We start from the raw sequence: 461373 nt of genomic DNA on the forward strand, positions 1-461373 counted from the left end.
ACCCGCTTCATCCGACACGTGGCGGGGACCAAGCGGTGAGCGATGCCCGCTTCGGCGTACGGTAACGAGGGACAACCGGCGATGAAGGGGTGAACAGTGGCGGCTGTGTACGTGGTGGCGATCGACCAGGGGACGACAAGCACAAGGGCGATCGTCTTCAGCCAGGCAGGCACCCCGATTGCGATCGCCCAGCGCGAGCACGCCCAGCTCTTCCCGGCCGCTGGTCACGTCGAGCACGATCCGATCGAGATCTGGACCAACACGGTGGCCGTTCTCGGGGACGCGATTCGGCAGGCGGGGATCGAGACGGCGGATGTCGCGGCCGTCGGCATCACCAACCAGCGCGAAACCGCGGTGGTGTGGGACCGGCACACCGGCCAGCCAATGCACAACGCCCTCGTCTGGCAGGACACCCGCACCCAGAGCATCGTCGACCGACTCGCCAGTGACGGGGGAGTCCAGCGGTTCGCCGAGCAGACCGGCCTGCCGCTGTCTACCTATTTCTCGGCGTCGAAGATCACCTGGATCCTCGACAACGTTCCCGGTGCCCGCGACAAGGCCGCGGCCGGTGACTTGCTCTTCGGCACTACCGACAGCTGGCTGCTCTGGAACCTCACCGGCGGACTGCACGCGACCGACGTCACCAACGCGTCGCGCACTCAGCTGCTCGACATCAGCACGGTGGCGTGGGATGGCGACATCCTGAACGCTTTCGGCATCCCGGAGTCCATGCTGCCCGAGGTGCGCAGCTCGTCCGAGGTCTACGGCACCATCCGCGAGGGGCTCCCGCTGGCCGGGGTGCCTGTGGCCGGCATCCTCGGTGACCAGCAGGCCGCGACCTTCGGCCAGGCCGCATTCGCACGGGGCGAGGCGAAGAACACCTACGGCACCGGCAACTTCCTGATCGTGAATACCGGCACCACCCTGGAGCGTTCGACCAACGGGCTGCTGACCACCGTCGCCTACCGGCTCGGCGACGACCCGGTGCATTACGCGCTCGAAGGCTCGATCGCCGTCACCGGGTCGCTCGTGCAATGGTTGCGCGACAACCTTGGCCTGATCTCGAGCGCCGCCGAGATCGAAGCCCTCGCCCGCAGCGTCCACGACAACGGCGGCGCCTACATCGTTCCGGCGTTCAGCGGACTGTTCGCCCCGTACTGGCGACCCGACGCCCGCGGCGCGATCGTCGGCCTGACCCGCTACGTGACCAAGGCGCATCTGGCTCGGGCGGCTCTGGAATCGACGGCGTTTCAGACCTGGGAAGTGCTCGAGGCGGTCAATGCGGATGCCGCGGTGCCACTCGCGGAAATCAAAGTGGACGGCGGCATGACCGCGAACGACCTGCTGATGCAGTTCCAGGCGGACATCCTCGGCCTGCCGGTCGTGCGCCCCGTGGTCGCGGAGACCACCGCGCTCGGTGCCGCCTACGCGGCCGGACTCGCCACCGGCGTCTGGGGTGGCCTGCACGAGTTGCGCGAGCACTGGAAGGAAGATGCCCGCTTTGTTCCCGGCATGGCGGCCACCGACCGGGATCGGCTGCGCCGCGACTGGCGCAAAGCGGTCACCAAGACCTTCGACTGGGTGGACTGACCGCGCTTCCGCTCGAGTGCGAACCATGCCCCTTAAACCGCGTGAAATCAGGCGACACGCCGTACGTTCACTTCGATTTGCGCGACCCGCCGGATGACCGTAATGTATTCCCTTGTCACCCCAAAGGTGCGGGAAAGCGGAAGAGCTTCCCGGCCTCAAGCGGGACCAAACCACACTCTCAGAACCTCTAGTCATACGGTTCATTCCGGGAGATCAGTGTGCCCAATCTGGGTCACTTGATCAGCCGGAACGGATTTGACTGAGCTGCTGGGAAGTGTAAGATAGAGAAGTTGCCTCGAGGGCAGGCCGGTTGATTACAGACTGGTTGTAACTCGGGTGCGTCCGATCCTTGAGAACTCAACAGCGTGCACAATGTCAAATGCCAAAAACCTCGACTCTAACTTCGGTTAGTGAAGAGATTCCTTTGGAAAACATTTAAACAACAAAGCAAGTCAGTAATGATTTGTTCTGTCAGTTTCAAACTTGTGTCTGGTCCGCCTATTCCGGTGGCTGGGCACACTAGATGTGCCGGATGTTCGCATCCGTGCAATCAAACATTTACGGAGAGTTTGATCCTGGCTCAGGACGAACGCTGGCGGCGTGCTTAACACATGCAAGTCGAACGATGAAGCCGGGTGCTTGCACCTGGTGGATTAGTGGCGAACGGGTGAGTAACACGTGAGTAACCTGCCCCCGACTCTGGGATAAGCGCTGGAAACGGCGTCTAATACCGGATACGACCCGCGAAGGCATCTTCTGTGGGTGGAAAGAATTTCGGTTGGGGATGGACTCGCGGCCTATCAGCTTGTTGGTGAGGTAATGGCTCACCAAGGCGACGACGGGTAGCCGGCCTGAGAGGGTGACCGGCCACACTGGGACTGAGACACGGCCCAGACTCCTACGGGAGGCAGCAGTGGGGAATATTGCACAATGGGCGCAAGCCTGATGCAGCAACGCCGCGTGAGGGACGACGGCCTTCGGGTTGTAAACCTCTTTTAGCAGGGAAGAAGCGCAAGTGACGGTACCTGCAGAAAAAGCACCGGCTAACTACGTGCCAGCAGCCGCGGTAATACGTAGGGTGCAAGCGTTGTCCGGAATTATTGGGCGTAAAGAGCTCGTAGGCGGTTTGTCGCGTCTGCTGTGAAAACTGGAGGCTCAACCTCCAGCCTGCAGTGGGTACGGGCAGACTAGAGTGCGGTAGGGGAGATTGGAATTCCTGGTGTAGCGGTGGAATGCGCAGATATCAGGAGGAACACCGATGGCGAAGGCAGATCTCTGGGCCGTAACTGACGCTGAGGAGCGAAAGCATGGGGAGCGAACAGGATTAGATACCCTGGTAGTCCATGCCGTAAACGTTGGGAACTAGATGTAGGGACCATTCCACGGTTTCTGTGTCGCAGCTAACGCATTAAGTTCCCCGCCTGGGGAGTACGGCCGCAAGGCTAAAACTCAAAGGAATTGACGGGGGCCCGCACAAGCGGCGGAGCATGCGGATTAATTCGATGCAACGCGAAGAACCTTACCAAGGCTTGACATACACCGGAAACGGCCAGAGATGGTCGCCCCGCAAGGTCGGTGTACAGGTGGTGCATGGTTGTCGTCAGCTCGTGTCGTGAGATGTTGGGTTAAGTCCCGCAACGAGCGCAACCCTCGTCGTATGTTGCCAGCACGTAATGGTGGGAACTCATATGAGACTGCCGGGGTCAACTCGGAGGAAGGTGGGGATGACGTCAAATCATCATGCCCCTTATGTCTTGGGCTTCACGCATGCTACAATGGCCGGTACAAAGGGCGGCGATACCGTAAGGTGGAGCGAATCCCAAAAAGCCGGTCTCAGTTCGGATTGAGGTCTGCAACTCGACCTCATGAAGTCGGAGTCGCTAGTAATCGCAGATCAGCAACGCTGCGGTGAATACGTTCCCGGGCCTTGTACACACCGCCCGTCAAGTCATGAAAGTCGGTAACACCCGAAGCCAGTGGCCCAACCGCAAGGGGGGAGCTGTCGAAGGTGGGATCGGTGATTAGGACTAAGTCGTAACAAGGTAGCCGTACCGGAAGGTGCGGCTGGATCACCTCCTTTCTAAGGAGCACGTGCAAGCGCCTCTGTATACAGGGCGACCAACTTGCCAAGTCAGTTCAGGAGCGACTGTCTCCTGCTGGCGCTCATGGGTGGAACATTGACATTGTGACCAGGACCAAACGTGGTCCTCTCAGTACGTCTCCTTGCGGAGGCAGGAACAGAGGGTTGCCGGCGGGCCTGGTCTTTGCACGCTGTTGGGTCCTGAGGGACCGGGCCGGCGGGTGTCTTCGGATACTTGCCTGGACTGCACCTCTGGACCCTTGACCGGTTTCCGACCAAAGTCCGCCTGTTTCGGGTGGGTGTCGGGTTCTGGTGGGGGTACCGCCCGTATTTTGAGAACTACACAGTGGACGCGAGCATCTTAGAAGCAGCCTTTGGGCTGTCTTCGAAATTGATGACTTACCAGATGCCTTCGGGTGTCTGGTGATCATTGGTCAATCTGCATCCTTTCGAGGGTGCCGATCGATTCAAACTCATGTGATTTCAAGTTTCTAAGAGCAAACGGTGGATGCCTTGGCATCTGGAGCCGAAGAAGGACGTAGTAATCTGCGATAAGCCTCGGGGAGCTGATAAACGAGCTGTGAGCCGAGGATTTCCGAATGGGGAAACCCCGCCAGGCGTTGCAAGACGACCTGGTGACTCCCGCCTGAATATATAGGGCGGGTAGAGGGAACGTGGGGAAGTGAAACATCTCAGTACCCACAGGAAGAGAAAGCAACCGCGATTCCGTTAGTAGTGGCGAGCGAAACCGGAACAGGCCAAACCGATCATGTGTGATACCCGGCAGGGGTTGCATGGTCGGGGTTGTGGGACTCCCAACGGCTGCTGCCGCAGCCAACACTCATCGCGCATGGTATAGACGAACAGGTTTGAATGCCTGGACACAGAGGGTGCGATCCCCGTAGTCGAAATGCCGTGTGGGGGTGGGGAGGATCCCAAGTAGCACGGGGCCCGAGAAATCCCGTGTGAATCCGCCAGGACCACCTGGTAAGCCTAAATACTCCCAGATGACCGATAGCGGACAAGTACCGTGAGGGAAAGGTGAAAAGTACCCCGGGAGGGGAGTGAAATAGTACCTGAAACCGTTTGCTTACAAACCGTCGGAGCCTCCTTGTTGGGGTGACGGCGTGCCTTTTGAAGAATGAGCCTGCGAGTTAGTGATATGTGGCGAGGTTAACCCGTGTGGGGTAGCCGTAGCGAAAGCGAGTCTGAATAGGGCGATTCAGTCGCATGTCCTAGACCCGAAGCGAAGTGATCTATCCATGGCCAGGTTGAAGCGCGTGTAAGAGCGCGTGGAGGACCGAACCCACTTAGGTTGAAAACTGAGGGGATGAGCTGTGGATAGGGGTGAAAGGCCAATCAAACTTCGTGATAGCTGGTTCTCTCCGAAATGCATTTAGGTGCAGCGTTGCGTGTTTCTTGCCGGAGGTAGAGCTACTGGATGGCCGATGGGCCCTACAAGGTTACTGACGTCAGCCAAACTCCGAATGCCGGTAAGTGAGAGCGCAGCAGTGAGACGGTGGGGGATAAGCTTCATCGTCGAGAGGGAAACAACCCAGACTACCAACTAAGGTCCCTAAGCGTGTGCTAAGTGGAAAAGGATGTGGAGTTGCACAGACAACCAGGAGGTTGGCTTAGAAGCAGCCACCCTTGAAAGAGTGCGTAATAGCTCACTGGTCAAGTGATTCCGCGCCGACAATGTAACGGGGCTCAAGCACACCACCGAAGTTGTAGGATTCGCATCATTGGTTAGCCTTCGTGGTTCAGCCGTGCGGATCGGTAGGAGAGCGTCGTGTGGCGAGTGAAGCGGCGGAGTGATCCAGCCGTGGACGCCACACGAGTGAGAATGCAGGCATGAGTAGCGAAAGACGGGTGAGAAACCCGTCCTCCGAAAGACCAAGGGTTCCAGGGCCAGGTTAATCCGCCCTGGGTAAGTCGGGACCTAAGGCGAGGCCGACAGGCGTAGTCGATGGACAACGGGTTGATATTCCCGTACCGGCGAAGAACCGTCCCAACCAATCCAGTAATGCTAAGAGCCCGAATCCTCTTGTGAAGCCCTTCGGGGTGGAGCTTGGGGGCTAGCGCTCGACCCTGTGCTGAGGCGGTTAGCGTATTAACAGGTGTGACGCAGGAAGGTAGCCGTACCGGGCGATGGTTGTCCCGGGGTAAGGATGTAGGGCGAACGATAGGCAAATCCGTCGTTCATGTGCCTGAGATCTGACGCATACCCCTCACGGGGGAATTCGGTGATCCTATGCTGCCAAGAAAAGCATCGACGCGAGGTTCCAGCCGCCCGTACCCCAAACCGACTCAGGTGGTCAGGTAGAGAATACCAAGGAGATCGAGAGAATCGTGGTTAAGGAACTCGGCAAAATGCCCCCGTAACTTCGGGAGAAGGGGGGCCTGACACGTGAACGGACTTGCTCCGGGAAGCGTGGTAGGGCCGCAGAGACCAGTGGGAAGCGACTGTTTACTAAAAACACAGGTCCGTGCGAAGAAGCAATTCGATGTATACGGACTGACGCCTGCCCGGTGCTGGAAGGTTAAGAGGAAGGGTTAGCGCAAGCGAAGCTCAGAATTTAAGCCCCAGTAAACGGCGGTGGTAACTATAACCATCCTAAGGTAGCGAAATTCCTTGTCGGGTAAGTTCCGACCTGCACGAATGGCGTAACGACTTCCCAGCTGTCTCAACCGCGAACTCGGCGAAATTGCATTACGAGTAAAGATGCTCGTTACGCGCAGCAGGACGGAAAGACCCCGTGACCTTTACTACAGCTTGGTATTGGTGTTCGGTGTGGCTTGTGTAGGATAGGTGGGAGACTATGAAGCGGGCACGCCAGTGTTCGTGGAGTCATTGTTGAAATACCACTCTGGTCATATTGGATATCTAACTTCGAACCGTGATCCGGTTCAGGGACAGTGCCTGGTGGGTAGTTTAACTGGGGCGGTTGCCTCCCAAAAAGTAACGGAGGCGCCCAAAGGTTCCCTCAACCTGGTTGGCAATCAGGTGGCGAGTGTAAGTGCACAAGGGAGCTTGACTGTGAGACTGACAGGTCGAGCAGGGACGAAAGTCGGGACTAGTGATCCGGCAGTGGCTTGTGGAAGCGCTGTCGCTCAACGGATAAAAGGTACCTCGGGGATAACAGGCTGATCTTGCCCAAGAGTCCATATCGACGGCATGGTTTGGCACCTCGATGTCGGCTCGTCGCATCCTGGGGCTGGAGTAGGTCCCAAGGGTTGGGCTGTTCGCCCATTAAAGCGGTACGCGAGCTGGGTTTAGAACGTCGTGAGACAGTTCGGTCCCTATCCGCTGCGCGCGTAGGAAATTTGAGAAGATCTATCCCTAGTACGAGAGGACCGGGATGGACGAACCTCTGGTGTGTCAGTTGTCCTGCCAAGGGCACCGCTGATTAGCTACGTTCGGAACGGATAACCGCTGAAAGCATCTAAGCGGGAAGCCGGCTTCAAGATGAGATTTCCATCCCTTCGGGGGAGAGGCTCCCAGCCAGACGACTGGGTTGATAGGCCGGATGTGGAAGCGAGGACGAAAGACTCGTGAAGCTGACCGGTACTAATAAGCCGATAACTTGATAATCACCACTCACACCAGTGTTGTAAGGCTGCGGTGTGGGGCTGTTGCTTGCGTCCACTTTGTGGTTCTCGATTTACGGTCGGGAACCGCGCACACAACCACCAAGTTGTGTCCGCGAACGAACATAAATCCATAGTGTTTCGGCGGCCATAGCGAGAGGGAAACGCCCGGTCACATTCCGAACCCGGAAGCTAAGACTCTCTGCGCCGATGGTACTGCAAGGGCGACCTTGTGGGAGAGTAGGTCACCGCCGGACTTCTTTTGTATAAGAGCCCACCAGTTTCTGGTGGGCTCTTTGCATTTAACGCATTTAACAACCTCATCCACCGGTGGTTGAGGAGCGCGCGAGCTTGCGAGCACGCGTCTCGAACCACGGAGCGGGCTACGGCGTCAGGGCTGCGATGGCTCTGCGGGCTCTGCGACGCAGGCTCTGCCGGCGCGGGGCGATCCGGTTGGCTGCGAAGGCGCGGGTCTCGATCAGCAGGTCCAGCTGCTCCTGCTCGCTGCGCGCCTTGCGGGTGTTCACCTCGGCGACGATCGAGCCGTTCCAGCCGGTGCGCACCAGGTGCTCCAGCACTTCGGCGACCGGTTCGTGGCCGCGTCCGGGCAGCAGATGCTCGTCGAACATCCGCCCCTCGTCCATCGAGCCGGAGCCGTCGCAGAGGTGGATGTGCCGCAGCTTCTTACCCATCGCGAGCGTGAACTCGAGCGAGTTCCTCCCGGAGAGCGCTGCGTGCGAGAAATCCAGGGTCATCGAGTCGACGTCCATCGTCGTCGGATCCGGGCTCGGCGCGTACGCCTTCAGGCTCTTGCCGCGCACCTTCCACGGGAACATGTTCTCGACGGCGATCTCCACGCCGTAGGTACCGGCGGTCTGCCGGACGATCCGTTCGAAGTCGCTGGCGTAGGTCGACTGCCAGCGAAAGGGCGGATGGACGACAACCGTGTCGGCTCCGACGGCGGCCGCTAGCTCGGCTGACTTCTCCAGCTTCACCTGCGGGTCGCGACCCCAGACAAAGGTGGTCAGCAGCAGCACCGGCGCATGGATCGAGAGGATCGGCATGCCGAACCGCTCGGAGAGTGCGTTCAAGGCATCCGGATCCTGCGTGACCGGATCATTGGTGACCATGACCTCGAGGCCATCGAAACCAGCAAGGCGCGCAATGCGAAATGCGTGCTCCGGCGAAAGCGGATACACGCATGATGTGCTCATCCCGAGACGAATCATTGGTTCGAGTCTAGGCGGCTCCACTGAACGCGTGGTGGCGTTCAGGTGATCGAGCGGCGCGGGCGGGGGACACACCCGCCCCCTGACGCCGCGCCCAGCTCCCGCCGAAGTCTGTTGATAGCCTGAATGTCGGCCTCCGGAAACGGGTGTGCCGTGCACCCGAGCGAGAGGTCACACTTTATGAGCGAGAGCACAGACGAGAGTTACGACTTCATCATCGTGGCCAACCGGCTGCCGGTAGACCGAGTCGTCGAACCGGACGGCGACGCGTACTGGAAGGTCTCACCGGGAGGCCTGGTCACGGCGCTCGAGCCAATGATGCAGGCATCCGAAGGCGCCTGGGTCGGCTGGGCCGGGCAACCTGAACTCGCGTTCGACCCGTTCGACCACAATGGCATCCACGTGGTTCCCGTTCCCCTCAGCGCCGACGAGATCGAGAAGTACTACGAGGGCTTCAGCAACGACACTCTCTGGCCGCTATATCACGACGTGATCGCGCCGCCGAGCTACCACCGCGTCTGGTGGGACAGCTACGTCGCTGTGAACACCCGTTTCGCGCAGAAGGCCGCAGCCATCGCCGCTCAGGGAGCAACCGTCTGGGTACAGGACTACCAGCTGCAGCTCGTGCCGAAGCTGCTGCGCGAGGCCCGCCCCGACCTGACCATCGGGTTCTTCAACCACATCCCGTTCCCGCCGTACGGCATTTTCTCGCAGCTGCCGTGGCGCCGGCAGATCGTGGATGGACTGCTCGGCGCCGACGTCATCGGCTTCCAGCGGACAGCGGATGCCTCAAACTTCGCGCGCGCCGTGCGCCGACTCCGCGGCTACACCACCCGTGGCAACACCATCTGGGTGCCCGGCGAGCCCTCGCGCAAGGTGACCGCGAAGGCCTTCCCGATCTCGATCGACGCGAACGCCTTCGAGACGTTGGCCCGCGATCCTCAGGTGCAGGAACGCGCCAGGCAGATCCGGAGCGACCTCGGCAACCCGACGACGGTCATGTTGGGCGTGGACCGGTTGGACTACACCAAGGGCATCGGCCACCGGCTCAAGGCATTCGGCGAGCTGTTGTCCGACGGCAAGATCAGCGTCGAAGACGTCGTTCTCGTTCAGGTGGCGAGCCCCAGCCGGGAACGAGTGGAGACCTACCGCCAGCTGCGTGACGAGATCGAGCTCACCGTCGGCCGGATCAACGGCGACTACGGCACCATCAGCCACCAGGCCGTGAACTACCTGCACCACGGGTTCCCCCGTGAGGAGATGGTCGCGCTGTACCTCGCGGCCGACGTGATGCTGGTCACCGCCCTCCGCGACGGGATGAACCTGGTCGCCAAGGAGTATGCCGCGGTGCGTTTCGACGAGGACGGCGTGCTGCTGCTCAGCGAGTTCGCCGGGGCATCCGATGAACTGCGCACGGCCGTTCGCATCAACCCGCACGACATCGACGGGCTCAAAGAGGCGATCCTCGGCGCGATCGCGATGCCGAAGGCTGAACGCCGACGTCGCATGCGAGCGATGCGCAAGCGTGTGATCGAGAATGACGTGGCGCGCTGGTCGTCGAACTTCATCACAGCATTGGAGGCGACGCGCGCGTGACCAGCCTCGACCCTGCCCTCCTCGCCGACCTCGAGAAGCTGGCCGGTGTCGATCGGCTGCTGGTGACCCTCGACTTCGACGGCACGCTCGCCCCGTTCGTGGATGAGCCCGAGCACGCGCGGGCGCTGCCCGCGGCCCATGACGCGGTGCTGCGGCTGCTTCAAACGCAGGGCACGAGAGTCGCGTTGATCTCCGGTCGCGCGCTCGGCAGCCTGGAGATTGTTGCCGGGCTGCCCGATAACACCCTCCTGGTCGGCTCGCACGGGGTGGAACTCCGGCTGGACTCGGAACCGCTGGTCTCTCTCAGCGACGAAGAACTGCGGCAGCGCATGGCGCTTGAGCGGGTGCTGGGCGGCATCGCCGACTCCGTCGACCAGGTCTGGCTGGAAACCAAACCGGCCGGATTCGCCCTGCACACCCGACTGGCGACCGAGGAGAACTCCCGGATCGCGCACCAGATGGCCCTGTCCCAGGTGCAGGCCGAGGTGGAGAACTACACCGTGCGCGAGGGAAAGAACGTGCTCGAGTTCTCGGTCCGCTCCGCCACCAAGGGTGAGGCAATCGAGCACTTGCGGCGGTACACCGAGGCGGACGCCGTCCTCTTCGCCGGAGACGACGTCACCGACGAGGACGGTTTCGCCGCACTTCGCGACGGTGATTTCGGTCTGAAGAGCGGGCCGGGCGAGACCCTCGCCAACCACCGGGTCCCGGGGCCCGAAGACGTCGCCGAGGTGCTGGAGGAGCTCGCGTCGCTGCGCGAATCCCGCAGTCTCGAGGGTTAGTCGTCAAAAGCACCCGTTCGTATCCCGTAAAATAGTCGCAGCGGCAGTGATTTGATCCCGGGATAGCCCCAAGCGACGAGCATTCGCCGCGGCGACGGTCGGGAGGATGCATGTTGATCCTCCTTGCGCTGTTCGGCGTCGTAGCCGCTGTACTGCCAGCCATCACCCGTTTCCTGGGCACTCGCGTATTCTTCGTCGCGGCGCTCATTCCGCTCGCGGCATTCGTCCACGCCGTGCTGATGGGCCCGACCGTGCTCGCCGGTGGGGTCATCACCGAAACCTACGAGTGGATCCCGCAGCTCGGCCTCAGCCTGGCCTTCCGGATGGACACCCTCGGCTGGCTGCTGGCCCTGATCGTGTCGGGCGTGGGCACGCTCGTGCTGATCTACTGCGTGCACTACTTCGATGACGATGAAGACGGGCTCGGCCGCTTCGCGGGCGTGCTGCTCGCCTTCGCCGGCGCGATGTACGGCCTGGTCACCGCCGACGACGTGTACCTGCTCTTCATCTTCTGGGAAGCGACCACCGTCTTCTCCTACCTGCTGATCGGGCACTACACCGGCAAGACCGCCAGCCGTGGAGCAGCGTTGAAGGCGCTGCTGGTCACCACATTCGGCGGCCTCACCATGCTGGTCGGGCTGGTGCTGCTTGCGGTAGAAACCGGCACCACCCTGCTGTCCGAGATCATCGCCGAGGCCCCCGAGGGTGCCCTGATCACGACCGCGATCATCCTGATCCTGGTCGGCGCGCTCTCGAAGTCGGCGATCGTGCCTTTCCACTTCTGGCTGCCGTCGGCGATGGCCGCGCCCACTCCGGTGAGCGCCTACCTGCACGCCGCAGCCATGGTCAAGGCGGGCATCTACCTGATCGCGCGACTGGCACCCGGTTTCGCCAGCACGCCCGGCTGGCAGGAAATCCTGATCGGCACGGGTGTGATCACCATGCTGGTCGGCGGATACCGCGCGCTGCGCCAGTTCGACCTGAAACTACTGCTCGCCTACGGCACCGTCAGCCAGCTCGGATTCCTCGTCGTGATCGTCGGCTACGGCGTCAGGGACACTGCCCTCGCCGGGCTCACGCTGCTGCTGGCACACGCGCTGTTCAAGGCGGCGCTGTTCCTGATCGTCGGCGTGATCGATCACCGCGCCGGTACTCGCGACCTCCGCAAACTGTCCGGGCTGGGTGCCGATGCACCCGCATTTGCGACCATCGCCATCCTCGCGCTCGCCTCAATGGCCGGCCTCCCGCCGCTGATCGGCTTCGTCGCGAAAGAGGCGGTATTCACCTCGCTCCTAGACGAGGCGACGGCAGGCTCCGCGCTTGCCTGGCTCGCCCTGATTGGTGTCGCTGCCGGGTCGATCCTCACCGTCGCGTACAGCCTGCGGTTCTTGTGGGGCGCCTTCGCCCGCAAGCCGGACGTGCCCACGGTGCGTGCCGCGCGGAGGAACATGCCGTTCCTGGTCGCACCGGCAGTGCTCGCGTTCGCCGGCCTCGGGTTCGGGCTTGCCCCCACCGCCGTCGACGGCTGGCTGGACGGGTACGCCGACAGCTTCCCATCCGACGGTTCCGATTACCACCTCGCGCTCTGGCACGGGTGGGAGCCGGCGCTCGCCATTTCGGCGGTGACTTTGCTGTCCGGCATCCTGCTGTTCCTGGCGCGCGCTCGAGTGCAGGCCGCACAGGCGCGCATGCCCGACATGCTCAGCGCGTCTGAGGCGTACTGGCTGATGATGCGCGGCATCGACCGGTCGGCGGCACGAGTCACGGCGCTTACCCAGCGCGGTTCGCTGCCGTTCTACCTCGGCGTGATCCTGCTCGTCTTCGTCGTCTCGATGGGCTTCGCGCTGGGCCGCAACCAAACATGGCCAGACGAGTTCGTGTTGTGGGACCACCCGCTGCAACTCGGCGTCGCCATCATCGGCATCATTGCCGCGTTTGCCGCCACCCGAGCGCAGAAGCGCTTCCAGGCTGTCGTCCTGGTCGGCGTCACCGGCTACGGGATGGCTGCGCTGTTCGCCCTGCAGGGAGCACCCGACCTGGCGCTCACCCAGGCCCTCGTCGAGACCGTCACCCTGGTCGCTTTCGTCCTCGTGCTACGCCGCTTGCCCGCCCGCCTCGGAGAACGTCACGCGTCGGTGCGGCGCGGTCTGCGCGCAGTGATCGCCGTCGCGGTCGGTGTGACGATGGGCGTGATAGCGCTGGTCGCGTCGAGCGTGCGCACTCACGATCCGATCTCGCTGCAGATGCCGCAACTGGCATACGAGGGCGGTCACGGGCGCAATGTCGTCAACGTGATGCTGGTCGACCTGCGCGGCTGGGACACCATGGGTGAGCTGTCGGTCGTCATTGTCGCCGCCACCGGGGTTGCCAGTCTCATCTTCCTGAGCACCCGCACCGACAACCTGCCGCGCGTCTCTCGCCGGGACGCCCGCGAGCAAGTGAAGGAGCGGCTGAAGCGGGTCGCGGATCCGGCCGACACCGCCTACGACCGCGCACCCTGGCTGCTGGCTGGACGCCGGCTCGCCCCGCAGAACCGCTCGATCCTGCTGGAAGTGGTGGTTCGGCTGCTGTTCCACCCGATCATGATCGTCTCGCTGTACTTGCTGTTCGCCGGCCATAACGCGCCAGGCGGCGGCTTCTCTGGCGGCCTGGTCGCCGGCCTCGCGCTGGTGGCCCGCTACCTCGCGGGCGGACGTTATGAGCTCGGAGCGGCAGCGCCGCTCGACGCCGGAAAACTGCTCGGCGCGGGACTCGTGCTCGCGGCCGGAACCGCGCTGGTGCCGCTCTTCTTCGGCGCCGACGCGCTCACCTCAACCTTCTTCGAGTGGGACCTCGGAGTGTTCGGGCACGTGGAGTTCGTAACCTCCACGGTGTTCGACATCGGCGTCTACCTCGTCGTCATCGGGCTCATCCTGGACGTGCTCCGCAGCCTGGGCGCCGAAGTCGACCGGCAGCAGGAAGACGAAGTGCAGGGGGCGAGCATATGACCATCTCACTCGTGGTGATCGCCCTCATGGTGGTGATGTACGCGTGCGGAACCTACCTGATGCTGGAACGCAGCATGACCCGGGTGCTGCTCGGTTTCCTGCTGGTCGGTAACGCCACCAACCTGCTCATCCTCAGCATGTCGGGCGGCTTCGGCGTCGCGCCGATCGTCGCCGACGGCGTTGAAGCCGAGGACATGTCCGACCCGCTGCCGCAGGCCCTCATCCTCACTGCCATCGTGATCACCTTCGGAGTGTCCGCGTTCCTGATGGCGCTCATCTACCGCTCCTGGCGGATGGCGCGCGAGGACGTCGTGCAGGATGACGCCGAAGACATTGCCGTGGGCACGCGCGAAACTACCGCGGAGGAAGAGCCCGACGAGAGCACGGTCAGCGACACCGAGTTCGAGGATGAAGCTGCTGCCGCGGCATCTGCTGCTGCAGCCGATTCCGCTTCGGAGGTGCGCGGATGACGGCGCTTGTTCCCCTCGTAGTGCTGGTGCCGCTGCTCGGCGCCGCCGCCGCGCTGATCGTCGGTCGTCATCGACGCGTACAGCAGCTGATCACCATCGGCGCCCTCACCACCGTGTTGGGCATCAGCATCGCCCTGCTGATCACGGTTGACGCGCAGGGCCCTCTCACCATGGTCGTCGGCGGCTGGGAGGCACCGTTCGGGATCGCGCTGGTGGTGGACCGCCTGTCCGCACTGCTGCTCGTGGTGTCATCGATCGTGCTGCTCGCGGTGCTGCTGTTCTCGGTCGGCCAGGGACTCGCCGACGGCGATGATGAAACGCCGGTGACGATCTACAACCCGACCTATCTGATCCTGGCAACCGGGGTGTTCAACGCGTTCATCGCCGGCGACCTGTTCAACCTCTACGTCGGATTCGAGATCCTGCTGGTCTCCAGTTACGTGCTGATCACGATGGGCGGAACCGAGGCGCGCATCCGGGCCGGTACCACCTACATCGTGGTCAGCCTGGTCTCCTCGGTGCTGTTCCTTGCCTCGATCGCGATGATCTACGGCGCCATCGGCACCGTGAACATCGCCCAGATCTCGGTTCGGATGGACGAGATCCCGGCGGATGTGCGCATCATCCTGCACGCCATGCTGCTGATCGCGTTCGGCATCAAGGCGGCCGTCTTCCCGTTGTCGTTCTGGCTGCCGGATTCCTACCCGACCGCGCCCGCGCCGGTCACCGCGGTGTTCGCCGGGTTACTGACGAAGGTCGGCGTCTACGCGATCATCCGCACCGAGACGATCATGTTCCCGCTGCCGGAACTGAACACGCTGCTCCTGGTGATTGCCTTCCTCACCATGCTGATCGGCATCCTCGGCGCGGTCGCGCAAGCCGACATCAAACGGCTGCTGTCATTCACCCTGGTGAGCCACATCGGCTACATGATCTTCGGTGTTGGCCTCGGCACGGTCGCCGGTCTCACCGCCGCGATCTACTACATCGTTCACCACATCGTCGTGCAGACCACCCTGTTCCTCGCGGCAGGGCTGATCGAGCGACGTGGCGGCAGCACGTCGATCAACCGTCTCGGCGGGCTGCTGCGCTCGGCGCCGTTGATCGGCGTGTTGTTCTTCATCCCTGCCCTGAACCTCGGCGGCATCCCACCGTTCTCCGGATTCATCGGAAAGCTCGGGCTGTTCGAAGCCGGTGCGGCGGCGGCCACGCCGATGGCGTACCTGCTGATCGGCGCCGGCGCGCTGGTCTCGCTGCTCACGCTGTACGCCCTGATCCGGGTGTGGAACATGGCGTTCTGGCGTTCTGCCGAGGAGGTGAAGGACTACGACTCCAGCCTGCTCAAGGAACTCACCGAGGCGCCGCACGGCCTGGTGACCACTCGCACCCGAGCGATTCCGCGGCTGATGACCGTCGCGACCGCGGGTATGGTCGCGGTCAGCATCGCCCTCACCGTGTTCGCCGGTCCGCTCTACGCGCTGGCCGCCCGCGCCGGAGAGAACCTGAACGGTCCCGATGCCTACATCGAGGCCGTCCTTCCGGAGGAGGCCCGATGACCGATCGTCAGGCCACGCCCACTAGGGGAGTCCGCTGGCGGCTGTGGCAGGAGCTTCCGCTCCTGGTCACCCTGGTGCTGCTCTGGATGCTGCTGTGGGGCGAGTTGTCGGTGCTGAACCTGCTGTTCGGCGCGCTGTTCGCGTTCCTCGTCACCCGGATCTTCTACCTGCCGCCGGTTCAGCTTTCCGGCCGGTTCAACCTGCTCTGGTTCGCCGCGTATCTCGGCCGGCTGGCTTACTCGATCGCGATCGCCTCGTTCCAGGTCTCCTGGCTCGCCATCGACTGGCGCAAGAAACCGGTGTCGTCGATTCTGTCGGTGCAGTTGCGCACCCGATCCGACTTCATCACGACGCTCGTCTCGATCACCATCTCGATCATTCCCGGCTCCCTGGTGGTCGACACCGACCGGTCGCGGTCGATCCTCTACCTGCACGTGCTTGACACCGACACTGAGGAAGACAACCGGGCGATGCGCCGCCAAGTGCTGCGGATCGAGAAGGCCCTGGTGCGGGCCCTCGGTTCGAAAGATGACGTGAGGAGGACCGCCGGATGAGCGACATCCTCTACCTGATCATCGGGCTCGTCTTCGCGCTGGCCGCGGTCCTCGCCGTGGTCCGCATCGTGCGCGGCCCGTCGATCATCGACCGAATGATCGCCTCGGACACCCTGCTGACGACGATCATCCTGATCATCGGCGCTGAAATGGTTTACAACGGGCACACCCGCACCATCCCGCTGATGCTCGTGCTGGCGGCCACCGCGGTCTTCGGCTCGATCTCGGTCGCCCGGTACGTCTCCAAGCAGGACCGGCAGGGGAGTGAGGCACCGCATGAATCTCGATGACTGGATCGACCTTGCCGCAGCCATCTGCCTGCTGCTCGGCGCACTGCTGTCGGTGGCCGCCAGCATCGGTTTGCTCCGTTTCCCTGACGCGCTCAGCCGGATGCACGCGGCCACCAAGCCGCAGATCCTGGGCCTGATCTTCGTGATCGCCGCGATCGCCCTGGCCGACCGGCACTGGTCGACCGTGCTGGCGCTGGCCCCCGTGCTCGTCTTCCAGATCTTCACCGCGCCGATCTCGGCGCACATGATGGGCCGGGCCGGGTACCGCACCGGCAACTTCGACCGGAACTACATCCTCGCCGATGACCTCGAGAGTGCCGTCGACCGGGCCACGCGCAACGAGCAGCGAGGCGGCCGGTGAACGGCGAAAGCCACCTCTAGAGGAGTCCTAGACTCTTACCATGCCTGATCAGCCTGACCTGAAGCCCCGTTCCCGCGTCGTCACGGACGGCATCGAAGCCACCACCTCACGAGGAATGCTCCGGGCGGTAGGCATGGGGGATGCCGACTGGGACAAGCCGCAGATCGGCATCGCCAGCTCGTGGAACGAGATCACCCCGTGCAACCTGTCCCTCGACCGTCTCGCGCAGGCGTCGAAGGAGGGCGTGCACTCCGGCGGCGGGTACCCGCTGCAGTTCGGCACCATCTCCGTCAGCGACGGCATCAGCATGGGCCACGAGGGCATGCACTTCTCTCTGGTCAGCCGTGAGGTCATCGCCGACTCGGTCGAGACCGTGATGATGGCCGAGCGCCTGGACGGCTCCGTTCTGCTCGCCGGCTGCGACAAGTCGCTGCCCGGCATGCTCATGGCCGCGGCGCGGCTGGATCTGGCCTCGGTGTTCCTCTACGCCGGGTCGATCGCCCCGGGCTGGGTGAAGCTGACGGACGGCACCGAGAAGGAAGTCACCATCATCGACTCCTTCGAGGCGGTCGGAGCCTGCAAGGCAGGCACCATGAGCCCCGAGGACCTGAAGCGCATCGAATGCGCCATCGCACCAGGCGAGGGCGCCTGCGGTGGCATGTACACCGCCAACACGATGGCGAGCGTCGCCGAGGCGCTCGGCATGAGCCTGCCAGGCTCGGCCTCGCCGGCCGCCGCGGACCGTCGCCGCGACTACTTCGCGCACCGCTCGGGTGAGGCCGTGGTCAACATGCTGCGCCTGGGTATCACCGCCCGCGACATCCTGACCAAGAAGGCCTTCGAGAACGCCATCGCAGTGGCGATGGCCTTCGGCGGCTCCACCAACGTCATCCTGCACCTGCTCGCGATCGCGCACGAAGCCGAGGTCGAGCTCACCATCGACGACTTCAACCGCATCGGCGACAAGGTTCCGCACCTGGGCGACCTGAAGCCGTTCGGCAAGTACGTCATGAATGACGTCGACCGCCACGGCGGTGTTCCCGTGATCATGAAGGCGCTGCTCGACGCCGGCCTGCTGCACGGTGACGCGCTCACCGTGACCGGCAAGACGGTGGCCGAGAACCTGGCCGAGCTGAACCCCGACCCGCTCGACGGCGAGGTTCTGCGCAGCATGGACAACCCGATCCACGCCACCGGCGGCATAACCGTGCTCAAGGGCTCGATGGCTCCCGAGGGCGCGGTCGTCAAGACCGCCGGCTTCGACGCCGAGGTGTTCGAGGGACCCGCGCGCGTGTTCGAGCGCGAGCGGGCCGCGATGGACGCGCTCACCGAGGGCACCATCAACAAGGGCGACGTGATCGTGATCCGCTACGAGGGCCCCAAGGGCGGCCCCGGAATGCGCGAGATGCTGGCGATCACCGCCGCGATCAAGGGCGCTGGCCTCGGAAAAGATGTATTACTCTTGACCGACGGTCGATTCTCAGGCGGCACAACCGGACTGTGTATCGGCCACATAGCTCCCGAAGCGGTGGACGCAGGTCCAATCGCCTTCGTGCGCGATGGTGATCTGATACGGGTCGATATCGCAGCTCGCACGCTTGACCTACTGGTCGACGCCGCAGAGCTGGAAGCTCGCCGAGAAGGCTGGGCTCCACTTCCCCCGCGTTACACCCGTGGTGTTCTCGCCAAGTACTCGAAGCTCGTACGCTCCGCTGCGGAGGGTGCGGTCACCGGGTAGGCGGCCCCATTCCCAGACCACCCATCAAAAGGACTGCTATTCCCATGTCAGCGGATCAGGCGCCCGTCCCTATGGCGCGTCCCCAGACGACGCCGGAGATCCTCACCGGATCCGGCGCCATCTTGAAATCTTTGGAACTGCTCGGCGTCAAGGACGTCTTCGGCCTGCCGGGCGGCGCCATCATGCCGTTCTACGACGAGCTGATGAGCTCGACCGCGATTCGGCACATCCTCGTCCGGCACGAGCAGGGCGCCGGCCACGCGGCCGAGGGCTACGCCTCGTCGACCGGAAAGGTTGGCGTCGCGATCGCCACCTCCGGCCCCGGCGCCACCAACCTGGTCACCGCGATCGCCGACGCCCACATGGACTCGGTGCCGCTGCTGGTGATCACCGGCCAGGTGTTCTCCACCGTGATGGGCACGGACGCGTTCCAGGAGGTCGACATCGTCGGTATCACGATGCCGATCACCAAGCACTCGTTCCTGGTCACCAAGCCCGAGGACGTGCCCGCCACCCTCGCCGCCGCGTACCAGATCGCGACCACAGGCCGCCCCGGCCCGGTGCTCGTCGACGTCACCAAGGACGCGCAGCAGAACAGCGCCCCGTTCATCTGGCCGCCGAAGATCGACCTGCCGGGATACCGTCCGGTGACCAAGGCGCACGGCAAGCAGATCCAGGCCGCCGCGCAGCTGCTGCTCGAGGCCAAGAAGCCGGTGTTCTACGTCGGCGGAGGAGTGATCCGGGCCGAGGCATCCGCTGAACTCCGCACCCTGGTCGAGACCACCGGCGCACCCGTGGTGACCACCCTGATGGCTCGCGGCGCCTTCCCCGACTCGCACGAGCAGCACCTGGGCATGCCCGGCATGCACGGCGCGGTGACTGCGGTGCTCGGCCTGCAGGAGTCTGACCTGATCATCTCGCTCGGAGCCCGGTTCGACGACCGGGTGACCGGCAAGGTCAGCGAGTTCGCACCGAACGCGAAGATCGTGCACGTCGACATCGACCCGGCCGAGATCTCGAAGATCCGCACCGCGGACGTGCCGATCGTCGGCGACGCCAAGGACGTCATCATCGACCTGACGGCGGCGTTCACCCAGATCACCGCGACTGAGAAGCCGGACTACAAGGACTGGTGGAACCGGCTGAACCTGCTGCGCACCCAGTACCCGCTCGGCTACACCCCGACCGACGACGGACTGCTTGCCCCGCAGGCGGTCATCGAACGGATCGGCGCCCTGAGCGGACCGGAAGCGGTGTACGCGGCCGGCGTCGGCCAGCACCAGATGTGGGCGGCGCAGTTCATCAAGTACGAGCGTCCGAACGCCTGGCTGAACTCCGGCGGCGCCGGAACCATGGGCTACGGCGTGCCGGCGGCGATGGGGGCCAAGGTCGCCAACCCTGACCGGGTGGTCTGGGCGATCGACGGTGACGGATGCTTCCAGATGACCAACCAGGAACTGGCAACCTGCACGATCAACAACATCCCGATCAAGGTTGCGGTCATCAACAACTCGTCGCTGGGCATGGTCCGCCAGTGGCAGACCCTGTTCTACGACGGCCGGCACTCGTTCACCGACCTGGACACCGGCGCCGAGACGCGCATGGTCCCGGACTTCGTGAAGCTGGCGGACGCCTACGGTGCCCTCGGCATCCGGGTGACCAAGCCTGAAGAGGTCGACCCGGCGATCAAGCTCGCCCTTGAGACCAACGACCGTCCGGTCGTGATCGACTTCGTCGTGTCGCGCGACGCCATGGTGTGGCCGATGGTGCCGCAGGGCGTCGGCAACTCGTCGGTTCAGTACGCGCGTGACAACGCGCCCGAGTGGGAAGAGGAGTAAACCCATGTCGCACGTCCTCTCCCTGCTGGTCGAGAACCGCCCTGGCCTGCTCACCCGCGTCGCCGGCTTGTTCGCGCGTCGCGGTTTCAATATCGAGTCGCTCGCGGTGGGCACCACCGAGGTGGACGGCCTGTCCCGGATCACCGTCGTCGTCGACGTCGAGGAACTGCCGCTGGAACAGGTCACCAAGCAGCTGAACAAGCTGGTCAACGTGATCAAGATCGTCGAACTCGAGCCTTCCCAGTCGGTGCAGCGTGAGCACCTGCTGGTCAAGGTCAAGGTCGACAACTCGACCCGCTCGCAGGTGCTCGAGGCGGTCACGTTGTTCCGCGCCCGCGTCGTCGACGTAGCCACCGACGCGCTGGTCATCGAGGTGACCGGCGACAGCGGCAAGGTGCAGGCCTTCCTGCGCGTGCTCGAGCCCTACGGCATCCGTGAGCTGGCGCAGTCCGGCTTGCTCGCCATCGGTCGCGGCTCGAAGAGCATCACCGACCGAGTCTTCAAGAACTGATTTTCACCAACGCGATTTTCATCAATACAAGGAGAACCACAACAGTGACTGACATCTTCTACGACAAGGACGCCGACCTGTCGATCATCCAGGGCAAGAAGGTGGCCGTGATCGGCTACGGCTCGCAGGGCCACGCCCACGCGATGAACCTGCGCGACTCCGGAGTCGAGGTCGTCGTCGGCCTCAAGGACGGCTCCAAGTCGCGGGCCAAGGCTGAGGAAGCCGGCTTCAAGGTGCTGAACAACGCGGATGCTGCGGAGTGGGCCGACGTCATCGTCATCCTCGCCCCCGACCAGCACCAGCGTGGCCTGTACGCGGCCGACATCGAGCCGAAGCTGACCGCCGGCAAGGCGCTCATGTTCGCCCACGGATTCAACATCCGCTTCGGCTACATCACGCCGCCCGAGGGCGTTGACGTGTTCATGGTTGCTCCGAAGGGCCCGGGCCACACCGTGCGCCGCGAGTACGAGGCCGGCCGTGGTGTTCCCGTGATCGCTGCCGTCGAGGTCGACGCCACCGGTGGCGCCTGGGACCTGGCCTGGTCGTACGCCAAGGCCATCGGTGGACTGCGTGCCGGCGGCATCCAGACCACCTTCACCGAAGAGACCGAGACCGACCTGTTCGGCGAGCAGGCTGTGCTCTGCGGTGGAACCTCGCAGCTGGTGCAGTACGGCTTCGAGGTGCTCACCGAGGCCGGCTACCAGCCGCAGATCGCCTACTTCGAGGTGCTGCACGAGCTCAAGCTGATCGTCGACCTGATGTGGGAGGGCGGCATCGCGAAGCAGCGCTGGAGCGTCTCCGACACCGCTGAGTACGGCGACTACGTCTCCGGCCCGCGCGTCATCGACCCGCACGTCAAGGAGAACATGAAGGCCGTCCTCGCTGACATCCAGTCGGGCGCATTCGCGAAGCGCTTCATCGAGGACCAGGACGCCGGCGGCAAGGAGTTCATGGAGCTGCGCGCCAAGGGCGAGGCGCACCCGATCGAGGCAACCGGCCGCGAGCTGCGTGCCCTGTTCGCCTGGAAGCAGACCGACTCCGACTACACCGAGGGCACCGCGGCCCGCTAGGTCGCGCCACCCGCTGATTGAGGAGCGCCGCGAGGGACGCGTCTCGAAATCAGTTCAAGGGGCGCATCCGGTTCATCCGGGTGCGCCCCTTTCTGTGTTCCGGCGCTCGCTCCGCTCGCCTGACGAGAGCTTTCCGTCGCCGACTCGCCAGAAAATGCCCATGTAGCGCGGATGCATCGGCATTTTCTGGCGAGTCGGTGGGAATGGTCGGACGAGACACGTGGCCGACTCGCCAAAAGTGGCCCATGTTGGCTCGATGCATGGGCAACTTTCGGCGAGTCAGTCGCATGTCGGGACTCGGGCGGGTCGCGGCCCAATAGTGGAACATCCATCACTATGTTCGCTAGATTTCGTCCATGCTGAATTCGGAGTTCGCCCGGCAGGGCTGCGTCATCCGGCACAGCGACACGGGTGGTGACGGCGTGCCCGTGGTGTTCTCGCACGGAGCGGGTGCCGACCACGTCATGTTCGACGCCCAACGCGACCATTTCGCAGCCCGCGGGTACCGCGTCCTCACCTGGGACATGCGCGGGCACGGGATGTCGCGGCCGGCGGGCGCGGCGTTCACCTCGGAGCAGGCGATCGTCGACCTGCTCGCGCTCATCGAGCACGTCGGACTCGCCCGGCCGGTCCTGGTCGGCCAGTCGCTAGGCGGCAACCTCAGTCAGGCCGTCGTGCGGCGCGAACCCGACCGGTTCCGCGGGCTGGTGGTGATCGGCTCGACCTGGAGCACCGCGCCGCTGTCCGGTGTCGAGCGGATGCTGCTGAAATCAGCCGCAACGATCATGGCTCTGGTCCCGGCGAAGAGGCTGCCGGGGATGATGGCCGACGCATCGGCGCAGACCGCGGTCGTGCGGGCCGACCTGCGACGCGCGTTCGCGCAGTTGACCAAGGCGGAGTTCGTCGAGGTTTGGCGGGCAACGGTGGGGCTGCTCGAGCCGGACCCTGACTACCGGACACCCATTCCGCTCTGCCTGATCCGCGGGGAGCAGGATCGCACGGGCAACATCGCCACGGCAATGCCGAAGTGGGCTACCGCCGAGGGGATCGATGAGATCGTCATCCCAGGTGCCGGTCACGTCGCCAATCAGGACGCCCCGGACGCGGTCAACGCCGCAATCGACGCCTTCCTCAGCGCCCGGGTTACCGTGTGAGCGCGGAGTTGTGGGCTCGGGACGCTTCTCGACGAGCTTCGCCCAAGCACACAGTGATGTTCACCGACACGACACGGCCGGGATAGCGCTTGTTCACAGGGGAGGGCGAGGGTGGCGGCGTGGCCAGGCGCGCGCTCGTACTCGTCCTGGGTGCTGCGGTTGCAGCATCCGTCCTCACCGTTGTCCCGGCGCAGGGGAGTGTGGCCGCGGCGTCACCCTCGGGCCCGGTGCTGATCAACGAGGTCACCAACGACTCAGAGGACGGATTCTTCGAGCTGCGCAACTGGGGAACCGAGCCGGTGGACCTGCGCGGCTGGCACGTGTACCGCTGCACCGAGGAAGGGCTGCGCAAGAACAGCGGCCACCCCGAGATCAGCCTCAGCGGGGTGCTCGCCCCGGGCGAGCTGTACACGGTCGCCCTCGCCGGAGCCGACATCGACCAGCCGCAGGCTCGGCACTCGCCCATGCTCGGCCAGACCGGGTTCGGACTGTTCGTCGAATCCGGCAGGGGTGAGCGTGTCGATTCGATCGGCGTTTACCCGACCCAGCCGTGGCCGACCCGGAGCGAGTGCACGGTCGGCGCGAACCTGCCGTCGACATTGGCCTTCGCCCGCTCCGAAAGCTGGCAGCGGATCGGCGCAACCGGAGACCCGACCGCCGACTTCATCACCGCGCAGGCCACGCCGGGCGCTCAGAACGCCGGCACTCCGGTCGCGGAGCCGCGCGGCGGGATGCTGATCAGCGAGGTCACCCCTGCCGGTCCCGCCGGCAAGGCGGACGATTTCGTCGAGCTGGTCAACGCCGGCAACGAGCCGGTCGACCTGGCCGGCTGGGAGCTCTACCGTTGCACGACACAGGGCCGGCTGAGCAGCGACACCCTGCAGACACGATTGCGCGGGGTGCTGCAGCCGGGGGAGCGGTTCGTCGCCGGCGGACCCGACTTCGATGGGGCGGCGGATGCGCGGTACCCGACCAGCCTCGCCGACGCCGGATTCGGGGTCGCCCTGCATGACGCCACCGGCGCGCTTGTGGACGAGGTCGCGGTCTCCGCCTACGGCGACAGTGCTTGCCAGAGCGGCCACGACAAGCTGCCCGCGATCCTCGATTTCGGAACCGGCGAGTCCTACCAACGAACCGAGCAGGGGTACATCGTCGCCGCGCGCACACCGGGCACGGTGAACGCGACCGAAGACACCGCGCTGTTCCGGCAGCAGCCCGACGCCGACCGTGCGGTGCGGATCAGCGAGGTCGCCACAGACCCTGCCAGCCTGCCGGGCGACCAGCAGAACTTCATCGAACTGCATAACGTCAGCGACCACACCGTGCACCTCGGCGGCTGGCAGATCTACCGGTGTGAGGCCACAGGCATCCGGTCCGCGAAACCGCAGGTCGTCATCTCCGCCGGCACCCGGCTGGCGCCCGGCGACCGGTTCACGGCGGCGCGTGAAGGGACGGCGCTCGCCGCGAAGGCGGATGCCACCTACCCGGTTGCCCTGAACTTCCTCGGCAGCGGAGTGTGGGTCGCCGACTCCCGTGGACGGCTGGTCGACCGGGTCGGTATTTTCCAGCAGAACGAGATGGACGCCCCGATCGAGCCGCCGAGCCCCTGCACGAACGGGCTCTCGGCGAGCACCTTCGCGCCGGATCGGCTGGGCGGCGAGAGCTACCAGCGGGTCGCGGCCACCGGCGACGACGCTGACGACTTCACCGTGGCGCGTGCAACGCCGGGCGCCCGGCTCGCCGCGAGGGCGGCGGCGGAGCCGGCACCCCTCGCGGCGGCACCCACCCGCGCTCGAACCGTGAGCCGCACGACGGGGCCGGCCCCGGCCCGGCTGGATGCCGCCCGCATCATCGACGCGTGGGCCGGAGCATCCGAAGGACGTTTGACCGAGCGGGTGGGCAGCGGCGAGCGATCGCTTTCGGTCGAGACGCTCGCGGCGCAGGACGACGGATACCGGTTCCCCTATCAGCGCTTCGTGCTGGATGCGGCAAGCCTCGGCGATCACCCGCGGGTGGCCTGGACCGGCAGCGTCCCCGGCCGCAGCGAGGCGCAACTCTCGGTCTGGGACTGGCACGCGGACCAGTGGCGGTTGCTGGACAGCCGTTCGAGCAAGGCAGGCGCGAATGACACCGTCACCCTCGAGGGCAGGGTCGAGGCATCCGACATCCTCCGCGGAACGGTGACCGTGCTGGTGCAGAACGGGCCGCGGTTGAGCTCGCCGTTCGCAGGCGGCAGCGACGGCCAGTTCGAGCATCCGGACAGCTATGACTTCGCGGTCTCGCACGTGACGGACACCCAGTACCTCACCGAGACCTACCCCGAGGTGTACGAGGACGTGGTCGGCTGGATCCTCGAGAACCGCGACCGGCGCAAGATCGAGTTCGTCACCCACACCGGCGACCTGGTGCAGAACTGGGTCGACCCGAACCAGGCGGAACCACGCGCGCGCCGGGAGTTCGAGCGGGCATCAGCGATCCAGGCGACCCTCGATGAGGCCGGCGTGCCGAACAGCGTGCTGCCGGGCAACCACGACAACATCCGGGGTGTCGACAACGGCTTGTTCAACGAGTTCTTCGGCCCGGGTCGCTATCAGACGGCCGACTCGTACGGCGAGTCGATCGCCCCGGACGACAACAGTGCCAACTTCAGCACCTTCGAGGCATCCGGCGCCCGGATGCTGATGCTGTCGCTGCCGTACGGCTACGGTGAGCGCGAGTTGGCCTGGGCCCAGCAGGTGGTCGCCGCGCATCCGGAGCACAACGTGATCGTGTCAACGCATGAACACGTCACGCCTAAGGATGCCTCGTCCGCGGCCGGCCGGTCGACCAGTTCGCGGTGGCTGTCGCGCGGCGACCAACTCTGGGACCGGGTGATCGCCCCGAACCGCAATGTCGTGCTGGTGCTCTCCGGGCACTTCCACGGGCTCGGCCAGATCGTCACCGAGAACGCCGGCGGCATCGACGGGCACACCGTGGTCGAGCTGGTCGCCGACTACCAGGAGTTCCGCACGCACGCCGGGGATCGCGGCACCGGCTTCCAACGGTTGCTGCAGGTCGACCTCGGCGCGGGTGAAGTTGCCGTGAACACGTTCTCGCAGCGGCTCGGCGAGACGGCGAGCCACGACTACGACTACACGCAGTTCGTGCCGGATGACGGAAATCCGAACACCCCGTCCAACGGCCGGCCGTGGCGGGTGCTCGCCGAGGGGCTGCAGCACCGGTACACCGCGGTCGACGATGAGTTCGTAGTGCAGGTGGAACTGCAGTACGAGAAGGCCGTGTCGACCATCGGGCTCGAGTTGCGCGGAGACGAAGCCGTCATCGCGGACGGGCGCTGAGCGCTGGGAATATCAGCTCAGCGGAAGACCGTCTCCAGCACCGGCTCGCCGCGGCTGAGGCGGAACGCCTCCTGCGGCAGTTCGGCCACCGCGGCCGCACGGTGCTCACGGGCCAGGGCGGTGCCGCTGACGCCGCGGTACCGGTCCTCGATGGCGCCATCGGTGATCAGCGGGACCTGCAGCAGCCGGCCGGTGCCCTGCGGGGGAGTGGCCTCCACATACACGGTCTCCTCGGTCGCGACGCCGTCCTCCAGCGTGCGCACCGCATCCTTGCGGCCGGCGATCGACACCTTGTCGAGCGACTTCTTCGCGACCGGGATCCAGGCACCGTCGTCGTCGACGTGGGCGACCAGCTTGTAGACCATCCCCATCGCAGGCGCACCGGAACCGGTGACCACCTGTGTGCCGACACCGTAGGCATCGACGGGCGAGCCGATCAGCGCGGCGATGGTGTGCTCGTCGAGGTCGTTGGTGACCGTGATCCTGGTGTTCACCGCGCCGAGCGAGTCGAGCTGTTTGCGCACATCGCGGACGACGACCGGCAGGTCGCCGGAGTCGATGCGCACCGCGCCCAGCTCGGTGCCGGCGACCCTGACCGCGGTCTCGATCGCCTTCGAGATGTCATAGGTGTCGACCAGCAGGGTGGTGCCGACGCCCATCGCGGCGACCTGGGCCCGGAACGCCTCTTCCTCGCTGTCGTGCAGCAGGGTGAACGAGTGCGCGGCGGTGCCCATCGTCGGCACTCCCCACGACCGGCCGGCTTCCAGGTTGCTGGTTGCCGAGAAGCCTGCGATGTAGGCCGCGCGGGCCGCGGCGACGGCGCTGTACGGGCCAACCCGGCGGGCGCCCATCTCGGCGAGCGGTCGACCCTCGGCCGCGGAAACCATCCGCGACGCGGCGGTGGCCACCGCAGTGTCGTAGTTGAGCACGCTCAACACCAGGGTCTCCAGCAGCACCGCCTCGGCGAAGGTGCCCTCGATCTCGAGCACGGGCGACCCCGGGAAGTACACCTCACCCTCGCGGTAACCGCGGATGCTGCCGCTGAAGCGGTACGACTCGAGGTAATCGAGCGTCTCGGTGTTCACCACGTCGTTGGCGCGCAGCCAGCTGAGCTCGGCATCCGTGAACCGGAACTGTTCGATCAGATCGAGCAGCCGTCCGGTGCCGGCGAGCACTCCGTAGCGGCGGGCGCCGGGCAGTCGCCGGCCGAACACCTCGAATACGCTCCTGCGGTTGTAGCGGCCGCTCGCGATCGCTGCCTCCACCATCGTCAGCTCGTAGCGGTCGGTCAGCAGGGCTGTGCTCATGCGAAAAGCCTATCTGCGGCCACAGGTAGGCTTGGATGCCGTGACCGACGCACCAATTGGAGTCTTCGACAGCGGAGTGGGCGGACTCACCGTGGCGCGCTCGATCATCGATCAGCTGCCGAACGAACGCATCCTCTACGTCGGCGACACCGCGCACTCGCCGTACGGGCCCAAGCCGATCGCCGAGGTCCGCGAGTACGCCCTTGCCGTGCTCGATGACATGGTGACGGCCGGCGTCAAGACCTTGGTCATCGCCTGCAACACCGCGTCGGCGGCGATGTTCCGCGACGCCCGCGAACGGTTCACCGAGGGGCACGGCATCCCGGTGATCGAGGTGATCCAGCCCGCCGTGCGCGCCGCGGTGCGCAAGACCCGGAACAAGCGGATCGGCGTGATCGGCACCGAAGGCACGATCAAGTCCCGGGCGTACGAGGACGCGTTCATCGCCGACCCCGACCTGGAGGTATTCACCCAAGCCTGCCCGCGATTCGTCGAGTTCGTCGAGGCGGGGATCACCAGCGGTGAAGAACTGTTCGCGGTTGCGGAGGAGTACCTGCACCCGTTGAAGGAAGCGGATGTCGACACCCTGGTGCTCGGCTGCACCCACTATCCGCTGATGTCGGCGGCCATCCAGTACGTGATGGGCCGCAAGGTGACCCTCGTCTCCAGCGCCGAGGAGACCTCGTACGACGTGTATCGCTCCCTGCTCAAGCACAACCTGCTTCGCACCGACGCCGTGGCGCCTGCGCACCTGTTCGAGGCGACGGGTGCGAACAAGAGCGAGTTCCTGCAGCTTGCGGCGCGCTTCCTCGGCCCCGAGGTGACCCGCGTAGAGACCTTCGAAACCGGGACCATCCCGGTGCCAACTGTGCCAACCGACCGCATTGACGAAAGAGTGAACGAATGACCCGCAAAGACGGCCGCGAGGCGAACCAGCTGCGCCCGATCACGATCGAACGAGGCTGGAGCAAGCAGGCAGAAGGCAGCGCGCTGATCTCCTTCGGCGACACCAAGGTGCTCTGCACGGCCTCGTTCACCAACGGCGTGCCGCGCTGGCTCTCCGGCAAGGGCAAGGGCTGGGTCACCGCCGAGTACGCGATGCTCCCGCGCTCCACGAACGACCGCATGGACCGTGAGGCCGTCAAGGGCCGCATCGGCGGCCGCACCCACGAGATCTCCCGCCTGATCGGCCGTTCGCTGCGCGCCATCATCGACACCAAGGCGCTCGGCGAGAACACCATCGTCATCGACTGCGACGTGCTGCAGGCCGACGGCGGCACCCGGACCGCCGCGATCACCGGCGCCTACGTCGCCCTGGTCGACGCGATCGAGTGGGCCCGTGAGCAGAAGTTCATCGGCCAGAAGGCCACCCCGCTGATTGACTCGGTTGCCGCGGTCAGCGTCGGCATCATCGACGGCACGCCGATGCTCGACCTCGCCTACGTCGAGGACGTCCGCGCCGAGACCGACATGAACGTGGTCGTCACCGGTCGCGGACTGTTCGTCGAGGTGCAGGGCACCGCCGAGGGTGCTCCGTTCGACCGCAACGAGCTGAACGCGCTGCTCGACCTCGGTGTCGCAGGCACGACCGAGCTGACCAAGCTGCAGCTGGGAGCGCTCGCCCGATGAAGATCGTGCTCGCCACCCACAACGCCCACAAGGTCGAGGAACTGCGCCGCATCCTCGGTCCCGCCCTCGGCGAGCACGACCTGATCGGCTACGACGGACCGGAACCAGTCGAGGATGGCGCGACCTTCGAAGAGAACGCGCTGATCAAGGCGCGTGCGGCGGCCGCGCACACCGGGCTGCCCGCGCTCGCCGATGACAGCGGCATCTCGGTCGCGGCCCTCGACGGCGAGCCCGGCATCCACTCCGCCCGTTACGCCGGTACCCGCAACGACGGGGACAACAACGCGCTGCTGCTGAAGAATCTGGCGGATGTCTCGGACCGTTCCGCCGCATTCGAGTGCGCCGCAGCCTTCGTCGACGGGACGTTCGAGCACGTCGAGCTGGGTGTCTGGCCCGGGAACGTGCTGCAAGAGGCATCCGGAGCTCACGGATTCGGCTACGACCCGATCTTCCAGCCGGAGGGGCACGACGTCTCGTCGGCCGAGCTCACCCCGGACGAGAAGAACGCGATCAGCCACCGGGCGCGGGCCTTCGCGGCGATCATGCCGGTGGTGCGCGAGCGGCTCGGGTGACTCCCGCCGGGCTAGCCTGATGGGGTGAGCCACGACCACCACTCCACCGCGAATCGACGCCGACTGGGCATCGCCCTGGCGATCGTCGTGGTGTTCCTCGTGGTCGAGGTGGCTGGCGCCTGGCTGACCGGATCGCTCGCGCTGCTCGGCGATGCCGGGCATATGTTCTCGGACGCGATCGGGCTGGTCGTCGCCCTGATCGCCACCGCCGTCGCCGCCCGGCCGGCGAACGATCGGCAGACTTACGGCTTCCAGCGGGCTGAGGTGTTCGGGGCGCTGATCAACGGTGTCATCCTCGCCGTGGTGGCGGTGTTCGTGGCCGTCGAGGGCGTGCGGCGACTGCTCGAGCCGGGCGAGGTGCAGGTGCTCGCCGGTCCCATGCTCGTGGTGGCAGCGATCGGCCTGCTGGCGAACGTGGCCGCGCTGCTCGTGCTGCGCGACCGTCGCGAGTCGTCGATCAACATGCGCGGCGCCTACCTCGAGGTGCTCGGCGACCTGGTCGGCTCGGTCGCGGCAATCCTCGCCGCGCTGGTGATCCTGCTCACCGGCCTCCAGCAGGCCGACCCGATCGCCTCGCTCGTGATCGCCGCGCTGATCCTGCCGCGCGCGTTCCTGCTGCTGCGTGACGTCGTGCACGTGCTGAGCGAGTCGACGCCGGCTGGGATGAGCGTCACCGAGATCCGCGAACATCTGCTCGGGGCATCCGGAGTCGTCGATGTGCACGACGTGCACGTGTGGGCGATCACCTCGGGATCGCCGGTGTTCTCGGCGCACGTGGTCGTCGAGACCGAGGTGTTCCGGAGTGGACGCACCGGGGTCGTCCTCGATCAGCTCGGTGCGTGCCTGGCCGACCACTTCGATGTGGCGCACTCGACCTTCCAGCTCGAACCGGCAGAACACGCCGAGCACGAGGAACCGCGACACCCGTAACCGCGGCGCCCTCAACCTCGCCACCCTTCTCACCGCGTCAACCGTCGCAAATGCGGGGTATAACCGGGCCATTCCGCGTGTTCGCGGCGGTTCGCGGGCAGTAACGGGCGGGATGGGTCGACAGCGTGGGCCCGAGCCGCCTAAGATTTCGGTATGCCGAAAACTCGAGGGCGAGCCTTCCGAAACCTTGCCGCGGCGGTTGCCGCGACCGGGCTGCTGGCCGCCTGTGCGGGCCCGAGCGCGAACGGCAGCGAGACCGCCGGAGCCGACGGCGGCAAGCCGCTGGTTCTCACCACCTTCACCGTGATCGCCGACATGGTTGCCGAAGTCGGCGGCGACGCCATCCAGGTCGACTCGATCACCAAGGTCGGCGCCGAGATCCACGGCTACGAGCCCACCCCGTCCGACCTGCGCTCCGCGGCATCCGCTGACCTGATCCTCGACAACGGCCTCGGCCTCGAACGCTGGTTCGAGGACTTCGTCGGCACCCTCGATGTGCCGCACGTCGTGCTCAGCGAAGGCATCGAGCCGATCAACATCTCCACCGGCGACTACGAGGGCCTGCCCAACCCGCACGCCTGGATGTCGCCGCTCGCCGGGCAGGCCTACGTCGACAACATCGTCACCGCGCTCAGCGACCTGGTGCCTGATGCCGCCTCCGAGTTCCGCGCGAACGGCGACGCCTACCAGGCCGAGCTGCAGGCGCTGGCCGACGAGCTGCGCGCAGTGGTCGCTTCCCTGCCCGCAGATCACCGGATGTTGGTCACCTGCGAGGGCGCGTTCAGCTACCTCGCTCGCGACATCGGCCTGGACGAGGCCTACCTGTGGCCGGTGAACAGTGACACCCAGGGCACACCGCAACAGATCCGCTCGGCGATCGAGGTCGTGCGGGAGCGCAAGGTGCCGGCGGTGTTCTGCGAGACCACCGTGAACAACTCCTCGCAGCAGCAGGTCGCCCGCGAATCCGGCGCCGAGTTCGCCGGCAACCTGTACGTCGACTCGCTGAGCGAGTCCGGCGGGCCGGTGCCGAGCTACCTCGATCTGCTCCGCTACGACGTGAACCTGATCGCGGAGGGGCTCCGTGGTTGACGAGAGGGTGGCCAGCGGCGACATGCCCAGCACCAAACCGGCCAGCGTGATCGAAGTCCAGAACCTCGCGGTGCGCTACGGCACCGTGCAGGCGCTCGCCGATGTGCACCTCGAGCTCGATGCCGGTCGCATCACCGGTCTGCTCGGCATGAACGGCTCCGGCAAGAGCTCGCTGTTCGGCGCGCTGATGGGCACCGTCAAGCCCACCACCGGGCGGATCCGGCTGTTCGGCGACAACCCGGCCAAGGCCCGCGCCAAAGGATTGGTCTCGTACATGCCGCAATCCGAGAACGTCGACTGGGACTTCCCGCTCTCGGTTCGGGATGTCGTGATGACCGGCCGCTACGGCCGGCTCGGCATTACCCGACGCCCGCACGCGATCGACAAGCAGGCCGTCGCCGACGCCCTCGACCGGGTCGGTCTCGCCGACCTCGCCAACCGGCAGATCGGCGAACTGAGTGGCGGGCAGCGCAAGCGCGTGTTCGTCGCCCGCGCGATCGCGCAGGAGGCCCAGCTGCTGCTGCTCGACGAACCGTTCGCCGGGGTGGACAAGGCCTCCGAGGCGACCGTCAGCGAACTGCTTCGCGAGCTGCGCGACGAGGGCCGCGGCATCCTGATCTCCACGCATGACCTGGCCGGGGTTCCGAATCTCGTCGACGACGTTGTGCTGCTGAAGAACCGGGTGCTCTTCCACGGCCCGCCCGAGGAGGCCCTCAACGCCGACAACCTCGGCCGCGTGTTCGGACTGGAGCCGGCCGCATGATCGACTGGATCCTCGCCCCGTTGCAGTTCGAGTTCATGACCAGGGCGATCCTGGTCACCCTGATCGCCGCGGTCACCTGCGCCATCCTCAGCTGCTGGCTGGTGCAGATCGGCTGGTCGCTGATGGGCGACGCCGTCTCGCATGCCGTGCTGCCCGGGGTCGCCATCAGCTACATCCTCGGCTGGCCGTTCGCAGTCGGTGCCTTCATCTTCGGCGCCGGCGCGGTCGCCCTGATCGGCGGAGTGCGCGCGACAACGAAGATCAAATCGGATGCCGCCATCGGCGTCGTCTTCACGGCACTGTTCGCGCTCGGCCTGGTGATCATCTCGAAGACTCCCAGCCAGACCGACCTCGGCCACATCCTCTTCGGCAACGTGCTCGGCGTCAGCGACGCGGACATCTGGCAGGTTGTCGTGATCGGGACGATCGCCTGCGCCGTGCTGCTGGTGAAACGCCGCGACCTCACCCTGTACGCCTTCGACCGCGGCCACGCCAATGCGATCGGCATCAACACCCGCTGGTTGTCGATCCTGCTGCTCGGACTGCTGGCGCTCACGGTGGTCGTGGCACTGCAGGCGGTGGGCATCATCCTCGTCGTGGCCATGCTGATCACCCCCGGCGTGACCGCCTATCTGCTGACCAAACGATTCGACCGGATGCTGCTCTACAGCGTCGTCGTCACCGTGATCGCCGCGCTGGTCGGCCTGTACACCAGCTACTACCTCGATGCCTCGACCGGCGGTGCGGTGGTGCTCGCGCAGTCCGCGGCATTCGCTCTGGCCTACCTGTTCGGCCCGCGCGGGGGAGTCCTGGTGAACTGGGCCCGCGCCCGACGGGAGGTGCCGGCATGATCGCGGCGACGACATCCGTGGTCGTCGAAGACTACGTGAAGACCATCTACGCCCACACCGAGTGGCAGTCCGAACCGATCACCCCGTCGGTGCTGGCCGCGAGGCTCGGGCTGGCGGCGTCCTCCGTCACCGAAATGGTGAAGAAGCTGTCCGCGCAGGGGCTGGTCAGCCACGAGAAGTACGGCGCGATCACCCTGACCGACGCGGGCCGGGCGCTAGCGCTCGGCATGGTGCGCAAGCACCGCCTGGTCGAGACCTGGCTGGTGCGCGAGTTCGGCTACCGCTGGGACGAGGTGCACGACGAAGCCGAAGTGCTCGAACACGCGCTGAGTGACCGGCTGCTCGAGCGCATCGACGAGAAACTCGGCTACCCGGATGCCGATCCGCACGGCGATCCGATCCCGCGTGACGGCGACGTGGTGGTGCCGCACGCGGTGGTGCTCGACGCCGTCGAGGCCGGGTCAGTTGTACGGGTGGTCCGGGTCAGTGACCGGGACCCGCGGTTGCTCCGGCACCTGCATGCGGAGGGCATCGTCGTCGGCGCGCAGCTCAACGTCGTCGGCCACGCGCCCTTCGGCGGAGCGTTCACGGTGCGGGTCGGCGACACCGACCACGACCTCGGTGCGCAGGCGCGCGAGTCGATCTGGGTCGCTGACTAGCTGAGCGCGTCGGCTGGCCGGGGTGGCTGCCTAGCGCGGGTCGTTCTTCGGGTCCTGGTCGAAGTACGCCGGGTCGAGAACGATGTCCTCGTCGGTCAGCGGCTCGGGGCTGTCGCGCAGCGCCTTCTTCGCCTTCCTGGCCGACTGCACGTAGTGGTAGATCGTCGGGATCAGGGTCAGCACGACCGCGCCGATCAGGATCACGTCGATGTAGCCGCGCACGAAGTCGGCCACCGGCGGGATGTAGCCGAGCAGGTATCCGAACAAGGTGAGCCCGGCGCCCCAGATCATCGCGCCGACGAAGTTGTACAGGGTGTACTTCTTGTAGTTCATATGGCCAACGCCAGCGGCGACCGGCACGAACGTGCGCAGGATCGGCACGAACCGGGCGAGGATCACCGACAGTCCGCCGAAGCGGTGGAAGAACGCGTTGGTGCGCACCACGTTCTCGCGACTGAACAGGCCGCTCTCTTTGCGTTCGAACACCTTCGGCCCGAACTTATGGCCTATCAAATAGCCGACCTCACCGCCGAGGAACGCCGCGAAACCGATCGCCAGGCACACCCACCAGATGTCCATCCCGAGCCCGGGGTGGAACGCGAACAGTCCGGTGATGATCAGCAGCGTGTCGCCCGGCAGCAGGAACCCGACCAGCAGCCCCGTCTCAGCGAACACGATCAGGCAGACGCCGATCACCGCGAACGCGCCGAAGCCGGTGATCAGGGTCTCCGGATCGAGCCACGGGAACAGAGCGGCAGGAACCATGCAGGAAACTCCAGACGATGAAGGGGAGTGACGGATGCCCAAACGAGAGCCTTTCGTCAGCGTACTAGTCGCGGCACCCCATTCGCGTAGGGGTATCCCCCCATTTCGTCCCGTCTCGCGGGTCGAGCGCGCTCCGCGAAACGAGCCCCTCCCGCTGGTCGAGCTGGCCGAGACCTCGACCACCGAATGTGCCATAATCATTTCCTGAACGTTCGGTCACTTATTCGCGGGCGGCAGTTATCGACGACGGGGTGGTCACGATGGCAGACGAACAGCCGCCGCTCCTGCTCGAGCGCCGTGCCGACCGCATCGTGGCCACGCTGAACCGCGCGCAGGTGCGGAACGCCATCAACCACGACATGATCGACGCGCTGCACGCGCTCTGCGACGAGCTCGAGCGTGATCCGCAGATCCTCATCCTGACCGGCGCCGGCGGCACATTCGCCTCAGGTGCCGACATCCGGGAACTGCGCGACCGCAGGGCAGATGACGCGCACCGCGCGATCAACGCCAACGCCTTCATTCGCATCCGCAGGCTGCCCGCACCGGTGATCGCCGCACTCGACGGTTACGCCCTCGGTGGTGGCGCCGAACTGGCCTACGCGGCCGACCTGCGGATAGGCACCCCGCGTCTGAAAATCGGCAACCCCGAAACCGGCCTCGGCATCATCGCGGCCGCCGGTGCCAGCTGGCGGCTACGGGAAATCGTCGGCGAAGCTCTCGCCCTCGAACTGCTGCTCACCGGGCGGCCGCTCGACGCCGAGCAGGCGCTCGCCGCGGGACTGATCTCCGCCATCCACCCCGCCGACGAGCTGCTCGACGCCGCCCACGCGCTCGCTGATCGGATCACCGCCAACGACCCGGCCGCCACCCGGGCCACCAAACGCGTGTTCCTCGCGCCGGCCGACGCCCACCCGCGGGTGGACTCCGAGGAGCAGGCGGTGTTGTTCGAAAGCGCCGAGAAACTCCGCCGGATGACCGAGTTCCTCGAGCGGAGGGCGCGATGACAATTCCGTCGCATGTCGGAGTGCTCGGCGGCGGACGCATGGGGGCCGGTATCGCGCACGCCTTCATCCTCGCCGGCGCACGGGTGACCGTCATCGACCGGGACGAGACGGCAGCCGCCTCCGCCGCCGACCGCATCGAGCTTTCCATCGTCGAAAGCGTCCGCCGGCAGGCCACCGACCGTGCTGCCGACGAACTCCGCGACGCCCTGTCGGTGGGCACCGACGTCGCCTCGTTTGCCGATGCCGGGCTCGTCATCGAAGCGGTGCCCGAAGACCCCGCGCTGAAAGCCGACGCCCTCCGCCGGGTGGAAGAGCGGCTGCCCGACGACGCGATGATCGCCAGCAACACCTCCTCGATCTCGATCGGTTCCCTCGCGGCCGAGCTGCGCCGGCCGGAGCGCTTCCTCGGGATGCATTTCTTCAACCCGGTCCCTGCCTCCGCGCTCGTCGAGATCGTCACCGGCCCCGCGACCGATCCGGCGGTCGCCGAGACCGTGCGCGGCTGGGTTCTCGATATCGGCAAGACCCCGATCACGGTCACGGATGCCCCGGGCTTCGCGTCCTCGCGGCTCGGCGTCGCGCTGGCGCTCGAGGCGATCCGGATGCTCGAGGCCGGCGTCGCCAGCGCGGATGACATCGACACCGCCATGGTGCTCGGCTACAAGCATCCGATCGGCCCGCTGCGGCTGACCGACCTGGTCGGACTGGACGTGCGACTGGCGATCGCCGAATACCTGCACGCCGAGCTCGGGCCCCGATTTGAGCCGCCACAACTGCTGCGCCGCCTGGTCGCCGAGGGCAAACTCGGCCGAAAGAGCGGCGAAGGCTTCTACCACTGGACCAACGAGGAGATGCGATGAGCGAGATCCTGCCCAGCTTCGTGAACGGCGAATGGTGGGCGCCCGGCCCGGAGGCGCTGCCCGGGGCCACCCCGGTCCGGGATGCCTCGACCGGCGAGCTGGTCACCCGGGTGTCCACCGAAGGCCTCGACCTCGGCGCGGCACTCGAATACGCGCGCGACACCGGGCAGGCGAGCCTCGGCGCGCTCACCTTCCACCAGCGGGCGCTGCTGCTCAAGCAGTTCGCGCTGGCGCTCACCGAACGCAAGGACGAGCTGTACGAGTTGTCTCGCCGCACCGGCGCCACCAAAGCCGACACCTGGATCGATGTCGACGGCGGCATCGGCGTGCTGTTCACCTACTCCTCGAAGGGACGCCGCGAGCTGCCGAACGCGACCGTCTACGTCGACGGACCCGCCGAATCGCTGTCGAAGGATGGCTCGTTCCTCGGCCGCCACCTTTACACGCGGCTGCACGGGGTCGCCGTGCAGATCAATGCCTTCAACTTTCCGGTCTGGGGCTCACTGGAGAAGTTCGCGCCGGCGTTCCTCGCCGGCATGCCAACCGTGGTGAAGCCAGCCACCCCGACCGGTTACCTCGCCGAGGCGTTCGTGCGCATCCTGGCTGACGCGGGACTGCTGCCCGAGGGCTCGCTGCAGCTGGTGTCCGGGACGGTGCCCACCCTGTTCGAGCACCTGACGCTGGGCGACACGGTCTCGTTCACCGGCTCGGCTTCGACCGCGGAGCGTCTGCGCCAGCACGAGTCCGTGCGGACCGGCGGGGTGCGATTCACCAGCGAGACCGACTCGATCAACGCGTCGATCCTCGGCCCCGACGCGACCGCGGGCACCCCCGAATTCGACGCCTACGTCAAGCAGCTGGTCACCGAGCTGACCGCCAAGGCCGGGCAGAAGTGCACCGCGATCCGCCGGGCGATTGTGCCAGCGGAATCCGTCGACGCCGTGATCGACGCAGTCCGTGCGCGCGTCGACGAGCGAGTGATCGTCGGCGACCCGCGCGATGAGACCGTGACCATGGGACCGCTCGCCTCGATCGCACAACGCGACGAGGTGCTCGCCCAGGTCGCCAAGCTGGAGGAAGCCGGCGGCCGGATCGTCATCGGAGCGACCAGCGCCCCCGAGGTGGTACGCGCCGACGGCAGCCGCGGGCCGGTGCCGAATGGCGCGTTCCTGTCTCCGCTGTTGGTGCGATTCGCGGATGCTGATGCCTCAGCCGTGCACGCGATCGAAGCGTTCGGGCCGGTCGCGAGCATCATCGGCTACGACTCGGTGCCCGAGGCCGCCCGGCTCGTCGGCCGCGGTGGCGGGTCGCTGGTCACGAGTGTCGCCACCCACGACCCCGCGGTCGCCGCCGAACTGCTCGGCCGGATGGCCGCGTTCAACGGGCGGGTGCTGTTCCTCAACCGCGATGATGCCCGCACCTCGACCGGGCATGGGTCGCCGGTGCCGCACCTGGTGCACGGCGGACCCGGCCGCGCCGGCGGCGGTGAGGAACTCGGCGGCATCCGCTCAGTGCTGCACTACATGCAGCGCACCGCGGTGCAGGGCACACCTGAGATCCTCACCGAGTTGACCGGCATCTGGCACCCGGGGGCGGCATCCGAGTCGGGCGGGACGCATCCCTTCCGGAAGAGCCTTGCCGAGCTGCAACTCGGCGACCAGGTGGTGTCCCCGTCGCGCGAGGTCACCCTCGAGGACATCGAGACCTTCGCCGAGTTCACCGGGGACACGTTCTACGCGCACATGGATGAGGAGGCCGCCGCCGCGAACCCGTTCTTCCCTGGGCGCGTTGCGCACGGGTACCTGCTGATCGCGTGGGCGGCGGGACTGTTCGTGGAGCCGGCGCCAGGACCGGTGCTTGCCAACTACGGTCTCGAGAACCTGCGGTTCCTGACCCCGGTATCGCCGGGGGATTCGATCCGGGTGGAGCTGACCGCGAAGCAGATCACGCCGCGCGAGACCGAGGACTACGGCGAGGTGCGCTGGGACGCGGTGCTGAAGAACCAGAACGACGACCTGGTCGCCCAGTACGACGTGCTGACCCTGGTCGCGAAGGAGCAGAGTCCCGCCTCCTCGACCAGCGGGTAGGAGTGCGGCGCTCCTCAATCAGCGGTGCTTCAACCCGTCCAGGGCGACGGCGATCACGTCGTCCGCGAGCCGGTCGGCGTCGTCTGGACCATTCGGGCGGTACCACTCGACGATCGAGTTGATCATCCCGAACAGCAGCCGCTCGGCGACCCGGGCATCGATGTCGGTGCGCACCGAACCCTCGGCGCGGGCTTGCTCGAGCAGCCCGATGACTGCCTTGTCGAACTCCCGCCGCCGGCGCAGCGCGTCCCGCTCGACAGCGGTGTTGCCACGGACCCGGAGCAGCAGCGTCACGTTCGGCAGGAACTGCACGAGCACGTGCACGGCCCGGCGCAGCACGTGCTCCAGGCGTTCCGTCGCGTCACCCTCGCGGGCCTGTGGTTCATCCAGTACCGCTTCGAGTGCTCGCAGCGCCTGGTCGAGTGCCCGCTCGAGGATCGTCTCCTTCGAGGCGAAGTGGTGGTAGATCGCCGACTTCGACAGCCGCAGCCGATCGGCGAGCGTGCCCATCGAGGTGGCGTCATAGCCGTACTCGTTGAACGCCTCGACGGCCACCGCGAGGATGCCATCCTGGTCGTATCCGGGACGCCCCCGCCGCACGCCGTTCTCCGCCATTTGTCTCAGTCTGCCACGCGGTCGAACGGTCACTGCCCGGATGGCGCAGCGCGGTTGGTGCTGAAGCTGCGGCCGCGGACCTCAGCCACGACCTCGCCGGTCTCATCGGTCACCCGCACGTCGTACAGCCCGGTGCGTCCACTGAGCGCGCGGCGCATGGCGGTGGCGGTGAGGCGCTGCCCCACGGTCGTCGACTTCATGAAGGTGATGTCCGCCCCGACCGCGACGGTGACCTTCTCGTCTTCGTTGCAGGCGATCGCGAACGCCGTGTCGGCAAGCGCGAAGACCAGGCCGCCGTGGGTGATCTCGAAGCCGTTGGTCATGTCCTCACGGACCACCATCGACACGACCGCATAACCGGGCTCGTCCCGCTCGACGACCATGCCGAGGGCGGCCGAGGCGCGGTCGCGCTGCATCATCTCGCGGGTGATGCGGGTGGCATCCGTCACAGTCGTCTCCTCATCGAGCCGATCACCGCGTCCGGGCATCGTTGCCCAGTCGATGGCGCCAGCATATACTAACTGAATGGTCGGTCGGTAATGTCGGCCCGCAAACGCAGGAGTCAATGATGATCTCGCCTGAGCAAGAACAATTCGATCGATTGATCGCCGAGGACGGCCGGATCGAGCCCCGGGACTGGATGCCCGAGCAATACCGCAAGACCCTCATCCGGCAGATGTCGCAGCACGCGCACTCCGAGATCATCGGCATGCAGCCCGAGGCGAACTGGATCACCCGGGCCCCGAGCCTGAAGCGCAAGGCGATCCTGATGGCGAAAGTGCAGGACGAGGCCGGCCACGGGCTGTACCTGTACTCGGCGACGCAGACCCTGGGCATCACCCGCGACGAGATGATGGAGCAGCTCATCTCGGGCAAGGCGAGATACTCCTCGATCTTCAACTACCCGACGCCGACCTGGGCGGACATGGGCGCGATCGGCTGGCTCGTCGACGGCGCCGCAATCTGCAACCAGGTGCCGCTCTGCCGGTGCTCCTTCGGCCCCTACGGCCGGGCGATGGTGCGGATCTGCAAGGAGGAATCGTTCCACCAGCGGCAGGGATTCGAGATCCTGCTCGAACTGATGAACGGCACCGAGGCGCAACGGGAGATGGCGCAGGATGCGGTGAACCGCTGGTACTGGCCGTCCCTGATGATGTTCGGCCCGCCCGACGACGATTCGCCCAACTCGGCGCAGTCGATGGCGTGGAACATCAAACGGTTCTCGAACGACGCGCTGCGGCAACGGTTCGTGTCGATGCTGGTGCCGCAGGCCGAGGTGCTCGGCGTGGTGCTCCCCGACCCGAAGCTGCGCTTCGATGAGCAGACCGGCCGGTACGAGATGAGCGAGATCGACTGGCACGAGTTCCATGAGGTGCTCGCCGGCCGCGGACCGTGCAACGCGCAACGGCTGCAGCGCCGCCGGACCGCCCACGAAGAGGGTGCGTGGGTGCGCGAAGCCGCCGCCGCGTACGCCAGACGACAGGAAGCACGGGGGGTGGCCTGATGCCGACACCGGGGGAGTCCGCCGCCGAGCCGTGGCCGCTCTGGGAAGTGTTCGTCCGCGCCGGTCGTGGCCTCAGCCACGTGCATGTCGGTTCGCTGCACGCACCCGACGCCGACATGGCGGTGCGCAACGCCCGCGACGTGTACACCCGCCGCGGGGAAGGCGTGTCGATCTGGGTGGTGCCCGCCGCCGCGATCACCACCAGCGACCCCGACGCCAAGGGCGCGTTCTTCGAGAGCCCGGCTGGCAAGAACTACCGGCACGCCGCGTATTACGAGAAGTCCAAGGGGGTGAAGCACCTGTGAGCGACCAGCACGGCGACGTCGAAGTCGATGCGCGCACCCTGGACGCCGAACTGGCCGGAGACCTCGGCCAGCAGGCGTCCCCGGATGTGGTCGAATACGCGCTCTGGCTCGGCGACGACGCGCTCATCCTCGCGCAGCAGCTCGGCGCCTGGATTTCGTACGCCCCCGAGCTGGAAGAGGATGTCGCGCTCGGCAACATCGCCCTCGACCTGATCGGCCACGCCCGCTCGCTGCTGCACTACGCCGGCACCGCCACCGGACGCAGCGAAGACGACCTCGCCTACTTCCGCGGCGAACCCGAATTCCGCTCCGCCTGGCTGTTCGAGCAGCCGAACGGCGACTTCGCCCACACCATCGCCCGGCAACTGATTGCCGCGCACTACCTGTACGAGTTGTACCGCAGGCTCACGACATCCGCCGATCCCACCCTCGCCGCAATCGCCGCCAAGGCCGTGAAAGAGGTCGACTACCACCGCGACCACGCCACCCAGTGGACGCTCCGGCTCGCCCTCGGCACCGACGAGTCCCGCGGCCGGATGATCGTCGCCCTCGCCGACGTGTGGCCATACGTCGACGAGCTGTTTCAGGATGACCCGCTGATCGACGCTCTCGCGGAGGTCGCCGTCCCGCCGTCGTCGCTGCGTGAGCCGTTCGACGAGATCGTGGTCGCCATCCTCACCGAAGCGGAACTCGAGGTCCCGGCCGGGCCGAGCTCCAGCGGGGGCGGTCGTCACGGGCGCCACTCCGAACACCTCGGCCGGCTGCTGGCCGAGATGCAGGTGCTGGCCCGTCAGCATCCGGGAGCGAAATGGTGACCGCGACCACTGGACTGACCAACACCGCGCTGACCAACACCGCGCTGACCCGCACGGCGTGGGACGTTGCCGCGACGGTGACTGACCCGGAGATCCCGGTGATCTCGATCGCGGACCTGGGTGTGCTGCGATCGGTCGAAGTCACCGGTGAACACGTCGACGTGACCATCACCCCGACGTACAGCGGCTGCCCTGCGATGGACGCCATCCGAGCCGACGTCGAGGCGGCGCTCGCCGCGGCCGGGTTCGATGATGTCTCCGTGCGGCTCGTCCTCGCTCCGGCATGGACCACCGACTGGATCACTGACGAGGGCAAGCGCAAGCTGCACGAGTACGGCATCGCGCCGCCGACGGGACGTGCCGCGGCCGGTCTCGGCAAGCTCGACCCGCGGGGGGAGCGCGACCGGCGGAGAGTCCGGCTCACCATGTCGGTGAAGTGCCCGCGCTGCGACTCGCTGCACACCCGCGAGCTCGCCCGGTTCGGCTCGACTTCGTGCAAGGCCCTCTACGAGTGCCTCGACTGCCTGGAGCCGTTCGACTACTTCAAGGTGCTCTGACGTGGCCGAGAAACGCCGCGGCCGCTTTCACACGCTCGAGGTGGCCGAGGTCAGGCGCCTCACCGCGGACAGCATCGAGGTCACCTTCGCGGTGCCGGAGCACCTGCACGGCGCCTACGACTACCTGCCCGGCCAGTTCGTCGCCCTGCGCGGCACCATCGACGGCCACGAACTGAGACGCAGCTACTCGATCTGCCGGCCACCAACACCCGGCAGCATCAGCGTCGCCATCAAACGCGACATCGGCGGGCTGTTCTCCACCTGGGCGACCAATGAACTTCGTGCAGGTGACACCCTCGACGTGATGAGCCCGCAGGGCACCTTCACGCTCTCCGGCGAGGAACTCGATGGCCGGCACATCGTCGGCATCGCCGCCGGCTCAGGCATCACACCACTGATGGCCCTCGCGCACAGTGTGCTCGCGGCATCCGACACGTCCCGGTTCAGCCTGCTGTACACGAACCGGTCCTCGCTGGATGTGATGTTCCTCGACGACCTCGCCGAGCTCAAGGACCGTTACCCGTCCCGGCTGGCACTGCACCACGTGCTCTCCCGCGAGCAGCGCACCGCTCCGCTGCTGTCAGGACGGATCGACGAGGCGAAGCTGCGGCGGATCCTCGAGGTGTTGATCCCGCCGACGAGTGTCGACGAGTGGTTCCTCTGCGGGCCATTCGAGCTGGTGCAGCTCTGCCGCGACGTGCTCGCCGAGCTCAACGTGCCGCGGGAACACGTGCGCTTCGAGCTGTTCACCACGGGGGAGCCGGTGCCTAACCAGTCCCGTCCGGCGGTCATCCACGAGGGCGAGTCGACAATCAAGATTGACTTCACGCTCGACGGGCAGAGCTCCACCGTGCTGAGCGGCGTCGACGCGCACGAATCGGTGCTGACCGCCGCCCTGCGAGTGCGACCGGACGTGCCGTTCGCCTGCACCGGTGGCGTCTGTGGCACGTGTCGCGCCAAGCTGGTCGAGGGCTCGGTGCAGATGACCGAGAACTACGCCCTTGAGCCGGATGAGCTTGACGCCGGTTACATCCTGACTTGCCAGTCCCACCCGAAGACCCCGGCCGTGGTCGTCGACTACGACGGTTGACGCGCACCAGTTCAGCACCAGGAAAGGACCGTAATGATCGAGCTCGTCATCGACTCGGATGTCGCCGAAATCACCCTGAACGCCCCGGACAAGCTCAACGCGCTGAACGAGAGCGCTCTCGGCGGGCTCGACGAGGCTTACCGCGAGGCCGAGGCGGCGGAAGTGCGCGCGCTCGTGCTGCGCGGTGAAGGGCGGGCGTTCAGTGCCGGCCGCGACATTTCCCGGGTCGATCCGGCCGAGGACAATGTGCTCGGCTACCTAGACGGGCTGGTCACCCCGCTGCTCGAGCGGATGAGCGCCTTTCCCGCGCCCACCTTCGCCGCTGCGCATGGCGCATGCCTGGGCGTTGGCCTCGGCCTGCTGATCGCCACCGACGTGGTTTATGTCGCCGACACCGCCAAGATCGGCTCGCCGTTCATGAACCTGGGCGCCACCCTCGACTCGGGCGGGCACGCGCTGTTCTTCGAACGGCTGGGCGCGCACCGCACGCTCGACCTGATCTACTCGGGCGAGCTGATGAGCGGGACGGATGCCGTGACCGCGGGCCTGTTCTCACGGGTGCTGCCCGCCGACGACGTGCTCGAGGCCACCCGTGCCGCCGCCAGGCGTGCCGCGGCCGGCCCGACGCAGGCGTTCGTGGCCAGCAAGAAACTGGTGAACACGCTGCGGGACAAGCGCATCGGACTCTGGCATGCGCTCGCCGAGGAGAATCGCGCGCAGGCCGCCCTGTGCGCCACGGACGACTACCGGGAGGGCTTCGCCGCGTTCCAGCAGAAGCGCACGCCGCAGTTCACCGGGCGCGGCTGACAAGGGTGTTACAGCTTCAGAAGCAACCGTGACGGGTTCTCGATCGCCGCAACCACCGCGCCGAGGAACCCTGACGCGTAGCCACCGTCGCAAACGCGATGGTCGAACGCGAGCGAGAGTTGCGCGATCCGGCGCACCCGGATCCTGCCGTTCACGACCCACGGACGCTCAATCACGCGGCCGAGCCCCAGGATCGCGACTTCGGGGTGGTTGATGATCGCAGCCGAGCCGTCGACGCCGAAGGTGCCGTAGTTGTTCAGCGTGAATGTCGAGCCGGTGAGTTCGGCCGGTTGTGCGGCTCCCGCGCGGGCGCGCTCGCCGAGTTCCCTCAGTCGCTGGTCCAGATCGGCGAGGCTCGCCTGCTCGGCGTGCCGGAGCACCGGCACCATCAGCCCGCGCGGGGTGTCGGTCGCGACGCCCAGGTTGACCCCTTCGAAGGTGGTCAGCCGGGAACTGTCGTCGCTCAGCCGGCTGGCCAGCACGGGGTAGTCGGCGAGGGCGAGCAGGGTGAACTTTGCCAGGAACGCGGTCAGTGACATCCGCTGTCCGTCGACCAGCAGGCGTTCGCGCAGCTTCCAGAGCCGGGTGACGTCGACGTCAACCCAGACCGTGGCTTCGGGGATTTCGGAGCGGCTGCGGGAGAACTTCTCGGCGGCAGTGCGGCGGAGCATGCCGAGTTGTTCGTCGGTGCGGACGCTGAGACCGGTGCGGTCGTCGACCGCTCCCTCCTCGTTGATCGATGCTTCGACCAGCTCAGCACGGCGGCTTGCCGAGATCTCGGCAGGCTCGATCAGCGGAGCGGCTTGGTGTGCCTGGGCGAGCACGTCCTGTCGGGTGATGACCCCGTCGGGCCCGGTCGGCTGCACGCGGTGCAGGTCGACGCCCTCATCGCGGGCCAGCTTGCGGACGATCGGTGAGATCACCGGCACCGGACCGGTGTGCGGTGCGGGTGCGGTTGCAGTGCTCGAGGCGCTGGCCGTGACCGGAGCACTCGCACCGCTCGCTCCGAGCGGGGCACGCCTGCGCCGCCCAGTCGACGGCGACGTGCCGTACCCGATGAGCACGTTGCCCGACCCGCCGCGCACGGCCTCCGGATCCGCGGGCTTCGCCTCGCGGTTCGCCTCCTCGACTTCGATCAACGGGGCGCCGACGGCGAGGGTGTCCCCTTCCGCGCCGTGCAATGCGCCGATGGTGCCACCGAACGGGGAAGGCACCTCGACGATGCTCTTCGCGGTCTCCAGCTCGGCAACCGGCTGGTCGATCGTCACGGTGTCGCCGACCCCTACCAGCCAGCGGACCAGGGTCGCCTCGGTCAGGCCTTCGCCGAGGTCGGGCAGGGTGAACGTTTTCACTCGTCCTCCCACTGCAGCGAGTCGATCGCGTCGAGCACCCGGTCAAGGTCGGGCAGGAAGAAGTGCTCGAGCTTCGGCGGCGGGTACGGGATGTCGAAACCGGTCACCCGGCGCACCGGTGCTTCGAGATGGTGGAAGCAGTGCTCCGACACCCGTGCGGCGATCTCGGCCGAGAAGCTTGCGAAGCCCGGGGTCTCCGCCACCACCACCGCCCGGCCGGTGGAGCGAACGGCCGCGAACACGGTGTCGTCATCGAACGGCACGAGGCTGCGCAGGTCGAGTACCTGCACGTTCCGGCCGGCCTGGGCCGCGACATCCGCAGCCTCCAACGCGAGCGCGACCGACGGGCCGTAGCTGATCAGCGTGGCATCGGTTCCCTCGCGCACCACCTGTGCCTGCCCCAGTTTCGGCAGCGGCAGGCTGGTGTCGAGCGTGCCCTTTGACCAGTACAGCCGCTTCGGCTCCAGGAAGATCACCGGGTCGGGGGACTGGATGGCGGCGCGAAGCAGGCCGTAGGCGTCCTGCGGCGTGGACGGGCTGACCACGACCAGCCCCGGGGTGTGCGCGTAGTACGACTCGGAGGAGTCCGAGTGGTGCTCGACACCGCCGATGCCGCCGCCGTACGGAATGCGGATGACCATCGGCAACCGCACCCGGCCGCGGGTGCGGTTGCCGGTCTTGGCCACGTGGCTGGTGATCTGCTCGAACGCGGGGTAGGCGAACGCGTCGAACTGCATCTCAACCACGGGCCGCAACCCGTTCATGGCCATGCCCACCGCGGTGCCCACGATCGCCGACTCGGCGAGCGGGGTGTCGAAACAGCGGGCTTCACCGAACCGGGCTGTCAGCCCGTCGGTGATGCGGAACACTCCGCCGAGCGGGCCGACATCCTCGCCGAACACCAGGACCGACTCGTCAGCCTCAAGGGCGTCGGCGAGGGCCCGGTTCAGTGCCTGCGCCATGGTCACCGTCTGCGCAGTGTCGGGGGTGTCGTGCGACAGGGGAGCCGGGGCGTGCGTCATCGGTGGTCCTCCAGTTCGCGGGCGAGGTCGCGCTCGAGCACCCGGGCCTGGTCGAGCAGTTGCGGGGTGGGTTCGGCGTAGACGTGCGCGAACAGGTCGAGCGGGTTCGGCGTCGGTGCGCCATCGGTCATCGCTTCGCGCAGCACGGATGCCTCGTGCTCGGCCTCGGCGGTGATTGCGGTCTGCCCGTCCTGATCGAGCGCGCCGGTGCCCTCGAGATACACGCGCAGCCGTTCGATCGGGTCACGCTCCACCCAGGCGGCGACCTCGGCGTCGTCGCGGTACCTCGTGGCGTCATCCGCGTTGGTGTGCGGCTGGATGCGGTAGGTGTGCGCCTCGATCAGGGTCGGCCCGCCGCCATCCCGAGCCCGGTCGACCGCCTGGCCGAGCACGGCGTGCAGCGCGGCGAAGTCGTTGCCGTCGACCCGTTGCCCGGGAAGGCCGTAGCCGATGCCCTTGTGTGCGAGCGAGGGGGCGGCGGTCTGCCGGGTGATCGGCACCGAGATGGCCCAGCCGTTGTTCTGCACCAGGAACACCACCGGCAGCTGGAACACCGCTGCGACGTTCAGCGCCTCGTGGAAGTCGCCTTCGCTGGTCGCGCCGTCGCCACACAGGGCGAGCACGACGGTCGGCTCGCCGCGGAGCTTCGCCGCGTGGGCGAACCCGGCGGCGTGCAGCAGGTTGGTGGCCAGCGGCGTCGCCTGAGGGGCGACACCGTGCTCGTAGGGGTCGAAGCCCGAGTGCCAGCCGCCGGCGAACAGGGTGAGCGTGTCCCGAGCCGGCACGCCTTTGATGCTCACCGCAATGGAATCCCGGTAGGTGGGGAACAGCCAATCGTCCTTGCGGAGAGCCAGGCCCGCGGCGACCTGGCAGGCCTCTTGGCCATGCGAGGACGGGTAAACCGCGAGCCGGCCCTGTCGCACCAGCGCGGTGCACTGGTCGTTGAAGCGTCGGCCGATCACCATGTGGCGGTAGCCCTCAAGCAGGGCCTCGGTCGATGGCATCCGGAACTCGTCGTCAGCATGGGCGGCGCCATGCTGATCGATCAGCTGGACCGGTGTGCTCCGGGGGAGCAGCGACTCATAGGTCTCAGTGTTCGCCAAGGACATGCCCCCGTTTCAATCGCGCGCCGTTACGAGATTCGAGTCAATCGTCGGTCATTTCGGGCCGTCTGTAGCCATGAGTGATCAAGTACTGGAAGAATGGCCCGCCAAGCCGGGTTGCCCTGTACGAGTGGTCGCCTGAATCGGAAAACCGGATGTCAAGGGAGACAGATGGCCGAACAACTGGACGAGACCGACCGCAAGATCGTCGCCGAATTACAGAAAGACGGCCGGGCGTCGATCCGGGCGATTGCCGCCGCGGTACTGATTTCCCGGGCGAACGCCTATGCGCGCGTGAACCGGCTGGTCGAGTCGGGGGTAATCACCGGCTTCACGGCGAAGGTCGATCCGGTGAAACTGGGGCAGACGGCATCCGCCTATGTGATGCTCCGGGTGGAGCAGGAGTCGTGGCAGAGCCTGCGGGTCAAGCTTTCGGAGATCCCGGCGGTGCAGCACTTCGCGCTGCTCGGCGGGGACATGGATGTCGCGCTGCTGGTGCGGGCGGCGGACATCGCCGAGCTGCGGCAACTGGTTCTCACCGAACTGCAGGCGATCCCCGAGGTGCTGGGCACGCGGACCTGGATCATCTTCGAGGATCACGACACCCGGTAGCCCCGAGGGTCAATCGGCGAGAAGCCGGTCAGCGGACTCAGGCCGCATACACTTCCTCGGCGCTCGTCGATGCGGACTCCGCAAAGTGCGGATTGCGCACAGCGTTCGCCATCACGAGATCGACAGTGCGGTCGAGAATGCCTTCGAGATCTTCCTTGAGCCCGAAGTACGCAGCAAACGCATCCTCGGCCCCCGGCAGGAACTCGACGAGGAAGTCGACATCACTTCGTTCGGGGTCGAATGCGTCGGACGTTGCGGAGCCGAAGATCCTGAGGCGACTGACGCCGTGCGCGCGGCACACGCGGGCGATCGCAGCACGATCCAGTGCCAGCCCCGTCGTCATGGCGGAAGTCTACCGAGGCCATGGAATACGCCACGGCTACGATTTGCGCATGACCACCCTCTTAGACCAGCCCGAGTGGCACAACGCCTCACCCGGTTCGGCGGCGGTGATCACAAGGGATGCCGCGCAGAACTGGCTTGATGCGTACGTAATTGCCTGGAAGCTCTATGACGAACGAGCAATAGCGGATCTGTGGTCGGAGACTGCTGTTTGGCATTACCCATTTCAAACGCGCGCGTCCGGACGCAATGAGATCGTTGCTGAGTGGATGCGTGAGCGCGACGACTTCATTGGCGAGTCCTTCGACGCCAAATATCGTCCGGTCGCCATCGAGGGCGACACGGTCGTCGCGCATGGGCGGACTGTCTTCTACCACCCGAATAGTGACCACGTGGCTACGGCCTATGACAACGTCTGGTTCCTGCGGTTCGACGAGTCCGGACGGTGTTCTGAGTTCCATGAGTGGTACGCGGGCCGCCCGGAAGACGAACCAGATCGAGCAGTACCCGTCCGCCAAGGCTAGCGACACGATCCGTCAGTTAATAAGTGCGGAAGGTGGGACTTGAACCCACACGCCCGAAAGCACAGGAACCTAAATCCTGCGTGTCTGCCAATTTCACCACTCCCGCGGGCGAGACCAGTGTAGCGGCGAGCGAAGCGCGGTTTCCCTAGCGCAGCGTCGGGCGGACCAGTAATGTTCGGGGCGATGGCCGGTCGTGATCGACGCCCGAAGCGGCATCCCGGCCCGGAATCGAGGCGACATGTCAACGCTGACTGAGCAGAGTGCCGAGATCATCGACGCGGTGCGCTCGTTCACCGAGAAGGAACTTGCGCCGAACGCCCGCGATTGGGATGACCGGGCACACTTCCCGGCCGATGTGTTGCGCCGCGCGGGCACGCTCAAACTCGGCGGGCTTTATGTGCCGACGGATCTCGGCGGCGCCGGCCTGACGCGCAACGATGCGGTCACCATCTTCGAGGAGCTCGCCAAGGGCGACACCGCCGTGGCCGCCTACACCTCGATCCACAACATGGTGGCCTGGACCATCGGCGAGTACGGCACTCCCGAGCAGCGCCAGCAGTTCGTGCCCAAGCTGGTCACGCTTGAGCACTTCGGCAGTTACTGCCTGACCGAACCCGGGGGAGGGTCGGATGCTGCGGCCCTCACCACTGAGGCGAGGCGCGACGGCGACGAATACGTGTTGAACGGGGTGAAGCAGTTCATCTCCGGAGCCGGCGAATCCTCGGTCTACCTGGTGATGGCCCGCACCGGCGGACCGGGCGCGGGAGGAATCAGCGCGATCATCGTGCCCGCCGGAGCCGAGGGACTCAGCTTCGGTCCGGTTGAGAAGAAGATGGGCTGGCACGCGCAGCCCACCCGCCAGGTGATCATGAAGGACGTGCGGGTGCCGGTGAGCAATCGCCTCGGCGCCGAGAACGAGGGGTTCGCGATCGCGCTCGCCGCGATCAACAACGGCCGGATCATGCTGTCGTCCTGCTCGGTCGGCGGTGGCCAGTGGGCCCTCGACAAGGCGCTGGATTACGTGCAGAAGCGCGAGGCGTTCGGCAAGCCGCTGGCGGCTAATCAGGGGCTGGTCTTCATGCTCGCCGACATGGCCACCGAGCTCGAGGCTGCGCGCGGCCTGCTCCAGCGAGCCGCCACCGCGCTCGACACGAAGGCGCCGGATGCCACCAAGCTCTGCGCGATGGCCAAGCGGTTCGCCACCGATGCCGGGTTCAACGCGGCGAACTCCGCCCTTCAGATGCACGGCGGTAACGGCTACTTTCAGGAGTACGGCATCGAGCGGGTCGTCCGTGACCTGCGGGTGCACCAGATCGCTGAGGGGGCCAACGAGATCATGCGCGTCATCGTCGGACGGGAACTACTGGGACACGCTCGATGACCGACGCCGAGATGTCCGGCGGCCAGATTTCCGACGCCGAGGTGCTCTTCGACAAACGTGGCCGGCTCGGCCTGATCACCCTCAACCGTCCCCAGGCGATCAACGCCCTCACGCACTCGATGGTGCGCCAGATCCTCGCCGCGCTGGACGGCTGGGAGCACGACCCGCAGGTGGCCGCCGTGGCGATCACCGGCGCCGGCGAGCGTGGCCTGTGCGCGGGCGGTGACATCGTCTCCCTCTATCGCGACGCCACCGAGGGCGACGGCCATGCATCCGCGGCGTTCTGGCGCGACGAGTACACGCTGAACCTGCGCATCGCCAACTACCCGAAGCCCTACGTCGCGATTCAGGATGGCATCGTTCTCGGCGGCGGCATCGGCCTGTCCGCGCACGGCTCGCACCGAATCGTCACCGAACGCTCGAAACTCGGTCTACCCGAGGTCGGCATCGGCTTCATCCCCGACATCGGCGCCACCTGGCTGCTCGCGCACGCGCCCGGCGAACTCGGCACCTACCTGGCGCTGACCGGCGGCTCGGTCGGCGCCGCCGACGCCATCCACCTCGGCCTCGCCGACTTCTGCGTGCCGTCCGACCGGCTCGGTGAGCTGCTGACCGCGCTCGAGACTGAGGCTCCGGATGTCGCGATCTCCCAGGTCTCGGCTGGTGCCGGCCGGGCCGCACTCGCCGAGCAGGCCGAGTGGATCGACCCGGCATTCGCGGGGTCGACCGTCCGCGGCATCCTGAACCGGCTGCGCGCCATCACGCTCGCCGACGCCCGCGCGACCGCCGACACGATGGAGGCGAAGTCACCGATCGCGCTCGCCGTGGCCCTCGAGTCGCTGCGCCGGGCGCGGGCGCTGCCATCCCTCGCGGCGGTGCTCGATCAGGAGTACCGGGTGTCGCTGCACGCGCTCGCCTCGCACGACTTCGCAGAAGGCATCCGTGCGCAGGTCGTCGACAAGGACCGTCAGCCGCGTTGGCAACCAGCCGCCCTGAACGCCGTCGACGAGGGTGCCGTCGAGGCGTACTTCGCGCCGGTCGACCACGAACTGGGCCTGTCCGCCACCGCGGACGCCAGCCCGACGATGAGGAGACAGTCATGACGAAGACCATCGCGTTCCTCGGCCTCGGCCACATGGGTGGGCCAATGGCGGCCAACCTGGTCAAAGCCGGATACACCGTCACCGGCTACGACATCATGCCCGCCGCGGTCGAGGCGGCCGCCGGCAACGGGATCACCGTCGCGGCGAGCGGCATCGACACCGTGGCCGGTGCGGATGTCGTGATCACCATGTTCCAAAGCGGCAAGGACGTCATCGACGCCTACACCGGCGGTGGCGACGGACGCGATGGGCTGCTGGATGTCGCGCGGCCGGGCACCCTGTTCATCGACTCGTCCACGATCGCGGTCGACGAGGCCCGCGCCGCGCATCAACTGGCAGTGAACGCCGGGCATCGGCACATCGATGCGCCAGTCTCCGGCGGGGTAGTCGGCGCCGAGAACGCCACCCTCGCGTTCATGGTCGGCGGGCCGGCCGAGGACTTCGAGAACGCCAGGCCGATCCTCGAGCACATGGGAAAGCGCATCGTGCACTGCGGCGAGTCCGGACTCGGCCAGGCCGCCAAGGTCTGCAACAACCTGATCCTCGCGGTCAGCCAGATCGCGGTGGCCGAGGCCTTCGTGCTCGGCGAGCGGCTCGGGCTCACCGACCAGACCCTGTTCGATGTCGCGTCCAACGCGTCCGGGCAGTGCTGGGCGCTGACCACCAACTGCCCGGTGCCGGGTCCGGTGCCGACCAGTCCGGCCAACCGCGACTACGAGCCGGGATTCGCCAGTGCGCTGATGGCCAAGGACCTTGGTCTTGCCGAGCAGGCGCTCGCCTCCACCGGTGTGAGTGCGCCGATGGGTACGCTCGCGAGCGAGCTCTACCACGACTTCGCCAGCGGCGAGGGAGCCCGCAAGGACTTCTCCGCCATCATCACCGTGATCCGCGCGCAGAGCGCCGAGGGGGAAACCGCATGACCGACTACCGCACCATCCTTGTCGAACGCCAAGACCGGGTCGGGCTGATCACCCTGCACCGGCCGGATGCGCTGAACGCGCTCAGCCAGGAACTGATGGGTGAGGTGGTCGACGCGGCAACCCGGTTCGACCGGGATGCCGGCATCGGTGCGATCGTGCTGACCGGGTCGGAGCGGGCCTTCGCCGCCGGTGCGGACATCAAGGAGATGGCCGAGCAGGGCTACGCGGACATGCACCTGGCCGACTGGTTCGGGCCATGGGACACCTTCGCCGCGATCCGCACCCCGGTGATCGCCGCGGTCGCCGGCCACGCGCTCGGCGGCGGCTGTGAGCTCGCGCTGATGTGCGACATCGTCATCGCGGCCGAGACGGCAAAGTTCGGCCAGCCCGAGGTCGGCATCGGCGTGATGCCGGGCATGGGCGGCAGCCAGCGGCTGACCCGGGCGATCGGCCAGTACAAGGCGATGGACATGATCCTCACCGGGCGGACGATGGGCGCTCACGAGGCAGAACGCGCCGGCCTGGTATCGCGGATCGTTGCGGCGGATGCCCTGCTTGATGAGGCGTTGGAGGTGGCATCCGGGATCGCGGCGAAGTCGCTGCCGGTGCTCTACTCCGCAAAGGAGGCTGTGCGGGTCGCCTCCGAAACGACGCTGGCCGAGGGTGTCCGCTTCGAGCGCCGGGCCTTCCACGCGCTGTTCGCCCTTGATGACCAGGCTGAGGGGATGGCGGCGTTCCGCGAGAAGCGCGCGCCGGAGTTCCGCGGGCAGTAGAGGTCGGGCTCCGCGCTCAGGCTTATGCCGGTCTAGTCGCGACCCGTCCAGGTGGCCACGTCGGCCTCATTGCCTTCGGCATCGGCGAGGGTCCACCACGCCGGCGCGAACTTGTCGCTGACCAGGTGACCGCCGGCTTCGAGGGCGGCAGCGATGCGCGCCTCGGCCTGGTCGTGCGGCACCGAGACGTCGACGTGGATGCGGTTTCGCTGCGGGCGGGGTGCGTCCATCTGCTGGAACCAGATCGACGGGCCGCGACCGGCGGGATCGACCAGATCCTCGTCGCCGGATTCGCGGTAGTTGAGCACCGCCCGCCAGAACGGTTTGACCTTCTCGATGTCAAGGGCATCGATCGTGAGCTGCACCGTCTGCACGACGGCGGGCTGCGCCGAGATACCGAGTGCCGCCGCGGCGGCCGAAATGTTCTGGGCGAGGTCGACATCCTTCGAGCTCAGGCCGTCGACATCATGGGTCATCACCCGCACGGTGACGCTGCCGTAGCGCAGGTCGACGTCGGGGTGGTGGTTCGCGGCGTCAGCGATCTCGCCGATCACGTTCACGAGCTTGACCCCGGTCGCGAACGACTTCGTCCGGAACTGCGCGGCCGCCCCGCCGAACACCGACCGCCAATCGTCGACACCGCTGGACTCGTGGAACTGCTGGGACGTGATCCGCTCAGTCATGGCGCCACCCTACGGCCGGGTTGCTCGCGTGTGAATCGGACCGCTACGGGGCGCCGAACCGCTGGGAGGTGACGTGCTCCTGCGCCGCGCGGCGCAGACCCGACAGCAACGCGTCGCCGACCGGGATGCCGACGACGACCGTCTCCACCCTCGAGGTGCGGTTTGGTCGTTCCGCGATCTCGTCGAGGTCCGCTTCGGCGACGGCCAGCGCGGCCTCGGCGTATCGGTTCACCCAACCGCGCGCATCCGTCTGTCCCGCGGCGGTGAAGGCCTCGAGCGCTCGCGCGGCCTGCAAGCGGCCGGGGTTGTCGGCGGAGACATGCCAGCCCGCGGTTGCATCATCGATCGCGCGCAAAGCCTCCGGCTCGGGTTCCCCCGCCACAGACTCCGACACCGAGTGCTGCGCGATCTCGAATGCCTCGGCGATCGGCATGTCCGAATCGATCGCCGCCGTGACCGCCCGGGCGGCGCTCAGATTGAGGCCTCCCACGGTGACCAGCGCGCGGACCAGGCGGAGCCGCTTGAGGTGCACATCGCCATAGACGGCCTGGTTCGGTCCGTGCTTCTCGCCGGCCGGGAGCAGCCCCTCCCGCAAGTACATCTTGATCGTCGCGACCGAGACGCCGCTCACTCGACTGAATTCCGCCATTCTCATACGGATATCTTACATATCTGATATCGTGCATATCCATAACAAGGACGGAGAGTCGGATGTCTGAATCATTGGTTGTCGGCGCAGGGGCCATCGGCTCCGGCGTCGCGGGTGAACTCATCGCTCGAGGCGATGCGGTGACGGTGGCGAGCCGTTCCGCGACAGCGGTGGACGGCGCCACCGCGGTCGCCCTGGATGCCTCGGATGCCGCGGCCTTCGCTGCCGCCGCAGCCGGTCACGACACGATCTTCCTCACCCCGAACCCGACGTACCACAAGTGGCCCGAGCTCTGGCCGCCGCTGTACCGGGCGGCGATCGAGGCGGCGTCGCGCAGCGGTGCCCGGCTGATCGTGATGAGCAACCTGTACGCCTACGGTGAGGGAGCGTCGATGCCGATGACCGAGTCGTCGCCGCTGCACGCGACCGCGCCGAACGGGAAGGCTCGGCAACAGGGCTGGGAACTGGTCAAGGCAGCACACGATCGCGGCGAGATCCGTGCCGTCGAGGTGCGCGCAAGCGACTACTTCGGCCCCGGAGTCGGCGGCACCTCGCAGATGGGCTCGATGTTCTTCGAACCGGTAGTCGCCGGGAAGACGGCGCGGGTGGTGGGCAGCGCGACCCAGCCGCACACATTCAGCTACCTGCCCGACATCGTGCGAACCCTGGTCGCCGCGGCAGACAGCGAGCTCGTCGGTCGCGTGTGGCATGTGCCGAGCCCGGAACCGCTGACCCGGCTGCAGCTCTCGGAGCAAATCAACGCCCTCACCGGTAGGCAGGGGAAGGTGCGCAGGTACCCGGCTTGGGAGATGACAGCGCTCGGTGTGTTCGTGCCGTTCCTCAAGGCGGTGAACTCGGTCGCGTACCAATTCGACAAGCCGTTCGTGATGGATTCCACCGAAACCGAGCAGCTGCTCGGGCTCACATCGACGCCCTGGGATGACGCGCTCGCGGCGACCGTCGACTGGTATCAATCACGGGTCGCGCATACCGCGAAGGCGCATCAATGAGCGCCGGCGCAGACGGCTAGGCGCTCAGGCTCGCCGTTCGCCCACTCGCGACCCGCAGTTCAAGCTGGCTCATCACCAGGGCGGCCAGGTCTTCGAGAGTGGCCAGTTCGCCATCCGTGATCGTGCGCGGTTCGGTATCGATGACGCAGAGGGTGCCCAGGTTGTAACCGTCGGCGGTGCGCAACGGCACCCCGGCATAGAACTGGTATCCGGCGTCTCCTGACACGAGCGGGTTCGCCAGGGCGCGCGGATCCTGCCGTGCATCCTCAATGATCCACGGACCGTCCTGCAGGATCGCCGAGGCGCAGAAGCCGGGGTCCCGGCTGATCTGGTCCAGCTCGACGCCATGATGGGACTTGAACCAGATCCGGTCGTGGTCGACCACGCTGATGATCGCGATCGGCACCGAGAGCACCCGGGCAGCAATCGCGGTAATGCGATCGAAGGCCTCATCCGGCGGAGTGTCCAGGATGTCGTAACGGCGCACCGCCTCGATGCGCTCGCGTTCGTTGGTGGGCAGGACCGCGACATCCGCCTCGGCCCGGTGCTTGCTCCGCTCCATCTGCTCGAGCGCCAGGGTCACCTCGCGGGCGTCGGGTCGGGCCTCGGGGTCGCGTGCCGTCATCGCCTGAACGAGTTCTCGCCATTCGCTGGGCAGGTGATCCGGGATGTCTGGATCGTTGGTCAGTCTCGCGAGTGCCGAGGGCACCAGTTCGCCGGGGAAGGCCACGGTGCCGGTCAAGCTTTCCAGCAGGACAAGCCCGAAGGAGTAGATGTCGGTCGCCGGGCCGATGGTTGCGCCGCGCGCCTGCTCGGGGCTCAGGTATGCGGCGGTGCCGACTGTCGCGTTGTCGGAGGTGTGGCGCTCGCGGCCTTCGATCAGCGCGATTCCGAAGTCGGTGAGGCGCGCCCGCGCGAACCGCTCGTCCTGCCCGTAATCGACCATCAACACGTTCGCCGGCTTGATGTCCCGGTGCACGATGCCGCGGTGGTGGATGTAGTCCAGCGCGTCCGCGACATCCAACCCGATCTGCGCAACCTGGCGCGGCAGGAGCACGCCCTCCTTGAGCCGTGCCTTCAGATCTGGTCCAGGCACGAACTCCATCACCAGATAGAGATGGTTCTCACCCAGGCTGTTGGTGCCGACACCGGCATCGAAGAAGGGGACGAGGCTGTGGTGGCTGAGCCCGGCGAGCAGTTGCAATTCAGCGTTCTGCCGCACCGAACTCTCGGGGTCGTTCATGGTCGCGGAGAAGATCTTGACGGCAACGTCGCGATCGAGGACCTGGTCGTGCGCTCGGTAGACGGTAGCCATGGCGCCGTGGCCAACCGCTTCAAGGAGGCGGTATCGGTTCTGAAGTGGTCCTAGCTCGGTTCTAGTCAGGATCACAGATGGTTCCTCATTGGCTTCACCCTACCGGCTGTGGATAACTTCGGCAGGGGCATCCGTCGCCCGTCCATGATGTGCCGGTGAGCAGTGCCGTTGCGATCATCGCCGATGAGGTGCGCGCCCGCGTGCGCCGCGACGGCGTCGACCTGGGCCGAGACCGCCATCTGGCCGACCGCTACGTCACCGACGAGGTGCGCCGCTACAGCGAACGGGCGCTGGGCGGTTCGCTGCCACTGATCGCCGACGAGCACGAGACCACCCGCCAGATTCTGGCAACGCTCACCGGCTACGGTCCGCTGCAGCCCTACTTCGACGACGCCGAGGTCGAGGAGATCTGGATCAACGGCCCGAGCGCGGTGTTCATTGCGCGCAACGGCGTCTCCGAGCTGACCGGGCTAACCTTCACCGACCAGGAGGTGCGCGACCTGGTCGAGCGGATGCTGCACAGCACCGGCCGTCGGGTCGATGTTTCGTCGCCCTTCGTGGATGCCTCATTACCGGACGGGTCCCGGCTGCACGTCGCCATCCCCGACGTGACTCGGGCGCACTGGGCCGTCAACGTGCGCAAGTTCAGCCAGCGCATCCGCGACCTGCACCGTCTGGTCGAACTCGGTTCGCTCACCCGGCAGGCCGCCGAATTCCTGCGCATGTGCGTGCTCAGCGGACAGAACATCCTCGTCTCCGGCGCGACGCAGAGCGGCAAGACGACGCTGCTCGGCGCGCTGCTGTCGGCGGCCCGGCCGAGCGAACGGCTGGTCACGGTCGAGGAGACCTTCGAACTCGACCCGGCGACCCGGGACGTGGTCGCCCTGCAGTGCCGGGCGCCAAGCCTCGAGGGAACTGGCGAGATCAGCCTGCGCCGACTGATCAAGGAATCGCTCCGGATGCGCCCGGACCGGCTCGTAGTGGGCGAGGTACGCGAGGCTGAGTCCCTCGACCTGCTGATCGCGTTGAACAGCGGCCTTCCCGGCATGTGTTCGATCCACGCCAACAGCGCCCGCGATGCGCTCGCCAAGCTGTGCACCCTGCCGCTGCTCGCCGGCCGGAACATCGACGGCGGCTTCGTCATTCCGACCGTCGCCGGCTGCATCGACATCGTGGTGCACTGCGAACTGGTGCGCGACGGGCGTCGCCGGGTCACCGAGATCCTTGCGCCGAGCGGACAGGTCACCGGCTCGGTCATCGAAGCGGGAACCATCTTCGCCCTCGACCGTGGCGTGCTCACCGCCACCGGCTCGTACCCGATGAAGCGGCAGCGGTTCGAGGCCGCCGGGTATGACCTCACCGCCGTGCTCGGTGAGGCGCTGTGACGGCCGCGGCGCTCGGTGTGCTCGCCGGCGTCGGACTGCTGCTGGTGGCATCCCCGTTCCTCTGGCCGAACCGCGCCGGGAACCGGATGCCCCGCCCTGCGGTTCGCGCGTTCCGCGCTCGGCTGGCACTCGCCGGCCTGCCGCAGGTCGGTGTGCCCGTGTTCCTCGTGGTCTCCGCGATCGTCGGCCTCGCCGTCGCTGCGGGCGTTTTCGCCGTCGTGCCGGTACTGGTGCTGGCAGTCGCGGCCGGATTGGTCGGATGCTGCGTGCCTGCGCTGGTCGTGAACTGGCGAGCCCGCGCCGCTCGCCGCGCCACCCGAGTGGTGTGGCCGGATGTGGTGGACCAACTCGTCTCCGCGGTGCGATCCGGGATGCCACTGCCGGAAGCGCTCGCCACGCTGGCGACCGCGGGGCCGACGCTCACCCGCCCCGCGTTCGCCGCGTTCGAAGCGGATCATCGCGCCACCGGCGACTACGCCGGCTGCATCAATCGGCTCAAGGATCGCCTCGCCGACCCGATCGCCGACCGCATCCTTGAAACCCTGCGGATGTCGCGCGAGGTCGGCGGCACCGAACTGGTGTCGGTGCTGCGCGGCCTGTCCGGCTACCTGCGCGAGGAGACGGCCATTCGCGCCGAGGTGGAGGCTCGGCAGTCCTGGATCCGGAATGCTGCCCGGCTCGGAGTCGCCGCGCCGTGGGTCGTGCTCGTATTGTTGTCCACCCGGCCGGAGGCGGCGGCCGCGTACAACAGCACCGCGGGGGTGCTCCTCGTGATCGGCGGTCTGGGCCTGACGGTCGTCGCGTACCGGATCATGCTCGGGCTCGGCCAACTTCCCGAGGAGCGCCGCTGGTTCGGCTGAGCGGTCGCTCTAGCTTTGAGGGTCGTAACCGAACTCGCGGAGTTCCTGCGAGCAACGGCAGGCGACCGCGATCTTCCTTGCCCACTCGATCGCGTCCTCGCGCGTCGGAAGCTCCAGCACAGTGAACCCGCCCTTGATCTCCACACCGGGGTAGGTCTCGGTGGTCACCGACCCGTCGGCGGACACGAGCACGGGATCGACTCGCTCCTCGATTCCGCCCCCGAACACGTACACGCCAGCGGCCTTCGTCTCCTCGATCACGGCGTGGGATTCGGCGACGACGATCGGGAATTCCTCGTCAGTGAGCACCATGGCTTCGCTCGGGAAAGAGATCAGGTACTTGGTCATTTCTCGATGCTGCCGCGCTCGCATGGCGGTTGGCAACGAATTCTTCGCAAAACCACTGCTGGTTCGCGAGCATGTGGATAACTTTCACGGTCAGTCGCCGTTCTCGTTCATGATGTGCGCGTGAGTGCGGCGCCCGAGGTACCCGGCAGGTTCCGATGAGGGCTGCCTGGTGAGGGGCGCGCAATGAGCGGCATGTACGGCTGGGCGCTGCTCTGCGGACTCGGCTTGGGCCTTGGCCTCTGGTTGGTGGTGTCGGTGATGCCGCGGATCGGCCGGCCGCGGCTGATCGACCGTGTCGCGCCATACCTCGTCGACGTCTCCGAGGGAGCGCGGCAGCGAGTGATCCGCCGCACCGCAGACCCGTTGCCCGTGTTCGGGATGCTGCTCGCCCCGGTCGCCAGCGCGGGACGCCGTCTGCTGTCCTCGGTCCTCGGCGGAACCGAACTGATCGAGACGCGGCTGCGGCAATCCGCCTCGCCACTCAGCGTCGAGGGATACCGCTCGCGGCAACTGGCCTGGTTGGTCGGCGGTGCCGGAAGTGGCATCGCGCTCGCCGCCCTGGCCGCCCAGACGCATGTCGCGCCGCCAGTCTCGGCGGCGATCATCGCTCTGGCCGCCGCTAGCGGGGTGCTCACCCGCGACCAGCTGCTGCGCCGAGCAGCGGACCGGCGGCTCGCGAGGCTCCGCAGTGAATTGCCGACAACCCTCGAGTTCCTGACCCTGAGCCTGTCGGCGGGGGAGGGCGTGCTCGATGCCCTGCACAGGGTCGCCCGGGTGAGTCGCGGCGAACTGGCCGCCGAGTTCGGTCGGGTGCTCGCGGAGGTGAACACCGGTGTGCCGATAGCCGAAGCGCTGCGCACCATGGGCGACCAGTTGCGCTTCCCGCCGCTGATCCGGGTCGTCGAACAGATGACCGGGGCGCTCGACCGGGGCACTCCGCTGGCCGAAGTGCTCCGCGCGCAAGCCCGCGACGCCCGGGACGAATCGAAGCGCGAGCTGCTGGAAACCGCGGGCAAGAAGGAGGTGGCGATGCTCGTCCCGGTCGTGTTCCTCATCCTGCCGGTCACCGTGGCGTTTGCCATTTATCCGGGAATCGCCGTGCTGCAACTGGGATTCTGACCGATTGGAGACATCCATGATCCGCCCCCTGAGCGACGAACGCGGTGATGTGCCCGGCTGGGTGCTGATCACCTTGATGACTGCCGGGCTCGTGATCGTGATCTGGGCGCTCGCCGGCCCGGCGCTTGCCAGCGTGTTCGAGCAGGCGATCGAACGCGTCACCGGATTCTGAGCGAATGTCTCGGCCCGACCGGCGGGTTGAGCCCGACTGGCGCGACGCCCGCGGGTCGACGCCCGCAGAGTTCGCCATGGTGGCCGCGCTGCTCACCGTGCTGACGCTCTCGGTCATCCAGCTCGGCCTCGCATTGCACGTGCGGAACACGGTGCTCGACGCCGCCGCCGAGGGGGCGCGGTATGCGGCGCTCGCCGACACCGCATTGGGAGACGGCGCCGACCGCACCCGGGACCTGATCGATACGGCGCTCGGGGCCGGCTACGCGGTCGACATCAGTGCCAGCGAGGGTCGCTACCTCGGTCATCCGGCCGCGATTGTCACCGTGCGCGCACCGTTGCCGCTCATCGGCCTGGTCGGCATCGACGGCGCCCTGGAGGTGACCGGGCATGCGGCGATTGAAGCCGTGGACTGACGAGCGCGGGTCCGCCTCGCTCGAGTTCATCACCGTGGGCGTGCTGCTGCTGGTGCCGCTCGTCTATCTCGTGATCACCCTCGCCGCGCTGCAGGCCGGGGCGCTCGCCGCCGAGGGCGCTGCCCGGCACGCCGCGCGGGTGTACGTGCAATCGACAACGCCGGCGGATGCCGAGGCCGCAGCCGAACGGGCGGTGCTGTTCGCGCTGGCCGACCACGGCATTGAACGCGAACAGGCGAGCGTGCAGATCGGCTGTTCGCCGAAGCCCGCCGAATGCCTGACCCGGCGGGGAAGCGTCACTGTGTCGGTCTCGGTGTCCGTACCGCTCCCGCTGGTGCCTGCCGCGATCGATGCCCATGTGCCGCTGCGGGTGCCGGTGGACGCGGCCGCCACCCAGCAGGTGTCCCGATTCTGGAGTGGGCGATGATCCGCGACGAGCGAGGCTCCACCCTGCCGCTGATCATCTTCTACGCGGTGCTCGCGCTGATCCTGGTGCTGCTGGTGACCGCAGCGACCGCCCTGTACCTGGAACGCAAACGCCTGTTCACCCTGGCCGACGGCGCGGCGCTGGCCGGTGCCGAGGCGTTCCCGCTCACCGACCTGGCCGAGGGCCGACCGCAGCTGCAAGGTCCGGATGTCGCGGCGGCAGTCTCGGGGTTCCTCGCGTCCGCGCCATCCGATCTCACCGGCTTGGCGGTCGAGAATGCGGACAGTCCGGATGGAGTGAGCGCGCGGGTGACGCTGTCGTCCTACTGGCGGCCGCCGGTGCTGACCGTGTTCGTCCCAGACGGCCTGCGCATCGAGGTGACCGCGACCGCCCGTTCGGTGTTCGGGTAACCGGGTAGGGATGCCGCCTGATAATTGTGATTGCACGTCCGACGAGGAGGACAGATGGGCAAGGTCGCCTGGGGATTCACATGCTCGATCGACGGTTTCATCGCCGGGCCGGGTCACGACATGAGCTGGATGTCCGCCGCGGAACCGCTGGCCGCGGGCACCGTGGAACGAATGGCTGGAGATGTCGCGGTGATCATCTCCGGGCGGGCCGGTTACGACGCCGCAAAGGCGCAGCAGGGGCAGCGTGACGAGACGACCGCCGAGGCATACGGCGGCGCCTGGTCCGGGGTCGAATTCATCCTGACTCACCGACCGGAAGAGATTGCTGACGACCCGACCATCGTCGCGCTGAACTGCGACATCGTGGAGGCAATCCGTCGCGCTCAGGATCTTGCTGGGGACAGGGACGTGCAGATCATCAGCGCTGACATCGCCCGACAGGCGCTCGAACATGACCTGATCGACGAACTGCAGGTCTTCGTCGCCCCGGTGTTCCTCGGCGACGGGATCCGCATCTTCGATGTCCCCGGCGGGCGACGGGTCGACTGGGAGTTGGTTGAGATCTACGAGGACAGTCCACGTAGCTTCGGGCGGACCTACCGCCCGAAACGATGAATGTCGTACCTCCTGATTAACGTGACCGGATGGGCATAACGCAGTACTACGTGGCGTCCTCGATCGATGGCTTCATCGCCGATGAAGCTGACCGGCTCGACTGGCTGCTGCAGTTCGGCTTCGACCTGTACCAGGCACGCTACGACGAGTTCTACGCCGAAGTCGGCGCGATCGTCATGGGTTCCTCCACTTACGAGTACCTCCTGCGCGAGGGGGAGTGGGGCTACAGCCTGCCGGTCTGGGTGCTGACGAGTCGGGAGCTGCCCGTGGCGCCCGGCGCGGACATCCGATTCCACTCCGGTGACGTTGGAGAGGTAGCCGCTGAGGCTGCGGCCGGCGACAGGAACGTCTGGCTGATGGGTGGCGGCAAGGTCGCCGCGCAGTTTGCCGAGCGTGGCCTTCTCGACGAGCTGCTGCTGACGGTGGTTCCGGTGCTGATCGGATCCGGGAAGAGCCTCTTGCCGCTGACCCGACCGACCGCACCCGTCACGCTGACCGGCACGACGACGTTCGAGAACGGGTCAATCGAGCTGCGGTATCAGTTGGCTCCGGTCGTCTGACCGCCGGTCATGCCGACACCAGGTTGTTCTCGTAGGCGAAGACGACCACCTGCACTCGGCTGCGCAGATCGAGCTTGTGCAGGATCGCCCTCACGTGGGTCTTCACGGTCGCCTCGCTCAAGTACGTGGCATCCGCGATCTCCGCGTTGCTCAGCCCGCTGGCGATGAGTAAGCAGACCTCGCGCTCACGCGGAGTGAGCCGGCGGAGGAGCTCCTCCGGATCCTCACCCGTGCTGCCGGTGAAATCGTGGATGAGGCCCAGAGTGGCCGAAGCGTCCGGCACCAGTTGCCCGGCGTGGGCCTCGCGGATCGTGGTGAGCACCCTGTTCGGCGTCGCGTCTTTGGTCAGGAAGGCGCTGGCCCCCGCCTGCAGCGCCCGGTAGACCACCTCGTCGCGGCTGATGGTGGTCAGCACGATCACGCGCGGCGCTGACTCCACGTCGGCATCCTGGTCGGACGCATCCCGAAGTAGTGCGCGGGTGGCATCCAGCCCGTTCATCACCGGCATCCGCAGATCCATCAGCACAATGTCGGGCTTGACGCGTCTGCTGAGCGCGATGGCCTGGTTCCCGTCGGTCGCCGTACCGACGCAGACCATGTCAGCCTGCGCTTCGATCAGCATTTCGAGGCCCGCCGAGAACAGCGGCTGGTCGTCGACGATCGCGACGCGGATCATCGGCTCAGACATTGGCGAGCTCCTCTGTTTCGTCGGTCGCACGGGTCGCGGTGGTCGCGCCGGGCGCTGCGGGCGCTGTCGGTGCTTCGGATGCGGGCGCGGTGGCGTCGCGCGTGGGGATGAAGGCGCTGACGATGAACGCGCCATCGTCGGATGCCTCGGCAGTCAGCCAGCCGCCGGCGAGCCGGGCGCGCTCTTTCATGCCGTCTACACCCACGCCGCGCACGTCGCCCTGCTCGACCAACGGCTCCTCACCGCGGGAGGTCACCAGGATGGCGAGTCCGGGTCCGCGCCAATCCAGCACGGTGGTCGCCTCGCTGGTCGGTCCCGCATGCTTGAGCGCGTTGGTCAGGCTCTCTTGCACCAGGCGGTAGACGGTCAGCTCCTGGGACGGGTCGATCGGGCGCGGTTCACCAAGCGTGCGGAGTGTCACGTCCATGCCGGTGTCGCGGAGTTCGGCCACGATCGCATCGAGTTCGGCGATGGTCGCGGTCGGTTCGGTGACATCCGAATCATCCTGAATCCGCTCGACCAGGCGCCTGACATCGATCAGCGCCGACCGGCCGACCGAGGCGATGTTCTCCAGCGCTCTGCCGGCCACTTCCGGGCGGGCGTCCTGCAGGGCGACCGCGCCCTGCGCCTGGGAGACGATGACCGCGAGCGAATGTGCCAGCGCGTCGTGGACATCCCGGGAGATCCGGGCTCGATCCTGGGCCAGGCGCAGCTCGAAGTCGGTTTCGTCGAAGCGCTGGGTCGTCGAGGCCAGCGCCTGACCGAGCTGGGACCGTCGCCAGACCTCGGCGCAGGCCACTCCGATCGCCCAGGCCGCGACGTACAGGCCGAACGCGGCGATGCCGAGCGTCATCACGTCGCGCAAACGAATATCCGGGGCACCTGGTTGGTTCGTCCACGAAGACCAGCTACTCGCGGACCACGGGGTGGGAACGGTCATGCAGAGTGCGATGAGCAAGGAGGCAATGGCGCCAAGGGGCAACGCGAGGTAGCGGACAACACCCCGACACTTGAGACCGACGCCGAGGGCGACGAATCCGGCAGCAAAATAGGTTGGCCACGTGGTCGAGTAGGGCGGCTCAAGTACGTCGATCAACTGCAGCGCGGGGATTGCCACGACCAGCGCAAGCGACAGCAGTGGCAGGCGGAAGACGAGTGCAAGGGCAATGGCAAAGCCGGCGAAGACCACAGAGTGGGCAACCAAATCGTTCAGCTGCCATCTGCCGTGCTCGGCATTGATCCACAGCATTAGATACAGCCCCGCACCGATGGGGGCGATCCACGGCTCCACCTGCTTCAGCGTGATCTGCATGCGGCCACCCTAGGTGGCGGGCTGGTCGATCAGGCGGCGTGTTCGGCCGATTTCATTCAAAGGGATGAGAGCCGCTCACCGCTTTCGGGGCACGTACCTCGGGATGTAGCGACCCAGGATTCCTGCGCCGACCAGGCCGAGCACGCCCATCACGGCAGCGGCGACCGGCAGCGAGATCAGGGCGGTGATGCCGGCAATGAGCAGGGGAGCGGCGGCGCCACCGGTCTCGGTGGTTAACCGCCAGGCGCCGAGGAACGGGGCGGGGAATTCCGGCGGAGCCAGGTCGGCGCCGAGGGTCATGACGATGCCGCTGCCGATTCCGTTGGCCAGCGCCAGCACGATCGCCACGACCACGAACCAGATGCTGTTCGCCGACAGGTCGTGGGTGAAGGCGAGCACCAGGTGGCCGACGCCGAGGCCGATCATCGACGGCACCGCCGTCCAGGTGCGGCCAAAACGGTCCATGATCTGCCCGCCGGAATAGAACAGCGCGAAGTCCACCGCTCCCGCTATGCCGATGATGACCGCGGTGGTCGCCGGTTCGAGGCCGATGCTCACCGCCCACAGCGGCAGAATCACCTGCCGGCTCGCCCGCAGTCCTGCGATCAGTGCCGAACCGGAGCCGAGCTTGAACAGCACGCCGCGTCGCTGCCATATCGTGCGGAACACCCCATGACTCTCGGCGATCGCCTCTTCGGTGCCGCGGTGAACGATGGCGCTGCCAAAGGTCGACTCCGGGTCTGGCAGAAAGACCAGCATGAGTGCCGCCGCAACGCTCGCGATCAGGTGCAGCCAGAACGCCGATTGGCTGTCACCGGTGAGCAGAATGAGGCCGGCGCTGAGGAACGGGCCGATGAAGAACCCGAGCCGGAAGGTTCCGCCCAGCGTCGACAACGCGCGCGCCCGGAAGTGCATGGGCACGTAGCTCGTCATGAACGCGTGCCGGGCCAGTCCGAACACCGCGGCGGAGACGCCGACCAGGGCGACGCCGAGTCCGAGCACCACGGGGTTGGGTGCAAGTGCCGCAAGAACGGCACCGACCGCGGAGAGCAACGCGGCGCCGATCATCGACGCCCGCTCACCGATCCGGCCGACCACCCAACCGCCCGGAATGGTGCCTGTGAGTGCCCCGACCGTGATGAGTGAGGCCACCAGACCGGCACCAGCCAGGCCGGCGCCAAGCGACTCGGCCACGATCGGGATCAGCGGCAGGATCGCACCCTCGCCAATCGAGAAGACGAGTGTCGGCAGAAGGGCAGACAGCAGCACACCGCGCCAGCGGAAGGATGAGGCGTCAGCGGTCATAGCGAATCGAGCCTAGTCAGCGGGAAGGTCTCGATCGGGAGTTGGCCGCACGAGTAGGCTTAGCCGGTCATGATTGACCTTGATATCTCCGACCAGATCGCCCAGTTGCGTTCCACCTTCACCGACATCCGTGCGGTGATCGATGTGCCGCGTCTCGAGGCAGAGATCGCCGACCTCAGTGAGAAGGCCGGCGCCCCCGACCTGTGGGACGACCCCGAGGCGGCGCAGAAGGTCACCAGTGCCCTGAGCCACCGCCAGTCCGACCTCGCCCGGATTATCGGCATCGAGCGCCGACTCGATGACCTCGAGGTGCTCGTCGAGATGGCCAACGAAGCCGGCGACGAGGACTCCGCGAAGGAGGCGCAGGACGAACTGACTGCCCTGCAGAAGACCCTCGGCGACCTCGAAGTGCAGACCCTGCTCGACGGCGAGTACGACGCCCGGCCCGCCGTGGTCACCATCCGCGCCGGCGCCGGTGGGGTGGATGCCGCAGACTTCGCCGAAATGCTGCTGCGGATGTACCTGCGCTGGGCCGAACAGCACAATTACCCGGCGACGGTGATGGACACCAGCTACGCCGAAGAAGCCGGCATCAAGAGCGCCACCTTCGAGGTGGATGCCCCATACGCGTTCGGCACCCTCAGCGTCGAAGCCGGCACCCACCGCCTGGTGCGGATGTCACCGTTCGGCGCCGCCGGCAAGCGGCAGACCAGCTTCGCCGCGGTCGAGGTCATTCCGCTCATGGAGGAGGCCGAGCAGACCGACATTCCCGACTCCGACATCCGGGTCGACGTGTTCCGGTCATCCGGCCCCGGCGGCCAGTCGGTGAACACCACCGACTCCGCGGTGCGCCTCACCCACCTGCCGACCGGCATTGTCGTGTCGATGCAGAACGAGAAGAGCCAGATCCAGAACCGCGCCGCCGCGATGCGGGTGCTGCAGTCCCGCCTGCTGCTGTTGCAGAAAGAGCAGGAGGCGGCGACCAAGAAGGAACTCGCCGGCACCATCACCGCCAGCTGGGGCGACCAGATGCGCAGCTACGTGCTCGCGCCGTACCAGATGGTCAAGGACCTGCGCACGAACCACGAGGTCGGCAACCCCAGCCACGTCTTCGATGGTGACATCGATGGGTTCATCGCCGCGGGCATCCGCTGGCGCAAGCAGGACAAGGACTAACGCGAGTCGCTAGCGCTGATTCGCGGATGCCTCTTTAGGCTCGATACGTCATGATTCGGTTTGATCAGGTAACCAAGCTCTATAAGGGCAACCCTCGGCCGGCGTTGAACGACGTGAGCCTTGAGATCCTCAAGGGCGAGTTCGTCTTCCTCGTCGGAGCATCCGGATCTGGCAAGTCCAGCTTCCTGCGCCTCGTGCTCAAGGAGGAGAAACCCACCAAGGGGCAGATCCATGTGCTCGGGCAGCGGCTGAACACCATCGCCAACCGCAAGGTGCCCTACTTCCGCCGCAGTCTCGGCGTGGTGTTCCAGGACTTCCGGCTGCTGCCGAACAAGACCGTCTTCGACAACGTGGCCTTCAGCCTGCAGGTGATCGGCAAGAGCAAGGGCTTCATCCAGGAAGCCGTCCCCGACGTGCTCAAGATGGTGGGCCTGGCCGGCAAGGCCAGCCGCCTGCCGCACGAACTCTCCGGCGGTGAGCAGCAGCGCGTCGCGATCGCCCGGGCGATCGTCAACAGGCCGGCGATCCTGCTTGCGGATGAGCCGACGGGAAACCTTGACCCGTCGACATCCGCCGGCATCATGACCCTGCTCGACCGCATCAACCAGAACGGCACCACCATCATCATGGCCACCCACGACGCCGGCATTGTCGACCAGATGCAGCGCCGCGTCATCGAACTGGTCGGTGGTCAGGTCGTGCGCGACGAGCGTCGCGGCGGCTACCAGACGCAAGCGGTGCCGGTGCAGAGCTTCGGGATGGATGCCGCGGGCAGCGACATCCGTTCCCCGTACCCGCCCACCGGGTACCCGCCGAACGGGTACGCACCCAACGGGTACACGCCGAACGGGGATGCGACCCGATGAGGCTCGGACTCGTTCTCGGCGAGGTCGGCCAGGGCCTGCGCCGCAACATCTCCATGGTGATCTCGATCGTGCTGGTCACCTTCATCTCACTCACCTTCGTCGGTGCGGCGATCCTGCTGCAGGTGCAGATCAACGAGATGAAGGGCTACTGGTACGACCGCGCCGAGGTGGCGGTCTACCTCTGCACCGAAGTGTCGAATGCCGGCAGCTGTACGCTCACCGAGGCGACGCCCGAGCAGGTCGCGGCGGTCGAGGCCGCGCTCGAATCCGACACCCTCGCGCCCTACATCGAACGCTTCGAGTTCGAGAACCGCGACCAGGCGTTCGCGAACTTCCAGGACCAGTTCGCCGGCAGCCCGGTGGTCGACCTCGTCGAGCCCGCATTCTTCAACGAGACGTTCTGGGTGAACCTGATCGACCCGACGCAATCCGACATTCTCGTCGAGAGCCTCTCCAGCATGCCCGGCGTCGAAAGCGTCGAGGACCAGCGCTCCTACCTCGACGGCATCTTCGCGATCCTGAACGCGGCGTCGATCACCGCGGTCGGAATCGCCGCGCTGATGCTGGTCGCAGCCGTGCTGCTGATCGCCACCACCATCCGCTTGAGCGCCTTCTCCCGTCGCCGTGAGCTCGGCATCATGCGCCTGGTCGGTGCCTCGAACGGCTTCATCCAGACCCCGTTCGTGCTCGAGGGAGTGTTCGCCGCGCTGGTCGGCTCGATCCTCGCCAGTGGGGCGATCGTCGTGATCGTGCAGGTGTTCGTGCAGGGCTACCTCGGAGGCTCGCTGTCGACGACGACCTCGTTCGTCGGACTCAGCGATGCGCTGCTCGTGGTTCCGGTGCTGCTCGGCCTCGGCATCCTGCTGGCCGCGCTGTCGTCGAGCTTTGCCATCCGGCGCTACCTCAAGGTCTAGGCCAGTCCGCCGGGCCGTGAGACCCGGCCGGGTACGTCTCGAGCGGCACCTGGTTCTGCCGCCAGGCGTCAAGAACCGGTTCGACTATTCGCCAGCACTGCTCGGCGGTGTCGCCGCGCACCGACAGTGACGCGTCCGAGTCGAGGATGCCGGCGAGCACTTCGCCGTAGGCGGGCAGTCGTCCCGCCCCGAACTTGGCGGTCAGCGGCACGCGGTCCAGCACGGTCGGGTCGCCCGGCCCGTTCATGGTCAGTTCCAGCGACAACTCGTCCGGCGCGAGGAAGATCCGCAGCACCGTCGGCTTCGGGTCTCCGCGCAGCCCCGCGGGCACTCTCGCCGCCGGTTTGAAGGTCACCACGATCTCCCGTCGCCGGGCCGCGAGGGCCTTGCCCGATCGCAGCGTGAACGGCACGCCCGCCCAGCGCCAGGTGTCCACCTGCACGGTCAGCGCGGCGAGGGTCTCGGTGTCGTTCTCCGGGTTCACGCCGTGCTCGTCGACGTAGTTCGGGATGTCGCGGTCGGCGATGCTGCCCGCGGTGTAGCGCGCGCGGCGGCTGGCGTTGCCGGGATCGTCGTCCCAGACGCGGGTCGCTCGCAGCACCAGGCCTTTCGCGTCGCGCAGGTCTGCGGCATCCGTAGTCGACGGCGGTTCCATCGCGAACAGGGCGAGCACCTGCAACAGGTGACTCTGGATCATGTCGACCAGTGCTCCGGCGCGGTCGTAGTAGCTGGCGCGACCCTCGAGGCTGAGCTGTTCGTCGTAGACCAGATCGACTCGTTCGATGTGCTCCGCGTTCCAGACCGGCTCGAGGATCCGGTTCGCGAAGCGCAGCCCGAGCAGGTTCTGCACCGTCGACCGGCCGAGGAAGTGATCGATTCGGTGCACCTGGTCTTCGGGCACGAGTCGTAGGGCAAGGGCGTTCAGCCGTCTCGCGCCGCGTGCATCCACTCCGAAGGGCTTCTCCAGGGCGAGCACCGTGCCTTCGGGCAGGGTCACGCCGTGGAGGGCTTCCACCGCCTTCTCGGTCACGGCGGGTGGCACCGCGAAATAGATCGCGGGCGTTCCATCGCAGGCGTCGAGTGCGGCCTGCAAACCCTCGGCGGTCGTCGCGTCGGCGGCAACCCAGCTGGTGCTCTCGAGTAGTTCGTGCACGGCCGGGCCCGAGGCATCCACACTCTGGAATGCCTGCCGGACGGCACCCTGCCACTCCTCATCCGACCGATCATCGGTGCCCGCGCCGACCAGCCGCACGCGGCGCTGGTCTTCGATGGTGAGCAGCTCGCCCAAGGCGGGCAGCAGCAGGCGGGACGTGAGGTCGCCGCTCGCTCCAAGAATCAGAATCGTCGACACGTCGGCCATGTTGCCCACCGTACGCCCGCGGCGGAGGATGAGCCCATGAGCCTTCCGATCGAGCAGTACGCGCTGGTCAGCGATTGCCACACCGGGGCGCTCATCGGCAGCGACGGCAGCATCGACTGGCTGTGCCTGCCGCGCTATGACTCCGCGTCAACGTTCGGTGCGCTGCTCGGCACCGAGGAGCATGGCCGGTGGCTGCTGAGACCGGATGACGCGCAGGCCTTCTTCGAGCGCCGTTATGTCGACCGGACCTTCGTTCTGGTCACCCGCTGGTTCACCGACACTGGTGAGGTGGAGGTCACCGACTTCATGCCGCATGGTGACAACCGGGCGGACATCGTGCGTCGGGTGCGCGGAGTGCGCGGCACCGTCCTGATGCGGCAGGAACTGCGCATCCGGTTCGGCTACGCGACCGCGATGCCCTGGGTGCGCCAGGTCGCGGACGATCACGGCACCGCCCTGATCGCCGTCGCCGGTCCGGATGCCGTGGTGCTGCGGGGGCCACGGCTTACCGCCACCGGGCACCAGCACTCCGGTACCTTCACGATATCCGCGGGCGAGACTGTTGACATCGAGCTGACCTGGTTCCCGTCGCACCTGCCCGACCCCGGCCCGGTCGACCTGGACCAGTCGCTGGCGCAGACCATCGACTGGTGGCAGAGCTGGGCGGACATGTACCAGCACGAGGGGCCGTACCAGAAGGAGGTCATCCGGTCGCTGCTGGTGCTGCGTGCGCTGACCCACGAGCAGACCGGCGGTATCGTCGCCGCGGTCACCACGAGTTTGCCCGAGCAGTTCGGCGGCCCGCGCAACTGGGACTACCGCTACGTCTGGTTACGGGACGCGGCGCTCACCCTGAGTGCTTTTCTTGGGCACTCCTATGTCAGCGAAGCCGAGAACTGGCGCAACTGGCTGCTGCGGGCGATCGCCGGTGATCCGAACGATGTGCAGATCATGTACGGACTCGCGGGGGAGCGGTACCTTGCCGAACGCGAGCTGACCAGCCTGCCCGGCTACCAGGGGTCGGCTCCGGTCAGGGTGGGCAACGCCGCGGTCAGCCAGTTCCAGCAGGATGTCGTCGGCGAGGTCATGATCGCCCTGCACGAGGCGCGGGAGGCGGGCGTGCAGGAGGATGTCTTCTCCTGGCCGCTGCAGCGGGCGTTGATCGGGTTCGTGGAGGAGAACTGTCACCGGCCGGACACCGGCATCTGGGAGGTTCGTGGGCCGGAGAGACACTTCACCCACTCCCGGGTGATGATGTGGGCGGCGCTGGATCGCGCCATCCGCGGCTCTCTCGAATTCGGACTTCCGGGCGCGGTCGATCGCTGGACCGATTTGCGCGATCGCCTCCGAGAGGAGATCGAGACGGACGGCTTCGACCAGAAACGCGGCTGCTACACCCAGTACTACGGGACCGACGCTGTCGATGCCTCGCTGCTGCAGCTCCCGCAGGTCGGGTACTGCGAAGCGGACGATCCGCGGATGCTGGGGACCGTCGCCGCGATCGAGAAAGACCTGCTCCGCAACGGCCTGCTCATGCGTTACCGACCGGACCCGGAGCTCGACGACTTCCCGCCGGGGGAGCACCCGTTCCTTGCCTGCTCGTTCTGGCTGGTCGAGCAGTATGCGCGGTCGGGGCGTCTGCAGGACGCGCGCGAACTCATGGACCGGCTGGTGGGGATCTGCAACGACGTCGGCCTGCTCGCCGAGGAGTACGACACCGTGAACAACCGGCACGCCGGCAACTATCCGCAGGCGCTGTCGCACCTTGCGCTGGTGCAGGCCGCGGACTGGATCGCGAAAGCGGAAGGCGCGCCCGGGAAGGCCCCAACCCGCGTCTGACGCACAACCGTCCGACGCGCTAGACTGGTGGGCTGCTCGGCACGGGGTCGGGCATTTCGTCTGGAGTGGGCCGTGGTCAAGGAACGTGGAGAGAAGGTCGTCGCGACCAACCGCAAGGCTCGCCACGATTACCTGATTGAGGACACCTACGAGGCCGGGATCGTGCTCAGCGGCACCGAGGTGAAGTCGCTGCGGCAGGGCCGCGCGTCACTGGTCGACGGTTACGCGTTCATCGAACGCGGCGAGGCCTGGCTGGATGCCGTGCATATCCCCGAGTACAACCAGGGCACCTGGAACAACCATGCCCCGCGTCGCAAGCGCAAGCTGCTGATGCACAAGCAGGAGATCCTGAAGATCGAGGCGAAGGTGAAGCAGGGCGGGTACACGCTCGTGCCGCTGAAGCTGTACTTCAACGACGGCCGAGCCAAGGTGGAACTGGCTGTCGCCAAGGGCAAGAAGGAATACGACAAGCGTCAGACGCTGCGCGAACGGCAGGACAAGCGCGAGGCCGACCGGGCAATGTCCTTGAGGCGGCACCTGGGCGAGTAGCCCTCAGCTCGCCACGAAGCGCGCGTCAACCTCCGCGATCACCTCGATGTCCTCGGGCCGGAACTGCAGTTCGCCGCCGGCGCCGGTCATTCGAAGCATGTCGGCCTCGAAGCGCGCCGTCGTGGCAAGGGTCTGGTCGCCGAGCATCCCCGGGTCGGCGATCGCGATCGCCCGCACCGATGCCAGGCCGATGCTCTGCGCGTACACACTGGCCTTGGCGACGGCATCCTTGACCGCACGGGAGCGCACCTCCGCGGTCACCGCGGTGCGACGGGCATCCGTCAGCGTCCAATCGATCGCACCGACCGTGACTCCATCGATCACCGCGACCCGTTCGATGAACCGGGCGAGGGCCTCGAAATCGTTGAACGTGGCGGAGAAGGCCATCGCGGCGTGGAACACCGGGTTCAGCCGGCGGCCCTCCTCACTCCACGGCCGGTGACTCCAGACGTGCACGCTGTCGCTGGTCCAGGCGGTGACCGGGCCGTGGGTGTGGTCGTGCAGGTCGGTGATCTCGTCGCGCACGAGGTCAGCGGCGACGGTGGTGCCTTCGAAGACCGAGTCCCGGTCGCTGCCCTCGAAGCTGACGCTGAGTTCGACGCGAGCGCGTTCGGGAGGGTAGGCAGATGAGAACCGGCCCTTCACGGTGATGATCGTTTCGGTCACGCGGTCCTCCTTGTGATGGAACGGGCATGGAAATCGAGCCGATCGTGTTCTACACTGTAGGGCCGTGCTCTTCTGGGCACGATCTTGGAAACTCAACAGCGTGTGACAACGACCCGCATGGGGATGATCGGTTTCGACATTGCCTGAATGACTGCGAGAAGCGGGTCGAGGATGCAGGGTTATCTCGTTAACGATCTCTGCAAAATATAAGTGCCAATTCAAAGCGCACTGACTTCTCCCTCGCTGCATAAGCGAGCCTGAAGTCCGTCAGCCCGTGGGTCCGTTCCCGCCCCGGTGCCTGGCGTCATTAAGGGAGCTTGCTGCGACATTACGCCTTGGGGTGCCGCGGGACTTTAACTAGGGCTGGGCTCGTCGACCTAGAGGCCTGCAGCAAAGGTCGGAGCCGAGTAGAACGTCTGAGCAGGCTACGCCCGTAGAAGGCGCAGGATTACAGCAGTGGACCGGGGTTCGATTCCCCGCATCTCCACCATCGTCGTTGTCACACGTTGTTTGAGTCTGTTCGAGGTATGCGTGCCCGTTCGGTACGTTCGTGCCTGCTCGAGCGAACACGGATGTACCGAGCGGGCACAGACGGCTTCCGCAGGCGTTCCTCGTCTACAGATCGGGCATATTTTCACCCGGTTGACATGGGAATACGCGAGCGTAACGTTGCCCCGGGCCTCAGCGGCGAGCGACGCCACGAGGCGTAGCAGGAGGCATCATGTCCAGGCGCATTCATCGCGGGTTGGTGGCCGCTGCCGCGGTCGCATTCGTATCCTTCGTCGCGGTCGGCCCCGCGGCCGCGGCCCCACCAGAGCGCTTTCTCGACCAGAGCGACGAAGTCATCGAGAACTTCTGCGGCGATCTCACCGTGCGCAGAGTTGTCGATATCGACGTGCGTGCCTCAGAGCAGGCACGGGGGTCCGAGGGATTGATCTACTTTGCCGAACACTTCCATGGCAGCGTCAGCTGGACCAACGTCGACAACGGGTTGACCCTCACCGACGTCTTCAGAGTTAACAGCAAAGACCTCAGGGTGACCGACAACGGCGACGGAACTCTGACGATCATTGCGTTCGCCACCGGCGGCGCAAAGACCTACGGGCCAGACGGGAAGCTGCTGTTCCGCGATCCGGGCCAGATCCGCTTCGAAGTGGTCGTCAACCATGCGGGTACCCCGACCGACCCGAGTGATGACATCTTCATCTCGGAACGCGTTGTGAAGGAGTCCACAGGTCTCAATGAGACCGAAGATCGTGATTTCTGCGACGACATTCACGAGTTCATCGGCTGACCGTAGCCACCGCGGAATCATCCGGGCCACATCGTAGGCTCGAATGATGGACCCGTACGATGCCTCAACCCGTTCCACGCCCAGCGGACGCCCGTCCGTGGCCGATACGAAGGCGGGCACGGCAATCGCAAGGGGCATTGCCGTCTTCCTCGCCGGAGTCGCGCTCGCCCTCTGGATCGTGTTCGGGCGGTTCCTGTTCGGCGTCGGCGGCGAGCTCACCCCGATCTACCTGCTGATCGGCATCGTGATCGTCTTTCTGTACGCGTTCATCGGCCAGGCGATGGCCCGCGCCGCGACGCGCGGCTACCTGACGAGACGGGCAACGCTGGTCACGCTGATCGCGGCGTGGGGTTGCGGCATCCTGCTCGGGCTGACGATCCCGGATGTCACCCCCGACGGTCTGCAGACGGTGATCTCCGGCACGGCCGAACCGTGGCGCGGCATCGCGATCGGTCTCGCCAACCCTGCGGGCATCATCACCGTCGCGCTCAGCATCGCGGCGCTGGTGCTGGCGAATCAGGATGCCCGCGGCCCCCGACCGTCGGATGACGAAACTCCCTAGAGGCGACCGAGGCCGATGCTTCTGGCCCATTGACATTGCGCGCGCCGATTCCATATTGTCGGTATATTCAAAATGCTTAATAGCATCGTGCTCTACTCACCAGCAACGGAGTTGAGATGGACATTGGCATCCTGCTACTGCGCCTGATTCTGGCCTTCATCCTTTTTGCGCACTCCACCCAGAAGTTGTTCGGCTGGTTCCAGGGGCCCGGTCTGCCGGGCGCGACCGCATTGTTCGAGAAGCTGGGCCAGCGGCCCGCCCGCCAGCTGGTCCTGTTCGCCTCCCTGTGTGAGGCGACTGCCGCTGCGTCGCTGCTGGTGGGTTTTCTAACGCCGCTGGGCGTTGCGATCGGTGTCGGGGCGATGCTGGTGGCGGGGATGACGCTCATCATGTTCGCTAAGACGTTCTGGAACGTGGCGGGCGGGGGCGAGTATCCCATCGTGCTGGCGGCGGCGATCGCAATCGTCGGTTTCACCGGGCCGGGCGCCTACTCGGCCGACGTGTTCCTGAACCTGCCATGGACCAATCTTGCTGCCGAGTGGCAGTTCCTCATCGGTGCCGGCGCGGTGCTGCTCGCCGTGCTGGCCGCCACCGGGCCACTGATGAATGCCCGGTCGCACCTCAGCACCAAGACCTCCACCTAACTATCGTCCAGTCGCTCAGTCGATCCTCGTTCACCTGGTAGAGGGCGCCGCCCGGCATCGGTTGCTCTCCCGGCGGTATTCGCGTGGGATCGCTTGACCGGCGTCGCCGGATCGCTTGACCGCCGTCGCAGGCAGAAAGATCCCTTCGTCCCTTTACGTACCTATTGACATGGGGAGCGGCAATTCGCTACACTCAATATATTCATTACGCTCAGTAGTTTTGGGCAACCCGAGACAACAATGGAGTTGCAATGGATGTTGGCATCCTGCTACTGCGCCTGATTCTGGCCTTCATCCTTTTTGCGCACTCCACCCAGAAGTTGTTCGGCTGGTTCCAGGGGCCCGGTCTGCCGGGCGCGACCGCATTGTTCGAGAAGCTGGGCCAGCGGCCCGCCCGCCAGCTGGTCCTGTTCGCCTCCCTGTGTGAGGCGACTGCCGCTGCGTCGCTGCTGGTGGGTTTTCTAACGCCGCTGGGCGTTGCGATCGGTGTCGGGGCGATGCTGGTGGCGGGGATGACGCTCATCATGTTCGCTAAGACGTTCTGGAACGTGGCGGGCGGGGGCGAGTATCCCATCGTGCTGGCGGCGGCGATCGCAATCGTCGGTTTCACCGGGCCGGGCGCCTACTCGGCCGACGTGTTCCTGAACCTGCCATGGACCAATCTTGCTGCCGAGTGGCAGTTCCTCATCGGTGCCGGCGCGGTGCTGCTCGCCGTGCTGGCCGCCACCGGGCCACTGATGAATGCCCGCTCGCACCTCGGCACCAAGGCGTCCTCGTAGCCATCCATTAATTCGGCCATTAGAGACGGGACCGGAAAATAGCGGATGGACCTCAATTTGATCGCCCAGCTCACCTTGAATGGGCTGAGCTTTGGCGCCTTGCTCTTCCTCGTTGCCAGCGGGTTCACGCTGGTGTTCGGGCTCATGCGAATTTCGAATCTCGCGCACGGCGGGTTCTACCTGATCGGGGCATACATCGCCGTGATCACGGTGGCGACGACAGGCAATTTCCTGCTCGGCGCCCTGGCCGGCGCGATTGCGAGCGCTGGGGTTGGACTGATAGTCGAGCGGGGCCTTCTTCGTCGACTGCGAGGCGAAGAGATGCCAGAGGTTCTCGTGACCATCGGTGTCGCGTTCGTGATCGCCGACCTTGTCCTGGCGACCTTCGGTGGGGACCCGAAATCCATTGGCCGCGCATCCCTCTGGCCCTCCGGAACTCTCGTTCTTGAAGGGTTCAGCTACCCGATCTACCGACTGTTCATCATTGCAGTGACGGTTGTCATCGGAGCGGCGATGCTCTACTTCCAGCGGCGGACTCGAGTCGGCGCGATCGTGCGGGCCGGGGTCGACAATCGCGAGATGGCGTCAGCCATCGGAATCAACATCGATCGCGTCTTCGCTGGCGTCTTCATCCTCGGGGCCGCACTCGCCGGCTTCGCGGGCGCGATCGGATCCGGACTGCTGAGCCACGTGCCTTCAACGGGCACGGAGATATTGCTGTTCGCGATGGTGGTGGTCATCGTGGGTGGTCTTGGCAGCGTCACGGGCGCGGCAGTCGGCGCGGCACTCATCGGGCTCATCGATGCGTTCGCGAAGGTCTGGCTGCCCGAGTTCTCGTACTTCACGGTCTTCGCCCCGATGGCCCTGGTCCTTGTGTTTCGACCGAATGGTCTATTCGGAGGGAAGGCATGACACGCACCCGTCTGGTGAAAGTCACGGCGATCCTGGTGGCGCTGACTGCGGCCATCGCCTTGCCATACGTGGTGGGCAATTACTACGTCACGCTCGCATCTCTCGTGCTGGCGACGGCCTTACTTGCGTCCAGTGTGAACATGCTCGCGGGCGATGGCGGGCTCTTCTCGCTGGGCCACGCAGGCATCGCAGCGGCAGCCGCGTACGGCATGGCCTGGGCGTCGCGGCAGGGGTTCGACTTCGCGCTCCAACTGCTGATCGCCGCTGCATTGACCGTGTTCGCGAGCGTCATCTATGCGCTGATCTCGATGCGAACAGGCGGCGTCTTTTTCCTCATGGTCACGCTGGCCGCCGGAATGGTGTGTTACGGCATGGCCTATCGGTGGTCATCGGTGACCGGAGGGGCCAACGGCTTATCTGGGATTCGGCGACCCGAGCAATTCTCTGAGTACTGGCAGTACTACTTCCTGGTTCTCGTCGTCTATGGGCTCGTTGTCGCCGCGCTGATGGTGTACTCGCGTTCACCGTTCGCGCTGACGATTCGCGGCATCCGTGAGAGCCCGAGCCGAATGCGAAGCCTCGGGTACAACGTCGTGGCGTACAAGTTCACGGCGATCTTGCTGTCAGGCCTGGTGGCCGGTCTCGCAGGAGTTCTGCTCGTGTGGCAGGCCGAGTTCATCAGCCCGTCCTTCTCGGGATTCGAGGCGTCGGCGCTGGCGTTGGTCATGGTCATCCTCGGCGGCACTGGGACCGCTTTTGGGCCCCTGGTCGGTGCAGTCATCGTCGTGCTGACCCAGCAGGTCCTTAGTACATACGTGGATCGTTGGCCAACGGTGCTTGGTCTGCTGTTCATCGTGACGCTCATGGTGGCACGTCAGGGGATCCTAGGCACGCTCAGCGCACGCAGACGTCGTCGACCGCAGCGGTCGATGCCGAAGTTAGCCCCGCAAACAGGAGGGAAATAAGAGTATGCAATCATCCATTCGTCGACGGAGACGCCTGGTTTCTGTTGCCACAGCAGCCGCAGTCGCTCTCGTCATTGCTGGCTGTGCGCCCGCTGGTTCTTCATCGAACAACGAGCAGGACCCGGCGACCGGGCAGACGTTCAAGGTGGGTGTGCTCGCCTCGCTCACCGGCTTCGCCTCCGCGCTTGGGGTGGACCTTGAGCGCGGCTGGAATCTCTACTGGGAAGAGAACGGCAACACGGCAGGCAACTTCACGGTCGAGACGGTCGTGGAAGACGACGCGAGCAGTGTCGACACCGCGATCAGCAAGACGACCCGACTGGTCAATGACGAGCAAGTGGATGTCGTCGTCGGACCGGTGCTGGCGAGCCAGGCCCTCGCCGTCGCCGACTTTCTCGAGCAGGAGGGCGTTGCGAACATCTCCCAGTCCTCGGCGGACGACTTGACACAGCGCGAGTCCAGCCCGCTCCTGCTGCGAGTCGGGGCGTACGGCGGAAGTCAGGCCACGTTCCCCGGTGGGCAGTGGGCGTACGAAGAAGGACACCGCACGGCCGCAACCCTGTGCGCCGACTACGGGTTCGGTTGGGAAGGCTGCGGTGGATTTGTCACAGCGTTCACCGAGGCTGGTGGTGCCGTGACCGACCAGCTCTGGTATCCAGCCGATGCCAGCGACCTGAGCTCGTACGTGACGCAGTTGATGAACATGGATGTCGATCTCATCTTCGTCGCGAACTCCGGAGGAACGGACAGCTCCAACTTCCTTCGCTCCGCGGCTGACTTCGGACTCCTGGATCGCACGCCGGTGTTGTCGAACTGCTGCACGACCGATCAGGCGATCTTGGAGGATGTCGGGGATATCGCCCTCGGGATCAACTCGGTGAGCTTCTTCGCGGAGAGCGCTCCTCAAGCCGAAGAATTTGTCGCGCTGTATGAGGAACGCTACGGCGTCATCCCGTCGAGCTACGCACTTGGTGCCTACGCCACGGCCGAGTTGATCGCGACGGCCCTGGCCAGCGCCGACTCGAAGCTTGAGGGCGAGGAGCTGATCGCCGCCATCACAGCCGGCGATGTCACGGGAACACCGTGGGGCGACATCAGCTTCGATGAGTACAACAACATCACCGGACCGATCATGATCCGGACGGTCGAGGAGCGCGCTGACGGCAAGCTGTGGAACGCGGTCGTGAAGCAGTATGACGATGTAAGCCAGTTCTGGCACTTCGATCCGAAGGAGTTCTTGAAGAACCCTCCGTATTCCCCCACCTATACCGGCCGATGATCGCTGCCTCAACGGGGACACCTCCTCTCCCCGCGGGGGGAGGAGGTGTCGGCAGCATCCTTGAACTCGAAGGTGTGACGAAACGCTTCGGAGGTATCGCCGCGGTCAACGGGGTCTCCTTCGCCCTGCCGCCCGGTGGACGAATGGCGGTAATCGGGCCGAATGGTGCAGGGAAGTCCACCCTGTTCCGTTTGATCGCGGGTGAGTACGCGCCCACCTCCGGCCGCGTTCTCCTCTTCGGCGAAGACGCGACACACCTCAGCGAGCGGACGCGCGCAAATCGCGGCGTGTCCCGTACGTTCCAGGTGTCGAATCTCTTCGCGGAGCTGAGCGTCGAAGACAACGTTCGTGTTGCAGTCCAGGCCGCCTCCGGTGAGAGTCAACGATTCTGGCGTCCGGTGCGACGCGGCGTCGGCGAGGTTGGAAAGCGGGTTGACGCCGCCTTGAGTCAGGTGGGTCTCCGTGCCCGCTCGCAGCGTTTGGTGAAGGAACTCTCACACGGTGAGCATCGGCAGCTGGAAATCGCGATGGCTCTCGTGAGGCAGCCCAAACTGCTGCTTTTGGACGAACCGGCCGCGGGTCTTTCCGCGAACGAACGAGGGATGCTACGGCAGCTGCTAGCGGACATCGCTGACGATGTCAGCTTCGTGCTGATCGAGCACGACATGTCACTCGCGCTCGAGTTGGTCGACCGCGTTCTTTGCCTCGACAACGGATCGCCGATCGCCTACGCCGATCCTGACGGTATCCGCGCGGACCCAACGGTTCAAGCGGTGTATCTCGGCAGAAGGAGGTAGTGATGCTCAAGATCAGCGACCTCCACGTCGGCTACGGGAAAGCGCAAGTCTTGACCGGGATCGAACTTGAGATTGCCCGCGGTGAATCCGTGGCGCTCATGGGACGAAACGGAATGGGCAAGACGACCCTGATTCGCGCAATCAGCGGCCTCAGGCCGCCCGAGGTCAGCAGCGGTCGAATTGAGCTCGACGGTAAGAATTTGCTCGCGCTGAGTCCGCATGCGATCGCTCGGGCAGGAGTCGGCCTGGTTCCTCAGGGCAGGCACGTGTTCGGCAGCCTGACCGTGCTGGAGAACCTGTCGATCGTGCCCGGTTCGCGCGAGCGCGATGAGTGGACCATCGAGCGGGTGTTCGATTTCTTCCCGCGTCTTCGAGAGCGTTCGAAGATGTACGCGGCAACACTGTCCGGGGGAGAACAGCAGATGCTCGCGATCGGACGGGCGCTCTTGACCGGACCCCAGCTCCTGCTCATGGACGAGCCGTCCGAAGGATTGGCACCGGCAGTGCTCGACACGATCGAGGATCGTCTGCAGGAACTTCGACGGTCGGGACTCTCCGTGCTTGTCGCAGAGCAGAACGTCGACTTCGCTCTCAGCCTGAGCGACCGAGTCGTCATTCTTGGCGAGGACGGGAAGGTTGCCTGGGACGGGACGCCCTCAGTGCTCGCCTCGGACGCGTCGCCGATCCACGAGCACCTCGGACTTTGATCACGCCCTCGCATTAAAGCTATTCAATCTATTAGAATGATGGGTATCGCACGGAGTGCGATGCGCCATTGAAGCGACATTGACGTCGGAAGAGATGAGGCAATAATGAGGCCACTTGTTCAGCGGTTGGGGTACGTCGCGGTTGACGCAACTGATCCCGTTCGTCTTGCTGAAGACACCGCAAATATCGTGGGAGCGCGAGTCGTCGGACGAGACGGTGGAAGAATCCTGATGTCGTCCAACCGGCGGCACGCTGAGCTCGTGATTCACGAGGGAGCGAGTGACTCCTACCGGAGTTGCGGGCTTGAAGCGGTGAGTGAGTCGGCCGTCGATGAGGTCGCTGAGCGATGCAAGCGGGCCGGCATCGAGGTGCTCTCTCGCACGCCATCCCTGGCTGCGATCGACAAGTCGGTCACGTTCCAGACCTCGGAAGGCCTCGTTTTCGAAGTGCACACACCGATGCCGGAAGATCGTGCCTCGAAATATCACGGCCCGGGGGTTCGGCCGAAGACCCTCGACCACATCAACTTCACAGCCGTGGACCCCGAGCAGTGGTCCAAGGAGATGGCGGACTCGTGCGGCTTCCTGCTGAGCGAGCGGACGACCGGTTTCGAGATCTCGTGGATGCGCGCCGCTGACCGGCGGCACCACACCGTGGCCGCCGTCAAGAGTCACGCGGGCGGGGTCCATCACCTCAGCTGGGAGTTCAATAGCTTCCAAGACATGAAGACGATCAGCGACAGTCTCATCCCGGAGGAGCGCCGCCTCATTTGGGGTCCGGGTCGTCATGGGGCTGGAGACAACCTCTTCCTCTACTTCCGCGACAGCGCAGACTTCCTGGTCGAGTGCATCGCCGAGATGGAACTCATGCAGGACGACGCGCCTGTTCGGATTTCGGACCCGGGAGAGGGCCTGTCCAACTGGAAGGTCGTGAACCAGTGGGGTGCGCTGCCCCCGATCGAATGGGTCGAGTCGTTCACGCCGATCAGCGCGGCGGCAGGAAACCCTGGCGATCCCACGCATGCCGCTGCAGCGGTCACGCTCTAGAGAAACACACACTGACACACCGAAGCGTTACGAAAGGGATCCTGATTATGCCTCGAACGGTCATGAATCCAGAGAGCGTGCATTCCGCTCCGGGCTACAGCCACATTGCGGTCGCGGAGGGGGAGAAGCTCGTGTTCTTTGCCGGGCAGGTGTCTCTCGACGACGACCTGAATATCGTCGGGGAGGATGATCTGAGGCTTCAGGTGATCACGGCGATGAGCAATCTTGCGAAGGTGATGGAGGCCGCGGGTGCGAGCTGGGATGACATCGTTCGCCGGACCGTGTACACGACGCAACCATTTGAACTGGCGGCAATCGGTGAATCGATTGCTCAGGTGACGGGTGATGCGGCCGATCCGCCGCAGACGATCGTGGGAGTGACCGGACTCGCGCTCCCTGGGCTGCTCGTGGAGATCGAATGCACCGCTTCGCTGCGTTCGTCGACACTATAGGACGGCGCGACGATGGCAACCGACCCGCGACGCGAAGGAGCGCACGCATTGACGCCACATGACTTCGAGAGCCGGCTCGTACGCGATCCGGAGCTGCTCGCACAGATGAGCGGCTACAACCAGGCATGGGATGTCGCGCCTTCGGTGGCGCTGCGCCCTCACGGCGACGGCGATGTCGCTGCCGCGATCGACTACGCGAGTGAGCGCGGACTCGGAGTCGCAGTTCAGTCGACCGGTCACGGGCGGGTGGATGCAACGACGGATGCGTTCTTGCTCGATACCAGCGGCCTGCGCTCACTCGAGGTCGACCCCGATCAGCGCACGGCGCGTGTCGATGCGGGTGTCCGGTGGACGGAGGTCATCGAGTCGGCAGCCCGTTTCGGGCTCGCGCCCCCGTCAGGTTCGTACCCCGGCGTCGGCGTCATGGGTTACAGCCTGGGCGGAGGTCTTGGACCACTCGGCCGCAAGTATGGATACGCCGCGGATCACGTGCGCGAAGTGACCGTGGTGGCTGCCGACGGGCAGACCTACGTCGCAAGCCCGACTCGCAATCCCGAGCTCTTCTGGGGCATCCGCGGCGGAAAGGGGAACTTCGGCATCGTCACCTCCATGGTGATGGATCTGCTCCCCGTCTCGGAGCTGTTCGGTGGCGGCATCTACTTTGCCGGAGATGCGACCGCAGACATTCTTCACAACTACTTCCCCTGGGCGCAGTCCCTCCCTGAGGAGGCGACCAGCTCAATCGCTCTGATTCGGATGCCGGATGTGCCGGAGGTGCCCGAGGCGATCCGCGGCAAGTTCGTGGTACATCTAAGGATGGCTCACCTGGGTAGCGCGGACGAAGGGGCTGCGTTGCTCGCCCCTATGCGCCGGCTGGGGCCGACGTTGCTGGAGAACATGCGCACGATGCCCTACACGGATGTCGCCAGCATCCACAACGACCCGCCCGAGCCGACTCCGTTCTGGGATCGTAGCGCCTTGCTTCGGGATGTCACCGATGAAGCCATCGACCGGTTGGTCGAGGTCGCTGGGCCGAGCGCGGATCTTCCGTTGGCGATGGTCGAGGTGCGCCACCTCGGCGGAGCGCTTGCGCGACAGCCTGAGACGCCGAACGCAGTAGGCGGGCGCGATGCCGAGTTCAACATGCTGATGCTCGGAGTGTCGACAGAGAGCGGTTTCTCCACCGTCAAGGACGCTGGTGCTGCGGTTGTCGGCGCCGTCCAGGATTCCTGGACCGGGAATTCAATCCTGAATTTCCTTGGGCCCGACCAGACACCCGACCAAATTGCACGAGCATTCAAAGCGGATGACTACGTCCGTCTACAGGAGCTGAAGAAGCACTGGGACCCGGACAACCTGTTCCGGTTCGGGCACGTTATCCCGACCGCCGACATTCGGATCGGGTGACCTGCAAGCCCCTTCGTTCCTTCGGGAGCACCGCAACACATGAGCATAGGAGAAATGATGTCTGGAAGTTCCACACCCCCGAGAGGGTCATACCTCATCCGCGGTGGCGCAGTGATTTCCGTAGACCCGGAGATCGGGAACCTGCCCCAGGGGGACGTCCTGGTCAAGGACGGCGTGATCGTGGATGTCGGTAGCGACATCCAGGCTAATGATGCCGAGGTGGTGGACGCGAGCGGGATGATCGTGATGCCGGGCCTGATCGAAACGCACCACCACATGTGGAGTTCGCTCGGCCGCAACTTCGTCGCTCAGGACCATGAGTACTTTCCCGCGAAATGGGCCACTTCCGCGCACTACGAGCCGGAGGACTTCTACCGGAGCGTGCTCCTCGGCCTTGTGGATGCGGCGAATGCCGGGATCACCACGATGCACAACTGGTCGCACAACACCCGGACGCCCGAGCATGCCGACGCAGAACTCAGGGCGCACCGCGACGGTCTTATCCGAGCGCGGTACTCGTACGGTCACCGCGATCTCCTCCCCGAGGACGAGGCACTCGACTTCACCGATATCGATCGAGTCGCGAACGAGTGGTTCCACACGGACTCGGAGCTCGCCAAGGTGGTCCACCTCGGGGTGAACCTGCGGGGACCCGACCTCGGTGATTCGGACGTGTTCTACAGAGAAGCGGAAGAGGCGCGGGCGCGGAAGCTTCCGGTGTCCGTTCACACGATGCAAGGTGCGGAGACGAAAGTTTCAGCGCGCGAGCTCGAGGAAAAGGGGCTGTTGGGGCCGGACTTCCTCATCTGCCACTTCCTGGCGGCCACGGAAGAGGACCGCCAGGCCATGGTGAGGACGGGCACTCCGTTGAGCTTCTCCGTGCACTCGGAGCTCCGGCTCGGCGATGCGGGCGACCCGAGAGCTGCCCTGCTGAAGATGGTCGCCGCCGGCGTAACGGTGTCGCTGTCGATCGACGCGACGTCGTTGGCTCCCGTCAACTTGTTCGAGGCGATGCACATCGCCTGGAACATGGGGATCCCGTGGCAGGGCACAGATACGGAGTCCTTCGATCGACTGAACTTCGCCGACGCCATTCGGTTCGCAACCATCAACGGTGCGCAGGCGCTGGGCCTCGGGGATGTCACCGGTTCGCTCACGCCCGGAAAGCGCGCCGACCTAATCCTGATCCGGAAGCATGACCTCAACGTCGCGCCGGTGGGGGACCTGGAATCGACCGTGGTGCGTTCGGTCACCCCTGCGAATGTCGACACCGTCCTCAGCGACGGCCGCATCATCAAGCGGAAGGGCGAGCTCGTGGCCTTCGACGTGGAGCGAATTGTCCGAGAGGCAGAGGCCTCGGCCGCGGCCGTGCTCGATCGTGCGGGCGCCCGCGTCGGATAGTAGCCGCGCAGTCGCGAGGTCCGCGCGCGGAGTGCTGATGGGTCCACCATCAGTACTCCGCGTTCTGCGTCAGCCCGGATCCAGCCTCGAGGTCCTGCTGAGTGCCTCTACCGGATGGGCAGAGTTTGCATCAATCAGCGAGCGAGGTTCGCCTCGAGAGAGTGTTCGATGGAGGCTCGACGACAGGCTTCCTCGTCGCCGGACTCGATCGCGTCGACGATTGCCTCGTGCACGCGTACACGCTCCTGCTTCTGCGGCATACGCTTCGAACCGGGCACGACATTCACAGTGTTCGAAGAGATGATCTCAAGCAAGCCGAGGGCTACGTTCTTCAGGATCTCGTTCCTGCCGATCCCGATGACCAGCTCATGGAAGGCCCAGTTGCTGCGAACGAAGAGCAGATCATCATCGATCGCGTCGCGCATGCGCTGTACCTGCGCGCGGAGTGCTCGAATATCCTTGGCGGTTCGGTACCGACTGGCTTCGACAACCGTCAGCGGATCGACCACCGCGCGGAGCGCCACGGCATCCATGACAGTCTCCGGCTTTGCACGGACGGCGATGAGGGCGTCGCTGATCCGGACAAGGGGATCCGGTGAAGCGACGAAGACACCACCACGGGGTCCGGTGCGCAATGAGATCACATGTCGGGACTGGAGGAGCCGAATGGCTTCATTCATCGTCCCGGCAGCGACCCCGGCCTGAAGGCGCAGCTCGTCTTTAGTGCCAAGGCGATCGCCGGGTTGCATCTTCTCGATGGTCGACAACAGACGATCCGCAACATCCTGGGCACGCGAAGGACGGACATGCAAATCGAATGACATGTGTTCATAGTACTGGATTTGGGCCATCGTCAACGGGCGGATCGGCTTCGGCGGGAAGCAGGAGGTAGCCACAGCGGTGCATGTTGTGCAGAAATGCGGCGACTCGGAACAATGCCCTATAATGATTATAGGTAATCGTGCCACGGTGGCGCGACGGGAGGATGCGAGCAATGACGCGTGAACTGACTCACTTCATCGGCGGCGCCAGGGTTGCTGGCACTTCTGGACGCTTCAGTGATGTGTTCAACCCGAGCACAGGAGAAGTGCAGGCGCGCGTCCCCTTGGCCAGCGTCGAAGAAGTCTCGAACGCTATCGCGAACGCGGCCGCCGCTCAGGAGGAGTGGGGCGCGACGAATCCGCAGCGCCGTGCCCGCGTCCTGCAGAAGTTCCTCGAGCTGATCGCCAAGGACACGCCGTCGCTGGCTCGCATGCTCTCGAGCGAGCATGGCAAGACCATCGACGACTCGAAGGGTGACATCCTGCGCGGGGTTGAGGTCATCGAGTTCGCGCTCGGCGCTCCTCACCTGCTGAAGGGGGAGTACACGACTGGTGCCGGGGCCGGCATCGATGTGTACTCGATGCGTCAGCCGCTTGGTGTGGTGGCCGGTATCACGCCGTTCAACTTCCCCGCGATGATTCCACTGTGGAAGGCAGGCCCGGCGATCGCTGCCGGTAACTCCTTCATCTTGAAGCCTTCCGAGCGTGACCCCTCGGTGCCGCTGCGTATCGCAGAGCTGTTCATCGAAGCGGGCCTGCCTGCTGGAGTGTTCAACGTCGTCAACGGTGACAAGGAAGCCGTCGATGCGATCCTCACCGACGATCGGATCAAGGCTGTCGGATTTGTGGGTTCGACGCCGATTGCGCAGTACATCTACTCCACGGCCGCGGCGCACGGCAAGCGCGCACAATGCTTCGGTGGCGCAAAGAACCACCTCATCGTGATGCCGGACGCTGACCTTGACCAGGTCGCCGATGCGCTGATCGGCGCAGGGTACGGTTCGGCCGGTGAACGGTGCATGGCGATCTCGGTCGCCGTTCCGGTCGGGGCGGAGACGGCAGACGCCCTCGCTGCGACGCTGGCCGAGCGTGTCAAGCACCTCAAGGTCGGCCCGGCTTTGGAAGAAGGCTACGACTATGGCCCGCTGGTGACAGCTCAGGCCAAGACGCGCGCGGAGGATTACATCCAAGGCGCCATCGATGAGGGAGCAACGCTTCTGGCCGACGGCCGCGGCATTACCGTGCCAGGGCATGAGAGCGGCTTCTACCTGGGGCCGACCCTCTTCGACCACGTCACGCCGGACATGACGATCTACAAGGAAGAGGTCTTCGGGCCCGTCCTGATCATCACCCGGGCGGACAGCTATGAGGAAGCGTTGCGTCTGCCCAGCGAGCACGAATACGGCAACGGTGTTTCGATCTTCACCCGCGATGGCGACGCGGCGCGTGACTTCGCCGCCCGAGTGAACACCGGCATGGTCGGTGTGAACGTGCCGATCCCGGTGCCGATCGCCTACCACTCATTCGGCGGCTGGAAGCGCTCCGGCTTCGGGGACCTCAACCAGTATGGAACCGACTCCTTCCGCTTCTACACGAAGACGAAGACGGTGACCAGCCGCTGGCCCTCCGGAATCAAAGAGGGTGCCAGCTTCGTAATGCCGATGATGCATTGACCGGTATTTGATAGCCACAGAAGAGAACGTCACACCTGAGTCGCGTCAACGCATCGTCAGGCCGCGGTCGCGTGCGACAGCGACCGCGGCTGCCCGATCCCGCAGGTGCAGCTTCGCGAGGATCGTGGCGACGTTGTTCCGCACCGTCTTCTCGGAGAGCAGGAGCGCAGCGGCAATCTCGTGATTGCTGCGCCCGGCGGCGACCTGCCCGAGAACTTCGGCCTCCCGCGCCGTGAGTTCGGGAAACACCGCGGCCGGAGCCGGCTGCGATCCGCGGGTTGCGTAGTCGGCCAGGCGCCGGCCGATCTCACCGCCGTACACGGTTCCGCCCGATGCGACGGCGAGCACCGCCCGGGTGATCTCCTCGCGCTCGGCGCCCTTGAGCAGGTAGCCGCTCGCCCCGGCGCTGACCGCGGCGAGCACGGGTCCATCGTCGGCGTGCATGGTCAGCACGATGACCCCGATCTCGGGATGGTTCCTAGCGAGTTCGGCGACGGCGCCTGCCCCGGTCACTCCCGGCATCTCGAGATCGGTCAACACCACGGCCGGACGAAGCTCTCGGGTGAGCCGCAGCAGTTCGGGGCCGTCGGCGGCCGCGCCGACCACCTCCAGCTCGGGAACCGCGACGAGAGCCGCCTCCAGTCCGAACCTGAACATTGGATGATCGTCGGCAATCACGACCCGCACCGGGGCGGTCACTACACAACCGCCAAGGTCGGCAGGGGCACGGGCACAGGCAACGGCACGGTGAAGGTGACCGCGGTTCCGGCGGGCGATGAGTCGACTTGTAGTGAGCCGTCGAGCGCCTCAGCCCGTGTGCGCATGGACGCGAGCCCGATGCCCCCAGCGGCAGCCTCCGTCGAGAACCCTGCGCCGTCGTCGCGCACGTTCACCACGAGACATCCCGAGTCGATCGCCAGCGTGACCGTGGCGTTCTGCGCTCCCGCGTGCCGGAGCACGTTCGCGATGGCCTCATTCACCACACGGTACGCGGCCTCCTCGATCGGGCCGGGCAGCACCGGCAGGTCAGCGGCGTGCACGCTGATCGAGACCGGTGCGGTGATGGATGCCACCCGCTCGCGCACCGCGTCGGCCAAGCCGTGCGTCACCAATGCGACCGGCCGCAGTTCGTCGAGGATCCGGCGCACGTCGGTGACTGTCCCGGTCAGCTCGGCGCTCAGGATGTCGGCGATCTCCAGCGCCCGATCGACCGACCCGGCCGCAATCGCATCGCGCAACCCCTGCACACCCAGGGTGACCCCGGTCAGCGACGGGCCGAGCCCGTCGTGGATCTCCCGGCGCAACCGGTCACGCTCGGTATCCCGAGCGCGCACGACGGCGTCACGCTCCGATTCGAGCTCGTCGGCCAGCCGCACCGCCAGCACGACGGCGGCCAGCTGCGACGCCATCGTCTGCAGCATCCGCTGGTCGCGGAGCGTGTACCGGCGGCCACTCTCCCTCTCGCCGAGTTCGAGACGACCGACCGGGGTGGCGCCCACCGACAGCACGGCGGTGAACGCCGGCGAAAGGGCGGCAGGGGAGTCACCGAACGCGGCGAGTACGCTGCCGCTCGCGTCAATGGCCCGCCCAGCGGATGCCCGCACCGCGCCGCCGATCCCGGCGAGCACCGCATCGAGCAGCTCATGCTGCTCAGTACCCGAGACCCGCTGCCCGAGCTCGGACAGTGCCTTCACCGGGTCGACGCGGGCTGGAGCTTCGATTCCGAGCAGCCGATAGCGCAGGATGCCGACCGCGATCGCCGCCGGGAACAGGTACAGCGTCACCAGCTGCGCCCACTGCGCCACGATGTTCGCGCCGGCGATGTTGGCGATGACGAGCGCGGCCACTGCGGCCAGCAGCCACGCCAGCTGCTGGCGCTCGGGTGATGTTGAGCGGACGAGACGCACCAGGCACAGCGCCCACACCCCGAGCACCCCGGCGGCATAGATGCCCAGCGGAATCCAGATCTCGGGGCCGGATGTCCCGGCCGGTGTCGGATCGGCGGGCCACGTCCAGTCGGCGCTCAACTGGGCGAGCAGCCACTGCACCTGCATGGCGACGGCGCCCACGAGCACGGCGATCGTCAGCCAGGTCCAGGACCGAGCGGGCCGAATCCGCCCGCTCGGGTAGAGCACGGGCAACAGGCCGATGAGCAGGTAGATCACCAGGCCACCGAGCAGGGTCAGCGTGAGTCCGACCAGTCGGGATGCATAGGGTGAACCGGGATCGATGGCACCCAGGACGCCGGCGGCGGCGAGCGATGCCTCACCGATGGACAGCTGGGTCACCGTGCCGACGGACAGCAGCAGCCAGCCCAGCGCGTTCACCGGACGCAGCCACGCCAGGACGCCGCCGACGACCGACCAGCTGAGACCCGCGCCGATGCTGGCGAGCGCGATGACGATCGGGTCGGTCGTCGCAGGTGTGGTGCTACGGGCGGCGCCCTCGGCCCAGGCTGCGGCGCCGGTCGCGCCGACACTCACGACGAGCAACGCGATCGCGACCACCCGGCGCAGCAACATGGGTCTCATCTTCTCGGTGAGCACCTCGCTCGGGCAAGGGCAGATCGCCCGGGTGGTCGGGCACTTTGCCCGAACGGTCGGGGCGACCGACTCTGCCCTCAGGCAGGACCTCTCGCCGACGATGGTCGCGCCCGAACGTCGGGCGACCGTCGCAAGGAGACCACAATGTCAACCGAGTCCCGCTCGAGCACCGCCACTACACCGGGCAGCAGTCCGGCCACCGCCCCCGCCTCCCGTCGGCGCAGGTACGTGACTTTCCGCATCGCGGCGGTCGTCGCAGCACTGACCTTCCTAGTGCTGTTCAACGCGCTGCCGGCGTTGCTCACCCCGTGGGTTGACTTCGCCGACACGACGGATCACGGCTGGGCGCGCACCCCCGAACTGCACAGGGTGGCCGACAGCGGAGCTGCCCTGTTGATGACTGCGGTTGCCGCAGCATCCGTGATCCTGGCCGTGCGTCCGACCCGGAACGCGGCAACGACCATGTGGCTGATCTCGACTCTGACGATGATCTTCCTGATGAGCATCGGCTCATCCGCGATCCAGGGTCACGATCTGATGGTCGCGGTGATCACCGCCGCGATCCTCCTGGGCGTCTTCGTTGTCCCGCTGGCCCTGCTGTCGCCCGACCGCCGTAGCCTCCTGCGCGCCGGTGTGACCCAGGCCGTCGGCTCGGCCGCGCCTCGGCCGAGCCGGTTAGTCCTGCTCGGTCTCAGCTGCCTCATGGCGGCGGGCCCGCTTCTGGGGGTCGGCGTCATCGCCTGGCGCCTCAGCGGTGGTGTCTTCGAGGCTCCGCAGGAGGACGACGTGATCGGCCTGGCGATGCTCGGCGCTTCGGTCGCGCTCGGAGCCTGGCTCTGCCTGCGTGCGCACGAGGGGTGGCGTGCACTCGCGATCCTGCTGCTGGCGATGACCGCCTACGCTGTGGCCGCGGGCGTCAGCCTCGCTCTCGCGTGACGACGCCCGCGGCGGGTGGTGCTAGCGGGCAGTGCCCGCGAAGGAGCTCGTGGCCTGGACCGTCGCGGTGTAGTCCGCGTTCGGTTCGTAGATGAAACAAATCACCTCGCGGTCGCCCTCAGCCCAGGTCACCTCGGTCGGGATGAGTGGCCACACATCGAGCACCGACTCCTGGTAGGAGATACCGACGAACTTGTCGAATTCGGACACGCACCGGTCGCCGGCTTCGGCCAGGACGGCGTCATTTCCGGGGAACTTTTCGGCCTTGATGTCGTAGGCGAAGTACGCCTCGTTGTCGTGGGGTTCGCTGCACGGCACCGTCGGCACCGAAGCGATCTCTTCGGTGTCCACGTCGTTCGTGCAGTCGCCGACGCGGATGGAGAAGATGTCCGTGTTTTCATTGCCCGCCGTGATCTGCCCGCTCTCATCACGCTCTGCCTCGGCCGGGAACAGCCCGCCGATAGCACTGCAGCCAGACAGTGCCAGGGCGGCGGCGCCGACAGTGAGGAGCAAAACGGTCTTCTTCAGTGCAGGAGTAATCACAACGCGCTTTCTGTGTATTGGCTGGATTCAGCGTTTTGAGCCTATCTCGGGGGTCTGCTTCCCGGGGAAGGGGCCGCTCGTGTCCGGCATTAGACTCGGCACCGTATGGCTGATTCCTCCGCACCTCAGGCCCATTCAGATCGTGTCCGGTGGGAGGCGTTCGCCATCTGCGTCGCCGTGGCAGCGCTGACGATCCTCGACATCTCCAAGATCAACGTCGGTCTGCCCACCATTGAGCATTCACTGCACGGCGGATCGACCGAGTTGCAGCTCATTGTCGCCGGCTATGCCCTCGCTTTCGGACTGCTGCTGGTGCCCTCAGGGCGACTGGGAGACATCCATTCGCGCAAGATGATGTTCGTGATCGGCCTCAGCGCGTTCACCCTCGCGAGCCTGCTCTGCGCGCTCGCCCCGAACATCGAGACCCTAGTGATCGGTCGCCTGCTGCAGGGTGCCGCTGCCGGAATTCAGATGCCCCAGGTGCTCGGGCTCATCCAGCAACTGTTCCAGGGTCCCGCTCGCGGTCGCGCGTTCGGCATGTTCGGCGCGATCATCGGCATCTCCACGGCCATCGGCCCGACACTCGGTGGCGTGCTGATCGCGATCGGCGGTGAGACGGATGGCTGGCGCCTGCTGTTCTGGATGAACGTACCGCTCGGCGTGCTCGCGTTGATCTTCGCCCTGCGACTGCTGCCCGCCCAGCAGACGCATGAGGGTACCCGCACCCAGCTTGACCTCGTCGGCATCCTGCTGATCGCGATTGCCACGTTCTGCCTGATGCTGCCGTTCGTGCTGACCACCGGCGGGCCGGACGACAACCCCAACCGCTGGTACTGGCTGATCGGGTTCGTGCTTGGCTCAGCCGTGTTCGTCTGGTGGGAACGGCGCTATCTCGCCCAGGGCAAGTCACCGGTTGTGCAGTTCGCCCTGTTCAAGCTGTCGTCCTACCGCAACGGCCTTCTGATCGGCCTGGCCTACTTCGCAGGCGCGCCCGCGATGTTCCTGCTCATCGTGCTGTTCGTGCAGGACGGCCTTGGCTTCTCGCCGGTCATCGCGGGTATGGTGAGCATCCCGTTCGCGCTGGCCTCGGCCGTGGCATCCTGGCTCGGCGGGCGTCTCGTGAACCGTTTCGGACGCAGCCTGGTGCTCCTCGGCGCCTTGCTTGCCGCCGGCGGATTCGCGCTCTGCCTGCCGATTGCCGAGTACGCGCCGAAGGACGCGGTGCCCTTGCTCATCGCCGCGGCGATGCTCTTCGCCGGTTTCGGCGGCGGCCTCATCATCTCGCCGAACCAGACCATCACGCTGTCCGAGGTCCCGGTCACGCAGGGTGGCGTCGCCGGCTCGGTGGCACAGGTCGCGCAACGGGTCGGTACGGCGATCGGAGTGGCTGCCGGATCATCGATCTTTTTCTCGACGATCTTCCGCGAGCGGGATGCTGCGGATCAGGCGGGCGTATACAGCGACGCGTTCCGCAGTGGACTGCTGGTCGGCATCGCCCTGCTGCTGATGGCGGCGGTGTTCGCCGCGCTTGATCTCAGGAGCGTGCGGCGAGCGCGTTGAGCGCAGCCTCGTGCAGCAGGCCGTTGGTGGCCAGGGCGCTGCCGTGCCAGGGTCCGGGCTCGCCGTCGATGGATGTGAACCGGCCACCGGCTTCTTCGATGATCGGAATCAGCGCCGCCATGTCGTAGGGCTTCAGATCCGGTTCGCTGACCAGGTCGATCGCCCCCTCGGCGAGCAGCATGTATGACCACATGTCGCCGATGCCCCGCTCGCGCCAAACCGTGCGAGTGAGTTCGATCACCTGGTCCAGCCGGCCGAACTCATCCCAGCCTTGAAGCCGGTTGAAGCTGATGTTGGCGTTGGCCAGCGTTTCGACGTCGCTCACGCGCAGCCGTCGCGGTTGGCTGTCGCCGTTGGTCTTGACCCACGCGCCGTCGCCGCGAGCCGCCCACCAGCGCTTGCCAAGTGCGGGGCTGCTGACCACGCCGAGGACCGGCTCACCGTCGACGGCGAGTGCGATGAGGGTGCCCCAGATCGGCACCCCGCGCAAGAAGTTCGCCGTGCCATCGATCGGATCGATGATCCACTGTCGTGAGGATTCCCCTTCGACTCCGTACTCCTCGCCGAGGATGCCGTCGCCATGCCGGGACTCGGCAATATGCTCGCGCAGCAGCTTCTCCACGCGCGTATCGGCGTCGGTGACGTGGGTGTTGTCGGCCTTGAGCCGTACGTCGAGGTTGGCTGCGAGGAAGCGGTCGAGGCTGATGAGGTCGGCTTCGCCCGCCATCGCAAGTGCAAACGCGAGGTCGTCGCTGAGGGAGTACTGGGTCACCAAGCCAGCGTAGTTGCGCGGGCGGCCCCGGCGCTTCTAGGCGAGGGTGGTGAGCAGCCGTTGTGCGGAGTCGTACCGCTCACGGCTGGCCTTGCCTGCCTCGACCGCTTCGGCGATCGCGCAGTCCGGGGCATCCGGCAGATGCGTGCAGCCGCGCGGGCAGTCCTCGGCAATCTCAGCCAGGTCGGTGAAGGCGCGCAGGATGTTGTCGGGGTTGATGTGCCCGAGGCCGAACGAGCGAACGCCGGGCGTGTCGATGATCCAACCGCCGGTCGGAACCTTGAGCGACACCGTCGACGACGAGGTGTGACGCCCCCGTCCGGTGACCACGTTCACATGCCCGATTGCCCGGTCAGCGCCGGGAACCAGGGCGTTCACGAGCGTCGACTTGCCGACCCCGGAATGACCGACCGCGACGGTGCGGTGCCCGTCGAGGGCTCGGGCGATCTCGTCCAGCGGCGGGTCGCCGAGGTTGCTGGTGAACACGGTGAGACCGAGTCCGGCGAAGTTCGCCAGGAAGGATGTCGGGTCGGCGATATCCGTCTTCGTCACCACCAGCAGCGGGGTGATCCCCGCGTCGTAGGCGGCCACCAGGTAACGGTCCACCAGCCGGGGGCGCGGTTCGGGGTTCGCCGCGGCGACGACGATGAGCATCTGGTCGGCGTTCGCGACGATCACCCGCTCGACCGCGTCGGTGTCGTCGGCGCTTCGGCGCAGCAGCGTGGAGCGCTCCTGCAGGCGAACGATCCGGGCGAGGCTGCCCTCGGCCCCGCTGGTGTCGCCGACCAGGTCGACCACATCGCCGGTCACCACTGACTTCTTGCCCAGTTCGCGAGCGCGGGCGGCGGTCAGGGCGTGTTCGTCGGCGCCGCCCTCATCGACGAGAACGCCGTAGCGGCCACGGTCGACGGTGAGCACCCGACCGGCCACGGCATTGCCGTGCTCCGGTCGTGTTTTCGTGCGCGGCCGGTTTGCCTTGGGGTTCGGCCTGGCCTTGTAGCTCGTCTCGTCGTACTCGGAGTACGGTTCGTCCGCGTCATCGTCGTCGGTGAGCCAGCTCATGGCAGAGGCGACTCCCGCAGGCCGCGCCACAGTTCGGGGAACTGCGGCAGCGTCTTGCCGGTTGAGGCGATGTCGTCGATGTCGACCCCGTCCACTGCGAGACCGATGATCGCGCCAGCGGTCGCCATCCGGTGATCGGCGTAGGCGTGCCAGAGTCCGCCGCGCAGCGGCTGCGGCTCGATCACGAGCCCGTCGTCGAGTTCGGTGACCCGCCCGCCGAGGGCGTTGATCTCGGCAGTCAGCGCCGCCAGCCGGTCGGTCTCGTGGCCGCGCAGATGCCCGATCCCGGTGATGCTGCTGCGGCCGTCGGCCAGGGCCGCGAGAGCGACCAGTGCGGGGGCCAGTTCACCGCCGGTGGAGAGGTCGAGGTCGACCGCGCGGATCGGCTTGCCGCCGACCAGGCCGGCTCCGCCGTCGATGGTGAGGTCGTCGCCATTGCGGGTGACGGATGCGCCGAACTGTGGCAGCAGATGCTCGAGGTCAGCACCGACCTGGGTGGTGGCATCCGGCCAGCCCTGAATCGTGACGGTTCCCCCGGCGACGAGCGCGGCGGCAAGGAATGGTGCCGCATTGGACAGGTCGGGTTCGATGGTGAGATCCAGGGCGGCGATCGGCCCAGGCTCGACGACCCAGACACCCGGCTCCGGGCTCGCGGCGCTGATGCCACGGGCGCGCAGGCAGTGCAGGGTCATCTCGATGTGCGGCAGGCTCGGCAGCCGCTCGCCGGTGTGCCGCAGCGTGAGCCCATGGGTGAACCGCGGGGCCGCGAGCAGCAGGCCGGAGACGAACTGGCTGGACGCACTGGCGTCGATGGCCAACTCGCCACCGTCGACCGTCCCCATGCCGTACAGGCTGAATGGCAGGGCACCGCGGCCGTCGTCGTTCACGTCGACGCCCAGGTCGCGCAGCGCGTTCAGCACCGGGCGCATCGGCCGCTTGCGGGCGTGCTCGTCACCGTCGAAGGACACCGGGCCGAGCGCAAGCGCAGCCAGCGGCGGCATGAACCGCATGACCGTACCGGCGAGGCCGCAGTCGATGGAAACCCCGCCCTGCATCTCCTCGGCTGGGGTGATCCGCAGGTTCGGGCCGTAGGCGCCGTCGCCATCGACCTCATCGATCTGGGTGCCCAGGGCCTTGAGCGCCTGCACCATCAGCGCACTGTCGCGTGAATGGAGGGGCCAGCGCAGGGTCGACGGGCCATCGGCGATCGCCGCGAGCACGAGTTCCCGGTTGGTCAGGCTCTTCGATCCGGGCAGTTGGAGGGACGCCGACAGGGGACCGGTGGCCGTGGGCGCGCGCCAAGGACCCGGGGCGGTGGCATCTGTTGGAACGTCGTCCCCGTACGGATTGAATTCGGGGTTGGAATACCTGAACACGTGCATTGGTTACCAATGTATCGGCACTTGCTCGGCGAACGGAGATCCTTAGGTGATGGCCTCACATGCACCGGTTCTAGACTGGCCGCTGATGGACGAAACACCGGACGAGATCGTCCAAGCCCCCAGCATCGAACCCTCCGCCAGTGAGACGAGAGACCTGTTCGAAGAGCAGGCTTTGCCGTTCATGGACCAGCTGTACGCAGCGGCCATGCGCATGACGAAGAACCCGGCCGACGCCGCGGATCTTGTCCAGGAGACCTTCGTCAAGGCATTTGCCGCGTTCAGCCAGTTCAAGCAGGGCACGAACCTGAAGGCCTGGCTGTACCGGATCCTGACGAACACGTTCATCAACACCTACCGCAAGAAGCAGCGTGACCCGTATCGGGGCACGATCGACGAGCTCGAGGATTGGCAGATCGGCGGTGCCGAGTCAGCCACGGCGACCTCGTCGCGTTCTGCCGAGGCCGAGGCGATCGACCGGATGCCGTCCGGTGCGGTCAAGGATGCCTTGCAAGACATACCCGAAGACTTCCGTCTGGCCGTCTACCTGGCCGACGTCGAGGGCTTCTCCTACCAGGAGATAGCCGACATTATGAAGACGCCCACTGGAACCGTCATGAGCCGCCTGCACCGCGGCCGACGGATGCTGCGTGAGCGATTGGCAGACTACGCGGCCGAGCGAGGGATCGCCGCGAGCGGCAGGAGCAGGAAATGACTGATTGCGGATGTGAAAAGGCTCGCGCAGAGCTCGAAGAGTACCTGCACCGCGAGTTGAGCGACGAGGACTTCCGGGATGTCTCGGAGCACCTCGCTCACTGCGAGAACTGCTCGTATGAACACCTGGTCGGGATGACACTCACCCGCAAGGTTCGCGAGGTGTGCCAGGAGAAGGCGCCTGAAGAGTTGCGCGCCGCGGTGCATGCTCGACTGCTGGAACTTCAGATCTCGAAATAGGCTGCCGACCGGTTCGCTGAGTTTGCGGACCTAATAGACGCAAAACGGCGGCGCCCTCCAAGGAGGACGCCGCCGTTTCTGTTGCCAGCGGGCTACGCGACCTTGTCGAGCAGCACGATCGCCGACTGGAATTCGGTGCCGCGCGAGAACTGCAGCTGGATGTGCATCCAGGCGAGTCCTTCGAGCACCGCGGACTGGGCGAGCGCACCGGTGTCGATGACGCGGAAGCCGGTGGCTTCGCCGAACGCGGTGACCGCGGCCTTCGCCTCGGCGTCGTCACCTGCGACGAACAGGTCGAGCTGGTACTCGCCGCCGGCGGCGACGTTGCCCGCGAAGATCGTGTTGAAGGCCTTCACGACCGCTGCGCCGGGCACGCTGGCCGCAATCGTCTCGGCGCCGGAGGTGCCGGGCGCGACCGCGACACCGCTGAAGTCATCCTTGATCGGGTTCGACGCGTCGACGACGATCTTTCCCTCGAGCGAGCCGAGGCCGGCCAGGGCGTCGGCGATGGCGCTGTAGGGGAGAGCGATGAAGACCAGGTCGCCGGTTGCGGGACCGGTGAGCGGCGACACGGTGACGGTGCCGTTCAGGTCACTCGCGAGCGCCTGGCCCTTGCTCTCGTCGCGGACGAGGAGCTGGACGTCGTAACCGGCGGCGACGGCGCGGGTGGCGATTCCACGGGCGACGTTGCCGGCGCCAAGGATGCTGATCGAGGTCATAGTGTTCCTTCGATTTAGTTGAATGTTCAAAGGTTGAACGTTGAACTAAGTAGAACTATACGGGCATTCAACTGAATGTTCAAGTACTTTGCTAGACTGGTCGACATGACCGATTCCGAGCGCCCGTTCCGCTGGCTGACCGACGATGAGCAGCGCGCCTGGCGCGCGTACCTCGTGGCGTCCGCGCGCCTGCAGGAAGAGCTCGACCGGCAGTTGCAGCGCGATTCCGGGATGCCGCACGCGTACTACATGATTCTCGCGATGCTCTCGGAGTCACCCGAGGGCGGTGTTCGGATGACCGAGCTTGCCGACGTGCTGAAAATCTCGTCCAGCCGTCTCTCGCACGCGGTGACCAAGCTCGAGGGTCTGGGCTGGCTGCGGCGCGACGCCGACCCGAAGGACAAGCGAGTGAGTTACGCCTGCCTCACCGATGAGGGCCGCGGCGCCCTGGTCGAGGCGGCTCCCGGCCATGTCACGACCGTGGTGGAGAACCTGTTCGACCGGCTTTCAGCCGAGCAGATCACTCAGCTGTACGAGATCAGTGCCGCGATGCTCGAGGTGCTGGCCCCCGACGAGATTCCCGGCCAGATCCTGCGCCCAGGCTCCCGCTGACCGGATCGTTCCGATTGTTGGCAGTTTGCTGCCTTCCCTGGGCATGAAGTGCGCCGCCATGATGAATTCATGACAGACCCAACCGACACAGCCCTGCTCGTGATCGATGCCCAAGAGTCCTTCCGCCAGCGATCGGATGACTGGGCGCAAACGGCGAATCCGCAGGTGCTGGCCAACATCTCCCGGCTGGTGGCTCACGCGCGCTCCGTCGGTGACCAGATCGTGTGGGTCACCCACGCGGAACCCGGGACAGGTGGCGTGTTCGATCCGGACCTCGGTTTCGTTCGGGTGGTGTCCGAACTTGAGCCTCTCGAGAGTGAGGCTCAGCTGACGAAGACCTCGGTCAGCGCGTTCACAACGACCAATCTGCAGGAGCGGTTGACGCAGCACGGCATCCGTCGAGTCGTGATTTGTGGCATCCGCACCGAGCAGTGTTGCGAGACGACTGCTCGGATGGCGAGTGACCTCGGCTTCGACGTCGAATTCGTCACCGATGCCACCACGACATCCGGCATCGCGTCGGGAGAGACATACGCGGCGGTATCGGGCGAGGAATTGATGCGCCGGACCGAGAGCATCCTCGGCGCACGCGGTTTCGCCACGATCGTCACCACGGCGCAGCGGGCGAGCACGTCGGCAGCAGCGTGACGCAAGGATCTCGGTGAGGGCCGCTACTTCAGCTTCTTCTTTTCGGCGACCAGCGGCAGCATCTTCTCGATTCGCGACTCACGGGTCTCGGCCCGCTTGGCCTCGCTGATCCAGAGGTGGTACTCACGCTGATGCGAGTACGGCATGCTGCGGAAGGCGTCGAGCAGTCCGGCATCCGTCAGCGCCGTGGTCTCGTCTGGATCGAGGTCGACGATCCGTTCCGCCGTGTCGAGCTCAATCTCCACGTGCACCGAGTCGCCGGCGGCCTTGCCGATCGCGCGCTGCACGTCGCTGCGCACGAGGATGAGATGCGGTCCGCCGTAGTTGACCAGTGACCCGCGATACGGATGCCCATCGAATCGCGCGGTGACCGGCACCCGGCCCCTCACCCCGAACAGGTCGGACACCGAGAACGGGAACTCCACGAACGCGGACGATCCCGAGACATCCGCTCGCTGGATCACCGCATCAAAGCTCAGCACGCCCGGGTTTCGGTAATTGACCATGCCGAAATGCTAGCGAGGCGGCGAAAAGCACGACGCCCGCCCTGGCCGTGAGGCGAGGACGGGCGTCGAGCAGGTGGCGGATGCCTACAGGGTCAGGGCCTTCTCGATGAGAGCCGTCTGCTCCTGTGCGCTGCGCTTGTTGGAACCGGTCGCGGGCGACGCCGACGCCGGACGCGACGACACCGACAGCGCACGGCCACCGAGGTGGCGCGGCAGTTCCAGACCGATGAACGGCCAGGCGCCCTGGTTCTCCGGCTCCTCCTGCACCCACATGACCTCAGCGTTCGGGTACTCATCGAGCACCGCGGTCAACTGGGCGGCGGGCAGCGGGTAGTACTGCTCGAGACGCACGAGGGCGACATCCGTCTGGCCGCGCTTCTCGACCTCGGTCTTGAGGTCGTAGTGCAGCTTGCCGGCGTGCAGCAGCACGCGCTTCACAGCAGCCTTGTCGGTGACGAGGGCGTCGTCGATCACCGGCTCGAAGCGGCCCGACGTGAAGTCGGCGACCTCGCTGGTCGCGCCGCGCAGACGCAGCATCGCCTTCGGCGTGAATACCACCAGCGGGCGGCGCGGCCGGGCGTAAGCCTGACGGCGCAGCAGGTGGAAGTACGACGCCGGGGTCGACGGGCGGGCGATGGTCATGTTGTCCTCCGCCGCAAGCTGCAGGAAGCGCTCGATGCGGGCGGACGAGTGGTCCGGGCCCTGGCCTTCGTAGCCGTGGGGGAGCAGCAGCACCACGCTGGAGCGCTGGCCCCACTTCTGTTCGGCGCTCGAGATGAACTCGTCGATGACAGTCTGCGCGCCGTTGGCGAAGTCGCCGAACTGCGCCTCCCACAGCACGAGGGCGTCGGCGCGTTCGACCGAGTAGCCGTACTCGAAGCCCATCGCCGCGTACTCGCTGAGCAGCGAGTCGTACACCCAGAACCGAGCCTGGTTGTCAGCGAGATTTCCAAGCGGCAGCCACTCCTGCCCGTTCACGCGGTCGTGCAGGATCGCGTGGCGCTGCACGAAGGTGCCGCGGCGGGCGTCCTGACCGGCCAGACGCACCGGAGTGCCTTCCAGCAGCAGCGAACCAAGCGCCAGCAACTCGCCGAAGCCCCAGTCGACGCCGCCGTTGCGGCTCATCTCGACGCGCTTCTTCAACATCTGCTGCAGCTTGTTGTGCACGGTGAACCCGGCGGGCGGGTTGTCGTGTGCGTCACCGATCAGCTGGATGACGCTCTCATCGACACCGGTGGTCTCCGGTTCGCCGGCGCTGTCATCCTGCTGCGACTCGGGCCGCTCCAGGTCGCCCACCGCGCCGGTGTCGCCGCTCACTACCGGGATCGAGCCGGTCTGAGCGGCGTGCGTCTCGGCGAAGGCGCGCTCCAGGCGGTCCTGGAAGTCGCGGTGCGCGGCCTCGTACTCCTCGGCGGTGATGTCACCGCGGCCGACGAGGGCCTCGGTGTACAGCGTCCGCACGGAGCGCTTGGCCTCGATCAGGTTGTACATCAGCGGCTGCGTCATCGAGGGGTCGTCGCCCTCGTTGTGGCCCCTACGGCGGTAGCAGACGAGATCGATGACGACGTCGCGCTTGAACTCCTGGCGGTACTTGAACGCCAGCTCGGCCACCCGCACCACGGACTCCGGGTCATCGCCGTTGACGTGGAAGATCGGTGCCTGGATGGTCTTCGCGACATCGGTCGAGTAGATCGAGCTGCGGCCCTCGCCGGGAGGGGTGGTGAAGCCGACCTGGTTGTTGATGACCAAGTGGATGGTGCCGCCGGTGCGGTAACCGCGCAGCTGCGACATCTGCAGGGTCTCGACCACGATGCCCTGACCGGCCATCGCGGCGTCGCCGTGCACCAGGATCGGCAGCACCGTGAACGAGCCGACCGGCTTGCGGTCCTGCTTGGCGCGGACGATGCCCTCGAGCACGCCGTCGACGGCTTCGAGGTGCGACGGGTTAGCGGCCAGGTAGACCGGGATCTCCTTGCCGGAGGCGGCCTTGAAGGTGCCCTCGGTGCCGAGGTGGTACTTCACATCGCCGGAGCCCTGCACGGTACGCGGGTCCTGGGTGCCTTCGAACTCGCGGAAGATCTGACCGTAGGTCTTGCCGGCGATGTTGGTCAGCACGTTCAGACGGCCGCGGTGGGCCATGCCGATGGCGACCTCGTCGAGGCCGGCCTCGGCGGCACCCTGCAGGATCTCGTCGAGCAATGCGATGGTCGACTCGCCGCCCTCGAGGCTGAAGCGCTTCTGCCCGACGTACTTGGTCTGCAGGAAGGTCTCGAACGCCTCGGCTTCGTTGAGCTTGCCGAGCACACGCATCTGCTCGTCGTGCGTCGGCTTCTCGTACTTCTTCTCCAGCTGGTCCTGGAACCACTTGCGCTGGGTCGGGTCCTGGATGTGCATGTACTCGATGCCGATGGTGCGGCAGTACGAGTCGCGGAGCACGCCGAGGATGTCGCGCAGCGGCATGACCCGCTTGCCACCGAAACCGTTGGTGACGAACTCGCGGTCCAGGTCCCAGAAGGTGAGGCCGTGGCTGGCGATGTCGAGGTCGTGGTGAGTGCGCTGCTGGTACTCGAGCGGGTCGATGTCCGCCATCATGTGGCCGCGAACCCGGAACGAATTGATCAGCTCCTGCACGCGAGCGGTCTTGTCGATGCGCTCGGCAACGTCGACACGGATGTCGGCGGCCCAGTGGATCGGGGCGTACGGAATGCGCAGCGCGGCGAAGATGCCCTCGTAGAACCCGTTCTGGCCGATCAGCAGCTCGTGCACCTTCTTCAGGTACTCGCCGGAGCCGGCACCCTGGATGACGCGGTGGTCGTAGGTGCTGGTCAGGGTGATCGTCTTGCCGATGCCGAGTTCGGCGAGGGTCTGCGGCGAGGAGCCCTGGAACTCGGCCGGGTACTCCAGTGCACCGGCGCCGATGATGCACCCGGCGCCCTTCATCAGACGCGGCACCGAGTGCACGGTGCCGATGCCGCCCGGGTTGGTCAGCGAGATCGTGTTGCCCTTGTAGTCCTCAAGGGTCAGCTTGTTGTCGCGGGCGCGCTTGACGACATCCTCATAGGCGGCGAGGAACTCGCCGAAGCCCATGGTGTCGGCGCGCTTGATGCCAGGCACCACGAGGGTGCGCGAGCCATCCGGCTTGGGCAGGTCGATCGCGATGCCGAGGTTGATGTGCGCCGGCGTGACGACCGACGGCTTGCCGTCGACCTCGTCGTAGTAGACGTTCTGGCTGGGGAACTCCTTGAGCGCCTGCACCATCGCCCAGGCGATCAGGTGCGTGAACGACACCTTGCCGCCGCGGGCACGCTTCATGTGGTTGTTGATGACGATCCGGTTGTCGATCATCAGCTTGGCCGGGATGGTGCGCACGCTGGTCGCCGTCGGAACGGTGAGGCTGGCGTCCATGTTGGTCGCGACGGTCTTGGCCACGCCACGGAGCGGGGCGACCACATCCTGCGGCTCTTCGGTGGGAGCGGCAGCCGCCGTCGGCGCCGCCTCCGGTGCCTGAGCCGGAATCGGCTGCGGCTTCGGCTGCACCGAGGTGGTCTTCGCGATCGGGGTGCTGCCGGTGGTGGTCGCGGGCTCAGCGGGCTCGGCCGGCGTGGCGGCTTCGGCGGTCACCTCGGCCGGAATCTGCGGCTCGCCGCCGGTGGCCTGTTCGGCGGCGGCATCCGTCTGATCGCCGGAAGCAGTGGGCCGATAATTCTCCAGAATTGGCCACCACTCCTTGTCCACGGAGTTCTTGTCTGCGACGTACTGTTCGTACATCGCATCAACGAGCCATTCGTTCGCCCCGAACTCGCCCGAGGAACCGTCCCCGGGTACCAGTCCGGCCACTTGGCTTGACACAGCCGACCGCCCACTCTCACAATTCACGTCTTGCAGGATTCCGGGAGTGACCGACGATGGTCACACCGGTGATAAGCCTATTCGGTTCGGATCGCGGCTGCCGACCGGACGGATTGAGGGCTAGCGTTAATTTCATGCAGTTTTACGGTGAAGAGCCGAGCTTTGATCTGACCTATTCCGATGTGTTCCTGGTGCCGAGCCGATCGGACGTCGCCAGTCGTCTTTCGGTCTCGCTCGCTCCCGATGACGGCACCGGGGCGACCATCCCGATCGTGTCGGCAAACATGAACTCGGTCACCGGCCCGCGCCTGGCCGCAACGCTCGCCCGTCGCGGTGGACTCGGCGTGCTGCCGCAGGACACTCCGCTGCAGGAGCTGGACGCCGCGATCCGCTGGGTCAAGGAGCAGCCCGTGTACTGCGACACCCCGCTGGTGTTCCGGCCGGAGGACACCGTCGAAGAGGCGTTGCGCTGGCTGCCGGCGATCGACGGACAGGGACTGGTGCTGCGTGACCAGCACGGCGAGTACGTCGGCTGCCTGCCGGCGGCGCAACTGGCGCATGCCGGATCGGACGCTCAGCTCGGCGACCTGGTGCGTGGCTCGCTCACCGCGATCGATGTCGAGGATGTCAGTGACCCGCGCGCCGCGTTCGACCTCATGGTCGAGGCGGAGATCGACTTCGCCCCGGTCATGCGGCATGGCCAGGTGGTCGGCACGCTCAGCCGCACGAGCGCGCTGCGCGGAACGCTATACCGGCCGGTGGTCGACGGTGCCGGCCGACTCAAGGTGGCCGCCGCGATCGGTATCAACGGGGATGCCGCCGAGAAGGCGAAGGCGCTTGCCGCCGCGGGTGTCGACGTTCTCGTCATCGACACGGCGCACGGCCATCAGGAGGGGATGCTCCGCGCGCTGCGTGCCGTCGCCGAGCTCGATCTCGGCATCCCGCTGGTCGCCGGCAACATCGTCACCTCGGACGGGGTCGCCGATCTCGTCGACGCGGGGGCATCGATCCTCAAGGTGGGTGTCGGCCCGGGCGCGATGTGCACCACCCGGATGATGACCGCCGTCGGGCGTCCGCAGTTCTCGGCCGTCCTCGAAACGGCGGAGGCCGCCCGCGAGGTCGGTGCCCACGTCTGGGCGGACGGCGGGGTGCGCTACCCGCGCGACGTGGCACTCGCGCTGGCTGCGGGCGCGGCATCCGTGATGATCGGTTCCTGGTTTGCCGGCACCATCGAGGCGCCGGGCACCCTCGAGACCGACGGCGAGGGTCGCCTGTACAAGGAGAGCTGGGGGATGGCGTCCACTCGAGCGGTCAAGGAACGATTCGCCCGGCTGGATGCCTACGAGCTGGCCCGCAAGAAGCTGTTCGCCGAAGGCATCTCCAGCTCGCGGATCTACATCGACCCGTTGCGTCCGTCGGTGGAGGACCTGCTCGACATGATCACCTCGGGAGTGCGCTCCTCCTTTACCTACGCCGGTGCCGCGACGCTGCCGGAGTTCCGCGAGCGGGCCCTGGTCGGGCTGCAGTCGGCGTCGGGCTATGAGGAGGGCAAGGCGCTGCCGGTCTCCTGGTAGCGATCAACGTCATCGGCGGCGAGCTCAGCCAGGGTCTCGGGGGAGAAGTGCGGGTTATCGGTGTCGATCATCATTCCGCAGGACTTTCTACCGAAACGCTGCCACCGGATCGCATGACACGCCGGAGGCCTGTCAGAAAGTCCTGCTGAATGCAGCGGAAGCTGGCCGATCGTGCACGCCCCGGCCTCCTGCCCGCGCTCTCAGCAGCGCCCGGCCGTCGGCTGGCTATAATCGTCGGATCATGGATGACCCTCCGTCTAGTACGCCAGCGCCCTCCCTTGAGCAGGAAGCCTCCGACGAGGCCGCACCCGCTCATCATCGCCAGCCGGTGAGCGGAGGTCGGCATGCCAACTGAGCTGCTCCTGCTGCTCATCGGCACCGTGTTGACCATCGGCACCGGCTTGTTCGTCGCCTCCGAGTTCTCCTTGGTGAACCTCGACCGGGCGGACCTCGAAGCACGTCAGGCGCGCGGCGAAACGCGCCTCGGCATGACTATCGCCGCGCTCAAGATCACCTCGACGCACCTGTCGAGCGCACAGCTCGGCATCACCATCACCACGCTGCTCACCGGCTACACACTGGAACCGGCGTTCAGCAGCCTGCTGCGCGGCCCGCTCCTCGCGGTCGGCCTGCCCGAGTCGATCGTGCCCGGCGTAGGGGCGATCGTCGCGGTGACGATCGCGACGCTGCTCTCCATGATCATCGGCGAACTGGTGCCGAAGAACTTCGCGCTGGCGCTGCCGCTGGCCACGGCCAAGATCGTCATCCCGTTCCAGGCGGCGTTCACCTTCGTCTTCAAACCGGCTGTGGCGTTGTTGAACAACACCGCGAACGGCATCCTCCGCGCGATGGGCGTTGAGCCGAAGGAAGAACTCAGCGGTGCCCGCACCGCCGAGGAACTCAGCTCACTGGTGCGCCGATCCGCGACCCAGGGCAGTCTTGAGGCGGACACGGCAACCCTGCTCGCGCGCACCCTGGCGTTCTCCGACCACACCGCGAGCGACGTGATGATCCCGCGGCCGCGGGTGCACAGTGTCCGCCGGGCGGACAGCGCCGAAATGGTGATCGAGCTGACCCGCAAGACGGGTTTCTCCCGCTTCCCGGTCACCGACGACGGCATCGACGATGTGGTCGGGCTGGTGCACGTCAAGCAGGCGATCGCCGTTCCGCGTGAGAAGCGGGCGGATGTCCCGGTCTCCGCACTGCAGACCGACGCGTTGCGCGTGCCCGAGACCATCAAGCTCGACTCGCTGCTCGGTGAGGTCCGCGGCCGCGGCTACCAGATGGCCATCGTCGTCGACGAATATGGCGGCACCGCAGGCATCGTCACCCTCGAGGATCTGGTCGAGGAACTGGTCGGCGAGGTCTCCGACGAGCATGACCGGTCCCGACCGGACGTGGTGCGCAGCCGCGACTGGCTCACCTTCCCCGGCAGCCTGCGCCCGGATGAGTTGCGCGAGCGCGCCGGCGTCACCGTTCCCGAGGAGGGCCCGTACGAGACCGTCGCCGGCTTCATCATGAGTGAGCTCGGGCGCATCCCGATTGTCGGCGATACCGTCCAGATCGATGCCGGGATCCTCCGCGTCGAACGCATGGACGGCCGTCGTATCGACCGGCTGCGCTTCACGCCGACGCCGGCCGACGAGCAGGAGGAGAACCGATGACCGCCGCCGACTGGTGGGGAATCGGATGGCTCGCCATCCTGCTGTTGGTGAACGCTTTCTTCGTCGGCGCCGAGTTCGCGGTGATCTCAGCCCGACGCTCGCAGATCGAGCCCAAGGCCGAGGCCGGCTCCCGCGCGGCGAAGACCGCTCTCTGGGCGATGGAGCATGCGACGCTCATGCTGGCCACCAGTCAGCTCGGCATCACCGTGTGTTCCCTGCTGATCCTGAACGTCTCGGAACCGGCGATCCACCACCTGCTCGAGATTCCGTTCGCGTACACCGGCTGGTCACCCCAGGTGATCGGCACGGTCTCGTTCATCATCGCGCTGCTGCTGGTGTCGTACCTGCACGTGGTGTTCGGCGAGATGGTGCCGAAGAACCTGGCGTTCTCGTTGCCTGATCGTGCCGCGCTGCTGCTGGCCCCGCCGCTGGTCTTCATCGCCCGGGTGTTCAAGCCGGTCATCGTCAGCCTCAACGCGATCGCCAATGGCGTGCTGCGGCTGTTCCGCGTGCAGCCGAAGAGCGAGGCGACGAGCGCCTTCACCCTCGACGAGGTGGCGAGCATCGTCAAGACCTCGACGCGGGAGGGCGTGCTCAGCGACACCACTGGAGCGCTCACTGCCGCGTTCGAGTTCACCGAGAAGCAGGTGAAGGATGTCGCGCTCGGCATGGACAAGCTCGTCACGCTGCCCGAGGATGCCACCCCGGCGGATGTCGAGCGTGCCGTCGCCCACCGCGGATTCAGCCGGTACGTCCTGGTTGACGACAGCGGCGAGCCGACCGGGTACCTGCACGTCAAGGACGTGATCGACCTCGAGGAGGACGAGTTCACCGAGCCGGTTCCGCCGAAACGCATCCGGCAACTGATCTCGGTCTACCGCGGCCAGGACCTCGAGGACGCGCTGGCGACCATGCGCCGCAACGGCGTGCACGTGGCCAGGGCATTCGACGAGGAGGGCTACACGCGCGGAGTGCTGTTCCTCGAGGACATCATCGAGGAACTCGTCGGCGAGGTGCAGGACGCCACCCGGCGCCGCTGACCCTTATCGCTGATCGAGCCTGTCGAGATCTCGGCCAGCGGCCAGCGATCAGCGATCAGCGGTTACCGCGCCCGCAGGTACTGGTCGGGCCAGTAGTCAATCTCGACTCCGAGGTCGATCGAGGCCTGCAGAGCAAAGTGCGGGTTTCGCAGCATCGCTCGGGCGAGCATCACGGCATCCGCCTTGCCGCTGGCGACGATTTCGTTTGCCTGCTGCGGATCGCTGATCAGCCCGACGGCGCTGACCGGCACGGATGCCGCCGACTTGACGTGCTCGGCGAACGGAACCTGGTAGCCGGGCTCCAGCGGGATGTTCGCCTGGGCGAGGATGCCGCCGGTTGAGACGTCGAAGAAATCGGCCCCGGCAGCCTGAGCCCAGCCGGCAACGATCGACGTCTGCTCCACATCCCAGCCGCCGTCCTCGGCCCAGTCGGTGGCTGACAGTCGCACGAACAGCGGAACCTTCTCGCCCGCCTCCGCGCGCACCGCGGCGACCACCTCGAGCAGCAGCCGGGCGCGGTTCTCGAGCGAGCCGCCGTATTCGTCGTTCCGGTCGTTCGCGAGTGGCGACAAGAACTGGTGAATCAGGTAACCATGCGCTCCGTGCACCTCGAGCACGTCGAAGCCGGCATCCAGCGCCCGCCTGGCCGCCCGGCGGAACGCCTCGACAACCTCGGCAACCTGGGCCTGGGTGAGCGGCGTCGGAGTGTCGTAGCGGCCGAACGGGACTGCCGATGGAGCCATCGCCGTCCAGCCGCCCTCGGCTGCTGGGACGGTTCCCCGCACCGGTGACCACGGCCGGTAACTGGATGCCTTCCGGCCCGCGTGGCCAAGCTGCATGCCGATGGTGCCACCCTGTGCATGCACAAAGTCCACGATCGGTGCCCAGGCGTCCCGGTGCGCGTCGCTCCAGATGCCGGCGTCCTCCGGGGCGATCCGCCCCTCGGGCAGCACCGCTGTGGCCTCGGTGAAGATCAGGCCCGCCCCACCCGTGGCGAACGAGCCCAGATGAACGAGGTGCCAGGTGTTCGGCATTCCGTCAACCGCCGAGTACTGGCACATCGGTGACACCCAGATTCGGTTGCGGAGGGTGGTCTGTCGGATGCTCAGGGGGCTGAACAGATGCACGGCTTCAAACTATCGTGGATGAATGGTCACCTTGTTCACGGCCGTCGACGCCGCCGAGCTCATCGTCGTGCCGACCGAACAGGACGACAAGTATTCGCGCGGCGTCCTGGGAGTGCTGACCGGGTCCGTCACCTACCCCGGCGCCGCGGTGCTCTCGGTGGAGGCAGCGCTGCGCACCGGCGTCGGCATGGTGCGCTATCTCGGCCCGAGCCGGGCACGGCGCCTAGTGCTTGCCCGACGACCCGAGGTCGTCACCGTCGACGGCCGGGTGCAGGCGTGGCTGTGCGGCAGCGGCATGGATCAGACCGACCGGCACCGCGCGGTCACCGCCCGGCTGAGTGAGGCGATCGACACCGGCGTTCCGCTGGTCCTCGACGCCGGCGCGCTCGACCTGGTCCCGCAGTCGGTCGGCCCGACGGTGCTCACGCCGCACGCGGGGGAGCTGGCTCTGCTGCTCGGCGTGGACAGGGCGGATGTCACGGCCGACCCCGTGACGTTCGCCACCCGCGCGGCCGACGAATTCGCGGTCACTGTGCTGCTGAAGGGGCACACCACCTACGTGGTGGGGGCCGGTGCGGCGTTCGAGGTGCGCTCGGCGCCGACCTGGCTGGCGACTGCGGGCGCAGGGGATGCCCTCGGCGGGATCCTTGGCGCGCTGGTCGCCACGCACGCCGCCGCCATCCACGCGGACAAGGCGGTGCTTCCGCGGCTGGCGGCCACGGCATCCGTCATCCACGGCCTTGCCGCCACCCGGGCAAGCGGCGGCGGACCGTTCACGGTGCTCGACCTCGCCGAGGCCATTCCGGCCACGATCGTCGACCTGCTTGCGCTCCGGGACATCGCCGGCTGAGTGGGGTTGTGTCAGGCTGGAGGCATCCGAATCTAGGAGTGATCCCATGCTTGTCGCCTTCTCTGTCGCCCCGAGCGGCGCCCCCTCCGCGGGAGACTCACTGCACGACGCAGTGGCCGCGGCCGTGAAGGTGGTGCGCGAATCCGGCCTGCCCAATCAGACCGACTCGATGTTCACCACGATCGAGGGGGAGTGGGACGAGGTCTTCGACGTCATCAAGCGTGCGACCGAGGCCGCAGGCCGCTACGGCACCCGGGTTTCGCTGGTGCTTAAGGCCGACATCCGTTCCGGACGCACCGGCGAGATGACCGCGAAGGTCGAGCGCCTGGAGGCGGCCCTGGACCGCCAGAACGACCCGCAGGCGCCGACCGGCGGCTCGGACTAAATTGCTCACCGTTGATCGGGCTTGCCGAGATCTCGACCGGCTCGATCCGCGGGGAGGGCTCGATCCGCGGGGCAGGCTCGATCCGCGGTGGCGGCTAAACGCTAGAACGCGGCGGGACCGTCGGTCGGCGTGAGGATGCCGTCCTGGATCGCCCGCTTCCGCAGGGCGACCTTGGTGCCGACGTCTATTCCGGCGACGCGGTACTTCTCGCGGATCCGCTTCAGGTAGCTCTTGGCCGTCTCCTCGGAGATCGACAGCTGGTAGGCAACCGCCTTGACCGGCTCTCCACCACCGTAGAGCGCCATCACCCGGCGCTCCTGGGCACTCAGCCGCGGGGCACCGCCGATGGTGTTGGCGTTCAGGGCCAGGTCGAGCTCGGCTGACACGAATGACTCACCGGAGTATGCGGCACGGATCGCCTCGGCGATCATCGAGGCATCCTCGGTCTTCACCAGATAGCCGAGCGCACCGGCAGCCAGTGCCTCGCGCACCAGGTTCGGCTCGGAGTAGGTGCTCATCAGCACGACCTTCACGCCGGCGCCGCGCAGTGCGGAGATCTTCACCGACACCGGGATGTTGTCCTTGAGGTCGAGGTCGAGCAGCACGACATCGACCGGGAAGTCGGGGTGCGCGATCAGCTCAGGCCAGGTGGCGACGGCGGCGACCATCTCGATGTCGTTGGCCGCGTTCCGGATCCACTCCGTGAGCGCACCGAGCAGCATGCGGTGATCATCGACAATGGCCAGACGGATGTTTGATCCGGGATCCGACACGAGTTCCCCCTCTAGTTCCTGCATTAGGTTATCGGCTCAGCCGAGGTGCGCGTGCTCACTGGCTTGCCGGGTTCTCGACGAGGCATTCGATCTCGACGTCCAGCCCAGTGTTCTGGGACACGGTGTAGTTGCCAACCCGACTGATCGCTCCCCAGGTCGATGGCTCGATCCGGTTGCGGCTGACGCCGGTGATCGTCATCCGGATCGGAACCACCAGGCGATGTCCGACCGCGGTTTGGGTGGTGCGATTCACCGGACCCAGCTGCAGTTCGATTTTCCGATTGCCGGATGTCGCGGGGCTTTCGCTCAGCAGCATCCACACTGCCGACAGCAGGCCGTCGCGTTGGACCGGGTCGAGCAGTCCGGCGAGGCTGCCCTGGTCGGTCAGGGTGACCGACCGGCCGAGCAGCTCCGACTCGGTGACGGCGTGGTGCAGCCAGGTTTCACGCCTGCCCTCGATCAGGTGCAATCGCAGTTCGGTCGCCAGTGAGGCCGCCTGCGAGGCGATAGCCGGCTCGAGGGGCAGCGTCACCCGTCCGGTCGCGACCGACTCGAGCAGTTTCTCGGCGGCGAGGTCGAGGCGGGCCAGCTCTTCCGAGGCGAGCATGCCGACCGCATACCTGGGTGCCGACACCGTGCTCTGCACGAGCACCCGGTCCAGCTCGACCTGCACCATCCGGCGGAACCCGCGGACCACGAGCACCCCGATCACGGCGGGCAGCACGACGAGGCTGACCACGGTGATCTGCCGGGGGAGCGACTCGGAGTCCAGGGGCGTGGTCAACACGATCGCGATGATGAAGGCGGCGCCGAAGATCGCGGCGACGGTGATCACCTCGGCGGGCTTGCGCAGCGTGATCGCGAACAGCAAGCCGAAGCCGGCCGAAACCGATGCGGTGGCGTACCCGCCGATGTCACCAAGCGGCCAGATCGCGATGAAATCGAGCGCCACGATGGCGGCGAGGGCGAGCACCAGTGCCCCGAAGAGCCAGGTCGGCAGCCGCTCGCCGACGGTACGGAAAACAATGATCGCGCCGACGAAGACGGCGGCGAAAAGCAGCCAGGCGAACGCGGCCGGCGCTCCCTGCGGGTAGGCGCCGAAGTGGCTGAGGAACACCCCGAAGCCGAACAGTGCCTGCACCGCGCAGACGATGCCCGCGCCCATTCCGAGGTGGGCGGTGCCCAGCGTGGCGCCGCTCTGGGTGGCCTGGCGAACCGCCCTGGGCACGCGGGAGAGCGTGCCGCGGCCGCGCTTGCCGATCACCACGCCGAGGGTGTTCTCCAGTGGGCTGGTCATCGCGGCACCTCCAGCACGACCGTCGTTCCCTGGCCGGGGGTTGAGAACAACCGGGCGTTGCCGCCGACTTCGCGCAGCCGGCCTACCACCGACTCCCGGAAGCCGAGCTTGTGCTCGTCGATGCCGTGCAGTTCGAAACCCACACCGCTGTCGGTGACCATCGCCCGGACGGTGGTGTCGTCCTCGGTGATGGTGACGTGCGCCTGGGTCACTCCGGAGTGCCGCCGCACGTTCTCCAGGCACTCGGCGAGGGCGAGCAAGAAGGCGTCAAGCACATGCGAGGGCAACAACACCTGCCCGGTGCCATGCCAGCTGACTTCGAGCCCCATCCGGCCGAACCGGTGCTTGACGGACTCGAGGGTCGTGCCGAGCACGGTGTCCTCGACCGATTCCAGTTGGTACTGCCCTGACGAGGTCGGCACCGGCGTTGCGCCGAGCCGTAACTGGCGCAGCAGCCGAGCGTCGTCGGCCGCCTGCTGGGCGAGTGCCTCCTTGGAGACGCCGACCCCGGAATGCGCGAGCAAGGTCAGGGTGGCGAGCACGGTGTCATGCAGCAGGCGGGCACCCTGGCGGCGTTGCGCCTCGGTCTCGCTCGCCTGACGCTCCGCGCGGTGTGCACGGCCGATGTTGTGGATCCGGCGGGCGGCGCGAGGCACCGTGTGGGTGATCCACACTCCGACGAAGGCGAGCAGTATCCAGCCGGTGAGCGCAGCCAGCGCGGCCGACGAGAGCAGTCCGGTGTCGACGCTCACCCACTCGATGAGCAACGTGCTTGCCGTCGCGCTGACGACCAGAAGCAGCATGCGGGGCAGGGTCGCGGTCAACAGCACCGCGAATCCGGCGATGCCACCCGCGGCAAGCGGCGCCAGGGCGGTCGCGAGCGCCGGCTGAGGGGTGGCATCCCACGGAGTGGACGCGACCACCAGGATCGCGAGACCCGCACCCAGCCCGGCGATGAGCCAGAGCATCTGGAACCGGCCGGTCAGTCCGAAGGCCGCCAGGACCAGAATCGCGAACAGCGGCAGCAGGCTCAGGTAGGACTCGATCGGCAGCAGATCGGGAAGGCTCAGGCAGGCGAGAGCGACCGCGGAGCCGCACAGGACGACGAGACGCGCGGTCCGCTGAAGGAGGCGCTCGCGCTCTTTAGTGATCAGTTCCATGGGCTCTCAGAATGCATGAGATCGACTCAACAGCTTATGCTGCCACAGACTGGCACCAGTACTGGGGGTGCCACCCCGATCGTAGTGGATGAGGGTGGCCGACTATCCTTGAATCGAAGAGGGGTGTGCCGAAGAAACTTCAGCGCTGCCACACAATTCACCGCGAGCATTTGGCCCGAACCAGTGCACGCACTGCGAGTTTTCTCGCGCGACCGGGGGGTCATCTGGGGTCGCAGGCCCGCCTGCGGCCCCGACGCATTTCCATGCTCGCTCTGCTCGATCGTGCTGCTTCAGTCGACGGCCATCGGGTCGAGCCAGCCTGCCCGCAACGCGTATTCACGCAGCAGCATCCGGTTGCCCAAATCGATGCCAGTGGCCCGGAACTTGCCGCGCGCCCGCTTCAGGTAGGACTTGACCGTCTCTTCGGTTGTGCCCATCTCGATGGCGACCGCGCGCACGCTGTGCCCGCCCGCGTAGAGCGTCATTGCGCGAAGCTCACGGGCGCCCAGATGTGGCGATCGGATGCCGTCCGGCCGGGATGCCGGCAGGCCCGCCGCCACGCGGATCTCGTCGAGAATCGAACCGACCCCGTCGGTGTGCGGGAACTCCGGGTGCGACACCAGTTCCCGCCAGGCGCTCAGCGTGCCGACGACCGCGACCGACGGCTCGCCGGTGCCGTGCACTCTGACGACGCTGGGTGGTGCGATCTCGGCCATGGGCTCTCCCTGCGAAGCACCCTAGCAAAGCTGACGGGAGTTCGTTAAGCGGTTTCGAGCAGGCGCCTCAGCTGCGTTCCAACCAGGTCGTTCTCAATCAGGAAGCCGTCGTGGCCATAGGGCGAACTGATCACCACGGCGTCGCGTCCGTCGATGTTGCGCGCGAGGTGACGCGCGACGAGCTGCTGGTCGGGCACCGGGAACAGCCGGTCGCTGTCGATGCCGAGCACCAGCGCGTGTGCGGTGACGCGCTCGAGGGCAGCGACGATGCCGCCGCGGCCGCGCCCCACATCGTGGGAGCTCATCGCGTTCACAAGCGTGATGTAGCTGTTCGCGTCGAACCGGCGGGTGAACTTGTTGCCGTGGAAGTCCAGGTAGCTCTCCACGGCGTACACGCCGCCGTCGCCGAGCGGCGAGATGCTCGACTGCCAGCTGCGTTCGAACCGGTCGTTCAACTCGGTCGGCGACCGGTAGTTGAGCAGGGCCATCCGCCTGGCCAGGGCGAGACCGCGGTGCGGGCCGTCGCCGTCGGCGGCGTTGTAGTAGTCGCCGTCGGCGAATGCCGGGTCCATCCGCACTGCCTCGACCTGCACCGAGTTCAGTGCGATCTGGTCGGCACTGGAGATCGCGGGCGCGGCCAGCACGGCGACCCGTTCGACTCGCTCGGGGTGGCCGATGGCCCATTCCAGGGCGTGCATGCCGCCCATCGAGCCGCCGATGACGGCCGCCCAGGTGCCGATGCCGATCGCGTCGGAGAGGGCCGCTTGGGCAGCGACCTGGTCGCGGATGGTGAGGAACGGGAACCGGGGGCCCCACTCCTCGTCGTCCGGGGCGAGCGAGGCCGGGCCGGTGGAGCCCTGGCAGCCTCCGAGCATGTTCGGGGCGACGACGAACCACCGGTCGGTGTCGATCGCGAGACCTGGGCCGACGATTCCTCCCCACCAGCCGGCGGTCGGATGCCCCGGGCCTGAGGGCCCCGCGAGGTGACTGTCGCCGGTCAAGGCGTGCAGCACCAGCACCGCGTTCGAGGCATCCGCGTTCAGCTCACCGAAGGTTTCGTAGGCGATCCGCACCTGCGGAAGCCGCTCGCCGCCCTCGAGGTCGATCGACCCCACCTGCACGAACAACCGCTGGCCGGGATGGTCGCCCTCGCGCCACGCTCCGGATGCGGAAGGCTTGCCCAGCACCGAGCGAATATTGGCGTCGGTAATGAACTCCGAGGGGACGGTGTCTTCCGAAGTCTGCCAATCCATGGTCTAGCCAGTATCGGTGATGCGGATGGCGTGTTACATCCACACCGAATGGTGAACGCCGCCACTCCGAAGAATGGCGGCGTTCGCTTTGCCTCTAGTACCGACCTCGCAGGCTCGGTCGGCGCTGGGGTCGCGCAATCGCTGGCGCGATTGCCTTTAGCTCCACCGCGGTTACGCCGACGCGGCCGCCTTCACGACGTCGCGTGCAGCGCCGAGGCCCGTCTCGAGGTCGGACTTCAGGTCCTCGACGTTCTCCAGTCCGACCGACAGGCGCACCAGGCCCGGGGTCACGCCCGCGGTGAGCTGCTGCTCCGGGGTGAGCTGCGAGTGCGTGGTCGACGCGGGGTGGATGACGAGCGAGCGCACGTCGCCGATGTTCGCCAGGTGGCTGAACAGCTGCAGGCTGTCGACGAACGCGCGGCCGGCGTCGACGCCGCCCTTGAGCTCGAACGACAGCACCGCGCCGACACCCTTCGGGGCGTACTTGTTCGCCGCCGTGTACCACGGGCTGGACGGCAGTCCGGAGTAATTCACCGACGCGATGTCCGGGTGGTTCTCAAGCCACTCGGCGATCGCCTGCGCGTTCTGCACGTGGCGCTCGACCCGCAGGCTGAGCGTCTCGATGCCCTGGATCAGCGAGAACGCGCTGTCCGGCGAGATCGCCGCACCGAGGTCACGCAGCAGCTGCACGCGGGCCTTGATGATGTACGCGATCGAGTCGCCGAGCACGCTGGTGTAGCTGGCCCCGTGGTACGACGGGTCCGGCTCGGTCAGACCGGGGAACTTCTCGACGTTCTTCGACCACTCGAAAGTGCCCCCGTCGACGATGACGCCGCCGATGACGGTGCCGTGGCCGCCGAGGAACTTGGTCGCCGAGTGCACGACGATGTCGGCGCCATGCTCGAACGGACGGATCAGGTACGGCGTCGCGATCGTGTTGTCGACGATCAGCGGCACCCCGCTCTCGTGCGCCACATCGGCGACCGAGCGGATGTCGAGGACGTTGATCCGCGGGTTGCCGATGGTCTCGGCGAAAAACAGTTTCGTGTTCGGGCGGACCGCGCGACGCCACTCGTCCGGGTCGTCCTGGTTCTCGACGAACGTGGTCTCGATTCCGAGCTTCGCGAGCGTGTACTTGAACAGGTTGTAGGTGCCGCCGTAGATCGAGCTCGACGACACGATGTGGTCACCGGCCTGCGCGATGTTCAGCACCGCGTTTGTCGTCGCCGCCTGGCCGGAGGCCAGCAGCAGTGCGGCGGTGCCGCCTTCGAGCGCGGCGACGCGCTTCTCGACGACATCCTGGGTCGGATTCTGGATGCGGGTGTAGATGTTGCCGAACTCGGCCAGGGCGAACAGGTTCTTCGCGTGGTCGGAGTTGTTGAAAACGTACGACGTCGTCTTGTAGATCGGGGTGGCGCGGGCGTTGGTCACCGGGTCGGGTGCCGCGCCTGCGTGGATCTGCAGGGTTTCGAACTTCCAGTCGCTCATGGGTACTCCTCGGGGTTCGTGGGAGCCGGCGACGCGCCCGCTCCCGAGCAACGTTAGGTAGGGCGGTTCACCGGGTCAACGGGTGTGAAACATGGCGTAACCCGGACTCAGGAGCGGCGGGATCCGGTCGGATCGACCCGCGACGATCCGGGCTTCCCACTGTCGTGATCGACAAAGAGCCAGCGTGGTTTCGGCTCGATCAGCGGGCGGAAAATCCTGCGCACCACGGTGGAGGACAGCGCGATCGAAATGGCGATGCAGGCGAGCACCATCCCCACCAGCCACATGGCCGACGAGGTCTCACCGCCGAGCACGCCGGTCTCCCGGATCGGATAGAGCACGAAGCTGTGCAGCAGGTAGACGTACATCGTCGCCTGGCCGAAGTCGGTCATCCAGGTGCGGCTGCGGGGGACGAGTACGAAGAATGCCGCGCTGAGCAGCACGGCCAGCCCGATCAGCGCCAGCCGCAGCAGGGCATCCCACCAGACGACCTCGCCGAGGGCGGCGTAGCTGCGGTCGTAGAAGAACCAGTACCGCAGGTCGAACTCGCGCCAGGCGTCGATGTTGATGATGATCGCCAGCATCCAGCCGGCGAGCACGGCGATCGCTGCGGAACGCACCCACCAGCTGTTCCAGCGGAAGGTGCGCCAGCGTTCCGCCCAGCCCCATTCCTTAATCTTCCAGCCGAGCACGAAGTAGGGCAGGATGCCGATCGCCCGGGCCAGCGAGAAGGTGTGGTCGATGTTCTCGAGATAGCCGACGCCCACCGACAGCAGGACCGCCCACGCGAGCGGCCAACGGATCAGCGACAGGTAGGGGAGCACCAACCGGAAAATGCCGAGGGCGAGCAGGAACCACAGCGTCCAGGACGGCCGGGTCGGGTTCAGTTCGGTCTTGCCCTCGACCAGGAACTGGACGAGCGTCCAGATCGACTCCATGATCACGTAGGGCAGCAGGATGTCGGTGAGGACGCGCTTCATCTGCCGGTTGTTCGGCGGCCCGGGCTTGGAGAAGTACCCACTGATGATCGCGAACGCCGGCATGTGCCAGGCGTAGATGAAAAGGTACAGCGCGAGAGCGGCGTCGCTTTCGGCGGTCAGCCGCTGAATGCCGTGCCCGATCACCACGAGCGTCACGCAGATGAATCGGGCGTTGTCCCACACCGGCACCCGCTTGGTCGGCGTGGGCGCGGTGGCGGTGCGCACCTGCTCAGTCATCGACCCAGATTATCCCCCGTTCGGGGGTGACCTGCCCCGGTCGCCTTCGCCGGATACGGTGGAACCGCAGGAAACGAGCAGAAAAGGGGCGGCATGACCAAGCGCGCAGTAGTCACAGGGGCGAGTTCGGGAATCGGGGCAGCCACGGTCCGACGATTGCGCGCCGACGGCTGGGATGTCGTGGGGGTCGCCCGGCGCACGGACCGACTCGAGGCGCTCGCCGCCGAGACCGGCGCCGAGATCTTCACCGCCGATGTCACCCGGCAGGCGGATGTCGACGCGCTCCGTGACTTTCTCGCTGATCGCCCACTCGATGCCCTGATCAACAACGCCGGCGGCGCATTCGGGCTGGCAAGCGTTGAGTCGAGCGATCCGGATGACTGGACGCGCATGTTCGATGTCAATGTCGTCGCCGTGAAGCGGGTCACCAGTGCGCTGTTGCCGGTGCTGCGTCGCGGAGCCGCAGCGCACGGCAACGCCGACATCGTCACCATCACCTCGATCGCAGCCCACGTCTCCTACGAGGGCGGTGCAGGCTACAACGCCGCCAAGGCGGGCGCCCACGCGCTCATGGAAGTGCTGCGCCTGGAGCTGGCCGGCGAGCCTCTGCGCGTGATCGAGATCGCCCCGGGAATGGTGAAGACCGACGAGTTCACGCTGGTGCGGTTCGGCGGTGACCACGCCAAAGCCGACGCCGTCTACGACGGTGTGCGAGACCCACTCAGCGCAGACGACATCGCCGACACGATCGCTCACGCGATCGGATTACCCGGCCATGTGAACCTCGACCTCATCAGCGTGAAGCCGGTGGCGCAGGCCGCGCCTCACAAGGTCATCAGGGGCCCGCTCACCCCCAAATGACCCGTTGTTTGGGGCGCGGCTGTACCGGCGACGGAACATGACCGTAACGCGGAGCCGCTACCGTAGAACGATGGCGAATGAAGAACGCGAAGTCCTCGGCTGGCTTGAATTCGGTGAGGCATCGCGGCACCTGGCGAGTGACGTGCTGCACTCAGGGTTCACTCCCGACGTCGTTATCGCCATCGCCCGGGGCGGGCTGCTGCTCGCCGGTTCGATCGCCTACGCGCTGGGCACCAAGAGCTGCGGTGCCCTGAACGTCGAGTTCTACACCGGTGTCGACGAACGCCTGCCTGAGCCGATCGTGTTGCCTCCAATGCTCGACGAGCCGTCGCTGGCGAACAAGAAGGTGCTGCTCGTCGACGACGTTTCCGACTCCGGCCGCACGCTCGCCATGGTCGTCCAGTTGCTCAGCGATTCCGGGGCGGACGTGCGCTCGGTCTGCCTGTACAGCAAGCCCGGCACCATGCAGGAGCCCGATTTCGTCTGGCGTCGGACGCCCCACTGGATTACTTTTCCGTGGAGCGCCCTGCCGCCGGTTACTCTCAGCGCATGAGTATTCACCTCCTCGGCGGCGGCTGGTCGCCGGACGATGATGGCGCCCTTTACCGTCCGTTCATCGAGGAGGCAACGGCCAGGGGCCGCCGGGTCGGCCGACGTGTCCCGCGCGTCGCCGCGGTCCTGGTGCGTGAGGATGCCGATGACCTCGAGGCCTTCGCCGATGGCTTTCTCGGCATGGTCGGCCGCGCCGCGCCGGTTGAACTGCTCCCGACCCGCCTGCTCGAGGGCGGCGTGCTGGAATCCGCGGTTCTCAGTGACATTGATGGGTTGCTCATCGCCGGTGGGCTGACGCCGGCCTACCTCGACGCCGTCACGCCCATCATCGATGAGATCCGGCTTCTCGTCTCGGACGGGCTGCCCTACCTCGGCTTCTCTGCGGGCGCAGCGATCGCTGCTGACCGTGCTGTGATCGGCGGGTGGCGTCTCGGCGAGATTCCGGTCTGCCCCCAGGAGGCCAGCGAGGACCTCGAGGACGTGACCGTCGCCGTGGGCCTCGGCCTGGTCGACCTGGCGGTTGACGTGCACGCGGCCCAGTGGGGCACGCTCGCCCGGTTGATCGCCGCAACGGAGGCAGGTCTCGTCGACGGCGGGGTCGCCATTGACGAGCACACCGCGCTCATCGTCGGCGAGGGCGCGCTGCGCGTGGAAGGCCGCGGCAGTGTCTGGCGGGTGAGCGACACCGATGACGGTGTGCTGGTCGGCACGCTCGGCCTATGACCGGCCAACTCGACACCGCGATTGACGCAGGCTGGGCGGACGTGCTCGCGCCGGTCGCCGATCGGATGCTCCGGATGGAGCACTTCCTGAGCGCCGAAGTCGAGGCCGGGCATGGCTACCTTCCTGCCCCGGAGAACGTGCTGCGGGCGTTCCGTATCCCGTTCGACGACGTTCGGGTGCTGATCGTCGGCCAGGATCCGTACCCCACTCCTGGGCATCCGATCGGCCTGCCATTCGCGGTCAGCCGCGACGTCAGCCCGCTGCCTCGCAGCCTCGTCAACATCTATCGGGAACTGCAGAACGACCTGGGCATCGTGCCGCCGGAGCACGGCGACCTTGGCGTCTGGACCGGTCGTGGCGTGATGCTGCTCAACCGGGTGCTCACCGTCCGCCCTGGTTACGCCGGTTCGCATCGCCGGCGCGGCTGGGAGCAGATCACCGAGCATGCCGTGCAGGCGCTCGCCGGTCGTGGTCGCCCGCTGGTCGCGATTCTGTGGGGCAAGGATGCGCAGGTGCTGCGACCGCTGCTGGGAGAGGTCCCCGTGATTGCCAGCGCCCACCCGAGCCCACTGTCCGCGCGCACCGGATTCTTCGGCTCGCGGCCGTTCAGTCGCGCCAACGAGGCCCTCCAAGCCCAGGGCGCGCCGCCCATTGATTGGTCACTGGACGACTGACCTGAAAGAGTAGGATCCATGCCTTCCGGAGTTTCCATCGAGTTCAAGGGCGTGTCGAAGCGGTTCGGTCAGGTAGACGCTGTCTCAGACCTCAGCTTCACCGTGCAGCCCGGCCGGGTCACCGGCTTCCTCGGCCCCAACGGTGCTGGCAAGACCACGACGATGCGCATGCTGCTCGGCCTGGTCCGCCCAACCGCCGGCACCGCGACCTTCGCCGGCACCGCCTACGCGAACCTCGACCGGCCTTTGGAAACCGTGGGCACCGCCCTGGAAGCCGCAAGCTTCCACCCCGGCCGCACGGCGCGCAACCACCTGGCCATCTACGCTCGCGCCGCCGGGATTCCGCGCACCCGGGTGGATGAGACGCTGGCGCTGGTCGGACTCGCTGACTTCGCGGACCGCCGAGTCGGTGGCTACTCGCTGGGCATGCGGCAGCGGCTCGGTCTCGCGTTCGCCCTGCTCGGCGACCCGGGAGTGCTCGTGCTCGACGAGCCGATCAACGGACTCGACCCCGAGGGCATCCGCTGGATCCGGGTGCTGCTGCGCCAGCTCGCCAGCGAGGGACGCACGGTGCTGGTGTCCTCGCACCTGCTCAGCGAGGTGCAGCAGACCGTCGACGAGGTGGTCATCATCGCCAAGGGCCGATTCGTCTACCAGGGCGCCCTCACCGAACTCGAGCGCGGGACCCGCGTGGTCACCGACGCCCTCGACCGCAAGGGACTTCGCGACGTCTTGGCTGCCGCGGGCGCCCAGGTCATCGACGGTGACAGCGGCTTGATTGTGAGTGGGCTGAGCGCAGCGGAGGTCGGCCTCGCGGCGCTCGGCGCGGGCATCGCGCTCACACTGTTGACACCGGAATCGGGAGGGCTCGAGAACATCTTCCTCGACCTCGTCGGAGAGGGGGCCGGGGCATGAGGCTCGTCGGCGCGGAGTTCGCGAAACTGTTCAGCACCCGCATGTGGTGGCTCCTGCTGATAGTCCTGGTCGGCTACGTCGCCTTTATTTCGGGACTGTTCGCCCTGTTGTTCGGTGCTCTGGCCGATCAACTCGGCCCGCAGGGCGGTACGCCCCCGGAGGGGATCGCAGACCTGAACCAGCTGGTCTACAGCTCAGCAACCTCGATCGGCTACGTCTTCCCGGTGCTGCTTGGCGCCCTGGCCGTGACCGCGGAGTTCCGGCACCAGACCCTCACTCCAACGTTCCTGGCCACCCCGCGTCGCGGACGCGTGCTGGCCGCGAAGATTGTCGCCCTGGCCGTCGCCGGAGCCGGCTTCGGCGTGGCCGCGTTCGCTGCCGCCATCGCGGTCGGTGCCCCGCTGCTGGGCATCGGCGATGTCGATCCCGCCGTCGACGAAACCGAGACCTGGCTGCTGGTGGCGCGCGGCATCCTGGCCATGGCGCTCTGGGGTGTGATCGGGGTGGGTCTCGGCGCGCTGGTGCCGAACCAGGTCGCGGTCATCGTGATCGTGCTTGCGTTCACCCAGTTCGTCGAACCGATCCTGCGCAGTGCGGCGGCGTTCTGGGACTGGGCTGCCCAGGTGGGCCAGTACCTTCCCGGCTCGGCGAGCGACGCGCTCGTCGGCTCGAGCTTCTTCGCAGCGCTCAGCACCGGCGGCCAGAATGTGCCCACCCTCGAGTGGTGGCAGGGCGGACTGGTGCTGGCCGGGATTGCCGTGGTCGCCACGCTGGTCGGACATGTGACAACGTGGAAGCGGGACGTCACCTGATTCGACTCAGGTGAGCACTCAGGAGATAAGCACTCAGGAGATAGGCGCTCAGGAGATAAGCACTGAGGAGGTCGGCAATGCTCGAAGAGGAATACCAGGAGCGCCGCGTGCTTCCACGCCACCTGCGGAAGCCCCCGGCATCCGAGGCGCCGTTCTCGTTTGAGTTGCGTGACGCGACCCTCGCCGACCTGCCCCACATCCGCGAGATCTACAACTATTACGTGGCCAATTCGACGGTCACCTTCGACGAGAGCCCGCAGACCCTGCGCGAGCTGAAGACGAAGTTCCTGACCGTCGAGAAGCTCGGCTTCCCGTTCCTGGTGGCCGAGTCGCCGAGCGGTCAGATCCTCGGCTTCGCCTACGTGTATCCATGGAAGGCGAAGGCGGCTTACCGCTACACCGTTGAGAACTCGATCTATCTCGGCGCAGCGTCAACCGGCAAGGGCCTCGGCAAGGCACTCATGGCAGAGCTTCTCGAGCGGTCGCGGGCCTGCGGCATCCGCGAGGTGGTGGCCGTGATCGCCGACAGGGGCGCGGATGCCTCGATCCGGATGCATGAGCAATTCGGTTTCAAACGAATCGGTCACCTGGGCAAGGTGGGCTACAAATTCGACCGTTGGCTCGGCACCGTGCTGTTGCAGAAGAGCCTCAAGTAGCGTCGGCTGCGCGCTGCGGAATCCGCCTGGGCGTCTCAGCGGTAGACGCTGCCCGCGACCTCGCCGACGATTGCCTGCGCCTCTTCATACGATTTCTGGCCGCCCGGGCTGGTGATCACCGAGATCCAGCTGTCTTCGCGCAGCACGTTCAGCACCGACGGGGCAATCTCGAGGTCGCCCTCCCGCCCGTAGACCATGGTGTCCTCGATGCGATCCTCGTTCAGGCCCTGGGCGGCGAACTCGTCGGTGATCCGAAGCCGGTTCGCGGGACTGACCGGGGCAACGGAAATAACGATCTGACGGGTCTGCATGCTCTCGCTGCCCCAGATGCAGCTGATGCCGCCCTCTGCCTCTTCAGGGGTGGCGTCGCTGAAGTAGCTGGTTCCGTACACGCCGCCGGGTCCGCCCAGCAAATCGAGCCGATCGTCGGCGAAGGCGTCCAGCCGCGATGGTGGCAGCATCTCGAGGCACGCGCGCGGCTGGTTGAACTCCAGCGGCTTCTCGGTCGGCTCGGCGACGGCCGTCGGCGTTTCACTGGGTTCGGCGGTCTCGGTCGGTTGCACCGGCGTCGGTTTCGGCTCAGTCGCGCAGCCGGAGATCACCAGGATCGCCAGAACAGCCACGGCAACCGCGCCTGTGCGCACGCTCCCTGAATTCACCGGCGACTCCCCTCCGATCTAAGACCGTATCAGTCTGGAATACCCGGTTCGGAATGGACGCCTGCCGGGGAGTGGCAGCGCGGGCATTCGTTGTCCATTCGTGACCTGATCAGCGGTTTCGTCCCGCCAGCTCGGCCTTGATCTGGGGTGCGACCTCTGTGCCGAACAGTTCGATGGAACGCATCACAAGCTCGTGCGGCACGCCCGACCAATCCATCTGCAGGCCGTGCCGGTCGTTGCCGAGAACCTGGTGCGTCTCGAGCATCCGATCGGCGACCTCGTTCGGGCTGCCGGCGAAGATCGCCCCGCCCGGCGAGGTCAACTCGTCGTAGGTGTCGCGAGTGGGGATGCTGAAGCCGCGCTCGGCAGAGATCTTCCGCATGTTCTCGATCCAGTATGGGTAGAAGGTCTCCTTCGCCTGGCCCGAATCGCTGCCCACGAACCCGGGCCCGGCGACCGCGGTTTTCAGCCGCACCGGGTCATGGCCGGCGCGTGCGGCCGAGCGGCGGTAGAGCTCGAACAGCGGAGCGAACCGGGCGGGGCGCCCGCCGATGATCGCGTAACTCACCGGCAGGCCCAGCTCGCCTGCGCGGGCGGATGACTCGGGGTTGCCACCTGTCGCGATCCAGATATCGAGCGAGCCGTTCGCCGGCCGCGGCAGGATCTCGGCATCCTGCAGCGCCGGACGGAACCGGCCCGACCAGGTGACCCGCTCGGAACGGTCGATCTGCAGCAGCAGGTCCAGTTTCTCGGCGAACAGTGCGTCGTAATCGCCGAGGTCCGCCCCAAACAACGGGAACGATTCAATGAACGAGCCGCGGCCGGCGACCAGCTCGGCGCGGCCACCGGAGATCAGGTCGATGCTCGCGAATTGCTGGTAGACGCGCACCGGGTCCTCGGTGCTGAGCACCGTGACCGCTGAGCCGAGCCGGATCTTGCTCGTGACGGCCGCCGCGGCAGCGAGGATCGTCGACGGCGAAGTGACGGCGTACTCGGGCCGGTGATGCTCACCGACTCCGAAGTAGTCCAGGCCGACCTGTTCCGCGAGCCGGATGCGCTCGAGCAGTTCGCTGATCGCCTGCGCGGGCGAGGTGCGTTCGCCGCTGGCCGGGTCGGTGCCCACGTCACCGAAGCTGTAGATTCCGAAGTCCATACGTAATCATACATTCCAGGGGCGCCGATAATTCCCCTTGGCAAGACCCGCCTCGATCTCGAACCGGTTGGTGAACGGGTTACGACCGGCCGCCGCGTAGAGCACGGCGAAGGCCAGGCCGTAGCGGCGCCACTGGTCGCGGTGCACCTTTTCATGCTCGAGCACTGCGGCGCTGGGGGAGCCGTGGGTGAGGAACACCCCGCCGATCGTGGTGCCACCGCGGCCGAACGCGAATCGGGGCATCCGCTCGGCGACGATCAGCTTGCCTCGGCGCCGCACCCGGCCAAGGCTGAGCGGCACCGCCCACAGCAGCGCACACAGCGTGGCGAACCAGTAGCCGAGCAGGGCGACCACCGGATTCAGCAGGAAAGCCCGCACGCCGGGTACTCGCCGGCCGCCGCGCACCACCGCCCGACTCACCCGTTCCAGGCGGGACACCGCGACAGGCCGCATCTTCGCACCCTATCCGGGCACGCCGTACGAATACAGTTACTGCATGCCAGCCGAAATCGGGCGGATCGCAATGGTGACCATGCACACTTCGCCCGCGGCGCGCCCCGGCACCGGCGACGCCGGCGGAATGAACGTCGTCGTGCTCGCGCTTGCACGCGAACTGGCCGGCCGTGGCATCGAAGTGGACCTGATCACCCGGGCGGAATCGAACCCGGAGCCGGTTGAACTCGGCCACCGCGTGCGTCTCATCCCGATCGAGGCTGGACCCAGGCAGCCGCTGCCGAAGTCGGAACTGGCCGTGATCGGCGACGAGTTCGGTGAGGGCGTCGCCGATGTGGCCCGACAGCGCAACTACGACGTGATCCACGCGCACTACTGGCTGAGCGGGCTGGCCACGCTGCCGGTCGCGATCGAACTCGGTGTGCCATTCGTGCAGAGCTTCCACACGCTCGCAGCGATGAAGAACAGCAGGCTCGCGCTCGATGACAGTCCCGAGCCGGAGCAACGCATGCGTGCCGAGGCATTCATCGCCGGCGAGGCGGATGCCGTCATCGCCGGGTCGTCCGCTGAGGTGCATGCGCTCATCGATCAGGTGAATGCGCCAGCCGACCGGCTGTGGGTCATCCCGCCGGGAGTCGACGCCCGCCTGTTCACTCCGCACCTGGCCGCGGCCGCGCCGGCCGTGCGGCGCTGGCTGGACATCGAGGGCGGACGACCGATCGTCGCAGTTGTCGGGCGGATCCAGCCACACAAGGGACAGGATCTCGCCCTGCACGTGCTCGCCGAACTGCGGGAGCAGTTCGGCTCCGCCCCGGCGCTGGTCATCGCCGGGGAGGCAACCCCGGGAGACGACGACTACCTGCACCGACTGCGTGAGCTCGCTGTCGAGCTGGAGGTGGCGCACGAGGTGCGCTTCGTCGGTGCGCTGGACCGCATCGAACTGGCCGAACTGTTCGCCGCGGCAGCCGTCACCCTGGTGCCCTCGCACACCGAAACCTTCGGCCTGGTTGCGCTGGAGTCGGCGGCCTGCGGCACCCCGGCGATCGGGTCGCGGTTGACCGGTCTCGCCGACTCGATTGCCGACGGCCGGTCCGGCCTGCTGATGGCATCGCGGAACCCGGCGGAGTGGGCGCGGGCGGTCGCCTCGCTGCTCGACGACTCGGACCGGCTGGCGACACTGTCGCGGGAAGCCCGGGCGCACGCGGAAACGTATTCGTGGGAGGCCGCGGCTGCGGCGCTCGTCAGCGTCTACGAATCCCTGTAGCAACTACCCCTCGTCGCGCCAGGTTTCCAGCAGGCGCAGCCAGATTTCGCTCACGGTCGGATAAGCCGGAACCGCGTGCCACAACCGCTCGATCGGCACCTCACCGACGACGGCGATCGTCGCGGCGTGCAAGAGTTCGCCGACGTCCTGCCCGACGAAGGTGGCCCCGAGCAGCACCTGCCGGTCGGTGTCGACGACCAGCCGCGCCTGCCCGGCGTAGTCCTTGGCGAGCAGCATGGCGCCCTGCACCTTACCGATGTCGTAGTCGACGACGCGGACGGTGTACCCGGCCTTGCGGGCGGCGGCCTCGGTCAGGCCGACGCTGGCCACCTCGGGTTCGGTGAAGGTCACCTGCGGCACGGCCTCGTGATCAGCGGTGGCGGCGTGCGCACCCCACGGGGCGACATCGAGCGAACGGCCTGTCGCGCGGGCGGCAATCGCGTCACCGGCGACCCTCGCCTGATATTTGCCCTGATGGGTGAGCAGCGCCCGATGGGTGACATCGCCGGCCGCATACAGCCAGTCCACGCCCTGCACGCGCAGGGTGTCGTCGCAACTCAGCCAATCGCCGTCGGTCAGGCCGACGCTCTCCAGCCCGAGGCCGCCGGTGCGCGGCACCCGTCCGGTGGCGACCAGCAGTTCCTTGGCGGTCACCTCGCCGCCATCCCAATGCACGGTGACACCGCCCCCGTTTCGGCTGACCCGGGTGGGTGTGGTGTTCAGATGGACGTCGGCGCCGGCATCCCGCAGCGCCGTCGCCACCGCGTCGCCCGCAAACGGTTCCATGCGAGCCAGCAACCCGCCCCGGGAGATGACGCTCACCTTGGTGCCGAACGACGCGAACGCCGTCGCCAGTTCGGCCGCGACAACACCGCCACCGATGATGGCGAGCGACTCGGGCGCCTCCTGCACGCTCGTCGCGTCGCTGCTAGTCCACGGCCGGGCGTCGGCGAGCCCCGGCACATCCGGCAGCAGACTGGCCGAGCCGGTGCACACGGCGACCGCGTGCCGGGCGGTCAGCACCTGCGAACCATCGCCGGTGTCGACCGTGACCTCGCGTTCGCCGGTGATCCTGGCCTGACCACGCAGCAGGTCGATGCCCGCCGACTTCAGCCAGTCGGCCTGTCCGTCGTCGTTCCAGTCGCCGGTGAACCAGTTGCGCCGCTTGAACACGGCGGCGGTGTCGACCCCGTTCGACAGCGACTCGCGGGCGCCGGGCACGCGGCGGGCCGCGGTCAGTGCCGCGCCGCTCCGCAGCAGCACCTTCGATGGCACGCACGCCCAGTAGGAGCAACTGCCACCGACCAGGTCTTGTTCGATGATCACCACCGAGAGTCCACCCTGCGTCGCCCGGTCGGCCACGTTCTCGCCGACTGCGCCGGCCCCGATCACAATGAGGTCGTAATCCGTCATTCGGCCACCGTACGCCGGGCACCCGGCCCCGCCCAGATCGCCTCTGGCGCAGGCTGAGGGCGGAGGACATCATTGAGCCATGGATCGCACCGAGGACGTGCGCTTGGCCGTCTATCGCACCTTCGCCCGCACCGGCCGCGCCCCGGAAACTGGGGAGCTGGCCGACCGGTTCGACATGCGCGAGGACGATGTGAAGGAGCGGCTGAAGATTCTGGCCGATGATCGCCACCTCGTGCTCGACGAGCGCGGCGACATCGTGATGGCGCATCCGTTCGCCAGCGTCAACCTGGGCTTCTCGGTGATGAGCGAGGCGACCCTGTGGTGGGGCGGCTGCGCGTGGGACTCCTTCGCGGTGCCGCATCTGGTTCCGGATGCCTCGCCCTGCCTGGTCGCGACGACCTGCCCCGCCTGCGGGCAGCCGCACGCCTTCGTCGTGCACCGAGACGAGCCGCCCGCGGGGGAGCAGGTAGCGCACTTTTTGGTGCCGGCCGCGCACATCTGGGATGACGTGGTGCACACCTGCCGGAACCAGCGCCTCTTCTGCTCCGACGAGTGCGTCGACGACTGGCTGCTCGCCTCGGGCAACGAGAGGGGCTACGTCATGTCGTTGGAGACCCTGTGGGAGTTGGCCAGCGAGTGGTACGCCGGGAGGCTCGACCGTGGCTACCAGCGTCGCGAGCCGGCCGCGGCCGCCGATTACTTCCGCTCGGTCGGCCTGCGTGGACCGTTTTGGGGCCTGGACTGACGCGGCCTGGACTGACGCTCGGTCAAGGGTTTGTGATGGTGCTCGTGTGCGGGGTGTTGTCCGCGGACGTGCCGACGTAGACGGTGTACTCGCCGGACACAGGCTGGAAGCTTCGAGCGCGGTAGTCCCAGACGGCGAACGGGTGGTGAGTGGCTGCCGGGTCGATCGTGATCGACACCGGGCGGGTCTCCCCGGCGTCGAGGAACACCTTCTGGAATCCAACGAGTCGCTTCGGCGGTTGACCGTCCGAGGGGAGGCCGAGGTAGACCTGCACCACCTCCGCGCCCGCAACAGCGCCGGTGTTGGTCACCGACGCGGTCACGGTGACGGGTGCGGTCACCCCGTCGGGTGCGTCGACCGCCACGTCGGCGAGCTCGAACGTGGTGTACGAGAGGCCGAACCCGAAACCGAACAGCGGCTCGATGCCCTGCGCCTGGAACCAGCGGTACCCCATCTCCAGTCCCTCGGAGTAGCGGATCACCGGGTAGCCGTCGCCCTCGTCCGTGCCTGGGTACCGTTCCGGGTTCTGCGCGAAGAGCGTGTCGTCTTCGGATCGCGGATAGCAGGTCGGCACCTTCCCGGAGGGATTGACGTTCCCGAAGAGCAGGTCGGCGACGACGTGTCCGTCTTCGGCGCCCTGGTTCCACACCTCAAGTACCGCCGGCGCCTGGTCGATCCACGGCATCAGCACGGGGTTGCTGTCTTTGAGCACCACGATCGTGGTGGGGTTGATGCCGAGCAGTTCGGTCAGCATCCGGTTCTGGTCGTGGACCATGTTCGCGTCCGGTTGGTCGGCGCCCTCGGTGGCCACCAGGCCCGCCATCAGCACCACCACGTCGGCCTCCGCGGCCGCCTGCCGGGCGGCATCCAGGTTGGAGAGGTCGTCGGCGACGGTGACCTTCATCACCCGCGCGGGCGAGCCGAGCTCGGTGAGCACATCCTGCATGCCGTCCAGCGGGGTGACGGTGTACAGCGGAGTCACCTTCGAAGAGCCGCCGCCGCCCAGGCAGGCTTCATCCACGAAGGTCGACTGGCCGATGATCACGATCGACCCGGCGCGCGGGTCCAGCGGCAGCAGGCCGTTGTCGTTCTTGAGCAGTACGGCCATCTGCGCGCCGATCGTCCGGGCGATCGCACCGTGCTTCGCAGCGTCGATCTGCCCTGGCGCATAGGGACGGTCGAACTGGCCGAAGCGGAACATCTGCGCATACCGGCGGATCAGGGCCCGATCGACGGTTTTGATCTCGAGGCTGGTGTCGTTCAGGGCGGCTTCGATATTGGCCTGGTTCAGCCACTTCGCGTCGGGCATCTCGTGGTCGAGGCCGGCGTTCAGCGACGGCGCGGCTGACCGGGTCGACCAGAAGTCCGACTGGATGTAGCCGTCGAAGCCCCACTCCGTGCGCAGGATGTCGGTCAGGATGTGCCGATACTCGGTGGCGTAGACGCCCCGTACCCGGTTGTACGCACTCATCACCGCAGCGAGGTCGGCGTCTTTGACGACCATCTCGAACGGCAACAGGTACAGCTCCCGCAGCACGTGCTCGTCGACCTCGACGCTGCTGCGGAACCGTTCATACTCCTGGTCGTTGACAACGTAGTGCTTGGCCATCGCGATCACATCGTGGGCCTGAATCGCCCGGGTCACCGCCACACCCATGACCCCGGTGAGGTACGGATCCTCGGAGAAGTACTCGAAGTTCCGGCCGGCGATGGTGGTGCGATGCAGGCACAGGCCGGGACCCTCCAGCACGTGCTGGCCCAGGGTCGCGGTCTCCGAGCCGATGATGTCGCCGTATGCGTGCGCCAGCTCGGGGTCGAACCCGGCGGCGACGCCAATGGTCATCGGCAGGGATGTGGCAGGCGGACTCGGAGTACCGTCTCCCATTCCGACGCCGACGGGACCATTGGTAATCCTGAACCGCGGGATGCCGAGCTCCTCGATCGCTGCCACGTGACGTTGCACCTGAATCTGCGCGGCAAGCTGCTCCATCGCCTCCGCGGATTCCGCTGCCTGCGCAGACAGTGCGTAGATGTCAATGGTCTCCATTGCGCCATGCAGCTGGGCGACCTTCTGTTCCAGCGTCATCGCCTGGACGAGCTTCTCGGCCCGATCCCGAGGTGACGACGCCGCATCCTGCCAGGGAAATGTTTCAGACACAGTGACTCTCCTTCACTCGATGCGATCGCGTCAGCGGTCGCAGCAATGGCGTCAATCCCTGCGGGTCAACGCTCCGATCAACCGCAGCAGGGTCGGCATGTCATCGGCGGACTGCTCGGCGGAGGCGGGCGCGAACGAGGCGATGCCGGCGCCGGCAACCTCGAACTTCGCGGTGAGTGCCCTGACCACCTCGAGCAGCGCGGAGGTCTGCATGCCGAACGGTTGCGGCGCGGTCAGCCCGGTGATCTCGCCGAGGTCGAGCACATCGAGGTCGATGTGGATGTACACGGAGGTGACATCCATCGCCGCCACCCGCTCGACGACCTGCTCGGCGACCAGCCCGTCCGCCGGGATCGTCGGCAGCGCGTGTGCGTCGATGAAGGCCGACTCTTCGGGGTCGATGTCGCGCACTCCGACCAGCGCCAGTCGTTCAACCGAGGCGGTCCGCTCAGGCAGCAGCTCTGCCGGTCCATCGCCGAGGAGGGTGCGCAGTACCATGCCGCCGAAGGCGCCACTCGGCGAGGACTCGGGGGTGTTCAAGTCGGGATGCGCGTCGAACCACAGGATCGCGGCATCCGGATGCCTGAGCAACGCATGGTCGATCGCTGCGAGTTCCACGCCGCAGTCACCGCCGATGGTGACCACGCTGCCGTCCGCGTCGGCGAGCACGCGGCGGTGCCGGTTGCGGATCTCGGTGAGGGAGCTGAGCCGGTGCACCCTGGTGCCGAGGGCGTCGCCGGCCTCGAGCGGCACGGGCACGGCATGCGTGCGGGTGGAGGGCAGATCGGCCCCGATTGCCTTCGCCCCATCGACGAGTCGCATCGCGCGCGCAGACCCCGAACCCTGCCATTGGGGCACTACGACGAACGAGGTCACCATGTCAGTTTCTCACTCCCTGGGACGGCTGAGCTGGCGCATGATCTTCTCGAGCGGCCCCGTACCGACCAGGACCCGCCATCCGCTGGCGAATACCAGCGACCCGACGATGAGTGCGATCAGCAGCGGCCAGCCCCGGTAGTCGATGACGATCGCGTCGCTGGCGGTCTCGACGAAGACGGCGATGGTGAGTGCGATGATCTGCCCCGTGTAGATGGTGAGCGGCATGGCGCCCGCAGCGGCGACCGGCCAGAGCACCGCCCGGAAGGCGGCACCGATGACACCGGCTCGCGGCGAGGTGACCAGCAGCAGCACCCCGAGCACGGTGAAGGCAAAGCCGCCCGAGCCAAGGATTTCGGCGAGTGTGCTGGAGTGGGCCTCGGCGGTGACATCGGGAAGGACTAGCGCCGACCCGTAGCCGAGAATCATGGCGACCAGGCCACCCGCGGTGAGGATCAGCTGGGTGCGCAGCCGGGTGAGGTCGCTGCGAGTGGCGATCAGCCCGGTGATCAACAGCGGCAGCCATACCAGCGCCGGGTAGTAGCCGGTGAGGAACCAATCCAACGGCCAGGGGTCCGTCAGCCGTTCCGAGGCGGAGGCCGCGAGCGGGGGAGCGATCAGCAGCAGCGCAGCGCCGGTGACGGCCAGCAGCAGCCGGTTCGCGAACAGCAGGGGGATCAGCAGCAGGAACATGATCCCGTAGTAGTCGAGGATGATCGCGATCCCGTGCGGGAACAGCCAGAGGAACAGCCCGAGTGTGATGAGCGCCACCGCCCGGATGGCGATGCTGACGCGGGCGTCGGGCCGCTCGAGGTGCGGCAGCGGGGAGGCGCCGCCGGTCATCAGGCCGAGCGAGACCCCGGCGAGGGAGGCGAACAGGATCGACGAGCGGCCGTCGACGAGCAATTCCGCCTCGTCGGGACGCGGGATGACGTGCGCGATCAGCATCCCGAGGATGGCGAGCCCGCGCGCCACGTCGACCGCGACGATGCGCCCGGTCAAGCGAGGGGGGACCGGCGCGAGCGCCGGCCTCCCCTCGCTCATCGCGGTCACTGCCCTGAGGTGATGGCGCCCGGCTGTGCGCCGGCCTTCAAGGCGACGAGGCGCGCCTCAATCTCGGCCTGCTTGCCGAGGTCTTCGAGGCTGGTGAACTGGGCGTCGAGGCTGGAGGCCGCGAGCTCCTGCGCGCCGAGCACCTTGGCCTCTTCACGGCGGATCTTCTCTTCGAACCGGCCGATTTCGCTGGTCGGGTCGAGGACGTCGATGCTCTTCACCGCGTCCATGACCTGGCTCTGCGCGGCCGCGGTCTTCGACCGGGCGACGAGCTCGTCACGCTTGGCGCGCAGTTCGTTCAGCTTGGTGCGCATGGTCTCGAGGCCACGCTTGAGCTGTTCGACCACCTGCGTCTGCGACGCGATCGTCGGCTCGGCGTTCTTCGCCTCGGTCTCGGACGCCAGCTGCTTGGAGAGCGCCACCTTGGCGAGGTTGTCGAACTTGTCGGCGTCGGCGGAGTCACCGGCCGCGCGCAGTTCGTCGGCCTTGGTGCTCGCGGCCAGGGCCTTGCGGCCCCAGTCTGCGGCGGCCTGGACGTCTTCGCGGTGGTCCTGCTCAAGCAGGCGCAGGTTGCCGATGGTCTGCGCCACGGCGCTCTCGGCCTCGGCGATGCTGTTGGTGAAGTCGCGCACCAACTGGTCCAGCATCAGCTGCGGGTCTTCGGCCTGGTCGATGAGCGAGTTGATGTTGGCGCGGACCAACTGGGAGATCCGTCCAAGGATCGACTGCTTTGCCATGGGTTGTGCCTTTCTGATCGTTGCTGGTGGATGGTTTGTGTCCCGTTGCCGGTGATGGTCTAGAAGCGTCCGCCTCGGCCGCCGCCGCGTGACGAGCCGCCGAAGCTGCGGCCGCCGCCGAAGCTGCCGCCGAAACCGCCGCGGGATCCGCCACCGCCGCCTCCGAAGCCGCCGAATCCGCCGCCGCCGAACCCGCCTGAGGAGCGGCCTCCGCCGCTCAGCATGCCGCCGATGATGCCGCCCAGAATGGCGCCGCCGATGTCGGTGCCCATTCCGCCGCCCATGCCGCCGAAGTTGCCCTGGCTGTACGGCCCGGCATCCGACTGTGCTGCCCGCAGCGCGTCCCGGGCCAGTGACTGCGCCCGCTGGGCGGAGGCCAGCGCGGTGAGCGGGTCGCTGCCGGCCGTCTCAACCGCATGCCGCAGGTAGCGCTCGGACTCGGCGGCCCGCGTTCGCGCCTCGGAGCCGACACCGCCGCGTCTCGTGGTGATGAAGTCGTTTGCCGCCGACAGGTCGCTGCGCGCGGCGGTGAGGGTGGCATCCAGCGCGGCGCGGGCGCGATCCAGCTGCGCCTGCCTGTCTCGTACGGCCGCCAGTTGTGCGTCGAGCGCCGCGTGTGCGCGTTCGATCGCGGCGAGGCTGGTCACCGGATCCCCGGGATCCGCCGTGTCCAGGACTGAGCGTGCGGCCGCGGCGGCTGCCGCGAGGGCGCCGGTGTCGACGCCCTGGCTGCCGCGCGCGGCATCCGCTGCCGCGACATCGGCGGTCAAATCGGCGACGGATGCCGAGAGCCTGGTCCGCGCCTCGGCAAGTTGCCCGGCGTGGGTGTCGATCGCGTCCAGCAGTTGGCGGGCCTGATCGACCGCGGCCTGCGCCGACCGCACATCAACGGCCGCCTCGCCCGCCCGTCCAGCGCCCAGACCGGCTCTGGCCTCGCCGAGCGCGGTGGCGACGAACGCCACCAGTCGCCGGGCCTGCTCGGGGTTGTCGCTGACCGGGGCGGTGGCATCCGCGCTGTATTCGCGCTGAGCGTCGGCCAGCCGGGCGTCGGCCTGTTCAAGTCGGGGTTCCAACGCGGCCCGAGCGGCGTCGATCTCGCCGATCAGTGCGGGCGCGTTCTGCTCAACCTCGCGCAGCTCATCGAAGGCGTCCGCCTGCTCGTCCAGTTGCGCGTCGGCAGCCTGACAGAGTTCAATGATCTGCTCGCGCCACGCCTGCGCCTGTTCCGGGCTGTCCGGTTCGTGGTCGTCGAGTTTCTGCCGCAGCGTGAAAGCGTGCCCTACTTTGTTCCTGGCCTCGCTCAGGGCGTTGCGGAACGGGGCCACCGCTTCTTCGCCGAACTGGGCAACGGCGAAGCCGAGTTCCTGCTCGCTGGTCTTCAGATAGTCGTCGAGTTCGACGAGCAAGCTGCCGGCACGCTGGTCGAGTTCCTCGACGCTTGCCTTCTGCGCCGCGATGCGGGTCCGCTCCTTGTTGCGTTTGCGAACCCGCAGCCAGATGAGCACGCCCACGATGACAAGGGCGATCACCCCGACGGCCAGCCAGGGGAAGCCGGGGCCGGTACGTGCTTCGCGCAGGCCATCGGCGTAGGCGACGATCGCGCCCGACCAGTCACTGGCTGACAAGGCGGGCAGCAGGTCTTCGTTCTCGATCTCAACCATCTGCTCGGTGCTGAGCGGGAACGCGGTGGATACGTCGACCTGATAGATCCGATCGGTCACCGCGATCGCGAGGAGCACGTCGTTGTCGCCGAGTTGGTTCAGTTGGGCGGTCTCAATCGCCCACTGCTGCCGGTCGGTCGGGTTGGTGAACTGATCGACCAGCACGACGTACAGTCCGAGGTCGGTGTCGGCCATCAGCCGGTCGATGGCGGTCAGCGCCTCAGAGCCATCTCCGAGCACATTCGCGGTGTCGAGGATGTACTCGCCCTCGAGTTCCGGCGGATCCGTGGCCTGGGCGGCCGCCGGCGCGCCGAGCAGGAATACCGCCGCGAGCAACACCGTCAGGGCCCGTTGAATTCGTCCCCGTCGTAGCCCAGGCTCGCGCATCCTCGGAGTCTAGCGACCGGCGCTGACCGTATGGTGAGGATTTATTTGAGCGTGATGTTGGCCGGTGTGCCGACGAATTGCAGGGCGCTGCCGTCTGCGAAAGTCAGGTCGATTGCCGCGGACAGCTGGTACAGCCCCGGCTCGGCCGCAGGGAGCGTCGCCGGGTCAGCATCCAGCTCGGCCTCGCTGAGGCATTGGATCGGCGTGAACGAAGCGGGCCAGCTGTGCGACTGGCCGGGCTCGAGCGCGATCTCGGCGAGCGACAGGATCATCGGCCCGCTGGTGTGCCAGAGCACGCGGCCATCCTGCGAGAGCGTGACCGGGGCAACTGCCGGGCTGCTGGCCTGGAGCGGCTCATCGCCGGTGTTGGTCAGGATGACCGTGCCCTCCACGGGTCCGGAGCCCGTGCTCGCCTCAGTGGGGAACTCGGTGGTGAGACTCAGTCCTGGGTAGTCAGTCGCGGCGGCGAGGGTTCCGCCGCACGGGTTCACGGTATCCGCGGCTCCGGTGGGGGCACCCGACGGCATGGACCCTGCCTGGTCGGAGGCGGACTCGGGAGCACTGCTGGCCGACTCCGATGCTGGAGACATCAGGCGGAAGCCCTGGATGCCCTGGACACCAGCGACGGCGATCCCGACCGCGGCCAGCGAAAACGCCCCGCCCGCGGCGACCAGCCGTGGAGCGCGCCGCCGGCGACTGCGCCGCACTACCGCGGTGGCGTCGACAGCTGGCAGGGCGGCGTGGGTGGCGCTGTCCGCGAGCAGTTCGCGGAACTTGGTCTCGGTGGCGTCGTGCTGATCAGAGGTCATGGCCTGGTCCCGTCGTGATCGGGGCATCCGTTGCGTCGTTCTGCAGCGACACGGCCATCTTGGCCAGCCCATCGCTGAGGTAACGCTTGACGGTGCCCGGGCTGATGTCGAGCCATTCGGCGATATCGGAGACCTTGAGGTCTTCGTAGTACCGCAGCACCAGGCATGCTCGCTCGCGCGGGCTGAGTTTCATCAACTCGCCGTGCATGTCGATTCGGCTGTCGGTGGATGCCGCGGAGGACTCGGCGATGTCGGGCACGAGAACGAGTGGGGCGACCTTGCGCCAGCGGGTGCGTCGGCGGCCGCCATCCAGGAACGAGTTCAGGATGGCGCGCCGCACGTACGCTTCCGCGCTGCTGACTGAGAAGCCGTTGCGCAGGCGGCTGAACGTTCGCACGAGGGCGTCCTGCACAAGGTCGGCGGCATCATCCTGGCTGCCGGAGATCAGGTATGCGTAACGCGTGAGCGCGTCGCCGCGCTCGGCCACCAGTGTGGTGACCACCTGCTCCCAGCGGGCTGGACCGTCGGCCACAGCTTCCTCCTCGTCGTCGTGTCTACCTTTGCAGACGCACGACTAGGCGAAAAGGTTGGGTCTGCTCAGTTGGTGAGGCGCTGGCGCAGCACGTCGAGTTGACGCTCTACGGCAGCGGGCACGCGTCCCTCGAACATGTCGAAGAAGGCCTGGGTGTCCTCGGCCTCGGACTTCCAGCTCTCCGGGTTGACCTCGAACAGCTTCTCCATGGTTCCTGCGGGAAGCTCGAGGCCGTCGACGTTGATGCCGTCGCCCTCGGGCAGCCAGCCGATCGGGCTGTCTGTCGCGGTGGCATTGCCGTCGACCCGGTTCAGGATCCACTCCAGCACGCGGGAGTTCTCGCCGAAGCCCGGCCAGAGGAACTTGCCGTTCTCGTCCTTGCGGAACCAGTTCACCTGGAACACGCGCGGCACACGACCGGTTTGACGCAGGGTCTGGCCGACGTTCAGCCAGTGCTGCCAGTGGTCGGCCATGTTGTAGCCGCAGAACGGCAGCATCGCGAACGGATCGCGACGCAGAGCTCCGACAGTGCCTTCGGCGGCCGCCGTCTGCTCCGAGGAGATCGTGGCACCCATAAAGACGCCATGCTCCCAATCGCGCGCCTCTACCACCAAGGGCGCGTTTGTGGCTCGGCGGCCGCCGAAGATGATTGCGTCGATGACGACGCCCTGCGGGTCCTCCCAGTCATCCGAGATCGTCGGGCACTGCTTGGCAGCGACCGTGAACCGGGAGTTGGGATGGGCAGCAGGAGTTCCTGAGGCAGGGTTCCAGGGGTTGCCCTGCCAGTCGATGAGGTTGTCTGGAGCCTTGTCGGTGAGGCCCTCCCACCAGACGTCGCCGTCCTCACGGAGTGCGACATTGGTGAAGATGGTGTTGCCCCACATGGTCTCGACCGCGGTCTCGTTGGTGGTGACACCGGTGCCGGGGGCGACGCCGAAGAAGCCGGCCTCGGGGTTGATCGCACGCAAGCGGCCATCCGCTCCTGGCTTCAGCCAGGCGATGTCGTCGCCGATGGTCTCGACCTTCCAGCCCGGGATGGTCGGCTTCAGCATCGCGAGGTTGGTCTTGCCGCAGGCGCTCGGGAAGGCGGCCGCGAGGTGGAACACCCGGCCAACCGGTGAGGTGATCTTCAGCAACAGCATGTGCTCGGCGAGCCAGCCCTCTTCGCGGGCGATCACCGAGGCGATCCGGAGCGCGAACGACTTCTTCGCGAGCAGCGCGTTGCCGCCGTAAGCGGAACCGAACGACCAGATCTCGCGGGTCTCGGGGAAGTGCGAGATGTACTTGGTGTCGTTGCACGGCCAGGGCACGTCCACGTCGCCGTCGTTCAGCGGTGCGCCGACGGTGTGCACGGCGGGCACCCACTTGGTGTCTGCGGTGATCTGGCGGAGCGCCTGCTCGCCCATCCGGGTCATGATGCCGGTGCTGACGACCACGTAGGGCGAGTCGGTGACCTGCACGCCGAGCTTGGCGAGCGGCGAGCCGAGCGGGCCCATCGAGAACGGGATGACGTACATGGTGCGACCGCGCATGGCGCCGTCGAAGAGTTCGTCAAGGGTTTCGCGCATCTCGTCGGGCGCGATCCAGTTGTTGGTCGGGCCGGCATCCTCTTCTCGCTCGGAGCAGATGAAGGTGCGCGACTCAACGCGGGCGACGTCGTTCGGGTCGCTGCGAGCCAGGAAGCTGTAGGGGCGGTGCTCGGCGTTCAGACGGATGAGCGTTCCGTTGTCCACCATGAGGCGGGTCAGCCGGTCATGCTCGGCGGCGGAGCCGTCGACCCACTCGATTGCATCCGGCTGGGTGAGGGAGGCGATCTGTTCGACCCAGGCAACGACGCGGGGATCTGCATAGTCCGGGGCTCCGCCGGTTGTGGCGTTCCGTGTCAGCACTGGTGTCGACATGCTGGTCCCTTTCATCGTTGAGTTGCGTGGAGCAACCGCTTCCAAAGGAATCGGTGTGTTTTCTAGACTGCACCCATCAGGACGGTCATATTCGCGATAAGTGGCAGAAAGAACAGCGAATGTTTCGGTAGGCTGAAGTTGTGAACGATCTTGTGACTCTCGGTCAGCGGATTCGGCATTTCCGGAACGCCACCGGGTTGACCCTCGACCAGCTCGGTTCCGCCGTCGGTATCGCTGGCAGCCAGCTCTCCCTTATGGAGAACGGCAAGCGGGAACCGCGGATCTCGCTGCTCACCGGAATCGCGCAAACCCTCGGCGTGCAGGTGGCGGACCTGTTGGATGCCTCGCCGCCGAACGCGCGGGCCGCGCTCGAGATCGAACTGGACCGCTCCCAGCACGGCGCGGTCTATGGTGCGCTCGGGCTGCCCGTGCTGCGGGCCGGCAAGTCGATGAGCGACGAGACCCTTGAGGCGCTGGTCGGGTTGCACCGGGAGCTCGCCCGCCGGGCGCGGGAGGCGATCGCGACGCCCGAGGAGGCGCGCCGGGCGAACACCGAGCAGCGGCTGCACATGCGGACGCTGAACAACTACCACCCGGAAATTGAGGAGCTTGCGCAGGAGCGGCTTCGAAGCGTCGGGCACAGCACGGGTGCGCTGACGCACCGGTCGGTTAGCCGGATGGCCCAGGACCTCGGTTTCGAGCTGGTCTACGTGAACGACCTGCCGCATTCGGCCCGGTCGGTCACCGACCTCGAGAACGGTCGGATCTATCTTCCGCCGGCGTCGATTCCCGGCGGGCATGGCCTGCGTTCGATGGCATTGCAGGCGATCGCGCACCGTCTGCTCGGCCACGAGGAGCCGTCGAGCTACGCCGAGTTCCTCAGGCAGCGGCTGGAGATCAACTATTTCGCGGCGGCCTGCCTGATGCCGCTCAAGCAGTCGGTGGACTTCCTCAGCGCGGCGAAGGCCGACCGGAACCTCGCTGTCGAGGACTTCCGTGATGCGTTCGGGGTCACCCACGAGGCTGCCGCACTGCGCTTCACCAACCTCGCGACATCCCACCTCGACATGACCTGCCACTTCCTCCGCGTCGGCGACGACGGCGCCGTGTACAAGGGGTACGAGAACGACGGGTTGAGGCTGCCGGTCGACGTCACCGGCTCAATGGAAGGCCAGCTGGTCTGCCGATTCTGGAGCGGGCGCAAGGCGTTCGCGCGCACGAACCGCACCACCGAGTTCTACCAATACACCGACACCCCGGAGGGTACCTTCTGGGAGTCGACGCAGATCGGCTCGGGCACCGGAGACGAGTTCTCGATCACGGTCGGGGTGCCGTTCAACGACGCCAAGTGGTTCCGTGGTCGGGAGACCACCGACCGTGAGCAGTCGCGCTGTCCGGACGAGAGCTGCTGCCGTCGGCCGCCGGAACAGCTCACCGAGCACTGGCGGGGCAAGGCCTGGTCGAGTGCGCGCCTGCACGCGCACATCCTGTCGCCGCTGCCGTCGGGTACCTTCCCGGGAGTCGACGACCGTGAGCTGTACGAGTTCCTGGAGGCGCACTCCGCGTCGGCGTGACCGTCGCCCGTGCAAAGTGCCGCTGGTCGCGCAGTTCTGGTGGCTGCACCGGTCGGAATACCTTCAGGCGTCGGGTGGTTATATCTGCTTATGGCAACCATCGAAGTTACCGAACAGAACCTGACCGACACGATCTCGAACAACGAGATCGTGTTCCTCGACTTCTGGGCTGACTGGTGCGGCCCGTGCCGCGCGTTCGCGCCCGTTTATGACCAGACATCCGAAAAGCACTCCGACGTTGTCTTCGGCAAGGTCGACACTGAGAAGGAGCAGCAGCTCGCTGCCGCTGCCGGCATCCGCTCGATCCCGACCCTGATGGCGTTCCGCGACAACGTCCTCGTCTTCTCGCAGCCCGGTGCGCTGAACGGCCAGCAGTTTGAACAGCTGGTTGAGTCCGTCAAGGGCCTGGACATGGAGAAGGTGCACGCAGACATCGCCCGGCAGAAGGCCGAGGCTGAGGCTGAGGTCGCTCAGTAACACGCGCTGAAGCGCTGCATGGCGCGGCGCTTTTCGTTTGGGGACTCGGTTCGACTGGGGACTCGGTTCGACGGCCGTGCAGTCAGTCGAACAGACGGATGAGCGCGTCGAGAATCGGCAGCTGACCGCGAACGAGTTTCAGGCGAGCCTCCGCCTCCGGAAACCAGCGGGCGTCGTCGATCTCGGGAAAGTCGCGGACTCGTCCGGACCCTTTCGGCCATTCCAGCGAGAAGGTGTTGCTCGCTATCCTGGCCGGCTCGAATTCGGTCTGTGCCGCGAACGCGGTGATCAGCTTGCCGGAGTTCTGGCGGAAGGTGCCCAGCAACCGGTAGTCGGCGTCCGGTGCCGCCTCGCCGATTTCCTCGGCGAACTCGCGTCGGGCGGCGAGCAGCGGATCCTCGCGGTCCGGGTCGAACTCGCCCTTCGGGATCGACCACGCATGCTCGTCCTTCCGCGCCCAGAACGGTCCGCCCATGTGCGCGATCCAGACCTCAAGCGCCTCGCCCGGCGGCCGGGCGTCGTCGAACCGGTAGAGCAGGATGCCTGCGCTGTGCACCGTCACCAACCCAGTGTGCACCCGCCTCAGTTGCGGTCTGTGGTATCCCTTCACTTTGGTGTCGGACGCCCGGCGTAGTGTTCCGGCATGGATATCGTTCTCGTCCCTGGATTCTGGCTGGATGCGTCCTCGTGGGCGGAGGTGACGCCGCCGCTGGTCGCAGCCGGGCATCGTGTTCATCCCCTCACGCTGCCCGGTCTGGAGTCAGCGGATGCCCCGCGCGCGCACATCGGACTGCGCGACCACGTCGATGCGGTGGTCGCGGCCATCGACGCTCTCGAGGGCCCAGTGGTCCTGGTCGGGCACTCCGGCGGTGGCGCGATCATCTACGCCGCCTCCGACGCGCGACCCGACCGGGTTGCCCGAGCGATCTATGTGGACAGCGGCCCCCTGGGGGAGGGTGGGGTTATCAACGACGAGCTGCCCGAGGAAGGCGACGAGATCCCGCTGCCCGCCTGGGAGGTGTTCGATGACGAAGACCTGGTCGGCCTGGACGACGATCTGCGGGCGGCGTTCCGGGCGCGAGCCATCCCCCAACCCAAGCGCGTCGCCAGCGACAAGCAGCAGCTGAGCGACGAGCGTCGCTTCGACGTGCCATCGACGATCATCGCGTGCGAGTTCCCGTCGTCGATGCTGACTGAGATGATCGCCGGTGGTCACCCATACACGGCCGAACTCGCGCGACTGAAGAACGTCCAGTATGTCGATCTGCCGACCGGGCACTGGCCCCAGTTCACCAAGCCAGCCGAGCTCGGCGAGGCCATTCTGGCCGCCGTCGACCGGACGGCGTGAGCGAGCTTACTGATCCCCAGCAAGCGGCCGGTGTTAGGGTCTCGCCGCCTCCGGATGGCCGGATGGCGTGAACGAGGCCACTGCAATATGAATAGTGTTCGTGACATGAACTGTGTCGACGAGGTAATTGGAGGGCGGCAATCATGAGCGACGACATCCTGAAGCGACACCTGCACCGGTATCTCATTGCCGGGCGGGAAGCGTTGCTCTGGAAGCTCGACGGTTTGTCTGAGTACGACATCCGTCGACCACTGGTGCCCACCGGGACGAACCTGCTGGGGCTGGTCAAGCACCTTGCGGGAGTGGAGGCGGGCTATCTCGGCGACGTCTTCGGTCGGCCGTTTCCCGAGTGGCTTCCATGGATGGACGACAGCGCCGAACCGAATTCGGACATGTGGGCGACTGTCGACGAGTCCAGGGAGTCGATCGTCGATCTCTACCGCCGGACCTGGGCCCACGGCGATGCGACCATCCAAGCGTTGTCGCTGGATGCGCCGGGCCAGGTGCCGTGGTGGGCGGAGGAGCGTCGGAACGTCACGCTCGAGCAGATCCTTGTTCACCTGATTGCCGAAACGCACCGGCACGCTGGCCATGCGGACATTGTTCGTGAGCTGATCGACGGGGCGGCCGGATTACGCAAGGGCAACGAGAATCTGCCACCCAGTGACGTTGCCTGGTGGCAGGAATATCGTGAGCGTCTGGAAACGACTGCGCGGCAGGTAGGTGACCGCTGAACTCTCGCGGGAGGCAGGCCTGGACCCGATCAGCTAGCGGTTGGTCCTACTGGAAGGTGATCGGGGTGTCCGGGTAGTCGGTGGCGACGATCCCGTGCGGGCTGGACCACTCCAGCACTCCGGGGCTGATCTGTTTCACGCTCCAGCCGGGGAAGTGTTTGAGGATGTGGCAGCCGCGACAGAGCAAGGCCAGGTTCTCGGGTGTCGTTGTGCCGCCGTGTTCCCAGGCCAGGGTGTGATCGAGGTCGCCGTGGCTGGCGGTGCGGGTGCACCACGGACATCGACATCGACGGTCTCGGCCGCGGATGAATCGGCGCAGTTTCTTCGAGGGTCGGTAGGTGTCCGCGGCGAGCACCTGGCCGCTGACCGGGTCGGTGAGCAACCGGATCAGGGACGGTGCCTGCGCGGCCAGTTTGAGTGCCTCGGCCATGCCGATCGGGCCGCGCCCGGCGATCGTGGCCGGCTCGTCGCCCTGACCCAGCAGGGTCAGCGCCGGGATCACGATCGACACCTCGGCGCGGATGCCGACCCCGGCGGCGTGCGGGGCACCCGGACAGCCGGACGGTTGCCGGGTGAGCACCAGCTCGCACATCAGGTCCGAGCGGATCTGATCCAGCGTGCGTGGCTCGTCCGGGTTGGCCGCCTTGATGGCTTTGGCTTGTTCGGTGAGTCGGTCCAGCATCGGCACCGCGAACACCGTCGGCAGGGTGTGGATGATCTCGGACATGCCGTCGTCCAGTTCCTGCAGCCGCACCGCCCGGTCCTCGACGGCCAGCTGGTGCCTGTCCTCGAAGCTGACTTCCGCGAGCCGGGTCGCGGCCAACCGGGCCTGTTTCCGCAACCGGCCCGGCGTGAGATCGACCGCCCGGTCGATGACCGCGGACTCATAGGTGGCGCGCAGTGTGGGGTCACCGATCGGCAGCCCGCACTCGATGATCACCCGGGCATGCCCGACACCGATCGTGCCGGTCTCCAGTGCGGCGAGGGTTCGCGGGAAGTCCTGAACCAGGGTCTCGGCGTCGTTGATCCGGGCCTGGAAGGTGCGCTCGGACAGGTGGGCGGCCATTGCCAGTTCGGCGGCCAGGGATCGGTAGACCAGTCCCCGGTCGGCACCCTTGCCGGCTTCGGCGACACTCATTCGAGCCAGGTTGGCAAGCTCGCGGCTCTTCCTCGCCTCCAGCTCGGCCTGCTCCTGCTCCATCCGGACAATGCGTTGGATGCCCTCCGGGATCGAGCCGGCAACCGCCTGCGGGGTGAACGGGTCACGCGGGAGCCGTCCCACCAGCCAACCCGACGCGCGCAAGTCCGCGACCCGCGCCTGAAAGGCCGCTTCGATCTGCTCGGCGGACAACGAATCGAGAGGCGACTCGGCCAGAACAGGGGCTTGTGCTTCGCCCCATCCGTTGGCTTCGTTGCCCATGCTCGAAGTCAATACCGGACCACCGACATTCCCGCGACCAGGCGAAACAACCTGTGGATGCTCCGGAACAGGGTTTCGATACGCCGCCTCGCTGCGCTCCGTAGTGGAGGAGTCGCTTCGCGACCGCTCTCATGCACGACCGCTTCGCGCTCGTGTTACTCAACCACCGGAATAGCCACGACGATCATGTTTTCGGGCTCAGCCCGCTCAGCCCGCTCAGGTTTCCAGAACCGGATGCAGGTGGCGCGTCCCCAGGGCCACTGCGGCCTGGGCGGCCGCCGCCCGGAGCGCTTCGTCGGTTCCTCCACCGCGGAGTGTGGCATCCAGATAGCCCGCGAGGAATCCGTCCCCGGCCCCGTTGGTATCCACGACCTCGGTGTCAACCGCATCGACCTGGTGAAAGCCGTCGCGGTCGTAGGCGATCGCCCCTCTCGCCCCGAGGGTGCAGATGACGGCTGTTGCACCGGCTTCGACGCGTGACCGCATGAAGTCGTGCGGGTCGGGCAGTCGGTCAGCGTTCATGAACACGTAAGACGCTGCCTCGATGAAGGGTGCGTGGAACTCGGCACTCCCGTCGTAATCGTGGATGTCCGTCCACAGCGGAGCGCCAGCGGCAACCGCAGCCGGAAGAAGCGCCCGGGAGGCCTCCGACAGATCCATGACGATCGCGGCGGCACCAATGCTGACCTCGGCGAACCGCCGTTCGTCGACCGGCGCGGGGGAAGGCGTCGACAGGTACAGCGACACCCGCTCGCCGGTGCGGGTCATCAGGTTGAGGTGCCGCTCGGCGGGGCCTGGAACGACGGATGCTGCCAGCTCAACCCCTGCGCCGGTAAGCGTGTCCCGCACACTCGTTGACATCTCGTCATCGCCGACCACCGTCATGCAGACGACGCGGTGGCCGAGTCCCGCCAGGTGCAGCGCCTTGCCGGCGGAGGTGCCGCCGACGGTCTGGAAATCCTCGAGCGCGAACTGCATGTGCGGCCGCGGTTCCGGCAGCCGGTCCAAGTAGACCATGTGGTTCCAGGACACGGGCCCGCAGATGACGATGTGTTCGGTCACGCGTCGATTCTGCAGGTGCGGCTCGGCCTCAGAGCCGAGGCTCGCTGGGCTGCAGCGTGCCTGGCCGAACTCCGGGTTCCGTCGATCCGAGGTCCATCCGGAAGGGCGGGTAGTCATCGCGCATCAGCGACGCGTAGACGATCGTCCGATACACCCACCGGTTGATGCCCATGATGAATTCGAACAAACGCACCCGGTACCGCCCGCTGAACAGCAGGATGACAGCGGCGATCAGCACCAGGGCGGTGAGTAGCGAGATTCCGCCGACTCGGCCGGCGGCATCCGGCCACCGATTGTCACCGGACCACCAGCCCCAGCCGCCCCAGTAGCCGGCCGTGTTCACGAGAGCCGCAACGATCACGTAGTGCGGGATGGCGAGCAGCCACCACTTGACCAGGACGAGCCCGTGCGAGAGGCGTTCGGGGTAGTCGACGTCGAAGTCGGCGGGGTAGTCGGTGGCGGAGAGCGTGAACGGTGGGTACCGGTCGGTGGCCAGCGCGGAATAGGCGTAGAAGGTTACCCGCCAGTTCCATCGCAGCACGCCGACGTTGAAGTTGAACAGTGAGCGCGGGTAGCGGCCGGTGAAAAGGATGGCGAAGCCGGCGATGATCGTGGTGATGAAGAAGGCGATCCAGAGCCCGAACAGCAGGATGAAGTGCGGAATGGCGAGCAGCCACTTCACGAGCCAGAGCCAACGGGACAGGGCGGGGTCGAGGTACCCGGTGAGGCTGGCGGGGTAGCGGCGGTTCTCGTCGGCAACGGTTGCGAGCGGCGGTCCGCCAGCTGCGGGTGGCCCGCCAGCTGCGGGCGGCATCCCGGCTGCGGGCGGTCCACCGGCGGCGGCCGGCGGCATCCCGGCAGCGGGAGGAACGCCGACGCCGGACGACAGTCCAGGTGCTGGTGGGCCTGCGACCGGCGGTCCACCAGGGGGCTGGGGCCGACGGCCGACTCGGCGGCCGATGCCGATCGCGCCGAGCACGAGTAGGGGGATGCCGAGGACGAGGGCAATGATGCCGCTGATCACGATCCCGGCGCCGATCGGCACCAACAGGTCGCTTCGGATGCCGGCCTGCACATCCACCGAGACGCCGCGGGCGGCGTCGGCGTTCATGATGACGAGTTCCCAATCACCGGGCTCTACCGACCACGCGATCTCCTGCTCGCCGGCGCCCGATGCGGATTCCTCCCAGAATGTCTGCGCGTCTGGCTCTTCAGGCGTGTCTGCTCCGGGAACTTCCCGGTAGTCGACTCGGAACGGGTTGGTTTGGATGTCGGTGACCTCGGTGTGCGCGACATCCTGCAGGTATCGCTCGACATCGGCGCGACGAGCGAGGCCGATGAACACGTCGTCACCGGTGGTCGATTCGACGGCGACCCTCACGCGGGCGACATCGAACGGCAGGCGCGGCGCTTCCCGGTCGGCGGTGAACCCGAGTCGCGGGGAGGTGAGCGCATACGACCCGGCGGTCAGGGTCTCAGTGCGCGTGGTGAAGTAACCATCGGCAGCCCCCTGCCGGGCGCCGATGACAGTGGCGGCGATGCCACCGGTGAGAAGTCCCAGTCCGGTGATCGTCAGCAGGATGCCGATCACCAACGAGACAATGGACCACGCTAGTCCGGCGCCCGATGGGGCCGGTCGGGGAGCGGTATCTGGGACAACGGGTTGCGACATTGCATCACCGATTTCGTCTCTTCGGGGGAGCGCTCGGGAGTTCTACCTGTCACGGCCAACTGTAATGTCGATGTTTCAGAAATGGCAGGGGTGCGGTCATCGCTCGAGAGTTCCTCCGGTGGAGTTTGCGGATTGAGCGTGCGTTTAGAAGGACTTTCTGCACGATCTCCGGCGTGTTGTGCCAGGCGCTGCGGCGTGTCGTCGGATCTCCTCTTTTACGCGCATGGACCGGCATGCCTGACTAGTCGGCCGGCGACCAGAGTGCTCTCCGTCGATTGACAGTCGATAGATAGTACGCGACTATCGATGTATGAAGCTTGATCTGCCCGTCGTTGTCCTCCGGCTGTTCCTCGCGGCGCTCTTCGCCTTCCTGGTTGTGATGCAGTTGTTCAGCCTGCCGGGGGACTTCGCTCATCAGGCGCAGCAGGCGCTGCCCGAGTTCGCGCACGTGAGCTGGCTGCTCCTGGTGTTCACCGAACTCGAGGCGTTGTGCGTGCAGGTCATCATCGTCTGCACCTGGATGCTGCTCGGGATGGTCAAGAAAGATCGGATCTTCAGCCCGAAGTCGCTCGGCTGGGTGAACGGAATCGTCTGGTCATTTGTAGTCGGGTGGGGGCTGTTGGTGGCGCTGGCCGGTTACCTCACCGCATTCATCTACTTCACGCCCGAAATCCGCGATCCTGGCGTGCCGATCCTGCTCTTCGGGATGGTGCTGTTCGGGGCAGTGCTGGTGCTGTTGATGGTCATCCTGCGTGCCCTGTTGCGTCAGGCGACGACGCTGCAATCCGACATGGAAGAGGTCATCTGATGCCCATCGTCGTGCGCATCGACGTTGAGCTGGCGAAACGCAAGATGAGCGTGGGGGAGTTCGCCGAACGCGTCGGACTCACCCCGGCGAACGTGGCGGTGCTGAAGAACGGCCGTGCCAAGGCGGTGCGTTTCAGCACCTTGGAAGCGATGTGCCAGGTGCTCGACTGCCAGCCCGGCGACCTGCTCGAGTGGGTACCGGAGGAAGCGTGAGCAACTCGCGGGGCCTCCGTCAGTCAGTTGCGTCGACGACCAACCACATCAGGCCGGGCTGCGCCAGGTTGTTGGTCGTCCGGATCCCGATCGAGTAGCTCGTCGCGCCCTGACTGCGAGCCCACTCGCGTGCCGCCGCGAAGCTCACCGGATCGAGGTCGTATGCGGAATGCACCGGGCCGCTCTTGAGGATCACGCGCAGGTCAAGATCCTCTTGCTCCCACATGGTGTCGCGCTCGTCTACGAGTCGCGCTTTGATCGCCATAGCGCGCAGCCTAGCTACTTGGCGGCGAGCAGGCGTTCCACCCGAGGCTTCACTTCGGTGGCGAGCAGCGTGAGGGATTCGAGGAAGTGCTGATGGGGCAGCCCACCGATGTCCATCTGCAGGAAGTGCCGCATGTGTCCCATGTATCCATGCAGGTGCACGATCCGCTGTGCGACATCGTCCGGGTCGCCGACGTAGTACGCCCCCGGTGCCTGGGCTTGCGCATCGTAGGCACGTTTGTCCGGGGCGGCCCAGCCGCGCAGCTTGCCCATCTCGAGGTTGAGGTTGTGCCATCCGGGGTAGAAGCGCTCCAATGCCTCCTTCTTCGTCGGCGCGACCAGACCAAGAGCGGCGATCGACACCTTGATGTCGTCGCCGGTGTGTCCGGCGTGGGCGGCAGTGCGGCGATAGAGCTCGGCCAGAGGCGCGAATCGGTGAGGCTCACCGCCGATGATGCCGTAGGACACGGGAAGTCCCAGCTGCCCCGCCCTCGCAGATGATGACGCGTTGCCGCCGGTGGCGAGCCAGATCGGCAACCGGCCGGCGACCGGTCGCGGCACCACAGCGAGATCCGTCAGGGTGGGGCGAACGGATCCCGACCAGGTGACCTGCTCGGAGGTGCTCTCATTGATGGTCATGAGCAGGTCGAGCTTCTCGGCGTACAGCTGGTCGTAGTCGCGGAGGTCGTAGCCGAACAGCGGAAAGGTCTCGACGGAGGATCCGCGCCCGGCGGTGACCTCCACGCGGCCACCACCGGAAATCGCGTCGGCCGTTGCGAACTGCTGGTAGACGCGCACCGGATCATCGGTGCTGATGATGCTCGCGGCGCTGCCGAGGATGATCTGGTTCGTAGCCGCTGCAGCCGCTGCGATCATTGCGCCAGGCGACGAGGCAGGCATGCTCAGCGTGTGATGCTCGCCGATGCCGAAGTAATCCAGCCCGGCGTTGTCGGCGTGCACGATCGCCTCGAAGAGATTGCGGACGGCTTCCGCAGTGGAGCGCTGGCTGCCGTCTGCGTTCAATTGAGTGTCGCCGAAGCTGTAAGCGCCAATTTCCACGAGGTGTTCTCCAAGGTCTGTCTGTGCGCAACGCTCATCCAGAAGCGCTATCGCCCGTTCAACATTCGCAGCACTCTCAGAACAACTCAAAGCCGTGGTGAGTAACTAACAAATAGTTAGTGGACGGAGCTTTGCCCTCGATATCCCGCGGAGACGGTGGGAAGGTGGGACAGGAAGGAGCGTGACGCAATGCTGATCTACTCGATGGGCGTCTCGGTGGACGGCTTTATCAGCGACCGCGCGGGCGAGTTCGGGTGGACGGAGCCTAGCGAGGAGCAGTTTCGCTTCCATATCGAGCAGACGAGCGAGCTCGGCGCCTTCCTCTGCGGCCGCAGGCTTTACGAAACCATGCTGGTGTGGGACACGGATCCGTCGCTGCGCGAGAACGAACTCGGGGCCGAGTTCGCCGACGTCTGGTGCCCTCTTCCGAAGGTCGTCTTCAGCCGCACGCTAGACAGCGTTCAGGGCAACGCCCGGCTCGCCGAGGGCTCGGTGGCCGAGGAGGCCGCTGCAGCCCTGAACGCGACCGCTAAGGATGCCAAGGATGTCGCGATCGGCGGCGCCGGACTGGCCGCGGACGCGTTCGAGCTCGGCCTCGTCGACGAGCTGCGGATGCTCCGCCATCCGATCGTCGTCGGTGGCGGCACGCCGTTCCTGCCGCCGGTCACCGAAGACGTACGGCTGGACCTGGTCGAGACCAGGACATTCGGCTCGCGCGTGATCTTCGAGCGCTATCGGCGCGTAGTCGTCCGCGATGAGTGAAATAAGTGCCCCCAGCAGGATTTGAACCTGCGGCCTTCTGCTCCGGAGGCAGACGCTCTATCCCCTGAGCTATGGGGGCCAGGGAGTGCTCGACTAGGTTAGCAGCCCGAATCAGCCAGCAAGTGCAGCCAAAACCGGTTCGATAATCGGGACCGCGTCGCCGGGCTCATAGAAGGCTGGGCTCATCACGACGACCCAGTGGGTGCCGCTGAATACACGGGCTTCGCCGACGCCGTCTGTCACCCGGAAGTATGCCTCGTCGCCATAGGTGGGAACCATGTTGCTGATGGCAAAGGCGTCATTCTTGACCCGGGTCAGCTCTTCCTCGGGCAGGTCGGCGACGGCGATCTCGATCGGCTCGCTGCTGGTTTGGTTGACCCAGCCGCATGCGACGCCCTTGTAATCGACGATCTGAGCGGCCAGCGAGTTCTTCGCCGGGGAGTAGCTCGGATCGGTCCCGAAGTTGGGGTTGTAGTCGTAGAGCGCCTGCGGAGTGAGCAGGGCGTCGCATCCGATCGTCACGGGAGTGCCGACCGGAGTGGCCGACGGCTCCGGCGTAGCGGTCTCGCCGGCGGGCGCAGTCGCAACCGAGGTTGGAGCAGCCGACCCGGTCGGCGTGGCTGCTGGCTCGGCACTCTCGGCGGAGCATCCGGCAAGTGTTGCGGCGAGTACCAGGCCGAGCATTGCCGCCGACACTCGAGCGGCGGAACGAGTGACGGAGGATGGCATGGCACCCATGCTAAGGCCCCGTGAAGAACAATCTGTCCACCCCGTAGAATCGACACTCGTGAACCCCGCTGACCTCTCCGCATCCCTTCTCGCCATCGTCGAGAAAGCGATCGAGCGACGCGGGGCGTCCGCCACCGTGACGGTCGGCATCGACGATCTGCCGCTCGAACGGCCCCGTAACCGCGAGCACGGTGACTGGGCATCCAACGTCGCCATGAAATTCGCCAAGCGCCTCGGAGTGAACCCCCGCGAGTTCGCCACCGAGCTCGCCGAGCAGATCGCCGAGCTCGATGGCGTGGCATCCGTGGATGTCGCCGGCCCCGGCTTCATCAACATCACACTGGATGCCGCTGCGGCGGGTCAGCTTGCCCGCACCATTGTCGAACGCGGCGAGGCGTTCGGCGCAGGCACGACCCTTGCCGGCGAGAGCATCAACCTCGAGTTCGTGTCGGCCAACCCGACCGGTCCGCTGCACATCGGTCACACCCGCTGGGCCGCGCTCGGCGACTCGCTCGGCCGCGTGCTGCGTGCCGCCGGCGCAACCGTGGCCAACGAGTTCTACATCAACGATGCCGGCAACCAGATGGACAACTTCGGCGCCTCGGTCCTGGCAGCCGCGAAGGGTGAGCCGACCCCCGAGAACGGCTACCCCGGGCAGTACATCGCCGACCTTGCTGCCGCCGTGCTCGGCCGGGTGCCGAACCTGCTGGAACTGCCCGACGCCGACGCGCTGTTCACGGCGCGCGAGGTGGCCTACGAGCTGCAGCTGGCCGAGATCCGCGAATCGCTCGAGCGCTTCAACGTGCACTTCGACGTCTGGTACTCGGAGCGCCTGCTGCACGCCGAGGACCCGGAGTCTGGGCTGAGCCCGATCGTGGTTGCGGTGGACCGGCTGCGGGCGCAGGGCCACGTCTTCGACGAGGACGGCGCCATCTGGGTGCGTACCACTGATTTCGGGGACGACAAGGATCGCGTCATCCGCCGCTCCAACGGGGTGACCACCTACTTCGCCGCGGACGCCGCCTACTACCTGAGCAAGTCCGACCGTGGCTTCAACCACAAGATCTACCTGCTCGGTGCGGACCACCACGGCTACGTGCACCGCCTCAAGGCCATCGCCGGCGCCGCCGGAGACGACCCGCAGAAGGACATCGACGTGATGATCGGCCAGCTGGTGTCGATCAACGGCGCCAAGCTCTCCAAGCGTGCAGGCAACATCATCGAGCTGAACGACCTGCAGGCCTGGCTCGGAACCGACGCGCTGCGCTACTCACTGGCCCGCTACCCGGCTGATTCGCCGCTCACGCTCGACCCGGAACTGCTGCAGAAGCGCACCAACGACAACCCGGTCTTCTATGTGCAGTACGCCCACGCCCGCACCCACCAGGTCGCACGCAACGCGGCCGCGTCCGGCGTCGACCGGAGCGCGTTCGAGGCGGGGCTGCTCACCCACTCCACCGAGAGCGAACTGCTCGGGGCGCTCGCCGAGTTCCCGCGGATCGTGCTGCAGGCAGCTGAGCTTCGCGAGCCGCACCGGATCGCCCGGTACCTCGAAACCCTCGCCGGCTCTTACCACCGCTGGTACGACAACTGCCGCGTCAGCCCGCTCGGCGAGGAGCCGGTCGAGGATGTGCACCGCACCCGACTCTGGTTGAATGACGCGACCGGCCAGGTGCTGCGCAACGGTCTGCACCTGCTCGGCGTGAGCGCCCCGGAGCGCATGTAGTTTCGCAAGGCACGTGCCTCGGCCCATCAGGGAGGAACAGCAGATGACGGATGCCGCCCTCCCACGCCGCAGGCGCGGCCGAGTGATCGGTTGGGTTCTTGGCGGGCTTGCCCTGCTGATTGTGGTGCTGCTGGTCGTTGCGGATATCGGCGGGCGGGCATTCGCGGAGAACCGGGCGGAGCAGGAACTGCAGTCGCGGTTGCCGAGTGGCTCCAGCCCCGCCGAGGTGTCGATCGGCGGGTTCTCGTTCCTGCAGCAGTTGCTTGCCGGCCAATTCGACCGGGTCGACGTGTCGGTTGCCGAACTCGTGATTGCGGAAACCAGCGTCGGGGCCGACCTGACCGGCTTCGGTGTTCCGCTTGACCAGTCGCAGCCGGTCAGGGAGCTGACCGGGCAGTTCACCATCGATGAGGCCGCCCTGAACGCGGCGCTTCAGGCGCGCGGATTCACCGGGCCGATCACCCTCGGCGAGCAACAGGCGACCTACACGACCGATGTCGAGCTGTTCGGCCAGACGGTGGATCTGCTGGTCACCCTCGTGCCAGAACTGGAGGGGGATGTCGTGCGTCTCGTGCCGACCTCGATCGAGTCTCCGGATGCCGGCACCTCGGTAGCGCTCGACCAGTTCCTCGATCCCGAGCGACTGGCAATCCCGTTCTGCGTGGCCGAGGTGCTGCCCGAGGGCGTGCAGGTCACCGGGATCGAGATCTCGGGCGGGGTTGTGCGGCTGGATGCCGAGGCATCCGACTTCCCGCTGAATGCCGCCGCACTGTCGACCACGGGCTCCTGCGGCTAGTAGTCCGCTGGTTGAGGAGCGCCCGAGCGCAGCGAGGACGCGTCTCGAAACCAACCCTGCGCAAGGGTTGATTTCGAGACGCGGCGCTCGTTCCTCGCGGCGCTCCTCAATCAACGAGTAGGGACTACTCGTAGCGCAGCGCGTCGATCGGGTTGTGCCGGGCGGCGCGGGCTGCCGGAAGGGTTCCCGCCAGCAGCGCAAGCGCGGCGATCACGGCGATCACGCTGCCGACTCCGAGCGGTTCGAAGACCAGCAGGGTGAGCCCGGGCATGTCGGCGAGCAGCCCGTCGGCGAGGGCGCCGTTCAGCAGCATCCCGGTTCCGGCAGCGAGCAAGGCGCCGATCGCGCTGCCGAGCAGGCCGATCGCGACGGCCTCCAGGCTGAACAGGCCGAACACTCGCGAGTTGCCCATGCCGAGAGCCTTCATCAGACCGATCTCACGAGTGCGCTCCTGCACGCTCATCAGCAGCGTGTTCACGATGCCGAAGCCGGCGGCGATCAGCGCGATCACGGAGAATCCGCTGAGCACGGCGATGATGGCGTCGATGACGGTCTTGAACACGCCCATCTGGTCGTCGACCGTCATGCCCTCATAGCCGAGGTCGGCGAGGTCGTCCTTGATTCCGTCGAGTGCGGCCTGGCCCGCGCCAAGATCGAACCGGGCGCTCACCTGGGCGTACTGGTCGTCTGCACCCTCGGGCGCGCCGATGTACTGCAGCTCGCCGATGGACTGGGACAGCGCCTCGTTGATGCCGATGCCGGTAGTGAACAGGCTGTCCTGGGTGACACCGATGACCGTGCCGGTGGTTTCGTGCACGTCACCGTTCGCGTCGGTCACGCCGATCTGCACCTCTTCGCCGATCGCCGAGACGTAATCGTCGTGGCCCAGCGCCTCGGCGAAGTCCTTCGACAGCATCACCTCGTGCTCGTCGGTCTCGTGGTCAAGCTGTCCGCCAGCGACGACCGGAGGCTCGGTGGCGGATGCCGTTGGGCTCCAGGCGAACTCATATTGCGTGCCCGTTTCACCCGAGATGTAGTCGATCTCGAGCATCCGGACCGGCAGCACGGATCCGATGCCGTCCACCGCCTCGATCTTCTCGAGGTCGGCGCCGCGCAGCGGCATGTAGCTGCCGCGAGGCGTCGCAAAGGCTTCCTCGGCGCCGGCGGGCTCGTACTCGGCCGGACCGTCGGTGGGGGATGCAGCCTCCTCGGGCTGCTGCGAGATGATCAGCACGTCCTCGGCGCCGAGCGCCGAAGTCTCGTCATCCAGATAACGGTTCACTCCCGCGCCGAGCGCCTGGGTGAGGGTGAGTGTGAAGGCACCGATGACCAATGCGAGGACGGTCAGCGTGGTGCGCAGCTTGCTGCGGAAGACGTTCCGCGCGGCGCTGGTGATGACATCCGTGGTTCTCATCAGGCCACCGCCAACTCTGCCTCGGCGACGATCGCACCGTCGCGCACCTGAATCTGCCGATCGCAGCGCATGGCGAGTTCGTCATCGTGAGTGACGACCACCAGGGTGATGCCCTGCTCACGGTTCAGCCCGAACAGCAGGTCCTCGACGACCGCGCCGGTTGCGGAGTCCAGGTTGCCGGTGGGCTCGTCGGCGAAGATCACGCTCGGCGAGCCGACCAGGGCGCGCGCGATGACGGCGCGCTGCTTCTGGCCACCGGACAGGGCAGTTGCCCGGGCGTTCGCCTTGTTGTCCAGCTCCAACTGGCTGAGCACCTCCATGCCGCGGCGGCGGCGCACGCGCGGGCTGACGCCGGCGATCATGAGCGGGAGGGTGACGTTCTCGAGCACGGTCTGCGATGGGTTCAGGAAGAACTGCTGGAACACGAAGCCGAACTCCTGGTTGCGCAAGGCATTCACCTGCGCGGTGCGCAGAGTCGCGGAGTCGATGCCGTTCACAGCGAGCGAGCCGGCGTCGGGTCGGTCGAGCAGGGCGAGCAGGTGCATCAGGGTCGACTTGCCGGAGCCGCTCTTGCCGACGATCGCGACGGATTCGCCGCGCTCGACGGTCAGGGAGACATCCTTCAGGGCATCGAATCGCGCCGCTCCGGTCCCGTAGGACTTGTGCAGGGCGTGAGCCTCAATGACTGGGGGTGGGGTCACTGTGTTTATCCGTTCTCAACATGAAAGTGCGTATTACTCACGCTAAGGCGGCGGTGTGAACGGCGACCATGCGGCTAGCCCCCTGACTACCGGGGGATAACCCCCGATTCGGGCGAGGGCCTCAGGTTTCGCTAGGATTTACTTCGGCTTCAGGGACCAAGCCGGGTTCGCTCGCCTCACTTCGATCCGTACACGCACGCCCGTACATTCGTGAGGTTCGCATGACGATGAATCCCCTGGCCCCCGAGTGGCTCGCCCACCCGACCGACGCGAACGCGCTCGCCGAAACGGTGTGGTCCGCTGGGGCCCGCCGCGACGCAGCCGGTGAGCTCGTCATCGGCGGCGTCTCCGCCGGCGAACTGGCCAGCCGCTTCGGCACCCCGCTCTATGTGCTCGACGAGGCTGATGCCCGCGGTCGCGCCGCGCGAGTGAAGTCCGCGTTCGATGACGCCTTCGCCGGCATCGGCACCAGCGTCAAGGTCTACTACGCGGGCAAAGCATTCCTCTCGACCGAGGTCGCCCGCTGGATGAGTGCCGAGGGCCTCTACATCGATGTGGCCAGTGGGGGAGAGCTCGCCGTCGCGCTCGCCGCGGGAACGGGTGCCGGCCGCCTCGGTTTCCATGGGAACAACAAGAGCCGCGCGGAGATCGACCGCGCGGTAGCCGCCGGCATCGGCACCATCGTGCTCGACAGCTGGATCGAGATCGAACGCGTCGCCCAGGCGGCGGAGCGGCACGGTGTTCACCAGGCGGTGCGCCTGCGCGTTAATAGTGGAGTGCACGCGCACACCCACGAGTACCTCGCGACCGCCCGTGAAGACCAGAAGTTCGGCATTCCGCTCACGGATGTCCCCGCCCACGTTGAGCGGATCCGCTCGTTCGCGTCCCTCGACTTCCGCGGGTTGCACTCGCACATCGGCTCACAGATCTTCGGCGCCGACGGGTTCCTCGAAGCCGCCGACCGGCTGCTTTCGGTGCATGCCGCACTGCTCGAGGGTGGCGAGGTGCCCGAACTCAATCTCGGCGGCGGCTTCGGCATCGCCTACACCGCCGCTGACCAGGTGAACCCGATCGAGACGATCGCGGGCGCCATGGCCGATGCGGTGGGCGCTGCCGCCGAGCGGCTCGGCATCCCGGTGCCGGTGATCGCGATCGAACCGGGCCGGTGGATCATCGGCCCGGCCGGGACCACGCTGTATGAGGTCGGCACCATCAAGGATGTGACCGTTGCGCTCGGCGGGGTCTCGGCAGGCTCGACCAGCGGAAGCGGCGGAAGCGCGGTGCGCAAGTACGTCAGTGTCGATGGCGGCATGAGCGACAACGCCCGGCCGGCGCTGTATGCGGCCGATTACTCGGCACGCATCGCCAACCGCAGTTCCACCGCCGACGCAGCCCTCGTGCGCGTCGCCGGCAAGCACTGCGAGAGCGGCGACCTGGTGGTGCTCGCCGAGTACCTGCCCGGCGATGTCGAGCCCGGCGACCTGCTCGCGGTGCCCGCGACCGGCGCATACTGCTGGTCGCTCGCCAGTAACTACAACTACCTCGGCCGGCCACCCGTCGTCGCCGTGAACAATGGCGAAGCCCGCGTGATCGTGCGCGGCGAGACCGAAGAGGACCTGTTGGCCCGAGACACCGGAGTGACGCGCGCATGATCGAATACCGCAATCTCAGGGTCGGTCTGCTCGGCGGCGGAAACGTCGGCGCGCAGGTCGCCCGCCAACTGCTCGAGCACGGCGAGGAACTCGCCAGCCGGTCGGGAGCCGGCCTGGAGCTGGCCGGCATCGCGGTGCGGAATATCGATGCCCCCCGCACAGCCGACCTGCCAAGCGAGCTGTTCACCACCGACGCGGAATCGCTGATCCTCGGTTCTGACATCGTGATCGAGCTGATGGGCGGCATCGAACCGGCGCGCACGTACATCCTGCAGGCGATCAATTCCGGTGCCGACGTGGTGACCGCGAACAAGGCCCTGCTCGCAACTCACGGTCCGGAACTGTTCGAGGCCGCCGAACGGGTGGGCGCACAGCTCTACTACGAAGCAGCCGTCGGCGGAGCCATCCCGATCATCCGGCCGCTGCGTGACAGCCTTGCCGGCGACCGCGTGGAGCGCATTCTCGGCATCGTGAACGGGACCACCAACTTCATCCTCGACAGCATGCACACCACGGGTGCCAGCCTCGAGGACGCCCTCGCGGTGGCCACCGAGCTCGGTTACGCCGAGGCAGATCCGACCGCCGACATCGACGGATATGACGCCGCGCAGAAGGCAGCCATCCTGGCGAGCCTCGCCTTCCACACCACGGTCCCGCTCGAGTCGGTGCACCGCGAAGGCATCCGCAGCATCAGCAAGGAGCAGATCGCCGCCGCCACGAAGGCCGGTTACGTCGTCAAACTGCTCGCCATCTGCGAACGGCTCACGGATGCCACCACCGGCACGCCGGGAATCAGCGCGCGCGTGCATCCCGCGCTGGTGCCCGCTGAGCACCCCCTGGCCGCGGTGCACGGCGGCAACAATGCGGTGTTCCTGCGGGCCGAGGCTGCCGGCAACCTGATGTTCTACGGCGCGGGCGCCGGCGGGCTGGAAACGTCTTCAGCGGTACTGGGTGACCTGGTCTCCGCCGCCCGACGGCACGTCATCGGCGGACCGAGCGTGTCCGAATCCAACTACGCCAACCTGCCGTTGCTGCCGGTCGACCACATTCGCACTCGCCACCAGATCCGGCTTGCGGTTGCGGACAAGCCCGGCGTGCTCGCCACGATCGCGAACCTGTTCAGCGAACACGGTGTCTCGGTCGAGACGGTCGAGCAGACGGTGCGCACCGACGAGGGCGCACCCACCGCTACCCTTGTGATTGGTACTCACGAGGGAATGGAAGGCGATCTCGCCGCCACCGTCGCAGCGCTCGAGCAGAGCTCGGCCGTGAGTAGCGTCCTATCTGTACTACGAGTTGAAGGACTGTAATGGCTGGTCAATGGCGCGGAGTACTGCGCGAGTACGCGGATCGTCTGGATGTCACCGACGCGACGCCGATCATCACCCTCGGTGAGGGCGGCACCCCACTGATCCCTGCGGACGCTCTGTCGGCTCGCACCGGCGCCAAGGTCTGGGTCAAGTTCGAGGGCATGAACCCGACTGGTTCGTTCAAGGATCGCGGGATGACGATGGCGGTCTCCAAGGCCGTCGAGCATGGCGCCAAGGCCGTCATCTGCGCGTCCACCGGCAACACGTCGGCATCCGCGGCGGCATACGCCACCCACGCCGGCATCACCTCGGCTGTCCTCGTGCCTGAGGGCAAGATCGCGATGGGCAAGCTCGCCCAGGCGATCGCGCACAACGCGCAGCTGCTGCAGGTGCGCGGCAACTTCGACGACTGTCTCGACATTGCGCGCGACCTGGCCGAGAACTACCCGGTGCACCTGGTCAACTCGGTCAACAACGACCGCATCGAGGGCCAGAAGACGGCGGCGTTCGAGATCGTCGACGTGCTCGGCGACGCTCCCGACTTCCACTTCATCCCGGTCGGCAACGCCGGCAACTACACGGCCTACTTCCGCGGCTACAGCGAAGAGGCGGAGCGTGGCGCAACCACGAAGCTGCCGCGGATGTTCGGATTCCAGGCATCCGGATCGGCACCGATCGTGCTCGGCCACCCGGTGAAGGCTCCCGAGACGATCGCCAGCGCCATCCGCATCGGCAACCCGGCTTCGTGGGACCACGCCCTCGCCGCCCGGGAGACCAGCGACGGCTACTTCGGCGCGATCGATGACGACAAGATCCTCGAGGCGCACCGCATCCTCTCGGCTGAGGTCGGCATCTTCGTCGAGCCGGCCTCGGCGATCAGCGTCGCCGGACTGCTCGAGCGCAGCGCCGCGGGCGAGGTGCCGAAGGATGCCACGGTGGTGCTCACCGTCACCGGTCACGGGCTGAAGGATCCGCAGTGGGCCCTGCGCGGCGCCGACGGTCAGGATGTGACCCCGAAGAGCGTCGCCGTGGATACCGCCGAGATCGCCGATGTGCTGGGACTTGTGAAGGCATGAGCGTGATCCCTGTCGGCCGTTCGGTGCACGTCACCGTCCCCGCCACCACCGCGAACCTGGGACCCGGCTTCGACACCCTGGGCCTCGCCCTGGCCATCTACGACGAGCTCGAAGTGACCGTCCGCGAACAGCCGGGCGTGTTCGTCGAGGTGCGCGGCGTCGGCGAGGGAACCGTCCCTACCGACGAGTCGAACCTCGTCGTGCGGGCGATCGCTCACACCTTCGCCAACTACGACCTTGAGTTGCCCGGTCTTGACCTGGTGGCGCACAACACCATTCCGCACGGACGTGGGCTCGGGTCATCCGGCGCCGCCATCGTCTCCGGCATCCTGGCCGCGAAGGGACTGCTCGAGGGGATCGTCGAGATCGACTCGCAGGCGCTGCTCACCCTCGCCACCGAGATGGAGGGTCATCCCGACAACGTCGCGCCTGCGCTGTTCGGCGGACTGACCATCGCGTGGGTGACTCCCGAGGGGCCGCGGGTCAAGAAGCTGTCCGTGCACCGCGGGGTGTCAACGCTCGTGGCGGTGCCAGAGCACACCATGTCGACGGCGCTGGCTCGCAGCCTTCAGCCGCAGAGCGTGCCGCATGAGGACGCCATCTTCAACGTGTCCCGGTCGGCGCTGCTGATCGCCGCGCTGATCCAGAGTCCCGAGCTGTTGCTCGAAGCCACCGAGGACAAGCTGCACCAGAGCTACCGGGCGAGCGCCATGCCCGAGACCGACACGCTGATCCGGGAGCTTCGCGAGGCCGGCCTCGCGGCCGTGGTCTCCGGCGCCGGTCCGTCGATCCTGGTGCTCTGCAGCGATCCCGCGCAGCGGCTCGTCGCGGCCGAAGTGATCGAGCGGAAGGCTGCCACGCCTTGGCAGTCGCTCATGCTGGCCGTGGACTTCAAGGGTGCTACAGTAGTGCCGCACCCAGTAGAAGCCCTGGCCTAGCCAGGAATCCCGGGTAGCGAAATCCACCTAGCACTCGCCAGTTTTGCAGTCGGTCCAGACTGTCAGGCGTGAAAGCCCGCTTTCACTTTCGTCTGTGCAATCTCCCTCTCTGCGAATCGGCTTGCTGCTGAACCTCGGGATGTTCTTTTCCCGAGGGCGAAAGGAAAACTTTCAGTGACTGAAACAGGCGAACGCGCCATCAGCGCGTCCCCGCGCGCCACCTCCGGTATGAAGCTCGCCGAGCTTCAGGCCCTTGCCGTCGAACTCGGCATCAGTGGCGCGTCCAAACTTCGTAAAGGAGAGCTCGTGGAGAAAATCAACGAGACCCAGAACCCGGATGCGGCTCCCGCTCCGGTAACCACGCCAGATGCCGTGGCCGCTCCCGAGGCTGTGGCTGCAGCGGATGTCGCGGCCGAGGCTGCTGCCCCTGAGGCTGCTGCTCCCGAGGCTGCTGCTCCTGAGGCTGCTGCTCCCGAGGCGGCGCCGGCCATCGCGCCGAAGAAGCGCGCCTCGCGCCGCGTGACCGCTGCTGCGGGGGAGGTGCTCGCGCCGAAGGCGGCTGCGGCACACCGAAACAACGGCGAATCCGGCCTCGCCGGCGCGGCGCCCGTCCAGACCCTCGTCGAGGAACCGACGGCCGAGCCCGCTGCTGTGGCCGCCGAGCCGACCGCGGCTGCTGAGCCGACCGCCGCGCCCGTCGCGGTGACCGAGGTTGTCACCGAGGCGGCCCCCGCCGAGGCGCCTTCGACCGACGCCACCCAGGGCGAGGCCGTTTCCGACGAGACCGCGGAGCAGGCACCTGCCGAGCCGCGGCAGCGCCGCGGACGCGGCAAGTCCGGTTCCCAGGCCGCTGCGAAGCGCGCCGAGGCAGGCGAGACGACCAGCACCGTGGAGAAGACCGACACCGCCGAGCAGGCGGCGCCGGTCGCCGAGTCCGAGACTGCGGTCGACGAGACCGCCGACCAGCAGGCCGAGGGTGAGGGTGAAGGCCGTTCCGGCCGGAACCGCAACCGGAACCGGAACCGCGGTGAGCGCGGCGACCGTCAGGCCCAGCAGGGCGAGCGTCAGCAGGGTGACCGCCAGGCGCAGGCTCAGCAGGGCGACCGCCAGCAGCAGGCCCAGCAGGGCGACCGCCAGGCGCAGGCCCAGCAGGGCGACCGCCAGCAGCAAGGCGGCGGCCAGCAGGTGCAGGAGCGTCAGCGCCAGCAGCAGGAAGCCGACGCCGAAGGTCGCGCCGGCCGTAACCGTTACCGTGACCGCAAGCGCGGCCGCGGCGGTCAGGGCGACGAGTTCGAACCGGAGATCAGCGAGGATGACGTCCTCATCCCGGTCGCCGGCATCCTCGACGTGCTCGACAACTACGCCTTCGTGCGCACGACCGGTTACCTGCCCGGACCGTCGGACGTCTACGTCTCGCTCGGTCAGGTCAAGAAGTACAACCTGCGCAAGGGCGACGCCGTCGTCGGCGCCATCCGCCAGCCGCGTGAAGGTGAGAACCAGGGCGGCCGACAGAAGTACAACGCGATCGTCAAGATCGACTCCATCAACGGCCAGACGCTCGACCAGGCGTCGAACCGGGTGGAGTTCGGCAAGCTGACCCCGCTCTACCCTCAGGACCGTCTGCGTCTCGAGACCGAGTCCGGCAAGCTGTCGACGCGCATCATCGACCTGGTCTCGCCGATCGGCAAGGGCCAGCGCGGTCTGATCGTGTCGCCGCCGAAGGCCGGCAAGACCCTCGTGCTGCAGGCGATCGCGAACGCCATCTCGAAGAACAACCCCGAGGTTCACCTCATGGTCGTGCTCGTTGACGAGCGCCCCGAAGAGGTCACCGACATGCAGCGCACCGTCAAGGGTGAGGTCATCGCCTCCACCTTCGACCGTCCCGCCGAGGACCACACCACCGTCGCCGAACTCGCCATCGAGCGGGCCAAGCGCCTGGTGGAGCTGGGCCACGACGTCGTCGTGCTGCTCGACTCGATCACCCGGCTCGGCCGCGCGTACAACCTCACCGCTCCGGCATCCGGTCGCATCCTCTCCGGTGGCGTCGACTCGTCGGCGCTGTACCCGCCGAAGCGTTTCTTCGGCGCTGCGCGCAACATCGAGGACGGCGGCTCGCTGACCATCCTCGCCACCGCGCTCGTGGAGACCGGCTCCAAGATGGACGAGGTCATCTTCGAGGAGTTCAAGGGCACCGGCAACATGGAGCTGCGCCTGTCGCGGCAGTTGGCCGACAAGCGGATCTTCCCGGCCGTGGATGTCAACGCCTCCGGTACTCGCCGCGAAGAGATGCTCATGGGCGTCGACGAGGTCAAGGTCACCTGGAAGCTGCGCCGCGCCCTCGCGGGGCTGGAGCAGCAGCAGGCGTTGGAGATCGTGCTCGGCAAGCTGAAGGAGACGCAGTCGAACGTGGAGTTCCTCATGCAGATCCAGAAGTCGCTGCCGCAGCCCGGTAACGCTCACAAGGAGGACTAGTCGTGTTCGAGTCAGTAGCGGTGCTACTGGCCGAGCATGAGGATCTGCAGAAGCAACTCTCGGATCCCGCCGTTCACGCGGATGCGGCCAGGGCAAAGAAGATCAACCGGCGCTACGCCGAGCTGAGCCAGATCAAGGCCGCCTACGAGCAGTGGCTGCAGGCGACCGAGGACCTCGAGGCCGCGCGCGAGCTTGCCAAGGAGGACGAAGCCTTCGCCGAGGAGGTGCCGAGCCTCGAGGAGGGACTCGCGACCTCTCAGGAGAAGCTCCGTCGCCTGCTGATCCCGCGTGACCCCGATGACGGGCGCGACGTGATCATGGAGATCAAGGGCGGCGAGGGTGGCGCCGAGAGCGCGCTGTTCGCCGCTGACCTGCTGCGCATGTACATGCACTACGCGGAGTCCCGCGGGTGGAAGACCGAGCTTCTTGAGCGCAACGAGAGCGATCTCGGCGGCTACAAGGACGTCCAGGTCGCGATCAAGTCCAACGCCAGCGACCCATCGCAGGGCGCCTGGGCGCACCTCAAGTACGAGGGCGGCGTGCACCGCGTGCAGCGCGTGCCGGCGACCGAGTCGCAGGGACGCATCCACACCTCGACGACCGGCGTGCTGGTCTTCCCCGAGGTTGACGCGCCCGAAGAGGTCGCGATCAGTGCGAACGACCTGAAAATCGACGTGTACCGCTCGAGTGGCCCCGGCGGCCAGTCGGTGAACACCACCGACTCGGCCGTGCGGATCACCCACCTGCCGACCGGCATCGTGGTGTCGATGCAGAACGAGAAGAGCCAGCTGCAGAACCGCGAGGCGGGCATGCGCGTGCTGCGTGCCCGACTGCTGGCACGTCAGCAGGAGGAGATCGCGGCCGCGGCATCCGATGCCCGCAAGAGCCAGATCCGCGGAATGGACCGGTCGGAGCGCATCCGCACCTACAACTTCCCCGAGAACCGGATCGCCGACCACCGCACTGGCTACAAGGCGTACAACCTTGACCAGGTGATGGACGGCGCGCTCGAGGCGGTCATCCAGTCGTGCATCCAGGCCGACGAGGAAGCCAGGCTCGCCGACATCGGAGACAACTCCTGACCACCGAGCATCCCGATCATCGTGAGTTAGCCGAAAATGCTAGTGCTGAGGCTCAGCAACTAGCATTTTCGGCTAACTCACGGATGGCGGGGGTTCGCGCTCGCGCCATCGACACGCTTGCCCGCGCCGGCGTGCCCAGTGCAGAGGCCGACGCCGAGCTGATCATCGGGTGGGTGCTTGATCTCTCGCGAGGGCAGGTGCAGGCGAAGGCACTGACGGATGCTTCGGTGTCAGACGTGCACGTCCGGCAGATCGATGACGCGATCGAACGCCGGGCGCACCGCGAACCACTTCAGCACATCACCGGGGTGGCGTACTTCCGTTCGCTTGAGCTGGCCGTCGGTCCCGGGGTCTTCGTGCCGCGACCCGAGACCGAGTTCGTCGCCCAGTTGGCGATCGATACGCTGCGTGAGGTCCCGGGGGAGCCCATCGCGGTTGACCTCGGCACCGGCAGCGGCGCGATCGCGTTGGCACTGGCCACCGAGGTGGTGCACTCCCGCGTCTATGCCGTCGAAAACTCGCCGCGGGCGTTCGTCTGGACGCGCCAGAACTTCGCGAGCGTCGCCGCCGACAATGCGCGACTGCTTTTCGCCGACCTCGCCGACGCGCTGCCCGAACTCGACGGCACGGTCGACGTCGTGGTGTCGAACCCGCCATATGTGCCGCTCGGGGCCATCCCGCGCGATCCCGAGGTGCGGCTGTACGATCCCGAGCACGCGCTGTACGGGGGAGTGGACGGGCTGGATGTCGTCCACAACGTCTCGGCCACCGCGAAGCGACTGCTGCACCCCGGCGGCACCCTGGTCATCGAGCACGGTGACGAGCAGGGCCCGATGATCGCTGCGCTGCTCCAGGCCGACGGCTGGCGCGCGGTCGCAACTCATCGCGACCTGCTCGACCGCGACCGAGCCACCACCGCACTGCGCTAACCGCTGCCGCACCCGCTGCCGCTAGTGTTCTGGCCTTGCGCTAGTGGAGTTGCGCGCGCGAAGCCGAAACACTAGCGCTCGCGGAAACCGGCACAGTACTGCCCCTACGCGGCTTTGCGCAGTGCGAACTCGTTGATGGCCCGGTGCATGCCGGCCGGCTCGACGAACAGGTGCGTCGTGATGCCGACGCTCTCGGCTGCCTCGACGTTGACCGCCAGGTCGTCGGCGAAGAACGCCTGCTCCGCGGGTGTGTCGTACGCCTCGAGTACCCGCTCGAACACCACCGGGTCCGGCTTTCTTGCGCCGTAGTGGCTCGACGCGAACAGGTGATCGCCGAAGACATCCGGCAGCAGCGGCGCGATCGTCGCAAGGTGCTTGTGGGCCAACGGGCCGTTGTTCGTCAGCAACGTGACCTGGCCGTAGGAGGATGCCTCACGGACAGCCTCGATGGACTCAAGAAACGGCGTCATTGCGCCTGCGCGCAGCCCGACCCAGTCCTCTTCCCGGATGTCGAACTCAATCGCCCGCCGGAACGCCTCGAGGTATGAATCGGCGTCGTACGCGCCCGCCTCGGCGGCGATCTCGCCGGTCTCGTGCCACCACCGCCGGCGCAGCTCGGACAGGTCGTGTCCGGTGAGTGCGGTGAGTCCCGCCATCCGCTTCGCCCAGTCGTACTCGTAGAGCACCTGGTCCATGTCGAAAATGAAGAGCGCAGTCATCGTGCCCCCAGTCTGCCAGCCGCAACCTGCCGGAACCTTGACCGCAGGTGTCCGCAGGGCAAACGCGAGCCCCTCCGGCCACGCCGCTGTGGCATCCGCTCGCACAGAAACGCCCGACTACGATGGATGCGACATGGCCCGCATCTTCAATTGTTCGGACGAATCCGAGCTACTCACCGGTATGCGCCTTGCCCGCGGCGCAATCGGGCGGGGCGAGCTCGTCGTCATGCCCACCGACACCGTCTACGGGGTCGCCGCCGACGCGTTCAACCCCAAGGCCGTTCAGCGACTGCTGGATGCGAAAGGCCGAGGCCGTCAGGCGCCGCCGCCGGTGCTGATCCCCGGCATCCCCACCCTGGACGCCCTCGCCGACCAGATCCCCGACGAGGCACGGGCCCTGGTCAAGGAGTTCTGGCCGGGTGGGCTGACCGTCATCCTGGTCGCGCAGCCCTCCCTCAGCTGGGACCTCGGCGACACCCACGGCACCGTCGCGCTGCGCATGCCAAGCAACCGGATCGCGCTCGAACTGCTCTCCGAAACCGGGCCGCTGGCCGTCTCGTCCGCGAACCTGACCGGCAAACCAGCAGCCTCCTCAGCGCAGGCAGCAGAAGACATGCTCGGCGACAGCGTCGCCGTCTACCTCGACGGCGGAGAAGGCGGTACCGAATCGTCCACCATCGTCGACGCGACCTCGCTGCTGCTGCCGGAGGGCAAGCTGCGGATTGTTCGGCACGGCGTGGTTCCGGATGACGCCATCCGGGACGTTGTCGGAGCCGATCGATGCTCCTGACCGACATTCTCGATCTGGCGGGAACAGTTGAAGACGGGTTCAGGCTCCCGCGGACCTTCTTCTATGCGCTCGTCGGCCTCATCACCGCCGTAGTCACCTTCGCGCTGTCGTTCCTGATCTGGAAACTCAGCATGAAGTACCGGCTGTACCCGAAGATCCGCGCGCGCGACGTGCACACCACACCGACGCCGCGGCTCGGCGGCATCGCCATGTTCATCGGCATACTGGCCGGCTTCGGCGTCGCCTCACAACTGCCCACCTTCAGCCTGGTCTTCGCGGAGCCATTGAAGGTCGTCGCACTGCTCGGCTCGGCGCTGATCATCGTGCTGCTCGGTGTCGCCGACGACATCTGGGACCTGGACTGGGTCACCAAGCTCGCCGGGCAGATCATCGCCGCTGGCGTGCTCGCCTGGCAGATCCAACTGGTCTCGTTGCCGTTCGTCGAAGGCGTTGCCCTCGTTTCGCCGTTCACGTCGCTCGTGCTCACGGTCTTCGTCGTGGTGCTGGTGATGAACGCCGTGAACTTCATCGACGGCCTGGACGGACTGGTGGCCGGCGTCGCTCTGATCGCGAACGCGATCTTCTTCATCTACGCGTACATCCTGCAGCTGACCAACCGGGACGACTTCTTCAACCTGTCGAGCCTGATCTCGGTCGCGGTGATGGGCGCCTGCTTCGGATTCCTCTTCCTCAACTGGCACCCCGCGAAACTGTTCATGGGCGACGCCGGAGCCCTGCTGGTCGGACTGCTGATGGCCGCGTCGGCCATCTCGGTCACCGGCCGGATCAACCCCACCGACTTCGCCCCGGACCGCTCGTCGCTGCTGCCAGCGCTGATGCTGATCCTGCTGCCGTTCGCGATCCTCATCCTGCCGCTGCTGGACTTCGGCCTCGCGATCATCCGGCGCCTGCGCGCTGGCAAGTCGCCATTCAGCGCCGACCGCAAGCACCTGCACCACCGGCTGCTGGACATGGGGCACTCGCACTTCCACGCGGTACTGATCTTCTATGCCTGGACCGCGGTGGTTGCCGTCGGCTGTCTGCTGTTCATGTTCCTCGACATCCTGCCGACCCTGATCATCATCGCCGTGGGCCTGGCGATCTGTACCGCGATGACCCTCGCCCCGCTCAGCCGCCGAAAGCGCACCGAGGCAGCGGCCCAATTGGCTGCGCCCGATGCCCCGGACGCCACTCCTGCGCACCTCGACCCGCTTGACGCGGCGTCGACCGGCAGCATCGACATCATCCACAAGGAGACCCCCGCATCATGACCGCTATTCCCGTAATGAAGAAGGTGCTCGTCTACGGGGGAGTGCTCGCGTTGGCGATCGCCGTGGTCGGCAGCATTGTCGGATGGTTCGTGGCCGGCGTTCCCGGCCTCGTGAGCGCCCTGATCGGCACCGCGATGGCCGCCGTGTTCCTCGGGATCACCGCCGGCAGCATCATGATCGCGACCAAGGTGACCAAGTCCGAGGTCTTCAGTCCGCTGTTCTTCGGCATCGTGATGGGCGCCTGGCTGCTGAAGTTCGTGGTCTTCCTAGTGCTCGTCTTCGTGCTCAAGGATCAGCCGTTCATCGACCCGCTGGTGTTGTTTCTGACCATCGTTGTCGGGGTTGTCGGCAGTCTCGTCGTCGACCTGATCGCGGTCACGCGGTCACGGGTGCCTTACGTGAGCGATGTCTCGTTGCCCGGCGACGACCAGACCGGTAAGTGAAAACGGTTCGAGTCGTAGATGCGCTCGTACCTTTGATAGGGTCTTCAACGGCCCCCTCGTATTCGCTGCATGAAACCATGCCCTGAGCTTGGAGAAAGCGCTGCTATCTAACGCGTTGAACCTGATTGCACCTCTCGCGACCGACGAGGAGTTCCACGGCCCTTCCATTGCCGAGTTTTTCCCCGCGGCATTGCTCTTTGAAGGCACCCCGTTCGAGATAAACCGGATCATGCTGATCCGTATCCTCGCGACCGTCGCCGTCCTCCTGATCTTCTGGCTCGGTACTCGCAAGATGAAGCTCGTGCCCGGACGCTTCCAGGGCCTGGTCGAGATGGGCCTCGACTTCGTGCGCATCAACATCGCCGAAGACCTGCTCGGCGTGAAGGACGGTAGGCGCTTCCTGCCGCTCATCACCACGATCTTCTTCATGGTGCTGTTCATGAACCTCCCGGGAATCATCCCCGGCTTGAATATCGCCGGCACGTCGGTGATCGGTGTGCCCCTGGTGCTTGCCGCCGCAGCGTACATCGCCTTCGTCTACGCGGGTGTGAAGAAGAACCCTGGCGGCTTCTTCAAGAACGCGCTCTTCCCGCCCGGAGTGCCGTGGTTCCTTTACATCATCGTGACGCCGATCGAGTTCATCTCGACGTTCGTGCTGCGGCCGATCACGCTCACGCTCCGACTCATGATGAACATGGTCGTCGGGCACCTGCTGCTCGTCCTGTTCTTCGCGGCGACGCACTTCTTCTTCTTCACTCTCGGCGACTGGTGGGGCCTGTTCGGCATCGGAACCGCGCTCTTCGGCACGGTTTTCACTTTCTTCGAGATTCTGATCGCAGTACTGCAGGCGTACATCTTCGCTCTGCTGACCACTGTCTACATCCAGCTCGCGCTGGCTGAAGAGCACTAACGGACCCGGCACCCGCCAGGTTCGCCATCACGGAAGGAAAACAAACACGTGGACGCAACTACCGTTCTCGCTGAAATCGACGGCAACATCGCGACCGTGGGTTACGGCCTCGCCGCAATCGGCCCGGCCATCGGCGTCGGCATCGTGGTCGGCAAGACCATCGAGTCCGTTGCCCGTCAGCCTGAGCTGCAGGGTCGCCTGACCGTGCTCATGTACATCGGTATCGCCTTCACTGAGGCGCTCGCCTTCATCGGTATCGCTACCTACTTCATCTTCGTCTAAGAGGGCTAGATGCTCACCGAACTGGTATACGCAGCCGAGAGCGAGGCGACCCCAAATCCCCTCTTCCCGGCCGATTACGACATCATTTGGTCGTTGATCCCGTTCGCGCTCATCCTGTTTCTGTTCTGGAAGGTTGTCCTTCCTCGTATGCAGAAGACCCTGGATGCGCGCAGCGCCGCGATCGAAGGCGGAATGAAGCTCGCCGAGACTGCACAGGCCGAGGCCGCCGCAGCGCTCGACGAGTACAACAAGCAGCTCGCTGAGGCGCGCGCTGAGGCGGCGAAGATCCGCGAGCAGGCACGTCTGGACGGCACGAAGATCCTCACCGAGCTCAAGGAGCAGGCAGCGGCCGAGGCCGCGCGGATCACTCAGACCGCGCAGGCGCAGATTGAGGCAGAGCGCCAGACGGCTCTCGTTTCACTGCGCTCCGAGGTTGGCACGCTCGCGATCGACCTCGCGTCCGGTGTTATCGGCGAGAGCCTGAGCGAGGACAAGAGGGCATCGGCAATCGTCGACCGCTTCCTTGCCGACCTTGAGGCTGACGAGAAGGCAAAGGCGAACAGGTAGCAATGGGTTCCGCAACGAGAGAAGCACTCGCGAACGCGCAGGCGGTGCTCACCGCCCAGTCGGGCAACGCCGATCTGGCAACGGCCGAGCAGCTGTTTGCTGCAGGCCGCGTGCTCGGCAACTCCTCCCAGCTGCGTGCTGCTCTCGCGGACCCTGCCGCAGAGCCGACAGCCAAGCAGTCCATCGTCGCTCGTGTGTTCAGCTCGCTGAACCCGCCTGCGATCGAGCTGCTGAGCGCGCTCGTCTCGGGTCGCTGGTCCAGCCACGATGACCTGCTTGCAGGCGTCGAGGAGTTTGCCCTCCGGGCAGCTGCCGAGTCCGCTCCCGAGGACACCAACATCGTCGCCGAGCTCTTCGCGTTCGGAAGCGCCGTGACTTCCGACGCGGAACTCGAACTGGCCATCAGCAGCAAGCTGGGCAGCCCGTCGGCCAAGGCCGGACTGGTAAGCCAGCTGCTCGCAGGCAAGGCCAGCGCGCAGACGATCGCGATCCTCGAGCACCTCGTGCAGCAGCCGCGCGACCGCCGCATCGCGGCGCTCGTGCGGGAGGCATCCGCGATCGTCGCCGACCAGCGCGGCTTCGCGGTGGCCACCGTGACGACCGCGTCCCCACTCGGCCCGGCACAGCTCGAGCGACTCGAGAAGTCGCTCGCCGCCCAGTACGGGCAGTCGCTGCGCATCAACCAGGTCGTAGACCCGTCGATCCTCGGCGGTCTGCGCGTACGCGTCGGCGACGACGTGATCGACGGCAGCATCGCGTCGAAGCTCAACGACCTCAGACTTCAGCTCGCTGGCTAACAGCCAAGGAATAGGAAAGAACATGGCAGATATCACGATCAGCCCGGATGAGATCCGCGATGCGCTGAAGGACTTCGTCAAGTCCTACGAGCCTGGTGGCGTCGCCACCACCGAGGTTGGCCACGTAACCGACGCCGGCGACGGCATCGCGCACGTCGAGGGTCTTCCCGGCGTCATGGCCAACGAGCTCATCAAGTTCGCCGACGGGACGCTGGGCCTCGCGCTCAACCTCGACGAGAACGAGATCGGTGTCGTTGTGCTCGGCGAGTTCGCCGGCATCGAAGAAGGCATGGAAGTCACTCGCACCGGCGAGGTCCTCTCGGTCCCGGTCGGCGAGGGCTACCTCGGCCGCGTTGTCGACCCGCTCGGCAACCCGATCGACGGACTCGGCGAGATCGCCACCGACGGTCGCCGCGCCCTCGAACTGCAGGCGCCCGGCGTCATGCAGCGTAAGAGCGTGCACGAGCCGCTGCAGACCGGAATGAAGGCGATCGACGCCATGATCCCGATCGGCCGTGGCCAGCGCCAGCTCATCATCGGCGATCGCCAGACCGGTAAGACCGCGATTGCGATCGACACCATCATCAACCAGAAGGCGAACTGGGAGTCGGGCGATGTAAACAAGCAGGTTCGCTGCATCTACGTCGCGATCGGCCAGAAGGGTTCGACCATCGCCGCAGTGCGGGGCGCCCTCGAGGACGCCGGGGCCATGGAGTACACCACCATCGTCGCCTCGCCCGCGTCTGACGCGGCCGGCTTCAAATACCTCGCGCCGTACACCGGTTCGGCCATCGGCCAGCACTGGATGTACCAGGGCAAGCACGTGCTCATCGTCTTCGATGACCTGTCGAAGCAGGCTGAGGCCTACCGTGCCGTGTCGCTGCTGCTGCGTCGTCCGCCGGGGCGTGAAGCCTACCCCGGTGACGTCTTCTACCTGCACTCGCGCCTGCTGGAGCGTTGCGCAAAGCTGTCCGACGAGCTGGGCGCAGGCTCGATGACCGGTCTTCCGATCATCGAGACCAAGGCGAACGATGTCTCGGCGTACATCCCGACCAACGTGATCTCGATCACCGACGGCCAGATCTTCCTGCAGTCCGACCTCTTCAACGCCAACCAGCGTCCCGCGGTCGACGTCGGAATCTCGGTGTCGCGCGTCGGTGGTGACGCCCAGGTCAAGTCGATCAAGAAGGTCTCTGGAACGCTCAAGCTCGAGCTCGCCCAGTACCGCTCGCTCGAGGCGTTCGCGATGTTCGCATCCGACCTGGATGCTGCGTCGAAGCGTCAGCTCGCCCGCGGTGCCCGCCTGACCGAGCTGCTCAAGCAGCCGCAGTACTCGCCGTACCCGGTCGAGGACCAGGTCGTCTCGATCTGGGCAGGCACGAACGGCAAGCTCGACGAGGTTCCGGTCGAAGACATCCTGCGCTTCGAACGCGAGCTGCTCGACTACCTGGGTCGCAACACCCAGGTTCTCACCACGCTGCGCGACACGAACGTGCTCGACGACGACACCGTGGCGACCCTCGACAGCGAGATCGACAAGTTCAAGCTCGAATTCCAGACAGGCGAGGGCAAGCCGCTCCTGTCGGTCGGACGCGAAGAGTTCGAAGAGCTCGCCGCTGAAGAAGTCGACCAGGAGAAGATCGTCAAGGGTCGTCGCTAAGACCGACCCCCATGGCCAGCTCGCTGGTCGAGCCTTGGCGGAAAACGTCAAGCTCGACCAGCGAGAATGTCCGACGGATACCTAGGAAAAGAAAGAGACACATGGGAGCGCAACTTCGGGTCTACCGGCAGAAGATCAAGTCTGCCCAGACGATGAAGAAGATCACCCGCGCCATGGAGCTGATCTCGGCCTCACGGATTACCAAGGCCCAGCAGCGCGTGGCCGCGTCTGGCCCGTACTCGCGCGCCGTGACTCGTGCGGTGTCGGCTGTTGCGACGTTCTCGAACGTCGATCACATCCTGACCACCGAGCCCGAGAAGATCGAACGCGCCGCGATCGTCATCTTCACGTCCGACCGCGGTCTCGCCGGTGCCTTCAGCTCCGGAGCGATCAAGGAAGCGGAAGAGCTCGCGAGCCTGCTTCGCAGCCAAGGCAAGGATGTCGTGTACTACCTCGTCGGCCGCAAGGCCGTCGGGTACTTCTCCTTCCGCCACCGCGAGTCCGAGCGGCAGTGGACCGGTGGCACCGACCAGCCGGTCTTCGAGACTGCGCAGGAGATCGGTGCGGCGCTGGTTGAGAAGTTCGTGCAGCCCGCCAGCGAGGGTGGCGTCGATGAGATCCACATCGTTTACAACCGCTTCGTGAGCATGGTCAGCCAGGTTCCGCAGGTCGTTCGTCTCCTCCCGCTCGAGGTCGTCGAGGGCGTCGAAGAGCCCGGTGACACCGACGTGCTGCCGCTGTACGAGTTCGAGCCCGAGGTTGACGCGGTGCTTGACTCGCTGCTTCCGGTGTACATCGAGAGCCGGCTCTTCAACGCGATGCTGCAGTCCGCGGCATCCGAGCACGCGGCCCGTCAGAAGGCAATGAAGTCGGCCAGCGACAACGCCGACAACCTCGTGCGCGACTACACCCGGTTGGCGAACAACGCCCGCCAGTCCGAGATCACCCAGCAGATTTCCGAGATCGTGGGCGGCGCTGACGCCCTCGCCTCGGCGAAGTAGCAACCCACAGGAGAGAGAACGAATGACTGACACCGCTACCGCGCCGGTCGCAGCTGAGACCGCTGCCGGCGTCGGCCGTATCGCCCGTGTGACAGGTCCGGTCGTGGATATTGAGTTCCCCCACGACTCGATCCCCGAGATCTACAACGCGCTCAAGACGACCATCACCATTGGCAACGTGTCCACCGAGCTGACGCTCGAGGTCGCGCAGCACCTCGGCGACGACGTCGTGCGCGCCATCGCGCTGAAGCCGACTGACGGCCTCGTGCGTGGCCAGGAGGTCACCGACACCGGCGCAGCCATCTCGGTGCCTGTCGGCGACGTGACCAAGGGCAAGGTCTTCAACGTCACCGGTGACATCCTGAACCTTGAGCCAGGCGAGACCGTCGAGATCACCGAGCGCTGGCCCATCCACCGTCGTCCGCCGGCCTTCGACCAGCTCGAGTCGAAGACCCAGCTCTTTGAGACCGGCATCAAGTCGATCGACCTCCTCACGCCTTACGTGCTCGGTGGGAAGATCGGCCTCTTCGGTGGTGCTGGTGTCGGTAAGACCGTGCTCATCCAGGAGATGATCCAGCGCGTTGCGCAGGACCACGGTGGTGTATCGGTGTTCGCCGGTGTCGGCGAGCGCACCCGTGAGGGCAACGACCTGATCCACGAAATGGATGAGGCAGGCGTCTTCGACAAGACCGCACTTGTCTTCGGCCAGATGGACGAGCCGCCGGGAACGCGTCTTCGCGTCGCCCTCTCCGCGCTGACCATGGCGGAGTACTTCCGCGACGTGCAGAAGCAGGACGTGCTGTTGTTCATCGACAACATCTTCCGCTTCACGCAGGCCGGTTCCGAGGTCTCCACGCTGCTCGGCCGTATGCCGTCCGCTGTGGGTTACCAGCCGAACCTCGCCGACGAGATGGGCGTTCTGCAGGAGCGCATCACCTCGACGCGTGGTCACTCGATCACGTCGCTGCAGGCCATCTACGTGCCCGCTGACGACTACACCGACCCGGCCCCGGCAACCACCTTCGCGCACCTTGACGCGACCACCGAGCTGTCGCGTGCGATCGCGTCGAAGGGTCTGTACCCGGCGATCGACCCGCTGACCTCGACCAGCCGCATCATGGACCCCCGCTACTTGGGCGAGGACCACTACCGCGTGGCCACCACGGTCAAGCAGATCCTTCAGAAGAACAAGGAACTGCAGGAGATCATCGCCATCCTCGGTGTCGACGAGCTCTCCGAAGAGGACAAGGTCACGGTGTCGCGTGCGCGCCGCATCGAGCAGTTCCTCTCGCAGAACACCTACATGGCGAAGAAGTTCACCAACGTCGAGGGCTCGACCGTTCCGCTGAAGGACACCATCGAGTCGTTCGACGCGATCGCTCGCGGTGACTTCGACCACGTCGCCGAGCAGGCGTTCTTCAACGTCGGTGGCATCACCGACGTCGAAGAGAAGTGGGCCAAGATCCAGAAGGAGAACGGCTAAGCATGGCCGAGCTCAAGGTGAGCGTCGTCTCGGCTGACCGTGAGGTCTGGTCGGGCCAGGCGAAGCAGATCATCGCCCGCACCACTGAGGGTGAGATCGGTATTCTGCCTGGTCACGAACCGATCCTCGCGATCCTCGCCGAGGGTGACGTGCGCGTGACCACGACCGCTGGTGACGTGGTGACGGCGAAGGCGGATGGCGGATTCCTTTCCGTCGAGCACGACACCGTTACCCTTCTCGCTGGCGCTGCCCACTTGGTCTGAGCCAGTAGCTGAACATCACATAGCCCCGGGAGCCGCGCTCCCGGGGCTTTGTCGTTTCACCAACCAGCAGGGGATTAGGCTCGTTCGGTGCTTGTTCTGCTTCCTCCGTCTGAAACCAAACGCGACGGCGGAGCGGACGGCAGTTCACTCCGGCTCGATGCGCTGCGGTTCCCCGAACTGCAGGCGATCCGCACCGAAGCGCTTGAGGGCCTCCGCACACTCTCGGCGGATCGCGAGGCCAGCATCCGCGCACTGAAACTCGGCCGCACCCAGCACGACGAGGTCGACCGTAACCGTGCCGTCGACTCCTCGCCGCTGCTTCCCGCGGTCGACCGCTACACGGGAGTGCTCTACGACGCACTGGATGCCCCGAGCCTGTCACCCCGGGCGCGAGTATTCGCCAGCGAGCACCTGGTCATCCACTCAGCACTGTTCGGCCCGATCGGCGCCCTTGACCCGATCCCGGCGTACCGGATGTCGCACGACTCCAAGTTGCCCGGGTTGAGTCTCAAGCGGCACTGGTCCGCCCTAGTCGCCGAAGCGCTGCACACGGCCGTGGACACCAATCCGCTCGTGCTCGACCTGCGCTCCGAGGCGTACGTGCACCTGGGGCCGGCGCCAGCTGGATCCTGGTTCGTCCGGGTGGTCTCCGAAGGGCCAGATGGCACCCGTCGGGCGCTCAATCACTTCAACAAGAAGGGCAAGGGCGAGTTCGTGCGCGCCCTGCTCAGCGCCGCGATCGATCACCAGAGTCTCGATTCGCTGCAGGAGTGGGCGGAGGCCGCAGGCATCCGGCTGGCGCCCGGGGCGGCGGGCGAGCTCGAGCTCGTCGTCTAAACGGCCGGCTGGGCTCAACGCTCACTGCGCCGGACTCAACGTTCACGGCGCCGGGCTCAACGCTTACGGCGCCGAGTGCTGCCGGGGCGGCGGTCATCCGGCGGAGGCCAGCTCGTCACCGGCCGCGGTCACATCTTCACTGGCGTGGCCGCGTCTTCACCCGCCGACGTGAGCGCGCTGACCTTGTAATGGATGCGTTCGTGCTCGAGCAGCCACAGTTTGGTGGCCACCCCGCTGCCCTGGCTGTACCCGGTAACCATCCGTCCCGCGCCCAGTACCCGGTGACACGGAACGATGAGCGGGATCGGGTTGGCGGCGACCGCCGCCCCCACGGCCCGTCCGGCGGCCGCATGTCCGATAGCGGCGGCGATCGCACCGTAGGAAGTCACCTGTCCGCACTTGACCGACTGGAGCTTGTGCCAGACCGCCTTCTGGAACGGAGTGCCGCCCAGCTCGACAGGAAGGGTGAACGCCCGACGCGAGCCGATCAAGTACTCCGAGACCTGCCGAGCGGCGCGATCGATCAGCCGATTCCCGCATTCGTCGAGGTGGTCATGCGGCAGGGTGTGATCCCTCTCGATCGACAGCGAGGTGATGTAGTCGCCGTTGGCGGTGAGCTCCACCCGGCCGAGTGGGCTGTCGAGGCGGCGGAGGAAGGCTGGAGGGGCTGGTGGGCTGAGTGACTCTGTCATGCGCGAGACGGTAGCCGCGGCATCCGGCATCGTGGACCTGGCCGGCCTGCCCTTGCGGAAGACGCGGCCACCCTGCCGGTCGGGGAGGATAGGACGGTGACTATCGAATACCGCAACCTTGGCCGCTCCGGCCTCCGTGTCAGCACAGTCGGCCTCGGCTGCAACAACTTCGGCCGCCCGGGCACGAAGACCGAGACGCAGGAGGGCACCGACGCCGTCATCCATGCGGCGATCGATGCGGGCGTGACCTTCTTCGACACCGCCGACATCTACGGCTACGAGTACGGCCGCAGCGAGGCCATGATGGGTCACTCGCTGGCCGGGCGCCGTGACCAGATCGTGCTGGCCACGAAGTTCGGGCACACCGACTACGAGTCACCGCTGCTGCACTGGGGTGCGAAGGGATCGCGGAGGTACGTGCGGCAAGCCGTGGAAGGCTCGCTGCGCCGGCTGCAGACCGACTGGATCGACCTCTACCAGCTGCACACGCCCGATCCACTCACTCCGATCGAAGAGACCCTCCACGCGCTCGACGACCTCATCCGTGAGGGCAAGGTGCGCTACATCGGGCACTCGAACTTCGCCGGCTGGCAACTCGCCGACGCCGAGCTGAAGGCCGAGCTGTACCGGCATCCGAAGTTCGTCTCCGCGCAGAACGAGTACAGCCTGCTCGCGCGCGACGCCGAACGCGAGGTGCTTCCCGCCGTGAACGAGTACGGACTCGGCTTCCTGCCCTGGTTCCCGCTCTACAACGGCTTGTTCACTGGCAAGTTCAGCCGCAGTGGTGGCCCGGCGGACACGCGGATCATGCGACAGCGTCCACACCTGTTCCAGAACGCCCCGTGGGACGCGATCGAGAAGTACGAGGCGTTCCTCGCCGAACGCGGGGTGGGCATGCTCGAGGGCACCTTCGGCTGGCTGCTCGCCCAGCCGGGACTTACCAGCGTGATCGCCGGCGCCACCACGCCCGAGCAGATTCGCCAGAACGCCGAGGCTGGCACCGCGTGGAAGCCGTCGGCCGACGAGGTCCTGACCATCTCGGAGATCTTCGCCGTCAGCTGAGTTCTCCACAGGCCGGTTTTTCTCCACAGCGGCCAGCGCGCGCTCGACGGACAGTGAGCGACCGGCGCACGCTGGCCGCATGCCCACAGTCGTCAAAGCACAACAACCGCAGGACTTTCTCGCTCTGGTGCCGCAGTTGGCGGGATTCCAGCCCCGCAACAGCGTCGTGCTGGTTGCCTTCCGCGGCAAACGGACCTGCGGCGCCATGCGGTTCGATCTGCCGAACAGCACATCGCCGAAGGTCCATAAGGCGATGGCGCTCACCATCGTCGGCATGCTCTGCAAGATTCCCGGCGTCGACGCGTTGGTGCCGGTGGTCTACACCGACGAACTCATCGGCGACGGCCCGGTTGCCCAGCTGGGCTTCGCGCGAGCGCTGATCCGACGCGCCCGCCTGTCCGGCTTCCAGGTCCGCGATGCGCTCTGTCATGCGGCTGACGGCTGGGCCAGCTACCTCGATCCGGATCTCGCGGTTCGCCCGCTGCGAGAGGTTGCCGAGTCGCCGGTGAACGATCTCATTGACGCGGAGCTTCCGGATGCCGCGGACGGCGCTCGGCTGCCCGACGCTGACCTCGTGGTGAAAGAGCAGGTCGGTCGAGCACTGCGCGACCTGACGCGACGCATCGAACGCTTCGAGGCGGATGTCGAGGCCTATCTCGAGGATCCCGACACCGCGATCGATGACGCCGGGTCAGACCTTGATGACAGGGCAGCCGTTCTCGACGACTTTGAGGCGGGCCTCGACGATCCGATGCTGATGTTCGAGGCGGCGCTTCATGCCGGCCCGGAGGCGCTCAACCCGGCTGCATGCGCGCGACTGCTGTTCTGCGTTCAGCACCCGCCGACCCGCGACGCGGTGATGCTGCAATTCGCGTGGGGCATCAAGATCGGAGAGGCCGTGCTTGACAGCAACCTCCGTTACGCCTCCGATCACACCGTCGACGAGGTGATCGAAGAGGCCAGCCGCCGGCTGCTCGGTGATGCTCCGCGGCCGGACCCAGGCCGGATCGAGCAAGCCGTGCACCTGCTCAAGTGGCTCGCCACCGTTGCGCCGCGTGCCGCCCGGCCTGCCCCGCTGGTGATGCTCGCCTGGTTGAACTGGGCGCTGGGCCGGGGCACGTCAGCCGCCCTGCTCATCGTCCGTGCCCTGGAGATTGACGCCGAATACGGCATGGCCACCCTGCTGCGGCAACTGTTCGCCTCCGGCCGGCTACCAGAATGGGCGTTCGCCGCCGATGATCAACGCCTCGACCAGGACGAGGATCCACGTGTCGCTCAGTGACCGGTCAACGGCGACCGATCAACGGGCCGATCTCTCGCGCGATGATCGAGGGCCGCCCGCTGAGCCGTTCCTCGACGTCAGCCGCTGCCATTCCGATCAATCCGAGGTTGGCGCCGGCGAATCGCAGCGGCTCCGGCTCCCAACGGCGGGAGGCGTGTCCGACCCATGGCAAGCCGGTGAGCTCGGACTCACGGCCGGTGAGCAGGTCGGCGAGGGTGCGTCCCGCGAGATTCGTGGTGCTCAGTCCGTCGCCGACGTAGCCGCCGGCCCGGCCGATCCCGGTGCGCGGATCGAATCCGACCGATGCATGCCAGTCCCGCGGGATGCCGAGCGGCCCACCCCAGCGATGGGTGATCTTCGCCGTCTCCGACCCGGGCAGCAGATCGTGGAGCGCCCGACGCAGGTGCTCGAAGACTCTGGGCACCCGGTCGTAGGCGGCGCTGATGCTGCTGCCCCAGTGGTAGCGCGCGCCGCGTCCACCGAACGCGATACGGTCGTCCGCGGTCCGCTGGCCGTACACGAGCAGATGCCGGAAGTCGGTGAAGGTCTGTCCCGGGCCGATGCCGACACTGTCCCAGAAAGATGCCGACAGTGGTTCGGTCGCGAACATGAGCGAGTAGAGCGGCAGGAGGTCGCGATGACTCTGCCGCAGGCCGGCGCCGTAGCCCTCGGTGGCCAGCACCACCTGCGACGCGGTGACCGTGCCGTGGGTGGTGCGCACCGAACCGGGCGTCCAGCCGAGCACCGCCGTCCGCTCGTAGATGGTCGCGCCCCGGTGCTCGATCACCCGGGCAAGACCGCGCACAAGCTTCGCCGGGTGCAGCCGGGCGCAGTCCGGATTGAACAGGGCCGCATCATCCAGGATGCGGGTCTCGCCGAAGCGCTCCGCCTCAGCCCGCTCTGCAACGGCCCGCCTGCGCTGGCTGGGGGAGCGCACGAACGCGACCGTGCCGCCCCGGGCGAAGTCGCAGTCGATCCCCTCGGCCGCGGTGACCCGGCCGACTTCACCGACCGTGTCCACCATCGCGCGGCGCATCGCCAGGGCTTGCGCATTGCCGTGCCGCCGTTCCAGCGCCGTCGGCGATGCCGGGAACAGGGCCGAGCACCACCCGCCGTTGCGGCCGGATGCGCCAAAGCCGGCAATCTCCCGTTCGAGCACGACGACCGTCAGGGTCGGGTCGGCGCGCAGCAGGTAGTACGCGGTCCAGAGGCCGGTGAGCCCGCCGCCGATGATGGCGACATCCGCCGACAGGTTGCCCGGTAGCGAGGGCCTCGGGGTCAGGTCATCGTCAACCGTATCGTGCCAGAACGACAGTTCGCGGTACCTGTCCATCGTGGTCGGAGGCCCGTGCTCAGGGGACGGCGTTAGACGACGCCGCTCAGAGGTGGCTCCACGCCTCGGAGAGCACCCCGCGCAGGATCTGCTCGATCTCGTCGAACTCGGCCGGCCCGCAGGTCAGCGGCGGCGCCAGCTGCACGACCGGGTCGCCGCGGTCATCGGCACGGCAGTACAGCCCGGCCTCGAACAGCGCGCGTGACAGGAACCCGCGCAGCAGGTGCTCGGACTCTTCGTCGGAGAACGTCTCCCGCGTCGACTTGTCCTTCACCAGTTCGATGCCGAAGAAATAGCCGTCGCCGCGGACATCCCCGACGATGGGCAGGTCGAGCAGCTTCTCCAGCGTGGAGCGGAAGATCGGCGAGTTCTCGCGAACGCGCTCGTTCAGCTTCTCCTCCTCGAAGATGTCCAGGTTCGCCAGCGCCACGGCCGACGACACCGGGTGCCCGCCGAAGGTGTACCCGTGGTAGAACGTGGTCTGTCCATGCTTGAACGGCTCGTACACGCGGTCCGAGACGATCGTCGCGCCAATCGGCGAGTAACCGCTGGTCATGCCTTTTGCACAGGTGATCATGTCGGGCACATAGCCGTAGGTGTCGCACGCAAAGATGTTGCCGAGACGACCGAAGGCACAGATGACCTCGTCGCTGACCAGCAGCACGTCGTACTGGTCGCAGATCTCGCGCACGCGCTTGAAGTAGCCCGGCGGGGGAGGGAAGCATCCGCCGCTGTTCTGAACCGGCTCCAGGAACACCGCGGCGACCGTCTCCGGGCCCTCGAACAGGATCATTTCCTCGATCCGGTTGGCGGCCCACAAGCCGAACTCTTCGAGCGACCCGTCGAAACCCATCTCGTGGGCGCGGTAATAGTTCGTGTTCGGCACCCGGAAGCCGCCGGGCGTGACCGGCTCGAACATTTCCTTCATCGCCGGGATGCCGGTGATCGCCAACGCGCCATGCGGGGTGCCGTGGTAAGCGATGGCCCTCGAGATCACCTTGTGCTTGGTGGGGCGACCCTGCAGCTTCCAGTAGTACTTCGCCAGCTTGAAGGCGGTCTCCACCGCTTCGCCGCCGCCGGTGGAGAAGAACACCCGGTTCAGATCGCCAGGGGCGTGGTCGGCGAGCCGGTCGGCCAGCTCGATCGCCGCCGGGTGCGCGTACGACCAGAGCGGGAAGAACGCCAGTTCCTCGGCCTGCTTCGCGGCGACTTCGGCGAGCCGTTTGCGGCCGTGCCCGGCGTTGACCACGAACAGGCCGCTCAGCCCGTCGAAATAGCGTTTGCCGGTCGAGTCCCAGATGTGGTGGCCCTTGCCGCGCGTGATGATGGGCACCGGGTGACCGTCCTCGAGCGCCGACTGCCGGGTGAAGTGCATCCAGAGGTGATCCTTGGCCTTCTGCTGCATCAGGCTGTGATCGGATGTCTCGACGAGTTGTTCGGTCGTCATGGTTATCGCGTTCCCCAGTTGTAGAACTGCTTGTGCAGTCGGAGGTAGACGAAGGTCTCGGTGGACTGCACGCCATCGAGCGTTCGGATCTGCTTGTTCAGCAGTTCGATGAGGTCGTCGTCGTTCTCACAGACCACCTCAATGAGCAGGTCGAAGCTGCCTGCGGTCAACACGACATAGTCGACAGCGGGCATCTCCCCGAGCGTTTCGGCAAGCTTTGTGGTGTCGCCAGTGGCCCGGATGCCGATCATCGCCTGGCGGTAAAAACCGAGCTGCATCGGGTCGGTGACTGCCACGATCTGCATCACGCCCGCCTCGGTGAGCTTCTGCACTCGTTGCCGCACCGCCGCTTCGCTCAGCCCGACGGCCTTCCCAATCTCCGCGTAGGACCGGCGCCCGTCCTCCTGCAGCTGCTCGACGATCGCCTTCGAGACGTCGTCGAGATGATTGGGTTTCCTGGCCGCCATGCCTCGATTCTGTCAGTGAGAGTGGTCTCATTCAAGCGAATCCGTATCTGGAAGGCGTTTCCACCACTGAAATCGATGGTTGCGCCCCGGATCGAGCAGCTCGATAGTCTGTGGGGTATGGCCAACCGCACCTGCGCGTCGTCGCCGGTCTCCCACGTGATGAGTTACCTCCGCGAGTGAACAGCTACGACCCTGAATCGCCAGACCGCGAACGCGACACCGAGGACACCATCCTGCGTCCCAGCCCGCCGGACGCGCCCGGACATTCCACCGCCGATGAGGACACCGTTCTGCTCGACCCTGGCCTGCTCGGCATCCGCGACCTCGAGGACACCGTCCGGGGCTCGGTCCGCGGGGCACCCACCGCCGCAGCGCGCCGTCCGGAGGCTGCCCCGGTAGCCGATCACCGGTTCCGGATGCCGGACGGCGAGGAGTACCTGCTTGACACGCCCGCCCTGATCGGCCGGAAACCTGCGCCGCCGCGGATCGCCGCGGGCCCGGTGCGCCTGCTCGCGGTCCCGTCCCCTCGTGGAGAAGTGTCATCCACGCACATCGAGTTGCGGGCATCCGGCCGGGCTGTCGTGGTCACCGATCTCAAATCGACCAATGGCACAACCGTCAGCGTTCCGGGCAATGCTCAGCGTAAACTGCGTCAGGGTGAATCGATGGTGGTCACCCCCGGCTCGTTAATCGACATCGGGGATGGCAATATTGTCGAGATTCTTCCCACGAACATTCGGGAAGTAAACCCCCAACCTTCAGGAAAGGCCTCGTGACACAGATCGGCCACGACATTGCCGACTTCGCCCTGACCGTGCCAGGGGCGGAGGATGCGCAAATTCGCCTGTCCTGGGCGAGCTCGACCGACACCGGCCTCCGCCGGGCGATCAACGAGGACTCCTCCATCGCCCAGTCGCCGATCTTCGCGGTGGCGGACGGCATGGGAGGGCACTCCTCCGGGGACCTCGCCAGTGACGCCGTCGTCTCCAGGCTGGCTGAGATGGCCGTGACCGACTTCCTCACCCCCGAGCAGATCACCGCGGCGCTCATCGACGCCACCAGCGACATCGACGGGGTGAGCGACCAGAGCCGGCTCGGCGTGGGAACGACCGTCACCGGAGTCGCACTGGCTATGCAGGGTCACCAGCCCTGTTTCGCCTTCTTCAACGTGGGGGACAGTCGGGTCTACCTGTACGAGGCTGACCGCCTGGTGCAGATCACTGTGGACCATTCGGTCGTGCAGGAGATGGTGGATGCCGGGCTCCTCAGCGCAGCGGACGCGGAGACCCACCCCGACAGCAACGTGATCACCCGGGCCATCGGCTTCGGCGCACCGCCGCAGCCGGACTACTGGATGGTGCCGACCCGCACCGGCCAACGCATTCTGGTCTGCTCCGACGGGCTCACCAAGGAAGTCACCAACGACGAGATCGCCCGGGTGCTGGCGCGTCGCGAGCCTCCGCTGCCGACCGCGCACGCGCTGGTGGAAGCGGCGCTCGCCGGTGGCGGTCGCGACAATGTGACCGTGGTGATCGTCGACGTGCTTGACGCGCCCGAGGAACTGCCCGAGGACACCGCGCCCACCGGCCGCTGATGAAGTTGCCCCCTGTTCGGGGTGGTGCCCACAGCGGCGTCGCCGGGGTTGCCTAGAATAGACGCGTCCGGGCCGGTTCAGCGAGGGGGAATCGTTTGCGCAGACTTCCTTCCCAGCCACCAGTCCTACCGGGGTTCACGCACCTGCACGTGCTTGGTTCCGGAGGGTTCGCCGACGTCTTCCTGTACGAGCAGAACATGCCCAGGCGCCAGGTCGCCGTGAAGGTGATGCTGAGCGACGTGGTCAACGACAGCGGCAGGGCGATGTTCCAGGCCGAAGCCAACCTGATGGCCCAGCTCAGCTCGCACCCGTCGATCCTCACGGTGTATCAGGCGAGCGTCGCCTCGGATGGCCGTCCCTACCTGGTGATGGAGCTGTGCTCGGCGAAGCTCAGCGAGCGTTACCGGCGCGAGCGGATCCCGGTACCCGAAGTGCTCAGCATTGCCGTGAAGATCGGCAGCGCGATTGAGACCGCCCATCGCGCGGGGGTCCTGCACCGAGACATCAAGCCCTCCAACATCCTCACCACCGCGTATGGGCACCCGGTGCTCTCGGACTTCGGCATCGCCGCGACGGTCGGCCAGTCGCAGGGCGCCGACGCCATCGGCATGAGCGTGCCATGGTCGGCTCCCGAGGTGCTGCTCGATGAGACCGCGGGCACCATCGAGACCGAGGTGTATTCGTTCGCGGCAACGGTGTACTCGCTGCTCGCGGGGCGGTCACCGTTCGAGCATCCCGGTGGCTCCAACTCCTCGGCTGACCTCATCTCCCGGATCACCCGAGGCAAGCTGCAGCCGATCGGCCGCCCGGATGTTCCGGCGAGCCTCGAGGCCGCGCTTCGCCGAGGGATGGCGCGGAAGCCGGAACAGCGTCCCTCAAGCGTGCTGGAGTTCTTGCGGGACCTGCAAGCGGTGGAGACCGAACTCGGGCTACCGCAGACGCCGGTCGAGGTGGCGATGGACGACTGGGCCCTGGCAACGGTCGCAGACCTCGAGGACCGCACGCGCGTCCGTGGCGTGGCAGGCAATGTCAACGCGGCCAAGCGTCGCAGGCGGCGGGCGATCGCGGAGGGATACCAACCGGTTGGCACGGTGCTGCGTTCCTCCAGTTCGAGACGCACGTCCGGCACATCGCCGCAGCGACCGAACCGCTCGGTACAGGTGCTGACCTGGGTGCTGGTAGCCGCGTCCGTGCTGGTGATCGCGGCCGGTGCCACGGCAACGCTCATGCTCATCCGCGCGAACTCGTCGGATATCCCGGTGGTCAGCAACATTGCGGGGGAGCGCTCCGACGGTGTCGTCAGATTCAGTTGGGACGACCCTGGCATCGCGCCCACCGACAGCTACAGCGTGCAACTGGGCGATCGCGCCGCCTCGACCCAGCAATCAACCCAGTTCCAGGTCGACGCCGCGGCCGGCACCCGGGTCTGCATCACCGTCGCGGTCAACCGTGAAGGCAAGATGGGCCCGCCCAGCACCGAGAAATGCGTGGACGTGCCTGAGTGAGCACGTTGAGGACTTGGCTGGCCGCGCGGCGATCCGGTGTCGTCACCGCGACCAGCGGCGTGCTCATTGCCGCGCTGGTCGGCACGGTCGCGGTCGTGTCCTCCGGGTACACGGCCCAGAAAGTCACCCTCACCGACGGGGCCGTCTGGGTTCCGAACGGTGAGGATCAGGTGATCGGCCGGGTCAGCACGGAAGTGCTCGCAGTCGACACCGTCGTCGAAGCGGGCAGCCAGGACCTCGACGTCGTCCAGTCCGGCGACACCGTGCTGATGGTTGACAACGCCGGCAGCAAACTTGCGCTGGTCGATCCCGCGACCGCCCAGGCGGTGGAGAGTGTCCCGCTGCCACCCGAGGAAACCGAGGTGTACCTCGCCGCCGACCGGGCCGTCATCCACGCCCAGCAGACCGGCGAGATCTGGATTGTCGGCACCGCGGAGCTGGCCGCGTTCGACCCGGAGAGTGAACCCCAGCTCAGTCTCGGCGCGAACTCCGTCGCGGCAGTCGATCCGAACGGCGTGCTGTTCGTGTTCTCGCCGGAAGCGCGGACGGTGTACCGCATCGACGCGGCCCGCGGCGACTCGGTGGAATCCACCGCGGCAACCGAGTTCGGCGAGGCCGACGGCAGTTACCAGATCACGACGGTCGATGGCCGGTGGGTGGTTCTGGATGTCGAAGAGCAACGCCTGCAGACCGGTGACACGGTCATCGGCCTAGACGACATCGCCGGCGACCAGCTCGCGCTGCAAGCTCCATCGGCGGGCGGCAGCAGCGTGCTCATCGCCCATGATCAAGGGCTGATGCGGGTTCCGCTCGGCGGCGCCGACCCGCAGGAGGTCACCGACCAGGGTTCGGGGACCGCCACTCGGCCGCTCGTCGTCGACGACTGCGCGTACACCGCCTGGAGTTCGGGCACGCTCTGGCGGCAATGCGAGAACGCGGACGCCGAGACGATCGGCTTGCAGTCCATGCCGCCGGCCGCGCGGCTCGACTTCGCTGCCAACGGTGATCGGGCGGTGCTGAACGATCGCGCCGGTGGGGCGAGCTGGGCGATCCAGCAAGGCGGTCAGCTGATCGACAACTGGGACGATCTGCTCAATGAAGAGGAAGACCGGCAGCAGGTCGAGGAGAACGACGAAGACACCCCGCCCGAGCTCGAGCGCACCCAGGTCGCGCCGGTAGCCATCGACGACGAGTTCGGTGCCCGACCGGGTCGTTCGACGGTCCTTCCCGTGCTGTTGAACGACTACGACGCCAACGGCGACGTCCTCGTGATCGAGAGCACCGACGAACTCGACCCGTCGCTCGCGCGCCTTGACTTCATCAACCAGCGACAACAGCTGCTGCTCACGTTGCCCGAGGACGCCAGCGGAGCGTTCACGATCGGCTACACCATCAGCGACGGCCGCGGCGGTTCGGCCTCAGCGACGATAACCGTCACCATCCGCGCCGACGGTGAGAACTCGGCGCCGGTCCAGGTGCGGCAGACCAAGGCGACCGTGCAGCAGGGCAGCAGCGTGACCACGAACGCGCTGGGGGACTGGGTCGATCCCGACGGTGACGCCTTCTACCTGTCCAGCGCCGCGGTCGCCCACCCTGACGCTGTCAGCTTCGAGCCGGACGGCACGGTCGTCTTCAGCGAACGCGGCGGCGCCGGCGACATCCGCCAGATCGCCCTGGTCGCAACGGATGGCACCGCCGACGGCGTCGGCGGACTCGCCGTCACCGTGCACCCCACCGGCGCAGTGCCGATCATCGCCGAGCCGTTCGCGGTGGTCGCCTACGCCGGTCAGCCGGTGACGGTCACCCCGCTCGCCCACGTCCGTGGCGGCAACGGGGTCGTCCGGCTGAACGGCGTGCCTGACAAGGCGGGCGCGACGATCGTCCCCAGCTACGAGGACGGCACCTTCACCTTCGTCAGCGACCAGGTGCGCACTCACTACCTCGAGTACGTGGTGGCGGACAGTGAACAGTCGGTCACGGGGCTGGTGCGGGTTGTCGTGCAAAGCCCACCGGACGCGAACTCGACACCGATCACGGTGCCGAAGACGGTGTTCGTCAAGACGCTGAGCAGCGAAACCGTTGACGTGGCCGCGACCGACATCGACCCGGCCGGCGGTGTGCTGATCGTCACCGAGGTCATGAACGTCCCCATCAGCGGGGGAGTGCGCGCCGAAGTGCTCGAGCAACGCTCGGTGCGAGTGACTCTCACCGCGCCGCTGCAATCGGGCTCGGCGACCTTCAACTACCGCGTCAGCAACGGCCTCGTCGACGCTGTCGGGTCGATCACCGTTGTCGAGATTCCCCGGCCGGACCAGTTGCAGCCCCCGGTCGCCACCGACGACACCGCCGGCGTGCGAGTCGGTGACGCCGTCCGCATCCCCGTGCTGGAGAACGACTTCCACCCCGACGGCGCCGAGATCGGGCTGAGTCCCGCGCTGGTGCAGGATGTCGCCTCCGGGGGCGGTCTGCTGTTCGCCGACGGCAACGACCTGCGCTACCTCGCACCGACCACACCCGGCGTGTACACCGCCGTGTACCAGATCACCGACCCCTCAGGCCAGACCGCACAGGCCCAGCTCACCCTCACCGTGCGCGAGGAGGACCAGGCGACGAACAACCCGCCGGTGCCGCCGACGCTCACGGCGCGCGTGATCTCCGGTGAACAGGTGCAGATCGACGCTCGGATGGACGGCACCGACCCCGACGGGGACACCGTGCAACTGCTCGGCCCCGAGAGCAACCCTTCGAAGGGCTCGGTCGTGGAGACCGGCGCCGACTACTTCGTCTACGAGGCGGGCGACTACTCGGCAGGCACCGACACCTTCGCCTACACCGTCATCGACGGGTTGGGGGCCCGGGCGACGGGCACCGTGCGAATCGGCATCACCCCGAGCGCGGGCGCCCAGAACCCCGTCGCGGTCGAGGACGAAGTTCAAGCGCGACCGGGACGCAGCGTGCTCGTGCAGGTGCTCGCCAACGACTCCGACCCCGAAGGCAGTGCGTTGACGGTGTCGGCGGTGGAGAGCGGGGATGCCGCTGTGCAAGCGGAAATCGTCGAAGAGTCGCTCGTGAGAGTCACCCCGCCCACAGTGCCGGGACGGTACGGGCTCGTCTACACGATCGAGAATGCGGCCGGCGGCAGCAGTTCGAACTTCATCACCGTGATCGTCTCGGAGACCGCGCCGCTGAGCTACCCGCAGGCCAGCGACACCGTGCTGCGACTCACCGACATCCTCGATCGAGAGGAGGTCGACGTCGACGTCCTCGCCAACGTCTTCTTCGCCGACGGCGACGCGCGGGACCTGAAGCTGTCGGTGCTGCCTGCGTGGCGCGAGAGCGCCGACGTCACGAGCCGCGCAACCGTGAGAGTGCAGATCCAGGACGACAGCCAGATCATCCCGTTCTCAGTCGCGCACCCCGATGATGACAGCGTCCGGTCCTACGCCCTGATCTGGGTACCCGGCTTCGACGACGCCCTGCCGCAACTCGATCGCACAGCGGGGCCTCTCACCGTGGTCAGCGAGGAAACCCTGCGGATCGACCTTGCCGATTACGTTGTCGCTGTCGGCGGTCGTGACGTGCGGCTCACCGACTCCGGCTCGGTGCGCGCCACGAACTCCGACGGATCAGACCTGGTCGTCGACCCGTTCACGCTCGAGTTCACCTCGGCTCCGCTCTACTTCGGGCCGGCGTCGATCACCTTCGAAGTGACCGATGGCAGTTCCGCGACCGACCCGGAGGGCCGGACCGCGATTCTGGTGCTGCCGATCACGGTCAGCCCCCGCGAGAACCAACCGCCGGTCTTCGCCGGTGCCTCGGTGGAATTCGAACCGGGGCAGGAACGCGAGTTCGATCTGGTGCGACTGACCAATTATCCGTACGCGGACGACGCCGACGAGCTTGCCTACCAACTGCTCGGAGCGGTGCCCACCGGCTTCGAGGCCGCCGTCGATGGTCAGGTGCTCCGGGTGCGGGCCGAGGAGGGCACGGCGAAGGGCACGATCACTGAACTCAACATCGGTGTGCGAGACCGCGCCGCTGCGGGTACCGCGGGCAAGATCCGGATGCAGGTCGTCGCCTCAACCCGGCCCCTCGCGCGACCCGCTGCGGACTCGCAGGTGACCAAACGCGGCGAAACCACCGTGATCGACGTGCTCGCGAACGACCAGGCCGCCAACCCGTTCCCCGGTGAACCCCTGCGTGTGGTCGCGATTCGCGGCATCGGCGGGGGAGCGCTGCCCGCGGGCGTGACCGTGACACCGAGCGCCGACAACTCACGGTTGACCGTCACGGTGAGCGGATCTGCGGCACCGAACGACAGCAACCTGCAGTACCAGGTGGCCGACGCCACGGGCGACCGGGACCGGTACGTGTGGGGCAACGTGACCATCTCGGTGCAGGACGTGCCGGACACCCCGGTTGCTCCGACCCGGGCATCCGGCGGCCACGAAGAAGGGTTGCTGACCCTCGCGCTGTCGGCTCCCCAGTTCAACAACTCGCCGATCACCCGCTACGAGGTGGTGAGCTCGAGCCACGGCAACTACCGCCGCGATTGCGGGCTGTCGCTGCGGTGCGGGCTGCCTGACCTCACCGCCGGACTCAGCTACCAGTTCTCGGTGATCGCCTACAACGGCATCGGCGCGTCGCAGGCGAGCCCGCTCAGTGCGCCGCTCAGCGCCGACTATCTCCCTGCGGCGCCGACGAGCGTGACAGCCGCCCCGGTGGCTGCGCCGGCCGCACCGGCAACGATCCGCATCTCCTGGAGCCCGGTCCCGGACCCGCAACCCGGCAGCCGGGTCAGCCGCTACGTCGTCCAGATCGCCGGATCCGGTGTGAACTGGTCCACCGAGGTCGGCCGGGACACCACCGACCCGCTCACCACGACAGCGAATGGCCAGCTGGTCCCGGGAACGAGTTACACCGTTACGGTGTACGCCAAGAATGCCGCGCAGGTCGGTGAAGCGGACTGGCGGCGAACGACGGCCACCGTGATTCCGGTCGGCCAGCCCGGCGCACCCAATCCGGCGCCGACGGCGGGGACTTCCGCCGACGGGTCGGGTGCGGTCACCGTCAGCTGGGGTGCGGCGGCGGAGAACGGGGCCGCCGGCGTGACCTACTCGATCGCCCGGTTCGACGGCTCACGGTCGGCTCCCGCGTGCAGCCCGACCAGTAAGCCGGGGGTGATCGCCGCAGGCGTCAACTCGCCCTGGACCGACAGCACCGCGCGTGACCGGAACACGTACACCTACGTGGTCTACGCCGACAATGATTATCACTGCACGTCGGCAACCACCGGCGAGGTCGAATCCAAGCAGGTGCCCGGGCAGGCCAGCGGCAGTATCAGCGTGCAAAGCAGCGGCGGCGGACAGTTCGACATCCGCGTCGACAGCCTGTCCGTGGCATCCGGAACCGCCGACAAGTACCAGTACCGCATCGGCGGATCCGCGTGGCGGGATGTCACAGTAGGGCAGTGGCTCACCTCTCTGGCCGGCAGCGGGGTGTACGGAAATCAGCAGAACGTGGAGTTCCGCGGATGCCGCGACCGCAGTGACACCTTCTGCGGGCCGCCCTCTATCCCGCTGACCGCCACCCCGGTGAACACGCGCGCGGGCATCCAGAGTTGCGTCGTCGGCAGCAACCCGATTCCGACCGCACCCAACAACAACGGTGCCGCCGCAACCGTCCTCTACATGTTCTCGTACAACATCTCGGTCCTCGGAACGCCGCCTACCTGGTCCGGCTTCACCTACACCGAGACGACGGCCGTGCCGCCGGGTGCCGTCGCTGCCCGAGTGCGCGCCACCGTTACGATCGGATCCAACAGCTACACCGACCCTGGTTGGGGTCCGATCGATGGGGGACAACCGTGTACGACACCGACACCGTGACGGCGAAGGACGGCTCCGTGACGATGACCCCCGAGCAGGCAACCTGGTTCGCCGACACCTTCGGACGGCTCGTCGCCAACGTGGAGCGCGTGCTGCTCGGCAAGACCTTCGTCATTCGCCTCGGCTTCGTCTGCCTGCTGAGCGAGGGGCACCTGCTGCTGGAAGACTTCCCGGGCACCGGCAAGACCTCCCTGGCGCGCGCGATGGCCCAGAGCGTGCGCGGCACCAGCAACCGGGTGCAGTTCACCCCGGACCTGCTGCCCGGCGACATCACCGGTGTCAGCATCTACGACCAGCGCACCGGGCACTTCGACTTCCACACCGGACCGGTGTTCGCGAATATCGTGCTCGCCGACGAGATCAACCGGGCGAGCCCGAAGACCCAATCGGCTCTGCTGGAAGTGATGGAGGAGAACCGGGTCACGGTCGATGGTGTCACCCACCCCGTCGAGGCACCGTTCATGGTCATCGCCACCCAGAACCCGATCGAGCAGGCGGGCACTTACCGGCTGCCAGAAGCCCAGCTCGACCGATTCCTGATGAAGGCATCGATCGGCTACCCGGACCACGCGTCGACCCTGCGCATCCTCGAGGGTGCGGCCACTCGCGCGCATGACACCACCGTGCCCGAAGTGGTGAGTTCGGAAGCCATCGTCGAGATGGCCCGCCTGGCCGGCACCGTGCACGTCGACCCGTCGATCAACGATTACGTGTCCCGGCTGGTCGACGCCACCCGTTCGGTGCCCGAGGTGCGGCTGGGCGTCAGCGTTCGCGGCGCGCTCGCCCTGGTCCGTGGAGCGAAGACCCTCGCCGCGGCGAACGGACGCCACTACGTGGTGCCCGACGACGTCAAGATGCTCGCCGAACCCGTACTGGCACACCGGCTGGTGCTCGACGCCGAAGCGGAGTTCGACGGTGTGACCAACTCCAGTGTGATCAGCCAGATCCTCATGCAGACCCCGCCGCCCAGCGACAGGCAAGCCGTGTGAGAGCCCGCACCACCCCGCCGGCGTCGCGCGGCGCTCCGGTGACTACCCGATCGCGATTCGACACGGACGCGTCGGCACTGACCAGCGGGTTGACCAATGCCCGCGCGAAAATCGTCGGCGACCGCACCGGATTCTTCGCTGACCTGATCGTCATTTCCGTGCGCGTCGGCAAGGCAGCCCGGCGACTGCTCGGCACGGTCGCCGCACGCGTGGCCACCGTGGTCACACCGCTCGGCTGGACCATGGCGATCCTGGCGCCGTTCTCGCTGCTGGCCGGCTACCTGCTCGGCTGGGAGGAACTCATCGTGCTCGGCTTCGCCGGCCTGGTGCTGCTCATCGTTGCGGGGGCCTATTTGATCGGCCGGCTCGCCCACCGCATCACCCTGACCGTTCCGCACAGCCGGGTCGTGGTGGGCGACGCCGCGGCAGGCCGGGTCGAAGTGCACAACCCGACCCGACACCGACTGCTCGGGGTGACCGTTGAGGTTCCGGTTGGCGAAGGTCTCGCCGAGATCGCCATGCCGAGTCTTCCCGGAGCGGCATCCGAATCACACGACTTCGCCATCCCCACTCGCCATCGCGGCGTGATCTCGGTTGGCCCGGTGCGCACCGTTCGGGCGGACCCGGTTGGGCTGGTACGCCGCGAGATCAGTTGGAGCGACCGCGCCGAGCTGTACGTGCATCCCCGCACCATCGGGCTGCCATCCACCAGCACCGGGCTGATCCGTGACCTGGAAGGAAACCCGACCCGCGATCTCACCTTGAGCGATATCGCCTTCCACGCCCTGCGTGAGTACACCGCCGGTGACGAACGTCGCCACATCCACTGGCGGTCGACGGCGAAGACCGGCACGTACATGGTGCGCCAGTTCGAGCAGACCCGGCGGTCTCACCTGGTGATCGCGCTCAGTCTCGCCGCCGGCGACTATGCGAACGACGACGAGTTCGAACTGGCGGTCAGCGTCACCGGCAGCCTCGGCGCCCGCGCCATCCGGGACTCCCGCGATGTTTCCGTGGTGGTCAGCGAGCGAACCCCGGAGTTCGCCAAGCGCCGAGTGATCGCGGTGCGACCGCTGTCGACGCTCAGCCGATCCCGGCTGCTCGACGAACTCGCCATCATCCAGACCGGAGAGTCGTTCCTTCCGCTGTCCGACCTCGCCAGGGTCTCCGCCGACACCGTCACGGGCGTGTCCGTCGCCTTCCTGATCGTCGGCTCGGTGCCCACCGCGGGCGCGCTGCGAGCGGCTGCCACACGGTTCCCGCCCGGCGTCGAGGTGATCGTGATCGTGTGCGACCCTGAGGCCGTTCCGGGGCTTCGTCGGGTGCCCGGGCTCTCCGTGTTCACCATCGGATATCTCGAAGACCTGCAGAAAGCCCTCGCGCGCACGCGGGCGGTCGCGTAATGGTCACCAAGAGGCCCGCTGGCCTGGTGCTCACCTCGATCCTGATGGTGATGGTGACCAGCGCGATCGCCGCAGCCGCGTGGTGGCCGATCTACCAAAGCGTCGAGTTCGTGGTGATGGCGGGCATCACCGGATTGGTCGGCATCGCCATTGCCGTCGCCGGTTCAACATTCCGGCTCGCCGCACCGGCCGTCGCCGCGATCACCGCGGTGGTCTTTCTCGCGTTCGGCGTTCCGCTCGCGGTGCCTTCCGCCGCGGCCTACGGCATCCTGCCGACCCTCGACGGGCTCACGGAGCTCGCCACCGGAGTCGTCTTCGGCTGGAAACAGCTGCTCACGATCGCCCTTCCGGTTGGCAGCTATGAGGCGCTGCTGGTGCCGCCGATGCTGCTGATGCTGTCCACCGTGGTGGTTGCCCTCTCCGTAGCCCTGCGCACGACGTACGGCGAGCTGGGCGTCATCGCCCCAGTACTGTTCCTGCTCACCGGGCTGGCTTTCGGTCCGGAGACCGCGTGGTATCCGCTGGTGCTCACCTTCGGCATGCTCGCCGCGAGCCTGCTCTGGCTGATCTGGCGACGCTGGTACCGGCGGCGCGCCTCGATCCGCGCGTTGGCCAGGCAGTCGCCGGCCGCGTCTGGACGGCCGTTCGAGACGGTCGGGGAACGCTTCTTCCCCGGGCTGAAGTCCCTGATCGGTGCCGGCGTGATCCTGACAGTGGCCGGCGTCGCTGCTGGCGCCGCGGTGAACGCGCTGCCGCCGACATCCGATCGCACGGTGCTGCGCACGGTGACCGAGCAGCCGTTCGATCCGCGCGAGTACGTGAGCCCGCTGGCCGGTTTCCGCAGCTACCTGAGCGAGGGTCGGGCGGATGCCACCATGCTCACCGTTGCCGGACTGCCCGAGGATGCTCGCATCCGGGTCGCCGCGCTCGACACCTGGGATGGCATCGTCTACTCGGTCGGCAGCGACCAGGTGTCCAGCGCATCCGGGTCGTTCACGCGCGTGCCCTCCCGGATCGAACGGGGCGACCTGGCCGGCGACCGGGCCAGCATCCAGGTCACCGTCGGCGGGTACGAGGGCGTCTGGCTGCCCAGCGTCGGCGCCCTGGAAGCCGTGGATTTCGACCGCGGCGCCGCGCGAGAGCGGTTCTACTACAACGACAACAGTCGAACCGGTGCGGTGATCGGGGGACTGGCCGAGTCCTCGAGCTATCGCCTCGACGTCGTCATCCCCGAGCAGCCCGAGCAGAGCGAGCTGCCCAGCATGGTGCCGGGCACCGCGGTGATGCCCGCGCTCGATCAGGTGCCGGAAGAGCTGAGCACCGCACTCGACGAGTACACGGCGGGCATCGACGGGCCTGGCCGTCAGCTGGTCGCCATGCTCGATGGGCTCGCCCGCGACGGCTACGTCAGCCACGGCGCCGAGGGTGAACCGGCCAGCCGCTCGGGACACTCCGCCAACCGCATCGCCGAACTGTTCACGCAGACCCCGATGATCGGCGACGCCGAACAATACGCAACCGCCGCCGCGCTGATGGCCCGCGAGATCGGTTTCCCAGCGCGAGTCGTGATCGGCTTCGCCCCCGAGGACTCCGACGGCGGGACGACGATGGTCACCGGGGCGGATGTCTCCGCCTGGCTCGAGGTGCACACCGAGCAGTGGGGGTGGGTGGGTATCGACCCGACTCCCGAGGTGCGGGAGATCCCGCCTCGCCAGCCGGAGAATGCCACCGAGGTCGCCCGTCCGCAGTCGGCGCTGCCGCCGCCGGCGAAGCAGGAGGAGAAGCCCGACGAGCAGACCCCTCCGCAGAACGCGCCGGAAGACCCGGAGGCGTTCGACGCCTTCCTCGGCGTGATGCTGACCGTGTTGCGTGTGCTGGGTTGGGTGTTGCTCGGGCTCGCCCTGGTGAGCGCCCCGTTCCTCGCGATCATCGCCGCCAAGCTGCGGCGCCGCCGCCGGCGTCGCCGCGCCGCGGACCCCGTGCAGAACATCCGCGGCGGCTGGCAGGAGTTCGAGGACACGCTGCTCGACCACGGCATCGAAGTGCCCCAGGCCGCGACCCGGCGCGAACTCGCCAAGATCGCCGGCGGCGCAGGTGCGCGGGTGCTCGCCGTCGTGGCCGACCGTGCCGTCTTCGCGCCGGAAGGACCCGACCCATCCGAACCAGGCAAGGTGTGGCAGGCCGTTCAGGACCTGTCCGCGTCACTGCGGAACCGGCTCAGCCGCTGGGAGCGGTTCAAGGGCCGCGTCTCCCTGCGCTCATTCGGTCGTTATAGTGGCAGGAAGCCACTGGGGCGCAGCCGTAGCTAGTGGCCACCAGAAAGGGCATCGCGTGACTTGCACATTCTGCGGCACGAAATTGCCCGCGGGAGCAATGTTCTGCGGGGAATGCGGTCGGTCGGTTACCGCCGCCCAGTTCGTTCCACCGCCGCCGGCACCTGTGGCGCCGACCGCGCCGAGCGTCAATTGCGCGCAGTGCGGCACGGCGATGAGCGCCGATGACATCTTCTGCGGAGAGTGCGGTTTCGTCGCCTCCGCGGTCACCGATGCCTTCACCACCGGCCAGCGTCCGCAGATCGTGCCGGAAGCGCCCCCAGAGCCGGAACCAGCCGCTCCGGCCCGCCCCGACGCCAGCGACACCGCCCGCATTGAACTCCTGGACCTGCTGGACCTCGCCGAACTCGAGGTGGCGACATCCCCCGACATCGCAACCGAGCCGGCGATTTCGCCGATCCCGCCGATCACGTCGTCGATCCCGCCCCCGCCCAGCGCGTCGCACGCACTGCCTGACGACGTCGAGGCCACTCGCATCGTGCGCCGCAATGCGGTCGGCGAGCGTTTCGTGCTGCAGTTCAGCACCGGCGAGAACGTCACCGTCACCGGATCCGGGCTGCTCGGCCGTAGTCCGCGGCCGCAACCCGGTGAGTACTTCGACCACATCATCGCGATCACCGATCCCGGACGCTCGGTGTCTAAGACCCATTTGGAATTCGGCCAGGATGCCGGCGCGTTCTGGGTCTCCGACCGCTTCTCGGGGAACGGCACCGTGGTGCGCGAACCCGAGTCAGGTCCGGTGCGCTGCGATCCGGGCAAGCGCTACCACCTGATGCGCGGTTCCCGGGTCGACATCGGCGAGCAGTTCCTGATCGTCAGTTGACTGGTGGTAGCTGGCTAGTGTCTCCTGACTGATCGCCGGTCATCAGCCGCTCCTCTCCGCGCCGAATGGGCTGCTTCCACGCCGGTTGAAGGACTGTGGCCTGTCGGATGCCGGAGTGTTGACATCGTCGGGTGAGCGATCCCGGCATCCGACTGCCCGCGCCACCGGCGGGGAGCGAGCCAGCGCCGTTCCCGATGCTCGCCACCGTTGCGCCAGTCGTGGGGTCGATCGCGCTCTGGGTGATCACGCAGTCGCCGTTCGCCCTGCTCTTCGCCGTGCTCGGCCCGGTCACCGCGATCGCCACCCTCGGTGACGGCGCCGTATCCACTCGGCGACGGCGACGTCGGGAACAGCGTCGGTTCGCCAGCGAACTGGCAGCCACGCTGACCGGCATCGATGAGGCCCATGATCAGGAGCGTCGGCGACGCTGGGCGGCGACGCCCGGCATCGACCCACTGCTGCGCGGTGACCCGATCGCCTCGACAGGCGCCCGCGGCACCGGGCCGATCGAGGTCGTGATCGGGGAGGGCAGCACGCCGAGCGAGTTGCGGATCATCGATGCCGGTGTGGGAACAGGAACGGCCGACCCTGCCACTGCCCTCGCCGCAGCGCGAGAGAAGGCCGCAGTGCTGGAGCGGGCGCCGATCGTGGTGGACGCCGCCGCCGGGATCGCGGTGATCGGCCCTGCTCCGGTGAGTCGTGCCGTGGCCGCGGCGATCGCGCTGCAGCTGCTGGCGATCGCCCGCGAGGATGCCCGAGTGCGCTACGACCCGGACTGGTTCGACTGGCTCGGACTCTCGGTGGATGAACCGGCCGCCCGCGGTGAGCTGACCGTGTCCGCCGCCGCCACGGTGGGCCGACTGGTGGTGGCGGAGGTCATCGACGTTCTCCCGGCCGACTGCGGCGTCATCCTGACAGTGGCGCGAGGCGGGCTGGCCACGCTGGACGGTCTGCCGGTCCGCCCGTCACTCGTCAGCCGGGAACAGGCCCGGTTGGTGCTCGGCCGGCTGCGGCTGACAACCCGGGCAACCCTGCCCGGCCGGGTCGAGTTCGCGGCATTACCCGACCTCGGCGCATCCGCCGGCCGGCTCGGCGCCGTGTTCGGCCTCGATCCTGGTGGCCCGGTGCTCATCGACCTCGTTGACGGACCCCATGCTCTCGTCGTCGGAACGACCGGCAGTGGCAAGAGCGAACTGCTGGTGAGCTGGGTGCTCGCGATGGCCCGCGGACGCACCCCGCAGCAGGTGAGCTTCCTTCTGGTGGATTTCAAGGGCGGTTCGGCGTTCGCGCCGCTGACGGTGCTCCCGCACTGCGTCGGGGTGATCACCGATCTCGACGAGAGCGCCGCGCGCCGGGCACTGCAGAGCCTGACCGCCGAACTCCGGTACCGCGAGACCCGACTGGCCGAGCTGGCAGCAGCAAGCATCGAGAAGGCGCCGTACGCTTTCGCCCGGCTGGTAGTCGTTGTCGACGAGTACGCCGCACTGGTCGGCGCACACCCCGAGCTCGGCGGGCTATTCGCCGACATCGCCGCCCGCGGCCGCTCGCTCGGCGTGCACCTGCTGCTCTGCACGCAACGGCCGACGGGCGTCGTCAGCGACGCGGTGCTGGCGAACACCGGGCTGCGAATCTGCCTGCGCGTGAACAATCGAGCCGACAGCGTCGCCGCGATCGGCATCCCTGATGCCGCCGACCTGCCCGCCACCCGTCTCGGTCGCGCGCTGATCGACGGCCGCCCGGTGCACGTCGCGATTGCCGCGCAATCGGATGCCGAGGCGGTGGCAGCGGCCACCCCTAACGGTCCCGCCCCGCGTCGGCCGTGGTGTGACCCGCTGCCGACCGACCTGCGGCTGCCCGAGCTCCCGCGCCCGGAGCATCCCCTTGCGCCGTCGGCGGTGACGTTCGGACTCGCCGACCAGCCCAGGCAGCAGCGTCAGGTGGCGGCGGTCTACGACCCGCTGCGGCACGGCCATTTGCTGGTGGTCGGGGCGAGCGGCACGGGCAAGTCCACCCTGCTGCGCACGCTCGCCAGTCATCCGCTCAGCCGACTGGTGCCGCCCGGCGTGGAAGCCGCCTGGGACGCGGTCAGCGCCCTGGCCCGCGACCCGTCCGGTGCGGCGGGACTCACCCTCCTCGATGATCTCGACAGTGTCGCCGCGCAACTGACCGACGACCACCTCGCCGCATTCGTGGAACTGCTGCAGCGCGCCGCGCGGGACGGCGTCGGGCGGCTGGTGCTCGCCGCCCGTCGGGTCACCGCTCCCGTGCAGAGTCTGTTGCCGCTGTGCGACGCCCGCCTGCTGCTGCGGCTGCCCGATCGGCACGAGCACGCGCTCGTCGGTGGGGACTCATCGGCCTACGACCCGAGGCTGCCCGACGGGCGCTGCCACTGGCAGGGCGACCTGGTGCAGATCGCGCGCCGAACCGACCTGCCGGCCGCACCTGCGCAGGGCGATGCACGGTTTCTGCCCACGCCGGGCCGGAGCTACCTCGTGGCATCCACGGCATCCCGGCGGTGTGCCGCGGCGCTCGCCGCACTGGGCACGCATGACGTGCTCGCGCTTGATCCGGATGCCGCCGACCCGCGCACGCTCGGCACGGGATCAGCCGGCAGCGACGGGCGCGGGCGGATCCTCGTCGCCGACCCGGACACCTGGCAGAACTGGTGGGGCGCCCTGCCCGCGCTACGCGGCCGGGCCGACGTCATCGTCGACGGATGCTCGACCTCGCAATACCGGGCGCTCACCCGCGACAGTGACCTCCCGCCGCCGTTCGCGCCCGGTCGGCGGGTCAGCTGGCTCGTCGACGCGGCTGGCCCCCGACGCATCCTGTTGCCATGAGTCAGGCCAGCGCCAGGGAAACCTCGAGGTGATCCAGGCCGAGGGCCCTGGCGACCGGCTCACTGACGACATGACCGTCGTACACGTTGAGGCCCGGCGCCAGCGCCGGATCGGTCATCATCGCCGCCCGCCAGCCCTGGCTTGCGATCGCCCTGACGTACGGCATGGTGGCGTTCGTCAGGGCGTAGGTTGACGTGTTCGGCACCGCACCGGGCATGTTCGCAACGCAGTAGAACAGCGAATTGTGCACAGTGAAGGTCGGATCGGCGTGGGTGGTGGGGTGCGAGTCCTCGAAGCAGCCACCCTGGTCGACGGCGATGTCTACCAGCACACTGCCGGGACGCATCCGTGACACCATCTCGTTGGTGACCAGCTTTGGAGCCTTCGCGCCGGGGACGAGCACCGAACCGATGATCAGGTCGGCACCGATGACGGCACGTTCGATCTCGTAACCGTTCGAGGCGACCGTCCTGATGCGTCCGGCATAGAGCGCGTCGAGCTCACGGAGCCGCTGCAGGTTCGTGTCCAGCACGGTCACGTCTGCGCCAAGCCCGACCGCGAGCGCGAGCGCATTGGTGCCGGCGACGCCACCGCCGAGAATGACCACTTTCGAGGGGTAGGTTCCCGGCACCCCGGAGATCAACAGGCCGGGGCCGCCGTTCGGCTTCATCATGGCGTTCGCGCCGACGATGACGGACAGTCGCCCGGCGACCTCGCTCATCGGTGCCAACAGGGGAAGGGTCCGGTTCGGCAACTGGACGGTCTCATAGGCGATGGCCGTCATCCCCGACGCAACCAGCGCCTGGGTGAGCTCGGGCTCCGCGGCAAGGTGCAGATAGGCGAAAAGCACCAGATCGTCACGGAAGTAGCGGTACTCGCTGGCCACCGGTTCCTTGACCTTGATCAGCAGCTCGGCGCGCTCCCAACAGCTGGCGGCATCCGGGACGATGCGCGCCCCCGCAGCCGAATACTGCTCGTCGGTGATTGACGACCCGGTTCCGGCACCGGACTGCACGTAGACCTCATGCCCGTGCGCGACCAGATCGTGGACGCCTGCCGGGGTTATCGCGACGCGGAACTCGTTGTTCTTGACCTCGCTGGGTACTGCGACTCGCATGGCTCTCCTTGGCTGTCGAACGCGCACGGAACCACCGGGGCTCCGTTGCCCTATACAGCCCACAGTAGCCATGTCGATGATGTAATCCGCAGTCAGTGCTCACCGAATCTGCTGATTTCGTTACATTCCTGTTTCAGGGAGACGTTTTTCCTCGTTTTGCTGTTCAGTTCGGGGTTTCCTTGTGTCAGGATCAACACACCCCGCAATGGAGCGGGCGTCGATCCCATAAGTTGAGGGAGTCCGTCATGGCCAAACCGCTTCCGGAAGACCCGATCATCCGCCAGCTGATCGAAAGCGCGCGGCGGACACAGCTCAGCCGTCGGGCGATGCTCAAGGGAACCGGGGTGAGCGCAGCGGTGCTGGCGCTGGCGGCGTGCACGCCGCAGGGCGGCGGCGACCTCGAGCCGGCCACGGATGAATCCGACACCGACAAGACGGTTCGCTGGGCGAACTGGCCCGCGTACATCGACGAGGACGAAGACGGCAACTACCCGACGCTGATCGCCTTCACGGAACAAACCGGCATCGAGGTCGAGTACCTCGTCGACATCGATGACAACAACACCTACTACGCCAAGGTGCGCGACCAGCTCGCGCTCGGCCAGGACATCGGAGCAGACACCATCTGCCTCACCGAGTGGATGATCTCCCGACTGGTCCGGCTGAACTACGTGCAGGAGCTGGACCACGCCAACATCCCGAACCTCAGCAACCTGACACCCTCGCTGGCTCACCCGGACTTCGACCCGGACCGGAACAAGAGCCTGCCCTGGCAGGCGGGTTTCGCTGGCATCTGCTGGAACAAGGAGCAGGTGCCGAACGGGTTGCGAAGCGTCGAGGACCTCTGGAACCCCGAGCTGAAGGGGAGGGTCAGCGTTCTGTCGGAGATGCGCGACACTCTCGGCCTGATCATGCTGCACCGACATCACCGACTTCACCGCGGACGAGTTCCAGGCGGCGATGGACACCTTCCGCGAGCAGGTCGACTCCGGTCAGATCGGTGCGGTGCGCGGCAACTCCTACCTCGAAGACCTGCAGAACGAAGACACCCTCGCCGCGATCTGCTGGTCAGGTGACATCACGCTGCTGAACGCCGAGGCTGGCGACAAATGGGAGTTCGTCATTCCCGAGGCCGGTGGCACGTTGTGGAACGACACCTTCGTCGTCCCGATGGGGTCGACACACAAGAAGAACGCCGAGACGCTGATGAACTACTACTACGAGCCGGAGGTGGCCGCGGAGGTGGCGGCCTGGGTGAACTTCGTGACCCCGGTGGTAGGTGCCAAGGAGGCAGCAATCGCGATCGATCCCGCTCTCGCCGAGAACCAGCTGATCTTCCCCAACGAGGAGACGCTGTCGACGGTGCACGTGTTCCGAACGCTGTCCAACTCGGAAGAGCAGGAGTTCGGCGCCGAGTACCAGAGCGTTCTGCTGGGAGCCTGACGTGCCACGAGGGGAGTTCGCCGCGGCCGGCGCTGACCTCGAACTGGTGGGCGTGACCAAGCGCTTTCCCGGGTTCACCGCGATCGAGGATCTCAACCTGACAATTCCTGCGGGCTCATTCTTCGCTCTGCTCGGCCCGTCCGGTTGCGGCAAGACGACAACGCTGCGGCTGGTCGCCGGGCTCGAGGAGGCAAGTGCCGGGCGCATCCTGATCGGCGGTAAGGATGTCACCGACACCAAGCCGTTCCAGCGACCCGTGAACACCGTGTTCCAGAGTTATGCCCTGTTCCCGCACATGAGCGTGCTCGAGAACGTGGCGTTCGGTTTGAAGCGACGCCGAATCGCCGACCCGGGCACGAAGGCGCACGAGGCACTGCGTCTGGTCGAGCTGGACCACCTCGCCCAGCGCAAGCCGGCACAGCTCTCGGGCGGACAGCAGCAACGCGTCGCGCTCGCCCGGGCGATCGTGAATCGGCCCGCCCTGCTGTTGCTGGATGAGCCACTCGGGGCGCTGGACTTGAAGCTGCGGCGACAGATGCAGCTGGAGTTGAAGGGCATCCAGTCCGAGGTGGGCCTCACCTTCCTGCACGTCACTCACGACCAGGAGGAGGCCATGACCATGGCCGACACCGTCGCCGTGATGAACAAGGGACGCATTGAGCAGATGGGCTCCCCGGAAACGCTGTACGAACTTCCGAAAACGGTTTTCGTCGCCAACTTCCTGGGCCAGTCGAACCTGTTCGCAGGCCCGGTGGTGGCCGGAGACGGCCGCAGCTTCGTCGTCGAAGTCGGCCGCAGCCGCATCGAGGTTCCGCTTTCGCGGGCGCAGCGCCACACCGGCACGGTCACGGTCGGAGTCCGGCCCGAGAAACTGCGCTTGCACGCCACCGAACCTGAACGCGTCGCCGGGATGAACGTCGCCGGCCCCGGGCGGGTGAGCGATGTCTCATTCACCGGGATGAGCACGTCCTACCGAGTCGAGATGCCGGCAGGCACGGTGACCGTGTTCGAGCAGAACCGCGCCTTCGGTCCCGCAGCGCATGAAGGCGATGAGGTGTGGTTGAGCTGGCTGATTGAACACGGGTTCGGCCTGGCCGACGAGCCCGGAAGCGAAGCGCGATTCGTGACGGACACCTCGACCGCGGCCATCGCCGTCGAACGTCGCAAGCGCCTCGAAGCGGAGCTCGGAGAACACTGAGATGGCCTTCGGAGCATTCGCCACCGAGGCGCCGGCCGCCGAACCGGCACCGCGCAAGAAGAGCCGCATCGTCCTCTTCCTGCTGCTGCCCGGGGTGCTCTACCTGCTGGTGTTCTTCGCCACGCCGCTGGTCTCATTGATCCTGACGAGCCTGCAGGCGCCGAGCGTCATCGGCGACATCGGCCGATACGACTACGCCTTCCAATGGCAGAACTACGTCACCGTGATCGAGACGTACTGGCCGCAGATCCTGCGCTCGTTCGTCTACGCGGCGTTGGCGACGTTGTTCGCGCTGCTGTTCAGTTACCCGCTCGCCTACTTCATCGGCGTCAACCTGCGCCGCTTCCCGCTGCTGCAAGCGCTCGCACTCACCCTCGTGATCGCGCCGTTCTTCATCTCGTTCCTGCTGCGCACGCTGGCCTGGAAGCAGATCTTCGCTGACGAAGGCTGGCTGGTCGGAACACTCCAGAGTTTCGCGCTGCTACCGTCCGACGCGCAGATCAACGGCACCCCGTTCGCGGTGATCTTCGGCTTGACCTACAACTTCATCCCATTCATGACCCTGCCGATCTACGCGTCGCTGGAGCGGCTTGACCTGCGCTACGTCGAGGCCGGCAATGACTTGTACGCGTCGTCGTGGACGACATTCCGAACCGTGACCGTGCCGCTATCCATGCCGGGCATCCTGTCCGGGGTCCTGCTGACCTTCATTCCCGCGGCCGGTGACTTCGTCAATGCCAGCCGCGACTTCCTCGGCTCCACCGACACCGCCATGATCGGCAACGTCATCGAGGCGAACTTCCTGGTGTTGCAGAACTACCCGGCCGCCGCGGCACTGTCGATCCTGCTGATGGCCGCGATCCTCATCCTGGTCAGCTTCTACGTGCGCCGGAGCGGAACGGAGGATCTGCTGTGACCGTGCAAGCGGGGGCGGCCATCACGGATGCCGCGACCACACCGCCTCGCCCAGAGCGTCGCCCGTTCCGGCTCGGCGTCGGGCGATGGGGGCTCGCACTGTACAGCGTGCTCGCGTTCGTGTTCCTGCTTATCCCGATCGTCTACACGATCGTCTTCTCGTTCAACGACTACCGCCGCACGAACATCTCCTGGCGCAGCTTCACGCTCGACAACTGGCTCGGCGTCTGCAACGCGCAGGGAGTCTGCGAGGCCTTCGCGAACAGCATCCTGATCGCGGTTGTGGCCACGGTCATCGCCACCGTGCTCGGAACGATGATCGCCATCGCCCTGGTGCGCTATCGGTTCCGATTCCGGGCCGGCACCACGCTGCTGCTGTTCCTGCCGATGGCCACTCCCGAGGTCGTGCTCGGCGCCGGCCTCGCCGCGCAGTTCCTCGCCGTCGGCGTTGCGAAGGGCATCGGCACGATCATCCTCGCGCACGTGATGTTCTGCATCAGCTTCGTCGTGGTCACCGTGCGAGCACGGGTCGCCTCGCTCGACCCGGCGCTCGAGGAAGCCGGGCGGGACCTCTACGGGTCGCCGAACCAGGTGTTCTGGCGGATCACCTTCCCGCTGTTGCTGCCGGGGATCATGGCCGCGGCCATGCTGTCCTTCGCGTTGAGCTTCGATGACTTCATCATCACCACGTTCAACTCCGGTGCGGCGGTGACCTTCCCGAAGTTCATCTACACGGCGGCCGCTCGAGGCATCCCGGCCGAGGCCAATGTGATCGCGTCAATCGTCTTCTTCGCGAGCATCATCATCGTGGTCTCAGCGCAGCTGACCACAGCCGCCCGACGCAAGCGGCTCGCGAAGAAGGCCTAGCCGTGTACGAGGACCGAGAGCGCCTGCGCGCGCTCTGGCACGGTGAGGTTGAACTGTTCCGCCGGACCCACCCGGAGTCCGGCCGGCTGGCCCAGAACGCGCGAGTGAATATGCCTGACGGAGTTCCGATGCTCTGGATGGCGAAGTGGCCGGGACCCTGGCCGGTGTATGTGCGGTCCGCATCCGGTAGCCACTTCGAATGCGCCGACGGCATCGACTACGTCGACCTCTGCCTCGGTGACACCGGCGCCATGTGCGGGCACGCGCCGGCGGCATCCGTCCGTGCGATCACAGGGCAGCTGACCCGTGGATCGACGTTCATGCTGCCGACTGCGGATGCCGCGACGGCGGCTGCGCTGCTCAGCGAGCGGTTCGGGCTGCCCAGCTGGCAGTTCACCCTCTCGGCGACGGATGCGAACCGGGCGCTGATCCGGTTCGCCCGGCAGGTCACCGGCCGGCGGAAGATCCTGGTCGTGGACTATTGCTACCACGGCACTGTGGATGAGGCTTACGCGACCCTCGACCCGGAAGGCTCGGTCATCGAACGCCGAGGGACCATCGGCGCCCCGGTGCCGCCGTCGGAGACCACCGCGGTGGTGCCGTTCAATGACGTGCCCGCCCTTGAGGCAGCGCTGTCTGGCGGCGACGTTGCGGCCGTGTTGATCGAACCGGCGATGACCAACATCGGCATCGTGCTGCCCGAGGACGGCTGGCACGACGCTCTCCGCCGGCTCTGCGATGCAACCGGGGCCCTGCTGGTCATCGATGAGACGCATACCCTGTGCGCTGGGCCGGGCGGGATGACCGCCCGCGACGGACTGTCGCCGGATGCGGTCGTCGTCGGCAAGACCATCGGTGGCGGCATCCCGGCGGCGGCTTACGGGATGACGCAGACCTTCGCCGACCGGGTGCGCTCCTCGCTTGAGCTCGAGGACATCGACGTCGGGGGAGTGGGCGGCACGCTGGCCGGCAACGCGGTGTCGATGGCAGGCATCCGCGCAACGCTCGCGGAGGTGCTCACCCCTGAGGTGTGGCCGGGCATGATCGAGGTCGCCACCGAGTGGACCGCGGGCGTGCAGGCCGCGATCGACGAGTTCTCGGTGCCGTGGCAGGTGACCCAGCTCGGCTGCCGGGCGGAGTACAGCTTCCGCGAGACGGCGCCGCGCGACGGTCGGGAGGCGGCGGATGCCGACGACTTCGAACTGCAGCAGTACCTGCACCTGCATGCGTTGAACCGGGGCATCCTGATCACACCGTTCCACAACATGGCCCTGATGAGCCCGGCGACCACCTCCGCCGATGTGGCACGGCACACCGAAGCATTTCGTGACGCGGTCGCCTCGCTGTACGCCGACTGATACCGCCCGCTGATCGACCACCCGCTGATCGAGCCTGCCGAGATCTCGACAACCTCGGTCACCGGGGAATGTCGATCGGGCGTCACCTGGATCGTCATAGAGGTATGTCGGCCACGAATTGTGACCGGTACCGTACGAACACAGGAGGGCAGACCGATGCGCTACTCACTGATCATGCACTACCCCGAGATGACCGAAGCCGACCTCGGCACCGAGGCGATGAACGAGGGCAAGGCCGCGTTCGACGACTACGCCAAGGCATTGAACGACGCCGGGGTGCTGATCTCGGCCGAGGTGCTGCAGCAGTCATCGAACACCACGACGCTGACCATGCGAGACGGTCACCTGAAGGTGCAGGACGGCCCGTTCGCCGACACCAAGGAGCAACTCGGCGGACTCTTCGTCGTTGATGTCGCCGACCTGGATGCCGCGCTTGCCTGGGCGGAGAAATGCCCGGCCGCGTACTACGGCGTCATCGAGATCCGGCCGGGCGCCGTGCACTTTGAAGACGGGGCATGGCACGGGAAGATCTGACGGCGAAGGCGCGGGCTGAAGAAGTCGCCCGCGCCTCCTACGGGCGACTGCTCGCGCTTCTCGCCGCCCGCACCGGCGACATCCCCGGGGCGGAGGACGCGCTCGGCGACGCGTTCGTGCAGGCCCTCACCAGCTGGCCGGTCGGCGGAGTGCCCGACAACCCGGAAGGCTGGCTGATCACCGTCGCCCGGAACCGGCAGCGTGACCGAGCGAAGTCGGCCGCCGTCCGGACCAGTGAGCCACTGGAGGAGCCACCGGTGTTCGACGAGATTGACCTGGATGCGATCCCGGACAAACGGCTCGAGCTGATGTTCGTCTGCGCGCACCCGGCGATTGATCCCGGCATCCGCACGCCGCTCATGCTGCAGACCGTGCTGGGCTTCGAGGCCGAGCAGATCGCGCGCGCCTTCGCGATGCCGGCATCGACCATGGCGCAGCGGCTGGTCCGGGCGAAGCGGCGCATCCGAGACGCGCGGATTCCGTTCGTCGTCCCGACCGTTCGAGACATGCCTGCGCGGCTGCCGGGTGTGCTGGAGGCCATCTACGGGGCCTATGCCATCGACTGGCTGCTGGTCTCGGGGGACGAGGTGCGCGAGTCGCTGTCCGCCGAGGCGCTCTACCTCGCCTCCACGCTCGCGTCACTGCTGGATGAGCCCGAGGCGGCCGGCCTCGCCGCGCTGCTGGCGCTCTCGCTCGCTCGAGCACCGGCGCGCACCGTCGATGGCCGCTATGTGCCGCTCGATGAGCAGGACCCGGCACTCTGGGATGCCGAGCTCATCGCCGCGGGGGAGCGGTGGCTGCGGCACGCCAGCCGGGCCGATCGTCTCGGGCGCTTCCAGCTCGAGGCCGCCATCCAGTCGGTGCACTGCGCGCGCGCCCGGACCGGGGACACCGACTGGGCTGCACTGCTTGTGCTCTATGACGCGTTGGTGGCACTCGCACCGACACTGGGTGCCCAGGTCTCCCGCGCGGTGACGCTCGCCCGCATCGACGGGCCCAACACTGGGCTTGCGACGCTGGACGCGATCGAGGGCGCCGACCGCTTCCAGCCGGTCTGGGCGGCGCGGGCACACCTGCTGGCCGAGTTGGGGAACACGGATGCCGCAGCCCGCGCCTACGCGAAGGCCATCTCGCTCACTACCGAACCAGGCCTCCGGGAGTATCTGCGGGCCAGAATCGACGAGCTCCCGGGCTAAGGAAGGGTGACCCGCAGCGCCCCGACCGGGCGGCCGCCGCCGAGGACGGGCTCGGTGGTGATCGCTTCGACTTCGGCTGCGGCATCCGCATCCACCGCGCCGGCGGTGACCAGCAGGTGCAGGGCGACCGCGGTGGCCGCGCGCAGGCTGCCGTCGAGCACCTTCACCGCGACCGCCGTGCCATCCGGCGCGCCCATCACCATGACGCCCTCGGCGCCGAGCTTCGCGATCAGGCCGAGCTTCTCAATGGTGACCGTGTTGGCGCGGCCGGGCCCGTCGATCGCCCAGGGGTGGGCACGGACGGCCGCCGCGAGACGGCTGGCGTCCGCGTCATCCGCTGGTCCCGTGACCCGGGAGATTGCGGTCGCGAGTCCGCGCAAGGTGACCGCGTGCACCGGGGCGCCGCAGCCGTCGATGCCGCTGTGTTCGACGCCTGCGCCGGTGAACTCCTCGACGGTGGCGAGGATTCGTTGCTGCAGCGGATGCTCCGGTGCCAGGTAGCTCTCGGTCGGCCAGCCGTTCGCGGCGCATGCCATCAGGAACGCGGCGTGCTTGCCGGAGCAGTTCATCGTGAGCCGGGTTGGCGCGCTCATACCGTCACGTGCGTCGCGGTCGAACGGCCAATCGGCCGGGCACTGCAGCGCGCTGTCGTCAAGGCCTGCTTCGGCGAGCATGCGTTGCACGACTGCGACGTGGTCACCGGTGCCGGCGTGGCTGGCCGTGGCGAGCACGAGTTCCTCACCGTCCAGGTCAACACCCGAGCGCAGCACCGCCAGGGCCTGCAGCGGTTTCAGGGTGGACCGGGGGTAGATCAACGCGTCGACGTCGCCGACCTCGCGCAGCGTCGCCGCATCGGGACCGACCACCACCGCAGCGCCGATGTGACGGGACTCGATCATTCCGGAGCGCTCGATGACGGCGAGCTCGACGGCTCCGGAGACCGTCAGCACATCCGTCACCGGGCGGTGCCGAGTGAGGCGAAGGCGTCATCGAGTACCTCGACGACCTGGCCGATCAACTCGTCGGTGAGCGCCAGTGAGGGCAGGAAGCGCAGCACATTGCCCCAGGTGCCCGCGGTCAGCATGAGCACGCCGTGCTGTGCGGCGAACGCGGCGACGCTGTTCACCGCTTCCGGTAGCGGGGTCTTGGTGCCGGGCTCGACCAGTTCGATCGCGAGCATGGCTCCCTTGCCGCGGACGTCGCCGATCACCGGGTACTTCTCCTGCAGCTTCACCAGCTCGGGCTGCAGGCTCGCCTCGATGCGCTGCGCCTCGCCGAGCAGGTTGGCGCTCTCGATCTGTTCGAACACCGCGATCGCGGCAGCGCAGGAGACGGGGTTGCCGCCGAATGTTCCGCCGAGGCCGCCGGCGTGCGAGGCATCCATGATCTCCGCGCGACCGGTGACGCCTGCGAGCGGAAGGCCGCCCGCGATGCCCTTCGCGCTCAGCACGATGTCGGGCACGATGCCGAAGTGTTCGCTGGCGAAGTAAGCGCCGGTTCGGGCCATCCCGCTCTGGATCTCGTCGGCGATGAAGACGATGCCGTTCGAAGTACACCATTCCTGCAGGGCAGGCAGGAAGCCGTCGGCGGGCACCATGAAGCCGCCCTCGCCCTGGATCGGTTCGAACACCAGGCAGGCGAGGTCAGCGGCGCCGACCGTCTTCTCGAGGAACGCGATCGTGCGGGCGGCCGCCTCGGTGCCGGTCAAGCCGTCCCGGAACGGGTACGAACTCGGGGCGTGGTAGACATCCCCGGCGAACGGTCCGAAGCCGGCCTTGTACGGCATGGCCTTGTAGTTCATCGCCATGGTCAGGTTGGTGCGGCCGTGGTAGCCGTGGTCGAGCACGGCGATTCCGGGGCGTCCGGTGTGCTTGCGGGCGATCTTGACGCCGTTCTCCACCGCCTCGGCGCCGGAGTTCACCAGCACGGTCTTCTTCGCGTGATCGCCGGGCGTGTGCTGCGCGAGCAGCTCGGCAACGCGCACGTACTCCTCGTACGGGGTGATCGTGAACAGCGTGTGGGTCACCTTCTGCAGCTGCGCGGATGCCGCGGCCACGACTGCCTCGACCGTGTGGCCGACCGTGGTGACGCCGATGCCGGCGCCGACATCGATGAACTGGTTACCGTCCACATCGACCAAGATCGCGCCCTGCGCCCGCTCGATGTACACCGGGAGGGCGCTCGAGACACCCCCGGGGACCACTGCAAGTCGTCGCTCGTGCAGCGCCTTCGACTTCGGACCGGGAATCGCGGTGGTGATGCGACGCTCCTGGAGCACGGGCGCGGGACCTGATGCATTCAGCGTGTCAGTCATGGTGAACTGATCCTAGTTCGCGAGACGAGAGGCTGTCATGACCCCGGAGCACCACTTCGAAGTATCCCTTCGCTGGACCGGAAACCGGGGCACCGGCACCAGCGGTACCCGCGACTTCAGCCGCGAACACCTGCTGCAGATCGACGGCAAACCGGACCTGCTGGGCTCTGCCGCACCGGTCTTCCGCGGCGACGCCGACCGCTGGAACCCGGAGGAACTGCTCATCGCGGCGCTCGCGCAGTGCCACATGATGAGCTACTTCTACGTCGCCACCCGTGACGGGATCGTCGTCACTGACTACACGGATGCCGCGACCGGCACCATCCGGATGCGCGGAGCAGGCGGCAGCTTCACGAGCGTGACGCTGAGGCCGCGGATGACGATCGCCGCCGGCGACCTCGACCTCGCTCATCGGCTGCACGACGAAGCTGAGCAGTTGTGCTTCATCGCCCAGTCGGTGAACTTCCCGGTGATTCACGAACCCGAGATCACACTCGCCTGAGGCACGCACGCAGCTTCCTCATCGATGCGCCCGAGCCGGCGATCGTTGACATCGGGAAGTTCACCGCCCTCCAATCGGGCACCCCCCCCGCTCAAAGCGATTGGCCGCGCTCCGCCGGCGCCACGGTCTATTCACACGCATACAATTGGGGTGGGACGATCGACGTCCCGACGCAGGACGAAAGGATGCGAGATGAAGGCATGGCGGTTCTATGGAGCAGGGCAGCCCCTCAAGCTTGAGGAGGTGCCCGACCCGGTCGCGAAGCCCGGTGAGATCGTCGTCGATGTAAAGGCGACGGGCCTCTGCCACTCCGACGTCTCCGCACTGGATGACGCGGCGTGGAACGTGGGAAAGTTCCCCGACCACCCCATCGTGCTCGGTCATGAGCCGGCGGGTGTCGTGTCGCAGGTGGGCGAGGGCGTCACGAATATCAAGATCGGAGACCGCGTCGGCATCCCATCCGGCCCGCCGAACGTGAACGGCTACTTCCGTGACGGCGGATACGCCGAGAAGACAACTGCCCTCGCCGACGCCGTCGTCAAGATCCCGGACGGTCTTGACTTCGTGCGCGCGGCGTCGGGCACGGACGCCGGCAATGTCGCGCACCACGCGGTCGTCTCCCGCGGCCTCGTCTCTGCGGGCCAGAAGGTCGGCATTATCGGCGTCGGCGGCCTCGGCCAGGTCGGCGCGCGCATCGCGGTCCTCCGCGGCGCAGAGGTGTACGCCGCCGAGGTGAAGGAAGACGTCTGGCCGATGGCCAAGGAACTCGGCGTCGTGCGAGTTGCCAAGGACATCCGCGAGTTTGCAGATGTGGGGCTAGACACGATCATCGACTTCGCGGGCTTCGGGACAACGACCACGGGCGCCCTCGAGGTCGTCCGCAACGGCGGGCGCGTCGTCCAGGTCGGCATGGGTCGCCTGCAGATCGAGTTCAACACCGACCCGCTGATCCTCAAGCAGGTCGACTACGTCGGCTCCATGGGCGGCGGCGTCGAGGACCTGGCGGGCATCTACGAGCTGATGGCCTCCGGCGATCTCGACCCGAAGATCACGCTCGTTGACTTCGACAAGATCGACGAGGGCCTCGACCAGCTGCGCCGCGGCACTGTCACCGGGCGCCTCGTCGTCGACATGCAGAACGGCATCTGAGTCGATCGCCTGATACAACGGATGCCGGGACCGGGGCGGAAGCCCCGAATCTTGGCATCCGTTGTCTCAGTTTCGTAGGACCCGCTGGTCGAACTACTTGCTCACGGTGTGGGATGCAGCGGGCGGTATTGCTCCCAGAACGTGAAAAACCGCTTTCCGCCACGCCAGATCCAGAACAGCGCATAAGCGACCCCGACGAGCACGCCCACGAGCACAAGCAGCCACGTCGAAACCCCGATGGCGTTTAAGATCGCGGCGACCAGCAACCCGATCATCGCGGAGTTCACCGCGATGATGAAGACCATGCTGCTGCCGACCACCTGGCTCTGTCCGCGCGCCGGGGTGAGGAAGTAGTAGGTCTTGTTCATCCCGGCGTAGTCGTCATGGGTCGAGGCCATCAGCGCGTCGGCGATTCCCGGGTCCAGCTCTACATACGCGGCGCGTAGCCGGTTCATCGCGAGCACGTACATCAGGTCTTCCATCGACGTGTTGATCACGCGCACCTGGGTGAGCACGCCGACGAGCGCGACCACTCCGAGCACGGCGATCGCGAACACGCCGAACGACTCGGAGAAATCGCTGGCCTGACCGACCAGTGCAAGGCTCACCAACCCTGCCGAGACCAGCGTGAGGAACATGCTGATCCGGGTCAGCACCTCGCTCTGGGTGGTGCCCCGGGAGGCCAGCAGGCTCCAGTGCTCAGTCGCGAGCAACTGAGCACGAAGGGCTCGGGATGCCGCGTCATCCGGTCGTCCGGACCCAGCGGCCGCCGCGTCGGGCATGCCGCAATTGTCCTCCCGGAGGGGGCGTTCGGCACAGAGGCGGAATCGGATGGTTCGCGGGTGTCGAGTTATGAGCGGAACCGATGGCCACGCTTTTCGGCCGTCGGTTCCGCTCATTGTTTGAGCTGAGGAGCGCGGTGGAGCTATGGCAATCGCGCCAGCGATTGCGCGACCCCAGCGCCGACCGAGCCTGCGAGGGAGGGAATCATCCGATTCCGCCACTCACGCTAGAGGGTCGCGAAGGCCTCTTCGATCACCGTCATAGCGTCGTCGATGAGTTCCTCGGAGATGACCACCGACGGCAGGAAGCGCAGCACGCTGTCCCACGAGCCGGCGTCCAGTGGAATCACGCCGTGCGACGTCGCGTAGACCAGCACCGTCTTCAGCGCCTCGGGCCACGGCTTCTTGGTGCCGGGGTGCACGAGCTCCACGCCGAACATGGCGCCCTTGCCGCGCACTTCGCCGACGAAGTCGTACTTCTCGGTCCAGTCGCCGATGCGCGCCTCGATGGCCCGCTCGACGCGCTGCGCCTCACCGATCAGATTGTCGCGCTCGATGATCTCGAGCACCTTGAGGGCGGCCGCTGTCGAGACCGGGTTCCCGCCGAAGGTGCCGCCGATGCCGCCGGGCTGCACGGCATCCATGATCTCGGCACGACCGACGACACCGGCGAGCGGGAAGCCGCCGGCGATGCCCTTCGCGACCGTGATCAGGTCGGGGATGACACCCTCGTGATGCTCGATCGAGAACATCTTGCCGGTGCGCGCGATGCCCGCCTGGATCTCGTCGGCGACGAAGACGATGCCGTTCTCGGTGCACCACTCGCTGATGCGCTTGAAGTAGCCGGGCGCCGGGATGATGATGCCGCCGTCACCTTGGATCGGCTCGGCGAAGAACGCGGCGATCTCGGATGCGCCGATGTGGGTGGTGATGTAGTCGATGGTCTTCTCAGCGGCCTCGAGCCCGTCGAGCCCGTCACGGTACGGGTAGCTGATCGGCACGCTGTAGATCTCGGGGGCCAGCGGTCCCATGCCGGAGCGCTCCGGCCAGGGCCGGTACGTCATCGTCATGGTCAGGTTGGTGCGCCCGTGGAAGGCGTGGTCCAGGGCAACGATGGCACGCCGGCCGGTGTACTTGCGGGCGATCTTCACCGCGTTCTCGACGGCTTCGGCGCCGGAGTTGACCAGGACGGAGCGCTTCTCGAAGTCGCCGGGGGTGATCTCGGCGAGCTTCTCAGCGACCCGGACGTAGTTCTCGTATGGCGTCACGGTGAAGAGGGTGTGCGTGAGGTTCCGGGCCTGTTCAGCCGCGGCATCCGCAACTTCCTGGTTCGCGTGACCGATCGTGGTGACGCCGATTCCGCACCCCAGGTCGATGAGCTGGTTGCCGTCGACATCGACGAGGATCGCGCCCGAGCCGCGCTCCATGTAGATGTTGGCGAGCGTTCCGGCACCGCGCGAGACGCTTTTCTGGCGGCGCTCCTGGAGGGCGATCGACTTCGGGCCGGGGAGATCGGTGACGAGCTTGCGCTCCTGCGAAACCGTGAATGTCATACGAAGCAGCCTACGGCGCTCACCGCATGCCCAGTTCGATGCACCAGACTGGACGACATCCCCTGTTCCCTCGAGTGAGGTATTTCGTGCGCGCTGCTGTTCCGTTTGTTCTGGCCATCGGCCTTGCGGCGTCCCTGGCCGCATGTACTCCGGCGGCCGAGAGTCCCGAGGCAACCGAGACGAATTCGCCCGCGGCGGACTGCGTGTCTGGAGGCTCGGCGTCCGAGGCGGTCACCGTCTCCGGAGACTTCGGCGCGAAGCCCGAGGTCACCTTCGAGGCGCCTCTGTCGGTCGAGGAGACCGAGCGCACCGTCGTCACCGAAGGCGACGGCGACGTGCTCGAAGAGGGCGACACCGCCAACATCATGTTCAGCATGATCAACGGGGAGACCGGCGAGCCCGTCGACACCTCCACCTTCGATCTGCAGACCTCGCAGAGTGTCGCGCTGGATGGCAGCTTCCTGCCCGGCATCGACAAGACGCTGCTCTGCTCGCCCGTCGGCTCGCGGGTGGTCGGCGTTCTGCCACCTGCGGACCTGTGGGGCGACACCGGTGCTCAGCAGCTCGGCGTGACCGGCGAACAGTCGCTCGTGTTCGTGGTCGACATCGTCCCGGCTGAGCCGCTGCCGACCCCGTCGGCGTGGACCGAGAACGTGCCCGAAGTCGACTTCTCCGGCGACGTGCCGGCGGTCACCCTGCCGGCCACCGACCCGCCGACCGAGCTGCAGCTCGCGGTGCTCGAGGAGGGTGACGGCGCCGTCGTCGAGGACGGCCAGCAGGTCACGCTCAACTACACCGGCATCAGCTGGAACACCGGCGAGGTCTTCGACTCCAGCTGGGAGCGCGGCGAGCCCACGACCTTTGCGACGAACCAGGTGATCAAGGGCTTCGCGGCCGGACTGGTCGGCCAGCAGGTCGGATCCCGCGTCATCGTCGTGATGCCGCCGGAGCTGGGTTACGGCACCGACCCGAACCAGAACCTCGGTGGACAGACCCTGGTCTTCCTGATCGAGATCCAGGACGCCAAGTAAGCAGCCGCCACCCGTTGACCGAGCTTGAACCACCCGCTGATCGAGCTTGTCGAGATCTCGGCAAGCTCGATCAGCCGATGCGGCCGTACGCGATGATGGCTTGATGCGACGCATCATCATCCTTGGTTCGACGGGCTCGATCGGCACGCAGGCGCTCGACGTCATCGCGGCGAACCCCGACCGCTTCCGAGTGGTCGGGCTCACCGCAGGCAGCAATCGCGACCTGGTCGCGGAGCAGGCCGAGCGATTCGGGGTCACCGAGACCGCTTTCGGGGCGGATGACGCGGCCACACTCGTGCGGAACGTCGAAGCCGACGTCGTGCTGAACGGCATCACCGGCTCGGTCGGGCTTGCCCCGACACTGGCCGCGTTGGAAACCGAAGCGGTGCTGGCGCTCGCCAACAAGGAGAGTCTGATCGTCGGCGGCGACCTGGTGAAACAGGCGGCGCGCCCGGGGCAGATCGTGCCGGTCGACTCCGAACATTCGGCGCTTGCGCAGGCGCTGCGCTCGGGGACGGCTGCCGAGGTCCGCAGACTGGTGCTCACGGCATCCGGTGGCCCGTTCCGCGGACGCAGCCGCGACTCGCTCAAGGACGTCACGCCGCAGCAGGCGCTCGCGCATCCGACCTGGGACATGGGCCTCGTGATCACCACCAACTCGTCGACCCTGGTGAACAAGGGCCTCGAGGTGATTGAGGCGCACCTGCTGTTCGATGTGCCATACGAGCGGATCGAGGTGACCGTTCACCCGCAGTCGATCGTGCACTCGATGGTCGAGTTCGTCGACGGGTCGACGATCGCGCAATGCTCGCCGCCGAACATGCGACTGCCGATCTCGCTCGGGCTGGACTGGCCGAACCGGGTGCCGGGCGTCGGCGCGCCGCTGGACTGGACCACGGCCAGCCAGTGGACGTTCGAACCGCTGGATGGCGAGGCGTTTCCCGCGGTTGACCTGGCCAAGCAGGTGGGTAGTGCGGGAGGCACCTTCCCCGCGGTGTTCAATGCCGCGAATGAGCAGGCCGTGATGGCGTTCCACGCCGGGGCGATTGGCTATCTCGACATCCTCGACACCGTGCAGGAAGTCATCGACCGGCACCAGCCGGGGGAGTTGAGCCTCGACGGCGTGCTCGCCGCCGAACGGTGGGCGCGGGCGGAAGCCGACCAGCTGATCGCCTCGCGCTAGCGAAACGGTCCTCCGCCAGCGAAAGAACAGCCGCGCGGGGCCGAAAGGCTAGTGCCTGCGGAGTGAGACGTCAGTCGTCGTCGTCGTCCTCGTCCTTGTCCTTGTTCTTGTTGTTGCCCTTTTCGTCGCCGTTGTTGCCGTTATTGCCGTTGTTCTCGTCATTGCCGTTGTTGCCGGCGTTCTCGTCGTTGCCGTTGTTCTCTGGTGCAGGCGCGGGGGCGGGCTCAGGCGGTGGCGGCGGCTGCCTCGCGGCGATCTCGGCGGCCAGGTCGGCGCGCACCAGGTCGATCGCCGAGAGGATGCTCTGGTGACGCTCGGGCGTGATCAGGTGACGGGCAAGGGAATCGTTCGCCAGCACGACGAGTTCGTCGAGCCGCATGACGGCGGTCTCGAATTCACCGGCAGCGGATGCCTCGCTGACCGTCAGCACCTGCTGTTGCAGTTCGGCCGCGGCGTCTTCCGAATAGGCCGGCTGCCCGCTGGCGCAACCGCCGAGTACGAGTACGCCGGCGATGGCCAGCGGCGCGATCAGGTGTCTCACGGTTCCACCGTCCTTTGAAGCTGTTCGAGGTGGGTGCCAAGGTTGCCCTCCACCGCGGGGTACTGCACCGGATCGGGTCCGGCATCCGCGGCCGGCGCGCCGAGGTTGATCGCAATCCCGGCCACCACCAGGATCAGCGCGATCGCGGCGGCGATCACCATTCCAGAGGGCCAACCGGAGCGCCATCCGGCACGCGCCGGGGGGACCGGGGTCGCCGTGGACGGGTCGCTGACGGACTGCTCGGCGTTCACCGGGGCGGTGTCAGCTGGCTCCGTGTTCTGGTCCGTCGCCACCGGGTGCTGAACGGTCGGAGCCGTCACCGGTGGCATCGCGAGCGTCCTCGCGAGTTCCTCGTCCACGAGCGGGGCGGCGGCCAGCTCCCGGAGCATGAACGCAACCTCGGCAGCGGTCGGCCGTAACGCCGGCTGCCGGGTGGTCATCGCGGTCAACAAGGTCATCCAACCGGATCCGAGTTCGTCCGGGACGACCGGGTCGCGGGTGACTCGGGCGGCTGCGGACTCGAGGCCGCTGCCGGGGAACGCCTGCGCACCGGTGAGACATTCCAGCAGCACCAGCCCGAGTGAGTAGACGTCGGTCGCGGGGGAGAGCGGCTCGCCGAGCGCCTGCTCCGGGCTCAGGTAATTGGCGGTGCCGATCACCGAGCCGGTCGACGTCAGTTTCGAACCGTCCACAATCTTCGCGATTCCGAAGTCGGCGAGTTTGGCGCGCGGGCCGGTCGTCGCCGCCCATTGGTCGAGGATCAGGATGTTCGCCGGCTTCACGTCACGGTGAATGATGTTCTGGCCATGCACGTACGCGAGGGCGTCGGCGACGTCGGCTCCGAGCAGTGCGACCGCCTCGGCATCCATCCGAGGTCCGCCCGCCAGCCGGTGGCGCAAGTCCTGGCCGACCACACGTTCCATCACGAGCACGATGCGGTCGCCCTCGGAGACGGCGTCGAACACGGTGACCAGGCACGGGTGGCTGAGTCCGGCGAGCAGCCGGATCTCGTCGGTCTGCCGCTGTACGTCGGCGGCCTCGGCGACATCGGTGTGGAACACCTTGAGTGCCACTGTGCGGCCGAGGAACTCGTCGTCAGCCTCATAGACGGACGCCATTCCGCCGCGTCCGATGACGTCAGTGACCGTGTATCGATCGGCGAAATGCGCCCCGATTTCGGGTTCGGTTTCTTGCGCAGTCACACAGCCAGTCTCCCGTATTCTTTGCTGCGTGGACACCGTGCTGCTCTATATCGTGGGCATCCTGATCTTTGTGGTCGGGCTCGCGCTCTCGATCGGGCTGCACGAGATCGGCCACCTGGTGCCCGCGAAACTGTTCGGCGTCAAGGTCGGCCAGTACATGATCGGCTTCGGCCGGACGCTCTGGTCCAGGAAGCGTGGCGAGACCGAGTACGGCATCAAGGCCATCCCGCTCGGCGGCTACATCTCGATGGCAGGCATGTACCCGCCGCAGAAGCCCGGCGGCAAGCCGCGGACCGCGAGCACTGGTTTCTTCGACACCATGGTGCAGGATGCTCGCACCGCCTCGGCCGAAACGATCACCGAGGGTGACGAGCACCGGACGTTCTACAAACTGCCGATCTGGCAGCGCATCATCATCATGCTCGGCGGGCCGTTCATGAACCTGCTGATCGCGGTGGTGCTGTACAGCGTGCTGTTCATGGGGTTCGGCATCAACCAGCCCTCGACCACGCTGGGCAACATCTCCGAGTGTGTGCTGCCCGCCGGTTCCACGGCCACCTCCTGCTCAGCCGACGACCCGGCCGCACCGGGGGCAGAGGCGGGCCTTGAACCGGGTGACAAGCTCATCGCGATCGACGAGGTCCCGGTGGAGAACTGGGCGCAGGCCAGCGGCATCATCCGCGACAACCCCAGCCGCACGATCAGCTTCGTCGTCGAACGCGACGGGCAGACGATCACGCTGCCGGTCACCCCACTGCTCACCGAACGGCAGGTCTTCGATGACCGGAACCAGCCGGTCACGGATGCCTCGGGCGACCCGGTCACCCGGGAGGTCGGCTTCGTCGGCATCGGCCCCGCCTATGAAACCGTGCAGCAGCCGCCGAGTGCCGTGCTGCCAGCGGTCGGCGACAACATCGTCCAGGTCGGCAACATCATCCTGAACCTTCCGCAGCGCCTGATCGACATCGCGGCGGCAGCGTTCGGCCCCGAGGAGCGCGACCCGAACGGCCCGATGAGCGTCGTCGGCGTTGGCCGGCTCACCGGTGAGATCGCGTCCATCGACGCACCGATTGCGGACCGCGCCGCCTCCATCGTCGGAGTCATGGCGTCGCTGAACGTCGCCCTGTTCGTGTTCAACCTGATCCCACTCATGCCGTTGGACGGCGGCCACGTGCTCGGCGCCCTCTGGGAAGGCATCCGGCGCGCCTTCGCGAAGCTGTTCCGGCGGCCGGATCCGGGTCCGATCGACACCGCGAAGCTCGTACCGATCACGCTTGCGGTTGCAGTGATTCTCGGCGGCATGAGCGCGCTGCTCATCTACGCCGACATCGTGAAGCCGATCTCAATCCTGTAACCCCCCCCGGTGATTGAGGAGCGCGCGACGGAGTCGCACGCGTCTCGAAACCCGGGCCACGAGGGACTAGTTCCGACGGGCTCCTCGGATGGTCCGCTCCTCAACTCAAACAATGGCCGGTTCAGACGGCCGAAAAGCGTGGCCGTCTGAACCGGCCATAACTCGCACCCCGCGAACCATCCGACCGCCGCGGTCATCCCACGAGACATCCGATCCGCCGAACCCATGGCGCGATCCATCTGATCCGCCGGAGTCTTTCGCGAGATATTCGATCGGCCGCAGTCATCTCGCGAACCACTCGATCCGGTGAAGCCCATCCGAGACATCCATCTGGCTTGACTCGCCAAGAAGTGCCCATGTTCCGGCCAGGGATGGGCAACTTCTGGCGAGTTTTTTCGCGGGGCCACGGGTGCGAACTGCCGACTCGCCAGAAAATGCCCATCGCCACGCGAGGGATGGGCCGTTTTTGGCAAGTCGAATCATTGCGTGCTGACGCGTTTTGGTCGACTCGCCAGAAGATGCCCATCCGCATGGGCAACATGGGCACTTTTTGGCGAGTCGATGGTGCGGGTCCGGGTGAGAAGGCGTGCAAGGCATATGCCGCGGGCCCACGGCGCCGCGGCGGAGTCGACGGTGGGTCTGTCGACCGACGTGGGGACGGGCGACGGGTGCGGATGGTTCGCGGGGTGTCGAGTTATGAGCGGAACCGATGGCCACGCTTTTCGGCCGTCGGTTCCGCTCATTGTTTGAGCTGAGGAGCGGACCATCCGCTCCCGGCGCACTCAGGCCCGCAGGACTACCGGGAAAGTCCCTCGCGTGGAGCAGGGTTTCGATACGCGGCGCTCGCTTCGCTCGCGGCGCTACTCAACCAGCGGAAAGATGGCGCTACTCAACCGCCGCTCAGGACTACTCCACGTAGAGGAGGAGCGCGTCGCCCTGACCCCCACCGCCGCAGAGCGAGACCGCGGCCTTGCCGCTGCCGCGCCGGGCGAGTTCGTGGGCGGCGTGTGCGACCAGACGGGCTCCGGATGCACCGATCGGGTGGCCGATCGCGATCGCCCCGCCGTGGATGTTCACGACGTCGCTCGACAGGCCCAGGTCGCGGGTGGACTGCAGCGACACCGCAGCGAACGCCTCGTTGATCTCGACGAAGTCGAGGTCGGATGCCTGCCAGCCGGCCTTCTTCAGCGCGGTGTTGATTGCCCGCGACGGCTGCGAGTGCAGCGAGTTGTCCGGCCCGGCGGTCTGCCCCGAGGTGCCGATCACGGCGAGCCAGCTCAGGCCGTTCGCCTCCGCGTACTCACGGCTGGCAACCACGAGGGCTCCGGCGCCGTCACTGAGCGGAGAAGAGTTTCCTGCCGTGATGGTGCCGTCATCGGCGAACGCCGGACGCAGCCCGCCCAGGGTCTCGACCGTGCTCTCGGGGCGAACGCCCTCGTCGGCGGTGAGCGTCACGGTGCCCTTGCGGCCCTTGATCTCGACCGGCACGATCTCCTTGTCGAAGACTCCGGCGGACTGCGCAGCCGCCGCACGCTGGTGCGACCAGGCGGCGATCTCGTCCTGCTCCTCACGGCTCAGGCCGAGCTTTCCCACGTGCTGCTCGGTGGAGGCTCCCATCGAAATGCCGTCGTAGGCATCCGTCAGTCCATCGTGTGCGGCGTGGTCGAGGGCCGAAATGGTGCCGTACGCCCAGCCGAGCCGGGAGCCCTGCAGCAGGTGCGGCGCATTGGTCATCGACTCCTGGCCACCGGCCACGACGACGTTCGCCTCACCGGCGCGGATCAGCCGAGCCGCGTCGATCACCGCGGACAGGCCGGACAGGCACACCCGGTTCGTGGTGGTCGAGGGGATGTCCCAGCCGAGACCCGCCTTGACCGCAGCCTGACGGGAAGGGTTCTGGCCGGCGCCCGCCTGCAGCACCTGGCCCATGATCACGGCGTCGACCGCTTCGGGGGCGACACCCGAGCGTTCTACTGCGGCGCGGATCGCGATTGCGCCGAGCTCGACGGCCGACAGCGGTGCGAGCTGCCCGCGGACCTTGCCGAGCGGCGTGCGAACAGCCGAGAGAATGACAACATCAGTGGACATGGGCGGTGGCTCCTTTGCCTCGGTTGCGGGCCCGTCATGTTGACAGTACAACGCCGCGGTGCATATCTTTACTGAAACCTGAATCAACTGTCAGGTTAGCACCACAGACATTCTTACAATCCTCCTACGACAGCAGGAAAGGCAATCACCATGCGGGCTACAAAGAAGTACCTGGTGCCGGCGCTCATCGCGACCGTCGGCCTCGCCCTGGCCGGATGTGCTCCGACCACGGCGACCGAGGACCCCGGCACCGGCGAAGACCTCGCCCCCGTGGCGGTTTCCGTCATCACCTCGCAGACCGGACCGCTCGCCGCATACGGCGAGGCGTACATCGCCGCATTCGAGGCCGGCATCGACTATGCCACGGACGGCACCGGCGAGGCCGGCGGCCGTGAGATCGACATCGACTTCGTCGATGACGCCGGCGACGCCGACACCGCAGTGGGTCTCGCCCGCGACGCCATCGGCAACGGTGTGAAGATCCTTGCCGGTACCGCCTCGTCGGGCATCGCCCTGGCGCTCGCCGAGCAGGCAGCGCAGAACCAGGTGCTCTACATCTCCGGCCCGGCCGCGGCCGACGCCGTCACCGGCGTCAACGAGTACACCTTCCGTTCCGGACGCCAGACCTATCAGGATGTCGCGACCGCCGGTACCTTCATCGGCGACCCGGCAGGCAAGAAGGTTGTCGTCTTCGCGCAGAACAACGCGTTCGGCCAGGGCAACGGCGCCGGTGTGAGCGCCGTGCTCGGAGCCAAGGGCGCCGAGGTCGTGCCGATCCTGGTCCCCGAGGACGCCACCGAGTTCACCCCGTTCGCGCAGCAGATCGCCGACGCCGCCCCGGACCTCGTCTTCGTGGCCTGGGCAGGAGCAACCTCGGGCGCGATGTGGCAGGCGCTCGACCAGCAGGGCATCTTTGACGTTGCCCCGGTCGTCACCGGCCTCGGCGACGTCGCCACCTATGGCGCCTACGCCGCAGCCGGCGAGAAGATCAGCTTCCTGAACCACTACCACGGCGGTGCCGCCGACAACGAGGTTGAGGCCGCGATGATCGAGCACCTCGAGGCCAATGGCCACAAGGCCGACCTGTTCTCGCCCGATGGCTTCAACGCCGCACTGATGATCGTGCAGGCGATCGAAGAGGGCGGCGGAGACGACGTCGACAAGATGATCGAGTCGCTCGAGGGCTGGAGCTTCGAAGGCCCGAAGGGCACCATGACCATCCGTGCCGAGGACCACGCCATGCTGCAGAACATGTACCAGGCGCGTCTCACCCAGAACGGTGGCGAATGGGTCCCCGAGCTGATCGAGGTCATCGACGCCGACGACGTCGCGCCGCCGGTCGCCGCAGCCAAGTAAGGAACCGAACCAGATGACCCACCAGCCCGTGCTCGCCGTCGAGCACCTCGGCCTGCAGATCGGTGGCGCACGCATCATCGATGACGTGTCGCTCGAGATCCCCGCAGGCGAGATGCTCGGCGTGATCGGCCCCAATGGGGCAGGCAAGACGACCCTGTTCAACCTCATCTCCGGAGTGCTGACCCCCACCGAGGGATCGGTGCTCCTTGAGGGCAGGAACGTCACCGCCGACCCGATCCATCGGCGGGCACGGGCTGGACTCGGTCGAACCTTCCAGACTTCCAGCCTGTTCACGGCGCTCACCGCGTTCGAGAACGTGCGCCTCGCCGCGCAAGCAGCGGCATCCGGAGCGATTTCGTTGCTCCAGTTCCCGCGACCGACCGACGATTCCAGCCGCATCGCTCGCGAGCGCCTCGATGAGGTGGGGCTGTCTCATCACGCAGAGACCGCCGCCGGCGTGCTGTCCCACGGTGACAAGCGCAAGCTCGAGATCGCCATGCTGCTCGCAGTGGAACCCCGCGTCATCCTGCTTGATGAGCCGATGGCGGGCGTCGGGTCTGCGGATGTCCCGGGCCTCAGCGAGGTGATCAGGCAGGTGCACAATTCAGGTCGCACGGTGCTGATGGTCGAACACCACATGGATGTCGTGCTGGGGCTCGTCGACCGGGTCGCCGTCATGCACCACGGGCAGTTGCTCGCGGTGGACACGCCGGCCGCAGTGATGGCCAACCCCACCGTCCAGAGCGCCTACCTCGGGGAGACCGTATGACCGAGATCATCCTGCGCGTGGACGCGCTGAACGCCCGCGTCGCCGGGCAACAGGTCGTCGAGAGCGTCGGCTTCGAGGTGCCGGCCACCGGCGTCACCGCGCTGCTCGGCCGGAACGGCGTCGGCAAGACGTCGACGATCAAGGCCATCCTCGGACTGATCGAGCGCCGCGGCACTGTCGAGTTCGCCGGAGTCCGCATCGACAACCTGCCAACCCACAAGATCGTGCAGCGCGGGATCGGCTACGTGCCCGAGGACCGTGAGGTATTCGGAAAGCTCACTGTCGCCGAGAACCTGCGACTGGCCGAGCGGGATGCCACCCCGAACCGTGCCATGGTCGAAGAGCTCTTCCCCGACCTCACTGCCCGCGCCGGTCAGCAGGCCGGGACCCTGTCCGGTGGACAGCAGCAGATGGTGTCGCTCGCACGCGCGCTGCTCAACAAGAACCGCCTGCTGCTGGTTGATGAGCCGACGAAGGGCCTCGCGCCCAAGATCGTGCTGGAAGTCGGCGCCGCGCTACAGCGTGCCGCCGCAACCGTGCCGATCCTGCTCGTCGAACAGAACCTGCAGGTCGTCCGCCAACTCGCGGACACCGTCGTCGTGCTCGAGGGCGGGCGTGTGGTGCACACCGGCTCCGCACAGGAGCTGCTCGATGACGATGCCCTGACCACTCGTCTGCTCGGCGTCCACGGCGCCAGCGAAGACGACCTCGCTACCAAGGAGACCGGCCTGTGAGCACCGTCGTCCTGCTGCTGATCACCGGGCTCGGCCTCGGCGCACTGTACTTCCTCGTCGCCAGCGGACTCTCGCTGATCTATGGGCTGATGGGCGTGCTGAACTTCGCCCACGGGTCCTTCCTCACCCTGGGCGCCTTCGCCGGCTTCGAGATCGCCCGGCGGATGGAGACCAACAGTTGGGGCACCTTCGCCCTCTCGGTCCTGGTCGGCGCCGTCGTCGGCGCGTTGATCGCCGCGGCCACTGAGCTGCTGCTGATCCGACGGCTGTATCTGCGGCATATCGAACAAGTGCTCGTCACCGTCGGGCTGGGCCTTGCCACGGTTGCCTTGTTCGAGGGGATCTGGGGCGTCGACCCGATCGTCATCGGCGGACCGGCCTGGTTCGAGCAGACCACCCAGGTGCTGGGTGCCAACATCCCGAACGACCGCTTCGTGCTGATCGCCGCCGCGGTGCTCGTGTTGCTGGCGATCGTGCTCTTCCTGAAGTTCACCCGATACGGGCTGGTCATCCGCGCCGGTGTCGAGAACCGGTCCATGGTCACCGCGCTCGGCATCGACGTGCGACGAGCGTTCACCCTGGTCTTCGCGATCGGCGGCGCCGCCGCGGGCATCGGAGGAGTGCTCGCCTCGCACTACTTCGGCTACGTGTCACCACACATCGGCATCTCACTGCTGATCTTCGCCTTCATCGTCACAGTGATCGGCGGGCTGGGCTCGCTCGCCGGTGCGGCGATCGCATCGGTCGTGGTCGCGGTGCTGCAGCAGTTCGCCAACTTCTACTGGAACAGCGGCGACCTGGTCGTGGTGCTGCTGCTGGCGGCGGTGCTGCTGGTTCGCCCGGCCGGACTTCTCGGGAGCAAGGCATGACGTTGACAGACACCCGCCCCAGCACACTGAGGCGCCTGCAGCCGTGGATCATCGGCGTCGGCCTCGTCGTCGTGTTCGCGATCCTGCCGCTGCTGAACATCTCCATTCCTGGCGTGCTGCCCGGCCCGACTTACACGCCGGGGACTCTGCAGCTGCTCGCGCTGGCGATGATCTTCTCGTCGCTCGCGCTCAGCTATCACGTGATCTTCGGCGTCGCCGGACTGCTCTCGTTCGGCCACGCGCTGTACTTCGCGATCGGCGCCTACGGCCTCGGCTTGGTGATGCGCCACACCGACCTGCCGTTACTGGCCGGCATGGGACTCGTGTTGGTGGCCACCCTGGTCATCGCCTACCTGCTCGGAGCGCTCAGCTTGCGCGTCTCGGGCATCGCGTTCGCCATGGTCACCCTCGCCTTCGCGCAGGCCGGCTCGGTGTGGGTCCGCCGCACCCCGGAGGTCACCGGCGGTGAGGAAGGCCTGTCACTGGCAACCGAGAATGTTCCCGATTTCCTGATCGGTGTGTTGAACACCCGCAACATGTACTGGATCGCGCTCGCGCTGGTGGTTGTCGTGTTCCTGTTCGTCACCTGGTTCGAACACTCGAGGGCCGGCCGCGTTGCCGTCGCCGTGCGCGAGAACGAACTGCGGGTGAGCGTGCTCGGGCTGAAGCCCTTCTCGGTGAAACACATCGCCGTGGTGCTCGCCTCGACCCTGGCCGCGGTGGTCGGCATGGTGTACCTGCTGCTGCAGAGCGGCGCGAACCCAGGCAACGCCTCGACGGACTTCACGCTGACGATCCTCGTCATCGTCGTCCTCGGCGGGGTCGGCTCGCGGTGGGGTGCGGTCGTCGGCGGCATCGTTTACACACTGCTGGATCAGCGGCTGACCGCGCTCGCGTCATCCGATGCCATCGACGCGCTGCCCGACGTGCTGCGCATTCCGCTCTCGGAACCGCTGTTCATCCTCGGCACCCTGTTTATTCTTGTGGTGCTCTTCCTCCCCGGAGGATTGGCCGGGATCGCCCGAAGGTTCCGGCGCACCAGCCGTCCGACGCGGGTCGGCCTGGAGAGCAGGGACGAGGCGGCATTGTGACCGAGACCAACGGCCTGCACACGCTGGGACGATGGACGACCGATCGCGCGGTGGCCACCCCGGCGCGCGTCGCGGTCGACGACCGCGGCGTCGGGCTCAGCTACCGCGAGCTCGACGACCGCGCCGAACACCTGGCCGGTGCCCTGCTCGACGCGGGCTACGGCGTCGGCGACCGGATCGCGACCGTGACGGGCAACAGCGCCGACCAGGTCGTGCTCTTCTTCGCCTGCGCGAAGGCAGGCCTCGTGCTGGTGCCGCTGTCGTGGCGGCTGTCGCCCAGGGAGCTCGCCGAGCAGCTGGAGCACGCTGACCCGGCGCTGCTGCTGATCGAGGAGGAGTTCCTGTCGGTCGCCGACGCGGGCAGGAAGCGGCTCGCGCATCCGATTCCGGTGACCGGCCTCGGCACGCACGGCGTCGAACGCCGCGTTCCGGCTCCGCGGCGCCGCACCAACGAGGTGGTCGAACGCCGTGCCGTCCGCGACGACGACCCGCTGCTCATGATGTTCACCTCGGGCACGGTCGGCAAGCAGAAGGCCGCCCTGCTCACGCACGCGAACTGCTTCTGGACCAACCTGGCCTTCTCGCGGACGGTGGATGTCACGAGCACCGACGTCGTTCTCACAGTGTTGCCCCTCTACCACGTCGGCGGCTGGAACATCCAGACCCTGCTGGCCTGGTGGACGGGCGCCACGGTGGTGCTCGAGCGCACCTTCGAACCCGGCCGAGTGCTGCGGCTGATCCGCGAGCGCCGGATCACCACCATGATGGGCGTGCCCGCGAACTACCTGTTCCTTGCCGAGCACCCTGATTTCGCCGACGCCGACCTGTCGAGCCTTAGGCACGCCGTGGTCGGTGGGGCCCCGATGCCCGAACCGCTGCTGCGCACCTGGCACGCCCGCGGCGTGGCGCTCACCCAGGGTTACGGCCTCACCGAGGCATCGCCGAACGTGCTCTGCCTGCCCGATGAGGACGCCCGCACTAAGGTCGGCCTGGCCGGCAAGCCTTACCCGCATGTCGAGGTGGCGATCGCCGACCCGGTCACCGGTGAACTGCTCGACGGCCCGGCGACCGGTGAACTACTGGTGCGCGGCCCGAGTGTGTTCGCCGGCTACTTCCGCGACCCCGACTTGACCGCCTCGGTGCTCGCCGACGGTTGGCTGCACACTGGTGACCTGGTGCGCCGCGATGCCGAGGGCTACTTCCAGGTCGTCGACCGGATCAAGGACATCTTCATCTCGGGTGGCGAGAGCGTCGCGCCCACCGAGGTCGAGTCGGTGCTGTTCGGCCATCGGGCCGTCGCCGAGGCCGCCGTCGTCGGGGTGCCCGACGAGCGCTGGGGCGAGACCGGCGTCGCCTACGTGGTCATCCGCCCCGGCACCGTCACCGACGAACAGGACCTGGTCGAGTGGTGTTCCGGCCAGCTGGCCCGGTTCAAGGTTCCCCGGCACGTGCGTTTCGTCACCGAACTGCCGCGGTCATCGTCGGCGAAGGTGAAGCGCCGCACGCTGCTCGAGTGGTGGCAGGCCGAACGCCAGCAGACCGAACACCAGCAGGTCCAAGGCAAGCAGACGGAGGTCACCCGATGAGCCCCGCAGCCGCGCCACGCACCGCCCGCGGGTCGGCGACGCGCCAGAAGATCCTCGACGCCGCCGAGCAGGTGTTCGCCGAAGTCGGCTACACCGAGGCATCCATCGTCCGGATCACCGAGCAAGCCGGCGTCGGCCAGGGCACCTTCTACCTGTACTTCGACAGCAAGCTGCAGGTGTTCGAGGAACTCGTCGAGGACCTCAACCGCCGCGTCCGGCACGCGATGAGTGAGGCCGCGTCACAGGCGACCAACCGGCTCGAAGCCGAGCGACTGGGCTTCAAGGGGTTCTTCGAGTTCACCGCCAAGCATCCTGCGCTGTACCGGGTGGTGCGCGAGGCCGAGTTCGTCTCGCCGCGCGCCCTGCGCTCGCACTACACCAAGATCGTCGAAGGCTACATCGAGGGACTCTCGAAGGCGCACGACGCCGGCGAGATCACCGCGGACCCGACCGTGGCCGCCTGGATGCTGATGGGCATCGGCGAAATGATTGGCATGCGCTGGGTGCTCTGGGGCGCCCGGACCGAGACGGATGACGCCAGCACCAGCCTCACCGGAGACACCGAGCTCGTCCCGCAGCATGTCTTCGACGAGATGATGCGATTCATCCGGAGCGGACTGGGCGGCGCTCCGATCTCAGACCAGGAGGATTCATGACCACCGACCTCAGCGGGCGCAAGGCGCTCGTCACGGGAGCCGCGTCCGGCATCGGCGCCGCCACGGCGCGGGCCTTCGCTGCCGCCGGCGCGCACGTCGTCGTCGCCGACCTCAACGGTGACGCCGCGACGGCCGTCGCCGACGAGATCGGCGGCGAGGCATGGCAGGTGGACCTCAGCGACACCGCGGCGCTCGCCGACCTCTCGCTCGACGTTGACATCCTGGTCAACAACGCGGGCATCCAGCAGGTCAGCCCGATCGAGGACTTTGACCCGGCGAAGTTCCACCTGATCCTGACCCTCATGCTCGAGTCGCCGTTCCTGCTGGTGCGCGCGGCACTGCCGCACATGTATGAGCGCGGCTTCGGCCGGGTGATCAACCTCAGCTCGGTGCACGGCCTGCGGGCGAGCCCGTTCAAGTCCGCCTATGTCGCCGCGAAGCACGGGCTGGAAGGCTTGTCCAAGGTGACCGCGCTCGAGGGCGGCAGCCGGGGCGTGACCAGCAACTGCATCAACCCCGGCTATGTGCGCACGCCGCTGGTCGAGAAGCAGATCGCCGACCAGGCGCGCATCCACGGCATCCCGGAATCCGACGTGCTCGAAAAGGTGATGCTCACCGAAAGCGCGATCAAGCGGCTGGTCGAGCCGAGCGAGGTCGCCGATCTCGCCGTCTGGCTCGCCGGCGGAAGCGCGGGCATGGTCACCGGTGCTTCGTACACCATGGACGGCGGCTGGAGCTCACGATGACGAACTATCGAACCACTACTGTTCCGGTCCGGGGCGGCGACCTCACGGTCGGTGTCTGGGGTCCGGATGGCGCGCCCGCCGTTTTGGCGGTGCACGGCGTCACCGCGACGCACCGGGCCTGGGCGCTGGTCGCCGAGCAGGCGCCGGAGCTGCGGATCATCGCGCCCGACCTGCGTGGCCGTGGCCGCAGCAACGGCCTGCCCGGACCGTGGGGGATGCCGAACCACGCCGATGACATGGCTGCGGTGCTCGACGCGTTCGGCGTCGACCGCACGGTCGTGCTCGGACACTCGATGGGAGCGTTCGTGTCGGCGACCCTGGCCATGCGGCATCCGTCCCGGGTCGCCGAACTGGTGCTCGTCGACGGCGGACTCCCGATCCCGCTGCCCGAAGGCGTGACCGAAGCCGACCTGCCCGGAGCCCTGATCGGGCCGGCCGCCGCACGCCTGGCGATGCGGTTCGAGAGCCGTGAGGCCTACCGCGAATTCTGGAAGGCGCACCCCGCGTTCGCCTCGGACTGGAGTCCGATGATCGAGCAGTACTCCGACTACGACCTCGACGGAGCGGCCCCGGAACTGACCCCCTCGGCCGTGTACGAAGCGGTCGCCGCGGACTCCCTGCAGCTGAGCGGAGACGCCGACTACTCCGGCGGGCTCGCGAAGCTCGGCGTCCCGGTGCAGTTCGTGCGCGCCGCACGCGGCCTGCTCGACCAGGAAATTGCCCTCTACTCGCCCGAACTCGTGGCGCAGTGGGACGAGCGGATGCCGCAACTCACGACGCACGAGGCCGAGAATGTGAATCACTACACGGTCGTGATGGCCGAGCGTGGCGCAGCGCGCGTGCTTGGTATCGTGCGAGACGCCCTTGGTCGCATCGGCGCGGCCAGCCACACCACGGAGGTATCGGCATGATCAACAAGGAAGTCGCATCGGCAGCGGAGGCGGTTGCTGACATTTTCAGCGGGGCATCGATCGCGGTCGGCGGGTTCGGCCTGTCTGGCAACCCGATCGCCCTGATCGAGGCGCTGCTGGCGCAGGGCGCCGACCATCTCAACATCGTCAGCAACAACTGTGGTGTGGACGACTGGGGTCTCGGCGTGCTGCTGAACGCCCGGCGCATCCGCAAGATGACCTCCTCCTACGTCGGCGAGAACAAGGAGTTCGAACGCCAGTTCCTGTCCGGCGAACTCGAGGTCGAGCTCACCCCGCAGGGCACGCTGGCGGAGAAGCTGCGCGCCGGCGGATCCGGGATCGGGGCGTTCTTCACGCAGACCGGTGTCGGCACCCAGGTGGCCGAGGGTGGCCTGCCGCGCCGTTACGACGGCGCCGGAGGAGTGGCCGTGGCCTCGCCGGTGAAGGAGGTGCGCGAGTTCGACGTGAACGGCACCCCGCGGCAGTTCGTGCTGGAAGAGGCGATCACCACCGACTTCGCGCTCGTGCACGCGCTGCGCGGCGACCGGCACGGCAATCTGGTCTTCAACAAGGCCGCCCGGCAGTTCTCGCCGGTCGCGGCGATGGCCGGCCGGATCTGCATCGCCCAGGTCGAGGAACTCGTCGAACCCGGCGAGATCGACCCGGACCAGGTGCACCTGCCCGGCGTCTACGTCAGCCGCATCGTCCAGGTGGGGCATGACATCGAGAAGCGCATCGAGAAGCGCACCGTTCGCGAGGGAGCATAATCATGGCACTGTCCCGCACCGAGATGGCCGCCCGTGCGGCCCAGGAACTCACCGACGGCTCGTACGTCAACCTCGGCATCGGCCTGCCGACCCTGGTTCCGAACTACGTGCCCGATGACGTGACCGTCGTGCTGCAGTCGGAGAACGGCATCCTCGGCGTCGGCCCGTACCCGACCGAGGACGAGGTCGACCCGGACCTGATCAACGCAGGCAAGGAGACCGTCACGGTGCTGCCCGGCGCCGCGTTCTTCGACTCGGCGACCAGCTTCGGCATGATCCGCGGCGGCAAGATCGACGCCGCGATCCTCGGCGCCATGCAGGTGTCGGCATCCGGTGACCTGGCGAACTGGATGATCCCCGGCAAGATGGTCAAGGGCCCCGGCGGTGCGATGGACCTGGTGCACGGCGCCGAACGGGTGATCGTGCTGATGGAACACGTCGCCAAGGACGGCACCGCGAAGATCGTCAACGAGTGCTCGCTGCCGCTCACCGGCCGCGGAGTGGTCGACCGGATCATCACCGACCTTGCCGTGATCGATGTCACCGACGAAGGACTCGTGCTGCGCGAACTCGCCCCCGGCGTCGACGTGCAGACCGTGATCGACGCCACCGAACCGGCGCTGATCGTGCCGGCGGAGCTCGCCGCGGCATCCTGACCCCCCGTCACCCAGACGCTCCATCCCTGAGTTAGCCGAAATGCTAGTCACAGGGCCACCGCACTAGCATTTTCGGCTAACTCACGCATCTTTCAATGACGAAGGAGAGCTCCAATGGTGAAGACCCTGTTCGATGGCATCGCGAAGCGGACGGTGGCAACGCCGCGGTTGAGGGCCAATGTGCTCGAAAAGCCCGCCGCGGGCGACGCCGAAACCGTGGTGTTCATCCACGGCAACGTCTCCTCGTCGCTGTTCTTCCAGCCCACCATGCTGGCGCTGCCCGAGGACGTACGCGGAATCGCGATCGACTTGCGCGGGTTCGGCGACAGCGAGACGCTGCCGGTGGACGCGACGCGGGGACTGCGGGACTATTCGGATGACGTCGCCTCAGTGCTCACCGAACTGGGCATCCACCGGGCGCACTTCGTCGGCTGGAGCATGGGCGCTGGGGTCATGTTCCAGTACCTGCTCGACCACGGCCAGTCGGTCGAGACGCTCACCATCATCGCCCCGGTGTCGCCGTATGGCTTTGGCGGCTCGACCGGAGCCGACGGGCGCGTGCTCACCGCGGATGGCGCCGGCACCGGCGGCGGCGCGGTGAACCCTGACTTCATCGCCCGGCTCGAGGCGGGCGACACCTCCGAGGACGGGGCCACGTCGCCGCGCGTCGTCTATCGCGCCATGTACGTTAAGCACCCGGAGAACCTGCCCCATGAGGACATCTGGGTGGAGTCGATGCTGTCGACCAAGACCGGCCCGGGCAACTATCCCGGCACGTCGGTCCCCTCGGACAACTGGCCCGGTTTCGCGGCGGGGGACACCGGCATCCTGAACACCATGTCGCCGGTGCACTACAACGTGACCGAGATCGTGAATGTCGCGAAAAAGCCGCCGATCCTCTGGGTGCGCGGCGTCGATGACGCCATCGTGGGCGACCACTCGTTCTACGACATGAATGTGCTCGGCGAGGTCGGCGCCGTGCCCGGCTGGCCGGGCGAGGATGTCGCGCCGGCGCAGCCGATGATCCAGCAAACCCGGGCGGTGCTCGAGCAGTACCAGGCCAACGGTGGCACCTACCGCGAGCTGGCCCTTGAGGACTGCGGCCATTCGCCGTTCCTCGAGTACCCCGACCTCTTCAACCAAGCACTGCGCGAGCACATCGGCGTCTGATCGCGGGGCGCCTTCCGCTGGTCGAGCTTGCCGAGACCCGCTAAGCCGAGCCGCCCCCGCGACTCAGCCTCCGCAAGTCGTCAATCCGCCCATCAATGAGCGCGCGCCGCTTCGCCCTGGACCAGTTCTGCACCTGCTTCTCACGCGCGTAGGCGTCGTCGATGCGGTTGAACTCCTCCGCGTACGCGAGCTTCACCGGGAGTCGTCGTGCGGTGTACCCAGGTACTGACCCTGCCTGATGCTGTTCGAACCGCACGGAGAGATCCCATGTGCTGCCGACGTAATACGAACCGTCGGAGCACTCGAGGATGTACATGAAGGGCATAGGGCGACAATGGCGCGCAGTCGTGGGGGAGAGACGTGCTCGGTTGCGGAGGTGATTGGTTGGCCGGTGTGGAGGAGAGGGTCTCGGCAAGCTCGACCAGCGGGAGGGGGACACCAGCGGAGGGACGGTGAGGTCTCGGCAGGCTCGACCAGCGGATACTGAGGCGGGGTCTCGGCAGGCTCGACCAGCGGATAGCTCGACCAGCGCGATGGCTCGACCAGCGCGATGGCTCGACCAGCGGATGGCTCGACCAACGGAGAGGGCCAGCTCAGCGGAAGCCAGCGGGCGTTCATCTGGGCGGACGTAAGCTAGGGGTGTGCCAGCAGTCAATCTCGGTATGCCCAAGGTCCCCGAAGTCCTGAGTCCCCGTCGCAAGACGCGCCAGATCAAGGTGGGGAAGGTGCTGGTCGGCGGAGACGCCCCCGTCAGTGTGCAGTCGATGACCACGACGCCGACGACCAACATCAACGCGACCCTGCAGCAGATCGCCGAGCTCACCGCCTCGGGCTGCGACATCGTGCGCGTCGCGGTGCCCAGCCGGGATGACGCCGAGGCGCTGCCGATCATCGCCAAGAAGAGCCAGATCCCGGTGATCGCGGACATCCACTTCCAGCCGAACTACGTGTATGCGGCAATCGACGCGGGATGCGCCGCCGTTCGAGTGAACCCCGGAAACATCCGCAAATTCGACGACCAGGTCGGCGAGATCGCGAAGCGCGCCAAGGAAGCAGGAGTCAGCATCCGCATCGGCGTCAACGCCGGATCGCTCGACCCGCGGCTGCTGCAGAAATACGGCAAGGCCACCCCGGAAGCCCTCGTCGAGAGCGCCGTCTGGGAGGCGAGCCTGTTCGAGGAGCACGACTTCCACGACTTCAAGATCTCGGTCAAGCACAACGATCCGATCGTGATGGTGAAGGCCTACCGGCTGCTGTCCGAACGCGGCGACTGGCCACTGCACCTCGGAGTCACGGAGGCGGGCCCCGCCTTCCAGGGCACCATCAAGAGCGCCACAGCGTTCGGCATCCTGCTCTCCGAGGGCATCGGCGACACCATCCGCGTCTCCCTGTCCGCCCCGCCGGTCGAAGAGGTCAAGGTCGGCCTGCAGATCCTGCAGTCGCTGAACCTGCGCGAACGCAAGCTTGAGATCGTCTCCTGCCCGAGCTGCGGCCGGGCACAGGTCGACGTGTACACGCTCGCCGACGACGTCACCAAGGGCCTCGAGGGCATGACCGTTCCGCTGCGCGTCGCCGTCATGGGCTGCGTCGTGAACGGCCCCGGCGAGGCACGCGAGGCCGACCTCGGTGTCGCCTCCGGCAACGGCAAGGGCCAGATCTTCGTCAAGGGCGAGGTCATCAAAACCGTGCCGGAATCCGAGATCGTGCAGACCCTGATCGATGAAGCGAACCGGATCGCGTCCGAGATGCCCGCGAGTGACACCTCCACCGGAGACCCCGTCGTCACGGTCGGCCACTGAGCCCAGCCCGCGCGATCTGGTCGGTCTGGCCCCAGCCCACGCGATCCCGCTCAACGGCCCGCCTTCCGGACGCCGAACCCATAGAAGTCAGGAATTCACAGAAGCCTCGTTCTGGGTAGGCTGGGACACACCCTCGGCGAAGGCAGGGTTATGTGAACGGCAATTCCAACTTCCGGCACAGCAACACCTCGCTTTTGGCGGTCGCCGCCACGATAGCTCCGGTCGTTGTCACCTCTGCCGAGATCGACAACGGACTTCGTTCCTCGCTCAAGCGGCTGCACCTGCCGAAGGGTCTGCTTCAGCGTCTTGCGGGCGTCTACGAGCGTCGCGCCTGGGACTCCACCATGAGCTTCGACGAAGCCGCCATGCTCGCCGCCCGCCGCGCTCTCGCCGACGCCCAGGTCGATTCCAGCGAGGTGGGCCTGCTCATCAATACCTCGGTCACCCGCAGACACCTCGAACCATCGGTTGCGGTCGCCATCCATCATGGCCTCGCGCTGCCCTCGTCTGCGATGAACTTCGACATCACCAACGCCTGTCTCGGCTTCGTGAACGGCATGAGCCTGGCCGCGCAGCTGATCGAGGCCGGGCAGATCCGTTATGCCGTGATAGTCGATGGGGAAGACGCCAACGAGCTGCATCAGAACACCCTCGAGCGCCTGTCAAGCATGGATCTCACTCGGGATGCGTTCATCGAAGAATTCGCCAGCCTCACCCTGGGTTCCGGCGCGGCCGCCGCGGTGCTCGGCCCGAGCGATGTGCACCCGGCCGGGCACCGCATCCTCGGCGGCATCGCCCGCGCCGCGACCGAGCACCACAATCTCTGCGTCGGTGATTTCAAGGGCATGTACACCGATGCCAAGCGCCTGCTCACCAGCGGCCTCGAACTGGTGCTCGCCGCCTGGAACGAGGCCAAGACCGAGTGGGACTGGGGCCGCATGGACCGTTACATCACCCACCAGGTGTCGTCGGTGCATACCAGCAGCATCATCAAGGCTGCGGGCCTCGACCCCAAGCGGGTGCCCACCACGTTCCCGAACTGGGGCAACGTCGGCCCGGCATCGCTGCCGATGACCCTCGCCGCGGAGGCGCCGTCGCTGCATCCCGGCGACCGCGTGCTTTGCATGGGTGTCGGCTCCGGGCTGAACACCGCGATGACCGAGATCCGCTGGTGACCGCCCCCGCCCTGCCCGGCCGCGGCCCCGCAGCTGATATCGATCCCCGCTTGTCACGGCGGGTCAAGGCGCCGGATGCCGCCGGCATTCCGCGAGAGTGGCACGTTCTGGATAACGCGGTTGTACTCGCCGAGCGCGGCGTAACGCCGGTCGGAACGCTGCTGTGCGTGCACGGAAACCCGACCTGGTCGTACCTGTGGCGCGAGTTGGTCGGCGCGGCGAGCGATGCCGCGTGGCGGGTGGTTGCCCCAGACCAGCTCGAGATGGGCTTCTCGGAGCGCACCGGAATCCGCCGCGACCTCGTCACCCGCGGGAACGACCTCGCGCACCTGGTCGACGCGCTCGGCATCGACGGCCCGGTCGTCACCGTGGGGCACGACTGGGGTGGAGTGATCTCGCTGGGGTGGGCGGTCGAGCATCGGTCGAGGCTCGGGGGTGTCATCCTGCTGAACACCGCAGTGCACCAGCCCGGGCAGGCGCCGGTGCCGGCCTTGCTGCGGCTGGCACTGGCCCGACCGCTGCGGGTGCCCGCGACCGTCTGCACCCCCGCCTTCCTCGAGGCCGCGCTTGGCCTCGCCCGGGAGCCGCTTGCGCCGGCGACCCTCGCCGCGTACCGGGCTCCGTACCGCACCGCAAAGCGACGGCGTGGCATCGGCCAGTTCGTCGCCGACATCCCGGTCGACGAGCGGCACCCCAGCCGCGCCATCCTCGACCGGATCGCCGAGCAGGTGCGGTCGCTTCAGGTTCCAGCGCTGATGCTGTGGGGGCCGCGCGATCCGGTCTTCGGCGATCGCTACCTCGACGATCTGCTCGAACGAATGCCGCACGCCGATGTGCACCGCTTTGAACGGGCGGGGCATCTGCTGGCCGAGGACGTTGCATTCGCTCCGGCCGTGCTGACCTGGCTCGCCGACCAGGTGCTTCCCAGGCTTGACAGCACCCCGGTGGCCCCGGAGCGCCCGCAGGGCGCGTCTCGAAGCCCGGGCGCTCCTCACCCGCTCTGGCACTACCTCGACGAACTTGCCCAGAGCAGCCTTCCCGCGCTCATCGAGATGGCGCCGCGCGGAAGCGCGAGGGCAAACTCCAGCAGCGTTCGCCAGCGCGGTACGCGTCCGAGCTTGGGAAAGCGCCAGCACCCGCGCGAAATCAGCTGGCGGCTGCTCAGCCGCCGGGTGCGCGAACTCTCGGCCGGGCTGCTCGCGCACGGGGTACGTCCCGGCGACCGAGTCTCGGTGCTGGTTCCGGCCGGCGCCGACCTTACCGCCGTGCTCTACTCCTGCCTGCGTATCGGCGCCGTCGTCGTGGTCGCCGACGCCGGCCTCGGGGTGCACGGCCTCAGCCGCGCGGTGCGGGGCGCCCGGCCCGACCACATCATCGGCATCGACCGCGCCCTGATCGCCGCGACCGCGCTGGGTTGGCCCGGCCAGCGGATCAGCACCCGCCGACTGCCGCGCCCCGCCGCCCGCGCCCTCGGCGTCGGTGCGAGCCTCGCCGACCTTGCCGCCTCCGGCCGTCAGGCACTTATCGCGACACCGCTCCCTCCCCAGCCTGACCCCGACGCCCAGGCTGCGATCCTGTTCACGTCAGGCTCCACCGGCCCTGCCAAGGGCGTGGTCTACACCCACCGCCAGCTTTCCGCCCTTGCGGCGACCGTCGCCGCCGAGTACGAGGTCACCCCCGGCACAGGGTTGGTCGCCGGCTTCGCCCCGTTCGCGCTGCTCGGTCCCGCGCTCGGCGCCGCCTCGGTGACTCCTGATATGGATGTCACCGCCCCCGGCAGCCTCACCGCCGCCGCTCTCGCCGACGCCGCCGCCGCGGTCGATGCCCGCATCGTCTTCGCCTCGCCCGCCGCGCTGACCAGCGTCTACGGCACCCGCTCGCGACTCACCCGCCACCAACGGGCCGCCCTAGACCGGGTGCAGACCCTGCTCTCCGCCGGCGCCCCGCTCTCGGCTGCCCTGCTGGAACGAGTGGCGACCACATTCCCGGCCGCCCGCATCCACACGCCTTACGGGATGACAGAGGCGCTTCTCGTCACCGACATCACACTTGACGAGCTGCGCGAGGTGGGCGGCGGCGACGGCGTCTGCGTGGGCAGGCCGACCGGGCCGAGCCGGGTGCTGATCAGCCCGCTCGACCGCCACGGTACCGCGAGCGGCGATCCGACCGCCGCGCCCGGGATCACCGGCGAGATCCTTGTTTCGGCGCCGCACATCAAAGACCACTACTACCGGCTTTGGCTCACCCAGCACGAAAGCGTGCGTGACACCCCCGCCGGCGAGCGCTGGCACCGCACCGGCGACGTCGGACATCTGGATGTGTCCGGCCGGCTGTGGGTGGAAGGCCGGCTCCACCACGTGGTCGTCACCGCCGCCGGCGTGCTCACTCCGGTAGGCCCGGAGCAGCGCGTCGAACAAGTGCCCGGCCTCGGCCGCGCCGCCCTGGTCGGCATCGGACCGGCGGGAACGCAGCAGCCGGTCATCGTCGCCGAGGCCGTCCCGCCGGTGCGCATGCCCCGGCTGGCGCCGGCCGAACTCACCGCGCGAGTGCGTGAAGCCGCCGCGGTGCCGGTCACCGCGTCGGCCGACGCCGTGCAGGTCGCCGCCGTGCCGGTCGCCGCGGTGCTGCTCGTGCCAGAGCTGCCCACCGACATCCGACACAACTCCAAGATCGACCGCACCCGGCTGGCCGCCTGGGCCGCCTCGGTACTCGCGGGCGAGAGGCTGGGCCGACCATGAGAGTGTTGGTCACCGGCGCCAGCGGCCTGCTCGGCCGCGACGTCGCCCGCGCCCTGGTCGGCGGGCATCGGGTACGCACTCTCCAGCGCCGGCCGTCAGACGTCGACGGCGCCGAGGACGTGCTCGGCAGCATCACCGACAAAGTCGCGGTCGCCACAGCCACCGAGGGCACGGATGCGGTGATCCACCTGGCTGCGAAGGTCTCGGTCAGCGGCCCAGCGGCCGAGTACCAGGCGGTGAACGTGACCGGAACCGCCAACCTGCTTGCCGCCGCCCGCCGCGCCGGGGTGCGCCGGTTCGTGCACATTTCGTCGCCATCGGTTGCGCACGTCGGCGGATCGATCGCCGGCGACGGAGCCGGCCCGGCCAACCCGGAACGGGCGCGCGGCCCTTACGCCCGCAGCAAGGCCGCGGGCGAGTTGCTGGCGCTCGCCGCCGACGATGCCGACTTGCGGGTGGTGGTGGTGCGGCCCCATCTGATTTGGGGGCCAGGTGACACCCAACTGGTCGCGCGCATCGTCGATCGCGCCCGACGCGGCCGACTGCCCCTGCTCGACCACGGCGCGGCGCTCATCGACAGCACCTACCGTGACAATGCCGTGTCGGGCATCCTCGCCGCCCTGCAGCACGCCGACATCGCGCACGGCCGCGCCTACGTGGTGAGCAACGGCGAACCGCGCACCGTCGCCGAACTGTTGCATGGCATCTGCACCGCCGCCGGCGTCACCCCGCCGCACTGGCGGGTGCCAGCCCGGCTCGCCAGGGCGGCTGGGGGAGTGGTCGAGGCGATCTGGGCGGCGCGCCCGGGCTTGGACGAACCGCCGATGACCCGGTTCCTTGCCGAACAGCTCTCCACCGCGCATTGGTTCGACCAGCGCGAAACCCGCGCCGCGCTGCACTGGCAGCCCATGGTCAGCCTCGACGAGGGCCTCACCAGGCTGGCCGCCTCCTACTGAGCTGTTCCCGCCATACCCGCCGGCGCGAGCTTTCTGTCCGGAGCTGATGTTCTCGGCATTCGCCATCGACAGAAAACACCGCCATCGACGCCGCAGGTGCCTAGCATTGGGCAAGTGAGCAACTTCGCTTCAGAAGCGGGTCCCGCGCTGCAGCGTCGCACGGTGCTGGTGCTGTCGATCGGCCAGGTGCTCGGTGGCCTGGGTGTCGGCGCGACCCTGTCGCTCGGCGCCCTGCTCGCCGAGGCGGTCTCGGGGAATGCGGCCCTCTCGGGCCTCGCCGCCACCATGTCCACACTCGGGGCCGCGGTCGCCTCCATCCCGCTCGCCCGGCTCGCTGCCCGGCGGGGACGTCGTATCGCCCTCGCCCTCGGCGCGGCCATCGCCGCGCTCGGCGCGGTGGTCGTGGTGTTCTCGGTGATAATCGACGTCTTTCTTCTGCTGCTGGTTGGCATGGGGATGCTCGGCAGTTCCGTCGCCGTCGGCCTGCAATCGAGGTTCGCCGCCACCGACCTGGCAGCCCCGGATCGCCGCGGCCGGGACTTGTCGCTCGTGGTCTGGACCACCACGATCGGTGTCGTCATCGGCCCGAACCTGCTCGCCCCGGGTGAGGCGCTCGGAGCGGCGCTCGGCATGCCGCAATACACCGGCGCGTTCGTGTTCGCGATCATCTGCCAGATCGCGGCGGTGGTGCTCTTCCTGACCATGCTCCGCCCCGACCCGCTGCTGACCGCCGTGGCGATCGGGCTCAAGGAAGCCCCACCCGAACCCGGTCGCGCGCCGGTCGCCGCCCGCGGCATCCTCGCCATCCTGCGTGAACACCCGACGGCAGCGACCGCGATGCTCGCAATCGCGCTCAGCCACATGTCGATGGTCTCGGTGATGGCGATGACCCCGCTGCACATCACCGAGCACGGCGGCACGGTCGCACTCGTCGGCTTCACGATCAGCCTGCACACCGCAGGCATGTTCGGCCTGTCACCGGTGTTCGGCATCCTGAGCGACAAGCTGGGACGACCGGCGGTGATCCTGCTCGGCCAGGCACTGCTGGCCCTCGCCTTGGTCACCAACTGGCTCGGCCAGGAAGAGCACGTCTTCGTCGCCATCGCGCTGGCCCTGATCGGGCTGGGCTGGTCCGCCTCGACGGTGGCCGGCTCGGCGATGCTGACCGAGTCGGTCGACCTGCTCGAACGGCCGAAGGTGCAGGGCGTCTCGGACACCACCATGAACCTGTGCGGTGCCGTCGGCGGCGCACTCGCCGGCGTGGTGATGGCCGGCTTCGGATACGGACTGCTGAACGCGTTCGTGCTGGCGCTGGTTGCCGTGGTCGTGCTCACGCTGATCATGCGGCCCCGGGTGGCCGTCCCGGCGTGACAGGCGAGCGGATGCCGCCGCCTAAGATAGCCGGGTGGTCACTCGTCTCTCCCAGCTGTTCGTCCGCACCCTCCGCGAAGACCCCGTCGACGCCGAGGTAACCAGCCACAAGCTGCTCGTTCGGGCCGGCTACATTCGCCGCCAGGCGCCCGGCGTGTTCGCCTGGCTGCCGCTCGGCCTCCGGGTGAAGAGGAAGATCGAGAACATCATCCGCGAGGAGATGGCTGCCGCCGGCGCGCAAGAAGTGCACTTCCCGGCACTGCTCCCGCGTGAACCGTACGAGGCCACCAACCGCTGGACCGAGTACGGCGACGGCATCTTCCGGCTGCAGGACCGCAAGGGCGCCGACTACCTGCTCGCGCCCACCCATGAGGAAGTCTTCACCCTCACGGTGAAGGACCTGTACTCCTCATACAAAGACCTGCCGCTCTCGATCTACCAGATCCAGGACAAGTACCGCGATGAGGCCCGGCCGCGCGCCGGCCTGCTGCGCGGCCGCGAATTCACCATGAAGGACGCGTACTCCTTCGACTACACCGACGCGGGGCTGGATGTCTCGTATCAGGCCCAGCGCGACGCGTACGAGCGCATCTTCCAGCGGCTCGGCCTCGAGTACGTCATCGTCAAGGCCGACGCGGGCGCCATGGGCGGATCCCGCTCCGAGGAGTTCCTGCACCCGACCCCGGTCGGCGAGGACACCTTCGTCCGCTCAGCCGGCGGGTACGCCGCCAACGTCGAGGCGTACGTGACGCCCGTGCCAGAGGCGCTGCCGGTCGACGGCAAGCCAGCACCGGTCATCTTCGATTCGCCGAACACGCCGACGATCCTGAGCCTGGTCGACCTGCTGAACGCGGACCTGCCGCGCACGGATCGCCCGTGGCGGGCGGCGGACACGCTGAAGAACGTCGTGCTGACCCTCGTGCACCTCGACGGCCGCCGCGAGCTGGTCGTCGTCGGCCTGCCCGGTGACAGGGAGATCGACCTGAAGCGCGCCGAGGTCGCGTTCGCCCCGGCCGAGGTGGAAGCAGCGACCGAGTCGGACTTCGCCAAGCACCCCGCCCTGGTCAAGGGCTACATCGGACCCTGGAACGCCGACGGACCCATGCTCGGCGAGAAGTCGGTCAGCGGCATCCGGTTCCTGCTCGATCCCCGCATTGCCGATGGAACCGAATGGGTCACCGGCGCGAACCTTGACGAGAAGCACGTCCACAGCCTCGTCGCCGGCCGTGACTTCATCGGCGATGGAATCGTCGAGGTCGCCGAGGTGCGCGAGGGCGACCCCGCGCCGGATGGCTCCGGGCCGATCGAGACGGCCCGCGGCATGGAGATCGGACACGTCTTCCAGCTCGGCCGCAAGTACGCCGAGGCGCTCGGCCTGAAGGTGCTGGACGAGAACGGCAAGCTCGTGACCGTGACCATGGGCTCCTACGGCATCGGCGTCACCCGGGTGCTCGGCGTGATCGCCGAGTCCAACAACGACGACAAGGGCCTCATCTGGCCGGCGAACGTCGCCCCGTTCGACGTTCAAGTGGTCGCCACCGGACGCGACGCAGTCGTGTTCGAGGTGGCCGAGCAGGTGTCGGCAGCGCTCGAGAGCGCCGGATTCGATGTGCTCTACGACGACCGGCCGAAGGTGTCGCCCGGCGTGAAGTTCGGCGACGCCGAACTGATCGGGGTGCCCAAGATCGTCATCGTCGGCCGCACCGCCGCCGAGGGCACCGTCGAGCTGTGGGATCGCCGTACGGGGGAGCGGGAAGCCGTCGCCGTGGCTGAGGTCGCCGACAAGCTTCGCTGAGCCGTTTTGTCGGCCGGGATCTCGGCAAGCTCGATCAACGGTCGGCGGCAAGCTCGACCAACGGTCGGCGGCAAGCTCGACCAACTGTTGGGCGGCAGGCTCGACCAACGGTTTCGGGTACCGTAGAGGGACGACATCCGGCCCCGCTTGGGCCGACGTCCCTAATCTGAATAGTGGAGGCCCTCAGTGGACATTGACCTGAGCGTGCTGCGGCTCATGGAGCGCGAGCGCGAGATTCCGTTCGAGGAGCTCGTGCGAATCATCGAGCAGGCGATCCTGACCGCCTACCTCAAGCACACCGCCCCGGCCGAGCACCACGAGCACCATGAGCACGACGAACGTCGCGCACGGGTTGAACTAGACCGCAAGACCGGCCACGTTGCCGTGTACGTGCCCGAGTTCGACGAAGAGGGCAACCAGATCGGCGAGGCCGTCGACAGTCCGAGCGACTTCGGCCGGATCGCGGCGTTCGCAGCGAAGCAGGTCATCAACCAGCGCCTGCGCGACATCGCCGACGACGCCGTCTTCGGCGAATTCCGTGGTCGCGAGGGTGACATCGTCGCCGGAATCATCCAGCAGGGCCCGAACCCGCGGATGGTGCACGTCGATCTCGGCACCATCGAGGCCATCTTGCCGCCGGAGGAGCAGGTGCCCGGCGAGGACTACACGCACGGATCCCGCATCCGGGTGTACGTCACGAGCGTTTCCAAGGGCCTGAAGGGGCCGTCCATCACGGTGTCCCGCACCCACCCTGCACTCGTGCGCAAGCTGTTCGCACTGGAGGTGCCCGAGATCGCCAGCGGTGTCGTCGAGATCACCTCGCTGGCCCGTGAGGCCGGCCACCGCACCAAGATCGCGGTGCGCGCCACCGAGCCAGGGGTCAACGCGAAGGGCGCCTGCATCGGCGAACTCGGCCAGCGGGTCCGTGCGGTCACGGCTGAACTGAACAACGAGAAGATCGACATCGTCGACTACTCCGAGGACCTCGCCACCTTCGTCGCGCACGCGCTGTCGCCGGCCAAGGTCACCAACGCTTACGTGGTCGACCAGTCGATGAAGGCGGTCCGTGCCCTGGTGCCCGACTACCAGTTGTCGCTCGCGATCGGCAAGGAAGGGCAGAACGCCCGGCTTGCCGCGAAGCTCACGGGAGCGCGGATCGACATCCAGCCGGACTCTGTTCCCGAGCAGTAGGTCAGTAGGCCAGCTTTAGGGGTCTACAATGGAACCCGTCAGAACGTGCCTGGGTTGCCGGCAGCGGGATGCGCGATCACATCTAATGAGATTCGTGTCACGTGACGGCATGGTCGTAGCGGATGCCGCGGCTTCCCTTTCCGGTCGAGGCGCGTGGGTGCATCCCACCCGCGACTGCATCGACACCGCACTCAAACGCAAGGCCTTCGGTCGGGCGTTGAAGGCGCAGGGAAACCTCGACGTGTCACAGGTCAACCCACCAACCAGTTAAGAACAGGCTGAAACGGCTTATGGACAACTAATGAGCGGCTCGAAATGAGACCCGTTGCGTAATTAGCGGTCTGCCCCTGTCCAGGGCGCAGGCCCGGACAGGAGAAATGTGGCTGCCAAACCACGCGTACACGAAATCGCCGCCGAATTCGGTGTCGAAAGCAAGCATGCCCTTGAGAAGCTCAAGGAAATGGGCGAGTTCGTCAAGGGACCGTCCTCAAGCATTGAACCGCCGGTAGCGCGCCGCCTCAGGGCAGCGCTCGAAGCGGACGGTGCCAAGAAGAGCGACGCACCCGCAGCACCCGCCGCGAAGCGACCCGCTGGGCCCAAGCCCGGACCGGCCGTTCCGTCGGCTCCCGCAGCACCGGTGGAACCGGCCGCACCCGCCGCCGAGGTTCCCACCCCGGCCGCACCGATGTCGGTCGCCGAGCGTCAGGCTCAGGCAGAGGCCGCGGCGAAGGCCGCTGCCGCTGAGAAGGCTGCAGCCGAGAAGGCCGGCGGCGAGAAGACCGGGTCGACCGACGCGGTCAAGCCCGGTGCGAAGCCTGCTGCCGCTGCTGCCAAGGACGCAGCCCCGAGCCCCGGTGGCCCGCGTCCCGGTGCCCCGCGTCCCGGCAACAACCCGTTCAGCTCGAACCAGGGCATGGCTCGCCCGGGCGGTCCCCGCCCCGGCAACAACCCGTTCAGCACGAACCAGGGCATGCAGCGCCCCACCCCGAACTCCATCCCGCGTCCCGCGGCCCCACGTCCGGGCGCTCCCCGCCCGGGTGCTCCGCGTCCCGGCGGCTTCCGTCCCGGCCAGCCCGGCGGTGCTCAGCACCAGCAGCGGCCAGGTGGCGCCGGTCGTCCCGGCGGTGCCGGTGGCGGCTTCCAGCGCCCTGGCGGTGGTCCCGGTGCCGGTGGCGGCTTCGGTGCTCCCCGCCCGGCAGGTGGCGGCGGCCGTGGTCGTGGCCCCGGCGGCGGTACCGCTGGTGCGTTCGGTCGCGGTGGCGGTAAGAGCAAGGCTCGCAAGTCGAAGCGGACGAAGCGGCAAGAGTTTGAGATGCGGGAGGCCCCGTCGCTTGGCGGCGTGAGCGTTCCCCGCGGCGACGGCACCACCGTCGTTCGGATGCGCCGTGGCGCGTCGATTTCTGACTTCGCCGACAAGATCAACGCCAACCCCGGCAGCCTGGTCACCGTGCTGTTCCACCTCGGTGAGATGGCCACGGCGACCGAGTCGCTCGACGAGGCCACCTTCCAGGTGCTCGGCGAGGAACTGGGTTACAAGATCCAGATCGTCTCGCCCGAGGACGAGGACAAGGAGCTGCTCGAAGGCTTCGACATCGACCTCGACCAGGAGCTTGAGGACGAGGATGACTCGGTGCTCGAGATCCGGCCGCCGGTTGTGACCGTGATGGGCCACGTCGACCACGGTAAGACCCGGCTGCTCGACGCGATCCGTCAGGCGAACGTCGGCGCGGGTGAAGCGGGTGGCATCACCCAGCACATCGGTGCCTACCAGGTGTGGACCGAGCACGAGAACATCGAGCGCGCGATCACCTTCATCGACACCCCCGGTCACGAGGCGTTCACCGCCATGCGTGCCCGTGGTGCGCAGGTCACCGACATTGCGATCCTCGTGGTCGCTGCCGACGACGGCATCATGCCGCAGACGGTTGAGGCGTTGAACCACGCCCAGGCGGCGAACGTGCCGATCGTGGTCGCGGTGAACAAGGTCGATAAGGAAGACGCCAACCCGGCCAAGGTGCGCCAGCAGCTCACCGAGTACGGTCTGGTCGCCGAGGAGTACGGCGGAGACGTCATGTTCGTCGACGTGTCGGCCAAGAACAACATCGGCATCCAGGAACTGATGGACGCCGTGCTGCTCACCGCCGACGCGGGTCTCGACCTGCGGGCGAACCCCGCCAAGTCCGCCCGTGGTATCGCGATCGAAGCGAAGCTCGACAAGGGCCGCGGTGCCGTTGCCACGGTGCTGATCCAGTCGGGAACCCTCCGGGTCGGTGACGCCATCGTCGCGGGAACCGCTTATGGCCGCGTGCGTGCCATGGCCGATGAGAACGGCGACTCGGTTACCGAAGCCTTCCCGTCGCGTCCGGTTCAGGTGCAGGGTCTGTCGTCGGTGCCTCGCGCCGGTGACACCTTCATCGTCACCGAGGAAGACCGCACTGCCCGTCAGATCGCTGAGAAGCGTGAAGCGGTCGAGCGCAACGCGCAGCTGGCCAAGGCCCGCAAGCGCATCAGCCTCGAGGACTTCACTCGTGCACTCGAAGAGGGCAAGGTCGAGTCGCTCAACCTCATCATCAAGGGTGACGTTTCCGGTGCCGTTGAGGCCCTGGAAGAGTCGCTGCTCAAGATCGAGGTCGACGACAGCGTGCAGCTGCGCATCATCCACCGTGGTGTTGGTGCCGTTACCGAATCCGACGTCAACCTGGCGACGGTCGACAACGCGATCATCATCGGCTTCAACGTGCGGCCGGACACCAAGGCCCGCGAACGTGCCGCCCGCGAGGGTGTGGACGTGCGGTTCTACTCGGTCATCTACGCGGCCATCGAGGACATCGAGAACTCGCTCAAGGGCATGCTCAAGCCCGAGTACGAAGAGGTCCAGTCCGGTGTCGCCGAGATCCGCGAGGTGTTCCACTCCTCGAAGGTCGGAAACATCGCCGGTGTCATCGTGCGGTCGGGAACCATTACCCGCAACGCGAAGGCCCGCGTCATCCGCGACGGTGTCGTGCTCGCCGATGGACTGGCCATCGAGTCGCTGCGCCGGTTCAAGGACGACGTCACCGAGGTCAAGACTGACTTCGAAGCGGGTATCGGCCTCGGCAAGTACAACGACATCCGTATCGGTGATGAGATCGAGACGATCGAAATGAAGGAGAAGCCGCGGGTCTAAGCCACGGACTTCAGCCGGTCGGGTCGCGCATGTCGCGGCCCGGCCGGCTCCTTTCGTTCCCGTCCAGGGACGATTAACTACTTACCTCTCAAAAAGGCAGAATTGAACAATGGCTGACCCACAGCGCGCCCGTAAGATGGCCGACCGCATCAAGGAGATCATCGCCAGGCGCCTCGACCGCGGCATCAAGGATCCCCGGCTCGGTTTCGTCACGATCACCGACGTGCGGGTGACCGGCGACCTGCAGCACGCGTCCGTGTTCTACACGGTGTACGGCACCGACGAGGAACGCGCCGATTCGGCCGCGGCCCTGAAATCGGCGACTGGGATGCTCCGCAGCGAAGTCGGCAAGAACATCACCGCCCGGCTCACGCCGTCGCTGGAGTTCATCCACGACGCCCTGCCCGAGAACGCGGCGCACATGGAGCAGCTGCTGGCCGAAGCCAAGGAGCGGGACGCTGTCTCGCACAACCTCGCCGTTGGCGCCCAGTACGCCGGCGACGAAGACCCGTATGTGAAGCCGCGCGTCATCGGCGAGGACGATGACGAGGACGTCTGGGACGAGGACCAGCCCGAGGAGTCCCGCTAGCGCGCTGGAGCTCAAGGGATCGCGCCAGCGATCCGCGACGCCAGCGCCGCCGGAGCCTGCGACGGCGGTCCTCGACTAGGTCGCACGCTCCGGGGCCACCGAACTCAAGCGCGACAAGCTCAGGGCAACTGGTAGCCGACCGCCGCGTCACCGACGACGAGTCCGTCGGCGAGTAACCCCGCCAGCGCACGCTCGCGCTGCGGGGCATCCGACCACACCTGCTCGATCTCAGCGTGCGTGACCGGGATGTCGCTTGCCCGCAGCTCGGCCATGATCAGTCCGCGCACCTGACGGTCGCTGCCCTCGTACTTCTTCTGCACGGCGGCCCGCGGGCCCTCGTACGGCGGTTTGCCGGCCAGTCGCCAGGCGCACAGCTCGGCGATCGGACACTTCTCGCAGCGGGGTGCTCGGGCGGTGCAGACCAGCGCGCCCAGTTCCATCACGCCGGCGTTGGTGAGCTTCGCCTCGGCATCGTCGTGGGGGAGCAGCGTCTCCATCGCGGCGAGGTCGACGCGCGTGCGCGGGGGACCGGCCTCACCCTGTCCGTCGACGGCGCGGGCGATCACCCGGCGCACGTTGGTGTCGACCACCGGATGCCGCCGGCCATACGCGAACGCGGCCACCGCGCGTGCAGTGTAGGCGCCGATCCCGGGCAGCGCGAGCAACTCGTCGACGTCGTGCGGCACCACGCCGTCGTGCCGCTCGGTGATCGCCACCGCCGCTGCGTGCAGGTTGAGCGCCCGGCGCGGGTAGCCGAGCCGGTCCCAGGCGCGCACTGCTTCACCCGGGGCATCCGCGGCCAGCGCCGCCGGCGTCGGCCAGCGCTCGAGCCACTGCTCCAGCCGGGGGATCACCCGGGCCACCGGCGTCTGCTGCAGCATCACCTCGGAGACGAGGATGCCCCAGGCCGGGTAGCCGGGCCGGCGCCACGGAAGGTCTCGGCCGTTCGCGCGGAACCACGCGATCACGGTTGGGGCAAGCACCCCACCAGCGTAGGTCAGCCCGGCGCCCGTCAGGCCAGTGCGCGCAGCCGCGGTGCGAGGTCCCGTTCGAACAGCTGCATGAACCGGGCCTGGTCGTGCCCGGGCGCGTGGAAGACCAGGTGGTTGAATCCCGCATCGACGTACTTCGCCACATCGGCGACCACCGCATCCGGGTCGGTGCCGACGATCCAGCGCTTCGCGATCTGCTCGATCGGCAGCGCGTCGGCGACCCGCTCCATCTCGACCGGGTCGGTGATGTCGTGCTTCTGCTCCTTCGACAGCGACAGCGGCGACCAGAACCGGGTGTTCTCCAGTGCCGTCTGCTGGTCCTCCTCGTAGGAGATCTTGATCTCGATCATCCGGTCGATCTGGTCGAAGGTGCGACCGGATGCTTCCAGCCCGTCCTTCACGGCGGGCACCAGTTCGTCGGTGTAGAGCTCCATCCCCTTACCCGAGGTGCAGATGAAGCCATCGCCGGCACGGCCGGCGTATTTGGCGACGGTCGGGCCGCCCGCGGCGATGTACACCGGGATGCCTCCCTCGGGCCGGTCGTAGATCGACGCGTCGTGGGTGGAGTAGTACTCGCCCTCGAAGGTCACCCGGTCGCCGGTCCACAGGGCGCGCATCAACCGCACCGACTCACGCAGCCGGGCGAAGCGCTCCTTGAACTCCGGCCAGTCCTGCGCGCCTGCGCCGCGGAATCCGGTGGCGATCTCATTCAGCGCCTCACCGGTGCCGACTCCGAGCATCACACGACCCGGGTAGAGACATCCGAGGGTCGCGAACGCCTGCGCGATCACCGCCGGGTTGTACCGGAACGTCGGGGTCATCACCGAGGTGCCCATCCGGATGCTCGAGGTGCGCTCACCGACGGCTGCCAGCCAGGCCAGCGAGAACGGAGCGTGCCCGCCCTCGTGCCGCCACGGCTGGAAGTGGTCGCTGACCGACACCGATTCGAAACCGTGCGATTCCGCCTGGACCGCGAACTCGACCAGATCACGCGGGGAGAACTGTTCGGCAGAGGCCTTGTAACCGAGGGTGAGCGTCATGATGGACAGTGAATCACGTCGAGGTCCGGTACGCTCGCGAACGTCAAGGAGGACGTGGACATGCACAGTGACAAGGTCGTCATTCTCGGTGGGGCGCGCACCCCGATCGGCAGCTTCGGCGGAGCGTTCAAAGACACCCCCGGCTACCTGCTCGGCGCCCGCGCATCCGAGGAGGCGTTGCGCCGCACCGGCATCGCCGCCGACGACGTGGACGAGGTGATCATGGGCTGCATCGGCCAGGTGGGGCCGGATGCCTACAACGCCCGCCGGGTCGCGCTCGAGGCCGGACTGCCGAACAACATTCCCGCGTACACCGTGAACAGGTTGTGCGGCAGTGGACTGCAGGCGATCTGGTCCGGGGCCATGCAGCTGATGTGGGGCGGTAGGCAGTCCGGCGGCGCTGATGTGGTGCTCGCCGGCGGCAACGAGAACATGAGCCGGATGCCGTTCTACGACTTCAACGCCCGCTACAACGACAAACTCGGTGACCGCACGCTGCAGGATGGCACCATTGCGATGCTCACCGATCCGTTCTCGAACCGGCACATGGGTGTCACCGCCGAGAACGTGGCCGTCAAATACGGGGTGTCGAGGGTGGAGCAGGACGAGTTCGCGGTGGAGAGCCAACGGCGTGCGGCGACGGATGCGGCGAAGGCCGCGTTCGCCGAGGAGATCGTGCCGGTCACCACAGCCAGCCGGAAACCGGTCGAGGTCAGCGTCGACGAGCACCCCCGGCCGGGCACCACCCTGGAGGCGCTCGCCAGCCTGCGCCCGGCGTTCCAGGAGGGCGGCATGGTCACCGCGGGTAACGCGTCCGGGATCAATGACGGCGCGGCATCCGTGGTGCTGATGCGTGAAGGCGACGTGCGCGAACGCGGCCTGTCTGGCCTTGCCACCATCGAGCATGTGACGACCGCGGCGATGGAACCGGAACTGATGGGCTATGCGCCGACGCACGCGCTGAACCGGTTGTTCGAGCAGACCGGGCTGAAACCGAAGGATGTCGGCAGCGTCGAATTGAACGAGGCGTTCGCCTCGCAGGCCGTCGCGGTCATCCGTGACGCCGGCCTCGACCCCGAGCGCACCAACCCCTACGGCGGCGCGATCTCGCTCGGCCACCCGGTCGGCGCGACCGGCGCGATCCTCACCCTGCGGCTGGCGCTCGATCTGAAGCGGCGCGACCTCGAGTACGGCATCGTGACGATGTGCATCGGCGGTGGCCAGGCGCTCGCCGCGTTGATCCGGCGCTACGACGGCTGAGGCGGCTCTCGACTAGACCGCGCCGACCGGCAAGACTGGCCGCGTAAAAAAGTATTGGCGCATGTCGAAAATTGCTGCGCTCGCTCGACGTCTTGGTGAGGGGCAGTTCAGCCCCGCAAACACGAGGAGATCACGATGAAGTTCATGATGCTGCTGCAGTCCGACGAGAGCAGCCCCGAGGCGGCCGCCGGCTCGAGCGACGAGGCTCTGAACGCGATGGGCGCCTACAACGAGGAACTGATCAAGGCGGGCGTCATGCTCGCCGGTGAGGGCCTGCACCCGAGCTCGACCGGCGTGCGCGTGCACTACGACGGCGACGAACGCACCGTCGTCGACGGCCCGTTCACCGAGAGCAAGGAACTGCTCGCGGGGTTCTGGATCATCCAGGTGCGGGACCGCGACGAGGCCATCGAGTGGGCACGCCGCATCCCGCTGCGCACTGCCCAGGTCGAGGTGCGCCAGGTCTTCGACATCTCGGAGTTCGACCAGGACAACGAGTATGTGAAGAAAGAGAAGGAATGGCGCGAGGCCACGGGCGAGTCACGCACCGCCTAGGGGACGCCAGATGACGGCCTCGACGACGCACGGCGCCGTCGAGGCCGTCTGGCGCATCGAGTCGGCCCGGGTGGTCGGTGCGCTGGTGCGGATGGTGGGGGATGTCGCGCTGGCCGAGGATCTCGCCCAGGACGCACTCGTCGCAGCACTCGAGCAGTGGCCGCGCGACGGGGTGCCGAAGAACCCGGGCGCCTGGCTGACCGCGATCGCGAAGCGTCGGGCTATTGACACCTGGCGCCGGCAGGCGTCGCTGGAGAACAAGTACGCGCTGCTTGCCGACGCGCTCGAGCGATCCGAGAATCTCGGCGAGCCGGAGCAGGCGCTCGCCGCGGTGATCGACGACGACGTGCTCCGGCTGGTCTTCGTTGCCTGCCATCCGGTGCTGCCGAAACCGGCGCGGGTCGCGCTCACCCTGAAACTGGTCGGCGGATTGTCGACCGAGGAGATCGCGCGCGCGTTCCTTGTGCCGACGCCGACCATCGCGCAGCGGATCGTGCGGGCCAAGCGTGCGCTGACAGCGGCGCACGTGCCGTTCGAGGTGCCGGACCACACCGAGTTCACCGGGCGGCTGTCCTCGGTGCTGGAGGTCATCTACCTGATCTTCAACGAGGGATACTCCGCGACATCCGGCGACGACTGGATGCGTCCCGGGATGTGCGATGAGGCGCTCCGGCTGGGACGCATGCTGGCCGAACTGGTGCCGCGTGAACCCGAAGTGCATGGCCTGGTCGCGCTGATGGAGCTGCAGGCGTCGCGGCTGGGCGCGCGCACGAGCCGGGACGGCGAACCGGTCCTGCTCGCCGACCAGGACCGCACCCGCTGGAACCGGCTGCTGATCGGTCGGGGTCTGGCTGCCCTGGCCCGGACCGACGAGTTGGCCGCATCGACCAGCGGAAAGGCGCGCGGCCCGTACACGCTGCAAGCGGCGCTCGCCGCCTGCCACGCCACCGCGCCAAGCATCGAGCAGACCGACTGGGCGCGGATCGTCGCGCTGTACGAAGAACTTGGCACTCTGACGCCGTCGCCCGTGATCGAACTCAACCGGGCGGTGGCCGTGTCCATGCTGCGCGGCCCAGCCGCAGCGCTCGAGATCGTCGACGCGCTGCGCGAGCACACCGCACTGCGCGGCTACCACCTGCTGCCGACGGTGCGCGCCGACCTGCTCGCCAAGGTCGGCCGAACCGATGAGGCAAGGCACGAGTTCGAGCGTGCGGCCGAACTGACCGACAACGCTCGGGAGAAGGCGCTGCTGCTCGCGCGCGCCCAGCAGTTCAGCGGGCGGTCGTAGGCTGGACGAATGCCGGACAAGAGGGACTTTTTCGACGCGTTGGCAGCCGAGGTGCTTCACAACTACGGACGAGGACGGGCGATCATCGCGGTCGATGGGCTTCCGGATGCCGGCACCACAGCATTCGCGGACGACCTTGCCGCAGCCTTCAAGCGCGTCGACCACGACGTGTTTCGAGCGTCGATGCGGGACTTTCACCGGCCGCGCGCCGAGCGCGTTGCCCGTGGCGACTCTCCAGGCGACTTCTATCGGGACGCCTTCGACTACTCGCGCTTCCGGCGGGTGCTGATCGAGCCGTTCCGGATGGGCGGAAGCACCGGTTTCGTGACCCGCGACTTCGATCTCGAACGCGACATGCAGATCGAGCCGAAGTGGCAGAGCGGGCCGGCCGACGCCATTCTCATCGTCGACGGGCTGTTCGTGAACCGGCCCGAGCTGTCGAGCCTGTGGAACTACTCGATCTGGCTCGAGGTGCCGGTTCCGTTGCAGGCGACGGATGTCGAGACCAATGCGGTCGTCTCGGTGTACCGCAAGGACACCGACCCGACCGAAAAGGCCACCGCCCTCATCAACAACACCGACCCCGACAATCCGCAGCGCATCTTCGCCGACTCCTGCTGAGCTGTTTCGGGCTCGTAGGCTCACAAGCCGCCGGCGACCACAGTGACGGTGGTGAGCGCTACGGTTGGCACAGTCTTACCCGCCACAACCGGCGGAGCCGCAGAGGAGCGTCGTGAAGATCCAGGACAGCATCAGCATCAACGCCGACCGTGCGCGCGTGTTCAAGGTCTTCTGCGACCTTGAGAATGCCGCAGCCAATATCGGTGGCATCACCAAGATCGAGGTGCTCGCCGGTCCTGCCCAGTTGAATCTGGGCACCAAATGGCGTGAGACCCGCACGATGTTCGGAAGAGAGGCGACCGAGGAAATGTGGGTCACCGGGTACGAACAGGACGCGTCCTATGTGGCAGAGGCCGAGTCGCGCGGAACCCACTATCGCAGCGAGTACCGATTCACCTCGGAGGGGAGCGGTACCCGCGTCGATCTGAGGTTTGAAGGCACCCCGCTCACCTTCGGCGCGCGCATCACCGGCGTCATCGGTGCGCTGTTCGCCGGTGCGGCCAAGAAGGCACTGCATCAGGACCTGGTGGACCTGAAACGGGCCTGCGAAGCCGCGTGACCAAGCTCAGCTGACGACCGCACCCGCTGATCGAGCTTGTCGAGATCTCGGCAGGCTCGATCAACGGTTGGGCCCGGCCGAAGGCACCGGGATGTCGAAATGCATCACCTCTTCGCGCGCCCCGAGCTTGCTGTACAGCGCAATCGCCGGCTCATCGCCGTAGTCGGCCTGGACGTACACGACCCATGCGCCGCGCTCCGCCCCGATTTCCTGGAGCCGACCGATCAGGGCCGTGGCGACGCCGTGCCGACGGAAGCCCTCTGCCACCGCGAGATCGTAGATGTAGACCTCCGATCGCGCCTGCTCTAACTTGTCGAGCTCGTAGGCCACCAATCCGCCGGCGATAGTGTCACCGATCGAAGCGGTCAGCACGATCACATGCTGCTTGCCCAGCTGGGCTTGTAGATAGCCGTCACTCGGCGGCTCGGCGGCATAGCTTTCGGGATCGTCGAATGCCTCGGAGAACAGGGTGTTCAGCGACCGCATCAGCGGCAGGTCGCCGGGCGTCAACTGGGTTATGGTGACGGGCTCTGACATGGCATGAACGTAACTCAGCCGTTCGGCGGCCATCAAGGGTTTCGATATACACCGGCCTCGCAAGCTCGCGCGGCTACTCAACCACCGGGGAAACCCTGGCGACGACTTCCTCGGTCGACAGGTGTCGCCCGGTGCGCTCGACTTCGTGCACGAGGGCGGTCAGCGTCCGGTTGATCGGCGTGGCGACATCCGTTCGCAGCGCCTGCTCGACGACCGCCCCATTCAAGAAGTCGATCTCGCTGGACTGCCCGCGCCGGATCGACTGCAGCGTCGACGCCGGATTCGGCACGTCGCCGAGGTACTGGCGGATGCCGCGCGGCACTCGCTCACCCACCCAGAGTGGTGCGTGGGCGAGGGCCCAGACGGCGAGCGGCGTGATGCCCTGCAGCGTCGCGAACCGCACTCCGCGAGCCAGGCCCACCCGGGCGGTCTCACGCATGCTGCGGGTCATGATCCGCCGCAGCCGAGGATCATCGATAACCGCCTGCACACTGGTGCCGGTGATCGCCGGCAACGCGTTCACCTGGTTCACCAGCAGCTTCGTCCAGCGGGCGCCCTCGAAGTTGTCGACCACCGAGGTCGGCAGGGCAGTGTTCAGCACGGATGCCGCCGCCTGCGCCGCAGCGGGGGAGCCGTGCGCGCTCCCGACGTAGGTGTGTGCCGCAGCGGTCACCGTGATCTCGCCCGGGGCAACATACGACGCGGCGAGCATCGACAGCGCGCCGACCACGTCCGACCCGCCGGCCGCCTCGATCACGCTTTCCAGGCCGCCGAGCCCGTTCTGGATCACCACGAGCGGCACCCCGGCGAGCACGTCGGCGTTCTCACGCACGACTTCCGCGGCATCCATCGCCTTGGTGGCAACAATCGCCAGCCCAGGTGACACCGTCAGCCGCGGACCGGCGAGCACCGCCGCGGTGTACTCGCCCCAGGCGCCACTCAGCCGGATGCCGTGTTCAGCGATCGCGGCGAGGTTCGGCCCGCGAGCGGTGACCTCGACCTCATGCCCGGCCCGGGCGAGCAGGGCGGCAACCGTGCCGCCCATCGCCCCAGCTCCGAGCACCGCGATTCGCATGACCGAAAGCCTATTGCCGCTCCGGTAGCGTTGAGGTGTGGGTGAGATCGGCAAGCGCAGCGGCATCCTGCTGCTCGACAAGCCGGCGGGACTCACCAGCCATGACGTCGTCGCCCGGGTGCGCCGTCTCGCCGGAACCCGCAAGGTCGGCCACGCCGGCACTCTCGACCCGATGGCCACCGGTCTGCTGGTGCTCGGCCTGAACAGCTCGACCCGGCTGCTCACCTATCTGGTCGGGCTCGACAAGGAGTACACGGCCACCATCCGGCTCGGCCAAACCTCGACGACGGATGACGCCGAGGGCGAGCTCGGCGAGACCACGGACACCACCGGCATCAGCGATGACGCGATCGCCGCGGGCATCGCCGCGCTGACCGGGCCGATCGAACAGGTGCCATCCAGCGTCAGCGCCATCAAGGTCGACGGCCGCCGAGCCTACGACCGGGCCCGCGCGGGGGAGACCGTCGAGCTCAAGTCCCGCCCGGTCACCATCCACGAGTTCGAAGTCCTCGACATCCGACGCGGCGATCACCTCGACATCGATGTGCGCGTGGTCTGCTCCTCGGGCACCTACATCCGCGCCCTGGCCCGCGACCTCGGCGGCGGGCTCGGAGTCGGCGGTCACCTGACCGTGCTGCGCCGCACCCTGGTCGGACCGTTCGCCATCACGGATGCCGGCACCCTCACCGACGCCACCCCCGACGGGCTCGGCGATGGCCTGCTCGACCCGGCCGCGGTCGCCGCCACGCTGTTTCCGACCGTGCAGCTGGATGCCGACGAAACCAAAGACCTCACCAACGGCAAGCGAATCACCCTCGACGCGCCCGATGCCGCCTGCGCGGCCGCGCTGTCACCGGATGGCAGACTGATCGGGCTGTTGACTCTCACGAACGGGCGCGCACGTGCTCTGGTGAACTTTCCGACTGATGAGGTGCTTTCGTGATCGAGTGGTTCAGTTGGCTGCAGGCGGGCACAGCGATTCTCGCCGGGCTGTTCTGCCTGATCATGGGCGCGATCGGCAAGAAGCCGAACGACCTCACCCTGGGCGCGGTGATCCTGGTTGAACTGCTGTTGATCGTGCAGGTCGTGATGGCGATAGTCGCCCCGTTCCTTGGCAACACCCCGACCGGACATCCGTTGGAATTCTGGGCCTACCTGGTGTCGGCCGTGCTGATCCCGCCGCTCGCCGCGTTCTGGGGGCTGGTCGAACGCAACCGCTGGTCGACCGTGGTGCTCGGCGCCGCCTGCCTCGCGATCGCCGTAATGGTGCTGCGGATGAACCAGATCTGGTTCGTCCAGATGGTCTGAGCGCCTAACATTAGGGACGATATGTCCCAAGCAGCCCCCACCCGCATGTCCGGCGTCGGACGAGTGCTCGTTCTCATCTACGGCATCCTCGCGATTGGCGCCACGGGGCGGTCGGTCTTCCAGATCCTCACCAAGTTCGACGAGGCCCCGCTCGCCTACATACTCTCCGCGGTCGCCGCCGTGGTCTACATCGTCGCCACCATCGCGCTGATCGTGCCGTCGTGGCGGCCGATCGCCTGGGCCACCATCACCTTCGAGCTGATCGGCGTGCTGGTCGTCGGCACCCTCAGCGTGACCCAGCCCGAACTCTTCGCGCACCCGTCGGTCTGGTCACAGTTCGGCAGCGGCTACGTATTCATACCGCTGGTGTTGCCGGTGCTCGGCCTGATCTGGCTGTACACGCACCGCACCCGCACGAGCAGCGCGGCGGTGGCCTGAGATGCAGGTATTCACCTCCCTCGCCGAGATTCCGGCCGACTTCGGGCCGAGCGCCGTCACCATCGGCAAGTTCGATGGCGTGCACGCCGGACACCGTGCGGTGATCGCCGAATTGCACAGCATGGCGGATGCCGCGGGCCTGACCCCGACGGTGGTGACTTTCGACCGCAACCCGCTGGCCCTGCTGCGCCCCGAGCTCTGCCCAGAGCCGCTGCTGAGCAACGCGCAGAAGCTGGAGCGGCTCACCGAGGTCGGCATCGGCGCCACCCTGATGCTGACCTTCGACCGTGCCCTCAGTCAGGAGAGCCCCGAGGAATTCATCCAGGGCGTCCTGGTCGATGCGCTGCACGCGAAGATCGTGCTGGTCGGGGCGGACTTCCGCTTCGGTGCCCGCGGCGCCGGGACCGTCGACACCCTCATCGAGGCAGGTGCCCGGTACGGCTTCGAGGTGCGGCGCGTGCACGAGGTGCTTGCCGACACCGGACGTCGGGCATCGTCGACCTGGGTGCGGGAAGCGCTCGCCCGCGGCGACATCCGCGAGGCATCCGCCGTACTCGGCCACCTGCCCTCGGTGCGCTCGATCGTTGTGCCGGGGGAGAAGCGCGGCCGCGAGATGGGCTTTCCGACCGCGAACCTCAAGCCTGGCGTTGAAGGCCTGATCCCCGCTGACGGCGTGTATGCCGGCTGGCTGACTGTTGACGGCACCGTGTACCCGGCCGCGATCTCAATCGGCGACAACCCGACCTTCGAGGGTGTCCCGGCGCGGCAGGTGGAAGCGTACGTGCTCGATGAGGACATCGACCTGTACGGCAAGACCGTCGAGGTTTCGTTCTTCGATCGCCTGCGCGGCATGGTGAAGTACACGACCATCGAAGCGCTGATCGAGCAGCTGAGGCAGGATGTCGAGGACACCCGCGTCCTCCTCGCCGAGGCTCCGCTGCCCGGACGCGAGGGCACCGGACTTCCCGCGTGACCACTGTACGGGCACGACCCCTCTGGGCTGGGCGCACGCTCGCGCTCCTCGCCATCGCGCTGCTCGCGCTGAACATGCGCACCGCCGTCACGTCGGTCTCACCGATCGTCGAACAGATCAGCGTCGACATCCCGCTCGGCTCGGTCGCGCTGGGCGTGCTCGGAATGCTGCCGGCGATCATGTTCGCGCTCGCCGGGCTGTTCAGCCCGGGACTGGCCCGCCGCATCGGGCTGGAGGCGACCCTCGTGGTCGCTTGTGTGCTGATCGTGGCCGGTTTCCTGGTGCGGGCGGCGGCGACCGAGTATTCGATGTTCCTGGTTTCCAGCGCGGTGGCGCTCGTCGCAATGGGCATCGGCAATGTGCTGTTGCCGGCGGCGGTCAAGCGCTACTTCCCGGACAGGATCGGCCTGCTCACCTCGGTGTATGTGACTCTGCTGGCGATCTCGACAACGATTCCGGCGGCGATTTCAGCGCCGGTCGCTGATGCCGCGAGCTGGCGTGTCTCGATGCTGGTCTGGGCGGGCCTGGGCCTGACGGCGCTGGTGCCGTGGATGGCGGTGCTCGTGCAGCACCGCCGCAGTCTGGTGGCGACGGCGGCCGAAGAAGCGCCCGAAGTCGAAGTGCCGGGCAAGGAACTGCTCGCGCGGCTGCTGCGCTCACGCACCGCCTGGGCGCTTGCGATGTCCATGGGGACCTCCTCACTGAGCGCGTACACGATGTTCGCCTGGCTGCCGCCGATGCTCACCGACTGGGCTGGTCTGTCCCAGGGAGCCGCCGGGGCGTTGCTGTCGGTCTACGCATTGGTCGGATTGCCGCTCGGGCTGCTGTTCCCATTCCTCACCCAGCGGGCGAAGAACGGCGCCTGGCTGGTGCTGATCGGAGCGGCGCAACTCGCGATCAGCTACACCGGCCTGTTGCTGGTCCCGGCGCTCGCCCCGCTCTGGGTGGTGCTCGCCGGCGGCCCGATTCTGTTCCCCGTCACGCTGACGCTGATCAACCTGCGCACCCGAGACCATGTCGTCACCGCTGCGACCAGCGGATTCGCGCAGGGCATCGGCTACACCGTCGCCGGGCTTGGCCCGCTGCTGTTCGGTGTTCTGTTCGAGGTATCCGGTGATTGGGCGCTGCCGCTGGTGTTCCTGTTGTGCACCTCGCTTGGTGCGTTCGTCGCGGGCATCCTGCTGCTGAAGAACCGCATGGTCGACGACGAACTGGTGCGCTAGAAGCCAGCCACTTCGCCCCGGTGCACGAGTGCCGCGGCACCGATCAGCGGCCCCTCATCGGACAGGCCGGACGGCACCACCCGCACCTTGGTGACGAAACCGAACTCGGCGCGTTCGGCGATGGTGTCGTTGATGATCTGGAACAGGTCGGGACTCACCCGCGCGAACCCACCGCCGATCGCGACCAATTCCAGGTCGGTGAGCGAGGTGGCCGAGCCGATGGCCTGACCGAGCGCGCGCCCGGCGCGGGCCACTGCCTGCACAGCGATTTTCTCGCCGCGGGCGTAATCCGCGGCGAGGTCTTCGCCGGTGCTGCCGCGCCATCCGTGCTTCTGCGCCCAGGCCACCGTCTTCGGGCCGGACGCGATCGCCTCGACACAGCCGACGCCGCCGCAGGCGCAGCGGTCGTCGAAGCCTCCGACACCGACGTGGCCGATGTGTCCGGCGTTGCCGGTCGGTCCGGGAACCGTGTGCCCGCCGAGGATCAGCCCGCCGCCGATCCCGGTGGAGACGATCATGCCCATCAGGTTGTCGATGCCTCGCCCGGCGCCGATCCAGTGCTCAGCCAGCGTGATGCAGAGGCCGTCCATGGCCAGCCGCACCGGCAGCCCGGGCACCAGTGCCTCCAATTGCGCGCGCAACGGGTAGTCGCGCCAGGCGGGAACGTTCAGCGGGCTGACCCGGCCGGACTCGACGACGATCGGTCCGGCGGAGCCGATGCCGACACCGATCAGCCGATCCCCGGTCGGCAGGCCGCCGAGCGCATCGCTGGCGACCGCGCGCACCGCCTCGGCGAGCTGATCGGACCGGGACCGCGCCCCGGTCGGCTGCCGCGACCGGCTGCCCTCGAGCACCACCCCGTGCTCATCGACCAGGGCGGCCTCGACCTTGGTTCCTCCGAAGTCGACCGCGAGCACGAACACCATGCGCACAGCGTACGACGGCGGTGTGCCCATCCTCAGCCGCACCCCTGCCGCGTTCCGCAGGACTTTCGGGCGACGCGCCGTGAAGCCACTGCGCTGCGGCGGCGTGTCCCCTTGAACATCCTGCGGAATGCAGGAGCACCCCCGGCAAACGAATCTGGATGTGCAACCGGATGCGCGAATGTGCACACGCACACGCATCCGCTGCTCATATGAGCAATCCGACCAACGGATGCTGGAGCCGGCGTACGCTTGAGCACGGAAGGAGGCGACCCATGTCTGATGACACCCTGACGACCGTGCGGGTCGCCGAGCTCTACTACGAAGAAGGCAAGACCCAGGACGAGATCGGCGCATTGGTCGGCATCACCCGCTGGAAGGTCGGCCGACTGCTCGCGCAGGCGCGTGACACCGGCATCGTCCGCATCGAGATCGTGCACCCGCGCGCACGTCGCCTCGCGATCGAACGCCAGCTGCGGGAGCGGTTCGGCCTCGCCGACGCCATCGTGGTCCCCGCGGTCGCCGACGACGAGGCGCGCGAGCGAGTCGCCCAGGCCGCTGCCGATTACCTCGTCGCCCTGCGCCCGGTGCCGCGCGTGCTCGGCATCAGCTGGGGACGCACCCTCGATGATGTGGCCAGGCACCTGCCCGACGGCTGGGCACGCGGCGTGGCCGTGGTGCAGATCAACGGCGGCGTCTCACTGAACAAGCGCGCAGGCACCGCCGCCGACACCGCCACGCTGATCGCCCGCAAGGCCGGGGGCCAGGCGACCTTGCTGCCAAGCCCGGCCATCCTCGAACGAGAGGAAACCAAGCGGGCGATCGAAGCCGATCGCACCGTCGCCGGCGTCCTCGACCAGGCAACAACGGCATCCGTCTACCTGTACAGCGCCGGCGTCGCCGACGACACCAGCGTGCTCGTCGACAGCGGTTACCTGACCCCGGACGATGTCACCGAACTGGTGCGCAAGGGTGCGGTCGGCGATGTCGTCGGCCGGTACATCGACGCCAACGGCAACATCGTCGACCCGGGCCTCGATGAGCGTACGGTGGGACTGGGACTCGACCGACTACGGCAGGCAGGCACCGCTGTGCTCGCCATCGCCGGATCCGCGAAGCATCACGTCGCCAGGGCGGTGGTCGCGAACGGGCTGTGCTCGGTCGTCGTCACCGACGAGGCGACCGCGTCCGCCCTATTGGAGGAATGACCATGACACTCGAACATCCCATCGCGCTGGCGCCCGCCGAGCGCGCCGTGCAGCTGATCGGCTCGGATCTCACCGAGAAGAGCCTCAAGCTGCACCTCGAGGGACTGTCCCGCGTCGACGCCGTCGGCCTTGAACAGCGCGCCGCCGGCCTCGGCACCCGCTCGATCAAGACCACGTCGAAGAAGTGGGCGATCGACAAGATCATCGAACTGATCGACCTGACCACCCTTGAGGGCGCTGACACCCCGGGCAAGGTGCGCTCGCTGGTCGCGAAGGCGATCACTCCGGATGCCTCCGACCCGAGCACCCCGCGGGTCGCGGCCGTCTGTGTCTACGGCGACATGGTGCCCTATGCCGTCGAGGCGCTCGGCTCCGCCAAGGGCCTGGACAACGGCGGCATCAACGTGGCCGCGGTCGCGACGGCGTTCCCCAGTGGTCGCGCCTCGCGCGCCGTGAAGCTCGCCGACACCGCCGACGCGGTTGCCGCCGGTGCCGACGAGATCGACATGGTGATCGACCGCGGTGCGTTCCTGAGCGGACGCTACGGACTCGTCTTCGACGAGATCGTCGCCGTCAAGGAAGCCTGCCGCCGTCCCGACGGCACCTACGCCCACCTCAAGGTCATCCTCGAGACCGGCGAACTGAACACCTACGACAACGTGCGCCGTGCCTCCTGGCTGGCGATCCTCGCCGGTGGCGACTTCATCAAGACCTCGACCGGCAAGGTGTCGCCCGCGGCGACCCTACCGGTGACCCTGCTGATGCTCGAGGTCGTGCGCGACTGGTACCGGCTCACCGGTGAGAAGATCGGCGTCAAGCCGGCCGGCGGCATCCGCACCTCCAAGGACGCCATCAAGTACCTCGTCACCGTCGCCGAGACGGTCGGCGAACAGTGGCTGAACCCGCACCTGTTCCGCTTCGGCGCATCCAGTCTGCTGAACGACGTGCTGCTGCAGCGCCAGAAGATGACCACCGGCCACTACAGCGGCCCCGACTACGTGACGATCGATTAGGACCCTCATGAACTTCCTCGAATACGCCCCGGCTCCCGAGTCGCCGGCGATCCTCAATCTGCGTCCCAGCTACGGCCTGTTCATCGACGGCGAGTTCGTCGACGGCCACGGCGAGGGCTTCACCACGATCTCGCCGGCCACCGAGCAGAAGATCGCGGAGATCGCGAACGCCAACGCGCACGACGTCGACCTGGCCGTCGCCGCCGCCCGCCGCGCTCACGACCGCACCTGGTCGAAGATGAGCGGCGCCGACCGGAGCAAGTACCTGTTCCGGATCGCTCGCCTGGTGCAGGAACGCGCCCGCGAGCTCGCGGTCGCCGAGAGCCTGGACAACGGCAAGCCGATCAAGGAGAGTCGCGACAGCGACATCCCGCTGGTCGCAGCCTGGTTCTTCTACTACGCCGGCTGGGCCGACAAGCTCGACCACGCCGGCCTCGGCGCCAACCCCCGCGCGCTCGGTGTCGCCGCCCAGGTGATCCCGTGGAACTTCCCGCTGCTGATGCTCGCCTGGAAGATCGCCCCGGCGCTCGCCGCAGGCAACACCGTCGTGCTGAAGCCCGCCGAGACCACGCCGCTGTCGGCGCTGCTGTTCGCCGAGATCCTGCAGCAGGCCGACCTGCCGCCGGGTGTCGTGAACATCATCACCGGCGCCGGTGACACCGGGGAGGCTCTGGTCAATCATTCGGATGTCGACAAGGTCGCCTTCACCGGTTCCACCGCCGTCGGCCGGTCGATCGCTCGCTCCACGGCCGGCACCGGCAAGAAGCTCACCCTCGAGCTCGGCGGCAAGGCCGCGAACATCGTCTTCGACGACGCGCCCATCGACCAGGCCATCGAGGGCATCGTCAACGGCATCTTCTTCAACCAGGGCCACGTCTGCTGCGCAGGCAGCCGCCTGCTGGTGCAGGAGAACATCCACGACGAGGTCATCGACCGGTTGAAGTACCGGTTGTCGACGCTGCGCCTGGGTGACCCGCTCGACAAGAACACCGACATCGGTGCGGTCAACTCCAAGGAGCAGCTGGAGCGCATCCGCACGCTGTCCGACATCGGCGAGCAGGAGGGCGCCGACCGCTGGACCGCCGACTGCGTCATTCCCGAGAACGGCTTCTGGTTCGCCCCGACGATCTTCACGAATGTGTCGACCAGCCACCGGATCGCCCGGGACGAGATCTTCGGACCGGTGCTCTCCGTGCTGACCTTCCGCACCCCGGATGAGGCAGTGAAGAAGGCGAACAACACCCCGTACGGTCTGTCCGCCGGCATCTGGAGCGACAAGGGATCGAAGATCCTCGCCGTCGCCGACAAGCTGCGCGCCGGTGTGGTCTGGGCGAACACCTTCAACCGGTTCGACCCGTCCAGCCCGTTCGGCGGGTACAAGGAGTCCGGCTACGGCCGTGAGGGTGGCCGGCATGGCCTGGCGGCCTACCTGCAGTCCGGGGCATCCGCCGGCCGGCCCCGTATCAGCGCCGCTCCCTCGACACCGCTTGTCGAAGCAAAGCCCGCCGCGGCACCCAAGAAGTCGACCAAGAAGGAGGCCAAGTGATGACGCGCCTGACCATCCCCAAGACGTACAAGCTGTACATCGGCGGCAAGTTCCCGCGCAGCGAATCCGGCCGCACCTACGAGGTCGCGACGCGCAAGGGCGACTTCCTCGCCAACGCCGCGAAGGCCAGCCGCAAGGATGCCCGCGACGCGGTGCTCGCCGCACGCGGTGCCCTCAGTGGCTGGGCCGGCGCGACCGGTTACAACCGCGGCCAGGTGCTCTACCGGATCGCCGAGTTGCTCGAGGGGCGGCGGGCGCAGTTCGTCGACGAGATCGCGTCAGCTGAAGGTGTGAGTCCCGCTGCCGCGGCGCAGCAGGTGGATGCCGCGATCGACCTCTGGGTCTGGTACGCCGGCTGGGCCGACAAGTACGTGCAGGTCGCCGGCAACGGCAACCCGGTCGCCGGTCCCTACTTCAACCTGTCCACCCCGGAGCCGACCGGCGTGGTCGCCGTCATCGCACCGCAGGAACCGACCGGCGACAGCCTGCTCGGCCTGGTCGCGGTGCTCGCACCCGTCCTGGTCGCAGGCAACACCGCGGTGGTCGTCGCCAACGAGAAGGCGCCGCTGTCGGCGATCAGCCTGTCCGAGGTGCTCGCGACCAGCGACGTGCCCGGGGGAGTGGTCAACCTGCTCACCGGCTCGCCCGCCGAAATCGCCCCGTGGCTCGCGGCGCACGCCGACGTGAACGCGCTGGATCTGACCGGTGCCGGCGCGCTCGACTGGATTGACCTGCAGATCGCCGCAGCGGACACACTCAAGCGCGTGCTCACCCCGGAGCCGGGGATCCCGGCCGCCTCGCTCGAGCGGATCACCGCGTTCACCGAGACGAAGACGGTCTGGCACACCAAGTCGATGCTGTAACACGGTCGATGCTGTAACCCAAGAGCCCGCACGCTCGGGAGGAAAACACGCGCTCGCGCGCTGGAGCTATGGGAATCGCGCCAGCGATTCCGCGACGCCAGCGCCGCCGGAGCCTGCGACGGCGGTTCGCCGGTGTGCGGGTCGGTGGTTGAGGAGCGCGCGCAGCACGGGCTTGCATAAGTCCGATTTTTGAGGCGAACTCTACCTGAGAGCATCTCCAGTTACCCCCGAAAGGGCGTAGCTATCCTCGTACGGTCATGAGTCACGCCACCCGAACCCTCTCCGCTGTCCTCATCGCTCTCCTCCTCGCGTTTGGCGCACTGTTCATCTCCGCGCCCCCTGCACACGCCTCGGAGACGGGAACGATCCACAGCCTGGTGAACCAGGCCCGCGCCGCTGAAGGTCTCGGCGCACTCAACCGGAATTCCGCCATGGATCAGGTCGCCGCGAACTGGGCGAACCAGATGGCCGCGAATGGCACCCTGAGCCACAACCCCAACTACTCCGACCAGATCCCCGGCGGCTGGACTCGCTCCGCCGAGAACGTCGCGCAGGGACATCCGACCGGCGCCGCCATGCAGGCGGGTTGGATGAACTCGTCCGGTCACCGCGCGAACATCCTGGGCGACTACACCGACGTCGGCATCGCCTTCATCAACGCCGGAGGCACCACCTGGGGTGTCCAGGTCTTCGGCAAGTACGGCGCTTCAGCTGCAGCCCCGGCGCCGGCCCCGGCCCCCGAGCAGGCAGCCAAGCCTGCTCCGGATGCCGCCGCTAACGCCGCGGCGGAAGAAGCCGCCAAGGCCGCCGCAGCCGAGAAGGCCGCCGCCGAAGCCGCTGCAGCAGAAGCCGCCGCGGCTGAGCAGGCCGCCGCTGAGGCAGCCGCCGCAGAAGCCGCCGCAGCCGAGCAGAAGAGCGCCGCCGTCGCCGAGGCGATCGCGAACCCGCACTCCACCGAGAACAACAACGCGAAGCGCGACGCCAAGCAGAACGCCGACCAGCGCGCCGAGCGCACGGATGCCACCCTGGTCTCCGACAGCCAGGAGCTGAACTGGATGCCGACCGCGCTTGCTCTCGTTCTTGCCGTGATCGTGCTCGCTGCGTACGCCGCGTTCCCGACCGTGCGTCGCTACCTTGGCGGCCGCCGCCAGCCCAAGCACCTGTAGGCAGCCCGCCGGCCGAGCCTCCCCCCGACGGTCAAGCCTGCACTCCGCTGATCGAGCCTGCCGAGATCTCGGCAGGCTCGATCAGCGGCAAGCCGCACGTTCAAGTAGCCCTCGACAATTCACAGGTAGAGGGAATTGAATAGTGGGCGACCCGGGAGGATCAACATGGCGGAACAGGCGGAACAGGGGACACTGGATCGGATCGTATTCGCGGGGGATAGTCTCACGGCCAGCGGACGCTGGCAGGAGTGGTTCCCCGAGTTCGAGGCGTTGAACCACGGTGTCGCCGGCCACACGACCGACGACCTGTTGGAGCGCCTCCACGAGATCGTGGCGGCGAAACCGCAGGCGATCGCGCTGATGATCGGCACCAATGACTTCGGCAAGCGCCGTCGTTCCACCGAGTACGTGGTGCGCAACATCGAATCGATCCTGGTCGATTTGCGCCGGGACCTTCCCGGGGTGCGGCTGTTGCTTCAGTCAATCCCGCCGCGCGGCCGCGAGTTTGCAGCAGAGATCAAGGACGCGAACCGGCACCTGCGTCAGTTCTCCGCGACCGTCAGGGCACAGTATCTGGACCTCTGGCCCGCGCTCGCCTTCGACGGCGAAGAGTTGAACCCGATCTTCAGTGAGGACCGGCTGCACCTCAATGACGCCGGCTATGAGGCCTGGCTGACCGAACTTCGGCCGGGGCTCGAGCGGCTGTACGAGGCTCCACCGATGAGCCGGCCGATCAGCATCATCGAGGTCTGAGGCTCGGGTCCAACAAGTACCCTCGAGTTATGCGACATTTCCTCGCGGTGCTGTTGGCTGCCGCGTTCTTGCTCCTGGGCGTGCCGACTGCCGCGGCTGCGGATGTCGACGACTTCACCTTCGACAGCTTCGAGGCCGATTACTACCTGGGCGTTGATGAGTCCGGCCACTCGACGCTGCGGACCATTGAGACCTTTGTCGCGCGATTCCCGGAGACGGATCAGAACCGCGGCATCCGCCGGGCCCTGGTCGAAGACTACGACGGGCATCCCACCGACCTGACCGTCACCAGCGTGACCGACGAGAACGGCACCGCGCGCGCGTTCGAGACCGATGCCGAGGACGGGCTGCTCTCAGTCACCATCGCCGCGGACGACTACGTGCACGGCGCGCAGACCTACGTCATCACCTACGAGCAGAAGAACGTCACCCGGTTCTTCGAGGACACCGGCGTCGACGAGTTCTACTGGGACACCAACGGCACCGACTGGGCACAGCCGTTCGGGGCGGTCACCGCGCGAGTCCACGTGGATCCGGCGATCGCTGACCGGCTCACCGGAGAGCTGGCCTGCTACACCGGAGCGGAAGGTTCCACCGAGCAATGCCAGATCGGGGAAGCTGGCGGGGTCATCACGGCATCGGATGCCGGCCTGGCACCCTTCGAGAACGTCACCGTCGCGGTCGCATTCGAACCGGGCACCTTCGTGGCGCGCGACGGCAGCTACTTCGCCAACCCCATCAGCTGGGTGCAACTGATCGCCCTGCTGGCTGCTATCGGCGCGGCGATCTGGGGCTTCGCCATCCGCGCGACCGTCACCCGCGATGCCGACGGCCGGCCGACAATCGTTGCCGAGTACCTGCCGCCGGATGGCAACGACCTGCTGGGGAGCGCCGACATCGTCGGCCGCAGCGGCCGCGCAATCGCGGCGCAGCTGATCGATCTCGCCGTGCACCGAAGGATCCGCATCATCGAGAACGAGAAGCCCTGGGCCAAGGACACCTTCTCGCTGCAACTGGTCACCGCCGACGGGGTCACCGGTCTGCCGCGGCGGCTGCTCACCGCATTCTTCGGCAGCGGGCTCCGGGATGGCTCCGAGTACGAACTGACCGGCACGGACACCAAGCTCGGCACGCGCATCAGTTCCCTGCAGCGATCCGTCCACCGCGATGTCGTGCGCCGTGGGCTGCGTCGACGGGTTGCCGCGGGACAGGTGATCGTGCCGTTCATCATCGCCGTGATCGCCGCCGCCATCGTGCTGTTCACCGGGAATCCTGATCACCGCCGACAGCCGTGGCGGTGCGATTCCGCTGCTGCTCGTGATCCCGGCAGGTCTTGCGGTCGCCGCGGTCGCCATCTCGATCTTCCGCCGGCCGCTCACCGCCGCCGGAGCCGAACTGCGCGATCACCTGCGCGGCATGCACCTCTACATCAAGGTCGCCGAACAGGATCGGCTGCGGGTGCTGCAGAGCCCCGAGGGTGCGCTCCGCACCCCGGTTCACGTCGACGACCCTCGCGAGATGCTGAAACTGAACGAGCGGATGCTGCCATACGCGGTGTTGTTCAACCTGGAGAAGGACTGGGCCGAGCAACTCGCTGTTCAGTACGAGGACGGCCGCCCGGACTGGTACGTCAGCAACCAGCCCTTCAATGCGGCGATCTTCGCCGCGGGTGTCAGCGGGCTCAGCACCTCGGCCAGCACGGTGACCGCGAGCAGCACCAGCGGCGGATCATCCGGCGGCGGGTCGTCCGGCGGCGGCGGTGGCGGCGGAGGTGGCGGCGGGGTCTGACCCCGCGGCGGGTGAGGCAGCGGCATCCGGAGCCTGCCCATCGAACGAAGCCTGTTCAGCCCGACGCCCCGCGCGTACGGTGGCCGCATGACTTCGCTCTGGCTGGACCGACCGGACACCATCGAGACGGATGCCTTCATCCCTGGTTCCCGGTATGACACCGTCATTGTCGGCGCGGGCCTGACCGGCATGCTCACTGCGCTGTTGCTCGCACGTTCCGGGCAGAAGGTGGCCGTGCTGGAAGCACGCTCGGTGGGCGCGGTGACCACCGGCAACACCACCGCGAAGGTGAGCCTGCTGCAGGGGCACCACCTGGAACAGTTGCAGCGGCGCATGTATCCCTCGATCGTCGCCGCCTATGTGGAGGCCAACCGTGAGGGGCAGGCCTGGCTTCTCCGCTACGCCGACGAACACAAGATCCCGTACCAACGACGCGACGCGGTGAGTTACGCGACGACCGAGGCCGGCCGGGAGATCCTCGAACGGGAGCACCGTGCGGCCCGATCGGTCGGCCTGGACACCCGACTGAGCGACGACAGCTCCCTGCCGTTCCCGGTGACCGGTGCCCTCAGCCTCGCCGACCAGGCACAGCTCGACCCGATGGACGTGCTGGCCGCGCTCGCCGCCGACCTGCGAACCCATGGCGGGGTGATCTTCGAACGCGCGATGGTGACGGGGATCGAGGCGAGCGATCCGGTTTGGGTGCGCACGCCTCGCGGTGGCGTGGTCGCCGGCAAGGTGGTGCTCGCCAGCGGCCCGCCGGTGCTGAACCGCGGCCTGTACTGGGCGAAACTGGCGGCGATGCGCTCCTACGGGCTCGCGTTCGAGGGCGTCGGCGCGCCCCCGCCTGACATGTACCTGTCGGTCGATGAGCCGACCCGCAGCATCCGCACCGCCGGCTCGCACCTGGTCGTCGGCGGCAACGGGCATCCGGTCGGCCGCGCGGAATCGCCGAAGGCGCTGGTCGCCGACCTGATCCACTTCACCCATGAACACTGGCCAGATGCGCGGCTGACGCATTCCTGGAGCGCGCAGGACTACCGCACCCCGCACAAGGTGCCGTTCGTCGGCTGGATGCCGCGCGGCCGCGGCCGCATCTATCTCGCCACCGGCTACGACAAGTGGGGGATGACCAACGCCGTGCAGTGCGCGCTCACCCTCGCCGGTGACCTGCTCGGTGGGCAGCAGCCCTGGGCACAGGTACTCCATCACCGGACAACCACCCCAATGGCCTTCGCCGCCGGCCTCGGCTCCAACGCCGCCGTGGCCTGGTGGTACGCGCGCGGCTGGGCGAAGGCGCTCAGCACGCGGCTCCCGGATGCCCCGCCGCCCGAGGGCGAGGGAATCGTCGGCCGGATGGGCCTCGCGCCGACCGCGGTGTCCACCGTTGGCGGGGAAACCTGCTCCCTGTCCGCCGTCTGCCCGCACCTCGGTGCTGTGCTCGGCTGGAACGACCAGGAACTCTCCTGGGACTGCCCGGCGCACGGCAGTCGGTTCACGGCATCCGGGGCACGCCTCGAGGGGCCCACCAAGAAGGACATGCGCCCCAAGCGTTAGCCGCCGCCTGCCGCTGGTCGAGCCCGCCGAGACCTGCCTCGGCAAGCTCGACCAGCGGAATCGATAAATGCAGGCTGCGCATTCTTCGTGTCCGGTTTGACAGTGACGCCCCCGTCCCCTACTTTCGTCAGTGACCTGAATCACCTGTCAGGTCTACCGATCCTTCTACGACAGCAGGAAAGGCGCGAGCCGTGAACAACGACGTAACCACGAGGCATCCGGAGCACACGCTCTGATGGCCGCTCTGCTCAAAGCGGAAGCCCTGACCAAGGACTTCCGCGGCTTCACGGCGGTGAAATCCGTTGACTTGACGGTCGAAGAGGGCACCGTGCACGCGCTGGTCGGCCCGAACGGTGCCGGCAAGACCACGCTGTTCAACCTGTTGAGCGGATTCCTGCAGCCCACCTCGGGCACGATCACCTTCGATGGCGCCGACATCACCGGCAAGCAGCCCGAGCAGATCGTGCACCTGGGTATCGCCCGCTCGTTCCAGATCACGAGCCTGTTCGACAACCTCACCCCGCTCGAGCACCTCGAGCTGGCGCTCGCCAGCCCGACCGGTCTCAGCTACCGGTTCTGGCAGTCGAAGAAGCGGTTCGGCCAGTTCCGGCCGCGCGCCATGGAGCTGATCGACCACGTCGGAATGGCGGATGCCGCGAACCGCCCCGTCGGGGAGTTCGCGTACGGCCAGAAGCGTGCCGTCGAACTCGCTCTCGCCCTCGCGCTCGACCCCAAGCTGCTGCTGCTGGACGAGCCGACCGCCGGGATGGGCATCGACGACGTCGACCGCACCATCGCCCTCGTGAAGCGTATCTCCGCCGGCCGCACGATCGTGTTCGTCGACCACAACATGCACGTCGTCGGCAGCCTCGCCGACCGGGTCAGCGTCCTGCAGCAGGGCGAGATCCTCGTCGAGGGCACCTACGACGAAGTGCGCACCGACGAGAAAGTCATCACCGCTTACCTGGGGCAGGCCCATGCTTGAAATCACCGGACTGACCGCCTCCTACGGCGAGGCGCGCGCACTGAACGACGTCGACCTGGTTGTGAAGCCGGGCGAGGTGGTCACCCTCGTCGGCCGGAACGGTGCGGGAAAGACCACGCTGCTCCGCAGCGTCATGGGACTGCACCGCGACCTCGAAGGCACGATCAGCTTCGAGGACAAACGCATCGACTCGCTCGCGCCGAACGCGCGCGCCCGCGCAGGCATCGGCTGGGTGCCCGACAACCGCGGCATTTATGCAAGCCTCACCGTGGCCGAGAACCTGCGCCTGCCTCCCGTCGTCAGCGAGGCAGCCTGGTCCATCGAGAAGGTGTACGAATCCTTCCCGCGCCTTGCCGAGCGGGGCAGCTCGATGGGCACGCAGCTCTCCGGCGGCGAACAGCAGATGCTCGCCATCGCCCGCGTGCTGCGGATGGGTTCGCGCCTGCTGCTGCTCGACGAGCCCAGTGAGGGCCTGGCCCCGGTGATCGTGCAGCGCATCGGCGAGATCATCCGCGAGGTCAAGGCGGCCGGCATCTCGATCCTGCTCGTGGAGCAGAACGTCAAGTTCGCACAGTCGGTGGCCGATCGTCACTACGTGCTCGCCGAAGGCCGAATCGTCGAGCAACTCGACAACGACGAATTCAGGCTGCGCGAGAGCGAACTGCTCGAGCACCTCGGCATCTAATCTTTCCCTTCCCTTTCACCAGGCACCACCTACAAAGGAGTATCAGTGGCACACATCAGAAGGAACTTCGCGATTGCGGGAGTCGCAGTCGGCGCGATCATGCTCGCCGGCTGCGCCGGCGGCGCCCCCGGCGGCCCGCCCGCCGCGGTCGAGTCGGAACTGTCCGACGACAAGGTCATCATCGGCCTGCTGAACGACCAGTCCGGCGTCTACAAGGACCTGTCCGGCCCGAACAGCAAGGTCGCCATCCAGATGGCGATCGATGATTACAACGAGAAGTACGGCGACGAGGCTGTCGCGGGGAAGATCGAGATCGTCACCGCCGACACGCAGAACAAGCCGGATGTCGCGAACACCCAGGCCCAGCAGATGTACGACCGCTCGAACGCCGACATCATCCTCGATGTGCCTGCCTCCTCGGCGGCCCTCGCCGTGGCCGAGGTCGCCAACCAGAAGAAGAAGCTGTACATCAACATCGGCGCGGCGACCATGGAGCTCACCGGCGCCGCCTGCAACCCGTACACCTTCCACTGGGCCTACAACACCCAGATGCTCGCCAAGGGCGCCAAGGGTGTCGTCGAAGACGGCGGCAAGAGCTGGAGCCTCGTCTACCCGGACTACGCCTTCGGCCAGGACATGGTGAAGTCGTTCAGCGAGGCTGTTGAGAACGCGGGCGGAAGCGTCAACGAGGCGATCGCGACCCCGTTCCCGAACGAGAACTTCGCGACCTTCATCACCCGCGCGGGATCCACCAACCCGGACGTCATCGCCACGATGGCAGCCGGCGGTGACCTGATCAACTTCGTGAAGCAGTTCAACCAGTCCGGTCTGCGCGACTCGGCGACCCTGGCTGTCGGCCTGATGTTCATCACCGACATCCACTCGCTCGGTGTCGACGAGTTCGCCGGAACCACGTTCACCGACGCCTGGTACTGGAACTACGACGAGCAGAACCGCGAGTGGGCTGACCGCTTCACGGAGCTGACCGACACCCGTCCGTCGTTCGCACACGCTGCGAACTACTCGGCCGCCACTCAGTACCTCGAGGCGATCCAGCGCTCGGGCACCGATGACGCCGACGCGATCATCAAGGAGCTCGAAGGCCTCAAGGTCGACGACGTCTTCCTGCGCAACGGGGAGATCCGTGCCGGTGACCACTCGGTCATCCACGACACCTATGTCGCCAAGGTGAAGGATGCCGCGGACGTTGAAGAGGACTGGGACTACGAGGAAATCCTCGCCACCATCCCGGCCGACGAAGCGTACCCGGACGTCAACCCGAACTGCACCCTCTAATCAGTTCTAGCTAGTTCCTGGGGGCGGACGGTTCTGCCGTCCGCCCCCGCCCACCCGGAAAGCGAGACATGGGCGACTTCAGCGACTTCCTCCAATACACGGTGCAGGGCCTTGCCGCGGGCGGGTTCTATGCCCTCGCGGCGCTCGGCCTGGCCGTGATCTTCGGCGCCCTCGGCGTCGTCAACTTCGCGCACGGAGCCTTCTACATGCTCGGTGCGGTCGGCTCGGCCGTGCTGCTCGATGTGATCGGCCTGCCGTTCTGGGGTGCGCTCGTCGTCATCCCGATCCTGATGTTCATCTTCGGCATCATCGTCGAGCTGCTGCTCGTGCAGTGGCTGCTGAAGCTCGATATCCTCTACAACTTCCTGCTCACCTTCGGACTGAGCCTCGTGCTCGTCGACCTGGTGAAGCGCGAATACGGCGTCTCTGGCCTGCCATACGAACAGCCTGCTGGCCTGGAGGGGCTGATCCACGTCGGATCGGTGTCGATCCCGATCTACCAGCTGTTCGTCTTCGTGTTCTCGCTGGCGGTCTGCTTCCTCGTCTGGCTGGTGCTCACGAAGACCCGCGTCGGCATGATTGTGCGCGCCGCGACCGAGGAGCCGGAACGCGCACGGGCGCTCGGCATCAACGTCGGCATGTGGGTCACCCCGGTGTTCGGCTTCGGTGTCGCTCTTGCCGGTCTCGCCGGTGTGCTCGCCGCACCGTTCCGCGCGATCACCGCGAACATGGGCTCGAGCTTCATCATCATCCTGTTCGCGATTGTCGTGATCGGCGGGCTCGGCTCGATCCTCGGGGCGGTGGTCGGCGGATTCCTCGTCGGCCTGGTCGAGGCATACGGCCAGGGATACTACGGAACCTTCGCGCAGGTGCTCATCTTCGTCCTGATGGCAGTCGTCATCCTGGTGCGGCCGGCAGGGCTCTTCGGAAGGAAGGAAGCGGTATGACCGACCTCAAGGAGCTGCCGGTCACTTTCGACCCGATCGCGCTCGACAACGGTGCACGGCGTGCCCGCCTCATCCGGCGCAGCATCCTCGGCCTGATCGCCCTGGTCGCCGTCCTCGGCCTGCCGTGGTGGGTGTACCCGCCGGTCGCCGTGGACATCGCCGCCTGGGCGCTGTTCGCAATCTCGATCGACCTGCTGCTCGGCTTCACCGGGCTGCTGTCCTTCGGCCATGCCGCGTTCTGGGGCGTGTCGGCGTACACCACCGGTGTGATCGCGGTCGAGCTCGGAGTGCCGTTCCCGGTGGCCATCGTCGGCGGCACCATCGGTGCGATGATCCTGGCTCTGCCTATCGGCTACCTGGCGGCACGTCGCGCCGGCATCTACTTCGCGATGGTCACGCTGGCCTTCGCGCAGATGATCTACTTCATCGCGAACCAGTGGAAGGATGTCACCGGCGGCGAGAACGGCCTGCAGGGTGTTCCGAAGAACTTCTTCGGAATCGAACTGGTCGAAACCGAGGCGTTCTACTTCTACTACGTCGCCATCGTGATCATCGCGCTCGGTGCCTTCATCGCCTGGCGGATCGTGAACTCGCCGTTCGGTCGGGTGCTGATCTCGATCCGGGACAACCCGGCACGGGCCCGGGCGCTCGGCTACGACGTCGAACGGTACAAGATCATCGTGTTCGTGCTCTCGGCCGGAATCGCCGGTCTTGCCGGTGGTGTCTTCGCGATCAGCCACGGCTTCGTGTCGCTGCAGGAACTGGACTGGACCACCTCGGGCAAGGTCGTGCTGATGACCGTGCTCGGCGGCATGGGCACCATCTGGGGCGGCCCGGTCGGCGCTGCGGTGATCGTGCTGCTTGAAGACCGGCTCGCGACCTCCGGCTTCGACGGAATCGGCATCATCACCGGATCGATCTTCGTGATCTGTGTGCTGCTGTTCCGCAAGGGCATCTGGGGGACCGCGGTCTCGCTCTGGGAGCGTGCCAGCAAGGCCATCGCCACCCGGCGGAGGTAGCTACACCCGCTCGGGCGGAGTTCGGCGGCTCGGGAGGACGTTTTCACAAGAAACGTCCTCCCGAGCCGCTGTTTCCCTATTCCGGGGTTTCGAGCCGCAAGCTAGATTTGCTCAGGTGATGACGATCGGTTCGGTCTGGGCTGCGAGCGGGCAGGCCGACTCCGTGACGCTGTTCGGCTTGCCACCGATTCTCGGATTCAGCGCAGCGCTGGTGGTCTGCCTGCTGTTTGTGCTGACCGGACTCGGCGTCGTCACCGGACGACTGAGGAACTGGGTGAGTCGTGCCCAGCCCGGCATCGGGTCCGGCCTGCTGCTCGTCGGCGCCGGCCTCTCCTTCATCTGCGTGCTGGGCATCGTCGGCTTCGTGTGGACTCCCGAGAACACGCCGGAGTCTGCGCACTGGATTCTCCGCACCGTGCTCGTGGCGCTTCTCTCACTCGCCGGGATCACCGGCGCCGCGGGCCTCAGCGTGGGCTGGTGGGCATGGCCGCGCTTCCTGCTGCCGCGCTGGCAGCGCGACGAGCTCGAGGCGGACGAGGCCGCCCGGCGAGCCGAGCGTTCCCAATAGGCTGAACTCGATGACGAACTACAACGCGCCCGCCTTCCGCCGCACCGCACTTCTTCCGGGCATCATCGGCGCCGTCGCGTTGCTCGCGGGTGTGTTCGTGAACACCGAGGGTGGGTTCACCGTCATCCGCTACGTCGTCTCGATCTTCGCGCTGATCGTGCTGGTCATCGCCGTCCAGGCCCGGTCGTGGCTCTGGATCCTGCCGCTGGGCGCGATCGCCGTTTTCTGGAATCCGGTCTGGCCGATCACCGTGCAGGACGACCTCTGGTACGGCCTGCAGTACGCCGCCGCCCTGGTGTTCCTGCTCGCCGCGTTCTTTGTGAAAGACCGCTCGGTGCGCTGATCCCTCGCAAAGGGCTAGACTGGGTGTGCGCCGCAGCATCCACCGAATCGCGACACCGATCGGGTCTGGATGTATCGGCGAGAGCCCGACTTCAGTCGGGATCCGTTCTTCGAGACGTCGGCGTTGCCGCCGTCTGGTGTATCGCCTCTGAGTGAAGAGGCGCGAGGAGGAGCATGGCCACTTCAGGCCAGCGTCACAGGCAGCAATCCGCCGCGAGCAACGCTCGCGCAACCACCCGACGTCGCCCACATGGCGATGAGGCCGGGGTGATTCCCGTGCTCGCGCGGGTCGCTCGCGAGGTCGAGGCTGCCGCGCAGCGCGGACCCGTGAAGGCGTCCGGACGCGCGAAGTTCCAGGTCGCCGCCGTGCTGCTGCGCGAAGAGCGCGCCCGCATCAAGGCGGACACCGAGATGTCGGACACCGCCCGCGCCAACGAGCAGAAGCGGCTCGACGGCCTCGCCGGGATCCTGGCGAAGACCGCCGCCCGCGATACGTCCCTGATCGCGCTGCTCGCCGACGACGCCCCGGTGTCCACCGCGGCTCGCGAACTCAAGCGTGACCTGCTGCTGGCCGCCGGTGTTGAACTCAGCCCCGACGACCTGATCGTGGTCACCGAACCTCAGCCGGTCGACACCCAGGCCGACAAGCAGGTCGTCCCGGAGTCGGTGCGCCAGTTCGCCCGCTACAACCCGTTCCTCGCCCCCGACTTCGCTGCCGCGCAGAAGCCGAAGGCCGAACGTGGCCCCAGCCACCTCACCAACTGGGAGCTGATCGACCCGCTGTTCCGTGCCTTCGAGTACGGTGCCGGCGGCGGCTCCGCGAGCATGGACCTGCCCGAGGCCGGTTCACTCGACACGCCAGGCGAGCTCGATCTGATGCGCCACCAGGCCCGTTTCGTCGAGAGCGCCCGCGACGGCCACCGCACCTACCTGCTCGCCGACGAGCCCGGACTGGGCAAGACCGCACAGGCGCTGCTCGCCGCACACGTGACGAACTCGTTCCCGCTCCTGGTCGTCGTGCCGAACGTGGTCAAGATGAACTGGGCCCGCGAGGTCGAACGCTGGACGCCGTCGCGCGAGGCCACCGTCGTGCACGGTGACGGCGACGACATCGACGCGTTCGCCGATGTCGTGATCGTGAACTACGAGGTGCTCGACCGGCACGTCAACTGGCTCTCGAAGCGTGGCTTCAAGGGCATGGTCGTCGACGAGGCGCACTTCATCAAGAACAAGGAATCGCAGCGTTCGAAGAACGTGCTCGCGCTGTCGAAGAGCATCCGCTCGCGGGATGAGAACGCCCTGTTCGTCGCCCTCACCGGAACCCCGCTGATCAACCAGATCGACGACTTCCGGATGATCTGGCAGTTCCTCGGCTGGATCGACGACAAGAAGCCGCTCGGCGACCTGATGCACAAGCTCGACGACACCGGGCTCACCCCGGCGGACTTCGGCTTCTTCGCCGCCGCCCGGCAATCGGTGATCGACATGGGCATCGTCCGTCGCAAGAAGGTGGATGTCGCAGCCGACATCCCCGCGCGTCGGATCGCCGACATCCCGGTGGAGCTCGACAACGAACTCGGCCGGTCGATCCGGGAGGCCGAGAAGGCCCTCACCACCCGCCTCGTGGACCGCTACCGCCGGGTGCTCGCCAACCGGCAGAACCCGACCAACGACATCGACCATGAGCTCATTCGCCTCGTCGCGAACGCCGAGCTCGAGGAATCGAAGTCGCAGAAGGCCGGCGAGAACGTGTTCACCATGGTCCGCAAGATCGGCCAGGCGAAGGCCATTCCGGCCGCCGACTACACGGTCAACCTCGCCCGCAACGTCGGCAAGGTGGTGTTCTTCGCCAAGCACATCGACGTCATGGACCAGGCCGAGGAGCACTTCGCCAAGGCCGGGCTGAAGACCATCAGCATCCGCGGCGACCAGACCGCGGTGCAGCGCCAGAAGTACGTGGACTCGTTCACCAATGATCCGGATGTCGCGGTCGCGGTCTGCTCGCTGACCGCAGCCGGCGTCGGACTGAACCTGCAGGTGGCCTCCAACGTGGTGCTCGCCGAGCTCAGCTGGACGGATGCCGAGCAGACGCAGGCCATCGACCGGGTGCACCGGATCGGGCAGGAGCTGCCCGTCACCGCGTGGCGGATCCTCGCCGCGCAGACCATAGACACGAAGATCGCCGAGCTGATCTCGAGCAAGGCGGGGCTGGCGGCGCGCGCGCTCGACGGCTCCGACGCCGAGGTTGCTGCGGAGTCGTCGGTGCAGGTGGAGGCACTCGTGTCGCTGCTCACCGAGGCGCTCGCGGGATGAGCGAACTTGTCGTAGTTTCTTCCGGAACGTGGCCAGGGCGTCTGGACCGCGATGACATCGTCGTGCGCAAGGGCATGTACACCCTGATCAACGGTCACCTGACTCCGCACGAGTCGATGGTCGAGGACCTGCTTGCTGTCCGCGATGTGCTGGATCAGGCCGGGATCTCGTTCCTGCTGGTCCGCAGCGACAACGACCGACCGGCGATCGCCGTGGACAAGCGCGAGCGCAAGGACGTCGAACGAGCCTTCGCCGAAGCGTTCGCCAATGAGCCCTTCTACGCAAAGCCGCTCGATGGTCGCAGCGACCAGCCGGTGCTGCTCGCCGAGGGCGCGCTGGCAGGAGGCAAGAAGGCATCGCTGTTCCGGTTGTACCGGCCGCGGATCGAGCCGATCGGCCGGCTGCGCTACGGGGCATCCACCGCCATGCAGCTGGAACTGTGGAGCTTCGGCGACGACGCCATCCGCGCCGCCCAGCCGAACGCGCTGACCAGGCGGGACCTGCCGCGCAGCGAAGCGGTCACCGACGAAGTCCAGCTGTACGGCCGCACCTGGCCGACCCTGCGCGGCATGTTCGCCCCGCATGCCAGTGACGTGACCTTCGACATCGACCTGGTCTTCTCCTGGGTGGATGGCTCCTCGGAAGAATTCCAGCGGGCACGCGCAAAGCGGATGGCCAGTTACGTGGTCGGCGACGGGGATGACTCCGAGGCGCGCTTCCGCCAGATCGACGAGCTCAAGTACGCGCTCCGCAGCGTGAACATGTACGCGCCGTGGATTCGCCGGATCTTCATCGCCACCGATTCGCCCACCCCGTCCTGGCTGGACGAGCATCCGCGGGTGACCGTCGTCCGCAGCGAGGAGTTCTTCCAGAACCCGGACGCGCTGCCGACGCACAACTCGCACGCGGTGGAGAGCCAGCTGCACCACATCCCGGGCCTGGCCGAGCACTTCCTGTACTCCAACGACGACATGTTCTTCGGTCGTCCGGTGCGCCCGGAAATGTTCTTCTCACCCGGCGGGATCACGAAGTTCATCGAGGCCACCACCCGGATCGGCCTCGGCGACAACAACCCCGAGCGCAGTGGTTTCGAGAACGCCGCCCGCGTCAACCGGCGACTGCTGCACGAGCGGTTCGGCCGGATCACCACCAGGCACCTCGAGCACGCGGCCACCCCGCTGCGGCGCAGCGTTCTGCTCGAGATGGAACGCGAGTTCGCCGAGGACTTCGCCCGCACCGCCGCCAGCCCGTTCCGTTCCGCGACCGACATCTCGGTGACCAACTCGTTCTACCATTACTACGCGCTGATGACCGGCAAGGCCGTCGTGCAGGAGAACGCCAAGGTGCTCTACGTCGAGACGACGCTGAAGAACTCGATCGGTCAGCTGAAGCGGCTGCTCAAGGACCGGTCATTCGACTTCTTCTGCCTGAACGACGGCAGCAAGCCGGAACTCGATGCCGAAGAGCGCACCGAACGGGTGCGGACGTTCCTGAACCAGTACTTCCCGTTCGCTGCTCCGTGGGAGAAGGACGACTACGGCGTCAGTGGTGCACGGGAATCGGCATCGTCATCGGCGGGTCAGAGTCCTGCCGCTCAGATGCGCGCCGATCAGCTACCGCCCGAACAGCTGCCGGCCGGTCAGGTCTCGGCGAGTTGACCCGTTCCAAGATCCGGATGCCTGCGGCCTGAAGCCGGGCGGCGGACTCGTCCGCGTCCACGTACGACAGCGCCGGGAACTCGCCGAGCGGCACCACCGAGTGCAGCACGGTCGACGGGTACACGTGCACCAGGTTGAACGCACGGGCGCCGTCGCGTCCGCGCGTGCCGCCGATCGGCACGTTCAGATCCTGCGTGTAGCAGGTGGCCGAAGCGACCGACACGGGGATGCCTGCGAAGGTCGCGGTGGACGAGTAGTGCAGGTGTCCGGCGAGGATCGATCGCACATCAGTTCCCGCGAGCACCCGCGCCAGCGGCTGCTGGTCGTGCAACTCGACTGACACCGCCAGATCCAGCACGCTCGGAATCGGCGGATGATGCATCGCCAGCAGGGTGCCGTGCGGGGCCGGCGTGGCCAGCACCTGTGCCAGCCAGTCCAGCTGGTCTTCGCTGATCTCGCCGTGGTGGTATCCGGGCACCGTCGAGTCGAGGGTGATCACTCGCAACCCGCCGACGTTGTAGACCCGGTCGATCGGCTCGGTGGTGGGCAGTTCGCCGAACAGCTGCAGCCGGAACGACGCCCGGTCGTCATGGTTGCCCATCACCCAGATCACCTGGGCGCCGAGGCGCTCGGCGGCCGGCTCGACGATCGCCCTCAGACGGGCGTAGGCGTCCGCTTCGCCGCGATCGGCGAGGTCACCGGTGAAGATGATCGCCTCGGGGCGGCCGTCGGATGCCTCCAACTCCTCGAACAGCCGGCGCAGGTGTTTCTCGCTGTCGACGGTGTCGTAGAGATGGCGACCCCCTGCCAGCAGGTGGGTGTCGCTGAGGTGAAGGATGAAGTGGTCCGGCCGTGGGTACTCAGCCGTGCGCATCGTCACAAGAAATCCCATTCGATGTAGCGGAGGGTGGATGCTTCCACCCGGCTCTCATCACATATAAAACCCGCTTCACTTGAATGTCAGGTGAACGCCACGCCATTTCGCCAGCGGATTCGGTTGAAATGACCGCGAATCGGCGTAAATTTGGTTCTGCAACCGGGTGTGAACCCCGATCGCAGAACAGAAAGGCTCCAGGGGCCGCTAACGCTCCGGGGCCTTTCGCTCTGCCCGGCGGCGTTCCGTTACGGCTTCAGCACCACCTTCACGCAGCCGTCCTGCTTCTTCTGGAACGTCTCGTACATCGCCGGAGCGTCTGCCAGCGGGACCTCATGGGTGACGAGGTCGCCGAGGCCGAGCGGATCCGCCGGGTCTTCCGCGAGCGGCAGCAGCTCGTCGATCCAGGCGTGCACGTTGCACTGGCCCATCCGGATGCTCACCTGCTTGTCGAACAAGGTCTTCATCGGCAGGATGTCCGCTTCACCCGCGTACACCCCGGACAGTGACACCGTGCCGCCGCGTCGCACGCTGTCGATCGCGGCGTACAGCGCAGCGGTGCGGTCGAGTCCCGCCTTCTCCATCGCCGGCCGGGACAGCGCGTCCGGCAGGATGGTCACCGCCTGCTGGGCGAGCGTGATCATCGGATTGCCGTGTGCTTCCATGCCGACTGCGTCGATGACACTGTCCGGCCCGCGCCAGTAGGTCCGTTCGCGCAGGTCGCCGGGAAGGGTGTCGCTGAGGTCGTACACCTCGATATCGTGGCGTTCCGCCATGTCCCGCCGTTCCTGCACCGGGTCGACGGCGAGCACCTCGAAGCCCTGCAACCGCGCGATTCGTGAGGCCAACTGCCCGACCGGGCCAAGACCGAGCACCGCGATGGTTCCGCCCTCGGGAACGTTCGCGTACTGCACTGCCTGCCACGCGGTCGGCAGGATGTCGCTGAGGAACAGGTATCGCTCATCGGGCAGCTCCCGGCCGACCTTGACCGCGTTGGCGTCAGCCAGGTGCACGCGCAGGTACTCGGCCTGGCCGCCCGGGACCTGGCCGTAGAGCTTGGTGTAGCCGTACAGCCGGGCGCCGGAGCCGTGCTCGCGCACCTGCGTGGTCTCGCACTGGGTGGTCAGCCCGCGCTGGCACATGAAGCAGTGTCCACACGAGATCGGGAACGGGATCACGACCCGGTCGCCGACTTGCAGCCGGGTGACGTCAGAGCCGACTTCCACGACTTCGCCCATCGTCTCGTGACCGAGCACGTCGCCGGCGTCGAGGAACGGGCCAAGCAATTCGTAGAGGTGCAGGTCCGATCCGCAGATCGCCGCCGAGGTGACCTTGATGATCGCGTCAGTCGGCTCGGCCAGGACGGGATCGCGCACGTCCTCAACCGAGACGTGCCGCTTGCCCTGCCAGGTGAGTGCCTTCATCGGGGGAACCTCCTCGGTGCCTCCCGCGCCACGGTACGCCCGCCTTACTGCGGGTGCACCCCCGCGGCATCCAGCACCCAGGCGTAATCGAACGCCCGCTCGGTCCAGGCGTTGTAGCGGCCGGAGACCCCGCCGTGTCCGGCCGCCATCTCGGTCTTCAGCAGCGCATCGGCGCCGACCTCACGCAGTTTCGCCACCCACTTGGCCGGTTCCACGTAGTACACCCGGGTGTCGTTCAGGCTCGTCACCGCGAGCACCCGCGGGTAGCGGGTCGGGTGCACGTTCTCGTAGGGGGAGTAGGACTTCATGTACGCGTAGACCTCGGGGTCATCCAGCGGGTTGCCCCATTCCTCCCACTCGATCACGGTCAGCGGCAGCGACGGGTCGAGGATGGTGGTCAGCGCGTCGACGAACGGCACGCCCGCGAGCACGCCGGCGAACAGGGTGGGGGCCAGGTTCGCGACCGCGCCGACCAGCAGGCCGCCCGCGCTGCGTCCTTCCGCGACCAACTGCTGCGGGGTGGTGTAGCCCTCATCGATCAGGTGCTGCGCGGCTGCCACGAAGTCGGTGAAGGTGTTGCGCTTGTGCAGCATCTTGCCCTGCTCGTACCAGGCGCGGCCGAGCTCGCCGCCGCCGCGGACGTGGGCGATCGCGAAGGTCATGCCCCGATCGAGCAGGCTGAGGCGGGCGATGCCGAAGCCGGGGTCGATGCTGTGCTCGTACGAGCCGTAGCCGTAGAGCAGCGTCGGTGAGGGTTCGCCGCCTTCGCGGAGGTCCTTGCGGTAGACCATCGAGATCGGGATCCGGGTGCCGTCCTCGGCGGTGGCCCATTCGCGGCGCTGTTCGTAGCGTTCCGGGTCGTAGTGGCCGAGCACCGGCTGCTGCTTGAGCTGCATTAGTTCGCCGCTCTGCACGACGTAGTCGTAGACCGTGGACGGGGTGACCAGGCTGGTGTAGCTCAGGCGAACGGTCGGCTGGTTCCAGTCCGGGTTGCCGCCCATGCCCGCCGAGTAGAGTTCTTCGGCGAAGTGCAGTTCGGTGAACCGGCCGTTCTTGTGGTCATCGATGGGTACGCCGCCCGCGTGCGGAAGCTTGGCCACACCGACCCGGGTGATTCCTTCGCGCCGGTACTCGGCGACCACGTGGTCGCGGAACGCGGCGACGCCCTCCAGCCGCACATCGGTGCGGTGGGGCAGGACGGTGCGGCGCTCTCCGGTCGGGTCCTTCAGCGGCACCGACACCAGTTCGAAGTTCGGGGCGTGGTCGTTGTGCACGATCAGCAGCCGGTCCTCGCCCTCGACCACAGCGTGTTCGACGTCGTACTCGACGCCCTCGCGGCGTTCCCAGACCAGGCTGAACTCGCCGGTTGGGTCGTCGGCGTTGAGCAGCCGGGTCTCGCTGGTGATGTTCGAGCCGGCCTCGATCATCATGAACCGGCGGCTCCGTGTGCGGCCCACGCCGACCCAGAAACGTTCGTCGGGCTCATGGAAGACGGTGACATCGGCGGATGCCTCGGTGCCCACCTCGTGGCGCCAGACCGTGTCCGGACGCCACGCGTCGTCCACCGTCGCGTAGAACACGAACTTGCCGGTGGGGTCGAACACCGCGCCGGATGCGGTGCCAGGCACGGTGTCGGGCAGGTTGGTGGCATCTGGAGCCTCGGTGGTCCCGACCCGCCGTACCCGCAGCGTGTACCGTTCGTCGCCTTCGGTGTCGACACCGTAGAGCAGCAGCGTGCCGTCGGTGGACATGTCGAAACTGCCCAGCGAGAAGAAGTCGTGCCCCTCGGCTTCGACGTTCTCGTCGAGCAGCACCTGCTCGCCGGGCAGTTCACCGCCGGTCGGGTCCTTTCTGGTGGTCGAGCCCTCTTCGCTGGTCGAGCCTATCGAGACCTCTTCCCTTCCGCTGGTCGAGCCTGCCGAGACCCCGGCCTCCACGCGTGGCGGCGTCCAGTCATCCGGACCCGCGACCGGCACCCGGCAGTGCACGCCGTACTGCTTGCCCTCAACCGTGCGGGTGAAGTACCACCAGTCGCCGCGACGTACCGGAACGCTCAGGTCGGTCTCGAGGGTGCGGTTCTTGATCTCCTCGAAGATCTGCTCCTGCAGCATGATCAGATGCTCGGTGCGGTCATTCGTGTACGCGTTCTCGGCCTCGAGGTGGGCAATCACGTCGGGATTGTCCTTGTCGCGCAGCCACTCGTAGTTGTCGACGAACGTGTCACCGTGGTGCGTGCGCTCGTGGGGCTTCTTTGCAGGGGAGGGGGGAGTGGCGCTCATGCGTTTCAGCGTACTTCGCCGCCGCGCGACTCAGTCAGTCGGGCAGTATCAGTAGCGGTCGGGCAGTGTAGGTCGGGCGGTGTCAGTCGGCGGGCGCTAGTGTTTCGGCCAGGCGCGAGTGTTGTTTCACACGCGCGGAGCCGCAACACCAGCGCCCCGTCAGTCGCGTTCGGGTCGGTCCCGCGTTCGACTCAGTCGCGTTCGACGTCGATCCATTCGGTGCCGACTGGAACGAGCCGGCCACGTCCCGCGGTGGCGCTCGCGACGATCGCGGCGTCATCCGGTGCGCCGGCGAGGGTGAGCACGGCCTCGCGCTCGTACTGCACACCGAGCACGACGATGCCGCGGCGGCGGAGTTCCGCTTCGATCCGTCCGGCGTCGGCATGCGGCAGGGCGAGTGTGAACAGGTCGCGAGGCGCACGACCGACGACGGCTCCGTCGGCGTCGGCGGCGTCGATCGCGCCGAGCACCGCGTCGGAATAGGCACGCACCAGCCCGCCGGCGCCGAGCAGGATGCCGCCGAAGTACCTGGTCACTACCGCGACCACGTCGATGAGACCGCGTCCGGTGAGCGCCTCGAGCATGGGCATCCCGGCGGTGCCGGAGGGTTCGCCGTCGTCATTGGAGCGGCGGATCTGTCCGGGCTCGGATGCCGCACCGATCACGAACGCCGAGCAATTGTGGCGGGCGTCCCAGTGCCCGCGGCGCACCGTGTCGATCACCGCGCGTGCTTCGGCCTCGGAGCCGACCCGCTCCAGCCGGGTGATGAACCGGGACCGCTTCACCTCGAGCTCGCTGTCGACGCGCGCACCGATCCCGCCGCGGAGCGTGAGATCGAGCATCCGACCCATTATTGCTTGCCATCCGCTGGGCGAGGTTGTCGGGACCGTCGCGAGGTCTCGGCAAGCTCGACCAGCGGGTGCTCGTGCCAGCGGAGAGTCGGTCAGCGCAGCCGGCGTTCGTAGCCGCGACCCGGGTGCCAGGACTCGATCTCGAGCTTGTCCCCGGATGCCGCGACCTTCGTGTGCACCACCTCGCGGATGTCGAGGGTGAAGTAGATCGCCTCGCCGGGGATGGCGTCGGCCGGGGCATCCACTTCCACCAGCAGTCCGGACATCTTCGCCTCGCCCGGCCATGCCGTCGGGTCCTTCGGCGGTTCAAAGGTAGGACTGTGGATGGCGAACCGCGGGTCGCGGCGGGCATCGTCCGCCTTGCGGCCGGTCATCATGCCGAGACTGGTGTCGGTGTCGGTGATCAGCAGCTCAATGCCGCTGATGCGCGGTGATCCGTCGCGGCGCAGCGTCGCGATGGTCTTGTTCGTGCCGGCATCGAACCGCTCACGCACCCGTGCGGCGAACTCCGGACATTCGGCGGCGAACTCTCCCCAACTGGCCATGACTCCAGTGTCACTTGCCTCGAAGCGAAACGTCCCCTTCAGCGGGAAGGAGCGCCTTCCAGACGTCGGGTGAGATCGGCCAGAGCACGCTCTGCGACGCGAGTGACCCGTCGCAACGTGTCTGCGCACTCGCGAACGAATTCCGCACTGAACCGGACAGTCGGAATTGCAATCGATAGTGCTGCGACTGGTTCGCCATTGATGCCCCGGATGCATCCAGCGACGCCGTTAACGCCCGCCACGGCCTCTTCGACGCTCGTTGCATACCCATCACGGCGAACAGTTTCAAGATGAGCTTCCAGTTCCACAAGCGTGTGAATGCGCGACTTACCCCATTGGGTCACTCCGCCTGCGTGAAGCCGGTCGACTTCGGCTTCATTCAATTCGGCGAGCATCGCACGACCTGCTGCAGAGTCACTCGCAGGCACGTTGTCCCACATACCAGTGCGAACGCTGAGTGGCTTCATGCTTTCCACGCCGTCGACGTAACGGACGAGTCGTCCGCGCAGGACCCAAAGTTGGACAGTCTCATCGATGACCTCGTTCAGCTCAAGCAGCGACGGACGAATTGCCTTCGCAAGCTCCTGAACCGGAAGTCCGCGTACGCGCTGGCGTTGAATTGCCGGTCCGGCACGATACTGCTTGTTCGAATCTTGCAGCGCGAAGCCGTCAAAGCATAGTGCGGCAAGAAGCCGATGCGCGGTAGAGGGAGCAACATCGAGGAATTCCGCAGCGCCGGTCACACTCAGGACATTCCCTTCCTCGAGTGATTTCACGAGCAACAGCGCCCGATGCACCGAGTCCAGTGGTGCCCCTGCCAAATAAGAAGTCACACTGCACCCCTTGCGTAATTCTGCTCTCGCGAATCCTACCCGTATCAATTTGGCTGTGGCGAATCTGATGCATAGAGTGACAAAAAATTCATTCCGTCAGCGATGACGGACGTAGAAGGGACTGGCTCGTGGGCGAATCACGACACCTCGATGAGCGAGACCGGCGCTGGCAACTCCTTAACGCGGCGATGGAGCGCGACGATCTAGATGCGCTGCTCTTTGCAGCTAACGACTATCGCGGGCACAAGGGATCGCTGCGCTACGTGGCCGATTACAACCTCGCCCACCGGTCCGGATACGCGGTCATGCTCCGCAACCGCGAGCCGATCCTGGTGCTGTCGGGCAGTCTGATCAGCCAGCGACGCCCGGCCTCCGCATGGGTGACTGACTACCGCTTCCCAGGAACCGTCGGGGAGGGCCTCGTCGACGCCCTTCGGGATACTCCGGTGCGCCGAGTCGGCATCGTCGGGCTGGGACAGGTCATGAAAGTCGACGAGTACCTGGCACTTACCGCCGCCTATCCCTCGGTGACGTTCATCGACTACTCGTCAGCGTTCGAGACGCTCCGCTCCGTGAAGAGCGAGCTGGAGATTCAGGGCGCCGAGGAGTCCGCATACATCCTCGACCAATGCTTCGCGCGTCTGCTTGAGATCGCGCGGCCGGGGATGACTGAGCGCGAGATCGCATCCGAGATGCACCGGGTGGGTCACCTACTGGGCGGCGAGGATCCCTTATTCCTGACCATGCATACCGACTACCGGGACGACCAGGCGTTCTCCACGTTCGGTGTCCCCCGCGACCGAGTACTGCGCCCTCACGACATTCTCACTTTTTCCTACGAGATCGTCGGTCCTCTCGGTTACTGGACCGAGTTGTCCCGAATGGTCACGTTTGCGTCTCCATCCGCCGATTACGCACGCATGGGCCGTGCCGTACGTAAGGGAATCACCGCTGGCGCAAACTCAATGAAGGTTGGCGCCCTCCCTTCGGTTGTCCAGCGTGAAGTCCTGCGCGCCATCGGCGAGGAAGGCGCGTCGTCCTCGTACTGGTCCGGTCACTCGCTCGGCCTAGACGTTCTCGAGAGCCCGTGGATCGGGCTAGACGTTGTCGAGGACGCGCAGCAAAACACGGAACTTCCAATCGAAAGCGGCTATGTGCTCACCCTGCATCCCATGGTCGTGGACGCCTCGGCGGACGTGAGCGGGTACATGGCCGACACATTCGTGATCGATGAATCCGGCCCACGAAAACTGTCCGAACATCCCACCGGCCTCTACACAATCTCGAAAGGTAACGTCAATGTCGACGAGTCCTAGCAGCACAACGGAACGAACGCGGGAACTCTCCGCCGTCTACAAGAAAGTCGCGTTCCGGATTATCCCGTTCCTCTTTCTATGTTTTGTAGTCGCGTTCATCGACCGCGTGAACATCGGCTTCGCCAAACTCCAGATGCAGGATGACCTGGAGCTGAGCGCCGCTGCCTACGGGCTCGGCGCGGGCCTCTTCTTTGTCGGATACGTAATCTTCGAACTGCCGAGCAACCTGGGACTTGAGAAGTGGGGCGCCCGCAAGACACTCATGCGCATCATGGTGCTCTGGGGTCTCACCTCTGGAGCGACTGCGTTCGTGACTGAGGAATGGCAGTTCTACGTGCTGCGCTTCTTCCTAGGGGTCTTCGAGGCCGGTTTCGCACCTGGGGTGATCCTGTACCTGACCTACTGGTTCTCACCGCGGCTTCGTGGAAAGGCGTTCGGATACTTTCTCTCCGCCTCCGCGGTTGCAGGGATCATTGGCAGCCCGCTGTCTGGCTGGATTATGGAGCGCGCAGACGGCGCAATGAACATGGATGGTTGGCGGTGGATGCTGCTGATTGAAGCCGCGCCGGCCGTGATCCTTGGTTTCCTGGTTCTCGTCGTTCTTTCCGATCGTCCGGGAAGCGCCAAGTGGCTTAACGAACGAGAGCGTGCGCTGCTCGCAGAAGACATCTCCGAGGGCGACTCCGCCCATGGAGACAAGCAACACAGTCTGCTTGGAGCGCTGAAGCAGCCGTACGTCTATTTACTCGGATTCGTGTATCTCTCGATCCAGTTCGGCGTCTACCTCATTTCCTTCTGGCTGCCGACGATCGTTGCAGGCCTGGGCGACTTCGGAACGTCGGCCATCGGCCTGATCGCAATGCTTCCCTTCATCGGCGCATTCATTGGCATGCTGGTCATCGCCTACAGTTCGGACCGAACTGGCGCATACCGGCGGCATATCGTCATAGCGACTGCGATCGCCATGGTCGCTTTGCTCGCAACCACGGTGATTGACGACCCGGTGATAAGCGTCATCCTCCTGGTGATCGCCGCAACGGGCTTTTTCGGCTCATTGCCGGCGTTCTGGCCGCTCCCACCGATGTACTTCAGCGGGTTTGCGGTGGCCGGGGCGATCGCGCTGATTAACTCAATCGGTACCACGGCAGGATTCTTCGCGCCTTACGCGGCAGGGTGGGTGACTGACGCCACCGGCAATATCGACGGGGTGCTATGGGGAGGCGCTGTCATACTCACGCTCGGGCTGACCGTGCTGGTGATGCTTCCGCGGCGCGAGGCCGCCGTCAGGATCGAGAACAGCGAAGTCGGGAGAGAGAACAGCGGAGTCGCGTCCAAATAGGCGTTGCGCCGCGGGAGGGCGGGTTTCGACTGGCGTCGAGATCCGCCCTGCCGGCACGTCAGCCGACCAGGGTGCTTGCAGCCCGGAGCAGCTCATTCCGAGCCTGTGGCTTGTAGACATGGCGGAGGTGGGTCCGACGCTAATCGCGCCGCGCGACCAGGAACGCGTTGATCGCGGCGGTGAGTTCCGCGTCGACCGGGAACGGTTCACCGTCGAGCGCGTTGATCGGTGCCGCGTGCCGCACGCTCGACACCAGCCACAGGGCATCGACCTGTCGCAGCGTCTCCGGCGTGAACAGTTCGAAGCCGGTGGTCATCCCGCGCTCGGCAGCGAAGTCGAACAGGCTGCTCTGGGTCGTGCCCTCCAGGATGCCCAGGCCGGTTCCGGGCGTGAGCAGGTTGTTTCCGCGGCGCGCCAGCACCGTGGAGGTCGGCCCCTCGAGCACATACCCGTCGCTGGAGACGAAGATGACGTCATCGGCGTTCCGCCGTGCGGCCTCACGCACGGCCGCACGGTTGATCGCATAGGACAGGGTCTTGGCGCTCGCGAGCAGCCACGGCGAGGTCTGTTCGATGTCGTGCCGGATACCGCGGTCGAGCATGACCACACCGATCCCGTTGGTGCGCTGGCTGCGGTAGTCGGGCGACACCGACCCGTGCACCCAGCCGGTCGGCCGTCCGTCGCCCTCGATGCCGCGGGTGAGTACGGTCTTCACGGCTGCTTCCGGCACCGGGCCCAGTTCGGCGACCACCGCGAGGATCGCCTCCCGCCAGGCATCGAGATCGGGCGTCGGCAGGTCGAGCAGCCTGGCCGAGCGGGCAAAACGGCGCAGGTGCGGCTCAAGGGCTTGCGGATGTCCCGCGCCGACGCTGATCGTCTCGAAGATTCCATCGCCCCGGGTGATGCCGAGGTCGAGCACACTGATGTGCAGCCCGGCGGGGTCGGCCAGTGAGAACGCCGGCGCTCCGGGGACGTGGGCGGGAGCATCCGTCGACGGCTGATTCAGAATCGCAAGCACGGAGGTGACCATGGCTTCATTCTGCACGCCTGTGCACCTCATGGGCGTCTGTGGACAGGGTGGGAGTGTGGGGGGACGATAGGACGATGGACGAATACCAGACTGAACCAGTCGAAGACGGCGCGATGGATGCCACGAATGAGGAGCGTCTCGCCGGGGTGGCGCAGCAGGTGGCGTCCGATGTGTCGATGGATCACACGCACGAATCGGTGCTGACGATGCTGCGGGAGCGGTGTGGCGAGACCGGGGTGCAGGCCACCGACGAGCAGTTGCAGGCGCTTGCGCAGCGCATCGTCGACGCGGTGCAGAAGCGCGAGGTCTAGCGGGAGATCCAGCGAACGCCGATCTGGCTAACGGTGGTTCTCGAGGAGCCGCGCGCAGTCGATGCAGAGGTCGGCGGCGGGCCGGGCCTCCAATCGTTCAAGGCCGATCGGGTTGCCGCAGCGGCGGCAGAGACCGTAGCTGCCATCGGCGACCCGGGTGAGCGCCACATCGATCTGGTCCAGTTGGCGCAACGCGTCGGACTGCACCCCGGAGATCTGGGACCACTCCGAGGTCATCGTCGGCCCTTCGGGGTCATGCTCGTCGTCGGCCGACGGCTCGCCGCGGGCGTCGAGCACCTCGTGCATGGTGCCGGCGAGCACCAGAACCTGTTGCTCGACCTCCGCCCGATGCTCACGCAAAAGCTTTTCGAAGTGCTTACGCTGCGCCTGGGTCAAAGCCATGCCCCAGTGTGCTCCTTGGGATGACCGCTTGTCGAGTGGAATTCCGGCATGCTGGAGGGGTGACATCCACAGCGATCCAAGCGCCCCCTCGGTTGTCGTGGGGTTTGGTCCCCGCAGCCGGGGTGGCGGCATCCGCGGTTCTGCTCTTCGGTGTGCAGATCCAGGCCGCCGGATATGTCACTTTGGCCGTCAGCCTGCTGGTGGCGATACCGGCACGGGAACTGTTCAAGGACCTCGTGCTGATCGCCATCGGGATGGTGATCATCAGCACCATCTCGCTCGAAGCCGACATCAGCTACGGCAACATGCTGCTGATGGGCACGGTGCTGGCGCTCGCCGTGGTGGTGCCGTACCTGATCGACCGGTTCGGCTACCGGAACCACACCATCCGGTTCCCGGTGCGCACCGGCAAACGCTGGACCAGGCTCGAACGCTGGTACCTCGCGATCGTGGTGCTGCTCGGCTGGGCGATCCTGCCGGTCTACTTCATCCGCTCGGGCGCGTACCTGAACTGGCCCGCGATCCATACCCCGGATGAGCTCGCGCGCCTGTTCGTCGGCGTGAACGCGGTCGGGATCTGGGACGAACTGTTCTTCATCTGCATCGTGTTCACGCTGCTGCGACGGCACTTCCCGATGTGGCAGGCGAACCTGCTGCAGGCGACGATCTTTGTGTCGTTCCTCTGGGAGCTCGGCTATCGGGAGTGGGGACCGGTACTCACCATCCCGTTCGCGCTGATCCAGGCGTGGATCTTCGCCAAGGTGAAGTCACTGACCTACGTCGTCGCCGTGCACCTGCTGTTCGACCTGGTGGTGTTCCTCGTGCTGCTGCACGCGCACAACCCGGAGTGGTTGCCGATCTTCATCTACTAGCGCGCGGCACTCGCTACGTTGCGCCGGGGCTCACTGTCGACGCGCAGCTCCCTGTCAAAGACATGATCGGGCTCGCGCAGGTGCGGACGATCGCTTGCTAGCGGTACGCGTCGAGACCGATCGGCAGCCCGGTGCGCGGGTCGTCGCGGGTGGTGAGCGGGCTCTTCTGCTTGCGCGTCATCGGGTCGTCGCCGCCTTCGCCGGGCAACGGAAGTCCCTCGTCCGTGAGCTTCTCATCGTCGATCCGGGCGCTGTCGTCTTGTTGTGACTCAGCCATCTATCAAGGGTACGCGCCGGTCAGATGAACAGGGCGCCTATTTGCACAATTGTGAGGATCACCGACGGCAGCATGTAGAGCAGGCCCCAGACCACCAGCGGTGCACTGCCTCGCCCGGTCTCCCGCTTGGTGTGGGCCGTGCGGATGATCAGGTAGATCAGCGTCGCCAGCAGTATCCACCATGGTGACGCGGTGCGTTGGTGTCCGAGTTCCTGCAGTTTCGCGCGGTCACGGAAGCCGATGACGAGACTCAGCAGCATCACCACGAATCCCACCCCGAGGCTGGTGCCGACCAGCCAGAGCGCCGACGAGAGCAGCGACTCGAGTGTGACGGATCCGGTGCCGACACCGAGGACGATCTGCAGCGCGACCGGATTCGCCAGCATCAGCCCCGTGAGGAGGATGCCGCCGAGCATCGGGAGGATGACGATCCACCACACGGCGCCGGTGTTTGCGCGCTGTGGTCCGGTCGGACGCCAGGCTGAGACGTCGATGGTCGGCGGAACAACCGGTGACACCACGGTCGTCCAGTCGGGGGCCGGCGGCAGATCGAGGGTGAACGGCCGTGGCGCGGCTGGCATTGACTCGACTGACGCTACGAGCGCCGTCGGCGCTGAGGGTGAGGCCGCGGGGGGTGCGGGCGGCGGCGGCGGCGGTGGTGGTGGAGGCGGTGGTGGCGGGGGTGCTGCGGATGTCGCAGATGCCCCGACCAAAACCGGCGTGGGCTCCACCGCGGGACGTTCGACCGGGACGAACACCGGTTCCGGCGCAAGAAGTACCGGCGTGGCCAGACCGGGCGCGGGCGGGGCGGGAGTGACCGGGGCCGACTCGGGCAGTGCGGAGGCGGCAGGAGCGGCCTCGGTCAGGCCGGGTGACGTTAGGCCGAACTCGGTCGGGCCGGACTCGGTCGGGCCGGGTGAGGTCAGGTCCGGGGCATCCGTGACCGGGACATCCGGCGCATCCGTCACAGGCGCAGGCGGCGCCTCGAATGCGGCGGCTTCGACGGCCTCAGGAGCCTCGCTGTCCTGCGCGCGGAACAGTTCCGGGTGGCGCGCGCGAAGTTCGCGGCGCGAGAGGAACTCGCCGTCGCCTGCGCTGGTCACCTCGACACGTCCCCCTCGGTCGCTTAACGAGAATCTGAATGTAGACCACAGGTGCTGCAGTGGACACCCCCCAGACCGGGGCGCAGCATCTAAGACGCCGGCGGCATACCCGACCCGGAAATAGGGCATTCGCCCGATCCGTGACCCCTACCTCAGCTCGGAGCATAGAACCAGCTAAGGAACTAAGGAGCACACCCCTCATGATCAACGCTTCCGCCTCGTACCACTTCTACGAGATCGAACAGCAGGAGCTGCTGCGTCAGCTCGAGATGCGCCGTGTCCAGTTGGAACGTGGCGCCGAGTCGATGCCGGTCCCCAGCCGGCTGCGTCGGGCTGTCAGCCGGCTGACCGCCGTGCGCAGTACCGCACGCACCGAACGCACCGTGCGCACCGCCGCACGCACGGAGCGCGCCGCTCGCCAGCCGCAGCCGGCGGCCGGGTCGGCCCCCTGCCCCGACCCGGCCTGAACGCCGGATGAATGAGCGAATCATCCCTGCCAGTGTCGGTGCGGCGTGGCACGATGAAGGGGTGAGAGCAACGAGCGCCACCCTGGTCGGCCGTTCCCGTGAGCTGACCGCGCTGCGCACGATCCTCGCGGATGTGAGCGAGGGTCGTCCGCGCACGGTCGTGCTCGCCGGTGAAGCCGGGATCGGCAAGACCCGGCTGCTCGACGAGTTCGGCCGCGACGCATCCGGAACCTCCACCGTCGTCCTCGGCCAATGCGTCGACCTCGGCGTTTCCGCGCTGCCGTATGCGGCGATCACCGGGATGCTGCACGACCTGATCGACCAGGTCGGCAAGGAGGCCGTGCTGGATGCGGCCGGCCCCAGCCGCGGAGCGTTAGGCGTGCTGCTGCCGGAGCTGACCGCCGCCGAACCCTCGAGCGCTGCGCGGTTGCATGAGGTCGTCGCGGTGCTGCTTGAGAACCTGGCCAGGAAACGTCCGCTGGTGGTCGTGATCGAGGATCTGCACTGGGCCGACGGCGCAACCCTAGCCGTGCTGCGCTTCCTGGTGCGTGCCCTGGGTGACAGCGCGGTCATGCTGCTGCTCAGTTATCGCAGTGATGACGTGCACCGGGGGCATCCACTGCGTGGTTTCCTTGCCGAACTGGAACGGTCGCGGCTCACCGACCGGATCGAACTGCAGCGGCTCACCGTCGACGAGGTCGGTGAGTTGTCGCAGCAGATCCTCGGCAGCGTGCCCGATCCGCTGGCGCTCGAGAACGTGTTCGAACGCAGCGACGGGGTGCCGTTCTTCGTCGAGGAGCTGGTCTGCTGCAAGAGCGACGTGTTCCCCGACAGCCTGCGCGACCTGCTGCTTGCCCGGTATGAGCGGCTGAGCGGAGAGGCTCAGTCGCTGCTGAGGCTGCTCGCCGCTGGTGGCGTGTCCGTGCGGCACACCGTGCTCGCCTCGGTCGCTGAGGGCGAGATCGCCGACCTCGACGGCGCCGCCCGCGAAGCGGTGCTGGCCCAGGTGATCACCGCGACCGACAGCAACTACACGTTCAGGCATGCGCTGGTGCGTGAGGCGATCCACGCCGAACTGCTGCCGGGGGAGCGGCTGCGTTTCCATGGCCGGTACGCCGAAGTGCTCGAGACCACCGGTGCCTATGCGTGCGGCTCCACGGAGGTGGCCACGCACTGGCTGGCCGCGCACAATCAGGAACGAGCGTTAACGGCGGCGTTGCTGGCGATGACCGATGCGACCGAAACCTACGCTTACATGACCGCGGCCCAGATGGGCGAGGCCGCATTGGACCTGTGGGAGCGGATTCCGAACGCCGCCGAACTGGCTGGCACGAGCAAGGTCGACGTGCTGTCGCGAACCGCGATCGCGTTGCGTGACGCCGGCGACATGGAGCGCTCGTTCGCGATGATCAACCTCGCGATCGACGAGTCACCGAACCAGCACGACAGCACCTACGCGCTGCTATTGCGGACCAAGTCCTTCCTCCTGGCCAACACCGGCAAGCACGGGTCGATTGCCCTCCTGCAGCAGGCGTTGAACCTGGTGCCGGTCGGCGTCGACGACCTGGTGCGGGCGAAACTGCTGAACCAGTTGGCCAGTCGGTCGATGATCGAGGGTTATCACGACGCCGCAGTGGCCGCCGCAAGCGAGGCGCTCGAGCTGACACAACATGCCCGCTCGCAAGCAGGACATGCCGAGACGACTTCCGACTTGTTCGACCACGACCCGGTCCAGGCGTCGGTTGCCGCCAATCTGCGCGGCGTTGCCCGTGCGAACAGCGGCAAGGTGGCCGAGGCCATTGCCGACCTCGACCTGGCACTCGAGCTGGCGGGCAACGACGATGGTGCGCTGCTGCGTCATAGCTTGAACAGTTCCGACGTTCAGTTCGCGCTCGGCAACTACGCCGACGCGTTGGCGATAGCTGAGGCCGGAATAGCGAGTGCACGCGAACTCGGTGTCGAACGCAGCACCGGGATAATGCTGTCGTCCAACGCCGTCGATCCGCTGTTCGCGCTCGGTGACTGGGATCGTGCCGATGCGCTGCTTGACCAGGCGCTCGCGATGTCGACCCCGCTCGTGTTCACCGCATATCTGCGACGGGCCAAGCTGTGGCTGCTGCTCTGGCGCGGCGAGACGGATGCCGCCGCGTCGCTGTACCGCAGCTGGCGCAGTCAGCTCACTTCACTCTCCGAAATCGACCTGCAGATCAAGCTCACAGTTGCCAGAGTCGGAGCCGAAATCGCGCTCGAGCAGGGTGACCTCGACGACGCGTGGGCGCATGTTCAGGTCCTGATCGGCGACGGTGAACGTCGGATGGTGGGTCACGACTTGCCGCTGCTCAGTGTTGCCGGCCGGGTGCTTTCCGCTCGCGAGGCTTCCGAGGAGGACGTCCAGCCGTTCCGTCGCGTGCTGGCCGCAACATCCGGCTGGCCCACCCACGAATTGTGGGCGACCGTCTTCGACGCGGAACTCGCCAATCACGTGTCGTCCTGGCAGCGAGTGCTCGAACTGCAGGGTCCTGCGCATGTGCGGCCGTATGCGCGGTACCGGCTCGGGCAGGCGCTGTTCGCGGCCGGTGATCGCGTCGGTGCGCGGCGGGCACTTGAGCAGGCGGCAGGGGAGGCTTCCGCGCTTGGCGCACGTCTGATCACCCGACGGGTCAACGAATTCGCCACTAGCGCTGGGCTCAGCGTGACTGAGTCTCGACCGGTGAGTGACCCGACCGAGCTGACCGCGCGTGAGCAGCAGGTGCTTGACCTGATCGCGCAAGGCCTGTCGAACAAACAGATCGGCGAGAAGCTGTTCATCAGCGCGAAGACCGCATCGGTGCATGTGTCGGCGATCCTACGGAAGCTCGGGGCGACCAGTCGCACCGAGGCGGTGTTCCTCGCCGGGCAGCGGGTGCCTGGTTAGGTCCCGCTAGACCGGGCGGTGCGTGCGCAGGCGTGGAGCAGCGGGTGGGCAACGGCGCGCAGCGGGTGCGCACATCCGCCGCGCCGACCGTCTTTGCCCGCCTTTCTGTGCCCATTCGGTACATCTGTGCCCGCTCGAGCAGGCACGGATGTACCGACCGGACACACACCCTGCGTGCCGAGCCTCGCTTGGCGTCGCTCGGCCTCGCTCAGATCTCGTGCAGCACGACATCCCGCAGCACGCCGCCGCCGGCGACCGCGGTCATGAACGTGCACATCGGTTGGCGCCGCCGATCGGTGGGTGAGCCGGGATTCAGCAGGCGCAGGCCGCCGGGTGAGGTGCTGTCCCACGGGATGTGGCTGTGCCCGAACACGAGCACCTCGGCATCCGGGAACCGTGCCTCGGCGCGCGCTTCTCGGCCGGTCGCCGGCCCGGTCTCGTGAACCATGGCGAAGCGGATGCCGCCGACCTCCTCGTGTGCGATCTCGGGGAGCCGGGCGCGAAGCTCAGTGCCATCGTTGTTGCCGTACACGCCAATCAGCCGGGCGGAGTGCTGTTCCAACCGGTCGAGCAGGTCGAGGTTCACCCAGTCGCCGGCGTGGAAGACGACATCCGCGTGCTCGACTGCTCGCCACACCGATTCGGGCAGGTCGCGGGCGCGCTTCGGCACATGAGTGTCGGCGATCAGCAGGAGCCGGGGCATGGCAGCATCCTGCCACTGCTCCCGCTGAGCGGGTCGGCCACCCAGCTCGGGCGAAGTATTCTCGATGTGCCAGTTCCCGACCGGAAAGATCACCATGCCCGACCACCATCCGCTTGCGGCATCGCCGTACGAGGTGCTGGGCGTGAGCCCGACGGCAACCACGCACGAACTGCGCAAGGCATATCGGCGGATGCTGCGGCTCACCCACCCTGACACCGGGGGCAACGCCGCACGGTTCAATGCCGTGCAGCGCGCCTGGGAGAAGGTCGGCACCCCGGAAGCCCGAGCCCGCTACGACCGCGGCTTCGTCTCGGGTGCTTCAGGCATGGGGGAGGACCATCCGGCCTGGGCGCCGCCCGCACCGCGGAAGCGTGAGGGCACCCGGCCAACGGCACGGGCGTACGGGCATCCGGGTGGGGCGTCCCGGGAGCAATATCTCAATCTGGTTCGCGAGTGGGCCGGACGTGGCGTCACCCTCGAGGACCCGTACGACCCACAGTTGGTGCGGCGTGCACCCCGAGACATCCGGCACCTGCTCGCGAATGCGCTCGCCGAAGAGGAGACCGCCCGCCAGCTGGCCGGGCTCGGCATCGGCTACACGATCTGGCATGACGTTGCCACCGATTACGGCAAGCTCGACCACGTCGTGCTCGGGCCGACCGGCTTGTTTGCGTTGCAGTCCGAGGACTGGGGCGCCGAGGTGCGGACCAAGCGGGGCGAGCTGATCGGCGAGGGTATCGTCGGGGAGCGTCCGATGCACGACCTCGGGGCCAAGGCGAAGCAGGTGGCGCGGGCGGCGCGGGTGAAGTTCACGGCGCTGGCGATCGTGGTCCCGGATGGCGCCACCTACGAGGGCGTGGAGATACTCGGCTCATCCCGCGGTGCGGTGACCGCCGTGGTGCAACAGCCGCGGCTGCCGCAGGTGATGCGGGATGGGCTTCCCGGGGCGTACCGCATCGGTGGCACCGACCTGTTCGAGGTGCGCACGCGCCTGCAGGCTGCGATCAACTTCGTGTAACCGCCGGACTGGCAGGGGAGGAGCCCATTCGAGGGCCGAGCTCCTTTTCTGGTCTGGCGCCTTCACTGGTCGAGCCTCCCGATCCTCCGTGATGCGTGCCCCACTGCGCTCAGCAGGAAATTCTGCAGACACGCGGTGCGCCGAACCCCCGACACTCGGCGTGTCACCCCGAATGTCCTGTGGAGCGAGGTCCCGCGGGCGATCAGCCGACGGTGAGCACGATCTTGCCGATGTGAGCCGAGGCCTCCAGCCGGCGGTGCGCCTCGGCTGCCTGCTCGAGCGGGAATCGGCTGTCGATGAGCGGACGAAGTTCACCGCGCAACGCCCAGGGCCAGGCATCCGTGCGCACCTGCTGCATGATCGTAGCCTTCTCCTCGAGCGGCCGTGCTCGCAGCGTCGTGGCAGTGATCGACCCGCGCTTCGCCATCAGCCTGCGGGGGTCGAAGGTCGCCTGCTCATCGCTCTGGTTCGCGATGATGAGGATCCGGCCGTTGGTGGCGAGGGCGGCGATGTCGCGGGCAACGTAGGGTCCGCCGATGATGTCGAGGATGACGTCGGCGCCGTGCCCATCGGTTGCGTCGAGGACTCGTTCGACGAAGTCCTCGGACCGGTAATCGATCAGGATGTCGGCGCCCAACTCGCGGCAGGCATCAAGTTTGCCAGCCGACGCGGTCACGGCGACCCGGGCACCGGCGAGCTTGGCCAGCTGGATCGCCGTGGTGCCGATGCCACTGCCGCCGCCATGCACGAGCAGCGTCTCGCCGGCCTTCAGCCGTCCGGCGAGGAACACGTTCGTCCACACTGTGGCGACCGTCTCGGGCAGTGCGGCCGCGTCGACCAGGTCAAGCCCGTCGGGCACCGGCAGGGCAAGGTCCTCGGAGACGACCACCTGTTCGGCGTACCCGCCTCCGCCGAGCAGGGCACAGACGCGGTCACCGACCGCGAACCGGGTGACCGCCTCGCCGATCTCGGCGACTGTGCCCGACACTTCAAGCCCCGGCCACTCCGGCGAACCGGGAGGGGATGGATAGCGGCCCAGTCGCTGTGCGACATCGGCCCGGTTCACCCCTGCTGCGGCGACCTGGATCCGGATGTCGCGGCTGCCGACCGGCGGGATTTCGACCTCGCCCACCGTAAGGACTTCGGGACCACCGGGCTCAGAAACGAGGATCGCGCGCATTCATCCAGCTTAGGAGCCCTTGTCTGAACGTTCCGAGGCACTCCCTTTGGTCGAGCCAGTTTTGGTTGCCACTCGCTGATCGAGCAGCCCGTTGATTGGTAGAGCATCCCTCATGATCGAGCATCCCGTTGGCCGAGCACCCCGCGGGTCGAGCTCACCGGGACCCCGGCCCCTCAACCCCCGCCGCTCACCGTCCAGCGACACCGCTCTCGTACGCCAGCACGACGGCCTGCACGCGGTCACGCAGGCCCAGCTTCGCCAGGATCCGTGTGACGTGGGTCTTCACCGTGGACTCGCCCATGAACAGCTGCGCACCGATTTCCGCGTTCGACAACCCACGGGCGATAGCCGCGAACACCTCCAGTTCGCGCTCGGTGAGTGCGGACAACTCAGCAGGTGGACCGTTCTGCGACGGCTGCCGCACGTACGTCTCGACCAAACGTCGAGTGACAGACGGAGCGAACAACTGCCCGCCACCATGACAGATACGAATCGCTCGTATCAATTCTGCTGGTGCCGTCGTCTTCAGCAGGAAGCCACTCGCCCCGGCCTTGAGCGCCCCGATGACGTGCTCGTCCAGGTCGAACATCGTGAGCATGAGCACTCGCGCCTCGGGGCGTGCCGCGAGCACCCGCCGCACTCCCTCGATCCCATCGGAGCCGGGCATCTGCACATCCATGAGCACGACATCGGCGTCGGATGCCGCGGCCACAGTCGCCGCCGCAGCACCATCCGCGGCCTCTCCCACCACGGTCAGATCCGGCTCGGTCTGCAGGATCGCCCGCAGCCCGCCGCGGATGAGGTCCTGATCATCAACGATCACCACACGAATCATTGCGTCACCTTGCATCTCTCGTCACCTGTCGGTCAGTGATCGGCAACCGGGCGAAGACGCCGAATCCACCGGAGGGTGTGGGGGCAGCACTGACCTCGCCGCCGAGTGCGCGCACCCGCTCGGCCAGACCGGTCAGGCCGAAACCGGATCCAGTGGCCGGCGGGCCATGTGCTGGGGATGTGCGGGGTCCGTCATCGACGACCGAGAGCACGACCGATTCGCCGGTGACGTCCAAACGCACCCGCGCGGATGATCCTGGCGCATGCCTGACGACATTGGTGAGCGCTTCCTGCACGATGCGGAACACGGTTGTTTCCAGCTCGGCCGGAAGGGTTGTCCCGTCTGGCCCCGTTTGCTCGCCCGGCCCGGTTTGCTCGCCCGGCCCCGCTTGCTCGTCCGGCTCCGTTTGCTCGCCCGGCCCCGTTACCCTGCTCGTCGCCGTCGCCGTCGCCGTCGTCGCCGTCGCCGTCGTCGCCGTCGCCGTCGCCAGACGCGTCGCCCCGTCATTCCCCTTCGCCGGTTTCGTCGCCAGACCCGTCGCCTCGCCCAGACGCGTCAGCACACCCGAACCCGTCAACCCGCCAGCAAACGCCGGCGCATCGAGAGTGATTCGCAGCCCGGCGGCGCGCATCCGCTGCACCAGGTCCGCGAGCGATTCCGGCGAAGCCCGGGCGAGGCCGGCCGAACCGATCGCTCCCGCGTCGAGCACGTCGAGTAGCACGGTGATCTCGCCGAGAGCCTGGCTGGCGGTGCTCTCGACCGTGTGCAGGGCGTGGCGTGCGGCATCCGGATCCGACTCGCGCAAAGCCTCGGCAGCCGAGGCCTGCAGCACCATCACTCCCACCGCGTGACTGGTCACGTCGTGCAGGTCTCGAGCGATCCGCAGCCGCTCGGAACGCAGTGCCAGCTCGATCTCACTGTCGAGGTCGGCGCGCAACCGGGCTGCGTGGGCGTCCGCGATTCGGCCGACGCGGTCACTTCCGGTCCATTGATGGCCGGCGAACGTCGCCAAGGCGAGCACAGCGAGAATGACCGGCAGATTATCCAGCAACTGTTGCAGCTGGAACCAGCCGGCGGTCACCAGGACGAGCACAGCGAAGGCCAGCCAGGTTGACCAGCGTGCGGTGACAGCAGCGGTCCACGCGTGCAGGCTCAGGGTGATCAGTGCCGTGGTTCCGAAGCCGATGATCAGCGGTGTCCCGGCGATCACCATGAGCGCGACGATGGCGGCCGCTGCGGCAATGGCGATCAGCGGACGACGGCGCCGCAGCGCCAGGGTTCCCGCGAGCGCGACGAGCAACACCCAGCCGAGCGGCGTGAGCGACTCGCCGGGAAGCGATTCGTCGAGCAGGCAGAGCAACACGGTGGTGGCAGCGGTGGCGACATCCGCGATCCACGCGGGAGAGCGTCGGCGCGGTGCATTGGGCTGCGGTTCGCTGCGCAGCAGGCCGAGCAGCCAGCGCAACTCGGTTACAGCCGTTCGACCACGTTCGGCGATGCGGCGGATGATCGCGGCATCGAGCGTTCCCATCGCGGCCGCTGCGTCATGACCCATCGCCTCAACCGAGGTGCGGATGACGCTGAGCACCTGACCGCCCAGTCGTGCGCGTTCGTCGGCGACGACGGTCGCGGTCAGCGCCGCGACATCCATTCGCTCGAGATCGGATGCCGCCGTCTGTGCCCTGCGGGCGAATTCAGCCCGACGACGCACCACCACTCCGAAGGCGAACGAACCACCAAGGATGACGCCACCGAAGAGGAAGTTCTGGACGGTGAGATCGCGGGCGAGCACGGCTGCGAGGAAGCAGAGCGCGGCGATGCCGCCGCGTAGCAGCCCGGCATGGCGGCCGACGGAGTAGACCCCGATGAGTGCGGGCGCCAGTCCAGCGACGTTCTCAACGGTCACATCGGCGAACGCCAGCGCCATCTGCAGCCCGATCAACGCCAGCAGAGCGGGGACCGGCAGGTGCCGGATGAAGAGCAGCACGAGCCCGCCGACCAAAGCAGCGGGTAGCGCCCAACCGGTGACCGGCCAGAGGAACAGAGCCATCCATGCCGCGCAGCCGAGCGCCACGATCCACTCACTCAGTCGCGGGCGGGCGAGGCTCATGCCCAGAGAGTAGCCGTGGTCAGTGACATGCGGCGTCCTCCTCAGGTCGGACGTGGGGTCCGACTTCACGCGAGAACGTGCGGCCGAATGTCGGAGCAGCTCGATGCGTCAAGACGGATGTGTCGACCGATGGAGCTGGCTCAAGCTGACGGCATCCGGCTCTCAGCTGGTGGCGCCCTCGATGGCTGCACTAACCCGCTGTGCCTCTACCGCTGTGCCTCTAACCAATAGGAGTTCCCGTGAAACTGTTGCCGATCGCCGCTCTCGTCGGAGCGACCGTCATGTCGACCATCGCCCTCACCGACGCCATCTGGGCCGCGAACCTGCCCGGAACGCCGTCCCCCTGGTCCCTCGAGGCCGGCAACGACTTCATGCTGCGCGGTGTGGGGTTCGGTCATGCGATTCCATACCTGTTGCTCGCGGCGGTGTTGCTGAAAGCCGGGCCGATCGTCGATGCCGGACGTCGGTTCGTCGCGGTGGTGCGCTGGATCCTGATCGTCGGCTTTGCGCTGTTCGGGATCCTGTTCGGCTGGGATGCCGTCGGCGACCCGCGGGCCGAGTACAGCGAGCTCCTTTCGCTGATCTCCACCGGTGCGTTCATCGTCACCCTGCTGGTGCCGATCGTGCTTGGGTTTGCCCTGATCCGGCGCCGCGAGCTGCGACTGCCGGTGCTGTTCCTGATCGCGCCGGTGCTGTTGTTTCCTCTCACCCTGTTGCTCGCCGCGATCTCGACCTGGGGACACCCTGCCTACCTCGAAACCGCGGTGAATTTCGGCGTCGCGCTGCTGGGAATCGCCGTCGCCTGGTCCCCGGGCGAACCCGTTGCAACCGGAGATCTCCGGCAGCAGAGCGATACCGTAGTCACCCAGTAGTGACTCGGTAGCGCGCCGGTGACCGGCCGACCAATTACTGGTCGGCCGGCTCGCCCACCTGCACGAGCCCGGACTCGTAGGCGAACACCGCCAGCTGCACCCGATCGCGCAGTTCAAGCTTGGCGAGCAGCCGCGACACGTAGGTCTTCACCGTCGCCTCGCTGAGGAACAGCTCCCGCCCGACATCCGCGTTCGTAAGCCCCCGGGCGACGAGCCGCGCGACCGCCACTTCGCGGTCGGTCAGCTCTGCCACTTGCGGCGACTCGATTCGCGGTGAGAACCGTTCCAGCAACCGTCGGGTCACCGACGAAGCGAGCATCGTGTCCCCGCGGGCGACGGCTCCGACCGCGTGCACGAGGTCGTCCGGCGAGACGTCCTTCAGCAGGAATCCGCTCGCGCCCGCACGGACCGCCTTGTACACGTACTCGTCGACGTCGAACGTGGTCAAAGCGAGAACGCGGGGCCTGGGCTCGGGCTGTGAGGTGAGCAGCGTGGTCGCCTCGATGCCGTCCATTCGTGGCATCCGGATGTCCATCAGCACGACGTCCGGATGCCTTGAGGCGGCGAGCTCCACCGCCTCGATCCCATCGCCCGCCTCGCCTACGACCTCGAATCCGTGTCGCTCCAGGATCAACCGGAAGCCGCTACGCACGAGTTCCTGGTCGTCGACGACGAGCACCCGGATGGTCATGCGATAGGGCCAGCGACGTCGGTCGACCGGGTGGCGCGCAGGGTCGACGGGTGTGCGGCGACCGGCAGCACGGCGTGCACGCGGAAGCCGGATCCGCCCGCATGATCTGCCGCGTTTTCGGTCGTAAGTGTTCCGCCGTACAACGCGACCCGTTCGCGCATGCCGATCAAGCCGTGCCCTTCGCGCTGGCCCGTGGAACCCCGGCCGTCATCACGCACTTCGACTTCGATTGCTTCAGCCGTGTGGCGCACGAGCACGTTCACCCGGGTGGCTGCCGAGTGTCGGCGCACGTTCGTGAGCGCCTCCTGCACGATGCGGTAGGCGGCCAGGTCGACGCCGGCTGGCAGCATCCGCGGATCTCCCTCGACTTCGAATGCGACATCGAGGCCAGCAGTGCGGGAGTCGTCGAGCAGGGCGGACACATCGTCCAAGCCGGGTTGTGGGCTCAGCGAGCCAGGCTCGTCGTCGCGGAGGATCGCGACCAGGCTGCGCATCTCGGCGAGGGCGTCGGTGCCGGTTGTGCGAATCGTTGCCAGAGCCCGGCGGGTGTAGTCGGGATCGTCGGCGGCGACCTGTTCGGCGGCCCCCGCCTGCACGACCATCATGCTGACCGCGTGGGCGACGATGTCATGGAGCTCCCGGGCGATCCGCGCGCGTTCGTCGGCGATGGCGGCGAGGGTCGCGGTACGAGACTGTACTTCGATCTCGGTCGCCCGTCGCTGCGATTCGGTCGCCCTGCGCTCGGCGGTGCGCACCATCTGGCCGATCAGCCAGGCCGCGACCAGCACCAGCCAGTGGAAGATGATCTCGCCCGGCTCCTGCAGTGGCTCGACCCGGAGGTCAAAGAACACGAGGCAGCTGGCGGCAGCGACCGCTCCAATCAGACCGGCGCGTCGAGTGCCGTGCCGGGCGACCGAGTAGGTCGCGATCGCGAGTGGTAGCAGTTGACCCCAGAACAGGATCAGGATCGGCTGGATACTGAACACGACCGGCCAGACGAGGGTGACCACCAGGGCAGTCGGCAACGGCCACACTCGGCGGAAGGTCAGCGCCAGGCAGAGCAGAACCGCCACGGTCGTGCTCAGTTCGCGTGGTCCCGTGCCCGCCACCGAGGGAAGCGGCATCCAGATCTCTACGATCGCCACCGTGGCGAGCGCCGTCGCGAATACCGTGTCGAAGGCTCGCTGCAGCGTCTCTCGGTGGAACAACCGTCGTTTCACGGCGCCAGCCTAGTTGTGAGGTGTCGTCGAATCATCAGCCGAAAGTTGATCGCTCGGTCAACCTCAGACCGATGACGCGCTACGACCTGGTTCCCTAGCGTCGGCGGTGGTCAGCCAGACCAACCGATCGAAGGGAAGATCATGCGATCCACCGCCCTGTTCCGTCGCACCACCGTCGCCGTCAGCCTGTTGCTCACCGCCGCACTCAGCGCGCTCTGGGTGCTGCTGGTGCCGCCGTTTCCGGCGACCACGCTCGCGCAACTTCAGCAGATTGAGGCTGGCGGCGATGTCGCGGTGCTCTCGGCGACGGCGTTCCTCGTCGCGCAGCTTCCGTTCATCGTTGCGGCAATCGGCGTCACCCAGCTGATCGGTCAGAAGTCCCCGATGATCGCGGCAATCGGAGGCACCCTCGCCGTGATCGGCGGGTTCGGGCATGCCGCGTATGCGGGCTTTCAGCTCGCGGTAGTCACGATGGCCTCGGATGTCGCCAATCATGACGTCTACGCCCGGCTGCTCGACGGTGAACTGCCGGCGATTGTCGACGTCTTGGCGGTGGGCGGGACCGTCGGCACGGTGCTCGGATTGATCCTGCTCGGGGTCGGCTTGCTGCGGGCGCGTGTCGGTGTCCGCTGGATCCCGTACGTCCTATGGGCATTCGTCGTGGTCGAGTTCGTGGGCACCGGTCTCACGCAGTGGGCGGCTTACGCGTCCGCAGTGCTGTACTTGGCGGCCCTGGGCGCCCTCGCCATGGCGGTGTGGCGAAGCCGGCTGGAACTGTGGACGCCGGGTCCCATGGCAGCGGAACCGGCAGAGGCGGCGGTCGCAGACAGCCGCCGCTGACGAGCTCGGTGGGCTACCCGAAGGCCGACCGTCCAGAAACGCCCATGCTCCTGATGGCGCATGGGCGTTTTCTGGAAGCCGTTGATCGACCAGCGGGTGGGTCAGCCCTACTTCGCGCTCAGTTCCACCACAGTGCCCCACGGGTCGGCGACGGTGATCGCGGCATCCGTCTGTTCGAACTCGAGACCCGCATCAGTCAGCCGCGACGCCACCGCGTCGAGCTCGGATGCGTCGGGCACGACGACCTCGAGCGACCCCAATCCAAGCGAGTCGGAACGCACTCCGGCGCCCGCGGATCCCCAGGTGTTCGCGGCCAGGTGGTGGTGATAGCCGCCAGCCGAAAGGAAGATCGCGCCATTCGCCCGGGCGGTCACCGCGAAACCGAGCGTGTCGCCGTAGAACGCCTCGGCCTGCTCGAGGTTGCCGACCTTGAGGTGCACGTGTCCCATGGTGGCCTCTCCGGTGGAATCCTCGCCCAGGTTGTCGTTGATGAACCGGTTGATGTCCAGCGGTTCACTGCCCATCTGCACGTAGCCGTCTTCCCAGACCCAGTCCTCGCGAGGCGTGTCGACATACAATTCGACTCCGTTACCTTCAGGGTCGCCGAAGTAGAACGCGTGGCTGACGGCGTGGTCGGCCGAGCCGCCGTACAGGCCGGGGTAGGTGCTCGCCAGCTGGGCCAGCGTGCCGGCAAGGGCCGGGGCATCCGGGAACAAAATCGCCGTGTGGTACAGCCCCGCCTCGGTCGGGGCGGCCAGCTCGGCGTCGGTGGGCACGAGACGGATGAGCTCCTCACCGTCAACACCGAGGGACCGGATGCCGCCCTCCTCACCGAGCACGGAGAGTCCGACACCGTCCGGGCCGTAGTAGTCGGTCATCGCCTCGATGTTGCTGGTCTTCAGCTCGACCGCGCCCATCCGGGTGTCGGCGCTGATCACGCTCGCGGGAACCTCGTCACTCGGTGCGTTGCCGGCTGCCATCACAGCGGCCGTGATTCCTCCGGCGACGATGGCGATGATCACGGAGATGCCGAGAATCCAGAGGGGAAGGCGGAGCGAAGAAGTCACGGCAAGTTGAAACGCCGGCGCTCACGGTTGTATTCCGGTTGGTTCATGAATGCGGCTGGGCTCACGACTTGAACCGGTTCCCGAGGCGTCCCGAGTTGCTTCGCGAAGGCATCCCGAGCCGGCTCCGGAGTCGGGAGATGAAAGCACCCCCGAGCCTGAATGGCCCGGGGGTGCCAGGTGCGGTGTGGTGTGGTGCTTACTGTGCGGCCATGAAGAACGTCTCGTCTCCGAAGAGTCCGCTGAGGGCCCACGCGCCGATTTCGGCGTCTGCGGACGGGATCAGGATCGCGATGTTGCCGGTTCCTGTTCCGCCAGGGTGCAGTTCGTTGATGTCCATGAACCGCGGTTCGGGAGCGACCGACATGGCGTCCATCTGGCGGTGGGTTGTTCCCGCCGCCGAGACGAACTCCACCTCGACGTCGAGCCACGGGTTGCCGGTCGCGGTGCCGGTGTAGGTGACGGTCACCGGAACCATGGCGTACTGGAAGCCCGCCTCGGGGGCGTCATTGAACATGTTCGCTGCGACGACTGCCTCGGTCGCGTTCAAGATCGGTGCACCCAAGGTGATCTCGTAGGCGTCGCCGTCGGTGCCGGTGAGCACGACGGTGGTGCCGATCGGTGCCGGGTTCTCACGGCTGCCGACTGCTGCCTCGGCATCCGTCTCCTCCTCATCGGTCACGGGCGCTTCCGTGACCGGCCGTTCGGAGCTGGTGGAGACGTTCCCAAGGTCGTTTTCCAATTCACCGATGATCCAGACGGAGTAGGCGATCGCGAGCACGATCGAGAGCACCAGGGCGACCCCGGAGGTCACGGTTCCGGCGATTGCCATGCCCTTGACCCGGTTCTTCAGTACCAGGCCGACGATGCCCAGCCCGAGGCCGACAACCGCGATGAACCCGCTGACGTAGTTGACGACCGGGATGAATGCGCCGATCAGAGCGACAATACCGATGATCAAGGCGGCCAGGCCGAAGCCGTTCTTACCGCGAGCGGCGGGAGCCGGGGCCGCGTACGGCGGGAGACCGGATGCAGCCGGGGGAGCGTACGGCGGGATATCGGAACCGGCCGCATACTGCGGGACCGGAGGCTGCAACCCAGCGGGCTGCGAAGCCGTGGGCTGCGAAGCCGTGGGCTGTGCCTCGGGCGGTGCGAACGAGGGCTGAGCTGCAGTGGGCTGTGCCGCGTCGTGTTGGGCCGGGGTGTGCTGTGTTTCGTCGTGCTGTGTGGGAGGGACCTGTGGTGCAGGTTCGACCGGAGTGGGACTTGGAACGTGAGGGTCGGACATGGGCGGATTCTATCCAACCCGATCGACGCTCAAGTTAACGGCTGAGGGTGCCCAGTTCCTCGAGCTTGGCCCGCAGGTCGGCGTCGCTCGGCTCAACCTGGTGCGAGGCATCCGGGAACACGATCACGGGGATGTTGGTCCGTCCGCTGATGGCCTGCGCGCGGTCGGCGCCGTCCGCGACCGCTTCGAGGTCGACGTACTCGTAATCGACGCCGAGTCCGTCGAGCAGACGCTTGGAGCGGCGGCAGTCGCCGCACCACTCGGCGCCGTACATGGTGATGCGCTGGGTGTCCTCGGCATAAGTCATACGTGAGAGTGTACGAGTCGTCTCTGAGCGTTACGCGAGCTGGCACGGCCTCCACCCACACGGATGGCGCGAGGGGTTGGTGCGCTCGATCGGCAGGCGTTCACTGGAACGGTGACTACCAAACTGAATCGCACGGCCCTCGCTCATGCGCGCAAGCTGGTCAAGGATGGCAAGGCAACCCACGACGAACGCGATGACTGGAGCGAGCACGCCCCGAGCGCTGACGACGAGAACCGGTTCATCGAGAAGCACGGCTACGCCGAGTACGCGAAGTGGCATCTGGGCGAGGATCCGGAGGCCTCGGAAGAGACCAAGGGACGCTACAGCTTCCCCTACGGGGACTTCCGCCAGGTGCACCGGTGTGCGGTGATCTCGCTCGAGAGCCGAGCCGCCCAGAACGACTACGACGACATCGCGAAAGAGTCGAAGAAACTGCTGGAGCAGATCGACGGCGCCTAGAAATCCACCAGCTCGATCTGGACCGGCACGACATCGCCGAGTTCTAGCGACTCGGCAACGCGGACGGCCTTCTTGATCGGCAGTGAGAAACTGCCGCCCGAGTCCGGGAAGATTGAGGTCCGCCACCGCGTCTCGCCAACTTGAACATCGACCCGCACCGAGCCGAAGCCGCCGGTCATGCCATCGACGACTTCGATGATGTCTGCGGATGCCTCGGCGGGCACGCTGACGAATGTCCAGAGTTCGCTCTGGCGAGCCTGCCACCGCCACAGTTCTGCTTCGAATTCGAAGTGCACAACTCCACCGTCGCATATCCGTCTGACACGGACTGAGCCTCTGACATGGACGAGGCGGCGGCATCCGCACCACCGCATCACTGCAGCAGCGGCAGTGCGGCCTTCGCCATCTCCTCGTGCTCGTGGGCGACCCCGGGCACCGTGATCAGCTGCCAGTTGAAAGGCGCCCCGTCGGCCGCATCCCGTGCCTGGTCGAAGAAGTGCCATCCGCGGGACAACCGGTTCTTGCCTTGTCGGTCGGTATTCCGATCTCGTTGGAGCAGGTCGTCCTTCGGGTCGATGTCGTCGGATCCGAGCAGCACAATCAGTCGACGGGCAAACGCGGGAGCCATGTTCGATGCGGAGACTGGAGCATCGTCTGTGCCGTACGGGAAGTCGATCGAGTCATCCGGCACCGTGTACCAACCAGCGTTCGCGGCGACGGCCACTCGGGCCCTGCTCTCGGGCATGAACTCGATGAACCGGTGGACGAACTGTGCGCCGGCCGAGTGGCCGAACAGGGCGTAGTCGTTTGCCGTGCTCCCGATCTCGTCAACCACGTAGTCGAACAGTTGCTCGATCACCCCGAGACTCCACTCGTCCTCGGGTCGCAGGTCGCCGTCATCATCGATGGTGCGGCCGAGGTTGTAGGCCTCGACCCCCGGATACTCGTCGTCAGAGAACTCCGGGACCAGCAACAGGACGTCGGTGTCCTCGAGCAGCGGGAGCCAATCCTGCCGGTAGGCACGACCGTCGCGTTGGGCGCCATGCATCACGATCAGGATCGGGACGTCCTCGAGGGAACCCTCTGGGGCCGAATACCAGACCTTGACCGGGTTGTCCTCGAGTGGCCCTGCTGGCCGGAAGCGGAAATCGTCCAGCCCGGCGCGCACGATTGCGGACTCGGGCGCAGGGTCAGACGCTGACGTCGACGGGGTGGGCTCAACATGCACGGGTTCTCCAGGGGTCGAGGTGCAACTGACTGTCAACCAAGCCAGCCCGATGAGCAGCAACGCCGACAGGTGGGTGCGCGCTGGGCTACTCACGGTCCTCCCGCTCGAAGCAGGTGCACACCATCCTCCCGACCGTTCCCCCCACCTGCATCCGCGGGTTGAGGGTCGGCAGGATCCGCTGGGCGTCCTGCTCGCTGCAGGGTTGCGCCACGTAGTCGACGATCCGATTGTCGTTCCGGACGCATCGAACCGTCAGTTGCGCGGGGGCGGTGCTGCTCAGCTTCAGCGTCAGCAGCAGGCCGATGCCCTCCTTGCCAAAGCTTCCGTACCGGCCGGGTGTGGTGAAGATGAAGTTCCCCAGGCTGTAGGCGACGGGGACGCCGTCGATGAACTCGATCGGGGCGGTGATGTGTGGGCCGGAGCCGACGATCATGTCGTATCCGGCGTCGACCATCACCTGCGCCCAATACCGCTGGACCGGCAGCGTGTCGGTGTAGTTGTCACCCCAGTGGACGGCGGCAATCACCCAGTCAGCGCCCGCAGCTCTGGCCAGATCGATTCCCCTCTGCACGGTCTCGGGCTTGAACGCGACGGTTCCCGCGTGGTCGATCGTTGCCCTGGCCCGGTCGCCGAAGTCCTCGCCGAGGGACACCACGGCGACGGTACCGATCGGCGACCGCAGCAGCAGCGGCTTCTCCGCCTCGGCGATGGTCTGGCCGGCTCCAAACGGCGTCAGCCCGGCAGCGGATGTGAACCGTTGGGTATGCAGCATCCCGAGCAGTCCCATGTCCATGGAATGGTTGTTGCCAAGATTCACCACATCCACGCCGGCACGTTTCAGCGCTGGCGCCATTTTAGGGTTCGCGTTGTGGGAGTACTCCTTGCCGGGATTGGCCGGGACAGTGGCGAGGCTGATCGGTGTTTCCACATTGGCGACGACAACATCGGCATCGAGCATCGGCGCCACCTGCGCGAACGGGAAGTCGTAACCGTACTGGTCGAGCAGCGGCTGGGCATCGGCGCTGAGCATGGTGTCGCCGGTGAACTCGAGCGACCACTCATGCTCTGCGGGGCTTTGAACCGCCACGGTGATCGCCTCAACGTCGGGGGCGGTGCGGGTACGGAAGTCGGCGACGAGGGTGAACAGAATCGCGGCCAACCCGACCAGGCAGAGCACGATCAGCCAGAGATCGCGGCGGAGTGCGCGTCTCATCTGACACCACCTACCGCCGACTGGTCGGCCAGTTCAGGTCCGTGCGTTTCGAGAACCAGCTCCTGCCAGTCGATGCCTTTCTCCTCTGCCAACCAGAGCCGGTCCCGAAACTCATCGCCGGGCACCTCCGCCACGACTAGGCCGTCCGTCAGCACGATGACCGTGTCGGCAAGGGCAAGCTCGCGCGGATCGTGCGAAGCCAGCAGAACCGTGCCTCGGTGCCTGCTCAGCATCTGCAGTAGCCGGTCGCGCCCCTTCTCGTCGAGACCGTGGGTCGGCTCATCGAGCAGCAGGATCGGGGGAGAGCCCATGATTGCGCGGCCGAGGGCGATTCGTTGGCGCTGACTGAGTGACAGGTTGCGGCCGCCTTCTGTGACCCAGGTTTCCAGTCCGTGCGGCAGGTCGTCGAGCAGATCGTCCACCCCTGTGACGGCAAGCACCCGCTGCAGTTCATCGTCCGAGACATCCGGCATCGCATAGGTGAGATTCCGGCGCACCGTGCCACGGGTCAGCGGCAGGTCAGGGCCGACCGCTCCGATCCAGCGGGCGATGGACCGCAGGGTGGTGTACTCGAGCGGTTGGCCGTCGATGACGATGGAGCCCTGATTCGGATCGATGGTGCGGGCCACCAGACCGAGCAGCGTCGATTTGCCTGCCCCGCCGGGTCCGGTGATCGCGACGAACTGTCCACCGGGGATAGTGAAGCTGACATCCGACAGAGCGCCTTCGACGCTCACGTGGTCGAACTCGATCGTTCCCTTTCGCACTCTCAGCGGTACGTCGATCGGGTTATCGAGTTCGCGGCTGGAACTCTGCAGGAACTCGAGAATCTTCTGCTGCGATACCTGTGCGCGATGCCAGTAGTCGTGGGCGAGACCCAGGCGGCGAATCGGGCCCGCCAACTGACGCACGACGATCGCGAACGCCACCACGGTGCCGACCGTCGTGCCGCCGCGACGTACCTCGAACAGTCCGCTGATCAGCACCGCGGCGACGGCCAGCATGGTGGACGCCGTCGCGATCCCGCGCAGGTATCCGCGAAGCCGCGCGACGCGAATGAGGGCCCGGGTGAGGGTGTCGTTCTGGCGCGAGAGGCGGGCGTACTCGCCGCGGGTGCGGCCGGAGATCTGGATGATCGAGAGCGTGTTCATCTGTTCGTCCAGGTTGCTCATCACGAGCGAGCGGCGTCGTCGCATGGTGCGGGTTGCGCGGCGCATGGCGTGTCCGGCGGCGAGCGATGCGGCAGCGCCTGCCAACAGCACGCCCACGATGGCGAGCGTCATCCACAGGTTCAGGATGCCGAGTCCGATTGTTGCCCCGCCCAGTGCGATGGCAGCGACGAATCCGCCCAGCACACCGCGGCTCACCCACATCCGGGTCATCGACAGGTCGCCGAGGAACCGCAGCAGCACTCCGCCTCGGGCGCGGCCCTGGAATTGTCGGGCCGACATGCCCTGCAGGTGCTCGTACATGCGCATGCGGAGGTCCTGGACGATGCGGTAGCCGATCCGTTCGGTGATCGAGAACTCGATCGCGTGCAGCCAGCCGTTGAAGAGAGCGAGTACCGCCAGTGCGATCACCTGGAGGATCGCGGTTCGCCAGACCACGTCGGCAGCGGCACCGACGGCCCCCGGTACGAGGGCGTCGATGATCGCCCGGATGAGCAGGACGTAGCCGATCAGGACGCCGACCTGCAGTATCGCGATGGACAGAACGAGGGTGACCTGGCCGCCGGTGATTCGCCAGAGGCCGCTGGACTGTTTCATCAGTGTGTCCCTACGGTCGCCCGGGCGGCACCGGTCAGTTGTACGGCGTAGCGCTTGCGGCTGGGGAGGCCGGATGTCTCCTTCCGGCGTCTTTCGTCGGCGGTGATCTCGTCCGTGTTGATCTGATGCGCGTCGATCTCGTCAGCGCGGAGCCTGGCGTAGGGGACGCCGAGCAGTGGTGCGCTGATGTGCACGTCACGCAACTGATCAGACTCAAGCACCGGCAGCATCGTTGCTCTTTCGGCTTCGCGCGCGGACAGCGGCGAGCGGGTGAGCAGCCCGGAGACCCCCAGCACGTCGTAGCCGAGTTGCTGCAGGTGGGTGACTCCCGCCGTTGCGCCCATGGCATCCGGAGCGGCAAAGATGATGCCGTCGATGAGCTCGTGAAACGTGCTGCAGTCCAGGAGCCGGGAGGTCTCATCCTGGTAGATGCCGTCGGCGATCTCGATCAGATTGATCAGGCTGCCAGCCTCGGTGAGGTGGTCGACGAGCTCACGTAACTTGTGTTCCAGCAGGCCCAGCGGTTGCCGATACGTGGAGGAGAACCCCACATCCGTGAAGTCGAGCATGGTGTGCGCACCCGCGTCGATCATGCACCAGAAGTCGTTGCCAGATCCGGTGCCGGTTGCTTTGGCAGCGCCGGTGCGGATGCCGGCGCGACTCAGCCCGTTCACGAGGTAGCGCACCGTGGTGGTCTTGCCCGAGCTCATCGCCGTCCCGAGCACCGCGACGGTGGGTGGACGTCCCCGGTCGGGCAGCACCGGTTGAAGTGCGAAATCCATCAGGTTCAGCGGGCGACCCCCGTCGTCCCCGATCAGGCCGATCGGCACGATCTGTGTCGCGGCGTGTACGGACTGGTTGCGGCTGAGTACCTGGGATGCGATTCCGCCTGAGGCGACGAACTGGGTGCGCCCGAGGGAGGTGGGCACGCGGCTCTCGAACTGGTCGGTCGCATACCGGTCGCCGTAGGCGACGATGATCTCGTCGTCGAGGTTCAGCAGTGCTCGTCGGCCGTTCGGACTTTCGATATGACGGTGGTGGCCGAGCCGTGTCACACGGGCGAGCACCAGATCACCGGAGCGGGGTCGGATGGCCCCGGAGACGATTGTTCGCATCGCGGACTCTGGCACTCGTCGGGTGGTGAAAGCCGACTTGGCGAGGTCGCGTCGATCGGCGCTTAACTTTTGGACCCAGACTCGGGTTCGAGTACGCATGCGGGAATCCTTACCGGCCCGCCGGACGGGTATCGGGTTGTCTGCGGGTCAGACATGCGGCGAAGCGGGGCTCCTAGGTTAAGAGTGCGGAAAGCGATTCGCAATGCTCCGGCAAGAAGGCGGACTTATGGTTGCTCGTGAGTCGGTGAGTCTTATTCGGCGAGCCTTTCTCCTGCTGGGTCGAGCACCCACCACACCTCGTTGACACCCTGTCCGTTGGTGTCGCCGGCGGCGGTGTCACCTGCGTAGTAGTAGAGCGGCCAGCCATTCAGGGTGAGCTGAGTGGAGCCATCGGTGGCGGTGATTGTGCCGACTTCGCCGGTCACGCCTTCGACCTCAGGGTCGTCACCTTCGGCGGTCACTGGGGGCCAGTTGGTCAGGCACATGCCCTCGCAGGTGCTGGTGCCGGAGTCTTGAGTGTCCTGGTCGAACATGTAGACGGTCATGCCCTCGGCGTCCACGACGATCTCACCGTATTCGTCGGATTCGGCGGTCATCAGCACCGCCTCGCTCGACTCGGGCGAGGCCTCTGAGGTGCCCTCGTCGGCGGGAGGTTGTGTCGTGTCGTCGGTAGTACCTGTGCAGCCGGTGAGCAAGATGGCGATGGCTGTGGCTGTCAGTCCGGTTGCGATTCGCAGCTTCATGGGAACTCTCCTCGTTGAGATCTGGTCGTTCTGGTCGTTCTCGTGTTCGGGATGTTCGGGTCGTTCGGGTCGTTCTGGTCGTCCCGGTCGTTCTCGGGTGGTTGTTCTCGTGTTCGGGTTGTTCTGGTCGTTCAGTTTCGATGTGACCGGGAACGCGGCCACCTTTGAACAACGACGCCCGCCGTCGGATGGTTCACGCCAGACGGAATTTGCACAACATCGCCATACCGTCCGCGCAAGAGCCCACCGTGCAACAGCACCCAAGCCGCAGCCACCCTGTCTTCGAGCGGCAGCCACCCTGTCTCCAAGCCGCAGCTAGTCCCGTCTCCAGGCAGCAGCGGCTCCGTCTCCAGCAGCAGCGAGCTCAGTCTCCAGGCAGCAGCGAACTCCCCAAGCCGCCGCTAGCCCCGTCTCCAGGCCGCAGCGACCCCTCTCTCCAAGCCGCAGCCAGGCGTGTCTCCAATCCGCAGCCAGGTTGTCTCCAATCCGCAACCAGGCCTCCCTCCAAGCTGCGGCCCTGTGTCCAAGCCGCAGCACAGTGTCCAAGTCGCAACCCTCTTCAAGGTGAGCAGTGCACGATTGCGCTGCAGCTGATCAGTCCTCGGGGACTCCGCGCATCAGGGTCCGGTCACTGTCGACTGGTCGGATCTCGACGGCAGCAATGTCATCGAGATCGATTGCGGTGCCCGCTTCGAGTCGGGCGGTTTCTCCGGGTGATGCTCGCCAGCTCGAAACCTCGCTCAGCTTGCCGTTGTCGTCGGTGATGTACAGCGCATACGGCCAACCTTGCTCCGGGGCATCCGCAGCCTCGCCCTCATAAGTGCAGCTCAGGTCGATCCGTGTTCCCCACCCGACCGGCGTGAGAGTCACCGTGGCGCTGATCGGTGCCTCGGTCAGCGACTCCAGGGCGAACGACTGAGCGTCGGCGGGTCGCCCTAGGGTGAGCGGCACGATGATGGTGGCCAGCAGGATCAGTGCGGCGACGGAGGCTGCGGTCGCAGCAGTCCAGACCCAGATCCGTCGCGTACGGCGGACCTTTTGCTGCTGTCGAATCCTGTCGACCATGTCGGTCGGTGGGCTGAGGGTCGCGGCATCCGGGTCCTCGAGCAGTGCATTCGCCCGGTCGCCGGACAGCCGGGCGAGGAGCCCTGGCATCGGAGTGAGTTCGGCGACGGCTCGGCGGCATTCGGTGCAGGTGGCGAGGTGTTCCTCGTACTCGCTGCGTTCGGACGGCGACAGGGCGCCCAGCACGTACGCCGAATCCCACTGTGCGAACCGGGCATGATCGGTGGTCATCGGGTCACCCCCTTTTCCTGCAGGGCGAGCCGCAGGGTGCGCAGTCCGTAGTGCAGACGCGACTTCACGGTGCCCTGGGGGATGCCGAGCCGGTCGGCGACTTCGGCGATGCTGCAGCCGCCGTAGTAGGCGTGCACGATCACCGCGCGGTGCTCGAGGTCGAGGGTGGCAAGGGCCTCCTCGACGAGCAGGCTTTCGAAGAGGGCGTCGGTGCTGTCCTCACGGATCCGCTCCGGGGTTTCGGCCACGCCGATCTCATGGCGACGGCGGGCGCTGCGGGCGTTGTCGATCACCAGGTTGTGGGCGACGGTAAGCAGCCATGAACGGGTGAGGGCAGGCTGATCGTTGGTGATCTGGGGGCTTCGCCAGGCACGCAGCAGGGTCTCTTGCACGATGTCATCCGCCTCGGTCGGGCTGCCGGTCAGGTGGACGACGAAGCGCCAGACCGACGGTCCGTGAGCGTCGTACAGCTCGACCAGTCGAGACTCGTCGTCTGGCGGCATCCCTCACCTCCTACCCTTTACAACGAGGTATCGGTGCGTTTGGTTCATCGGGTCCGGTTGGGACGGGGACGGCTGACCGCGTGTCGGCGGGCGAGGCGTCGGTGGCTCGGGCTTCGATCGGTGGGGTGTCGGTGGGCGGGGCGTGGGTGGCCTGGGCTTCGATCGGTGGGGTGTCGGTGGGCGGGGCGTGGGTGGCCTGGGCTTCGATCGGTGGGGTGTCGGTGGGCGGGGCGTGGGTGGCCTGGGCTTCGATCGGTGGGCGGGGCGTGGGTGGCCTGGGCTTCGATCGGTGGGGTGTCGGTGGGCGGGGCGTGGGCGGCCTGGGCTTCGATCGGTGGCGGTCGGAGCGCGGGTCCTCGCCGGCAGATCGTCGGTCGGCAGGTCGTCGTCGGCGAGGCGTCGGTCGGCCGATGAACCGTTTGTGGCTTGGCGTCGTCTTATCGGTATGGATGTCTCCGCGATAGTTCCGACCACGTTCCAGATCGGCGGATTGCCGTTGCATCCGCTGATCGTGCACGCCGTCGTGGTGCTCACGCCGCTCACGGTACTCGCCCTGCTGCTCGGGACGTTCTGGCCCGCCGCCCGACGTCGTCTGGGGATCGTGACTCCGCTGGCAGCGCTGCTGGTGCTCGTGATGGTGCCGATCACCGTCTTGGCCGGTCGTGAACTCAAGGAAATCGTCGGTCCGCTCCCCGCCGTCCTGCGGCACGAATCATTTGGCAACATGCTGCTGCCCTGGGTAGTCGCACTGTTTGTAGTTTCAGCAGGGCAGTGGGCTTGGTACCGGTGGGGTGAGCGGAGACGCGCACGTCCCGCACAACTGGTGCCGATTCTAATCGGGATCGCGGCGGTCGTCGTTGGAGTCGGCACTCTTGTCATCATCGTCCTGATCGGGGACTCAGGTGCGCGGGCAGTGTGGGGACCGGTGGTGGGCTAGGGGCATGCGGAGCGGTTACTGCGGAACGTTTACTGCGGATCGTTCACTGCGGAACATGTTCCGCGGGACGACGAAGGCGCCGACATCCGTGCTCCATTCGGAGCGGATGGCGGCGCCTTCGTTTTACGCGACCGGTCGGCCAGTGGCCGATGTGGTTCAGGCCTCGTCGTACATCGCGATGAAGCGGCCGACGACTCCGCCCTTGCGGAGCTTGTCGATGGCGCCGGGGATCTCCTCGTGCGTGATGTGGTTGATCGGCGGGTTCAGGTCGCCGGACTTCATCAGTGCGTAGAGGCCCTCGAGGTCCTCCTTGGTGCCCGACTTGGAGCCCTTGATCGTGAGCTGCTTGATGATCAGCGGGTAGGTGTTGATGTTCGACTCGAGGCGGCCCATGCCGACCTGCACCAGAGTGCCGAACTCGGCCAGAGTCTCGATCGCCGCGGCGGTGGTGGTGCCGAAGCCTGCGTAGTCGACGATCAGGTCGAGGTTCTTGTCCTTGAAGGCGTCGATCGAGTCGGCGACTCCAGCCAGGCCGATCTCGTCGGCGAGCTTCTGGGTCTCGGGGTTCACCTCGGCGCCATAGACCTCAGCACCCCTGAGTACTGCAACGCGAGCGCCGATGTAGCCGAGACCGCCGAGGCCGATGACGCCGACCTTCATGCCAGCCTTGGCTCCGCCGACGGCGACCATTGCGTGGTACGCGGTGAGTCCGGCATCGGTTGCCATTGCGCCGAGGTCGAACGGGACCTCGTCGGGCAGCTTCACCAGGTTGTCAGCGGTCGCGACAAGCTTGGGGGCGAAGCCGCCGTCCCATTTGCCGTAACCGAGAGCGTCGCCGTCGCTCATCAGTGGTGCGAGTCCGACGCGGTCGCCGACCTTCCAGTCGTCCATGCCTTCGCCGACCTCGGTGATGATGCCAGCGGTTTCGTGACCCATGGTGCGGGGGAGGACCGGGAACAGGGCCATCCAGCCCGGGTCATCGATTGCGCTGACGTCGGAGTGGCAGACTCCGGAAGCCCGCGCTGCGACGACTACCTGGCCGGGGCCCGCGTGTGGTTCCGCGACCTCGTTGAACTCCAGCGGCTTGTCGGTGCCGGTGAACTGCCATGCCTTCATGATGTAACTCCTTTTTTCATACTTATGTATGCATTTCCTAGAGTAACGCGGGCGGCTGATGAATCCTTCCCGGCTGGGTGTCCGCTGGGAGCAGAGGCGCAGTGCCGCGTGGGTGGGCGGGCGCGCCCACCTGAATAGTCAGCGGGAGGCGGCCAAGTCCGTCCAGCGGGAACCCGCGGATCGGCGGGGACAAACCGAGCCGCTGTTCGGAATCCTCGACCGGCGGCTGGGGTTCGGCAAGGGGAATGGGTTGCAGGCCTCCGGCTGGGTCCGGATGCCCTCGGCTGTTGCCCGGAGTCAAGTGGCTCCGGTGGTCGCTTGTGTACCTTGGGCAGGTGTTCGAGTGGTTTCGACGGTTGCCCGAGCGGCTCCTGCTGTTGGTCGAGTGCCTTGGGTGGGTGCTCGTGTGGCTTCGGCCGTTGCTCGAGTGGTTTTCCGCGGTTGCCCGAGCGGCTCCTGCTGTTAATCGAGTGCCTTGGGTGGGTGCTCGTGTGGCTTCGGCCGTTGCTCGAGTGGTTTTCCGCGGTTGCCCGAGCGGCTCCTACTGTTGGTCGAGTGCCTTCGGCGGGTGCTCGAGTGGCTCCGGTCGTCGCTTGAGTGGATCTGGCGGTTGTGCGGGTGGCTCAGGCGGTTGCTCGAGTGGATCTGGCGGTTGTATGGGCGGTTGCGCGAGTGGCTCCGGTAGCTGCTCGAGAGGTCGCTTGAGGGGATCTGGCGGTTGCGCGTGTCGCTCCGGACGTTGCGCGAGTGGCTCCGACCGTTGCTTGAGTGATTCCGGCGGTTGTTCGCGTGGTGAAGGGGATGCCTCAGGCCGTTGCTCCGGCGATTGCTCCAGCAGCTCGGGCGGTCGACCTGCCGTCAGCCGCTGCAGATCACGCAACGCCGGACTTCGTGACGGCATCGAAATCGGTTTCTGGCCCGGATCCCGATCCTTGGGAGGAATGAGCAGGTACTGCCCCGAGTCATCACGGACGATTCGCCAGTCGTTGTTGTGCAACAGCATGTGATGGAAGCGACAAAGCAAGATTCCGTCGATGACGTCGGTATTGCCGTTGTCCCGTTTCCACTGGTCGATGTGGTGCGCCTCGGTGAAGCTCGGCTGACGATCACAATCCGGCCACCCGCATCCGCCATCCCTCGCAGCGAGGGTAATGCGCTGTGCCCGAGTGAAGAGTCGCTGCTCACGTCCGAGACTGAGCGGCTGGCCGTCGGCGGCGAAGTTGATATCGATGGTTCCGGCCGTGCAGACGATGCGCTCCACCGTCGCGACGGACACCGGGAACTCTGCCCCTTCGATGTGCCCGGTTCCCTCGTGCTGCTCGAGATTCGGCGCGGCCACCAGCACCCGCACCGCCGGCATCCGCGAACCGACAATGTGCCTGGTCTCGGACGTATCGGCGGTCGCCGCGAACCTCAGCAGATCGACCACCGAATCGTGCAAGTACTGGTCGGTGGTGCGCGGATCGTCCACGACCGCCTGTGCCCAGGCCTTGTCCTCCTCGCTGACAAACCGCGGACCGCCGCGTCGAGGCGACGTGATGCGATTGCAGATGTCATCGATCAGCGCCGCCGTCTCGATGTCGGGGTCGACGATGTAGCGAGGCAACCCATTCGGACCCCTGACCCGTCGAAACGCCCGCGCCTCGTGCAGTTTCGCCTCGCGCTCGGCGACCAGCTGATCGTCCAACTCGTCGCGCAGGGAACGGGCGAGCAGAAACGCTCGGTCGGCATCGACCGGTCCGCCCGCGTCGTGCGCGGAACGGAGCATCCCGAGAAGCGTGGTTGTCACGTCGGCCAAGGCCTCCGCAATCACTACTTCACTGGGCTCGCCGATGCCGCGGGCGATCGAGTCGAGCACGTCGACTCCCAGCCACCCGGCCGTTACCGCTGCGGTGGCGGGGACCAGCCAGGGCCGAGCAGGCGTGGGCGGCGCGGCATCCGGTGCCAGCCCATCACCCGGCTCGGCATCCCGACCCACTTCCCGAATCAACGTGCCTGCCCGCACCTGCTTGCCCGCGTCGCGCAGCGTCGTCCCGGTGATGTGCTGGATGAACTTCTCGGGCGAGCGGAATCCCTCGCGCTGCGCCAGCCCGCCGTACCCGTTCTCGCGAGTGGACCGCGCTGCGATCTCTCCGGCCACGACAGCGCTGCGAGCATCCACGGCCCGGCGGATCTCGGCCAGCGCTCGGTTGGTCAGGACCAGGCTGTCGTCATCGAGCTCTCCGAACCGTGCTGACTGCGCCGGCACCAGCTCCACCGCGGCGTGCGCTGAGGCAATCGCTGCGGCTAGTTGGCTGGAGAACTCGGACATGTTTACATTCTCCGATCTATCGAACACATATTCGAAGAGGTGTTTCTAATCTGTGGAGAAGTCGGGCTCGTCGCCGTCGGGTGAGGGGAAGAAGGAGGGCGTGGGCGGGAAGGGCGGAAACGATCGGACGCGAAACTCGAACTGGAACCGCTCGATCACCGTTCCGACGGGAAACCTGCGCGCGAGCAGCCGGGTGTTGTGCGCGTAAAGGCGGGCGCAGTCGGAGCAACACCACTCTTCGGTGCCATCGCGGACGGCGCGTTCATACTCGCGGAGTCCGATCGGCAGGTTGGCGACCAAGGCCGTCGTCGTCAGTTCGCCCGATGCGACGCCGTGGAAACCGATCGCGCACGCGCAGTTCCATGCGCTCGCCGGATCAAAGACGTCCTCGCACGGACCGGCGTCGAACACCAGTTCGCCCTCGACCGTGTCCGAGAAGTCGTCTCCGCGTGCCCCCTGAGTTCGCCGGGTGGCAATCAGTACCTTCACACTGTCCTCCAAATATGGATGGGTGTTCCGGCACTGAAATCAGGCTAGGGGTGGCCACCGACATTTTTAGACCCCTCGCAATGCACCCAGGGCCGGCGTACGTCGAGCCGAAGCGCTGGTGCAGGTCAATCGCTCAACCGGCCGTCAAGGACGCCGGATGCCCGGCCCGCCCGCTGCGCGCTCAACCGGACGTCAAGCAGGCCAACCGGATGCCCCGGCCCCGCCCGCTGCGCTCTCGATTACAATGAGTCCTTGAGCCGACGATCTACGTTGGCGGCATAGTGCCGCAGATCGCATTCCGGGGTACCTCCGCAGCGCCCTCCCCTTCCGCCTCGATCCGCCCCTGACGCGACGATCTTCGAGGCCGCGCAGCGCGCCCCCTCGAGGAAAGGGATTATCGATGTCAGTTGAGCCGTCTGAAAACGAGCGCCGAGAAGCAGAAAAGACAGAAGCAGCAACAAAAGCAGCAGAAGCCACAAAGGCAACAGAAGCCACAAAGGCAACAGAAGCAACAAAGGCAACAGCAGCACTAGAAGCCGCCCGAGCAGTAGAAGCCGCCCAGGCACCCCCGGCGTCCCCTCTCCCCAACGGCCAAGCGCCCAAGCCAACGCACGCGCCGCTGGAGCGCAGCCGCTTCGGCGGCACCGAACGCCGCCCCGAGCGCCCGGTCGAGGGCGACGCGCCGGTGTCGCGCAGCGATCTCAGCAAGGGTCCGACCGAGCTGATCGAGTACCCCAAGGTCCGCATCAACTGGAAGGTGCTGGTGATCTCCTCGGTGATCATCCTCGCCTTCTCCGTCTGGGCCATCCTCATGCCCGCCGGAGCCCGCGACACGATGCACACGGTCGTCAACTGGATCGCCACCAACCTCGGCTGGTACTACGTGCTCACGGTCACCCTGGTGATCGGCTTCGTGCTCTGGGTGGCGCTCTCCAAACAGGGCAGCGTACGCCTCGGCCCCGACCACTCGCGCCCGCAATACAAGCTGTTCACCTGGGTCGCGATGCTCTTCGCCGCCGGCGTCGGAATCGACATGCTCTTCTACTCGGTGACCGGCCCCGTGGTGCAGTACCTGGACCCGCCGTCCGGCGAGGGTGAAACGATGGCCGCGGCTCAGGATGCCGTCGTCTGGACGATGTTCCACTACGGCATCGCCGGCTGGTCGATGTATGCCCTCCTGGGCATGGCGATGGGCTACTTCGCCTACCGCTGGGGCATGCCGCTATCGATCCGCGCCGCCCTCTACCCGCTGCTCGGCAAGCGCGTGAAGGGACCCCTCGGCGACGGCATCAGCATCATCGCCCTGGTCGGCACCGTCTTCGGTGTCGCCACCTCAATGGGCATCGGCGTCGTCCTGCTGAACGTCGGTTTCTCGATCCTGTTCGGCCTGGAGCAGGGCCTGGCGCTGCAGATCTCGCTGGTCATCGTCGCAGTCGTCCTGACGATCGCGGCCACCACGTCGGGCGTCGACCGAGGCATCCGCTGGATCTCCGAGCTGAACCTGTGGAGCGCCGCCGCGATGATGCTCTACATCCTCTTCAGCGGCGAGACGGCCTTCCTCCTGAACGCCCTCGTCGAGAACGTCGGCCGGTTCTTCGTCACGCTTCCTGAGCGCACGCTGCAAACCTTCGCCTACGAGCCGGATGGCGCCCAGTGGATGGGCGGATGGACACTGTTCTTCTGGGCGTTCTGGCTCGCCTGGGGACCGTTCGTCGGCGTCTTCCTCGCCCGCATCTCGCGAGGCCGCACGCTGCGTGAGTTCGTGATCGCGGCGATCACCGCGCCGGTGCTGTGCGACTTCATCATCGTCTCGCTGTTCGGCAACTCAGCCATGCACGAAGTGCTGAACGGCAACACCGATTTCGCCCAGCTCGCCGTCGACAGTCCCGAACAAGGCTGGTACGAGCTCTTGGGAATGTTCCCCGGCGCGATGTTCCTCATCGGCCTGGCGACGCTCTCGGGGTTGCTGTTCTACCTGACCAGCGCGAACTCGGGCGCGATGGTGATGTCGAACTTCTCCGCGTCGATCCCGGACCCGTCGCAGGACGGACCCAAGTGGCTGCGGATCTTCTGGGCCATTCTCACCGCGCTGCTCACCGTGGCCATGCTGCTTGCGGGTGGTGTGACGACGATGGAGTACGCGACGCTCATCTTCGCGTTGCCGGTGACGATCATCGCCTACCTCGTGATGATCTCCTTCTACAAGGCGCTGCGGATGGAGCGCGCCGAGCGGGAAGGCCAGGTGCTTCGACGGCGGACCGCGGCACCCACCGGCGGCCACATGCCGGAGCGATCGTGGAAGCAGCGCCTCGAACGGATGCGCTCATTCCCGTCGAAGCGTCAGGTCACCCAGTTCCTCGACAAGACAGTGCGGCCGGCGCTCGACGACGTCGCCGCCGAGTTCCGCGAGCAGGGCTACCAGGTCGAGCAGGCCACCATGCCCGGCAGTGCCGGTGTCGACGAACCGCTGCTGCGGGTGTCGATGGACTCGTACCGCCCCTTCCACTACCAGGTCGCGATGGTCGAGGCGCCGGTCCCGATGTTCAGTGGTCGCATGTCGCGCGAAACCGACGTCTACTTCCGGCTCGAGGTGTTCACCCAGACCGGCTCGGGCGGGTATGACCTGATGGGCCTCACCAAGCAGCAGGTGATCGACGACGTGCTGGACCGGTATGAGGCGCACCTCGCGTTCCTCGCCTACTCGACCGAGACCGACACCGCGTCGGTGATCACGCCTCGGATCACGCCCGTGACGGGTCCGCAGACCGTGCACCCCGATGACGGCGACGCGCAGGACAAGAAGGGCTGATCCGCCCCGCTGGTCGAGCCTGTCGAGACCGCGAGCGCCTCGACAAGCTCGACCAGCGGTAAGCCAATGCCGGCTCCGGATGTCTCATCCGGCGTGCCACCTGTCACAGTGCACAATGGGTCGCCGCGCGGAAGCACCCGATCACCGATCACCCGATGAGCGTGAGCATCAACCGCGAATCTTCGATTGCCTCGACCTGGTGGCGCTCGCCAGACTCCATTCGAATGAGCGTGCAAGGGATAAGCCGCACAGTCCGCTCGGCCGCGGTCACCCGCAGTTCTCCGTCGAGCGCCTGCATGAGCAGTGTCTTCGGGGCGGCGTGCTCCTTCATTACGAAGCCGGCCTCGAATGCGAGCACGACCACGCGCACGTCGGGGGACTTCAGCACCGTGAAGTGACCCAGCTTGCCGGCTTCAATGGGTGCCTGCCCCAGCAGGTCGGCGACAACGGTGATGGACGCTTCAGGTTCGGGGATCGTCATGTCCCGAGGCTAGTGAACTGCAACGCATCCGTCGCGGCGCACGCCTGCTTCGTTGGCGGCTGCTAGGACGTGCGCCAGTGACGCAACTCTGCGCCGCGACAAGCGGCCCGCCGCGACCAGGCGCCCTGAAGACATCACGATCGCCAGTTCCGGACGGATGTCGCCCATGGCCCCGGTTTTCGTCGATGGCGCATGCCGAAACCGTGGCCATCGACGGGAGTGCAGGCCGCGGGCGGCCATCCCCAGTGTGCCGCGGCCGTCCCGATTATTCAAGTTTGTACACTCAAGCTTGAATATGCTACGTTGAGCGCGCTATCCAATGACGGATACGGCCGAGGAAGGATTTTCATCCCGTGACTGCTTCTCTTGACAAGGGCGCTCGACGCCGAGGATTCTATCTGGCCGGGGCGCTGGCCGCCGCCCTGACACTCAGCGCCTGCGCGACAGCAGCACCAGCGCCGAGCGGGTCCGACGGAGCTGACCCGAACTGCGAGCGCAACCGCGAAGCGGGCACCATCACCTACATCTCGGGCTACGGCTACTCCGCCAGCGCCGGCCAGCTCGACGTCTTCCTCGCGGAAGAGATGGGCCTGTTCGACGAGCTCTGCCTCGACGTCGAGATCAACGCATCCGGAGCGAACGGGCAGCAGCTCGTCTCCTCCGGACAGGCGCAGTTCACCGCGCTCGGCTCGTCCTCTGACGTCATGCTGGCAGCGGCGAACAGCCAGAACCTCACCGCGATCGCCACCTACGGCAGCGTCTCGCCGTTCTCGATCTTCACGCACGAGGACGTCAAGGACCTGAAGGACCTCGAGGGCAAGAAGCTCGGTTACTTCATCAACCTCACCCCGATCGCCTCGGCGATGCTGGATGCCGCGGGCGTCGACGTCTCCAAGGTTGAGCTCATCAAGATGACCAACTACGACCCGACCGTGGTCACCCGTGGACAGGTCGACGCCATCGTCGGCTACGCCTCCAACCAGCCGCAGACGCTGAAGGCGATGGGCCTGCCGTTCAACGAGTTCCTGCCCGAGGACCTCGACGTGCAGGGCACCTACAACGTGATGGAAGTGAACACCGAGTTCCTCACCGAGAACCGTGAGGTCGTCGCCGACTTCATGCGCGCGAGCCTGAAGGCGCTCGACTACTGCCTCGAGAACTCGGACGAGTGCATCGACATGATCAGCAAGCTCGCCGAAGACAACGGCCAGGGCTCCGCCTTCCCGCGCGAGCAGCTCGAACGCACCTGGAGCGTCGAGTCCACCTGGGTGGTCAGCAACCCCGACCTCGCGCCCGGCGTCCAGACTGAGAAGCAGTGGGAGCACGAGTACGAGCTCGTCAAGCGTTACGGTGACGTCAAAGACCTGCCCGCGCTGAAAGAGATGATGGACACCGAACTCGTCGCCAGCCTGTACAAGGACGGCGAACTCATCTGGCCGGGAGAATAGACAGTCCATGCTCACGCAAAGCGATGACCGCGGGGGAGAGCTGAACCGGCTCTCCCCGGCGGGAACCCAGTCGGGATCCCCGGCGGGAACGCCGGTCGCCGACGGCGGCGTCCGGATCAGCGGTGTCACCAAGAGTTACGGCCCCGACGGGGCAAAGACCGTCGTGCTCGACAAGGTCGACCTCTCCATCCAGATGGGCGAGTTCGTCTCCGTCATCGGGCCGAGCGGATGCGGCAAGTCCACGCTCCTGAAGGTGGTCGCCGGACTCATCGACGCAGATGCCGGCACCGTGACCGTCGACGGAAGCTCGATCAGCACCGCCGCCGAGAACAAGATGGTCGGCCTCGTTCCGCAGTCGCCCGCGCTGCTGAAGTGGCGCACCGTGCTCGACAACGTGACCCTGCCGATCTCGGTGAACCGCAAGGCCAACGCCGGCAAGGCACTCCGCGACCCGCGCGAGATCCTGGAGACCTTCGGGCTGGGCCACGCCATCGACAAGTATCCGTCCCAGCTCTCCGGCGGGATGCAGCAGCGCGTCGCCATCGCCCGCGCCTTTGTCTTCGACCCGAGCGTGCTGCTGATGGATGAACCGTTCTCCGCGCTCGATGAGATGAACCGGGACCAGCAACGGCTGGGGCTGCTCGATTTCTGGCAGTCCAACCGCAAGGCGGTGCTGTTCGTGACCCACTCCGTTCCCGAGGCGATCATGCTCTCGGACCGGATCGTGGTCATGGCGGCCCACCCCGGACGAGTCGCCGAGGTGATCGACGTGAACCTTCCCCGGCCACGCGACGCCGACGTCTACGCCACCGACGAATTCCGCGATCTCGAGGGACATGTGCGGGCCACCCTGCGCGGCGTGATGGAGAAGAAACATGGCTGAGACGAAAACTCGTGAGTCGCGGATGTCGCGTCGCTTCGGCTGGGGCGTGTGGATGCCGCCGGCCATCACCTTCCTGGTCGTCGGTCTGCTCTGGCAGGTCATCGCGATCGCGAACCCCTACGTCATCCCCACCATCGACGCCATCGTCGGCAGCCTGCTCGATGACCCGTCGATGTACTGGACCAACATGCTGGTCACCCTGCAGGAAGTGGTCATCGGCGCAGCCGTCGGCATCCTCGCCGGGTTCCTGTTCGCGGTGATCATGGCCGAGTTCGAGATCATGGAACGGGCCGTCATGCCGCTGTTCGTCGTGATCATGGTGACCCCGATCGTGGCGATCGCCCCCGCGCTGGTCGTCGCATTCGGCTTCGGCATGATGCCCAAGTACATCGTCACGGCGCTGGTGGTGTTCTTCCCGATGCTGGTCAACTCCCTCGCGGGCCTGCGGGATGTCGACGGACGCACCCTTGACGTGCTGCGCACCGTACACGCCAGCCGGTGGGAGATCTTCCGCCACCTCCGACTGCCCGGCAGCATGCCGTTCGTGTTCGCCGGTCTGCGCGTCGCCCTTCCGCTCGCCGTGGTCGGTGCCGCAGTCGCCGAGTTCGTCGCAGCCGGACAACAGGCCGGCCTCGGCTCGCTCGTCACCATCTCGGCCGCGCAGGCAAACCTGCCGGTCACCTGGGCCAGCATCGTGCTGCTCTGCGTGCTCGGCGTGCTGCTGGTCTCGTTGCTTGCGCTCGTTCGTAAGCGCGTGCTCTGGTGGAGTAACGGCGAGACCGTGGCCCGCTAGCCGACTCGACGGCAGACATCCGTCATCTTTGATCGCTCGCCAGGCGGGCACCGTTTCCCCACAAAGGGCATTGGCACACCAGCTGCGCTGCTGCATTCCCACAAGAAGGGCAAGAAAATGAAGAAGCTCCGGTTTGGACTGTTTGAGAACGTTCAGGCAAACGACTCCGGCACCGCGACCTGGCGTCATCCCGCCAACGAGCGTGACCACTTCGACTCGCTGGACTACTGGCGCAAGATCGCGAAGATCTGCGAAGAGGCCCGCCTGGACTTCGTGTTCCTCGCCGACGCCTGGGGCTGGTCGGAGGTGAACGGCGAGCGGCCGGACATCAGCACCATCGAGAGCCTCGACCTGCCACGCCTCGACCCCGCGATCGTCGCCGCCGCGATCGTGGCCGAGACCAACGAGTTGGGCGTTGTCATCACCGGCTCCACGCTGCTCGAGCAGCCGTATGCCTTCGCGCGCCGGATGGCGACCCTCGACCACATCTCGGGTGGACGCGTCGGCTGGAACGTGGTCACCACCGGTACCGCAGAGACCGCAGCGGGCGCCTTCGGCATCCCGATGGTCGCCCACGATGACCGCTATGACATGGCCGACGACTTCATGGAGCTGGTCTACAAGCTCTGGGAGGGCAGCTGGGAGGCCGACGCCCTCGAGCGCGACAAGACCGGTCGGTTCGCCGACCCGGCCAAGGTGCACCGGATCGATCACGAGGGCCCCTACTTCCGCTCGCGCGGTTATGGCAACTCCTCCTATTCGCCGCAGGGCACCCCGGTGCTATTCCAGGCGGGTTCGTCGGATCGTGGCGTGCAGTTCGGCGGCAAGCACGGGGAGGCAATCTTCCTGGGCGGTTCGTCCGTGACGAAGATGGCCGAGAAGGTCAGCACGATCCGTGCCGAGGCGCTGGCTGCTGGTCGCGCGCCGGAATCCATCAAGATCATGGCGGCGCTGCCCACCGTTGTGGCGCCCACGCGCGAGGAGGCGCAGGCGAAGTTCCAGTCGATCCTCGACGCGCAGAACCCGGAAGTCGCGGTCGCCTCCTACGCCATGTTCACCGGTCTGGACCTCTCGTCCTATGACCCGGCCACGCCGATGACTGACCTGCACACCGAGCTCTCGCAGACCCAGGTGGCCCGCTTCGCCGGTCTCACGGTCGGTGATGTCCTCGCCGACTGGCATGCCCAGGGTGTGCGGGGCAAGCCGATCGTCGGCTCGGCCGAGGAGGTGGCTGATGCGCTCTGCGAACTCGCCGAGGGTGCCGACCTCGACGGCTACCTGATCACACCACTCGTCCAGCCCGGCTCGACCCTCGACTTCGTTGAGCTGGTGCTGCCGATCCTGCGCGAGCGGGGGGTGGCGGCATCCGATTACGAAGCCCCAACGCTGCGCCAGCGCCTGATCGGCTCCGAGACCGCGACGCTGGGCGACGACCACCCGGGTGCGGAATACCGGGCATCGCGCCGGATGCTCTCGCAGTAGGGCACAGACATGACGACGGGTGTGGTGTGCGTTGTCGGGAGCATCAACCTCGACCTGATGGTGCGCGTCGAACGCTCGCCCGGCATCGGTGAAACGGTGCTGGGCGAGCAGGTCGCTCGACTGCCCGGTGGCAAGGGCTTCAACCAGGCGGTCGCGTCCGCCAGATCCGGTGCGCCCACGCGATTCTGCGGAGCGGTCGGGGACGATGCGGATGGCCGGTTCCTGCGCGAGGCGCTGGTGACAGCCGGCCTGGATGACGCGTTCCTCGGCGTGGATGCCGACACGCCGACCGGCCTGGCGCACGTCGCCATGCTGCCGGCATCGGGAAACTCGATCATCGTGTCGCAGGGTGCGAATGCGTCGTTGACTCCGGATGCCGCGGCCGCTGCCGTCGCCGGGTCCCGAGTCGTGCTGGTGCAGCTCGAGATCCCCACGGCGACGGCGGCCGCAGCGCTCTCGCATGGGCGTCAGCTCGGAGCGACGACCATACTGAACGCCGCGCCGACGCAGGCCTTCGAATCCGCGCTGCTGGCCGATGTCGACATCCTGGTCGTCAACGATTCCGAGGCGGCCGACCTAGGTGGCCTCGAAGCTCTGCTCGAGGCGGGCGCCCGGTCCGTGCTCGTGACGCTGGGTTCCCAAGGCGCTGTGTGGCAGAACCAAGAGGGAGAGCGCATTGAGGTTCCGGCGTTCGCGGTCGCCGCGGTCGATACCACCGGCGCGGGGGACGCATTCTGCGGCGCGCTTGCGGCCGCCCTTGCCGCCGGGTTCGACATGCCAGTCGCGTTACGTCGGGCGTCAGCGGCCGGAGCCATCGTCGCGACCGCACTGGGCGCTCAGACCGAGAAGCTTTCGGGCGAGGCGATCGAGAAGCTCCTCGCAGCTTGAGGCTCAGCGTTCGAGGTCACTCCGCCGTAGCGGCGACTCGTGCTTCGCGGCGGGCCTCGGCGCTGCTGCCGGTTTCGCTGCCGATTTCTTCGCCGCCGGGTTCGCCCGCGAACACGTAATCGCCGTCAAGCAGCCGATCGTGCAGCTGCTGCGCCCATTGCTGCTCACCCCGGAGGCGCCCAGAGGACAGCTCGAAGATCTCCCGGACGTATGCGGGGGTGGTGGGGGAGCGGCGCACATCCTCGATGTTGTAGTTGTTGCTGGCGAGCTTCGCGTCGATCTCCTTGACCCGGTGTTCGAGCGCCTCGAGAACCTCTTCGCGGCGGAGGCGGTACATGAAGGAGGTCAGCGCCATGACCGGCTTGATGTCGAACGTCTCGACGTTCCAGAGGGCGCGGCGCAGCAGTCGAAGGAACTCCACCTCGCCGGCCTGGGTCATCCGGTAGGTCGTCCGCTCCGGGCGCTTGCCCTCGGCCTCGGTGCTGGCCTCTTCGATGTAGCCGTCTTTCTCGAGCGAGCGCAGCGCGTTATAGATCGACCCGGGCTGGATGTTCGCCCACTCATCGACGTGCCACGTGAGCAGCTCACGCCGAAGGAAGTAGCCGTGTACGGGCTGGAACTGGTGTACCGCACCGAGCACGACGAGACGGGTAGTGGTCGACATGGGTCCAATCGTAGGGGAGCGCAGTCAGCTGGCGGATGTACTTGCCGGTGGGTTCGGACTCCATTAGTCTAAGTGGTACTAGTCAAAGTTGATTAGCCTGAATTCTCAGGCTGGCCGAAGGAGTCACCGCATGTCCGTCGAGGCAACCACCCGCGATCGGCTCGACCGGCTTGCATTGCGGCAAGCGTTTTCGTTGTTCCCCACCGGTGTGGTTGCGGTGTGCGCGCAAATCGACGGCGAACCGGTCGGGATCGCGATGAACTCGTTCACCTCCATCTCGCTCGATCCACCGCTCGTGGGGATCAGTGTCGCCCGCACCTCGACAACCTGGCCGCGGCTGTCCGGTTCTGATCGCCTCGGGCTCAGCGTCCTGGGAGCCGAACAGGGTCAGCTCTGCCGGAGCCTTGCGTCGCAGAAGCCCGATCGCTTCGGCGATGCGCCGCTGCGCGTGACCGATGGCGGCGCCGTGCTGCTGGAAGGCGCAGCGCTGTGGCTCGAGTGCTCGGTGCGTTCGGTGTTCGAGGGCGGCGACCACGAGGTGGTGCTGCTGGATGTGCTCAGCTCAGAACTGTTCCCCGACGTCGAGCCGTTGGTCTTCCACCAGAGCCAGTTCCGCGCGCTGCAGGTGAGCGACTGATTCGGTAGCCGGGCGCTACACGCAAGGTGTCACGAGTCGGGCGCCAGCGACCGTGATCTCGACCAGGTCGCCGGGCTCTGCGTCGAACGCCGAAACCGGTGCCCCGGTCATGATGACGTCGCCCGGGCCGAGTGGCATCCAGCGTGAGACGTAGGCGATGCACTCGGCGATCGACGCCGGAAGTTCGTGGCTGCCGGTGGCCACCCGAAGCGCACCGTTGATGCGCACCTCGAGCTCGGCGTGGTCCAGGTCCGCCTCAGTGTCGATCCACGGCCCGAGCGGCGTGTAGCCGACGCCGCCCTTGCTCTCGAAGTTGCGCGGGTCGACCGCGGCCCGATCGGGGTTGGACACGTCGTTGACGGCGGTGAGGCCGAGCACATGCTCGTGCGCGCGTTCGGCGTCGACATCCGCGGTGTCGCGCCCGATGACGACGGCGACCTCGCCCTCGATGACGACCCGGCCGACGTCGCGTCGGAGCGCGACGGGTGTGCCGCTGGCGACGACGGTACGCGGGCTCTTCAGCCATGCCTGGACCGGCGACGGATGCCCGGGGCCGTTCTGCGCGACGCCCACCACCAGCCGGGGCTCGGTAGGCGCGAGCAGGACCGCGTCGGTCACGGGGCCGCCCGCGGCCAGCGGATGCCCGCCGGCCGCGAACGCCTCGTAGGGATCGGTGCACGGCACCCAGGCGTCACCCTCGGCGTACGCGTAGTGCGGGCCGTCGGGGGTGACGATCCTGGCGATGCGCATCGTCAGCGTGCTCCCTGCTGCTCGGTCGAAAGCTGCAGCGCATCCTCGGTGCGGAGCAGGTCGCGTCCGCGGGTCTCTGGCACGAGGAAGGTGGACGCGGTCGTGATGAGCGCAAGGGTTGCCATGTAGACCGCGGGCACGATCCAGTTGTAGTCCGACACCGCGAGCAGCCACGCGCCGAGCACACCGGCGAGGCCACCGGCGAGCACCGCCGAGATCTCCCGCGCCATGGCCACACCGAGGTAGCGGTGACGGTTGCCGAAGAGCTCGGGGAGCATTGCACACTGCGGGCCGAGCATGGTGTTCACCGCGACGCCGATGCCGATCGCGACGACCGCGATGACGATGCCCGCGTTGCCGAGCGACAGCAGCCACCAGGCCGGGAACGCGAAGAGCAGCATGAACACCGCCCCGAAGCGGTAGACCGGCTTGCGGCCGTACTTGTCGGAAAGGTGGCCGGTGATCGGGATGGTGAGCATGCCGATGAGCGAGCCGATGGTGACGCCCCAGGTGGCGAGCGACTTGTCCACCGTCGCACCGGCGACCGTGGTCGCGAAGGTGAGCGCGAGGGCCTGGAACATGTAGGAGCCGCCGTTCTCGGCCATCCGCAGTCCGATCCCGACCACGACGCCGGGAAGGCCCTTCGTGAAGATCTCCTTGATCGGGCGCTGCGCGGTCTGTTCCTGTTTCTCGAGCTCGACGAACGTCGGCGTCTCGCGCAGCCGCATCCGGATGAAGATGGCCACGAGAATCAGCAGGAACGACGCGAGGAATGGCACGCGCCAGGCCCAGCCCAGGAAGATCTCATCGGGCAGTGAGGCCAGCCCGGAGAACACCAGTGCGGCGAGCAGCGTGCCGAACTGGATGCCGACGAACGGCAGCGCCGAGAAGAACCCACGGCGCTTGACTGGCGAGTACTCCGCCATGAGCACTGTGGCACCAGCCTGCTCGGCGCCGGCGCCGAAGCCCTGGAGCAGGCGCAGCACGGTGAGCAGGATGGGTGCCCAGATGCCGATGGTCTCGTACGTGGGCAGCAGGCCGATGAGCGTGGTCGCCCCACCCATGAGCACGATCGTGACGACCAGCACCCACTTGCGCCCGATCCGGTCGCCGATGGTGCCGAAGAACAGGCCACCCAGCGGGCGGGCCACGAATCCGACACCGAACGAGGCGAACGCTGCGACCGTGCCCATGGCAGGGTCGAGGTCGGTGAAGAACAGCTTGTTGAAGATCAGCGCGGTGGCCAGACCGTAGAGCGCGAAGTCGAAGTACTCGAGCGCCGAGCCGACACTCGACGCGAGCGTCGCGCGCCGAAGGTTGGCGGCGTACTCGGCGTCATCGGTGTGAGCCGGCGGGCGGAGGGTGTCAGTCAATGGGTCATCTCCCTTGATGAGCGCTGTGCGCTTCATTGCGATGGGACGAACAGTCCGCTGACCAACCTAACACCCTGTTGGACGCTGTCCAATATTGTGAACAGCGAGCGCCTTACGCGGAGCGGGGGCCTGCCAGCGGATTGGTGAGCTCGCGAGCCGCCTCGAGCAGCGCTGCACCCACCCGGGCGATCCGCTCGGCATCCGCGAGCTCGGTCGGCAGGGCCGCGCCCATCGCGAACGGCGGGTCGCTCGGCGACCAGGAGTCCAGCGGCACGGCGACGCCGGTGACCCCGTTGACCGACCCGTTCGCGTCGATCGCATAGCCGCGCTTGCGTGCGGCACGCACATTGGCGAGCAGGCCGTCCAGGTCGACGATGCTCTGCTCGGTGAGCTTCGGGAACGGCGCTGTCGGGCCGAGGAGGTCGATGATGTCGTCGTCCTCGAGTCGCATGAGCAGCGCGTTGCCGGATGCGCTGAGTGCCGCAGGCAGTCGCGATCCCAGTGGCGTGCCCAGTTGATACCGGCGTCGGCCCTCGTGGCGTGAGAGGTAGACCGAATCGGTGCCGTCCAGCATGACGATCTGCACGACCTCGGTGCGCAGCACCGCAGATGCCTCGCAGACGTTGAAGAACTCGCGGATCTGGTTGAACTGCATGGCGAAGGCACCCCCCAGTTCCGCGGTGCGGCGACCCAGCAGGTAACCCCGCGGCACTCGCTGCAGCATCTGCCCGTCTTCGAGAACCGCGACGAGGTTCGCCGTTGAGGACTTGGCAATGCCCAGAGCGCGGGCGATGTCGCTGAGTGTCATTGGCGCCCCCTCGGCTTCGGCGAGCAGGGTCAGGATGCGGAGCGAGCGCGTGACGGCAGGCGCCGGGTCGCGCTCCGACCTGTCGGCGGTGTGTGCGTCAGTCATCTCGGCTCCCTCGCCGGGCAGTGGCGGCGTCTTCAGTAAAACTCGACTGTATCGACGATGTTCTTGAGCTGCTCGCCATCCAGCAGGCGTCGAGCGTTCTCGGCGAACAGCTTCGCGATGCGCGACTCCTCCGCGCTCGAAAGGGCTGCGGTGTGCGGGCTGACGAGCACGTTCGGATGCGTCCAGAGCGGGCTGTCGGCGGGCAGCGGCTCGACGGCGAACACGTCGAGTGCCGCGAACCCGACCCGGCCGTCATCCAGGGCGGCGATCAGCGCTGGTTCGTCGATGACCGTGCCCCGGCCGACGTTGGCGACGATGACGCCGGGCTTCACCCGGGCGAACACCTCTTCGCCGATGAGTCCTTCGGTGACGGCCGTGCCCGGCAGGGTCACGACGATCGCGTCGACCTCGGACACTACTGTGTGCAGCTCATCGATCGGAACAAGTCGATCAACACCCTCGACGGGCTCGCCCGACCGGGTGGTGCCGAGCACGGTGCTCCCGAGTGCCGAGAACTTGCGAGCGACGGCCTTGCCGATGCCACCGAGGCCGACGATCAGCACCGTCATCTCGTCGAGCTGTCGCATCTCCCAGCGGTCGCTCCACTGCTTGCGAGCCTGCTGAGCCGCCAGGCGTGGAAGATCCTTCGCCCCGGCCATCACCCCGAAGAGCGCGAACTCGGCGAGGGTGTCGCCATGGACGCCGGCGCTCGTGGTGAAGATGACGCGCTCGAGGTCGGCTTCGGAGAGACGGGCCGCCTTCACCTGGCCGCCGCCGCCGGCCGCCGTGGTGTGCACCCAGCGCAGGCGCGGGTTCGCGGCAACGGTGCGGGCGAGTGCAGCCGAGTCGACATCGGGGATGCCGAAGAGGGCATCCGCAGAGTCGACGAGGCTGTCAAACACCGCCTGCTGTTCGGGGGTTCGCGTGAATGCCGGATCCCCGGACCAATCGGCCGGCCCGCGCATCGGGTGGTAGAGCGAGTGATCACGGATCAGCTGAACCCGTGGCTCGAGTTGTTCGATCCGCTGACAGAGCTGCTCGCTCAGGTCAACGGAGACGACGACGCGGAGCGACGTGGAAGTGTCGGTCATGAGATCCTCTTCGATACGTGGGTGATGGCCACTTTACCCGAGATACATCAGGTTGAACACTGTTCGACAGAGTGGCCACTAGGGTGGGCGCATGACCACAGACGTTCACGCTGCCCGGATCGGCGTCATCGGGCTCGGTGCCATGGGCCGCCCGATGGCACACCATCTTCTCGAATCCCACGGTTCACTGCAGATCACCGGTCGCACCCGGCGAGAGGACGACTCGCTCGTGGCATCCGGAGCCATCTGGCATGGCACCGCCCGAGACCTCGCCGCGGCATCCGATGTCATCCTGCTCATGCTGCCCGACCTGCCGGAGGTCGAGCAGGTGCTCGCCGGACCGGACGGGATCCTTGCGGCCGGAACGGAGCTGCTGCTCCTGATCGGTTCGTCCTCCTCGCCGAGCGGTGTGCGTGAGCTCGCTGCGAGGTTGGCCGACGAGACGGATGGCCGCGTCCGAGTGGTCGACTGCCCGGTGTCGGGCGGCGAGGATGGCGCGCGCCTGGGCACCCTGTCGATCATGCTCGGGGGAGCGGACGAGGATGTGGCGCGCGCCGCCGCGGTGCTCGAGGCCTGCGGTACGCCGGTGCATCTGGGTCCGCTCGGCGCCGGTCAGGTGGCGAAGGCCTGCAATCAGATGATCGTCTCGGCGACGATCCTCGCCCTCGGCGAGGCGAGCGTGCTGGCTGAGCGCAGCGGCATCGACCTGCGGGTGCTCTGGGACCTGCTCGGCGGGGGCTATGCGGGATCGAACCTGCTGAACAGCCGTCGCGAGAAGCTCGTCACCGGTGACGACTCGCCTTCGGGCGTTGCCAAGTACATGGTGAAGGACCTGTCGTTCGCGGCCGATGTCGCCCAGGCGACCGGCACCAACGGCGTGCTCCTGCCGACCCTGCGTGCGGCGTTCGACGAGATCGTCGACTCTGGCCTGGGCGATCGCGACATTGCGGTCGCGCGCCGGTTCATCGCCGACCGCTGAGCCGCCGACTCGAGCCGCGGCGCAGCGCGACCGCGATGATGAGCGGTGCGAGGGAAGTCGACAACCGCAGGCCTTGCTTTCGAGTGACGAAATCCGGAGGATAGGCCATGTCGCAGTCCGACGTCATCTGCTCGTCCCGGACACCCGCCCCGGGGCGTGCTTTCTGGCCCAGGGAGTTGCCGTGACCGACCTCGACCGGGACGGGGCACCGTCCACAGATCCGCTGCGGGAGCCGTTCACGCCCGGCATGCGCAGCAACCCGCCCGAACTCACCGAGCTGACTCGAAGTGACGAGATCGTGCCGCAGGTGCTCATCCCGCTCGAGGACGTCAAGACCCGCGAGTTCGTCCAGGAGTGGCGGAACGCCGCGTACAACTGTTACTCATCGGGTCACAAGTTCTGCCGCGAGGTTTGCCCCGTCGTGATCGAGACCCGCAACGAGTCGTATAGCCCGACGGCGTTCCACGCGAATGTCGTCGGGATGGAGCGCGGCGAGCTGACGGTCGAGGATGTCGCCGCGGACTATGTGAACTGCACGCAGTGCGGCGCCTGCGAGTTGCGCTGCCCGAATACATTGTTCACGGGAGATTTCTACCGGTTCCGCACGCGCACGGTTGACGTCGTCAAGGCGGCCCGTGCGCTCGCCGTCGACTCCGGCGTCCATCAGGAGGGCTACCGCTCCTGGAACGCACGGACGGCGGAGCGCAGCCACGAGCCCGTGCTCGGCGAAACACCCGTCGGGCAGGACACCGTGCGCGACTGGGCCGACGGTCTCGACATTCCGATCGGCGGCGAAACGATCCTCTTCGTGGACTGCGAGGCGGCCTTCTACCGCACATCGGTGCCGCGAGCCGTCGCACAGGTGCTCCAGAAGGCGGGCTATGAGTTCGGGCTCATGGGCGAGCAGTGGTGCTGCGGCGGCCCGGCCGCCGAAATGGGCTACGTCGATCAGGCACGGGCATTCGCCGAGCACAACATGGCGTCGTGGCGCGCGACCGGCACGAAGCGCATCCTCGTGCTCGACCCGCACGACTACATCGCCTTCACCGAGGACTATCCGAAGTACTTCGGGGCCGACTTCGACCTCGAGGTGGTGCTGATCGTCGAACTGTTCGCCGAAATGATCCGCGACGGCCGGCTCGTGCCCGACGTCCCCGTGGATCGGGCGATCACGTATCACGACCCTTGTCGGCTTAACAAACGCAAGGGCATTTGGAAGGAACCCCGCGAGGTGCTCCGTGCCATCCCCGGGCTCCGGTTCGAAGATGTCGACCGCGTCACCCAATGGTCGTACTGCTCGGGCGCCGGAGGAGGGCTCGCGGTCGAGAAACCCGAGCTCACGGCTGCCATTAGCGCGCGTCGCCTGAGTCACGCGGGCGCGCTCGATGTCGACACGCTCGTGAGCGCGTGTCCGTGGTCGGAGCGACCGCTCACTGAAGCGGGCGACGACGTCGACATCGACGTACTCGACATCCACGAGCTGCTCGCGACCTCGCTCGGGATCGACGGGGGCGGCTCGCGAGGAGAGACCGGCGACCGTCGCTTCGCCCAGGTCCGCTCCGGCCCGCCAGGGCGCGCACGTCGCGCCAGCGGCGAACCCGGCACGGCTGATGGCAGCGAACCCGGCACGGCTGACGGCGACGGCTGAGGGGGAGCACACCGATGACGATCATGCTCGAGGATGTCGACGAGGTCGTCCGCGCCCTGCGCACCGTGCTCGCTGAGGAACAGATCCTCACAGGTCGCGCCGATCGCTTCAACCGGGCGCGGGTACCGGCACCTTTCCCGGTGCACCGCTGGGCCGAGCGCGTCCCCGACGTCGTGGTTCTCCCGACCTCCACCGAGCAGGTCGCCGCGGTCGTGAAGATCGCCAACGGCTTGCGGGTGCCGGTGGTTCCGCGCGACGGTGGCACGGGACTCACTGACGGTGCGGTGCCGTTGCGCGGCGGCATCCTGATCGATGTCAAACGCATGAACCAGGTGCACGAACTGGACCTCGCGAACCGCACCGTCACTGTCGGCACCGGCATCAATATGCTGAAGCTCAACGAGTACCTCGCCCCGTACGGGCTCTTCTATCCCGACGACCCGGCATCGTACCCGTGCTCGCTTGTCGGCGGACGGATTGGCACGAGCGGCTGGTCGCTCATCGGCGCACGCTACGGGCACACGCGCGACCTCGTGCTGAGCTTCGACCACGTTCTGCCGACGGGGGACATCATGCACGTCGGCGACGGCATCGGGCGCAAAGTGTCCAAGTCCTCGAGCGGGTATCAGCTCAAGCACCTCTTCATGGGCCACCAGGGCACCCTTGGGATCGCGACGCGCGCGACCCTCAAGCTCTTCCCGAAGCCCGAGGCAGAGCTCTCGCCGTTCTGGGCGTTCGATAACTACGATGACGCGTACGCCTGCACCGGCGCGCTCGCGCGGGCAGGGGTGGCCACGTTCGCGGGAGCCGTGCTCTTCGATGAGCACAAGGTGGCCTACCTTCGGCGCGATGACGAGGCGTACATCCCGCAACCCACCGATGTGCGGGCGCTCGTCTGCGCAGCGATGTACGGCTGGGACGACGAAGTGCGTGTCGGCGGCAAGCGCCTGTTCCGCATCGCGAAAGAGCACGGTGCGCGCTATCTCGGCGACGAAATATCGGAGGGCGACTGGGCGGCCCGGCACGACCGCTATGCGACCCCGCTGCACGGGCGCACGAAGGACGGCCAGGTCGTACCGATGAGTTGGCACTGCGAGGACGCGGCCATCAACTACTCCGCCTTGCCGTCGGTCACGAAGGCCTGGCACGAGATCGTCGCCGACCTGAGACGTCGCACCGACGTCTTCGACGACTGGGGGATGTTTGCGTACACGTCGGGGAGCACCGGCGTGGACTACCTCACCGAGATCGACGTCGGGATCTGGGAGCAGCAGCTCGACGACCGCGCGTGGGCGATGTGGGTCGACGCGAAGCGCAGGCTCGCCCGCGTCGCGCTCGACCACGGTGGCTCGATAAGCGCGTGTCACGGTTCGTGCCGCGAGGGTGAGGTAGACCTCGTGCCCGAGGAGCTCGGCCGCGGGTTCGACGTCATGCTCGACATCAAGCGCACCCTCGACCCGAACAACATCATGAACCCGGGCAAGTACCTGCTCGACCGCGCCTACCCGCAGGAGGGTTGAGATGACGTTCCGGCACGAGGAGCAGATGCAGCCGCCGCCGCCTCGCCAGGTGACGGATGTCGCGATTACGAGGCACGAGCACGTTTACGAAGTCGATCCGCGGCTGATGGAGCGCTGGGTACTGCAGCAACAGTTCCCGAACTGGGACTCGTTGCGCATCATGAACGCGCGAGGCGACCATCTCGCCTGGACGCACGCGCACTTCGCGAACAGCGTCGTGGCCGGTTCGGAACTGCTGGCCGAGGTCGAGGCCGAGGCCGCGGTCGAGGACGCGGCGAGCCCCGCTCAAGCGGCATCCGGCACCGAACCACCAGCCACCGCCACTGATCGGTAACCCTCAACCCGAAGGAGAACGCCATGAAGTTCAGCTACGTCATGCTGCCCGACTACCCGTTGGAGCAGTCGCTGCGCTCGATCCAGGTCGCCGACGAACTCGGCTTCCACGCCGTGTACGCTGCGGACGAGACGTGGCACAAGGACCTCTGGCTGCTGTTCGCCGCGGCCGCGGACAAGACTAAGAATGTGCGGTTCGGGCCGAGCGCCTCCGGCGTCACGCTACGCGAGCCGACGCTGATCGCTCAAGCGGCCGCAACCCTCGACGAACTCACGAACGGCCGCGCCGAGGTCGTGCTGTCGAGTGGCAACTTCGGCTTGCTCGCGGAGTACAACATCGACTGGACAGACACGAAGCCGCTCTCGCGGGTGGTGGAGGGCGTGAAGGTCGTACGAACGTTCCTCGACGAGGGTGCGATCACGATGGACGGGGAGTTCTTCTCATACTCGGGACTGACCACGTTCGCTCGACCCGTCCAGGAGCGTCTGCCGATCAAGATGGGCGCGATGCGCGGGCCCAAGTCGTTCGAAGCCAGCGCCGAATTTTCCGACGGGTGCCACCACGCGCTGAGCTATACGCGCGAGGCCTATGAGTACATGATGAAGCACTGCAGGATCGGTGCCGAACGCGCAGGCAAGAACGTGGAGGACCTCGACCTGGGCGCCTGGGTTGTCTTCTCGGTCGGGGAGGAGTCCGCGCCGGCCAAGGATGCGGCGCGCTCGATGGTCGGGCTCTACGCCTCGTCGATGCCGCACGAGCAGCTGCGCCGCAACGGCGTCGAGCCCGAGGAGGTTGCCCCGATCATCGAGGCGATCGGGGCGGGTGACCTCGCCCGCGGGATCGAGCTGACGCCGCCCGAACTCGCCGAGAAGCTCTCGATCGCCGGCACCCCCGAGGAGTGCCTTGAGAAGATCCAGCGTGAGATCGCACCGACCGGGATCAACCACATGCTCCTTGCGATCACCGACGCTGCCCTCGTAAAGGCGTTCACGGGTCGGGAGGTCGAGGGCGTTGCGGATGTCGACACGCAACTCCGGCTCGTGCACGACCGGATTATGCCGGCGTTCGCATAGGCGTCAATCGTGATGCCTCTCCAAGACTGGACTTCTGGATCGTCCGACGCTCGTGTGTAAGCGCGTGCTGAGCAGATAGCGATCGGCGTCTTAGGCTTCTCCCATGGCCGGCGAGACGCCCGCGATCGACCCCGATGTGCCGCCGTCAGGCGACGGCTGTGTCGAGTGCCTCGCGACATCCGGATGGTGGTTCCACCTGCGCCGCTGCGCCCAATGCGGGCACGTCGGATGCTGCGAGAGTTCGCCCTCGCAGCATGCGTCGCAGCATGCGCGAGAACTGGGGCATCCGATTGTGCAGTCGTTCGAGCCGGGGGAGCGATGGTTCTGGGACTACGCAGCGAGCGCCTTCTTGCGTGGCCCGGCGCTCGCGCCGCCTGACAGCAGGCCGCTCGAGCAGGGTTCGCCTGCTCCACGGCACTTGGTGCCGAGTGATTGGCAGGAGAAGCTGCATCCGCCGGTCACCGGGGAGAACCCGCAGCACGGCTGACGTCGTCGTCGGTGCGCATAAGCGGTGGCGTCAATTTGCTTCACGGATGATCCCGCCATTGGCCGTTCATCCAGCTCCACGCGTTGCCACCGAGCAGAACGTCCTCTCTGCCCCTCGCAATGGGGGACAAGCTGCCGCCTGCGTTATCGATGCTGGTCGATACGTTTGAATACGTCCGCGGATGTCGGGGAGGAGGTTCTCCCAATCGGTATTCCCGCGCGCAATCACGAGCGATGACCGCTCGCGCTCCACCTTTCAGAAATGGTAAGAAATTGACAGTTCAAACTGACCCCGCCAACCCCACACCAGCAGCACCCGCAGTACCAGCGCAGCCCACGCCGAAGGCCAAGAACACCGTCGGCCTGATCGCCATGATCGTCGCCATCGTGAGCTTCATCTTCGCCGTGATCCCGGCAACCTCGTTCTTTGCCTGGATCCCCGCGGTCGTGGCCATCGTTCTCGCGATCGTCGGCTTCACCCGTAAGGGCCAGAAGAAGGGCACCGCGATCGCGGCGATCGTCATCGCTCCGATCGCCTGGATCATCGCGATCATCGTCGCCACCGCGGCGACCGTCGTCGGCGTTGCGGACGCCATCGACAAGGCCAACGACGCTCCGTCGAGCGCGACGGTCACCGAGGAGGAGGCAACTGCGGATGCTCCCGCCGAGGAAGCCGCGATCGGCGACACCGTCACCACAGAGGACGGCATCGACTTCGTCGTGACCGCCATGGAGTGCGGACTGGCTGAGGCGGGCGAGGGCTTCCTGGTCGAGACTGCCGTCGGTGACTTCTGCAAGGTGTCCATCACCGTCGCCAACAACGGCGCGGATGCCACCCGCTTCTCGGCCACGAACGTGACCGGGTTCATCGGCAACGCAGCCTACGAGGCCAACAACGTGGCGAGCAAGGTAAACGACCAGATGATTGGCGCCGAGATCAACCCTGGGCTCTCGGCCACCGCCGAGATCTTCTTCGATGTTCCGGATGCCGCGCAGCTCGAGCTCGTCGAACTCAACACCGACTTCGGCTTCGACGAGGCCGTCGTCGTGCGCTTGAGCTAAGTAGTTCAGCTACAGGGAGGGGCGGCCGCATTGCGGTCGTCCCTCCTCTCCGTGACTGAGTTTTTCGAGCACTGAGTTTTCCGAGGACCCATGACCCTGTTCCAAGCTCCATATGACGCCCCGCCCACCGTTCCTCAGAACCCGAAGGCGCCCAACACCCCAGGCACGCTGGGCCTCGTGTTCGCCCTAATCGGGTTTGTGGTGGCGATGATTCCGCCGCTGTCCTTTCTCGCCTGGTTATTCACCCTTCCCGGGCTCGTTCTGTCGATCGTGGGCGTCTCTCGTCGCGGACGTGACAAAGGCCCCGCGATCGCCGGCATTGTCACCAGCACAATCGGATGGCTCATCTCGGTGACCGTATTCCTGGGACGACTCGGCGGAGACGCCTACGAAGCAGACGACGTCCGGTCGAACGGCCCGTCCATTGAGGCCGTGGAGCCCGGACAAGCGCACACACCGGCGGCCGAACCGAGTGACGCCGCTGACTCCACCTTCACGATCGGCGAAACCGTCACGAACAGCGACGGCGTGGCGATGACCGTCACCGGTCAGACGTCCGCGATTCAGTCGGCCGGACACGGCTACTTCAAGAAGGTCCCCACTGGGGAGTTCTGCGAAGTCTCACTGCGCCTGAGGAACGGCAGCAGTAAGCCGCTCGACTTCGATGTGTGGGATGTCACCGGGCGCATCGGAGACGCAGAGTATGAGGCGAATTCGAGCGCTAGCGACCTGGGCGGTGGGCGCATGACGGCCGACATCAACCCGGGGCTGGCTGTTGACGCGGTGCTTTACTTCGACGTCCCAGTCGGAGCCAGCCTCGAGCGAATCGTCCTGGCGACTGACTGGCTCGACCGAGACACGCTCGAGGTCCACCTCAAGTAGCGAGCCGAGTTTCCGAGCCTCGGGTAGGACTACGCCTGGGCCGACTTTCGGCCGATGCTGAACCAGAGGATCGGGCCGAGCAGCGGCAGTAAGAGTGCGGCCATGACCCACAGAACGATGGCATTACTCGACATCGGCGTCCGCGCGATGCTGACCACCGCCCAAACGGCTAATCCGAGCGTTGCCACCGTCAGCGCCGCTGCAAACAAAACGAATAGTCGTACCATGAATCCCAATTTCGTGCGCGTTTAGCCGGGTCGACAAGGTGCTCGACCTGCCTTCACGGTATGTCGCCGCACCGTGGATCCAGGCGCCCGACACCGTCGGCGCCCCCTAATGGGGGTTCTAGCGCTCGACCAGCGCTAGTCATATGCCCGTTGCGCGGACACAAAGTGAGCGGATCTCTTGGATAAGCCGCTAGTCTGCGGTGATTGCGCTCGGGGGAGCGCACCGCCACGACCGGGGGACCGATGGACGACGCAACACGGCCGACGCAGGGTGCCGCAACCCTAAGTTCACGCCCAGCCGCGTACGCGGTGATGGGGGAGTGCCTGCGCATGCAAGCGACGGCGAAACCCCGAGGAACACTGGCCCGCCTGTTCGGTATTAGCCCGCTGCATCCGGATTCCGTCTCCTGGTACCAGGGCGCCCTCGGTGAACTCGAGGTCGGCCGCGAACTGAAGCGCCTCGGCCCTGAGTGGACGGTGCTGCACGCCGTCCCGGTGGGCGCGGGGACGAGCGACATCGACCACGTCGTGATCGGACCCGCCGGAGTCTTCACGATCAACACGAAACGGCACAAGGGCAAGAAGGTCTGGGTCGGTGGGAGTCGGCTGCTGGTCTCCGGCCAGAAGACGGACCACCTGCGCAACTCCCGGCACGAGGCGAAGCGCGCGGCGAAACTATTGACCACGGCAACGGGTCAGCCGATCCAGGCGTCAGCACTGCTCGTGATCGTCGCCGCGCAGGGCATCACCTTCAAGGAGCGACCGGCCGACGTGACCGTGCTGACGCTCGGCCAGCTGGTGCGCTGGCTGAACCGGCGCCAGCCGGTGCTGTCCGAGCCGGAGCTTGCCGAGATCCTGCGCGTCGCCGAGGACCCGTCAACCTGGCATCGGGCTCCGGATGTCTCGAGCCTCGGCCACGACGTGGAACAGTTCCACGCCCTGCGCCGCGAGGAAGACCAGTCAGTGCGCCGGCGTCTGACCTGGCTGGCGGTCGTGGCGGCGGGGGCGGTCATCTTTCTAGCGAACGGCGGCTTTGCGATGATTGCCTCTGCAATATCGAGCCTGATCGCGCCCCTGTTCGGCCTTTAGGGGCGCGCGAACTTCCGATTGCGCCGCCACATCCCATCGCCGCGCCAGGCAGCTCGTTTCTACCGCAACTGCGGGGCTGACGACGTTCCATCCGCGCCGAATCGGCGAAGGAAGTCCGTGCGAAGGCCCGCGCTCGCGTTGTCGGGGGAGGGACTACGACCGACCAACCGAACCCATTCCTGGGCCGCGCGGGGCCAGGGCTTCCTCGTCGGCGTGGGGGAGGTAACTCATGAGTTCGCCCTTGATTGCGATACCAGCAACGCGAAGAAGATCACGGTAGGAATTCTGACAGCGCAAATTCCCTTCGCCCTGACGGGCGCGCTGATCGATCAGGCGAGCCGCGGGGAAACGACTGGGTTGCGGAGATTCCGCCTACGCGCCGAACTGCTCGAATCGATAGGCCAATGCTTCCTTGGACGGACGGTCGCCTGGCCGCGCTGGCAGCACGAGTGGACGCCCATGCATGTCCTGAAGCCCATGGCGAAGCATTGGCCCGTCGACCTCGTCGAGAAGCACTCCGTCAATCTTCACCACATAATCCGGCGTGATTCCCAAGAGGTTCCGGTCATACGCCGCGTGGTGGATCTTGCACAAAGACAGCCCGTTCGTCACGCGTGCAAAGCCGTCATGCGCCGCATCCGGAACGATGTGGGCCGCATCAAGCAGTTCCACATGCCTGAGCGAGCACACCGCACAGCTGTCGCGATACGCGTGCATCACCTTCGCGCGGAAAGCCGGCTGATGCAGACGAGCCTTTACCGTGCGCTCGGCGTAGGCCCGCTGATCGAAGGTCATTGCGGCCGGATCACCGAAGAATCGCAAGGACTCGTCCATGGTGATCGTGAATACGCGCGCACTTGGGTCGTCAGCGGCTACGTACACGGGATAGTGGGCGACGTACACACCGCTCCGCACGGCTTCGAAATAGATCAGAGGGTCCTGTTGATCAAACGCCCGGCGGAGCTTGACGTTGTCGCTGCTATCGCCTGACCTGTATGCATATCGAACGAACGCGGCGGTGTCGAGCTGGTCGGCATACGGCCCGTTCAGGCTCGTCATGATGCTAAGCGTAGAACTGAAATCGCGCGGATTCCGGATGCCGCGGCCGCGGTCGATCAAGGGAAGCCGTACGCCGTTGATAGTGAAGTTGGCGAGCTCATCCCGTTCGAACTCGTACTGCCCGCCGAGCTGGCGGTCGTCAAGCCACTTGAAGATCGCTTCGCGCAGGGCTCGCTCCTGCTCGAAGGTGTACATGGTTTCGTTTTAGCAGGTGATGCGGAGGCGGAGCGACCCCCATATGTGGGACAGCTCTAGCATGGCGGGTCTGCGCGGGTGCCCCTCGATGATTTGCGATACTCAAGTCATGCAATCCAATGCCCCTATTCTGAGCTTGTTCGGGGGCATCGGAGGCTTCGAGCGTGGGTTCACCAAGGCAGGATTCACCGGCCAAATCCACACCTACGAGAACTGGGAACCGGCGCGTAGCGTCTTGTCGAAACGCTTCCCCGGCGCTGTGCTGCACGCCGATGTTCAAGATATTCCGAACGACATGCACGACGCGCACTTAGTTGCGGCGGGGTTCCCCTGCACCGACCTCTCCCAGGCTGGGAAGCAGGCAGGACTGGATGGCACTGCCTCCGGTCTGATCCTCGGCGTGCTTGAGAAAATCCGCGTCGCCAAGCCCGAATGGGTCATGCTCGAGAACGTGCCCAACATGCTGCGCCTCAAACAAGGCAACGCGATCCGCGTGATCACCGAAACCCTCGCCGACGCCGGCTACTCATGGTCGTACCGGATCTTGGACGCCCAGTACTTCGGTGTTGCGCAGCGGCGAAAGCGCGTATTCGTGCTGGCGAGTCGAAACCACGACCCAGCCAGGGTGCTGTTCCGCGACCTCAATGAAGCGGCACCGCGACCGATGACAAACCCGTCGAGACGAGCCGACGCCAACGGCTTCTACTGGTCCGAAGGCAACCGCGGAGTCGGCTGGGGCGTGGGTGTTGTCCCGACGATCAAGGGATCGACGACGGCAGGCATTCCGACCTCGCCGGCCGTCTGGCTCCCCGATGCGGCGGACGACCATCGGTTCCGGACACCGTCGATCGAGGCGCTTGAGATGCTCCAGGGCTTCACCGCCGGCTGGACGAAGGCCGCTCCCGCGCGGGACCGCTGGAAGCTCGTCGGCAACGCTGTGGCCGTGCCCGTGGTGCGTTGGATTGCCGAGGGGCTCAAGGCCTACGACGAGCTAGACCTGGTCGACCTCTCCAGGCACTTGACTGGCAACGGCGGATGGGGTTGGTCCGGTGCTCTCATCGATGGTCACACGGCGACAGGAAAACTCCCGGACGCGCTGGCCACTGGCCCGCTTCGCCGCGAGATCTCACTGTCCCGCCTCCTGCGCGAACGCGGCTCGAACGCGCTTTCGCAGAAAGCCGCCCGTGGTTTCACAACACGTCTGCAACGCAGCAACCTGAGTTACGAGCAAAACTTCATGCGGGACCTCGTGACCTACTCAGGACTCTGAATGTCAGTGGCCCTGTGTAAAAACATGAAGTGAGATCATGTGTGGGGAAGGGTTGGCAACACGATGGGGGAATCCGTGACGTTTGAGCTTGATGAAGCGCGCACCGAGGCGTCCACGACAGAGGTGCCGGAGATCGGCCAACTCGCGAGCGTCCGCGGCGCGAAGTGGATCGTCACTGACGTCTCACAACAGGCACTCCAACGCTCCAGCGCCGACGACGGCACACCTGAGCTTCAGCATGCGGTGTCGCTGCAGTCCATCGAAGAAGAGCATTACGGCCGCGAACTCACCGTGGTGTGGGAACTCGAGCCCGGCCGCGGCGTCATCCTCGAACAGGGACTTCCCGTCACAATCGATCCGGCCCGGATCGACGACCCCACGACGTTCGCCGCGTACGTCGACGCCCTTCGCTGGGGCGCGCTGACTTCAGCTGACGCTCGCACGCTGCAGGCACCGTTCCGCAGCAGCGCGACCGTCGAGGCCTACCAACTCGAACCGCTCCGTCGTGCGCTGGAGTCCCCGCGCGCCAACCTCCTCCTCGCCGACGACGTCGGCCTGGGCAAGACGATCGAAGCCGGCCTCGTGGTGCAGGAATTGCTGCTCCGGCACCGCGCCCGCTCGGTGATCATCGTCTGTCCGGCGGGCCTGACCATCAAGTGGCAGGAGGAGATGCGCGACAAGTTCGGGCTCACGTTCGAAGTGATCAACTCGAACACCATGCGCGACTTCCGTCGGAAGTTCGGGGTGCACGCCAACCCGTTCGTTGTCTTCCCCCGTGTCATCGTCTCGATGTCCTGGCTGCCGTCGCCGCGCGCTGAGCGTCTATTGCGCGACGTATACGCTCGCGCCGACGACAAGCGGGTCGCCGATCGCTACGCTTTCGACGTGGTCATCGTCGACGAAGCGCACCACGTCGCCCCCGCCACACCGTCACGCAATGGCAACGACACCAGCCGGTATGCAGTCGACAGCCAGCGAACCGTCGCCGTGCGCGAGCTCGCAAGGCGATGTGAACACCGCCTTTTCCTTAGCGCCACCCCTCACAACGGCTACACCGAGTCATTTACCGCGCTCATGGAGATGGTCGACCCGCAGCGATTCGCCCGTGGCGCAGACCTTGACGTGAAGGCCCTCCAGCAGGTCGCCGTGCGGCGGCTGAAGAAGGACCTACCGGAGAAGGGCTTCAAACTGCGCGAAGTGCAGGCGATGCTCTTCCAGCCGAGTGACGATGAGTCAGAAGCGTATGACCGGCTGATCGCGTTCACGACGCGACGCAACAAGGCCGTGCAGGCAGAGAAGGGCAAGCGCGCCGCCGACCTGGCGACGCTCATCCTCAAGAAGCGCTTCTTCTCCTCGCCGACCGCATTCGCCACCACCGCGGCCACCTACCTGGAGACCAGGCTTCGCGGTGACGACGAAGTCGAGTTGCCTGACTACGACGAGGTGCTCGGCGACGAAGCATCCGATGAAGAAGAAGGGCGCGCGGAACAGCCTGAACTCGAGGCGCTGCGCACGGCGAAACGTGCGCAGGTGCCCCTCACCGATGAGGATGTCGCCGACCTCGAATGGCTTATTGACTGGGGCTCCCGCTACGCCTCGCTGCCCGACACCAAGCTGCAGGCGCTCATCGATCTGATCCGCGCGCAGCTGCTCACGCCAGACGGAACCTGGCTGAACGAGCGCCTCGTCATCTTCACCGAATACGTCTCCACCTTGAACTGGATCCGCGACGTGCTGGAGGCGTTCGAGCTCGGCGGCGACCGGCTCTCAGTGATCGAGGGATCGACAGATGCGGACGAGCGCGAGCTCATCCGAGTGCGCTTCACCGAAGACCCGTCGAAAGACCCGGTACGCATCCTCATCGGGACGGATGCCGCGGGCGAGGGCATCGATTTGCAGACGCACTGTCACCGCCTGGTGAGCTTCGATATCCCGTTCAACCCGAACCGGCTCGAACAGCGTATCGGTCGCATCGACCGATACGGGCAGACCGAACGCCCGCAGATCTACCACCCCGACCCCAGAGACAAGTCATCCGCGGCGTCGAACTACGCGCGCGACACCGACTACCTCGCCAGGGTCGCCCGCAAGATCTCACGCGTGCAGGAGGACCTCGGTTCGGCCGGCGAGATCATCGACCCCGACATCCAACGCGACCTCGGCTACGGCAACATGCCCAGCCGTCCCAAACCGGTGAAGGGCACCACCGAATACGCCATGCAGACCATGCTGCAGGGCGAGCACACTCTGGGCCGTGAACTGACCACCCTTGCCGACCGGCTCGAAGGGTCCCGCGACCGGCTCCATTTGCACGACCGTAACCTGCGCCGCGTTTTGGAGACCGGCCTGCGGGTGTCCGGTCAACCCAGCTTGATCAGCGTTGTCGACGAAAAGGAGCAGGCAGAGCTGCACGCGACGCCATCCGGTCTCGACCGCACCTGGACTCCCGGGCTCGAAGGACTCCGCACGCGCCTGCGGCCAGACGTGGCCCGGCCCATCACCTTCGACGGTGAGGCGGCGAAGAACCGCACCGATATCGTCTACGCCCATCTGGGACATCCGCTCATCCAGCGTGCAGCCCGCGAGCTCCGCGGCCAGATCTGGACCCGCTCCAACCACATCCACGGTGTGAGCGCGGTGGTGGTCGACGGCCTCGAACAGTCTTTCGTCGCCGGTGTCGCCCGCCTGGTTGTCGTCGGCGATGGCGGTACCCGCCTGCATGAGGAGGTGTTCCTCGCCGGAACCCGGCTCAGCCGACGCCAGGAACTCGGTGTCGAGAAGGCTGAAGACCTGCTCGTCAGCGCCCTCGACGCCGAGAAGCTCAGCGCTCCCGCGCCGGCGGTGATCGAAGAGCTCGCCGACCTGTGGAACACCGATGGTGTCGCCGACGGCGGCGTCCGCCAGCGCGTCGCCGATGCGGTCGCTTCCCGAGCGGACAAACTCCGCAGCGGGATTGAGCAAGACCTCGACAAGCGCAAGACTGCCGACCTCGACCGCGTCGACGAGGTGTTCGCCCGATTCCGGGAGATCCTCACCGCGACGCTCGCCAGCGCCGAAGCGCACAAGCGCGAGATCGAGCAGATGCTCTTCCACGAGGAACAGCAACAGCGCGAGAAAGACCTGCAGAACATCCGACGCCGACTCGACGCCCTCGCCGATGAGCAGCGCGACGAGCGAGACGCCGTCGCCCGGCGGTACGCAAACCTGCAACCGCACACCTTCGTCGCCGCCGTGGTATTCGCATTGAGTCCGGCCGACGCCGAGAAACTGGGGGAGCACCGTGGCAACTAAGGATCCGTGGGAGTGGCTGTCTCTCGTCGATATCGATGGACCGTTCCTTTCCAAAGCTGCGTTGAAGTCGGTGTTTCCGACCGGTCTCGCCCGACCGTTCAACGCGATAGACGACGTCAACAGCACCTTCGTCTATGAGCACACGCGGTGGGCCAAGGCTTGGACGAACCGAAATGGTCGAACGGATGCCTCGGACGACCTCGGCTGGCGTGACCGCTGGGTCACCGCGGTGCTGCGCGATTTGCTCCAGTGGAATGACTACCTCGTCGAACAACCCGACCCGACCCTGGTCGCGAGCTCACCCGACGGCGACGTGACCGTGCAGCCGTGGGCCGCTCTGCAGACAGATGACAAGCCTGCCGCTCTCGTCGTGGTGGTCGACCCCGCCGAAGACCTCCGACGCTCCGGCACCGACGGCTGGGCAGCTGACGCAATCGACCGCACAGCCGCCCTGCTCCGCGCCACCGGTGTCACAATCGGCCTCGTCACCGACGGTCGTTGGTGGGGCATCGTCTCCGCGGCCCGCGATGTCACGACCGCGAGTGGAGTGTTCGACGCGCTGATCTGGCGCGAAGAGCGCGACAGCCGCGACGCATTCCTCGCCCTCGCCGGCCTGGTCTCCCTAGCCGGTGGTGCGCCTGAAAAACGCCTGCCGAAACTCTTCGAAGAGAGCGTCGCGAGCGCCGAGGCCATCACCGAAGCCCTCGGCGACCAGGTGCGCCGCGCCGTCGAGCTCGTGCTGCAGGCCATGTCGGAATCGCACCTGCGGGCCGTCGCCCGCGGTGACGAATCGCCGTTACCGCCGGACAGCAAGGAAGTCTACGAGGCCTCGGTCTCTGTGCTGATGCGGGTGATCTTCCTGCTGTTCGCCGAGGAGCGAGGCTTGCTGCCGCAGCACCAGATGTACCGCGATTCCTACGCCATCGCTGGCGTGCGCGGCGACCTGGAGCGCCAGGCGCAAAGCGACACTGAAGAAGCCCTCGACCACACCTGGGAGACCTGGCACCGCCTGCTCGCCGCGAGCACTGCCATCTATTCGGGCGCTACCTTCGAAGACACCCGCATGCCCGCCTACGGCGGATCCCTCTTCGACCCCGCCCGGTTCTCCTGGCTTCGCGCGACTGACGCACAGGGACAGCTAGCCGTGCGGGTCTCCGACCGTGTCATGCTCCAGGTACTCCGGGCCGTGCAGGTTGCCAATGTCGGCGGCGAATCACGCCAGCTGTCGTTTCGAGACCTCGACGTCGAGCAGATTGGCTACGTCTATGAAGGTCTGCTCGGCTACTCCGCCGAGTACACCACCGATGTCGTCGTGGGTTTGCATGGTAGGAGCGGCTACGAACCCGAGATCGCGCTAACCGACCTGCTGGCGATCGCGAAAGGTGCAAACGGCGGCACCGATTTTGCGAAGAAGCTCATCGACCAGCTCGGCAAAATCCAGCCCAACTCGAAGCCCGCGACGGCACGGCAGATCGCGAAGGCGTTCGAAACGGATGACGAAGCGGATGCCGCGGACGCCCGCACCCGCCTTGGGTACGTTCTGCTGGGCCGCACCGAGCTCGTCGATCAGCTCGCGCCGCTGCACGCGCTGATCCGCAACGACCTGCGCGAGTTCCCCTACGTCGTGCCTGCTGGCGGATTAGTGATGACGGAGTCCCCGCAGCGCGCGAACACCGGCACCCACTACACCCCGCGCTCGCTCGCCGAGGAAGTCGTGCTGCACGCGCTCGAACCGCTTGTATTCTCGCCCGGTCCCCTAGACACCGAGAACAGGGACGACTGGGTGCTGAAAAGCTCCACGGAGATTCTTAACCTCAAGGTCGCGGATATCGCGGTTGGGTCTGGAGCATTTCTTGTTGCCGCCGCCCGATACCTCGCTGCGCGCCTCATCGAGGCTCGCTCTAAGGAAGGCCTAAGTACGGCAGAGAACGAGGACGTCAAGCGGTGGGCGATCCGTGAGGTGGTCGCTCGTTGCCTGTACGGCGCCGACATCAACGGCATGGCCGTTGAGATGTGCAAGCTGTCGTTGTGGCTCGTCTCCATGGACCCCGGAAAGCCGTTCTCCTTCGTCGACGACCGCGTCTTCCACGGCAACTCGCTGCTTGGCGTAACCGGTGAACGCCAGCTCCGCGCGCAACACGTCAACCCCGGAGACAGCCAGCTCGTTCAGTCGAAGCTGCTGCAACTCGACGTCGACAGCGACCTTGAAAAGGCCGCCAAGCTGCGCTGGGAGCTTTCCAGCGGCCAGGTCGACGACGCCGACCGAATGCGTTCCACGCGTGCGAAGCGCAAGCTCCTGGAAGAGTCACGGGCCGTCACTGCCAAACTCCGCGATGTTGCCGACGGCATCATTGCGGCGGGATTGCTTGAAGGCGGCAAGCCTGGGCGCGCGCTCGAAGCTCGGTACGACGAACTTGCCGATGCGCTCTATGCGGCGTACACGCCTGGAGTAATCGGCGACCGCCGGAGGCTTGAAGCGATTCTCGAAGCTGGACTAACGCCGACGGTCGATACTGGGGAACCGCGTTGGAAGCCGTTGCATTGGGTGATCGAAGCACCGGATGTAGTGATCGACCACGGGGGATTCGACGCCATCATTGGAAATCCTCCCTTTCTCGGCGGAAAGAAGATTAGTCCTGCCATGGGCGACGCCATTCGGGCTTGGTTCGTCAACTGCGTCGCTGGGGGAAAGGCGGGAAACGCTGACCTTGTCGCCTACTTCCTTTTGCGCGCCTGGACGCTGTTGAACAGAGGCACCGGGCAGCTCGGGGTGGTTGCCACGAACACTGCTGCTCAAGGGGATACCCGTGAGGTTGGGCTTGCACAGATGATCGAGGGAGGCATCACCATTCGGCGTAGCATCCAGAGCGCGACCTGGCCTGCCAAGAGTGCAAACTTGGAGTATTCGGCCATCTGGTCCTCCATCCCCATACCGGCTGAAGGCGTGCGTGCAGTTGCCGACGGCATTCCTATCCCCAAGATTTCGTCGCTGTTGGAGGCTGAGGGGCGAGCATCGGGCGATCCGATAGGCCTTCGCGCAAATAAGCGACATGCCTTTATCGGATCGTTGATGAACGGTGTTGGGTTCACTGTTCCTCCGGAAGAGGCCATCGCAATGATTGGCATCGATCCTGCGAACGCTGACGTCATCAGACCGTATTTGGTTGGCGCTGATCTCAATAGCAGCGCGGAAGGCAAACCCACTCGTTGGGCGATCGACTTCGGAACGCGCAGCGAGGCGGAAGCGAGCAAGTACGAACAGCCGTTCCGTTGGCTCGTCAGAAACCTGAAACCCCATCGTGAATCGCTTGCCAACAAGCCCCATTTACAGCAGATGTGGTGGCAGTACGAGAGTCCGGGTCGCGCACTATACAAAGCAACCGCCCCGTTAGATTGGGTGATCGCGATCACACGAGTAAGCAAAACTGTCATGCCGCTTCGAGTGCCAAACGGCTATATCTATGGTGACGCTCTAGTGATCTTCGCCTTCGACGATTTTGGCGTGCTCGCGCTGCTCTCTTCGACTCCGCATCAACTGTGGTCGATGAAGTACGGGTCAGCGATGAGGAACGACCCGCGTTACACGCCCTCAAGCGTGTTCGAGACGCTGCCACGGCCATCGATTACAACAGCTCTTCGTTCCGCGGGCGAATCCCTCGATCGAGTACGTATTGAAATTATGGTTCGGAGAGATCTTGGCCTGACATCGCTCTACAACTTGGTGAACGACCCGAGCGTGACCAGCGATATCGATGTGAAGCGTGTGCGACAACTTCATGTCGATCTCGATCATGCAGTGATGGAAGCTTTCGGTTGGAGCGATGTCCCGCTCGATCACGGCTTCCACACGTACCGGCAGATGGAGCGGTTCACGGTGAGCCCCGTCGCCCGGGTAGAGATCCTCGACCGGCTGCTTGAGGAGAACCATCGCCGTGCGGCTCTTGAGACGCAGAGCGGCGGCAAGGCCGCCACCTCCGTTCCGCAGGTCGGTCTCGACCCTGAGTTTGTCCCCGAAGGAGCGATGTTTTAGATGACGACCGACACGCCTGTTTCGGCGGCGACGTCCGCCGAAGTACGCGACAAGCTCATCAACCTGCTGCAACGGGACCTAGTAGGTCCGTGGGGCGGGGCCGACGAAACGGTCAACGGCACACCGCGCGGTCGCTACCTCGTCGGCGCGCTCGCCCCCGTCGCGATCGGCGATGACGATCCCGTGTCCACGCCGATACCCGGGAGCCTGCTTCGCACCGAGGTGGACAGACCTGACGACTTCCGAGACTCCGAATCTCCGGCAGTTATCGACCCCGAAGCGAGCCGTGACGTGAAGGGGGTGCTCGAAGAAGCCGACGAGACCATCGCCGATGCAGGGGGTGCCGACACCGATGAAGACCGCGGACCGGAGTCCAAGCTCATCGCCCCGTCTTCGATGGGATTGCGGTTCCAGGTTGGCCCCGAGGTCGACAACCTCGTGTTCACCGCACGGTGGGGGCAGTACGAATCACGCAAGGGCGTTGACGATAGCGGCCGCGATCAGACCTACCACGATCGAAGGGACCATGTCGAGCCTCGCACCATCGACATCTCCACGATAGGCAAGGGACAGACGCACACCGAGGTGATCGTCGACAGGCACGTCGCCATCTCGGTCGAGGTGTTCCAGCACGACGGACTCCGAGTCGTGGAAGCCGCGCTACAGAATACCAAGGTCACCGGCAAAGAGCTGCCGCCCCGCGTATGGCTTTTCCAAACCCAGCTCGAGGTGACCGCTCCCGATGGGCAGGCGGTTTTCCGGCCGACCCGTGATGCGCTCGACAACGCGCGCGACTTCGGCGATTCCGAGGTGCTCAAGCTCGACCTGCTCTACCGTGACCGGCTCGAGTTTGCCGTCGGCCGCACCGCGTCTGCTACGTGGACGGTGCCTAATCCGACGGCACGGCTCGCTGTAGCGGTGCGCACCACCTGGATCCCGACCGCCGACGTGCCGCAGACCCTCGCGCCATCGATTGACGGAGCCGAAATGAGCATGCGGCTGCTGATGGAGGCGACGCCCGATCAGCTGTCGCAGTACCTCACTCCGCTGATCGAGGGATACGAGGACTGGCTCGGCAAGCGGCGCGACGAGATGGCGGCGCTTCCCGAACACCTGCGGAAGGTGGCCGAGATCGGGATCCAGGACGGCGAAGACGCCCTGGCGCGACTTCGCGACGGCCTCGCGCTGCTCACCGACGACGATCCTGCCGGCACGACAAGCGAGCACGCGCGCAAGGCGTTCGCCTTCATGAACCGCACCATGCGCGACCAGCGCATCCGCTCGCAGATCGCCGCCCTCCGCAACGCGGATCGTGCCATTACGGTTGCTCAAGCCGCAATGGCAATCGAGGCGAAGGGTGATCTGGCGGCATCCTGGCGTGCGTTCCAGCTTGCGTTCATCCTCATGCAGCTACCTTCGATCGTCGACCCAACGCTGCCCCGGCGGTCCGGAGACATGCCGCGGGCGGAGCTGCTGTTCTTCCCAACCGGTGGTGGCAAGACCGAGGCGTATCTCGGTCTCGCAGCGTTCACCTTCGGCATCCGACGCCTGCAGGGCGTGATCGAGACGCCCGGCGGCGTGATCGATGGCCGTGACGGGGTAGCCGTGCTGATGCGCTACACGCTGCGGCTGCTCACCTCACAGCAGTTCTTACGCGCGACCACACTCATGTGCGCGGCCGAGATCGTCCGAAGGGAAGACCCGGCGACCTGGGGAGGCGAGCCATTCCGGATCGGACTGTGGGTCGGATCGAGCGTGAGCCCGAAACGATTCTCCGAAGCCGAACAGCAGGTTAAGGACGTCCGCAACGACGACGGCAATTCGGCCTACGGGCTCACAGTGCTGCAATTCAGCAGCTGTCCCTGGTGTGGCACACCGATCAACCCGAAGGCGGATGTCGTCGCCGTCAAAGCGACCCAGCGCATCCACGTGTATTGCGGTGACAAGCTTGGCGGCTGCCCCTTCTCCGCCGGTGGCAGCGCGGTCGACGGCCTGCCGGTGCTCACCGTTGACGATGAGATCTACCGGCATCCGCCGACGTTCTTGTTGGCCACGGTCGACAAGTTCGCGCGCCTCGCTCGCGAGGGGGAAGCGGCGAGCCTATTCGGGTACGTGTCGAAGCGTTGCCAGCGACACGGCTACAAGCACCCCGACACAGGGTCGACGGTGTGCGGCGCAAACGAGCACAAGCAAACGAGCGAGGGTGGTCGCACCTACTCGAAAGCTGCGGTGAAGGCGGTTGACCGGTTGCGCCCGCCGGACCTGATCATCCAAGACGAGTTGCACCTCATCACAGGCGCACTCGGCACCGCGGTCGGGCTCTTCGAGGCTGCCATCGACACGCTGTCGTCGTGGGAGCTCGGAACGACGGATGACGCCGCTCTGGTGAAGCCGTTGGTCATCGCCTCGACGGCGACCGTGCGGAACGCCCGCGACCAGGTGCAGAAGTTGTATGCGCGGCAGGTGCAGATTTTCCCACCGCAGGTGCTCTCGGTCACCGACACCTTCTTTTCGAAAGAAGTGGAGATAACACCCGAGAAACCGGGTCGTCGCTATGTCGGCGTCTGCGCCCACGGTGCTCGGCTGACGCTCGCCGAGATCCGGGTCAGCGAGATCCTGTTGCTCGCCGGACAGAAGCTGTTCGACGAGCACGGCGACGCGGCCGAGCCGTACGCGACGCTCGTCGATTACTTCTCGGCCACCCGTGAACTCGCCGGCATGAGGCGGTACCTCGAAGACGACATCGTCACTCGCACCAGCAACCCGGACAAAGATTCCGGGTACCCGCGCCGCGGATCTCGGGGGCTGCGAATCGGTGAGCTGACCTCGCGAATCTCCTCGTCGGACATTTCGGCGACGCTCACCAACCTGGCCGTACCGTTCGATCCGGAGATGGACACGACGCAGGCAAAGCAACAGTACGCAGCTCGCGCCGAGGCCGCGAAGGCCGCCGGCAAGAAGCTGAAGACGCGCGAATCGTTTCCGTACGATGTAGTGCTCGCGACATCCATGCTCCAGGTGGGCGTCGATGTGCCGCGGCTTGGATTGATGCTCGTGGTCGGCCAACCGAAGAACACAGCCGAGTACATCCAGGCATCGTCCCGTGTCGGCCGTGAGGCGACTAAGCCAGGGCTCGTCGTGACGCTCGCCAACCGATCTCGGCCGCGGGACATGGCGCATTACGAGCAGTTCCAGCATTACCACGAGACGTTCTATGCGCACGTCGAAGCGCTGTCGGTCACACCTTTCTCCGACGCTGCCCTCGAGCGTGGGCTAACGGGTCTGCTCGTGTCGGCGGCTCGCGTTGCCGATCAGAGCAACAGTTCCTCACTGTCGCCGGAGACTGGTGCCGGCGCGATCGCGGTTCGGCGAACGTTCGTCGAAACTCTGGTCGATCGCCTCGTCTCGCGCATCACCGTCGCGAGCGGCGGGGACCACACGGTGGCGCAGGCGGCTAGGGGCAAGCTCATCCTGCGGCTCGACAAGTGGAGCGATCAAGCAGACCTGTGGGCCGGCGCGCTCACGTATCAGAAGGACACCGTTCCCGGTGGTCAGATCGTCTCACCGCTGCTTGTCAGCCCCGAGACGGTCGTGCCAGATGAGGACACCCGGTTGTTCCAAGTGGCGAACTCGATGCGTGAGGTGCAGCCCGAAATCAACCTGCTCGTCACGGCGTTCACCGGCAAGCTCGCAGAGCCGATCACGGCTGCCGCGCCGAAATGGCTGTTCTCGAAGAAAGATGAGAAATGACAGACGTGTTGGAAGAGCTGAGCAGCGTGCCCGATGAGCCCACCGGCGTGCCAGACGAACTGACAAGCGTGCCGGGCGAAGTCGCCGACCCGTTCAAAGACCTCGAGGACGCGCCGTCGAAGAACAACAGCCGCGTCGGCTCGGTACGCCCGAGCGCATTGCTTTACACCTCGGGCATCGGTGCAACGGTGGACATGCCGCACATCGCCGTCATGCCTCAGGGCTTGGATGCATGGGAGCTCGCGTACTCACGGCAAGGAAAGCCCCAGCTTGTGTTGGTGGATCGGCTGCTGGCTGCCGTGCGCACCCAGCTCGGTCGGCAAGTGGAGGAACTGCGACAGCCGCCCTGGGTGCCTGAAAAGGCCTACGAGAGCGGTACGCCGATCGGCATTCCCACACGTGTGTTCCCGCAGTGGCTCCGCTGCACCGGATGCGACCTGCTCGCACCAATCTCGGAATCGAAGAAGTTCGAGTTCGTGAACAAGAGCAAGCATCGGCCCGACAAAGCGCAGTTCGTGCACAAGGACTGCAAGGGGCGGCCTAAAAAGGGGCAGAGGCAGGGGACGCTGGATGCGCGCCCGCGGTTGGCGGTTCCCGCTCGGTACCTGATCGCGTGCATCGACGGACACCTCGACGAGTTTCCGTATGTGGAGTGGCTGCACCGTGCAGACGAAGGGGGCGGGAAGTGCTCGAAAGCTCCGAAGCCTGAACTGCGGATGGTGGAGTGGCGGTCAAACCTCGGTCCACAGGTGACGATCCGCTGTGTCGCTTGTGAGATGAGCCGCAACATCGCTGAACTTACCCGAGCCGGCGGTGAGACGATGCTTCCGAATTGCCGAGGGCGGCATCCGCACCTCCCGACGTATGCATCGGTTGATAGTCCGTGCCAGGCAGAGGTGCGACTGATGCTCCTCGGGGCAGCGAACCAGTGGTTCCCGGCATCCGTGAGCGTGCTCGTGCTTCCCGCCCGAAAGAACGCGACACCTGCAGATGTGGTTGACATGGTCAAGGGGCTCCCCGCAACAACCTTCATCGATGTGCAAAGCGTCGACGACCTGATCGGGTGGCGCAAGTATGGCCCGAAGGACATACGTTCGCTGTTCGAGGGAATCGCCGACGAGGCGCTGTGGCAGGCGATCCAGGTGGCTCGCGGGCAGGCCGTCGCCGAGGCGGAATCCCCGATCTCGCCGTCCAGCTTCGATCCGATCAGTCTGTTAGAGCCTGAATGGGACACACTGGTGCACCCAGAGGACTTCGAGATCGAGGACCGTAAAGCGGGCTTCCGTGTACGGCCGGTGGCCGTGGCAACTGCCCTGCAGCCGGTTGCTTCGAACGTGGTCGCGGTGGAGCGCGTGAAAAAGGCCAACGCCTTCATCGGGTTCACCCGAATCGACGCCTTGGATCGGGTGGGCGACGCCCCGAACCGGATCGCTCCGCTCGTGCAGTCTGGAAAGCCGAAGTGGGTACCGGCAACCGAAGATCGCGGCGAGGGTGTGTTCATCAGATTCGACGAGGATGTAGTCCGCGCGTGGGAGGACGGCGTGCTGGAGTCCGAAGTTTGGCGGGCACATATCGCCGCGCATGAACGAAACGTCAACCGGCGGCGGAGCCGCACCGCGGTCGAAATTGACGCGGCTGAGCGGATGCCGCCGCCCCGCTACTGGGCGCTGCACACGATGTCACACCTTCTCATTCGTGAGATGGCGATGTCGAGCGGGTATGGCTCGGCCTCGTTGACGGAGCGCTTGTATGCGTGGCGGGAAAGCGATGAACGGGAGGCAGCTGCAGGCATCCTGATTGCGACGACTTCGCCCGATAGCGAAGGCACACTCGGTGGTCTGGTTGCTTTGGCGCGGACGGAGCGGCTGGAGGGTGTTTTCCGCGATGCTCTGCGGCGAGCCGAGCGGTGTTCGTCAGACCCGATATGTGCGCACCGCGTGCCAAGCGGCCAGGAGGATTTCCTCCATGGCGCGGCCTGTCACTTCTGCGTGTTCGTGTCGGAGACGTCGTGCGAGAAAGCGAACCGCTTCCTCGACCGTCGCTTCGCTCTCACGCTGAACGCCGGACCCGAGCATGCAGTCAACGGTTTGTTTCAGCCGGTGCTGTCGGCGTTCGGCGCGTAATCACCATGGCGGACGTGCTCGCGAAGCTGGCGACGGTTTTGTCGTCGATGCAGGCAACGAGCGTAGCTGCATCGTTGGAGATCGACGGGCGATTGGACTACGCAGTCGGCACCTTGCCTGGCACGTCGGAGCATCCTGCAAGCCCCTTACTCAAAGAGGCTTTGGCTCGCCTGGGGGCTCCACCAGTGTTGGCTGCAGTGCTCCGAGGGTATGCTGCTGCCGGTGCGAAGGCACCGAACCCACCGCGCGCGGTTTGGAGCGGGCCAACGTTCGATGGTGACAGCGACCACACCACCGCCGCAGTTGCACATTTGATCGATGAAGCGCGGGAAGACGTGTTCGCGTCGACGTTTTCCGCTTCGCTCGGGTCACCGTTCGTCGACGCACTCTGGCGTGCAATCGCCAGGGGAGTCTCTGTGACAGTCCTGCTGGACAGTAGCGAGCGGATGGCATCCACCGCAGCGATGCTCATGAAGAAGCTCGATGGGGCGCGATTCCTCACGTATGTTCCGGAAGGTTCGTACGGGCTGCAGCACTCCAAAGTGGTGATCGTTGACTCCGCGGCTGCGCTCGTCACGAGCGCGAACCTCAGCGGGGCCGCCGCGCATCGCAACCTAGAAGTAGGTGTACTGGTGCGGGATCCCGAGTTTGCTTCCAAGCTGCGTCAGCGGTTCCAAGCGCTTGCATCGCAGAAGACACTCGTGAATTTCGCCTGAAGTCACCTTGCCCTTACACAGGCATCGCCCGCGAGGCACGATGGGGATGTGGGCAGGCAGGCCGAATCCTGGGCATCGAGTGCGGGAACTCGCCGATCCATGCAGGGAAACCGATCCCGCGACACGAACGCCGAACTTGCCGTGCGCCGCTTGCTGCACGCACGCGGGCTTCGCTACCGGGTAAACGACCGACCGGTGCCTGAGCTGCGCCGTACGGCTGACATCGTGTTCACTCGGCAAAGGATCGCTGTGTTCATCGACGGTTGTTTCTGGCATGGATGCCCGGAGCACTACACGCGACCGGGCTCAAATCAGGAGTTCTGGGACGCGAAGGTCACTCGAAACAAAGTCCGCGACGCGGACACTGTTCACGTGCTCGAAGAACATGCCTGGACCGTGCTGAGGTTTTGGGAGCATGTGCCTGCGATGGAGATCTCGGATGCGATCGAGCGGACAGTGGGGCTGCACCGTGACCCGTGAGTATCACCGTCATTTGTTGCGAGTACATCGAGTCCCGGCAGGGATGAGCGAGAGCCGGTGCCCGATCGGGGGTTCGATCCTTCGTATCACACAAACGGACCGAGAGACCGAATGCACCCTCAAAGGTTGCACCAGCTGTAACGGCAGCTATCGCGTGACAGCGGGCTCGGCCGGGCAGGCTTCGAGGATCATCGAGATAGCGTCATACTCCGCCGGCGTGACCCACAGACCGTATGCGGCTTTAACTGAGACTTGGCGCGCTACGTACTGGCACCGGAAACTGTGGTTAGGGGGCAGCCAGGTCGCGGCATCCCCAGCTCCCTTCTGCTGATTTGCGGCGCCATCCGATGCCAAGAGATTGAGCGGATCATTGGCGAACTGAATGCGCTGCTCCTGCGTCAGCTGCTGAGCGCCGGTCTGCCACGCGTTCGATAAGGCAACAACATGGTCAATCTGAACCAGGGCCGACTGCGGACCTCTCACGAATTGAATTGTCCTGCCTGTGTACGGATCATTGAGCGTCCCAGATCTAACAAGGCAGGTGGCATCAATCACCGCAGCGAGAAGGTCCCGCGCCAGCACGTCATTTCGGGTATCGCATCCGTTCAATTCGACGTCGAACCACGCCTGGCCAAACAAAGCTTCGCGATCGTAACCTGTCGCGGGTGCTCGCCCTTTGACCTCGAGCTGCTCAAGCACGTCGCGCGCCAACACTGTGCTTTCGGCCGTTGCGGGCGCTTCTGGCGGGGTGGAAGTGGGCTCGGCGGTACGACCTGTCGGTGGAGCGGACGACCTTGGTTCGGCCGTATCGGGGTGCGGCTCCAACCCCATCGTGTTATCAACCACCTCAATGTTCGAGACCTCAGATGGGCGATCAAGGCTGAGGAGAACGATGCCAGCGGCCAACATCGTGACTCCTGCGACACACGCCGTGATGCGAATAGCCTGCGACCCGAGTAACGCCCACGTGAGACGGCGTCGAACCAAGGCTGTTGTCGCGGTCAGCGTCATGGCAAGACCCCAGAGCAGGAGAAGCCCCGCGAAATCTCCGATCAGGAAGGCTGGCGCTGACGACATGAAAAGCGTGCACAGCACGACCCAGGTGTGCCAAGGCGCCTCGCGCCAGGGCGTCCAGAGCCGCCACGCGGGAAGTCGTCTTGAGACATGGCCCTCGTCGGACGACGTCCCGGATTTTTCTGACTCCACCCAGGCAACCGGCGGGTTCTGGCTAGGCGCCTCATTTGTTTCCCACCAGTCGTCGCCCCCGTTCGAACTGACGCGGGTTACTCGCCCGTCAGTACCACGTGGCACCGTCGATCCCGTCACTCGTCACTAAGGCCGGCGAATCCAGAATCTCATTCGCCGAAGCGGCATCCGCGCTGCCTACGAAGGGGGTCAGTTCGATCGCAGGAAGTCTCCGGGAAATATCGACGCGCACGGCTGTCGGCCCGACAGACTCCCGCAGTTCGACGGAACTCTCGATCCTGTCGACCCGCGCTCCAGTCGGCATCCATGCGACCGAGGTATCGACATAGTGGAATCGCTTCTGTCGAGCGGCCGGGGTAAAGACGTCGGTTACAAACGCAGTGTTCTCAGTGGCTGTGACTTCGTAGAAGGAGGGCTCTGAAGCTCTCACGTCATCGCCATAGCGCCCAATGCGTCCGACCACTCGCTCCGGCAACTCGAAATCGCCGTTGAGTACTGCGGAGCGTAGGTGCTGATGGGCATGGTCGGTGAGAATTTGGCGCGCTTCACCTGACGCAAAGAAGTGCTTGAGGCGGGCTCGCGGGCTGGAGGGACTCTCCGACGTGTCGAGGTCCACCGAGCGGTAACCATCGTCCGAGCCGGTCACCCGTTCGGCATCCCACGCATCGTAGGCGTCGTAGAACTGCCGCGACGCCCAGCCCGGCTTGTAGACAAGGGACGCTGCTTCCACGAGCACAATGATCGGGATATCTGAACCCGATGTCGGCTGACGCGCCACGCCCATTGATGCGGGCAGTGCGTCAATGACTTCTTCAGGGAGATCTTCGTACTTCGACCCGAAGGCGGCCCATGGACGATGCACGATCTCGCCCAGGATCCGAGACCAGTCTTGCAACCCGCGGTACAACATCTCGAGGCGTGCCTTCTCCTGCCCGGAGTGGACATACGCATCTTTGCTGCTGCGGAGTCGTGATATTCGGGCCTGGACATCCCACTCATAGCGGAGGACTGCCTGATAAAAGGCATGGTTGCCGAGGATCAGGATGATGAGAAGCAGGCCAAACAAGATGGCAAGAGCGATCGCCATTTGACCGGTCGATAGGCGAAACGGTTCAAGCACGTCGGGCAATCTCGGTGCGTATCGCAGCAGCGCGACGATTCCGCCCAGCACCAGCCACACCGGCAGTGAGATCGCCCATAGCCGGCGCAGACTCGTTTGTGCGGCCTTCAGTGCCGCGGCCGGGGGAGCATCGCTCCGTAACTGCTTGAGTACGTCCTCCTGTGTCTTCGCGTGCTCGTGGATGCGTCGACCGACGTCATCACCGAGGCGGAATGCGAGCGATTCTGAGATGTCGTGGTACCACACATCGTAGGCATCCGACTCTTTGAGCCACGCATCTCGCTCCCGTTCGGCGGCGGCAACCTCGGCCTGAGCCTTTCTGATCTTCGCTAGTGAAGCTTTCGAAGGTGCACCGCGTGATCCGGATTTTCGCCCGATCTTGGTGTCACCGGCAGAATCCTCTTTCGTTTCGGCGGCCGCGGCGGCTTGCTCCTTGCCTTCCTCAGACATGGCGAAGTCCAGCTTGGCCTTCGCCGCCGTCACGTGGCTCTTTGCGACGGCGACTTCAGTCTTGACGTGCTCGCGGTACTCCTGGACTTGCATCGGATCGTCGGCATGGATTTCGTTCTTCTGTCGACCGATCCAGCGTGTTTCTGGAAGCGCGACGATGTGTCCAGGAGGAACCACCTCACGCTTGCCGGCCTGTCTCGGTTCGGGGAAGTCGCCCAACTCACCGCCGTCGATCAAGCCGAGCGCAATCTTTCGCAGGAGCCCCCAGGTGCCAGGCATGGCCGCCGACGCTCGCGTCGACTGCATCCGCAGCTCGCGATCGATGCCCTCGCGCTCCTGCGCGATCAGTCTCGCCGATGCTCTTTCGAGCTCGTCGACTGGGCGTGGTCCGAGCGTGACCAGAATTCCCGCTCCACTGCCCGTCAACGCTCGAGTCGCACCACGTTCGGCATGCTTGCGTCCAAACGTCAACGCCCACGACAGGAGTGCCCACGTAGTGCGGACGTTGAAAGCGGTCGCAGTCGTGAACGCAGCTCTGAATCCCTCGTGGCTCTTTCGAGGTGAGTCGTTCGACGCGGAAGGCATCTTCGATGCCCATCCGTCTCCATGCAGGATGTGTTCAGTGGCAGACGCCACGATCATCCCAGGCTGGACAGCCGGACGTGCCCATGACAGCAGCTGTACGGCTTCCTGCGTAGCGGTCGGTTCAGGGTTGAGCACCTTGGCGCCGATGGCGTCCACAACGTCCTCGCCGATGACGGAGCGAACCGTGACTCGCGCCACGACAACGTCACCGTCCTGGGTGGTTGAGTCGGTGACAAGGTCGTCCAATACCCCTGCGTCGACTCCTCGAAGTATTCCTCCGATTGCGGCGAGTGATGCTGCGGCGTGGCCTGCGAAGTTTCCCGGGTGGCGAACAAAAATGCTTGCCCGGTCGAGGTCTGGGCGGTCCTCGGGCGAAATGACGACATTCACGTTCCATTGGGGTTCGAAAACCCCTGGGTCGGCGCTGGTCGCTCCGCTTGAGGGGATCACCACGACCGACCGGTGCAGTCTTGCAGAACTGCCCAGTGGATCGTCGGCTCGGCGGGGAAGTGTGGACTTTACCGCCTCGGCAACTGAGCGTGCCGCTTTAATGAGATCCGTATCGGTCGGCGCGTCGCTGTTGAGCACCAGGTGCGCCGCCGCCACGCGCACGCGATCGAGTCGGAACCGGCCAATGTACTCGAACAGGTCGACGGATCGGGTTCCCTCAGCGTGAATAAGTGTGGCGTCCACAGAGGGCGGACCGGACATGTGCTCGACGACATCCCGCGGGGTTACCCACAGGGACGGCGCGAGAATTCCGGCACGTGTCCAGGACTCGACCAACGACCGCACCTCGTCGGCGATTGGGTCTGCGCCGACGATAAACGTCGTTATGGAGGACCTGGTCAAAAGAACACACTTCCCGCGGAGACGGGCTGAACCGAATCAACCGATCGTCGTAGCGCCCCGAGGGAGGCAAGGATCTCGTTGCGCAGTTCGTACGATCCCGGGAAATCGAGCAGCTCCGTCCGTTGTGCGATGCGCGCAAAGTACGTCTTGAAGTTCGTCATGAGGTCGTCCAGCTTCTTTGCGGCTTCGTCACGACGGACTTCCCAATCGGCACCGGAGTCGAGGCCGCTGGCATCTGTGCCGTCCAGAATCCACGCGGCAAGCTCCCCCGGAACTTCCTCTGGGCTACCCGAACCGAGAACGAGCATCCGTTCGTAGGGTCTCATGGGTGCCAGTGACTCTGTCGAGTTCACTTCAAGCATGGCAACACTGACTGATTCTAGGAGTGCGGGAAGGAGGTCTGGACCCGGTTTCACGGCGGTCAGTGTGGGCCACGGGAATGCCGCGTAGTCGCCTCCCTCGCCTATGTTGGCGGGCACGAATATTTTGGCGCCGGTGTCGGTGACTTCCAGTTGGTTTAGCAGGCTCGAAACGAACCATCCGCGAATGAGCGAGTCCAGGACGCCCGGCGAGAACGGTAGAGCCTCAGGCAACGGACGCGCGCGACGCCAGCGCCAGAACTCAGCACGCTGATCAGGCGCTTTGTTGCGGGCACCCCATTCGCTAGCGATGGGGCGCATGAGGCTGTTGAAAACCACGGGCTCGTATGGCTCGCTGAGAACGGTGAAGATGTCGATATGCGCTCCGCCAGCATCGCTAAACGCCTTGGTGATCTCTTCACTCCATTGGCCACGAGCTTGAAGGGTCTTCTGCAGAATCTCGCGTGCGGGTGAGTTGTCAGGCAAGGGAATCTCACTGAACGATGTCGAGTAGCTGACCTCATGCCGATCATGCACTTGCACTAGCACCGACGTGTTGATATTCGCGAGCGGGGCACCTGCGTTCAGTGCAGCGATCAGCTGGCCCTCGAAACGCTGAAGGCGCGTGGTGATCTCACTCGGACTGATCGTTTCCGGGTTGAGATACTCGCGGAGGCCCTCGGCCATGTAGTTGCCGACGAGCGTGCCCGGTCGGTGCAGCCATTCCCGGCATCGATGGATCAGGTCCTCGGGGGAGGCGAGGACCTTAAAGCTCGCCTTCGAAGGAGTGGCAGTGATAGAGACATTGACCTGGTGATTCTTCGGAGCCCATTTCCGCTCCTTCGCGATGAGCTGCTGAACCCCGGACTCAACCGAATCGGTGCCCAGTACAATCTGGCGCTCCGCAAGCGCTCGACCCTCGGTGCCGGTCGGCGCATCGAGCGTTCGGCGAACGAGGTCCGCGAGGAGCTCGTGGTAGTTGTCCGCCGGCTCGAGGAGGAACTCGTTCGGGGCGGGCTTGAGACGTTCCGGCACCGTGTCCCCAGCAGGCCAAGTATCCATCTTGGAGCTTCGTGCTCCCCGACCCGACCCGCGCGCGTTGGCGAGCGCATCAATGCTGTGCTCGATGGCCTCGAGAAGTGGATGAATCACATTGCTTGCGAGGTCGTCGATGAACTCGGCGGCCAGTTCCCGAATCTCGGCTTCCTGCTCCTGGAGGAAGGTATTCACCGCGCGCTTCACTGCTTCTTCCAGACGATCGGTCGTTCGCAGGATGACGGCCGTGTCCTGATCATCGATGGCGCCGCGCACCTGCTGGTCGACGTCCGCTGCCCAGCGCCGCTGAGCCGCAGCCTCGCTAACAAGCTCCTCACGGACTTGCTTGATCTCGGTGCCCAGCCTGCGGAGCAGTTCAGCCGTTACCGGGGCACCGGCATGAGCGACATAGCGCGCAGCAAGAGAGGGGAGATGATTCTGAATATGCTCGACCCAGGCTTTGCCCTTATCAATCCGCAGCGCAAGTTGTGCAGTTTGAAAGCTCGAGCGGCGGTCGTTGACGAGATTCCGAATGCCACGTCGCACGTCAGAGGCTCTCGCCCCCCTCTCAGGAATCGTTTCCCGGATCTTGCTTAGTACTTCGGTGTACACGGCCTTGAGGTCAGATTTGATGCTGTCCGGACGAAGTGCATCGATGATCTGATTGCGGTCTTCACCACGCTCGTCCAGGCCTGAGGCATCGAGGAACCCGCCAAATACATCGTCGGCGGTTTCCATGATCAGCTGCTTCTCGGTCCGCTCATCGCCCCGAGCGCGGAGGGTTTCGTGCTGACGCAGGAAGCGTTCCACAGCGGTACGCGCCAGATGCTCCGATGCGTACTCCTGGAAGCGATCACGGCCGAGGCCTACTCGAGCTGAGCCCATTGCGATGAACGGCGTTTCGGTCCCCTGCGTGTGCAGGGGGAGTTTGTCGGGAACGGATTGAGCAGTCGCAGCCCACTGTGCCTGGGTGTACGCAGCCATCCGGTCCTGCAGCGTCGCACTTGACATCCAAGACGCGAGCGAACGTCCCATGGCTAGGTAGATGTCGTTCTGGGTCTTGTAGGTGACGCTCTCGTTGCTCGCCCCGACCAGGAACGGATATCGCGGGCCAAGACGTCTCGCGGAACCGAGCTGCACGCCATACTTGGCAAACAGCTGAGTAGTGCCTTCGGACGGTCCCTCTTCGTTCCAGTATCCGCTTAGTAATTCGGCAATCGCAGCAAGGGAGTTGGGCCGAACTCCCCGCCGCGCTTCCTCGGGCAGGTAATCAAACACATCCGGGGCGTACAGGATGCCGACGATCTCATTCGCCCATTTATCACCTAGGGCTCGAACCGCGTCGCAGACATCGATGACCGCGCCGGATCCCGTTCCGCCCGCGATTGAGGAGACAACCACCACTGTCGGTTCGTGCGAGATCGAGCCTGACGAACTGCCCAACAATGTGCTGACGGCCTGCAGCTCGCCAATGACCTCGGCGCCTGTGAGCTCGCGCCGCGCTTTCATGAGTGCATCACGGACACGCTCGACTCCCGCAACCGTAATAACACGGCCGAGTGCGCGAAACTGGCCTGCCCCCTTACTGGCCGGAATGTTTACCCGATTCGGGTCGGGTCGCCAGCCACCGAGCGCATCGACGATGTGAGAGCCACCGGATTGGACCATCGCGGCGTCGATTGTGCGGTAGTCGAGTCCAAGGCCGACCATGCCCTGATAGTCACGCTCGGGGAGTTGGCCCGGCAGGTCGGGGTCGTTGCCGTCTGCCACTGTCGGCACGTCGATGTGAAGAAATTGCCACGCCTTCGGCAATTCGCCTTCCCAGCCGGCCTGTTCGAGTCTACGCACGAGGTTATCTCGAACAATCCGGAGCGTTTTGCCGCCAGAACCGCCAACGCCAATAAGGAGGAAGGGACGAAGCATGCTGTATTCCTTTTCGGGTACTCGGGACCTTTAGTCCCAGAAATTGATGGTTGGGGAGGGCGGTGCGTCAGGTTGGTCATCGAGCTCGCGGACGACGGGGTGGGTGGGCGGGGCAACATCTGGCGCCTTTTTAGGCTTTCGAGCGAACCGTTTCCCGGTTCTGGGGGAGGCCTCGCGCAGTGTTTGCAGTGGCCTCGCACTGTCGTCATCCCAGTCCATTGAGGGGAGTGACTCGATAACAACGCCGTCGGTACTGGGTTGGCGCTCAGCCGACTCTGACGCGACGACGACCGAAGCGGTTGCCCCAGCTCTCGCGGCTCTGGCCGCCTTCACTGCATCGAGAATCCGCTCCCACGGAGCGTTCTCAATCTCAGAGATGCGCTCGTCCAGCACCGAAGAGACCCCGTCGGGAGAGTCGATTATGGTCACGAGTTTGCCTCGGACCGACCCGTCCTCATTGGGGGCTGGCGCTGGCTCCGCGACGAACACGAACCCGAGCGTTCCTGGAAGGCGCACGGGTGCTCGCTTGCCATCCAAACCGATCATCAGCTGGTCGCCTCCGGGGACCACCACGATCCCGTCGTCTGTCTCGACGTATGGCTGTGCCTGTCGTAACGGGAACCAAGGGAAGGCACGTTGATAGTTGAGACCAGCCGCAGCGAAACGGGGCACTCGGCGTTTGTTGAGGAATCCGATGGGCTGGAAATCCTTAGCAGCATCCAGAAGGATTGGGCCATCGGCCCTCGTCACTCGCGTGGCCGTCGCGACAACGGGCACGGACGCCACTCGTGCGTCGGGACCGAGCACGAACCGCTCAGCAACCCGGCGCGAAATGTCAGCAGTCGCCCACGCCGCTCCCAGCGCTGCAAGCACTAGGAGGAGGGTCGAATACCATAAAGCCCCTCTATCGATCGGGCGAGTCATCGTCGTTTCGAAGGGGATGCTGACCGTGATGGTTTGGCTGCCATCCATTTCCTCAAGCCGCACGTTGAGCGTGCCCTCCACTCGTCCGTCCGCTGGATGCTCCGGCGAAACGACGATCTCCAAAGGGACGTCGGTGTTTGCAGGCACGTCTATGCACTCGGATCCTGACGCCCGGACGTCAAGGTCGCCAGCGCCAGCTGGCGACCCGACTGTGACGCTATCGAGGCAGGCACGGGTTACACCCGAAGTTCCACCGGTGAATGTAAGAACGCCGGTCGACGTTCCGCTTCCCTCGATTGCGGGCAGGAGAAGCTTGCTTGGGAGCACGGTCGGAAATGACGGTGGAAGCCGAGTCGCGAGTTCGGTGTGCCCCGTGACCGGCCCAAGCTTGATGTTGTGTGCTGCGGTTGTTGCGTGCGCGGTTGCGTCCACGCGGAGCGTCGGCGGAACCTTCGCGCTCGGAACTTGAACCGTCACGTCCCAGGCATTGCCGTTACGGACCGCCTTCAAGCTTTCCCCGCCGAGGCTGATGTCGAGGTCGATCGAATCGAACATCTCGAAGTCGATCTCGCGCCCGTCGCTGTCTCGAGGGACGACCCGAACCAGTCCCTCCTGGCCGACGAGAAGCTCATCCGGTGCCTCAACGTCGAGGGTCACACCCCACGAGTAGTAGACATCCACTACGGCCATGGCTGATGCTCCGGCAGCGAGGATCCATTCGCCACTTTCTGTAGCCCTCGGGACCTTAACATCGACGGTAATGAGTCCGTCATGGTCATTCACGATGACTTTTCCGCCCTTTATTTCCTTCGCGCCGGGATCCAGCGTCGCGGTGCTCCCGTCCGGGGCGGTGAGCGACGGAGTTTCGTTGCTCGAGAGGCGCTCCATGATTACTTGAAACCCTGCGATTCCGGGATCGACCGGAATCCGAAGCTTGCCCTCAACGCACAGCGAGTCGGGGCACGTGGCGCTCAGTCCGCGAGTGGCTCCATTGAGCATGGCGGTGGCCTGTGCGAAGAGAAGCCGGATCGCGCCGGCATCATCTGCTCGGAGGTAAGCGCCAGTCGATGAAGTAGAGGGGATTGGCGCGGTGCCGCACGATTCGCCCTCCCCAGTCCCTTCAGCAATTGACTTCAGTCGCTCGCGATCCTGATCGGTCACGCTTCCGCGGCCCTCCGATGTGAAGAGAGCTAGGGCAATCACGGCGATGTCGTTGGTTCGCAGGCCATCAGCGATCCCTTGGGGTGCGCAAATTTCGGCTCGCAAGGCGTCAGTGTCGGGGCCGACGTCGAGTTTGCCATCCGTGAACCAGAAGACGACTTTGCAGCTTGCTCCATCAAGCGCGGCGGCCTTCTCATCGAGCGCCTTCTGAGCGCCGCGTAGGGCTGCTCCGTAGTCGGTGAACTTGTCGCGATCGCGATCAGGCAGCGCTGTGGATGCCGCGCTCTTGAGTGAATCGAGATGTGTGTCCCTGACGGCACCCCACCCGACGATCTCGTCATACGAGGAGCCGAATGTGGCGAGACTCGCTTGCACGTCGAGTTTGCTCGAGGAGGACCCACCCAATTGCGCGAGGGAATCGAGCGCGGTCAACACCGCGCCCGCACGCTTATCCGCTGGGTCTGTCTGACGAAGGCTGCCGGAGGAATCAACCACGATCGCGGCAAGAAGGTGATCGCCAGTTGCGGCGCAGGCCGCGATGTTCGCAAACGCTCTGGCGCCGGTGTCGCTGAGTTCAGCTGCGGCCGCGCTCGTTGCACCCAAACCGACCATCATTGCAACGACGGCCATCACGCACGCGATACGGGCGCGAACTTTCCTCCGAGGGGCGCGGCTTCTCATTGCTTTGACAGCTCCAGCGCGAGCAGAACAGCGTTGGTGAGGCCCGCGGCCATGCCGATACCCAAGCCAAGGGCGGCAAGACGATCGAGGCCCGGCTGTGGGAGGAACTGAGGGTGGCCGCGGTGCGCGTTGCGCAATGCGCGATGAATTGAGACGAACACCGTCGCGACGATCGCCCCGAGCAGGTATCCAGCCAAGAGCAGTGCGATCGAATCTGGCTCCAGGCCGAATGCGTTCACCGCAGCCAGACCTACAGACACTGATCCTGCCGCGATGGTCGCTGCGAGCGGCCACCACGGTGTCCGGATGCGCGCGGCATTGGCGCCGTGGGTAATCCCCCCCATTGATTGCCTCAATTCGCTCGACACTGAGGGAGTGAGTCGCTCAACACCCCATACCCCTGGTTGCCCGCCCCGACAACCCGGCTGAATGGGAGCCTACGACTCCCGGTGGGAAAACGGAAACGCCTCATTGCGCAACCGAGCATCATTGGTGTCCTCTTTCGGGTTCGGACTACGGATGTATGAGTAAGCATGCTGGACCACCGACATTTCCTCTACTCTGATTGGGGTTCTTATCGGACCGCGAGCGAACTGAACGCACCCCTAGCAGTGCGGTGTGGCGCGAAGCCGCGCGAGCCAACTTCTAGGACTCGTCCTCCGCGGCTTGCTGCCGCTCCGTCTGGGTGAAGCCGGTTCTCAACCCGGTCGTACGCAGGTCAGTCATGTAACGACTCACGGCGTGCGCCGAGTACGCGATCTGGTCAGGTGCTGCCTCGAACGTCAGTGCGCTGTCGGCGTCGATGCCGAGCGCCCGACCAGTCATGACCGCGTCCTGATTGGCGCCGAGGAAGACGAAGTCCCAGCCGTACTTCTCGGATTGCTCGACGACGAGCGTACGCACGAGATCCAGCGAGTACTCCTGGCTGGAGTTCTCTTCGCCGTCAGTGACCACGACGACCTGCACGGTCGAAGGTCGAGCGTGTTCCGGCATCCCGGCGAGCGTGCGACCGAACTCGGTAATGGCGATGCCGAGTGCGTCGAACAGTGCGGTGCCGCCGCGCGGTTCAAGCTCGATGCGCACGGAGGTGGGGTCGGCGAGGGAAAACACGTGGTCGATCTGATTGTCGAACTGCACGAGGTCGACGGTGAGTAGTCCGGGCGCGGCCGCCTGCTCGGTGACAAGGGTGGTGAGCGCCTCGACCATCTCGTCGCGAATCGAGTGCATGGAACCGCTGCGGTCAACGACGAGCAGCAGGGCGGTGTAGTTCGGGTCGGTCATGACGAGCTCCTTCGGGTAGAGGCGACGCCATGCCGGCCGCACAGCGCTGCTCGTGCGGGTCCTGAAAGGAAATCACGCGAGCAAGATTCAGTGTGAGGGGAACCACTGACACTCGAGGGATAAGAGGGCCGAACCTAAAAGTTCGCCTCCATGAACGTGAGTCGCTCCACTCGTTTTGCCGTTGACGGGTGGGAGTCCAGCAGGGCCGACAGCCACCCCCGACGCAGGGGGTTGGCGAAGAAGAACTGACTCGTTGCCGCAACTGGCCGTGCAAGCTGGCTGCCCTGGGCCTCAATCTTCCGCAAAGCCCTAGAGAGACCGTCGGGATGCCGCGTCAATTCGGCCGCGGACGCGTCCGCAAGGTACTCCCGCTGGCGTGACACCCCTGAGCTGATCAGGGGTCCCAGCAGAAACGCTGCGGTGCCGAAAATCGCGGCCAAGCACAACGATCCGATCCCGAGGGTGAGCGCGACCATCGCTGCCCCGCCCTTGGCTCGGGTTCCGATTAGCGCCCAACCGATGAACGCGAGTGCGGCGGCGATGGCGGCCACGGAGCCGACCAGCGCAAATGTGGTGATCTTGACTCGGCTGTCGTAGTTCACGATGTGTGCCACCTCGTGCGCGATCACACCCTCGAGCTCTGTGTCGTCGAGTAGGCGTAACGTCCCTCGAGTCACGCCGACGACCGCGTCATCCGGACGCATCGCCGCGGCGAAGGCATTGGCTGCGTCATCCTCGATCACGCACACGATCGGCTTCGGGATGCCTGCGCGGATCGCGAGCGTGTCGACGACTCGGTGCAGGCGCGGTTCCTCGCTCGGCCCCACTTCGACGCAGCCGGCAGACCGCGCTGCGTGCTTGGTCGCCGAGCGCAATTGCCACCACACGTAAACCCCACAGAATGCGAGCAGTACGACGAGCGGCCACACTGAGGCTGAACTGATCGAGAGCCACGCGCCGATGCCCGTAATCACGAGCGCGAAGAAAACAATGAGGGTGACACTCCACCTCTTATTGCGCGCGATCTGCCGATACATCCGGCTCACGGTAGCGGTGCGAGTGTCGCCCAACCAGCCCCTGATCACGGGACACCATCTGAAAGCGCCGCAGAATGTCGGTGGTTGCGTCCACTCTAGTAATTAGAGCACGATCGATCTAACTATCGAGGAGTCCACATGGCCACTACCGAACTCACCTCCGCCCAGCTCGACCGCGCCGCCGGCGTCATGCTGGCCACCGCCTGCGGTGACGCGCTCGGCGCCCCATACGAGTTCAACTCCGCGGCATCCGTTGCCCGCATGCTCGAGGGGCTGGACGCCATCCCGATGAAGGGCGGCGGCGGATTCGGCTGGGCGCCCGGCGAGTGGACCGACGACACCTCGATGGCGATCCCGCTGCTGCAGGCGGTCGCGGACGCCAAGGACCTGCGCGACGAAAGCGTGCAGGACGAGGTAGTCGCCGCCTGGATCGATTGGGCGCGCACCGCGCCGGATGTCGGCAGCCAGACCCGCGCGGTGCTGAGCGGTCTCGAGCCCAGCGCTGCCGCGGCCCGGGTTGCCGCGAAACGCGTTCACGACGCCACCGGACGTTCCGCTGGCAACGGCTCGCTCATGCGCACCGCGCCGGTCGTCCTCGCCTACCTCGACGATCCGGCGGCGCTCGCCGACGCAGCGCGTGCCATCAGTGATCTCACTCACTTCGAGACGGATGCCGGCGACGCCTGCGTGCTCTGGACCCTCGCCATCCGTCACGCGATTCTCGCCGGTGAACTCAACGTGCGGGCGGGTCTCGATGCCCTGCCGGCGGGCCGGCGCGGTCGCTGGGCGACGCTGCTCGCCGAGGCCGAGCAGAAGGTTCCTGCCGACTTCCAGCGAAACCCCTGGGTCGTCGAGGCGCTCCAGGGTGCCTGGTCGGCGATCGCAACCACGACTCAGGATGGCACCGCGACCCACCTGCGCCGCGGCCTCGAAGCCGCCGTGCGCGGCGGCAAGGACACCGACACGGTGGCCGCGATCGCCGGCGGCCTGATCGGCGCCCGGTACGGGGCGTCCGCGGTTCCGTCTGCGTGGAAGCGGATCGTGCACGGCTGGCCCGGTCTGCGCGCGCGGGACCTGATGCGGTTGAGCCTGCAAGCGGTCGGCGGTGCTGCGACTGAACGCATCGACTACGCGGGGTATGGCGACATCGCGACCCTGGTGCGGCACCCGCACGACGAGGGCGTCTGGCTCGGCGCGGTCGGCTCACTCGACGCGCTGCCCGATGAGGTGGACGCGGTCGTGTCGCTTTGCCGGGTGGGCACGGCGCAGGTTTCGTCGCGGATCGAGCACCATGTCGAGGTGTGGCTGATCGACAAGGCGGAGCCGCACCACAATCCAAACCTGGACTTCGTGTTGACGGATGCTGCGGACGCGATCGCTGCGCTCCGAACCGAGGGCCGAACGGTGCTGCTGCACTGCGTGCAGGCGCAGAGTCGCACGCCTACGGTTGCGGCGCTGTATGCCGCTCGGCATAAGGGTGTTCCGGCGGGGCAGGCGCTCGCCGAAGTGAGCGCAGCGTTGCCGGCGGCTTGGCCGAACCCGGCGTTTCGCGAGTTCCTGCGCGAGCTGTGACGCAGGGCGGCGGCGTGGTTTGCACCGCCGGCGGCGAACCGGCGCTACCCGCGCCGGAACAGCCGCGCAGGCTTCCCGACCGTGCCGCGCTCGAACTCGCCGGTCTCCACGAGCAGCGGTTCCATCTTGCGGCGGAACGCGTCGCGCTTCGGCGTTCCGTCCGGGTCGATCGCGCGGTGCAGGCGCTCCAGCTCGAGGAGCGTGAATTCCTCGCCGAGCAGGCCCTCAGGGTCGGGTTGTTTCGAATAGTCGGCGCGTAGGCGGGCGACCGCGAGTTTGACGATGTCGTCGTGGTCGAACGCGAGGCCCGTGGCATCCGTCACCGGAATCACCGTGACATCTCGAAGCGCGACATCCGGCACCACGACGGCGTGCACCACGGACATCACCCAGCCGCGATTGTCACGGCCGGGCGCGTCGAAGACGTGCAGCTGGGTGGGGGAGAGACCTTCGAGGCCCACCTTGTCCTTGAGTGACCGACGCACGGCGTCGGCCAGGGTCTCGCCCTCGTGCACGAAAGTGCCGGGCAGGCGTCGCTTCGCGCTGTGCGGCTTGCCAGCCTCAATGACGGCAACCGAGAGCTCACCGTCACGCACCGTCAATACCGCGGTGTCGACCGCGACCGATGGGCGCGGGTAGTCGGTGAGTGTCTTGTCGTGGCTGTCTTTGTACGTCACTCGCCAATTGTCGCATGTATGCGCTAATCTCTAATAGAGCGAAAATGCGCAAATTAGGAGGAGCCCATGAACCAGATTCCACGGCTGCACGTTGGCACCGGTACCCAGGTCGGCGCCCTGACTGTTTTCCCGGTGTGGGTGGATGCCCCCAAGATCACCGGACTGGACTGGAAAGCCGGCAGCATCCGTGTCGCCGAGCGCGAGGGCTCGCCGGTCGTCGGCGAGCTCGTCGTTCAGAACACCGTGCCCCGCCCGGTGGTCGCGCTCGAGGGAGACCTGCTGCGCGGCGGCTGGCAGGACCGGATGCTCGCCAGAAGCATGGTGCTCGAACCGTTCGAAGCCCGAGTGGTCGACGCGTTCTGCGTCGAGGCCGGCCGCTGGCACGGTGCCGGGGACCACACCGCTCAGGGACGCCGCAGCGCTCCCAGCGTGCGCCACGGCAACCTCGCCGGCGGCTCGCAGTCTGCGGTGTGGCAGCGCATCAGCCGCTACGACCGCGAACTCGGCGCCACTCCGAGCTCGTCGATGCTCGATCACCTCGACAGGAACGGTTCGGTCCAGATCAGTCGACTCGAGGGGCAGCGCGGCGTGATCATCGGAATCGGCGGCCGGATTGTGGGAGCCGAGATCTTCGGAAGCTCGGCTGGTCTCGGAGCCCGCTGGCAGGGGCTGCTGGATGCCGCGGCCCTTGACGCTCACCTCGCGCCACTGATTCGAACCGGAGCCGCGCAGGCGCGAGCCTTCGTGCGACACCTCGGCGGGATGACCCTCGAACACGGTGAGGACGCCGGGATCGTCCGATCGATACGCTCGCACCGGGGGAGCGTCCGTGCCACCGGCATCGGCGACGGAACTCGGCTGATCCACCTGGCGGCGTTCGATGATGAGCACCCGCTGCTGGTCGGGGCATAAGAAGGGGTGGGCAATGCCAGACGACGACGATGGACTCGAGCCGTACTATCCGCCCGCCGACCGGTTCCTCAGCGCGCAGATGTGGTGGTTGGCGAGTGAGTTGGCCCGGCGGCATCCGCATCTCATGATCGGCGGTGTCGAAGTCGAGAACAGCCGTCTGCTGGTCTTGCACGACGAGCAGGACAGCATGAGCATCCAGTGGGAGCTCGACGGCGGCTGCAAGTATCTCGTCGACGGCGTCGTACAGCGAATCAGCTGGATCGAAATGATGGCGGCAGCGAACCCGCACGAGATCGTCGAGCGCATCGAGCGAGCAACCGGTCTTGGAGTGCCGAGAGCGATGCCCGAGACCAGTGGACGTGCGCTGACTTACCAGCTCATTGCGAGCGCTCTGGCCACGGCGGCCAACGATCGGCATGACTGGCATGCCGTGCCCGCGCCGATGCGGTTCGACGGCGAACCCGACAGCCCGTATCTGGAAGCCTTCGAGAGTGTCGACGCGGCGGTCAGCGGATACATCGACGCGGTCACGTCTGACCTGGCTGCCGGGCGACCGGTGTATTTCTTCCAGCCGTTCTGGGTGCTGCTCCGCGACCTCGAACCGGTCGTGATCCTCGACACCGCGGGAGTGGCGCACACCTACTTCGCGGAGACCGAACTCCTGCCGCTCTACGAATCCATCAACCGCAACGTGACTCTGACGACCATGCGGGTCGTCGGCGCCTACTACCCGTGAGGAACCCGACGTGAAGAAGATCCTGTACATCGACCTCGACAACACGCTTGTCGACTTTCCCTCGGGCATCGGTCGGCTGCCGAAGCATGCGACCGAGCGGTACCGTGACGCTTACGACGACGCGCCGGGCATCTTCTCGCTGATGGATCCGGTTCCCGGCGCCATCGAGGCGTACGGGGCACTATCGGAACTGTTCGACACCTACATCCTCTCCACCTCGCCATGGGACAACCCGAGCGCATGGCAGCACAAAGTGGAGTGGGTGCGCGAACATCTCGGAGCAGAGAGGGGAACCCCGGCGTACAAGCGGCTCATCCTCTCGCACCACAAGAACTTGAATCGGGGCGACATCCTGATCGATGACCGGCCGCACAATGGCGCCGCGGGGTTTGACGGCGAGTGGCTCGCCTTTGGCGAGCATGCCGCTTTTCCGACTTGGCAGAGCGTGCTCGATTACCTGTCGCAGCGAGCGGATGCCCCGGCTCTCCACGCCGCGATCACGCTGGCACGCGCGGCTCACGCCGGGCAGACCGACAAGCTCGGCGAGCCGTACATTCTTCATCCGTTCGCGGTGATGACTCGCGTGTCATCGCCGGAGGCGAAAATCGTGGCGATCTTGCACGACGTGGTCGAGGACACGGATGTCACCCTTGACGCGCTGCGTGCGCAGGGGTTCGGCTCGGAGATCCTTGCTGCGGTCGATGCGATCACGAAGCGCTCGGGTGAACCGCTTGCTGAGTCCATGGCCCGCGTGCGCGTGAACCCGATCGCGCTCGTGGTGAAGCAGGCGGACATCTCGCACAACACGGCGCCGCGGCGGATGGCTCGGCTCGATCCTGAGACTCGGGCGCGACTGACCGCAAGGTACGAGGAGTCGGTCCGGTTGCTGGGCGCGACTATGGATGGGATCCGGGCAGAGTTCGGACAGCAGGAAGATGCCGAGTAGCAGGCGAGACCCTGGCGCAATCCGCGCCGCAGGCACCACTACGCTGGGAATGTTCGCGGCGGACGCAGTCACTGCCAGCCGCGAGGGGTGGTTTATCGGACATGGAGTACGTACTCGCGGGAGCGAGCTAGGGGGAGGGGTATTCGCATGCCGCTTCCGCTCGTCCCGGTCGTGGTCGGCGTCATCCTGAGTGGTGCGCTCGCGACCGTGATCCCCAAGCTTGCGGGGAAGCGTGGGGTCCCTAAGCCGGCGAGAAAGCGTGATGGCAAGCGCGTCGCCATCCTGGGGCGGCAGCAGGTGGGAAAGTCGACGCTGCTGCACCTACTTCGCGAAGGCAGCGTTCCGGAGACAATTTCGTCCACAGGTAGTCCCGTGGTCGGAGGAGAGTTTTCGATGGAAATTGGTGGGAAGGTCGTCAATTTCAATGTTGCGAAGGATCTACCAGGAAACGATGGTCTCGGGTTTGGGGATTGGAAGGAGGCGCTTTCTGGTGCCGACTACCTCTGGTATCTGTTCCGCTCCGATTTGATCGCGCAAGGTGATCCTGATGAGATCCGCCTCGTCGAGAGCCATCTCGACATGTTCAAGGTCTGGATCGACGACGGAAACACCAAGGTTCCCAAAACTATTCTGATCGGGACTTGCGCGGACTGGCATCCCTCGTACGAGCGACACCCCACCCAATTCGCCAATGCTGTCGGCGCGGCGCGCCCGATCAAGTTCGGGAGAGTCAAACTCGAGAATGCCGGCGTCGTCGTCGGTAGCCTCGTCACCCACACGGAAGCCGACAGGTTGGTTGAGAGCCTCAGGAGTCGTCTCGCGTGATCGTTGCCTGTACGCAAACTCCCGACGAAGCTGGGTCTGCTACGCGTCGCGGGGCGGCAGCGTCCTTGAGCTTTCTGCAACTCCCGACTTCACCGCACTGCCCCACGCGGCCGGTGCATGGCCACGCTAAAAGGAGAAATCTTGGTGGTTTCTGAGACGGGTGCCGTGCGCCCAAGGTCTGTCCTCGTTGCCGATGATCGGCTATACATGAAGATCACGCAGGATCCAGACTCTGTAGAGCTGCTCGAGGACCTCGACGCCATGGTGATCCCGTTCTCCAGCAAGGCAGAGGGTAACGAGCTGCAGGTCGCTTCGATTCGTCAGGTACTGCTTGCGACTGGACAACTCGTATCAGGGGCGCTTCTGATCAAGAACCCCTACGAAACCGAGAGTTACGAGTTTGCCGAGCAGGCAATCGAGACTTTCGCTGCCGCCAAATACCACCACTTTGCGAATGTGGCGAGACTCCTCGGGGCGCGCCAGGTTCGATTTGTGCAGGCGAGGGTCGAGCGCGTCAGCGCCAATTGGGCTGGTTCCCTCAAAGCGAGGGTTTCGCCGGGTGGAGGCGAGGCCGAGGCGAGCAAGGAGGTGATCAAGAATCTCGAAGATCGGCTTGAGGGCCAGATGAAGTTTCCGGGTTCAGACCCGGCACCGGAGGAGGCATTGGAGCACCTTCGCAGGCGTAACCTCTCCAACGACCAGCAATTGAAGGCTCTCGTCGAAATGCGCACAGGGACGAACCTGATCAGCGATTATCGGATGACTCTCAGCGGCACTCGGGAGTCGGATGCCAACCTCCAAAGCGCTCTGAAGATCGCGAACTCGGGTGCGGTGAAGGCGGTCGAAATCGGGGCATCGTTCTCGAAAGCGGCCAAGTCGATCAGCAGTGTCGAAATCACTACCGAGATCAAGTTCTAAAATTCCGGTTGCTCCACCCCACTGACTAAGAAGCGCTCACGCTCCCAGCCCACACTCCATCCCGCGCCTGAGTCGTCCCCACGTACAGCTCCCGCCGATCGCGCTCGTGCCGTTCGAGTGGGAGTCCGACCCATCCGGATCTCTCACCGCGGACGGCGTCAGCAACGACTCATCCACCCGTGGCAACAACACCTGCTTGAATTCGAGCCCCTTCGCGCGCTTGATTGTGCCGACCTTCACTGCGTCGACAGGCACACCGGCGTGGGCAGTCAGCAGCACGGTAGGCAGGCGAGCGGCGGAAGTGGAACATCCAGCCGCACCGGCTCGATGAGTTCAAGTTCTCCACCGACCCCGAGCTGGAAGCGAAGCTGCGCGATGTCGTCGGGCTCTACATGTCCCCGCCGGAGAACGTGGTCGTGGTCAGTGTCGAGGAGAAGTGACGTCTGTAGGCATCTACGCTGCGAACTCAAACTCGATGGTGATCTCGGGATCGACGCTTGCGATGATTCCGGAGTAGAACACTTGGGCCTGCTCCTTTAGCGCCGCTTCGTTTTGGGAGATGTATTTCTGCTTGTTCTCGTTGCTGAGGATGTTGTTGACCATTTGAGTTTGAACCGCTGGCGGTGCCAGCCAGCTGAGCGCGTTGTTGCTCTCGATGGGGTCCTCGAAAACGGGATCGTCGAAGCCGATGCCGATGAATTCAGGGATGGTCACCCGGAACGACCTTGGTCCGGTGGGCTCGATCGTCACCTGTGACCCATCGATGCCTAGTTTTGCGTCGAACCTGTACTGGATCAGCGTCGTTTTCTCGCTCGCAGGTACCGCGACCCCGAAAATCTTTCCATTGTCTTCGTGCCTCGCGACACCCTCGATGTGAAGGCTGAGCAAGGCGACCTCTTGCTGGCGTTTGACGGACTGAATCACCTGCGAATCTCGTTCGTCCGAGCTACTGGTGAACAGTGAACCGAGAGCGAGGGCGTTGAGTCCACCGAACGTGAAGGATGCGCCCGTTCCCACGACAACCAGCAGGATGACCAGCAGGAGTGGCCAAAGCAGAACCCTTGCTTTGAAGAAGGTCATGACGATTCAGTCTCCAGTTCTGTTCGTCGTCGAAACGCCCTCGGAATTCCGCGGTGTGGAACGGCCGCAACAGATCGCAGCGTCAAGTCCCCTCGAACCATATACGTAGCCAGGAACTAGTGTCGCGTGTTACTAATTCGTTTGCAGTTGATCTGATTGGACCCGAGGGCCGTTAGTCGCACTCAGCTGCAGGTCCCCACCCAAACGCCATCGCGCGCTCGGGTCATCCCCACGTACAGCTCTCGGCGGTCACGTTCGTGCCGTTCGAGCAGCGACTCTGATCCGTCCGGGTCCCGAACCGCGGACGGGGTCAGAAGCGACTCATCCACGCGCGGCAACAGCACCTGCTTGAACTCGAGGCCCTTTGCCCGCTTGATCGTGCCGACCTTCACCGCGTCGACAGGAACGCCGTCGTAGTCGGTCAGCTGCACGGTTGGTAGGCCCGCCGCCGTCAGGGTGCGCATCGCGGCCGCGGCGCCGGCATTCGTGCGACACAGGATTGCGACATCCGCAATCCCGGTGCCGATTTCGCGGGTGACCGCTTTGATGTGCGCGACCAGAGCTTCGTCGTGCTCGGCGTCCGTCGTGAACTTCGCGAACACCGGGGGAGTGCCGTGCCGCGACACCCGCTGCGTGCCGTCACCCAGCTGGTCGGCGCCCTCGATGTCGGTGAACTCGTCACCGTCCACGATGCGTGCGGCCGCCTGAAGGATCTCGGCCGTGTTCCGGTAGTTGATATCAAGCACCACGCCGCGACCCGCCAACGAGATGCCTGCCTCGGCGAGCGTGTACCCGCCGGGGTAGATGGTCTGCTGGCCGTCACCGATCAGTGTGAACGCGTCGGGTTCATCTCCGACGAGCGACCACAGCATCCGCACCATCGCGCACGACAAGTCCTGGGCCTCGTCGACGATCACGGCGGAGTAACCCTCGAGCGGCTGCTCCCGCAGCGTGCGCTCGGTCGCCAGGATCCGGTCCGCGAAGTCGTGCACGCCCTGCTTCTCGAGCTGCTGCTCGTACTCGCGGTAGAGCGCCCACACCGACCGACGCTGGTCGATGGTCAGTCGCCGCTTGCGTCCAATGCGGGCACTGTCGGCGTACTGCTCGAACTGGGTGAGGCCACGTCCCTTTATGACGTAGTCAATCTCTTCTTTCCAGTAGTCGGGCTTCGAGTCGATTTCCTTCAGGGGAGCGGATGCGGCTCGCCACGCGTCCCACCAGGCGGTCTTCACTCGTCGGCTGTCCAGCTTCGAGCTGATGCCGCGCTCGCTGAGCAATGAGCCGGCGAACTCGTACACTCCGCGGAACTCGACGCGGTCGACGACTTCCGGTGCCATGCGCTCGAGCGAATTGCGCATTACGTCGGGCAGGGTTCGGATGAAGGTGGTGAACAGGATCTTGCCCTCAGGCTTCGCGCGGGCGAGGTATGCGGCTCGATGGAGGCCGACGACGGTCTTACCGGTGCCCGCTGCGCCGCGGATGCGGGCGGGTCCGTTGAAGCTGCGTCGCACGAGTTTCGCCTGATCGGGGTGGAGGAAGGCCATCCACTCTTCGATCGGTTCGGCGAGCAGTCCCTCGAGCAGGACGTCGTTGACCTCCTGCTCGGTCATCAGAGAGTCGACATCGATCTGAGCCGCTGCCGCCTCGAGCACCGGTTCGCGGACGACGGCGACCACGGGCGCCGGAGCGCCGACGACAGGGAAGTGTTGCAAAGCAACGCCGAGCACCGCGTCCACCTGGGATTCCGTCATCCGATGTCCGCGCCGCACGATGTAACGGACGATGTCTCCTTCACCTACGACATCCACCGAGCCGACGGACTCCTGGATGCCCTTTCGGCCCGCGAGCACGACGACTGACTTGACCTCGCCTGGCGCGAGACCGACTGTGGCGAGTGCTGCCTCTGTGCCGTAAGCCAGGTCTGCAAGCCCTTCGAACTCGTCGGTGACATCTTCCTGATCGCGGAACACACGGCCGCCGGCGACGATGATGTCCTTCCACCACTTGGTGTCGACGATGAAGACGCCGCTTGGGCCGACCACGATTAGATCGACCTGCGCTCGCCGGCTGCCCGGCCATTGCCGGTCGGGCAAGAGGAAGTGTCCATGCGCGGTGAGCGGGGCGAGCAATCGTGCGATGCGCTTCTCGGATTCGGCAGCCGCCATGTAGTTGCCTGCCTTCGAGCGTGATGCGATTGCCTCGCGTTCGTGCGCTGCTGCCAGTGCAAGCTGCCGCTCAGCCTCGAGCCGCGCTGATTCTCCTGCCGACATGCTCATCCCCCCGGTGAGTGTGGTTCAGGAACAGTGTGGCAGAGCCGCGAACTTGCGTGCTGCCACCGCTTTCGGGCGAGGGATCTCGGGCGTTCATCCGTGGCGCTCTCGGTTTTATCGGTGGATGCCTTTACGGTTGACGGTGACACGACTTGGGGGTAAAGGGTGGAATTCGCCGAATCGCTCGCCGCGCTTGCACAGAAGGTCCGCAACCAGCGCGATGCTATCCAGACCGAGGAAGCGACGAAGAACGCATTTGTGATGCCGTTCATCGCGTCGGTGCTCGGCTACGACGTCTTTGATCCGCTGGAGGTGGTCCCCGAGTTCACTGCGGATGTCGGGACCAAGCGCGGCGAGAAGATCGACTACGCGATTATTCGCGACGGTGAGGTCCAGATCCTCATCGAATGCAAGAAGTCGACCGAGCCCTTGAAGATCGAGCACGCATCGCAGCTCTTCCGATACTTCGCGGTCACGAACGCTCGCATTGCTGTGCTGACGAATGGCCAGCTCTATCACTTCTACACGGACCTCGATGCCCCGAACCGCATGGACGAGAAGCCGTTCCTGGTTCTGGATCTGCTCGATGTCGACGAGACTCTGATTCCCGAAGTCAAGAAGCTCACCAAGGACATTTTCGACCTGGATTCCGTCGTCAATGCGGCTGAGGAACTCAAGTACATCGGGCAGCTCAAGCGCACCATCGCCAGCCAGTTCCGCGAGCCTGATGATGAGTGGATTCGTTTCTTCACCACTCGTGTTTACGAGGGCGCGTTCACTCAGAAGGTGCGTGAGCAGTTCCGGGGGCTCGTCTCCAAGGCGACGAAGCAGTTCCTGAACGACCAGGTGAACGACCGTCTGAAAGCTGCACTGGGTGGATCGAACTTCCCCGGCGCTGCGGCTGACGCAGACGTGGACGCGGTCGCCAGCCAGCCCGTTGCGGAAAACGACCTCGATCGGGACACCGAGATCGAAACGACGCTCGAGGAGCTCGAGGGCTACCAGATCGTCAAGGCCATCGCCTGCAGCGACGTGAAGCCGCAGCGGGTGACTCACCGCGACGCGAAGTCGTACTTTGCAGTGCTGCTCGACGACAACAACCGGAAGCCGATCGCGCGACTTCACTTCAACAGCAAGTCCGTCAAGTACCTCGGCGTGTTCGACGAGAACAAGAACGAGACTCGTCACCAGATCGGCTCACTGGACGAGATCTACCTGCACGCGCCCGCCATCCGCGAGGCGGTTGCGCGGCACGCGTAGCCCAGGGGATTGTCGCTCGATAATCAGCAGCGGCGGTCCGCCGGCACTTCATTGAGCTGCCAGCGGACCGCCGTTGTGTCGCTGTTTAGCGGTTACGCGCCGAGGTCCGCGGTGTTCATGTTCTTGAAGGCCTCTTCGACTGCAGGGTTCGCCGCGATCATCTCGTCGGTGAACTGCTCGCCGGTGACCCGGTACTGCACCAGTTCGTCGGAGTCCGCCTTCAGCTGGTCCGCAACATCCGCCCATCCTTCGGGGGTGTCCTCGGTGGACTGCACGCGCGGCAGACCGGCGAGAACCATGCGGCCGGCGCGGCCACCGCTGACCTGGAACAGGTCACCGTGCACCGTGGTGTCCTGGTGCGAGAGGTAGGCGACGAAGTTCGCGACGTGCTCCGGGCCCATACCGTCACGGAGCGTGCTGAGGATGGTCGGGTCGCTGTACGCGTTCTCGGTCATCGGGGTCCAGGCGGTGGGCATGAGCGTGCTCACTTGCACGCCAACGCGGTCGCCCTCCATGGCGAGGGTGTTGCCGAGCGCCCAGATCGCGCCCTTGGCGGAGCCGTAAGCGGCGGCTCCGGGGTTGGCCAGGATGCCGCTGGAAGAGACCAAGATCAGCCGGCCGGAGCCGGACTTCACCAGGTGCGGCCAGGCGGCGCGGGAGAGTTCGGCAGTGCCGCGGAACGACACGTCGAAGACCTGCCAAAACTCCTCCGAAGCCTGCTCACCGAACAGGCCGACACGGATGATACCGGCGTTGTTGACGACGATGTCGAGCTGCCCGTAAGCATCGATGGCCGTCTGCACGATGGCCGATGCCTCGGTGGCGACATCGTGCACGTCTACGACGGCGGTGCCTCCGGCATCGACGATTTCCTTCACGACCTGCTCGGCGTTCGCCTGCGAGACATCGTTCACGACGACCCGGGCGCCCCGCGATGCCAGCGTGATTGCGTGCAGCTTGCCCATGCCCTGGCCGGCGCCGGTGACAATCGCTACGCGGCCTTCAAAATTCAACAAACTAATCAACTCCTTGTGACGAGCCAGCCGGCTCATGATTAGGCCAACAAGCTCATGCATAAGCATATTCCGGCGGTTCGCCGAACCCGTGTCCGTAGGCGTCGGGCCTGGCTTGTCGGTGGCTCCCGATACCGTCGTCCCATGAGGATTCTCCACACGTCGGACTGGCACATCGGACGCACGTTCCACGGCCACTCCACGGTGGAGGCCCTCCGCGAAGTACTCACCGCGCTGGTCGAGGTGGTGCGAGAGCGCCAGGTTGATGTGGTCGTTGTCGCCGGCGACGTCTTCGACTCCGCCACCCCGGCCGCCGACTACTTCGACCTGCTCACTGAGGCGCTTCGCCGGATCCGTGAGGCCGGAGCATCCGTCATCGTCACCAGCGGCAACCACGACTCGGCCAAGCGCCTCGGGTTCCAGGCCGAGTTCGCCGGCCTCGGCGGAGTGCACGTGATCACCCGCGTCGAACAGCACGACCGCCCGGTCAGCATCGAGGACGAGCACGGGTCGGTGCACTTCTACGGCATCCCGTACCTGGAGCCAGCGCTCATCCGCCACCTCTACCCAATCGAAACCCTGCGCACCCACGAGCAGGCGCTCGGCTTCGCCATGCGCAACATCCGCGCCGATGCCGCCGAACGCGGTGGCCGCTCGGTGGTGCTCTCGCACTGCTTCGCTGCGGGGGTAGCCGCGAGCGACGAGGCCAGCGACGTGGAACGTGACATCACCGCCGGCGGGCTCGACGTGGTGCCGCTGCCGGTGTTCGACGGACCCGACTATGTCGCCCTCGGCCACATCCACGGCCGGTCCCAGCTGAGCGACCGGGTGCGCTACTCCGGCGCCCCGCTGCACTACTCGTTCGCCGAGGCCGGCAAACCGCGCGGCGCCTGGCTGGTCGAACTCGACGCCACCGGTCTCGCCTCGGTCGACTGGGTCGACCTGCCGATACCCCGCCGACTGAGCATCCTCACCGGACCTATCGACGACCTGCTGACGGATGCCGCGTACACCGAGTTCGAACAGGACTGGGTCTCCGCCATCCTCACCGACCAGGCCCGCCCGATCGACGCCATGCGCCGGCTGCAGGAACGCTTCCCCGGCTGCGCGACCCTCGAGCACCGTCCGGCGATCCACCTGGTCACCGATACCGTCACCTATGCCGAGCGGGTGAACGCGAAGTCCGACCACGAGATCGTCGGCGGCTTCCTCGAACTCGTGCGCAACGGCATCGGACCCACCGACGCCGAACAGGCCGTGATTGGCGAGGTCATCGCCGCCGAACGCGCCCAGGAGGCCACGGCATGAGGATCAACCGCCTCGAACTCGCCGGATTCGGCCCCTACAAACAGGCGCAAACCGTCGACTTCGACTCCTACGCCGACGACGGCATCTTCCTGATCTCCGGCAAGACCGGCGCCGGCAAATCGAGCATCCTCGACGCGATCTGCTTCGCACTGTACAACTCAGTGCCACGCTATGACGGCACCCAGACCCAACTGCGCAGCCACCACTGCGAGATCGACGACCCGAGCTACGTCGAACTCGACTTCACGGTCGGCGACCAGCGCTACCGGGTGCGGCGCACCCCGGAGTACGAACGCCCCAAGGCACGCGGCACCGGCACCACCACGCAGAAGGCCGACGCCGACCTCTTCATCTGGCGCAACGATGGCTGGGAAGGGATCGCGTCCCGGCCGGTCGACGTCGGGACCGAGCTGGCCCGCATCGTCGCGCTCAGCAAGGACCAGTTCCTGCAGGTGATCCTGCTCGCGCAGAACCGCTTCCAGCAGTTCCTGCTCGCTAAGAACGACGAACGCGGAGCCCTGCTACGCACCCTGTTCGGCACCGAACGCTTCGAACGCTACGAGACCGCGATCGTCGAGCGCTCCAAGGCGCTCGACGCCCAGCTCGGCAGCGCCATCGACGAACTCCAGCGCGACCGGCAACGGGCGAGCGACTTGCTGGTGGCCGGTTCGGTTGAGACATCCGTCGCCGCGACGGGGACGATCGACGCCGGCTCAGTGGCTCTCACCGACGGCTCCGCGGCGCTCGCCTTCGACGTCGATGCGGCTCCCGGGCTGGACTGGTTCACCGCGGCGCTGGCCGCGCTCACCGAGGTTCTCGAGCGGGCAACAGCCGACGCCGACCGTGCCCGCGACCACGCCGAGGCCGCGGCATCCGCTCATCAGGCGCTGGTGACCACCCAGCAGCGGCAGACCCGCCGCGACCTGGCGCGCGCGAAGGTCGCCGCGCTGGATGCGGAAGCCGCCGCGGTCGAGTCCAGCCGTGCCGCGCTGCAGGCGGCGGTGCGCGCGGCCGCGCTCTGGCCGCATGTCACCGCGCGTCGCGAGGCGGCGGTCGCCTTCGAAGCGGCCCAGGCCGACGAGTCCACCGCGCGTGGCGTGTACGCCGGCTTCGGCGATCAGGCGACGGATGCCGCCACACTCACCGCGGTGACCGACGAGCTCACCCGCACGCTCGGGGCGCTCGACGAAGTGCTGCGCGATGAGGCCGGATTGCCGACGCTCGACGCGACCCTCGCGCAATTGGGCACCACGGTCGACGGGCTCGACGAGCAGGTCGCCGCCGCGGCCACCCGGGCCATCGACCTGCCGGTTCGGCTCACCCAGATCGGTGACGCGTTGACGACGGCGAAGGTCGAGGCCGGACGACAGGCGGATGCGTCGGCAAACGTCGATCGGCTCGCGAAGGCGCGGGCGGCCGCAGCCGACGCCGCCGCGCTTGACCCGAAGGTCACCGCCGCGCAGGCCCGTGAACTCGAGGCGGTCAGGGCGCACACCGCGGCGTCCGGACGGGTCGAGGAGCTGCTCACCACCCGGCTGCGCGGCGCCGCAGGTGAGCTGGCCGCGCAGTTGCAGGCGGGGGAGCCGTGCGCGGTGTGCGGGTCGACCGAACATCCTCAGCCGGCGGAAGCGAGCGAGGACTCGGTGTCGGATGCCGACATCGACGCCGCCCGCGAGCAGCTCGACGCGACCCGCGCGACGATGGACACCGCTCGCGCCGAGGCCAAGGAACTTGCCGACAAGCTGACCGACGCGAGAGCCCGTGCCGAGCAGCGCTCTGTCGAGGCGATCGACGAACTGCTGGCCGCCGCCCGAGCCGCGCTTACGACGTCGACCGAGGCCGCCGCGGAGGTCACTCGGCTCGAGACCGAGCAGGCCGCCCTGCGCGCCGAACTCGAGTCGCTCGAGGCCGAGCAGCAGACGCTCCGTACCGAGCGGGACCGCGTCGAGACGGAGCGGGCGGCCGCCCAGGTGCGCCGCTCCGAACTTGCTGAGCGCGTCGAACGCCAGCGCGCCGACTACGAGACGGTGGCCGGTCGCGCCGCCGCACTGCACAAGCACCTCGAAGCCGCGCGGGAACTGGAGCGCGCGATCGATGACCGCGTCGCCCGCACCGCGGCACTGGAGACCGCGACGACCGCGCTGCAGGCGCAGCTCGTCGAGCATGACTTCGCCGATGAGCACGCGGTCGATTCCGCACGTCTCGAGCAGGCGGAACGGGTCGCCCTCGAGCAGCGGATCAAGGAGCACGAGCAGGGAGTCGCCACCGCCCGGGCAACCCTCGCCGAGCCGGAGCTCGCGGACCTTTCGGACGAGCTGGTGTCGACGGATGCTGCCGCCGAGCAGCTTGCCGCCGCGCGGAAGGCGCATTCCGACACTGTCGCGGTGCTAGGCAGTGTGCGCGAGCGACACGGTCAGCTGGAGCGACTCGTCGGCGACGTCGAGGGCAGGCTGGAGGCATCCGCAGCCCTGCGCGAGGAGTACGACCAGGTGCGATCGCTCGCGGACGCGGTCCAGGGTGGCAAGACCAACACCAAGCGCATGCGACTCGAGACCTATGTGCTCGCGGCGCAGCTCGAGGAGATCGTCGCCGCGGCGAACGGGCGACTGCGGACGATGACGTCCGGTCGGTATGAGCTGCAGCACGACGATTCGGTGCAGTACCGCAACACCCGATCGGGGCTGGGGCTGGCGATCCTGGACCAGCACACCGGCCGCGCTCGTGCCACGCATTCGCTGTCGGGCGGGGAGACATTCCTCGCCTCGCTTGCGCTGGCGCTGGGGCTCGCCGAGGTGGTCACCAACCAGGCCGGCGGCATCACGCTCGACACACTCTTTGTCGACGAGGGCTTCGGCTCACTCGATGGCGAAACCCTTGAGATCGCGATGAGCACCCTCGACTCGCTGCGCGCCGGCGGCCGCACGATCGGGCTGATCAGTCACGTCGAGGCGATGAAGGAGCAGATCCCCGCGAAGCTGCGGATCAGCGTGACGGATGCCGGGTGGAGCGAGATCGACTGCCAGACTGGACCGTGATGAAGACGATCCTCAACCTGATCTGGCTGATCCTGTCCGGCTTCTGGCTGTTCCTGGGCTACATGCTCGCCGCAGTGATCATGTTCGTGCTGATCGTCACGATCCCCTGGGGCATCGCCGCCGCGCGCATCGGCGTCTACGCGCTCTGGCCATTCGGCAAGACCGTGGTGGACAAGCCCGGCGCGGGCCTCGGCTCGGCGCTCGGCAACGTCATCTGGGTCATCCTCGCCGGCTGGTGGCTCGCCATCGGACACATCCTGAGCGGCATCGCCCTGTGCATCACGATCATCGGCATCCCGTTCGGCATCGCGAACTTCAAGATGGTGCCCGTGTCACTGCTGCCACTCGGCAAGGACATCGTCGACCAGTAGCAAGCAGCTGACGACAGGTGGGGGTGCCGTTGCAGCACCCCCACCCTTCGTTCTCAGTGCGTCAGTTCTTAGACGTGGTCACCGTGCGAGTGGCCGCCGCCGCTGCCGGTGGTGCCCTGGGGACCGGCGGGCGCCGGGAGGTTGAGACCACCCGGGATGCTCTTGCCCTTGACGCCGTTCACCGACTCCGTGGAGTAGGAGTAGACGAGCACGGCAAGCGCGATCGCATCGATGTTCACGTCGAGCGCCTCGACGTTCACGTTGTCGATCGTGTCGCACGCCTGGTGGTAGCACTGGTCGAAGGACTCACCCGCGACACCGCCCCAGATCGCCTGCTGCTCGGCGGTCTTGACGACCTCGGCGCCCGTGAACAGGCCACCGGCCGGGATGCCCTCGAGGATGAAGGCTTCGTAGTCGCTGCGACCGCTGAACTCGGCGTCGTCATAGGGCTGCCCCACACTCGTGAAGTAGCTCTCGAAGAGGTCCTCGATCTGAACCGAGCCCGCGGGCACGTCGACCGGCGCCGGGAACTGCGATTCGTCACCGTCGTAGATCATGAAGATGTAGTTCGGCGACGCGACCATGTCGAAGTTGAGGTACAGCGCGATGCGGTCCTTCTCGGCCTGCGAGAGACCGTCGACGTAGGCCTGCGAGCCGATCAGACCTGCCTCCTCGGCACCCCACCATGCGAGGCGGATGGTGTTCTCTGGCTTCAGCTTCGACAGGTTTTGGGCGATCTCGAGCAGCGAAGCGGAACCGCTGCCGTTGTCGTTGATGCCGGGACCTGCCTGCACCGAGTCGAGGTGCGCGCCGGCCATGACGACGTTGTCGGTGTTCGTGCCGGGCAGTTCCGCGATCACGTTCTTCTGCGGACGCAGCTCGGGTGCGGGCACGAAGACGTGGGCCGTTGATCCCGCCTGCGAGAGGGCAACACCCTGCTCGTAGCTGGCACCGACCACGGGGATGCCGACGATGTTCGAGCCGCCCAGCGTGCCGACGATGAGGTCCTGACGGTCGGCAGTGGCGGCGTCGCCCGCGTTGAAGATGATGACGCCGGCGGCGCCCGCTTCTTCAGCGTTGATCGCCTTGTCGGCGAACGGGCAGAAACCGCGCTGAATGAGGGCGATGGAGCCGGCGGGGAAGCCCACGAAGTCGGCGTCGTCGCATCCACTGGTGTTCGCATTGCCGAGGCCGAGTTGCAGGTCGACTCCGACGACGGACGCCGTCACGTCACCCGGGCCGCTGCCGGTGAACGGCCCGGTCGGGTACTCCGCATTCGTTGGGGTCAGCTGCGTGAGTGTCGAGGGCCCGACGAACGTGAAATCGAACTCGTCGATGGTCACGTTCCACCCGGCCGCCTCGAGGGTTTCGACGACGTAGTCGACGCTCGCCTCGTAGCCGGGCAGGCCGGCAGCACGGTTGCCGCCGTTCTCGTCGGCGATGCGCTGGAACGCCTCGAGGTGCTCCATTGCACCGTCGGCGTTCACGCACTCGAGAAGTTTGGAGATGGTGTTGTTGTTACGGTTGTCGCACTTCGCTGCGGGAGCGGCCGTTGCCGCCCCGGCCGGGATCAAGGCGATAGCGAAGGCCGCAGCCGTCGCTAACGCGATCCCTCGGGATCTGGTGACTTGTGACATCATTTTCCCTTCGAATAAGGCGGCCTTATTGGCCCCCATTTGGGGCTGAGCCTAGAGGCAACCGTGTCGGGAGCAATAGAGTGTTCTTGAACCGGATTCGTGGTATACGTGCCAATCGAAGGAGCCGACGGATGTCTCTCGCACGAGTCCAGAACTTCTCCATCTCGCTCGACGGCTTCGGCACCGGGGAACCCCAGAGCCTCGAGGCGCCGTTCGGCCACGCCGGTGACCGGCTGCACGAGTGGATGTTCGCGACCCGGTTTGGCGGGGAGATGTTCGGCCGGCCCAGCGGTTCCCGCGGTGTCGATGAAGCATTTGCGCGGCAGTTCGATGTGGGAATCGGTGCCGAGATCATGGGCGCCAACAAGTTCGGCCCACCCGGATGGCATGAGGATCCGGAGTGGAAGGGGTGGTGGGGGAGCAACCCACCGTTCCATACGCCGACCTTCGTGCTGACCCATCACCCGCGCCCGTCGATCGAGATGGAGGGCGGCACGACGTTCCACTTCCTCGACGCGTCACCTGCCGAGGCGCTTGAGGCGGCCCGCGAGGCTGCGGGCGGCCAGGACGTTCGCCTCGGCGGGGGAGCAACCATGATCCGCGACTTCCTCGCGGCCGGGCTCGTCGACCACTTGCACGTGGTGGTGGTGCCGATTCTGCTCGGCCGCGGTGTCCGACTCTGGGACGGGCTCGAGGGGCTCGAGAAGGACTACGCGGTGGAGGCGACCTCGTCGCCGACCGGAGTCACGCACGTGACGTTCACCCGGGCAGCGGACTCAATCGCGTCGATCGAGCTCGATAGAGAAGTCGGAGCCATGCCGCGCGATCCGAACATCCCCGACGCATTTGACGTCTACACGGTCGTGGTTCTGCGGCGGCCGGATGACGCCCCGGAGATGTCGGACGAAGAACTCGACGTGCTGCAGTCGCGCCATCTCGCCTACCGCGCCGAGCTGGCACGGCGGGGCGTACTGGTCGCGAATGGCCCGTTCGACCAGCAAAACGATCCGTCGTATCGAGGAATGTCGATCTTCGCCTGCGACCCGGCCGAGGCCGCCCGGCTGTCCGAGGGCGACCCCTCTGTTGTGGCGGGGCGGCTCGCCTACGACGTGATGGAGTGGTGGGTGCGCGGCGGTGCGCTGACGTTCCCGCTCGCGGATCGTCCGGTCGGCGATCGCCGCTCGATGCCGGACGACTGACCAGACCATGCCGGGAGGCAAGAACGCCCAGCTACGACTGAAACACGTCGGCGAGCTCACCCCAGGCATCTGCTCGCGCGAACACCGGCACCGTGTCCCGGAGCGTCTGGACATTGACGACCTGACCGCCGTCGAACCGGGTCCCCGTCCAGACATCCAGCCACTCCCCAGCAGGTAGATAGACCGGCCACTCGGTAACCCCGGCCTCCAGCACCGGCGCCACCAGCAGGTCATCACCGAACATCCACTGCACCGGGTGCTCCCACACCTGCGGGTCATCCGGGTGCTCGAAGTACAGCGGACGCATCAGCGGCTTCCCGGTTTCCAGCGTCACCCGCGCCGACGCCGCGATGTACGGCACCAGCCGCTCGCGCAGCTGCACCAGCGCGCGAACCTCAGGAATCACCGATGCATCCCCGGTCACCTCCGCGATGTTCCACGGCGTGCGATCGCGTGACGGGGTGCGGTGGTGGTTGAACTCGGAGTGGTACTGCATGATCGGCACGAACACCGACGCCGCCATCGCGCGAACGTACAGCTCGGCATCCGGGATGTCGCCCGAGAAGCCGGCGATATCCCATCCCCAGTAGACGATGCCGCTCGCGGCCGCACTCAGCCCGGCCAGTATCGACCAGCGGAACGCCTCCCACGTCGAGTTCTCATCCCCGGCCCAGAACGCGCCGTGCGCCTGGGACCCGGTGAAGCCCGCCCGACTGAAGGTCACCGGCGCCTTGCCGCATGACTCCAGCAGCCGCCCGTATGCCGCGGCATAGGCGACCGGGAACGTGTTGTTGCCGGATGCCCCGGACTCACCATCGAGGTAGACGAGGTCTTCGCCCCAGGCATGCTCGCCACCGTCGGTCTTGAAGCCGTCGATACCGAGTTCCTCGACCAGGTAGCGGCGCTTGTCAGTCCACCAGTCGGCGGCGCGCTCATCGGTCAGGTCGGGCATCAGCCCGAGCGGGAACCACCAGCCCCGGTTCCGATACGGACGCAGCCCGCCATCCGGGGTGCGTTCGCGGATCAGCACATTCTCGCGGATGGCGGCCGCGGCATCCGCCTTCGCCTGCCCGGTCGGGTGCGGGCGCATCTTGATCAGTGGGATCTGCCACAGGTGCAGCTTCACGCCCTGCTCATGCAGGCGATCGACCATCCCCTTGGGGTCCGGCCAGGCGCCCTCGGCGGGGAAGGTGAAGTCGGCCAGGCGCATCGGGCCGCCGTCCTCGCGCACCGTGTACTTGGCGTCGCGGAAGATCGTGAAGCTGGACTCGTCGCTCCATGCCTCGATCACCACCGAACCGACCGGGATGTCGTGCTCGGCGTGCAGGGCCACCTGCTTCTCGACCTCGGCCTGCGTGTTCCACTCGTTGCCGCTGGCCCAGAGCCGGAATACCCAGTCCGGCAGCTCCTTCGGCCGGCCGACCTCGTCGAGGAACGCCGACAGCACCTCGTGCGGGCGGCCGGTGTAGATACCGAGCGACACCGTGGGGGAGCCGACTGCCTCGTCGACCTCGGCCTCGATCCACAACCGGTCGGGGGAGGAGGCGCCCAGATCGAACCACACCCGGCGCGAGGTGCGCACGTGGAAACCCCAGCCGTCCCCGCCGACGACGTGCGCGAACGGCATCGGCAGGTAGGTGCGCCGATGCTCGCCTTGGCTCTTGTACTGCTCGAACACCATCGAGTCGAGCGTGGTGCCGCGGTGGTCGAGCGCGTCGAAGCGCTCGCCGAAACCGGTGATGTGCTCGCCGGGCTTGAGCGGCAGGGCAAAGCGCACCCGCGTCACCCGGTCACCGGCGCGCAGCACGCTGACGCTGCCGGGCACGACGGTGCCGGTCGGGTCGGCGATGACCGCGTCATCCGCCTTCTCCCAGCCCGCGACCGCGGTCTCGAACCAGCGGGTGCGCTCGGTGCTGTCGCCGCGGTGCGCGGTGAACCGGTAGCGCAGCGCGGCGCCGGGGGGCAGGGCCGACGCGGGCAGCGATACCTGCCAGCCACCCTGGTCCCGGGCGAGCCGCGCCTGCGCGCTGGCGAGGTGACCGCCATCGACGACCTGGCCGCGCGAGGAGCGCCGCACCGGCGACAGCTCGATCAGCTCGGTGCGCGGTTCGGATGCCGTGGTGACCAGCTCCACGGAGACCCGGTCCACCTCACCTGAGGTGCGTACGCCCAGCCGCAGCGATTCACCGGCGACCGGCTGCACGGGGAAGCGCTGCTCGGTGTCGTCGGCGTACGGATGTCCCGAACCGTTCGGTCGATGCCGGATCATGATTCCTCCAGTTCCGCTGCGAGCCGCAGCACCATCGCGTGGCTCCACAGCAGCGGGGTCGCCACGGGTCCCCACCGATCAATCCATTCCTGCTCGAACGTCTCGTCGAGCAGATGCCAATTCACCTGTTCCGGCAGCGAACCATCGGCGGTAACCGTCGACACTGCCCATTCGAGCAGCCGCTCCGCTTCGGCCCGGTTGCCGATCGCCAGCTGCGCCAGCCCGAGGAAGCACGACAGCAGCGGCCACTGCCCGCCGCCGAAGAAGGTGTCGCCGCTGAACCGGTGCACGCCGCCGTCGGCGCACAGTTCCCGGTCGATCGCCGCGACCGTCTGCCGGGCGAGCTCCGATGCGGAGTCGAGCACGCTCATCGGCCCGACGAGCGCGCTCAGGCTGCCGTCGACAGCGGTGCTGCCCAACCACTTCACGACGTGCCTGTCGCTGACGAGGCTGGTCTCCAGAAAATGCCGGGCATCGGATGCCGCGGCCCGCGCCCGCACGGCAAGGTCACCGTCGACCAGCCCGTGCCGCACCGCAGCCTCCAGGCCACCGATGACGCAGCCGAGCGTGGAGCCATGGATCTGCTCGACGTGCTCCTCCCACCAGTCGAAGCACGGGCGTGACCACGAACTGATCAGGTACCGCACGACCAGGGCCGCGGCATCCGCCCACCGATTCTGATCGAGCCCATGGCGCTCGGCATGCTCGGTGACCGCCCATAGCCAGGTGCCGTAGCCGTCGAGCTGGAAGTCCCACCAGTCATCGCTGCCGATCTCGCCGTCCAGGGTGAACCGGGTGGGCAGCATCTCGTTGTCGGGCAGCGGCGTGCCGGCGTCGGCCGCGGCGATGATGCGCTCGATCTGCCCGGCGTGGCGCAGCACCGTCGAGGCGCACCAGTCGTGGAAGGCGCTCGCCGACAGGGCCTCACCGGCCGCGGACATGCCGTCGGCGATGAAGGCGCCGTCCCGGAACCACGAGTAGCCGCGGTAGGCGGAGAAGGTCGGGCTGGCCGGATACGCACCGGACGGATGCTGCAGCGAGCGGATGAGCGTGCGCGAGTGGTCGAGAAGCTCGCCGAGCGCAGTGGAGGTGGGGGCCATGGGTCCTGATTCGACGCAGAGTGGATAAGAAAGGGAGTGCCCGCTGGGGGAGTACCCGCTGGTCGAGCTTGTCGAGACCTTCACGAGCGGGGGTCTCGACAGGCTCGACCAACGGGTTTACTGAATGGCTACCCGAGGATGGCGTTCACGCGCTCCTCGGCGGAGGCGATCGCCTCTTCGACGGTCTTCCGACCGGCGGCCGCCTCGGTGAGCTCCTCGCTGACGATGTCCTGCATCTCGGCCTGGCTGGCGCCGATGGACGGGGCCAACGCGACACCGTCGAGCGAGTCGAACACGGCCTGACGGTTCTCGGGAGCGCCCTTGGTCAGGTACGAGTCCAGCTTCGCCTCATCGGAGATCGGCGGCAGTTCCCAGCCGCTGTCGAGCCGCACGTCAACCATGGTCTCCGAGCTGGTGAGGAACTCGGCGAACTTCTGCGCGGCCTCGATGTTCTTGCTGCCGGCCGAGACGGCGACCGCGTTCGAGAACATGGCGCTGGCCTGCTGCGCGTCGCCCGGCTCAACCGCAATGTCCCAGTTGAAGCCGGCATCGGCGAGGCCGCCGAACATCCAGATGCCGGTGTGCCACATGGCCAGCTTGCCTTCGGCGAACAGGCCACTGTCGAAGTCGGGCGTGCCTGCGCCCTGCTCGGCGGTCGGCATGGTGCTGCCGCTCTTGCCGACCAGCCACTCGGCCGCCTTGATGCCCTCGGGGGAGTTGAACGCCACCTTGGTGCCGTCCTCGTTCAGGAAGTCGCCGCCAGCCTGGGCTACAGCCTTGTAGTACTCGTGGTAGCTGATCGGCTGATAGTCGCCCCAGACGCCGGCCGCGGCATCCGTCAGCGCCTCGCCAGCCTGCTGCTCCTCAGCCCAGGTCCAGTCACCGGTGGGGTAGTCGAGACCCGCCGCGTCGAAGAGGTCCTTGTTGTAGAACAGCACGACGTTCGAGAACGAACTCGGCAGCGCATACTGGGTGCCGTCGGTTTGGTAGGCGTCGGCGAGCGAGTCCTGGTAGACGCTGGTGTCGACATCCTTGAGCTCGGCGAGCACGCCGCTCTCCTGGTAGCCGGCGTAGTTGGCGAACTCGATGTCGAATACGTCGGCGACGGTGCCGCCGGCGAGGTCGGTCTGCAGCGTGGTGAAGTAGTCGGCGTAGGGGAGGGTGGTCACCTCGACGGTGATGCCCTCGTTCTCCTCCTCGAATGCGTCGACGATCTTCTGCAGGTTCTCCTCGTTGCCAGCGTTCGAGATGAAGTTCGAGTAGGTGATGACGATGCCCTCGTCGCCGTTACCGGTGTCGGCGTTACTTGAGCATCCGGTGAGGACAAGGCCGAGCGCGGCGGCGACGCCGACACCCGTTGTCAGTGCTGTGCGCTTCATGGTGATCCAATCTCCTTCGATGGGGGTGGTGCGGGGTTATTTGATGCCGGAACTGGCGACGCCCTGGACGACGTACTTCTGGGCGAACAGGTAGATCGCGAGCATGGGGAGCACGCTGATGACCGAGCCGGCCATCATCACGTCCCACTGGGTGGTGTACTGCCCCTGGAGTCCGGCGAGGGCAATGGGCAGGGTCTGAAGCTCGGGGTCGCGCAGGATGATCAGCGGCCAGAGGAAGCTGTTCCAGCTGCTCATGAACGCGAACACGGTGAGTGTCGCCAGCGACGGGCCGATCAGCGGCAGAACGATGGTGCCGAAGATCCGCACATGGCCGGCGCCGTCGATGGTGGCCGCCTCGTCGAGCTCGCGCGGCACGGCGTTCATCGCCTGCCGCAGCAGGAACACCCCGAATGCGCTGGCCATGCTCGGCAGCACGACGCCGAGGTGGGTGTTGATCAGGCCGAGGTCGCGCATCTGCACGAACAGCGGAACGATCAGCACCTGGATCGGCACCATCATCGTCGCGAGATACACGGCGAACAGGATGTTCCGGCCGCGGAACGGCAGCCGGCTGAACGCGTAGGCGGCCATCGCACTGGTGAGCAGCTGCAGCAGCGTGATCGTGATCGCGAGGCCCAGTGAGTTGAGCACGACCTGGGCGAACGGGGTGTTCGCGAACAATTCCTCGTACGCGGCGAGCGACGGGTCGCTCGGGATCAGGTTGGGCGTCGCCGACAGCCCGGCTCCGGAGGACAGTGAGGTGCTGAGCGTCCACAGGAACGGGAAGAACATGACCAGCGCACCCAGCGCGACGAGGAGGGTGAGGGTGATCCCGCTGATGCGGCAACGGGTAGTGACGCGGCTACGCATAGTTCACCCACTTCTTCTGTCCACGGATCTGCAGCACGGTGATCGCCAGCACGACGGCGAACAGCATCCAGGACAGGGCGGATGCCTCGCCGGCCGCGCCGTACCGGAACGTCAGGTCGTAAACGCGCATCACCACCACCTCAGTTGCCCCGGCCGGTCCGCCGCCGGTCATCGCGTAGACCTGGTCGAACACCTGGAAGCCGTTGATCAGCGAGATGACCACGACGAAGAAGGTGGACGGCGAGAGCATCGGCAGAGTGATGCTGAACAGTCGCCGCCACCAGCCGGCGCCATCGACGGTCGCCGCCTCATACAGGTCCTGCGGGATCGCCTGCAGCCCCGCGAGCAGGATGATCATCACGAAGCCGAGGTCTTTCCACGCCGAGGCGAGGATGATCGAGGGCATCGCCCACGCCGGGTCCGTCCACCAGCCGGGACCGTCGATGCCGACCCAGGCGAGCACGTGATTGACGATGCCGACCGACGGGTTCAGCAACCAGCGCCAGACCAATGCGACCACGATCCAGCTGGTGACCACCGGCAGGAAGTACACACCACGCAGCAGGTTGCGTCCGGCGATCCTGGCGTTCAGCGCGAGCGCGAGCAGCAGCCCTCCGACATAGACCAGCGGCAGGTACCCGACGATGTAATAGAGGGTGTTGCTGAACGCGCGCATGGTGCGTTCGTCACCGATCAGGTCGAGATAGTTCTGCGCGCCGACCCACTGCATTGGGGCGAGCAGGTTCCACTCGTGCAGGCTCACCCAGAACGCGCCGACCATCGGGTACAGCGTGAACAGGGCCAGCGGAATCGCGCTGGGCAGCACGAACAGCAGCACGGTGCCGGCGTAGCGCCAGCGTTTCGGGCGCCGGCTTCGGCGCGGCTGCGGAGGGGCGGATGCCGCGGCCTCCGTCCGCTCGGCGGTGACGGTTGGCGTGCTCATCGTGCCGCCAGCCGGTCCCGCACGAGCCGGCCCTGTTCCCCGGCGAGGCCTTGCGCGTCGAACGGAGTGGCGAGCACAAGACTCGCGGCGCCTTGCGCCCAGCGGTCGTCCTGCCAGCTCTCGACCGCGATCGGCAGTTCACGCTTGCTCGGCATGAGCTGGGCGCGGAACGCCTTCTCGAAGCTCTCCGACCAGTGCCGCCAGGACTCGGCGCCCTCACCGAGCACGATGAGGATCTCGGGATCGACGGTGTTGACCACCCCGGCGAGGGCTCGCCCGAGGAGCGTGCCCGCTTCGGCGAACACCTCGCGCGCGCCGGTGTCTCCTCGATCGGCACGCAGCCGCAGGTCGGGCATGCCGGCCGCGGCGCCGATCACCCCGGCGGCTCTCGCCTGGGCGATGAGGGCGTCCTGGCCGATGTGGGCTTCGAGGCATCCGTTCGCCCCGCACTGGCAGCGCGGACCTCCGTCGGAAACCGGGATGTGCCCGATCTCGCCGGCGCCGCCGCGGTGCCCGCGCAGCACGACCCCGTCGGTGACGATGCCCGCGCCGATGCCCGTTCCGATGGTGACGACGAGTGCGTCCGAGAAGCCGCGAGCCTGGCCGTGCAGGGTTTCTGCGACGGCGAGGGCGTTCACGTTGTTCTCGACGAGCACCGGCACGCCGAGCGCGCGCCGGAGGGCGGGGCCGACCGGCATGCGGCTCCAGCCGAGCTGGGTGGAGTCGACGATGCCGTCGGCTTGCCGGTCCACGCTGCCAGGCACGCCGATGCCGATGCCGAGCAGCGGACCGGCAGGGCTGCCGTCGATGAAACGCTCCAGTGCCTGGGTGAGGTTGGGGATCGCGTCGCTGTCGGCGGCGTCGAACGGTTCGGTCGCCGAGCGGGCGACTGAGCCGTCGAGACCGACCTCGACGATGGTGAGGTGGTCGGCGGCGACCTTGACCCCGATTGCGGTGCCGGCGTCGACCTGCAGTCCGAGCAGGCGAGCCGGGCGGCCGCCCTGTGACGGGCTGAACTCGAGTTCGGTGAGTAGTCCGTCGGCGATGAGCTGCTTGCACAGCTGGGTGATCAGAGCGGGGGAGACGGCGAGCACGCGAGCCAGCTCGGCGCGGGAGGTCGGGCCTTGGGCGCCGATCTGCGCAAGAATCGCCGATCGCGTGACGTCTGTGCGCCCGTTTGGCTGTGACACTCCGAACCCCTTTGTTTAGGACTAAATGAAGTCTAAAACGAAGTTTCGTTTCACGTCAAGGTGCTCTACGGCGAGCGGGCGTCTGATTATGGAACGCATCCCGCTGGAGGCGTACCATGGCGCTCGCGGGAAGGGGGGATCTAGACCCCGCCTGACTCCCAAGGAGCTCCGAGCATGGATGACCAGCTCAAATCCCACCGAGTCGCGACCGTTGCCAGCGCGACGCCGTTCAAGTTGCTGTACGACTTCTACCGGCTCTCCGGTTATCAGGAGCGGCGACATCAACCCGGGGTGCTCGACTTCACCTTCGGCGATCCGCATGACCCGCCGTCGGCTGCCTACGTCGAGATCCTGCGTGAATCGCTGCTCCCGCAGCACGAGCTGTGGTTCGCTTATAACCTGGGGGACGCGAAGGCGATCCAGGCCGCGACCGACTCCGTGCGCAACTATCTCGACCTGCCGTTCGAGCCTGGAGACATCCACCTCACGACCGGTGGTTTCGCGGCGATCTCGACCGCGCTGAAGATCGTCGGCGATCCCGGCGACGAGGTCGTCTACAGCCTGCCGCCGTGGTTCCTGTACGAGGGACTCATCCTGGAAGCCGGTCTCGTGCCGGTGAAGGTGTCGATCGACCGGGAGACGTTCGATCTCGACCTGGACGCCATCGCGGAGGCCATCACGCCCCGCACTCGCATCGTCATCGTCAACAGCCCGAACAACCCGACCGGGAGGATCTATCCGGTCGAGACGCTGCAGCGCCTGGCTGCCCTGCTCGACGAGGCGTCGGAGCGGAACGGGCGCCGTATCTTCCTGATCTCCGACGAGGCCTACAACCGGATCGTCTTCGACGGGGCCCGCTTCCGCAGTCCGGTGGAGTTCTACCCGTGGAGCTTCCTCGCCTACAGCTACGGCAAGACGCTGCTCTCGCCTGGCGAGCGGATCGGCTACCTCGCGGTGTCGCCGGCTATGCCAGATCGTGACGCGATGCAGGATGCGATCGAGACCGTGCAGATGTGCGCCGGCTGGCTGTTTCCTAACGCCTCGATGCAGTACGCGCTGCCGCGGCTCGAAAAGCTCGCCTTCGACATCCCGCTGTTCCAACGCAAACGCGACGTCATGGTCGAGGCGCTCCGGTCGATCGGATACCGGGTCACCGTGCCGGAAGGCACCTTCTACCTGTTCCCCGAATCGCCGCTCGAGGACGATGCAGCGTTCGTCGCGGCGCTGGACCGTGAGGGCGTCCTGGTGCTTCCGGGGCGGATGTTCGAGACACCGGGCTTCTTCCGCATCTCGCTGACCGCCACGATGCGGACGATCGAGGAGAGCATCCCGCGGTTCGAGGCAGCCTTCGCTCAAGCGGCCGAGACAACTTCGGCCAGCGGAGCCGGCCGACTGGGTGGAATACCGTAGGGCCAGCGTTGCTCCCAGCCGCGGTGCCGACGGCCGGACCTCGTTGCACAGTCCGCGCGTCGCTACTCACAGCCCACGCCGTCGCCATCTCGATCCAAATGGCGGCCGTAACCCGGGTCACCTACGTGCACCGGAGCGGCGCCCGCGGCCCGTGCGGCCGTGCAGTTGTCGTAGTACTGCGAGGGGGCCGGCGCCGGTGCGGGAGCAGGTGCTGGCGCAGGAGCTGGCGCTGGAGCGGGAGCAGGAGCAGGGGCAGGTGCGGGAGCCGGCTTAGGAGCAGGAGCCGGCTTAGGAGCAGGAGCCGGAGCAGGCGCCGGTGCGGGAGCCGGCGCCGGGGCGGCGACGATTGGTGCTGGCTCGGGTGCAAAGGCTGAGCTTGACGCTGGTTCGTCGGGGCAGTCGGCCAATACACGAGCTATTGCGTCGTGTTCGGCCTGCGTCACCCACAGACCGTAGGTTGCCTTCACTGACACCTGGCGAGCGACGTACGCGCAGCGGAAATCCTTCGCCTTCGGGAGCCACGTGGCGGCGTCCCCCGCCCCTTTCTGCGCGTTCGAAGAGCCATCGACGGCGAGAAGGTTCAGCGGGTCATTCGCAAACGAGATCCTTTGGCTTTGCGACAGCTGCTGCGCACCGGTTTGCCACGCGTTCGAAAGAGCGACGACATGGTCGATCTGCACCAGCGTGGACGTGGTGTTACCGCGGACGAAGTCGACCGTGCCGCCCGTGTAGGGAGAGACGAGGTCGCCGCTCATGACCTTGCACGGTCCGGAACGGGTGATGTCGGTCAGGTCACGAGCGAGCATGTCATTGCGGGTGTCGCATCCGTTGCGATCCACGTCGAGCCAAGCGGTTCCGAACCGACCTTCTCGGTCGTAACCCGTCTTAGGAGCTTTCCCCTTGATCGGAAGGGTTGCCAGCAAAGTGAGCGCGGCGCCGCTGGTGACGGATTTGTCCGCTACTGCAACCGACGCTTCACCATCCGGAGACTTGACCGTTGCCGGGTCGATCGGCGCTTCCGCGGTGAATGCCGTTTCAGCCTCATTCGTGGGAGTAGGAGTAGGAGTCGGAGTAGGGGACTTCGTTTCCTCCGGAACGACAGTTGCGGCGGGGCGCGGACTTGCCGTGTCCACTTCGCGGGGATTTGCGGCGGTGTAAAGAGAGCTGCCCGCGACGGTAACGACGAGTGAAGTGGCAAGCGTGATTGCCGCGATTTTGCGCGACGGGATGAGGGCCCACGACCTGCGCCCGGTGACGACGGTGTAGATCGCGGTGCCGAGCCCAATGACGCCTGCCATCAGCAGGAAGCCGCCAATGCCGCTGGAAGCGAGGCTTGTCAGCAGGAAGATGCCAGCCACCCCGATGCCGATCCAAGTGCCTTTGGTCGGCTTGAACAAGCGCTCGCGCTGCTCGGTTGAACGGGGCGTTTCGGACATAGCGATCCTCTGTGATGCGTTCGTGGGATAGTGACGAAACTACAGGGGATCGTGATCGCCGCGTCCGCCCCAGAACGGGGAGGGACGGCCTGTGCGGCTGTGTGAACCATGCGGACTTTTGCCACCCCTAGGATGTGGCCATGAATTTTGGTCAGGCGATTGCGAGCGGCTTCAGGAATTACGTCAACTTCAGCGGCTACGCGCGCCGATCGGAGTTTTGGTTCTGGACACTGTTCACCGCCCTCGTCTCGCTGGTGACGAACTTCGTCGACCCGGTGACGTACTGGGGTGATTCGAGCGCCCTGAACTCGCTGTGGTCGCTGGCTGTGCTGCTGCCTTCGCTGGCCGTCAGCGTGCGGCGTCTGCGCGATTCCGGCAACCACTGGGCTTGGCTGTTCATCGTCCTGGTTCCGCTGGCCGGTTGGATCATCCTCATCGTCCTGTTCTGCCAGCCGTCGGTGCGGACGGACGCACCTTCCTGGGACAGTGCGACCGTCGTCCCATCGGTCGAGCGTTAGCTAGCGACGTACGCGGCGTAGGAACCGACCGCAATCACGACGCATCCGCCGATCACCGCCGCGAAGGCAACCAACCAGACGAACGACGGCACCCGCGTGCGCAGGTAAAGCAGGTACGCGTCCGAGGTGCGCAGCTGTCCTCGCCGTCGGACATGCACCGCGATGACCGTGCCGAGTCCGCGTACAGCGCCGACCAGCAGCACTATGCCGAGCACCAGCAGGGCATAGCTCTGCACCTGAGGAGTCGCGAACACCCAGAGCGCGATGCTCACCGCGGCTGAGGCGAGCACCACGAGCACGCCGAACAGATTGCGGATCACCAAGATGGTCAGGACGAGCACGACACCGCCGCCGAACAGGGCCGCCGCGGTGTAACCGTTGAACACGCTCCAGAGCTGCACGGCGCCGACGATCGCCGGTGCCGGATAGCCGAACATCCCGCTGACCACGCTGCCGAAGCCGCCGCGTCCGCTGCTCACCGCCTCGCCCGAATGATTCCGCCGAATCCGGATGCCGTGCACCACTCGTCCGGTCAGGATCGCCGCCGTCGCGTGCCCGAGCTCGTGCACCAGAGTCGTGAACAGGCCGAAGACCTGCCAGGTGGCGCGCGGAATGCTCAGGGCGGCGGCGATCGCGAGGATGCCGAGCGTGAGCGCAGGGGAGAGGGCGACCGGGTCCGCGCGGCTGAACAGCGTCGACCAGTCGATGGAGAGATCAGGGATGTCGATGCCTCCAGTCTGGCAGGACCTCGTAACCGCTCAGCCCGACTCGGTCCCTTAAAGGACGGATGCCGCCACCGAACGCTTGGTTCGGCGGCGGCATCCCGCTCGTTTCGATTGCTCACCACAGCCGGGGCAACTGCATGACGTGGTGGGCGGTACGAACCTGCTCCCGCTGCCGGTGAGCTTCAACGGTTTCGAGGTTCAGGCCCGATTGAGCCGGCCCTCCCTTGACCGGGCGCCGACCCCACCGGATCAGTGCGAGGCCGAGGTGCATCGCGGCTCGGTCGAGCAGACCAACCCGGCGCACGGTTCGCGTCTGAGCGGTGGGTTGAGGGTTGGGTTGGGGCGGGTGATCATGGCGACCGGAAGCGGTCAGCTGTTGGATCTGCATGATGGTGGTGATTCCTTTGTCATCGCGAAGCCGGGCGCGCCAATGCGCTTCCGGAGTCGCCGAATAGAGAGGTGGCCGCAACAGGCGGCGAGTGGGAGGACGCGATAGGCGCGTCACGCGCGGGGTGAATGACCTAAGCCAGGGGAGTGCGGACTCCTACTGAGGCTGTCTGGTCGAGCTTCGAAAGCGTCACCACCGACTGGACCGGTGGAACAACAGCTACCCGATCAGGCGGTGAAGACGCCGACGAAGCCGCCGGCGGGGGACATTGCGATTGCACAGTCTTGAATAAACACGCGGGGCTCCTTTCGTCAATTGGCGTACAGGGGATCACGGTAGTGGGGTTCAGGCCCGCGGCGCAACACTTTCTCGAAAGTCCGTCGGGAATCGACGAGTGTCGGCGAACGGGGGTGGCTCACGAGTGCTGCTGCGATCATTCGTCGGCTCCCGTCTGGAGCCGCCCCTCGTCGTCGATCGTCCAGTCATCCGGCAGCCCCAGGGTTCCCTGCGCGAGCACCCAGGCGGTGGCGTGCCCCGGGGTCATGCCGGCGTCGACCAACTGCGGCCAGATCGCCCAATCGGCAGCCCGGAGTGCGATGCTGCGCGGCCCGCTCTTTTGCGGGACCACCCGGATCAGCGGATGCCCCTCTTCATGCACAACCCTTGGGAGGCTGGTTCGGAGAACGTAATAGCTGTCCGGAGTGAACCCGACGGCCTCAAACGCGTGGGCCACGGGGACCCAGCGACTGATGGTCGTGTACCGTCCGCGGCGAACCGCGCCGTAGGTCCCGTTCATGGCGGCGGTGCCGACCCAGACCGGCTTGAAGGTCAGGAAGACCTTGCTCCAGGCGACCCTCCGCTCGTCGGGGATGCTGCCCCACAGATCGGGAGACGACGGCTCGCGGCGAGGAACACTGCCGATCTCCTCGTCGAGGATGTCCAACTCGGGGTACAACTCAGGGCTGGCGAGGTACTCGCTGAGCGTCACGGTGGGCTCGGGGTGGTTGTTTCCAGCAGGCATCGGATGCCTCCTTCCGGAAGGCATCGCCTTCCATCGACTTGCCCGAGACGGATGCCGCGGGCCCGTTCTTCCCCTGGGGCACCCCAGTCGATGGACGGGGTTGCCGGACAGCCGGCCAGGTACCTCTGGCTGTCGCTCTTGAACGTGAGAATGAGACTACGACAGGCGACAGACATCCGCTCGGCACGCCGCCCGCATGTACCCGCAACGGGGGTCAGCGCCAATGCGCACCCGGATACCACGGTCTGAGATGCTCGGATGGTGAGCTACGCCCCTCAATCCCAGGTGATCTATCAGCAGGTGGTTCGTCCTCCGTCGAACGGCTTGGCGGTTGCCGCACTTGTGCTCGGCATCGTCGGAATCACGGTCGGCATCTGGTCGGTCGTCCCGTTCCTCGGCCTGATCGCTGCGGTGTTCGCATTCGTGCCGAGCGTGCTCGCTGTCATCTTCGGCATCGTGGGCTGGCAGAAGGCGGGACGGATCGGTGGAGTCGGACGCGGTCAGGCGCTCACCGGTCTGATTCTCGGCGGCGTGACCGTTGCGCTCATCGTGCTGGTGACGATGGGCTGGATCTTCGTCGGAGTCGTCGGATCCACCACCTCGGTCTGAGGCTGCCTGCCCAGACCGACACCCGGAGATCCGTGTGTCACCCCAGAGTGCCATACGGAAAATGGATAGGTCCGCTCCGAAAGGGCGGGTTGACCTTGACGCGATTTCGAGAGGCGGGCGACTTCGTCGCGCGCTCCTCAATCACCGGGCGGATGCGAACTCGCGGCGTGCTCAGGCGCATTGACTTTCGCAAGACATCGTGTAAACCTAATGAACACGTAATCCACCACACGTGACGCCAACGACGGCGCGACGATCACGAAAGGTTGTGCCAATGACGGCAACGACTGTTACGAGTACCGTCCACACGGTGCTCGGCCCGATCCAGGCTGATGAACTGGGCGTGGTCGCTGTCCACGAGGCGCTGCTCTCGGTGGTTCCCGGGGCACAGTACGCACCCGACATCCGCATCGACCGGGCCGAGATCTTCGAGATTCTCGCGGCGAAGCTCAACGACTTCCGCGCACACGGCGGCCAGACCATCGTCGACAGCACAGGCATGTTCCACGGCCGCGACCTGAACCTGTACGAAGCGCTGTCGCGCTCGACCGGCGTGCACATCGTCGCCTCGACCGGCATGGGCCCCGAGGAGATGCTCGGCGGCTACTTCCTCACCCCGCAGACCAACCCGCCGACGCCGTGGCCGGCCGAGAAGTTCGCCGACCTCTTCTCCAAGGAGGTCACCGAAGGCATGGTGGTTCCTCGCGTCGAACGCCGCGCCGCCGCCGGCCTGGTGACCACCACGGCCACCCGGGCCGGCATGACGCCGACCGATGAGAGCCTCTTCCGCGGAGCGGCGCGAACCGCGTTGACCACCGGCGTTCCGGTGTCCATCCGCTACGGCGCCGACGCACTGCACGACCTCGACATCATCCTCGACGAGACGCTCCGCGCCGACCGGGTGCTCGTCGGCGACCTCGACCGCCGGGATGCCGCCGGCGCCGCCCTCGAGGTGGCCCGCCGCGGAGCGTTCGTAGGACTGGACCACGTCGGCCTGGACGATGACGACGACTACCTGACCGACCGCGAGCGTGCGGCCCTGGTCATCGATCTCGTCGACGCCGGCCACGGCAACCGGATCCTGCTGTCGAGCAATGCGATCGGCGTGGCCAAGGGCCAGCCAGACTACGACCTGCCGTTCAGCCATGTCGTGTCAAAGTTCGTGCCCTCCCTGAAGACCCTCGGGCTCAGCGATGAGGACGCCCGGCGCATCCTGATCGACAATCCGCGCGACCTGCTCACGGTGCGCTGAGCCGACCCGCGTAACTGACCAAACCGACTTTCTAAGGTGACGACGTTGTCAAAGGTAAACACGGTACTGGGAACCATCCCGGCCGAAGAATTGGGCCTCGTGGCCGTCCACGAGCACATCGGCTACGGCATGCCCGGCAGCGAGCTGGACAGCAAGTGGTGGAAGACGCCGGAACAGGCATACGAGGAGACCGTGCCGAAACTGCGCGCCTTTCACGAGTACGGCGGCGGCACCTTCGTCGACGCCACCGGCATCTGCAACGGCCGCGACATCGACTACTACAAGTCCCTGTCGAAGAAGACCGGCGTGCACATCGTGGCCTGCACCGGCTTCGTCGGCGGCGACACCGCGCTGGCGCACTTCGCCCGCGCCAGCGTCGACTACCTGGCCAAGGTCTTCATCCACGAGATCACCGTCGGCATCGGCGACACCGGCAGCAAGGCCGGCGTCATCAAGGTCGGTGTCAGTCGCGGGGGACGGATGACGGAGCTCGACAAGCGCATCTACCGGGCTGCTGCCCGGGCATCCGTCGCGACCGGCGTGCCGATCCTCACCCACCTGGCCATCGACCCGCAGCCCGCGGTCGACATCTTCCGCGAGGAGGGTCTGCCGCTGGACCGTGTGCTGTTCGGGCACGCCGATGACGGACTGAACGCACCGATCACCCCGCACGACTACATTGCCGCGCAGGGCGGTCGCATCGGCTTCGACACCTTCGGCTACGAGACCGAGCTCGAGGACCCGCCGTTTTGGGCCCGCCCCCGTAAGGAGCGTCTGGACCACTTCGTCGACCTGGTTCACAAGGGATACCTCGACCTGCTGCTCGTCTCGGCTGACGCGAACTGCAGCCCGCTCGGCTGGCCAGGCGTGAAGGGTCACACCGTGAACTACATCTTCGAGCAGATGATCCCCGACTTCCGCGCCGCCGGTCTCGACGAGGCGACGATCGACAAGATCCTCATCGACAACCCGGCCGACTTCCTGTCGATCAAGCTCTGACCCCTCACCACCTTCACCCTCAACCACCGCACCGACCGGGACAGCCGGACACAAGAAAGCGAGAGAGCAATGCAGCCCTCGGAAATCAAGAACCTGAACATCGCCATCATCGGCGCCGGTTACGGCGGCGCGGCCGCAGCCAAGGCCCTGAGCCTGCTGGGCGCCACCGTCAACGTGTACGAGCAGGCACCCTTTTCCGGTGAGGTCGGCGCCGGCATCGGCCTGCGTCCGGCGACCATGCAGCGGTTCCGCCAGTGGGGGATCTTCGACGACATCGCAAAGGTGACCTCGCCGAGCGACTACTTCGAGATCCTCACCGCGACCGGTGAGCCGATCATGAAGGATGCCTGGCCCGAGTCCGGCGACCTCAAGCAGACCCACCTCATCCACCGCCGGGACTTCATCGACGCCCTGCTCGGTGTGCTTCCGGAGGGCATGGTGCACTTCAACCACCGGCTCGAGAAGATCGAGGACAAGGGCGAGCGCGCCGTGCTCACCTTCGCGGACGGCAAGACCGTCGAGGCCGACCTGGTCATCGGCGCCGACGGCATCAAGTCGGCGGTGCGTGAGCAGCTGTTCAGCAAGAAGGGCCCGGTGTTCGCCGGCGAGCACGCGTACCGCGCGGTGATCTCGATCGACGCCGCCCACGGCATGGTCGTCGACGACAACCTCCGGATGTACATCGGCCATGGCACGAAGGTCTACCTGCTGCCGCTGCGTCACCGCGGCCAGGTGTCCTTCGACGTCACGGCGCTGAACTCCGACGGCACCTGGACGCCGAACGTGACCATCGATGACATGGTGAAGACCGTCGAGGGTTTCGACGAGCGGCTGGTGGCGATCACGCGCGAGCTGGACCTGTCCACGGTGAGCATCAAGGCGGTGTACGACATCGACCCGATCGACGTGTGGCACTCGGACTCCGTTGCCCTCATGGGTGATGCGGCCCACTCGATGCTGCACCACCAGGGCCAGGGAGCGAACTCGGCCATTGAAGACGCCGGCGCGCTCGCCGACGCCCTCGTCGAGGCAGACTCCGTCAAGGAAGCGCTGGCCCTGTACCAGGCCACCCGCAAGCCGGTGACCGACGAACTGCAGCGCATCTCGCGTCAGGGCTGGTCCGAAGGCGAACTCGACGACGTCTTCCCCGGCCAGAAGCCGGCCGCCCAGTCCGCGGCTCCGGTTCAGGGGCAGGCAGGCTAGACACCATGACAGTGCATCCTGAAATCGCCAAGATCCTCGCCACCCTGCCGCCAGCCGATCACGGCACCCGGCCGGACCCGGCGGCGAAACGCGCCGGAGATGAGGCATTCATCCCGCCGCTCGAGGCTCGGGCGCAGGTGCATTCGGTTCAGGATGTCACCGCGACAACACTGTCCGGTGAGGTTCCCGTGAGGATCTACACGCCGGTCGAGGCCGACTCCTACGGGCTGATCGTGTACTTCCACGGCGGTGCCTTCTTCTCCGGCAGCCTGGACACGCACGACCACGTCGCGCGTGCCCTGGCGAAGGAGACCGGGCACAAGGTCATCTCGGCTGGCTTCCGGTTGGTTCCGGAAGCCGCCTACCCGGCCAGCCTGCGCGACAGCTACGGGGTGGTCCGCTGGGCGGCCGAGCAGGGGGAGACCCTGGGCTGGGACGGTCGGAACCTCGCCATCGCCGGCGACAGCTCCGGCGGCAACTTCGTGGCCGCGGTCGCGGCGATGGCCCACGACAACGGCTTCGACCGGATCACCCACCAGGTGCTGTTCTACCCGTCCGTGGACCTGGACTTCGACGTCGACCGCTACGCGTCGCTGCGGGAGAACGCCGAGGGGTACGGGCTGGAGACGGCTGGCCTGAAACCGTGGAACTCTTTCTACATCGAGAGTGGCGCGGATCCGGCGGATCCGCTGGTGTCACCGATCAAGCGGACGGACCTGTCCGGTTTGCCGCCTGCCTTGATCATCACCGCCGAATACGATCCGCTGCGAGACGAAGGCGAGCTCTACGGCCAGCGTCTCGCCGACGCCGGTGTGGAGGTCACGGTCAGTCGGTACGCCGGCGCCAACCACGGATTCGTGCAGAACTTCTTTTGGATTCCGGAGTACTACCAGGCCTTCGTCGAGACCGGTGCATTCTTGAATCGGCCACGACCATGACCCAGGAAGTCAGCATCCACCCGCTGGTCTCGCCGTGGGGTCGGTTCGGGCTGTACAGCTTCTTCATCGACGCACCCGAGCCGGCCATCGTCGACACCGGCATCGCGTCGTCGCCAGCCGAAGGCATGATCCCTGCTCTCGAGGCTCTCGGCCGTCGGATTGAGGATGTCCGCTGGATCCTGCTGACCCACGGCCACATTGACCACCTCGGCGGCGCCCACGCGCTGTGGGAACTCACCGGCCGACGCGCCCAGGTTGTCATCCACGAAGCGGATGCCCCGATGCTGCGCTCGCGCCGCGCCCACGTCGACGAATACCTTGCCGGACGGGCGCAGTACCTTCGCGACCCCGACGGTGAAGCGAAGGTCGCCGGCGCTGGCAACGCGGTCATCTCCGGCGAGATGGAGCCGACCATGCTCGTGAAGGGCGGCGAGACCCTCTCGCTCGGCGGGGATGTCACCGTCTCGGTGCACTCGATCCCCGGCCACACCCCGGGGGCGGTCGCCTACGTCGTCGAGGGCCAGAACGATGTCTTCGTTGGCGACGCCGTGCAGGTGTATGGCGCTGCCAGCGGTTTCCCCGGCTACGTCGACCCGGTCGGCTACCGCACCAGCCTGGAGTACCTGCGGGACCAGGTCCGTCCGCAGCGCCTATACCTCGGACATCCGTACCGCAACGCCGACGGCGTCCCGTACGGCGTCGAACTCGACGCCCAGCAGGCGCAGGAAGCGCTGCAGCAGAGCCTCGACCGCGAGGCGCAGATCAGCGACGCCGCGCACCGCTACCTGCAGGATGGCCTGCAGCAGACCGATTCGCCCTACTCGCCGTTCGCCCGGGTCGCCGAGGAGCTCGGCTACGAGGGCGACCCCACATTGGAGCCGTCGCCGTTCTTCACGACCATGCACGGTTACGCAACGCAGTTCGCGCAGAACACAGAAGGAGCTACGCACTGATGGCAGACATCACGTGGGATGCCGGTGGGCAGACGATTTCCATTCGCAAGGACCTCCGAGTGCCGATGCGCGACGGCGTCGAGCTCGCCGCGGACGCCTACCAGGGTGTTGACGACAAGCCGCGTCCTGCGCTGGTCGCCCTGAGCCCGTACGGCAAGGAGTTGCAGGCCCTCGCCCTGACGACCCCGCCGCAGCGACGCCCCAGCCCGATGTGGGACGGCTGCATCGAGGCCGGCGACATCGCCCGCATCGTCGCTGAGGACTACGTCCACGTCATCGGCGACCTGCGTGGCTCCGGGGCATCCGGCGGCGAGCACATCGGCAACTACAACGCCGGGGGAGTCTCGCTCGGCCAGGATGCCTACGACTTCATCGAGTGGGTCGCCGCGCAGCCCTGGTGCGACGGCAACGTCGGCATGGTCGGCATCTCCTACTTCGGCTCGATGCAGGTGCTGGCCGCGGCCGAGCGCCCGCCGAGCCTGAAGGCGATCTTCGTCAGCGGCGGCCACTACGACTTCTACGAGACCACGTACCACGGCGGCGTCATGTGGTTCATGCCGCGCGCCGCCCGCGAGGGTCGCGGCGGCGACTCGGGCTGGGCGTTCACCGACAACGTCAAGTCCCGGATGATCGAGAAGTACTCGCCCGAAGAGCTGAAGGAACTGGTCGCGAAGCGGCTGCAGGATCCGGATGTCGCGGCCTGGCCGAACCTCGTGCACGTGCTGCACTACCCCAAGAACCACGAGGCCTGGTTCGACATCGTGATGAACGAGCTGGACGGCGACTGGTACGAGGAGCGCAACCCGATCACGCTGGCCCCGAACATCGACATCCCGGTCTGGCTGCAGCTTGACCAGGGCCGTGGCTGGACCCTCGACGGCACCATCGAGCTGTTCGACGCGCTGAGGGGTCCGAAGAAGCTGACCATCGGCCCGTACCCGCCGATGCAGTCGCGCCCGTTCATCGAAGAGCACGACAAGATGTTCCGCTGGTACGACTACTGGATCAAGGGCATCGACAACGGCGTAATGGACGAGCCGGCCGTCAGCGTCTTCGTCGAAGGCTCGCGGGAAACCGTGACCGCCGACCAGTGGCCGCCGAAGGAGGTCGAGTACAAGTCGCTCTACCTGCGTCCGCGGCACAAACTCTCCGCCGAGCCGGAACTGATGGGCGCCGAGTACGCGGCCCCGGACGGTTTCTACCAGGCACCGCTGACGGTGACCGACAAGGTCGAGATCATCAACTGGAGCACCGCGCCGTTCGAGGAAGACACCGAGATGATCGGCACCGGCGCAGCGCACATCTTCGCCGAGATCGACCAAGTCGACACCAACTTCATCATGCGGCTGTGGGATGCCGCCCCGAACGGCAAGCGGCAGCTGGTCACCACCGGTTACCTCAAGGCCTCGCACCGTGAGCTCGACGAGCGCACCACCGAGGGCAACCCGTTCCACCCGCACACCCGCACCGAGCCGGTGGAGCCGGGCAAGATCGAGGAGTACGTGCTGCGCCTCTACCCGTTCGCGAACACGTTCAAGCCGGGTCACCGGCTGGTGGTGGAGCTGTCGAACGCCGAGCCGCTGGTGGACGAGCACAACTCGCTGCTGCCGCCGGATGCCTTCCACCTGCCGGTGGGTCGCCCGGTCACGCACAAGATCTACCGTGATGCGGCGCACCCGTCCCGGCTGGTCCTCCCGTTCACGACGCGGAAGGCCGACTGAGTCCGCGTCCGTGCCCGTTTGGAACGTTTGAGTCCGCTCGAGCGGGCACGAACGTCCCGAACAGGCACAGACGGTGGCGCGCTCACCGTTCCGGTGGTTGAGGAGCGCCGCGAGCGAAGCGAGTGACGCGTCTCGAAACTCCGCGGCGGATCTCAGAGTCGCGTCACGCCTTCCGGGCCGTCACCAACAGGTACTCCCACTCGAGGTCACCCGATCCCTTGTCGAACCGCCGGGCCAGGTCGGCAAGGTCGCGATCCAGCGCCGCGACACGCTCCGGATCATCCGCGATGTTGCGGTAGGCCGCGATCGTCGGACCGTAATGCGTCTTGAAATAGCTGCAGAACTCCTCACCCGAACCGAACTTGGTGACCGGCAGCGTCTTGCGGGTCGCCGTGAACTCGGTCACTCGGTCTCCGAGCAGGGACCGCACATGCTCCTCGTCGCCCCAGCGAGGCGGCGGGGTGGCGCCCGGAGGGGGCGGGGCAGCGTACGGCTTCATGGTGGCGAACATCTGGCCGATGAAGCCCTCGGGTGTCCAGTTGATCAGTCCGATGGTGCCACCGGTTCGGCAGACCCGGAGCATCTCGCTGGCGCTGGCCTCGTGGTGTGGGGCGAACATGATTCCCACGGTGGAGATGACTGCGTCGAACTCACCGTCGGCGAATGGCAGGTCCTCGGCATCCGCCTGCTGCCAATCGAGCTGGACGCCGAGCTCCACGGCGCGGCGCTTGCCGACCTGCAGCAACTCCGGAGTCAGGTCGGTGGCCACGACGTCGGCTCCGGCCTGCGCGGCCGGAATGGCGGCGTTGCCCGATCCTGCGGCGATGTCGAGCACTCGCTGGCCATCGCCGATGGCGCAGGCCTCGACGATCGTGGTCCCCAGTTCGGAGATGAGATCGGACGCGAGTGTGGGGTAATCCCCGAGCGCCCACATCGTGCGGTGTTTCGCTTTCAACGCCTTGTCGGCGTCGGTGTTGGTGGTCTCGCTCATCGTGTTCCCTTCGTTCGGGACGGATGTCACCGGCCTAACGTCACTCGCTGGAGGCGACATCCCTCTCGGTCGACGTGCCGTGGGCGGCCGCGTCCTTCATCCTGGCCTCGGCCCTCTCCTTGATCATCGGCAGCCCGAGCTTGCGGATCGCGATGATCCCGGCCGAGATCGGACCCCAGTACAGCCGGAACCTGCGCCGCGCTTCCGCATCGGTGGTGGCGACGCGGGTGCGCGTGATCAGCAGCGAACTCTGGTCGCTGATCGGCCGCGCCTCGATGGTCACGACGATCTTGGCGTAGCCCGGCTGGTTGAACGCGATGAACTCTTCCATTGGCAGCGACGCGAACTTCACGTCGCGCTTCCACGGCTGCGCGTAGGCGCCGAGCACCATCCGGCGCCCCGGGTCCCAGTCCAGCAGCCCCCAGCCCAGCCCCTCGGTCTCGGCGACGAGTCCGCGCGCCTCGGGCATCTTGAACTCTTCGCCTCGTGCCATCGACGGCACCGAGCGCAGCCAGAACAGCGCCTTGATCGGCGGCGACTGCCACAGGTCGATGTCCCGCGCCTCGGCGAAGGTCACCGGGCCCGGCGCGTTCACGACGGTCTCGTTGTACTCGTCGACTTCCGGTTTCGGGATGATCCGGTCGAGCGTCTCATCGGCCGGGTGGTTCTCGGGCTGGCCGTATCTCGCCCACTTCACTGCGGAATAGCCGACGAGCGCCAGAACCGCTGCTGCAATCAGTCCGAACAGTGCCCTCAGGGGATTCATCACGTACCTCCGGTCGTGTCAGATCTGCATTTCAGTATTTCCCCGCACCTGTGGAGCCGCTAGGTGTGAGACTGAAGCCGAGACATCCGCAAACCAGAAGGAGCTGTCAATGGCAGACGCCGACAACCGTGTGGCCGTGTACATCGACTTCGATAACATCGTCATCTCGCGCTACAACCAGGTATACGGGCGCGGAGCGTTCCAGTCCGACCGGGTGAAGAATGTCGTGGTCACCGACCCGACCGCCAACCAGGACGTGGTGGCCCGCATCCGGCAGGCCACCGTCGACATCGGAGCGATCCTCGACTACGCGTCGTCGTTTGGCCCGATCGTGATCAGCCGCGCCTATGCCGACTGGTCGCAGCCGGTGAATTCCGGGTACCGCAAGCAGCTGATCGACCGGGCGATCGACTTGACCCAGATGTTCCCGCTCTCGGCGACCAAGAACGGCGCCGACATCCGCCTGGCCATCGACGTCGTGGAGGACATGTTCCGCCTGAACGACGTCACCCACGTGGTGCTGGTGGCCGGCGATTCCGACTACGTCGCCCTCGCCCAGCGGGTCAAGCGCCTCGGACGCTACATCATCGCCGTCGGCGTCGCCGGCGCGACGAGCAAGTCGCTGCCCGCCGCCTGCAACGAGTTCAGCCTGTACGACGACCTGCCGGGCATCGGCACGGACGAGGTGGAGACCGATGGCGCGGCTCCGGATTCGATGGTTCCGGATGTCGCTGCCCGGGATGCCGCGACGGCCGCAGCCACCGCACCGGTTGCCGCGCCGCCCGAGCCGACCGGCGCGAAGGCACCGGCCGCCAAGAAGGCCCCGAGGGAGAAGGTTGCGGTCGAGAAGACCACCGCACAGAAGGCTCCCGCAAGGAAGACGGCGGCGACCAAGGCCACCGACCTGCTGTTCCAGCAGCCCATGGTGGAGCCGGAGACGGACGACGACGATGACGAGCCCGGCGCCGGCGCCGGTGAGCAGGCCGCCAAGATGTCACCGCGGGCGGCGACCAAGCTGCTGCGCCGGGCGCTCGAGCTCGGCCACGACAAGGCCGGCGATGACGAGTGGCTGCACACCTCGGCGGTGAAGCAGCAGATCAAGCGGATGGACCCGTCGTTCCACGAGAAGTCCCTCGGCTACAGCTCGTTCACCGACTTCGTGAAGTCCCGGTCGAACTTCGCCGAGTTCGACAAGAGCTCGAACGGGCAGCGGGTGCGGATGCGGGTGGCGGACTAGGGGCGCCAGCCCGCCCGGTGGCCCCGGAGCGCCCGAGCGCAGCGAGGACGCGTCTCGAAACCGGGGGCGGGATCGGGCATTCCGGCGACGACCCCTCCGTTTTTGCTATGTCACTCTGAAGTGACATAGCAAAAAACGCACTACCGCCCCCGGAATGCGATGAACGGTAGTGCGCTTCTCAACCACCGGCAAAGGCCCGCGGCATCCGGAAAGGTGGTTTCAGACGCGTGGTTCGCTGCGCTCGGGGGCTCCGGGGCCGCCGGCTTCGCGGCGACTACGGGTGACTAGACGAGGTCGTCGTAGCCCGTGGTGAAGGCGGTGTCGGCGTCGGTCACGGTCACCGGCAGTGAGCGGATCGGCGAGAACGACGTGGGGTACATGATCTTGTTCTCCATGCTCAGGATCATCGGCCGGATGATCTCAAGGTTCTCGAGCCACTGCTCGTTCTCGTGCAGCAGGGCGCGGCGCCGGCGGCGGTCTTCCAGGTCGGTGTACGCCCAGAAGTGGGTGAGCTGGTTCTGGGTGCCGAACTCGGTCACGAAGTAGCCGAGGAACCCGCCGAGGATCTTGCGCTGAACGGGCAGACCGATGTTCTCGTAGGTCGCCAGGTAATCGGCGAGCTTGACGTGGGTGTGCAGAACATAGGTGCGTTCTTCGACGAGCATGGTGCTGGTACTTCCTTCTGTGGTGCGTTAGTGGTTGGTGATCAGGGCACGCGCCGCCGCGATAGCGGCGCTGAGATGCTCCTGCGTGGGCGAGACCGACACCGTCGGGAGCTCCCCGAGGTCGCTCTGCAGCAGGTGCGCGTCTTTGAACAGGAGGTCGTCGTGGAACTCGGTGAAGTTGTCGCTCATCCAGCTCTGCCCGGACGCCACTGACACCACGTCGAGGAACTGTTCGGCCGATACTCCATGCTCGGCGGTGAGCTGCAGCATGGTTGCTGTGGCGAGCGCGTTGTAGGCGCCGAGGGTGTTGTTGCAGAGTTTCAGTAACGCGGGGGTGCCGTAATCGGCCGAGGTGAAGACCCGGCCGGCGATGTCGTCCAGCACCGCCTGCTCCTCTGGCGTCGGCTGCGGTCCGGCGAGGAACACGGTCATGCTGCCATCGCGAGCGCCGCGCGGGCCGCCCGAGATCGGAGCCTCGAACACCCGCCACTCGGGCGGAGCCGCGGGCAGGATTTCCTTGGCGGCGTTCACCGAGAGCGTGGTGACCACCAGCACCGTGAGCGGCCAGGAGTAACGGTCTCGGATCGAAGCGAATGTCGCGGTGACCTGGTGGGCCAGCCGGACGGCCACAATCACGGTGTCGATGTCGGTCCAGGGCACATCGTCGAAGCTGCTGAAGCCCGGGCATCCGGTCGCCTGTGCCCAGGCCGCCGCCCGGGCGGGATCCAGGTCGAGGCCAGCCACCGGATGCTCGCGCTCAGCGAGTCGTTCACCGATTCCGGCGCCGATGGGGCCGAGTCCAATGATGAGGTGCATGGTTACTCCTGAATCCCGCCCGCTCAATCAGCGGAGCTCGGTGAACGTGGCGAGGTCGACGTCCTTGTTGTCCTTGGTGGTCGACAGGGCAATCAGCGAGACGACGAGCACGCCGAGGGTGAGTGCGACGACCGTGCCGGTTCCTCCGACATCGGTGAGCGCGGTGGCGACCAACGGCGCCGGGGCGGCGAAGATCAGGTTCGCCATGGTGAGCGACAGCGCCGAACCCGAGAAGCGGCTCGCGGTCGGGAACTGCTCCGCGAAGAAGGCCGGCTGCGCGCCGTAGGCGAACTGCACCGAGCTGAGAGAGAGGACCACCACGAGCAACGCGAGTGCGAAGCTTCCGGTGTTCGCGATCGGGAAGAACAGTGCGACGCCGACGAAGCAGCCGATGGTGCCGATGATCAGGACGGTCTTGCGGCCGATTCGGTCGCTCAGCCAGCCGCCGAAGAGACCGAAGAGCACCGAGATGCCGTTGGCGAGCATGAGGATGAGGAATCCGTCGCCGGACTCCATGCCGGCCTGCTTGGTGAGGTAGCTGAGGCCGTAGACGGCGACGAGGTAGAACGTGAGCGCCGCGCCACCCCAGGCGAGGGTCAGCTGCAGAACACGCAGCGGCTGCGTCTTGAGCACGCTCAGGCCATTGGTCTTCTGGGCGGCCGAGTTCTCGACCTGCTGCTTCTGCACCACGAACGCCGGGGTCTCCTCGAGACGCAGGCGGATGTAGACGCCGACCGCGACGAGCGCAATGCTCATCAGGAACGGGATGCGCCAGCCCCAGCCCTCCCACTGCTCGGTGGTGAGCACGAGGGTCAGCACGGCGAGCGTCAGGTTCGCGAGCACCTGGCTGAGCGGTGAGCCGACGTTGATGAACGCACCCATCAGTCCGCGGCGGTTGCTCACGGTGTGCTCCATGGTCATCAGCTGCGCGCCGGTGGCCTCGCCACCGAGCGAGAAGCCCTGGATGAAGCGCAACGCCACCAGCAGCACCGCGATGCCGATGCCCTGGCCGGTAGGCAGCAGGCCGATGATCACCGACGAGACACCCATGGCGATGAAGGTGACCAACAGGATGGGCCGTCGGCCGTACCGGTCGCCGAGGTATCCGAAGATGATGCCCCCGAGCGGACGGGCGACGAACCCGACACCGAACGAGGCGAAGGAGGCGAGCAGGGCGCCGGTCTCACCGAGGTCGCTGAAGAACAGCGCGGGGAAGAGCGTGGCCGAGAGTGCGCCGTAGACGGCGAAGTCGAACCATTCGAGCGCAGAGCCGAGGGTGCCGCTGACGGCGGCGCGGGTCTGCATCCGGCGGGTTCGGCGGACGGCGATCGTGCCGTCGGGGCGGTCAGTGGTGAGGGCCACAGGGAACTCCTTTGTTGGCTGTTGGCAAGCGTGCAGGCAGCCGCGCGTGCGACGCGGATGCGTCAGAGGAATGTAACAGATGATTCCAGCAAGCGGGAAACCTTGCCGATCTTTCCTCTATATGGAAAACTATTCGCATGTCGCAGACACTGCAGTCCGTCGCTCAGGCGCTTCGCGTCATCCAGTTACTTCAGAACCATGCCGATCTCGGCGTCACCGAGGTCGCAAGCCGGCTCGGCATTGGCGTCTCGACGGCACACAGGCTCCTGGCCACGTTGCTCGAATTCCATTTCGTCGAGCAGCTCGACGCCGGCCGCCGGTATCGGCTGGGGCCGGCGATGTCCTCGTCCGGAGACGCCGCGGCGATCGAGCACTGCATCGAAGTCGGCTTTCCAATCATGCAGCACCTGCGCGACGAATCCACCGAGACCGTGCACATCTCAGTGCTCAACGGGCAGCAGACGAGGTTCGTTTCCGTGATCGAGTCGCCGAGAGTCATGCGAGTCACCAGCAGGGTCGGTGTTTCCATTCCGTCGCACACCGCCGCTTCCGGAAAGATCCTGTTGGCCCAGCTTTCCGACGACGAACTCGACGCGTTGTATCCGGATGAGGAGCTTCCCGGCGGCACCGGACGTGGCCTGCATACGCTCACTGAGCTGAAACGAGAGCTGGCACAGACGCGGGAGCGTGGCTACGCGCGCAACCTCGGCGAGTCGGAAGAGGGTCTTGCGGCGATTGCCGTGCCGATTCACCGGCCAAGCGGACGCCCGGTGGCCTGCCTCACGCTGACTGGTCCGCTGTCTCGGTTCAATCCCGATGCGACCGCGGATGCGACGGCTGAACCGTCAGCGCGGGAATTGGAGTTCCTGCGCATGCTTACCGAGCACGCCGCCCAGATTGAGCAGGCACTCTCCTTTTAGATTCCACATAGAGGAATCTTGTGTGCGTCATTTCCGCTTTGGGGAAAAGTGTGCGTACTATGGCCCGAGTCGACGCCGACGGGGCGTCGCTTCGGAGGTAGAGCAGAGTGAAGCTAGTGCGCCTGACCGGCCCCGCGCAGGGCTGGGGAGTTCTTGATGGGGCCATCGTGCGCCAACCGCACAAAGACGCCACGCTGCCCGAGGTCATCGCTGCCGACGCGCTGCCGATCGAGCACAGCGCCGAGGCGGTTACGATCGGCACGCCCATCTCCGACGGTGCCAAGATCTTCTGCGTCGGATTGAACTACCGGGACCACGTGCTGGAGATGAAGCGTCAGCTTCCGACGCATCCGGTGATCTTCCCGCGCTTCGCTGACTCGTTCGTCGCCGACGGTGAGCCGATCGAGAAGCCGGCCGAGAGCGACCAGTTCGACTTCGAGGGCGAGTTGGTCGTCGTGATCGGCAAGGGCGGGCGCCACATCGCCGCCGAGGATGCCGCCGCCCACGTGCTCGGCTACACGCTCATGAACGACGGTTCGCTGCGCGACTTCCAGTTCCACACGCATCAGTACACGCCGGGCAAGAACTTCGAGAACTCCGGTTCGGTCGGCCCGGCGATCGTCACTGCCGACGAGGTGGGCGAACTCGCCGGCCGCGGCATCCGGACGATCCTGAACGGCGAGGTCGTGCAGGACTCCGAGCTCGGCCAGCTCATCTTCCCCGTGAGTGACCTGATCGCCTACATCTCGTCCTGGACGCCGCTGCGCCCCGGCGACCTCATCGCCACCGGCACTCCCGGCGGAGTCGGCTCGTCACGTACGCCACAGCTGTGGATGCGTCCGGGCGATGAGTGCGTCATCGAGATCGATGGCATTGGCCGCCTCTCCAACATCGTCGCTGCTTCCAGCTGACTTATCTCCACGAAAGGACAATCATGACAACGACGCCCCAGACCCTGAAGAAGCTCACGGTGCAGCGCAATGGCGAGCTGCCGGAGGCTCCCGGCCAGACGTCGAAGGCGCTCCGCATCTCCGGTGTGAGCGTCGAGAACACCGAGGTCGAAGGCCTCTGGTTCGGCAAGGTCCACACCGGACCGGGTGAGATCTCGGACGCTCACCACCACGGTGAGGCGGAGACCGGCGGTTACGTGTTCAAGGGCCGTGGCTTCATTCGCTTCGGAGAGCGCTACGAAGAGATCGTCTACCTCGAAGAGGGCGACTTCGTCTACGTGCCGCCGTTCGTGCCGCACATCGAGGGCAACGCGAGCAAGACCGAGGAACTGGTCTGGCTGACCACGCGCACCCCTGACAACATCGTGGTGAACCTCGAGGACCAGGACGTCGCCGAACTCGAGATCGACTACCGCTCGTAGCCTCCTAGCCTCCTAGCCTCCCCGCTCCAACGAATCACCAGTTCCCCCCGGAAAGGACGCTGCTGTGACCGCACCCATTGATGCCCCCGTCGCCCTGATCTCTGGAGGGACCTCCGGAATCGGGCTGGCCAGCGCACGCCGACTAGCGAGCGCCGGGTTCGTCGTGGTGGTGGGTGGTCGCAGTGAAGAGCGTCTGTCCGAAGCGCGCGCGTCGCTTGTCGAGATCGACGCGCGCGCTTCGGCGTTGCCGCTGGATGTAAGTTCGGATGACTCGTGCCGATCGGTTGTCGCGAGAGTGCTCGATGATCACGGGCGTCTCGACGTGCTGGTCAACTCGGTGGGCAGCGCCCCGGCGGGCACTATCGACCAGGTCGACGACGCCGGCTGGACCGCGGCGCTGGATTCGAAGGTGCTCGGCAGCGTGCGGTTGATGCGTGCCGTCATCCCCGCGATGACTGAGCGCAGCTCCGGCCGCATCGTGAACATCGCCGGCACCGCCGGTCGTGAGCCGGACCCGTGGATGGCCGTGGCGGGAGCCGCGAACGCGGCGCTGATCTCGGTCACGAAGGCTGCATCGCTGCAGCTCGCCGAGTTCGGGATCACCGTGAATGCCGTCTGCCCGGGACCCACGCGCACCGGGCGCTGGGACGGCCTCGCCTCGACTTACGCGCGCATCAACGCTGTGCCGGTCGACGAAGCTCGGGCGGCACTCGAGGCGCGCATTCCCGCCGGCCGCCCGGCGGATCCGGACGAGATCGCCTCGTTGGTCGCGTACCTCGCCTCAGAGGATGCGCGCCACATCACCGGTACCGCAATCGCGGTCGACGGCGGGCAGTCCCGCAGCATCTAAACGCACATCCGTTGGTTGAGGAGCCGCACTCCGTTGGTTGAGGAGCGCCGCGAGCTTGCGAGCGACGCGTCTCGAAACCAACCCTTCCGCAATGGTGGTTTCGAGTCGCGTCCTCGCTGCGCTCGGGCGCTCCTCAACCACCGAAAGTAGGTCCGGGGCTACGACGGCTCAGCGCAGGAACGGCTCCTCCCGGTACCCGTCGGCGTCCAGGATCCCGACTGTCGACTCCGGCACCTCGATGAACGCACCGGGCAGGCCGCTGAGCGGTTCGGAGACGATCACCCGGGATCGCTTGCCGTGCGCCTTCAGCCGCTCGACATCCGGATACGCCTCCTGCAACGTGCGCATGTCCTCGGAATGGAACAGTGTGCGTGAACGGTGCTCGGTCGAATACCGGAACGCCCAGATCGTCGCGCCATCGGAGACCGCGAACGAGCCCTGCACCGGATACTCGACCCCGAGCCGCCGGCCGGCCTCTTCAATCTTGCGGATGGCCTCGCCCATGCCCGCGATCGGATCCTCAGCAAGCCCCATCGTCAGCGCGACATGGAACACCGCCTCGGAATCGGTTGTGCCGCGCACCAGCGGGTACAGTTCCGGGTCGACCAGCATCATGACCTCATGCCGGACGCGCCACCAGTCGCGCAGCCCGCCGTTGTGCATGAACATCCAGTGGGCGTAGCGGAACGGATGACAGTTCGTCTGCTGGATCGGCGGGCCACTCGCCGCGCGCACGTGGGCGAAGAACAGGTGGCTCTGCACGGCGCCGGCGATGTCGCGCAGGTTCTCGTTGTACCAGGCCGGCTCGATGCTGCGGTACAGCCACGGCTTTCCGCCATTGCCGTCGGACGGGTACCAGCCCAGTCCGAACCCGTCGCCATTCACGGTCTCCTTGCCGAGCGGTGAATGCAGCGACTGTTCCACGAGCGAGTGCGGGGTATCGAGAACCACCGTCGCCGGGGACATCGGCTCACCCGAATACGCCAACCAGCGACACATCTCGATCATCCCCTTCGATGGCGTCCGCCCTCATCTGAAACCGAGGCTACGCCCGCGTGCCGCGCCCCGCAGCGGCCAACCGAACGAGGGATCCTCGCCTCCGTATGATTGCGGTATGGCGATGCCCCTGCTGGCGACGAAGCTGTTCGTGCCATCGCCGCGACCCCAGACGGTGCCGCGTCCCCGGCTGATCCAGCGGATGAACGAAGGCCTGGACCACAAGCTCGTCCTGGTCTCGGCGCCGGCCGGTTTCGGCAAGAGCAGCGCGCTGAGCGCGTGGGCCGCCGAGCTGCAAGGCACCGACGTTCGAGTCGCATGGCTCTCACTCGATGCCGGCGACAACGACCTGCTTCGGTTCCTTACTTATCTGGTCACTGCGCTGGGCGGCGCTGATGCCGGAAGCGGCGCTGATTCCGAAGTCGGCGCTGACTCCCGGGTCGGCACGGCGGCGCTCGGGCTGCTGGATGCCTCGAAACCGCTGCCTGCCGAGGTTACGTTGACCGCCCTGATCAACGACGTCGCCCAGTCCGCCCACGAGTTCGTGCTCGTGCTCGACGACTTCCACCTGATTGACGCGCAGCTCGTGCGCGAGGCCGTCGAGTTCCTGATCGAGCACCTCCCGGCCCGGATGCACCTGGCGATCGCGAGCCGCGCCGATCCGACGCTGCCGCTGGCCCGGATGCGCGCCCGCGGCGAACTGACCGAGCTTCGGGCAGCTGACCTGCGTTTCACTCCAGACGAGGCCGCCGACTTCCTCAACGAGGCCATGGGCCTCAGGCTCTCGGCCGATGAGATCACCGCCCTCGACATCCGCACCGAGGGCTGGATCGCCGGCCTGCAGCTGGCCGCGTTGTCGATGCGTGGAGGCAGCGACATCCGCGGATTCATCGAGGCGTTCACCGGCAGCAATCGGTTCATCATCGACTACCTCGTGGAGGAGGTGCTGCAGCGCCAGCCCGAGCGCGTGCGCGACTTCCTGCTGCGCACCGCGATTCTCGATCGGCTCAGCGGTCCGCTGTGCGTTGCCGTGACTGGTCAGGCGGATGCCGGCGGCACGCTTGACGGGCTGGAACGCGACAATCTCTTCCTGATCCCGCTCGATGACCAGCGGCAGTGGTATCGCTACCACCACCTGTTCGCTGATGTGCTCCGGGCTCGCCTGCAGAGTGAACAGCCTGAGCTGATCTCGACGCTGCACGTGCGCGCGAGCGAGTGGTGCGAAGTGCACGATCTCGTCGACGACGCCGTGAGGCACGCGCTCGCCGCGCACGACTTCGAGCGGGCGGCCCGACTGGTCGAGCTCGCTGTCCCCGACATCCGCCGCACCCGCCAGGAGACGACCTTGCGCGGCTGGCTGACGGCGCTGCCCGAAGACGTTTGTCGGGGCAACCCAGTGCTGAGCACCTACATCGCCTGGATGCGGCTGTACTCGGGCGACCTGGACGCTGTCGAGCCGTGGCTGCGGCATGCCGAGCTCATGCTGAGTGCGCCCGTTTCAGCGGACGAACCCAGCGAAGAGTTGCTCCTGCTGCCGCAAACCATTGAGATGTACCGGGCGGCGCTCGCCCAGGCGCATGGCGACATCGCCGGGACCGTCCGCCATGCCGACCGTTCGTTGCGACTGGCGAGCCCGGATGACCACCTCGGACGCGGCGCTGCCGGCGGACTGCTCGCCCTGGCCGCCTGGGCGGCGGGTGACGCGGTAGCCTCCGTGCGGTCCTTCGCCGACGCCAGTGCCCATCTGCGCTCGGCGGGATACCTCGCTGATGAACTGAGCGGCACCATCCTGCTCGCTGACATGCTGCTCGCCTGCGGCCGCCTTCACGAAGCGCGTCGCCGGTACGAGCGAGCCCTCCAGCGGGCTGAGCGGGGCGACGTGCTGCCGAACCCGGCTGGCGACCTGCACGTTGGCCTCGCGGAGCTCGATCTGGAACGCAACGATGTCGCTGCTGCTGTAAGACACCTCGAGGCCAGTGCGGCGCTGGGGGAGCGGGCGGCGCTGCCCGAGAACCGGTACCGCCGATTCGTTGCCCTCGCTCGGTTGAAACAGGCGGAGGGTGATCTGGATGCCGCCGCCGAGCTGCTTCGGCAGGCCGAGCCGCTCTACGTGCGCGGCTATTTCCCCGAGGTGCATCCGATTCCTGCCTTGGCCGCGCGGGTCTGGGTCGCCCAGGGGCGGCTGGCCGACGCCGCGGACTGGGCCCGGCACAGCGGTGTCACCGTGGCGGGCGAGCCCAGCTTCCTGCGCGAGTGCGAGCATCTCACCCTGGTCCGTCTGCTGATCGCCGAGCATCGTGCGGCTGAGCAGCGCGTGTCTAGCACGGCTCGCGGTCTCGCCGACACCCACGGGCTGCTCGACCGGCTGCTGACCGCGGCCGAGGCATCCGGACGCACCGGCAGCACGATCGAGATCCTGATGCTGCAGGCGCTCGCGCATCAGGCGGAGGGACGGATGTCTGAAGCTCTCGTGCCTCTCGAACGAGCCCTGACGCTGGCCGAGCCCGAGGGGTACCTGCGGCTGTTCGCCGATGAGGGCTTGCCGATGGCGGAGCTGCTGCAGGATGCCGCGCGTCATTCGATCGCGTCCGATTACGTCTCTCGACTGCTCGCTGCCGTGAGTGAGGAGAGTTCCGGCGCGGGGCAGGGGACGACTGTTGGCGGAGCGGGGCAGGCCGCGGCATCCGGCGTCCAATCATTCGGTCAACCAGCAGCCGTCCAATCGCTGGCTGAGCCGCTCAGCGAACGCGAGCTGCATGTGCTGCGGCTGTTGCGTACCGAGCTGACCGGGCCGGAGATTGCCCGCGAGCTGGTGGTGTCGCTGAACACGGTGCGCACGCATACGAAGAACATCTTCCGCAAGCTCGACGTGACGAACCGGCGGGCGGCCGTCCGTCGCGGCGAGGAGCTCGGCCTCGTCTGAAGCGCAACCGGATTCGTCGCCCGGACGGCATTCACGGCAGCTGGCGGAATTCACCATGTGTGGTGATGTGCGCTCACCACATCGCTTCGTAGCGTCGGGAACAGGGTCGGGCAATCCGGCCGATGCTTGAAGCTCCAGGAGACTCATATGACGAAGACCGCAGAGCGTGTCGGCGCACCAGTCCCGCGTGTCCCACCTGGCACTAGCCGGCGGACCAACTGGCTGGTTCCGATTGGACTGATCCTGCTCGCCCTGGTTCCGGTGGTCACCGGGTCGCTGCGGCTCGTCGAACTCGGCGGCGGGCCGGAAATCATGCCAGACAACCCGCGAGCGGACGCGTCCCCGCTGCCGATCGCGGCGCACATCGCCAGCGCGCTCATCTTCACGGTGTTCGGCGCCTTCCAGTTCGTGCCGGGACTTCGTCGGCGTCCGTGGCATCGTCGGGCCGGACGCGTCCTGGCGCCGCTCGGACTGGTCGCCGCGCTGTCCGCGATCTGGATGTCAGTGTTCTACGCGCACCCGGAGGGCACCGACGAATTACTGGTGGCTTTCCGGCTGGCGTTCGGCTCGGCGATGGCGGTGTTCATCGTGCTCGGCGTCGTCGCCATCCGTCGTCGCAACATCACCGCGCACCGGGCCTGGATGACGCGCGCCTTCGCCATCGGTATCGGAGCCGGCACGCAGGCGGTTGTCTTGACCGTGGTGCCGCTGGTCATCCCTCCGACTGAGACGAGCACCGCGCTCTGTCACGCCGCCAGTTGGGTGATCAACCTCGCGGTGGCGGAGTGGGCGATCCGGCGGAGGCCGCGCGGATGAGTGGGGACGTGGGGCGGATGAGTCGGGACGTGCCGGCCGCACGGACGCGTGGAGACGCGCCATCCGCGTATGAGATCCGGCTGCAGGGACGTCTGGACGAACGCTGGGCTGACTGGTTCGAAGGCATGAGTTTGAGCACTGAGGCGGATGGCACGACGGTGCTCCGGGGCATTGTTGCCGACCAGTCGGCTTTGCATGGAATCCTCGGCCGAGTGCGTGACCTCGGGATGACGCTGATATCGGTCAACTCGGGGGAGTGACGGGGCGCCGCGCGCTATTTGCGCGTCCTCTCCTACACAAGAAACTTTTCCGCGACTTATCCACAAAACCCGGTCCTGACCTGCACTTTTGGTAATTCGAATGTCGGTGGTCACTGTCACTCTTAGATCGTGGCAATCACCCAGACCTTCGACCCTCTCGCCGAGGATGCGATCGACCTGCTGCGATGCGCGAGCGATGACGAACTGCTCGCCCACACAGCAGAAATCGAGGCGTACGGCCGGCGGGTGGACGCGCTGCGTGTGGTCGCCGCTGCCGAGGTGGCACACCGGTCCCGGCGGGAACTCGAGGGCGCTGCGTTGTCGGCGCAGAAGGGATGCCGCAACGCCTCTGAACTGCTGCAGCGAGTGACCGGTGCCGCGGGGCGAACCGTGGAGAGTTGGATGCGGTTGGGCGCGCAATTGCGCGGCCGGCCGACGCTGATCGGGATCGAAGGTCCTGCTGACTTCCCGGCCGTGACCGTCGCGGTCACCGAGGGGCGCATCGGTGTGGACGTGGCCACCGCAATCGTCACCGCGCTCGCGCCGACGATTGGGCGAGCGCACCCTGAGGACTTTGCCGCCGCCGAGCAGGCACTGGTGACCGCGGCCGGCGAGAGCACGGCTGACTCGATCCGGGTGCAAGCAGCGGTATGGCAGGCCGCGATCGATCCGGACGGCGTTGAACCGTCCGAGGAGCGGGCGATGGCACGCCGCGGGATCCGCCTCGGCCGTGCCAGGGACGGGCTGATTCCGATCAGCGGCGGTCTCATGCCCGAAGCTGCCGGTGCGCTGTCACGGCTGTTCGATGCCCACTTGACGCCGCGGACGGCGCCGGCGTTCCTCTCGGCTGAGGAACGCGATGCGCAATCCCTCGAGCGCGACCCGCGCACACCCGACCAACAGCGGCACGACGTGTTCATGGGCATCGTCGACTCCGCGGCGCGGGCGGCGGATGCCCCGTCGATCGGTGGCGCAGCGCCGACGGTGCTCGTGAGCGTGCGAGCCGACGACCTCGATCGGGGCGGCGGCGCCGGGTACATCGACGGCGTGGAGGCGCCGGTGAGTATCCGAGCGGTCGGGCAGAAGATCTGCGCGGGCGGCAGCCAGCGGGTGGTGATCGATCCGACCGGTCGGGGGTGCAGTTGGGCGTTCCGCAGCGGGTGTTCAACTCCCAGCAGAGGCGGGCGATCGGTGTGCGGGACGGCGGATGTCTCATCCCGGACTGTCCGATACCGGCGGCGTGGTCCGAGATTCACCATGTCCTGGAGTGGGCGAACGGCGGAAAAACGCATACCGACAACGGAGTGCTGCTGTGTTGGTTCCACCATCGGACGATTGATAGTTCCGGGTGGCAGATACGCATGGTTCGAGGTTCGCCGCAGATCAAGGCGCCTCCCTGGATAGACCCGAATGCTGACTGGCGCCCGGCGACGAAGTCACGCACCAGGTTGGCCGATGAGATCGACGGTTCTGGCTGATCGAGCTGGTCGAGCTGGTCGAGCCTGAAGCCCATCAGCGCGGGGACTGTTGCCCGGCGCGGTGGAACTGCTTTACTCGCTGGATGAGCGACAACCAGCCAGACCAGCGAGTTCCCGACGAGGCCCGGATCACCCGCACCTTCGATGCTCCCGTTGACCGCGTCTACCGGGCATGGATCGACCCCGAGCAGTTCGCCCACTGGTTCGGAGCGGAACTCGAGGTTCCGCAGTCCTACCTGGAGATGGACGTACGACCCGGCGGACAGTGGAGGGCGACCATGCTGCATGAGGGTGGGGAACTTCCCTTCGGTGGCGAATATCTCGAGTTGGTCGAGAACGAGCGGCTGGTGATGACCTTCGACGACCCCGAGCGCATCGGCGCAGGCAATGTCGACGTGAACGTGCTCACCGTCACCTTCACGCCGATCGGGGAGGACCGCACCGAAGTGCTGCTCAGCCAGACCGGTCTGATGGAGCACGGCATGGCCGACGATCTCGTGGTGGGGTACAACTCGTTCATGGACAAGCTCGCCGAGTTGCTCGCCCGCGACTAGCGCCGACCGTGCCATCGTTCCGCGTCACCATGCGCGTCGGCGAATTGCGTCCGGGGGTGACTCCCGACCGTGTCCTGCCTGCCGCTGCTGCAGCCGTGGAGGAGCTCGCCACCGTTGAGGCATCCGAGGTCGGAGTCGTCAGCGGCGAGCCCCGCATCACGGTGCGATTCACCGAGGATGCCCCGGACATCGCCCTGCAGATCGGCGAGCACGCGGCATCCGTCGTCGACTCGGTGGTGCCTGTGGTCTCCTGGACGGTGACCCAGCGGGTCGGCGGGCGGTGGCATCCGGTTGGGAAGTGAACACGTTCTGGAATAACCCGCCGCCCGCGGACGCTGAACCCAGCATGAAACGCATCGGGTTCCTCAGTTTCGGCCACTACCAGGATGTCCCGGGGTCTCTCGTGCACACCGCCCAGGACGCGCTGCTGCAGTCCATCGAGCTTGCGGTGGCCGCTGAGGAGGTCGGAGTCGACGGCGCGTTCGTTCGGGTGCACCACTTCGCCCCGCAGCTGGCGTCACCGTTCCCGCTGCTGGCCGCGATGGGGGCTCGCACCAGCCGCATCGAGATCGGCACCGGCGTGATCGACATGCGTTACGAAAACCCGCTCTACATGGCCGAGGAAGCTGCCGCCACCGACCTGATCAGCGGCGGAAGACTGCAGCTCGGCGTCAGCCGCGGTTCACCCGAGCACGCCATGAACGGCTTTGAGGCGTTCGGTTATGTGCCGGGCGAGGGCCGCAGTGACGCTGATGATGCCCGCACCAAGACCGAGATCTTCCTGCAGGCGATCGAGGGTGCGGGCGTCGTCCGCGCCAACCCGCAGATGACCGGGCACACCGGCGCGCTCGCCATTGAGCCGCAATCGCCGGGGCTGCGCGACCGGATCTGGTGGGGGTCCGGCACCCGGGCCACCGCCAAGTGGACCGCCGAGCAGGGCATGAACCTGATGAGCTCGACCCTGCTCACCGAGGACACCGGGGTCGACTTCGGCGACTTACAGGCCGAGCAGATCCAGGTCTTCCGCGACACCTGGAAGGACGCCGGCCACGCCTGGGCACCCCGCGTCTCGGTCAGCCGCAGCATCATCCCGCTGGTCAGCGACGCCGACCGGCACTTCTTCGGCTTGCGCGCCCAGGTCGAGGGCAAGGACCAGGTCGGCCAGCTCGAGGGCACCCTGGCCCGGTTCGGCAAGAGCTACATCGGCGAACCGGACGCCCTGATTGAGCAATTGGCTCAGGATGCCGCGGTCGAAGCCGCTGACACGGTGCTGATCACCGTGCCCAACCAGCTCGGCGTCGACTACAACGCGCAGCTGCTCGAGAGCGTCGTGAAGTACGTCGCGCCGGGGCTCGGCTGGCGGTAGGCGCCGAGCTCCGACGCGGGTACGACCCGGACCGCGGCCGCGGCCGCTGCGGCGTAGAAGAGGAGATTCTGCGACACGCCGCGGCAACCTGGCACGACACACCGGCTGTGGCCCGGAAGTCCTTCCGAACGCACGGCCGGCGGGCTCGACCAGCGGGTGGACGCGGATCAGCGAAAGCTCAGCGGCGGTGAAGCAGCCGCGCCAGCGGTGACTGCGCCAGTCCCGCGACCGGTCGTTGCTGCTCACCCTGCTGGGCCGCGAGCACGATCACGACGGCGGTCAACACTGGCGGGATCCACTGCAGCACCCGGAGCTGGTTTTGCGCGGATTCGAGCTCCGAGGATGCCACGGGGGACGGCTCCGTCACACCCACGGTGTCCTCATCCTGACGCTTGGCAACTCGCATGCCGAGAATCCCGGAGTACAGGCTGGCGCCGGCCGCACCCAAGGTCAGCCCGGCCTTGATGATCGTGTTGGTGCGACTCTCGGGCTGCGTCGCCAGTCGTTCCTTGTTCGCGGCGATCAGGCCCAGCCCACCGACCGCATGCACAGCCAGGGCGGCGATCTGAACCGGCGACCATTTCGCCCAGCCGGCCGAAGACAAGCGCAGCCGCTCTCGTGGATCTTTCGCCTCAGCGGCTGCGCCGTTGACGCCGACGGCGCCCATCAGCGAACCGCCGAACCAGGCGGCCAGACCCAGGTCGTGCATGCTGCGAATCACGGTGTTGCGTTCAGACATGAGAACTCCAAATTGTCGATCGAGTTGTCGGGCAATCAATCCACCATGAATCCGAGTGCGGGGGCTGACTAGGGTCTCTCAGAAGATTCGTCGTCAACCACCGGTTGCGTGAACGGCACCGTGCCGGTCACCTCGGCCGAACCCCGGACCGGCCCAAGCCGCCGCCTGCGCATCGGATCTCGGCGCAGGTCGGCATAGAGCGATACACACAACCCGATCATGATCAGCACGAATGGCGTCGCGGCAAGGATCGTGAACGTCTGCAGCGCCGCCAACCCGCCGACGAAGAGCAGCACCGCCGCGACCGCCCCGGTGAGTACCGCCCAGACGATCACCAGCGGTTTCCACGGCCGTTCGCTGCCGCGGGTCGACAGCGTCCCCAGCACCAGGGAACCGGCATCCGCGCCACTGACGAAGAAAACCGCAGTGAGCACCATCACGACAATCGAGGTGCCGATGAAGAACGGGTACTGCTGCAGCATCGCGAAGAATGCAGCGGCCTCGTTGCCTTCGCCGGCGATGTCCACTCCGTTCACTTGCAGGTGGATGCCTGCCCCGCCGAACACGGTGAACCAGATCATGCTCACCGCGGTGGGCACGAGCAGCACGCCGAGCACGAACTCGCGGATGGTGCGGCCGCGCGAGATCCGGGCGATGAAGTTGCCGACGAACGGGGTCCATGAGATCCACCACGCCCAGTAGAAGATCGTCCAGCTGGCCAGCCAGTCGCCGCCACCGAAGACGGCGGACTGGAAGCTCATCGGGATCAGGTTCGTAAAGTAGGCGCCGATGCCCTGCGGCAGCAGGTCCAGGATGAACAGCGCCGGACCGGCGACGAACACGAAGGTCAACAGCGCCGCCGACAGCACCATGTTGGTGTTGCTCAGCCACTTGATGCCCTTGCTGATACCGCTCGCTGCGGAGAACACGACGCCGACAGTGAGCACGAGGATGACGATGATCGGCAGCGTCACGCCCGGGTCATCCACGAATTCGCCTGTGGCGAGTAGGGAGAGGCCGGCCGCGATCTGCAAGGCACCGAGGCCGAGGGATGTCGCCGAACCGAACTTGGTGCAGATGATCGCGAGGATGTCGATCGGCTTGCCCCAGCCGCGCCGCTTGATCCGGTCCTCGCCGAAGAGGGCCTCGAACGGTGCGCTCATCAGGTTGCCCCGACCCATCCGGAAGGTGGAGTAGGCGAGCGCCAGCCCCACCACGGAGTAGATGGCCCACGGGTGCAAACCCCAGTGGAAGAACGTGAACGCCATCGCCTGGCTCGCTGCCTGCGGACTCTCCGGCTCGGCGCCGGTGAACGGCGGCGGGTCGACCAGATGCGTCACCGGTTCGTACACGCCGAAGAACATCAGTCCGATGCCCATGCCGGCGCTGAACATCATCGCCACCCACGACCAGGTCGAGAACTCGGCCTCTTCACCCTCGCGGGACAGCGGGATTCCGCCGTATCGGCCGAACGCCAGGACCAGTGCGAAGACCACGAAGCCGGTCGCGCTGAGTACGAACAGCCAACCGAGGTTGGTCGTCACCCAGGACAGTGCGGCTGCCGTGACATCCCCTACCTGCTGAGTGAAGATCACCCCGAGCAGACAGACCACCACGATGATGCCGCCGGCGACTCCGACTACGACCTTGTCGACGCTGCTCCACCCATGTGATGACGGTTCCGGCAGGGCTTCGGTGGGGTCATTGGACATCGGTGGTTCTCCCGTGAAACGAACTCGCGGAGCGCGTGCGGGACGCCCCGGTCTGGGCCACGCTACCCCGCACACAGAGCCGATAACTATAGTGACGGCTATGGCTGATCCGGAGATTCTGCAGCGCGACGGCGACAACGGACGCACCGAATTCGGGCGCTACGGCCAGATGCCGAAGTGGGATGCTCGGGTTGCCGCCTACGCGGACTGCGATGAGGCAAATGCGGTCATCGGTGTCGCGCTTTCGGTCACCGGGTTCACCGTCGAAGTGACCTCGACGCTCGCCAGTGTTCAGAACGACCTGTGGGATGTCCTCGCCGATCTGGCTGTGCCGCTGAACGGCGGCGAGGAGGCGACCGCGCGAATCCACGAGGCGCACCTCGTGCGTTTGGAACGGGCGATCCTGCATTTCGAACAGGAGCCCGCCGACCTTGAAGGCGTTGTCCTCCCCGGCGGAACAGTGGCCGCGGCCACCCTGTACCACGCCCGCGCCGTCGTGCGTCGCGCGGAGCGGATGGTCTGGGTCGCCTTCGAGACTTACCCCGAGGGCGTCAACGTGCTTACCGCGCAGTACCTCAACCGGCTGTCGACCCTGCTGTTCGTGCTCGCCCGGGGCGCCAACGTCGAGCACGGCGACATCAACTGGCGGCCTGAGGCATCCTCCAGGGCGATGGAAGACGGGGACGTAACTTCCGGTGATTGAGGAGCGCCGCGAGCGAAGCGAGTGACGCGTCGCGAAATCCTTGGATAGAGGAGCGCCGCGAGCGAAGCGAGTGACGCGTCGCGAAATCCTTGGATAGAGGAGCGCCGCGAGCGGAGCGAGTGACGCGTATCGAAATCAGCTGGCCGCGTTCACCCGCTCGACCAGGCGCTCCACATGATCGCGCCAGCGCAGCCGTAAGTCGTCGGCGTTGCCCGCGACGGGGGAGTGGATCAGTGTGATGCGGGCGCCACCGGGGCCGGATCCGACTTCCCAGCGCAACCGTTCACCGGAGGCCAGCTCGACATCCACTGACTCGCCGTCGACACGCGACACGATCATGCCGGGGCCCAGCCTGCCGGGTGCCAGCCATTCCAGCGTCGTCGGCGCGAGCATCCGCCATACTTTCTCCGGAGGTTGCAGCATCAGCTGCCGCTCGATCCGCAACTGGTCGTTGCCGATCACCGGGTTGTCCAGGCCGAACTCGCGCACGTACTCCTCGTAGTGCTCGACCGATGGCATCTGCCGGTCGGAATCCCGACCGTCGAGCATGTCACCAAGCAGGTCGAAGCAGGCATCCCAGCCGGCGGCATAGCTTGCGGCTGCCGCCCGGTCATCGAAGTCGTGGGTGAAGACCACCCAGCAGCCGTCGGCGTCAGGCTCGAGCGTGATCCCGAAGCTGTTGTCCGACTCCCGGGGCATGTCCTCGAGCGCGGCCTCGACGTAGCCGAGCCGCTGTTCCGGGACCCACTCGGTGATGCGAGCGGTGGTGGTGGCGCCGTCGCCGTAGTCGAGCTCGAGGGTTCCGCCGACCTTGGGCTGCAACGAGGTGACGGTTGCCGGATGCCACTGGCTGAGCAGTCCCGGATCGACGAGGTGCTGCCATACCCGGCTGGGCGGATGCGGGAATCTGCGCTCCATGGTCAGCCGCTGCCGTCCGTCGGCCTGAGCCAGCCGCGCCTCGGTCAGGTACGCCATAGCACGGAGGGTACGCCGTGACCCTTGCAACCGGGTGGGAGCTAGCCGAATGGGGCCGCTCGGGGCCCGCGAGGGAATCAGATCAGGCTGCGCAGCAACTCTTCGACGCTCGTGCCTTCCAGCCGAGCCCGCTGCAGCAGCCGAGTGTGTTCCTCGGCAGTCAGCGACACGGTGATCGTGTGCCACTCATCCTCGACCGATTCCTCCAGATCGAAGAGCGCAGGTTCGGCGATGAGTGCTTCATCGCCGGCACTGGTGAGGCCGGCGACGGCTTCAGGCCCGGTGGTGCTGTCAAGCGCGGAGCTGTCGAGTGCCGCCGTGCCGCGGGAGCTTTTGAGTGCAGCGGTGTCGCGCGCGGGCGCCACGGTGACCCCCGCGTCGACAGAGGCATGCCAGCCCGGGCCGCTCGGAATCGGCAGGCCGCGCTGGTAGGCCTCGGCGACCGCGCGGGCGCGGGCATCCGCAGCCTCATTCAGCACATGCCCGACGTGTCCCTTCACCCATTCGAAGCGGTAGGTGCGGCCGGCGAGGGCCTCGTCGAGATCCTTGAGCAGTTCCAGATTGAGCACCGGCTTGCCGTCACCCTTGCGCCAGCCTTTGGCCTTCCAGCCGCGCATCCACTTCGTGACCGCGTTGATCACGTACTGGCTGTCGCACAGCACCAGCAAGTCGTCATCGAGGTGAGCGGTCGCCCGAAAGAGTTCGAGCACGGCCTTCAGCTCGCCCTGATTATTGGTGGCGTGCGCCCAGCCGCCGGCTCCCCAGCAGGAATCGTCGACGTACCAGGCCCAACCGGCCGGGCCAGGATTGCCGAGGGCGGAGCCGTCAGCGGCAGCAACGATGGTCATGCGGGCCTTTCTCTGGACTACTGGCAATCGTATCGGCCGGCACCGACGCATCGGATTGGTGCAAATCGCGCCGCAGAGTCGCGTACCGTAGACGGGTGGTTTCGCGCCCGTCGATTTGAGGGCGACCACCCGCGCGGAGGGTTTTGGTTTGAGCGCAGAATGCATCCACGGTCTGGACATCGAGGCGTGCGCAGTGTGCTCGCCGAAGCCGGAGCCGGAGAAGGCGGCGCCGGTCGCGCGAGCGCCGCGGGTTGCCCGCACGAGCCTGCGCTCGACGCCTGCAGGGTCGGGCAGTGCGCGATCGGGAACAGCACGTTCGGTTGCTGAGCCGCGTTCCGCGCAGCGGACCACGCCTCCGCCGCTGAACGTCGAAACGCTGCGGGTCTACCACGTCACCCATGTCGACAACCTGCCCGCGATTCTCAAGGTGCGCGAACTGCGCGCCGACGCTCGCCCACCGGTGGACATCTCCTCGGCCGGCAGTCGTGACATCCGCCGCTCGCTGAGTGTCACCGATGAGTCGGTCGTCGCCGACTATGTGCCGTTCTTCCTGTCGCCGGACGCCCGGGTCTGGACGGCGATCCGCGCGGGCGAGCCCGATCCGCGGCTGCAGCCGGTCACCGCTCCGGCATCCGACTTCGTGATGCTGGCCACCACGGTGCAGGCGGTGCGCGCAGCGGGGGAGACTGTCGTCGCCGACCGCGACGCGGTGAACCCGCTGACCCGGTTCTTCACCGACCCGGATGTGGCCGACCGCCGTCTGCGCCAGCTGCAGTCCGAAGACAGCGACGAACTGCTCGACGCCGAACTGCTGGTGGCCGACACCTTCCCGTTCGAGTCGGTCGCGCTGATCGGCGTCGGCAACGACAGGGTGCGTGACATCGTGAAACGAGAGCTGGCGGCATCCGGATTCCGCACCAAGGTGGCCGTCTACCCGCCGTGGTTCCTGCCGGTCGACTGAGTCGCCGTTCAGGGCACGTGCCGTTCAGGGCAGTTGCCGTTCAGGGCACCGTCGACTGCTCCATGCATTGGCGCACCTCGACCGTGGATGCCGTGACCGATGCCACTCGCGCCGCAAGCTCGATGGCGCGAGTTTCGGCGGGCACTCGCACCACCCAGTAGCGGAGCAGGGTGCTGAACGAGCCGCGGCGGGTGCCGCCGTATGCCTCGACCAGGGTTCCGGATGCCCCGAACTCCAGCACCTCGGAGTAGACGAGCTCACCGCCGGTCGCCAGTTCGTCCTCGAACTGCACCATGAACGCGGCTTCGCGTTCGATGTCGGACTTGGCGCGGATATGCAGGGTGGCCTCATCGCCGAACACCATGATCATGAACTTCATCGTCCGCTCCGATCGCTCAGGCTTGCTCAGCGCGCTGGTGCCCCGGCAGGCTTGCTCGGGTGTGAATGCCGCCGCGCCACAAACCTACTCGGCGCACCGGCCGGGTCGGCAGCCTCAAATCGGGTTCTGGTGCGAAGAGCTCAGTCGGTTGGGTCCGTCGGCTCAAGCAGTTCGCGGATGTCGTCAGCGGTGAGCGCCGAGCTGAATACCGCGTCGTCGTCCATCACCGAGTCGAAAAGGCGGGCCTTGCGTTCCTTGAGCGCCATCACCTTCTCCTCGATGGTGCCGCTGGCGATCATCCGATAGACGTTGACGTGACGGGTTTGCCCGATCCGGTGGGTGCGATCGATCGCCTGCGCCTCGGTGGCCGGGTTCCACCACGGGTCGAGCAGGAACACGTAGTCGGCCTCGGTCAGGGTGAGCCCGAAGCCGCCCGCCTTGAGGCTGATCAGGAACACCGGGTTGTCGCCCTGCTTGAACTGCTTGATCACCTCGGCCCGGCGGGTGGTCGAACCGTCCAGGTAGCTGTAGGCGACGCCCTGCTCGTCGAGCCGCGCGGCGGCCTTCTTGAGGAACGACGTGAACTGGCTGAAGATCAGCGCCCGGTGGCCCTCGGCGAGCACGTCCTCGAGCTGTTCGAAGAGCGCGTCCAGCTTCGACGAGGGCACGTTCGAGTAGGCCTCGTCGACCAGTGAGGCGTCGAGGCTGAGCATTCGGAGCAGCGTGAGCGAGCGGAAGACGATGAAGCGGTTCTTGTCGAGATCCTCGATCAGGCCGAGCAGCTTCTGCCGTTCGCGTTGCAGCGTGGTGTCGTAGAGGCGGCGGTGCCTGGGCCCGAGCTCGATCTGCAGCACCTGCTCCTGCTTGGCGGGCAGGTCGGCGGCGACCAGGTCCTTGGTGCGTCGCATCATCAGCGGACGGATGCGTCGGCGCAACCTGGCCAGCAGCTCGGCGCTGCCAGAGGTTTCGATCGGCTTCGCATACACCTCGCTGAATCGCCGCGCCGACGGGAACAGCCCGGGCGCGACGATCGAGAACAGGGCGTGCAGCTCGAGCAGGTTGTTCTCCATCGGGGTGCCGGTGATGGCGAGTTTGAACGGCGCGGTCAGCTCACGCGCGCAGACGTGCACCCGGGCGGCGCGGTTCTTCACGAACTGGGCCTCGTCGAGGATGAGCCCTGCCCAGTCAATGCCCTGGTACTGGTCGAAGTCGAGCCGGAACAGGGCGTACGAGGTGACGACGACGTCGGCGCCGCGGGCGGCGTCGGCCAGCGGCATCCGTCCCTTTGAGTTTGTGCTGGTGACCGTGGCGACCTTGAGGTGCGGCGCGAACCGTTCGATCTCGAGCGCCCAGTTGCCCACTACCGAGGTCGGTGCGACGACCAGGAACGGTCGGGACTCGGTCTGCCTGGCGTGCGTGATCAGCGCGATGGTCTGCAGGGTCTTGCCGAGGCCCATGTCGTCGGCGAGGATGCCGCCGAGCCCGTGCTGCCAGAGGAAGCTGAGCCAGCGGAAACCGTGGAGCTGGTACGGCCGCAGCGTGGCGGTGATGCCGTCCGGCAGCGGGGTCGGGTCGATTGACGTGATGTCGCGCAGGCCGCCGACCGCCTGCCGCCAGCCGATGGCTTCGTCGGTCTCGTCGGCGAGATCCTCGAAGTCGGCCCAGAGGCTTGCCTGGTAGCGGCTGATCCGCGGCCCGGTCTCCCACTCGGCGAGCGTCTCGGCTTCGGCGATCAGTTCACGCAGGCGTTCCAGCTCGGGTTGCTGCAGCGAGAAGTAGCTGCCGTCGATCAGCAGCAGCTTCTTCTTGCCCTTCGCCATCGCGGTGAACAGGTTGCTGAACGGGATCTTCTTGCCGCCGATCGTGACGATCACGCCGAGGTCGAACCAGTCGCGCTGGTCGGTCTCCACCGTGGAGACGGTGAGCTTGGGCGTCTCGGTCAGCTCGCGGTAGTCGGGGCGGTCGCCGACGGTGTCGACCCGGATGCCGTCGGCGGAGGCCAGCCGGGGGAGTTCCCGATGCACGAATTCGGCGGCGTCGATGTCGTGCAGCACCTGGCTGGGCTGCGGGTTGCCTGCGGCGGTGAGCAGGTCGCGTTCGACGGCCGGTTCGCGGTAGCCGGACTCGCCGGGCGAGGGATGCAGCGGCATTCGTCCGTGCGGGTACTGCCAATCCCAGGCCAGCTCGACGGTGTGCTTCGGCTGGAAGCTGACCGTCAGCACGAGCGTCGGCGGGGTGATCGCGGGAAGGCTGACCGATTCATCGCTGCTGGTCACCGCGATCCGCTGCCGCAGTGGCGGGTAGTACCGGTCAAGGAACTCGGGCACATCGCCCGCGGGCACGACCACCTTGGTCTCCCGGCCGAGCAGCGGGCGGAGCTCGTCAGCGATCGTGTCGGTGGTCGGTGCCAACGTGATGACAACGGCAGGCGTGAACGTGAACGCGTACACGCCGTGGCTGCCAATCGAACCGGCCGTTGCAGCGGAGTGTGCGCGGTCATCGATGGTGAGGAGGGCGGAGAGATGTAGATCAGAACCCGTGCTGGTCGTCGTGCCCGACCCGCGGGTCGAGCTTGCCGAGACCCCGCCCGCGCGGGTCGAGCCTGCCGAGATCGCGGTTGTCGCATCGAGCGCCAGGGTCGCCTGGTGCCCGAGGGTGACGCTGCCGCCCTTGACGCCGGCCAGCAGCGGAATGCCGAGGGTCTCGGCCTGCTCGAGCAGATTCCACAGCAGCGGGCTGTGGAACTGGTCGAGGTAGAGCCAGTCGCTGTCCTCGCCGACGTACACCGGCTGCGCCGACCGGTACAGCGCATACAGCTCGGAGAACCAGCGCTGCTGGCGAATGTCCAACGCGCTGCGGTTGCCGATGTAACCGAGGCTCGTCCAGGTCAGGTCGCCCTTGACCCAATTTCCCGCGGCGCTGCGCATCGACGGCCTGATGCCGAGCCTGAGTTGGCCGATGCTGCCTTCGGTAGCGGTTCTCGCCGACTGACCCTGCCAGCGGTGCCGGGTGCGCGGCGTCTGCTCGCGCAGTTCGAAGGTGAGTCCCATCGCGGTCGTGGCCGGCGTGGCGATCCCGGTTAGCTGGTTACGGGCGGGCCGTCCGTCCGGCGCTGCCGAAACCGGCGTGCCGGTGAGCGCGTCGAGCGCTGCCTTCCAGCCGGCGCCGGACCCAGAGCCGTCGGCAGCGGTGCCGTCACTTCCTGCGGCGCGGCCCAGGAGCGCGGCATCCTGCTTCCGTTTCAGGTGCTCGAGGTTGCCGGCCAGCAAGGTGGCGGCAACGTGCTTGCAGTCCGACGCCATCGGGCAGGAACAGTACCCGCGCACCGGGCGGTGCAGGTCGCCGCTGCGTTCCAGATGCACGCGGCAGCGGTACGGTCGCGGCTCGCTGCCCTGAACCGTACTGACCAGCAGACCCTGATCCGCTTGCCAGTCGAGACCGGCCACGGCCCCTTGGCGCGCGTAGGCCTGGGCGCGGTCGAACGCGTTCTTTCCGACCAGCCGGATGACGTCGATGGCGTTCACCAGGGGAGGGGTGTCGGCCATGCTCCATGCTCTCACGCGGCGCAGGCAGCCTCGCGCGCGAGTGCTCGTGTGCGGCGGAACCGGGACTCGATGCTTCAGACGGATGTCGGAGGCCCCGGCTAACCTCGGAGCATCCGAGCCCGGGAGGCAAAGAGTGTTCCTACTGGAGAACCGCGTCATCTACAGCGCGACCGACCTCACCGCAGCGTCCAACTGCGAGTGGGGCCTCATGCGCGTACTCGACGCAAAGCTCGGCCGCATCCCGACCCCGCCCAACGATGAGGACGAGATGCTGCGCCGCGCCGCGGTTCTCGGCGATGCGCACGAGCACGCGACCCTCGAGAAGCTCAAGCTCACCCGCACCTTCACCGAGTTCGAGCGACCCGGCCTCGACGGCCTGCAAGAGGCCGCCGACGCCACCGAAGCTGCCCTGCGGGCCGGCGCCGACGCACTGTTCCAGGCGACCTTCTTCGACGGCCGGTTCGTGGGCTACGCCGACTTCATCCTGCGCACCGACGACGGTAGCTACGAGGTGTACGACACCAAGCTCGCCCGCCGCGCCAAGATCACCGCGCTCATGCAGCTCGCGGCATACAGCGATCAGCTGTCCCGTCTCGACATCCCGACCGGTGAGCTGGTCTACCTGCTGCTCGGTGACGGCAGCACGAGCGAACACCGGCTGCGCGACATCCTGCCGGTCTACCGCACCCGCCGTGCCCGACTGCAGCACCTGCTCGATGAGCGGCAGCTTGAGGCTGAGCCGGCCGCGTGGGGCGACTCCCGGTACACCGCCTGCGGCCGGTGCGCCACCTGCGCCGAGCAGGTGGAGGCACATCGCGACCTGCTGCTGGTCGCCGGGATGCGACTCACCCAGCGGACGCGACTGCTCGCCGCCGGGATCACCACGATCGACGAGCTCGCCGCGCACACCGGCGAACTCGAGGGTGTTGTGCCCGAAACCCTCGCCGCGCTCACCGCGCAGGCCCGGCTGCAGGTGAACCCCGACCTCGCCTACGAGGTCTTCAACCCGAACGGCCTGTCGGCGATCCCGGCTCCCGACGCCGGCGACATCTTCTTCGACTTCGAGGGAGACCCACTGCACCACGAGAACGGCCAGTGGGGACTCGACTACCTGTTCGGACTCGTCGAACCCGACAAGACTTTCCACGCGTTCTGGGCGCACGACCTGGTCGAAGAGAAGCAGGCGCTCATCGACTTCCTCGACTGGGTCGCCGAGCGACGCGCACGCCACCCCGACATGCACATCTATCACTACGCCGCCTACGAGCGCACCCACCTGCTGAGCCTTGCCGCCCGGCACGGCGTCGGCGAAGACGCCGTCGACGGCCTGCTCCGCGACAACGTCCTCGTCGATCTGTACCCGATCATCCGGCGCAGCGTGCGGGTCGGCAGCCACAGCTACTCGCTGAAGAAACTCGAACCGCTGTACATGGGCGACGACGAACGTGAGGGCGTCGCCAACGCCGCGGACTCGATCACCGAGTACGTGCGTTCCCGGGATCTGCTGGCGAGAGGTGAGGCGGATGCCGCGGCGAGCGTGCTCGCAGACATCGGCCGCTACAACGAGTACGACTGCCGGTCAACGCTGGCGCTTCGCGACTGGCTGCTCGCCCGGGCACGCGAGCACGACGTGACGCCGTTCACGCCTGTCGAACTTCCGCTCGAAGCCCCGCTGCGGGAGCCGGACCCGGTGTTCCTGGCACTCCACGAACGTCTGGTCCCGGCGCAGGACCGTACTGCCGACGACACCGCGTTGGCGCTCGCCACCGCCGCGATCGACTACCACCGACGTGAGCAGAAGACCTTCTGGTGGGACCACTTCCGCCGGCTGGTCGCCCCGGTGTGGGAATGGCAGAACAACCGCGGCGTCGTCGTCGTGACCGACGTCGCCGTCGAGCGGGACTGGTTCCAGGACGACGGCCAACGGTCGGTGCGCCGCGTCCTGCGGATCACCGGACAGGTGGCGCCGGGCAGCTCGATCGGCGTCGGCGACCAGCCGTTCCTGCTCTACGACGAGCCCTACCCGCCGATCCGCCGGTCCAGCGAACCGGGAGCGCGCACCGCGCACAGCCGCACCGCCGTGCTCGAGATCATCGACGAATCGGTCATCCGACTCGAGGAGCGGCTGGAAGCAGACGCGCCCCCGTACGACGCGACGCCGCTGGCGCTCGCCCCGGGCACTCCACCGCCGCCCGGCACCCAGGTCGGAGCGATCTCGGAATGGGGCCGCGCGGTGCTGAACGCGCTGCCGGAGCCGCTGGCGGACCCGGCGTTCGACATCCTCCGGCGCATCCCGGGCCGCCAGCCGGCAGCCGCCCCCGGTCACGCCCCGGAGCCCGAGGCGCCATCCATCGAGCACATCCGCGACGCGCTGCTTGCTCCCGGCACCACCTACCTGGCCGTGCAGGGTCCGCCCGGTACTGGGAAGACGTACACCGGGGCGCGCGTGATCGCCGACCTGGTGAAGAACCACGGCTGGCGGATCGGCGTCGTCGCCCAGTCGCACGCCGCGGTCGAGAACATGCTGCGCGGCGTGGTCGAGGCGGGTCTCGACCCGGCCCTGGTCGGCAAGAAACCGAAGGCCAGCGAAGCATCCACCCCCGTGCCGTGGACGAGCCTGCGTAACGGCGCCATTGCCGGCTTCGTCGAGCAGACCGGCTTCGTCCTCGGCGGCACCGCCTGGGACTTCAGCAATGCCGAACGGGTGCCGCGCCGTCACCTCGACCTGCTGGTCATCGATGAGGCCGGGCAGTTCTCGCTGGCCTCGACCATCGCGGCGTCGGTGGCCGCAACCCGACTGCTGCTGCTCGGCGACCCGCAACAGTTGCCGCAGGTCAGTCAGGGCACTCACCCGGAACCTGTGGACGTTTCCGCACTGGGATGGCTGACCGACGGCCACGACGTGCTGCCCCCGGAGTTCGGGTTCTTCCTTGACACCAGTTGGCGGATGCATCCGGCCGTGTGCGCCCCGGTGTCGGCGCTGTCCTACGAGGGCAAGCTGCATTCCCATTCGTCGGATCGAAGCCTGGATGGGGTCTTGCCAGGACTCCAGACCGTTCCGATTCTGCACACCGGCAACGCCACCGAATCGATCGAGGAGGCGGATGCCCTCGTCGAGCAGGTGCGCCAACTGCTCGGCCGGGACTGGTCCGAGGGTGGGGTCACGCGCCCGCTCGAGCAGACCGACCTGATCGTGGTCGCCGCTTACAACGCGCAGGTGTCCCGGCTCAGCCAGCAGCTTCGGCAGGCTGGGTTCGGGCAGGTTCCGGTGGGCACTGTCGACAAGTTCCAGGGGCGAGAAGCGCCGGTCGCGCTGATCTCGCTGGCAGCCTCGTCCGCGGCCGAGGTGCCGCGCGGCCTCGAGTTCCTGCTCATGCCGAACCGGCTGAACGTCGCGATTTCCCGCGCCCAGTGGGCGGCATTCCTGTTCTACTCGCCGGCGCTCACCGAGTACCTGCCGCACCGGGTGGACGGGCTGACCGCACTGAGCGGGTTCATCACCCTTGTCGGTGCTGACCGGGACAGTGCTGATCAGAACAGTGCTGACCAGAACAGTGCTGGTCAGCCTGCAGCCGCCCAGTCGCAGCAGCTGACGGTCAGCGGCTGAGCAGGTCCGCGCGTTCCGGGTGGTCGTCGAACCACTGCCCGGCGTACCAGCACATCGGCACAATCCGGCGGGTGGACGTCTTCTCGACATCGTTCACGGCGAACTCGACGAGTTCCGCCGCGTGCCCCTTGCCGCGGTGCGCCGGCGCGGTGAACGACCGGGTGAACGAGATCGAGTTCGCACTCAACGCGTAGTCGAGCACCCCTACGAGTTCCCCATCGATATGCAACGTGTAGCGGTGAGCGTCCGGTTCGTGCGCGAGGTCGTGAGCCATCGGCCCAGCCTAACCATTCCGCCGGGGAAGCACTCGACCCTCCGTCAGGCGGGGAGTAGCGTCATCCGCATCCAGCCGAGGAGCCGCCATGCCATCCCTCGCCGATTACGGGCAAGCCGCCGCAGCCACCACCCTGGCCCTGCGCGATCTCATCGCACCTGGCCTGCTGGTCACCACAATGCACCCTTCCGCCTCCCGGGCTGGTGTGGACGGCGCATCCGTCAACGTCTTCCTTCTCCGGGATGATCTCGCCGGATTCCAGGAGGGCGGGGAGCCGATCGGGCTCAGTCGGCTGGTCGCCGAGTTGCACTACTTGGTGAGCGCGTACCCGGCCGATGATGCCGACTCCGACGCGTTGAGCCACCAGGCCTTCGGCGCCGCGCGTGCGGCCATCGAACGCAACCCGGTGCTGAGTGTGACCGTGCGGCAATCCACTGCCCGAGTGCAACTGCGAGCCATGCCGCTGTCTCCGGCCGACCTGATCGCGCTGTGGACCGCGATCGGCGCGCCGCTTCGGCTGTCGTTCGAGGTCACCGCCTCGTTCACGCTTGACGCCGCCGAGCGCCTGTCGGTGGCGACCACCCTGTACGACGTGATCTCACTGACCCCAGGTTCGGTTGCCGTGTTCAGCGGCACCGACGTGGTCGAGAAGGCGGCGGCCGTGACCTCCGTCGCGAACGAGCTGAGCAGGCCCCTGATCAGCGTTGGCCTGTCCGACGTGATCAGCGACTACCTGGAAGAGACCGAGCGCAACCTCGCCCGGCTGTTCGAGGAGGCCGACCGTCGTGGTGCCGTGATCTTCCTCGACGAGGCGGACGCGCTGTTCGGCGCCGAGCCCGCCCGCAGCGACCTTGACCGCGACTGGTTGCTCACCCAGTTCGCGCGGGCACCAGGTTTGGTCATCATCGCCGTAGAGCGCGGCGGTGAAGACCTCACCCGGCATGCTGCCGCAGACGTGCACTTTCCACCGCGTGACCTGTGAAGGCGCCCCCGGAAGTCTCGGCAGATTGGCGAGGTTTCCATGTGTTTGAATCATGAATGTGAAGGGTGTTCCCGTTGTCTTCGTGCATGGCATTCGTGTCAGCGGATCAATGTGGCGCCCGGTGGCAACAATCGTGTCGGCTGACCGCACCGTGTCCATGCCCGATCTGCCCGGGCACGGGAGCGCCGACGACGAGCCGTTCACCCTGGATGGAGCCGTCGCCACGATCCGGCACGCCATCGACACCGTGGGTGGTCGCGCCCTTCTCGTGGGGCATTCCCTCGGCGGCTTCATCGCCATGGCGACGCTCGACCGCCATCCGGGACAGGTCGCAGGTTTCGTGGGGGTGGGCTGCAGTGCTCGGCCCCGCGGCATCGGTGCCGCGCTGTTTCGGCGGATCGCTCAGAATGCAGTCAAGAACCCGGCTCGAACTGAGCGCATGAGTGAGCGCGGATTCCGCATGATGCTGCCGAAGGACGTGGCCGACGCTGCCCTCGCCGGAGGGCTCTCGGTGCAGGTCCTGCCTGAGGCGATCGATGTCGTCAGCCAGGTCGATCCCATTGAGGCCCTCAGCGGTTTCGCCGGCCCGGTTCATCTGATCAACGGCGCATTTGATCTGTTCCGGGCCGATGAACGCAAGCTGGTCAAGGTCAGTTACGACGCCCGGCTGACGATACTGCCGCGCCGCAACCACATCAGCTGTCTGGCTGAGACCGACACCATCGCCACGGCAGTCAGCGAGATGGCCGCCCTCCTCGACGCCCGCGCGCTCGACGCCTACTGACCCTGCTCAGGCCGCCACCGCACTCACGTCGCCGCAGCCAGGCGGGCGGCGGCATCCTGCGCCAGGGCCAGGAACTCGGCTGGACCGTCCAGCCGATAGCCGACCCCAGCGGGAATCCAGACCAGTGCCGACAGCAGCGCCTCGAGACTCTCGCCGCCGATCGGCCAGCGCGTGTGCGTGGCATCCACCGCCTCGGCGCCGCGCGCCCACGGCCCGAAGTGCGCCTGCATCTGGCTCAGCGGCAGATCGAGGATCACGGATGCCTCAAACCGCTGCGGCACGGATGACACGGCCACCCGCACGAACTCGGCCGCATCGTCAGCGGGCAGTTCGCGCGCGGTGAAGTGCACGCGGGTCGGGAACAGCCGCGACATCCGGTCCACCCGGAACGTGCGCCAGTCCGCTCGCTGCAGGTCCCAGCAGACCAGGAACCAGTTGCGTTCCGCGGCGACCAAAGTGTGCGGTTCGACGACCCGGTCGGATTCGTCCCCGCTGGCGGCCACGTAGTGGAACCGGATGCGCTCGTGGTCGCGGCAGGCCAGCGCGAGCCTGCCGAGCAGGTCCTGGGACACCGGCGCCCCGCGCGGCGTGGTCGCCTGCACCTTGCCCAGGGCGTGCACTCGCTCCCGCAACGCCGACGGGAGCACCTGCTCGAACTTCGCCAGCGCGCTCATCGTGGTCTGCTCGCCGTCGACGAGGCCCTGGGTGGCGGCGACCCGCAGTCCGATCGCCATGGTCACCGCCTCCTCATCGGTGAGCAGCAGCGGCGGCAGCCGTGAACCGGCCTCCAGCCGGTAGCCGCCGGCCGCGCCGCGGATCGCGTCCACCTGGTAGCCGAGCTCACGCAGCCGCTCGACGTCGCGGCGCAGCGTGCGCTCGGTCACCCCGAGCCGGGCCGCAAGTTCCGGGCCCGGCCATTGCCGGTGGGTCTGCAGCAGGCTGAGCAGCGCGAGCGCTCGCGAGGTTGTTTCCGCCATGCCCCAATTCTCTTCACAAACAGGTCCGAAAGTGACCTGATTGCTCGGAACACTGGGTTCCATGACCAGCGCACCCATGATCCAGGCGCGGGGACTGACCAAGCAGTTCACCGTCAAGAAGAATCACGTCGACGCCGTCACCGACCTGAACCTCGACGTCGCCCGCGGCGAGCTCGTCGCCTTTCTCGGCCCGAACGGGGCGGGTAAATCCACCACGCTGCGCATGCTGACCACGCTGCTGCCGCCCACCTCCGGCGGGGCGACGGTCGCCGGCTTCGACATCCTGCGCCAGAGCGCCGAAGTGCGACGCCGGATCGGTTACATCGGGCAGGGCAACAGTGCCGGGCACTATCAGCGGGTCCGTGACGAGCTGCTCAGCCAGGGCGCGTTCTACGGCATGAGTCGCGCGGCCACCGCGAAACGTGCCGACGCCCTGATCGAATCACTCGATCTGACCGCGCTCGCCAAACGCAATGTGGTCGCGCTCAGTGGCGGCCAGCGGCGACGGCTCGACATCGCCATGGGGTTGATGCACTCCCCGGAACTGTTGTTCCTCGACGAGCCCTCCACCGGACTGGACCCGCAGAGCCGGGCGAACCTGTGGCAGCACATCATCGACCTGCGCGAACGCCGCGGCACGACGATCTTCGTCACCACGCACTACCTGGAAGAGGCGGACCAGTTCGCCGAACGCGTGATGATCATGGACCACGGCCGGGTGATCGCCGATGACACCGCGAGCCAGTTGAAGACCACGCTGGCAGGCGATGTCATCACGCTGGGATTCGAGAGCGCCACGGATGCCGGGGCCGCGCGCCGCACGGTCGCCGACGTCATCCGGATGATCAGCACCGACCACCAGCGGGCTGACGAGCCGACCCACGACGGCACAGTGGTCGACGGCACGGTGGTCGACGGCACAGTGGTCGACGGCACAGTGGTCGAGGTCACCGTGCGTGCGGGGGAGCGGGCGCTGCCGGCCGTGCTGCGTGAGCTGGAGACATCCGGCACGCCAGCAAGCACCGCCGCCCTGCGTCGGCCGACCCTTGACGATGTCTTCCTCGCCCTCACCGGCCGCAGCCTGCGCGAGGAGGCACAGGCAGCCGAGCCGGCCCCGGTCAGTGAGCCGCAGCCCGACGAGGCGCGCGCCTGACCGGACGATCGAACCCTGAAAGGACCAACCATGACCGCGACCCAGCCCAGCGCCACCGGTCCCGGCGGCACTGATCGAAGCGGCGTCGACCGGATCAGCGTCGACCCCGTCGCCACCGAACCGAACGCGCTGCGCGACACCTGGAGCGTATTCACCCGGGAGCTCCGCCCGGTGCGGCGTGACCCGTTCACGCTGATCTTCAGCCTGTTGCAGCCGATCGTGTTCCTTGGCCTGTTCGGCCCGCTGCTGATCGGCGGCTCCCCGCTGCCGCCCGCGGAAACCCTGCAATGGTTCGTGCCGGGCATCCTGGTCATGATCGCGTTGTTCGGCGTCGGCGTGACCGGCTCGAACCTGCTGTACGAGATGCAGACCGGGTCCCATGAGCGCACCCTCGTTGCGCCGATCGCCCGATCCTCGCTGCTCATCGGCCGCGCGCTGAAAGAGATGGCACCGATCACCGTGCAGGCGCTCGTGGTCACGCTGGTGGCGCTGCCGTTCGGGTTCAGCGTGAATCCGGCCGGCATGTTCGCCGGGCTGGTGCTGCTCGCGCTGTTCGGACTCGGCTTCGGAGCCCTGAGCTACGCGCTCGCGCTCGCCAGCCGCAACCGGGACTGGCTGTTCTGGGGAGTGCAGCAGGCCACCATCTTCCCGCTGATGATCCTCTCGGGCATGCTGCTGCCGCTCGAGAACGGACCCGGCTGGATGCAGGTCGCCGCCGCATTCAACCCGCTCAGTTACGTCGTGGCCGCCGAGCGCGCCCTGTTCGCCGGCGACCTCGGCTCACCGGACGTGCTCTGGGGATTCGTCTCCGCCATCATCCTCGCCATCGTCGGGCTCGCGATCGGCATCCGAGGCATCAAGAAGAGCCACTGACCCACGAGTAAGGAGCATCACCATGGACATGAAGATCGAACTGCTCGCGATTCCGGTGAGCGATCTCGACAGGGCCAAGGCGTTCTACGTCGAGAAGGTCGGTTTCCACGACGACTACGACATCTCGGTCAGCGACGAACTGCGGTTCATCCAGCTCACCCCGCCGGGCTCGGCCTGCTCGATCGTGCTCGACACCAACATGACCGAGATGGCGCCGGGTGCGGTGAAGGGCGTGCAGATGGTCGTCGCCGACGCTGCCGGCGCCCGGCAGGAACTGCTCGGCCGCGGCGTTGAAGCCAGCGAGCTCGACAGGCAGGACTGGGGCACCTTCGTCTACTTCAGTGATCCCGATGGCAACAGCTGGGCGTTGCAGCAGATCCCTCCGCGCGACTGAGGCGGACGCATTCAGACGCGTCGGTTAGCCTCGACACATGACGAAGCCTTACGTGCCCTTTGATGTCGCGATCGAAACCGCCAGCGGTGAACAGACCACACTCGAAGAGCACCAGGGCAAGGTGCTGCTGATCGTCAACGTTGCGTCGAAGTGCGGTCTCACTCCGCAGTACGACGAGCTGCAGGAACTGCAGCGCACCTACGGTGACCGCGGGCTGCAGGTGCTCGGCTTCCCGTGCAACCAGTTCGCAGGCCAGGAGCCCGGCACGAACGAGGAGATCCAGGCGTTCTGCCGGGCCACCTACGGCGTCGAGTTCCCGGTCTTCGCGAAGATCGACGTCAACGGTGAGGGCCGCCACCCGCTGTACGACGAATTGGTCAAGGCGCAGGATGCCACGGCCGACGCCGGCGACGTGCAGTGGAACTTCGAGAAGTTCCTCATCGCCCCCGACGGCACCGTCGCGCACCGCTTCCGCCCGAAGACCGTCCCGACCGATGCCACCGTGATCGACGCGATCGAGTCGCTGCTGCCCGCCGCCGAGGACCGCGCCGATGCCTGAAACCGCGCCGTCTGAGAGCTTTGGAGCCACCGCGGCGGTCGCCGCGCACACCGACGACCTCGCGGCGTTCATCAGCGCCTCGCCGAGCTCGTACCACGCCGCCGCCGAGGTTGCCCGCCGTCTGGATGCCGCCGGTTTCACCCGGCTCGAGGAGACCGAGCCGTGGGGTGAGGTTGCCCGCGGCTATGTGATCCGTGACGGTGCGGTGATCGCGTGGACCGGGGGTCGGACCGGAGCCGAGGCATCCGCCCGCCCGTTCCGGATCCTTGGCGCGCACACCGACTCGCCTGGCTTCAAACTCAAGCCGAAGCCGACCATCGCCCGGAACGGTGTGCTGCAGGCGGGAGTCGAGGTGTACGGCGGGCCGATGCTGAACTCATGGCTGGACCGCGAACTGGAGCTCGCCGGTCGGGTGGTCACCCGCGACGGCCGCGAGCACCTGGTGCGCACCGGGCCGTTCCTGCGTATCCCGCAGCTGGCGATCCACCTCGACCGTGCCGTCAACGAGGGGCTCACACTCGACAAGCAACGGCACACCCAGCCGATCTTCGGGGTCGGCACCGACGGCGACATCTTCGAGGCGCTGGCGGATGCCGCCGACTTCAGCCCCGCGGACGTCGTCGGTTACGACCTGCTCACCGCCGACACCCAGCCGCCGCGCCGGTTCGGGCAGAACGACGAACTGTTCGCCGCGGGCCGCATGGACAATCTGTCGTCGGTGCACGCCGGCCTGACCGCGCTGTTGCAGGCTCCGGATGACGCGGAGCACGTCAGCGTGCTCGCCGCGTTCGACCATGAGGAACTGGGCTCGGAGTCCCGCTCCGGCGCGAGCGGACCGTTTCTGGTCGATGTGCTCGCCCGGCTGACTCCCGGCAGCGACGAGGACCGGCACCGGGCGCTCGCCGCGTCCTGGTGTGTGTCGGCGGACGCCGGGCACGCGGTGCACCCGAACTACCCCGAGAAGCACGACCCGGTGAACACCCCGGTGCTCGGCGGCGGCCCGCTGCTGAAGATCAACGCCAACCAGCGCTATGCCACCGACGCGCACGGCGCAGCCCTGTGGGCACGCGCCTGCGAGCAGGCCGGAGTCGCCTGGCAGGAGTTCGTGTCGAACAACGGCGTGCCCTGCGGCTCGACCATCGGGCCGCTCACCGCGACCCGTCTCGGCATCCGCACCGTGGATGTCGGGGTGCCGCTGCTGTCAATGCACTCCGCCCGGGAACTGGCGCACGTGAACGACCCGGCCGCGCTGGCCGCCGCGGTCACCGCGTACTTCGCCGGGGCCTGACGCCCCCACCCTCGCGTCTGTGCCCGCTGGGTACGACCGTGCCCGTTCGAGCCGGTACGGATGTACCGAGGAGGCACGCTCACCCGCCGCGCTACGTCGGCGCCGCGACCATGCCGCGCCCGCGCTACGTCAGCCCTGCACCGCGAGCGCGAAGGGCAGCACGCCGCTGGCTCCCGCGAGGCGCAGCGCGCGGCCGGCGACGGTCAGACTCCACCGGCTGTCGACCAGGTCGTCCACCAGCAGCACCGGACCCTCGGGCACCTCGAACGGCACCGCGAACCGGTCCCAAACCCCGGCCAGTCGGTAGGCGCTGTTGCCGCCGGGCTCGCCCTGTGGCCCGCCATCCACTGGCGACAGCGAGCCGAGGTAACTCAACCGTCCGGCGGTGGCGAGGCCGCGAGCGACGGAGTCGATGAGCTGCGGATGCCGCCGCGACGGCATCGCGACCACTGAGACCGGCCGTTGGGTCCAGTCCCAGCCGGCGAGCACCCGGATGCAGGCGTCGATCAGAGCAGGAGAGGCCGCGGCATCCGCAGCCCCCGGCGCGAACAGGCCGCGCAGGGTGCCGCCCCAACCGAGGTCGCTCAATCGGGCGAGCGCCCGGCCCTCCTCGAGGCGCTCGGCCGGCGGGATCTTGCCGCGCGCGGGCACACCGAGTTTGTCCATGCCGTTCGGCCAGAGCGCCCGCGGCTCGATGATTGTGCCGACCCGCTCGAGCGAGGAGCGGGCGGTGGTCAGCGCGGTGTCGTCGACGGAGGCCGGGTACCAGGCACCCGCACAGTTGTCGCAGCGGCCGCACGGCGCGGCGGTGTCGTCGTCGAGGCTGCGCTGCAGGAATTCCATGCGGCAGCCGGTGGTGGTCTCGTACTCGATCATGTGCTGCTGTTCGGCCTGCCGGGCAGCGCTGATCCGGGCGTAGCGTTCGGCGTCGTAGCTCCACGGCTCACCGGTGGCCACCCAGCCGCCGCGGACGCGTCGCACCGCGCCGTCCACATCGAGGACCTTGAGCAGCAGCTCGAGTGGAGTGCGGCGCACGTTCACCAGCGCTTCGAGCGCGGGGGTCGACAGGGGCTCCGAGCCGAGCGCGGCGATCACCGCGGTCGCACGGCGCTCGTCGGGCATCGACGCGGTGGCGAAGTACTGCCAGATGGCCTCGTCCTCTTCGCCGGGCAGCAGCAGTACGTCCGCGTTGTCGGTCGCGCGGCCGGCGCGACCCACCTGCTGGTAGTAGGCGACGGGGGAGGAGGGAGCGCCGAGGTGCACGACGAACCCCAGGTCGGGCTTGTCGAAACCCATGCCGAGCGCGCTTGTGGCGATCAACGCCTTGACGTCGTTCTGCTTCAGCCGGCGCTCGAGCTCTTCACGATCGGCCGGGTCCGTTTGCCCGGTGTAGGCGCGCACCTCGTGGCCGGCGTCGCGCAATGCCCGGGCAGTGTCCTCAGCGGCCGACACTGTGAGTGCGTAGATGATGCCGCTGCCGGGCAGGTCGGCGAGGTGATCGAGCAGCCAGCCGAGCCGGGAACGGTTGTCGGGCAGCCGCAGTACTCCGAGCCGTAGCGACGCCCGGGCGAGCGGGCCGCGGATGGTGACGACGTCGGTCGCCGCCCCGCTGGTCGATGCTTCGACGGGCTCAGCACGGCGGCCTGCCGAGACCGCTGCGCTGGCCGAGACCTGCTCCGCGACATCCGCTACCACCCGACTGTTCGCGGTCGCCGTCGTCGCGAGCACGGGTACCCCCTGCGGCATCCGCTCGATCAGATCCCGCAACCGCCGGTAGTCCGGGCGGAAGTCATGCCCCCAGTCCGAGATGCAGTGCGCCTCGTCGACCACCAGCAGCCCGACCCGCTCGATCAGCGTCGGCAGCTGCTCGTCGCGGAACGAGGGATTGTTCAGTCGCTCCGGCGACACCAGCAGCACGTCGACCTCATCGCGGCGCAGCTGGTCGAGCACCTCACCCCATTCGTGCGCGTTCGACGAGTTGATCGATACGGCGCGCACCCCGGCTCGCGCGGCCGCGGCCACCTGGTCACGCATCAGCGCCAGCAGCGGCGACACCAGGATCGTCGGACCCGCCCCGCGGCGCCGCAACAGCAGCGTCGACACGAAATACACCGCGGACTTGCCCCACCCGGTGCGCTGCACGACGAGCGCCCGCCGCTTGCCGTCGACCAGGGTCTCGATCGCCTCGAACTGCCCATCGTGGAAGTCCGCGGTGTCCGTTCCAACCAGGGTGCGCAGGATGTCGAGGGCCTCAGTGCGGGTGTCGGTCATGTCGTCCAGCTTGTCAGGCGCTACCGACGTTTCCCGGTGTGCGGCCGGCGACGAACTAGCTCAGACGCGAGCAACCACCCACCCCACCAGTGCCCCAAACTGGAACCGTGACCTTCCTCGACGACCTCGCCCGTGCGCTCGCCCCGGATCAGCTGCTCACCGACCACACCGAGGCCTACCTGCGCGACCGGTCCGACGGCACTGCGGCGGCCACGCCACTGGCGGTGGTGTTCCCGACCAGCACCGAGCAAGTTGCCGCAGTCGTCAGCATCGCCGCCGAGCACGGCGTGCCGATAGTGCCGCAAGGCGCCCGCAGCGGGCTCGCCGGTGCCGCCAACGCGTCCGAAGGTGCCCTGGTGATCAGCACCGAACGAATGATCCGCATCCTCGAGCTAGACAGTAAAGACCAGGTCGCCACCGTCGAAGCCGGGGTACTCACCCTGGACCTTGACCGCGCCGCCGACGCCGCCCGCTTGTTCTACCCGCCCGACCCCGGCTCGTACGACATCTCCACCATCGGCGGCAACGTCGCCACCAACGCCGGCGGCATGCGTTGCGTCAAGTACGGCGTGACCGGCGATTTCGTGCGCCAGCTGACCGTTGTCCTCGCCGACGGGTCCATCGCCCGCACCGGGCATCGCACCATCAAGGGCGTCTCCGGGCTCGACCTCACCTCGTTGTTCGTCGGCTCGGAAGGCACCCTCGGCATCATCACCGAGGTCACGGTCGCCCTGCTGCCGAAACGGGGCGCGTCGACCGGGGTGCTCGCCGCCTTCCCAACCGCGGCGGCAGCGCTCGCCGCCGCTGACGCGATCGTCGCGTCCAGCCGCCGACCGAGCGTCCTGGAGTACCTCGATGCGGTCTGCGTCGCCGCGATCACGGCGTACGACGCGGCATCCGTGCTGCCGGCCGGATCCGAGGGCGTGCTGCTGGTGCAGTCCGATGAGGAGGGGAGGGCCGAGACGGATGCCGATGCCTACGCCGCGATCGCGACCGAGCATGGCGCCACTCTCGTCGAGGTCGCACACGACGAGGACGCACTCGACCATGTGATGGCATCCCGGCGGCTGTTGCACGCCGCGATGCGCGCGGTGCACGGTGCCAGCCTTAACGAGGACGTCGCCGTGCCGCGGTCGAAGCTTCCGGCGCTGCTTGAGGGCATCGCCGCGATCGCCGCCGAATTGCAGCTCACCATCGGCACCGGCGGGCACCTCGGCGACGGCAACCTGCACCCGATCGTCTGCTACGACCCGGCCGATCACGACGGCGTCGCATCGGCGATCCGCGCCTACGGGCGCATCATCGAGCTCGCGGTCTCGCTCGACGGCACGGCGTCCGGCGAGCATGGCATCGGCGTGCTGAAACGCCAGCATGTCAACGACGAGCTCGGCCCGGTGGTCTCCGCCCTCCAGTGGCAGGTGAAACGGGCGCTCGATCCGCGCCTGCTGCTGAACCCGGGCAAGAAGCTACCGGATGACTGAACTGCAGGTCCATTTCCGCCGCACCGACCAGCGCGATCATGCGGTGCTGATCGAGGCGGTCGCCGCGTTTGCCGGCGTCGACCCCGCCGACGTGCAGCTGCGGCGCCGCTGCGCCCGCTGCGGCAGCACCAGCCATGGCAAACCTGAAGTGGTGAGCCCGCGCTCCGCAGACGGTGGCCAGCTGCACGCAAGCCTCAGCCGCACGCCCGGATTCGCTGCGGCTGTCGTCACAGATGTCGCCCCGATCGGTCTCGACATCGAACGTGTAGACCGGGTGGCACGCGCGCCGATCGACCTGCATCAGACCGAGCAAGCGGCACTCGCCGAGCTGGCCGACGCAGATCAGCCGCGTCGCCTGACCCTGCTCTGGACGGTGAAGGAAGCAGCGCTCAAGGCCACCGGCGACGGCCTCAACGTTGACCCCGCTTCGCTAGCGATCGAGCTCGGTGACGACGAGCGTCCAACCCTCAGCGACGGGCCCGACGGCCTGCTCCGCGTAGGCTCGCCGACCATCACCACATTCGATCCCGAACCGGGCGTCCTCGCTGCTATCGTGCTGCTCGGCCGCCATCCGGCCCCCACCGTGCGAGTCATCCGCTGAGGTGCCCACGTCCGTGGGTGCACCACGCGTCACACCCACCGAAGTGGGCACCTCACGCGCCTCAGTGATGCCCGCGCGGTAGCCGCGGCAGTTCGTGCTCAAACAGCCAGGTGCGGAACACCTTCGTCAGTGG

The 461373-nt window shown here is 66.6% G+C and carries 418 protein-coding genes, 2 tRNA genes, 3 rRNA genes, 1 other RNA gene, 3 pseudogenes and 1 riboswitch (1 of these 428 cut by a window edge); of the genes and pseudogenes, 274 read left to right on the forward strand and 153 right to left on the reverse strand.

What is annotated here, in order from left to right; translation table 11 throughout:
• Positions 1–96 precede the first annotated feature (96 nt).
• From glpK to rrf, 4 genes are all read left to right on the forward strand, one after another.
• Entirely contained in the window at positions 97–1590 is a 1494-nt protein-coding gene (gene glpK / locus GO591_RS02755; protein ID WP_157155410.1) for a glycerol kinase GlpK, read from the forward strand.
• Positions 1591–2147: 557 nt separating this feature from the next.
• Positions 2148–3670: ribosomal RNA gene (locus GO591_RS02760) — 16S ribosomal RNA — on the forward strand.
• Positions 3671–4151: 481 nt separating this feature from the next.
• A 23S ribosomal RNA gene (locus GO591_RS02765) occupies positions 4152–7265 on the forward strand.
• A gap of 136 nt (positions 7266–7401) precedes the next feature.
• Positions 7402–7518, forward strand: a 5S ribosomal RNA gene (gene rrf / locus GO591_RS02770).
• Together the 16S, 23S and 5S rRNA genes form the textbook arrangement of a ribosomal RNA operon.
• Positions 7519–7644: 126 nt before the next feature.
• On the opposite strand, the gene GO591_RS02775 is transcribed toward rrf, so the two are convergent.
• Positions 7645–8475, reverse strand: a complete 831-nt coding sequence (locus GO591_RS02775) for a sugar phosphate isomerase/epimerase family protein (protein WP_232466250.1) — start codon at positions 8473–8475, stop codon at positions 7645–7647.
• 195 nt (positions 8476–8670) lie between these two features.
• Here GO591_RS02775 and GO591_RS02780 point away from each other — a divergent pair, with 195 nt between their 5' ends.
• The 14 genes from GO591_RS02780 to GO591_RS02845 all read left to right on the forward strand — a co-directional run bounded on the left by GO591_RS02780 (position 8671) and on the right by GO591_RS02845 (position 26735).
• Positions 8671–10086 carry an alpha,alpha-trehalose-phosphate synthase (UDP-forming) gene (locus GO591_RS02780; RefSeq protein ID WP_157155412.1) on the forward strand — a complete coding sequence of 472 codons (1416 nt, stop codon included), beginning with the start codon at positions 8671–8673 and terminating at the stop codon, positions 10084–10086.
• Positions 10083–10868: a trehalose-phosphatase gene (gene otsB, locus GO591_RS02785; protein ID WP_232466251.1), complete on the forward strand. Its 786-nt coding sequence runs from the start codon at positions 10083–10085 to the stop codon at positions 10866–10868. Before GO591_RS02780 ends, otsB begins: the two co-directional genes overlap by 4 nt.
• 110 nt (positions 10869–10978) lie before the next feature.
• A complete protein-coding gene (locus tag GO591_RS02790) occupies positions 10979–13855 on the forward strand; it encodes a Na+/H+ antiporter subunit A (RefSeq protein WP_157155413.1) in 2877 nt (958 codons plus the stop codon).
• Positions 13852–14325, forward strand: a complete 474-nt coding sequence (locus GO591_RS02795; protein WP_157155414.1) for a Na(+)/H(+) antiporter subunit C — start codon at positions 13852–13854, stop codon at positions 14323–14325. Before GO591_RS02790 ends, GO591_RS02795 begins: the two co-directional genes overlap by 4 nt.
• A complete protein-coding gene (locus tag GO591_RS02800; protein ID WP_157155415.1) occupies positions 14322–15881 on the forward strand; it encodes a Na+/H+ antiporter subunit D in 1560 nt (519 codons plus the stop codon). Before GO591_RS02795 ends, GO591_RS02800 begins: the two co-directional genes overlap by 4 nt.
• Entirely contained in the window at positions 15878–16435 is a 558-nt protein-coding gene (locus GO591_RS02805) for a Na+/H+ antiporter subunit E (RefSeq protein WP_157155416.1), read from the forward strand. The genes GO591_RS02800 and GO591_RS02805 overlap by 4 nt, the downstream gene beginning before the upstream one ends.
• On the forward strand, positions 16432–16725 hold the full coding sequence (locus GO591_RS02810) for an MrpF/PhaF family protein (RefSeq protein WP_157155417.1): 294 nt from the start codon (positions 16432–16434) through the stop codon (positions 16723–16725). Before GO591_RS02805 ends, GO591_RS02810 begins: the two co-directional genes overlap by 4 nt.
• Positions 16712–17086 carry a monovalent cation/H(+) antiporter subunit G gene (gene mnhG / locus GO591_RS02815; RefSeq protein ID WP_157155418.1) on the forward strand — a complete coding sequence of 125 codons (375 nt, stop codon included), beginning with the start codon at positions 16712–16714 and terminating at the stop codon, positions 17084–17086. Before GO591_RS02810 ends, mnhG begins: the two co-directional genes overlap by 14 nt.
• Before the next feature lie 40 nt (positions 17087–17126).
• The gene (gene ilvD, locus GO591_RS02820; RefSeq protein ID WP_157155419.1) at positions 17127–18824 is read left to right on the forward strand and encodes a dihydroxy-acid dehydratase; all 1698 of its coding nucleotides are present in this window, start codon (positions 17127–17129) and stop codon (positions 18822–18824) included.
• 44 nt (positions 18825–18868) lie between these two features.
• A complete protein-coding gene (locus tag GO591_RS02825) occupies positions 18869–20662 on the forward strand; it encodes an acetolactate synthase large subunit (RefSeq protein WP_157155420.1) in 1794 nt (597 codons plus the stop codon).
• 4 nt (positions 20663–20666) lie between these two features.
• The gene (ilvN, locus tag GO591_RS02830) at positions 20667–21173 is read left to right on the forward strand and encodes an acetolactate synthase small subunit (RefSeq protein WP_157155421.1); all 507 of its coding nucleotides are present in this window, start codon (positions 20667–20669) and stop codon (positions 21171–21173) included.
• A 44-nt stretch (positions 21174–21217) separates the two neighbouring features.
• Positions 21218–22243, forward strand: a complete 1026-nt coding sequence (ilvC, locus tag GO591_RS02835) for a ketol-acid reductoisomerase (protein WP_157155422.1) — start codon at positions 21218–21220, stop codon at positions 22241–22243.
• A gap of 356 nt (positions 22244–22599) precedes the next feature.
• Positions 22600–23397, forward strand: coding sequence for an alpha/beta fold hydrolase (locus GO591_RS02840; protein WP_157155423.1), 798 nt, complete (start codon positions 22600–22602; stop codon positions 23395–23397).
• Between the two features lie 119 nt (positions 23398–23516).
• The gene (locus GO591_RS02845) at positions 23517–26735 is read left to right on the forward strand and encodes a lamin tail domain-containing metallophosphoesterase family protein (RefSeq protein ID WP_157155424.1); all 3219 of its coding nucleotides are present in this window, start codon (positions 23517–23519) and stop codon (positions 26733–26735) included.
• A gap of 17 nt (positions 26736–26752) precedes the next feature.
• Here the strand turns inward: GO591_RS02845 and GO591_RS02850 are convergent, their stop codons facing one another.
• Positions 26753–28042: a nicotinate phosphoribosyltransferase gene (locus GO591_RS02850; protein WP_157155425.1), complete on the reverse strand. Its 1290-nt coding sequence runs from the start codon at positions 28040–28042 to the stop codon at positions 26753–26755.
• A 40-nt stretch (positions 28043–28082) separates the two neighbouring features.
• On the opposite strand from GO591_RS02850, the gene murI reads away from it, so the two are divergent.
• The 8 genes from murI to GO591_RS02890 all read left to right on the forward strand — a co-directional run bounded on the left by murI (position 28083) and on the right by GO591_RS02890 (position 34535).
• Positions 28083–28949 carry a glutamate racemase gene (gene murI / locus GO591_RS02855; RefSeq protein ID WP_232466252.1) on the forward strand — a complete coding sequence of 289 codons (867 nt, stop codon included), beginning with the start codon at positions 28083–28085 and terminating at the stop codon, positions 28947–28949.
• A complete protein-coding gene (gene rph, locus GO591_RS02860) occupies positions 28946–29671 on the forward strand; it encodes a ribonuclease PH (RefSeq protein WP_157155427.1) in 726 nt (241 codons plus the stop codon). Before murI ends, rph begins: the two co-directional genes overlap by 4 nt.
• Positions 29668–30243, forward strand: coding sequence for an RdgB/HAM1 family non-canonical purine NTP pyrophosphatase (gene rdgB, locus GO591_RS02865; protein ID WP_157155428.1), 576 nt, complete (start codon positions 29668–29670; stop codon positions 30241–30243). Before rph ends, rdgB begins: the two co-directional genes overlap by 4 nt.
• A gap of 24 nt (positions 30244–30267) precedes the next feature.
• Positions 30268–31173 (forward strand): cation diffusion facilitator family transporter, encoded by a 906-nt coding sequence (locus tag GO591_RS02870; RefSeq protein WP_157155429.1) that lies wholly within the window; start codon positions 30268–30270, stop codon positions 31171–31173.
• A 153-nt stretch (positions 31174–31326) separates the two neighbouring features.
• On the forward strand, positions 31327–32262 hold the full coding sequence (locus tag GO591_RS02875) for a metal ABC transporter substrate-binding protein (RefSeq protein WP_157155430.1): 936 nt from the start codon (positions 31327–31329) through the stop codon (positions 32260–32262).
• A 22-nt stretch (positions 32263–32284) separates the two neighbouring features.
• The gene (locus GO591_RS02880) at positions 32285–33025 is read left to right on the forward strand and encodes a metal ABC transporter ATP-binding protein (protein WP_157157741.1); all 741 of its coding nucleotides are present in this window, start codon (positions 32285–32287) and stop codon (positions 33023–33025) included.
• Positions 33022–33876, forward strand: a complete 855-nt coding sequence (locus GO591_RS02885) for a metal ABC transporter permease (RefSeq protein WP_157155431.1) — start codon at positions 33022–33024, stop codon at positions 33874–33876. Before GO591_RS02880 ends, GO591_RS02885 begins: the two co-directional genes overlap by 4 nt.
• A complete protein-coding gene (locus GO591_RS02890; protein WP_157155432.1) occupies positions 33873–34535 on the forward strand; it encodes a metal-dependent transcriptional regulator in 663 nt (220 codons plus the stop codon). The genes GO591_RS02885 and GO591_RS02890 overlap by 4 nt, the downstream gene beginning before the upstream one ends.
• 30 nt (positions 34536–34565) lie before the next feature.
• On the opposite strand, the gene GO591_RS02895 is transcribed toward GO591_RS02890, so the two are convergent.
• Entirely contained in the window at positions 34566–35300 is a 735-nt protein-coding gene (locus GO591_RS02895; protein WP_157155433.1) for a DedA family protein, read from the reverse strand.
• Positions 35301–35560: 260 nt separating this feature from the next.
• Between GO591_RS02895 and GO591_RS02900 the strand changes: the two genes are divergently transcribed.
• From GO591_RS02900 to paaZ, 3 genes are read left to right on the forward strand one after another with little or no spacing between them, the layout of a single operon-like run.
• On the forward strand, positions 35561–36307 hold the full coding sequence (locus GO591_RS02900) for an enoyl-CoA hydratase/isomerase family protein (RefSeq protein WP_157155434.1): 747 nt from the start codon (positions 35561–35563) through the stop codon (positions 36305–36307).
• On the forward strand, positions 36304–37167 hold the full coding sequence (locus GO591_RS02905) for a 3-hydroxyacyl-CoA dehydrogenase family protein (protein WP_157155435.1): 864 nt from the start codon (positions 36304–36306) through the stop codon (positions 37165–37167). The genes GO591_RS02900 and GO591_RS02905 overlap by 4 nt, the downstream gene beginning before the upstream one ends.
• Complete coding sequence (paaZ, locus tag GO591_RS02910) at positions 37164–39254, forward strand: phenylacetic acid degradation bifunctional protein PaaZ (RefSeq protein ID WP_157155436.1); 2091 nt, start codon at positions 37164–37166, stop codon at positions 39252–39254. Before GO591_RS02905 ends, paaZ begins: the two co-directional genes overlap by 4 nt.
• An 18-nt stretch (positions 39255–39272) precedes the next feature.
• On the opposite strand, the gene GO591_RS02915 is transcribed toward paaZ, so the two are convergent.
• A complete protein-coding gene (locus tag GO591_RS02915; protein WP_157155437.1) occupies positions 39273–39869 on the reverse strand; it encodes a TetR/AcrR family transcriptional regulator in 597 nt (198 codons plus the stop codon).
• Between the two features lie 29 nt (positions 39870–39898).
• Positions 39899–40318 (reverse strand): hydroxyphenylacetyl-CoA thioesterase PaaI, encoded by a 420-nt coding sequence (paaI, locus tag GO591_RS02920; protein ID WP_232466253.1) that lies wholly within the window; start codon positions 40316–40318, stop codon positions 39899–39901.
• Between the two features lie 116 nt (positions 40319–40434).
• On the opposite strand from paaI, the gene paaA reads away from it, so the two are divergent.
• The 6 genes from paaA to GO591_RS02950 are packed head-to-tail and all read left to right on the forward strand — an operon-like array spanning position 40435 to position 44947.
• Positions 40435–41373, forward strand: a complete 939-nt coding sequence (paaA, locus tag GO591_RS02925) for a 1,2-phenylacetyl-CoA epoxidase subunit PaaA (RefSeq protein ID WP_157155439.1) — start codon at positions 40435–40437, stop codon at positions 41371–41373.
• Positions 41373–41678, forward strand: a complete 306-nt coding sequence (gene paaB / locus GO591_RS02930; RefSeq protein WP_157155440.1) for a 1,2-phenylacetyl-CoA epoxidase subunit PaaB — start codon at positions 41373–41375, stop codon at positions 41676–41678. Before paaA ends, paaB begins: the two co-directional genes overlap by 1 nt.
• The gene (paaC, locus tag GO591_RS02935) at positions 41675–42493 is read left to right on the forward strand and encodes a 1,2-phenylacetyl-CoA epoxidase subunit PaaC (protein ID WP_157155441.1); all 819 of its coding nucleotides are present in this window, start codon (positions 41675–41677) and stop codon (positions 42491–42493) included. Before paaB ends, paaC begins: the two co-directional genes overlap by 4 nt.
• Complete coding sequence (gene paaD / locus GO591_RS02940) at positions 42487–43050, forward strand: 1,2-phenylacetyl-CoA epoxidase subunit PaaD (protein WP_157155442.1); 564 nt, start codon at positions 42487–42489, stop codon at positions 43048–43050. Before paaC ends, paaD begins: the two co-directional genes overlap by 7 nt.
• A 1-nt stretch (position 43051) precedes the next feature.
• Complete coding sequence (paaE, locus tag GO591_RS02945; RefSeq protein WP_157155443.1) at positions 43052–44140, forward strand: 1,2-phenylacetyl-CoA epoxidase subunit PaaE; 1089 nt, start codon at positions 43052–43054, stop codon at positions 44138–44140.
• 33 nt (positions 44141–44173) lie between these two features.
• Positions 44174–44947, forward strand: coding sequence for an enoyl-CoA hydratase/isomerase family protein (locus GO591_RS02950; protein ID WP_157155444.1), 774 nt, complete (start codon positions 44174–44176; stop codon positions 44945–44947).
• An 8-nt stretch (positions 44948–44955) separates the two neighbouring features.
• Here the strand turns inward: GO591_RS02950 and GO591_RS02955 are convergent, their stop codons facing one another.
• The 3 genes from GO591_RS02955 to pdhA are packed head-to-tail and all read right to left on the reverse strand — an operon-like array spanning position 44956 to position 48430.
• Entirely contained in the window at positions 44956–46299 is a 1344-nt protein-coding gene (locus GO591_RS02955) for a dihydrolipoamide acetyltransferase family protein (RefSeq protein ID WP_157155445.1), read from the reverse strand.
• The gene (locus tag GO591_RS02960) at positions 46296–47321 is read right to left on the reverse strand and encodes an alpha-ketoacid dehydrogenase subunit beta (RefSeq protein ID WP_157155446.1); all 1026 of its coding nucleotides are present in this window, start codon (positions 47319–47321) and stop codon (positions 46296–46298) included. The genes GO591_RS02955 and GO591_RS02960 overlap by 4 nt, the downstream gene beginning before the upstream one ends.
• On the reverse strand, positions 47318–48430 hold the full coding sequence (gene pdhA / locus GO591_RS02965) for a pyruvate dehydrogenase (acetyl-transferring) E1 component subunit alpha (protein ID WP_157155447.1): 1113 nt from the start codon (positions 48428–48430) through the stop codon (positions 47318–47320). The genes GO591_RS02960 and pdhA overlap by 4 nt, the downstream gene beginning before the upstream one ends.
• Before the next feature lie 165 nt (positions 48431–48595).
• Here pdhA and GO591_RS02970 point away from each other — a divergent pair, with 165 nt between their 5' ends.
• Positions 48596–49036 (forward strand): Lrp/AsnC family transcriptional regulator, encoded by a 441-nt coding sequence (locus GO591_RS02970; protein ID WP_198295533.1) that lies wholly within the window; start codon positions 48596–48598, stop codon positions 49034–49036.
• A 37-nt stretch (positions 49037–49073) separates the two neighbouring features.
• Here the strand turns inward: GO591_RS02970 and GO591_RS02975 are convergent, their stop codons facing one another.
• Positions 49074–49379: a nucleotidyltransferase family protein gene (locus GO591_RS02975; protein WP_157155448.1), complete on the reverse strand. Its 306-nt coding sequence runs from the start codon at positions 49377–49379 to the stop codon at positions 49074–49076.
• Between the two features lie 49 nt (positions 49380–49428).
• Here GO591_RS02975 and GO591_RS02980 point away from each other — a divergent pair, with 49 nt between their 5' ends.
• Positions 49429–49902 carry a nuclear transport factor 2 family protein gene (locus tag GO591_RS02980; RefSeq protein WP_157155449.1) on the forward strand — a complete coding sequence of 158 codons (474 nt, stop codon included), beginning with the start codon at positions 49429–49431 and terminating at the stop codon, positions 49900–49902.
• Between the two features lie 24 nt (positions 49903–49926).
• Here GO591_RS02980 and GO591_RS02985 read toward each other — a convergent pair.
• Positions 49927–50008: transfer RNA gene (locus GO591_RS02985), tRNA-Leu, on the reverse strand.
• Positions 50009–50140: 132 nt separating this feature from the next.
• Here GO591_RS02985 and GO591_RS02990 point away from each other — a divergent pair.
• The 4 genes from GO591_RS02990 to GO591_RS03005 are packed head-to-tail and all read left to right on the forward strand — an operon-like array spanning position 50141 to position 54079.
• Positions 50141–51283, forward strand: a complete 1143-nt coding sequence (locus tag GO591_RS02990) for an acyl-CoA dehydrogenase family protein (RefSeq protein ID WP_157155450.1) — start codon at positions 50141–50143, stop codon at positions 51281–51283.
• Positions 51280–52386, forward strand: coding sequence for an enoyl-CoA hydratase/isomerase family protein (locus tag GO591_RS02995; RefSeq protein ID WP_232466254.1), 1107 nt, complete (start codon positions 51280–51282; stop codon positions 52384–52386). The genes GO591_RS02990 and GO591_RS02995 overlap by 4 nt, the downstream gene beginning before the upstream one ends.
• Positions 52383–53306: a 3-hydroxyisobutyrate dehydrogenase gene (gene mmsB / locus GO591_RS03000; RefSeq protein ID WP_157155451.1), complete on the forward strand. Its 924-nt coding sequence runs from the start codon at positions 52383–52385 to the stop codon at positions 53304–53306. The genes GO591_RS02995 and mmsB overlap by 4 nt, the downstream gene beginning before the upstream one ends.
• Positions 53303–54079 (forward strand): enoyl-CoA hydratase, encoded by a 777-nt coding sequence (locus GO591_RS03005; RefSeq protein WP_157155452.1) that lies wholly within the window; start codon positions 53303–53305, stop codon positions 54077–54079. Before mmsB ends, GO591_RS03005 begins: the two co-directional genes overlap by 4 nt.
• Before the next feature lie 32 nt (positions 54080–54111).
• Here GO591_RS03005 and GO591_RS03010 read toward each other — a convergent pair whose 3' ends face one another.
• Positions 54112–54762: a VOC family protein gene (locus GO591_RS03010; protein WP_157155453.1), complete on the reverse strand. Its 651-nt coding sequence runs from the start codon at positions 54760–54762 to the stop codon at positions 54112–54114.
• 43 nt (positions 54763–54805) lie between these two features.
• Positions 54806–55417 carry a MerR family transcriptional regulator gene (locus tag GO591_RS03015; RefSeq protein WP_157155454.1) on the reverse strand — a complete coding sequence of 204 codons (612 nt, stop codon included), beginning with the start codon at positions 55415–55417 and terminating at the stop codon, positions 54806–54808.
• Positions 55418–55473: 56 nt separating this feature from the next.
• Between GO591_RS03015 and GO591_RS03020 the strand changes: the two genes are divergently transcribed.
• Positions 55474–56421: an NAD-dependent epimerase/dehydratase family protein gene (locus tag GO591_RS03020; protein WP_157155455.1), complete on the forward strand. Its 948-nt coding sequence runs from the start codon at positions 55474–55476 to the stop codon at positions 56419–56421.
• A 16-nt stretch (positions 56422–56437) separates the two neighbouring features.
• On the opposite strand, the gene GO591_RS03025 is transcribed toward GO591_RS03020, so the two are convergent.
• A complete protein-coding gene (locus GO591_RS03025; RefSeq protein ID WP_255446923.1) occupies positions 56438–57811 on the reverse strand; it encodes a protein kinase domain-containing protein in 1374 nt (457 codons plus the stop codon).
• Between the two features lie 74 nt (positions 57812–57885).
• On the opposite strand from GO591_RS03025, the gene GO591_RS03030 reads away from it, so the two are divergent.
• A complete protein-coding gene (locus GO591_RS03030) occupies positions 57886–59121 on the forward strand; it encodes a TadA family conjugal transfer-associated ATPase (protein ID WP_157155457.1) in 1236 nt (411 codons plus the stop codon).
• Entirely contained in the window at positions 59118–59981 is an 864-nt protein-coding gene (locus GO591_RS03035; protein ID WP_232466255.1) for a type II secretion system F family protein, read from the forward strand. Before GO591_RS03030 ends, GO591_RS03035 begins: the two co-directional genes overlap by 4 nt.
• A 9-nt stretch (positions 59982–59990) precedes the next feature.
• On the opposite strand, the gene GO591_RS03040 is transcribed toward GO591_RS03035, so the two are convergent.
• A complete protein-coding gene (locus GO591_RS03040) occupies positions 59991–60329 on the reverse strand; it encodes a YciI family protein (RefSeq protein ID WP_157155458.1) in 339 nt (112 codons plus the stop codon).
• Between the two features lie 183 nt (positions 60330–60512).
• Between GO591_RS03040 and GO591_RS03045 the strand changes: the two genes are divergently transcribed.
• From GO591_RS03045 to GO591_RS03070, 7 genes are read left to right on the forward strand one after another with little or no spacing between them, the layout of a single operon-like run.
• Positions 60513–61448 carry a type II secretion system F family protein gene (locus tag GO591_RS03045; protein WP_157155459.1) on the forward strand — a complete coding sequence of 312 codons (936 nt, stop codon included), beginning with the start codon at positions 60513–60515 and terminating at the stop codon, positions 61446–61448.
• Between the two features lie 16 nt (positions 61449–61464).
• On the forward strand, positions 61465–61620 hold the full coding sequence (locus GO591_RS15745) for a hypothetical protein (RefSeq protein ID WP_167140229.1): 156 nt from the start codon (positions 61465–61467) through the stop codon (positions 61618–61620).
• Between the two features lie 4 nt (positions 61621–61624).
• Positions 61625–62035, forward strand: a complete 411-nt coding sequence (locus GO591_RS03050; protein WP_157155460.1) for a TadE family protein — start codon at positions 61625–61627, stop codon at positions 62033–62035.
• The gene (locus GO591_RS03055; protein WP_157155461.1) at positions 62010–62462 is read left to right on the forward strand and encodes a hypothetical protein; all 453 of its coding nucleotides are present in this window, start codon (positions 62010–62012) and stop codon (positions 62460–62462) included. The genes GO591_RS03050 and GO591_RS03055 overlap by 26 nt, the downstream gene beginning before the upstream one ends.
• Positions 62459–62872 (forward strand): pilus assembly protein TadG-related protein, encoded by a 414-nt coding sequence (locus tag GO591_RS03060; RefSeq protein WP_157155462.1) that lies wholly within the window; start codon positions 62459–62461, stop codon positions 62870–62872. Before GO591_RS03055 ends, GO591_RS03060 begins: the two co-directional genes overlap by 4 nt.
• A 54-nt stretch (positions 62873–62926) precedes the next feature.
• Positions 62927–63487, forward strand: a complete 561-nt coding sequence (locus GO591_RS03065; RefSeq protein ID WP_157155463.1) for a dihydrofolate reductase family protein — start codon at positions 62927–62929, stop codon at positions 63485–63487.
• Positions 63488–63516: 29 nt separating this feature from the next.
• On the forward strand, positions 63517–64047 hold the full coding sequence (locus GO591_RS03070; protein ID WP_157155464.1) for a dihydrofolate reductase family protein: 531 nt from the start codon (positions 63517–63519) through the stop codon (positions 64045–64047).
• A gap of 7 nt (positions 64048–64054) precedes the next feature.
• Here the strand turns inward: GO591_RS03070 and GO591_RS03075 are convergent, their stop codons facing one another.
• From GO591_RS03075 to GO591_RS03085, 3 genes are all read right to left on the reverse strand, one after another.
• Complete coding sequence (locus GO591_RS03075; protein ID WP_198295535.1) at positions 64055–64735, reverse strand: response regulator; 681 nt, start codon at positions 64733–64735, stop codon at positions 64055–64057.
• The gene (locus GO591_RS03080; RefSeq protein WP_157155465.1) at positions 64728–66047 is read right to left on the reverse strand and encodes a sensor histidine kinase; all 1320 of its coding nucleotides are present in this window, start codon (positions 66045–66047) and stop codon (positions 64728–64730) included. The genes GO591_RS03075 and GO591_RS03080 overlap by 8 nt, the downstream gene beginning before the upstream one ends.
• Before the next feature lie 75 nt (positions 66048–66122).
• Positions 66123–67352 carry an MFS transporter gene (locus GO591_RS03085; protein ID WP_157155466.1) on the reverse strand — a complete coding sequence of 410 codons (1230 nt, stop codon included), beginning with the start codon at positions 67350–67352 and terminating at the stop codon, positions 66123–66125.
• A 69-nt stretch (positions 67353–67421) separates the two neighbouring features.
• On the opposite strand from GO591_RS03085, the gene prfB reads away from it, so the two are divergent.
• The 3 genes from prfB to ftsX are packed head-to-tail and all read left to right on the forward strand — an operon-like array spanning position 67422 to position 70308.
• Complete coding sequence (gene prfB / locus GO591_RS03090) at positions 67422–68528, forward strand: peptide chain release factor 2 (RefSeq protein ID WP_157155467.1); 1107 nt, start codon at positions 67422–67424, stop codon at positions 68526–68528.
• Between the two features lie 50 nt (positions 68529–68578).
• Positions 68579–69394, forward strand: coding sequence for a cell division ATP-binding protein FtsE (ftsE, locus tag GO591_RS03095; RefSeq protein ID WP_157155468.1), 816 nt, complete (start codon positions 68579–68581; stop codon positions 69392–69394).
• Complete coding sequence (ftsX, locus tag GO591_RS03100) at positions 69391–70308, forward strand: permease-like cell division protein FtsX (protein ID WP_157155469.1); 918 nt, start codon at positions 69391–69393, stop codon at positions 70306–70308. Before ftsE ends, ftsX begins: the two co-directional genes overlap by 4 nt.
• Here ftsX and GO591_RS03105 read toward each other — a convergent pair.
• The gene (locus GO591_RS03105) at positions 70298–71668 is read right to left on the reverse strand and encodes a glucose-6-phosphate dehydrogenase (protein ID WP_157155470.1); all 1371 of its coding nucleotides are present in this window, start codon (positions 71666–71668) and stop codon (positions 70298–70300) included. The two genes, ftsX and GO591_RS03105, sit on opposite strands and share 11 nt — an antisense overlap.
• Positions 71669–71704: 36 nt before the next feature.
• On the opposite strand from GO591_RS03105, the gene GO591_RS03110 reads away from it, so the two are divergent.
• Both GO591_RS03110 and smpB read left to right on the forward strand, forming a co-directional pair.
• Positions 71705–73507, forward strand: coding sequence for a glycoside hydrolase family 15 protein (locus GO591_RS03110; protein WP_157155471.1), 1803 nt, complete (start codon positions 71705–71707; stop codon positions 73505–73507).
• Positions 73508–73579: 72 nt separating this feature from the next.
• Positions 73580–74056, forward strand: coding sequence for an SsrA-binding protein SmpB (gene smpB / locus GO591_RS03115; protein WP_157155472.1), 477 nt, complete (start codon positions 73580–73582; stop codon positions 74054–74056).
• A 3-nt stretch (positions 74057–74059) separates the two neighbouring features.
• On the opposite strand, the gene GO591_RS03120 is transcribed toward smpB, so the two are convergent.
• Positions 74060–74722 carry an SIMPL domain-containing protein gene (locus GO591_RS03120; RefSeq protein WP_157155473.1) on the reverse strand — a complete coding sequence of 221 codons (663 nt, stop codon included), beginning with the start codon at positions 74720–74722 and terminating at the stop codon, positions 74060–74062.
• 119 nt (positions 74723–74841) lie between these two features.
• Between GO591_RS03120 and ssrA the strand changes: the two genes are divergently transcribed.
• The 14 genes from ssrA to GO591_RS03190 all read left to right on the forward strand — a co-directional run bounded on the left by ssrA (position 74842) and on the right by GO591_RS03190 (position 86968).
• Positions 74842–75212, forward strand: a transfer-messenger RNA (tmRNA) gene (ssrA, locus tag GO591_RS03125).
• 258 nt (positions 75213–75470) lie between these two features.
• The gene (locus GO591_RS03130) at positions 75471–76016 is read left to right on the forward strand and encodes a hypothetical protein (protein ID WP_157155474.1); all 546 of its coding nucleotides are present in this window, start codon (positions 75471–75473) and stop codon (positions 76014–76016) included.
• Between the two features lie 46 nt (positions 76017–76062).
• A complete protein-coding gene (locus GO591_RS03135) occupies positions 76063–76578 on the forward strand; it encodes a hypothetical protein (RefSeq protein ID WP_198295536.1) in 516 nt (171 codons plus the stop codon).
• A gap of 116 nt (positions 76579–76694) precedes the next feature.
• Complete coding sequence (locus tag GO591_RS03140; protein WP_157155475.1) at positions 76695–77222, forward strand: DoxX family protein; 528 nt, start codon at positions 76695–76697, stop codon at positions 77220–77222.
• A 251-nt stretch (positions 77223–77473) separates the two neighbouring features.
• Positions 77474–78001: a DoxX family protein gene (locus tag GO591_RS03145; protein WP_157155476.1), complete on the forward strand. Its 528-nt coding sequence runs from the start codon at positions 77474–77476 to the stop codon at positions 77999–78001.
• A gap of 45 nt (positions 78002–78046) precedes the next feature.
• Positions 78047–78913 carry a branched-chain amino acid ABC transporter permease gene (locus GO591_RS03150; RefSeq protein WP_157155477.1) on the forward strand — a complete coding sequence of 289 codons (867 nt, stop codon included), beginning with the start codon at positions 78047–78049 and terminating at the stop codon, positions 78911–78913.
• On the forward strand, positions 78910–79878 hold the full coding sequence (locus GO591_RS03155) for a branched-chain amino acid ABC transporter permease (protein WP_157155478.1): 969 nt from the start codon (positions 78910–78912) through the stop codon (positions 79876–79878). Before GO591_RS03150 ends, GO591_RS03155 begins: the two co-directional genes overlap by 4 nt.
• A gap of 4 nt (positions 79879–79882) precedes the next feature.
• Positions 79883–81157, forward strand: coding sequence for an ABC transporter substrate-binding protein (locus tag GO591_RS03160; protein ID WP_157155479.1), 1275 nt, complete (start codon positions 79883–79885; stop codon positions 81155–81157).
• Positions 81154–81954, forward strand: a complete 801-nt coding sequence (locus GO591_RS03165) for an ABC transporter ATP-binding protein (RefSeq protein WP_157155480.1) — start codon at positions 81154–81156, stop codon at positions 81952–81954. Before GO591_RS03160 ends, GO591_RS03165 begins: the two co-directional genes overlap by 4 nt.
• A gap of 2 nt (positions 81955–81956) precedes the next feature.
• Positions 81957–82661 (forward strand): ABC transporter ATP-binding protein, encoded by a 705-nt coding sequence (locus tag GO591_RS03170; RefSeq protein ID WP_157155481.1) that lies wholly within the window; start codon positions 81957–81959, stop codon positions 82659–82661.
• 231 nt (positions 82662–82892) lie between these two features.
• The gene (locus tag GO591_RS03175) at positions 82893–83708 is read left to right on the forward strand and encodes a VOC family protein (RefSeq protein ID WP_157155482.1); all 816 of its coding nucleotides are present in this window, start codon (positions 82893–82895) and stop codon (positions 83706–83708) included.
• Positions 83709–83755: 47 nt separating this feature from the next.
• Positions 83756–84160 (forward strand): RidA family protein, encoded by a 405-nt coding sequence (locus GO591_RS03180; RefSeq protein WP_157155483.1) that lies wholly within the window; start codon positions 83756–83758, stop codon positions 84158–84160.
• A gap of 48 nt (positions 84161–84208) precedes the next feature.
• Positions 84209–85567, forward strand: a complete 1359-nt coding sequence (locus GO591_RS03185; protein ID WP_157155484.1) for an FAD-binding oxidoreductase — start codon at positions 84209–84211, stop codon at positions 85565–85567.
• Positions 85568–85624: 57 nt separating this feature from the next.
• Complete coding sequence (locus GO591_RS03190) at positions 85625–86968, forward strand: amidohydrolase family protein (protein ID WP_157155485.1); 1344 nt, start codon at positions 85625–85627, stop codon at positions 86966–86968.
• A gap of 134 nt (positions 86969–87102) precedes the next feature.
• Here the strand turns inward: GO591_RS03190 and GO591_RS03195 are convergent, their stop codons facing one another.
• Positions 87103–87864, reverse strand: coding sequence for a FadR/GntR family transcriptional regulator (locus tag GO591_RS03195; RefSeq protein ID WP_157155486.1), 762 nt, complete (start codon positions 87862–87864; stop codon positions 87103–87105).
• A 98-nt stretch (positions 87865–87962) separates the two neighbouring features.
• On the opposite strand from GO591_RS03195, the gene GO591_RS03200 reads away from it, so the two are divergent.
• The gene (locus GO591_RS03200) at positions 87963–89462 is read left to right on the forward strand and encodes a CoA-acylating methylmalonate-semialdehyde dehydrogenase (RefSeq protein WP_157155487.1); all 1500 of its coding nucleotides are present in this window, start codon (positions 87963–87965) and stop codon (positions 89460–89462) included.
• A 45-nt stretch (positions 89463–89507) separates the two neighbouring features.
• Here the strand turns inward: GO591_RS03200 and GO591_RS03205 are convergent, their stop codons facing one another.
• Positions 89508–90161 carry a response regulator gene (locus GO591_RS03205; protein ID WP_157155488.1) on the reverse strand — a complete coding sequence of 218 codons (654 nt, stop codon included), beginning with the start codon at positions 90159–90161 and terminating at the stop codon, positions 89508–89510.
• Complete coding sequence (locus tag GO591_RS03210; protein ID WP_198295539.1) at positions 90161–91984, reverse strand: sensor histidine kinase; 1824 nt, start codon at positions 91982–91984, stop codon at positions 90161–90163. The genes GO591_RS03205 and GO591_RS03210 overlap by 1 nt, the downstream gene beginning before the upstream one ends.
• 165 nt (positions 91985–92149) lie before the next feature.
• Here GO591_RS03210 and GO591_RS03215 point away from each other — a divergent pair, with 165 nt between their 5' ends.
• Positions 92150–92941, forward strand: coding sequence for a hypothetical protein (locus tag GO591_RS03215; RefSeq protein ID WP_157155490.1), 792 nt, complete (start codon positions 92150–92152; stop codon positions 92939–92941).
• A 21-nt stretch (positions 92942–92962) separates the two neighbouring features.
• Here the strand turns inward: GO591_RS03215 and GO591_RS03220 are convergent, their stop codons facing one another.
• A complete protein-coding gene (locus tag GO591_RS03220; RefSeq protein WP_157155491.1) occupies positions 92963–93484 on the reverse strand; it encodes a septum formation family protein in 522 nt (173 codons plus the stop codon).
• A 105-nt stretch (positions 93485–93589) separates the two neighbouring features.
• Here GO591_RS03220 and GO591_RS03225 point away from each other — a divergent pair, with 105 nt between their 5' ends.
• Positions 93590–95044 (forward strand): MFS transporter, encoded by a 1455-nt coding sequence (locus tag GO591_RS03225; protein WP_157155492.1) that lies wholly within the window; start codon positions 93590–93592, stop codon positions 95042–95044.
• Here GO591_RS03225 and GO591_RS03230 read toward each other — a convergent pair.
• The 3 genes from GO591_RS03230 to aroA all read right to left on the reverse strand — a co-directional run bounded on the left by GO591_RS03230 (position 95019) and on the right by aroA (position 98260).
• Positions 95019–95771: an inositol monophosphatase family protein gene (locus tag GO591_RS03230; RefSeq protein ID WP_370455344.1), complete on the reverse strand. Its 753-nt coding sequence runs from the start codon at positions 95769–95771 to the stop codon at positions 95019–95021. The genes GO591_RS03225 and GO591_RS03230 overlap by 26 nt on opposite strands.
• Before the next feature lie 81 nt (positions 95772–95852).
• Complete coding sequence (gene rsgA / locus GO591_RS03235; protein ID WP_157155494.1) at positions 95853–96878, reverse strand: ribosome small subunit-dependent GTPase A; 1026 nt, start codon at positions 96876–96878, stop codon at positions 95853–95855.
• A complete protein-coding gene (gene aroA / locus GO591_RS03240) occupies positions 96875–98260 on the reverse strand; it encodes a 3-phosphoshikimate 1-carboxyvinyltransferase (protein ID WP_157155495.1) in 1386 nt (461 codons plus the stop codon). Before aroA ends, rsgA begins: the two co-directional genes overlap by 4 nt.
• A gap of 85 nt (positions 98261–98345) precedes the next feature.
• Between aroA and GO591_RS03245 the strand changes: the two genes are divergently transcribed.
• Positions 98346–98972 carry a sigma-70 family RNA polymerase sigma factor gene (locus GO591_RS03245; protein ID WP_157155496.1) on the forward strand — a complete coding sequence of 209 codons (627 nt, stop codon included), beginning with the start codon at positions 98346–98348 and terminating at the stop codon, positions 98970–98972.
• Complete coding sequence (locus GO591_RS03250) at positions 98969–99211, forward strand: zf-HC2 domain-containing protein (RefSeq protein WP_157155497.1); 243 nt, start codon at positions 98969–98971, stop codon at positions 99209–99211. The genes GO591_RS03245 and GO591_RS03250 overlap by 4 nt, the downstream gene beginning before the upstream one ends.
• A 92-nt stretch (positions 99212–99303) precedes the next feature.
• On the opposite strand, the gene GO591_RS03255 is transcribed toward GO591_RS03250, so the two are convergent.
• On the reverse strand, positions 99304–99930 hold the full coding sequence (locus GO591_RS03255; RefSeq protein WP_157155498.1) for an NADPH-dependent F420 reductase: 627 nt from the start codon (positions 99928–99930) through the stop codon (positions 99304–99306).
• Positions 99931–100035: 105 nt separating this feature from the next.
• Here GO591_RS03255 and GO591_RS03260 point away from each other — a divergent pair, with 105 nt between their 5' ends.
• A complete protein-coding gene (locus GO591_RS03260) occupies positions 100036–100542 on the forward strand; it encodes a MarR family winged helix-turn-helix transcriptional regulator (RefSeq protein WP_157155499.1) in 507 nt (168 codons plus the stop codon).
• A 69-nt stretch (positions 100543–100611) separates the two neighbouring features.
• Entirely contained in the window at positions 100612–101190 is a 579-nt protein-coding gene (locus GO591_RS03265; RefSeq protein ID WP_198295540.1) for a cysteine hydrolase family protein, read from the forward strand.
• Between the two features lie 23 nt (positions 101191–101213).
• Here GO591_RS03265 and GO591_RS03270 read toward each other — a convergent pair whose 3' ends face one another.
• Positions 101214–101696, reverse strand: a complete 483-nt coding sequence (locus GO591_RS03270; RefSeq protein ID WP_157155500.1) for a YdeI/OmpD-associated family protein — start codon at positions 101694–101696, stop codon at positions 101214–101216.
• Between the two features lie 84 nt (positions 101697–101780).
• Positions 101781–105545 carry a multifunctional oxoglutarate decarboxylase/oxoglutarate dehydrogenase thiamine pyrophosphate-binding subunit/dihydrolipoyllysine-residue succinyltransferase subunit gene (locus GO591_RS03275; protein ID WP_157155501.1) on the reverse strand — a complete coding sequence of 1255 codons (3765 nt, stop codon included), beginning with the start codon at positions 105543–105545 and terminating at the stop codon, positions 101781–101783.
• Between the two features lie 134 nt (positions 105546–105679).
• Between GO591_RS03275 and guaB1 the strand changes: the two genes are divergently transcribed.
• The 3 genes from guaB1 to GO591_RS03290 all read left to right on the forward strand — a co-directional run bounded on the left by guaB1 (position 105680) and on the right by GO591_RS03290 (position 109823).
• The gene (guaB1, locus tag GO591_RS03280; RefSeq protein WP_157155502.1) at positions 105680–107119 is read left to right on the forward strand and encodes a GMP reductase; all 1440 of its coding nucleotides are present in this window, start codon (positions 105680–105682) and stop codon (positions 107117–107119) included.
• Positions 107120–107463: 344 nt separating this feature from the next.
• A complete protein-coding gene (locus GO591_RS03285) occupies positions 107464–108783 on the forward strand; it encodes a hemolysin family protein (RefSeq protein ID WP_157155503.1) in 1320 nt (439 codons plus the stop codon).
• On the forward strand, positions 108780–109823 hold the full coding sequence (locus tag GO591_RS03290) for a hemolysin family protein (RefSeq protein WP_157155504.1): 1044 nt from the start codon (positions 108780–108782) through the stop codon (positions 109821–109823). Before GO591_RS03285 ends, GO591_RS03290 begins: the two co-directional genes overlap by 4 nt.
• A 62-nt stretch (positions 109824–109885) precedes the next feature.
• Here GO591_RS03290 and GO591_RS03295 read toward each other — a convergent pair whose 3' ends face one another.
• A complete protein-coding gene (locus tag GO591_RS03295) occupies positions 109886–110950 on the reverse strand; it encodes an NADH:flavin oxidoreductase/NADH oxidase (RefSeq protein ID WP_157155505.1) in 1065 nt (354 codons plus the stop codon).
• Between the two features lie 22 nt (positions 110951–110972).
• On the opposite strand from GO591_RS03295, the gene GO591_RS03300 reads away from it, so the two are divergent.
• Together GO591_RS03300 and GO591_RS03305 are read left to right on the forward strand one after the other, a co-directional pair.
• The gene (locus GO591_RS03300; protein WP_157155506.1) at positions 110973–111800 is read left to right on the forward strand and encodes an ADP-dependent NAD(P)H-hydrate dehydratase; all 828 of its coding nucleotides are present in this window, start codon (positions 110973–110975) and stop codon (positions 111798–111800) included.
• 46 nt (positions 111801–111846) lie between these two features.
• On the forward strand, positions 111847–112185 hold the full coding sequence (locus tag GO591_RS03305; RefSeq protein WP_157155507.1) for a thiamine-binding protein: 339 nt from the start codon (positions 111847–111849) through the stop codon (positions 112183–112185).
• Positions 112186–112286: 101 nt separating this feature from the next.
• Here GO591_RS03305 and GO591_RS03310 read toward each other — a convergent pair whose 3' ends face one another.
• From GO591_RS03310 to GO591_RS03340, 7 genes are all read right to left on the reverse strand, one after another.
• Entirely contained in the window at positions 112287–112958 is a 672-nt protein-coding gene (locus GO591_RS03310; RefSeq protein WP_157155508.1) for a response regulator transcription factor, read from the reverse strand.
• A gap of 55 nt (positions 112959–113013) precedes the next feature.
• On the reverse strand, positions 113014–114255 hold the full coding sequence (locus tag GO591_RS03315; protein WP_157155509.1) for a hypothetical protein: 1242 nt from the start codon (positions 114253–114255) through the stop codon (positions 113014–113016).
• Positions 114252–115415 (reverse strand): sensor histidine kinase, encoded by a 1164-nt coding sequence (locus tag GO591_RS03320; RefSeq protein WP_157155510.1) that lies wholly within the window; start codon positions 115413–115415, stop codon positions 114252–114254. The genes GO591_RS03315 and GO591_RS03320 overlap by 4 nt, the downstream gene beginning before the upstream one ends.
• A gap of 290 nt (positions 115416–115705) precedes the next feature.
• Positions 115706–116131, reverse strand: coding sequence for a sigma factor-like helix-turn-helix DNA-binding protein (locus GO591_RS03325; protein ID WP_157155511.1), 426 nt, complete (start codon positions 116129–116131; stop codon positions 115706–115708).
• Positions 116132–116175: 44 nt separating this feature from the next.
• Complete coding sequence (gene metX, locus GO591_RS03330; RefSeq protein WP_157155512.1) at positions 116176–117384, reverse strand: homoserine O-acetyltransferase MetX; 1209 nt, start codon at positions 117382–117384, stop codon at positions 116176–116178.
• Positions 117385–117555: 171 nt separating this feature from the next.
• Entirely contained in the window at positions 117556–118872 is a 1317-nt protein-coding gene (locus GO591_RS03335; protein WP_157155513.1) for a bifunctional o-acetylhomoserine/o-acetylserine sulfhydrylase, read from the reverse strand.
• A gap of 107 nt (positions 118873–118979) precedes the next feature.
• Positions 118980–120089: an acyltransferase family protein gene (locus tag GO591_RS03340; protein WP_157155514.1), complete on the reverse strand. Its 1110-nt coding sequence runs from the start codon at positions 120087–120089 to the stop codon at positions 118980–118982.
• Between the two features lie 93 nt (positions 120090–120182).
• On the opposite strand from GO591_RS03340, the gene GO591_RS03345 reads away from it, so the two are divergent.
• The 7 genes from GO591_RS03345 to GO591_RS03375 all read left to right on the forward strand — a co-directional run bounded on the left by GO591_RS03345 (position 120183) and on the right by GO591_RS03375 (position 125282).
• Complete coding sequence (locus GO591_RS03345; protein ID WP_157155515.1) at positions 120183–120950, forward strand: SDR family oxidoreductase; 768 nt, start codon at positions 120183–120185, stop codon at positions 120948–120950.
• Positions 120951–121020: 70 nt separating this feature from the next.
• Positions 121021–121503, forward strand: a complete 483-nt coding sequence (locus GO591_RS03350) for a phosphoribosyltransferase (protein ID WP_347877702.1) — start codon at positions 121021–121023, stop codon at positions 121501–121503.
• Complete coding sequence (locus GO591_RS03355; protein ID WP_157155517.1) at positions 121500–122225, forward strand: type 1 glutamine amidotransferase family protein; 726 nt, start codon at positions 121500–121502, stop codon at positions 122223–122225. Before GO591_RS03350 ends, GO591_RS03355 begins: the two co-directional genes overlap by 4 nt.
• The gene (locus GO591_RS03360; RefSeq protein ID WP_157155518.1) at positions 122222–122899 is read left to right on the forward strand and encodes a uracil-DNA glycosylase; all 678 of its coding nucleotides are present in this window, start codon (positions 122222–122224) and stop codon (positions 122897–122899) included. Before GO591_RS03355 ends, GO591_RS03360 begins: the two co-directional genes overlap by 4 nt.
• A gap of 18 nt (positions 122900–122917) precedes the next feature.
• Positions 122918–123814, forward strand: a complete 897-nt coding sequence (locus GO591_RS03365) for an ABC transporter ATP-binding protein (RefSeq protein ID WP_157155519.1) — start codon at positions 122918–122920, stop codon at positions 123812–123814.
• Entirely contained in the window at positions 123811–124626 is an 816-nt protein-coding gene (locus tag GO591_RS03370; protein WP_157155520.1) for an ABC transporter permease, read from the forward strand. The genes GO591_RS03365 and GO591_RS03370 overlap by 4 nt, the downstream gene beginning before the upstream one ends.
• Before the next feature lie 77 nt (positions 124627–124703).
• Complete coding sequence (locus tag GO591_RS03375) at positions 124704–125282, forward strand: GNAT family N-acetyltransferase (RefSeq protein ID WP_198295542.1); 579 nt, start codon at positions 124704–124706, stop codon at positions 125280–125282.
• Between the two features lie 35 nt (positions 125283–125317).
• Here the strand turns inward: GO591_RS03375 and GO591_RS03380 are convergent, their stop codons facing one another.
• The 3 genes from GO591_RS03380 to GO591_RS03390 all read right to left on the reverse strand — a co-directional run bounded on the left by GO591_RS03380 (position 125318) and on the right by GO591_RS03390 (position 127547).
• Positions 125318–125941: a hypothetical protein gene (locus GO591_RS03380; protein ID WP_157155521.1), complete on the reverse strand. Its 624-nt coding sequence runs from the start codon at positions 125939–125941 to the stop codon at positions 125318–125320.
• A gap of 109 nt (positions 125942–126050) precedes the next feature.
• The gene (locus GO591_RS03385; RefSeq protein WP_157155522.1) at positions 126051–127094 is read right to left on the reverse strand and encodes an LLM class flavin-dependent oxidoreductase; all 1044 of its coding nucleotides are present in this window, start codon (positions 127092–127094) and stop codon (positions 126051–126053) included.
• A 6-nt stretch (positions 127095–127100) separates the two neighbouring features.
• Positions 127101–127547 carry a hypothetical protein gene (locus GO591_RS03390; RefSeq protein ID WP_198295543.1) on the reverse strand — a complete coding sequence of 149 codons (447 nt, stop codon included), beginning with the start codon at positions 127545–127547 and terminating at the stop codon, positions 127101–127103.
• A gap of 43 nt (positions 127548–127590) precedes the next feature.
• Here GO591_RS03390 and GO591_RS03395 point away from each other — a divergent pair, with 43 nt between their 5' ends.
• Positions 127591–128811, forward strand: coding sequence for a glycosyltransferase (locus GO591_RS03395; RefSeq protein WP_157155523.1), 1221 nt, complete (start codon positions 127591–127593; stop codon positions 128809–128811).
• Positions 128812–128814: 3 nt separating this feature from the next.
• On the opposite strand, the gene GO591_RS03400 is transcribed toward GO591_RS03395, so the two are convergent.
• Positions 128815–130224 carry a dihydrolipoyl dehydrogenase family protein gene (locus GO591_RS03400; protein WP_157155524.1) on the reverse strand — a complete coding sequence of 470 codons (1410 nt, stop codon included), beginning with the start codon at positions 130222–130224 and terminating at the stop codon, positions 128815–128817.
• A gap of 79 nt (positions 130225–130303) precedes the next feature.
• On the opposite strand from GO591_RS03400, the gene merB reads away from it, so the two are divergent.
• The gene (gene merB, locus GO591_RS03405; RefSeq protein WP_157155525.1) at positions 130304–130969 is read left to right on the forward strand and encodes an organomercurial lyase; all 666 of its coding nucleotides are present in this window, start codon (positions 130304–130306) and stop codon (positions 130967–130969) included.
• Positions 130970–130991: 22 nt separating this feature from the next.
• Here merB and GO591_RS03410 read toward each other — a convergent pair whose 3' ends face one another.
• The 8 genes from GO591_RS03410 to GO591_RS03445 form a co-directional block, all read right to left on the reverse strand.
• Positions 130992–133127, reverse strand: coding sequence for a beta-glucosidase family protein (locus tag GO591_RS03410; protein WP_198295544.1), 2136 nt, complete (start codon positions 133125–133127; stop codon positions 130992–130994).
• A gap of 51 nt (positions 133128–133178) precedes the next feature.
• Positions 133179–134006, reverse strand: a complete 828-nt coding sequence (locus GO591_RS03415; protein ID WP_157155526.1) for an arginase family protein — start codon at positions 134004–134006, stop codon at positions 133179–133181.
• A 9-nt stretch (positions 134007–134015) separates the two neighbouring features.
• A complete protein-coding gene (locus GO591_RS03420; protein ID WP_157155527.1) occupies positions 134016–135005 on the reverse strand; it encodes a DUF418 domain-containing protein in 990 nt (329 codons plus the stop codon).
• A 47-nt stretch (positions 135006–135052) separates the two neighbouring features.
• Positions 135053–135793, reverse strand: a complete 741-nt coding sequence (locus GO591_RS03425; RefSeq protein ID WP_157155528.1) for a PspA/IM30 family protein — start codon at positions 135791–135793, stop codon at positions 135053–135055.
• Positions 135794–135852: 59 nt separating this feature from the next.
• The gene (locus GO591_RS03430) at positions 135853–137841 is read right to left on the reverse strand and encodes a TPM domain-containing protein (RefSeq protein ID WP_157155529.1); all 1989 of its coding nucleotides are present in this window, start codon (positions 137839–137841) and stop codon (positions 135853–135855) included.
• A gap of 41 nt (positions 137842–137882) precedes the next feature.
• A complete protein-coding gene (locus tag GO591_RS03435) occupies positions 137883–138650 on the reverse strand; it encodes a hypothetical protein (protein ID WP_157155530.1) in 768 nt (255 codons plus the stop codon).
• On the reverse strand, positions 138640–139182 hold the full coding sequence (locus tag GO591_RS03440; protein WP_157155531.1) for a SigE family RNA polymerase sigma factor: 543 nt from the start codon (positions 139180–139182) through the stop codon (positions 138640–138642). The genes GO591_RS03435 and GO591_RS03440 overlap by 11 nt, the downstream gene beginning before the upstream one ends.
• Before the next feature lie 65 nt (positions 139183–139247).
• Positions 139248–141083, reverse strand: coding sequence for a phosphoenolpyruvate carboxykinase (GTP) (locus tag GO591_RS03445; protein WP_157155532.1), 1836 nt, complete (start codon positions 141081–141083; stop codon positions 139248–139250).
• Between the two features lie 140 nt (positions 141084–141223).
• On the opposite strand from GO591_RS03445, the gene GO591_RS03450 reads away from it, so the two are divergent.
• Positions 141224–142657, forward strand: coding sequence for a helix-turn-helix domain-containing protein (locus GO591_RS03450; RefSeq protein WP_157155533.1), 1434 nt, complete (start codon positions 141224–141226; stop codon positions 142655–142657).
• A 90-nt stretch (positions 142658–142747) separates the two neighbouring features.
• Positions 142748–143134, forward strand: a complete 387-nt coding sequence (trxA, locus tag GO591_RS03455; protein WP_157155534.1) for a thioredoxin — start codon at positions 142748–142750, stop codon at positions 143132–143134.
• A gap of 82 nt (positions 143135–143216) precedes the next feature.
• Here trxA and GO591_RS03460 read toward each other — a convergent pair whose 3' ends face one another.
• The gene (locus GO591_RS03460) at positions 143217–143696 is read right to left on the reverse strand and encodes an NUDIX hydrolase (RefSeq protein ID WP_198295546.1); all 480 of its coding nucleotides are present in this window, start codon (positions 143694–143696) and stop codon (positions 143217–143219) included.
• Positions 143697–143777: 81 nt separating this feature from the next.
• Here GO591_RS03460 and GO591_RS03465 point away from each other — a divergent pair, with 81 nt between their 5' ends.
• Together GO591_RS03465 and GO591_RS03470 are read left to right on the forward strand one after the other, a co-directional pair.
• Positions 143778–144482, forward strand: a complete 705-nt coding sequence (locus GO591_RS03465) for an alpha/beta fold hydrolase (protein WP_157155535.1) — start codon at positions 143778–143780, stop codon at positions 144480–144482.
• A 143-nt stretch (positions 144483–144625) separates the two neighbouring features.
• Positions 144626–145216 carry a DinB family protein gene (locus tag GO591_RS03470; RefSeq protein ID WP_157155536.1) on the forward strand — a complete coding sequence of 197 codons (591 nt, stop codon included), beginning with the start codon at positions 144626–144628 and terminating at the stop codon, positions 145214–145216.
• Positions 145217–145262: 46 nt separating this feature from the next.
• On the opposite strand, the gene GO591_RS03475 is transcribed toward GO591_RS03470, so the two are convergent.
• The 3 genes from GO591_RS03475 to GO591_RS03485 form a co-directional block, all read right to left on the reverse strand.
• Positions 145263–146636, reverse strand: coding sequence for an HNH endonuclease (locus GO591_RS03475; RefSeq protein ID WP_157155537.1), 1374 nt, complete (start codon positions 146634–146636; stop codon positions 145263–145265).
• 216 nt (positions 146637–146852) lie between these two features.
• Positions 146853–147698, reverse strand: a complete 846-nt coding sequence (locus tag GO591_RS03480; protein ID WP_157155538.1) for a carbohydrate kinase family protein — start codon at positions 147696–147698, stop codon at positions 146853–146855.
• A 28-nt stretch (positions 147699–147726) separates the two neighbouring features.
• Complete coding sequence (locus GO591_RS03485) at positions 147727–149289, reverse strand: DUF4389 domain-containing protein (protein WP_232466336.1); 1563 nt, start codon at positions 149287–149289, stop codon at positions 147727–147729.
• A 391-nt stretch (positions 149290–149680) separates the two neighbouring features.
• Between GO591_RS03485 and GO591_RS03490 the strand changes: the two genes are divergently transcribed.
• Complete coding sequence (locus GO591_RS03490; protein ID WP_157155540.1) at positions 149681–150178, forward strand: DUF2975 domain-containing protein; 498 nt, start codon at positions 149681–149683, stop codon at positions 150176–150178.
• Positions 150178–150390 (forward strand): helix-turn-helix domain-containing protein, encoded by a 213-nt coding sequence (locus tag GO591_RS03495; protein WP_157155541.1) that lies wholly within the window; start codon positions 150178–150180, stop codon positions 150388–150390. Before GO591_RS03490 ends, GO591_RS03495 begins: the two co-directional genes overlap by 1 nt.
• A 19-nt stretch (positions 150391–150409) precedes the next feature.
• On the opposite strand, the gene GO591_RS03500 is transcribed toward GO591_RS03495, so the two are convergent.
• Complete coding sequence (locus GO591_RS03500; protein WP_157155542.1) at positions 150410–150655, reverse strand: hypothetical protein; 246 nt, start codon at positions 150653–150655, stop codon at positions 150410–150412.
• Positions 150656–150669: 14 nt separating this feature from the next.
• Positions 150670–151713, reverse strand: a complete 1044-nt coding sequence (locus GO591_RS03505) for an LLM class flavin-dependent oxidoreductase (RefSeq protein ID WP_157155543.1) — start codon at positions 151711–151713, stop codon at positions 150670–150672.
• Between the two features lie 189 nt (positions 151714–151902).
• Here GO591_RS03505 and GO591_RS03510 point away from each other — a divergent pair, with 189 nt between their 5' ends.
• Positions 151903–152475 carry a dihydrofolate reductase family protein gene (locus GO591_RS03510; protein ID WP_157155544.1) on the forward strand — a complete coding sequence of 191 codons (573 nt, stop codon included), beginning with the start codon at positions 151903–151905 and terminating at the stop codon, positions 152473–152475.
• A 6-nt stretch (positions 152476–152481) separates the two neighbouring features.
• On the opposite strand, the gene GO591_RS03515 is transcribed toward GO591_RS03510, so the two are convergent.
• Together GO591_RS03515 and GO591_RS03520 are read right to left on the reverse strand one after the other, a co-directional pair.
• A tRNA-Arg gene (locus GO591_RS03515) sits at positions 152482–152554 on the reverse strand.
• Positions 152555–152586: 32 nt separating this feature from the next.
• Positions 152587–153204 carry an iron ABC transporter ATP-binding protein gene (locus tag GO591_RS03520; protein ID WP_157155545.1) on the reverse strand — a complete coding sequence of 206 codons (618 nt, stop codon included), beginning with the start codon at positions 153202–153204 and terminating at the stop codon, positions 152587–152589.
• 58 nt (positions 153205–153262) lie between these two features.
• Here GO591_RS03520 and argS point away from each other — a divergent pair, with 58 nt between their 5' ends.
• Both argS and GO591_RS03530 read left to right on the forward strand, forming a co-directional pair.
• Positions 153263–154930 carry an arginine--tRNA ligase gene (gene argS, locus GO591_RS03525; protein ID WP_157155546.1) on the forward strand — a complete coding sequence of 556 codons (1668 nt, stop codon included), beginning with the start codon at positions 153263–153265 and terminating at the stop codon, positions 154928–154930.
• Between the two features lie 43 nt (positions 154931–154973).
• Positions 154974–155726 (forward strand): LmeA family phospholipid-binding protein, encoded by a 753-nt coding sequence (locus tag GO591_RS03530; protein ID WP_157155547.1) that lies wholly within the window; start codon positions 154974–154976, stop codon positions 155724–155726.
• Positions 155727–155850: 124 nt separating this feature from the next.
• Here GO591_RS03530 and GO591_RS03535 read toward each other — a convergent pair whose 3' ends face one another.
• Positions 155851–157140 (reverse strand): ABC transporter permease, encoded by a 1290-nt coding sequence (locus GO591_RS03535; RefSeq protein ID WP_157155548.1) that lies wholly within the window; start codon positions 157138–157140, stop codon positions 155851–155853.
• On the reverse strand, positions 157140–157841 hold the full coding sequence (locus tag GO591_RS03540; RefSeq protein WP_370455333.1) for an ABC transporter ATP-binding protein: 702 nt from the start codon (positions 157839–157841) through the stop codon (positions 157140–157142). Before GO591_RS03540 ends, GO591_RS03535 begins: the two co-directional genes overlap by 1 nt.
• 221 nt (positions 157842–158062) lie before the next feature.
• Between GO591_RS03540 and lysA the strand changes: the two genes are divergently transcribed.
• The 7 genes from lysA to prmC all read left to right on the forward strand — a co-directional run bounded on the left by lysA (position 158063) and on the right by prmC (position 167300).
• Positions 158063–159493, forward strand: a complete 1431-nt coding sequence (gene lysA, locus GO591_RS03545) for a diaminopimelate decarboxylase (RefSeq protein ID WP_157155549.1) — start codon at positions 158063–158065, stop codon at positions 159491–159493.
• Positions 159490–160803: a homoserine dehydrogenase gene (locus GO591_RS03550; protein WP_157155550.1), complete on the forward strand. Its 1314-nt coding sequence runs from the start codon at positions 159490–159492 to the stop codon at positions 160801–160803. Before lysA ends, GO591_RS03550 begins: the two co-directional genes overlap by 4 nt.
• Complete coding sequence (gene thrC, locus GO591_RS03555) at positions 160803–161879, forward strand: threonine synthase (protein WP_157155551.1); 1077 nt, start codon at positions 160803–160805, stop codon at positions 161877–161879. The genes GO591_RS03550 and thrC overlap by 1 nt, the downstream gene beginning before the upstream one ends.
• On the forward strand, positions 161876–162817 hold the full coding sequence (thrB, locus tag GO591_RS03560; RefSeq protein ID WP_157155552.1) for a homoserine kinase: 942 nt from the start codon (positions 161876–161878) through the stop codon (positions 162815–162817). Before thrC ends, thrB begins: the two co-directional genes overlap by 4 nt.
• Before the next feature lie 228 nt (positions 162818–163045).
• The gene (gene rho, locus GO591_RS03565) at positions 163046–165289 is read left to right on the forward strand and encodes a transcription termination factor Rho (RefSeq protein ID WP_232466338.1); all 2244 of its coding nucleotides are present in this window, start codon (positions 163046–163048) and stop codon (positions 165287–165289) included.
• 2 nt (positions 165290–165291) lie between these two features.
• On the forward strand, positions 165292–166371 hold the full coding sequence (gene prfA / locus GO591_RS03570) for a peptide chain release factor 1 (RefSeq protein WP_157155554.1): 1080 nt from the start codon (positions 165292–165294) through the stop codon (positions 166369–166371).
• An 83-nt stretch (positions 166372–166454) separates the two neighbouring features.
• On the forward strand, positions 166455–167300 hold the full coding sequence (gene prmC / locus GO591_RS03575) for a peptide chain release factor N(5)-glutamine methyltransferase (protein ID WP_157155555.1): 846 nt from the start codon (positions 166455–166457) through the stop codon (positions 167298–167300).
• Between the two features lie 104 nt (positions 167301–167404).
• Here the strand turns inward: prmC and GO591_RS03580 are convergent, their stop codons facing one another.
• Positions 167405–168019 (reverse strand): HAD family hydrolase, encoded by a 615-nt coding sequence (locus GO591_RS03580; protein ID WP_157155556.1) that lies wholly within the window; start codon positions 168017–168019, stop codon positions 167405–167407.
• Between the two features lie 133 nt (positions 168020–168152).
• Between GO591_RS03580 and GO591_RS03585 the strand changes: the two genes are divergently transcribed.
• The 12 genes from GO591_RS03585 (at position 168153) to GO591_RS03640 (ending at position 178323) form a co-directional block, all read left to right on the forward strand.
• A complete protein-coding gene (locus GO591_RS03585; RefSeq protein ID WP_157155557.1) occupies positions 168153–168809 on the forward strand; it encodes an L-threonylcarbamoyladenylate synthase in 657 nt (218 codons plus the stop codon).
• Positions 168800–170080, forward strand: coding sequence for a glycosyltransferase family 4 protein (locus GO591_RS03590; protein ID WP_157155558.1), 1281 nt, complete (start codon positions 168800–168802; stop codon positions 170078–170080). The genes GO591_RS03585 and GO591_RS03590 overlap by 10 nt, the downstream gene beginning before the upstream one ends.
• The gene (locus GO591_RS03595) at positions 170077–170523 is read left to right on the forward strand and encodes a Cg1360 family ATP-synthase-associated protein (RefSeq protein WP_157155559.1); all 447 of its coding nucleotides are present in this window, start codon (positions 170077–170079) and stop codon (positions 170521–170523) included. The genes GO591_RS03590 and GO591_RS03595 overlap by 4 nt, the downstream gene beginning before the upstream one ends.
• 115 nt (positions 170524–170638) lie before the next feature.
• Complete coding sequence (atpB, locus tag GO591_RS03600) at positions 170639–171433, forward strand: F0F1 ATP synthase subunit A (RefSeq protein WP_157155560.1); 795 nt, start codon at positions 170639–170641, stop codon at positions 171431–171433.
• Between the two features lie 48 nt (positions 171434–171481).
• A complete protein-coding gene (gene atpE, locus GO591_RS03605) occupies positions 171482–171715 on the forward strand; it encodes an ATP synthase F0 subunit C (protein ID WP_157155561.1) in 234 nt (77 codons plus the stop codon).
• A gap of 9 nt (positions 171716–171724) precedes the next feature.
• Positions 171725–172282, forward strand: a complete 558-nt coding sequence (locus tag GO591_RS03610; protein ID WP_157155562.1) for a F0F1 ATP synthase subunit B — start codon at positions 171725–171727, stop codon at positions 172280–172282.
• 2 nt (positions 172283–172284) lie between these two features.
• Positions 172285–173079 (forward strand): F0F1 ATP synthase subunit delta, encoded by a 795-nt coding sequence (locus tag GO591_RS03615; protein WP_157155563.1) that lies wholly within the window; start codon positions 172285–172287, stop codon positions 173077–173079.
• Positions 173080–173101: 22 nt separating this feature from the next.
• Complete coding sequence (gene atpA, locus GO591_RS03620; RefSeq protein ID WP_157155564.1) at positions 173102–174739, forward strand: F0F1 ATP synthase subunit alpha; 1638 nt, start codon at positions 173102–173104, stop codon at positions 174737–174739.
• Between the two features lie 101 nt (positions 174740–174840).
• The gene (locus GO591_RS03625) at positions 174841–175740 is read left to right on the forward strand and encodes a F0F1 ATP synthase subunit gamma (RefSeq protein ID WP_157155565.1); all 900 of its coding nucleotides are present in this window, start codon (positions 174841–174843) and stop codon (positions 175738–175740) included.
• A gap of 22 nt (positions 175741–175762) precedes the next feature.
• A complete protein-coding gene (atpD, locus tag GO591_RS03630; protein ID WP_157155566.1) occupies positions 175763–177223 on the forward strand; it encodes a F0F1 ATP synthase subunit beta in 1461 nt (486 codons plus the stop codon).
• Between the two features lie 2 nt (positions 177224–177225).
• Positions 177226–177486, forward strand: coding sequence for a F0F1 ATP synthase subunit epsilon (locus tag GO591_RS03635; RefSeq protein WP_157155567.1), 261 nt, complete (start codon positions 177226–177228; stop codon positions 177484–177486).
• Between the two features lie 87 nt (positions 177487–177573).
• Positions 177574–178323: a YaaA family protein gene (locus GO591_RS03640; protein ID WP_157155568.1), complete on the forward strand. Its 750-nt coding sequence runs from the start codon at positions 177574–177576 to the stop codon at positions 178321–178323.
• A gap of 128 nt (positions 178324–178451) precedes the next feature.
• Here GO591_RS03640 and GO591_RS03645 read toward each other — a convergent pair whose 3' ends face one another.
• Positions 178452–179015 (reverse strand): methylated-DNA--[protein]-cysteine S-methyltransferase, encoded by a 564-nt coding sequence (locus tag GO591_RS03645; RefSeq protein ID WP_157155569.1) that lies wholly within the window; start codon positions 179013–179015, stop codon positions 178452–178454.
• Between the two features lie 96 nt (positions 179016–179111).
• Here GO591_RS03645 and GO591_RS03650 point away from each other — a divergent pair, with 96 nt between their 5' ends.
• Both GO591_RS03650 and GO591_RS03655 read left to right on the forward strand, forming a co-directional pair.
• A complete protein-coding gene (locus GO591_RS03650) occupies positions 179112–180077 on the forward strand; it encodes an aldo/keto reductase (RefSeq protein WP_157155570.1) in 966 nt (321 codons plus the stop codon).
• 79 nt (positions 180078–180156) lie between these two features.
• Complete coding sequence (locus tag GO591_RS03655; RefSeq protein WP_157155571.1) at positions 180157–181359, forward strand: DUF4192 family protein; 1203 nt, start codon at positions 180157–180159, stop codon at positions 181357–181359.
• 4 nt (positions 181360–181363) lie between these two features.
• On the opposite strand, the gene GO591_RS03660 is transcribed toward GO591_RS03655, so the two are convergent.
• Genes GO591_RS03660 through GO591_RS03670 form a run of 3 tightly spaced genes read right to left on the reverse strand, consistent with a single transcriptional unit; the run spans position 181364 to position 184606 of the window.
• Positions 181364–182692 carry an NAD(P)/FAD-dependent oxidoreductase gene (locus tag GO591_RS03660; RefSeq protein WP_157155572.1) on the reverse strand — a complete coding sequence of 443 codons (1329 nt, stop codon included), beginning with the start codon at positions 182690–182692 and terminating at the stop codon, positions 181364–181366.
• 46 nt (positions 182693–182738) lie between these two features.
• Positions 182739–184139: an aspartate aminotransferase family protein gene (locus tag GO591_RS03665; RefSeq protein ID WP_157155573.1), complete on the reverse strand. Its 1401-nt coding sequence runs from the start codon at positions 184137–184139 to the stop codon at positions 182739–182741.
• Between the two features lie 2 nt (positions 184140–184141).
• Entirely contained in the window at positions 184142–184606 is a 465-nt protein-coding gene (locus GO591_RS03670) for an Lrp/AsnC family transcriptional regulator (protein WP_157155574.1), read from the reverse strand.
• A gap of 176 nt (positions 184607–184782) precedes the next feature.
• On the opposite strand from GO591_RS03670, the gene GO591_RS15855 reads away from it, so the two are divergent.
• The 9 genes from GO591_RS15855 to GO591_RS03715 all read left to right on the forward strand — a co-directional run bounded on the left by GO591_RS15855 (position 184783) and on the right by GO591_RS03715 (position 201981).
• Positions 184783–185382 carry an FHA domain-containing protein gene (locus GO591_RS15855; RefSeq protein ID WP_232466256.1) on the forward strand — a complete coding sequence of 200 codons (600 nt, stop codon included), beginning with the start codon at positions 184783–184785 and terminating at the stop codon, positions 185380–185382.
• Positions 185379–186200 (forward strand): PP2C family protein-serine/threonine phosphatase, encoded by an 822-nt coding sequence (locus tag GO591_RS03680; protein WP_157155575.1) that lies wholly within the window; start codon positions 185379–185381, stop codon positions 186198–186200. Before GO591_RS15855 ends, GO591_RS03680 begins: the two co-directional genes overlap by 4 nt.
• Before the next feature lie 149 nt (positions 186201–186349).
• Positions 186350–187705: a serine/threonine-protein kinase gene (locus GO591_RS03685; protein ID WP_232466257.1), complete on the forward strand. Its 1356-nt coding sequence runs from the start codon at positions 186350–186352 to the stop codon at positions 187703–187705.
• Entirely contained in the window at positions 187702–193593 is a 5892-nt protein-coding gene (locus GO591_RS03690; RefSeq protein WP_157155577.1) for an Ig-like domain-containing protein, read from the forward strand. The genes GO591_RS03685 and GO591_RS03690 overlap by 4 nt, the downstream gene beginning before the upstream one ends.
• Before the next feature lie 17 nt (positions 193594–193610).
• Positions 193611–194582, forward strand: a complete 972-nt coding sequence (locus GO591_RS03695) for an AAA family ATPase (RefSeq protein WP_157157754.1) — start codon at positions 193611–193613, stop codon at positions 194580–194582.
• 38 nt (positions 194583–194620) lie between these two features.
• Positions 194621–195985: a DUF58 domain-containing protein gene (locus tag GO591_RS03700; protein WP_232466258.1), complete on the forward strand. Its 1365-nt coding sequence runs from the start codon at positions 194621–194623 to the stop codon at positions 195983–195985.
• On the forward strand, positions 195985–198294 hold the full coding sequence (locus GO591_RS03705) for a transglutaminase-like domain-containing protein (RefSeq protein ID WP_157155578.1): 2310 nt from the start codon (positions 195985–195987) through the stop codon (positions 198292–198294). Before GO591_RS03700 ends, GO591_RS03705 begins: the two co-directional genes overlap by 1 nt.
• Positions 198295–198316: 22 nt before the next feature.
• Complete coding sequence (locus tag GO591_RS03710; RefSeq protein WP_157155579.1) at positions 198317–199141, forward strand: zinc-ribbon domain-containing protein; 825 nt, start codon at positions 198317–198319, stop codon at positions 199139–199141.
• 131 nt (positions 199142–199272) lie between these two features.
• Complete coding sequence (locus tag GO591_RS03715) at positions 199273–201981, forward strand: FtsK/SpoIIIE domain-containing protein (protein ID WP_157155580.1); 2709 nt, start codon at positions 199273–199275, stop codon at positions 201979–201981.
• 1 nt (position 201982) lies between these two features.
• Here GO591_RS03715 and ald read toward each other — a convergent pair whose 3' ends face one another.
• Positions 201983–203098: an alanine dehydrogenase gene (gene ald, locus GO591_RS03720; protein ID WP_157155581.1), complete on the reverse strand. Its 1116-nt coding sequence runs from the start codon at positions 203096–203098 to the stop codon at positions 201983–201985.
• A 245-nt stretch (positions 203099–203343) separates the two neighbouring features.
• On the opposite strand from ald, the gene GO591_RS16020 reads away from it, so the two are divergent.
• From GO591_RS16020 to GO591_RS03755, 8 genes are all read left to right on the forward strand, one after another.
• The gene (locus tag GO591_RS16020; protein ID WP_255446925.1) at positions 203344–204174 is read left to right on the forward strand and encodes an ABC transporter substrate-binding protein; all 831 of its coding nucleotides are present in this window, start codon (positions 203344–203346) and stop codon (positions 204172–204174) included.
• Positions 204059–204541: an ABC transporter substrate-binding protein gene (locus GO591_RS16025; RefSeq protein WP_255446926.1), complete on the forward strand. Its 483-nt coding sequence runs from the start codon at positions 204059–204061 to the stop codon at positions 204539–204541. Before GO591_RS16020 ends, GO591_RS16025 begins: the two co-directional genes overlap by 116 nt.
• Position 204542: 1 nt before the next feature.
• A complete protein-coding gene (locus tag GO591_RS03730; protein ID WP_157155582.1) occupies positions 204543–205739 on the forward strand; it encodes an ABC transporter ATP-binding protein in 1197 nt (398 codons plus the stop codon).
• 1 nt (position 205740) lies between these two features.
• Positions 205741–206655 (forward strand): ABC transporter permease, encoded by a 915-nt coding sequence (locus GO591_RS03735; protein ID WP_157155583.1) that lies wholly within the window; start codon positions 205741–205743, stop codon positions 206653–206655.
• The gene (locus tag GO591_RS03740) at positions 206652–207521 is read left to right on the forward strand and encodes an ABC transporter permease (protein ID WP_370455334.1); all 870 of its coding nucleotides are present in this window, start codon (positions 206652–206654) and stop codon (positions 207519–207521) included. Before GO591_RS03735 ends, GO591_RS03740 begins: the two co-directional genes overlap by 4 nt.
• A gap of 2 nt (positions 207522–207523) precedes the next feature.
• Positions 207524–208879, forward strand: coding sequence for a transaminase (locus GO591_RS03745; RefSeq protein WP_157155584.1), 1356 nt, complete (start codon positions 207524–207526; stop codon positions 208877–208879).
• Positions 208880–209035: 156 nt separating this feature from the next.
• Positions 209036–209413 carry a YciI family protein gene (locus GO591_RS03750; protein ID WP_157155585.1) on the forward strand — a complete coding sequence of 126 codons (378 nt, stop codon included), beginning with the start codon at positions 209036–209038 and terminating at the stop codon, positions 209411–209413.
• Positions 209395–210609, forward strand: coding sequence for an RNA polymerase sigma factor (locus GO591_RS03755; RefSeq protein ID WP_198295548.1), 1215 nt, complete (start codon positions 209395–209397; stop codon positions 210607–210609). Before GO591_RS03750 ends, GO591_RS03755 begins: the two co-directional genes overlap by 19 nt.
• Here GO591_RS03755 and GO591_RS03760 read toward each other — a convergent pair.
• Both GO591_RS03760 and gabT (GO591_RS03765) read right to left on the reverse strand, forming a co-directional pair.
• The gene (locus tag GO591_RS03760) at positions 210606–211568 is read right to left on the reverse strand and encodes an asparaginase (protein WP_255446927.1); all 963 of its coding nucleotides are present in this window, start codon (positions 211566–211568) and stop codon (positions 210606–210608) included. The two genes, GO591_RS03755 and GO591_RS03760, sit on opposite strands and share 4 nt — an antisense overlap.
• On the reverse strand, positions 211565–212923 hold the full coding sequence (gabT, locus tag GO591_RS03765) for a 4-aminobutyrate--2-oxoglutarate transaminase (protein ID WP_157155586.1): 1359 nt from the start codon (positions 212921–212923) through the stop codon (positions 211565–211567). Before gabT (GO591_RS03765) ends, GO591_RS03760 begins: the two co-directional genes overlap by 4 nt.
• A gap of 37 nt (positions 212924–212960) precedes the next feature.
• Between gabT (GO591_RS03765) and GO591_RS03770 the strand changes: the two genes are divergently transcribed.
• Positions 212961–213425: an OsmC family protein gene (locus tag GO591_RS03770; protein ID WP_157155587.1), complete on the forward strand. Its 465-nt coding sequence runs from the start codon at positions 212961–212963 to the stop codon at positions 213423–213425.
• Between the two features lie 192 nt (positions 213426–213617).
• On the forward strand, positions 213618–214574 hold the full coding sequence (locus GO591_RS03775) for a zinc-binding dehydrogenase (RefSeq protein WP_157155588.1): 957 nt from the start codon (positions 213618–213620) through the stop codon (positions 214572–214574).
• Positions 214575–214675: 101 nt separating this feature from the next.
• Here the strand turns inward: GO591_RS03775 and GO591_RS03780 are convergent, their stop codons facing one another.
• A complete protein-coding gene (locus tag GO591_RS03780; protein WP_157155589.1) occupies positions 214676–215356 on the reverse strand; it encodes a hypothetical protein in 681 nt (226 codons plus the stop codon).
• A 227-nt stretch (positions 215357–215583) separates the two neighbouring features.
• Positions 215584–216909 carry a 4-aminobutyrate--2-oxoglutarate transaminase gene (gabT, locus tag GO591_RS03785; RefSeq protein ID WP_370455335.1) on the reverse strand — a complete coding sequence of 442 codons (1326 nt, stop codon included), beginning with the start codon at positions 216907–216909 and terminating at the stop codon, positions 215584–215586.
• An 86-nt stretch (positions 216910–216995) separates the two neighbouring features.
• Here gabT (GO591_RS03785) and GO591_RS03790 point away from each other — a divergent pair, with 86 nt between their 5' ends.
• Together GO591_RS03790 and dxr are read left to right on the forward strand one after the other, a co-directional pair.
• Positions 216996–217940: an FKBP-type peptidyl-prolyl cis-trans isomerase gene (locus GO591_RS03790; protein ID WP_157155590.1), complete on the forward strand. Its 945-nt coding sequence runs from the start codon at positions 216996–216998 to the stop codon at positions 217938–217940.
• A gap of 103 nt (positions 217941–218043) precedes the next feature.
• Complete coding sequence (dxr, locus tag GO591_RS03795; RefSeq protein WP_157155591.1) at positions 218044–219123, forward strand: 1-deoxy-D-xylulose-5-phosphate reductoisomerase; 1080 nt, start codon at positions 218044–218046, stop codon at positions 219121–219123.
• A gap of 70 nt (positions 219124–219193) precedes the next feature.
• On the opposite strand, the gene GO591_RS03800 is transcribed toward dxr, so the two are convergent.
• Positions 219194–219664, reverse strand: a complete 471-nt coding sequence (locus GO591_RS03800; RefSeq protein WP_157155592.1) for a hypothetical protein — start codon at positions 219662–219664, stop codon at positions 219194–219196.
• Positions 219661–220866 (reverse strand): serine/threonine-protein kinase, encoded by a 1206-nt coding sequence (locus GO591_RS03805; protein WP_232466260.1) that lies wholly within the window; start codon positions 220864–220866, stop codon positions 219661–219663. The genes GO591_RS03800 and GO591_RS03805 overlap by 4 nt, the downstream gene beginning before the upstream one ends.
• Positions 220867–220894: 28 nt before the next feature.
• On the opposite strand from GO591_RS03805, the gene GO591_RS03810 reads away from it, so the two are divergent.
• A complete protein-coding gene (locus tag GO591_RS03810) occupies positions 220895–222220 on the forward strand; it encodes a M50 family metallopeptidase (protein WP_232466261.1) in 1326 nt (441 codons plus the stop codon).
• Positions 222221–223126: 906 nt separating this feature from the next.
• Here the strand turns inward: GO591_RS03810 and GO591_RS03815 are convergent.
• Positions 223127–224308, reverse strand: coding sequence for an acetyl-CoA C-acetyltransferase (locus tag GO591_RS03815; RefSeq protein ID WP_157155593.1), 1182 nt, complete (start codon positions 224306–224308; stop codon positions 223127–223129).
• 150 nt (positions 224309–224458) lie between these two features.
• On the opposite strand from GO591_RS03815, the gene GO591_RS03820 reads away from it, so the two are divergent.
• The 12 genes from GO591_RS03820 to GO591_RS03875 all read left to right on the forward strand — a co-directional run bounded on the left by GO591_RS03820 (position 224459) and on the right by GO591_RS03875 (position 235619).
• Positions 224459–225664, forward strand: a complete 1206-nt coding sequence (locus tag GO591_RS03820; RefSeq protein WP_157155594.1) for a substrate-binding domain-containing protein — start codon at positions 224459–224461, stop codon at positions 225662–225664.
• 13 nt (positions 225665–225677) lie between these two features.
• Complete coding sequence (locus GO591_RS03825; protein WP_157155595.1) at positions 225678–226433, forward strand: ABC transporter ATP-binding protein; 756 nt, start codon at positions 225678–225680, stop codon at positions 226431–226433.
• Positions 226430–227167 carry an ABC transporter ATP-binding protein gene (locus GO591_RS03830; protein WP_157155596.1) on the forward strand — a complete coding sequence of 246 codons (738 nt, stop codon included), beginning with the start codon at positions 226430–226432 and terminating at the stop codon, positions 227165–227167. The genes GO591_RS03825 and GO591_RS03830 overlap by 4 nt, the downstream gene beginning before the upstream one ends.
• On the forward strand, positions 227164–228036 hold the full coding sequence (locus GO591_RS03835) for a branched-chain amino acid ABC transporter permease (RefSeq protein ID WP_157155597.1): 873 nt from the start codon (positions 227164–227166) through the stop codon (positions 228034–228036). The genes GO591_RS03830 and GO591_RS03835 overlap by 4 nt, the downstream gene beginning before the upstream one ends.
• Positions 228033–229127: a branched-chain amino acid ABC transporter permease gene (locus GO591_RS03840; protein ID WP_157155598.1), complete on the forward strand. Its 1095-nt coding sequence runs from the start codon at positions 228033–228035 to the stop codon at positions 229125–229127. Before GO591_RS03835 ends, GO591_RS03840 begins: the two co-directional genes overlap by 4 nt.
• Positions 229124–230713: a class I adenylate-forming enzyme family protein gene (locus GO591_RS03845; RefSeq protein ID WP_198295550.1), complete on the forward strand. Its 1590-nt coding sequence runs from the start codon at positions 229124–229126 to the stop codon at positions 230711–230713. The genes GO591_RS03840 and GO591_RS03845 overlap by 4 nt, the downstream gene beginning before the upstream one ends.
• On the forward strand, positions 230710–231369 hold the full coding sequence (locus GO591_RS03850; RefSeq protein WP_157155599.1) for a TetR/AcrR family transcriptional regulator: 660 nt from the start codon (positions 230710–230712) through the stop codon (positions 231367–231369). Before GO591_RS03845 ends, GO591_RS03850 begins: the two co-directional genes overlap by 4 nt.
• Positions 231366–232115 carry a 3-hydroxybutyrate dehydrogenase gene (locus tag GO591_RS03855; protein WP_157155600.1) on the forward strand — a complete coding sequence of 250 codons (750 nt, stop codon included), beginning with the start codon at positions 231366–231368 and terminating at the stop codon, positions 232113–232115. The genes GO591_RS03850 and GO591_RS03855 overlap by 4 nt, the downstream gene beginning before the upstream one ends.
• The gene (locus GO591_RS03860) at positions 232112–233026 is read left to right on the forward strand and encodes an alpha/beta fold hydrolase (protein ID WP_157155601.1); all 915 of its coding nucleotides are present in this window, start codon (positions 232112–232114) and stop codon (positions 233024–233026) included. The genes GO591_RS03855 and GO591_RS03860 overlap by 4 nt, the downstream gene beginning before the upstream one ends.
• The gene (locus tag GO591_RS03865) at positions 233023–233793 is read left to right on the forward strand and encodes a CoA transferase subunit A (RefSeq protein WP_157155602.1); all 771 of its coding nucleotides are present in this window, start codon (positions 233023–233025) and stop codon (positions 233791–233793) included. Before GO591_RS03860 ends, GO591_RS03865 begins: the two co-directional genes overlap by 4 nt.
• A gap of 2 nt (positions 233794–233795) precedes the next feature.
• The gene (locus tag GO591_RS03870; protein WP_198295551.1) at positions 233796–234449 is read left to right on the forward strand and encodes a CoA transferase subunit B; all 654 of its coding nucleotides are present in this window, start codon (positions 233796–233798) and stop codon (positions 234447–234449) included.
• Between the two features lie 114 nt (positions 234450–234563).
• Positions 234564–235619: an alpha/beta fold hydrolase gene (locus GO591_RS03875; RefSeq protein ID WP_157155603.1), complete on the forward strand. Its 1056-nt coding sequence runs from the start codon at positions 234564–234566 to the stop codon at positions 235617–235619.
• Between the two features lie 40 nt (positions 235620–235659).
• On the opposite strand, the gene GO591_RS03880 is transcribed toward GO591_RS03875, so the two are convergent.
• Positions 235660–235944 carry a GIY-YIG nuclease family protein gene (locus tag GO591_RS03880; RefSeq protein ID WP_157155604.1) on the reverse strand — a complete coding sequence of 95 codons (285 nt, stop codon included), beginning with the start codon at positions 235942–235944 and terminating at the stop codon, positions 235660–235662.
• Between the two features lie 316 nt (positions 235945–236260).
• Between GO591_RS03880 and ispG the strand changes: the two genes are divergently transcribed.
• From ispG to rbfA, 10 genes are all read left to right on the forward strand, one after another.
• Complete coding sequence (ispG, locus tag GO591_RS03885) at positions 236261–237418, forward strand: flavodoxin-dependent (E)-4-hydroxy-3-methylbut-2-enyl-diphosphate synthase (protein ID WP_198295552.1); 1158 nt, start codon at positions 236261–236263, stop codon at positions 237416–237418.
• Positions 237419–237570: 152 nt separating this feature from the next.
• A complete protein-coding gene (locus GO591_RS03890; protein WP_157155605.1) occupies positions 237571–238593 on the forward strand; it encodes a 3-oxoacyl-ACP synthase III in 1023 nt (340 codons plus the stop codon).
• Positions 238590–241331, forward strand: a complete 2742-nt coding sequence (locus GO591_RS03895) for an alpha/beta fold hydrolase (RefSeq protein WP_232466262.1) — start codon at positions 238590–238592, stop codon at positions 241329–241331. The genes GO591_RS03890 and GO591_RS03895 overlap by 4 nt, the downstream gene beginning before the upstream one ends.
• The gene (locus GO591_RS03900; protein ID WP_157155606.1) at positions 241328–242287 is read left to right on the forward strand and encodes an NAD-dependent epimerase/dehydratase family protein; all 960 of its coding nucleotides are present in this window, start codon (positions 241328–241330) and stop codon (positions 242285–242287) included. The genes GO591_RS03895 and GO591_RS03900 overlap by 4 nt, the downstream gene beginning before the upstream one ends.
• A 114-nt stretch (positions 242288–242401) precedes the next feature.
• Positions 242402–243658, forward strand: a complete 1257-nt coding sequence (locus GO591_RS03905; protein WP_232466263.1) for an MFS transporter — start codon at positions 242402–242404, stop codon at positions 243656–243658.
• Positions 243659–243692: 34 nt separating this feature from the next.
• Positions 243693–245453: a proline--tRNA ligase gene (locus GO591_RS03910; RefSeq protein ID WP_157155607.1), complete on the forward strand. Its 1761-nt coding sequence runs from the start codon at positions 243693–243695 to the stop codon at positions 245451–245453.
• 186 nt (positions 245454–245639) lie between these two features.
• Positions 245640–246644 carry a transcription termination factor NusA gene (gene nusA / locus GO591_RS03915; protein WP_157155608.1) on the forward strand — a complete coding sequence of 335 codons (1005 nt, stop codon included), beginning with the start codon at positions 245640–245642 and terminating at the stop codon, positions 246642–246644.
• 28 nt (positions 246645–246672) lie between these two features.
• Positions 246673–246915 carry a YlxR family protein gene (locus tag GO591_RS03920; RefSeq protein WP_157155609.1) on the forward strand — a complete coding sequence of 81 codons (243 nt, stop codon included), beginning with the start codon at positions 246673–246675 and terminating at the stop codon, positions 246913–246915.
• Between the two features lie 108 nt (positions 246916–247023).
• Entirely contained in the window at positions 247024–249810 is a 2787-nt protein-coding gene (gene infB / locus GO591_RS03925; RefSeq protein ID WP_157155610.1) for a translation initiation factor IF-2, read from the forward strand.
• A gap of 109 nt (positions 249811–249919) precedes the next feature.
• Complete coding sequence (gene rbfA, locus GO591_RS03930; protein WP_157155611.1) at positions 249920–250399, forward strand: 30S ribosome-binding factor RbfA; 480 nt, start codon at positions 249920–249922, stop codon at positions 250397–250399.
• A 119-nt stretch (positions 250400–250518) separates the two neighbouring features.
• Here the strand turns inward: rbfA and GO591_RS03935 are convergent, their stop codons facing one another.
• On the reverse strand, positions 250519–251382 hold the full coding sequence (locus GO591_RS03935; RefSeq protein WP_232466265.1) for an HhH-GPD family protein: 864 nt from the start codon (positions 251380–251382) through the stop codon (positions 250519–250521).
• Between the two features lie 29 nt (positions 251383–251411).
• Positions 251412–252431 (reverse strand): glucose-6-phosphate dehydrogenase (coenzyme-F420), encoded by a 1020-nt coding sequence (gene fgd, locus GO591_RS03940; RefSeq protein WP_157155612.1) that lies wholly within the window; start codon positions 252429–252431, stop codon positions 251412–251414.
• 60 nt (positions 252432–252491) lie between these two features.
• Between fgd and GO591_RS03945 the strand changes: the two genes are divergently transcribed.
• From GO591_RS03945 to GO591_RS03965, 5 genes are all read left to right on the forward strand, one after another.
• Positions 252492–253691, forward strand: coding sequence for a thiolase family protein (locus GO591_RS03945; protein ID WP_157155613.1), 1200 nt, complete (start codon positions 252492–252494; stop codon positions 253689–253691).
• 135 nt (positions 253692–253826) lie between these two features.
• Positions 253827–254246 (forward strand): YciI family protein, encoded by a 420-nt coding sequence (locus tag GO591_RS03950; protein WP_157155614.1) that lies wholly within the window; start codon positions 253827–253829, stop codon positions 254244–254246.
• Between the two features lie 10 nt (positions 254247–254256).
• Entirely contained in the window at positions 254257–255534 is a 1278-nt protein-coding gene (locus GO591_RS03955; protein WP_157155615.1) for an RNA polymerase sigma factor, read from the forward strand.
• A 9-nt stretch (positions 255535–255543) separates the two neighbouring features.
• Positions 255544–256155, forward strand: coding sequence for a nucleoside/nucleotide kinase family protein (locus GO591_RS03960; protein WP_157155616.1), 612 nt, complete (start codon positions 255544–255546; stop codon positions 256153–256155).
• Positions 256156–256267: 112 nt separating this feature from the next.
• Positions 256268–256714: an SRPBCC family protein gene (locus GO591_RS03965; RefSeq protein ID WP_157155617.1), complete on the forward strand. Its 447-nt coding sequence runs from the start codon at positions 256268–256270 to the stop codon at positions 256712–256714.
• 60 nt (positions 256715–256774) lie between these two features.
• Here GO591_RS03965 and GO591_RS03970 read toward each other — a convergent pair whose 3' ends face one another.
• Together GO591_RS03970 and GO591_RS03975 are read right to left on the reverse strand one after the other, a co-directional pair.
• Positions 256775–257251, reverse strand: a complete 477-nt coding sequence (locus GO591_RS03970; protein WP_157155618.1) for an AAC(3)-I family aminoglycoside N-acetyltransferase — start codon at positions 257249–257251, stop codon at positions 256775–256777.
• Between the two features lie 73 nt (positions 257252–257324).
• A complete protein-coding gene (locus GO591_RS03975; protein WP_157155619.1) occupies positions 257325–258326 on the reverse strand; it encodes a ketopantoate reductase family protein in 1002 nt (333 codons plus the stop codon).
• Between the two features lie 37 nt (positions 258327–258363).
• Between GO591_RS03975 and truB the strand changes: the two genes are divergently transcribed.
• Genes truB through GO591_RS04000 form a run of 5 tightly spaced genes read left to right on the forward strand, consistent with a single transcriptional unit; the run spans position 258364 to position 262268 of the window.
• On the forward strand, positions 258364–259269 hold the full coding sequence (truB, locus tag GO591_RS03980; RefSeq protein WP_157155620.1) for a tRNA pseudouridine(55) synthase TruB: 906 nt from the start codon (positions 258364–258366) through the stop codon (positions 259267–259269).
• Entirely contained in the window at positions 259266–259634 is a 369-nt protein-coding gene (locus GO591_RS03985; RefSeq protein WP_157155621.1) for a hypothetical protein, read from the forward strand. Before truB ends, GO591_RS03985 begins: the two co-directional genes overlap by 4 nt.
• A 21-nt stretch (positions 259635–259655) precedes the next feature.
• Positions 259656–260072 carry a hypothetical protein gene (locus GO591_RS03990; protein WP_157155622.1) on the forward strand — a complete coding sequence of 139 codons (417 nt, stop codon included), beginning with the start codon at positions 259656–259658 and terminating at the stop codon, positions 260070–260072.
• Between the two features lies 1 nt (position 260073).
• Entirely contained in the window at positions 260074–261045 is a 972-nt protein-coding gene (locus tag GO591_RS03995) for a bifunctional riboflavin kinase/FAD synthetase (protein WP_157155623.1), read from the forward strand.
• The gene (locus GO591_RS04000; RefSeq protein ID WP_157155624.1) at positions 261042–262268 is read left to right on the forward strand and encodes an MFS transporter; all 1227 of its coding nucleotides are present in this window, start codon (positions 261042–261044) and stop codon (positions 262266–262268) included. Before GO591_RS03995 ends, GO591_RS04000 begins: the two co-directional genes overlap by 4 nt.
• On the opposite strand, the gene GO591_RS04005 is transcribed toward GO591_RS04000, so the two are convergent.
• Positions 262265–263194, reverse strand: a complete 930-nt coding sequence (locus tag GO591_RS04005; protein ID WP_157155625.1) for an ROK family protein — start codon at positions 263192–263194, stop codon at positions 262265–262267. The two genes, GO591_RS04000 and GO591_RS04005, sit on opposite strands and share 4 nt — an antisense overlap.
• A 272-nt stretch (positions 263195–263466) precedes the next feature.
• On the opposite strand from GO591_RS04005, the gene GO591_RS04010 reads away from it, so the two are divergent.
• The 17 genes from GO591_RS04010 to GO591_RS04090 all read left to right on the forward strand — a co-directional run bounded on the left by GO591_RS04010 (position 263467) and on the right by GO591_RS04090 (position 282898).
• Positions 263467–264399, forward strand: a complete 933-nt coding sequence (locus GO591_RS04010) for a sugar-binding transcriptional regulator (RefSeq protein ID WP_157155626.1) — start codon at positions 263467–263469, stop codon at positions 264397–264399.
• 2 nt (positions 264400–264401) lie between these two features.
• Entirely contained in the window at positions 264402–265412 is a 1011-nt protein-coding gene (gene deoC, locus GO591_RS04015; protein ID WP_157155627.1) for a deoxyribose-phosphate aldolase, read from the forward strand.
• A gap of 7 nt (positions 265413–265419) precedes the next feature.
• The gene (locus GO591_RS04020) at positions 265420–266958 is read left to right on the forward strand and encodes an aldehyde dehydrogenase family protein (RefSeq protein ID WP_157155628.1); all 1539 of its coding nucleotides are present in this window, start codon (positions 265420–265422) and stop codon (positions 266956–266958) included.
• Complete coding sequence (locus tag GO591_RS04025; protein ID WP_157155629.1) at positions 266958–267821, forward strand: aldehyde dehydrogenase family protein; 864 nt, start codon at positions 266958–266960, stop codon at positions 267819–267821. Before GO591_RS04020 ends, GO591_RS04025 begins: the two co-directional genes overlap by 1 nt.
• A 257-nt stretch (positions 267822–268078) precedes the next feature.
• Positions 268079–268987: a CAP domain-containing protein gene (locus GO591_RS04030; protein ID WP_157155630.1), complete on the forward strand. Its 909-nt coding sequence runs from the start codon at positions 268079–268081 to the stop codon at positions 268985–268987.
• Between the two features lie 165 nt (positions 268988–269152).
• Positions 269153–269740 carry a GDSL-type esterase/lipase family protein gene (locus GO591_RS04035; RefSeq protein WP_157155631.1) on the forward strand — a complete coding sequence of 196 codons (588 nt, stop codon included), beginning with the start codon at positions 269153–269155 and terminating at the stop codon, positions 269738–269740.
• 29 nt (positions 269741–269769) lie between these two features.
• The gene (locus GO591_RS04040) at positions 269770–271686 is read left to right on the forward strand and encodes a DUF2207 domain-containing protein (RefSeq protein WP_157155632.1); all 1917 of its coding nucleotides are present in this window, start codon (positions 269770–269772) and stop codon (positions 271684–271686) included.
• Positions 271616–273085, forward strand: a complete 1470-nt coding sequence (locus GO591_RS04045) for an FAD-dependent oxidoreductase (RefSeq protein ID WP_157155633.1) — start codon at positions 271616–271618, stop codon at positions 273083–273085. The genes GO591_RS04040 and GO591_RS04045 overlap by 71 nt, the downstream gene beginning before the upstream one ends.
• A 235-nt stretch (positions 273086–273320) precedes the next feature.
• Positions 273321–274070 carry an ABC transporter ATP-binding protein gene (locus tag GO591_RS04050; RefSeq protein ID WP_157155634.1) on the forward strand — a complete coding sequence of 250 codons (750 nt, stop codon included), beginning with the start codon at positions 273321–273323 and terminating at the stop codon, positions 274068–274070.
• Entirely contained in the window at positions 274063–274755 is a 693-nt protein-coding gene (locus tag GO591_RS04055; RefSeq protein WP_157155635.1) for an ABC transporter ATP-binding protein, read from the forward strand. Before GO591_RS04050 ends, GO591_RS04055 begins: the two co-directional genes overlap by 8 nt.
• Positions 274756–274800: 45 nt before the next feature.
• Complete coding sequence (locus GO591_RS04060) at positions 274801–276051, forward strand: ABC transporter substrate-binding protein (protein ID WP_232466266.1); 1251 nt, start codon at positions 274801–274803, stop codon at positions 276049–276051.
• 68 nt (positions 276052–276119) lie between these two features.
• On the forward strand, positions 276120–276998 hold the full coding sequence (locus GO591_RS04065) for a branched-chain amino acid ABC transporter permease (protein WP_157155636.1): 879 nt from the start codon (positions 276120–276122) through the stop codon (positions 276996–276998).
• Positions 276995–278017 (forward strand): branched-chain amino acid ABC transporter permease, encoded by a 1023-nt coding sequence (locus GO591_RS04070; protein ID WP_157155637.1) that lies wholly within the window; start codon positions 276995–276997, stop codon positions 278015–278017. The genes GO591_RS04065 and GO591_RS04070 overlap by 4 nt, the downstream gene beginning before the upstream one ends.
• Positions 278018–278135: 118 nt before the next feature.
• Positions 278136–278585, forward strand: a complete 450-nt coding sequence (locus GO591_RS04075) for a hypothetical protein (protein ID WP_157155638.1) — start codon at positions 278136–278138, stop codon at positions 278583–278585.
• 10 nt (positions 278586–278595) lie between these two features.
• Positions 278596–278928: a DUF6804 family protein gene (locus tag GO591_RS04080; protein ID WP_157155639.1), complete on the forward strand. Its 333-nt coding sequence runs from the start codon at positions 278596–278598 to the stop codon at positions 278926–278928.
• Between the two features lie 173 nt (positions 278929–279101).
• Positions 279102–281240: a DEAD/DEAH box helicase gene (locus tag GO591_RS04085; protein WP_157155640.1), complete on the forward strand. Its 2139-nt coding sequence runs from the start codon at positions 279102–279104 to the stop codon at positions 281238–281240.
• Positions 281237–282898 (forward strand): stealth family protein, encoded by a 1662-nt coding sequence (locus GO591_RS04090; RefSeq protein WP_157155641.1) that lies wholly within the window; start codon positions 281237–281239, stop codon positions 282896–282898. Before GO591_RS04085 ends, GO591_RS04090 begins: the two co-directional genes overlap by 4 nt.
• Here GO591_RS04090 and GO591_RS04095 read toward each other — a convergent pair.
• The 6 genes from GO591_RS04095 to GO591_RS04120 all read right to left on the reverse strand — a co-directional run bounded on the left by GO591_RS04095 (position 282783) and on the right by GO591_RS04120 (position 289704).
• Positions 282783–283772, reverse strand: a complete 990-nt coding sequence (locus GO591_RS04095; protein WP_198295600.1) for a phosphodiesterase — start codon at positions 283770–283772, stop codon at positions 282783–282785. The two genes, GO591_RS04090 and GO591_RS04095, sit on opposite strands and share 116 nt — an antisense overlap.
• 248 nt (positions 283773–284020) lie before the next feature.
• Positions 284021–285196 (reverse strand): alcohol dehydrogenase catalytic domain-containing protein, encoded by a 1176-nt coding sequence (locus GO591_RS04100; RefSeq protein WP_157155643.1) that lies wholly within the window; start codon positions 285194–285196, stop codon positions 284021–284023.
• 44 nt (positions 285197–285240) lie between these two features.
• Positions 285241–287475 carry a S9 family peptidase gene (locus GO591_RS04105; protein WP_157155644.1) on the reverse strand — a complete coding sequence of 745 codons (2235 nt, stop codon included), beginning with the start codon at positions 287473–287475 and terminating at the stop codon, positions 285241–285243.
• Positions 287476–287666: 191 nt separating this feature from the next.
• The gene (locus GO591_RS04110; protein ID WP_157155645.1) at positions 287667–288317 is read right to left on the reverse strand and encodes an IMPACT family protein; all 651 of its coding nucleotides are present in this window, start codon (positions 288315–288317) and stop codon (positions 287667–287669) included.
• 101 nt (positions 288318–288418) lie between these two features.
• Complete coding sequence (locus tag GO591_RS04115; protein WP_157155646.1) at positions 288419–288871, reverse strand: pyridoxamine 5'-phosphate oxidase family protein; 453 nt, start codon at positions 288869–288871, stop codon at positions 288419–288421.
• Positions 288872–288909: 38 nt separating this feature from the next.
• A complete protein-coding gene (locus GO591_RS04120) occupies positions 288910–289704 on the reverse strand; it encodes an IclR family transcriptional regulator (RefSeq protein WP_157155647.1) in 795 nt (264 codons plus the stop codon).
• 128 nt (positions 289705–289832) lie between these two features.
• On the opposite strand from GO591_RS04120, the gene GO591_RS04125 reads away from it, so the two are divergent.
• Positions 289833–291020: a M24 family metallopeptidase gene (locus GO591_RS04125; protein WP_157155648.1), complete on the forward strand. Its 1188-nt coding sequence runs from the start codon at positions 289833–289835 to the stop codon at positions 291018–291020.
• A complete protein-coding gene (locus GO591_RS04130) occupies positions 291004–292359 on the forward strand; it encodes an MFS transporter (RefSeq protein ID WP_255446939.1) in 1356 nt (451 codons plus the stop codon). The genes GO591_RS04125 and GO591_RS04130 overlap by 17 nt, the downstream gene beginning before the upstream one ends.
• A 139-nt stretch (positions 292360–292498) precedes the next feature.
• Here the strand turns inward: GO591_RS04130 and GO591_RS04135 are convergent, their stop codons facing one another.
• Entirely contained in the window at positions 292499–293389 is an 891-nt protein-coding gene (locus GO591_RS04135) for an aminotransferase class IV (protein ID WP_157155650.1), read from the reverse strand.
• 74 nt (positions 293390–293463) lie between these two features.
• Here GO591_RS04135 and GO591_RS04140 point away from each other — a divergent pair, with 74 nt between their 5' ends.
• Positions 293464–293700: a hypothetical protein gene (locus tag GO591_RS04140; RefSeq protein WP_157155651.1), complete on the forward strand. Its 237-nt coding sequence runs from the start codon at positions 293464–293466 to the stop codon at positions 293698–293700.
• A gap of 27 nt (positions 293701–293727) precedes the next feature.
• Here GO591_RS04140 and GO591_RS04145 read toward each other — a convergent pair whose 3' ends face one another.
• The gene (locus GO591_RS04145; protein ID WP_157155652.1) at positions 293728–294102 is read right to left on the reverse strand and encodes a TraR/DksA family transcriptional regulator; all 375 of its coding nucleotides are present in this window, start codon (positions 294100–294102) and stop codon (positions 293728–293730) included.
• A 59-nt stretch (positions 294103–294161) separates the two neighbouring features.
• Here GO591_RS04145 and GO591_RS04150 point away from each other — a divergent pair, with 59 nt between their 5' ends.
• Positions 294162–294974 (forward strand): CPBP family glutamic-type intramembrane protease, encoded by an 813-nt coding sequence (locus GO591_RS04150; protein ID WP_157155653.1) that lies wholly within the window; start codon positions 294162–294164, stop codon positions 294972–294974.
• Positions 294975–295071: 97 nt separating this feature from the next.
• On the opposite strand, the gene GO591_RS04155 is transcribed toward GO591_RS04150, so the two are convergent.
• Positions 295072–295251 carry a hypothetical protein gene (locus tag GO591_RS04155; protein WP_157155654.1) on the reverse strand — a complete coding sequence of 60 codons (180 nt, stop codon included), beginning with the start codon at positions 295249–295251 and terminating at the stop codon, positions 295072–295074.
• A gap of 20 nt (positions 295252–295271) precedes the next feature.
• Complete coding sequence (locus GO591_RS15750; protein WP_198295553.1) at positions 295272–296354, reverse strand: hypothetical protein; 1083 nt, start codon at positions 296352–296354, stop codon at positions 295272–295274.
• Between the two features lie 200 nt (positions 296355–296554).
• Here GO591_RS15750 and GO591_RS04165 point away from each other — a divergent pair, with 200 nt between their 5' ends.
• Complete coding sequence (locus GO591_RS04165; RefSeq protein WP_157155655.1) at positions 296555–296821, forward strand: hypothetical protein; 267 nt, start codon at positions 296555–296557, stop codon at positions 296819–296821.
• Positions 296822–296882: 61 nt separating this feature from the next.
• On the forward strand, positions 296883–299735 hold the full coding sequence (locus tag GO591_RS16065) for a helix-turn-helix transcriptional regulator (protein ID WP_198295554.1): 2853 nt from the start codon (positions 296883–296885) through the stop codon (positions 299733–299735).
• A 208-nt stretch (positions 299736–299943) separates the two neighbouring features.
• Here GO591_RS16065 and GO591_RS04175 read toward each other — a convergent pair whose 3' ends face one another.
• Positions 299944–300438 carry a metallophosphoesterase family protein gene (locus GO591_RS04175; protein WP_157155657.1) on the reverse strand — a complete coding sequence of 165 codons (495 nt, stop codon included), beginning with the start codon at positions 300436–300438 and terminating at the stop codon, positions 299944–299946.
• A 64-nt stretch (positions 300439–300502) separates the two neighbouring features.
• Between GO591_RS04175 and GO591_RS04180 the strand changes: the two genes are divergently transcribed.
• Positions 300503–301456 (forward strand): DnaJ domain-containing protein, encoded by a 954-nt coding sequence (locus GO591_RS04180; protein WP_370455336.1) that lies wholly within the window; start codon positions 300503–300505, stop codon positions 301454–301456.
• A 202-nt stretch (positions 301457–301658) separates the two neighbouring features.
• Here the strand turns inward: GO591_RS04180 and GO591_RS04185 are convergent, their stop codons facing one another.
• From GO591_RS04185 to GO591_RS04195, 3 genes are all read right to left on the reverse strand, one after another.
• A complete protein-coding gene (locus GO591_RS04185; RefSeq protein WP_157155658.1) occupies positions 301659–302636 on the reverse strand; it encodes an NAD(P)H-quinone oxidoreductase in 978 nt (325 codons plus the stop codon).
• A 187-nt stretch (positions 302637–302823) separates the two neighbouring features.
• Positions 302824–303471, reverse strand: a complete 648-nt coding sequence (locus GO591_RS04190) for a response regulator (protein ID WP_157155659.1) — start codon at positions 303469–303471, stop codon at positions 302824–302826.
• A 4-nt stretch (positions 303472–303475) separates the two neighbouring features.
• The gene (locus GO591_RS04195; protein ID WP_157155660.1) at positions 303476–305581 is read right to left on the reverse strand and encodes a sensor histidine kinase; all 2106 of its coding nucleotides are present in this window, start codon (positions 305579–305581) and stop codon (positions 303476–303478) included.
• A 239-nt stretch (positions 305582–305820) separates the two neighbouring features.
• Here GO591_RS04195 and GO591_RS04200 point away from each other — a divergent pair, with 239 nt between their 5' ends.
• Positions 305821–306453, forward strand: a complete 633-nt coding sequence (locus GO591_RS04200) for a hypothetical protein (protein ID WP_157155661.1) — start codon at positions 305821–305823, stop codon at positions 306451–306453.
• Positions 306454–306487: 34 nt separating this feature from the next.
• Here GO591_RS04200 and GO591_RS04205 read toward each other — a convergent pair whose 3' ends face one another.
• Positions 306488–307144: a response regulator transcription factor gene (locus tag GO591_RS04205; RefSeq protein WP_157155662.1), complete on the reverse strand. Its 657-nt coding sequence runs from the start codon at positions 307142–307144 to the stop codon at positions 306488–306490.
• Positions 307141–308364 carry a sensor histidine kinase gene (locus tag GO591_RS04210; protein ID WP_157155663.1) on the reverse strand — a complete coding sequence of 408 codons (1224 nt, stop codon included), beginning with the start codon at positions 308362–308364 and terminating at the stop codon, positions 307141–307143. The genes GO591_RS04205 and GO591_RS04210 overlap by 4 nt, the downstream gene beginning before the upstream one ends.
• Before the next feature lie 141 nt (positions 308365–308505).
• Here GO591_RS04210 and GO591_RS04215 point away from each other — a divergent pair, with 141 nt between their 5' ends.
• A complete protein-coding gene (locus tag GO591_RS04215; protein ID WP_157155664.1) occupies positions 308506–309204 on the forward strand; it encodes a hypothetical protein in 699 nt (232 codons plus the stop codon).
• Positions 309205–309311: 107 nt separating this feature from the next.
• On the opposite strand, the gene GO591_RS04220 is transcribed toward GO591_RS04215, so the two are convergent.
• The 3 genes from GO591_RS04220 to GO591_RS04230 all read right to left on the reverse strand — a co-directional run bounded on the left by GO591_RS04220 (position 309312) and on the right by GO591_RS04230 (position 311863).
• On the reverse strand, positions 309312–310271 hold the full coding sequence (locus GO591_RS04220; RefSeq protein ID WP_157155665.1) for a VOC family protein: 960 nt from the start codon (positions 310269–310271) through the stop codon (positions 309312–309314).
• 196 nt (positions 310272–310467) lie between these two features.
• On the reverse strand, positions 310468–311364 hold the full coding sequence (locus GO591_RS04225) for a DUF4190 domain-containing protein (protein WP_157155666.1): 897 nt from the start codon (positions 311362–311364) through the stop codon (positions 310468–310470).
• Between the two features lie 226 nt (positions 311365–311590).
• Complete coding sequence (locus tag GO591_RS04230) at positions 311591–311863, reverse strand: glutaredoxin family protein (protein WP_157155667.1); 273 nt, start codon at positions 311861–311863, stop codon at positions 311591–311593.
• Positions 311864–311974: 111 nt separating this feature from the next.
• On the opposite strand from GO591_RS04230, the gene GO591_RS04235 reads away from it, so the two are divergent.
• Complete coding sequence (locus tag GO591_RS04235) at positions 311975–312322, forward strand: hypothetical protein (RefSeq protein ID WP_157155668.1); 348 nt, start codon at positions 311975–311977, stop codon at positions 312320–312322.
• Here GO591_RS04235 and GO591_RS04240 read toward each other — a convergent pair.
• From GO591_RS04240 to GO591_RS04275, 8 genes are all read right to left on the reverse strand, one after another.
• Positions 312319–312618, reverse strand: a complete 300-nt coding sequence (locus GO591_RS04240) for a DUF1905 domain-containing protein (RefSeq protein WP_232466267.1) — start codon at positions 312616–312618, stop codon at positions 312319–312321. The two genes, GO591_RS04235 and GO591_RS04240, sit on opposite strands and share 4 nt — an antisense overlap.
• Positions 312619–312695: 77 nt before the next feature.
• The gene (locus GO591_RS04245; protein WP_157155669.1) at positions 312696–313643 is read right to left on the reverse strand and encodes an alpha/beta hydrolase; all 948 of its coding nucleotides are present in this window, start codon (positions 313641–313643) and stop codon (positions 312696–312698) included.
• Positions 313636–314763, reverse strand: a complete 1128-nt coding sequence (locus GO591_RS04250) for a CapA family protein (RefSeq protein WP_157155670.1) — start codon at positions 314761–314763, stop codon at positions 313636–313638. Before GO591_RS04250 ends, GO591_RS04245 begins: the two co-directional genes overlap by 8 nt.
• Positions 314760–316529, reverse strand: coding sequence for an ABC transporter ATP-binding protein (locus GO591_RS04255; RefSeq protein WP_157155671.1), 1770 nt, complete (start codon positions 316527–316529; stop codon positions 314760–314762). The genes GO591_RS04250 and GO591_RS04255 overlap by 4 nt, the downstream gene beginning before the upstream one ends.
• Positions 316529–317644, reverse strand: coding sequence for a DUF1611 domain-containing protein (locus GO591_RS04260; protein WP_198295555.1), 1116 nt, complete (start codon positions 317642–317644; stop codon positions 316529–316531). Before GO591_RS04260 ends, GO591_RS04255 begins: the two co-directional genes overlap by 1 nt.
• A gap of 251 nt (positions 317645–317895) precedes the next feature.
• Positions 317896–318387, reverse strand: coding sequence for a COG4315 family predicted lipoprotein (locus tag GO591_RS04265; RefSeq protein WP_157155672.1), 492 nt, complete (start codon positions 318385–318387; stop codon positions 317896–317898).
• A 594-nt stretch (positions 318388–318981) separates the two neighbouring features.
• Positions 318982–319683 (reverse strand): anti-sigma factor family protein, encoded by a 702-nt coding sequence (locus tag GO591_RS04270; protein WP_157155673.1) that lies wholly within the window; start codon positions 319681–319683, stop codon positions 318982–318984.
• Positions 319680–320186: a sigma-70 family RNA polymerase sigma factor gene (locus tag GO591_RS04275; protein WP_157155674.1), complete on the reverse strand. Its 507-nt coding sequence runs from the start codon at positions 320184–320186 to the stop codon at positions 319680–319682. Before GO591_RS04275 ends, GO591_RS04270 begins: the two co-directional genes overlap by 4 nt.
• Positions 320187–320607: 421 nt before the next feature.
• Between GO591_RS04275 and GO591_RS04280 the strand changes: the two genes are divergently transcribed.
• Complete coding sequence (locus tag GO591_RS04280; protein ID WP_232466268.1) at positions 320608–321123, forward strand: DUF2231 domain-containing protein; 516 nt, start codon at positions 320608–320610, stop codon at positions 321121–321123.
• A gap of 156 nt (positions 321124–321279) precedes the next feature.
• Here GO591_RS04280 and GO591_RS04285 read toward each other — a convergent pair whose 3' ends face one another.
• The 3 genes from GO591_RS04285 to GO591_RS04295 all read right to left on the reverse strand — a co-directional run bounded on the left by GO591_RS04285 (position 321280) and on the right by GO591_RS04295 (position 325039).
• Positions 321280–322239: a zinc-binding dehydrogenase gene (locus tag GO591_RS04285; RefSeq protein ID WP_157155675.1), complete on the reverse strand. Its 960-nt coding sequence runs from the start codon at positions 322237–322239 to the stop codon at positions 321280–321282.
• A gap of 541 nt (positions 322240–322780) precedes the next feature.
• Positions 322781–324550, reverse strand: a complete 1770-nt coding sequence (locus GO591_RS04290; protein ID WP_157155676.1) for an HNH endonuclease signature motif containing protein — start codon at positions 324548–324550, stop codon at positions 322781–322783.
• 45 nt (positions 324551–324595) lie between these two features.
• Positions 324596–325039, reverse strand: a complete 444-nt coding sequence (locus GO591_RS04295) for a DUF7715 family protein (protein ID WP_473964364.1) — start codon at positions 325037–325039, stop codon at positions 324596–324598.
• Between the two features lie 685 nt (positions 325040–325724).
• On the opposite strand from GO591_RS04295, the gene betT reads away from it, so the two are divergent.
• A complete protein-coding gene (gene betT / locus GO591_RS04300; protein ID WP_370455338.1) occupies positions 325725–327848 on the forward strand; it encodes a choline BCCT transporter BetT in 2124 nt (707 codons plus the stop codon).
• 148 nt (positions 327849–327996) lie between these two features.
• On the opposite strand, the gene GO591_RS04305 is transcribed toward betT, so the two are convergent.
• Positions 327997–328329: a cupin domain-containing protein gene (locus GO591_RS04305; protein WP_157155678.1), complete on the reverse strand. Its 333-nt coding sequence runs from the start codon at positions 328327–328329 to the stop codon at positions 327997–327999.
• 353 nt (positions 328330–328682) lie between these two features.
• Between GO591_RS04305 and GO591_RS04310 the strand changes: the two genes are divergently transcribed.
• From GO591_RS04310 to GO591_RS04330, 5 genes are all read left to right on the forward strand, one after another.
• The gene (locus GO591_RS04310) at positions 328683–329777 is read left to right on the forward strand and encodes an ABC transporter substrate-binding protein (RefSeq protein WP_232466269.1); all 1095 of its coding nucleotides are present in this window, start codon (positions 328683–328685) and stop codon (positions 329775–329777) included.
• A gap of 7 nt (positions 329778–329784) precedes the next feature.
• Positions 329785–330660, forward strand: a complete 876-nt coding sequence (locus tag GO591_RS04315) for an ABC transporter ATP-binding protein (RefSeq protein ID WP_157155679.1) — start codon at positions 329785–329787, stop codon at positions 330658–330660.
• Positions 330653–331453, forward strand: coding sequence for an ABC transporter permease (locus GO591_RS04320; protein WP_157155680.1), 801 nt, complete (start codon positions 330653–330655; stop codon positions 331451–331453). The genes GO591_RS04315 and GO591_RS04320 overlap by 8 nt, the downstream gene beginning before the upstream one ends.
• A 117-nt stretch (positions 331454–331570) precedes the next feature.
• Positions 331571–332935 carry an NtaA/DmoA family FMN-dependent monooxygenase gene (locus tag GO591_RS04325; RefSeq protein ID WP_157155681.1) on the forward strand — a complete coding sequence of 455 codons (1365 nt, stop codon included), beginning with the start codon at positions 331571–331573 and terminating at the stop codon, positions 332933–332935.
• A 9-nt stretch (positions 332936–332944) separates the two neighbouring features.
• Positions 332945–333823 (forward strand): ribokinase, encoded by an 879-nt coding sequence (locus GO591_RS04330; protein ID WP_157155682.1) that lies wholly within the window; start codon positions 332945–332947, stop codon positions 333821–333823.
• Between the two features lie 16 nt (positions 333824–333839).
• Here the strand turns inward: GO591_RS04330 and GO591_RS04335 are convergent, their stop codons facing one another.
• Positions 333840–334487 (reverse strand): PadR family transcriptional regulator, encoded by a 648-nt coding sequence (locus GO591_RS04335; protein WP_157155683.1) that lies wholly within the window; start codon positions 334485–334487, stop codon positions 333840–333842.
• Between the two features lie 130 nt (positions 334488–334617).
• On the opposite strand from GO591_RS04335, the gene GO591_RS04340 reads away from it, so the two are divergent.
• Positions 334618–335124 carry a flavin reductase family protein gene (locus tag GO591_RS04340; RefSeq protein WP_157155684.1) on the forward strand — a complete coding sequence of 169 codons (507 nt, stop codon included), beginning with the start codon at positions 334618–334620 and terminating at the stop codon, positions 335122–335124.
• A 15-nt stretch (positions 335125–335139) separates the two neighbouring features.
• On the opposite strand, the gene GO591_RS04345 is transcribed toward GO591_RS04340, so the two are convergent.
• From GO591_RS04345 to GO591_RS04360, 4 genes are all read right to left on the reverse strand, one after another.
• Positions 335140–335874, reverse strand: coding sequence for a fumarylacetoacetate hydrolase family protein (locus GO591_RS04345; protein ID WP_157155685.1), 735 nt, complete (start codon positions 335872–335874; stop codon positions 335140–335142).
• A 2-nt stretch (positions 335875–335876) separates the two neighbouring features.
• Positions 335877–337247, reverse strand: a complete 1371-nt coding sequence (locus GO591_RS04350) for an MFS transporter (protein WP_232466270.1) — start codon at positions 337245–337247, stop codon at positions 335877–335879.
• 112 nt (positions 337248–337359) lie between these two features.
• Positions 337360–338160: an IclR family transcriptional regulator gene (locus GO591_RS04355; RefSeq protein ID WP_157155687.1), complete on the reverse strand. Its 801-nt coding sequence runs from the start codon at positions 338158–338160 to the stop codon at positions 337360–337362.
• A 32-nt stretch (positions 338161–338192) separates the two neighbouring features.
• Positions 338193–339251 (reverse strand): D-2-hydroxyacid dehydrogenase, encoded by a 1059-nt coding sequence (locus tag GO591_RS04360; RefSeq protein WP_157155688.1) that lies wholly within the window; start codon positions 339249–339251, stop codon positions 338193–338195.
• Between the two features lie 91 nt (positions 339252–339342).
• Between GO591_RS04360 and GO591_RS04365 the strand changes: the two genes are divergently transcribed.
• From GO591_RS04365 to GO591_RS04400, 8 genes are all read left to right on the forward strand, one after another.
• Complete coding sequence (locus tag GO591_RS04365; protein WP_157155689.1) at positions 339343–340230, forward strand: NAD(P)-dependent oxidoreductase; 888 nt, start codon at positions 339343–339345, stop codon at positions 340228–340230.
• A 181-nt stretch (positions 340231–340411) separates the two neighbouring features.
• A complete protein-coding gene (locus tag GO591_RS04370; protein ID WP_198295557.1) occupies positions 340412–341878 on the forward strand; it encodes a (Fe-S)-binding protein in 1467 nt (488 codons plus the stop codon).
• Positions 341879–341892: 14 nt separating this feature from the next.
• Positions 341893–343398 (forward strand): FAD-binding oxidoreductase, encoded by a 1506-nt coding sequence (locus tag GO591_RS04375; protein ID WP_157155690.1) that lies wholly within the window; start codon positions 341893–341895, stop codon positions 343396–343398.
• Between the two features lies 1 nt (position 343399).
• Positions 343400–343732: a hypothetical protein gene (locus GO591_RS04380; RefSeq protein WP_198295558.1), complete on the forward strand. Its 333-nt coding sequence runs from the start codon at positions 343400–343402 to the stop codon at positions 343730–343732.
• Between the two features lie 23 nt (positions 343733–343755).
• Positions 343756–344805: an LLM class flavin-dependent oxidoreductase gene (locus tag GO591_RS04385; RefSeq protein WP_157155691.1), complete on the forward strand. Its 1050-nt coding sequence runs from the start codon at positions 343756–343758 to the stop codon at positions 344803–344805.
• Positions 344806–344908: 103 nt separating this feature from the next.
• Positions 344909–345292 carry a UBP-type zinc finger domain-containing protein gene (locus tag GO591_RS04390; RefSeq protein WP_157155692.1) on the forward strand — a complete coding sequence of 128 codons (384 nt, stop codon included), beginning with the start codon at positions 344909–344911 and terminating at the stop codon, positions 345290–345292.
• Positions 345293–345564: 272 nt separating this feature from the next.
• Positions 345565–346353, forward strand: coding sequence for a DUF4352 domain-containing protein (locus GO591_RS04395; protein WP_157155693.1), 789 nt, complete (start codon positions 345565–345567; stop codon positions 346351–346353).
• Between the two features lie 90 nt (positions 346354–346443).
• Entirely contained in the window at positions 346444–347235 is a 792-nt protein-coding gene (locus tag GO591_RS04400; protein WP_157155694.1) for a DUF4352 domain-containing protein, read from the forward strand.
• A gap of 29 nt (positions 347236–347264) precedes the next feature.
• Here the strand turns inward: GO591_RS04400 and GO591_RS15870 are convergent, their stop codons facing one another.
• On the reverse strand, positions 347265–347369 hold the full coding sequence (locus tag GO591_RS15870; RefSeq protein ID WP_232466341.1) for a PLDc N-terminal domain-containing protein: 105 nt from the start codon (positions 347367–347369) through the stop codon (positions 347265–347267).
• Between GO591_RS15870 and GO591_RS15875 the strand changes: the two genes are divergently transcribed.
• Positions 347338–347487, forward strand: a complete 150-nt coding sequence (locus tag GO591_RS15875; RefSeq protein WP_232466433.1) for a hypothetical protein — start codon at positions 347338–347340, stop codon at positions 347485–347487. The genes GO591_RS15870 and GO591_RS15875 overlap by 32 nt on opposite strands.
• A gap of 218 nt (positions 347488–347705) precedes the next feature.
• Entirely contained in the window at positions 347706–348551 is an 846-nt protein-coding gene (locus GO591_RS04410) for a nuclease-related domain-containing protein (RefSeq protein WP_157155696.1), read from the forward strand.
• 372 nt (positions 348552–348923) lie between these two features.
• On the opposite strand, the gene GO591_RS04415 is transcribed toward GO591_RS04410, so the two are convergent.
• The gene (locus GO591_RS04415) at positions 348924–349805 is read right to left on the reverse strand and encodes an HNH endonuclease (RefSeq protein WP_157155697.1); all 882 of its coding nucleotides are present in this window, start codon (positions 349803–349805) and stop codon (positions 348924–348926) included.
• 61 nt (positions 349806–349866) lie between these two features.
• Between GO591_RS04415 and GO591_RS04420 the strand changes: the two genes are divergently transcribed.
• From GO591_RS04420 to GO591_RS04450, 7 genes are all read left to right on the forward strand, one after another.
• On the forward strand, positions 349867–351075 hold the full coding sequence (locus GO591_RS04420; protein WP_157155698.1) for a DNA cytosine methyltransferase: 1209 nt from the start codon (positions 349867–349869) through the stop codon (positions 351073–351075).
• Between the two features lie 75 nt (positions 351076–351150).
• A complete protein-coding gene (gene drmD, locus GO591_RS04425; protein WP_232466271.1) occupies positions 351151–354366 on the forward strand; it encodes a DISARM system SNF2-like helicase DrmD in 3216 nt (1071 codons plus the stop codon).
• Positions 354356–358396: a DNA methyltransferase gene (locus GO591_RS04430; protein ID WP_198295559.1), complete on the forward strand. Its 4041-nt coding sequence runs from the start codon at positions 354356–354358 to the stop codon at positions 358394–358396. The genes drmD and GO591_RS04430 overlap by 11 nt, the downstream gene beginning before the upstream one ends.
• The gene (gene drmA, locus GO591_RS04435; protein ID WP_157155700.1) at positions 358397–362146 is read left to right on the forward strand and encodes a DISARM system helicase DrmA; all 3750 of its coding nucleotides are present in this window, start codon (positions 358397–358399) and stop codon (positions 362144–362146) included.
• A complete protein-coding gene (gene drmB / locus GO591_RS04440; protein WP_157155701.1) occupies positions 362143–364269 on the forward strand; it encodes a DUF1998 domain-containing protein in 2127 nt (708 codons plus the stop codon). The genes drmA and drmB overlap by 4 nt, the downstream gene beginning before the upstream one ends.
• 14 nt (positions 364270–364283) lie before the next feature.
• Positions 364284–364985 carry a DISARM system phospholipase D-like protein DrmC gene (gene drmC / locus GO591_RS04445; RefSeq protein WP_157155702.1) on the forward strand — a complete coding sequence of 234 codons (702 nt, stop codon included), beginning with the start codon at positions 364284–364286 and terminating at the stop codon, positions 364983–364985.
• Positions 364986–365033: 48 nt separating this feature from the next.
• The gene (locus GO591_RS04450) at positions 365034–365465 is read left to right on the forward strand and encodes a very short patch repair endonuclease (RefSeq protein ID WP_255446930.1); all 432 of its coding nucleotides are present in this window, start codon (positions 365034–365036) and stop codon (positions 365463–365465) included.
• A 147-nt stretch (positions 365466–365612) separates the two neighbouring features.
• Here the strand turns inward: GO591_RS04450 and GO591_RS04455 are convergent, their stop codons facing one another.
• From GO591_RS04455 to GO591_RS04485, 7 genes are all read right to left on the reverse strand, one after another.
• Positions 365613–366476 carry an HNH endonuclease family protein gene (locus tag GO591_RS04455; RefSeq protein ID WP_232466272.1) on the reverse strand — a complete coding sequence of 288 codons (864 nt, stop codon included), beginning with the start codon at positions 366474–366476 and terminating at the stop codon, positions 365613–365615.
• Between the two features lie 283 nt (positions 366477–366759).
• Positions 366760–369678 (reverse strand): hypothetical protein, encoded by a 2919-nt coding sequence (locus tag GO591_RS04460; protein ID WP_157155704.1) that lies wholly within the window; start codon positions 369676–369678, stop codon positions 366760–366762.
• The gene (locus GO591_RS04465) at positions 369675–372995 is read right to left on the reverse strand and encodes a tubulin-like doman-containing protein (protein ID WP_157155705.1); all 3321 of its coding nucleotides are present in this window, start codon (positions 372993–372995) and stop codon (positions 369675–369677) included. Before GO591_RS04465 ends, GO591_RS04460 begins: the two co-directional genes overlap by 4 nt.
• Positions 372996–373025: 30 nt before the next feature.
• Positions 373026–375710, reverse strand: a complete 2685-nt coding sequence (locus GO591_RS04470; RefSeq protein WP_157155706.1) for a VWA domain-containing protein — start codon at positions 375708–375710, stop codon at positions 373026–373028.
• A gap of 47 nt (positions 375711–375757) precedes the next feature.
• Positions 375758–376129: a hypothetical protein gene (locus tag GO591_RS04475; RefSeq protein WP_157155707.1), complete on the reverse strand. Its 372-nt coding sequence runs from the start codon at positions 376127–376129 to the stop codon at positions 375758–375760.
• A 277-nt stretch (positions 376130–376406) separates the two neighbouring features.
• Positions 376407–377042, reverse strand: a complete 636-nt coding sequence (locus GO591_RS04480; protein WP_157155708.1) for a vWA domain-containing protein — start codon at positions 377040–377042, stop codon at positions 376407–376409.
• A 134-nt stretch (positions 377043–377176) separates the two neighbouring features.
• Complete coding sequence (locus GO591_RS04485) at positions 377177–378079, reverse strand: M48 family metalloprotease (protein WP_157155709.1); 903 nt, start codon at positions 378077–378079, stop codon at positions 377177–377179.
• A 138-nt stretch (positions 378080–378217) separates the two neighbouring features.
• Here GO591_RS04485 and GO591_RS04490 point away from each other — a divergent pair, with 138 nt between their 5' ends.
• The gene (locus tag GO591_RS04490; protein ID WP_157155710.1) at positions 378218–379651 is read left to right on the forward strand and encodes an ADP-ribosylglycohydrolase family protein; all 1434 of its coding nucleotides are present in this window, start codon (positions 378218–378220) and stop codon (positions 379649–379651) included.
• Positions 379652–379695: 44 nt separating this feature from the next.
• Here the strand turns inward: GO591_RS04490 and GO591_RS04495 are convergent, their stop codons facing one another.
• Positions 379696–380328, reverse strand: coding sequence for an NrtR DNA-binding winged helix domain-containing protein (locus tag GO591_RS04495; protein WP_157155711.1), 633 nt, complete (start codon positions 380326–380328; stop codon positions 379696–379698).
• Between the two features lie 66 nt (positions 380329–380394).
• On the opposite strand from GO591_RS04495, the gene GO591_RS04500 reads away from it, so the two are divergent.
• From GO591_RS04500 to GO591_RS15890, 6 genes and pseudogenes are all read left to right on the forward strand, one after another.
• Entirely contained in the window at positions 380395–381240 is an 846-nt protein-coding gene (locus tag GO591_RS04500; protein ID WP_157155712.1) for an ARPP-1 family domain-containing protein, read from the forward strand.
• Positions 381241–381253: 13 nt separating this feature from the next.
• On the forward strand, positions 381254–381976 hold the full coding sequence (locus GO591_RS04505; protein ID WP_157155713.1) for a TY-Chap2 family putative peptide chaperone: 723 nt from the start codon (positions 381254–381256) through the stop codon (positions 381974–381976).
• 10 nt (positions 381977–381986) lie between these two features.
• Complete coding sequence (locus GO591_RS16070; protein ID WP_198295560.1) at positions 381987–382922, forward strand: 5' nucleotidase, NT5C type; 936 nt, start codon at positions 381987–381989, stop codon at positions 382920–382922.
• Positions 382923–383069: 147 nt separating this feature from the next.
• Complete coding sequence (locus GO591_RS04515; RefSeq protein WP_157155714.1) at positions 383070–383747, forward strand: GTPase domain-containing protein; 678 nt, start codon at positions 383070–383072, stop codon at positions 383745–383747.
• Positions 383748–383954: 207 nt separating this feature from the next.
• Positions 383955–384665 carry a hypothetical protein gene (locus GO591_RS04520; RefSeq protein ID WP_157155715.1) on the forward strand — a complete coding sequence of 237 codons (711 nt, stop codon included), beginning with the start codon at positions 383955–383957 and terminating at the stop codon, positions 384663–384665.
• 320 nt (positions 384666–384985) lie between these two features.
• Positions 384986–385102, forward strand: a pseudogene (locus GO591_RS15890) (IS630 family transposase); the annotation flags it as partial.
• 16 nt (positions 385103–385118) lie between these two features.
• Here the strand turns inward: GO591_RS15890 and GO591_RS04525 are convergent.
• Both GO591_RS04525 and GO591_RS04530 read right to left on the reverse strand, forming a co-directional pair.
• On the reverse strand, positions 385119–385745 hold the full coding sequence (locus GO591_RS04525; RefSeq protein ID WP_157155716.1) for a hypothetical protein: 627 nt from the start codon (positions 385743–385745) through the stop codon (positions 385119–385121).
• A gap of 182 nt (positions 385746–385927) precedes the next feature.
• Complete coding sequence (locus GO591_RS04530; RefSeq protein WP_157155717.1) at positions 385928–388015, reverse strand: nuclease-related domain-containing DEAD/DEAH box helicase; 2088 nt, start codon at positions 388013–388015, stop codon at positions 385928–385930.
• A gap of 165 nt (positions 388016–388180) precedes the next feature.
• Here GO591_RS04530 and GO591_RS04535 point away from each other — a divergent pair, with 165 nt between their 5' ends.
• Complete coding sequence (locus GO591_RS04535; RefSeq protein WP_157155718.1) at positions 388181–389275, forward strand: type I restriction endonuclease; 1095 nt, start codon at positions 388181–388183, stop codon at positions 389273–389275.
• Between the two features lie 92 nt (positions 389276–389367).
• On the opposite strand, the gene GO591_RS04540 is transcribed toward GO591_RS04535, so the two are convergent.
• Positions 389368–390291 carry an SDR family NAD(P)-dependent oxidoreductase gene (locus GO591_RS04540; RefSeq protein WP_157155719.1) on the reverse strand — a complete coding sequence of 308 codons (924 nt, stop codon included), beginning with the start codon at positions 390289–390291 and terminating at the stop codon, positions 389368–389370.
• 141 nt (positions 390292–390432) lie between these two features.
• Here GO591_RS04540 and GO591_RS04545 point away from each other — a divergent pair, with 141 nt between their 5' ends.
• Genes GO591_RS04545 through GO591_RS04555 form a run of 3 tightly spaced genes read left to right on the forward strand, consistent with a single transcriptional unit; the run spans position 390433 to position 395002 of the window.
• Entirely contained in the window at positions 390433–391596 is a 1164-nt protein-coding gene (locus tag GO591_RS04545; RefSeq protein ID WP_157155720.1) for an exonuclease SbcCD subunit D, read from the forward strand.
• Positions 391593–394631 carry an AAA family ATPase gene (locus GO591_RS04550; RefSeq protein ID WP_157155721.1) on the forward strand — a complete coding sequence of 1013 codons (3039 nt, stop codon included), beginning with the start codon at positions 391593–391595 and terminating at the stop codon, positions 394629–394631. The genes GO591_RS04545 and GO591_RS04550 overlap by 4 nt, the downstream gene beginning before the upstream one ends.
• Positions 394631–395002, forward strand: coding sequence for a YccF domain-containing protein (locus GO591_RS04555; protein WP_157155722.1), 372 nt, complete (start codon positions 394631–394633; stop codon positions 395000–395002). Before GO591_RS04550 ends, GO591_RS04555 begins: the two co-directional genes overlap by 1 nt.
• 68 nt (positions 395003–395070) lie before the next feature.
• On the opposite strand, the gene GO591_RS04560 is transcribed toward GO591_RS04555, so the two are convergent.
• Positions 395071–396576 carry a M28 family metallopeptidase gene (locus tag GO591_RS04560; protein WP_232466273.1) on the reverse strand — a complete coding sequence of 502 codons (1506 nt, stop codon included), beginning with the start codon at positions 396574–396576 and terminating at the stop codon, positions 395071–395073.
• Between the two features lie 194 nt (positions 396577–396770).
• Here GO591_RS04560 and GO591_RS15895 point away from each other — a divergent pair.
• Positions 396771–397412, forward strand: a pseudogene (locus GO591_RS15895) (dihydrofolate reductase family protein); the annotation flags it as partial.
• 42 nt (positions 397413–397454) lie between these two features.
• On the forward strand, positions 397455–397838 hold the full coding sequence (locus GO591_RS15900) for a YciI family protein (RefSeq protein ID WP_255446940.1): 384 nt from the start codon (positions 397455–397457) through the stop codon (positions 397836–397838).
• Positions 397839–397869: 31 nt separating this feature from the next.
• Here GO591_RS15900 and GO591_RS04570 read toward each other — a convergent pair whose 3' ends face one another.
• From GO591_RS04570 to GO591_RS04595, 6 genes are all read right to left on the reverse strand, one after another.
• Positions 397870–400107, reverse strand: a complete 2238-nt coding sequence (locus tag GO591_RS04570) for a glycoside hydrolase family 31 protein (protein ID WP_157155725.1) — start codon at positions 400105–400107, stop codon at positions 397870–397872.
• A complete protein-coding gene (locus tag GO591_RS04575) occupies positions 400104–401207 on the reverse strand; it encodes a glycoside hydrolase family 15 protein (RefSeq protein ID WP_157155726.1) in 1104 nt (367 codons plus the stop codon). Before GO591_RS04575 ends, GO591_RS04570 begins: the two co-directional genes overlap by 4 nt.
• A 128-nt stretch (positions 401208–401335) precedes the next feature.
• A complete protein-coding gene (locus tag GO591_RS04580; RefSeq protein WP_157155727.1) occupies positions 401336–402586 on the reverse strand; it encodes an ABC transporter substrate-binding protein in 1251 nt (416 codons plus the stop codon).
• Positions 402587–402622: 36 nt separating this feature from the next.
• Positions 402623–403456, reverse strand: coding sequence for a carbohydrate ABC transporter permease (locus GO591_RS04585; RefSeq protein WP_157155728.1), 834 nt, complete (start codon positions 403454–403456; stop codon positions 402623–402625).
• Positions 403449–404399, reverse strand: coding sequence for a carbohydrate ABC transporter permease (locus GO591_RS04590; RefSeq protein WP_157155729.1), 951 nt, complete (start codon positions 404397–404399; stop codon positions 403449–403451). The genes GO591_RS04585 and GO591_RS04590 overlap by 8 nt, the downstream gene beginning before the upstream one ends.
• Positions 404396–405589, reverse strand: a complete 1194-nt coding sequence (locus GO591_RS04595; RefSeq protein WP_157155730.1) for an ROK family transcriptional regulator — start codon at positions 405587–405589, stop codon at positions 404396–404398. Before GO591_RS04595 ends, GO591_RS04590 begins: the two co-directional genes overlap by 4 nt.
• Before the next feature lie 174 nt (positions 405590–405763).
• Here GO591_RS04595 and GO591_RS04600 point away from each other — a divergent pair, with 174 nt between their 5' ends.
• Entirely contained in the window at positions 405764–406999 is a 1236-nt protein-coding gene (locus GO591_RS04600; RefSeq protein WP_157155731.1) for an aminotransferase class I/II-fold pyridoxal phosphate-dependent enzyme, read from the forward strand.
• 62 nt (positions 407000–407061) lie between these two features.
• Here the strand turns inward: GO591_RS04600 and GO591_RS04605 are convergent, their stop codons facing one another.
• Positions 407062–408435: a GmrSD restriction endonuclease domain-containing protein gene (locus GO591_RS04605; protein ID WP_232466274.1), complete on the reverse strand. Its 1374-nt coding sequence runs from the start codon at positions 408433–408435 to the stop codon at positions 407062–407064.
• A gap of 140 nt (positions 408436–408575) precedes the next feature.
• Between GO591_RS04605 and GO591_RS04610 the strand changes: the two genes are divergently transcribed.
• The gene (locus GO591_RS04610) at positions 408576–408953 is read left to right on the forward strand and encodes a DUF805 domain-containing protein (RefSeq protein ID WP_157155732.1); all 378 of its coding nucleotides are present in this window, start codon (positions 408576–408578) and stop codon (positions 408951–408953) included.
• Here GO591_RS04610 and GO591_RS04615 read toward each other — a convergent pair.
• On the reverse strand, positions 408950–409681 hold the full coding sequence (locus tag GO591_RS04615; RefSeq protein ID WP_370455345.1) for a M50 family metallopeptidase: 732 nt from the start codon (positions 409679–409681) through the stop codon (positions 408950–408952). The two genes, GO591_RS04610 and GO591_RS04615, sit on opposite strands and share 4 nt — an antisense overlap.
• 818 nt (positions 409682–410499) lie before the next feature.
• A complete protein-coding gene (locus GO591_RS04620; RefSeq protein ID WP_157155733.1) occupies positions 410500–411087 on the reverse strand; it encodes a hypothetical protein in 588 nt (195 codons plus the stop codon).
• 29 nt (positions 411088–411116) lie between these two features.
• Positions 411117–411231, reverse strand: a riboswitch (SAM riboswitch).
• A 117-nt stretch (positions 411232–411348) separates the two neighbouring features.
• Between GO591_RS04620 and GO591_RS04625 the strand changes: the two genes are divergently transcribed.
• From GO591_RS04625 to GO591_RS04655, 7 genes are all read left to right on the forward strand, one after another.
• Complete coding sequence (locus GO591_RS04625) at positions 411349–411696, forward strand: DUF4190 domain-containing protein (protein WP_167140591.1); 348 nt, start codon at positions 411349–411351, stop codon at positions 411694–411696.
• A gap of 274 nt (positions 411697–411970) precedes the next feature.
• The gene (locus GO591_RS04630; RefSeq protein ID WP_157155735.1) at positions 411971–412948 is read left to right on the forward strand and encodes a phosphotriesterase family protein; all 978 of its coding nucleotides are present in this window, start codon (positions 411971–411973) and stop codon (positions 412946–412948) included.
• A gap of 36 nt (positions 412949–412984) precedes the next feature.
• On the forward strand, positions 412985–413947 hold the full coding sequence (locus GO591_RS04635) for a phosphotriesterase family protein (RefSeq protein ID WP_232466275.1): 963 nt from the start codon (positions 412985–412987) through the stop codon (positions 413945–413947).
• Positions 413948–414016: 69 nt separating this feature from the next.
• Positions 414017–415150: an FAD-dependent oxidoreductase gene (locus tag GO591_RS04640; RefSeq protein ID WP_157155737.1), complete on the forward strand. Its 1134-nt coding sequence runs from the start codon at positions 414017–414019 to the stop codon at positions 415148–415150.
• 5 nt (positions 415151–415155) lie between these two features.
• Positions 415156–416088 carry an alpha/beta hydrolase gene (locus GO591_RS04645; protein WP_157155738.1) on the forward strand — a complete coding sequence of 311 codons (933 nt, stop codon included), beginning with the start codon at positions 415156–415158 and terminating at the stop codon, positions 416086–416088.
• Entirely contained in the window at positions 416085–417041 is a 957-nt protein-coding gene (locus GO591_RS04650) for an MBL fold metallo-hydrolase (RefSeq protein ID WP_157155739.1), read from the forward strand. The genes GO591_RS04645 and GO591_RS04650 overlap by 4 nt, the downstream gene beginning before the upstream one ends.
• Positions 417041–418762: a CocE/NonD family hydrolase gene (locus tag GO591_RS04655; protein ID WP_157155740.1), complete on the forward strand. Its 1722-nt coding sequence runs from the start codon at positions 417041–417043 to the stop codon at positions 418760–418762. The genes GO591_RS04650 and GO591_RS04655 overlap by 1 nt, the downstream gene beginning before the upstream one ends.
• Before the next feature lie 163 nt (positions 418763–418925).
• Here the strand turns inward: GO591_RS04655 and GO591_RS04660 are convergent, their stop codons facing one another.
• Positions 418926–419753: a class I SAM-dependent methyltransferase gene (locus GO591_RS04660; protein ID WP_157155741.1), complete on the reverse strand. Its 828-nt coding sequence runs from the start codon at positions 419751–419753 to the stop codon at positions 418926–418928.
• 40 nt (positions 419754–419793) lie between these two features.
• Entirely contained in the window at positions 419794–420519 is a 726-nt protein-coding gene (locus tag GO591_RS04665) for a hypothetical protein (protein WP_198295562.1), read from the reverse strand.
• Between the two features lie 109 nt (positions 420520–420628).
• On the opposite strand from GO591_RS04665, the gene GO591_RS04670 reads away from it, so the two are divergent.
• Positions 420629–421756, forward strand: coding sequence for an NYN domain-containing protein (locus GO591_RS04670; protein WP_157155743.1), 1128 nt, complete (start codon positions 420629–420631; stop codon positions 421754–421756).
• 284 nt (positions 421757–422040) lie between these two features.
• Here GO591_RS04670 and GO591_RS04675 read toward each other — a convergent pair whose 3' ends face one another.
• Genes GO591_RS04675 through GO591_RS04685 form a run of 3 tightly spaced genes read right to left on the reverse strand, consistent with a single transcriptional unit; the run spans position 422041 to position 424599 of the window.
• Positions 422041–422421, reverse strand: a complete 381-nt coding sequence (locus tag GO591_RS04675; RefSeq protein ID WP_157155744.1) for an NIPSNAP family protein — start codon at positions 422419–422421, stop codon at positions 422041–422043.
• Between the two features lie 27 nt (positions 422422–422448).
• Positions 422449–423237: an NAD(P)-binding domain-containing protein gene (locus GO591_RS04680; protein ID WP_157155745.1), complete on the reverse strand. Its 789-nt coding sequence runs from the start codon at positions 423235–423237 to the stop codon at positions 422449–422451.
• A 27-nt stretch (positions 423238–423264) separates the two neighbouring features.
• Complete coding sequence (locus GO591_RS04685; protein ID WP_157155746.1) at positions 423265–424599, reverse strand: MFS transporter; 1335 nt, start codon at positions 424597–424599, stop codon at positions 423265–423267.
• Between the two features lie 137 nt (positions 424600–424736).
• On the opposite strand from GO591_RS04685, the gene GO591_RS04690 reads away from it, so the two are divergent.
• From GO591_RS04690 to GO591_RS04705, 4 genes are all read left to right on the forward strand, one after another.
• On the forward strand, positions 424737–425519 hold the full coding sequence (locus GO591_RS04690; RefSeq protein WP_157155747.1) for an IclR family transcriptional regulator: 783 nt from the start codon (positions 424737–424739) through the stop codon (positions 425517–425519).
• A 107-nt stretch (positions 425520–425626) separates the two neighbouring features.
• Entirely contained in the window at positions 425627–426430 is an 804-nt protein-coding gene (locus GO591_RS04695; protein WP_157155748.1) for a fumarylacetoacetate hydrolase family protein, read from the forward strand.
• A gap of 23 nt (positions 426431–426453) precedes the next feature.
• On the forward strand, positions 426454–426891 hold the full coding sequence (locus GO591_RS04700) for a cupin domain-containing protein (protein ID WP_157155749.1): 438 nt from the start codon (positions 426454–426456) through the stop codon (positions 426889–426891).
• Positions 426892–426955: 64 nt separating this feature from the next.
• On the forward strand, positions 426956–427741 hold the full coding sequence (locus GO591_RS04705) for an SDR family NAD(P)-dependent oxidoreductase (RefSeq protein WP_157155750.1): 786 nt from the start codon (positions 426956–426958) through the stop codon (positions 427739–427741).
• 168 nt (positions 427742–427909) lie between these two features.
• Here the strand turns inward: GO591_RS04705 and GO591_RS04710 are convergent, their stop codons facing one another.
• The gene (locus GO591_RS04710) at positions 427910–428707 is read right to left on the reverse strand and encodes a class II glutamine amidotransferase (protein ID WP_232466276.1); all 798 of its coding nucleotides are present in this window, start codon (positions 428705–428707) and stop codon (positions 427910–427912) included.
• 148 nt (positions 428708–428855) lie between these two features.
• On the opposite strand from GO591_RS04710, the gene GO591_RS04715 reads away from it, so the two are divergent.
• The 8 genes and pseudogenes from GO591_RS04715 to GO591_RS04745 all read left to right on the forward strand — a co-directional run bounded on the left by GO591_RS04715 (position 428856) and on the right by GO591_RS04745 (position 436134).
• The gene (locus tag GO591_RS04715) at positions 428856–431660 is read left to right on the forward strand and encodes a winged helix-turn-helix domain-containing protein (RefSeq protein ID WP_157155752.1); all 2805 of its coding nucleotides are present in this window, start codon (positions 428856–428858) and stop codon (positions 431658–431660) included.
• Between the two features lie 147 nt (positions 431661–431807).
• The gene (locus GO591_RS04720) at positions 431808–432476 is read left to right on the forward strand and encodes a DUF2306 domain-containing protein (RefSeq protein ID WP_157155753.1); all 669 of its coding nucleotides are present in this window, start codon (positions 431808–431810) and stop codon (positions 432474–432476) included.
• The gene (locus GO591_RS04725) at positions 432473–432736 is read left to right on the forward strand and encodes a hypothetical protein (RefSeq protein WP_198295563.1); all 264 of its coding nucleotides are present in this window, start codon (positions 432473–432475) and stop codon (positions 432734–432736) included. Before GO591_RS04720 ends, GO591_RS04725 begins: the two co-directional genes overlap by 4 nt.
• Before the next feature lie 129 nt (positions 432737–432865).
• Positions 432866–433801, forward strand: a pseudogene (locus GO591_RS04730) (DUF222 domain-containing protein); the annotation flags it as partial.
• A gap of 128 nt (positions 433802–433929) precedes the next feature.
• Positions 433930–434214, forward strand: a complete 285-nt coding sequence (locus GO591_RS16110; protein ID WP_370455339.1) for an HNH endonuclease signature motif containing protein — start codon at positions 433930–433932, stop codon at positions 434212–434214.
• An 83-nt stretch (positions 434215–434297) separates the two neighbouring features.
• Positions 434298–434768, forward strand: coding sequence for an SRPBCC family protein (locus GO591_RS04735; protein WP_157155754.1), 471 nt, complete (start codon positions 434298–434300; stop codon positions 434766–434768).
• Positions 434769–434776: 8 nt separating this feature from the next.
• The gene (locus tag GO591_RS04740) at positions 434777–435070 is read left to right on the forward strand and encodes a hypothetical protein (RefSeq protein WP_157155755.1); all 294 of its coding nucleotides are present in this window, start codon (positions 434777–434779) and stop codon (positions 435068–435070) included.
• Between the two features lie 44 nt (positions 435071–435114).
• Positions 435115–436134, forward strand: coding sequence for an LLM class flavin-dependent oxidoreductase (locus GO591_RS04745; protein ID WP_157155756.1), 1020 nt, complete (start codon positions 435115–435117; stop codon positions 436132–436134).
• A 178-nt stretch (positions 436135–436312) separates the two neighbouring features.
• On the opposite strand, the gene GO591_RS04750 is transcribed toward GO591_RS04745, so the two are convergent.
• Together GO591_RS04750 and GO591_RS04755 are read right to left on the reverse strand one after the other, a co-directional pair.
• Positions 436313–436873 (reverse strand): hypothetical protein, encoded by a 561-nt coding sequence (locus tag GO591_RS04750; protein ID WP_157155757.1) that lies wholly within the window; start codon positions 436871–436873, stop codon positions 436313–436315.
• Between the two features lie 68 nt (positions 436874–436941).
• Positions 436942–438585, reverse strand: coding sequence for a BCCT family transporter (locus GO591_RS04755; protein WP_157155758.1), 1644 nt, complete (start codon positions 438583–438585; stop codon positions 436942–436944).
• A gap of 100 nt (positions 438586–438685) precedes the next feature.
• On the opposite strand from GO591_RS04755, the gene GO591_RS04760 reads away from it, so the two are divergent.
• Positions 438686–439288 (forward strand): cob(I)yrinic acid a,c-diamide adenosyltransferase, encoded by a 603-nt coding sequence (locus GO591_RS04760; protein ID WP_157155759.1) that lies wholly within the window; start codon positions 438686–438688, stop codon positions 439286–439288.
• Between the two features lie 135 nt (positions 439289–439423).
• Here GO591_RS04760 and GO591_RS04765 read toward each other — a convergent pair whose 3' ends face one another.
• Entirely contained in the window at positions 439424–440263 is an 840-nt protein-coding gene (locus tag GO591_RS04765) for an SRPBCC domain-containing protein (RefSeq protein ID WP_157155760.1), read from the reverse strand.
• Positions 440264–440340: 77 nt separating this feature from the next.
• Complete coding sequence (locus GO591_RS16115; protein ID WP_157155761.1) at positions 440341–441111, reverse strand: RNase H family protein; 771 nt, start codon at positions 441109–441111, stop codon at positions 440341–440343.
• A gap of 148 nt (positions 441112–441259) precedes the next feature.
• Between GO591_RS16115 and GO591_RS04775 the strand changes: the two genes are divergently transcribed.
• Positions 441260–442072 (forward strand): DarT ssDNA thymidine ADP-ribosyltransferase family protein, encoded by an 813-nt coding sequence (locus GO591_RS04775; protein WP_157155762.1) that lies wholly within the window; start codon positions 441260–441262, stop codon positions 442070–442072.
• A gap of 40 nt (positions 442073–442112) precedes the next feature.
• Here the strand turns inward: GO591_RS04775 and GO591_RS04780 are convergent, their stop codons facing one another.
• Both GO591_RS04780 and GO591_RS04785 read right to left on the reverse strand, forming a co-directional pair.
• Positions 442113–442451 carry a YciI family protein gene (locus GO591_RS04780; protein WP_157155763.1) on the reverse strand — a complete coding sequence of 113 codons (339 nt, stop codon included), beginning with the start codon at positions 442449–442451 and terminating at the stop codon, positions 442113–442115.
• Between the two features lie 140 nt (positions 442452–442591).
• Positions 442592–445996, reverse strand: coding sequence for a DEAD/DEAH box helicase (locus GO591_RS04785; protein ID WP_157155764.1), 3405 nt, complete (start codon positions 445994–445996; stop codon positions 442592–442594).
• Positions 445997–446129: 133 nt separating this feature from the next.
• On the opposite strand from GO591_RS04785, the gene GO591_RS04790 reads away from it, so the two are divergent.
• On the forward strand, positions 446130–449603 hold the full coding sequence (locus tag GO591_RS04790) for a TM0106 family RecB-like putative nuclease (RefSeq protein ID WP_157155765.1): 3474 nt from the start codon (positions 446130–446132) through the stop codon (positions 449601–449603).
• On the opposite strand, the gene GO591_RS04795 is transcribed toward GO591_RS04790, so the two are convergent.
• Complete coding sequence (locus tag GO591_RS04795; RefSeq protein WP_157155766.1) at positions 449593–449877, reverse strand: GNAT family N-acetyltransferase; 285 nt, start codon at positions 449875–449877, stop codon at positions 449593–449595. The genes GO591_RS04790 and GO591_RS04795 overlap by 11 nt on opposite strands.
• 88 nt (positions 449878–449965) lie before the next feature.
• Between GO591_RS04795 and GO591_RS04800 the strand changes: the two genes are divergently transcribed.
• On the forward strand, positions 449966–450859 hold the full coding sequence (locus tag GO591_RS04800; RefSeq protein ID WP_157155767.1) for an AAA family ATPase: 894 nt from the start codon (positions 449966–449968) through the stop codon (positions 450857–450859).
• 52 nt (positions 450860–450911) lie between these two features.
• Positions 450912–451643 carry an alpha/beta fold hydrolase gene (locus GO591_RS04805; RefSeq protein ID WP_255446932.1) on the forward strand — a complete coding sequence of 244 codons (732 nt, stop codon included), beginning with the start codon at positions 450912–450914 and terminating at the stop codon, positions 451641–451643.
• A 23-nt stretch (positions 451644–451666) separates the two neighbouring features.
• Here GO591_RS04805 and GO591_RS04810 read toward each other — a convergent pair whose 3' ends face one another.
• A complete protein-coding gene (locus tag GO591_RS04810; RefSeq protein ID WP_157155769.1) occupies positions 451667–452620 on the reverse strand; it encodes a helix-turn-helix transcriptional regulator in 954 nt (317 codons plus the stop codon).
• A 61-nt stretch (positions 452621–452681) separates the two neighbouring features.
• Here GO591_RS04810 and GO591_RS04815 point away from each other — a divergent pair, with 61 nt between their 5' ends.
• Genes GO591_RS04815 through GO591_RS04835 form a run of 5 tightly spaced genes read left to right on the forward strand, consistent with a single transcriptional unit; the run spans position 452682 to position 456887 of the window.
• Positions 452682–453773 (forward strand): ATP-binding cassette domain-containing protein, encoded by a 1092-nt coding sequence (locus GO591_RS04815; protein ID WP_198295566.1) that lies wholly within the window; start codon positions 452682–452684, stop codon positions 453771–453773.
• A gap of 30 nt (positions 453774–453803) precedes the next feature.
• Positions 453804–454646 (forward strand): ABC transporter permease, encoded by an 843-nt coding sequence (locus GO591_RS04820; RefSeq protein ID WP_157155770.1) that lies wholly within the window; start codon positions 453804–453806, stop codon positions 454644–454646.
• Positions 454647–454668: 22 nt separating this feature from the next.
• Positions 454669–455040, forward strand: coding sequence for a VOC family protein (locus GO591_RS04825; RefSeq protein WP_157155771.1), 372 nt, complete (start codon positions 454669–454671; stop codon positions 455038–455040).
• A gap of 37 nt (positions 455041–455077) precedes the next feature.
• Positions 455078–455599, forward strand: a complete 522-nt coding sequence (locus GO591_RS04830) for a glutathione peroxidase (RefSeq protein ID WP_157155772.1) — start codon at positions 455078–455080, stop codon at positions 455597–455599.
• Positions 455592–456887, forward strand: a complete 1296-nt coding sequence (locus GO591_RS04835; RefSeq protein ID WP_157155773.1) for a M18 family aminopeptidase — start codon at positions 455592–455594, stop codon at positions 456885–456887. Before GO591_RS04830 ends, GO591_RS04835 begins: the two co-directional genes overlap by 8 nt.
• 129 nt (positions 456888–457016) lie before the next feature.
• Here the strand turns inward: GO591_RS04835 and GO591_RS04840 are convergent, their stop codons facing one another.
• Entirely contained in the window at positions 457017–459158 is a 2142-nt protein-coding gene (locus GO591_RS04840) for a RecQ family ATP-dependent DNA helicase (protein ID WP_157155774.1), read from the reverse strand.
• A gap of 107 nt (positions 459159–459265) precedes the next feature.
• Between GO591_RS04840 and GO591_RS04845 the strand changes: the two genes are divergently transcribed.
• Positions 459266–460639: an FAD-binding oxidoreductase gene (locus GO591_RS04845; protein ID WP_157155775.1), complete on the forward strand. Its 1374-nt coding sequence runs from the start codon at positions 459266–459268 to the stop codon at positions 460637–460639.
• Positions 460632–461240 carry a 4'-phosphopantetheinyl transferase family protein gene (locus GO591_RS04850; protein WP_157155776.1) on the forward strand — a complete coding sequence of 203 codons (609 nt, stop codon included), beginning with the start codon at positions 460632–460634 and terminating at the stop codon, positions 461238–461240. The genes GO591_RS04845 and GO591_RS04850 overlap by 8 nt, the downstream gene beginning before the upstream one ends.
• A gap of 61 nt (positions 461241–461301) precedes the next feature.
• Here GO591_RS04850 and GO591_RS04855 read toward each other — a convergent pair whose 3' ends face one another.
• A protein-coding gene (locus tag GO591_RS04855) for a M1 family metallopeptidase (RefSeq protein ID WP_157155777.1) crosses the window boundary here: on the reverse strand, positions 461302–461373 show its final stretch. Its footprint extends 1233 nt past the window's final position; the window shows 72 of its 1305 coding nt (coding positions 1234–1305); the start codon falls outside the window, past its right edge; its stop codon occupies positions 461302–461304.

Origin of the sequence: Diaminobutyricimonas sp. LJ205 (assembly GCF_009755725.1) — a bacterium.
In the GTDB taxonomy this organism is placed as follows: domain Bacteria; phylum Actinomycetota; class Actinomycetes; order Actinomycetales; family Microbacteriaceae; genus Ruicaihuangia.

Excerpts from the sequence above, each read along its gene's own strand:
- merB (WP_157155525.1), top strand. The coding sequence starts at position 130,304 with ATGGATCGCACCGAGGACGTGCGCTTGGCCGTCTATCGCACCTTCGCC.
- GO591_RS02875 (WP_157155430.1), top strand. The coding sequence starts at position 31,327 with ATGCCGAAAACTCGAGGGCGAGCCTTCCGAAACCTTGCCGCGGCGGTT.
- GO591_RS04655 (WP_157155740.1), top strand. The coding sequence starts at position 417,041 with ATGGCAGACATCACGTGGGATGCCGGTGGGCAGACGATTTCCATTCGC.
- GO591_RS04075 (WP_157155638.1), top strand. The coding sequence starts at position 278,136 with ATGACGATCGGTTCGGTCTGGGCTGCGAGCGGGCAGGCCGACTCCGTG.
- GO591_RS03155 (WP_157155478.1), top strand. The coding sequence starts at position 78,910 with ATGACACGCACCCGTCTGGTGAAAGTCACGGCGATCCTGGTGGCGCTG.
- GO591_RS03470 (WP_157155536.1), top strand. The coding sequence starts at position 144,626 with ATGAGCGACGACATCCTGAAGCGACACCTGCACCGGTATCTCATTGCC.
- GO591_RS04325 (WP_157155681.1), top strand. The coding sequence starts at position 331,571 with ATGAAGAAGCTCCGGTTTGGACTGTTTGAGAACGTTCAGGCAAACGAC.
- GO591_RS04275 (WP_157155674.1), bottom strand. The coding sequence starts at position 320,186 with ATGCCGCCAGACGACGAGTCTCGACTGGTCGAGCTGTACGACGCTCAC.
- GO591_RS03110 (WP_157155471.1), top strand. The coding sequence starts at position 71,705 with ATGAGCCTTCCGATCGAGCAGTACGCGCTGGTCAGCGATTGCCACACC.
- GO591_RS03900 (WP_157155606.1), top strand. The coding sequence starts at position 241,328 with ATGAGAGTGTTGGTCACCGGCGCCAGCGGCCTGCTCGGCCGCGACGTC.
- GO591_RS04840 (WP_157155774.1), bottom strand. The coding sequence starts at position 459,158 with ATGACCGACACCCGCACTGAGGCCCTCGACATCCTGCGCACCCTGGTT.
- GO591_RS02885 (WP_157155431.1), top strand. The coding sequence starts at position 33,022 with ATGATCGACTGGATCCTCGCCCCGTTGCAGTTCGAGTTCATGACCAGG.
- GO591_RS02995 (WP_232466254.1), top strand. The coding sequence starts at position 51,280 with ATGACCGACGCCGAGATGTCCGGCGGCCAGATTTCCGACGCCGAGGTG.
- GO591_RS04025 (WP_157155629.1), top strand. The coding sequence starts at position 266,958 with ATGACGCGCCTGACCATCCCCAAGACGTACAAGCTGTACATCGGCGGC.
- GO591_RS03465 (WP_157155535.1), top strand. The coding sequence starts at position 143,778 with ATGGATATCGTTCTCGTCCCTGGATTCTGGCTGGATGCGTCCTCGTGG.
- GO591_RS03855 (WP_157155600.1), top strand. The coding sequence starts at position 231,366 with ATGACCACCGACCTCAGCGGGCGCAAGGCGCTCGTCACGGGAGCCGCG.
- GO591_RS04665 (WP_198295562.1), bottom strand. The coding sequence starts at position 420,519 with ATGAATCCCCTGAGGGCACTGTTCGGACTGATTGCAGCAGCGGTTCTG.
- prmC (WP_157155555.1), top strand. The coding sequence starts at position 166,455 with ATGGCGGGGGTTCGCGCTCGCGCCATCGACACGCTTGCCCGCGCCGGC.
- GO591_RS03255 (WP_157155498.1), bottom strand. The coding sequence starts at position 99,930 with ATGACCTCGATCAGCATCCTTGGCGCCGGCAACGTCGCCCGTGGAATC.
- ftsE (WP_157155468.1), top strand. The coding sequence starts at position 68,579 with ATGATTCGGTTTGATCAGGTAACCAAGCTCTATAAGGGCAACCCTCGG.
- GO591_RS04375 (WP_157155690.1), top strand. The coding sequence starts at position 341,893 with ATGACGATCATGCTCGAGGATGTCGACGAGGTCGTCCGCGCCCTGCGC.
- GO591_RS03105 (WP_157155470.1), bottom strand. The coding sequence starts at position 71,668 with ATGGCCGACGTGTCGACGATTCTGATTCTTGGAGCGAGCGGCGACCTC.
- GO591_RS04345 (WP_157155685.1), bottom strand. The coding sequence starts at position 335,874 with ATGCGCATCGCCAGGATCGTCACCCCCGACGGCCCGCACTACGCGTAC.
- GO591_RS03190 (WP_157155485.1), top strand. The coding sequence starts at position 85,625 with ATGTCTGGAAGTTCCACACCCCCGAGAGGGTCATACCTCATCCGCGGT.
- GO591_RS03430 (WP_157155529.1), bottom strand. The coding sequence starts at position 137,841 with ATGCGCGAGCCTGGGCTACGACGGGGACGAATTCAACGGGCCCTGACG.
- ftsX (WP_157155469.1), top strand. The coding sequence starts at position 69,391 with ATGAGGCTCGGACTCGTTCTCGGCGAGGTCGGCCAGGGCCTGCGCCGC.
- GO591_RS04585 (WP_157155728.1), bottom strand. The coding sequence starts at position 403,456 with ATGCGTAGCCGCGTCACTACCCGTTGCCGCATCAGCGGGATCACCCTC.
- GO591_RS03300 (WP_157155506.1), top strand. The coding sequence starts at position 110,973 with ATGGTCACCTTGTTCACGGCCGTCGACGCCGCCGAGCTCATCGTCGTG.
- GO591_RS04485 (WP_157155709.1), bottom strand. The coding sequence starts at position 378,079 with ATGTATCGGCAGATCGCGCGCAATAAGAGGTGGAGTGTCACCCTCATT.
- GO591_RS03315 (WP_157155509.1), bottom strand. The coding sequence starts at position 114,255 with ATGACCAGCCCACTGGAGAACACCCTCGGCGTGGTGATCGGCAAGCGC.
- GO591_RS03475 (WP_157155537.1), bottom strand. The coding sequence starts at position 146,636 with ATGGGCAACGAAGCCAACGGATGGGGCGAAGCACAAGCCCCTGTTCTG.
- GO591_RS03245 (WP_157155496.1), top strand. The coding sequence starts at position 98,346 with ATGGACGAAACACCGGACGAGATCGTCCAAGCCCCCAGCATCGAACCC.
- GO591_RS04115 (WP_157155646.1), bottom strand. The coding sequence starts at position 288,871 with ATGGCCAGTTGGGGAGAGTTCGCCGCCGAATGTCCGGAGTTCGCCGCA.
- GO591_RS03170 (WP_157155481.1), top strand. The coding sequence starts at position 81,957 with ATGCTCAAGATCAGCGACCTCCACGTCGGCTACGGGAAAGCGCAAGTC.
- GO591_RS03840 (WP_157155598.1), top strand. The coding sequence starts at position 228,033 with ATGACGTTGACAGACACCCGCCCCAGCACACTGAGGCGCCTGCAGCCG.
- GO591_RS04050 (WP_157155634.1), top strand. The coding sequence starts at position 273,321 with ATGGCCGCTCTGCTCAAAGCGGAAGCCCTGACCAAGGACTTCCGCGGC.
- GO591_RS03340 (WP_157155514.1), bottom strand. The coding sequence starts at position 120,089 with ATGACTGAGCAGGTGCGCACCGCCACCGCGCCCACGCCGACCAAGCGG.
- GO591_RS04710 (WP_232466276.1), bottom strand. The coding sequence starts at position 428,707 with ATGTCCCCGGCGACGGTGGTTCTCGATACCCCGCACTCGCTCGTGGAA.
- GO591_RS02980 (WP_157155449.1), top strand. The coding sequence starts at position 49,429 with ATGACCACCCTCTTAGACCAGCCCGAGTGGCACAACGCCTCACCCGGT.
- GO591_RS03580 (WP_157155556.1), bottom strand. The coding sequence starts at position 168,019 with ATGACTGCGCTCTTCATTTTCGACATGGACCAGGTGCTCTACGAGTAC.
- GO591_RS02990 (WP_157155450.1), top strand. The coding sequence starts at position 50,141 with ATGTCAACGCTGACTGAGCAGAGTGCCGAGATCATCGACGCGGTGCGC.
- GO591_RS03335 (WP_157155513.1), bottom strand. The coding sequence starts at position 118,872 with ATGAGCGACTGGAAGTTCGAAACCCTGCAGATCCACGCAGGCGCGGCA.
- GO591_RS04680 (WP_157155745.1), bottom strand. The coding sequence starts at position 423,237 with ATGCACCTCATCATTGGACTCGGCCCCATCGGCGCCGGAATCGGTGAA.
- GO591_RS02850 (WP_157155425.1), bottom strand. The coding sequence starts at position 28,042 with ATGAGCACAGCCCTGCTGACCGACCGCTACGAGCTGACGATGGTGGAG.
- GO591_RS03020 (WP_157155455.1), top strand. The coding sequence starts at position 55,474 with ATGTCTGAATCATTGGTTGTCGGCGCAGGGGCCATCGGCTCCGGCGTC.
- GO591_RS04600 (WP_157155731.1), top strand. The coding sequence starts at position 405,764 with ATGGATGACCAGCTCAAATCCCACCGAGTCGCGACCGTTGCCAGCGCG.
- GO591_RS03065 (WP_157155463.1), top strand. The coding sequence starts at position 62,927 with ATGGGCAAGGTCGCCTGGGGATTCACATGCTCGATCGACGGTTTCATC.
- GO591_RS04605 (WP_232466274.1), bottom strand. The coding sequence starts at position 408,435 with ATGTCCGAAACGCCCCGTTCAACCGAGCAGCGCGAGCGCTTGTTCAAG.
- GO591_RS02780 (WP_157155412.1), top strand. The coding sequence starts at position 8,671 with ATGAGCGAGAGCACAGACGAGAGTTACGACTTCATCATCGTGGCCAAC.
- paaA (WP_157155439.1), top strand. The coding sequence starts at position 40,435 with ATGATGATCTCGCCTGAGCAAGAACAATTCGATCGATTGATCGCCGAG.
- GO591_RS04190 (WP_157155659.1), bottom strand. The coding sequence starts at position 303,471 with ATGATTCGTGTGGTGATCGTTGATGATCAGGACCTCATCCGCGGCGGG.
- GO591_RS03830 (WP_157155596.1), top strand. The coding sequence starts at position 226,430 with ATGACCGAGATCATCCTGCGCGTGGACGCGCTGAACGCCCGCGTCGCC.
- GO591_RS03655 (WP_157155571.1), top strand. The coding sequence starts at position 180,157 with ATGCCCACAGTCGTCAAAGCACAACAACCGCAGGACTTTCTCGCTCTG.
- GO591_RS15900 (WP_255446940.1), top strand. The coding sequence starts at position 397,455 with ATGCCGCGCGATCCGAACATCCCCGACGCATTTGACGTCTACACGGTC.
- GO591_RS04305 (WP_157155678.1), bottom strand. The coding sequence starts at position 328,329 with ATGACGATCCCCGAACCTGAAGCGTCCATCACCGTTGTCGCCGACCTG.
- GO591_RS04545 (WP_157155720.1), top strand. The coding sequence starts at position 390,433 with ATGAGGATTCTCCACACGTCGGACTGGCACATCGGACGCACGTTCCAC.
- GO591_RS03670 (WP_157155574.1), bottom strand. The coding sequence starts at position 184,606 with ATGGCGGCCAGGAAACCCAATCATCTCGACGACGTCTCGAAGGCGATC.
- GO591_RS02895 (WP_157155433.1), bottom strand. The coding sequence starts at position 35,300 with ATGGTTCCTGCCGCTCTGTTCCCGTGGCTCGATCCGGAGACCCTGATC.
- gabT (WP_157155586.1), bottom strand. The coding sequence starts at position 212,923 with ATGACTGACACGCTGAATGCATCAGGTCCCGCGCCCGTGCTCCAGGAG.
- GO591_RS02890 (WP_157155432.1), top strand. The coding sequence starts at position 33,873 with ATGATCGCGGCGACGACATCCGTGGTCGTCGAAGACTACGTGAAGACC.
- GO591_RS03325 (WP_157155511.1), bottom strand. The coding sequence starts at position 116,131 with ATGGCCGAGATCGCACCACCCAGCGTCGTCAGAGTGCACGGCACCGGC.
- GO591_RS03395 (WP_157155523.1), top strand. The coding sequence starts at position 127,591 with ATGCCAGCCGAAATCGGGCGGATCGCAATGGTGACCATGCACACTTCG.
- GO591_RS03425 (WP_157155528.1), bottom strand. The coding sequence starts at position 135,793 with ATGGCAAAGCAGTCGATCCTTGGACGGATCTCCCAGTTGGTCCGCGCC.
- GO591_RS04230 (WP_157155667.1), bottom strand. The coding sequence starts at position 311,863 with ATGACTTATGCCGAGGACACCCAGCGCATCACCATGTACGGCGCCGAG.
- GO591_RS04030 (WP_157155630.1), top strand. The coding sequence starts at position 268,079 with ATGAGTCACGCCACCCGAACCCTCTCCGCTGTCCTCATCGCTCTCCTC.
- GO591_RS04455 (WP_232466272.1), bottom strand. The coding sequence starts at position 366,476 with ATGACGCTGACCGCGACAACAGCCTTGGTTCGACGCCGTCTCACGTGG.
- GO591_RS04720 (WP_157155753.1), top strand. The coding sequence starts at position 431,808 with ATGACGAAGACCGCAGAGCGTGTCGGCGCACCAGTCCCGCGTGTCCCA.
- GO591_RS04570 (WP_157155725.1), bottom strand. The coding sequence starts at position 400,107 with ATGATCCGGCATCGACCGAACGGTTCGGGACATCCGTACGCCGACGAC.
- GO591_RS04290 (WP_157155676.1), bottom strand. The coding sequence starts at position 324,550 with ATGTCCGAGTTCTCCAGCCAACTAGCCGCAGCGATTGCCTCAGCGCAC.
- GO591_RS04080 (WP_157155639.1), top strand. The coding sequence starts at position 278,596 with ATGACGAACTACAACGCGCCCGCCTTCCGCCGCACCGCACTTCTTCCG.
- GO591_RS04095 (WP_198295600.1), bottom strand. The coding sequence starts at position 283,772 with ATGCGCACGGCTGAGTACCCACGGCCGGACCACTTCATCCTTCACCTC.
- GO591_RS04830 (WP_157155772.1), top strand. The coding sequence starts at position 455,078 with ATGACGAAGCCTTACGTGCCCTTTGATGTCGCGATCGAAACCGCCAGC.
- dxr (WP_157155591.1), top strand. The coding sequence starts at position 218,044 with ATGCGACGCATCATCATCCTTGGTTCGACGGGCTCGATCGGCACGCAG.
- GO591_RS03045 (WP_157155459.1), top strand. The coding sequence starts at position 60,513 with ATGAGCGGCATGTACGGCTGGGCGCTGCTCTGCGGACTCGGCTTGGGC.
- aroA (WP_157155495.1), bottom strand. The coding sequence starts at position 98,260 with ATGCACGTGTTCAGGTATTCCAACCCCGAATTCAATCCGTACGGGGAC.
- prfB (WP_157155467.1), top strand. The coding sequence starts at position 67,422 with ATGATTGACCTTGATATCTCCGACCAGATCGCCCAGTTGCGTTCCACC.
- GO591_RS03870 (WP_198295551.1), top strand. The coding sequence starts at position 233,796 with ATGGCACTGTCCCGCACCGAGATGGCCGCCCGTGCGGCCCAGGAACTC.
- trxA (WP_157155534.1), top strand. The coding sequence starts at position 142,748 with ATGGCAACCATCGAAGTTACCGAACAGAACCTGACCGACACGATCTCG.
- GO591_RS03055 (WP_157155461.1), top strand. The coding sequence starts at position 62,010 with ATGCGGCGATTGAAGCCGTGGACTGACGAGCGCGGGTCCGCCTCGCTC.
- GO591_RS04750 (WP_157155757.1), bottom strand. The coding sequence starts at position 436,873 with ATGTCTGAACGCAACACCGTGATTCGCAGCATGCACGACCTGGGTCTG.
- GO591_RS04135 (WP_157155650.1), bottom strand. The coding sequence starts at position 293,389 with ATGGTCACCTCCGTGCTTGCGATTCTGAATCAGCCGTCGACGGATGCT.
- GO591_RS03500 (WP_157155542.1), bottom strand. The coding sequence starts at position 150,655 with ATGGCGATCAAAGCGCGACTCGTAGACGAGCGCGACACCATGTGGGAG.
- GO591_RS03355 (WP_157155517.1), top strand. The coding sequence starts at position 121,500 with ATGAGTATTCACCTCCTCGGCGGCGGCTGGTCGCCGGACGATGATGGC.
- GO591_RS03160 (WP_157155479.1), top strand. The coding sequence starts at position 79,883 with ATGCAATCATCCATTCGTCGACGGAGACGCCTGGTTTCTGTTGCCACA.
- ilvD (WP_157155419.1), top strand. The coding sequence starts at position 17,127 with ATGCCTGATCAGCCTGACCTGAAGCCCCGTTCCCGCGTCGTCACGGAC.
- GO591_RS04155 (WP_157155654.1), bottom strand. The coding sequence starts at position 295,251 with ATGGCTGAGTCACAACAAGACGACAGCGCCCGGATCGACGATGAGAAG.
- GO591_RS02915 (WP_157155437.1), bottom strand. The coding sequence starts at position 39,869 with ATGGCGGAGAACGGCGTGCGGCGGGGGCGTCCCGGATACGACCAGGAT.
- GO591_RS04465 (WP_157155705.1), bottom strand. The coding sequence starts at position 372,995 with ATGCTTCGTCCCTTCCTCCTTATTGGCGTTGGCGGTTCTGGCGGCAAA.
- GO591_RS04690 (WP_157155747.1), top strand. The coding sequence starts at position 424,737 with ATGTCGCAGACACTGCAGTCCGTCGCTCAGGCGCTTCGCGTCATCCAG.
- GO591_RS04400 (WP_157155694.1), top strand. The coding sequence starts at position 346,444 with ATGACCCTGTTCCAAGCTCCATATGACGCCCCGCCCACCGTTCCTCAG.
- GO591_RS04165 (WP_157155655.1), top strand. The coding sequence starts at position 296,555 with ATGATCAACGCTTCCGCCTCGTACCACTTCTACGAGATCGAACAGCAG.
- GO591_RS04735 (WP_157155754.1), top strand. The coding sequence starts at position 434,298 with ATGAGCGACAACCAGCCAGACCAGCGAGTTCCCGACGAGGCCCGGATC.
- GO591_RS03975 (WP_157155619.1), bottom strand. The coding sequence starts at position 258,326 with ATGCGAATCGCGGTGCTCGGAGCTGGGGCGATGGGCGGCACGGTTGCC.
- GO591_RS03265 (WP_198295540.1), top strand. The coding sequence starts at position 100,612 with ATGACAGACCCAACCGACACAGCCCTGCTCGTGATCGATGCCCAAGAG.
- GO591_RS03175 (WP_157155482.1), top strand. The coding sequence starts at position 82,893 with ATGTCGTCCAACCGGCGGCACGCTGAGCTCGTGATTCACGAGGGAGCG.
- rph (WP_157155427.1), top strand. The coding sequence starts at position 28,946 with ATGACCCGCAAAGACGGCCGCGAGGCGAACCAGCTGCGCCCGATCACG.
- GO591_RS03585 (WP_157155557.1), top strand. The coding sequence starts at position 168,153 with ATGGCCCGCATCTTCAATTGTTCGGACGAATCCGAGCTACTCACCGGT.
- GO591_RS03435 (WP_157155530.1), bottom strand. The coding sequence starts at position 138,650 with ATGACCTCTGATCAGCACGACGCCACCGAGACCAAGTTCCGCGAACTG.
- GO591_RS15875 (WP_232466433.1), top strand. The coding sequence starts at position 347,338 with ATGACCCACAGAACGATGGCATTACTCGACATCGGCGTCCGCGCGATG.
- GO591_RS02790 (WP_157155413.1), top strand. The coding sequence starts at position 10,979 with ATGTTGATCCTCCTTGCGCTGTTCGGCGTCGTAGCCGCTGTACTGCCA.
- GO591_RS04045 (WP_157155633.1), top strand. The coding sequence starts at position 271,616 with ATGACTTCGCTCTGGCTGGACCGACCGGACACCATCGAGACGGATGCC.
- GO591_RS04550 (WP_157155721.1), top strand. The coding sequence starts at position 391,593 with ATGAGGATCAACCGCCTCGAACTCGCCGGATTCGGCCCCTACAAACAG.
- GO591_RS03660 (WP_157155572.1), bottom strand. The coding sequence starts at position 182,692 with ATGGACAGGTACCGCGAACTGTCGTTCTGGCACGATACGGTTGACGAT.
- GO591_RS03590 (WP_157155558.1), top strand. The coding sequence starts at position 168,800 with ATGCTCCTGACCGACATTCTCGATCTGGCGGGAACAGTTGAAGACGGG.
- GO591_RS04335 (WP_157155683.1), bottom strand. The coding sequence starts at position 334,487 with ATGTCGACCACTACCCGTCTCGTCGTGCTCGGTGCGGTACACCAGTTC.
- GO591_RS02805 (WP_157155416.1), top strand. The coding sequence starts at position 15,878 with ATGACCGATCGTCAGGCCACGCCCACTAGGGGAGTCCGCTGGCGGCTG.
- GO591_RS04525 (WP_157155716.1), bottom strand. The coding sequence starts at position 385,745 with ATGACCTTCTTCAAAGCAAGGGTTCTGCTTTGGCCACTCCTGCTGGTC.
- GO591_RS03180 (WP_157155483.1), top strand. The coding sequence starts at position 83,756 with ATGCCTCGAACGGTCATGAATCCAGAGAGCGTGCATTCCGCTCCGGGC.
- GO591_RS04835 (WP_157155773.1), top strand. The coding sequence starts at position 455,592 with ATGCCTGAAACCGCGCCGTCTGAGAGCTTTGGAGCCACCGCGGCGGTC.
- GO591_RS04085 (WP_157155640.1), top strand. The coding sequence starts at position 279,102 with ATGGCCACTTCAGGCCAGCGTCACAGGCAGCAATCCGCCGCGAGCAAC.
- GO591_RS03520 (WP_157155545.1), bottom strand. The coding sequence starts at position 153,204 with ATGCCATCCTCCGTCACTCGTTCCGCCGCTCGAGTGTCGGCGGCAATG.
- GO591_RS03645 (WP_157155569.1), bottom strand. The coding sequence starts at position 179,015 with ATGACAGAGTCACTCAGCCCACCAGCCCCTCCAGCCTTCCTCCGCCGC.
- GO591_RS03610 (WP_157155562.1), top strand. The coding sequence starts at position 171,725 with ATGCTCACCGAACTGGTATACGCAGCCGAGAGCGAGGCGACCCCAAAT.
- GO591_RS03285 (WP_157155503.1), top strand. The coding sequence starts at position 107,464 with ATGCCAACTGAGCTGCTCCTGCTGCTCATCGGCACCGTGTTGACCATC.
- drmA (WP_157155700.1), top strand. The coding sequence starts at position 358,397 with ATGACGACCGACACGCCTGTTTCGGCGGCGACGTCCGCCGAAGTACGC.
- atpD (WP_157155566.1), top strand. The coding sequence starts at position 175,763 with ATGACTGACACCGCTACCGCGCCGGTCGCAGCTGAGACCGCTGCCGGC.
- GO591_RS04365 (WP_157155689.1), top strand. The coding sequence starts at position 339,343 with ATGACCACAGACGTTCACGCTGCCCGGATCGGCGTCATCGGGCTCGGT.
- GO591_RS03735 (WP_157155583.1), top strand. The coding sequence starts at position 205,741 with ATGGCCTTCGGAGCATTCGCCACCGAGGCGCCGGCCGCCGAACCGGCA.
- GO591_RS04330 (WP_157155682.1), top strand. The coding sequence starts at position 332,945 with ATGACGACGGGTGTGGTGTGCGTTGTCGGGAGCATCAACCTCGACCTG.
- GO591_RS04320 (WP_157155680.1), top strand. The coding sequence starts at position 330,653 with ATGGCTGAGACGAAAACTCGTGAGTCGCGGATGTCGCGTCGCTTCGGC.
- GO591_RS03210 (WP_198295539.1), bottom strand. The coding sequence starts at position 91,984 with ATGTTGCTGCGCCGGGTGGTCGCGATCGCGTTGCTCGTCGTGAGTGTC.
- GO591_RS04195 (WP_157155660.1), bottom strand. The coding sequence starts at position 305,581 with ATGAGCCTCGCCCGCCCGCGACTGAGTGAGTGGATCGTGGCGCTCGGC.
- rho (WP_232466338.1), top strand. The coding sequence starts at position 163,046 with ATGAAGCTCGCCGAGCTTCAGGCCCTTGCCGTCGAACTCGGCATCAGT.
- GO591_RS04675 (WP_157155744.1), bottom strand. The coding sequence starts at position 422,421 with ATGCTCGTCGAAGAACGCACCTATGTTCTGCACACCCACGTCAAGCTC.
- GO591_RS04145 (WP_157155652.1), bottom strand. The coding sequence starts at position 294,102 with ATGGCTTTGACCCAGGCGCAGCGTAAGCACTTCGAAAAGCTTTTGCGT.
- rsgA (WP_157155494.1), bottom strand. The coding sequence starts at position 96,878 with ATGAGCTGGCTCACCGACGACGATGACGCGGACGAACCGTACTCCGAG.
- GO591_RS03995 (WP_157155623.1), top strand. The coding sequence starts at position 260,074 with ATGCAGGTATTCACCTCCCTCGCCGAGATTCCGGCCGACTTCGGGCCG.
- GO591_RS02950 (WP_157155444.1), top strand. The coding sequence starts at position 44,174 with ATGATCGAGCTCGTCATCGACTCGGATGTCGCCGAAATCACCCTGAAC.
- GO591_RS03595 (WP_157155559.1), top strand. The coding sequence starts at position 170,077 with ATGACCGCTATTCCCGTAATGAAGAAGGTGCTCGTCTACGGGGGAGTG.
- GO591_RS04070 (WP_157155637.1), top strand. The coding sequence starts at position 276,995 with ATGACCGACCTCAAGGAGCTGCCGGTCACTTTCGACCCGATCGCGCTC.
- GO591_RS04520 (WP_157155715.1), top strand. The coding sequence starts at position 383,955 with ATGAAGATCACGCAGGATCCAGACTCTGTAGAGCTGCTCGAGGACCTC.
- metX (WP_157155512.1), bottom strand. The coding sequence starts at position 117,384 with ATGGATTGGCAGACTTCGGAAGACACCGTCCCCTCGGAGTTCATTACC.
- GO591_RS03320 (WP_157155510.1), bottom strand. The coding sequence starts at position 115,415 with ATGGAACTGATCACTAAAGAGCGCGAGCGCCTCCTTCAGCGGACCGCG.
- GO591_RS03250 (WP_157155497.1), top strand. The coding sequence starts at position 98,969 with ATGACTGATTGCGGATGTGAAAAGGCTCGCGCAGAGCTCGAAGAGTAC.
- GO591_RS04795 (WP_157155766.1), bottom strand. The coding sequence starts at position 449,877 with ATGGCTCACGACCTCGCGCACGAACCGGACGCTCACCGCTACACGTTG.
- GO591_RS04620 (WP_157155733.1), bottom strand. The coding sequence starts at position 411,087 with ATGCCTGCTGGAAACAACCACCCCGAGCCCACCGTGACGCTCAGCGAG.
- GO591_RS04270 (WP_157155673.1), bottom strand. The coding sequence starts at position 319,683 with ATGACCACCGATCATGCCCGGTTCGCACAGTGGGATTCGGCGTACGTG.
- GO591_RS04765 (WP_157155760.1), bottom strand. The coding sequence starts at position 440,263 with ATGGCGTACCTGACCGAGGCGCGGCTGGCTCAGGCCGACGGACGGCAG.
- GO591_RS03445 (WP_157155532.1), bottom strand. The coding sequence starts at position 141,083 with ATGTCGACACCAGTGCTGACACGGAACGCCACAACCGGCGGAGCCCCG.
- GO591_RS16115 (WP_157155761.1), bottom strand. The coding sequence starts at position 441,111 with ATGACCATCGTTGCTGCCGCTGACGGCTCCGCCCTCGGCAATCCTGGC.
- GO591_RS03375 (WP_198295542.1), top strand. The coding sequence starts at position 124,704 with ATGCTCGAAGAGGAATACCAGGAGCGCCGCGTGCTTCCACGCCACCTG.
- GO591_RS03400 (WP_157155524.1), bottom strand. The coding sequence starts at position 130,224 with ATGACGGATTACGACCTCATTGTGATCGGGGCCGGCGCAGTCGGCGAG.
- GO591_RS04825 (WP_157155771.1), top strand. The coding sequence starts at position 454,669 with ATGGACATGAAGATCGAACTGCTCGCGATTCCGGTGAGCGATCTCGAC.
- GO591_RS03865 (WP_157155602.1), top strand. The coding sequence starts at position 233,023 with ATGATCAACAAGGAAGTCGCATCGGCAGCGGAGGCGGTTGCTGACATT.
- GO591_RS04065 (WP_157155636.1), top strand. The coding sequence starts at position 276,120 with ATGGGCGACTTCAGCGACTTCCTCCAATACACGGTGCAGGGCCTTGCC.
- GO591_RS03820 (WP_157155594.1), top strand. The coding sequence starts at position 224,459 with ATGCGGGCTACAAAGAAGTACCTGGTGCCGGCGCTCATCGCGACCGTC.
- GO591_RS03880 (WP_157155604.1), bottom strand. The coding sequence starts at position 235,944 with ATGCCCTTCATGTACATCCTCGAGTGCTCCGACGGTTCGTATTACGTC.
- GO591_RS04415 (WP_157155697.1), bottom strand. The coding sequence starts at position 349,805 with ATGTACACCTTCGAGCAGGAGCGAGCCCTGCGCGAAGCGATCTTCAAG.
- GO591_RS04850 (WP_157155776.1), top strand. The coding sequence starts at position 460,632 with ATGACTGAACTGCAGGTCCATTTCCGCCGCACCGACCAGCGCGATCAT.
- GO591_RS04820 (WP_157155770.1), top strand. The coding sequence starts at position 453,804 with ATGACCGCGACCCAGCCCAGCGCCACCGGTCCCGGCGGCACTGATCGA.
- mnhG (WP_157155418.1), top strand. The coding sequence starts at position 16,712 with ATGAATCTCGATGACTGGATCGACCTTGCCGCAGCCATCTGCCTGCTG.
- GO591_RS03490 (WP_157155540.1), top strand. The coding sequence starts at position 149,681 with ATGAAGCTTGATCTGCCCGTCGTTGTCCTCCGGCTGTTCCTCGCGGCG.
- GO591_RS04265 (WP_157155672.1), bottom strand. The coding sequence starts at position 318,387 with ATGAAGCTGCGAATCGCAACCGGACTGACAGCCACAGCCATCGCCATC.
- GO591_RS04555 (WP_157155722.1), top strand. The coding sequence starts at position 394,631 with ATGAAGACGATCCTCAACCTGATCTGGCTGATCCTGTCCGGCTTCTGG.
- GO591_RS04725 (WP_198295563.1), top strand. The coding sequence starts at position 432,473 with ATGAGTGGGGACGTGGGGCGGATGAGTCGGGACGTGCCGGCCGCACGG.
- GO591_RS03750 (WP_157155585.1), top strand. The coding sequence starts at position 209,036 with ATGCGCTACTCACTGATCATGCACTACCCCGAGATGACCGAAGCCGAC.
- paaZ (WP_157155436.1), top strand. The coding sequence starts at position 37,164 with ATGAGCGAGATCCTGCCCAGCTTCGTGAACGGCGAATGGTGGGCGCCC.
- GO591_RS04630 (WP_157155735.1), top strand. The coding sequence starts at position 411,971 with ATGACGGCAACGACTGTTACGAGTACCGTCCACACGGTGCTCGGCCCG.
- GO591_RS02975 (WP_157155448.1), bottom strand. The coding sequence starts at position 49,379 with ATGACGACGGGGCTGGCACTGGATCGTGCTGCGATCGCCCGCGTGTGC.
- GO591_RS03260 (WP_157155499.1), top strand. The coding sequence starts at position 100,036 with ATGACCGATTCCGAGCGCCCGTTCCGCTGGCTGACCGACGATGAGCAG.
- GO591_RS04530 (WP_157155717.1), bottom strand. The coding sequence starts at position 388,015 with ATGTCGGCAGGAGAATCAGCGCGGCTCGAGGCTGAGCGGCAGCTTGCA.
- GO591_RS03775 (WP_157155588.1), top strand. The coding sequence starts at position 213,618 with ATGAAGGCATGGCGGTTCTATGGAGCAGGGCAGCCCCTCAAGCTTGAG.
- GO591_RS04760 (WP_157155759.1), top strand. The coding sequence starts at position 438,686 with ATGGCTGATCCGGAGATTCTGCAGCGCGACGGCGACAACGGACGCACC.
- thrC (WP_157155551.1), top strand. The coding sequence starts at position 160,803 with ATGGCTGGTCAATGGCGCGGAGTACTGCGCGAGTACGCGGATCGTCTG.
- GO591_RS03050 (WP_157155460.1), top strand. The coding sequence starts at position 61,625 with ATGTCTCGGCCCGACCGGCGGGTTGAGCCCGACTGGCGCGACGCCCGC.
- GO591_RS03270 (WP_157155500.1), bottom strand. The coding sequence starts at position 101,696 with ATGGTCAATTACCGAAACCCGGGCGTGCTGAGCTTTGATGCGGTGATC.
- GO591_RS02970 (WP_198295533.1), top strand. The coding sequence starts at position 48,596 with ATGGCCGAACAACTGGACGAGACCGACCGCAAGATCGTCGCCGAATTA.
- GO591_RS03960 (WP_157155616.1), top strand. The coding sequence starts at position 255,544 with ATGCCGGACAAGAGGGACTTTTTCGACGCGTTGGCAGCCGAGGTGCTT.
- GO591_RS04105 (WP_157155644.1), bottom strand. The coding sequence starts at position 287,475 with ATGAGCGCCACTCCCCCCTCCCCTGCAAAGAAGCCCCACGAGCGCACG.
- GO591_RS04590 (WP_157155729.1), bottom strand. The coding sequence starts at position 404,399 with ATGAGCACGCCAACCGTCACCGCCGAGCGGACGGAGGCCGCGGCATCC.
- GO591_RS04340 (WP_157155684.1), top strand. The coding sequence starts at position 334,618 with ATGTCCGTCGAGGCAACCACCCGCGATCGGCTCGACCGGCTTGCATTG.
- GO591_RS04755 (WP_157155758.1), bottom strand. The coding sequence starts at position 438,585 with ATGTCCAATGACCCCACCGAAGCCCTGCCGGAACCGTCATCACATGGG.
- GO591_RS03005 (WP_157155452.1), top strand. The coding sequence starts at position 53,303 with ATGACCGACTACCGCACCATCCTTGTCGAACGCCAAGACCGGGTCGGG.
- GO591_RS04610 (WP_157155732.1), top strand. The coding sequence starts at position 408,576 with ATGAATTTTGGTCAGGCGATTGCGAGCGGCTTCAGGAATTACGTCAAC.
- GO591_RS04215 (WP_157155664.1), top strand. The coding sequence starts at position 308,506 with ATGCGATCCACCGCCCTGTTCCGTCGCACCACCGTCGCCGTCAGCCTG.
- GO591_RS02880 (WP_157157741.1), top strand. The coding sequence starts at position 32,285 with ATGCCCAGCACCAAACCGGCCAGCGTGATCGAAGTCCAGAACCTCGCG.
- GO591_RS03070 (WP_157155464.1), top strand. The coding sequence starts at position 63,517 with ATGGGCATAACGCAGTACTACGTGGCGTCCTCGATCGATGGCTTCATC.
- GO591_RS03705 (WP_157155578.1), top strand. The coding sequence starts at position 195,985 with ATGGTCACCAAGAGGCCCGCTGGCCTGGTGCTCACCTCGATCCTGATG.
- GO591_RS04040 (WP_157155632.1), top strand. The coding sequence starts at position 269,770 with ATGCGACATTTCCTCGCGGTGCTGTTGGCTGCCGCGTTCTTGCTCCTG.
- GO591_RS04110 (WP_157155645.1), bottom strand. The coding sequence starts at position 288,317 with ATGCTCGATCTCACGCTCCGCGGCGGGATCGGTGCGCGCGTCGACAGC.
- GO591_RS03510 (WP_157155544.1), top strand. The coding sequence starts at position 151,903 with ATGCTGATCTACTCGATGGGCGTCTCGGTGGACGGCTTTATCAGCGAC.
- GO591_RS04780 (WP_157155763.1), bottom strand. The coding sequence starts at position 442,451 with ATGAAGTTCATGATCATGGTGTTCGGCGATGAGGCCACCCTGCATATC.
- GO591_RS04505 (WP_157155713.1), top strand. The coding sequence starts at position 381,254 with ATGCCAGACGACGACGATGGACTCGAGCCGTACTATCCGCCCGCCGAC.
- GO591_RS04260 (WP_198295555.1), bottom strand. The coding sequence starts at position 317,644 with ATGCGAACAATCGTCTCCGGGGCCATCCGACCCCGCTCCGGTGATCTG.
- GO591_RS04020 (WP_157155628.1), top strand. The coding sequence starts at position 265,420 with ATGAACTTCCTCGAATACGCCCCGGCTCCCGAGTCGCCGGCGATCCTC.
- GO591_RS04785 (WP_157155764.1), bottom strand. The coding sequence starts at position 445,996 with ATGGCCGACACCCCTCCCCTGGTGAACGCCATCGACGTCATCCGGCTG.
- GO591_RS03850 (WP_157155599.1), top strand. The coding sequence starts at position 230,710 with ATGAGCCCCGCAGCCGCGCCACGCACCGCCCGCGGGTCGGCGACGCGC.
- GO591_RS03535 (WP_157155548.1), bottom strand. The coding sequence starts at position 157,140 with ATGAGAACCACGGATGTCATCACCAGCGCCGCGCGGAACGTCTTCCGC.
- GO591_RS04480 (WP_157155708.1), bottom strand. The coding sequence starts at position 377,042 with ATGACCGACCCGAACTACACCGCCCTGCTGCTCGTCGTTGACCGCAGC.
- GO591_RS03955 (WP_157155615.1), top strand. The coding sequence starts at position 254,257 with ATGACGGCCTCGACGACGCACGGCGCCGTCGAGGCCGTCTGGCGCATC.
- GO591_RS03150 (WP_157155477.1), top strand. The coding sequence starts at position 78,047 with ATGGACCTCAATTTGATCGCCCAGCTCACCTTGAATGGGCTGAGCTTT.
- GO591_RS02795 (WP_157155414.1), top strand. The coding sequence starts at position 13,852 with ATGACCATCTCACTCGTGGTGATCGCCCTCATGGTGGTGATGTACGCG.
- GO591_RS02960 (WP_157155446.1), bottom strand. The coding sequence starts at position 47,321 with ATGACGCACGCCCCGGCTCCCCTGTCGCACGACACCCCCGACACTGCG.
- GO591_RS03950 (WP_157155614.1), top strand. The coding sequence starts at position 253,827 with ATGAAGTTCATGATGCTGCTGCAGTCCGACGAGAGCAGCCCCGAGGCG.
- GO591_RS03875 (WP_157155603.1), top strand. The coding sequence starts at position 234,564 with ATGGTGAAGACCCTGTTCGATGGCATCGCGAAGCGGACGGTGGCAACG.
- GO591_RS03815 (WP_157155593.1), bottom strand. The coding sequence starts at position 224,308 with ATGTCCACTGATGTTGTCATTCTCTCGGCTGTTCGCACGCCGCTCGGC.
- GO591_RS02905 (WP_157155435.1), top strand. The coding sequence starts at position 36,304 with ATGACAATTCCGTCGCATGTCGGAGTGCTCGGCGGCGGACGCATGGGG.
- GO591_RS03860 (WP_157155601.1), top strand. The coding sequence starts at position 232,112 with ATGACGAACTATCGAACCACTACTGTTCCGGTCCGGGGCGGCGACCTC.
- GO591_RS04660 (WP_157155741.1), bottom strand. The coding sequence starts at position 419,753 with ATGAGCGAGACCACCAACACCGACGCCGACAAGGCGTTGAAAGCGAAA.
- GO591_RS03350 (WP_347877702.1), top strand. The coding sequence starts at position 121,021 with ATGGCGAATGAAGAACGCGAAGTCCTCGGCTGGCTTGAATTCGGTGAG.
- GO591_RS02810 (WP_157155417.1), top strand. The coding sequence starts at position 16,432 with ATGAGCGACATCCTCTACCTGATCATCGGGCTCGTCTTCGCGCTGGCC.
- GO591_RS03635 (WP_157155567.1), top strand. The coding sequence starts at position 177,226 with ATGGCCGAGCTCAAGGTGAGCGTCGTCTCGGCTGACCGTGAGGTCTGG.
- GO591_RS04005 (WP_157155625.1), bottom strand. The coding sequence starts at position 263,194 with ATGGTGTTCGTGCTCGCGGTCGACTTCGGAGGAACCAAGGTCGAGGCC.
- GO591_RS02800 (WP_157155415.1), top strand. The coding sequence starts at position 14,322 with ATGACGGCGCTTGTTCCCCTCGTAGTGCTGGTGCCGCTGCTCGGCGCC.
- GO591_RS04090 (WP_157155641.1), top strand. The coding sequence starts at position 281,237 with ATGAGCGAACTTGTCGTAGTTTCTTCCGGAACGTGGCCAGGGCGTCTG.
- drmB (WP_157155701.1), top strand. The coding sequence starts at position 362,143 with ATGACAGACGTGTTGGAAGAGCTGAGCAGCGTGCCCGATGAGCCCACC.
- GO591_RS03145 (WP_157155476.1), top strand. The coding sequence starts at position 77,474 with ATGGATGTTGGCATCCTGCTACTGCGCCTGATTCTGGCCTTCATCCTT.
- GO591_RS04055 (WP_157155635.1), top strand. The coding sequence starts at position 274,063 with ATGCTTGAAATCACCGGACTGACCGCCTCCTACGGCGAGGCGCGCGCA.
- GO591_RS04360 (WP_157155688.1), bottom strand. The coding sequence starts at position 339,251 with ATGACCGACACTTCCACGTCGCTCCGCGTCGTCGTCTCCGTTGACCTG.
- GO591_RS03010 (WP_157155453.1), bottom strand. The coding sequence starts at position 54,762 with ATGACTGAGCGGATCACGTCCCAGCAGTTCCACGAGTCCAGCGGTGTC.
- GO591_RS03135 (WP_198295536.1), top strand. The coding sequence starts at position 76,063 with ATGGACCCGTACGATGCCTCAACCCGTTCCACGCCCAGCGGACGCCCG.
- GO591_RS04580 (WP_157155727.1), bottom strand. The coding sequence starts at position 402,586 with ATGAAGCGCACAGCACTGACAACGGGTGTCGGCGTCGCCGCCGCGCTC.
- GO591_RS04745 (WP_157155756.1), top strand. The coding sequence starts at position 435,115 with ATGAAACGCATCGGGTTCCTCAGTTTCGGCCACTACCAGGATGTCCCG.
- GO591_RS04715 (WP_157155752.1), top strand. The coding sequence starts at position 428,856 with ATGGCGATGCCCCTGCTGGCGACGAAGCTGTTCGTGCCATCGCCGCGA.
- ald (WP_157155581.1), bottom strand. The coding sequence starts at position 203,098 with ATGCGAGTCGCAGTACCCAGCGAGGTCAAGAACAACGAGTTCCGCGTC.
- GO591_RS04700 (WP_157155749.1), top strand. The coding sequence starts at position 426,454 with ATGACAACGACGCCCCAGACCCTGAAGAAGCTCACGGTGCAGCGCAAT.
- GO591_RS03040 (WP_157155458.1), bottom strand. The coding sequence starts at position 60,329 with ATGACCAAGTACCTGATCTCTTTCCCGAGCGAAGCCATGGTGCTCACT.
- GO591_RS04420 (WP_157155698.1), top strand. The coding sequence starts at position 349,867 with ATGGCGGGTCTGCGCGGGTGCCCCTCGATGATTTGCGATACTCAAGTC.
- GO591_RS03530 (WP_157155547.1), top strand. The coding sequence starts at position 154,974 with ATGACGGATGCCGCCCTCCCACGCCGCAGGCGCGGCCGAGTGATCGGT.
- GO591_RS03075 (WP_198295535.1), bottom strand. The coding sequence starts at position 64,735 with ATGTCTGAGCCGATGATCCGCGTCGCGATCGTCGACGACCAGCCGCTG.
- GO591_RS04100 (WP_157155643.1), bottom strand. The coding sequence starts at position 285,196 with ATGAAGGCACTCACCTGGCAGGGCAAGCGGCACGTCTCGGTTGAGGAC.
- GO591_RS03060 (WP_157155462.1), top strand. The coding sequence starts at position 62,459 with ATGATCCGCGACGAGCGAGGCTCCACCCTGCCGCTGATCATCTTCTAC.
- GO591_RS04380 (WP_198295558.1), top strand. The coding sequence starts at position 343,400 with ATGACGTTCCGGCACGAGGAGCAGATGCAGCCGCCGCCGCCTCGCCAG.
- GO591_RS03920 (WP_157155609.1), top strand. The coding sequence starts at position 246,673 with ATGGAACCCGTCAGAACGTGCCTGGGTTGCCGGCAGCGGGATGCGCGA.
- GO591_RS03665 (WP_157155573.1), bottom strand. The coding sequence starts at position 184,139 with ATGACGACCGAACAACTCGTCGAGACATCCGATCACAGCCTGATGCAG.
- mmsB (WP_157155451.1), top strand. The coding sequence starts at position 52,383 with ATGACGAAGACCATCGCGTTCCTCGGCCTCGGCCACATGGGTGGGCCA.
- lysA (WP_157155549.1), top strand. The coding sequence starts at position 158,063 with ATGACGATGAATCCCCTGGCCCCCGAGTGGCTCGCCCACCCGACCGAC.
- GO591_RS04205 (WP_157155662.1), bottom strand. The coding sequence starts at position 307,144 with ATGACCATCCGGGTGCTCGTCGTCGACGACCAGGAACTCGTGCGTAGC.
- GO591_RS04185 (WP_157155658.1), bottom strand. The coding sequence starts at position 302,636 with ATGCGCGCGATCCTCGTTTCTGAGCCCGGTGGTCCCGAAGTCCTTACG.
- gabT (WP_370455335.1), bottom strand. The coding sequence starts at position 216,909 with ATGACATTCACGGTTTCGCAGGAGCGCAAGCTCGTCACCGATCTCCCC.
- GO591_RS04650 (WP_157155739.1), top strand. The coding sequence starts at position 416,085 with ATGACCCAGGAAGTCAGCATCCACCCGCTGGTCTCGCCGTGGGGTCGG.
- GO591_RS04670 (WP_157155743.1), top strand. The coding sequence starts at position 420,629 with ATGGCAGACGCCGACAACCGTGTGGCCGTGTACATCGACTTCGATAAC.
- GO591_RS03370 (WP_157155520.1), top strand. The coding sequence starts at position 123,811 with ATGAGGCTCGTCGGCGCGGAGTTCGCGAAACTGTTCAGCACCCGCATG.
- paaD (WP_157155442.1), top strand. The coding sequence starts at position 42,487 with ATGGTGACCGCGACCACTGGACTGACCAACACCGCGCTGACCAACACC.
- GO591_RS04800 (WP_157155767.1), top strand. The coding sequence starts at position 449,966 with ATGCCATCCCTCGCCGATTACGGGCAAGCCGCCGCAGCCACCACCCTG.
- GO591_RS03165 (WP_157155480.1), top strand. The coding sequence starts at position 81,154 with ATGATCGCTGCCTCAACGGGGACACCTCCTCTCCCCGCGGGGGGAGGA.
- GO591_RS04515 (WP_157155714.1), top strand. The coding sequence starts at position 383,070 with ATGCCGCTTCCGCTCGTCCCGGTCGTGGTCGGCGTCATCCTGAGTGGT.
- GO591_RS04500 (WP_157155712.1), top strand. The coding sequence starts at position 380,395 with ATGAACCAGATTCCACGGCTGCACGTTGGCACCGGTACCCAGGTCGGC.
- GO591_RS03015 (WP_157155454.1), bottom strand. The coding sequence starts at position 55,417 with ATGAGAATGGCGGAATTCAGTCGAGTGAGCGGCGTCTCGGTCGCGACG.
- thrB (WP_157155552.1), top strand. The coding sequence starts at position 161,876 with ATGAGCGTGATCCCTGTCGGCCGTTCGGTGCACGTCACCGTCCCCGCC.
- GO591_RS02775 (WP_232466250.1), bottom strand. The coding sequence starts at position 8,475 with ATGAGCACATCATGCGTGTATCCGCTTTCGCCGGAGCACGCATTTCGC.
- GO591_RS02900 (WP_157155434.1), top strand. The coding sequence starts at position 35,561 with ATGGCAGACGAACAGCCGCCGCTCCTGCTCGAGCGCCGTGCCGACCGC.
- GO591_RS04010 (WP_157155626.1), top strand. The coding sequence starts at position 263,467 with ATGTCTGATGACACCCTGACGACCGTGCGGGTCGCCGAGCTCTACTAC.
- GO591_RS04815 (WP_198295566.1), top strand. The coding sequence starts at position 452,682 with ATGACCAGCGCACCCATGATCCAGGCGCGGGGACTGACCAAGCAGTTC.
- GO591_RS03550 (WP_157155550.1), top strand. The coding sequence starts at position 159,490 with ATGATCGAATACCGCAATCTCAGGGTCGGTCTGCTCGGCGGCGGAAAC.
- deoC (WP_157155627.1), top strand. The coding sequence starts at position 264,402 with ATGACACTCGAACATCCCATCGCGCTGGCGCCCGCCGAGCGCGCCGTG.
- fgd (WP_157155612.1), bottom strand. The coding sequence starts at position 252,431 with ATGACGCTCACCCTCGGTTACAAGGCCTCTGCCGAACAGTTCTCCCCG.
- GO591_RS03990 (WP_157155622.1), top strand. The coding sequence starts at position 259,656 with ATGTCCCAAGCAGCCCCCACCCGCATGTCCGGCGTCGGACGAGTGCTC.
- GO591_RS16025 (WP_255446926.1), top strand. The coding sequence starts at position 204,059 with ATGGACACCTTCCGCGAGCAGGTCGACTCCGGTCAGATCGGTGCGGTG.
- GO591_RS04180 (WP_370455336.1), top strand. The coding sequence starts at position 300,503 with ATGTGCCAGTTCCCGACCGGAAAGATCACCATGCCCGACCACCATCCG.
- GO591_RS04130 (WP_255446939.1), top strand. The coding sequence starts at position 291,004 with ATGTCGACGAGTCCTAGCAGCACAACGGAACGAACGCGGGAACTCTCC.
- GO591_RS03945 (WP_157155613.1), top strand. The coding sequence starts at position 252,492 with ATGCACAGTGACAAGGTCGTCATTCTCGGTGGGGCGCGCACCCCGATC.
- GO591_RS04175 (WP_157155657.1), bottom strand. The coding sequence starts at position 300,438 with ATGCCCCGGCTCCTGCTGATCGCCGACACTCATGTGCCGAAGCGCGCC.
- GO591_RS03085 (WP_157155466.1), bottom strand. The coding sequence starts at position 67,352 with ATGACCGCTGACGCCTCATCCTTCCGCTGGCGCGGTGTGCTGCTGTCT.
- GO591_RS04410 (WP_157155696.1), top strand. The coding sequence starts at position 347,706 with ATGGACGACGCAACACGGCCGACGCAGGGTGCCGCAACCCTAAGTTCA.
- GO591_RS15870 (WP_232466341.1), bottom strand. The coding sequence starts at position 347,369 with ATGTCGAGTAATGCCATCGTTCTGTGGGTCATGGCCGCACTCTTACTG.
- GO591_RS04490 (WP_157155710.1), top strand. The coding sequence starts at position 378,218 with ATGGCCACTACCGAACTCACCTCCGCCCAGCTCGACCGCGCCGCCGGC.
- GO591_RS03290 (WP_157155504.1), top strand. The coding sequence starts at position 108,780 with ATGACCGCCGCCGACTGGTGGGGAATCGGATGGCTCGCCATCCTGCTG.
- GO591_RS04390 (WP_157155692.1), top strand. The coding sequence starts at position 344,909 with ATGGCCGGCGAGACGCCCGCGATCGACCCCGATGTGCCGCCGTCAGGC.
- GO591_RS03385 (WP_157155522.1), bottom strand. The coding sequence starts at position 127,094 with ATGGACTTCGGAATCTACAGCTTCGGTGACGTGGGCACCGACCCGGCC.
- GO591_RS03615 (WP_157155563.1), top strand. The coding sequence starts at position 172,285 with ATGGGTTCCGCAACGAGAGAAGCACTCGCGAACGCGCAGGCGGTGCTC.
- GO591_RS03755 (WP_198295548.1), top strand. The coding sequence starts at position 209,395 with ATGGCACGGGAAGATCTGACGGCGAAGGCGCGGGCTGAAGAAGTCGCC.
- GO591_RS03390 (WP_198295543.1), bottom strand. The coding sequence starts at position 127,547 with ATGCGGCCTGTCGCGGTGTCCCGCCTGGAACGGGTGAGTCGGGCGGTG.
- GO591_RS03215 (WP_157155490.1), top strand. The coding sequence starts at position 92,150 with ATGTCAACCGAGTCCCGCTCGAGCACCGCCACTACACCGGGCAGCAGT.
- GO591_RS16020 (WP_255446925.1), top strand. The coding sequence starts at position 203,344 with ATGGCCAAACCGCTTCCGGAAGACCCGATCATCCGCCAGCTGATCGAA.
- ilvN (WP_157155421.1), top strand. The coding sequence starts at position 20,667 with ATGTCGCACGTCCTCTCCCTGCTGGTCGAGAACCGCCCTGGCCTGCTC.
- rbfA (WP_157155611.1), top strand. The coding sequence starts at position 249,920 with ATGGCTGACCCACAGCGCGCCCGTAAGATGGCCGACCGCATCAAGGAG.
- rdgB (WP_157155428.1), top strand. The coding sequence starts at position 29,668 with ATGAAGATCGTGCTCGCCACCCACAACGCCCACAAGGTCGAGGAACTG.
- GO591_RS03140 (WP_157155475.1), top strand. The coding sequence starts at position 76,695 with ATGGACATTGGCATCCTGCTACTGCGCCTGATTCTGGCCTTCATCCTT.
- GO591_RS04315 (WP_157155679.1), top strand. The coding sequence starts at position 329,785 with ATGCTCACGCAAAGCGATGACCGCGGGGGAGAGCTGAACCGGCTCTCC.
- GO591_RS03825 (WP_157155595.1), top strand. The coding sequence starts at position 225,678 with ATGACCCACCAGCCCGTGCTCGCCGTCGAGCACCTCGGCCTGCAGATC.
- atpA (WP_157155564.1), top strand. The coding sequence starts at position 173,102 with ATGGCAGATATCACGATCAGCCCGGATGAGATCCGCGATGCGCTGAAG.
- GO591_RS03365 (WP_157155519.1), top strand. The coding sequence starts at position 122,918 with ATGCCTTCCGGAGTTTCCATCGAGTTCAAGGGCGTGTCGAAGCGGTTC.
- GO591_RS04470 (WP_157155706.1), bottom strand. The coding sequence starts at position 375,710 with ATGGCCGTCGTTGCAATGATGGTCGGTTTGGGTGCAACGAGCGCGGCC.
- GO591_RS03495 (WP_157155541.1), top strand. The coding sequence starts at position 150,178 with ATGCCCATCGTCGTGCGCATCGACGTTGAGCTGGCGAAACGCAAGATG.
- GO591_RS03080 (WP_157155465.1), bottom strand. The coding sequence starts at position 66,047 with ATGCAGATCACGCTGAAGCAGGTGGAGCCGTGGATCGCCCCCATCGGT.
- GO591_RS04385 (WP_157155691.1), top strand. The coding sequence starts at position 343,756 with ATGAAGTTCAGCTACGTCATGCTGCCCGACTACCCGTTGGAGCAGTCG.
- GO591_RS04805 (WP_255446932.1), top strand. The coding sequence starts at position 450,912 with ATGAATGTGAAGGGTGTTCCCGTTGTCTTCGTGCATGGCATTCGTGTC.
- GO591_RS02825 (WP_157155420.1), top strand. The coding sequence starts at position 18,869 with ATGTCAGCGGATCAGGCGCCCGTCCCTATGGCGCGTCCCCAGACGACG.
- GO591_RS03780 (WP_157155589.1), bottom strand. The coding sequence starts at position 215,356 with ATGCCCGACGCGGCGGCCGCTGGGTCCGGACGACCGGATGACGCGGCA.
- GO591_RS02840 (WP_157155423.1), top strand. The coding sequence starts at position 22,600 with ATGCTGAATTCGGAGTTCGCCCGGCAGGGCTGCGTCATCCGGCACAGC.
- GO591_RS04285 (WP_157155675.1), bottom strand. The coding sequence starts at position 322,239 with ATGAAGGCATGGCAGTTCACCGGCACCGACAAGCCGCTGGAGTTCAAC.
- GO591_RS03345 (WP_157155515.1), top strand. The coding sequence starts at position 120,183 with ATGACCAAGCGCGCAGTAGTCACAGGGGCGAGTTCGGGAATCGGGGCA.
- GO591_RS03415 (WP_157155526.1), bottom strand. The coding sequence starts at position 134,006 with ATGGTGACCTCGTTCGTCGTAGTGCCCCAATGGCAGGGTTCGGGGTCT.
- GO591_RS04035 (WP_157155631.1), top strand. The coding sequence starts at position 269,153 with ATGGCGGAACAGGCGGAACAGGGGACACTGGATCGGATCGTATTCGCG.
- GO591_RS03230 (WP_370455344.1), bottom strand. The coding sequence starts at position 95,771 with ATGGCGGGCGAAGCCGACCTCATCAGCCTCGACCGCTTCCTCGCAGCC.
- GO591_RS03360 (WP_157155518.1), top strand. The coding sequence starts at position 122,222 with ATGACCGGCCAACTCGACACCGCGATTGACGCAGGCTGGGCGGACGTG.
- GO591_RS04640 (WP_157155737.1), top strand. The coding sequence starts at position 414,017 with ATGCAGCCCTCGGAAATCAAGAACCTGAACATCGCCATCATCGGCGCC.
- GO591_RS03225 (WP_157155492.1), top strand. The coding sequence starts at position 93,590 with ATGGCTGATTCCTCCGCACCTCAGGCCCATTCAGATCGTGTCCGGTGG.
- GO591_RS03770 (WP_157155587.1), top strand. The coding sequence starts at position 212,961 with ATGACCCCGGAGCACCACTTCGAAGTATCCCTTCGCTGGACCGGAAAC.
- guaB1 (WP_157155502.1), top strand. The coding sequence starts at position 105,680 with ATGCAGTTTTACGGTGAAGAGCCGAGCTTTGATCTGACCTATTCCGAT.
- GO591_RS15745 (WP_167140229.1), top strand. The coding sequence starts at position 61,465 with ATGATCCGCCCCCTGAGCGACGAACGCGGTGATGTGCCCGGCTGGGTG.
- paaB (WP_157155440.1), top strand. The coding sequence starts at position 41,373 with ATGCCGACACCGGGGGAGTCCGCCGCCGAGCCGTGGCCGCTCTGGGAA.
- GO591_RS04645 (WP_157155738.1), top strand. The coding sequence starts at position 415,156 with ATGACAGTGCATCCTGAAATCGCCAAGATCCTCGCCACCCTGCCGCCA.
- pdhA (WP_157155447.1), bottom strand. The coding sequence starts at position 48,430 with ATGTCCTTGGCGAACACTGAGACCTATGAGTCGCTGCTCCCCCGGAGC.
- GO591_RS03970 (WP_157155618.1), bottom strand. The coding sequence starts at position 257,251 with ATGTCAGAGCCCGTCACCATAACCCAGTTGACGCCCGGCGACCTGCCG.
- GO591_RS03625 (WP_157155565.1), top strand. The coding sequence starts at position 174,841 with ATGGGAGCGCAACTTCGGGTCTACCGGCAGAAGATCAAGTCTGCCCAG.
- GO591_RS04810 (WP_157155769.1), bottom strand. The coding sequence starts at position 452,620 with ATGGCGGAAACAACCTCGCGAGCGCTCGCGCTGCTCAGCCTGCTGCAG.
- GO591_RS03200 (WP_157155487.1), top strand. The coding sequence starts at position 87,963 with ATGACGCGTGAACTGACTCACTTCATCGGCGGCGCCAGGGTTGCTGGC.
- GO591_RS04575 (WP_157155726.1), bottom strand. The coding sequence starts at position 401,207 with ATGGCCCCCACCTCCACTGCGCTCGGCGAGCTTCTCGACCACTCGCGC.
- GO591_RS04140 (WP_157155651.1), top strand. The coding sequence starts at position 293,464 with ATGGACGAATACCAGACTGAACCAGTCGAAGACGGCGCGATGGATGCC.
- GO591_RS04255 (WP_157155671.1), bottom strand. The coding sequence starts at position 316,529 with ATGAAACAGTCCAGCGGCCTCTGGCGAATCACCGGCGGCCAGGTCACC.
- GO591_RS03305 (WP_157155507.1), top strand. The coding sequence starts at position 111,847 with ATGCTTGTCGCCTTCTCTGTCGCCCCGAGCGGCGCCCCCTCCGCGGGA.
- GO591_RS04250 (WP_157155670.1), bottom strand. The coding sequence starts at position 314,763 with ATGAGACGCGCACTCCGCCGCGATCTCTGGCTGATCGTGCTCTGCCTG.
- GO591_RS04355 (WP_157155687.1), bottom strand. The coding sequence starts at position 338,160 with ATGACTGACGCACACACCGCCGACAGGTCGGAGCGCGACCCGGCGCCT.